Source organism: Streptomyces sp. NPDC044921 (genome assembly GCF_056432865.1).
In genome coordinates, this window is the sequence record NZ_JBWKIF010000001.1 from 221927 (window position 1) to 560049 (window position 338123).

At 72.9% G+C, this 338123-nt stretch carries 298 protein-coding genes, 4 tRNA genes, 4 pseudogenes and 1 riboswitch (1 of these 307 cut by a window edge); of the genes and pseudogenes, 168 read left to right on the forward strand and 138 right to left on the reverse strand.

Translation table 11 applies throughout. From position 1 onward, the window contains the following. Positions 1 to 39 carry the final stretch of a hypothetical protein gene (locus AC07DA_RS01105; RefSeq protein ID WP_479123357.1) on the forward strand. Its footprint begins 1695 nt before the window's first position, so 39 of the gene's 1734 nt are visible here — the last part of the coding sequence; its start codon lies off the left edge, out of view; it ends in the stop codon at positions 37 to 39. Positions 40 to 84: 45 nt separating this feature from the next. Here AC07DA_RS01105 and AC07DA_RS01110 read toward each other — a convergent pair whose 3' ends face one another. Beyond that, positions 85 to 1395 (reverse strand): ABC transporter substrate-binding protein, encoded by a 1311-nt coding sequence (locus AC07DA_RS01110; protein WP_479123359.1) that lies wholly within the window; start codon positions 1393 to 1395, stop codon positions 85 to 87. A gap of 117 nt (positions 1396 to 1512) precedes the next feature. Here AC07DA_RS01110 and AC07DA_RS01115 point away from each other — a divergent pair, with 117 nt between their 5' ends. Then, positions 1513 to 2013 carry an SCO4402 family protein gene (locus tag AC07DA_RS01115; RefSeq protein ID WP_479123360.1) on the forward strand — a complete coding sequence of 167 codons (501 nt, stop codon included), beginning with the start codon at positions 1513 to 1515 and terminating at the stop codon, positions 2011 to 2013. Positions 2014 to 2059: 46 nt separating this feature from the next. Further along, positions 2060 to 2941: a formyltetrahydrofolate deformylase gene (gene purU, locus AC07DA_RS01120; RefSeq protein ID WP_479123361.1), complete on the forward strand. Its 882-nt coding sequence runs from the start codon at positions 2060 to 2062 to the stop codon at positions 2939 to 2941. Between the two features lie 19 nt (positions 2942 to 2960). Here the strand turns inward: purU and AC07DA_RS01125 are convergent, their stop codons facing one another. Together AC07DA_RS01125 and AC07DA_RS01130 are read right to left on the reverse strand one after the other, a co-directional pair. Further along, positions 2961 to 4364, reverse strand: a complete 1404-nt coding sequence (locus AC07DA_RS01125) for a zf-HC2 domain-containing protein (protein ID WP_479123362.1) — start codon at positions 4362 to 4364, stop codon at positions 2961 to 2963. Beyond that, entirely contained in the window at positions 4361 to 4942 is a 582-nt protein-coding gene (locus AC07DA_RS01130; protein ID WP_479123364.1) for a sigma-70 family RNA polymerase sigma factor, read from the reverse strand. The genes AC07DA_RS01125 and AC07DA_RS01130 overlap by 4 nt, the downstream gene beginning before the upstream one ends. A gap of 363 nt (positions 4943 to 5305) precedes the next feature. Here AC07DA_RS01130 and AC07DA_RS01135 point away from each other — a divergent pair, with 363 nt between their 5' ends. Both AC07DA_RS01135 and AC07DA_RS01140 read left to right on the forward strand, forming a co-directional pair. Then, positions 5306 to 5686: an STAS domain-containing protein gene (locus AC07DA_RS01135; protein ID WP_356525321.1), complete on the forward strand. Its 381-nt coding sequence runs from the start codon at positions 5306 to 5308 to the stop codon at positions 5684 to 5686. Between the two features lie 183 nt (positions 5687 to 5869). Next, on the forward strand, positions 5870 to 6382 hold the full coding sequence (locus AC07DA_RS01140) for an EF-hand domain-containing protein (RefSeq protein ID WP_479123366.1): 513 nt from the start codon (positions 5870 to 5872) through the stop codon (positions 6380 to 6382). 18 nt (positions 6383 to 6400) lie between these two features. Here the strand turns inward: AC07DA_RS01140 and AC07DA_RS01145 are convergent, their stop codons facing one another. Continuing rightward, positions 6401 to 7903 (reverse strand): class I adenylate-forming enzyme family protein, encoded by a 1503-nt coding sequence (locus AC07DA_RS01145; RefSeq protein WP_479123367.1) that lies wholly within the window; start codon positions 7901 to 7903, stop codon positions 6401 to 6403. Between the two features lie 89 nt (positions 7904 to 7992). Between AC07DA_RS01145 and AC07DA_RS01150 the strand changes: the two genes are divergently transcribed. From AC07DA_RS01150 to AC07DA_RS01165, 4 genes are all read left to right on the forward strand, one after another. After that, positions 7993 to 9189 (forward strand): amidohydrolase family protein, encoded by a 1197-nt coding sequence (locus AC07DA_RS01150; protein WP_479123369.1) that lies wholly within the window; start codon positions 7993 to 7995, stop codon positions 9187 to 9189. Then, positions 9189 to 10322, forward strand: coding sequence for an acyl-CoA dehydrogenase family protein (locus AC07DA_RS01155; protein WP_479123371.1), 1134 nt, complete (start codon positions 9189 to 9191; stop codon positions 10320 to 10322). Before AC07DA_RS01150 ends, AC07DA_RS01155 begins: the two co-directional genes overlap by 1 nt. A gap of 6 nt (positions 10323 to 10328) precedes the next feature. After that, positions 10329 to 11264 carry an acyl-CoA dehydrogenase family protein gene (locus AC07DA_RS01160; protein WP_479123373.1) on the forward strand — a complete coding sequence of 312 codons (936 nt, stop codon included), beginning with the start codon at positions 10329 to 10331 and terminating at the stop codon, positions 11262 to 11264. A 443-nt stretch (positions 11265 to 11707) separates the two neighbouring features. Further along, on the forward strand, positions 11708 to 12187 hold the full coding sequence (locus tag AC07DA_RS01165; protein WP_479123862.1) for an ATP-binding protein: 480 nt from the start codon (positions 11708 to 11710) through the stop codon (positions 12185 to 12187). Positions 12188 to 12624: 437 nt separating this feature from the next. Here the strand turns inward: AC07DA_RS01165 and AC07DA_RS01170 are convergent, their stop codons facing one another. Next, positions 12625 to 13551, reverse strand: coding sequence for a cyclase family protein (locus tag AC07DA_RS01170; RefSeq protein WP_479123375.1), 927 nt, complete (start codon positions 13549 to 13551; stop codon positions 12625 to 12627). 103 nt (positions 13552 to 13654) lie between these two features. Here AC07DA_RS01170 and AC07DA_RS01175 point away from each other — a divergent pair, with 103 nt between their 5' ends. The 3 genes from AC07DA_RS01175 to AC07DA_RS01185 all read left to right on the forward strand — a co-directional run bounded on the left by AC07DA_RS01175 (position 13655) and on the right by AC07DA_RS01185 (position 16873). Next, positions 13655 to 14572: an SDR family NAD(P)-dependent oxidoreductase gene (locus AC07DA_RS01175; RefSeq protein ID WP_479123377.1), complete on the forward strand. Its 918-nt coding sequence runs from the start codon at positions 13655 to 13657 to the stop codon at positions 14570 to 14572. 109 nt (positions 14573 to 14681) lie between these two features. Beyond that, positions 14682 to 15824, forward strand: coding sequence for an acyl-CoA dehydrogenase family protein (locus AC07DA_RS01180; protein ID WP_479123378.1), 1143 nt, complete (start codon positions 14682 to 14684; stop codon positions 15822 to 15824). Then, positions 15824 to 16873: a Zn-dependent alcohol dehydrogenase gene (locus AC07DA_RS01185; RefSeq protein ID WP_479123380.1), complete on the forward strand. Its 1050-nt coding sequence runs from the start codon at positions 15824 to 15826 to the stop codon at positions 16871 to 16873. Before AC07DA_RS01180 ends, AC07DA_RS01185 begins: the two co-directional genes overlap by 1 nt. Here AC07DA_RS01185 and AC07DA_RS01190 read toward each other — a convergent pair. Then, positions 16863 to 17903, reverse strand: coding sequence for a GlxA family transcriptional regulator (locus tag AC07DA_RS01190; protein WP_479123381.1), 1041 nt, complete (start codon positions 17901 to 17903; stop codon positions 16863 to 16865). The two genes, AC07DA_RS01185 and AC07DA_RS01190, sit on opposite strands and share 11 nt — an antisense overlap. Positions 17904 to 18007: 104 nt before the next feature. Here AC07DA_RS01190 and AC07DA_RS01195 point away from each other — a divergent pair, with 104 nt between their 5' ends. After that, positions 18008 to 19312, forward strand: a complete 1305-nt coding sequence (locus tag AC07DA_RS01195; protein WP_479123382.1) for an MFS transporter — start codon at positions 18008 to 18010, stop codon at positions 19310 to 19312. 51 nt (positions 19313 to 19363) lie between these two features. Here the strand turns inward: AC07DA_RS01195 and AC07DA_RS01200 are convergent, their stop codons facing one another. From AC07DA_RS01200 to AC07DA_RS01215, 4 genes are all read right to left on the reverse strand, one after another. Next, positions 19364 to 19984, reverse strand: a complete 621-nt coding sequence (locus AC07DA_RS01200) for a flavin reductase family protein (RefSeq protein WP_479123864.1) — start codon at positions 19982 to 19984, stop codon at positions 19364 to 19366. Positions 19985 to 20026: 42 nt separating this feature from the next. Then, positions 20027 to 20920: an enoyl-CoA hydratase/isomerase family protein gene (locus AC07DA_RS01205; protein WP_479123384.1), complete on the reverse strand. Its 894-nt coding sequence runs from the start codon at positions 20918 to 20920 to the stop codon at positions 20027 to 20029. Then, entirely contained in the window at positions 20920 to 23145 is a 2226-nt protein-coding gene (locus tag AC07DA_RS01210) for an acetate--CoA ligase family protein (protein WP_479123385.1), read from the reverse strand. Before AC07DA_RS01210 ends, AC07DA_RS01205 begins: the two co-directional genes overlap by 1 nt. Positions 23146 to 23213: 68 nt before the next feature. Next, a complete protein-coding gene (locus AC07DA_RS01215; RefSeq protein ID WP_479123386.1) occupies positions 23214 to 24473 on the reverse strand; it encodes a flavin-containing monooxygenase in 1260 nt (419 codons plus the stop codon). Between the two features lie 166 nt (positions 24474 to 24639). On the opposite strand from AC07DA_RS01215, the gene AC07DA_RS01220 reads away from it, so the two are divergent. The 5 genes from AC07DA_RS01220 to AC07DA_RS01240 all read left to right on the forward strand — a co-directional run bounded on the left by AC07DA_RS01220 (position 24640) and on the right by AC07DA_RS01240 (position 27431). Beyond that, on the forward strand, positions 24640 to 24981 hold the full coding sequence (locus AC07DA_RS01220; RefSeq protein ID WP_479123388.1) for a DoxX family protein: 342 nt from the start codon (positions 24640 to 24642) through the stop codon (positions 24979 to 24981). After that, positions 24978 to 25475 (forward strand): Zn-ribbon domain-containing OB-fold protein, encoded by a 498-nt coding sequence (locus tag AC07DA_RS01225; RefSeq protein ID WP_479123390.1) that lies wholly within the window; start codon positions 24978 to 24980, stop codon positions 25473 to 25475. The genes AC07DA_RS01220 and AC07DA_RS01225 overlap by 4 nt, the downstream gene beginning before the upstream one ends. Before the next feature lie 112 nt (positions 25476 to 25587). Beyond that, a complete protein-coding gene (locus AC07DA_RS01230; protein WP_479123392.1) occupies positions 25588 to 26190 on the forward strand; it encodes a GNAT family N-acetyltransferase in 603 nt (200 codons plus the stop codon). 95 nt (positions 26191 to 26285) lie between these two features. Further along, the gene (locus AC07DA_RS01235; protein ID WP_479123393.1) at positions 26286 to 26498 is read left to right on the forward strand and encodes a DUF4287 domain-containing protein; all 213 of its coding nucleotides are present in this window, start codon (positions 26286 to 26288) and stop codon (positions 26496 to 26498) included. Between the two features lie 57 nt (positions 26499 to 26555). Beyond that, positions 26556 to 27431 (forward strand): GNAT family N-acetyltransferase, encoded by an 876-nt coding sequence (locus AC07DA_RS01240; RefSeq protein WP_479123395.1) that lies wholly within the window; start codon positions 26556 to 26558, stop codon positions 27429 to 27431. Between the two features lie 167 nt (positions 27432 to 27598). On the opposite strand, the gene AC07DA_RS01245 is transcribed toward AC07DA_RS01240, so the two are convergent. From AC07DA_RS01245 to AC07DA_RS01255, 3 genes are all read right to left on the reverse strand, one after another. Next, positions 27599 to 28264 carry a pyridoxine/pyridoxamine 5'-phosphate oxidase gene (locus AC07DA_RS01245; RefSeq protein WP_479123396.1) on the reverse strand — a complete coding sequence of 222 codons (666 nt, stop codon included), beginning with the start codon at positions 28262 to 28264 and terminating at the stop codon, positions 27599 to 27601. A 36-nt stretch (positions 28265 to 28300) separates the two neighbouring features. After that, positions 28301 to 28726, reverse strand: coding sequence for a pyridoxamine 5'-phosphate oxidase family protein (locus tag AC07DA_RS01250; RefSeq protein ID WP_479123398.1), 426 nt, complete (start codon positions 28724 to 28726; stop codon positions 28301 to 28303). A gap of 81 nt (positions 28727 to 28807) precedes the next feature. Then, a complete protein-coding gene (locus AC07DA_RS01255) occupies positions 28808 to 29977 on the reverse strand; it encodes a thiolase C-terminal domain-containing protein (RefSeq protein ID WP_479123400.1) in 1170 nt (389 codons plus the stop codon). A gap of 109 nt (positions 29978 to 30086) precedes the next feature. Between AC07DA_RS01255 and AC07DA_RS01260 the strand changes: the two genes are divergently transcribed. Continuing rightward, on the forward strand, positions 30087 to 31265 hold the full coding sequence (locus AC07DA_RS01260) for an acyl-CoA dehydrogenase family protein (RefSeq protein WP_479123402.1): 1179 nt from the start codon (positions 30087 to 30089) through the stop codon (positions 31263 to 31265). Next, positions 31265 to 31786 carry a nitroreductase family deazaflavin-dependent oxidoreductase gene (locus AC07DA_RS01265; protein WP_479123404.1) on the forward strand — a complete coding sequence of 174 codons (522 nt, stop codon included), beginning with the start codon at positions 31265 to 31267 and terminating at the stop codon, positions 31784 to 31786. Before AC07DA_RS01260 ends, AC07DA_RS01265 begins: the two co-directional genes overlap by 1 nt. A 50-nt stretch (positions 31787 to 31836) precedes the next feature. Here the strand turns inward: AC07DA_RS01265 and AC07DA_RS01270 are convergent, their stop codons facing one another. Further along, entirely contained in the window at positions 31837 to 32472 is a 636-nt protein-coding gene (locus AC07DA_RS01270; protein WP_479123866.1) for a TetR family transcriptional regulator, read from the reverse strand. 134 nt (positions 32473 to 32606) lie between these two features. Between AC07DA_RS01270 and kbpA the strand changes: the two genes are divergently transcribed. Both kbpA and afsK read left to right on the forward strand, forming a co-directional pair. Next, positions 32607 to 33329, forward strand: a complete 723-nt coding sequence (gene kbpA / locus AC07DA_RS01275) for an AfsK-binding protein KbpA (RefSeq protein ID WP_479123406.1) — start codon at positions 32607 to 32609, stop codon at positions 33327 to 33329. A gap of 192 nt (positions 33330 to 33521) precedes the next feature. Continuing rightward, positions 33522 to 35906, forward strand: a complete 2385-nt coding sequence (afsK, locus tag AC07DA_RS01280) for a protein serine/threonine kinase AfsK (protein ID WP_479123407.1) — start codon at positions 33522 to 33524, stop codon at positions 35904 to 35906. Between the two features lie 76 nt (positions 35907 to 35982). On the opposite strand, the gene AC07DA_RS01285 is transcribed toward afsK, so the two are convergent. Genes AC07DA_RS01285 through AC07DA_RS01300 form a run of 4 tightly spaced genes read right to left on the reverse strand, consistent with a single transcriptional unit; the run spans position 35983 to position 39332 of the window. After that, positions 35983 to 36933, reverse strand: coding sequence for an alpha/beta fold hydrolase (locus tag AC07DA_RS01285; protein ID WP_479123868.1), 951 nt, complete (start codon positions 36931 to 36933; stop codon positions 35983 to 35985). 50 nt (positions 36934 to 36983) lie between these two features. Continuing rightward, on the reverse strand, positions 36984 to 37757 hold the full coding sequence (locus AC07DA_RS01290; RefSeq protein ID WP_479123408.1) for an enoyl-CoA hydratase/isomerase family protein: 774 nt from the start codon (positions 37755 to 37757) through the stop codon (positions 36984 to 36986). Beyond that, entirely contained in the window at positions 37754 to 38167 is a 414-nt protein-coding gene (locus AC07DA_RS01295; protein ID WP_479123409.1) for a Zn-ribbon domain-containing OB-fold protein, read from the reverse strand. Before AC07DA_RS01295 ends, AC07DA_RS01290 begins: the two co-directional genes overlap by 4 nt. Positions 38168 to 38171: 4 nt before the next feature. After that, positions 38172 to 39332 carry a lipid-transfer protein gene (locus AC07DA_RS01300; RefSeq protein WP_479123411.1) on the reverse strand — a complete coding sequence of 387 codons (1161 nt, stop codon included), beginning with the start codon at positions 39330 to 39332 and terminating at the stop codon, positions 38172 to 38174. A 100-nt stretch (positions 39333 to 39432) separates the two neighbouring features. On the opposite strand from AC07DA_RS01300, the gene AC07DA_RS01305 reads away from it, so the two are divergent. Beyond that, a complete protein-coding gene (locus tag AC07DA_RS01305) occupies positions 39433 to 41040 on the forward strand; it encodes a FadD3 family acyl-CoA ligase (RefSeq protein ID WP_479123413.1) in 1608 nt (535 codons plus the stop codon). Here the strand turns inward: AC07DA_RS01305 and AC07DA_RS01310 are convergent. The 3 genes from AC07DA_RS01310 to afsR form a co-directional block, all read right to left on the reverse strand. Next, positions 41030 to 41953: an SMP-30/gluconolactonase/LRE family protein gene (locus AC07DA_RS01310; RefSeq protein WP_479123415.1), complete on the reverse strand. Its 924-nt coding sequence runs from the start codon at positions 41951 to 41953 to the stop codon at positions 41030 to 41032. The genes AC07DA_RS01305 and AC07DA_RS01310 overlap by 11 nt on opposite strands. Positions 41954 to 42181: 228 nt before the next feature. Beyond that, a complete protein-coding gene (locus AC07DA_RS01315) occupies positions 42182 to 42367 on the reverse strand; it encodes a hypothetical protein (protein ID WP_479123417.1) in 186 nt (61 codons plus the stop codon). Positions 42368 to 42573: 206 nt separating this feature from the next. Beyond that, positions 42574 to 45573 (reverse strand): SARP-family global regulator AfsR, encoded by a 3000-nt coding sequence (afsR, locus tag AC07DA_RS01320; RefSeq protein WP_479123419.1) that lies wholly within the window; start codon positions 45571 to 45573, stop codon positions 42574 to 42576. A gap of 227 nt (positions 45574 to 45800) precedes the next feature. On the opposite strand from afsR, the gene AC07DA_RS01325 reads away from it, so the two are divergent. The 6 genes from AC07DA_RS01325 (at position 45801) to AC07DA_RS01350 (ending at position 53233) form a co-directional block, all read left to right on the forward strand. Continuing rightward, on the forward strand, positions 45801 to 47045 hold the full coding sequence (locus AC07DA_RS01325) for an amidohydrolase family protein (protein ID WP_479123421.1): 1245 nt from the start codon (positions 45801 to 45803) through the stop codon (positions 47043 to 47045). Positions 47046 to 47059: 14 nt separating this feature from the next. Further along, a complete protein-coding gene (locus tag AC07DA_RS01330; RefSeq protein ID WP_479123423.1) occupies positions 47060 to 47962 on the forward strand; it encodes a TIGR03619 family F420-dependent LLM class oxidoreductase in 903 nt (300 codons plus the stop codon). 10 nt (positions 47963 to 47972) lie between these two features. Beyond that, positions 47973 to 48743: an SDR family NAD(P)-dependent oxidoreductase gene (locus AC07DA_RS01335; protein WP_479123425.1), complete on the forward strand. Its 771-nt coding sequence runs from the start codon at positions 47973 to 47975 to the stop codon at positions 48741 to 48743. Positions 48744 to 48840: 97 nt separating this feature from the next. Beyond that, positions 48841 to 49959 carry an LLM class flavin-dependent oxidoreductase gene (locus AC07DA_RS01340; protein WP_479123427.1) on the forward strand — a complete coding sequence of 373 codons (1119 nt, stop codon included), beginning with the start codon at positions 48841 to 48843 and terminating at the stop codon, positions 49957 to 49959. 95 nt (positions 49960 to 50054) lie between these two features. Continuing rightward, on the forward strand, positions 50055 to 51785 hold the full coding sequence (locus AC07DA_RS01345) for an N-acyl-D-amino-acid deacylase family protein (RefSeq protein ID WP_479123428.1): 1731 nt from the start codon (positions 50055 to 50057) through the stop codon (positions 51783 to 51785). After that, positions 51782 to 53233, forward strand: coding sequence for an aldehyde dehydrogenase family protein (locus tag AC07DA_RS01350; RefSeq protein WP_479123429.1), 1452 nt, complete (start codon positions 51782 to 51784; stop codon positions 53231 to 53233). The genes AC07DA_RS01345 and AC07DA_RS01350 overlap by 4 nt, the downstream gene beginning before the upstream one ends. Positions 53234 to 53236: 3 nt before the next feature. Here AC07DA_RS01350 and AC07DA_RS01355 read toward each other — a convergent pair whose 3' ends face one another. Then, on the reverse strand, positions 53237 to 53629 hold the full coding sequence (locus tag AC07DA_RS01355) for a nitroreductase/quinone reductase family protein (RefSeq protein WP_479123431.1): 393 nt from the start codon (positions 53627 to 53629) through the stop codon (positions 53237 to 53239). A gap of 101 nt (positions 53630 to 53730) precedes the next feature. On the opposite strand from AC07DA_RS01355, the gene AC07DA_RS01360 reads away from it, so the two are divergent. Next, entirely contained in the window at positions 53731 to 54561 is an 831-nt protein-coding gene (locus AC07DA_RS01360) for an endonuclease/exonuclease/phosphatase family protein (RefSeq protein ID WP_479123433.1), read from the forward strand. A 9-nt stretch (positions 54562 to 54570) separates the two neighbouring features. Here the strand turns inward: AC07DA_RS01360 and AC07DA_RS01365 are convergent, their stop codons facing one another. Then, positions 54571 to 56100: a CehA/McbA family metallohydrolase gene (locus AC07DA_RS01365; RefSeq protein ID WP_479123435.1), complete on the reverse strand. Its 1530-nt coding sequence runs from the start codon at positions 56098 to 56100 to the stop codon at positions 54571 to 54573. A 192-nt stretch (positions 56101 to 56292) separates the two neighbouring features. On the opposite strand from AC07DA_RS01365, the gene AC07DA_RS01370 reads away from it, so the two are divergent. After that, positions 56293 to 57141, forward strand: coding sequence for an LLM class F420-dependent oxidoreductase (locus AC07DA_RS01370; RefSeq protein ID WP_479123437.1), 849 nt, complete (start codon positions 56293 to 56295; stop codon positions 57139 to 57141). A 234-nt stretch (positions 57142 to 57375) separates the two neighbouring features. Further along, positions 57376 to 59961, forward strand: a complete 2586-nt coding sequence (locus AC07DA_RS01375; protein WP_479123438.1) for a bifunctional FO biosynthesis protein CofGH — start codon at positions 57376 to 57378, stop codon at positions 59959 to 59961. Between the two features lie 6 nt (positions 59962 to 59967). Here AC07DA_RS01375 and AC07DA_RS01380 read toward each other — a convergent pair whose 3' ends face one another. Continuing rightward, positions 59968 to 61377, reverse strand: coding sequence for a hypothetical protein (locus AC07DA_RS01380; protein WP_479123440.1), 1410 nt, complete (start codon positions 61375 to 61377; stop codon positions 59968 to 59970). Between the two features lie 27 nt (positions 61378 to 61404). Beyond that, positions 61405 to 61875: a GtrA family protein gene (locus AC07DA_RS01385; RefSeq protein ID WP_479123442.1), complete on the reverse strand. Its 471-nt coding sequence runs from the start codon at positions 61873 to 61875 to the stop codon at positions 61405 to 61407. A 133-nt stretch (positions 61876 to 62008) separates the two neighbouring features. On the opposite strand from AC07DA_RS01385, the gene AC07DA_RS01390 reads away from it, so the two are divergent. Together AC07DA_RS01390 and AC07DA_RS01395 are read left to right on the forward strand one after the other, a co-directional pair. Next, complete coding sequence (locus tag AC07DA_RS01390) at positions 62009 to 63007, forward strand: glycosyltransferase family 2 protein (RefSeq protein ID WP_479123444.1); 999 nt, start codon at positions 62009 to 62011, stop codon at positions 63005 to 63007. A gap of 101 nt (positions 63008 to 63108) precedes the next feature. Then, the gene (locus AC07DA_RS01395) at positions 63109 to 63663 is read left to right on the forward strand and encodes a hypothetical protein (RefSeq protein ID WP_479123446.1); all 555 of its coding nucleotides are present in this window, start codon (positions 63109 to 63111) and stop codon (positions 63661 to 63663) included. Here AC07DA_RS01395 and AC07DA_RS01400 read toward each other — a convergent pair. Then, positions 63656 to 64168, reverse strand: coding sequence for a DUF2165 domain-containing protein (locus AC07DA_RS01400; RefSeq protein ID WP_479123448.1), 513 nt, complete (start codon positions 64166 to 64168; stop codon positions 63656 to 63658). The two genes, AC07DA_RS01395 and AC07DA_RS01400, sit on opposite strands and share 8 nt — an antisense overlap. Before the next feature lie 89 nt (positions 64169 to 64257). Between AC07DA_RS01400 and AC07DA_RS01405 the strand changes: the two genes are divergently transcribed. Further along, a complete protein-coding gene (locus AC07DA_RS01405; RefSeq protein ID WP_479123449.1) occupies positions 64258 to 66660 on the forward strand; it encodes a tetratricopeptide repeat protein in 2403 nt (800 codons plus the stop codon). Here AC07DA_RS01405 and AC07DA_RS01410 read toward each other — a convergent pair. Further along, entirely contained in the window at positions 66644 to 66835 is a 192-nt protein-coding gene (locus AC07DA_RS01410) for a DUF397 domain-containing protein (protein ID WP_383329687.1), read from the reverse strand. The genes AC07DA_RS01405 and AC07DA_RS01410 overlap by 17 nt on opposite strands. Further along, complete coding sequence (locus tag AC07DA_RS01415; protein ID WP_479123452.1) at positions 66832 to 67644, reverse strand: helix-turn-helix domain-containing protein; 813 nt, start codon at positions 67642 to 67644, stop codon at positions 66832 to 66834. The genes AC07DA_RS01410 and AC07DA_RS01415 overlap by 4 nt, the downstream gene beginning before the upstream one ends. A 113-nt stretch (positions 67645 to 67757) precedes the next feature. Between AC07DA_RS01415 and AC07DA_RS01420 the strand changes: the two genes are divergently transcribed. The 5 genes from AC07DA_RS01420 to AC07DA_RS01440 all read left to right on the forward strand — a co-directional run bounded on the left by AC07DA_RS01420 (position 67758) and on the right by AC07DA_RS01440 (position 72578). After that, positions 67758 to 68213 carry an ATP-binding protein gene (locus AC07DA_RS01420; RefSeq protein WP_479123453.1) on the forward strand — a complete coding sequence of 152 codons (456 nt, stop codon included), beginning with the start codon at positions 67758 to 67760 and terminating at the stop codon, positions 68211 to 68213. A 4-nt stretch (positions 68214 to 68217) separates the two neighbouring features. Next, positions 68218 to 68817: a hypothetical protein gene (locus tag AC07DA_RS01425; protein ID WP_479123455.1), complete on the forward strand. Its 600-nt coding sequence runs from the start codon at positions 68218 to 68220 to the stop codon at positions 68815 to 68817. A 226-nt stretch (positions 68818 to 69043) separates the two neighbouring features. Next, positions 69044 to 69832 carry a helix-turn-helix domain-containing protein gene (locus tag AC07DA_RS01430; RefSeq protein WP_479123457.1) on the forward strand — a complete coding sequence of 263 codons (789 nt, stop codon included), beginning with the start codon at positions 69044 to 69046 and terminating at the stop codon, positions 69830 to 69832. Positions 69833 to 69986: 154 nt separating this feature from the next. Further along, entirely contained in the window at positions 69987 to 71105 is a 1119-nt protein-coding gene (locus AC07DA_RS01435; RefSeq protein WP_479123458.1) for an ADP-ribosylglycohydrolase family protein, read from the forward strand. Between the two features lie 165 nt (positions 71106 to 71270). Then, a complete protein-coding gene (locus AC07DA_RS01440; RefSeq protein ID WP_479123460.1) occupies positions 71271 to 72578 on the forward strand; it encodes a phytase in 1308 nt (435 codons plus the stop codon). A gap of 70 nt (positions 72579 to 72648) precedes the next feature. Here AC07DA_RS01440 and AC07DA_RS01445 read toward each other — a convergent pair whose 3' ends face one another. Both AC07DA_RS01445 and AC07DA_RS01450 read right to left on the reverse strand, forming a co-directional pair. Next, positions 72649 to 74223, reverse strand: coding sequence for a sodium:solute symporter family protein (locus AC07DA_RS01445; protein ID WP_479123462.1), 1575 nt, complete (start codon positions 74221 to 74223; stop codon positions 72649 to 72651). A gap of 126 nt (positions 74224 to 74349) precedes the next feature. Further along, complete coding sequence (locus AC07DA_RS01450; protein WP_479123464.1) at positions 74350 to 75135, reverse strand: SDR family oxidoreductase; 786 nt, start codon at positions 75133 to 75135, stop codon at positions 74350 to 74352. A gap of 78 nt (positions 75136 to 75213) precedes the next feature. Between AC07DA_RS01450 and AC07DA_RS01455 the strand changes: the two genes are divergently transcribed. Continuing rightward, positions 75214 to 76053, forward strand: coding sequence for a hypothetical protein (locus AC07DA_RS01455; protein WP_479123466.1), 840 nt, complete (start codon positions 75214 to 75216; stop codon positions 76051 to 76053). A gap of 13 nt (positions 76054 to 76066) precedes the next feature. On the opposite strand, the gene AC07DA_RS01460 is transcribed toward AC07DA_RS01455, so the two are convergent. Both AC07DA_RS01460 and AC07DA_RS01465 read right to left on the reverse strand, forming a co-directional pair. Continuing rightward, a complete protein-coding gene (locus AC07DA_RS01460; protein ID WP_479123468.1) occupies positions 76067 to 78007 on the reverse strand; it encodes an MFS transporter in 1941 nt (646 codons plus the stop codon). Positions 78008 to 78201: 194 nt separating this feature from the next. Further along, entirely contained in the window at positions 78202 to 81114 is a 2913-nt protein-coding gene (locus AC07DA_RS01465) for a D-alanyl-D-alanine carboxypeptidase (protein WP_479123469.1), read from the reverse strand. A gap of 236 nt (positions 81115 to 81350) precedes the next feature. Between AC07DA_RS01465 and AC07DA_RS01470 the strand changes: the two genes are divergently transcribed. The 3 genes from AC07DA_RS01470 (at position 81351) to AC07DA_RS01480 (ending at position 83616) form a co-directional block, all read left to right on the forward strand. Further along, positions 81351 to 82109: a GOLPH3/VPS74 family protein gene (locus AC07DA_RS01470; protein WP_479123471.1), complete on the forward strand. Its 759-nt coding sequence runs from the start codon at positions 81351 to 81353 to the stop codon at positions 82107 to 82109. Between the two features lie 260 nt (positions 82110 to 82369). Next, positions 82370 to 83227, forward strand: coding sequence for a helix-turn-helix domain-containing protein (locus tag AC07DA_RS01475; RefSeq protein WP_311681551.1), 858 nt, complete (start codon positions 82370 to 82372; stop codon positions 83225 to 83227). A gap of 197 nt (positions 83228 to 83424) precedes the next feature. Further along, positions 83425 to 83616: a DUF397 domain-containing protein gene (locus AC07DA_RS01480; RefSeq protein WP_010035575.1), complete on the forward strand. Its 192-nt coding sequence runs from the start codon at positions 83425 to 83427 to the stop codon at positions 83614 to 83616. Positions 83617 to 83728: 112 nt separating this feature from the next. On the opposite strand, the gene AC07DA_RS01485 is transcribed toward AC07DA_RS01480, so the two are convergent. The 3 genes from AC07DA_RS01485 to AC07DA_RS01495 form a co-directional block, all read right to left on the reverse strand. After that, positions 83729 to 84592, reverse strand: a complete 864-nt coding sequence (locus AC07DA_RS01485) for a MerR family transcriptional regulator (protein WP_479123474.1) — start codon at positions 84590 to 84592, stop codon at positions 83729 to 83731. 86 nt (positions 84593 to 84678) lie between these two features. Beyond that, positions 84679 to 85188: a glutathione peroxidase gene (locus AC07DA_RS01490; protein ID WP_479123475.1), complete on the reverse strand. Its 510-nt coding sequence runs from the start codon at positions 85186 to 85188 to the stop codon at positions 84679 to 84681. A gap of 9 nt (positions 85189 to 85197) precedes the next feature. After that, positions 85198 to 86181 carry an ArsR/SmtB family transcription factor gene (locus tag AC07DA_RS01495; protein ID WP_479123477.1) on the reverse strand — a complete coding sequence of 328 codons (984 nt, stop codon included), beginning with the start codon at positions 86179 to 86181 and terminating at the stop codon, positions 85198 to 85200. Between the two features lie 71 nt (positions 86182 to 86252). Between AC07DA_RS01495 and AC07DA_RS01500 the strand changes: the two genes are divergently transcribed. After that, a complete protein-coding gene (locus AC07DA_RS01500; protein ID WP_479123478.1) occupies positions 86253 to 87434 on the forward strand; it encodes an MFS transporter in 1182 nt (393 codons plus the stop codon). 74 nt (positions 87435 to 87508) lie between these two features. Here AC07DA_RS01500 and AC07DA_RS01505 read toward each other — a convergent pair whose 3' ends face one another. From AC07DA_RS01505 to AC07DA_RS01540, 8 genes are all read right to left on the reverse strand, one after another. Continuing rightward, entirely contained in the window at positions 87509 to 88207 is a 699-nt protein-coding gene (locus AC07DA_RS01505) for a nucleotidyl transferase AbiEii/AbiGii toxin family protein (RefSeq protein ID WP_479123480.1), read from the reverse strand. An 83-nt stretch (positions 88208 to 88290) separates the two neighbouring features. Continuing rightward, positions 88291 to 89085, reverse strand: a complete 795-nt coding sequence (locus AC07DA_RS01510) for an SAM-dependent methyltransferase (protein WP_479123481.1) — start codon at positions 89083 to 89085, stop codon at positions 88291 to 88293. Positions 89086 to 89271: 186 nt separating this feature from the next. Beyond that, on the reverse strand, positions 89272 to 89982 hold the full coding sequence (locus AC07DA_RS01515) for a polysaccharide deacetylase family protein (protein ID WP_479123483.1): 711 nt from the start codon (positions 89980 to 89982) through the stop codon (positions 89272 to 89274). Further along, positions 89979 to 90641, reverse strand: coding sequence for a glycoside hydrolase family 11 protein (locus AC07DA_RS01520; RefSeq protein WP_479123484.1), 663 nt, complete (start codon positions 90639 to 90641; stop codon positions 89979 to 89981). Before AC07DA_RS01520 ends, AC07DA_RS01515 begins: the two co-directional genes overlap by 4 nt. A gap of 280 nt (positions 90642 to 90921) precedes the next feature. Beyond that, positions 90922 to 92268 (reverse strand): DUF4407 domain-containing protein, encoded by a 1347-nt coding sequence (locus AC07DA_RS01525; protein WP_479123485.1) that lies wholly within the window; start codon positions 92266 to 92268, stop codon positions 90922 to 90924. Continuing rightward, a complete protein-coding gene (locus AC07DA_RS01530; RefSeq protein ID WP_479123486.1) occupies positions 92258 to 93772 on the reverse strand; it encodes a hypothetical protein in 1515 nt (504 codons plus the stop codon). The genes AC07DA_RS01525 and AC07DA_RS01530 overlap by 11 nt, the downstream gene beginning before the upstream one ends. Positions 93773 to 93777: 5 nt before the next feature. After that, complete coding sequence (locus tag AC07DA_RS01535; protein ID WP_479123488.1) at positions 93778 to 95991, reverse strand: nSTAND3 domain-containing NTPase; 2214 nt, start codon at positions 95989 to 95991, stop codon at positions 93778 to 93780. A gap of 18 nt (positions 95992 to 96009) precedes the next feature. Further along, the gene (locus AC07DA_RS01540) at positions 96010 to 96789 is read right to left on the reverse strand and encodes a hypothetical protein (RefSeq protein WP_479123490.1); all 780 of its coding nucleotides are present in this window, start codon (positions 96787 to 96789) and stop codon (positions 96010 to 96012) included. Between the two features lie 327 nt (positions 96790 to 97116). Between AC07DA_RS01540 and AC07DA_RS01545 the strand changes: the two genes are divergently transcribed. Beyond that, on the forward strand, positions 97117 to 97644 hold the full coding sequence (locus AC07DA_RS01545) for a Pycsar system effector family protein (protein ID WP_479123491.1): 528 nt from the start codon (positions 97117 to 97119) through the stop codon (positions 97642 to 97644). Between the two features lie 10 nt (positions 97645 to 97654). Here the strand turns inward: AC07DA_RS01545 and AC07DA_RS01550 are convergent, their stop codons facing one another. Then, positions 97655 to 98353 (reverse strand): Crp/Fnr family transcriptional regulator, encoded by a 699-nt coding sequence (locus AC07DA_RS01550; protein WP_479123493.1) that lies wholly within the window; start codon positions 98351 to 98353, stop codon positions 97655 to 97657. 303 nt (positions 98354 to 98656) lie between these two features. Here AC07DA_RS01550 and AC07DA_RS01555 point away from each other — a divergent pair, with 303 nt between their 5' ends. Next, the gene (locus tag AC07DA_RS01555) at positions 98657 to 100810 is read left to right on the forward strand and encodes an ATP-binding SpoIIE family protein phosphatase (RefSeq protein ID WP_479123494.1); all 2154 of its coding nucleotides are present in this window, start codon (positions 98657 to 98659) and stop codon (positions 100808 to 100810) included. Between the two features lie 413 nt (positions 100811 to 101223). Here AC07DA_RS01555 and AC07DA_RS01560 read toward each other — a convergent pair whose 3' ends face one another. From AC07DA_RS01560 to AC07DA_RS01580, 5 genes are all read right to left on the reverse strand, one after another. Next, entirely contained in the window at positions 101224 to 102408 is a 1185-nt protein-coding gene (locus AC07DA_RS01560; protein WP_479123495.1) for a beta-ketoacyl-[acyl-carrier-protein] synthase family protein, read from the reverse strand. A gap of 324 nt (positions 102409 to 102732) precedes the next feature. After that, positions 102733 to 103083, reverse strand: coding sequence for a helix-turn-helix domain-containing protein (locus tag AC07DA_RS01565; protein WP_479123497.1), 351 nt, complete (start codon positions 103081 to 103083; stop codon positions 102733 to 102735). A 202-nt stretch (positions 103084 to 103285) separates the two neighbouring features. Further along, the gene (locus AC07DA_RS01570; RefSeq protein WP_479123870.1) at positions 103286 to 103534 is read right to left on the reverse strand and encodes a CBS domain-containing protein; all 249 of its coding nucleotides are present in this window, start codon (positions 103532 to 103534) and stop codon (positions 103286 to 103288) included. A 76-nt stretch (positions 103535 to 103610) separates the two neighbouring features. Beyond that, the gene (locus tag AC07DA_RS01575; protein ID WP_479123499.1) at positions 103611 to 105194 is read right to left on the reverse strand and encodes a DEAD/DEAH box helicase; all 1584 of its coding nucleotides are present in this window, start codon (positions 105192 to 105194) and stop codon (positions 103611 to 103613) included. A 243-nt stretch (positions 105195 to 105437) separates the two neighbouring features. Then, on the reverse strand, positions 105438 to 105641 hold the full coding sequence (locus AC07DA_RS01580) for a cold-shock protein (protein ID WP_028799214.1): 204 nt from the start codon (positions 105639 to 105641) through the stop codon (positions 105438 to 105440). 478 nt (positions 105642 to 106119) lie between these two features. Between AC07DA_RS01580 and AC07DA_RS01585 the strand changes: the two genes are divergently transcribed. Together AC07DA_RS01585 and AC07DA_RS01590 are read left to right on the forward strand one after the other, a co-directional pair. Beyond that, positions 106120 to 106908 carry an ArsR/SmtB family transcription factor gene (locus AC07DA_RS01585; RefSeq protein WP_479123871.1) on the forward strand — a complete coding sequence of 263 codons (789 nt, stop codon included), beginning with the start codon at positions 106120 to 106122 and terminating at the stop codon, positions 106906 to 106908. Between the two features lie 51 nt (positions 106909 to 106959). Continuing rightward, positions 106960 to 107487 (forward strand): hypothetical protein, encoded by a 528-nt coding sequence (locus AC07DA_RS01590; RefSeq protein WP_479123500.1) that lies wholly within the window; start codon positions 106960 to 106962, stop codon positions 107485 to 107487. 54 nt (positions 107488 to 107541) lie between these two features. On the opposite strand, the pseudogene AC07DA_RS01595 reads toward AC07DA_RS01590, so the two are convergent. Together AC07DA_RS01595 and AC07DA_RS01600 are read right to left on the reverse strand one after the other, a co-directional pair. Continuing rightward, positions 107542 to 107922 (reverse strand): annotated as a pseudogene (locus AC07DA_RS01595) (Uma2 family endonuclease); the annotation flags it as partial. A 353-nt stretch (positions 107923 to 108275) separates the two neighbouring features. After that, positions 108276 to 108389 (reverse strand): annotated as a pseudogene (locus AC07DA_RS01600) (cold shock domain-containing protein); the annotation flags it as partial. A gap of 130 nt (positions 108390 to 108519) precedes the next feature. On the opposite strand from AC07DA_RS01600, the gene AC07DA_RS01605 reads away from it, so the two are divergent. Both AC07DA_RS01605 and AC07DA_RS01610 read left to right on the forward strand, forming a co-directional pair. Next, positions 108520 to 109266 (forward strand): formylglycine-generating enzyme family protein, encoded by a 747-nt coding sequence (locus AC07DA_RS01605; RefSeq protein ID WP_479123501.1) that lies wholly within the window; start codon positions 108520 to 108522, stop codon positions 109264 to 109266. 24 nt (positions 109267 to 109290) lie between these two features. Continuing rightward, a pseudogene (locus AC07DA_RS01610) lies at positions 109291 to 109574 on the forward strand (site-specific integrase); the annotation flags it as partial. A gap of 55 nt (positions 109575 to 109629) precedes the next feature. Here the strand turns inward: AC07DA_RS01610 and AC07DA_RS01615 are convergent. The 3 genes from AC07DA_RS01615 to AC07DA_RS01625 all read right to left on the reverse strand — a co-directional run bounded on the left by AC07DA_RS01615 (position 109630) and on the right by AC07DA_RS01625 (position 113049). Beyond that, positions 109630 to 109705 (reverse strand) — tRNA-Arg (locus AC07DA_RS01615). Between the two features lie 72 nt (positions 109706 to 109777). Beyond that, positions 109778 to 111400, reverse strand: a complete 1623-nt coding sequence (locus tag AC07DA_RS01620) for an IclR family transcriptional regulator domain-containing protein (protein ID WP_479123503.1) — start codon at positions 111398 to 111400, stop codon at positions 109778 to 109780. Between the two features lie 305 nt (positions 111401 to 111705). Then, a complete protein-coding gene (locus AC07DA_RS01625; RefSeq protein ID WP_479123505.1) occupies positions 111706 to 113049 on the reverse strand; it encodes a M6 family metalloprotease domain-containing protein in 1344 nt (447 codons plus the stop codon). Between the two features lie 293 nt (positions 113050 to 113342). On the opposite strand from AC07DA_RS01625, the gene AC07DA_RS01630 reads away from it, so the two are divergent. Both AC07DA_RS01630 and AC07DA_RS01635 read left to right on the forward strand, forming a co-directional pair. Further along, positions 113343 to 114029: a TetR/AcrR family transcriptional regulator gene (locus AC07DA_RS01630; RefSeq protein ID WP_479123873.1), complete on the forward strand. Its 687-nt coding sequence runs from the start codon at positions 113343 to 113345 to the stop codon at positions 114027 to 114029. Between the two features lie 319 nt (positions 114030 to 114348). Further along, positions 114349 to 115878: an MFS transporter gene (locus tag AC07DA_RS01635; RefSeq protein WP_479123507.1), complete on the forward strand. Its 1530-nt coding sequence runs from the start codon at positions 114349 to 114351 to the stop codon at positions 115876 to 115878. A 129-nt stretch (positions 115879 to 116007) separates the two neighbouring features. On the opposite strand, the gene AC07DA_RS01640 is transcribed toward AC07DA_RS01635, so the two are convergent. Beyond that, positions 116008 to 116541, reverse strand: a complete 534-nt coding sequence (locus AC07DA_RS01640) for a MarR family winged helix-turn-helix transcriptional regulator (protein ID WP_479123509.1) — start codon at positions 116539 to 116541, stop codon at positions 116008 to 116010. Between the two features lie 85 nt (positions 116542 to 116626). On the opposite strand from AC07DA_RS01640, the gene AC07DA_RS01645 reads away from it, so the two are divergent. Continuing rightward, on the forward strand, positions 116627 to 117412 hold the full coding sequence (locus tag AC07DA_RS01645) for a dioxygenase family protein (protein ID WP_479123511.1): 786 nt from the start codon (positions 116627 to 116629) through the stop codon (positions 117410 to 117412). On the opposite strand, the gene AC07DA_RS01650 is transcribed toward AC07DA_RS01645, so the two are convergent. Next, positions 117400 to 117936, reverse strand: a complete 537-nt coding sequence (locus tag AC07DA_RS01650) for an N-acetyltransferase family protein (protein ID WP_479123513.1) — start codon at positions 117934 to 117936, stop codon at positions 117400 to 117402. The two genes, AC07DA_RS01645 and AC07DA_RS01650, sit on opposite strands and share 13 nt — an antisense overlap. A gap of 204 nt (positions 117937 to 118140) precedes the next feature. Here AC07DA_RS01650 and AC07DA_RS01655 point away from each other — a divergent pair, with 204 nt between their 5' ends. Continuing rightward, the gene (locus AC07DA_RS01655; protein WP_479123514.1) at positions 118141 to 119139 is read left to right on the forward strand and encodes a sigma-70 family RNA polymerase sigma factor; all 999 of its coding nucleotides are present in this window, start codon (positions 118141 to 118143) and stop codon (positions 119137 to 119139) included. Positions 119140 to 119555: 416 nt separating this feature from the next. Continuing rightward, a complete protein-coding gene (locus tag AC07DA_RS01660) occupies positions 119556 to 120332 on the forward strand; it encodes a TetR/AcrR family transcriptional regulator (RefSeq protein WP_479123516.1) in 777 nt (258 codons plus the stop codon). 9 nt (positions 120333 to 120341) lie between these two features. Here the strand turns inward: AC07DA_RS01660 and AC07DA_RS01665 are convergent, their stop codons facing one another. Continuing rightward, a complete protein-coding gene (locus AC07DA_RS01665) occupies positions 120342 to 121313 on the reverse strand; it encodes a helix-turn-helix transcriptional regulator (RefSeq protein ID WP_479123518.1) in 972 nt (323 codons plus the stop codon). Positions 121314 to 121375: 62 nt separating this feature from the next. On the opposite strand from AC07DA_RS01665, the gene AC07DA_RS01670 reads away from it, so the two are divergent. The 5 genes from AC07DA_RS01670 (at position 121376) to AC07DA_RS01690 (ending at position 127244) form a co-directional block, all read left to right on the forward strand. Further along, entirely contained in the window at positions 121376 to 122872 is a 1497-nt protein-coding gene (locus tag AC07DA_RS01670) for an MFS transporter (RefSeq protein ID WP_479123519.1), read from the forward strand. 181 nt (positions 122873 to 123053) lie between these two features. Continuing rightward, the gene (locus AC07DA_RS01675; RefSeq protein WP_479123520.1) at positions 123054 to 123815 is read left to right on the forward strand and encodes a DeoR/GlpR family DNA-binding transcription regulator; all 762 of its coding nucleotides are present in this window, start codon (positions 123054 to 123056) and stop codon (positions 123813 to 123815) included. Continuing rightward, on the forward strand, positions 123812 to 124759 hold the full coding sequence (pfkB, locus tag AC07DA_RS01680) for a 1-phosphofructokinase (RefSeq protein ID WP_479123521.1): 948 nt from the start codon (positions 123812 to 123814) through the stop codon (positions 124757 to 124759). Before AC07DA_RS01675 ends, pfkB begins: the two co-directional genes overlap by 4 nt. A 151-nt stretch (positions 124760 to 124910) precedes the next feature. Continuing rightward, positions 124911 to 126968, forward strand: a complete 2058-nt coding sequence (locus tag AC07DA_RS01685) for a PTS fructose transporter subunit IIABC (RefSeq protein WP_479123523.1) — start codon at positions 124911 to 124913, stop codon at positions 126966 to 126968. 120 nt (positions 126969 to 127088) lie between these two features. Continuing rightward, positions 127089 to 127244, forward strand: a complete 156-nt coding sequence (locus tag AC07DA_RS01690; protein WP_479123525.1) for a hypothetical protein — start codon at positions 127089 to 127091, stop codon at positions 127242 to 127244. Between the two features lie 16 nt (positions 127245 to 127260). Here the strand turns inward: AC07DA_RS01690 and AC07DA_RS01695 are convergent, their stop codons facing one another. The 3 genes from AC07DA_RS01695 to AC07DA_RS01705 all read right to left on the reverse strand — a co-directional run bounded on the left by AC07DA_RS01695 (position 127261) and on the right by AC07DA_RS01705 (position 130845). Then, entirely contained in the window at positions 127261 to 128007 is a 747-nt protein-coding gene (locus tag AC07DA_RS01695) for a DUF6227 family protein (protein WP_479123526.1), read from the reverse strand. A 179-nt stretch (positions 128008 to 128186) separates the two neighbouring features. After that, positions 128187 to 129404 (reverse strand): L,D-transpeptidase, encoded by a 1218-nt coding sequence (locus AC07DA_RS01700; RefSeq protein WP_479123528.1) that lies wholly within the window; start codon positions 129402 to 129404, stop codon positions 128187 to 128189. A 400-nt stretch (positions 129405 to 129804) separates the two neighbouring features. Further along, positions 129805 to 130845, reverse strand: a complete 1041-nt coding sequence (locus AC07DA_RS01705) for a P1 family peptidase (RefSeq protein WP_479123530.1) — start codon at positions 130843 to 130845, stop codon at positions 129805 to 129807. Positions 130846 to 131092: 247 nt separating this feature from the next. Between AC07DA_RS01705 and AC07DA_RS01710 the strand changes: the two genes are divergently transcribed. Beyond that, positions 131093 to 131272 (forward strand): hypothetical protein, encoded by a 180-nt coding sequence (locus tag AC07DA_RS01710; protein ID WP_479123532.1) that lies wholly within the window; start codon positions 131093 to 131095, stop codon positions 131270 to 131272. Between the two features lie 70 nt (positions 131273 to 131342). Here the strand turns inward: AC07DA_RS01710 and mscL are convergent, their stop codons facing one another. The 6 genes from mscL to AC07DA_RS01740 form a co-directional block, all read right to left on the reverse strand. Continuing rightward, positions 131343 to 131801, reverse strand: a complete 459-nt coding sequence (mscL, locus tag AC07DA_RS01715) for a large conductance mechanosensitive channel protein MscL (RefSeq protein WP_479123534.1) — start codon at positions 131799 to 131801, stop codon at positions 131343 to 131345. A 153-nt stretch (positions 131802 to 131954) separates the two neighbouring features. Next, a complete protein-coding gene (locus tag AC07DA_RS01720) occupies positions 131955 to 132464 on the reverse strand; it encodes a hypothetical protein (protein WP_479123875.1) in 510 nt (169 codons plus the stop codon). A 314-nt stretch (positions 132465 to 132778) separates the two neighbouring features. Beyond that, a complete protein-coding gene (locus tag AC07DA_RS01725) occupies positions 132779 to 133684 on the reverse strand; it encodes an S-methyl-5'-thioadenosine phosphorylase (protein WP_479123535.1) in 906 nt (301 codons plus the stop codon). A gap of 78 nt (positions 133685 to 133762) precedes the next feature. Next, positions 133763 to 134074: an FmdB family zinc ribbon protein gene (locus AC07DA_RS01730; protein WP_479123537.1), complete on the reverse strand. Its 312-nt coding sequence runs from the start codon at positions 134072 to 134074 to the stop codon at positions 133763 to 133765. Between the two features lie 67 nt (positions 134075 to 134141). Further along, positions 134142 to 135434 (reverse strand): MFS transporter, encoded by a 1293-nt coding sequence (locus tag AC07DA_RS01735; protein WP_479123539.1) that lies wholly within the window; start codon positions 135432 to 135434, stop codon positions 134142 to 134144. A 364-nt stretch (positions 135435 to 135798) separates the two neighbouring features. Next, positions 135799 to 137328, reverse strand: a complete 1530-nt coding sequence (locus tag AC07DA_RS01740) for a potassium/proton antiporter (RefSeq protein ID WP_479123541.1) — start codon at positions 137326 to 137328, stop codon at positions 135799 to 135801. Positions 137329 to 137567: 239 nt separating this feature from the next. Between AC07DA_RS01740 and AC07DA_RS01745 the strand changes: the two genes are divergently transcribed. Then, the gene (locus AC07DA_RS01745) at positions 137568 to 140432 is read left to right on the forward strand and encodes a penicillin acylase family protein (RefSeq protein ID WP_479123542.1); all 2865 of its coding nucleotides are present in this window, start codon (positions 137568 to 137570) and stop codon (positions 140430 to 140432) included. A gap of 69 nt (positions 140433 to 140501) precedes the next feature. Here the strand turns inward: AC07DA_RS01745 and AC07DA_RS01750 are convergent, their stop codons facing one another. Then, positions 140502 to 141125 (reverse strand): 5-formyltetrahydrofolate cyclo-ligase, encoded by a 624-nt coding sequence (locus AC07DA_RS01750; protein ID WP_479123543.1) that lies wholly within the window; start codon positions 141123 to 141125, stop codon positions 140502 to 140504. 93 nt (positions 141126 to 141218) lie between these two features. Here AC07DA_RS01750 and galU point away from each other — a divergent pair, with 93 nt between their 5' ends. From galU to AC07DA_RS01785, 7 genes are all read left to right on the forward strand, one after another. Next, positions 141219 to 142121, forward strand: a complete 903-nt coding sequence (gene galU, locus AC07DA_RS01755; RefSeq protein WP_479123545.1) for a UTP--glucose-1-phosphate uridylyltransferase GalU — start codon at positions 141219 to 141221, stop codon at positions 142119 to 142121. A gap of 4 nt (positions 142122 to 142125) precedes the next feature. Beyond that, entirely contained in the window at positions 142126 to 143466 is a 1341-nt protein-coding gene (gene glp / locus AC07DA_RS01760; RefSeq protein WP_479123547.1) for a molybdotransferase-like divisome protein Glp, read from the forward strand. An 82-nt stretch (positions 143467 to 143548) separates the two neighbouring features. Beyond that, positions 143549 to 144058, forward strand: coding sequence for a cyclic pyranopterin monophosphate synthase MoaC (moaC, locus tag AC07DA_RS01765; RefSeq protein ID WP_479123548.1), 510 nt, complete (start codon positions 143549 to 143551; stop codon positions 144056 to 144058). Beyond that, positions 144055 to 144552 (forward strand): MogA/MoaB family molybdenum cofactor biosynthesis protein, encoded by a 498-nt coding sequence (locus AC07DA_RS01770; protein WP_479123549.1) that lies wholly within the window; start codon positions 144055 to 144057, stop codon positions 144550 to 144552. The genes moaC and AC07DA_RS01770 overlap by 4 nt, the downstream gene beginning before the upstream one ends. A gap of 26 nt (positions 144553 to 144578) precedes the next feature. After that, a complete protein-coding gene (locus AC07DA_RS01775; RefSeq protein ID WP_479123551.1) occupies positions 144579 to 145196 on the forward strand; it encodes a GNAT family N-acetyltransferase in 618 nt (205 codons plus the stop codon). Between the two features lie 172 nt (positions 145197 to 145368). After that, positions 145369 to 146583: a divisome protein SepX/GlpR gene (sepX, locus tag AC07DA_RS01780; protein ID WP_479123553.1), complete on the forward strand. Its 1215-nt coding sequence runs from the start codon at positions 145369 to 145371 to the stop codon at positions 146581 to 146583. 83 nt (positions 146584 to 146666) lie between these two features. Then, a tRNA-Ala gene (locus tag AC07DA_RS01785) sits at positions 146667 to 146740 on the forward strand. A gap of 78 nt (positions 146741 to 146818) precedes the next feature. On the opposite strand, the gene AC07DA_RS01790 is transcribed toward AC07DA_RS01785, so the two are convergent. Then, complete coding sequence (locus tag AC07DA_RS01790; protein ID WP_479123555.1) at positions 146819 to 147295, reverse strand: GNAT family N-acetyltransferase; 477 nt, start codon at positions 147293 to 147295, stop codon at positions 146819 to 146821. 60 nt (positions 147296 to 147355) lie between these two features. Between AC07DA_RS01790 and AC07DA_RS01795 the strand changes: the two genes are divergently transcribed. Next, positions 147356 to 148159, forward strand: a complete 804-nt coding sequence (locus AC07DA_RS01795) for an exodeoxyribonuclease III (protein ID WP_479123557.1) — start codon at positions 147356 to 147358, stop codon at positions 148157 to 148159. On the opposite strand, the gene AC07DA_RS01800 is transcribed toward AC07DA_RS01795, so the two are convergent. After that, on the reverse strand, positions 148156 to 148818 hold the full coding sequence (locus tag AC07DA_RS01800) for a MerR family transcriptional regulator (protein ID WP_479123559.1): 663 nt from the start codon (positions 148816 to 148818) through the stop codon (positions 148156 to 148158). The two genes, AC07DA_RS01795 and AC07DA_RS01800, sit on opposite strands and share 4 nt — an antisense overlap. A gap of 130 nt (positions 148819 to 148948) precedes the next feature. On the opposite strand from AC07DA_RS01800, the gene AC07DA_RS01805 reads away from it, so the two are divergent. From AC07DA_RS01805 to AC07DA_RS01820, 4 genes are all read left to right on the forward strand, one after another. Continuing rightward, positions 148949 to 150478: a flavin-containing monooxygenase gene (locus AC07DA_RS01805; protein WP_479123561.1), complete on the forward strand. Its 1530-nt coding sequence runs from the start codon at positions 148949 to 148951 to the stop codon at positions 150476 to 150478. Next, on the forward strand, positions 150475 to 151398 hold the full coding sequence (locus AC07DA_RS01810; RefSeq protein ID WP_479123563.1) for an alpha/beta fold hydrolase: 924 nt from the start codon (positions 150475 to 150477) through the stop codon (positions 151396 to 151398). Before AC07DA_RS01805 ends, AC07DA_RS01810 begins: the two co-directional genes overlap by 4 nt. Continuing rightward, entirely contained in the window at positions 151395 to 152279 is an 885-nt protein-coding gene (locus AC07DA_RS01815; RefSeq protein WP_479123564.1) for an SDR family oxidoreductase, read from the forward strand. Before AC07DA_RS01810 ends, AC07DA_RS01815 begins: the two co-directional genes overlap by 4 nt. A 76-nt stretch (positions 152280 to 152355) precedes the next feature. Further along, on the forward strand, positions 152356 to 152559 hold the full coding sequence (locus tag AC07DA_RS01820; RefSeq protein ID WP_479123566.1) for a hypothetical protein: 204 nt from the start codon (positions 152356 to 152358) through the stop codon (positions 152557 to 152559). Positions 152560 to 152641: 82 nt separating this feature from the next. Here the strand turns inward: AC07DA_RS01820 and AC07DA_RS01825 are convergent, their stop codons facing one another. Further along, complete coding sequence (locus AC07DA_RS01825; RefSeq protein WP_479123568.1) at positions 152642 to 155872, reverse strand: S41 family peptidase; 3231 nt, start codon at positions 155870 to 155872, stop codon at positions 152642 to 152644. Between the two features lie 155 nt (positions 155873 to 156027). On the opposite strand from AC07DA_RS01825, the gene AC07DA_RS01830 reads away from it, so the two are divergent. Together AC07DA_RS01830 and AC07DA_RS01835 are read left to right on the forward strand one after the other, a co-directional pair. After that, on the forward strand, positions 156028 to 156630 hold the full coding sequence (locus AC07DA_RS01830; RefSeq protein WP_479123569.1) for a TetR/AcrR family transcriptional regulator: 603 nt from the start codon (positions 156028 to 156030) through the stop codon (positions 156628 to 156630). A gap of 97 nt (positions 156631 to 156727) precedes the next feature. Continuing rightward, entirely contained in the window at positions 156728 to 158935 is a 2208-nt protein-coding gene (locus AC07DA_RS01835; RefSeq protein ID WP_479123570.1) for an MMPL family transporter, read from the forward strand. A 61-nt stretch (positions 158936 to 158996) separates the two neighbouring features. Here the strand turns inward: AC07DA_RS01835 and AC07DA_RS01840 are convergent, their stop codons facing one another. Beyond that, complete coding sequence (locus AC07DA_RS01840; RefSeq protein WP_365095131.1) at positions 158997 to 159398, reverse strand: ATP-binding protein; 402 nt, start codon at positions 159396 to 159398, stop codon at positions 158997 to 158999. Positions 159399 to 159535: 137 nt separating this feature from the next. Between AC07DA_RS01840 and AC07DA_RS01845 the strand changes: the two genes are divergently transcribed. After that, positions 159536 to 160381 (forward strand): helix-turn-helix domain-containing protein, encoded by an 846-nt coding sequence (locus AC07DA_RS01845; RefSeq protein WP_479123572.1) that lies wholly within the window; start codon positions 159536 to 159538, stop codon positions 160379 to 160381. After that, positions 160378 to 160563: a DUF397 domain-containing protein gene (locus tag AC07DA_RS01850; protein WP_309093717.1), complete on the forward strand. Its 186-nt coding sequence runs from the start codon at positions 160378 to 160380 to the stop codon at positions 160561 to 160563. Before AC07DA_RS01845 ends, AC07DA_RS01850 begins: the two co-directional genes overlap by 4 nt. Positions 160564 to 160575: 12 nt before the next feature. Here the strand turns inward: AC07DA_RS01850 and AC07DA_RS01855 are convergent, their stop codons facing one another. Then, the gene (locus tag AC07DA_RS01855; protein ID WP_479123574.1) at positions 160576 to 161712 is read right to left on the reverse strand and encodes a glutathione-independent formaldehyde dehydrogenase; all 1137 of its coding nucleotides are present in this window, start codon (positions 161710 to 161712) and stop codon (positions 160576 to 160578) included. A gap of 89 nt (positions 161713 to 161801) precedes the next feature. On the opposite strand from AC07DA_RS01855, the gene AC07DA_RS01860 reads away from it, so the two are divergent. The 4 genes from AC07DA_RS01860 (at position 161802) to AC07DA_RS01875 (ending at position 163736) form a co-directional block, all read left to right on the forward strand. Then, positions 161802 to 161987 carry a hypothetical protein gene (locus AC07DA_RS01860; protein WP_384866262.1) on the forward strand — a complete coding sequence of 62 codons (186 nt, stop codon included), beginning with the start codon at positions 161802 to 161804 and terminating at the stop codon, positions 161985 to 161987. 43 nt (positions 161988 to 162030) lie between these two features. Beyond that, entirely contained in the window at positions 162031 to 162546 is a 516-nt protein-coding gene (locus tag AC07DA_RS01865) for a YbaK/EbsC family protein (protein ID WP_479123576.1), read from the forward strand. Beyond that, entirely contained in the window at positions 162543 to 163388 is an 846-nt protein-coding gene (locus AC07DA_RS01870; protein ID WP_479123578.1) for an EamA family transporter, read from the forward strand. Before AC07DA_RS01865 ends, AC07DA_RS01870 begins: the two co-directional genes overlap by 4 nt. A gap of 72 nt (positions 163389 to 163460) precedes the next feature. Further along, complete coding sequence (locus AC07DA_RS01875) at positions 163461 to 163736, forward strand: DUF1876 domain-containing protein (protein WP_479123580.1); 276 nt, start codon at positions 163461 to 163463, stop codon at positions 163734 to 163736. A 16-nt stretch (positions 163737 to 163752) separates the two neighbouring features. Here AC07DA_RS01875 and AC07DA_RS01880 read toward each other — a convergent pair whose 3' ends face one another. The 6 genes from AC07DA_RS01880 to AC07DA_RS01905 all read right to left on the reverse strand — a co-directional run bounded on the left by AC07DA_RS01880 (position 163753) and on the right by AC07DA_RS01905 (position 168607). After that, entirely contained in the window at positions 163753 to 164928 is a 1176-nt protein-coding gene (locus AC07DA_RS01880) for a serine hydrolase domain-containing protein (protein ID WP_479123582.1), read from the reverse strand. A gap of 37 nt (positions 164929 to 164965) precedes the next feature. Further along, the gene (locus AC07DA_RS01885) at positions 164966 to 165421 is read right to left on the reverse strand and encodes an organic hydroperoxide resistance protein (protein WP_479123584.1); all 456 of its coding nucleotides are present in this window, start codon (positions 165419 to 165421) and stop codon (positions 164966 to 164968) included. A gap of 116 nt (positions 165422 to 165537) precedes the next feature. Continuing rightward, positions 165538 to 165999 (reverse strand): MarR family winged helix-turn-helix transcriptional regulator, encoded by a 462-nt coding sequence (locus AC07DA_RS01890; protein ID WP_479123586.1) that lies wholly within the window; start codon positions 165997 to 165999, stop codon positions 165538 to 165540. 10 nt (positions 166000 to 166009) lie between these two features. Continuing rightward, the gene (locus AC07DA_RS01895) at positions 166010 to 166777 is read right to left on the reverse strand and encodes an energy-coupling factor ABC transporter ATP-binding protein (RefSeq protein WP_479123588.1); all 768 of its coding nucleotides are present in this window, start codon (positions 166775 to 166777) and stop codon (positions 166010 to 166012) included. Then, positions 166765 to 167526, reverse strand: a complete 762-nt coding sequence (gene cbiQ, locus AC07DA_RS01900; RefSeq protein ID WP_479123590.1) for a cobalt ECF transporter T component CbiQ — start codon at positions 167524 to 167526, stop codon at positions 166765 to 166767. The genes AC07DA_RS01895 and cbiQ overlap by 13 nt, the downstream gene beginning before the upstream one ends. 1 nt (position 167527) lies before the next feature. Beyond that, positions 167528 to 168607 (reverse strand): energy-coupling factor ABC transporter permease, encoded by a 1080-nt coding sequence (locus AC07DA_RS01905; protein ID WP_479123592.1) that lies wholly within the window; start codon positions 168605 to 168607, stop codon positions 167528 to 167530. Positions 168608 to 168776: 169 nt separating this feature from the next. On the opposite strand from AC07DA_RS01905, the gene AC07DA_RS01910 reads away from it, so the two are divergent. Continuing rightward, on the forward strand, positions 168777 to 169142 hold the full coding sequence (locus tag AC07DA_RS01910) for an SsgA family sporulation/cell division regulator (protein ID WP_479123594.1): 366 nt from the start codon (positions 168777 to 168779) through the stop codon (positions 169140 to 169142). Positions 169143 to 169151: 9 nt separating this feature from the next. On the opposite strand, the gene AC07DA_RS01915 is transcribed toward AC07DA_RS01910, so the two are convergent. The 3 genes from AC07DA_RS01915 to AC07DA_RS01925 all read right to left on the reverse strand — a co-directional run bounded on the left by AC07DA_RS01915 (position 169152) and on the right by AC07DA_RS01925 (position 174428). After that, positions 169152 to 170822 (reverse strand): penicillin-binding transpeptidase domain-containing protein, encoded by a 1671-nt coding sequence (locus AC07DA_RS01915; protein WP_479123596.1) that lies wholly within the window; start codon positions 170820 to 170822, stop codon positions 169152 to 169154. Positions 170823 to 170918: 96 nt separating this feature from the next. Then, a complete protein-coding gene (locus AC07DA_RS01920) occupies positions 170919 to 172550 on the reverse strand; it encodes a penicillin-binding transpeptidase domain-containing protein (RefSeq protein ID WP_479123599.1) in 1632 nt (543 codons plus the stop codon). Positions 172551 to 172679: 129 nt separating this feature from the next. Continuing rightward, the gene (locus AC07DA_RS01925) at positions 172680 to 174428 is read right to left on the reverse strand and encodes a dolichyl-phosphate-mannose--protein mannosyltransferase (RefSeq protein WP_479123601.1); all 1749 of its coding nucleotides are present in this window, start codon (positions 174426 to 174428) and stop codon (positions 172680 to 172682) included. A 130-nt stretch (positions 174429 to 174558) separates the two neighbouring features. On the opposite strand from AC07DA_RS01925, the gene rsmI reads away from it, so the two are divergent. From rsmI to AC07DA_RS01975, 10 genes are all read left to right on the forward strand, one after another. Further along, complete coding sequence (gene rsmI / locus AC07DA_RS01930; protein ID WP_479123603.1) at positions 174559 to 175404, forward strand: 16S rRNA (cytidine(1402)-2'-O)-methyltransferase; 846 nt, start codon at positions 174559 to 174561, stop codon at positions 175402 to 175404. A gap of 196 nt (positions 175405 to 175600) precedes the next feature. Next, positions 175601 to 176005 (forward strand): hypothetical protein, encoded by a 405-nt coding sequence (locus tag AC07DA_RS01935; protein ID WP_479123605.1) that lies wholly within the window; start codon positions 175601 to 175603, stop codon positions 176003 to 176005. A 39-nt stretch (positions 176006 to 176044) separates the two neighbouring features. Further along, positions 176045 to 176926, forward strand: coding sequence for a TatD family hydrolase (locus tag AC07DA_RS01940; protein WP_479123607.1), 882 nt, complete (start codon positions 176045 to 176047; stop codon positions 176924 to 176926). Between the two features lie 139 nt (positions 176927 to 177065). Next, positions 177066 to 178550 carry a ubiquitin-like domain-containing protein gene (locus AC07DA_RS01945; RefSeq protein ID WP_479123609.1) on the forward strand — a complete coding sequence of 495 codons (1485 nt, stop codon included), beginning with the start codon at positions 177066 to 177068 and terminating at the stop codon, positions 178548 to 178550. Positions 178551 to 178581: 31 nt separating this feature from the next. Beyond that, the gene (gene rsmA / locus AC07DA_RS01950; RefSeq protein ID WP_479123611.1) at positions 178582 to 179469 is read left to right on the forward strand and encodes a 16S rRNA (adenine(1518)-N(6)/adenine(1519)-N(6))-dimethyltransferase RsmA; all 888 of its coding nucleotides are present in this window, start codon (positions 178582 to 178584) and stop codon (positions 179467 to 179469) included. Positions 179470 to 179589: 120 nt separating this feature from the next. Further along, on the forward strand, positions 179590 to 180489 hold the full coding sequence (locus tag AC07DA_RS01955; protein ID WP_479123613.1) for a 4-(cytidine 5'-diphospho)-2-C-methyl-D-erythritol kinase: 900 nt from the start codon (positions 179590 to 179592) through the stop codon (positions 180487 to 180489). A gap of 397 nt (positions 180490 to 180886) precedes the next feature. Further along, the gene (locus AC07DA_RS01960; RefSeq protein WP_479123615.1) at positions 180887 to 182698 is read left to right on the forward strand and encodes an ABC-F family ATP-binding cassette domain-containing protein; all 1812 of its coding nucleotides are present in this window, start codon (positions 180887 to 180889) and stop codon (positions 182696 to 182698) included. Between the two features lie 189 nt (positions 182699 to 182887). Beyond that, positions 182888 to 184672 carry an outer membrane protein assembly factor BamB family protein gene (locus tag AC07DA_RS01965; protein ID WP_479123617.1) on the forward strand — a complete coding sequence of 595 codons (1785 nt, stop codon included), beginning with the start codon at positions 182888 to 182890 and terminating at the stop codon, positions 184670 to 184672. Between the two features lie 58 nt (positions 184673 to 184730). After that, positions 184731 to 186638 carry an outer membrane protein assembly factor BamB family protein gene (locus AC07DA_RS01970; protein WP_479123619.1) on the forward strand — a complete coding sequence of 636 codons (1908 nt, stop codon included), beginning with the start codon at positions 184731 to 184733 and terminating at the stop codon, positions 186636 to 186638. Positions 186639 to 186877: 239 nt separating this feature from the next. Beyond that, positions 186878 to 187558: a helix-turn-helix transcriptional regulator gene (locus tag AC07DA_RS01975; RefSeq protein ID WP_383329930.1), complete on the forward strand. Its 681-nt coding sequence runs from the start codon at positions 186878 to 186880 to the stop codon at positions 187556 to 187558. A 234-nt stretch (positions 187559 to 187792) separates the two neighbouring features. On the opposite strand, the gene AC07DA_RS01980 is transcribed toward AC07DA_RS01975, so the two are convergent. Together AC07DA_RS01980 and AC07DA_RS01985 are read right to left on the reverse strand one after the other, a co-directional pair. After that, on the reverse strand, positions 187793 to 188110 hold the full coding sequence (locus AC07DA_RS01980; RefSeq protein ID WP_479123621.1) for a hypothetical protein: 318 nt from the start codon (positions 188108 to 188110) through the stop codon (positions 187793 to 187795). A 20-nt stretch (positions 188111 to 188130) separates the two neighbouring features. Next, complete coding sequence (locus AC07DA_RS01985) at positions 188131 to 189810, reverse strand: sodium:solute symporter family protein (RefSeq protein ID WP_479123623.1); 1680 nt, start codon at positions 189808 to 189810, stop codon at positions 188131 to 188133. A 164-nt stretch (positions 189811 to 189974) separates the two neighbouring features. Here AC07DA_RS01985 and galT point away from each other — a divergent pair, with 164 nt between their 5' ends. The 3 genes from galT to galK are packed head-to-tail and all read left to right on the forward strand — an operon-like array spanning position 189975 to position 193187. Next, entirely contained in the window at positions 189975 to 191036 is a 1062-nt protein-coding gene (galT, locus tag AC07DA_RS01990) for a galactose-1-phosphate uridylyltransferase (RefSeq protein WP_479123625.1), read from the forward strand. Further along, positions 191033 to 191995, forward strand: coding sequence for a UDP-glucose 4-epimerase GalE (gene galE / locus AC07DA_RS01995; protein ID WP_479123627.1), 963 nt, complete (start codon positions 191033 to 191035; stop codon positions 191993 to 191995). The genes galT and galE overlap by 4 nt, the downstream gene beginning before the upstream one ends. Before the next feature lie 28 nt (positions 191996 to 192023). Beyond that, a complete protein-coding gene (gene galK, locus AC07DA_RS02000; RefSeq protein WP_479123629.1) occupies positions 192024 to 193187 on the forward strand; it encodes a galactokinase in 1164 nt (387 codons plus the stop codon). 52 nt (positions 193188 to 193239) lie between these two features. Here galK and AC07DA_RS02005 read toward each other — a convergent pair whose 3' ends face one another. From AC07DA_RS02005 to AC07DA_RS02015, 3 genes are all read right to left on the reverse strand, one after another. After that, the gene (locus AC07DA_RS02005) at positions 193240 to 194253 is read right to left on the reverse strand and encodes a hypothetical protein (RefSeq protein WP_479123630.1); all 1014 of its coding nucleotides are present in this window, start codon (positions 194251 to 194253) and stop codon (positions 193240 to 193242) included. After that, positions 194250 to 194906, reverse strand: a complete 657-nt coding sequence (locus tag AC07DA_RS02010; protein ID WP_479123632.1) for a hypothetical protein — start codon at positions 194904 to 194906, stop codon at positions 194250 to 194252. The genes AC07DA_RS02005 and AC07DA_RS02010 overlap by 4 nt, the downstream gene beginning before the upstream one ends. 81 nt (positions 194907 to 194987) lie before the next feature. Continuing rightward, positions 194988 to 195446 carry a GNAT family N-acetyltransferase gene (locus AC07DA_RS02015; protein WP_479123634.1) on the reverse strand — a complete coding sequence of 153 codons (459 nt, stop codon included), beginning with the start codon at positions 195444 to 195446 and terminating at the stop codon, positions 194988 to 194990. A 303-nt stretch (positions 195447 to 195749) separates the two neighbouring features. Between AC07DA_RS02015 and AC07DA_RS02020 the strand changes: the two genes are divergently transcribed. Then, on the forward strand, positions 195750 to 196517 hold the full coding sequence (locus tag AC07DA_RS02020) for a LuxR C-terminal-related transcriptional regulator (RefSeq protein WP_479123636.1): 768 nt from the start codon (positions 195750 to 195752) through the stop codon (positions 196515 to 196517). On the opposite strand, the gene tamR is transcribed toward AC07DA_RS02020, so the two are convergent. After that, entirely contained in the window at positions 196476 to 196973 is a 498-nt protein-coding gene (gene tamR / locus AC07DA_RS02025; protein WP_059416014.1) for a MarR family transcriptional regulator TamR, read from the reverse strand. The genes AC07DA_RS02020 and tamR overlap by 42 nt on opposite strands. A gap of 138 nt (positions 196974 to 197111) precedes the next feature. Here tamR and AC07DA_RS02030 point away from each other — a divergent pair, with 138 nt between their 5' ends. Next, the gene (locus AC07DA_RS02030) at positions 197112 to 197927 is read left to right on the forward strand and encodes a trans-aconitate 2-methyltransferase (protein WP_479123639.1); all 816 of its coding nucleotides are present in this window, start codon (positions 197112 to 197114) and stop codon (positions 197925 to 197927) included. 7 nt (positions 197928 to 197934) lie between these two features. On the opposite strand, the gene AC07DA_RS02035 is transcribed toward AC07DA_RS02030, so the two are convergent. From AC07DA_RS02035 to AC07DA_RS02050, 4 genes are all read right to left on the reverse strand, one after another. Further along, positions 197935 to 198183, reverse strand: coding sequence for a type II toxin-antitoxin system RelE family toxin (locus tag AC07DA_RS02035; protein WP_479123641.1), 249 nt, complete (start codon positions 198181 to 198183; stop codon positions 197935 to 197937). Then, positions 198180 to 198431, reverse strand: a complete 252-nt coding sequence (locus AC07DA_RS02040) for a type II toxin-antitoxin system Phd/YefM family antitoxin (protein WP_479123643.1) — start codon at positions 198429 to 198431, stop codon at positions 198180 to 198182. Before AC07DA_RS02040 ends, AC07DA_RS02035 begins: the two co-directional genes overlap by 4 nt. Before the next feature lie 67 nt (positions 198432 to 198498). Beyond that, positions 198499 to 199176, reverse strand: a complete 678-nt coding sequence (locus tag AC07DA_RS02045; RefSeq protein WP_479123645.1) for a TetR family transcriptional regulator — start codon at positions 199174 to 199176, stop codon at positions 198499 to 198501. Continuing rightward, entirely contained in the window at positions 199173 to 200192 is a 1020-nt protein-coding gene (locus tag AC07DA_RS02050) for an acyl-CoA desaturase (protein ID WP_479123647.1), read from the reverse strand. Before AC07DA_RS02050 ends, AC07DA_RS02045 begins: the two co-directional genes overlap by 4 nt. A 294-nt stretch (positions 200193 to 200486) precedes the next feature. Between AC07DA_RS02050 and ppc the strand changes: the two genes are divergently transcribed. Then, positions 200487 to 203219, forward strand: coding sequence for a phosphoenolpyruvate carboxylase (gene ppc, locus AC07DA_RS02055; protein WP_479123649.1), 2733 nt, complete (start codon positions 200487 to 200489; stop codon positions 203217 to 203219). Between the two features lie 60 nt (positions 203220 to 203279). On the opposite strand, the gene AC07DA_RS02060 is transcribed toward ppc, so the two are convergent. From AC07DA_RS02060 to AC07DA_RS02095, 8 genes are all read right to left on the reverse strand, one after another. After that, positions 203280 to 204017, reverse strand: coding sequence for an LPXTG cell wall anchor domain-containing protein (locus tag AC07DA_RS02060; RefSeq protein ID WP_479123651.1), 738 nt, complete (start codon positions 204015 to 204017; stop codon positions 203280 to 203282). Positions 204018 to 204154: 137 nt separating this feature from the next. Next, the gene (locus AC07DA_RS02065; protein ID WP_479123653.1) at positions 204155 to 204646 is read right to left on the reverse strand and encodes a hypothetical protein; all 492 of its coding nucleotides are present in this window, start codon (positions 204644 to 204646) and stop codon (positions 204155 to 204157) included. A 54-nt stretch (positions 204647 to 204700) separates the two neighbouring features. Beyond that, the gene (pth, locus tag AC07DA_RS02070) at positions 204701 to 205303 is read right to left on the reverse strand and encodes an aminoacyl-tRNA hydrolase (RefSeq protein ID WP_479123655.1); all 603 of its coding nucleotides are present in this window, start codon (positions 205301 to 205303) and stop codon (positions 204701 to 204703) included. Between the two features lie 69 nt (positions 205304 to 205372). Beyond that, positions 205373 to 205969: a 50S ribosomal protein L25/general stress protein Ctc gene (locus AC07DA_RS02075; protein ID WP_479123657.1), complete on the reverse strand. Its 597-nt coding sequence runs from the start codon at positions 205967 to 205969 to the stop codon at positions 205373 to 205375. A gap of 207 nt (positions 205970 to 206176) precedes the next feature. Next, positions 206177 to 207157, reverse strand: a complete 981-nt coding sequence (locus tag AC07DA_RS02080) for a ribose-phosphate diphosphokinase (RefSeq protein WP_031117924.1) — start codon at positions 207155 to 207157, stop codon at positions 206177 to 206179. A 135-nt stretch (positions 207158 to 207292) separates the two neighbouring features. Further along, positions 207293 to 208741, reverse strand: coding sequence for a bifunctional UDP-N-acetylglucosamine diphosphorylase/glucosamine-1-phosphate N-acetyltransferase GlmU (glmU, locus tag AC07DA_RS02085; protein ID WP_479123659.1), 1449 nt, complete (start codon positions 208739 to 208741; stop codon positions 207293 to 207295). 122 nt (positions 208742 to 208863) lie between these two features. Further along, a tRNA-Gln gene (locus AC07DA_RS02090) sits at positions 208864 to 208935 on the reverse strand. A 113-nt stretch (positions 208936 to 209048) separates the two neighbouring features. After that, positions 209049 to 209429, reverse strand: coding sequence for a hypothetical protein (locus AC07DA_RS02095; RefSeq protein WP_479123661.1), 381 nt, complete (start codon positions 209427 to 209429; stop codon positions 209049 to 209051). A 174-nt stretch (positions 209430 to 209603) separates the two neighbouring features. Between AC07DA_RS02095 and AC07DA_RS02100 the strand changes: the two genes are divergently transcribed. Next, entirely contained in the window at positions 209604 to 210905 is a 1302-nt protein-coding gene (locus AC07DA_RS02100; RefSeq protein WP_479123663.1) for a sensor histidine kinase, read from the forward strand. 24 nt (positions 210906 to 210929) lie between these two features. Here AC07DA_RS02100 and AC07DA_RS02105 read toward each other — a convergent pair whose 3' ends face one another. Together AC07DA_RS02105 and AC07DA_RS02110 are read right to left on the reverse strand one after the other, a co-directional pair. Next, positions 210930 to 211424 (reverse strand): SUKH-3 domain-containing protein, encoded by a 495-nt coding sequence (locus tag AC07DA_RS02105; RefSeq protein WP_479123665.1) that lies wholly within the window; start codon positions 211422 to 211424, stop codon positions 210930 to 210932. A gap of 107 nt (positions 211425 to 211531) precedes the next feature. Next, complete coding sequence (locus AC07DA_RS02110) at positions 211532 to 212089, reverse strand: YwqJ-related putative deaminase (protein WP_479123667.1); 558 nt, start codon at positions 212087 to 212089, stop codon at positions 211532 to 211534. A 321-nt stretch (positions 212090 to 212410) separates the two neighbouring features. Between AC07DA_RS02110 and AC07DA_RS02115 the strand changes: the two genes are divergently transcribed. The 4 genes from AC07DA_RS02115 (at position 212411) to AC07DA_RS02130 (ending at position 218159) form a co-directional block, all read left to right on the forward strand. Further along, positions 212411 to 213445 carry an SMI1/KNR4 family protein gene (locus AC07DA_RS02115; protein WP_479123669.1) on the forward strand — a complete coding sequence of 345 codons (1035 nt, stop codon included), beginning with the start codon at positions 212411 to 212413 and terminating at the stop codon, positions 213443 to 213445. A 7-nt stretch (positions 213446 to 213452) separates the two neighbouring features. After that, entirely contained in the window at positions 213453 to 216479 is a 3027-nt protein-coding gene (locus AC07DA_RS02120; protein WP_479123671.1) for an SUKH-4 family immunity protein, read from the forward strand. A 176-nt stretch (positions 216480 to 216655) separates the two neighbouring features. Beyond that, a complete protein-coding gene (locus AC07DA_RS02125; RefSeq protein ID WP_479123673.1) occupies positions 216656 to 217117 on the forward strand; it encodes a carboxymuconolactone decarboxylase family protein in 462 nt (153 codons plus the stop codon). Between the two features lie 157 nt (positions 217118 to 217274). Further along, positions 217275 to 218159: a cellulose-binding protein gene (locus tag AC07DA_RS02130; protein WP_479123675.1), complete on the forward strand. Its 885-nt coding sequence runs from the start codon at positions 217275 to 217277 to the stop codon at positions 218157 to 218159. Positions 218160 to 218228: 69 nt separating this feature from the next. Here the strand turns inward: AC07DA_RS02130 and AC07DA_RS02135 are convergent, their stop codons facing one another. Beyond that, positions 218229 to 218720 (reverse strand): GNAT family N-acetyltransferase, encoded by a 492-nt coding sequence (locus AC07DA_RS02135; RefSeq protein WP_479123677.1) that lies wholly within the window; start codon positions 218718 to 218720, stop codon positions 218229 to 218231. A 19-nt stretch (positions 218721 to 218739) separates the two neighbouring features. Further along, on the reverse strand, positions 218740 to 220233 hold the full coding sequence (locus AC07DA_RS02140; protein WP_479123679.1) for an MFS transporter: 1494 nt from the start codon (positions 220231 to 220233) through the stop codon (positions 218740 to 218742). Between the two features lie 472 nt (positions 220234 to 220705). Between AC07DA_RS02140 and AC07DA_RS02145 the strand changes: the two genes are divergently transcribed. The 18 genes and pseudogenes from AC07DA_RS02145 to AC07DA_RS02230 all read left to right on the forward strand — a co-directional run bounded on the left by AC07DA_RS02145 (position 220706) and on the right by AC07DA_RS02230 (position 244530). Beyond that, positions 220706 to 221494: an ABC transporter ATP-binding protein gene (locus tag AC07DA_RS02145; RefSeq protein ID WP_479123681.1), complete on the forward strand. Its 789-nt coding sequence runs from the start codon at positions 220706 to 220708 to the stop codon at positions 221492 to 221494. Continuing rightward, entirely contained in the window at positions 221491 to 224070 is a 2580-nt protein-coding gene (locus AC07DA_RS02150) for an ABC transporter permease (RefSeq protein ID WP_479123683.1), read from the forward strand. The genes AC07DA_RS02145 and AC07DA_RS02150 overlap by 4 nt, the downstream gene beginning before the upstream one ends. A 197-nt stretch (positions 224071 to 224267) precedes the next feature. Further along, positions 224268 to 227801 carry a transcription-repair coupling factor gene (gene mfd / locus AC07DA_RS02155; protein ID WP_479123685.1) on the forward strand — a complete coding sequence of 1178 codons (3534 nt, stop codon included), beginning with the start codon at positions 224268 to 224270 and terminating at the stop codon, positions 227799 to 227801. A gap of 206 nt (positions 227802 to 228007) precedes the next feature. Further along, complete coding sequence (locus AC07DA_RS02160) at positions 228008 to 228784, forward strand: HNH endonuclease family protein (protein WP_479123687.1); 777 nt, start codon at positions 228008 to 228010, stop codon at positions 228782 to 228784. Between the two features lie 163 nt (positions 228785 to 228947). Then, a pseudogene (locus AC07DA_RS02165) lies at positions 228948 to 229555 on the forward strand (GNAT family N-acetyltransferase). Between the two features lie 213 nt (positions 229556 to 229768). Further along, positions 229769 to 230395 (forward strand): hypothetical protein, encoded by a 627-nt coding sequence (locus tag AC07DA_RS02170; RefSeq protein ID WP_479123689.1) that lies wholly within the window; start codon positions 229769 to 229771, stop codon positions 230393 to 230395. 38 nt (positions 230396 to 230433) lie between these two features. After that, positions 230434 to 231933, forward strand: coding sequence for a protein kinase domain-containing protein (locus AC07DA_RS02175; protein ID WP_479123877.1), 1500 nt, complete (start codon positions 230434 to 230436; stop codon positions 231931 to 231933). A gap of 142 nt (positions 231934 to 232075) precedes the next feature. Next, positions 232076 to 232720, forward strand: a complete 645-nt coding sequence (locus AC07DA_RS02180) for a SurA N-terminal domain-containing protein (RefSeq protein WP_479123691.1) — start codon at positions 232076 to 232078, stop codon at positions 232718 to 232720. A 97-nt stretch (positions 232721 to 232817) separates the two neighbouring features. Beyond that, positions 232818 to 233825 (forward strand): nucleoside triphosphate pyrophosphohydrolase, encoded by a 1008-nt coding sequence (locus tag AC07DA_RS02185; protein ID WP_479123693.1) that lies wholly within the window; start codon positions 232818 to 232820, stop codon positions 233823 to 233825. A gap of 46 nt (positions 233826 to 233871) precedes the next feature. Then, positions 233872 to 235158, forward strand: coding sequence for a cytochrome P450 family protein (locus AC07DA_RS02190; protein WP_479123695.1), 1287 nt, complete (start codon positions 233872 to 233874; stop codon positions 235156 to 235158). Between the two features lie 143 nt (positions 235159 to 235301). After that, positions 235302 to 236273 carry a transglycosylase family protein gene (locus AC07DA_RS02195; protein ID WP_479123697.1) on the forward strand — a complete coding sequence of 324 codons (972 nt, stop codon included), beginning with the start codon at positions 235302 to 235304 and terminating at the stop codon, positions 236271 to 236273. A gap of 228 nt (positions 236274 to 236501) precedes the next feature. Beyond that, positions 236502 to 236667: riboswitch (cyclic di-AMP (ydaO/yuaA leader) on the forward strand. A gap of 4 nt (positions 236668 to 236671) precedes the next feature. After that, on the forward strand, positions 236672 to 237373 hold the full coding sequence (locus AC07DA_RS02200; protein ID WP_479123699.1) for a transglycosylase family protein: 702 nt from the start codon (positions 236672 to 236674) through the stop codon (positions 237371 to 237373). A gap of 297 nt (positions 237374 to 237670) precedes the next feature. Further along, positions 237671 to 238951 carry a phosphopyruvate hydratase gene (gene eno, locus AC07DA_RS02205; RefSeq protein WP_479123701.1) on the forward strand — a complete coding sequence of 427 codons (1281 nt, stop codon included), beginning with the start codon at positions 237671 to 237673 and terminating at the stop codon, positions 238949 to 238951. Between the two features lie 115 nt (positions 238952 to 239066). Further along, on the forward strand, positions 239067 to 239543 hold the full coding sequence (locus tag AC07DA_RS02210; protein WP_479123703.1) for an FtsB family cell division protein: 477 nt from the start codon (positions 239067 to 239069) through the stop codon (positions 239541 to 239543). Between the two features lie 54 nt (positions 239544 to 239597). Beyond that, complete coding sequence (locus AC07DA_RS02215; protein ID WP_479123705.1) at positions 239598 to 240128, forward strand: DUF501 domain-containing protein; 531 nt, start codon at positions 239598 to 239600, stop codon at positions 240126 to 240128. Further along, positions 240125 to 241066 carry a Ppx/GppA phosphatase family protein gene (locus AC07DA_RS02220; protein WP_479123707.1) on the forward strand — a complete coding sequence of 314 codons (942 nt, stop codon included), beginning with the start codon at positions 240125 to 240127 and terminating at the stop codon, positions 241064 to 241066. The genes AC07DA_RS02215 and AC07DA_RS02220 overlap by 4 nt, the downstream gene beginning before the upstream one ends. Before the next feature lie 420 nt (positions 241067 to 241486). Continuing rightward, positions 241487 to 242875: an NAD(P)/FAD-dependent oxidoreductase gene (locus AC07DA_RS02225; protein WP_479123709.1), complete on the forward strand. Its 1389-nt coding sequence runs from the start codon at positions 241487 to 241489 to the stop codon at positions 242873 to 242875. 347 nt (positions 242876 to 243222) lie between these two features. Further along, on the forward strand, positions 243223 to 244530 hold the full coding sequence (locus AC07DA_RS02230) for a class I SAM-dependent methyltransferase (protein WP_479123711.1): 1308 nt from the start codon (positions 243223 to 243225) through the stop codon (positions 244528 to 244530). 75 nt (positions 244531 to 244605) lie between these two features. On the opposite strand, the gene AC07DA_RS02235 is transcribed toward AC07DA_RS02230, so the two are convergent. Both AC07DA_RS02235 and AC07DA_RS02240 read right to left on the reverse strand, forming a co-directional pair. Next, positions 244606 to 247140: an ABC transporter permease gene (locus tag AC07DA_RS02235; protein WP_479123713.1), complete on the reverse strand. Its 2535-nt coding sequence runs from the start codon at positions 247138 to 247140 to the stop codon at positions 244606 to 244608. 37 nt (positions 247141 to 247177) lie between these two features. Next, positions 247178 to 247948, reverse strand: a complete 771-nt coding sequence (locus tag AC07DA_RS02240) for an ABC transporter ATP-binding protein (protein WP_479123715.1) — start codon at positions 247946 to 247948, stop codon at positions 247178 to 247180. Positions 247949 to 248362: 414 nt separating this feature from the next. On the opposite strand from AC07DA_RS02240, the gene AC07DA_RS02245 reads away from it, so the two are divergent. The 3 genes from AC07DA_RS02245 (at position 248363) to AC07DA_RS02255 (ending at position 250848) form a co-directional block, all read left to right on the forward strand. Beyond that, positions 248363 to 248446 (forward strand) — tRNA-Leu (locus AC07DA_RS02245). Positions 248447 to 248604: 158 nt separating this feature from the next. Continuing rightward, positions 248605 to 249786: a 4-hydroxybenzoate 3-monooxygenase gene (locus AC07DA_RS02250; RefSeq protein WP_479123717.1), complete on the forward strand. Its 1182-nt coding sequence runs from the start codon at positions 248605 to 248607 to the stop codon at positions 249784 to 249786. A gap of 150 nt (positions 249787 to 249936) precedes the next feature. Continuing rightward, complete coding sequence (locus AC07DA_RS02255; RefSeq protein ID WP_479123719.1) at positions 249937 to 250848, forward strand: Bax inhibitor-1/YccA family protein; 912 nt, start codon at positions 249937 to 249939, stop codon at positions 250846 to 250848. Positions 250849 to 250937: 89 nt separating this feature from the next. On the opposite strand, the gene AC07DA_RS02260 is transcribed toward AC07DA_RS02255, so the two are convergent. Further along, a complete protein-coding gene (locus tag AC07DA_RS02260) occupies positions 250938 to 251168 on the reverse strand; it encodes a DUF4287 domain-containing protein (protein ID WP_059424410.1) in 231 nt (76 codons plus the stop codon). Positions 251169 to 251269: 101 nt separating this feature from the next. Here AC07DA_RS02260 and AC07DA_RS02265 point away from each other — a divergent pair, with 101 nt between their 5' ends. Next, positions 251270 to 251575 (forward strand): hypothetical protein, encoded by a 306-nt coding sequence (locus AC07DA_RS02265; protein WP_479123722.1) that lies wholly within the window; start codon positions 251270 to 251272, stop codon positions 251573 to 251575. Positions 251576 to 251672: 97 nt separating this feature from the next. On the opposite strand, the gene AC07DA_RS02270 is transcribed toward AC07DA_RS02265, so the two are convergent. The 3 genes from AC07DA_RS02270 to AC07DA_RS02280 form a co-directional block, all read right to left on the reverse strand. Further along, positions 251673 to 252470, reverse strand: a complete 798-nt coding sequence (locus AC07DA_RS02270) for a hypothetical protein (RefSeq protein ID WP_479123724.1) — start codon at positions 252468 to 252470, stop codon at positions 251673 to 251675. A gap of 295 nt (positions 252471 to 252765) precedes the next feature. Beyond that, a complete protein-coding gene (locus AC07DA_RS02275; RefSeq protein ID WP_479123726.1) occupies positions 252766 to 253983 on the reverse strand; it encodes an acetyl-CoA C-acetyltransferase in 1218 nt (405 codons plus the stop codon). Between the two features lie 138 nt (positions 253984 to 254121). Then, on the reverse strand, positions 254122 to 255150 hold the full coding sequence (locus AC07DA_RS02280) for an SGNH/GDSL hydrolase family protein (RefSeq protein ID WP_479123728.1): 1029 nt from the start codon (positions 255148 to 255150) through the stop codon (positions 254122 to 254124). A gap of 159 nt (positions 255151 to 255309) precedes the next feature. On the opposite strand from AC07DA_RS02280, the gene AC07DA_RS02285 reads away from it, so the two are divergent. After that, on the forward strand, positions 255310 to 256698 hold the full coding sequence (locus AC07DA_RS02285; protein WP_479123729.1) for a cystathionine beta-synthase: 1389 nt from the start codon (positions 255310 to 255312) through the stop codon (positions 256696 to 256698). Positions 256699 to 257284: 586 nt separating this feature from the next. Here AC07DA_RS02285 and AC07DA_RS02290 read toward each other — a convergent pair. Continuing rightward, positions 257285 to 257707 (reverse strand): hypothetical protein, encoded by a 423-nt coding sequence (locus tag AC07DA_RS02290; RefSeq protein WP_479123879.1) that lies wholly within the window; start codon positions 257705 to 257707, stop codon positions 257285 to 257287. A 524-nt stretch (positions 257708 to 258231) separates the two neighbouring features. Between AC07DA_RS02290 and AC07DA_RS02295 the strand changes: the two genes are divergently transcribed. Next, on the forward strand, positions 258232 to 259767 hold the full coding sequence (locus tag AC07DA_RS02295; protein ID WP_479123731.1) for an alanine/glycine:cation symporter family protein: 1536 nt from the start codon (positions 258232 to 258234) through the stop codon (positions 259765 to 259767). A gap of 119 nt (positions 259768 to 259886) precedes the next feature. Here AC07DA_RS02295 and AC07DA_RS02300 read toward each other — a convergent pair whose 3' ends face one another. From AC07DA_RS02300 to AC07DA_RS02315, 4 genes are all read right to left on the reverse strand, one after another. Next, complete coding sequence (locus tag AC07DA_RS02300; RefSeq protein WP_479123733.1) at positions 259887 to 260948, reverse strand: PucR family transcriptional regulator; 1062 nt, start codon at positions 260946 to 260948, stop codon at positions 259887 to 259889. A gap of 89 nt (positions 260949 to 261037) precedes the next feature. After that, positions 261038 to 262354 carry a hypothetical protein gene (locus AC07DA_RS02305; RefSeq protein ID WP_479123735.1) on the reverse strand — a complete coding sequence of 439 codons (1317 nt, stop codon included), beginning with the start codon at positions 262352 to 262354 and terminating at the stop codon, positions 261038 to 261040. A 142-nt stretch (positions 262355 to 262496) separates the two neighbouring features. After that, positions 262497 to 264026, reverse strand: coding sequence for a flotillin family protein (locus AC07DA_RS02310; RefSeq protein WP_479123737.1), 1530 nt, complete (start codon positions 264024 to 264026; stop codon positions 262497 to 262499). A gap of 98 nt (positions 264027 to 264124) precedes the next feature. Then, the gene (locus AC07DA_RS02315) at positions 264125 to 264640 is read right to left on the reverse strand and encodes a hypothetical protein (RefSeq protein WP_479123739.1); all 516 of its coding nucleotides are present in this window, start codon (positions 264638 to 264640) and stop codon (positions 264125 to 264127) included. A 334-nt stretch (positions 264641 to 264974) separates the two neighbouring features. Here AC07DA_RS02315 and AC07DA_RS02320 point away from each other — a divergent pair, with 334 nt between their 5' ends. From AC07DA_RS02320 to AC07DA_RS02330, 3 genes are all read left to right on the forward strand, one after another. Beyond that, positions 264975 to 266912, forward strand: a complete 1938-nt coding sequence (locus AC07DA_RS02320; RefSeq protein ID WP_479123881.1) for a potassium channel family protein — start codon at positions 264975 to 264977, stop codon at positions 266910 to 266912. Positions 266913 to 267022: 110 nt separating this feature from the next. Then, positions 267023 to 267865 (forward strand): MurR/RpiR family transcriptional regulator, encoded by an 843-nt coding sequence (locus AC07DA_RS02325; RefSeq protein ID WP_479123741.1) that lies wholly within the window; start codon positions 267023 to 267025, stop codon positions 267863 to 267865. Positions 267866 to 267971: 106 nt separating this feature from the next. Continuing rightward, entirely contained in the window at positions 267972 to 268583 is a 612-nt protein-coding gene (locus AC07DA_RS02330; protein ID WP_479123743.1) for a hypothetical protein, read from the forward strand. Positions 268584 to 268678: 95 nt separating this feature from the next. Here AC07DA_RS02330 and AC07DA_RS02335 read toward each other — a convergent pair whose 3' ends face one another. Continuing rightward, entirely contained in the window at positions 268679 to 270031 is a 1353-nt protein-coding gene (locus tag AC07DA_RS02335; protein WP_479123745.1) for a type III PLP-dependent enzyme domain-containing protein, read from the reverse strand. A gap of 126 nt (positions 270032 to 270157) precedes the next feature. Here AC07DA_RS02335 and hutU point away from each other — a divergent pair, with 126 nt between their 5' ends. Genes hutU through hutI form a run of 4 tightly spaced genes read left to right on the forward strand, consistent with a single transcriptional unit; the run spans position 270158 to position 275680 of the window. Further along, positions 270158 to 271822, forward strand: a complete 1665-nt coding sequence (gene hutU, locus AC07DA_RS02340; protein ID WP_479123747.1) for a urocanate hydratase — start codon at positions 270158 to 270160, stop codon at positions 271820 to 271822. Beyond that, positions 271819 to 273042 carry an allantoate amidohydrolase gene (locus tag AC07DA_RS02345; protein WP_479123749.1) on the forward strand — a complete coding sequence of 408 codons (1224 nt, stop codon included), beginning with the start codon at positions 271819 to 271821 and terminating at the stop codon, positions 273040 to 273042. Before hutU ends, AC07DA_RS02345 begins: the two co-directional genes overlap by 4 nt. Then, on the forward strand, positions 273039 to 274388 hold the full coding sequence (locus AC07DA_RS02350) for a formimidoylglutamate deiminase (protein ID WP_479123750.1): 1350 nt from the start codon (positions 273039 to 273041) through the stop codon (positions 274386 to 274388). The genes AC07DA_RS02345 and AC07DA_RS02350 overlap by 4 nt, the downstream gene beginning before the upstream one ends. Continuing rightward, the gene (gene hutI, locus AC07DA_RS02355; protein WP_479123752.1) at positions 274385 to 275680 is read left to right on the forward strand and encodes an imidazolonepropionase; all 1296 of its coding nucleotides are present in this window, start codon (positions 274385 to 274387) and stop codon (positions 275678 to 275680) included. The genes AC07DA_RS02350 and hutI overlap by 4 nt, the downstream gene beginning before the upstream one ends. A gap of 70 nt (positions 275681 to 275750) precedes the next feature. On the opposite strand, the gene AC07DA_RS02360 is transcribed toward hutI, so the two are convergent. Further along, complete coding sequence (locus AC07DA_RS02360; protein ID WP_479123754.1) at positions 275751 to 276677, reverse strand: RNA polymerase sigma factor SigF; 927 nt, start codon at positions 276675 to 276677, stop codon at positions 275751 to 275753. A gap of 238 nt (positions 276678 to 276915) precedes the next feature. On the opposite strand from AC07DA_RS02360, the gene AC07DA_RS02365 reads away from it, so the two are divergent. The 4 genes from AC07DA_RS02365 to AC07DA_RS02380 all read left to right on the forward strand — a co-directional run bounded on the left by AC07DA_RS02365 (position 276916) and on the right by AC07DA_RS02380 (position 280244). Next, positions 276916 to 277293: an STAS domain-containing protein gene (locus AC07DA_RS02365; protein WP_425946820.1), complete on the forward strand. Its 378-nt coding sequence runs from the start codon at positions 276916 to 276918 to the stop codon at positions 277291 to 277293. Between the two features lie 242 nt (positions 277294 to 277535). Beyond that, entirely contained in the window at positions 277536 to 278090 is a 555-nt protein-coding gene (locus AC07DA_RS02370; RefSeq protein WP_479123756.1) for an ATP-binding protein, read from the forward strand. A 287-nt stretch (positions 278091 to 278377) separates the two neighbouring features. Continuing rightward, positions 278378 to 279100 carry a peptidase gene (locus AC07DA_RS02375; RefSeq protein ID WP_479123758.1) on the forward strand — a complete coding sequence of 241 codons (723 nt, stop codon included), beginning with the start codon at positions 278378 to 278380 and terminating at the stop codon, positions 279098 to 279100. Positions 279101 to 279251: 151 nt separating this feature from the next. After that, positions 279252 to 280244 (forward strand): hypothetical protein, encoded by a 993-nt coding sequence (locus tag AC07DA_RS02380; protein ID WP_479123759.1) that lies wholly within the window; start codon positions 279252 to 279254, stop codon positions 280242 to 280244. 81 nt (positions 280245 to 280325) lie between these two features. Here the strand turns inward: AC07DA_RS02380 and AC07DA_RS02385 are convergent, their stop codons facing one another. Then, positions 280326 to 281864 (reverse strand): peptide MFS transporter, encoded by a 1539-nt coding sequence (locus AC07DA_RS02385; protein ID WP_479123761.1) that lies wholly within the window; start codon positions 281862 to 281864, stop codon positions 280326 to 280328. Between the two features lie 519 nt (positions 281865 to 282383). Between AC07DA_RS02385 and AC07DA_RS02390 the strand changes: the two genes are divergently transcribed. Both AC07DA_RS02390 and AC07DA_RS02395 read left to right on the forward strand, forming a co-directional pair. Then, the gene (locus AC07DA_RS02390; protein WP_030250389.1) at positions 282384 to 283061 is read left to right on the forward strand and encodes a response regulator transcription factor; all 678 of its coding nucleotides are present in this window, start codon (positions 282384 to 282386) and stop codon (positions 283059 to 283061) included. A gap of 36 nt (positions 283062 to 283097) precedes the next feature. After that, positions 283098 to 284375: an ATP-binding protein gene (locus AC07DA_RS02395; RefSeq protein WP_479123763.1), complete on the forward strand. Its 1278-nt coding sequence runs from the start codon at positions 283098 to 283100 to the stop codon at positions 284373 to 284375. Positions 284376 to 284379: 4 nt separating this feature from the next. On the opposite strand, the gene AC07DA_RS02400 is transcribed toward AC07DA_RS02395, so the two are convergent. Next, positions 284380 to 284871, reverse strand: coding sequence for a GtrA family protein (locus AC07DA_RS02400; RefSeq protein WP_479123765.1), 492 nt, complete (start codon positions 284869 to 284871; stop codon positions 284380 to 284382). A 162-nt stretch (positions 284872 to 285033) separates the two neighbouring features. On the opposite strand from AC07DA_RS02400, the gene AC07DA_RS02405 reads away from it, so the two are divergent. The 4 genes from AC07DA_RS02405 (at position 285034) to AC07DA_RS02420 (ending at position 289239) form a co-directional block, all read left to right on the forward strand. Beyond that, positions 285034 to 286173, forward strand: a complete 1140-nt coding sequence (locus tag AC07DA_RS02405; RefSeq protein WP_479123767.1) for a 5-(carboxyamino)imidazole ribonucleotide synthase — start codon at positions 285034 to 285036, stop codon at positions 286171 to 286173. Continuing rightward, entirely contained in the window at positions 286170 to 286697 is a 528-nt protein-coding gene (purE, locus tag AC07DA_RS02410) for a 5-(carboxyamino)imidazole ribonucleotide mutase (RefSeq protein WP_479123769.1), read from the forward strand. Before AC07DA_RS02405 ends, purE begins: the two co-directional genes overlap by 4 nt. A gap of 5 nt (positions 286698 to 286702) precedes the next feature. Then, positions 286703 to 287890: a dipeptidase gene (locus AC07DA_RS02415; protein ID WP_479123771.1), complete on the forward strand. Its 1188-nt coding sequence runs from the start codon at positions 286703 to 286705 to the stop codon at positions 287888 to 287890. Positions 287891 to 288105: 215 nt separating this feature from the next. After that, a complete protein-coding gene (locus AC07DA_RS02420) occupies positions 288106 to 289239 on the forward strand; it encodes a dipeptidase (protein WP_479123773.1) in 1134 nt (377 codons plus the stop codon). Positions 289240 to 289320: 81 nt separating this feature from the next. Here the strand turns inward: AC07DA_RS02420 and AC07DA_RS02425 are convergent, their stop codons facing one another. Beyond that, entirely contained in the window at positions 289321 to 289713 is a 393-nt protein-coding gene (locus tag AC07DA_RS02425; protein WP_479123775.1) for a VOC family protein, read from the reverse strand. Positions 289714 to 289727: 14 nt separating this feature from the next. Beyond that, the gene (locus tag AC07DA_RS02430; RefSeq protein ID WP_479123777.1) at positions 289728 to 290099 is read right to left on the reverse strand and encodes a VOC family protein; all 372 of its coding nucleotides are present in this window, start codon (positions 290097 to 290099) and stop codon (positions 289728 to 289730) included. 117 nt (positions 290100 to 290216) lie between these two features. On the opposite strand from AC07DA_RS02430, the gene AC07DA_RS02435 reads away from it, so the two are divergent. Beyond that, positions 290217 to 290726, forward strand: coding sequence for a CGNR zinc finger domain-containing protein (locus AC07DA_RS02435; RefSeq protein ID WP_479123779.1), 510 nt, complete (start codon positions 290217 to 290219; stop codon positions 290724 to 290726). Positions 290727 to 290831: 105 nt separating this feature from the next. Here AC07DA_RS02435 and AC07DA_RS02440 read toward each other — a convergent pair whose 3' ends face one another. Then, positions 290832 to 292175: a UDP-glucose dehydrogenase family protein gene (locus AC07DA_RS02440; protein WP_479123780.1), complete on the reverse strand. Its 1344-nt coding sequence runs from the start codon at positions 292173 to 292175 to the stop codon at positions 290832 to 290834. A gap of 188 nt (positions 292176 to 292363) precedes the next feature. Here AC07DA_RS02440 and AC07DA_RS02445 point away from each other — a divergent pair, with 188 nt between their 5' ends. Next, entirely contained in the window at positions 292364 to 293521 is a 1158-nt protein-coding gene (locus tag AC07DA_RS02445) for an acyl-CoA dehydrogenase (RefSeq protein ID WP_479123782.1), read from the forward strand. Positions 293522 to 293578: 57 nt separating this feature from the next. Here the strand turns inward: AC07DA_RS02445 and AC07DA_RS02450 are convergent, their stop codons facing one another. Continuing rightward, positions 293579 to 294772 carry a phospholipase D-like domain-containing protein gene (locus AC07DA_RS02450; protein ID WP_479123883.1) on the reverse strand — a complete coding sequence of 398 codons (1194 nt, stop codon included), beginning with the start codon at positions 294770 to 294772 and terminating at the stop codon, positions 293579 to 293581. A 236-nt stretch (positions 294773 to 295008) separates the two neighbouring features. Here AC07DA_RS02450 and AC07DA_RS02455 point away from each other — a divergent pair, with 236 nt between their 5' ends. Continuing rightward, positions 295009 to 295374, forward strand: coding sequence for a four-helix bundle copper-binding protein (locus AC07DA_RS02455; protein ID WP_479123784.1), 366 nt, complete (start codon positions 295009 to 295011; stop codon positions 295372 to 295374). A gap of 60 nt (positions 295375 to 295434) precedes the next feature. Here the strand turns inward: AC07DA_RS02455 and AC07DA_RS02460 are convergent, their stop codons facing one another. After that, on the reverse strand, positions 295435 to 296718 hold the full coding sequence (locus tag AC07DA_RS02460) for an LCP family protein (protein ID WP_479123786.1): 1284 nt from the start codon (positions 296716 to 296718) through the stop codon (positions 295435 to 295437). 118 nt (positions 296719 to 296836) lie between these two features. On the opposite strand from AC07DA_RS02460, the gene AC07DA_RS02465 reads away from it, so the two are divergent. Then, the gene (locus AC07DA_RS02465) at positions 296837 to 297394 is read left to right on the forward strand and encodes an acyl-CoA thioesterase (protein WP_351359116.1); all 558 of its coding nucleotides are present in this window, start codon (positions 296837 to 296839) and stop codon (positions 297392 to 297394) included. 13 nt (positions 297395 to 297407) lie between these two features. Here the strand turns inward: AC07DA_RS02465 and AC07DA_RS02470 are convergent, their stop codons facing one another. Then, on the reverse strand, positions 297408 to 298892 hold the full coding sequence (locus tag AC07DA_RS02470; protein ID WP_479123789.1) for an LCP family protein: 1485 nt from the start codon (positions 298890 to 298892) through the stop codon (positions 297408 to 297410). Positions 298893 to 299019: 127 nt separating this feature from the next. On the opposite strand from AC07DA_RS02470, the gene AC07DA_RS02475 reads away from it, so the two are divergent. Beyond that, complete coding sequence (locus tag AC07DA_RS02475; protein WP_479123791.1) at positions 299020 to 300057, forward strand: glycosyltransferase family 2 protein; 1038 nt, start codon at positions 299020 to 299022, stop codon at positions 300055 to 300057. Between the two features lie 76 nt (positions 300058 to 300133). On the opposite strand, the gene AC07DA_RS02480 is transcribed toward AC07DA_RS02475, so the two are convergent. After that, positions 300134 to 301084, reverse strand: coding sequence for a hypothetical protein (locus tag AC07DA_RS02480; protein ID WP_479123793.1), 951 nt, complete (start codon positions 301082 to 301084; stop codon positions 300134 to 300136). A 16-nt stretch (positions 301085 to 301100) separates the two neighbouring features. Beyond that, positions 301101 to 301502 carry a hypothetical protein gene (locus AC07DA_RS02485; RefSeq protein ID WP_479123795.1) on the reverse strand — a complete coding sequence of 134 codons (402 nt, stop codon included), beginning with the start codon at positions 301500 to 301502 and terminating at the stop codon, positions 301101 to 301103. 203 nt (positions 301503 to 301705) lie between these two features. On the opposite strand from AC07DA_RS02485, the gene AC07DA_RS02490 reads away from it, so the two are divergent. Genes AC07DA_RS02490 through AC07DA_RS02500 form a run of 3 tightly spaced genes read left to right on the forward strand, consistent with a single transcriptional unit; the run spans position 301706 to position 305036 of the window. Continuing rightward, complete coding sequence (locus AC07DA_RS02490) at positions 301706 to 303067, forward strand: peptidoglycan-binding protein (RefSeq protein WP_479123797.1); 1362 nt, start codon at positions 301706 to 301708, stop codon at positions 303065 to 303067. Continuing rightward, a complete protein-coding gene (locus AC07DA_RS02495) occupies positions 303064 to 303759 on the forward strand; it encodes an ABC transporter ATP-binding protein (RefSeq protein ID WP_479123799.1) in 696 nt (231 codons plus the stop codon). Before AC07DA_RS02490 ends, AC07DA_RS02495 begins: the two co-directional genes overlap by 4 nt. Further along, complete coding sequence (locus AC07DA_RS02500; RefSeq protein ID WP_479123801.1) at positions 303759 to 305036, forward strand: ABC transporter permease; 1278 nt, start codon at positions 303759 to 303761, stop codon at positions 305034 to 305036. The genes AC07DA_RS02495 and AC07DA_RS02500 overlap by 1 nt, the downstream gene beginning before the upstream one ends. A 27-nt stretch (positions 305037 to 305063) precedes the next feature. On the opposite strand, the gene AC07DA_RS02505 is transcribed toward AC07DA_RS02500, so the two are convergent. From AC07DA_RS02505 to AC07DA_RS02525, 5 genes are all read right to left on the reverse strand, one after another. Beyond that, positions 305064 to 306719 carry an LCP family protein gene (locus AC07DA_RS02505; RefSeq protein ID WP_479123803.1) on the reverse strand — a complete coding sequence of 552 codons (1656 nt, stop codon included), beginning with the start codon at positions 306717 to 306719 and terminating at the stop codon, positions 305064 to 305066. A gap of 223 nt (positions 306720 to 306942) precedes the next feature. Further along, positions 306943 to 308700, reverse strand: a complete 1758-nt coding sequence (locus AC07DA_RS02510; protein ID WP_479123805.1) for an LCP family protein — start codon at positions 308698 to 308700, stop codon at positions 306943 to 306945. A 234-nt stretch (positions 308701 to 308934) separates the two neighbouring features. Beyond that, entirely contained in the window at positions 308935 to 310698 is a 1764-nt protein-coding gene (locus AC07DA_RS02515) for an LCP family protein (protein WP_479123807.1), read from the reverse strand. 241 nt (positions 310699 to 310939) lie between these two features. Beyond that, the gene (locus AC07DA_RS02520) at positions 310940 to 312154 is read right to left on the reverse strand and encodes an LCP family protein (protein WP_479123809.1); all 1215 of its coding nucleotides are present in this window, start codon (positions 312152 to 312154) and stop codon (positions 310940 to 310942) included. A 167-nt stretch (positions 312155 to 312321) separates the two neighbouring features. After that, a complete protein-coding gene (locus tag AC07DA_RS02525; RefSeq protein ID WP_479123811.1) occupies positions 312322 to 313077 on the reverse strand; it encodes a TIGR03089 family protein in 756 nt (251 codons plus the stop codon). A gap of 149 nt (positions 313078 to 313226) precedes the next feature. Between AC07DA_RS02525 and AC07DA_RS02530 the strand changes: the two genes are divergently transcribed. Further along, a complete protein-coding gene (locus AC07DA_RS02530; protein ID WP_479123813.1) occupies positions 313227 to 314696 on the forward strand; it encodes a peptidoglycan recognition protein family protein in 1470 nt (489 codons plus the stop codon). Positions 314697 to 314840: 144 nt separating this feature from the next. Further along, the gene (gene manB / locus AC07DA_RS02535) at positions 314841 to 315923 is read left to right on the forward strand and encodes a mannose-1-phosphate guanylyltransferase (RefSeq protein WP_479123815.1); all 1083 of its coding nucleotides are present in this window, start codon (positions 314841 to 314843) and stop codon (positions 315921 to 315923) included. Between the two features lie 66 nt (positions 315924 to 315989). Here manB and AC07DA_RS02540 read toward each other — a convergent pair whose 3' ends face one another. From AC07DA_RS02540 to AC07DA_RS02555, 4 genes are all read right to left on the reverse strand, one after another. Further along, a complete protein-coding gene (locus AC07DA_RS02540) occupies positions 315990 to 317021 on the reverse strand; it encodes a DNA-3-methyladenine glycosylase family protein (RefSeq protein WP_479123817.1) in 1032 nt (343 codons plus the stop codon). A gap of 61 nt (positions 317022 to 317082) precedes the next feature. After that, the gene (locus AC07DA_RS02545) at positions 317083 to 318402 is read right to left on the reverse strand and encodes a coenzyme F420-0:L-glutamate ligase (RefSeq protein ID WP_479123819.1); all 1320 of its coding nucleotides are present in this window, start codon (positions 318400 to 318402) and stop codon (positions 317083 to 317085) included. After that, the gene (gene cofD / locus AC07DA_RS02550; protein ID WP_479123821.1) at positions 318399 to 319358 is read right to left on the reverse strand and encodes a 2-phospho-L-lactate transferase; all 960 of its coding nucleotides are present in this window, start codon (positions 319356 to 319358) and stop codon (positions 318399 to 318401) included. Before cofD ends, AC07DA_RS02545 begins: the two co-directional genes overlap by 4 nt. 150 nt (positions 319359 to 319508) lie before the next feature. Then, the gene (locus AC07DA_RS02555; RefSeq protein WP_479123823.1) at positions 319509 to 320015 is read right to left on the reverse strand and encodes a cysteine dioxygenase; all 507 of its coding nucleotides are present in this window, start codon (positions 320013 to 320015) and stop codon (positions 319509 to 319511) included. A gap of 660 nt (positions 320016 to 320675) precedes the next feature. Here AC07DA_RS02555 and AC07DA_RS02560 point away from each other — a divergent pair. The 3 genes from AC07DA_RS02560 (at position 320676) to AC07DA_RS02570 (ending at position 326289) form a co-directional block, all read left to right on the forward strand. Then, complete coding sequence (locus tag AC07DA_RS02560) at positions 320676 to 320939, forward strand: WhiB family transcriptional regulator (protein ID WP_010034659.1); 264 nt, start codon at positions 320676 to 320678, stop codon at positions 320937 to 320939. A gap of 161 nt (positions 320940 to 321100) precedes the next feature. Then, positions 321101 to 324769, forward strand: coding sequence for a glycosyltransferase family 2 protein (locus AC07DA_RS02565; RefSeq protein ID WP_479123826.1), 3669 nt, complete (start codon positions 321101 to 321103; stop codon positions 324767 to 324769). Then, positions 324766 to 326289, forward strand: a complete 1524-nt coding sequence (locus AC07DA_RS02570) for a DUF5719 family protein (RefSeq protein WP_479123828.1) — start codon at positions 324766 to 324768, stop codon at positions 326287 to 326289. The genes AC07DA_RS02565 and AC07DA_RS02570 overlap by 4 nt, the downstream gene beginning before the upstream one ends. A gap of 14 nt (positions 326290 to 326303) precedes the next feature. Here AC07DA_RS02570 and AC07DA_RS02575 read toward each other — a convergent pair whose 3' ends face one another. Beyond that, positions 326304 to 326759, reverse strand: coding sequence for a metallopeptidase family protein (locus tag AC07DA_RS02575; protein ID WP_479123830.1), 456 nt, complete (start codon positions 326757 to 326759; stop codon positions 326304 to 326306). Between the two features lie 293 nt (positions 326760 to 327052). On the opposite strand from AC07DA_RS02575, the gene AC07DA_RS02580 reads away from it, so the two are divergent. From AC07DA_RS02580 to AC07DA_RS02615, 8 genes are all read left to right on the forward strand, one after another. After that, complete coding sequence (locus tag AC07DA_RS02580) at positions 327053 to 327475, forward strand: DUF3499 domain-containing protein (RefSeq protein WP_010034669.1); 423 nt, start codon at positions 327053 to 327055, stop codon at positions 327473 to 327475. Between the two features lie 314 nt (positions 327476 to 327789). Continuing rightward, entirely contained in the window at positions 327790 to 329154 is a 1365-nt protein-coding gene (locus tag AC07DA_RS02585; protein ID WP_479123832.1) for a phosphomannomutase/phosphoglucomutase, read from the forward strand. A 64-nt stretch (positions 329155 to 329218) separates the two neighbouring features. After that, entirely contained in the window at positions 329219 to 329389 is a 171-nt protein-coding gene (locus AC07DA_RS02590) for a Trm112 family protein (RefSeq protein ID WP_479123834.1), read from the forward strand. Positions 329390 to 329493: 104 nt separating this feature from the next. Then, on the forward strand, positions 329494 to 330621 hold the full coding sequence (locus AC07DA_RS02595) for an SIS domain-containing protein (RefSeq protein WP_479123836.1): 1128 nt from the start codon (positions 329494 to 329496) through the stop codon (positions 330619 to 330621). A 51-nt stretch (positions 330622 to 330672) separates the two neighbouring features. After that, on the forward strand, positions 330673 to 331824 hold the full coding sequence (manA, locus tag AC07DA_RS02600) for a mannose-6-phosphate isomerase, class I (RefSeq protein ID WP_479123838.1): 1152 nt from the start codon (positions 330673 to 330675) through the stop codon (positions 331822 to 331824). A gap of 157 nt (positions 331825 to 331981) precedes the next feature. Then, on the forward strand, positions 331982 to 332956 hold the full coding sequence (locus AC07DA_RS02605) for a cation diffusion facilitator family transporter (protein ID WP_479123840.1): 975 nt from the start codon (positions 331982 to 331984) through the stop codon (positions 332954 to 332956). A gap of 318 nt (positions 332957 to 333274) precedes the next feature. Continuing rightward, positions 333275 to 334732 carry an adenosylhomocysteinase gene (gene ahcY / locus AC07DA_RS02610; protein ID WP_479123842.1) on the forward strand — a complete coding sequence of 486 codons (1458 nt, stop codon included), beginning with the start codon at positions 333275 to 333277 and terminating at the stop codon, positions 334730 to 334732. Between the two features lie 135 nt (positions 334733 to 334867). Continuing rightward, positions 334868 to 335479, forward strand: coding sequence for a hypothetical protein (locus AC07DA_RS02615; RefSeq protein ID WP_479123844.1), 612 nt, complete (start codon positions 334868 to 334870; stop codon positions 335477 to 335479). Positions 335480 to 335572: 93 nt separating this feature from the next. Here AC07DA_RS02615 and AC07DA_RS02620 read toward each other — a convergent pair whose 3' ends face one another. Further along, entirely contained in the window at positions 335573 to 336496 is a 924-nt protein-coding gene (locus tag AC07DA_RS02620; protein WP_479123846.1) for an RDD family protein, read from the reverse strand. A 128-nt stretch (positions 336497 to 336624) separates the two neighbouring features. Here AC07DA_RS02620 and AC07DA_RS02625 point away from each other — a divergent pair, with 128 nt between their 5' ends. Further along, entirely contained in the window at positions 336625 to 337632 is a 1008-nt protein-coding gene (locus tag AC07DA_RS02625) for a stage II sporulation protein M (RefSeq protein WP_479123848.1), read from the forward strand. Positions 337633 to 337810: 178 nt separating this feature from the next. On the opposite strand, the gene AC07DA_RS02630 is transcribed toward AC07DA_RS02625, so the two are convergent. After that, positions 337811 to 338123 (reverse strand): hypothetical protein (locus tag AC07DA_RS02630; protein WP_479123850.1); only part of this gene is annotated, 313 nt, incomplete at its 5' end.

Consider the following 338123-nt stretch of genomic DNA (forward strand, 5'->3'; position numbering starts at 1 on the left):
ACGTACGGGCTGACCGAGCGCACGCCGACCCAGTTGTGACGGACGCCGTGACGAGCTGAGCCGGCGGGAGCCGCGGGGCCGCGCCTAGTAGGTCACGTCGGCGTCCTGCAGCGTCCGGGTCGTGTCGACGAAACCCTTGCGGGCCGACACCAGCCGCCCCTCGCGCACCACCTGAAGGGTCACGTTCGCGTTGACCAGCCGCGGGAAGCCCACCGAGGCCAGCTTGTCCTGGAACCGCCACCGCAGGGTCGGCGTGAGCCCGCCCGTGTCGGCCTCGAAGCCGTCGTCGAGGGCCTCCGTCACCGTGTCGGCGCTGATCTCGCCGTCACCGAGCGACTCGACGACCCGGTGGAAGACGGTGTAGGCGATCCACGTGGTCTGCACCCCGGCGTCCGCGGGGTCGATCCGGTTGTCGCCGAAGGCCTCCTGCCTGATCACCCGCTTCATCGCGTCCCAGCGCGGATCACTCGCCACGGGGTACCAGCCGGTGATGTACGAGCCCTCGTACGGACCCGACGCCCCGCCGGTCGCGTCGATCACCGTCTGGTCGACGCTGCCGAGCACCGCGGCCGTCCGGACGTCGGGGTGGTCCTCCCGGGCCCGGCGGAAGGAGTCCATGAACGTGCCGTTGCGGTCCCCGAGCGCGGGCACCACGCAGCCCTCGTCCCGCGGATCGGTGGTCGTCGAGCGCAGCGCCCGCTCCGCCTGGTCGTCGTACTCGGTGGCGTCCTCCGGCGCGCGCTGGTCCCGCGCGGGCTCGTGTCCGCCCGCCTTCAGGCCCGAGTCGAGCAGCGGCGGCAGCTGGTCGCCCGCGATCGTGTCGGGCCGGATCAGCGCGACCGGCCCGCAGTCGGCGAGCGCGCGGCCCAGGCCGGCGAGCAGCGCGGGCTGGCCGCCGTTGACCGGGTAGGACAGCGGGCTGGTGAACTCGGCGTTCGTGATGCCGTAGCCGCCTATGTAGGGGATGCCCGCGCTCTCCAGCGACGGGAAGAAGGAGTCGGCGTGCTGGCTGTAGGATCCGACGACCGCGACGACGTTCTCCTTGGCCGCCTGCCGGGCGCACTTGGCGGCGGCCACGCTGTCGTTGTGGTCGTTGCAGGTCAGCACCTTCAGCTCGCGGCCGTTGATGCCGCCGTTGGCGTTCACCCAGCGGGCGTAGGCGGTGGCGAAGGCGGGCATGCCTGGCTTGTTGGTGGCCTTGGTCTTCTCGGGCGCCCACGTCATGACGGTGATGGGCGCGTCCCCGGCACCCCCCGTGGTACCGGGCACGACCCCGCAGCCGGCGAGGAGTGACGCGCACGCGACCGCCGTGCCCGCGGAGAGGACGCCTTTTCTGGCGTGACGGACGAGGAGGCCGGGGAGGGATGTGCTGCGGGTGCGTCGCCTGCCGGTCATGGTTCCGCACGATTCCGTCACATGGCTAACCCATGAGTGATCCGCGGTCGACGATCGGTGACGTACAGGTGAATTACGGGGGCCGGTGTGACCGATGTGGAGGGGAACGTACGATCGATGACCGTGCAAGCTTCGGAGAACTCTTCCCGACGTGGCCGTCGCTCATCCACCATGGGCGGCATGCCCGTCAACGACATGCCGTGGTGGCGCTGGCGCAGCAACGTGCGCTCGGCGCTGCACATGCTCTCCGACCCCGTGTTCCAGCGGGACGTCTGGCTGGCCGGCGTGGACGGCTACGGCGACGTGACCGACGCGGTGTACCGGCTGGTGGAGGACACCTGGCTGGACCACTGGTCCGCCGAGAAGTACGTCGGCACGATCTTCCGGGACACGCAGGAGGCGGCCCTCGTCGACACCGCCGTGCTGCGGGTGCTGCGGATCATGCACCAGGTGGGCCCGGACGCGCCGGTCGCCGCCTACCTGGAGCACGAGGCGTGGCCGGAGGCGGTCCGGGCCGCCCGGGAGGCGCACGTGCGGCTCGCCACGAGCGACGGCGAGGAGCCGGACGCGCCGCCGCGCAGCCTGGAGGTGCTGCGGATCATGACGAGGTCCGCCTAGCGGGACGATTGCCGGTGGCGTCGCCCCTTGTGGGACCCTGTCCCGCATGAACGAGCAGTCCACCAGTGCCGCGGTCCCGGCCGACCAGTACGTCCTCACCCTCTCCTGCCCTGACCGGAAGGGCATCGTGCACGCCGTGTCGAGCTATCTGTTCATGACCGGCTGCAACATCGAGGACAGCCAGCAGTTCGGCGACCACGACACGGGACTGTTCTTCATGCGGGTCCACTTCTCCGCGGACGCGCCGGTGACGGTGGAGAAGCTGCGGGCCAGCTTCGCCGCGATCGGTGACTCCTTCCAGATGGACTGGCAGATCAACCGCGGCGACGAGAAGATGCGCATCCTGCTGATGGTCAGCAAGTTCGGGCACTGCCTGAACGACCTGCTGTTCCGCGCGCGGATCGGGGCGCTGCCGGTGGAGATCGCCGGCGTGGTGTCCAACCACACGGACTTCGCCGAGCTGGTGGGCTCCTACAACGTGCCCTTCCACCACATCCCGGTGACGAAGGACACCAAGCCGGAGGCAGAGGCGCGGCTGCTGGAGATCGTGCGCGAGGAGGGCGTGGAACTGGTCGTGCTGGCCCGCTACATGCAGGTCCTCTCGGACGACCTGTGCAAGCAGCTGAGCGGGCGGATCATCAACATCCACCACTCCTTCCTGCCGAGCTTCAAGGGCGCGAAGCCGTACCACCAGGCGCACGCGCGCGGGGTGAAGCTGATCGGGGCGACCGCCCACTATGTGACGGCCGACCTCGACGAGGGGCCGATCATCGAGCAGGAGGTCGAGCGGGTCGGGCACGACGTGACGCCGGACCAGCTGGTGGCGATCGGGCGGGACGTGGAGTGCCAGGCGCTGGCGCGGGCCGTGAAGTGGCACGCCGAGCGCCGGATTCTGCTGAACGGGCGGCGGACCGTGGTGTTCGCCTAGCAGCCCCCACGGCCGCGTTCTACATCCTGCTCAGTGACGCCGCCGCGAACAGGACGTCCCTGATCGCCTCTCTGTCGCCGACCTGGCCGGCCGCCGCCTCCTGCGGGGGGACGTGGCCCGCCGCCAGACGGCAGAACTCGACCCCGTCCAGGGCCACGTGGGCCACCTCGTGCTCGGCGGAGCCCTTGGCGGCGGGGGAGTCCAGGGGGATCAGCCACTCGCCGCCGCCCGAGCCCTCGATCTCCAGGCGCAGGCTGCGGCCCGGTTCACCGGCCGCGACCAGGTGGCGCTGGTGGGCGGGGGCCGCGAGGCCGGCCCGCCTGCGGTCGGCCAGGGCCGTCGGGAGCATGCGCGCCGCCAGGTCGATCATGCGGTGCAGGTGGCGCGGCGAGGGCGGGTCGTACGGGTAGTCGACCGCGTCCGCGATGTCCTCGGCGTGCACCCAGCACTCGAAGGCCCGGTCGAGCATCGCGTCGTGCAACGGCAGGTCGAAGTCGCCGTACGGGATCGGCATCCTGCCCGCGCCGCCGCCCGTGAAGGACACCGTGCGGACCAGGTTGTGGCTCTGTTCCCGCCAGGGGGCGCGCACGGCGCGCGTGGGCGGGAAGTGGGAGGCACGCCAGTACGCCTCGGTGCGGGCCGCCGGGGTCGGCCGCGCGGCGGGGACGTCGCCCAGCGGGTCGTCCAGGCCCAGCGCGACCGCCACCAGCCCGTCCACGCTGAGCAGATGCGCGATCACCCCGGCGACGGTGGTCCGGCGGGTCGTCGCCCCGTCGGCGCGGAACCAGCGCAGCCGTACCGGCGCGTGCCACTCGGCGTCGCCGAAGTCCTGCAGCAGGGCGTCCAGCCGCGCGGTCTCGGCGTCGTACGCGGCGGCCCAGTCCGGCACCGGGATGCGCGGCGGGCGCCGTTCCAGGCACGTCTGCAGGACGCGCGTGCGCAGCCCCGGGTCGAGGTCGAGGCTCTCGGGGCGCTGCAGCAGCCCGACCGCCTCGCGCAGCCGCCGGGCCTCGTCGGCGCACGCGCCGCACGTGCCGAGGTGCTCCTCGACGGCCGTGGCCTCCTCGGCCGAGCAGGCGGCCAGCGCCCAGGCGCCGAGCAGGGACTTCAGCACGGGATGCTCGAACACGGGCCGTTCCGGTGGTGGTGGCGCGGGCAGGGGCAGCCCGCCGTCCTCGACGGAGGCCCGGGGCAGGGGTATCCGCGGCGGCTGCCCGTCCTCGGCGTCCCGGGCCTCGCCGTACCGGGATCCGCCGGGTCCGTCCGCGCCCTCTTCATCGCGAATACCGTTCTCTTCCCGCGTGTCGTCCCGCTCCGCGCGGCCGCCGTCCTCGTCCCCGTGGCCGTCGTGGTCCCCGTGGTCCCCGTGGTGGTCGTGGTGGTGGTCGTCGTCGTACGGCTCGTAGGGGTCCGGTCCGTTCACACCGCACCCCCGAATCCGGGCGGGGCGCCCGGGGCCTCGGTGTCGTGGGCGGTGGAGAGCAGTTGCAGGCCCAGGCGCAGGCGCCGGCGGGCCTCGTCCTCGGTGATGCCGAGGTCGGCGGCGGCCTGGCGGTAGTCGCGCCGCTGGAAGTAGGCCCGCTCCAGGGCCGAGCGCAGCGGCACCGGCATGGACTGGACGATGTAGTCGGCGCGGGCGGCGACCGCGGCGCTGCGCACCCGGTGTTCCAGCTCCTCCGTGGTGCCGGCGCCGTCGCGGGCGAGGGCGGCGGTCTCGGTGGCGCGCAGCCGCTGCACCGCGAGCCGGTGGGTCAGCGCGGCGACCCAGGTCCGCAGCGGGCCCTGCCGGGGGTCGTAGGAGTCGGGGTGCTCCCACACGTGCACGAAGACCTCGCGGGTGATGCCGTCGGCCGCGCTCTCGTCGCCGAGGACGCGGTGGGCGAGGCCGTGCACCAGGGAGGCGAACCGGTCGTAGAGCTCACCGAGCGCGGCGGCTTCCCCGCGGGCGAGCCGCTGCTGCATCTTCCGGTCCCAGCGAGGCGGTACGTCCCTCTTCGCCATGCGGCCCCCTCACCCCCTGCTCGTGCTCCGCGCCCGTGCCCTGTCCAGCCTGTGCCTCACGTCTCCTCGAATGTAGTCGGCACGTCCGGTGGCGCACGCCCCTTTGTGGCAATGTGCGCCCCCCGGAGGGCCGTGGATGGTAGGGGGACCCACCGGCGCCCGCTCCGTATGCGTTTGGTGCGCGCCTACCCCGTCACCCTTCGATCAGACATGACTGATTAGGATCGAAGCGGATCGAAGTCGACTAAAACAAGCCTCTTTTGCGAGGCATCCGTTTTCCGGCCCGTGTTTCGGGGAACGGCCGGTGGGCAGCCGCGCTGCAAGGAAGCGTAGGTACTGCTTCCGTTTCGGCGAGCGAGGGGCGTGGTGGTGACCTTCAAAGTGACCGGCGGCGAGCAGGGCGAGTGGGCCGTGCTCCGGGTGTCGGGCGAGCTGGATCTGGTGACGTCGCCGGTGCTGCGTCAGCGGGTGCACGACGTGGTGGCCGAGGGGCACCACTGTCTCGTCCTGGACCTGTCCGAGGTGTTCTTCTGCGACTCCAGCGGCGTCGGCGTGCTCATCGCCGCCCGCCGGCTGATCCGCTCCTGCCAGGGCCGGCTGCGCCTGGTGCTCCCCGCCCGGGGCGCCGCCGACGGCTCCCACGTCAACCGGGTCCTCGGCGCGCTGGGCGTGCGCCGCCTGTTCGACGTGTACGGCGACCTCGACGCGGCCCTGGGCGACGAGGGTGAGCCCCTCTCGGCGTGACGCCCGCGTGACGTCCCCGACACGCGAGGCGGCCCGGTTGTGTCCCCGTTCCGGCACAGTGTCGTCCCGGAATCTCCCCGCTCCCGGCACAAGTGACGTTTTCCCACGCCCGAACCCCTCCCTCCGTCGTACGCTCCGACCGAAGAACGCACCCCACCCGACGTAAGGCGGCCCGAGACAGACATGGTCAGCAGCGAGTACGAGCGCAGGATCGCCGCCCGGTTCGCCACCTTCGACCAGGACGGCAACGGCTACATCGACCGCGAGGACTTCTACGGGGCGGCCAAGGCGCTGCTCACGGAGTTCGGTGTCGCGGCCCGCTCCGACCAGGGGCAGGCGCTGTACGGCGGAGCCGAGGCGTTCTGGCAGGGCATGGCCGGGATAGCGGACCGCGACGGCGACCAGCGCATCACGCGCGAGGAGTTCGTCAACGGCGCGGTCAAGCGCCTGCGCGACAACCCCGACGGCTTCGCCGAGATCGCCCGTCCCTTCCTGCACGCGGTCCTGGACGTCGCCGACACCGACGGCGACGGCGCCGTGACGGTCGAGGAGGCCGCACGCGTGCTGAAGTGCCTGGGCGCCCCCGGGGAGACGGCCGCGCCGGCCGCCGCCGCGCTCGACGCGGACGGCGACGGCAAGGTCGGCGAGGCCGACGTCGTCCCCGCCTTCGCCCGCTACTTCACCGTGCCCGAATAGCACGCCGGGCGCCGGGCGTCAGGTGCCGGCGTAGCGGTCGCGCAGCTTGTACTTCAGCACCTTCCGCAGGGTCTCGCCCCGCGGGAGGGCGTCCACCACCTCCAGCCGCTCGGGCAGCTTGTGCACCGACAGTCCCTCGGCGCGCAGGAACGCGGTCACGGCGCCGAGCGTCAGGACCGGGGCTCCGGGCGGCTGTTCCACCACCGCGCACACCAGCTCCCCGCGCGCCGCGTCCGGCAGCCCGATCACGGCGGCGTCCGCGACCGCCGGGTGCCGGTGCAGCAGGTCCTCGATCTCCCGGGCGGAGATGTTCTCGCCCTTGCGGATGATCACGTCCTTGAGCCGGCCGGTGAGCACCAGGTGCCCGGTCGCCGTGAGGTGCCCCAGGTCGCCGGTGCGCAGGAAGCCCTCCTCGTCGAAGGCCGCGGCGGTCTGCGCCGGGTCCAGGTACCCCCGGCACACGGCCTCCCCGCGCAGCCGCACCTCCCCGTCCACGATCCGGACCTCCATCCCCTCCGGCGGCCGCCCCTCGGTCGTCGCCAGCAGCTCGGGGTCGTCGTCCGGCGCTCCCATGGTGATCATCGGCACCTCGGTCATGCCGTACCCGTGGGCGAGACGCACCCCCATCTCGCGCACCACCGCGTGGTACAGCTCCGGCGGCCTGGGCGCCCCGCCGCCCGCCAGCAGCCGCAGGGACGGCAGCAGCCGCTCCCCGGGGCGGTCGCGCTGCTCCGCGAGGAACATCGAGTAGAACGCCGTCGACCCGCCCGCGATCGTCACGCCGTGCGCCCGGTACGCCGCCAGCGCCTCCGGCAGCGCGAACCGCTCGGACAGCACCGCCGGGAAGCCGTACAGCAGCAGCATCACCGTGTAGTCGGGGCCGCCGATGTGGGCGTACGGGAAGGCGATCGACCCGACGTCCTCGCCCGTGGGGCGCAGCGCGTGGGCGAGGCAGGAGCCGCCCGCGAGCAGGGAACGGTCCGTGTGCAGCACGCCCTTGGGGTCGGAGGTGGTGCCGGAGGTCCAGTAGATCCAGCGGACGGCGGTGCCGTCGGCGGGCGGCGGGGGCAGCACGGACGGATCGCCGTCGGGCAGGTCGTCGTAGGCCTCGAAGGCGCCCCTCGCGCCGAGCCGCCGGGCCATCTCCGTGTGGTCGAAGCCGCGCCACACGCCCGGCACCGCGAAGAACTCCGCCTTCGACTCCCGCAGCGCGAAGCCCACCTCGCGGTCCCGGTGGAAAGGGATCACCGGGGTCTGCACGGCGCCGAGGCGGGCCAGCGCGAAGGAGAGCAGGGCCGTCTCGATGCGGGTGGGCAGCTGCCAGGCGACCACCGTGCCGGGGCGCACGCCCATGCCGTACAGGCCGGCCGCGACCCGCTCGGCGCGCGCGGCCAGCCCGCCGAAGGTGAGCGCGCGGTCGTCCTGCAGGAAGAGCGGGCGGCCGGGCGTGAGGGCGGCACGGCGGGCCACCAGCTCCCACAGGGTGCGGGACGAACTCAGAGTGTGCGGGGTGTCGTTCACGGCTGCCCCCTGCGGCTTGGCTGGCGAGTCGTCAGATGGGATGCTAGCTGACGGTCCATCAGATAAGTACCGTCCGGCGGAGGGCACCCATGGCGACCGAACTGCCCCGCATCATCAGCGTCGACGACCACGTGATCGAGCCCGCCCACCTCTTCGACACCTGGCTGCCGGCCAGGTACCGCGACCGCGGGCCCCGGCCGCTGACCGCCGGGATCGGCGAACTCGCCTACGTCGGCGGCAAGTACCGCATCACCATGGACCCGGACGGTCCGCCCACCGACTGGTGGGTCTACGAGGACCTGAAGTTCCCGTACAAGCGCAACATCGCCGCCGTCGGCTTCGACCGCGACGAGATGACCCTGGAGGGCATCACCCGCGAGGAGATGCGGCGCGGCTGCTGGGACCCCAAGGCGCGGCTGGAGGACATGGACCTCAACCACGTCGAGGCCAGTCTCTGCTTCCCCTCCTTCCCCCGGTTCTGCGGCCAGACCTTCGCCGAGGCGCACGACAAGGAGGTCGCGCTGGCCTGCGTGCGCGCCTACAACGACTGGATGGTCCAGGAGTGGTGCGGCGACAGCGGGGGGCGGCTCATCCCGCTCTGCCTGATCCCGCTGTGGGACGTCGGCCTCGCGGTCGCCGAGATCCGCCGCAACGCCGCGCGCGGGGTGCGGGCCGTCACCTTCTCCGAGATCCCCACCCACCTCGGGCTGCCGTCCATCCACTCCGGCTACTGGGACCCGTTCTTCGCGGTCTGCCAGGAGACCGGCACGGTCGTGAACATGCACATCGGGTCCTCGTCCCAGATGCCGGCCGCCTCCCCGGACGCCCCGCCCGCCGTCCAGGCCTCGCTCAGCTTCAACAACGCGATGGCCTCGATGATGGACTTCCTGTTCAGCGGGGTGCTCGTCCGCTTCCCGCGCCTCAAACTGGCCTACTCCGAGGGCCAGATGGGCTGGGTGCCGTACGCCCTGGAGCGGGCCGACGACGTCTGGGCGGAGCACCGCGCCTGGGGCGGCGTACGGGAGACGGTCCCCGAGCCGCCGTCGACGTACTACTACCGGCAGATCTTCTGCTGCTTCTTCCGCGACAGGCACGGGATCGCCTCGATCGACGCCGTCGGCCGCGACAACGCCACCTTCGAGACCGACTACCCGCACGTCGACTCGACCTTCCCGCACACCAAGGAGGTCGCGCTCGACCACGTCAAGGGCCTCGACGACGAGACGGTGTACAAGCTGATGCGGGGCAACGCCATCCGGATGCTCGGCCTGGACCTCGACCGCTGATGGACCTGTCGGACACGCCCGAGGAGGAGGAGTTCCGGGCCGGTCTGCGCGCCTGGCTCGCCGCGGTGCTGCCCGGTCTCCCGCCCAGGCCGTCGCCCGGCGACTGGCCGGCGCGGCGGGCGTACGACCTCGGCTGGCAGCGCAGGCTCCACGACGCCGGGTACGCGGGCGTCCACTGGGACGCCTCCCCGGCGATCCGGCTGATCCTCCTGGAGGAGACCGAGAAGGCCGGTGCACCCTACGTGGGCGCGAACTTCGTGGGGCTGCTGCACGCCGGGCCGACCATCGCCGCCGAGGGCACGGCGGAGCAGCGCGCGCGCTGGCTGCCGCCGATCCTGCGCGGCGAGGAGGTCTGGTGCCAGGGCTTCAGTGAACCGGAGGCCGGCTCCGACCTGGCGGCCCTGCGCACCCGCGCCCGGCGCGACGGCGACACGTACGTCGTGACCGGCAGCAAGATCTGGACCTCCCACGCGCAAGTCGCCGACTGGTGTGAGCTGTTGGTGCGCACCGACCCCGAGGCCCCCCGGCACCGGGGCATCACCTGGCTCGCCCTGTCCATGGACGCGCCCGGCGTCACCGTACGGCCGCTGCGCACGCTCGCCGGGTCGGCCGAGTTCGCCGAGGTCTTCCTCGACGAGGTGCGCGTGCCGGTGGCGAACCGGGTCGGGGAGGAGAACGACGGCTGGCGCGTCACCATGGTGACGCTGTCCTTCGAACGCGGCACGGCCTTCGCCGGCGAGGTCGTCGCCTGCCGCCGCGTCCTCGCCGAACTGGCCGCCGAGGCCCACCGCAACGGCCGCTGGGACGATCCCGCCCTGCGGCGCAGGCTCGGCAGGCTGGGCGCCGAGTTCCGGGCGCTGTGGCGGCTGACGCAGTGGAACGTGAGCGCGGCGGAGGCGTCCGGCGGCGTGCCCGGTACCGGCGGCTCGGTCTTCAAGCTGCGCTACTCGCACGCCCGCCAGGAGCTGTACGACGCCGCCGCCGACGTCCTGGGCGACGACAGCCTCGACCTCGACCGCCCCTGGACCCTGGACCGGCTCTCCTCGCTGTCGTACACCATCGCGGCCGGCACCTCGCAGATCCAGCACAGCATCATCGCCGAGCGGATCCTCGGCCTGCCGAAGGGACGGTGAGGGGCCGTGCGGTTCCGGCTGACGCAGGACCAGCGGGTGCTGCGGGACGCGGCACGGCGGCTGCTGGCACGCCACTTCGACGGGGCGGCGCTGCGGGCGGCCGTGGAGGGGGCCGGTGGGGGAGGGAGCCCGGCGGGCCGGGGGCCGGGGCGGGACGGCGGTGGGGCGCGCGTGCGGCTGGACCGGACGCTGTGGCGGGTCCTGGGTGACGCCGGTTTCTTCTCACTGCGACTGCCGGAGGCGGACGGTGGCGCCGGACTCGGGTTTCCGGAAGCCGTGTTGCTGTTCGAGGAGGCGGGGCGGGCCCTGCTGCCCGGGCCGCTCGTCGCCACCCACCTCGCGGCCGGTGCCGTGGCGGGCGCGGCCACCGGTGAACGCGTCGTGACGGACGTCGACGGCGGCCTGGTGGAGTGGCTCGCCGCGGCGGACGTCGTGCGCGGGGACGCCACGGGAGCCGTGCCGCTGCGCTCGCTCGACCCGCTCACACCGCTGCACCGCGTGCCCGCCGAGCAGCCCGGACGCGACCCGGCCGCCGTCCTCCTCACCGCCGCGGAGCAACTCGGCACGGCCGGCCGCGTCGGCGAGCTGGCGGCGCAACACGCCCGGGCCCGCGAGCAGTTCGGCCGGCCCGTCGGGGCCTTCCAGGCCGTGGCACACCTGTGCGCCGGAGTGCTGGTCCGGACGGAGACGGCCCGCGCGGCGGTGTACGCGGCCGCCGTCACCGGCGACCCGGTCGACATCGCCGCCGCCCGTCTGCTCGCCGACGAGGCCGCCGTGCGCGGCGCCCGCGACTGTCTCCAGGTGCACGGCGGCATGGGCTTCACCTGGGAGTCCGAGGTCCATCTGCATCTGAAACGCGCATGGGTTCGAACCCGACGTGGCGGTGGGGTGACTCAGAGTGAGGAGGCTGTGGCGGCGGGTCTGCTCGCCGGAACGGTCTGACAGGCCGCCTGGCTGCACCGTCGCCGCAGGGGGCCGAGAACGTGTCGCGGATCGTGGCACTCCATGATCACGGAGCGTTGACACCGCCTCGTGTCCTCCGCGTGACTCGTCACGGCCCGAAGCCGACGGCGCGAACCGGTACCTTGTGTGAGATGCGAGTGGCTCTGAGCGCAGTGCGACCCAGTGGCGCCGCCTGTTCGACTGCCCCGGGTGAGCGTCGCACAGTATGCCGCACGGGTAATCCTTCGCGCTGGAATATGCCCGAAGCGCTTGTTGGGGTGACTGTACGTCAACCATGCTGTCCCACAAGGGATTCACGGTCCGTGATCCCTGACCCGGCCGTTGTTCTGGCCATGCAGAAAATGGCTACGATCGTGGCCTTCGTGAGGCGCGAGCCTAAGTGTCCGCCGGTTCGGATGGTGTGAGCGGTGCAGGTGCTTCAAGTGCAGCTGGAGATCCGGCCCGACCCCGCAGAGGTGGGGCGGGCCCGGCGGTGGGCCCGCTCGCGCCTGGCCGGGTCGGGTGTACAGGCCGATGAACCGCTCGCCGAGACGCTGGTCCTGCTCGTCTCCGAGCTCGTCACCAACGCCGTGGTGCACACCGGCCGTCCCGCCGTGCTGCGGCTCTCCCTGCCGCCCGCGGTGACGGAGGAGGCCACGGTCCGCCTGGAGGTCGCCGACCGCAGCGGCCGGGCCCCCGTGCCCCGGTGTGCGGGCGACGAGGCGACCGGCGGCCGGGGCCTCGCCCTCGTGGACGGCCTCGCCGACCGCTGGGGCTGGACCGTCGAGGCCACCGGCAAGCGCATCTGGTGCGAACTGGACCGGTGTGCGAAGTCCCGCGACCTCACGGGGTCGTGCGGGGGCGGCACGGTGGCGTACGGCGGCGCGTCCCTCGAAGGACTCGCGGCGTACGAGGCGGTGTAGGGTGCGCCCGCCGCCGGCGGGGCGCGGGGCACATGCCGAGCGGTCTTGCGGCGGGCCCGGGGCGCGGAGGCGCGAGGAGCAGGCCGGTCCCTGGCGGATATGCGGCGGTGCGCCGGGACGTGCTTCCGTGCGCGCCTGCGGGAAAGGCCCCCAAAAGCGACAAACCGCCGAACCGGTGTTGACGCCTCGTGACCGGATGTTCACGCTGGTGGGCAGCGATTCGCCGTGAGGGGACGGCGAGGGCCGCGACGACGGCGGTCCTCGGCGAGTGTGAGTCGTGACTCGGCGTCGGCTTCTTCAGGGCCATGGAAGCCGGGGCGGGAGCGCCGGAGTCGGGTGGCGGCGCGCGCTGACGTGCTCGGGGCGGGCAGCGCGGCGCCGCCATCCAGCTTCCATCCAGCTTCAGGAGAGGTGCTTCGCAGGGGGTGGTCGCCGGCCTACAGGACCGCGACCGGGGCCACCGGCGATCCGGTCGCCCCGGTGAACGGCTCGGGGGTGGCCGACAGCAGGAAGGTGTAGCGGCCGCTTTCTCCACAGGCTGTGGACAACTCTTCGAGATTCCAGTTCTGGCCCTGTGGCATGCCCATCTCCACGAGATGGAGGGCGTGCACCGGCAGCCACAGGTCCTGCGACTCGGGCGGGAACACCTCGAAGGTGAGGGTGTCGTTGGCCACGGCGGCGACATCGCGCGCGTGGAACCACTCCGGCGTCCGCACGGACAGCCCCGGCGAGGGATACGCGTAGGCGTGCCGGTCCCCGGCCAGGCAGAACCGTATATGCCCGGTGCGCACCAGCACGACGTCACCGGCCCGCACCCGGGTCCCGGCCAGCTCCTCGGCGGCGTCCAGGTCCTCGGGGGTGACGGCGTGGGGGCCGCGGAGCCGGTCCGCGCCCCTGGCCCGGGCCACGTCGAGCAGCACGCCGCGCGAGACGAGGTGCCGCACGGTGCCGATGCCGCTGAACTCCGCGCCGCCGTGCGCGGTGATGGTGTGGGCCGGACGGCCGTTGTACAGCCGGCCCGAGTGGGAGACGTGGGGCAGCGCGTCCCAGTGGGTGGCCGCCTGGAGCCCCATGGTCACGACGTCGTCGCTGCACGCGACCGTGCCCGGGCCGAAGAGCTCCTGGTTGATCTGCACCATGACGTGCAGCGGGTTGACCCGGCCGGGGATGGCGCCCGTCTGCACGCCGTCCTGCCGCAGGGGCAGGGCGAGCGGGACGCGGCGGCCGGTGCGGACGGTGGCCGCCGCCTCCCGGACCACCTCGTCCGTGATCAGGTTCAGCGTGCCGAGCTCGTCGTCGGCTCCCCAGCGGCCCCAGTTGTTCACGCGCTCGGCGATCTCGTGGAACGCGGCCGGCAGTGACATGGGTCCTCCGCGGGGCTTGTCTTCCCGTATCTGACGGGTCGTAGAATCCAGGGGCAGCCATCTAACGGTCCGTCAGAAACCGCGGGACGGGAAGGGGACGGACGTGGGGAACTTCCTGGCAGGCAAGGTCGTCGCCGTCACCGGCGCCGGGCGGGGCATCGGCCGGGCGGTCGCGCGGGCGGCCGCCGCCGAAGGAGCGAAGGTCGTCGTCAACGACTACGGCGTCTCGGTCGACGGGGCCTCCCCGGCGAGCGAGGTCGCCGAGGCCGTGGCCAAGGAGATCGAGGCGGCGGGCGGGGAGGCGGTGGCCGTCGCCGACGACATCTCGACGACGGCGGGCGGGCAGCGGGTCGTCGACGCGGCGCTGTCCGCGTACGGGCGGCTGGACGGCGCGGTCTGCGTCGCCGGGATCCTGCGCGAGCGGATGCTGTTCAACATGACCGAGCAGGAGTGGGACCCGGTCCTCGCCACGCATCTGAAGGGCACCTTCACGGTGTTCCGGGCGGCCTCGGCGGTCATGCGCGAGCAGCGGGCCGGGACGCTGATCGGCTTCACCAGCGGCAACCACCAGGGGTCGGTCTCGCAGGCGAACTACAGCGCGGCCAAGGGCGGCGTCATCTCGCTCGTGCGCAGCGCCGCGCTGGGGCTGCACAAGTACGGGGTGACCGCCAACGCGGTGGCGCCCGTCGCCCGGACCCGGATGTCGGCGAATGTCCCGATGGAGCTGGCGGAGATCGGGGAGCCGGAGGACGTCGCCGCCCTGGTGGTGTACCTGCTGTCCGACGAGGCCGCCCGGCAGGGGATCACCGGCCAGGTGTACACGGCCGCCGGGGCGAAGATCGCGGTGTGGGCGCAGCCGCGGGAGCTGCGGGCCGTGTACGCCGAGGGAGGGTCGTGGACGCCGGAACGGATCGCCGAGGTGCTGCCCGGGTCGGTGGGGGCGGACCCGATGCCGATGCTGGAGCGGGTGGCGGCGATGGAGCGGGCGGCGCGGGACGGGGAGCGGCCGAACGCCCGGTAGGCCGGGGGTGCCGGCGGTGCGGCGGGTGCGGGCCCGTTGTGGCCTGTCGCGCCGTTCCCCGCGCCCCTGGGGCGACTTCGCGGCGCGCGGCGTCGAGAGGAGGACTCCGATGGACTTCGGCTTCGGCCCGCAGGACGAGGCGTTCCGTGGCGAGGCCCGGGACTGGCTCGCCGCACACGCCGACGCCTGCCGGGACCGCCGTACCTGGGAACGCGCCCTCGGCGCGGCCGGGTGGATCGGGATCGGGTGGGACGAGGGCGGGTACGGCAACCGCACCGCCTCCCTCACACAGCAGGTCGTCTGGGCGGAGGAGTACGCGCGGTCGGGGGCGCCCCCGCGGTCGGGGCACATCGGGGAGAAGCTGCTGGCGCCCACGCTGATCGCCCACGGCACCGACGAGCAGAAGTCCCGCTTCCTGCCGCCGATCGCCGCCGGTGAGGAGCTGTGGTGCCAGGGCTACAGCGAACCCGGTGCCGGATCGGACCTGGCCGGGATCCGCACGGCGGCGGTGCGGGAGGGGCGGATGTACCGCGTCACCGGGCAGAAGACCTGGACGTCGCTCGCGCACGAGGCGGACTGGTGTTTCGTCCTGGCCAGGACGCGGCCGGGCCCGGCGCGGCACCACGGGCTGTCGTTCCTGCTCGTGCCGATGGACCAGCCGGGCCGGATCGAGGTCCGGCCCATCCGGCAGATGACGGGCACCAGCGACTTCAACGAGGTCTTCTTCGACGGCGCCCGCGCCGAACACGTCGTCGGCGACGAGGGCGACGGCTGGCGTGTCGCGATGAGCCTGCTCGGTTTCGAGCGGGGCGTGTCCACCCTGGCCCAGCAGATCGGGTTCGCCGGGGAACTGGGCGGCGTGGTGCGCGCGGCCGTGGCCTCGGGCGCCGTGCACGACCCCGTCGTACGGGAACGGCTCGTGCGGCAGTGGGCCGAGCTGCACACGATGCGCTGCAACGCCCTGCGCACCCTGGGCGGTTCGGCCGGCCCGGACGCCCCGAGCGTGGCCAAGCTGCTGTGGGCCGGCTGGCACCAGCGGCTCGGGGAGCTGGCCGTGCTGGTGCGGGGCGCGGCGGCGGCCGTGGGACCCGCCGACTGGTCGGCGGCGGCGCCGTACGAACTGGACGCCGCGCAGCACCTGTTCCTCTTCTCCCGCGCCGACACCATCTACGGCGGTTCGGACCAGATCCAGCGCACGATCATCGCCGAGCGCGTGCTCGGACTGCCCAGGGAGCCCAAGGGGGCCGTGTGATGCGAGGCGTGGTCTTCGACGGCGGACGGGTCCGGGTCGTGACGGACCTGGAGGTGCGCGAGCCCGGGCCCGGGGAGGTGCGGGTCGCGGTCGCGGCGGCCGGGCTGTGCCACAGCGACCTGTCGGTGGTGGACGGGACGATCCCGTTCCCGGTCCCCGTGGTGCTCGGCCACGAGGGTGCCGGGGTCGTGGAGGCGGTGGGAGCGGGCGTCACCCACGTCGCGCCCGGGGACCACGTCGCGCTGTCCACCCTCGCGAACTGCGGGACCTGCGCCGACTGCGACCGGGGCCGGCCGACGATGTGCCGGCACGCCATGGGCCGCCCGGGCCGGCCGTTCCGCCACGACGGCCTGCCCGTGCACCAGTTCGCCGCCAACTCGGCGTTCGCGGAGCGCACGGTCGTCAAGGCCGTCCAGGCGGTGCCGATCCCCGCCGACATCCCGCTGCCGTCGGCCGCGCTCATCGGGTGCGCGGTGCTCACGGGCGTGGGCGCCGTGCTGAACCGGGCGCGGGTGGACCGGGGCGACAGCGTCCTGGTGATCGGCGCCGGCGGGATCGGCCTGAACGTCCTGCAGGGGGCGCGGCTCGCGGGGGCGCTGCGGATCGTGGCCGTCGACGCCGACCCGGCGAAGGAGGAGCCGGCCCGCCGGTTCGGCGCGACCGACTTCCTCACCTCCACGGAAGGCGTGCGGGACGTCCTGCCCACGGGCGCGGACCACGCCTTCGAGTGCGTCGGCCGCGTGGAGCTGGTCCGGCAGGCGATCGACGCGCTGGACCGGCACGGCCAGGCGGTCCTGCTCGGGGTGCCCCCGGCCGCGGCCGAGGCGTCCTTCCGCGTCGCCTCGCTCTACCTGGACAAGTCCGTCCTCGGCTGCCGCTACGGCTCCTCCCGCCCGCAGCGGGACATCGCGCTCTACGCCGAGCTGTACCGTCAGGGCCGTCTCCTGCTCGACGAGCTCGTCACCCGGACGTATCCCGTCGAGGACTTCGGGGAGGCGGCGGCGGACGCTCACGCCGGGCGGGTGGCCCGGGCCGTCCTCACGTTCTGAGACCGGCCCCCGGCTCCTCGGCGCCGGCCCGGAAGGTCCGGCGGTAGGCGGAGGGCGTGACGCCGAGCGCCGCCTGGAGGTGCTGGCGCATCGACTGGGCCGTGCCGAAGCCCGCGTCCCGGGCCACCTGGTCGACCGAGCGGTCGGTGGACTCCAGCAGGTGCCGGGCCCGCTCCACCCGCTGCTGGGTGAGCCACTGGCCGGGACTGACGCCGGTCTCCTCGCGGAAGCGGCGTGTGAAGGTGCGCACCGACATGGCCTCCTGGGCGGCCATGTCGCGCAGCTGGATCGGTTCGTGGAGGCGGCCCAGGGCCCAGGCGCGGGCCGTGGTGGTGGACGCCTGCTGCGGGTCCGGCACCGGCCGCTCGACGTACTGCGCCTGGCCGCCCTCGCGGTGCGGCGGCACGACCGTGCGGCGGGCCACGTCGTTGGCGACGGCGGTGCCGTGGTCGCGGCGCACCATGTGCAGGCACAGGTCGATCCCGGCCGCGACACCGGCCGAGGTCAGCACGTCACCGTCGTCGACGAACAGCACGTCCGGGTCGACCCGGACCCGCGGGAAGAGCCGCTGCAGGTGCTCGGCCTGGGCCCAGTGGGTGGTGGCGGGGCGGCCGTCGAGCAGGCCGGCGGCGGCGAGGACGTAGACGCCGGTGCAGATGGAGGCCAGCCGGGTGCCGGGTCTGAGGTGGGCGAGGGCGGCGGCGAGCTCGCCGGTCAGCACGCCGTCCTCGTAGACCGGGCCCAGCTCGTACGACGCCGGGACGATCACCGTGTCGGCGGTGGCCAGGGCCTCCGGGCCGTGCGGGACGTGGATGGCGAAGTCGGCGTCCGTCTCCACCGGGCCGGGCGGCCGGACCGAACAGGTCAGGACCTCGTACAGGGGCCGCCCGCGGGCGTCCTTCGGGCGGCCGAAGATGCGGTGCGGGATGCCCAGTTCGAAGGGGAGCAGCCCGTCGAGGGCGAGGACGACGACGCGGTGCGGGCGGGTGCCCGCGCCCGCGGGAGTGGAGGTGCTCGTCTCGTCGTTCATCTCACGTCGTCCCGTCCGGTGGCCGAGGGTCCTGGCCCGATCCTAGCGAACACTGTCCCCCGGGCCACTCGCTGAGGACGTGCCGGGGCCCGAAGCTCTATGGCGTGACCCAGACAACCGAAGCAGCGGCCGTCGAGCAGCCGCCGAAGTCCCGCCGCCGCCGTCGCGTGCACCGCGCCTGGTTCGTCGCCGCCGTCACCTTCGTGACGATCATCGGCGCCGCCGCCTTCCGTTCCGTGCCCGGTCTGCTGATCGACCCGCTGCACCAGGACTTCGGCTGGTCCCGCGGCACGATCGGCGCGGCGGTCTCGATCAACCTGGCGCTGTACGGCCTGACCGCCCCGTTCGCTGCGGCGCTCATGGACCGCTTCGGCATCCGGCGGGTCGTCGCGGTCGCCCTGACCGTGATCGCGCTCGGCTCCGGGCTCACCGTGTGGATGACGGCGGCCTGGCAGCTGATGCTGTGCTGGGGGCTGCTGGTCGGCCTCGGCTCCGGCTCCATGGCCCTGGCCTTCGCGGCGACCGTCACCAACCGCTGGTTCACCGAGCGGCGCGGTCTGGTCAGCGGCATCCTCACCGCCGCGTCGGCCTCCGGGCAGCTGATCTTCCTGCCGCTGCTGTCCTGGATCGTGGAGACGCACGACTGGCGCCCGGCCGCGGTGACCGTCGCGCTCGCCGCGCTCGCGGTCGTGCCGTTCGTCTGGCTCCTGCTGCACGACCACCCCGCCGACGTGGGCCAGAAGCCGTACGGGGCCACCGAGTTCGTGCCCAAGCCGGCGCCGGTCCCGGGCGCCGCCCGGCGTGCCCTGAAGGTCCTGTTCTCGGCCGCGCGCACCGGCCCGTTCTGGCTGCTCGCGGGCACGTTCGCGATCTGCGGCGCCTCCACGAACGGCCTGATCCAGACCCACTTCGTGCCCGCCGCGCACGACCACGGCATGCCCCTGACGGCGGCGGCCTCGCTGCTGGCGGTCATCGGCGTCTTCGACGTTGTCGGCACGATCGCCTCCGGCTGGTTCACGGACCGCTTCGAGCCGCGCCGCCTGCTCGCCGTCTACTACGCGCTGCGCGGCGTGTCGCTCCTCTTCCTGCCGATGCTGCTCGCGCCGAGCGTCCACCCGCCGATGATCTTCTTCATCGTCTTCTACGGCCTCGACTGGGTCGCCACCGTCCCGCCCACCCTCGCCCTGTGCCGCGAGCAGTACGGCGAGGACAGCGCGATCGTCTTCGGCTGGGTCCTGGCCTCCCACCAGGTGGGCGCGGCCCTGGTCGCCTTCCTCGGCGGCGTGGCACGCGACGCGTTCGGGTCGTACGACGTGGTCTGGTACGCGTCGGGGGCGCTGTGCGCGGCGGCGGCGTTGATGGCGCTGGTGATCCGGCGGCGGGGGGTGGCGGTGGGAGCCGCGGCCTGAACCGGTCACGTCCCTGTGACGGCTCGCCGTCGGCTGATCCTTGGGAGTGGGTCAGCCCGGCAGGTGGGTGAAGCGGCCCTGGTGGAACAGGAGGGGTCCCCGGGGGGTGTGCTCCTCGGGTGTGCCGAGGGCGGCCACCCGGCCCACCACGATCACGTGGTCGCCGCCCGGGTGGACCGCGTGGAGCGCGCAGTCGATCCAGGCGGCCGTGTCCGGCAGGCGTGGTGAGCCCGACACCGGGGCCGCGTCGTAGCGCACGCCCGCGAACTTGTCCGTGCCGCTCACCGCGAACGCGCGGCACAGGTCCGCCTGGTGCGCGGCCAGGACGTTGACGCAGAAGACGCCGGCCCGGGCGATGCGCGGCCAGGTGGTGGACGTGCGGGCGACCATGAAGGCGACCAGGGGCGGGTCGAGGGAGAGGGAGGTGAAGGACTGGCAGGCGAAGCCGGCCGGGGGGTCGTCCGGGGCGGCGGGGGGTGCGGTGATCACGGTCACGCCCGTCGCGAAGGTGCCCAGGACGCGGCGGAACTCGCGCGGGTCCAGCGGGGCGGGATCGTCGGCCCCCACGCAGCGCAGCTCCGGGCGTGGCAGCGTCCGCACCGGTTCCGGGGCGGCGGCGCGGGCGAATCCGAGGTAGCGGACGGCCGCTTCCGCCATGCCTGCTTGTCCCATCATGTCCAGCATTGAAACTGACGTAGCGTCAGATGGGAAGGGTCAGTGGCCCTCGTAGCGCGGGGTCCTGCGCTCCAGGAATCCGCGGAGGCCCTCCTGCGCGTCCCGCGTGGTCATGTTGATCTCCTGCGCCGCCGCCTCCGCGGCGAAGGCGGTCGCCCGGTCGGTGTCCAGGGACGCGTTGACGAGCTGCTTGGTCAGCGCGAGGGCGCGGGTGGGGCCCGAGGCGAGGCGGCCGGCCCAGGCCCGGGCCGTCCCGGCCAGGTCGCCGTCCGGCACCACCCGGTTCACCAGGCCCGCCCGCTCCGCCTCCGCCGCCGTGAGCGCGTCGCCGAAGAACATCAGCTCCTTGGCGCGCCGCGGGCCGACGAGGCGGGGGAGCAGGTAGGCGCCGCCGGCGTCGGGGACCAGGCCGCGGCGGACGAACACCTCGATGAAACGGGCGGATTCGGCCGCGAGGACCAGGTCGCAGGCGAACGCGAGGTGCGCGCCGAGCCCGGCCGCCGTGCCGTTCACCGCGGCGATGACCGGCTTCTCGCAGTCCAGTACGGCCGTGATCAGACGCTGGGCGCCGGTGCGCAGGGTGCGGGCGACGTCCCCGGCGAGCCGCTCGCCCGTCGCGGCACCCGGGCTCCGCGGCTCGGCGCCCGGGTTTCCGGGCCGGATCCGGCTCCCCGGGTCCGCGTCCGCGCGACCCCCGTCGCCCGGGCCCACGTCCGCGCGACCCGAGCCCCGCAGGTCCGCGCCCGCGCAGAAGCCGCGGCCCGTGCCCGTGAGCACCACGGCCCGTACGGCGGGGTCGGCGGAGGCGTCGGACAGCAGCTCGATGAGGCGGTCGCGCTGGCCGGGGGTGAGGGCGTTGAGGGTCTCGGGCCGGTTGAGGGTCAGGGAGAGGACGTGGCCGGTGGTCGTGTGCAGCACCTCGGGTTCCGCCATCAGCGGCACACCGCCAGCACGTCCAGCGCCACCGCCCCGTGCCCCCGGGGCAGCACCATCAGGGGGTTGATGTCCAACTCGGCCAGCTGGTCGCCGAGTTCGAGCGCCATGCGCTGTACCCGCAGCACGACCTCGACGAGCGCGTCCAGGTCCGCAGGCGGCCGCCCCCGCACCCCGTCCAGCAGGGCCCGCCCGCGCAGCCCGGCGAGCATGTCCCGCGCCTGCTCCTCACCGAACGGCGGCACCCCCACGGCCGTGTCGCGCAGCACCTCGACCAGGACGCCGCCGAGCCCGGCGGTCACGGTCGGGCCGAACAGGTCGTCGTGGGTGACGCCGACGACCATCTCGACGCCCTGCTCGACCATCTGGCAGACCAGCACGCCGTCGAGCGCGACGTCCTCGTAGCGGGCGATGTCGGTCAGCTCCCGGTAGGCGTCGCGGACCTGGCTGGCCGAGGTCAGCCCGACCTTCACCAGGCCCAGCTCGGTCTTGTGGGCGATGCTCGCGCCCGAGGCCTTCATGACGACCGGGTAGCCCACCAGTCCGGCGGCCCGGACGGCCGCCGCCGCGCTGGTCACCAACTGCTCGCGCGGTACGCGGATGCCGTAGGCCCGCAGCAGCGTCTTCGCGGCGTGCTCGCTCAGCTGCCGGCCGGGCCGCATGAGGGCCTGGGCCTTGCGGTACGACGGCGAGGGGGTGCGCGGGGCCTCGTCGAAGGGGGAGCGGTAGCCGGTCGCGAAGCGGTGGTGGGCGAGGTGGGCGCGGACGGCGGTGAGGCAGTTGCCGACCGTGCGGAAGGTGGCCACGCGCGAGGAGCCGAGCAGGACCTCGCGGTAGGCGGGCTCGGTGCCGACCGGTGAACCCCACACCACGCAGACGAGCTTGTCGGTGCGCTCGGCGGCGTCCACCAGGTCCCGCACGAGGTGGTCGCTGAGCGGTGGGAAGGGGCCGGTGATCGGGCAGATCAGCACCCCCACCCCGGGGTCGTCGAGGAGCGCGTCGATGATCTTCCGCCCGCGCTCGTCCCCGACCGGGTGCCCGCCGTTGTCGACGGGGTTGGCCACGCTCAGGTACGCGGGTATCCACCGGTGCAGCTCGGCCTGCTTGGCCTCCGGCAGGACCGGCAGCCGCAGACCGGCCCTCGCCGCCAGATCGGCCACGTGCGCGCCCGTGCCGCCCGAGATCGAGTAGACGACCACCCCGTCGGCGCGCGGCGGGCGGGCCCGGGCCAGCAGGGCTGCGGTGTCCTGGAGTTCGTCGAGGCCGTCGACCCGGATCACGCCGTACTGCCGCAGCGCCGCGTCCACCACCGCGTCGGCGCCCGTCAGCGCGCCGGTGTGGGAGGCGGCCGTGCGGGCGCCGGTCTCGGTGCGGCCCACCTTGACGGCGACGACCGGCACCCCGCGCCGGGCGGCCCGGTCGGCGGCGAGCAGGAACGAGCGCCCGTCCTTCAGGCCTTCCAGGTAGCAGGCGATGACGCCGACCTCGGGCCGCTCGGCGAACCAGGCCAGGAAGTCGGCCGTCTCCAGGTCGGCCTCGTTGCCGGTGGGCGCCCAGTGGGAGACGCGGATGCCGAGCTCCTGGAGGGCGAAGACGGGGCGGCCCTGGTGGCCGGACTGGGTGATCAGCGCGATCGCCGGTCCCGGGAGGTCGTCACGGAACCGCTCGAAGGCGTTGAGGTTGGTGTTGGGACCCAGCAGCCGCAGCCCGGACCCTTCCACGGCGGCGGCGAGGCGCAGCTGGGCCGCCTCGCCCTCCGGGCCCGTCTCCGCGAACCCGGAGGCGAAGACCACCGCGAACCGGGCCTTGGCCTCGGCCAGTTCCCCGACCACCGGAAGGGGGTCGCCGACCAGCACGGCCGCGAGATCGACCTGCTCGGGCAGGTCGGCCACGGACGGGCAGCAGGGGACGCCGAGAACGGACGGCCGGTCCGGGTGCACGGGGTACAGCCGGGCGCCGACCCGCCCGGCCCAGTCGGCGAGCTGCCGGGTGATGCCGGTCCGCGGCCGTCCCTCGGTGTCCGAGGCGCCGATCACGGCGACGGACCGGGGGCGGAAGAAGCGGTCGAGATCGGGGACGTCGGCGTGCAGCGGACGCCCGCTGACGTCGAGGTCGCCCCCCTGGGCCGGCCTGCCGTGCACGGCGGGCCCGGACCGTTCGCCGCAGGCGATGGCCCGGGCCCGGCGGGAGTCGGTGGTGAGGGTGCCGTGGGTCGATCCAAGCATCGTTCCGCCCGCTCCTGTGAGACAGCCGCCAACTGACGCCCTGTCAGGTTAGCGGAACTGACGGCACGTCAGGAATGGCCGGGGCCGGGACGAGTTGGCGCGGTGGTGGCCGGGAGCGCGGTCTGACCCGGCAGCCGGGACACCCTCCCCGAACCGTCCCGGGCGACGGCCTTCGCGATCCGCACCGCGTCGATCGCCATCTCGCGGAGGTTGCCGCTGATCGGGTTGGTGAAGCCGGTGAAGTACAGGCCGGGTGCGTTCGGCGGGGTGCGGGCGCCGTGGACGACGGGCCTGCCGCGGGCGTCGAGCACGCCGAGGTGGCCGACCAGGCCCTCCAGGGCGCGGACGTAACCGGTGGCGGCGATCACGACGTCCGGGGAGATCCGGGTGCCGTCGGCGAGGACGATCTTGCCGCTGTCCTCGAACCCGTCCACCGCGGCGACGATCTCCACCCTGCCCTTGCGCACGGCGTCGATCAGCCCGACGTCCTGCACCGGGATCGCCCCCTGCTTCACCCTGCTGTACAGCCCGGTGTCCGGGCGCGGCAGCCCGTACGCCGACAGGTCGGGCGTCGCGACCTTCGCCTGGACGCGGGAGAGCCGGTCGACCAGGCCGACCGGCAGCCGGCGCACGAGGATGCCGCTGTACTGGGCGGCCCAGCCGGCGGTCGACCGGCGCAGGATGTGCGGGACGGTGCGCACGGCCAGCCGGACCCGGGAGGCGCCGCTCTCGACGAGGTCCACGGCGATCTCGGCACCGGTGTTGCCGACGCCGACGACGAGGACGTCCCGGCCGGCGTACGGCTTGCCGTTGCGGTACTGCCCGGCGTGCAGGAACTCGCCGGGGTAGGCGTCGCGGCCCGGCCAGTCCGGCACCCGCGGCGTGTGGTTGAAGCCGGTCGCGACGACCACCGCGGCACCCGTCAGCTCCCGGCCGCCGGTGGCGTGCAGCAGCCAGCCCGTGCCGTCGGGGAGGCGCTCCACGCGGGACACCTCGACACCGGTGACGATCTCCAGGCGGTGGTGCTCGGCGTACTTCTCCAGGTAGCGCACCACGTCGTCCCGGGACACCCACCGCCCGAACCGGCGCGGCATCGGCAGCCCGGGCAGGGCGGAGAGCCGGCGGGTGGTGTGCAGGTGCAGCCGGTCGTAGTGGCGGCGCCAGGACGCTCCGACCCGGTCGGACTTCTCCAGGACGACGGCCCGTATGCCCCGGGAGCGCAGCGCGTACGCGGCGGCGAGTCCGCCGGGGCCGCCGCCGATGACGTAGACGGGGCGGTCGGGTGGGGGATGCGCGCAGGAGTGTGTGGGGGGTGTGGAGTCGGCCATGAGCGGGAGCGTAATCCCGGACCCGCTTGATGGGTCTCGGTCAAGACCGGAATTGGTTGCGGATTGATCACGGCTGCGCGTGCGCGGCGGGTTCCGAGCACTGTTGCACCCCTCCCGTCTGACGTACTGTCAGACGACATCGCCGGCGACACCTCGGGGGCAGCGCATGGACACGATCCGGCTCGGTGAGGCGGAAGGCCCGGCCGTCCCGCGGGCCGGAGTCGGGCTGGGGCGGCTGGAGAGCCGGCGGCCCCCGGACCGCAGGGGCTGGTTCGAACAGGGCACCGGCATCGCGTGGGCGGCGGGCGTCGCCGCGCGGCACCGCCGGAGTGCCGTCCGTTCGGCGTTCCGTACGGCGGTCGCACCCCGCCCGCGCGTGAGGGGGTACGCCGTCGTCCACGCGGAGCGCGCGCTCGGACCGGGGCCGCGCACCGGCTGCCTCACGCCGGTCGCCCCGGCGGGCGGGTTCCTCCTCAACGCCCCCAGCGCGCCGGGGCTGTTCCGGTGACCGCCCGCTTCGACCTGCCGGAGACCGACCCCTTCAGCCGGGCGTACTGGGACGCGGCGGCCGAGGGCCGGCTGCTGATCCGCCGCTGCCACGCCTGCGGCCGGGCCCACCACTACCCGCGCGAGTTCTGCCCCCACTGCTGGAGCGAGCACGTGAGCTGGGAGAGGGCGAGCGGCCGTGCCACGCTCTACACCTGGTCGGTCGTCCACCGCAACGACCTGCCGCCCTTCACAGACCGCACGCCCTACGTCGCGGCCGTGGTGGACCTGGCCGAGGGGCCGCGGATGATGACGGAGATCGTGCCGGCGGGGTCGGACCCGGCCCCCTCCGGCCCCGGTGGCACCGCACCCGAGCTGCCGGCCCCGGCCCCTTCCGGCGGTGCCGTGCCCGGGCTGTCGGCCGGCGCGGCCCTGCGGGTGGCGTTCCGGGAGGGCGTCCCGGTCTTCCGGGTCGTGGGGGCGCCGTCCACGCAGCCGGGGCGGCGGCGGGGATGAGCGGCCGGGTGCGGCCGGTGCGCACGGAGCGGGCCCCGCCCCCCGGCGTGCGGTATCTCTCGATCGCTCCGCCCCCGGCCCTCCGCGCCGGGTTACGGGATTGAATGGGCCCATGGCCCCCCTACGCGACCAGTCCCTGACCGGCCCCCGCGCGGAACTCCACGGCCACGGCCTGAGCCTGCGCCCCTGGGACGCCGGGTCCGGTCCCGACATCGACGCCTGGCTGCGCGGGATGCGGGACCCGGACTTCCGCCGCTGGAACACCCCGCTGCGACCGGTCACGAACCGGGCGAGTGCGCGCGAGTCCCTGCTGGCGCGGGCGCAGAGCGCCGCGGAGGGCACCTCCGTCTCCTTCCGCGTCGCAAACGCGCGCACCGGCGAGGTATTGGGGCACATCGGCGTCAACGAGATCAAGTACCACCTCAAGGTCGCCCGCGTCGGCTACTGGGTGCTCCCCGAGGCCCGCGGCCGGGGCGTGGCGACCGGGGCCCTGCTGCTCGCCGCCGACTGGGCCTACGCGGAACTGGGACTGCACCGGCTGGAGCTGGACCACGCGGTCGGCCACCACGTGTCGTGCCGGATAGCGCGGCGGTGCGGTTTCGCCTACGAGGGCACCCTGCGCGGGGCGGTCTTCCAGGAGGGCCGGCACGACGCGTTCCGGGACGCCCACCTCCACGCCCGGCTGGCCACGGACCCGGTTCCGGCGGCCGGCTGACCGGCTCCGGGTGACCCGGATCACACGCGTCGGCCGATCAGTGCGGACCGTCCCGCCGGTCGTACGAGGCGACCGCAGAGAAGGGACCACCGGAGATGACCGCACCCGTGAAGGGCCCCGCGAGCTACTTCCCCTCCATCGAGAAGAAGTACGGCCGCCCGATCGCCGACTGGCAGGCCCTCATCCGCTCCTCGCCGCTCACCCGCCACATGGAGCTCGTCGCCTGGCTCAAGTCCGAACACGGCCTGGGCCACGGACACGCCAACGCGCTCGTCGCCCACACCCTCGCCGAGGACAGCGGCACGTGAGCCGGCGGGGACGGAAATCCGGAAGTGCCGGACGGCGCACCGGCGGCACCATGAGGCATGGACACCGACACCGACACCGACACCGGCACGTGGCACCTCACCCATGACCTCGACGACTTCCTGCTGCGGGCCGGAGTCTTCCTGCGCTCCCGGCCCGCGCCGCACACCGTCCCGCTGACCGTCACGGAGACCCTGCGCACCCGCGGGTCGCGCGTGTACGGCGACGGCGAGCCGGAGTTCGGCGTGCTGGAGCGGGACGGGGAGGTCCGGGCCGCGTTCTTCCGCACCCCGCCGCACTGGCTCAACGTCACCGCCCTCACCCCACCGGAGGCCGGTGGTCTCGCCGCGCGGCTGGCCGGCCTGGGCAGGCCCCTGCCCGGGGTGAGCGCCGAGCGCGACACGGCCGCCGCGTTCGTCGCGGCCTGGCAGCGGCACACGGGCGTCACGGTGAGCCTCCGCCAGCGCCAGCGCCTCTACCGGCTCGGCACGCTCACCCCGCCCCGGCCCCTGCCGCCCGGCAGGCCCCGGAGGGCCGTCCGGTCGGACCACGCCCTCCTCGTGCGCTGGCACGACGAGTTCACCGAGGCCGTCGGCGCGGGCACCGTCCGGGACTCCGCCGAGTGGGCGGACGCCCGGATCGACAGCGGCGGCGTCACCTTCTGGGAGACCCCCGACGGCACCCCCGTCGCGATGGCCGGCACGGGCCCGCGGGTCGCCGGACAGGTGCGGGTCGCCGGGGTCTACACCCCGGCCCCGCTGCGCGGCCGTGGCTACGCGGGCGCCGTGACGGCCGAGGTCAGCCGCGCCGCCCTCGCCGCCGGGGCGACCGAGGTGCTGCTCTTCACGGACCTGGCGAACCCGACCAGCAACGGCCTGTACCAGCGCATCGGGTACCGGCCGGTGGCGGACTTCGCGGTGTACGACTTCGCGTAGCCGACGGGGGCGATGTACGTCAGGCGGCCGGACGGGCGGGCACCACCCGGGGGTGAACGGGTGGAGCCGAGCCCGTTTGCGAGCCCCATGAACGGCGGCGCGCAGTGCTCCTGGCCGCGGCCGGGGCGATCACCGTGGTCGGACCGGCCCCGGCCCCGGGGCCCCGGTCACGGCCACAGCAGCTCCCGCGTCCACCCCTCCCCGGCGCGCCGGTAACGGAGCCGGACGTGCCGTCGCCGTTCGTCGCCCTGGAAGAACTCGGCCTCCTCGGCCCGCAGCCGGTACAGCGTCCAGGAGGGCACCGGTGCCTCCGGCTCCCGCGCGGCCCGTTCCCACGCCGACTCCGAGGCCCGGTCCAGCTCCTGAAGCGAGCCGAGGACCTCGCTCTGGCGGCCGGTCAGGGCGGCGGCCAGGGCACCGGTCGAGCGGGCGTGCAGGTCGCCCTGGGACTCCTCGGACGGGGCGGCCGACACCGGGCCGCGGACACGGACCTGGCGGCCCAGCACCGGCCAGTAGAAGCCGAGCGCGGCGTACGGGCGGCCGGTGAGGTGGCGGCCCTTGCGGCTGCCGGCGTGGGAGGCGAAGGACCAGCCCCGCTCGTCCGCGCCGTGCAGCATCACGATCCGCACGTCGGGCAGGCCCGACGCGTCGGCGGTGGCCAGGGACATGGTGTGCGGCTCGGGCTGCCCCGCCGCCACCGCCTGCGCGAACCACTCGGCGAACAGGGGGAGGGGGGCCTCGGGGGCGCCGGCCGGGTCGAAGGGCCGCAGGTCCGTGGTCGTCGGGTCCCAGACCCGCAGCGACCTCAGCAGCTCGTGAAGATCGGTTGCCATGCCCCGATTGTCACCGCACGCCAGGCCCCCTGCGGTTCACACCTGCCCCAGGTCCGAGGACACCCACCGCTGCGGCCGCATCCGCAGCACCAGCTGCTCCCCGTGGTTCTTCCAGGCGAAGTCCACGTAGCCGTCGACCTTCTCGGCCGGCAGGTAGCGCGCCGAGATCTCCCGGAGCTGTTCGAGGGTCGCGGGTGCCGTGTCGACGACGGGCCCCTCCACGGACACGTACCGGATCGTGGGCTCGATCCGGTCCACCATGAGGGAGAACCGCCCCGCCGCGCTGATGAGTTCGTTCTTCCGGCTGTCGCGCCCGGTCATGATCCAGATGTCGCCGCCGGGCTCGTACTGGTACCAGATCGGCACGGTGAGCGGGGCGCGTCCCGCTCCCGCGTCGACCGCGAGCGCCGCGATGTGCGGTTCGGCCAGGAACTGTTCACGTTCTTCGCGGGACAGGGCCACCACGGTCTCCTTCGGCAGAGGCGGTCGGTCCCCGGGACAACTCCGGCGCGGTGTCCGGGTGTTCCCCGCGGCCGCGGCCGGTCATCCCGCCGCGAGCACCACCGTCCCCGACGAGCAGAACCAGCCGCCCGTCCCCGACGCCACCGCCAGCCGCGGCAGCGACCCGTCGGCGCGCCGCACCTGCCGGTCCCCGCACTCCCCGCGCAACTGCCGTACCGCCTCGACCAGCAGGAACAGCCCCCGCATGCCGGGGTGCTGGGCCGACAGGCCGCCGCCGTCGGTGTTCACCGGCAGCGCCCCGCCCCCGACCCGCAGCCGGCCCTCGCCGACGAACGCCCCGCCCTCGCCCTTCGCGCAGAAGCCGAGGTCCTCCAGCGTCACCAGGGTCATGTAGGTGAAGGCGTCGTAGATCTCGGCGAAGTCGATCTCCGAGGGCCGCACGCCCGCCCGCCCGAAGGCCAGCCGCCCGCTGACCGCGGCCGGCGACACCGTGAAGTCCGGCCACTCGGACATCGAGGCGTGCGAGACGGACTCCCCGCTGCCCAGCACCCACACCGGGCGGGTGCGGCAGTCGCGCACGTACTCCTCCGCCACCAGCAGCACCGCCGCGCCGCCGTCGGAGCGGACGCAGCAGTGCAGTGTGGTGAACGGGTCCGCGATCACCGGCCCGGCGGCCACGTCGTCCACCGTGACCGGGGTGCGGAACAGCGCCTCGGGGTTCAGGGCCGCGTTCGCCCGGGCCTGGACCGCGACCTGGGCCAGCTGCTCGATCGTCGTGCCGTACTCGATCATGTGCCGGCGGGCCGCCATGGCGTACTTCGCGATCAGCGTGTGGCCGTAGGGGACCTCGAACTGGGCGGGGCCGCGCGAGCCGAAGGACAGCGTGCCGGTGCGCCGGCCCGCCCGGACGTCCGCGCGGGCCGTCGACCCGTAGGCGAGCAGCACCGCCCGGGCGTGCCCGGCCGCGACGGCGTCAGCCGCGTGGGCCGCCATGACCTCCCAGGTGGAGCCGCCGACGGAGGTGGAGTCGACCCAGGTGGGGCGCAGGCCCAGGTACGCGGCGACCTCCACGGGCGCCAGTGTGCCCAGGCCGGCCGAGGCGAAGCCGTCGACCAGCGACCGGTCGAGCCCCGCGTCGGCGAGGGCGCGCCGGGCGGCCTGGGCGTGCAGGGCGTACGGGGTCGCGTCGGCCACGCGGCCGCAGTCCGACAGGGCCACGCCGACGAGGGCGACTTTCCTCCGGGCCACCATGAATCTGACGGTACATCAGACAACTCCCCGGCGGGAGCCGCGTGACCCTGGGCATCGCCGCCCCGCGCCCCTAATATGACGGGCCGTCAGACGTGGAGGGAGGCAGCTCATGGACGCCCGCTTCACCGCCGAGCAGGACGCGGTCCGCCGCACCCTGCGCGACCTGCTCGGCAAGCGCTGCGGCCCCGAGGAGGTACGGGCCGCCGCCGACACCCCCGACGGGCACGACCCGGCCCTGTGGACCGCCCTCGCCGCCCGCCTCGGCCTGCCCGGGCTCGCCCTCCCCGAGGGCTACGGCGGTGCCGGCTGCTCGGTCACCGAACTGGCCCTGGCCTGCGAGGAGACGGGCCGGGCCCTCGCCCCCTCCCCGCTGCTCGCCACGGCCGTCCTCGCCGCCCCGCTGCTGCTCGACCTCGGCACCGGCGCCCAGCGCTCCGCGCTCCTGCCGCGGATCGCCACCGGCGCGCTCACGGCCGCCCTCGCCGTACCGGGGCCCGCCCTCGCCACCGCCCTCGCGCTCACCGCCCGCGACCGGCGCGGGAGCTGGGCGGGCGGCGGCCGGGCCGGGGGCGTCCAGGCCCGGCGGGCGGACGGCGGCTGGCGGCTGTACGGGCAGGTGGAGCAGGTCCTCGACGGGCACAGCGCGGACCTCCTGCTGGTGGCGGCCCACGCCGGCGGCTACGCCCGCTCCCGGGTACTGCTCTTCCTCGTCGGCGCCGGCGCGGCCGGCCTCACCCGCGTCCGGAGCACCGCGCTGGACGCCACCCGCCCGCGGGCCCGGATCCAACTGCGCGACGTGGAAGCGGAGTTGCTCGGACCGGACGGCGACGACGTGCCCGGTGCCCTCGCCCGGGTCGGCGACGGTGCCGCCGCCTGCCTGGCCGCCGAGGCGGTGGGGGCCGCGGACCGGATGCTGGAGCGGACCGTCGCGTACGTCCGGCGGCGCGAGCAGTTCGGGCGGCCGATCGGCTCCTTCCAGGCGGTCAAGCACCGGCTGGCGGACGTCCACGTCCAGGTGCGGGCGGCCCGGTCGGCGGCGTACTACGCGGCCTGGGCCGCCGCCCGCGACGAGGCGGCGGGCGGCCTCGCCCTCGCCCAGGCACTGGACGCCCTGCGCGGCGCCGCCGCCGAGGGCGTCCAGCTGCACGGGGGCATCGGCTTCACCTGGGAACACGAGGCTCACCTGTACGTCAAGCGCGCCGCGGGCGACGCGCTGCTGTTCGGGCCGGCCCACCGGCTGCGGGCGCACGCGGCCGACGCGGCACACGTCTTCGAGGAGGCCGGCTGATGGCGAGGGCCGTGCGGTTCGTGCAGAAGGTGTCCGCCACCCCGGGCTTCGCGCGGGTGGCGCCGTACGTGGTCCCGGCCCTGGACCGGGCCGTGCACCGGCTCACCCGGGGGAAGGTGCTGCTCAGCGCACGGCTGCTGCCCGGTGTGGTGCTGACCTCGACCGGGGCGCGGAGCGGACTGCCCCGCCGTACGCCGCTGGCCTGCGTGCCGGAGGACGGCGGGCGCGGCTGGCTCCTGGTCGGGTCCAACTTCGGGCGGCCGGGGCACCCCGCCTGGAGCCACAACCTGCTCGCCCACCCCGACGCCGACATCAGCTGGAAGGGCCGGGACATCCCGGTCACGGCCCGGCTGCTGCAGGGGGAGGAGCGGGCGGCGGCCTGGCGGGCGGTACTGGCGTTCTGGCCGCCGTACGCGGCCTACCAGGCCCGGGTGGAGCGGGAGATCCGGGTGTTCCGGCTCGTGCGGAGGCAAAGCGGCCGGACGCCGGAAAGCACGACAGGCGGCCGTCCACCGGGGTGAACCGCCGCCTGCCAGACAGGACTTGGGAAAGGGAGGGTGGCCGCGACCGGCTACTTCGTCGGCTTTCTCCCGGTGACGCCCAGGTACACCAACAGCGCGAGGTTCGGTTTCAGTTCGGCCTGCTTCACACCCCAGGAGGAGAAGCCCTTCTGGTGCGAGGCGACGGCCGCGAGCATCGCCACCAGCGAACCGGCGACGGCCGCCGGGTTGACGTCCTTGTCGACCCGGCCCTTGGCCTGGAGCTCGGCGACGGCGTCCGCGAGGGAGTTGTTCACCGAGTTGAGGATCTTCATGCGCAGCTTGTAGAAGCGCTTGTCGCCCTCGGCGGCGCCGAGGTCCACGACCCGGAGGATCGCGTCGTTCTTGCGCCAGAACTCCAGGAACCCGTCGACGAGTTCCTGCGCCGTCTGCCAGCCGGCCTTGCCGGCCCAGGAGCGGCCCTGGAGGAGCTCGGTCAACGTCGCGCCCTCGGCCGCCATTTGCTCGGCGATCTCCAGGACGGCGCCCTCGACGTCCGGGAAGTACTGGTAGAACGTCGCGGGCGAAGTGCCCGCCTTCCGGGCGACATCGATGACTTTGACGTCCCGGTACGGGGAGGAGCTGAGCATCTCGCTGAGGCAGTCGAGCAGCTTCTGCCGGGTCGCCTGCCCACGCCGGCCGGCCACGCGGCCGTCGACGGTACGCACTTGTCCTGTCATGCCGTCAGCTTACCGAGGCGTGATCGGGGCGCGATTCGGCCGACTGCAAATGGGGTGCGAGGGGGTGCGGGGGCTGGTGTGCCTGGTCTGCGGGGTGCGGCCGTCACGGTTACGTTGGCGGCATGGCCGAAAACAGGGCATCCGTGTACGCAGAGGGCGTCCCTTGCTGGGTGGACGCGCAGCTCCCCGACGTCGAGGCGGGCAAGCGCTTCTACGGTGAACTCTTCGGGTGGACCTTCGAGGACTGGTTCGGTCCCTTCACGCGGGCGCTGAAGGACGGCGAACCCGTGGCCGCGCTGGTCCGCAAGATGGACGGCCGGCTGCCCACCGTCTGGACGGTGTACTTCTCCACCCCGGACGCCCGGGCCCTGGTCCGCCGGATCCAGGCCGCCGGCGGGCAGGTCGTCCAGTCGCCGGTGCCGGCCGCCGAACTGGGCGTCACCGCGCTGGTCACCGACCCGGAGGGGGCCGTGTTCGCCCTGTGGCAGCCGCGGGAGCACCCGGGCTTCGGCCGGCGGCACGAGCCGGGCACCTTCGCCTGGGCCGAGCTGTACGCGCGGGACACCGAGGCGGCCAACACCTTCTACGGCGACCTCTTCCGGGAGGCCCTGTTCGGACCCGAGGCCGAGCCCGACTTCGGCCGCGCCCCGGTCTCCGACGTCTTCCCGGCCGAGATGCCGCCCCACTTCCTGGTGCACTTCGCCGTCGAGGACGTACCGGCCGCGCTGGAGGAGGTGACGCGCCTCGGCGGGCGGGTCCAGGCCCCGCCGTTCGAGACCTCGTACGGCACCGTGGCCGTCGTCACGGACGACCAGGGGGCCTCCTTCGCGCTGCTGCGCCGCTGAGCGGGCGCCCACTGGTCATGTTTCGTCCCCGTATGGGGGCAGACACCCCAATGGTCACCGGGTTCGCCACCAGGGCTCGGGCCAGGAAGAATCGGGGTGCGTGCCGCCATGGCGGTGCGGTGGTGAGACGCTGCACGGGGTCGCGTGGAAGATGTGGCTTGGCGCGGCTCGTACGGGGAGGTGGCAGGCAGAGTGGTGGATCAGCTGACGCAGCACGATCCGCGGCGGATCGGGCCGTTCGAGGTGCTGGGACGGCTGGGTGCCGGCGGCATGGGGCTGGTCTATCTCGCGCGCTCGGCGTCCGGCCGGCGCGTGGCGATCAAGACCGTCCGGACAGAGCTGGCCGAGGACCAGCTGTTCCGGGTCCGCTTCACCCGTGAGGTGGAGGCGGCCCGGGCCGTCTCCGGCTTCTACACGGCCGCCGTCGTGGACGCCGACCCGCGCGCCGCCGTGCCGTGGCTGGCCACCGCGTACGTGCCCGCGCCCTCCCTGGAAGAGATAGTGAACGACTGCGGGCCGCTCCCGGCCCAGGCGGTGCGCTGGCTCGCGGCGGGCGTGGCCGAGGCGCTGCAGTCCATCCACGGGGCCGGTCTGGTGCACCGGGACCTGAAACCGTCGAACGTCCTGGTCGTCGAGGACGGCCCGCGGGTGATCGACTTCGGTATCGCGTCCGGCGTTTCGAACACGCGTTTGACGATGACGAACGTGGCCGTCGGCACGCCCGCCTACATGTCCCCCGAGCAGGCCAAGGACTCCCGCAGCGTCACGGGCGCCAGCGACGTCTTCTCGCTCGGCTCCATGCTCGTCTTCGCCGCCACCGGGCATCCGCCCTTCCACGGGGCCAACCCGGTCGAGACCGTCTTCATGCTGCTGCGCGAGGGCCCGGACCTCGAAGGGCTCCCGGACGAGCTGCGTCCGCTCATCGAGTCCTGCATGCAGATGGACCCCACGGCCCGTCCCAACCCGGCCGACCTCCAGGCGCAGCTGGCCCCGCACCTGTTCGGCTCCGGTTCCGACGACAGCGGCACGGCCTCCGCGTGGCTGCCCGAGCGGGCGGTGCACCTGATCGAGTCCCGCCGCAACGGCCGCCCGGCCGGCAAGCCCGCCGCCGGCTCCGGCCGCAGTGGCGGCGGCCGCCCCGCCCCGGGCCCGGCGCCCATCCCTCCCCCGCCCTCGCACGACCCCGTCGTCCCGGCGCCCGCGCCGGTGCCCGCCCCGGTCGGCGGCCCCGACACCGGACCCGTGCGGCTGGCCGGCGCCCAGGTGCCCATCGGCCCGGGCCCGCGCGTCGCCGACGTGCGCGCCGCCGCCGTCAAGGCGCCCCCTCCGGAGGCCGCCCTCGCCGCCTCCTGGTCCAAGCCCCGCCCCGGCGTCAACGGCACCGACCCCGCCGTGGGCCCCGCCGTCGCCGCGCCCCCGGCCCCGGCCGCGCCGCCCGAGCAGCCCGGCGGCTGGCGCCCCTGGCGCTTCCGCATGTCCAACGACGTCTGGGGCACCCCGGCGGTCGCCGACGACCTCGTCTACGTCACCTCCTTCGAGGTGCACGCCCTGGACGTGGCCACCGGCCGCCGCCGCTTCAAGACCCGGGACGTCGCCTGGTCCATGGCCGTCGCGGACGGCCGCATCCACGCCTCCGACGGGCCCACCCTGTTCGCCCTGGAGGCCCGCGAGGGCGGCGACCTGTGGCGCCTGCAGACGGACGCCTGGGTCTACTCGCTCAAGGCCGGCCGCGGCACCGTCGTCACCGGCACCCGGGGCGGTGGCGTCCAGGGCTGGGAGGCCTCCAGCGGCCGGAAGCTGTGGGAGGTCACCGGCTGCCAGACCGACTTCGAGTCCCCCGAGGCCGGGCCCGCCCTGCACGACGGCACGGTCTACGTGTGGCAGGACGCCCGGCTGCGCGCCCTGGACGCGCGCACCGGCGACGAGCGCTGGTCGTACCCCATCGGCGACGCGGCCTCCTGCGGCGGTGTCCCGGTCCGGCTGATCCAGGCGCCCGACGGGTACGTGTACGTCTGCGCCGGCACCCGCGTCCTCGCCCTGGACGTGGCCGCCGGGCACGTGCGGTGGCACTTCGAGGCCCCGGCCGTCTTCCTCTCCCCGCCGACCTTCGTCCCCGGCCCGGCCGTCACCGGCGGCGGCGTCTACCTGGCCGACTACCTCGGCACGGTCTACGCCCTCGACGCCACCGACGGCCGCGACCGCTGGCGCATCGCCACCGAGGCGCGCGCCTCCGTCGAGCCGGTCCTGGTCGCCGCCGGCCACGTCCACGTGGGCAGCGGCAAGGGCCTCTACACCCTGGACGCGGTCACCGGCACGCCCAAGTGGCGCTTCCAGGCGGGCGGCGACATCGTCGGCGCCCCCTCGGTCGCCGAGGGCCGCATCCACTTCGGCTCCACCGACCACCTGCTCTACACCCTGAAGGCCGACGACGGCCGGCTGCGCTGGAAGCTCGCCACCGGCGGCGAGATCACCGGCTCCCCGGTCGTCCGGGACGGGGTGGTGTACGCGTGCAGCAAGGACCGCTGCGTGTACGCGCTGGACGCGGAGAAGGGCACGGGCACGGCGCGCACCGCCTGACCCGCCCGGGACGGCCGGGGCACCGGCACACCGAACGGGCCCCGGACGGCGGCCGTCGCGCGGTGACCGAGGGGCGTCAGCCGCGCAGCTCGGTCAGGAAGCCGAGCAGCGCCTCGTTCACCTCGTCGGGCCGCTCCTGCTGCGTCCAGTGGCCGCAGCCCGGCAGCACCAGCGGCTTGCGGCGCAGGCCGGGCAGCAACTCGGGCAGTCTGCCGATCAGTTCGGGCGTGCCCGGGAAGGCGGGGACCAGGTCGCGGTCGCCGTACACGTACAGCGCGGGCGTGGTGACCACCGCCCGCTGCCAGGGCGCGGTCAGCTCCCAGTTGCGGTCCAGGTTGCGGTACCAGTTGAGGGCGCCGGTGAAGCCCCGGGCGAAGCTCTCGGTGAGCAGGTCGAGGTCCTCCTCGGTGAGCCACGCGGGCAGCACCTCGGGGTCCGGCGCGTCGGCGAGCCAGCCGCGCTCCGGGTCGGCCAGGGCCTGTTCGGGACGCCCGGCGCCCGGCGCGTCACCGGAGGCGGAGTACAGCAGCTTGCGCAGGGTGGTGCGGGGGTCGGCCTCGAACTCGGCCTCGGCGAGGCCCGGCCGCTCGAAGTAGTTCCAGTAGAAGCGCCCCTCGAACCGTTCCCGCATGGTCCGCAGCGGCGGGCTGCCGCCCCGGAACGGCGGCGGCACGCTCAGCCCCGCGACCCCGCGCACCACGTCCGGCCGCAGCAGCGCGGTGTGCCAGGCCACCGGCGCCCCCCAGTCGTGCCCGACGACGAACGCCCGCTCCTCGCCCAGCGCGTGGACGAGTCCGACCACGTCACCCACCAGGTGCAGGATGCTGTAGGCGGAGACGTCCTCGGGGTGGTCGCTGCCGCCGTAGCCGCGCTGGTCGGGCGCGACGACCCGGAAGCCCGCCCGGGCCAGCGGCCCGAACTGGTGCCGCCAGGAGTGCCAGCACTCGGGGAAGCCGTGCAGCAGCACCACGAGCGGGCCCTCGCCCTGCTCCGCGATGTGCAGCCGTATGCCGTTCACGTCGATCATCCGGTGCTCAACCACGCGACGAGCATACGCAGGTGCGGGTGAACGATTCCCTACCGCAACCGGTACTCCCGCCCCCGCTCCGCGAACAGGCGGGCTTGCCGCTCGACCGGGGCGTTCCCGAGTGCGATGAGATGCGGCGCCTGCGCCACGCCCTGGGCGCGGCCCGCCTCGCTCGCGGCCCACAGTGCCCGCACGGTCCCCTCCACGGCCCGCGCCGGATACCGGGCGACGACGGCGGCGCACGCCGTCGCGGCCGCCAACGCGCCGCCCTCCGGGACGAGTTCCGACACCAGGCCCACCTCGTAGGCGCGTCGGGCGGAGATCCGCTCGGCCGTGCCCATCAGCGCCATCCGCGCGATCTCCCCGTACGGCGCACGCTGCGCCATGAGGACGGACTCGTAGGCGCTGACCATGCCGTAGGCGGTGTGCGGGTCGAAGAAGGCGGCGGTGGTGTCGGCGACGACGAACTCCGCCTCACCGAGCAGGTAGAAGGCGCCGCCGCAGGCCATCCCGCGCACGGCGGCGACGACCGGTTTCCACAGGTCGTTCGCCTTGGGCCCGACCCCCAGCAGCGGGTCGTCCTGCGCGTAGGGCGAGCTGGGCTGCGGCACGACGGCGTCCCGGTCGACGCCGGTGCAGAAGGCGCGCTCCCCGGCCCCGGTGAGGACGATCGCCCGCACCGTGTCGTCGAACCGCAACTCCTGCCAGGCGGAGGCGAGTTCGTCGGCCATGGCGAGGTCGATGGCGTTGAGCCGCTCGGGCCGGTTCAGGGTGACGACGGCGACCCCGCTGTCCCGGTCGGCGTCGACCAGCACGGCGCTCACGACCGCTCCGGGACCCACCGGGGCAGGCCGTCGTCGAAGGCGACCTGCACCCGGGCGCCGATGCGGAGCCGCCCGGCGGGCAGGGAATCGAGCGCCGCGCCCGGTTCCGCCACCAGGTTCCCGACGAGCCGGATGCGCGGCGCCTCGTCGAGGGCGACGACGACCACGTTGTACGGCGCCAGTTCCGCGTAGCCGGGCAGCAGCGGCGGATGGGCGACGACGTACGACCAGACGCGGCCCCGGCCGGACACGCGGCGCCACTCGGCCGCGAAGGACTGGCAGTGCGGGCAGCAGGGCCGGGGCGGGAAGCGGGGTTCGCCGCAGTCGGCGCAGGCCTGGACCCGCAGTTCGCCGCGGGCGGCGTACTCCCAGAAGGGGGCGCCGTCGGTGTCGGTGACGGGACGCAGCATCTCTTCAGCTCCTCAGCAGCAGGGCGGAGGTCGGGACCCCTTCACCGGCCGTGACCAGGCAGACCGACGCGCCCGGCACCTGCGCGGTGCTGGTCCCGCGCAGCTGCTTCACCCCCTCGGTGATCAGGTTGAAACCGTGCACGTACGCCTCGGACAGGCCGCCCCCGCCGGTGTTCAGCGGCAGCAGTCCGCCGGTCTCCAGGGCGCCACCCTCGGTGAACGCCCCGCCCTCGCCCCGCCCGCAGAAGCCGTAGCCCTCCAGCGAGAGCAGCACCAGGGGGGTGAACGCGTCGTAGATCTGGGCGACGTCCACGTCCTCGGGGGTCAGGTCGGAGTGCTTCCACAGGTGCCGGGCGGCGCTCCAGGCCGGGCCGGTGAGCGGGTCGTCGTTCCAGTAGTTGACCATGCCGTGGTGCTGCGCGGGCAGCGACTGGGCGGCGGAGTGGACGTAGACGGGTTTCCGGCGGCAGTCGCGGGCGCGTTCGGCGGAGACCACGACGCAGGCCAGCGCGCCGTCGGTCTCCAGGCAGTTGTCGAAGAGGCAGAGCGGCTCGCTGATCCACCGGGACGTCATGTACATCTCGCGGGTCAGGGGCCGGTCGTACATGATCGCGTCCGGGTTCTGGTTGGCGCGGTTGCGGCAGGCCAGGGCGACGTTGAAGAGGTGGTCCCGGGTGGCCCCGTACTCGTGCAGGTAGCGGCGGGCGAGCATCGCGATCTCGTCGACCGGCCGGAGCAGCCCGAACGGCCGGGTCCATTGGGCCGGGGTCGGCAGCTGCGCGGTGGTGTCGGTCCACGGCCGGGGGCCGCTGCCCCGCTTGCGCGACCGCCAGGCCACCCCCACGCTCGCCTGCCCGCCGGCGACGGCGGCGGCGAGGTGGGCGACGGTCGCGCACGAACCCCCGCCCCCGTAGCCGACCTTGCTGAAGAAGGTGAGGTCCCCGAAGCCGCAGGCCTTCGCCAGCTCCACCTCGTCCGTCTCCTCCATGGTGTAGGAGGCGAGCGCGTCGACCTCGCCGGGCGCGATCCCGGCGTCGTCCAGGGCGGCCAGCACGGCCCGGCAGGCGAGGGTGCGTTCGTCCTCGGGGAGCCGTTTGGCGAAGGGCGTCTGGCCGATGCCGACGAGTGCGGTGGCGTCCTTGAGGCCTGCTGGTCCTGCCGCCATGCTGCGCGCACCTCCGGGGCCGGGGGAACGGTCCTGACAGTCCGTCAGATTACCGCTAATCTGACGGTCAGTCAGCTCCTGGTTCCGGAGGAGGCGCGCTGTGCGGGCGGATACGGCAGGGGAGAGTGTCCCGGGTCTGGTCGCGGCTGCGGCCGAGCGGTACGCGGACGTCGAGGCGGTCGTCGAGGGCCGGACGCGCGTGACGTACGCCGGACTCGGGGCCCGGGTGGACCGCGCAGCGGCGGCCTGCCTGGCGCACGGCGTGGCCCCGGGCGACCGGGTCGGCCTCTGGGCGCCCAACACCCTCGACTGGATCGTCGCCGCCCTCGGCGCGGTCTCGGCGGGCGCGGTGCTCGTGCCGCTGAACACCCGCTTAAAGGGCGCCGAGGCGGCGGACGTGCTGCGCCGCAGCGGAGCGCGGCTGCTGTTCGTGACGGGCACGTTCCTCGGCACGTCGTACGTGGCGTCGCTGCGCAGGGCCGCCGGCCAGGGCCCGGGCGACGGGCCGCTGCCCGGACTCCCCGCCCTGCGGCGGGCGGTGGTCCTCTCGGCTGACGCCCCGCCCGGCTTCCTCACCTGGAAGGACTTCCTGGCCAGCGGCGAGGGGGTGGGGGAGGCGGAGGTACGGCACAGGGCCCGGGCGGTGCGGCCGTCCTGGCCGTCGGACCTCGTCTTCACCTCGGGGACGACGGGCCGTCCCAAGGGCGTGGTGATGACCCACGCGCAGACGGTGCGGGCGTACCGGATCTGGAGCGACCTGGCGGGCCTGACCCGCGGCGACCGCTACCTGATCGTCAACCCCTTCTTCCACACCTTCGGCTACAAGGCCGGTGTGATCGCCTGCCTCGTGCGGGGCGCCACGATGATCCCCCAGCCGGTGTTCAACGTGGACACGGTCCTCGCCAACCTCGCGGCGGAACGGGTCTCCGTCCTCCCCGGCCCGCCGGCCCTTTTGCAGTCCCTCCTGGACCACCCGGCCCGCGACCGCCACGACCTGTCGGCACTCCGCCTGGTCGTGACGGGAGCTGCGGTCGTCCCCCTGCGCCTGGTGGAGCGCCTGCGCGCCGAACTGCGCGTCGCCACCGTCCTGACGGCCTACGGCCTGTCCGAGGCGGGCGGCATCGTCACGATGTGCCGGCGCGGCGACGATCCGGCCGTGATCGCGTCCACGTCGGGCCGGGCGATCCCCGGCACGGAGGTCCGGGTCGTCGACGCCGGGGGCCGCACCCTGGGTCCCGGCACGGCGGGCGAGGTCCTGGTCCGCGGCTTCCACGTCATGTCCGGCTACCACGAGGACGAGCGGGCCACCGCCGAGGTGCTGTCCCCGGACGGCTGGCTGCGCACGGGCGACGTCGGCGTCCTGGACCCGGCGGGCAACCTGCGCATCACCGACCGCCTGAAGGACATGTTCATCGTCGGCGGCTTCAACGCCTACCCGGCGGAGATCGAGCAGCGCCTGGCCCTGCACCCGGACGTGGCCGACGTGGCGGTGGTCGGCGTGCCCGACGCCCGGCTCGGGGAGGTCGGCAGGGCGTACGTCGTCCGGCGTCCGGGCGCCCCGCTGACCGGTGACGACCTGATCGCCTGGGCGCGGCGGGAGATGGCGAACTACAAGGTCCCGCGGACGGTGGAGTTCGTGGCGGAACTGCCGCGCAACGCGAGCGGCAAGGTCCTCAAGGGCGCCTTGCGCGACCGGGTCACCGGCTGACGGGCAGGGCCGGGGTCCCGGTCACCGACATCATCAGCGAGTAGAGCGTGGTGTCGGCGGCGATGAACATGCGGTTGCGCCGCGCGCCGCCGAAGCGGATGTTGGCGACCGTGCCGGGCACCAGGACGCGGCCGAGGAGCGTGCCGTCGGGGTCGTAGCAGTGCACGCCCCCGTCCATGGCCGCGGCCCACAGCCGCCCCTGGTCGTCGCAGCGGATGTTGTCGAAGGTGCCGTGCGCGCACGTGGCGAAGACCCGGTCGCCGCCGAGGCGGCCGTCCTCGCGGACGTCGAAGACGCGGATGTGGTTGGCGAGGCTGTCGGACACGTACAGCCGCCGCTCGTCGGGCGAGAAGACCAGCCCGTTGGGCCCTTCGAACCCCTCGGCGGCCGGCCGCACCTCGCCGCTGCCGGGATCGACCCGGTACACGTTCCGGGCCCCGATCTCGCTCTCCGCCCGGTGCCCCTCGTAGTCGGTGGCGATCCCGAACTCGGGGTCGGAGAACCAGACCGAGCCGTCGGACCTCACCACGGCGTCGTTCGGGCTGTTGAGCCGCATCCCCCGGTACCGCTCGGCGAGCACGGTGACGGAACCGTCGTGCTCGGTCCGCGTCACCCGCCGCGCGCCCTGCTCGCAGGTGACCAGACGGCCCTGCCCGTCCAGGGTGTTGCCGTTCGGGAAGCCGGCGGGCGAGCGGAACACCCCGACGGCGCCGGTGGTCTCGTCCCACCGCAGCAGCCGGTCGTTGGGGATGTCGCTCCACAGCAGATACCGCCCGGCGGGCACGTACACGGGCCCCTCCGCCCACCGGCACCCCTCGAACAGCGTCTCCAGCGCCGAGTCCCCGGCCTGGCACCGGCCGGTGCGGAACCGCTCGTCGAGGGTCTCGTACGTCTGGGGCTGTTCACCGGGCATGGGGTGGGCCTCCGGGGTCGGGCCGTCGTGATCGTCGCGGCCCACTATCGCGCGCCCGGAGCGGCGGCGCACGCCACCGGGCCGGGCGCAGGGAACTGGAGGGCCTCCGCGCGCGGCAGGGTGGGCCGCACCGGCTCCAGGACGCTCCCACGCGCCGGCCGCGGCGGCTCCCCCTCCGCGCCGCCGCGGCCGGCGCTCCCCCCGGCTTCCCCCGTCGGACCGGTCCCGTCAGGCCTTCTCGTCCGAGATGTGGGTGTCCAGCGGGGTGGCGGTGCCGCTGGAGATGTGGGTGTCGAGTGGCTTGGTGTCGCCGGTGTTCGGTTCCCCGCCGGAGATGTGCGTGTCCTGGGGCTTGACGTCCCCGTCGTTCCCGCCGGAGATGTGCGTGTCCTCGGGCTTGACCGTGTCGCTCATGGCATGGATCTCTCTCTGTGACGTGGGCCGGTTCACAGGACGCCCGCCCGGCGACTCCCCCGCGGATCGCCGGACGAGCGTCCAAGGGCCGCTACACCGTACGTGTACGGCCGTCGACCAAACCGTCTGCCCCCCGACACGACGGGTTGGTGGCAACAGAGTGCCGGGCGGCGATAAACGAACGATGAACGCCCGCCCCGCCGCGTTCAGGGGGCCACGGGGCTGAGCAGCGCGCGCACCTCGGAGGCCTCCGCCGAGCCCAGTTTGTCGTAGATCGTCAGGGCCTCGTTCCAGCAGGCACGGGCGCGGTCGGGCTGGCCGAGTTCGAGCAGGGCCTTGCCCAGCACGGTGAGGACGGTCCCGCGACGCCACTCCCCGCCGATGCCGCGCAGGGCGATGGCCTGCTCGGCGTGGGCGGCCGCGGGCGTCGGACGGCCCGCCGCCAGGTGCACCTCGGCGATACGGAAGTGCGTCACGCCCTCCCAGAGCGGCTGCCGGTTCTCCCGGAAGACGGCCAGTGCCGCGCCGAGTTGTTCCAGTGCCTCGTCGTACCGGCCCGCGACGGTCAGCGCGAGTCCGAGGGCGTACCGTCCGTTGGCCAGCCGCAGGGCCGCTCCGAGGCCGTCGTAGATCTCGATGCCCTGCTCCGCCAGCGAGATGGCCGTGCTCGTCTTGCCCAGGGCCAGATGCACACGGGACAGGTTGCACAGCGCGCTGGCCTCGCCGGGGGCGTTCCCGTCCGCGCGGAAGTTGTCCCGGGCGATGCTCAGGTAGGTCTCGGCGTCCTCCAGTTCGTTCTTGTAGAAGGCGATGACGCCGCGTTCCAGGGGTGCGTTGCACGTGGACCACGGGTCCTCGGCCGACTCCAGGGTCATCGCCTTGCTCGCCTCGACCGCCGCCTCGTCGAACCGGCCGGCGCGCACGTGCACCTGCGCGAGGGTGGTCCGGGCCTGGGCCTCGACGTGAGCGTCGCCCAGGCGCTGGGCGGCCCGGCACAGCGCGGTGGCGGCCCGCTCGTAGAAGAGCGAGCCGGCGCCGGACTCGGAGAGGTCCTTCGCCACCAGCAGCAGGCCGGCCGCCCGCCGGAGCGTGGGCGCGTGCAACGTCTGCACGACACAGGCCAGCAGGCACTCGGCCTCGGCGAAGAGCCAGTCGAGGGCCTCCTGGCTGCTGCCGAAGGACAGGCCCTCGTGCGTCGTCGGGGCCAGGTGGTCCACCAGCCGGTCCCCGGGCCGTTCGATCGCGTACACGCCCGCCGCCGACGCCAGGTAGAAGTCCAGCAGGCGGGAGACGGCGGCGTCGCGCTCGCCGGGCGGCTGCTCGTCCCGCTCCGCGCACGCACGCGCGTAGAGCCGCACCAGGTCGTGGAAGCGGTAGCGGCCGGGTGCCGCCGATTCCAGCAGGGACGTGTCGACGAGGGACTCCAGCAGGTCCTCCGTCTCCTCCGCGGGCAGGTCCAGGACCGCGGCGGCCGCCGCGAGGGAGATGTCCGGGCCGTCGGCCAGGCCCAGGAGGCGGAAGGCGCGGGCCTGGGCGGGCTCCAGCTGGCCGTAGCCCAGCTCGAAGGTGGCCTTGACCGCCAGGTCGCCGGCCTGGAGCTCGTCCAGGCGGCGGCGTTCGTCGGCGAGCTTCGCCGCGAGGACCGACACCGTCCAGGTGCGGCGGGCCGCCAGGCGGGAGGCCGCGATGCGGATCGCCAGCGGCAGGAAGCCGCAGGCCGCCACCACGTCCAGGGCGGCCTTCCGCTCGGACGCCACCCGTTCCTCGCCCACGATCTTCGTGAACAGCGCCAGCGCCTCGTCCGGGGACATCACGTCCAGGTCGACCAGGTGGGCGCCCGCCAGGTCCACCATCCGCACCCGGGAGGTGACGAGGGCGGCGCAGCCGTCCGTGCCGGGCAGCAGGGGGCGGACCTGGGCGGCGTCGCGGGCGTTGTCCAGCAGGACCAGGACGCGGCGGCCGGCCAGCACCGAGCGGTACAGCGCCGCGCGTTCCTCCAGGGAGTCGGGGATCGCCGAGTCGGCGGTGCCGAGGGCGCGCAGGAAGGAGCCCAGCACCGTCTCCGGCTCGGCGGCCCGGGCGCCGGCGCCCTGGAGGTCGACGTAGAGCTGCCCGTCCGGGAACGCCGCGCGCGCCTGGTGCGCCACGTGCACGGCGAGGGTCGTCTTGCCCACGCCGCCGATGCCCGCCAGGGCCGACACCGCCATGACGCGGCCCTCGGCCGAGGCCAGCAGGCCGCCGAGTTCCCGGACGAAGGCGGAGCGTCCGGTGAAGTCCGGCACGGTGGCCGGCAGTTGCGCCGGGCGGACGGGGGCGGAGGCGGGCTCGGGGGCCGGGGAGGAGGGCTCCGCCAGGCCCGGGTCGGCCTGGAGGATGCGCTGCTGCAGCTCGCTCAGGCCGGGGCGCGGGTCCACGCCGAGTTCGTCGGCGAGCAGGCGCCGGGTGTCGGCGTAGACCGCCAGGGCCTCGGCCTGCCGGCCGCTGCGGTACAGCGCCAGCATCAGCAGCTCGCGGAGGCGTTCGCGCAGCGGGTGGGCGGCGGTGAGGGCGGTGAGTTCGGAGACGGCCTCGGCGTGGCAGCCCTGCTCCAGGTCCATGTCCAGCCGGGATTCGAGGAGTTGCAGCCGCCACTCCTCCAGGCGGACCCGCTGGGCCTCCGCGTACGGGCCGGGCACGCCCGCCAGGGTCTCCCCGTCCCACAGGGCGAGGGCACGCCGCAGCACGTCACGGGCGTGGCAGAGGTCACCGGCCGTGCGGGCCTTCTCCGCCTCGGTGGCCAGGTCCTGGGCGACGACCAGGTCCAGGGCGCCCTCGGCGAGGTCGCGGACCGCGTATCCGCCGGACTCGCTGACCAGGACGCCCGGGTCGAGCACCTTGCGCAGGCGGGAGGCGTAGGTCCGTACCGCCGCCAGGGCCTGCGAGGGAGGTTCCTCGCCCCACAGGGCGTCGATCAGCTCGGCGGCCGTGGCCGTGCGGCCCTCGCGCAGCAACAGCGCGGCGAGCAGGGCGCGTTGCTGGGGGGAACCCGTGGCGATCGGCTCGTCCTCCCGCCAGGCGCGCACGGGCCCGAGCACGCTGAAGCGCAGCGGCGCGGACGTCACCGCCCCGGCCGGTTCCGCCGGGTTTCCCGGTCCCGGTGACTTCGGTGCGGATCCGGGACGCCGCTGCTCCGGTACGCGCGGTACACCGGCCGGTACACCGTCCATGCAGTCCCCCTCGACATCCTGAGCAACCACGCCAGTTTGCCTTGTGCGGGCGGATACGTCAGCCGTGGGAGACGCCGATCACAGGGTGGCGCACGGGAGTCCACGAGGTCTGCACGGCCTCTCCGCACAGGCCCCGCGACGGGCCGTGCCGATCGGGCCACCCCGTCCGGAACCGCCTCCCGCCCACGTAGCTGACGCACCGTCAGATCGGCGCTACGGTGAAGCGCATGGACAGCCACGAGAGCACGTTTCCGCTGATCATCTCCGTGGACGACCACACCGTGGAGCCCGCGCACGTCTGGCGGGACCGGCTTCCGGAGAGGTACCGGGACGTCGGGCCGCGTGTCGTGCGGGCGCCGGTGAAGGAGATGACCTTCCTCGGCGGGCGCTTCAGGCCCGTGATGGGCGAGCCCGGGGACGACGGCCCGGTCGGGGACTGGTGGGTCTACGAGGGGCTGCGCCGGCCCCTGACCCGGCTCGACACCGCCGTCGGATACGACCGGGACGAGATCAGGCTGGAGGTCATCACCTACGAGCAGATGCGGCCCGGCTCCTACGACGTCACCGCGCGGCTCGCCGACATGGACGTCAACCACGTCCAGTCCGCCCTGTGCTTCCCGACGTTCCCGCGCTTCTGCGGCCAGACCTTCACCGAGGCCGAGGACCGCGAACTGGGCCTGCTGTGCGTGCGCGCCTACAACGACTGGATGGTGGAGGAGTGGTGCGGCCCCGACGCCCATGGGCGGCTCATACCGCTGCCGCTCGTCCCCCTGTGGGACGCCGGGCTGGCCGCGGCGGAGGTCCGGCGCAACGCCGCGCGCGGGGTGCGGGCCGTCGCCTTCTCCGAGATCCCGCCGTTCCTCGGGCTGCCCTCGATCCACACCGACGACTGGGACCCGTTCCTGGCCGCCTGCGACGAGACCGGCACCGTCATCGCCATGCACATCGGCTCCAGCAGCCGGATGCCTTCCACCTCCGCCGACGCCCCGCCCGCCGTCGGCTCCACCATCACCTACGCCAACTGCTGTTTCTCGATGGTCGACTGGCTGATGAGCGGCAAGTTCGAGCGGTTCCCGAACCTCCGGGTCATGTACGCCGAGGGGCAGATCGGCTGGATCCCCTACATCCTGGAGCGGGCCGACGTGGTGTGGGAGGAGAACCGGGGCTGGGGCGGCGTCGCCGACAAGGTGCACCGGCCGCCGTCCGAACTGTTCGCCGGGCACGTCTTCGGCTGCTTCTTCGACGACGCCTTCGGGCTGCGCAACCTCGACTCCATCGGCGTCGGCAACGTCCTCTACGAGACCGACTACCCCCACTCCGACTCCACCTGGCCCAAGTCCCGCGAGGTGGGCGAGGCGCAGATGGGGCATCTGGCACCGGACGTCGTCGAGCGGATCGTGCGGGGCAACGCCATCGAACTGCTCGGACTCACGGACGAGGGGCTGTGGCCGGGCGGCGGCGGTGCGCGGTGACGCTGCGGTACGGGATGCAGCTGCCCGTCCAGTCGCAGAGCGCCCTCTACGCCGAGGGCTGGGAGGCCGGGGCCGGTCCGGCCGACCTGGTGGAGGTCGCGCGCGCCGCCGACCGGGCCGGCTTCGACTACCTGGCGAGCTGCGACCACGTGGCGGTCCCGCACCGGCTGGCCGCCGCGATGAGCACCGTCTGGTACGACCCCGTCGCCACCCTCGCCTACCTCGCCGCCGCCACCGACCGCGTCCGGCTGCTCAGCCACGTCGCGGTCGTCGGGCTGCGGCACCCGCTCGTCACCGCCAAGCAGTACGCCACGCTCGACCACCTCAGCGGCGGCCGGCTGGTCCTCGGCGTCGGTGCCGGGCACGTCCGGGAGGAGTTCGAGGCGCTGGGCGTCGACTTCCACCGGCGCGGGGCCGTGCTCGACGAGTGCCTGGACGCCCTGCGCGCCGCCCTCGGGCCGGAGGAGTTCCCCGAGCACCACGGCGAGCGGTACGACTTCGCGGGGCTCGGGCAGCGGCCCCGCCCGGCACAGGAGCGCGTCCCCCTGTGGGTCGGGGGCTCCTCGCCGGCCGCCGTACGACGGGCCGCCCTCAAGGGGGACGGATGGCTGCCGCAGGGAGACCCCAGGGACCGGCTGCCCGGGCAGATCGCGCGGATCCGCGCGCTGCGGGAAGGGGCGGCGGTGTCCGGCCCGTTCACGGTGGGCGCCATCACCGAGCCGCTGTACGTCGGCACGCCCCGCTGGGACGTCGGCCGCCGCACCCTCTCCGGCGGGCCCCGGGAGCTGGCCGAGTCGCTGCGGGCGTACCGGGCGATGGGCGTGGACCGGATCCAGGTGCGGTTCCGCAGCCGGGACCGCGCCGAACTGACCGACCAGATAGCGGCGTTCGGCGCCGAGGTCGCCCCCGAGCTGTGAGGAGGGCCCCATGGGCAAGCTCGACGGACGGGTCGTCATCGTCACCGGAGCCGCACGCGGCCAGGGCGAGCAGGAGGCCCGGCTGTTCGCGGCCGAGGGCGCCGGGGTCGTCCTGGCGGACGTGCTCGACGACCGGGGCGAGGCCCTCGCCAAGGAGATCAAAGCCCGGTACGTCCGTCTCGACGTCGGCCGGGAGGACGACTGGCGGGCCGCCGTCGCCGCGGCCAAGGAGGCGTACGGGCACGTCGACGGGCTCGTGAACAACGCCGGGATCCTGCGCTTCAACTCCCTGCTGGACACACCGCTCGACGAGTTCATGCAGGTCGTGCGGGTCAATCAGGTGGGCTGCTTCCTCGGCATCCGGACGGTCGCCCCGGAGATGGCCGACGGGGGCACGATCGTCAACACCGCCTCCTGCACCGGCCTGACCGGGATGGCGGCGGTGGGCGCCTACGCGGCCACCAAGCATGCCGTGCTCGGGCTGACCCGGGTCGCCGCCCTGGAACTGGCCGGGCGGGGCATCCGCGTGAACGCCGTCTGCCCGGGGGCGGTCGACACGGCGATGTCCAACCCGGCCCGGCTCGACCCGGAGGCCGACTGCGAGGAGGCGGCACGCGGGCTGGACCGGCTGTACCGCAGGCTCGTGCCGCTCGGGCGGGCCGGGCGGCCGGAGGAGGTGGCCCGGCTCGCGCTGTTCCTGACCTCGGAGGACTCCTCGTACATCACCGGCCAGCCGTTCGTGATCGACGGCGGGTGGCTGGCGGGCGTCAGCGTCATCTGACGCCCTGCCGGCTATTGACGCTCATGGCGGCCGGTGGAACAGTCGGAGTCATCGATCTGACGGACCGTCAGAAACGACCGTGGGGCGGTGAACCTCCTTGGAGTTCGGCATCTTCGTACAGGGATACGTCGGCAAACGGGCCGAGACCGACCCGCTCGCCGAGCACAGGGCGCTGATGGAGGAGACCGAGTACGTCATCCAGGCCGACAGGTCCGGCTTCAAGTACGCCTGGGCCTCCGAGCACCACTTCCTGGACGAGTACTCGCACCTGTCCGCCAACGACGTCTTCCTCGGGTACCTGGCCCACGCGACCGAGCGGATCCACCTCGGATCGGGGATCTTCAACCCGCTGGCCCCGGTCAACCACCCGGTGAAGGTCGCCGAGAAGGTGGCCATGCTCGACCACCTCAGCGGCAACCGGTTCGAGTTCGGCAGCGGCCGGGGTGCCGGGTCGCACGAGATCCTCGGGTTCCTGCCGGGGATCACCGACATGAACCACACCAAGGAGATCTGGGAGGAAACCATCGCCGAGTTCCCCAAGATGTGGCTGCAGGACGAGTACCGGGGCTTCCGGGGCAAGCACTGGTCGCTGCCGCCGCGGAAGGTGCTGCCGAAGCCGTACGGCCCGGCGCACCCGGCCATGTGGTACGCGGCCGGGTCACCCCCGTCGTACGCCATGGCCGCGCGCAAGGGGCTCGGCGTGCTCGGCTTCAGCGTGCAGAAGGTCTCCGACATGGAGTGGGTGCTGGAGCAGTACAAGACGGCGATCGTGGACGCCGAGCCGGTCGGGGCGTTCGTGAACGACAACGTGATGGTGACGACCACGGCGATCTGCGCCCCGACGCACGCGGAGGCCGTGCGGATCGCGGCCGGTGGAGGGCTGCACTACCTGCCTTCGCTGGTGTTCCGGTACCACGACACGTTCCCGCGGCCGGAGGGCTTCCCGGAGTGGCCGCAGACGCTGCCGGAGTACACCGAGGAGTTCGTCGAACTGCTCATCCAGGACGAACTGCTGATCTGCGGCGACCCGGACGAGGTCGGCCGGCAGTGCAAGCGCTGGGAGCAGGCGGGCGCCGACCAGCTCTGCTTCGGGCTGCCGGTGGGGGTGCCGAAGGAGGAGACGCTGCAGACGATCCGGCTGGTGGGGGAGTACGTGATTCCCGAGATCGACACGGATCCCGTGCATCGGACTACGCGGTTCCGGCGGGGTGGTTGAGCGTTCGTCGGCGGGTGCGGCGTGCACTGTGGCTGGTCGCGCAGTTCCCCGCGCCCCCAGGTACCAGTCCCACCGCCCACCAGGAGGTGCGCCCAGTGCTCGATCACGTCATCAAAGGTGCGACGGTCGTCGACGGGACCGGTGCCGCCGGCCGGACCGCCGACGTCGGCCTCCGCGACGGCCGGATCGCCGTCGTCGGTGAGGTCACCCAGGAAGCCCGCACCACCGAGGACGCCACCGGCCTCGTCCTCGCCCCCGGCTTCGTCGACCCCCACACCCACTACGACGCCCAGTTGTTCTGGGACCCGTACGCCACGCCCTCGCTCAACCACGGCGTCACCACCGTCGTCGGCGGGAACTGCGGGTTCACGCTGGCGCCGCTGCACCCCGGCCGGCCCGAGGACGCCGACTACACGCGGCGGATGATGTCCAGGGTCGAGGGCATGGCGCTGGTGGCGCTTCAGGAGGGCGCGCCCTGGACCTGGCACGCGTTCGGCGAGTACCTGGACGCCCTGGAGGGGCGGATCGCCGTCAACGCCGGGTTCATGGTGGGGCACTGCGCGCTGCGGCGGTACGTGATGGGGCCGCGGGCCGTGGGCGGGCAGCCGGACGGGGAACAGCTCGACGCCATGGTGCGGCTGCTGCGGGAGTCCATGGAGGCCGGGGGCTGGGGGCTGTCCACCACCCAGTCGAGGAGCCACGCGGACGGGGACGGGCAGCCGGTCGCCTCGCGGCACGCCCGGCCGGCCGAGCTGATCGCGCTGTCGCGGGCCGTCGGGGAGCACGAGGGCACCCAGATCGAGGCGATCGTCGCGGGCTGTCTCGACCGGTTCAGCGACGCGGAGATCGAGCTGTTCGCCGAGATGAGCGCGGTGGCGGGACGACCGCTGAACTGGAACGTGCTGACCATCGACGCGGCCGTGCCCGAGCGCGTGCCCCGGCAACTGCTGGCGAGTGAGCGGGCGAGGAGGGCGGGCGGCCGGGTGGTGGCCCTGACGATGCCGATCCTCACCCCGATGAACATGTCCCTGGGCACGTTCTGCGCGCTGAACCTCATCCCCGGCTGGGGGCCGGTCCTCGGCCTGCCGGTGCCCGAGCGGATCGAGAGGCTGCGCGATCCGGACGTCCGGGCCGGGATGCTGCGGCGCGCCCGCTCCAAGGAGGCGGGCGTCTTCCGGCGGCTCGCGAACTTCGGGCGCTACGTCATCGGCGACACCTACAGCGAGGCGAACGCCGGACTGACCGGGCGTGTGGTGGAGGACATCGCCGCGGAGCGCGGCCAGGACCCCTTCGCGTGCCTGGTGGAGATCTGCGCCCACGACGACCTGCGCACGGTGCTGTGGCCGATGCCGCCGGACAACGACCCGGCGTCCTGGGCGCTGCGCGCCGAGACCTGGCAGCACGAGGACGTGCTGCTCGGCGGGTCCGACGCGGGCGCGCACCTGGACCGGATGTGCGGGGCGCCGTACACGACCCGGTTCCTCGGGGACTGCCTGCGGGGACGGCGGCTGGTCGGTCTGGAGCGGGCCGTGAGGATGCTGACCGACGACCCGGCCCGGCTCTTCGGGCTGCGGCAGCGGGGGCGGATCCGCGAGGGCTGGCACGCGGACCTGGTGCTGTTCGACCCGGAGCGGATCGACGCGGGTCCGGCCACGCTGGTGCACGACCTGCCCGGCGACAGCCCGCGGCTGGACTCCCGGGCGCTCGGCGTGCGGGCCGTGTGGGTCAACGGCGTGGCGGCGATCCGGGACGACGTGGTGACCGGGGCCGTGCCGGGCCGGGTGCTGCGCTCCGGGCGGGACACGGAGACGGTGAGCACGAGGTGACGGCGGGGCAGGCGCTGTTCGTCGGCGGCTCCTGGGTGGAGCCGGAGGGCGGGCACTACGCGGTGGTCGACCCGGCCACCGAGGAGACCGTCGGGCGGGCGCCGGAGGCCTCCCGGGACCAGGTGCGCGCGGCCTGTGCCGCGGCCCGGGAGGCGTTCGGGCCGTGGTCGCGCACGGCGCCGGAGGAGCGGGCGGCCGTCCTCGGCCGGGCGGCGGACCTCATCCGGCGGGACCTGGTGCCGCACGCCGACCTGGCCCGGGCCGAGACCGGCGCCACCGCCGCCACCGCGCGCGGCATGCAGGTCGGCGTCGCCGCGGCCCGCTTCCGCCGCTACGCGCGCGTGGAGCCCGCCGAGTGGGCGGTCCCGCCGCAGATCAACGAGGCGAGTCCGATGGGCAGGGCGGGCGTGCTGGGCGCCCTGGCGGTCCGGCAGCCCGTCGGCGTCGTCGCCTGCGTCACCTCGTACAACAACCCCTGGGCCAACGCGGCCGGAAAGGTCGCCCCCGCCCTGGCCATGGGCAACACGGTCGTGGTGAAGCCCGCCCCGCAGGACCCGCTGTCGGTCTACCGGATGGCGGCGGCGCTGGAGGCGGCCGGGGTGCCGCCGGGCGTGGTGAACGTCGTGTCGGGGCGCTCGACCGAGGTCGGCGAGGCGGCCGTGGTCTCCCCGGACGTCGACATGGTCAGCTTCACCGGCTCGACCGCGGTCGGGCGGCGCATCGCCGAGGTGTGCGGGCGGGACATGAAGCGGCAGCTGATGGAGCTGGGCGGCAAGGGCGCGGCCCTCGTCTTCGACGACGCGGACCTCGCCTCGGCCGTGGCCGGCATCGGCACCACCTTCTCCTTCTACAGCGGGCAGATCTGCACGGCACCGACCCGCGTGCTGGCCCAGCGCGGGATCCACGACCGGCTGGTGGAACGACTGGCCGCCCACGCCCGCCGGCTGAAGGTCGGGGACCCGCGCGAGCCGGACACGGTCGTGGGGCCGGTGATCTCGGCGGCGCACCGGGACCGGGTGGAGTCCTACGTCGGACTGGGCCGCGAGGAGGGCGCGGTGGTGGTCACGGGCGGCGCGCGCCCGCCCCTGCCGACCGGCTTCTACGTCGCCCCGACGCTCCTGGCCGACTGCACCCACGACATGCGCGTGACCCGCGAGGAGATCTTCGGGCCGGTGGTCGTCGTCATCCCCTTCGGCGACGAGGAGGAGGGCATCGCGCTCGCCGGCGACAGCGACTACGGCCTGATCGACTACGTCTGGTCGGGCGACGTCGCCCGCGCCTTCCGGGTGGCCAGGCGCCTGCGGTCCGGCGGCGTCGGGATCAACACCGTGGGACGCAACATGGAGGCGCCCTTCGGCGGCTTCCGCAAGAGCGGCGTCGGCAGGGACGTCGGCTCCTACGCCCTGCACGCGTACAGCGAGGTGCAGGCGATCGTCTGGCCGGGGTGACCCTCACCCGTCCAGGTCCACCCGCACCGTCAGCAGGTCCGTCCCGAACGCCCGCACCCCCAGGCTGTTGAGCCGGGGCAGCCCGCGCAGCCGCGCCACCGGGTCGTCGTCCGGCAGGAGACGTGCCGTTCCCTCGTGCCACCGCCCGCGGATCCGCACGCGCACCCGCGGATCGGCCTTGATGTTGCGCACGTACTGGGACCGTTCGCCGAACTCCGACACCAGCCAGAAGCAGTCGCCGACGCGGCGGCCGCCCACCGGGGTGCGCCGGGGCAGTCCGGAGACGCGCCCCCGGGTCTCCAGGACCGTCTGCAGCGGCAGGCGCCGCAGCAGCGGGTTGACGCGGCGCTGGAACGCCGTGGTGACGCGCAATCTCAGGTCGGTACTGCGGGACATGGCGGGGACGACTCCTTCGGGCACGGTTCTCATCGCTTCCGCGGGGGACCCTGCTTCAATGATGATCCTCTGACACGGCTGACGGGAGCGGGTGGCCGGCGGTGCGCATAGTGACCTGGAACCTCTGGTGGCGCTTCGGGCCGTGGCAGGCGCGGCAGAAGGCCATCCTGACCGCCCTGCGGGAGCTGAACCCCGACGTCGTGGGCCTGCAGGAGGTGTGGGCCGCCGACGGCGAGAACCTCGCCGAGTGGCTGGCCGGCGAGCTGGGCCTGCACTGCGCCTGGGCCGCTTCGCCCACTCCCGGGCGCTGGCGGGCACGGATCGGGGATCCCACGGTCGACATAGGCAACGCCGTGCTCAGCCGGTGGCCGGTCGTCGACCGGGACGCCCTGCCGCTGCCCGCCCCGCCCGACCTGGACGACGGCCGGCTGGCCCTCTACGCGCGCATCGCCGCGCCCGGCCACGACGTCCCCTTCTTCACCGCGCACTTCACCTCCGCCGTGCACGCCTCGGCGGTCCGCCGCGGCCAGGCCACCGCGCTCGCCGAGTTCGTCGCCCGGCACCGCGGCGGCACCGCCTTCCCGCCCGTCGTCACCGGCGACCTCAACGCCTGGCCGGACTCCGACGAGGTCCGCCTCCTCGGCGGCTACCGGACCGCCCCGGCCGTGCCCGGCCAGGTCCTGCTCGACGCCTGGGAGTACGCCGACCCGGCCGCCCCCGCCGCCACCTGGGACGCCGCCAACCCGTACGTGGCGGCGACCCACGAGCCGAGCGTGCGCATCGACTACGTCCACGTCGGCCCGCCCGGCCCCGGCGGCCTCGGCCGGGTGCGGCACGTACGGCGGGCCTGCGACGGCCCGGTGGACGGCGTGTGGCCCTCCGACCACGCGGCCGTGGTGGCCGACCTGGCCGACGTGGCGGACCCGGCCTGACCCGGCTCCTCAGTCCGCGCGGCGGCCCAGGAAGACCGGGTTGGTGAAGGCCGCCAGCGCCCCGGGCACCGGGCCCGCCGCCGCCTCGTGCCGCAACTCGGCCCGCACGTACGCCGCGTAGGACGGCGTCGTCCGCCACTCGACGGTGCCCGAGCCGGACACCGGCAGCGGGGCGCTGGTGTGCAGCACGCCCTGGTCGGTGACGAAACGGACCGTGCAGCGCGGGGCGCCCGTGACCTCCAGGCGGACGGTGACCGGGGTGTCGCGGCCGACGGCGAGGCGCTCGCCGATGCCCGCGTGCTCACCGCGCCCGCCGGACGCCCGGAAGGACAGCGCCACCTTGGCGGACTCGGCGACGTACGACCGTCCCGCCCGGATGCCCTCCTGGATGGCCCGGCGGGTCAGGTCGTCGGCCAGCACCACCGTCTGGGGGCTGCCCACGGCGTCCGGGGAGCGGTGGGCGTCGCTGCTGCCCATCGCCGGGATCCAGTCGCGCCCCTCCCGCACGGAGGCCACCAGCATGCTGTCCCAGTCGGCCAGCGCCACCTCGTCGTCGGGCGTGTAGGGGCCGTTCCACACCTCGACGGCGTCGGCCTCGCCGAAACCGAACTTCCAGTTGCAGCCGACGCAGGTGGCGTGCGGGTGGGCCGGGACGACCAGGCCGCCGGCCCGCCGGATCTGCCGGGCGAACCGGCCGAAGCGGTTGTCGCGGGCCCGGTAGCGCCAGTCGACGAAGGTGCCCGGGTCGGTGCCGAGGGCGACCACGTGGCCGTTGCGGGTGGTGACCTCCTCACCCAGCATCACCAGCAGGTCGTCCCCGGCCACGTCGGCCCAGTGGGCGTGCGCGGAGTGCGTGTTGTGCTCGGAGGAGTTGATGAAGTCCAGGCCGGCGGCGCGGGCCAGCTCCCCGATCTCGGCGGGGGTGCGGCGGCCGTCGGAGTACCAGGAGTGCAGGTGGCAGTCGCCCCGGTACCAGGCACGCCCCCGCCCCTCGGCCCGCTCCGGCGGGTACACCGGCCGGGCCGTCTCGCCCGGCTCGCCGTACGTCAGCGTGATCGTGATCTCGTACGTCAGGCCCTGCGGGGCGACCGTGTACGGGCCGAGCGCGATGTGCCAGGTGCCCTCGCGGACCGGGCCCGGGATGTAGCCCGGCGTGGCGTCGTCGGCCCGGATGAAGAACTCCGTGCGCGCCCCGCCCGACCAGCCCCGGAACCCCTTGCCCCCCAGCTCGGTGCCGCGCTCGTCGAAGACGCCGATGTCGAGGGCGTTGCCCGTGGTGCCGGCCGGCACGGACGGCCGGTCGTAGGTGTAGGCGACCCTGAGCTCCCGCACCCCGGCCGGGACCTCGACGGGCACGTACACGAAGTCGGGCGACCCGGGCGGCAGCGTGCCCCGCACCGTTCTGGTCTCCTGGTCGCCGTCGTCCTGGTTCCGGTCGTCCGCTGAAGCGAAGCTCACGCTCCCCAACGTAAGCGCGGCGGCCGCTCCCGTCACGAACAGGGCGCGCCGGCCGAGCCCGCCGTGGTTGTCCTCGCACATGCTGCTGCTCCCCAGGGGTCGTCGCTGACAGGCATGGGTGGTGCGGAGGTGGTGCGTGCCACCCTGGTATTGAGGCGTGAACCGGCGTGCAAGGGAAGGGGGCCCGGGGGCGGGGAGCAGGGGAACGGGCCGCGCGTGCGGTGCCGACCGGTCGGTATGGACACGTCGGCGGCCCTCGGGTAGAGATGGTCCATGCGCATCGCCGTGACGATCTTCCTCACCGACGAGACGATCACCCCGACCCGGCTGGCCCGGGAGCTGGAGGAGCGTGGATTCGCCGGGCTTTACCTGCCCGAGCACACGCACATCCCCGTCGAGCGGACCACGCCCTACCCGGCGGGCGGGGAGCTGCCGCGCGAGTACGGCCGTACGCTCGACGCGTTCGTGGCGCTCGGGCAGGCCGCCGCCGTCACGGAGCGGCTCGGGCTCGGTACGGGCATCACGCTCGTCGCCCAGCACGACCCGATCGACCTGGCCAAGCGGATCGCCACCCTGGACCACCTCTCCGGCGGCCGGTTCACGCTGGGCGTGGGCTTCGGCTGGAACGTCGAGGAGGCCGCCGACCACGGCGTGCGCTGGCGCACCCGGCGCGAGTTGGTGAAGGACCGCATGGCGCTGATGCGGGCGCTGTGGTCGCCGGAACCGGTCGCGTACGAGGGGGAGTTCGGCTCGGTCCGGGCCAGCGAGGCGCACCCCAAGCCGGTGCGCAAGCCGCGCGGTCCCGTGGTCGGCCCGCGCACGCTCGTCGGCGGGGCGGCCGGGCCCAAGCTGTTCGACCACGTCTGCGCGTACGCCGACGGCTGGCTGCCCATCGGCGGGCGCGGCCTGGCCGAGTCCCTGCCGAGGCTGCGCGCCGCCTGGAGCGAGGCGGGCCGCGACCCCGAGGCCCTCCAGGTCGTCCCGTACGCCGTCCACCCGACCCCGGGCAAGCTCGCCCACTACGCCGACCTCGGCATCGAGGAGGTCGTGGTGCAGCTGCCGCCGGCGGGGGAGGCGGAGGTACTGAAGACCCTGGACCAGTACGGGGCGTTCGCGGGGTAGTCGGCGTCTCGTCTGCGGAGCGGGGTGAGCGGCCGGCTGCGGTCCGTCGTGGCCGGTCGCGCAGTTCCCCGTGCCCCTGAAGGAGGGCCTGCGGCCCTTCAGGGGCGCGGGGAACTGCGCGAGGAACCACCCACCATCCGCACCCGCCGACGTACCCGCAGTCCCGAACCGGATGGCGCCCGGTCACTCCGGCGCCGCTGACTCGGCCGATCAGCCCACTCGTATGCTCGAAGGATGACGACTCCCGCGACCTCCGGAACCGGCCCCACCGAGAACTCCCTGCGTCGCGCCCTGAAACGGGCCAGGGACGGCGTCTCCCTCGACGTCGCCGAGGCGGCGGTCCTGCTCCAGGCCCGGGGCGAGCACCTGGAGGACCTGTCGGCCTCGGCCGCCCGGGTGCGGGACGCGGGCCTGGAGGCGGCCGGCCGGCCCGGCGTCATCACGTACTCCAAGAGCGTCTTCATCCCCCTGACGCGGCTGTGCCGGGACAAGTGCCACTACTGCACGTTCGTCACCGTGCCCGGCAAGCTGCGCCGCGAGGGCCACGGGATGTTCATGTCCCCGGACGAGGTGCTGGACATCGCCCGCAAGGGCGCCACCCTCGGCTGCAAGGAAGCCCTCATCACCCTCGGCGACAAGCCGGAGGACCGCTGGCCGGAGGCGCGCGAGTGGCTCGACGCGCACGGCTACGACGACACCCTCGCCTACGTCCGCGCCGTCTCCGTCCGCATCCTGGAGGAGACGGGCCTGCTGCCCCACCTCAACCCGGGCGTGATGAGCTGGTCCGACTTCCAGCGCCTCAAGCCCGTCGCGCCCAGCATGGGCATGATGCTGGAGACCACCGCGACCCGCCTGTGGTCGGAGCCCGGTGGCCCTCACCACGGCTCGCCCGACAAGGAGCCCGCGGTCCGCCTGCGCGTCCTGGAGGACGCCGGGCGTTCCTCCGTCCCCTTCACCTCCGGGCTGCTCATAGGCATCGGCGAGACCTACGAGGAGCGCGCCGAGTCGCTGTTCACGCTGCGGAAGGTGTCCCGGGCCTACCACGGGATCCAGGAGCTGATCATCCAGAACTTCCGCGCCAAGCCGGACACCGCGATGCGCGGCATGCCCGACGCGGAACTGGACGACCTCGTCGCCACGGTCGCCGTCGCCCGCCTCCTCATGGGCCCGGGCGGCAACATCCAGGCCCCGCCCAACCTCGTCGACGACGAGTACGAGCGGCTGATCCGCGCCGGCATCGACGACTGGGGCGGCGTCTCCCCGCTCACCATCGACCACGTCAACCCCGAGCGCCCCTGGCCGCAGATCGAGCAGCTCGCCGAGAAGTCCCGCGCGGCCGGGTTCGAGCTGCGCGAACGCCTCTGCGTCTACCCGGAGTTCGTCCGGCGCGGCGAGCCCTGGCTGGACCCGCGGCTGCGCCCGCACGTGGCGGCCCTGGCCGACCCGGAGACCGGCCTGGCCCGCCCGGAGGTCCTGCCGCGGGGTCTGCCCTGGCAGGAGCCGGAGGAGGTCTTCACCGCCTCCGGCCGTACGGACCTGCACTCCTCGATCGACACCGAGGGCCGCAGCTCCGACCGCCGGGACGACTTCGACGAGGTGTACGGCGACTGGGGCGCCCTGCGCGAGGCCGCCGCCCCGGGCATGGCACCCGAGCGCATCGACACCGACGTACGGCAGGCCCTGCGCACGGCGGCCGACGACCCGACGAAGCTCACCGACGACGAGGCGCTGGCCCTGCTGCACGCGGACGGCCCGGCCCTGGACGCCCTCGCCCGGGTCGCCGACGACGTGCGCAAGTCGGCGGTCGGCGACGACGTCACCTACATCGTCACGCGCAACATCAACTTCACCAACGTCTGCTACACCGGCTGCCGTTTCTGCGCCTTCGCCCAGCGCCGCACCGACGCCGACGCCTACACCCTCTCCCTGGACCAGGTCGCCGACCGGGCCCAGCAGGCCTGGGACGTGGGCGCGGTGGAGGTCTGCATGCAGGGCGGCATCCACCCGGACCTGCCGGGCACGGCCTACTTCGACATCGCCCGGGCGGTGAAGGAACGCGTCCCGGGCATGCACGTGCACGCCTTCTCGCCGATGGAGGTCGTCAACGGCGCGACCCGCACGGGCATGTCGGTCCGCGAGTGGCTGACGGCGGCGAAGGAAGCGGGCCTGGACACCATCCCGGGCACGGCCGCCGAGATCCTCGACGACGAGGTCCGCTGGATCCTCACCAAGGGCAAGCTGCCCGCGGCCGACTGGATCGACGTCGTGACCACGGCCCACGAACTGGGCATCCGCTCGTCCTCGACGATGATGTACGGGCACGTCGACCAGCCCCGCCACTGGCTCGGGCACCTGCGCACCCTGGCCGGCATCCAGCAACGCACGGGCGGCTTCACCGAGTTCGTGACGCTGCCGTTCGTGCACACCAACGCGCCGGTCTACCTGGCGGGGATCGCCCGCCCGGGCCCGACCATGCGGGACAACCGCGCGGTCACGGCCATGGCCCGGTTGCTGCTGCACCCGTACATCCCCAACATCCAGACCAGCTGGGTCAAGCTCGGTACGGAAGGGGCGGCCGAGATGCTGCGCTCGGGCGCCAACGACCTCGGCGGCACGCTCATGGAGGAGACCATCTCCCGCATGGCGGGCTCGTCGTACGGCTCGTACAAGTCGGTGAAGGACCTGGTCGCCGTGGCGGAGGCGGCCGGGCGTCCGGCCAGGCCCCGTACCACCCTGTACGGCGAGGTGCCGCAGGAGCGGCAGCGTGCGGCGGCGGCCTCCGACGGGCATCTGCCGCAGCTGCTTCCGGTGCTGGACTGACGGGTTCTACCGGCCCCCGGCGTCCGCCGGCTGGTGCTCCGCCAGGGGCCGGCCGGTCGTGGCGCCGGGGTGCGCGGGCCGCGGGGGAGGCGTGCCCCGGCCCGTCCACAGCAGCAGCACGCCGAGGCCGCAGGCGAGCGCCGGCCAGTACACGTAGCGGAAGTCCGTCGCGGGCATGGTCGGCAGATAGCCGAGGATGTAGGCCGTCGCGCTGACGCCCAGCGCCCGGACCGGTACGGCGAACAGCCCCTTGCCCGGCCGGACGGCCAGCACCAGCGCGACGGCGAGCCAGAACCAGCCGCGGAACAGCCACCGCAGGTCCGTCGCCATGCCGTTGATGTAGCTGCCGAGCGTGGCCTCCAGCTGCGGGTGCGCGACCTCGATGCCCAGGTCGTTGCGGGTGATGCCCGCCTTGTACACGTAGTCGGTCTCGAACAGCAGCGTCGCGAACAGCCGCAGCCGGTACTGGAGGTACCCCGGCACGTGCCCGCTCATCTCCCGCAGCCACAGGGAGGTGATCTCGCCGGAGTCCCCGCGCAGCCCGTCGGCGGGACGCTCGTAACAGGCCCAGTACGCGTCCGACAGGGCGCCGGTGCGGGCGCACTCGCGTGCCGACGCCACGAGCCGGTCCCGCAGTCCGGGCGGGACGTCCGCCGAGCGCAGTTCGTCCACCGTCAGCACGTGCACCAGGTCGTCGAGCATGATCTGCGCGCCCTGCTCGGTCCGCAGCGGCTGGGCGAACAGGGAGATGGCGGCGGCGGGCACGACGAGCCCGGCCGCGAGGGCCGCCGTGCACGTCACCCAGGTACGGCGCCCGGGGGACCGCCACAGCGCGAGGACCAGCAGGACGAAGACGGGCAGCGCGGCCAGGAAGGCGTTCTTGCGCACGAGCATGGCGTAGGCGAGGAACAGCACGCCGAGACCGAGCAGCGCCCACCGCACGGCGGGACGCGCCCCGGCTTCCCGGACCCGCAGCCCGGTGATGGCGACCGCGCACGCCGCGAGCAGGGCGAACGCCGCGTGCACGTCCTTCCACACCACACCGGCGAACGTCAGTACGAAAGGCGTCAGACCCAGCCCGAGCACCGCGAGCGAACCGGCCCGGCTGCCGGTCAGCTCCCACACCGCCCAGGACAGCACCCACAACGCCCCCCACAGGACGAGGGACTGCAGGACGAGCATCGACGCGATCGCGCCGGTCACCGCGATGAGGGCCCGCCACACCAGGCTCAGCACGGGCGGGTGCCAGTCGGTCAGGGGCGTGCGGCCCTCGGCCTGCCGGAGCTGGTCGAGGCTGTCGGGGCTCAGGAAGCCCGGGGCGAAGACGAGGACCGTGCCCAGGCAGCAGACGGCGGCGAGGACGGCCAGACCCGCCATCCAGCGCTGCCCGTCCGACAGTCGTCCCTTTTGTGACATATGCCGGATGCTAGCGGCTCGGTGCGCTCAGGGGGCGACGAAGACGTAGCGCCGGTAGGCGTAGAAGCGGAACAGCGTCGCGAGCACCCAGCCGAGGATCCGGGCGGTGTTGTCGCTGAGCGCCGAGTCGAGTCCGAGCAACTGCCGTGAGGCGAAGACCGTCCCGGCCGTGATGACGAGCCCGACGCCGTTGGCGACGAGGAACAGCGCCAGCTCGTGGGCCACCTTCTCGCGGTGCTGGTGGCGGTAGGTCCAGTAGCGGTTGCCGACCCAGCTGAAGAGGGCCGCCGCGCCCGTGGCGAGCACGGACGCCTGCACGGGAGCGGTCCGCATCGCCCCGCCCCCGGCGCCGCCGGGCAGGCCGAAGACCAGCAGGTTGTAGCCACCGTTGTCGACGACGAAGGCCAGGGCCCCGATGACGCCGAACTTGGCGGCCTCCCGCCAGACGCCCTTGAGGGCGTCGCGCGCACGCAGCGTCACGGATGCGAGGACCGGCACCCGGCGAGCGTAACGACCCGGCGCCCCCGCGCGCCCCAGACGCGCGTATATCGCATGATTTACCCACAAAAGCGTGCCTGGCGAACCGGCAGGCGAACCAGGCAGGCGAACCAGGCATCGGTCCGGGTGAGGAGTGGTCGTGGAACCGACGATCGCGTGTGTCGTGCCGTGTCACAACGAGGAGGCGGCCGTCGGCAAGGTCGTCCGCGACCTGCGCGCCGCCCTCCCCGAGGCCGTCGTCTACGTGTACGACAACGCCTCCACCGACCGCACGGCGGAACTCGCCCGCGAGGCGGGCGCGATCGTCCGGCACGAGTCCCGCAAGGGCAAGGGCAACGTCATCCGCCGCGCCTTCGCCGACGTGGACGCCGACGCCCTGCTCATCATCGACGGCGACGACACCTACGACGCCTCCCGCGCCCGCGACCTGGTCGACCTGCTCTTCGAGGGACCCTACGACCAGGTCGTCGGCGCCCGCCGGGTCACCTGCGACGGGGCCTACCGGGCGGGGCACGCGGTGGGCAACAAGGTGCTCACCGGGGCGGTGCGCTCCCTGTTCGGCAACGACGTGACCGACATGCTCAGCGGCTACCGGGTCTTCTCGCGGCGCTTCGTGAAGTCCTTCCCGGCCCTGGCCCGCGAGTTCGAGACCGAGACCGAGATGACCATCCACACCCTGCACCTGCGGCTGCCCACCGCCGAGGTGCCCGTGGACTACCGGGTCCGGCCCGCCGGCGGCGAGAGCAAGCTGCGCACCTACCGGGACGGCTGGCGCATCCTGCGGGTCATCCTCGACCTGGCGCGCCGCGAACGCCCCTCCCTCGTCCACACCGTGATCGCGGGCGTCCTCGCCCTGGTCTCGGTGCTCCTCGGCATCCCCGTCATCGCCGACTTCGTCCGCACGGGCACGGTGCCCCGCGTCCCCACGGCGATCCTCGCCGCCGCGATCATGACGATCGCCGCGCTGGTCCTGCTCGTGGGCTACATCCTGGAGTCGCTCACCCACATGCGGCAGGAGCAGACCCGGCTGGTGCACCTCGCCTACCCGGCCCCGGTGCGCGCCCCGCGCCACACCGCGCGCGGTGCCGGCCGGGGTCCCGTGCCGGTCCGCAAGGCCGCCGGGGGTCCCTGAGAAGCCGGGCCCCCGAGGCCGCCGGGGAGCGGCGGGCGCGCAGTACGATGATCGGAACCCCGGTGCTGTGCGGGGTCCCGTGACTGAGGAGATGCGTACCGGTGCCTGCCCGACTTCCTTCGTGGGCCTGGACGACCGGGCTGACCGTGGGAGCGATAGCCGCGGTGACGGTCCTGGCCGTGCAGGCGGACCAGGGCCCGCATCCCACCGCGAGCTCGGCCAAGCCGAGCGCCTCGGTGCCCGCGCGGCCCACGCCCACGGCGTCCGCACCGGCCCGGGTCCCCGACGGCTCCGGCACCGGCCGGCGCATCGTCTACTCCCTCGGGGACAAGCGGGTGTGGATGGTCGACGCGAGCGAGGCGACCCGCCGGACGTTCACGGTCTGGCCGGGCACGGTCAGCCCCGACCCCGGCACCTACACGATCTCGTCCCGCAACGAGGCCACGACCGGCTCCGACGGCGTCCCGATCGAGCACATCATGTACTTCGCCGCGCAGGACGGCGTCTCCGTCGCCTTCTCCAACGCGGTCGACGGGTCCTCCCCGCCGCCCGCCGCCTCCGGCGGGAAGACCGGCGGGGTCCGGATGAAGAAGGCGGACGGCACGGCACTGTGGGCGTTCGGCACGGTCGGCACGACCGTGGCCGTGGTCAGGTAGCGGAGGTCTCCGTACGCGGGGCCGTCAGCTGGTTGACGATCAGCACGACCCCGCTGAACAGGAAGATCCGGGTCGCGGCGTCCAGCCCGTTCCAGTTCTTCGACTGCCACATCGAGAACCACTCACCGCCGATCGCGATGAACCCGGCCCCGAACAGCAGCATCACCATCAGCAGCCCGTACGTCGACATCCGCCGGGCGCGCACGGCGTCGCGTCTGACCCACAGCCACGTCCCGTACACCAGGACGAGCGCGGCGGCGGTCTCCCACACGATGATCGCGACGTAGGCGGCGTCCTGGAGTCCCTCGCTGGTGATCGCACGCCACATCAGGTCCTCGTCCTTGAACGTGGTGTCCATCGCCAGCACGTGCCGGACGAACTGCTGGTTGGTGCCGAAGTCGGTGATGTTCCCGAAGGCGACCAGCGCCATGTAGAGGGCGATGGTCCCGGTGAGCAGCGTGGCGGCGAGCGACAGCCCGCCGCGGGGGGTTGTGGAGGTGGCCATGGCGATCATTCTTCCCAACTGCTGCTCCCCACGCGACAGAATGGTGAGGGACAGCGGTCGGCCGGAGGCGAGCGGAGGGGGAGGCGCGCATGACGCGGACGGGCCCGTCGATGCAGGAGCTGATCCGGCGGCGCACCCGGGCCGGTTTCGTCGGCCGGTCCGCCGAACGCGCCCTGTTCCGCGCCAACTTCACCACCGAACCGGACGACGAACGCCACCGCTTCCGCTTCCACGTGCACGGCAACGCGGGCGTCGGGAAGACCTTCCTGCTGCGCGAGTGGGAGCAGATCGCCCGCGACCAGGGCGCGCTGACGGCACGGGTCGACGACAGCGCGGGCAGCCTGCCGGAGGTACTGGCCGGGATCAGCCGCCAGTTCGCCGCCCAGGGCCGCCGCATGAAGGAGCTGGACCGCCTCCTCGCCGCCCACCGTGAGCGGCGGCACGAGGCGGAGCTGGCCGTGCTCGCCGCGCAGACGGAGGAGGGAGACGGCCCGTCGGCGGGCGGGCGGCTGGCGGCCCGGGCCGGTGTGGTGGCGCTGGGCATGGTCCCGGTGGCCGGGCCACTGGCGGGCCTGCTCGACGCGGACCAACTCGCTGAAGGCGCCGACCGGTTGCGGACGAGGGTGCTGTCCCGGCTGCGCGACCACGAGGACGCCCAGCTGGTCCTCGCCCCGGAGCGGGTCCTCACACCGGTCTTCCTGCGCGAACTCACCGAGGCGGCCGGGTCGGTCCCCTGGATCGCCCTGTTCTTCGACACGTACGAGCGCACCGCCCCGTACCTGGACGGCTGGCTGCACGAGACGATGACGACCGACCGGCACGGCGCCGTGCCCGCCACGGCGGTCGTGGTCACGGCGGGGCAGCGCCCGGTGGACCCGGCCCGCTGGGGCGGCCTGCGGGACTTCGTCACGGACGTGCCCCTGGCCCCCTTCACGGAGGCGGAGACCCGCGGCCTGCTCGCGGACCGGGGGGTGACCGCCGAACCGGTCGTCCAGGAGGTCCTGCGCCTCACCGGCGGCCTTCCCGTCCTGGTCTCCACCCTCGCCGAGTCCCGCCCCGCCGACCCGGACGACGTCGGCGACCCGAGCGCCACGGCCGTCGACCGCTTCCTGCGCTGGGAGCGCGACCCCGTGCGGCGGTCCGCCGCGCTGGCCTGCGCGCTGCCCCGCTGGCTCGACGCGGACGTGTTCCGGGCGGCGGCCGACTGCCCGGCGGAGGAGGCGGAGAGCGTCTACGCGTGGCTGCGCGGCATGCCGTTCGTCACCGACCGGGGCGGGCAGCGGCTGCGGTACCACGATGTCGTACGGGCGCCGATGCTGCGCGCGGAGCGGCGGCGGTCGCCGCGCGGCTGGGCCGAACGGCACCGGCGGCTGGCCGCCACGTTCCGGGCCTGGCGCGAGGAGACGGAGACGGACCGGGAGCCCGGGGCGCTGTGGCCGGACGAGGCGTGGCGGGAGCTACGGCTGGCCGAGACGTACCACGTCCTGTGCGCCGGGACACGGAACGCGCTGCCGGACGCGTTGCACGACGTCGTGCACGCCTGCGAGGCGGGCGCGGGAGTGGCCGCGCGGTGGGCACGGGTCCTGCTGGACGCGGGCCGGGACGCGGAAGCGGACGAGGTGACCGCCTGGGGCGCGGAACTCACCGCGGCACTCGAAGCGGACGGCATCGCGTCCGCACTCGGCCTCCTCCTGCGCCGCGCGGGACTCGGCACGCCGGCCCAGGCCCGCGCCCGCCTGGTACGCGGCGACGCCCTGCGCGGCGACGGCGCCTACGCACAGGCTCTCGCCGAGTACGACCGGGCCGTCGCCCTGGACCCCGAACTGGCCCCCGCCCACCGGAACCGCGCCGTGCTCCACGGACAACTGGGCGACCTGGACGCGGCGATCACCGGCCTCGACCGTGCCGTCGCCCTGGAACCGGGCAACGCCTGGTACCTCGCCCTGCGCGGCGAGCACCACCGGCTCGCACGGCACGACGCCGAGGCGATCCGCGACCTCACCGAGGCCGTCCGCCTCGACCCGGCCAACGAGTTCCCCTGGGCCTCCCGGGGCGCCACCCACGAACGCGCCGGAAACCTGGAAGCGGCCCTGGCCGACCTGAACCAGGCCCTCGACCTCAAACCGGACTACGCCTGGGCGCTCGCCCGCCGCGCGCGAGTGTGGCGGGCCCTGGGCGACCCGGAGCGCCAACTCGCCGACCTCGACCGCGCGCTGTCGCTCACGCCCGACTGGGCGTGGGCCCGGTGCGAACGCGGCGACGCGCTGCGGGCCGCGGGCCGGGACGAGGAGGCCGTCGCCGACCTGGATGTCGCACTGACCCTGGACCCCGAGTACGCCTCGGCGTACGCGAGCCGGGGCGCGTCCCTGACCCGCCTCGGCCGCCACGCCGAGGCGCTGGCCGACCTGGACCGGGCGGTGGAACTCCGGCCGGGATACGCCTGGGCTCTGGACCGCAGGGCGGAGGTGCTCCGGGTCAGCGACCTGCCGTGAACGCGAGGAACTCCGACCACGCGGCGCGGCTGAATGCCAGGTGGGCACCGTCGCGGTGCTTGGAGTCGCGGACGTGCAGGGTGAGTTGGGGGGTGGGGGATATGGCGGCTTCGAGGCAGTCGGGGCCGTCGTTGCTGCTGTAGCTGCTCTTGAACCAGACGAGCTCTGTGGTCACGTCTCTTCTCCCAGAACTTTTCCGATGAAGGCCAGGGACTCTTCGGGCGACAGGGCCTGCGCCCGGATCATTCCATAGCGCATGTCGAGGATCTGGGCGTCCCGGGGGTCGCTGATCACGCGATTGTGCAACTGGGCCTCGAAGTGCCCCAGGGTCTTGCCCTCCTGCAACTTCAGCACTCGGAACGGACCCGCCATCCCTGCGTGATCCTCCCGGTCCGTCGGCATGACCTGGATCGACACGTGCCGCAACTTGGCCATCTCCAACAGGTGTTCGAGTTGTCGGCGCAGCACCATTCTGCCTCCGACAGGCCTGCGTAGCGTCGTCTCTTCCTGGACAAAGGTGATGAGCGGTCGCGGCACTCGGTCGAACACGGCCTTCCGTGCCATGCGCGCCGCGACGTACCGCTCGATCTCGTCCTCGGTGAAGGCCGGTCGCCTCATGGCGTACAACGCCTGGGCGTACTCCTGGGTCTGGAGGAGCCCGTGAATCTGGTGATTGTCGTAGGCCCCGAGTTCGATGGCCTCGCCCTCAAGCTTCGCCAGATCCCGCACCGTTTTCGGATACCGAGCCTTCTCCACATCCTCTTTCATCGCGGCGAGCTTGCCCCCGGCGTGGAGCACCTCGTCCGCCTTGTCGAGAAAATCCGGCTTGGGGATGCGGCGGGCCCGCTCCACCGACGACACCATCTCCTCGCCGTACCCGATGGCCGCGCCCAGCTCCGCCTGCTTCAGCCCCGCCGCCTCGCGCCACATCTTGATCTGCCGCCCGACGGTCCTGAGCACGGCCGCCGCTTCCTCGTCCTCCACGCCTTCCCCTCCTGACGTACGACCCGTACGACCCCGTCACGCGTCCGGACAGTCACGCTCCGTACCGGGGTCGTCGCTGTTCAGGGTAGGGACGGGCGGCCACGCTGGGTGACATGAGTCGGAAATCCCCCACCCGGATCCCCGCGCACACCCGCCTCTTCGCCGTTCAGCTGTCGGCGACTCGAAGAGGTGCGCGACTGGCGCGGCTGCTCACCGAACGCCAACTCGACGCGTGGGGCGAGCCCTACGACGCCGCCGCACACGTCGTGGCCGAGCTGGCGTCCAACGCCGTACGGCATGGGCGGGTGCTCGGCAGGGACTTCCGGCTGCGGCTGGAACTGCGCGCCGACCGCACGCTCCGCGTCGAGGTCACGGACGCCCGGGGCGACCGGATCCCGCGCGTCCCGGACCCGGTGGAGGAGGAAGCGGAAGGAGGCAGGGGCCTGCGCATCGTGGAGGCGTACGCGCACCGGTGGGGCGTGACGGGGGCCCCGGCCGGCGCCAAGACGGTGTGGGCGGAACTCTCGCTGGGACTGGCCGACTTCGCGGCACCGGGCGATCTAGAGTGATCGAATGGACGTGGGGGCGGTTCTGATAGCCGTGGCCGGTGTGGCGGGGACGCTCGGGGGCGCGCTGCTCACCCAGCGGGGTGCGGAGAAGGCGAAGCGGCACGAGCTGGAGATGACCCAGGCGCTCCAGGACGCACGTGAGAACCGCGAGCTGCGGCGCCGCTGCTACTCGGAACTGCACCGCGACGCACGGCAGTTCGCCACGGCACTCAGCCGTCACCTGTATGTCCTGCGGGACCGCGCGCCCGGCGCCGAGGACGTGCAGGCCCTTGAGGCCGCCAAGGACACCTACCGCGACCGCTGGTCGGAGGCGCTGATGATCGCGCCGGATGACGTGATCGCCCCGGCCGGGGAGGTCAACAGGGCGTTGAACGAGGTCTACGGCCAAGTGAAGCGCCTGGAGCAGGGCAACCCGCGACCGGGCGAGACCCTGCGGACGGCCGCCGCGGCCCAGCACGGCGTCTGGACAGTGATCGCCGCCGCGAGGGAGGCGATGCGCCGCGACCTGGGAGTCACCGGCGACTCCGGTGTCCGCGTGCGCGGCCCCGAGGATGCGGAAGCCGTGCTGCGGGACTTCGAGGAACCGGATCGCGGCCCGTCATGACCCGGCCGGTCCCGACGCCAAGAACCAAAGAACCGGGAAAAGAACCCACCCACCCCCGCCGCCCCCGCGGCTCACCCGCAGGGGTGAACATCACCAACTCGGCTGGCGCGGCGGGCAGTCGATGGTGCAGCGTCGGCGCAGACAACCCCACAAACGAATACGGCCCCCGCCGGGACTGCCATCCCACTGCGAGGGCCTGATCACCAAGGAAGAAGAGACCTTCCCGATGACTGAGCAGCACCCTAGCGCGCCTTCGCGCGCGCGGTCCGGCACTTCAGGTGTCCAGCACGTGACGGAACGCCACGACGACCACTTCACCGTCGTCGGCAACCACCTCGCCCAGCACCCGGACCTGTCCCTGACGGCGATCGGCCTGGCGGTGCACATCCAGTCGCTGCCCGCCGGGACGCCGGTCGGCATCAAGGCGCTGGCGAGCAAGTTCCCGGAGGGCGAGATCCGTATCGCGGCGGCCCTGCGCGAACTGGAGGCCCACGGTTACCTCGCTCGCCCCAGGGAGCGTCTTCAATCGGGCCGAGTCGTGACCCGCACGGTCTCCTACAACAAGCCCCGGACCGCCGTCGCCCCGGAACCCCGCCCGGCACCCGCCACGCCCCGGCCGGAAGCCTCCACGGCCCCTGAGCCGGACCGCACGGCGGCCTCCGACGTCCTCTCCGGCCTGCGCACGCTCGACTCCCGCCTGCTGCTCAGCGAGCGCGACGTCCACCGCCTGGCCCCGGCGGTCACGGCGTGGCTGGAGCGCGGGGTTCCCGCCGAGGCGGTCCGGCGCGCCCTGACGACGGGCCTGCCCGCGGCCCCGATCCAGCACCCGGCGGCGTTCCTGGCCCACCGCCTGACCGCCCTCCTGCCCCCACCGCTCCCCGCGGCCCCACCCCCTGCCCCGCCCCCGGTCCGCCCGGACCCCCTCCAGACCTGCGACGGCTGCGACCGAGCCTTCCGCGCCCCCCACCCCGGCCACTGCCGCGACTGCCGACCCGACGCACAGAGGGCAGCGTGACGTCGACGGACCGTACGGGCCGCTGATCTCCCTGCCTGGGCTGACGCCGGAGGTGTGCCCACCCCCACCCCGTTCCACACCCTGAACCCACCGTCCCCATTCGATTACAGTGGCGAGCTGTCGTACGTGTGGACGGTGCCCTTGGGAGGTCGAGGTGGGTGCGACTGCCGGTGCCGTCTGGGGGCGTACGGAGCAGCAGGACTTCCGCAGCCGGGTGCGCGGGACGCTGCTCGGCGTGGCCGTCGGGGACGCGCTGGGCGCGCCGGTGGACGGGCTGGGGATCGACGCGATCCGGGAGGCGCACGGGGACGAGGGGCTGCTGGACCTGGCCCCGGCCTACGGCAGGCGCGGTGCCGTCACGCACCTCACGCAGCTGACCCTGTTCTCCGTGGACGGGCTGATCAGGGCCCAGGTGCGCCGGGACACCGGCGCCTGGCACCCGCCGACCGACGTGCACCGGGCGTACCTGCGCTGGGCCGCCACCCAGCGCGACTGGGGACCCGACGAGCGCCGCAAGGAGGACGGCTGGCTGGCCCGCGAGGAGTGGCTGTACGCGCGCCGCGGCCCCAGCCGGGCGCTGCTGCTCGGGCTCGGCGACGAGACCATGGGGACCCCGGACGCGCCCAAGAACCCGGGGGAGACGGGGCCCGAGGCCGCCGCCCGGTCCGCGCCGTTCGGGCTGCTCGTCGGGTGGGAGCCGCAGCTCGTCGCCCAGCTGGCGGTGGAGTGCGCGGCGCAGACCCACGGGCACCCCACGGCCTGCCTCGCGGCGGGCGCGTACGCCGTGATCGTGCACGGGCTGGCCCTCGGCGAGAGCCTCGACGCCGCCGTCCAGCGGGCCTTCGCCCTGCTCGCCGCCCGCCCCGGGCACCAGCCCGTCGCCGAGGCGCTGCAGCGCGCGCTGGGCGCCGTGCGGCAGGGCATGCCCGGGCCGGAGCGGATCGCCGAGCTGAGCGGGGCGGGCGCGGCGGAGGGGCTCGTCGCGGCGGCCGTGTACTGCGCGCTGGTCGCCGCCGACGTCCGCCACGGGTTGTGCCTCGCCGTCAACCACGACGGTCCCTCCGCCGCCACCGGCGCCCTGACCGGCGGTCTGCTCGGCGCCCTGCACGGCGAGACGGCGCTGCCGCCGGCCTGGCTGGCCGAGCTGGAGGGCCGCCCCACGATCCTGGAACTGGCCGACGACTTCGCCATGGAGATGACCCAGGGTCCCGCCCTGCACGGCCCGGCGGGCTCGTCCCCGGGCTGGCTGGCCCGCTATCCGCGCGCCGTGTAGGTCGCGCCCACTTCCCAGTGCTCACTCGCGTGGCATGGGCACGTCATCGTACGGTGGTCGTCCCGTCACCTTCGGTCCACAGGATCTGCACGGCCCGGCGCGGGATCACCGTCCCGCGACCGCTGCACCGGGCCCGTCCGTTCATCCCCCCTTCGTGGAGGCACTGTGCGCAACCTGCGCGGGACACAGACGGCCGCGATCGCCGCGGTTCTCACGGCCATGGCGGTTCTGCCCGCCCCGGCCCGGGCCGCCGGCTCCGGGCTCCCGGAGGTGACCGCCACCACCGAGACCCCGGCCCTGTACGGCGACGACGCCGGCGGCAACGCCGACGCCGACGACCCGGCCATCTGGCGCAACCCGGCCGACCCCGGCGCCAGCCTGGTGATCGCCACCGCCAAGGAGGGCGGCCTGCGCGTGTACGACCTGGCGGGCAAGGAGGTGCAGTCGATCCCGGCGCCGCCCGCGCCCACCCCCGACGACAAGCCGGGCCGCTTCAACAACGTGGACCTGATCTCCGGGTTCCCGCTGCCGACCGGCCGCGCCGACGTCGCCGTCGTCACCGACCGCGGCCGCGACCACCTGCGGATCTACCGCATCACCCCCGGTGCCGCCCGGCCGCTGACCGACGTCACCGACCCGAACGCCCCGCTGGTCTTCTCCAGGAACCAGGACGAGGTCAACGACCAGGCCACCCCCTACGGCCTGGCCACCTGGAAGGACAAGGCCACCGGCCGCTCCTACGCCGTGGTCAGCCAGCGCAGCCGCACCCGGCTCGCCCTGCTGGAGCTGAGGACGACCGCCGCCGGAGCGGTCACCTACCGGCAGGTGCGCACCTACGACCTGCCCGCCTCCTTCACCCTCCCGAACGGCACCTCCTGGACCCCCTGCGCCGACCCCGGCGACCTCCCGCAGGTCGAGGGCATGGTCGTGGACCCGGCGAACAAGGTGCTCTACGCCGGTCAGGAGGACGTCGGCATCTGGCGGCTGCCCGCCGACCTCGGCGGCAAGCCCAAGCTGATCGACAAGGTCCGGGAGTACGGCGTCCCCGCCACCTACGACGAGGCGACCGAGGAGTGCGTCGCGGGCGCCGACCCCGGCTACGGCGGCAGGCACCTGTCCGCCGACGTCGAGGGCCTGACCCTCCTCGACGAGGGTGACGGCGACGGCTACCTGCTCGCCTCCAGCCAGGGCGACGACACCTTCGCCGCCTACGACCGCGAGGTCTCCGACGACAACGAGTACGAGAGCGGCTTCCGGATCACCGCCGGGACCGTCGACGGCTCCGAGGAGTGCGACGGCGCCGCCGTACTGAACGCCCCCCTCGGCTCCCGCTACCCTGGCGGCCTGCTCGTGGTGCAGGACGGGCACAACACCCCGGACGAGACGGACTCCGACGGGGAGGTCCGCGACAACACCGACTTCAAGTTCGTCGACCTGCGCGAGGTCACCGGCGCGCTGGACGAGGACGACTGAACAGCCGTACGCCCTACGCCCGTTGCGGGCGGAGGGCGTACGGTCGTCGCGCGTCGCGGCGATGCCGCCGCTAGTCCTTCACCGTCGTGCGCACGGCGGTTTCCCCGGCACCGCCCGCCGGCGCCGGCACGGCCGCCGCCGCGGCCCCGCCCCCGTCCGTGTTGATCTTCTCGATGAGCGCCAGCCGCTCCGGGGTGTCCTCCGGCTTGATGTAGCCGATGAGGACGTAGAGCACCAGCGAGACCGCCAGCGGCACCGACACCTGGTACTGGAGCGGCACGCCGCCCTCGACGTTCCAGTCGATCGGGTAGTTCACCAGCCAGAAGGCGAGAAGGCCCATCGACCAGCTGACCAGGGCCGCCGTCGGGCCGGAGCGGCGGAACGCGCGCAGCAGGCCCAGCATCATCGGGATCGCCATCGGGCCCATGAGACCGGCGACCCACTTGATGACGACCGTGATGATGTCCTTGAACGTGGGCGAGTTGACCTGCGTCGCCGCCGCCATGGACAGACCGAGGAAGACGACCGTCGCGATGCGGGCGACCCGCAGGCCCTGGTTCTCGTTCCAGGCCCGGGCCCGCGCCCAGATCACCGGCGCGCAGTCGCGGGTGAACACGGCCGCGATGGCGTTGGCGTCCGAGGAGCACATGGCCATGGTGTGCGAGAAGAAGCCGACGATGACCAGGCCCAGCAGGCCGTGCGGCAGGAGCTGTTCGGTCATCAGGGCGTAGGAGTCGGAGCCGTCCGCCTTCTGCGAGTCGACCAGCAGCGGCGACATCCACATGGGGAAGAACAGCACCAGCGGCCAGACCAGCCAGAGGATCGCCGACAGCCGGGCCGACCGCTCGGCCTCCTTGGCGTTCGGGGTGGCCATGTAGCGCTGGGCCTGGTTGAGCATGCCGCCGTTGTACTCGAAGAGCTTGATGAACAAAAACGCCAGCAGGAACACCGTGCCGTACGGGCCGACCAGCGGCTTCTCGTGGCCCTGGAGCTCGGGGGAGTCCCAGACGCCGAAGAAGCCGCCGTGGTCGTCGAGCCGGACGAACACGGCCACGAACATCGCGATGCCGGCCAGCAACTGGATGACGAACTGGCCGAGTTCGGTCAGCGCGTCCGCCCACAGGCCGCCGATCGTGCAGTAGATCGCGGTGATGCCACCGGTGATGAGGATGCCCTGGTTGAGGGAGATCCCGGTGAAGACGGACAGCAGCGTGGCGATCGCCGCCCACTTCGCGCCCACGTCCACGATCTTCAGCAGCATGCCCGACCAGGCCAGCGCCTGCTGGGTCTTCAGGTCGTAGCGGTTCTTCAGGTACTCCAGCGGAGAGGCCACGTGGAGCCGGGAGCGCAGCCGGTTGATGCGCGGGGCGAACAGCTTCGACCCGATGGCGATGCCGAGGGCGATGGGGAAGGACCAGGTGACGAAGGACGTCACGCCGTAGGTGTAGGCGATGCCCGCGTACCCGGTGAACATCACCGCGCTGTAGCCCGACATGTGGTGCGAGATGCCGGAGAGCCACCACGGCATCTTGCCACCGGCCGTGAAGAAGTCGCTGACGTTGTCCACCCGTTTGTGCGACCAGACGCCGATGGCCACCATCACGGCGAAGTAGCCGATGAGCACGGCCCAGTCGAGACCGTTCATGTGCGCCCTCCCAGGGATCAGCCCGGCGCTCATCGTGGGTGCTGCCGCGTGAGCACGACAAGTGACCGTGGGGTCAAAGGGAGGTAAAAATGTTCGGCTTACTGGCTCTGGTTCATCTATGTGAACTCATCGCATCAGCTCCCCCGCGTTGACCAGCAAAGACTGTCCGGTGATCGCCCGGGCCCGGTCCGACGCCAGGAACACCACCGCGTCGGCCACATCACCGTCCGTGGCCAGGTCGGGCAGCGCCATCCGCCCGGCCAGCCGCTCCAGCACGGCCGCCTCCGGCACACCCTCCGACCGCGCCGCCAGCCGCACGTACGCCCGCACCGGCGGCCCCCACATCCAGCCCGGCAGCACGGTGTTGACCCGGATCCGGTGCGGTCCGAGCTCCCGGGCCAGCGAGTACATCGCGCTCGTCAGCGCCCCCTTCGACGCCGCGTACGCGGCCTGCCACACCCGAGTCGGAGCCGCCACCGCCGACTGCGTCCCGATGAACACGACCGAGCCGCCGCCCTCCCTCAGCGACGGCAGGCAGGCCCGGGTCATCCGCAGCGTGCCCAGCAGGTTCACGTCCAGCACGGCGTGCCAGGCCGCGAAGTCCGCGTCCTGGAGCCCGCCGAAGTGGCTGTCCAGCGCGGCCACGTGCACGACGGCGTCGATCCGCCCGAACCGCTCCACCGCCAGCGCGGCCAGCCCGGCGCACTGCGCCTCGTCGGTGATGTCGACGGCGCGGAACGCGGTGCGCGCCCCGCCGGGATCGATCTCGGCGGCCGTCTCCGCCAGGTTCGCCTCCGTGCGGGCGCCGAGCACCGCCCGGCCGCCGTCGCGCACGACGGCCGCCGCGACCTGCCGCCCGAGCCCGGCCCCGACCCCCGACACCACGACCGTCCTCCCCGCGAGCAGTGCCATCGCCATCCTCCCCGGAACCCTGGCGCTTTGTCTGACGGAGCGTCAGAGTATGAACCCCCCGCCGAGGAAGGGGAAGGCATGAGCGAGGACACCCGCAGCGAGCTGTACGCCGAACTGGCCGCCGTCGGCCCCTACGGCACCCGCCCCGGATACGCCCTGATCACCCTGGTGGAACCGCACCCGGGCCACGAGCACGCCTACAACCGCTGGTACGAGGACGACCACTACTACGCCGGCGCGATGGCCATGCCCTGGATGTACGCGGGCCGCCGCTGGGTGGCCACCCGGGAGCTGCAACTGCTGCGCTACCCGCGCACGTCGGCGGTCGCGCAGCCGGTCACCACCGGCTGCTACCTCTCCACGTACTGGATCACCGCCGGCCGCTACGACGACCACATGCGCTGGACGGTCGCCATCAACAGGCGCCTCAACCGCGACGGCCGCGTCCACCACGACCGCACCCACGTCCTCACGGCGTTCCACGACCACGAGACGACCGTGTACCGCGACGGGGCGGCCGGACCGCGCGACGTCCACGCCCTCGACCACCCCTACGCGGGCCTCGTCCTCCAGGTCGTCGACGCGGACACCCCCGAGCGGCGGCCGCGGCTGCTGGACTGGCTGCGCACCCGCCACCTCCCCGAGCGCCTGGCGGGCTCACCGGCGGCGATGGTGACCGTCTTCCGCCCGACCCCGCTGCCCGGCGACCGCATGACCTACGTCGAACAGGTCCAGGGCGTCGACACCCGCCTGACCCTGCTGTGGTTCCTCCAGGCCGACCCGGGGCAGTGCTTCGCCTCCCACTTCACGGGCCTCGACACGGCGGTGGCGGAGGCGGGACTGGGCCGGGTGGAACTGGTGGCCCCGTTCCTGCCGACCGTGCCGGGCACCGACCACTACGTGGACCGCCTCCGCTGAGGGACCGGCCCGCTCAGCGCAACTCCTCCGGGCACGGTGTCCCGCGAGGGAGCTGGTAGGGCGCCGCCAGGCGGTACGTGCCCGGCTTCGGGGCGAGGAGCTCCGTCCAGCGGTCGCCCTGGGCGTCCTCCTCCGTCTCCCTCAGACAGCCGTTGACGTTGACGTACGACTTCGGCTCGCCCTCCGGCCGCTCCTTGGAGGCCTCCGTCTCCTGCGGCGGCTTCAGGCTCTTGCCCTCCGCGTCGACGATGCTCAGCCACGGCGAGTACGGGACGCGGACCAGGATCCGGCCCGCCTCGCGCACCTGGAGGACCATCTCGCCCTGCTCGGCCCGCTCGACGACGGCGTTCGGCTCGGCCAGCGGGGTCGGGTCGGTGACCTTGAACAGCTGCCAGTTGGCGTCGCCCCACACCTGGGTCAGATAGGGCAGGCCGCGCTGCACCAGCGCCCGCTCCCGTTCACCGCCGTCGCCGTCCGGCTCGTCCTTGGGCAGCACCACGTAGTGCACCGCCCAGCGCTTGAGCCACTCGCGGTAGTTCGCCGAGTTCAGGGTGTCGTCGTAGAAGAGCGGGTTGCGCTCCATGTCGGCCTGGCGGTTCCAGCCGCGGGCCAGGTTGACGTAGGGCGCGAGGGCGGACGCCTCACGGTGGGAACGCGCCGGGACGACCTCGACCCGGCCCTTCTCCGCGCCGACCTCCTGCAACTCGTTGACGAGCGGCGCGAGCTCACGCGACCAGGAGGCCGCCGGCGCCGTGTGCACGATGTCGTCGACCGTCTTGAAGCCGATCCACACCACGAACCCGACCAGGGCGACCACGGCCGCGTACCACCTGCGGCTGCGCGGCACCGTGAACGGCAGCGCGGCCACCAGCGCGACCCCGGCGAACAGCATCGCCAGACGCGTGATGTTCGAACCGATCTGGGAGCTGATCAGCCACACCAGCACGACCCCCAGGCCGTACACCGCGGCCGTGAGCCGGACCGTCTTCCAGTCCCGCGGCACCAGCACGAACACCAGCACCGAGAACGCCAGCGGCAGCACCACCGAACCGAACATCATCGGCTGCGTCCCCGAGAACGGGAACAGCCACGCCGACACCGCGACCACCGCGCTCGGCGCCAGACCCAGCGCCCACGCGCCCGGCCGCCGCTTCTGCAGGAACAGCGCCACGGCCACCAGACCCACGAACAGGCCCGCCACCGGCGACGCCATCGTGGCCAGCGCGGCCAGGGGCGCCGCGCACAGGGCCTTCGCCCAGCGCTTGTACCGCCACCGGTACGGCCAGCAGAACACCACCGCCACCGCGCCGAGCGCGAACATCATGCCCAGACCGAAGGTCACCCGGCCGGACACGGCGTTGCAGAACAGGCCGAACACGCCCGCCAGCGACGCCCACAGCGGATTGCGCACGGAACGCGAGCGCAGCAGGAGCAGGGTGAGCAGCCCGGCCGAGACCGTCCCGGCGATCATCATGGTCGTCCGCACACCGAGCACCGACATCAGGTACGGCGACACCACGCTGTACGACACCGGGTGCATGCCGCCGTACCAGGCGAGGTTGTACGCCGAGTCCGGGTGCCGGCCGACGAACTCCGCCCACGCGTCCTGCGCGGCCAGGTCACCGCCGCTGTTCGCGAACGTGAAGAACCAGACGACGTGCAGCACCCCGGCCAGACCCGTGACGGACAGCACGGGGTGGCGCAGCATCCGCTCCCGCAGGGCCAGGACCAAGCCGGGCCGGCGGAACCCCGAGGGGGTGTCCCCGGTGCCTTCCGGGGCGCTTCCCGGCGTGCCTTCGACGACGGTTCCGGGCGGGCCGGCCATCCCGTCAGGCGTGCCCTCGGGCGCTTGCCCGGGTGCGCCGGTGTCCCGCGTTCTGGGCGCGCGTATTCGCGGGCCGGTCACCTGGCCCGGATGGGCGTCGTCTGCGCGTGTCGGCTCCGCAGTGGCCACTCGAAGGCACTCCCCGTGTCCCGTCTTCTGTTCTCGCTTCTTCCCCCGGCCGCGTCCCGTTCGCCCTCGGTTCCCGGCCGTGTCGCCGCGCACGGCGACCTGCCCCGATTCGCGACGCTAGCACGCACCCCGCCGGGCAGCGCCCGGACGGGCCGCCACCGGCGGGGTGCGCTCGCTCGGGGTGGCGCCCCGGCTCAGCCGACGCGCGTGAGCTTGGCCCCGAAGCCCGGTTCCACCAGGTCCTCCTGGAGGGCGACCGGAACCTTCACGGCGCCGCTGCTGCCGTCCCCGACGGTCAGCGTGCCCACCTTCGTGCCCGCCTCGGCCGTGTGCGGCAGGTCGTCCGCCGCGAACGTCAGCTTCACGGACAGGCCCGGCCAGCCGACGGCGGTGACGTCCTCGGTGACGGCGACCGGCGTACGGCCGCCGAGACCGTCGTCGGCGTACCCGACGACCGTGCCCTTCTTCAGGATCGTCGCCGACTCCAGCGCGCCCTGCGCGGCCCGGATCAGCCGGTCGCCCTCGTACAGCGCGGCGCCCAGGATCGTGTTGTCGGGGCCGCCGGCCGGCTGGCGCACGACCGCGCCGATGATCCGGTGCGTCTCGCCGTTCACGTCCTTCTTCGCGGAGAAGACGAGGTTGCCGAGCGCGGAGGTGGTGGTGCCGGTCTTGATGCCGGTGACGTCGTTGGAGCCGACCAGGCGGTTCCAGTTGTTGTGCCGGGTGCCCTTGTAGTCGACGTACGACATCATCGCCGCCACCTCGCGGAAGGCGGGCTGCTGCATGGCGGCCTTGGCGAGCTTCACCTGGTCCACGGCCGTGGAGACGGTCGTGTTGTTCAGGCCCGACGGGTCGGTGTACGTCGTGTTCTTCATGCCGAGGTCCTTCGCGGCGTCGTTCATCTTCCGCACGAACGCCTTCTCCGACCCCGCGTCCCAGCGGGCGAGCAACCGCGCCACGTTGTTCGCGGACGCGATCAGGATGCTCTCCAGGGCCTCCCGCTGGGAGATCTTGTCGCCCTTGGTGACGTCGACGGTGGACTCCTGGCCGGCGTCCGACTGGTCCTCCGCGGCCTGGTCGATCTCGATCTTCGGACCCTCGGCGCCGCTCTTGAGCGGGTGGTCGCGCAGGATCACGTAGGCGGTCATGACCTTGGCGACACTGGCGATCGGCACGGGCTTCTGCTCGCCGGACGAGCCGAACGTGCCGATGCCCTGGACGTCCAGCGCCGCCTGTCCCCTGGCGGGCCAGGGGATGTCGACCTGGCCGCCCTCGAAGGTGTGGCTGTCCTTCGCGGTCAGTTCCAGGGTGGGCGTCGGCAGCGGGCGCACACTCTGCACGACCGCGAAGACGACCACCAGGAGCAGCACCAGCGGTGTCCAGATCTTCACCCGCCGCACGGCCGTGCGCAGCGGGGTGTCCGGGGGCGGCGGGGTGTTCGTCAGCTCGGCCAGCAGGTCCAGCGGCGGCTTGGGCGGCATTGGCTGCTGGGTGGTCCGCTCGGGGCCGACGGTGGGCACCGGGGCGGTGACGTCCGCGGGCGGGACGGGCTTCCGGGCCGCCGGATCCTCCAGCGGCTTGAGCGCGACGAACTTGCTGGTCCGCTCGGCGTCCTTCTCGGGCGCGTCCTTCTTCCCGGCCGCGTCCTTGGTGCCGCCGCCGAGCTTGAGCATGGTGGTGGGCTGATCGACGGGCGGCCGCACGGCCTTGAAGACGGCCGTGGGCTGGTCGACGACGGGGGCGGCGGCCTTCTCGCCGTCGGTCCTGCCGCCGGTTTCCTCGCGCTTGCCCGGCTCGTCGTCACCGGTCCTGGGGGCAGGGGTCTTGCCGGTGCCGGTGCCGGTGCCGGTGCCGGTGCCGGTGGCGGCGGTGCGAGTGCCGGTGCCGGGCGCGGGCTCCGGCTCGGCGTCGGTGTCCGGCCGGGACGCGGCGCCGGGCGCGTCGGCGTCGGCGGACGCGCCGTCCGCGCCCGTGTCCGTGTGCGAGTCGGGCTCCGGTGCCGGGGCCGCGGCGGCCTTGGCGTCGCCGGAGGTGCGCGGGTCGGCCGACCCGGCGCGGTCGGCGACCGGGGCGGGGCTCGTGCCGCTCGCGTTGCCGCCGTCGGCCTTGCCGTCGGCGGTCTTGTCGTCATCGGCCTCGGGGGTCGGGGCCTTGCCGGTGGCCGCGCCGCGCGCGGCCGCGGTGGAACGGTCCGCCTCCGGCTGCTCGGCCCCGTCGCCCCCGTCCTGGCCCCGCGAGCCCGTCGGCGCCGCCCCTGCGCCCCCTGCGGCCTCCGGAGCGTCTTCCCGGGCGTCCGCGGACCCGCCCGCATCGCCGTCCGCCCCCTGGCCACCCCGGGCGCGCTCCTCGGCGTTCCCGCTGTCCTCGCTGTCCGGGAGGTCCCGCGCGTCCGCGCTCGTGGGCTCGTCGGTGCCGCCGGCCTTCCGGCCGTCATCGGCAGCGCGGTCGGCGTCGGCCGCAGACGGGTCCGTCTGCTCGGAGCCCGAGCGTGCCCGCGCGTCGGTGTCCCCGGCGGCGGGCTCGCCGGTGCCGGCGGCCTTCCGGCGGTCGTCCGTCCGCGTGGCGGACGCCGTGGCTTCGTCCGCGGGCCCGGCGTCAGAGCCCTCCGAGCCGCCCGGCTTCTCGTCGTCCGCCGACGCGACCCACGCCGCCACCGCGTTCCGCAGCCGTCCGTCCGTGCCGCCGGAGCCGTCCTCGCCCCGCCGGCCGGAGCCGGAGGACTCGCCGGAGCCCTTCCCGGATGCCTCCGCGGACTTACCGGCCTCCTCGGACTCCCCGGACTCCCCGGACTCCCCGCGGGCGGAGTCGCTGCCGCCGCGCCCGGCCCCGGTCGCCGCCCGGCCCTCCGCGTCCGCGGCCGGGTCCTCGGCGCCCGGGCCGCTCGCGTCGCGCTCCGCGTCCCGCGGCCCGTCGGCCGTCCGTGCGGACAGCACGCGGGTCGCCGTGTCGACGGCCCCGCGCGCCGAGGACCTCTCCGCCTCCCGCGCCATCGCGAGCCGCGGGTCGGCGGACTCGCTCCTGGCTCCGGGAACCGAACCCGCGCTCCCCGACGTCGGTTCTGCCGACGACTCGCGCTGCTTCGACCTGTCGGGGGACTCGCCCGCCACCGATGCCTCCTCCTCGCGCCGCACCACCCGCGTGCGCGTACCGAACCGTGAACCGCCGCCCTGACAACGCTCTCCTGCGCTGTCCGAACCATGTACCAGTGTCCTGTGTGCGGACCGGACCCATCCGGTAGACGAGAACGACATACCTACTGGTTCCACTACGAACCGGTCACGCACCCTCGACAGACCAATGTGAGAGGGGTCACCCTGTCATTCATCCACGCGGGGAGGCATGGATGGGCAGGAGCCGCAGAACACTTCCGGAGGAGCTTCTGCTGCTGGCGTTGGACCCGGCCACGGGTACCACCGCACAGCCGCAGTCGCTCGACCTCGGTCTGGCCGGAGCACAGCTAGTGGAGCTGGCGCTGGCCGGACGGATAGCCCCAGACGGGGATCGTATCGCCGTGGTGGTACCACGGCCGACTGGAGATCCGACTCTGGACTGCGCGTTGGAGTTGCTGCGAAGGCGCGGCGCTCCCGTACGGGCGGTCCACTGGATCGGCGGGCCGCGCTTGGGGCTCCGCCAGACCTACCTCTCGCATCTGGAGCGGTGCGGCATGGTGCACGCCGTCGCGGGCCAGATGTGCGGAGTGCTGCCGACGACTCGCTACCAGGCGACGGACACCGAGATCAGCCGGGAGATCAGGGCCCGGCTGGACTCCGCGATCCGCACCGGCGTACCGCCGGACCCGCGGACCGCGGCGCTCGCCGCACTGGCACACGCGGTCGGCCTCGGCAAGCACCTGTACCCGGGCAACGAGGGACGTTCCTCTCGCTCCCGGCTCAGGGACCTGATCAGGCACGACCCCATGGGCGGTCTCGTCGCGCACGCCGTGATGGACGTCCAGAACGGCGCGGCGGCCCAGCCGCGCCGCAGCCCGGCCCCGTCCGGCCGCCCCCAGGCCGCCGGTGGAGCCAGGCCCGCACCGGAGCCCGCCCGAGGCGTTCCGATGCAACCGCGCCACGGATCCATGGCGCGCGCCGTGGCCCACTGAGCCGCACCGCACCACCCGAGCACGACGCACGACCACGACCGGCACACACCACGGGACCCCACGAGCCCGGTCACGGGAGCCGCTGTCCGAGCGGGGCGGCGAGAGCGGACACTCTCGCCGCCCCGCTCGGCGTGCCGCGCCCGAAGTGGCGTGTACCCGTCGCATATCCACCGTTTGCCAGCGGTAGGAAGCACCTTGGTGGCAGTCTGCTCAACAGCAGATACGCAAAGTAGAGGCACGCAGCCGGAGGTGCACGTCCCGTGGCGTCCAATGTCAATCCCACCGTCAGGCGGCGCCGGCTGGGCCAGGAGCTCCGCAGGCTCCGGGAGCTCAAGGGCATGACGGCCGAGGAAGTGGCCGAGCGGCTGCTGGTGTCGCAGTCGAAGATCAGCCGCCTGGAGAACGGGCGGCGCAGCATCAGCCAGCGCGACGTGCGCGACCTGTGCGGGGTCTACGAGGTCGAGGACCAGCGGATCGTCGACTCGCTGATGCAGATGGCCAAGGACTCGCGCCAGCAGGGCTGGTGGCACGCCTTCGGCGACATCCCCTACTCCGTCTACATCGGCCTGGAGACGGACGCCGAGTCGCTGCGGGTCTACGAACCCCAGATCATCACCGGCCTGTTGCAGACCCGCGCCTACGCCGAGGCCATCATCCGCGGCGGTTCGCCCGAGGCGTCGGAGGCGGACAACGACAAGCGCGTCGAGGTCCGGCTGCGCCGGCAGGGCCGTATCACCGCCGAGACGGACCCGCTGCGGCTGTGGGTGGTGCTGGACGAGGCGTCCCTGCACCGGGTCGTGGGCAACAAGGAGGTGATGCGCGAGCAGCTGGAGCACCTGATCGAGATGTCGCAGCTGCCCCACATCACCGTGCAGGTCCTGCCGTTCGAGGTCGGCGCGCACGCCGGCATCAACGGCCAGTACTCGATCCTGGAGTTCGCCGACGCGGCCGACTCCAGCGTGGTGTACATCGAGGGCGTCACCAGCGACCTGTACCTGGAGAAGCCGCTCGACGTGCAGAAGTACACGGTGATGTACGAGCACCTGCGCGCCCAGTCGCTGAACGTGGACCAGTCGCGGCAGCTCATCGAGCGCCTGGCGAAGGACTACGCCCGCTGAAACCACCGCCGGAGGACGACCTTCCGCCCGGCGGGCGCGCGATGCTACACCCCTCACACGCCTGACTGGAAGTCTCACCTGGAATATGCCATCCAGTCGAGTGAATGACTGCTCCGAACGAGGAGGGGGGCGAGTAGCGTCGATCACGCCAACCACCAGCACGGGTTGGCGTAAACGCAACTGGCTACGGAGCGAACATGGCAATTCGTCTGGGCGCCACGGAAACGTGGACGACGTCCTCCTACACCAACAACAACGGCGCCTGTGTGATGGTCAGGTCGACCGTCGAAGAGGCCCTGGAGCTCGGGGACACCAAGATCCCCGAGGGTCCCAAGCTGGCGTTTCCCGCCGACGCGTGGAGCGCCTTCGTGGCCTCGGTCAAGGCCTGACCGGGAGAACGACAACAGCACAAGCACCACCGAAAGAGCCCTCTCGACCAGCATCGCCGTCCTTGCCGAGAGGGCTCCGCTTGTGCCCGCCGGAGCCGGCTCCCGAGCGGGCTCAGCTCACCGGGAACGCCACGTCACACACGGGGTCCCCGGGCCCGGCCGCCGCCCAGTCCGCGAAGTACAGCTCCCGGCACGGACCGGCCACCGTCAGCCCCCGTTCGCTCATCCACTCCTCCACCGCCTCGAACGCGGCCAGGATCTGCGGATACGCCACCTGCGCCTTGGTGATCCGCGTGTAGGCCAGCCGCCCGGCCGGCTCCACCCGCACGGCCGTCTCCCAGGCCCGCCCCCGCCGCTCCGCCCAGGCCCGGGCCGCCGCCTCGTCGGCGACCGGCACGCACGCCTCCGCCGGGCCGTCACTCTCCATCGACACCTCGGCGTGATAGGCGACGTACGGCACCCCGGCCACCCCGCCGCACTCGCGCGCCGCCTCCACCAGCCGGCCCAGCGCCGCCCCGATCCACGCCGGCAGCTCGTCCGCCAGCGTGTGCCGCTTCTCGGTGAGCACCACCTGCGCGGGCATGTGAACCGTCTCGACCGTGAACGTTCCGTACATTCCGGAGCTCCTCCCCGACAACCGTCCACGGAGGTACGCGGCGAGCGTCCGCTGCCCGGCCACCCGCGCCTCGACGTCCGCCCAGTACGCGTCGAGCAGTCCGGCCGCCGTCGGCCCGTCGCCCGCGGCGACCACCTCGGCGACCCGGGCCAGCGGCATGTCCAGCTGCCGCAGCATCGCCACGAGCCGGGCCCGGTCGACCTGGCCGGCGCGGTAGTAGCGGTAGCCGGTCGCCTCGTCGACGTGCGCCGGAGTCAGCAGCCCCAGCCGGTCGTACAGCCGCAGCGCCTTGGCCGACAGCCGGGCGCGCGCGGCGAACGCCCCGATGGTGAGCAGGTCCCCGTCCGATACGTCCACCACGGCGTCCTCCGTCGTCGGGCGGCCTCTCCGCCCGACGACGAGAACGCTCGGGCCTGCCCCAGGGGCAAGGTCAAGCCGCCGCGGGGTCAGGCCAGCTGGGCCTCTATCGCGGCCACGACCTCGGCCGCCTCCGGCTCGGTCTGCGGCGAGAAGCGGGCGACGACCGAGCCGCCCCGGCCGATCAGGAACTTCTCGAAGTTCCAGCGGACGTCCCCGGTGTGCCCCTCGGCGTCGGCGAAGCCGGTCAGCCGGTCGTAGAGCGGGTGCCGGTTCTCCCCGTTGACCTCGACCTTCTCCGTCATCGGGAAGGTCACGCCGTACGTCGCCGAGCAGAACTCGGCGATCTCCTCGGCGCTGCCCGGCTCCTGGCCGAGGAACTGGTTGCAGGGCACGCCGAGGACGGTGAAGCCGCGCCCGGCGTAACGCTCCTGGAGCCGCTCCAGGCCCGCGTACTGCGGGGTCAGGCCGCACTTGGAGGCGACGTTCACCACGAGCACCGCCGTGCCCGCGTACTGCGACAGGTCGGCGGAGCCGCCCTGCAGGGAGCCGATCTCGACGTCGAGGGGAGAGGATGCGGTGTTCTCGGAAGTCGTCATGGGCGGATGCTAGCCGTGCCGGGTGCCGGGCCGGTCCTGGGCCTCCACCAGCACCTGCCCCGCCGCCGTCCGCGAGTACAGCACCGACCTGCCCGCGCGACGCCGCTCCACCAGCCCTGCGTCCCGCAGCACCCGCAGGTGCCGTCCCACCGAACCGAGCCCCTGGCCGGTCACGGCCACCAGCTGGCTGGTGCTCAGCGGGGAACCGAGCCGGACCAGCACCCCGGCCCGGGCCGGGCCGAGCAGCGCGGCGAGGCTCGCGGGCACGCGCCTGCCGCCGGGGTCGGCGAGGGCACCGGCGCACGGGTAGACCAGCGCGTACCGGTCCGTCCCCTCCCACGACACCCAGCCGATGCGCTGCGTGGTGACCGGCACGAACACCAGCTCCGCGCCGGAGATCTCCCGCGGCGGGTACTCGTGCGCGTTGACCTGCAGCCGGTTCTCGCCCAGCCACCGCGTCCCCGGCCGCAGGGTGTCCAGCGCGCTCGCCCAGCCGCCCCGGCTGACCCGCGCCGTCCGCGCGACCACATCGGCTTCCAGCACGCGCCGCCGCCGGGCCCAGTACGGCCGCACGGCCGTGGTCCACACGTACGTCAGCAGGTCCGCGGCGCGCTCGGGCAGGTCGTCCCGCTCCAGCGGGGCGGGGACCGGGCCGCGCAGGGAGACGGTGAGGTCGGCGCGGGCCCGCGCGGGGCAGGCCGCCGCGACCTGGGCGACCGCCTGCTCGAAGGTCTCCCCGTCGCGTGGGGTGGGGGAGAGGAAGTCGGCGGTCCACTCCGCCCCGATGCCGGCCCGGACGAGCAGCGCGGTCACCGGGTCCCGCGCCAGCCGCCGCCGGTAGTCCGGCAGATGGGCGCCGAGCCACCGGCGCTCGCCGGGATGCGCGGCCTCGGCGGTGTGCAGCAGCCGCAGGCTCCCGAAGGCCTCCGCGAACGGCGAGATCACGAACCGGCTCCCCGCGAGGGTGTCGGCGTTGATCTGCCACCAGCCCACGTCAGAGGCCTCCTTTCGCGTGTGCGCGAAACACTAACCCCGGTGTGCGGGCCCGCCGGAGACTCCCGCGCATGCGCAGCTACCGCGATCTGTTCCGCACCCGAGAGTTCACGCCCTCCTTCCTGGCCGCGTCGGCGCAGACGGTCGCCCAGACCATGGGCGGACTGGCCCTGGGCACCCTGGTGTACCGGCAGACCGGGTCGCCACTGCTGTCCGCGGTGAGCATGTTCGGCTCGTCCCTCGTGCAGGTGCTGGGCGCGACGTTCCTGCTCTCGGCGGCCGACCGGCTGCCCCCGCGCGCGGCCCTGACGGCCCTGCCCCTGCTCTTCGCGGCGGCCACGGCCGCCCTGGCCCTGCCCGGCACGCCGGTCTGGGCGCTCCTCGCCATCGTCCTGGCCAGGGGGCTCGCGGAGTCGGTGGGCGGCGGAGTGCGCTGGGGCCTGCTCCACGAGATCCTCGGCAAGGACGGCTACCTGCTGGGCCGCTCGGTCTTCAACATGATGAGCGGCCTCATGCAGATCGCCGGCTACGCGACCGGCGGCGCCCTGGTGGCCCTGCTGTCCCCGCGTCCGTCACTCCTGGCGGCGGCCGTCCTGTACGTCGTCGCGGCCGTGGCGGTGCGGCTGGGCCTGGCCCGTCGCCCGCCCCGCACCCGCGGCCGCCCCTCGGTGACGGCGACCTGGCGGGCCAACGCCCTGCTGTGGTCGTCCGCGCCGCGCCGCCGGACCTACCTGGCCCTCTGGATCCCCAACGGCCTGGTCGTCGGCTGCGAATCCCTCTACGTCTCCTACGCGCCCGCGCACGCGGGCACCCTGTTCGCCTGCGCCGCCCTCGGGATGCTGGCCGGGGACGTGCTGGTCGGCCGCGTGCTCCCACCCCGGGTCCGCCCTCACCTCGGTTTCCCCCTGTTGCTGCTCCTGGCCCTGCCGTACGTGCCGTTCCTCCTGCACCCGCCGCTGCCGCTCGCGGCGGCCGCCGTGACCGTGGCCTCGGTCGGCTTCGGCGCGAGCCTGGTGCAGCAGGAGCGGCTGGTGGCCCTGACCCCGGACGAGCTGACGGGGCACGCCCTCGGCCTGCACTCGGCGGGCATGCTCACCCTGCAGGGCGTGGCGGCCGCCCTGGCGGGATCGCTGGCCCAACTGACCTCACCGGCACGGGCGGTGTCGGCGACGGCGGCGGTGTCGGCGGGCGTCACCCTGGCGCTGATGGCGGTGGAGCGGCGGGACCGGCGGCGCGCGGTACCGGTGAGCTGACGGCGGTGGAGGGGCGAGGGCGGCACGGTGCCAGGGCCTGACGGCCGTTCACGCCGGGGCGGTCGACCGCGGGGTCAGTCCTCGTCCGGCTCGGCGTCCTCCGGGGCCTCGCCCTCGATGAGGCGTTCCGCGATGTCGTCGGCCCACTCCTGCGCCCAGCGGCGGAGCCCGGCCACGGCCCCGGGGTCCAGGCCCTGGGAGGTGAACGCCCGGTCGTCGAGCCAGTCCGTGCCGGTCAACCTGGCCTGGAGGTCGGTGAGGTCGAAGGTGTCCGGGGCGTGCCGGCGGCCCAGCTCCTCCAGTTCGGGGTGGCTCCAGCGGGCCGAGACGGCGTGCACGTCGACCAGGTCGCGGGCGAGTCCCCGGTCGGCCAGGTCCCGCACCCGGGTGCCGGCGAGGTCGTCGAGGGCGAGGGCCGGTCCGAGCCCGGTCGGCACGGGCGGCCGCCACAGCACCTCCTTGCGGACGCCGACCCGGTACTCCTCGCCGGTCGCCGCGTCCGTGACGAGGAACTGGGCGGACAGCGGCTCGGTCTCCAGCGTCTGCACGAGCCAGCCGCGCGCGACCAGTCCCGTGCGGACCGCGTCGGCGACGGCGTCCATCCCGGCGGGATGCTCGGTGGCGACGTCCACGTCCCGTCCGTCCCGCTCCACCAGTCCGTGGGCCAGCATCGCGGACCCGCCGGCGAGGACGAGCGCGTGGGCCTCACCCACCGCGATCAGATCACCGAGGAGCCGGCCGGTCGGCCGCGGGGCGGGGGGTGGGGCGGACATGTCCCGATTATCGCCGCGGGGACGCGGAGCGCTGCGGCGACCGGCCCGGACGGGTGAGGCCCGGGCCAGGTCGGCGGCCCCCGCTACGGCTTGCACGCCACGCCGCAGTATGCGTCCACCGCACCGGCATCGGCGCCCCGCGCGTCCGGCCGCCACTCCGGCACCCGCACCACCCCGGGCTCGACCAGTTCCAGCCCCTCGAAGAACCCGGCGATCTCGGCGACCGGCCGGACGTGGTACGGCACGGCCCCGCTCGCGTTGTACGCCTCGGACGCGGCGATCATGCCCTCGCTCGTCGCCGTGCTGTCGCTGATCACCAGATGGCTCCCGGACGGCAGCCCGGCCATGAGGCGCCGCACCAGCTCGCGCGCCCGCTCGTACTCGGCGACGTGCCCGAGCGTGTTGAGGATCATCAGTCCGACCGGCCGGGACAGGTCGAGCGTGCCGGCGGCGGCCTTCAGGACGGCCTCGGGGTCGTACAGGTCGGCGTCCAGGTACGCCGTCCGGCCCTCGGGGGTGCTGGTCAGCAGGGCGTTGGCGTGGGCCAGCACGACGGGGTCGTTGTCGACGTAGACGATCCGGGCGTCCGGGGCGACCCGCTGGGCGACCTCGTGGGTGTTGTCGGCGGTCGGCAGCCCCGTGCCGACGTCCAGGAACTGCCGCACCCCCTGCTCGCCGGCCAGGTAGCGCACGGCCCGCCCCAGGAAGCGCCGGCTCGTCACGGCCACGTCGACCAGGCCCGGGAAGATCGACTTGATCTGGTCGCCGATCTCGCGGTCGACCTCGTAGTTGTCCTTGCCGCCGACGAAGTAGTTCCAGAAGCGGGCCGAGTGCGGCTTGGAAGTGTCGATGCGGACACGCGGGCTGTCGCCGGGCACGGGGGGCCTCCTGGGGGGTGGGAAGGGGGTCCGGTGCCCCAACCTAGGCGAACTCGCCGACGCGTTGGGGCGGACGGCGGGAGCTGCCGAGGCCCGGGGGTGGGATTTCGGCCAGGGGTCGCACGGACGGCGCGACGGCACGGTGGCCGTCGCGCCGGGGTGGTGGGCTCCGTGGGCGGCGGTGGTTCAGCCGGGGGCCACGGCGCGGCCCGTCTGAGGGCTGATCATCCCGGCGCACAGGCCGCGGGCCGCCAGGCCCTGGGCGATGCGCGGGATCGCGGCCAGGGTGTTGGCGGACCAGTCGTGCATGAGGATGATCTGGCCGTTGGTGAGGCGGGCCGCGGACTGGACGATCGCGTCGGTGCTCGCGCCGTTCCAGTCCTGTGAGTCGACGTGCCAGATGATCTCGGTCAGGCCGTGGCGGGCCGCGACCGACCGCACGGTCGCGTTGGTCTCGCCGTACGGCGGGCGGAAGAGTCCCGGCGTGCCGCCTCCCGCGGTGGCGATCGCCTCCTGGGTCCGGGAGATCTCGGAGTCGATCTGCGCCTGTCCCAGCCGGGTCAGGTGCGGGTGGGTGTAGCTGTGGTTGCCGATCCACATCCCGGCCGCCACCTGGGCCCGGACGAGGGACGGATGGGCGGCGGCGTACTGGCCCTGGTTGAACATCGTGGCCCGCAGCCCGTTGCGGCGGAGCGCGTCGAGGAGGCTCGTCGTGCTCCCGGACGGGCCGTCGTCGAAGGTGAGTCCGACGTATCCGCCGCAGGCGGCCGCCCGTACGGGAGCGGCGGCCGCGGTGGCGGTGAGGGTCCCGGCGGTGGCCGCCAGGGCCGTCGCGAGGACGGCCAGCCTCGTGACCAGGGCGCGCGGTGCGCGGCGTGCGTCCGTCCGCACGGTCATCGCACGGTGATGTTGGAGCTGCCGCTGCTCTGGTAACCCTCGGTCGCCATGATCATGTAGTACTTGAAGTTGCCGAGGGGCATGCCGGCGCGGGCCCAGGCGTCGAAGTGGTTGCCGGCGGTGATGGTGCCGCCCGTCCGCTTCGACTGGCGCACGCTCCAGTACTGGTCGAAGGTGCGCGTGCCCTCGACGGACGGGGCGTTGTACCGCGTGGTCTTGTAGATGTCGTACGTGCCGCCGTCGCTGGTGACGGTGCCCTTGTACTGGCCGGTGGGCCGGTACGTGCCCCAGTTGTCGACGATGTAGTACTCGACGAGCGGGTTGGCCGTCCAGCCGTACAGCGTCAGGTAGGCGTTGCCGGACGGGTTGAAGCTGCCCGAGTACGTCACGGTGCGGCGGGCGCCGGTGCTCCAGCCCTTGCCGGCGACGAAGTTGCCGGTGTTCCGCCACGAGGTGCTGTAACTGCCCCCGGAGGACAGGGTCATGGAGACGGTGCCCGGGGCGTCGGTCCAGAACGAGTAGTAGTAGCCGTTGTTGGTGCCGGTCTGGTTGGTCGTGATCACCGTGTCCGCGTGGGCGGTACTGGCGGCGGCGGTCAGCATCAGCATGGCGCAGACACTGCTGATGAGCAGCCGTAAGCGGTTCGACAGCGAGTTCATGGGGGCGCTTCCTCCTTCGCCTCGTCGGTCATCCGGAGTGTTGGCCTGGCCCTGACAACTGTCAACGGTTTCGGTAAGAGTTTCGAAATATTCGTCCGGGGGTGGTGGAGTGGGAATCGAATGTGCGCTGGTCATAGGGGTTCCCGAGAGGGAGGCGGCCGGTCCCGGTGGTGTGTCCGGGCGAATCGCCCCGGACTAGGTGATTCCGGAAGTCGAATGTTTCGAAGCACTTCCGGATCACCGCGCCCCGGGTACCGGCCGCCGGTTCGTCCCTTCCTCCTCACGTCCCCCGGGCCCGCAGGATCCTTCCCATGCGCGCCTCCAGCTCCGCGCGCTCCCGCGCCGCCCGCTCCGCCCGGGCCCGCTGGTGTTCGAGGTCCAGGCGGCCCATGCGGTCGGCCGTGTCCAGGCGTACCCGGTGGTGGCGGACGTCGTGCTCCAGACGGGCGCAGGTGTGCCGCACCTCCAGCTCCTCGGCGAACAGCCTGCGGCTGGCCCGGTGGCGGGCACCGAGGAGGGTGTCGTACGTCGTGGCGCCGCTGAGCACCTTGGCCAGGACGGGCATGGCGTCCAGGCAGAGCAGCAGCAGGTGCAGGACGATCGTGAGGAAGAGCGCGAAGCCGTCCGCGCCGGCGACCTGTTTCAAGCCGTGGGCCCGGGTGAGGATGCCGTCGGTGTCCAGGGCGGCGGCCCGCTGCCGCGTCTTGTCGTCGATCGACTTCTGCAGCAGCGGCTGGTAGCCGTCGGCCGCCCGGTCCTTCCGCGCGGACAGCGCCTGGCCCTGGGCGACGAGGTCCTCCAGCTGCTCCTCGTACGTCTTGACCTTGCTGTTCCTCTCGTACCGCGACGTGGCCTCGCGGGCCCGCTCGCAGGTGATGGTGACGTCCCGGACGCCGCCCCGGGTGACCCAGTACCTGGGGCCGCACAGGCGCTGTTCGGTCGCCAGCTTGGCGTTCAGCGTCTTGTTGATGCCGGCGACCTGGGTGCGCAGGGCGGCCGCGCGCCGGCCGTTGGTCTCGATCTGGCGGGCCAGTTCCGCCGGGGAGCCCGCGACCTTCAGCTGGTAGCGGGCGCACTCGGGGCGGCCGGCGGTGGACGCGCCGTCCGTGGGGTTGCAGGAGACGAGCATGCCCCGGTAGTCGGCGACCTTCCGCTCGTTGCCGACGGCTATCTCCTGGCGGATCTCCTTGTCGAAGATCTGGAACAGGATCGGCTCCGCGATGAACAGGCCCAGCAGCACCGACAGAAAGAAGCGGACCATCAGAGTCCACTTGCGTACCGCCGTGCCGTGGGTGCTGGAGACCAGCCAGCTGTCCAGCGCGAGGATCACCCAGAACCAGACCACCGCGACCAGGACGACCACCGTCAGCGGCAGGTCCGAGCGGAAGCTGGACAGCGCCAGCACCATGGAGGCGGCGCCCAGCAGGGCCGTGTTGACGACGAGCGCGCCGTACCAGGTGTAGCGCGTGCGCTCCTCCGGCACCCAGGCCAGCAGCGACTCCTCGACGCCGATCAGCCGGCGCAGCCGGGGCGCCCACCCCGAGGCGGGCGGCACCGGGCGCGCCGCGCCGCGGTCCTCGTCGAGGAACGCGCTGTCGGCCGGACGGAGCGGGGTGTCAGTCGACAAGGCGCCCCTCCTGGTTCGCGGGGTCGAAGTCGTCGGCGTCGCCGTCGTCCGCGGCGCCCTCGGCGCCGGCGGCCCGGGATCCCCGGCGCAGCTCGGCCTTCACCTCGCCCTTCAGCCCCGCCCGCGGCGTCCCGGGGCCGTCCCCCTGTCCGGAGGACCGGCGGAAGGAGACGTCGCCGACGCTGTTGATGAAGGCGCCGGCGTCGTACATGGTGCTGTCGAACAGGCCCCGGTCGATGGCCTGTTTGCCCAGGGTCGCCCGCACCGACAGCTGCTCCTTGGCCCACTCGCGCTCGTCGCGCTGGAGCTCCTTGGCGTCCGTGCGTTCCTCCTGGCGCTGCCGCAGCCGGTCCTCGTGCTCCAGGTCCCAGCGCCGGGAGGCCTCGTGACGGCGGGCGGCGGACTCCTCGCGCTCCTCCTTGCGGGTCAGCTCCTGGCGGCGGTCCTCGCGCTCGACCTGCCAGCGCAGGTCCTCCCGCTCCAGGCCCCGGCGCTGGAACTCGTACTCCCGGTCCAGCCGGAGCCGGTCGTCCTTGCGCGCGTCCCAGCGCTCCTCGGCCGCGTGCAGCCGCGTGGACAGCTCGTCGGCGCTGATGTCGCCGTTGCGCCAGGCGAGGTAGTCGGCGGCCACCGGGTCGGAGCCGACCAGCTTGATGTCCTCCTCGATCTCGGCGCGGGTGAAGCGGTTGCGCCGCCGCTCGATCTCCAGCTCGTAGTCCTGCTGCTCGGCCCCGGCGCCCCGCTCGTAACCGGTGCGCAGCGTCTCCTCCTCCTGCCGGTTGCGCTCCTTGCGCATCGCCTGGAGGTTGCGGATCTCCTCGCGCTTCAGCTCCAGCTCGGCCTCGCGCAGGGCCCGGTCCAGCGCCGCCTCCTGCTCCATCTCCTCGCGCTGGCGGTCGCGCTCGCGCTCCCGGCGGGCCTTCGCCAGCTCCGCGGCGTAGGCGGACATCTCCTCGGGCGTGAGGACCTCGATCGCCCCGTGCCGGGCCCGCAGCCCCGACACGAGGGCCGGCCGCATCTCGTGGTACGCGGTCAGCCGGGCGTCGATCCGGGCGCGCACGGTGGCGGTGTCGACGATGGGCAGGTCGCTGCCGTCCTCGGTGAGCCCGGGCACCTCGCGCAGGTGCGCCAGCAGCAGCGCCTCCACGTCGGTGACACCGTCCCGCACCACCGCGCACGGGTCGGTGACCGTGCAGTAGAAGCAGGCCCGTACGGTGAAGTCGCCCGCCTCGGCCGACGGGATGCGCGTCTCCACCACGACCGGCACCTCGATCCGCCGGTCCACCACGGTGACCGAGCTGGCCCCGACCACCACCGGGTCGTGGGCGAGCAGCCGGCCGTGGTCCTCCACGTACTCCTCGCCGACCCGGAAGACCCGCACCTGGTGGGCGGAGATCCGGGGCAGTTCCTCGTCGTCGCGGGTGACGCGCTTGCGCCAGATGCCGCCGCGCTTGTCCGGCCGCCCGTACTCCCGCTGCTCGACGAGCGGGTATTTCTCAGCCATGCCTGTCAGTCCTCCGTGCTCAGTACGGCGGTAAGGAAGGTGTCGACCAGGGCGGTGGTCGTCTCGTCGGCGCGGGCCGCGACCTGCCGCAGGGCCGTGGCCAGCGGCGGACCGTCGCCCGGCGGAAGGGCCTCGCCCAGGGCCCGGCCGAACCGTCCGGCCGCCCGCTGCGGCCGTTCCGAGACGGCCGGCAGCTCGCGCAGGGTGGAGTGCAGGGCGGCCAGCGCCCGGCCCCGGCGCGGCAGGTTGTCCAGCACCCCCGACCACAGCTCGCCGACGGTGGCGGTCTGCCGGTCGTCCCGCTCCATCAGCGACGCGCACACCAGCCGCCCGGTGCGCGCGTCCCTCGCCCGCAGGACGGTCAGGGCCGCCCCGAGGAGGTTCTCCTTGTGCTGCCCGGTGAGCGTCGCGCGCTGGGCCCGCAGCCGGTAGGCGAGCGGCCGGAGCACGGCGCCGGTGTCCTGCCCGCACTCGGCGAGCACCGAGACCAGCCCGGCCAGCGCGAAGGCCGCGTCCACGGGCAGCCCGCCGCGCCGGACGATCAGCCGCAGCAGGATCGTGACGGCGTCGGTCGGGAACCGCACCCCCAGCGCGCCGCTGAACGCCGCCGCCGCGGTCGAGCGCAGCGCCGGGTCGGCGGAGCGGGCCCAGCCCCGGGCCACGCCCAGCGCGGTGGCGGCCAGGCTCTCGTCCAGGCACATGCACTGCAGCACCAGCGTCGCCGTCGACTGCCCGGCGGGACCGGCCGCACCGCGCGCCCAGGGGTGCAGGTAGTTGTCGGCGACCTCCTCGAAGGCGGGCCGGGTGAGCAGCGCGAGGCCCTGCGCGACGGACAGCTGGAGCCGCAGCCCGGGCTGGGTGCCGACGAGTTCGGCGAGCCAGTCCCGTACGCCGTTCCAGTACGGCGTGGACCGCTTGGTCCACAGCTCCTCCAGTGCCCACTGGCGGTACGGGGGGTGCGGGAAGACCAGGGCCGTGCGGGTCAGCGGACCGTCCTTGCGCTCCTCCACGGCGACCAGCTCGTTGCGGGACAGCGACTGCCGGCGGTCCATGACCCGGCGGGCCGCCGCGGCCTGCTCCTCCTCGCCGACCGGGGCCGGGAACGCCGTCTCGACCCAGGACTCCAGCCGCTCCTGGCAGGTCTCGAAGTCCCGGTAGCCGACGCCGTTGACGAAGGCCAGGGTGGTGACCTCCGCCCATTCCTGCGGTGTCCGCTCGCGCGCGAACCAGTCCCGCACGGGCCGGGCGGCGCTGCTGCCGTAGTCCTGCCAGACCTCGTCCGGCGCCGCACCGCGGGCGATCCGCCCGGCGGCCGCCGCGACCTCGGCGATCCGGCAGCCCCCGGGCATCAGCGCCACGGCCCGGTCCACGGTGTCGCGCGCGCACCCGGCCCGCACCAGCCGCACCCGCAGTACCGCCGCCAGGTCCGGCAGCCGCCAGGGCACGTGCCGCACGGACTCCACGACACCGTCGCCGACCGGATGCACGGTGGTGACGACCAGGCGGGCGTGGTGCTCACGGACGGTGTCGCGCACCCGGCGCCAGTCGAAGTCCGCCGTCTGGGAGCTGTCCTCGCCCATCCGGTCGAGCAGGACGTAGCCGACGCCCTTCTCGAACGCCACCCGCCCGCTCGCCAGGTCGTCCAGACTGCGGCCCGGCGACAGCACGACGTACTCGGAGCCGTCCGCCAGCGCGTCGACCAGCGCCACCGCGCCGGACCGCTTGCCCGTCCCGGGCGGTCCGACCAGCACCACGACCCCGTCCTGCTCCAGGGCGAGCGCGGCCTGCTCGAAGCAGGCGGGCCTGACGTACGGCGCGAGGATCGCGTCCGCCTCGCCGGCGTCGAGGCGGCCCACGGCCCGGCGGCGGGCGTTGTCGGAACCGGCGGTGCCGATGCCGAACTGGGCGCCGGAGGCGGTGAGTTCCCCGTAGAAGTACTGGTTGACGTTGTTGTGGTGGACCTGCCCGGGCGCGGTGCCGGAGGTGCCCGGGGGGTCCGCCGGCCGGTCCTCCCCGGAGTCGTCGGGCGGTTTCCGCCACGGTTCCGGTTCACCCGTGGGCCGCGGGTCCGGGCCCGGCGGCCGGTCCGGGCCCGGCCGCTCCACCGCCTCGGCGGGGGTGCCCGGGCCGCCGTGCGCGCGGTGCGCGCCGTCCGTGTCGCGCGTCTCCGGTTCGCCTTCGGCGCGCTGCTCGTTGTGTTCCTCGTGTTCCTCGTTCATCCTCGGCCGTCACTCAGGTCACTTGGAGATCCCGAAGACGGCACCCTCGGCGTGAACGGTTCCGTTGAATTCCTGAACTACCGTGTCACTGGGCGCAGTTGGGGCGCCCGGAAGGCGCGTGCCGGCATCCCCCGCGCCCCCCGCACCCCCCGCGCTCCTCGCGCTCCTCGCCGCGCCGGTCCCGGCCGGGGCACCGCCCGGCTCCGGCAGCTCCAGGGCCCTCACGTCGTAGCCGGGCACCCGGATCCACGCCCGGCCCGCGTACTCCTTCTCCGCGACGCACACCTCGCGGAACTCCTGGGGGCGGATCGTGGTGTACGCCTCGCCGATCACGTCGTTGAAGACGGTCGCGGAGACCGCGAGCGCCAGCGGCGCCTCCGGGGCCGCGGCCAGGGCCGCCTTCAGCACCCTGCTGTCCAGCAGCCGGCCGATCTCGACCGGCGCGCGGCCCTCGAAGCCGTTGGCCGCCGGGGAGGCGGTGCCGAAGTGCACCGCGGCCCGCAGCCGCAGCCACGCCTCCTCGCGCCGGTTCCGGTTGAAGGTGCGCAGGCCGGCTTCCAGGTGCCGCATGAAGGGGTCGACGAGGCCGGGCTCGGACGCCCCCTGCGGCAGGACGGCGAACACCGAGTCGCCGCCGACCTGTATCACCCACTGGTCCCACTCCAGCCCGGCCGCCGCGGCCGCCTCCCGCAGCAGCCGCCGGATCGCCTCCTGCCACTCGCGCTGCGTCACCACGTCGACGCCGCCGTATCCCTTCGCGTCGACCGCCAGCAGCAGTCTGCGACCGAACGTTCCCATGCCTGAACTCCCCGCTCACTGAGATGGAGCCGCACCCGGGTCCTGGGCCGGGGGCGCGCTCCGGCAGACACCGGCGTCCGCTCCCCCCTCACGCGGACGCCGGTAGGCCAGTCCTACACGCGCCGTCCGCCGCGAACCCCGTCGAAATACGGGATGCGGAAAGGTGCGGAACATACAGCGGTGGCCTCAAGTTACGGATGAGTTCGCCCCGTTGGCGGGGCCGGTGCGCGCTCTTCCTCGGCAATCCCGCACAAATCCCGGGTTCCGTGGCCGGTTTCGAGGCGTACTGGAGGCACCGAACAGCCCACCGGCCCCAGAAGGAGCAGCATGCCGTCGTCCACCGGTGCCCGCCCCGAGAGCCGTCCCGCGCAGTTCATGTTCACCGCGCTGCAGACCACCCACCAGCACGCCGACACCAAGGCCGGCATCCTCGCCGCGGCCCAGGCCGCCCTCGTCGGCACGGCGGGCCACTGGAGCGCCCCGGCCCTGCGCGCCGCGGGGGAGGGCGGCCCGGCGGGCGTCCTCTCGGGTCTGCTGCTCGCCCTGTTCCTCTGCGCGATGTTCGGCGGCGCGGGCTTCCTGGCGGCCGTCCTGCGCCCCCGGGTCCTGCACCCCGAGGGGGCCAACCGCTACAGCTTCGTCCACCTCGCCTCGGGCCCCGACATCCTGCCCGCCCGGGACGCGGGCGGGCCGGGCGACCCGGACCGGGAGCACCGGGAGCTGTCCGGCACGATCCGGTTCCTGTCCCAGGTCGCGGTGCGCAAGTACCGGTGCGTGACGGCGGCGGTGCTGTGCACGGCGGTGATGGGGGTGAGCGCGGGCCTGCTGGTCGTCCTCCGCCCGTTGCTGGACTGAGGGACGTTTCTCAGCCCTCGCGCGTCAGGTCCCCGAGCTCCTTGAGCCGGTCCGGGTCACGGATCACGGTGGACCCGTAGCCGGTCTCCAGCAGACCGTCCCGGCGCAGCTCCCGCAGCCCCTTGTGGACGGTGGTCTCCGCGGCCCCGGTGAGCGCGGCCAGCTCCGGCTGGGTCAGCCGGCAGCCCAGCACCATGCCGCCCTCGGCCGGACGGCCGTACAGCGTGGCCAGCTCCACCAGGAGCCGGGCCAGCCGCACCTTCGCCGGGTAGCCCCGGAAGTCCAGGCGTCTGCGGTTGGCCCACCGCAGCCGGTCGGCGAGGATCCCCGTCAGCGCGAGGTGCACGTCCGGGCGGCGGGCCAGCAGGGCGTGCAGCGCGCCCGGCTGCACCACCCGGGCGGTCAGCGGCCCGCAGGCCGTCACGGTGGCCGAGCGCGGGGAGCCGTCCAGGGCGGCCATCTCGCCGACGCTGTCCCCGCCCACCCGCACCGCGAGCAGGGACTCCTCGCCGTTCTCCACGCGGGCCGTCACCTTGGCGAAGCCGGAGAGCAGTACCAGGACGTGCCGGTCGCGCGCGCCCTCGCTCAGCAGCACCTTGCCCGCCTCGAACCGCGCCGGCACCCCCAGTTCCAGCAACTCCCGCCGCGCCTCGGGGGCCACGGCCCCGAGCAGACTGCGCGCGGGCCACTGTGCGGAGCTGTACGGCATGGCGGGCTCCTTCGGCCGGTTCGGTGTCGATCGACGAGTCACCTGCATCCTGCCCGCTGCCGCCGCCCGGCGAGTGGGGTACTCACGGGTACGGACGGGCGGGGCGGCCACGAGGGCCGGGGCGCGCGGCGGGGCCGCCCCGGGACCCATCCTCCCCGCCGTTCCGTGTCCGTCACGCCCCGTCCCGGCCCACCCGTGTCCGTCACGCCCCGTCCCGCGTCCGTCGCCTTCCGTGCCGGTGCCCGATCCACTGCTGTGGGCGAAGTGTCCCTATCTGTTATTGAATGAGGTGTGCGATCAGGAATGTCGGGATCCTCGTCCTCGTCGCCGTTCGACATGATCAGCAGCGCCCTGGGGAAGTACATCCCGCGCGGCGGAGCGGCAGCGCCCGCCGGTTCTGCCGAGCCGCGGGACGACCGGCCCGCCCGCCCCCTCGCGTCCGCGGACCCGGCCGCGAGCCGCCAGGAGCAGATACTCGGCGCCGTCAATCTGGACCGCGACCTGCGGATCACCCGCCGCAATCTGGGCGCCCCCGTCTTCGCCGGGGTGGACGCCCCGGTCGGGAGCCCGTTCACCGACCTGCTGCCCCCCGGGGACGTCCCCACGGTCACGCGGCGCCTGCGGCAGGTCCTGGAGACCGGTGAGCCGCACGTCGCCCGGGTCCAGCGCCTGCGCCGCGCCGACGGGTCGGAGCTGGTGGTCTCCATGAGCATCCTGGCCGCGGCGGCGCCCCAGGAGGGACTGACGGTCTCCTTGATCGCCATGGCCAAGAGGCTGCACCTGTACGCCGCCGAAACCGCCATCGGCACCTCGCTGGACATCGGCGAGACCGCCCAGTCGCTGGCGGAGTCGCTGCTGGCCTGGGGAGACGTGGCCGCCGTCGACCTCGACTTCGCCGTGTGGTCGGGCGAGGCCGTGGCCGGGCAGCCGCAGGGACGCATCCGGCTGCGGCGCGCGGCCCTGGTTCCGGACCGGGCGTGGCCCGACGGCTACCTCACCCCCGGCGACGACCTCCCCGGTGACGCCGGCCGCCTGCTGGCCCAGGCGATACGGCGTGACGACGCCGCGCAGGCGCTCGTCATACCCGACCGGGACGCCATCGAGCGGGTCCTCGGCACTCCGCGCCTGGTGCGCGCCCTGGTCCCGGGCGACCAGGCCGCCGCCGTGGCGTTCGTACCGCTGGTGCTGGACGGCGAGCCGCCCGTCGTCCTGGGTGTCGCGGAGGTCTGGCGGCGGGCGGACCGGCCCTTCCACGACGGCGAGCTGCTCGACCTCCAGGAGCTGGTGGCCAGGACCTCCCACCACGTCGACCTGGCCCGCCGGCACCAGCGCGAGCACACCCAGGTGCTCGCCCTGCAGCGCCGGCTGCTTCCCCGCACCGCCGGCGACACCATCGAGACCGCCAGCGTCTACCAGCCCGCCACCCCCGACAGCGCGGGCGTCGGCGGCGACTGGGTGAACAGTTTCCCGCTGCCGGACGGCCGTACGGCCCTCGTGGTCGGCGACGTCGTCGGGCACGGTCTGGGCGCCGCGGCGACCATGGGGCAGCTGAGCATGGAGGCCCGCGCCCTGCTCTCCGCGGGGCTGGCGCCCGACGAGGTGCTGGAGCACCTGGACGAGACCGTGTCCCTGCTCGACGACGCGGAGTCCGGCCTGGCGGCCGGGTACAGCGCCCTCGGCTCGACCTGCTGCGTCGCCGTGTACGACCCGGTCAGCCGGCAGGTGGCCCTGTCCAGCGCCGGCCACCTCCCCCCGGTCCTGGCCCCGCCCGGCGGGCCCGCCGTCCCCCTGCCGATCCGGCCCCACCCGGGCCTGGGCGCCGAGTTCGCGCTGCGGGAACCCTTCGACGTGCACGTCTTCGCCGCTCCCCCCGGCTCCCTGCTCGCCCTCTACACCGACGGCCTGGTCGAGGACCCCGCCCTGTCGATCGACGAGGGCATCGCCAGGCTGGCGGACGCGGTCTGCGCGGTGGACGCGTGGGACGCCCTGCCGCGGGCCGCCCGGCACGTGGTCTCCACCCTGGCGCCCGCCCGCCGGCGCGACGACGTGACCCTGCTGCTCGCCCGCATGATCGGCTACCGCAAGGGGGACACCGCGACTTGGCGGCTGCCCGCCCGCGAGGACGCGGCCGCCCGGGCCCGCGCCCTGGTCTCCACGCTGCTGGCGCGCTGGCGCACCCGGGCCGACACCCGGGACCGGGTGGTGCTGGTCGTCGACGAGCTGGTCGCCAACGCCGTCCGCTTCGCCGGGGGCCCCATCACGGTACGGCTGATCAGGACCGGTCAGGGGCTGCTGTGCGAGGTGGGCGACACCGGCAACGGCAGACCGCGCCTCGGCCGCACCGAGCCCTTCGACGACGCCGGCCGGGGCCTGCACGTCGTCCACCGGCTGACGACCCGGTGGGGGGTGCGGTGGACGGACACCGGGAAGGTGGTCTGGGCGGCGGTGGCGAAATGACGACCGGGACGACGGGCCGACCTGGACCTACGGGGGGCCGACCGGCGCCGGCCGGGATCGACGGGCCGCCCGGGACCTACGGGGACCGACCGGCACCGGCCGGGACCGACGGGCCGACCGGGCCTACGGGGGACCGACTGGCACCGGCCAGGACCAACCGGGATCGGCGGGCCGACCGGGACCGGCGGGCCGACCGGGACCGGCGGGCCGACCTGGGCCTACGGCGGACCGACCGGCACCGGCCGGGACCGACCGGGATCGACGGGCCGACCGGCACCCACCGGCATCGACCGGCACCGACGGGCCGACCTGGGTCTACGGCGGACCGACCGGCACGGGCCGGCACCGGCCAGGACCGACGGGCCGGCCGTCACCGGCCGTGGACGGCCGGTGTGACCGGGTGGTGACGGCGGCTACAGCCACTCGCCTTCCAGCGCGGTGGCCGTCAGCCCCGGGGCCGCCGCGTACAGCACCGCACGGCTGCCCGGCTCCTGCCCGGCGTCGTGGGCCCGGCGCATGATGTCGAACACGGCCGCGCCCCCGCGGTTGCCGCTGAGGTAGCTGTCCCGGCTGTGGTCCAGCAGCCCCGTCGGCCACCCGTCCGGCATCGTCTGCTCCATGTACTGCAGCACCCGTGTGCCGCCGGGGTGCGCGAGCAGGACGTCGGGGTGCCAGGAGCCCGGCTCCTCCTCGTAGCGGACACGCAGCCACTCCCACATGGCGGTGACCGTCTCCTGCACCGCACGCGGCCCGCGCCGGTCCATCACGAAGTGCGTGCCGTCCGCCCGCGTCTCCAGGCGGTGCAGGTCCCGCGTACCGGGCAGGGTGTGGTTCCAGGCGGCGTCCAGCCTCAGCACGGACTCGGGCCTCGGGCGGCCCGTGACGACGGCGGCGACGGCGGTGTCCGCGAACAGCAGCCGGACGATCAGGGACTCCAGGGTGTCGTCCCCGGGCTGGTAGGTCGTGCTCAGCGCCTCCGAGATCACGACCAGGACCACCCGGTCGGGATCCGCGGCCACCAGGTCCGCCGCCAGCGCCAGCGAACGGGTCCCGGCGATACAGGCCCACTGCGTGGCCGGCAGCAGCGTCACGTCGCTGCGCAGCGGCAGCTTGTTGGCCAGCGAGACGTCCAGCCCCGGCAGCGCGGGAGTGGTGGAGTTGCTGGTGATCAGGCAGTCGACGTCCGCGGCGTCCAGCCCGGCGATCTGCAGGGCCCCGCGCGCCGCGCGCTCCCCGTAGGACTGCACGGCGGCCCAGGCCGGAGCGGTGCGCTCCTGGACGGTCTGCGGGGCGGGTATCGCCTCCAGCGCGGCGATCACGCGGTCCACGTCCTGCTCGCCGAACCCCTCACGGGTCAGCGCCTCCCGGGCGGACCCGGGGCCGCCCGGCCACCGGGCACTGCCGTCCCCGGGCGCGACGGCCGTCTCCAGCGGCAGCATCCAGCCGCGCGCCTCGATACCCGTACTGGCCGCGATGCCGTCGATCCGCGGCGCCCAGGCCGCATGCGGGTGCCGGGCGCGCACTTCCTCCACGATCCGGCTGGTACTGACGGTGTGCTCGCCGTGGATCACGGCAGGGGGGCAGAGGTAAGCGGCCATGGTCGGCACCTTTCCGAGGCGTCACATACAAGTCGATACCGCAGCACCCCATTTCGGGCGCCGAGTCCGCATCGAGCATGGAGGCCAAAAGGACATTTCCGCTGTGACCTGGGCAACTTGGGCGCATTTTGGGTACGTGAGGCGACCCACACCGGGTCAGCGGGACGCGGGCGGGCGCGGATACCGGTGCGGGAACGCCGAAGCCGGCAGGAGCCCGGAGAGCCGGAGTTGAGGAGGATCCCCGCGCCAGGGGCCGGGGCACACGGAGGGGAACGAAGCGGAAGACGGCGAACGAACCCGGTGGCCGACCGCGCAGAGGGGCTCTCAGCCCGACCCGGCTCCGGGACCGTCGGACTCCTGGCCCGCGGCGCGGCGGTACTCCGCGTTGATCCGCTGAGCCTCCTCGAGCTGGTCCTCGAGGATGATGATCCGGCACGCGGCCTCGATCGGGGTTCCCCGGTCGACCAGTTCACGAGCGCGCGCGGCGATCCGCAGCTGGTAGCGGGAGTACCGGCGATGCCCGCCCTCCGAACGCAGCGGAGTGATCAGCCGGGCCTCACCGATGGCCCGCAGGAAGGCCGGGGTGGTGCCGAGCATCTCGGCGGCGCGGCCCATGGTGTACGCGGGGTAGTCGTCGTCGTCCAGACGATCGCCGAGCGGATTATCTGCTGCCATGTCACCTCGTAGTCGCAACGCGTCGCGGGGCCCGGTGCCGCACGGCACCAGGGCCCCGCAGGAAATGAAACACCATCGGCCGGCGTGCGGCCGAGCGCCCCCGAGCGACGCGCACCCGCGTACGACGACGAGGGCCCTGCCGACGCGCGTCGGCAGGGCCCTCGTCGGGTCTGTGATGGCCGTGGGGAATCGACCGGCAGGGTCAGGCGGGAGGCCCGGCGAGGACGTCCCGCAGCCTGATCCGGTCCGTGTAGACGGGGCTGCCGCTGAGCGCGGCGAGCCGGGCCAGGGTGACCAGGCCCGTGCTCTCGTCGTCCCCGTCGCAGAGCACGAGGTGATCGACCCGGGCCCCGGCCATGAGGGACAGCGCCACCTCGACCGTCATGTCGTCACGGACGCGGGGACCCCCCGCGTGCCTGTCGTCGATCACGGCCGTGGGAGAGCAGCCCACCGCGTGACGCGTGGTCTCGGCCGGTGTCACGGTGCCTCCGACGAGCAGAAGGGATCGGTTCGCGGTCACGGCGGCCCTACGCGGCCGAGCCGAGGCCCGGCCGCCGCTGCGGCCTGCGCCGCGCCCCTTCACCGACGGCTCCGCCCTGGCCGGCACGCCCCGGACGCCCCCGGCCGCCCCGGCGGCTCCGGGACGGCGAGGACGCCCCACCGGGACGCTCCGCACGCGGCGCGGTGATGACGACCGGGACACCGGACGGTGCCTGGGCGCCGGTGATACGGCTCAACTCCGCCTCCCCGGACCGCACCTGGGCGACCTGCGGCGTGATGCCCGCCGAGGCCATCAGCCGGGTCATGCCCCGACGCTGGTCGGGCGTCACGAGCGTGACGACACTGCCGGACTCCCCGGCGCGGGCCGTACGGCCGCCGCGGTGCAGATAGTCCTTGTGGTCACTGGGCGGGTCCACGTTGACGACCAGATCGAGGTTGTCGACGTGGATCCCGCGCGCGGCGACGTTGGTCGCCACCAGCACCGTCACGTGCCCGCTCTTGAACTGGGCCAGGGTCCGCGTGCGCTGGGGCTGGGACTTGCCGCCGTGCAGGCCGGCGGCGCGGACACCGCTGCTCAGCAGGTGCTCGGTCAGCCGGTCCACGGCGTGCTTGGTGTCGAGGAACATGATCACTCGGCCGTCCCGCGCCGCGATCTCGGTGGTCGTCCGGTGCTTGTCCGCGCCGTGCACGTGCAGCACGTGGTGCTCCATCGTGGTGACCGCGCCCGCCGACGGATCGACGGAGTGCACCACCGGGTCCGACAGGTAGCGGCGGACCAGCAGGTCGACGTTGCGGTCCAGGGTGGCCGAGAAGAGCATCCGCTGCCCCTCGGGCCGCACCTGGTCGAGCAGCGCGGTCACCTGCGGCATGAAGCCCATGTCGGCCATCTGGTCGGCCTCGTCGAGGACGGTGACGGCGACGTCGCCCAGGCGGCAGTCGCCCCGGTCGATGAGGTCCTTGAGCCGCCCGGGCGTCGCGACGACCACCTCGGCACCGGCGCGCAGCGCACCGGCCTGCCGGCCGAGCGACATCCCACCGACGACGGTGGCCAGCCGCAGGCTCACGGACCGGGCGTACGGGGTGAGCGCGTCGGTCACCTGCTGGGCGAGCTCGCGGGTGGGCACGAGAACGAGCCCGAGTGGCTGCCGCGGCTCGGCACGCCGCCCGGCCGTCCGGGCCAGCAGGGCGAGACCGAACGCGAGCGTCTTGCCCGAACCGGTCCGGCCACGGCCGAGTACGTCCCGGCCGGCCAGCGAGTTCGGCAGGGTGGCCGCCTGGATGGGGAACGGCACGGTCACGCCTTCATGGCCGAGCGTCGCCAACAGCCCTGCCGGCATGTCCAGTTCGCCGAACGACTCGACGGCGGGCAGGCCCGGCGTCACGGTCTTCGGCGGCGCGAACTCGCCCTGCACGGGCCGTCCGGCCGACCGGCCGCCGTAACCCTGGGAGCGGCGCGGACCGCCACCGGACCGGCCGGCGCCGGAGCCTTCGCCGAAGCGGTCGTAACCACGGGACGAGCCGGAATCACGGCCCGAGCCGGAATCACGGAACGAGCGGGACATGCCGCTCGAACGGGTGCGGGAATTCTGAGATGTACGGCCACGCTTCATGCGGGACGGGAACCTTCCTTGATGGGCACGTGGCAAGGAATTCCCGCAGCGGAAGAGCGGCGCAGAGAATCTCGAGACGAGCCGGATGTGAGGGGGCGGGCCGGACCGGCGGGAAACCGCGACGGTGCCGATGACGGACGGGACGGATCTCCCGCCCGCCTCGCTCCCCGAAAAAGAGGCGAACCGGGGCCCGCACCCCATCAGGTGCGGGCCCCGGCTGCGAAGTATGCGTCAGCGCCGATATCAGGCGGGGACGATGTTCTCGGCCGTCGGGCCCTTCTGGCCCTGCGCGATGTCGAACGACACCTTCTGGCCTTCCAGCAGCTCGCGGAAGCCCTGGGTGGCGATGTTCGAGTAGTGGGCGAAGACGTCGGCGCCGCCGCCGTCCTGCTCGATGAAGCCGAAGCCCTTTTCCGCGTTGAACCACTTCACGGTGCCAGTAGCCATGTCATTTCTCCTTCGGAGGCGGTGTCGGGAAAACGCCGTGTGCGCATTCCGTGTCGCCGTGATGATTACCCCGTAGGAAATGAACCTTCTGGCAACCACACCTGCAACTGAGATCGACAGTAGCACGGTGCGATCGGCCGGGCGCGCTCGATAATTCCGGCCCGCCCACCCGGCCGGGGAATACGCACAGCCCCCCTCCCCAATACCTCATGTCCCGACTGCAGATATTGCTCCGCCGGGAAGCGTCATTCCCCAGGCACGCTGCGACGCGCACGGCTGTGACCTCCCCGGACAGCGAAATCCCCAGCGTTCGCGCCCCCGGGCGGGGGCGCACCGGCACACGGCCCCGGAACCGGCCGCCGAGAGGAGGCTCACACGTCCGGCGAGGGCGTGGCGGCCACCCCGGGTCGTGCCCCCCCCTTGACGATAGGCAGGTATTTGCCTGCATAATGCGGGTGTGAGCCTCGAAGCAACGGCGATGGACCTGGTGTTCAAGGCGCTGGCCGATCCCACCCGACGACTCCTGCTCGACCGGCTGCGCGAACACAACGGGCAGACACTGCGCGACCTGTGCGAACGCCTTGGCATGGCGCGCCAGTCGGCGACCCAGCACCTGGACGTCCTCGTGCGGGCCAGCCTCGTCACCGTCGTACGGCGCGGCCGGGAGCGGCTGCACTACCTCAACCCGACCCCGATCCACGAGATCGAGGAGCGCTGGATCTCCGGCTTCGACAAACCCCGCCTGCAAGCGATCGGCGCCATCAAACGCCAGGCAGAGGAGTACGCCATGACCAACGCACCCGCACCGGTGCCGGACTACGTATACGTCACCTACATCCGCGCCCGTGCGGACCAGGTGTGGCAAGCCCTGACCGACGCCGACCTGACGGCACGCTACTGGGGACACGCCAACGTCTCCGACTGGCAGCCGGGCTCGGCCTGGGAACACCGGCGAACCGACGGGTCGGGCAAGATCGACGTGGTGGGCCGTGTCCTGGAGGCCGAGCCCCCGACCCGGCTGGTCATCACCTTCGACGACGCCCCTGATGCGGAACCGCCGAGAGAGCCGTCGGTCGTCACCTTCCTCGTCGAACCGCACCAGGACATCGTCCGCCTCACCGTGACCCACGAGAAGCTCCCCAACCGGGAGATGCTGGGCGGCATCTCGGCCGGCTGGCCGGCCGTGCTGGCGAACCTCAAGTCGATGCTGGAGACCGGCGAGGTCCTGCCGCAGGCGCCCTGGGAGATGTCCGGCGCCCACACCTGAGCCGCGCCTCTCCCTCCCTTCCGCGTACACCCGCACAGAGAGGTGCACCACATGCCGGACACCGCCCCACTCCGGGACGCCTACCGCGCACTGCTCGACGCCGCCGCCACCGTGGCCGCCGCCGACGCCGACACCGGCGGCCCCAACCCCGCTCCGGTGGAGGGCGAGTGGAATGCCGACCAGATCCTCGCGCACGTCTCCCTCGTCAGCGCCGCGACCGTCGCCGCCGCCGCGGGTATCGCGGCGGGGGTCACCACGACGTACGACAACCGCATCGCCCTCGACGCCTGGAGCATCGAGCGAACCATCGCGCACGCCGGCGGCAACGCCGGGCTCCGGGACCGCATCAGCGGCCAGGCAGCCGCGCTGTGCGCACTCACCGCAGGCGCGGCGCTCAGTGACACCGAACTCGGCACCCTCGTGCCCGTCCGGCTCCTGTCCAACGACACCCTCCTGGTCGACGAGCCCATGCCGCTGGGCGACCTCGTAACAGGACTGGCGAAGACAGAACTCCCCGGCCACACGAAACAACTCCTCGCCCTCCTCCCCGCCCGGGCCGTGCCCGAGCCGATCCGGTGACCAGGCCACAACGACACTGACTCCGGCCGCCGCCTGCTGCTGAGCAGCGCTGGGTCAGACCTGGCCGAGGTCGATCTCCACAGGGAACGGGGCCACTACCTTGAGGACGCCGGTGAACACGGCTCCGTCCCGGTAGGCCTTCGTCGCGGGGTCGAGAACGTAGGTGTAGACGAGAGGAACACCTGTCGCGGCCTGCTCGATACGCCAGTAGAAGCCGATGCCTGCCTTGGCGTACTGGTCGGCCTTCATGATCCGGCCGGTGGTCTCCGCGCCCGGCGACACCACCTCGGCGACGAGCAGTACGTGCTCAGGACGGGTGGGGGTGATGTCGATCGTGTCCGCCCGGTACACGACGACGTCCGGGCGGCGATTGGTGAGCGGGACGTCCTGAAGCCGCACGTCGAAACCCGTGTCGGCGTTCCACTCCGGGCCCGCGGGCTGTCATGAGGCACCTCCCGGACACTGTGCCGCGGGCTCGATCCCGCCGGATTCAGCGTACTGTCCCAGTCGGCCCGCTATACGGACGTATGAGCTGCGTGACGCACCCGCGGCCACTTCCCTCGAAGACGGATGGTCCCCGAAGCCGCTGCCCGCTCGGACTGCGCGCCCGCGCTGCGTCTGAAACGGGCCGGCACCGACGGGAATCGCTGACACACGAGTGGCATCGCGTCGCACATGATGAAGGCCAGCAAGGGAGGAAACCCCTCCTGAGCTGGCCCCTCCGGCTGTGCCCCCGACAGGATTCGAACGGGTCCGATCGTGGCCGCTTCGGTGCGTCATCGTTCGTTGCCCTGCATCTGGATGTCGGAGAAGTGGCCCCAACATCCGCCGGGGGTCTCGGGGGAGTCGAGCACGCCCCACCCTTCCTCGTCGTGCCACTCGCGGACGGTCGCAGTCACCATGGCTGGAACCTTACGGCTCACGTCTGCGCCGACATGCAGCGCAGCGGAGTCCAGGAGGTGACCAGTCGTCCAAGCTCCCTTCCTCATCCCGTACTTCATCCGGGATGCCCGGCTGCTAGCGTCCGGCACCATGTGGGCACAGGAGATCGTGGCCGGACGACCGGCTTGGCGGCACACCCCCTCCGGAGTGGTCTTCCGGGCTGTTCCCGGTGGGACGTTCCGGATGGGCCTGTCCGACGCGGAACTGGACGCGGTGCGCGCCATCGAGCGCGCCGACGGCGCCGATGACGACATCGAAGCGTTCTTCGCCGGCGCCGGCCGGGCCCGGCCGGCGCGGGAAGTGCGGATCGAACCGTTCCTGATCGCCCGGCATCCGCTCACGGTGACGCAAGTACGGCACTGGCTGCCCGAGTACGAGGACAGCTTCGCCGACTCGGATTCGAGCACGGCCCGGCTCGAGGACGACTTGGACGACTTGCTCGAAGCACTGCCGTTCCGGCTGCCCAGCGAGGCGGAGTGGGAGTACGCGGCCCGGGCCGGTACGACCACCCTGACCTTCCGCGGGGACGGCAGACCGGACGAGGACCAGGTGCTCGACGACTTCGCCGACGAGGAACGCACGGCCGCGGCCGAGAACGCCTTCGGACTGGCGGCGATGGGATCGGCCAACGAAATCTGCGCCGACGTATGGATCCCGCACTTCACGGACGCGCCGGTGGACGCGCGCCCCCGCACCGGGGACGGACCACGGGTGGTGCGCGGAGGGGCCGGCGACCTCTCTCCGTGGCAGGGCTGCGACGAGTGGTTGCTGCTGCTCTCCGCCACCCGCGACGAGTCCCATGACTTCACCGCGGTCCGCCCGGTGGCGCTCCTGTAAGTAATCCCCGGCTCGTCGGGCATCACCACCCGCGCCGATCACCTGGCCGAGCCGCGGTACCTCTACCGTTACACCACCTACGTCACCCGGTCCGCTGGCCCCCGGTGACCCGGCTGCACGACGCGCGGCGCGGCACGGCCATGCTCCTCACGGCGGCCGGAGCCGCGCCCCGTGTCGTGACGAAGATCCTCGGGCACAACCGGATCGGCATCACCACGGGCGTCCACACGCACGTCGTCCAGGACACCCGGCGTCAGGCCATGAGCCCCAGAGGCTGGCTGTCGCGGAGGCGTCCCGGCCGTCGGTGACCGCTCGCGTGGATGTCAAAGGCCCCGGACCACGATCGGTCCAGGGCCTTCTGCCTGGTGCCCCCGGCAGGATTCGAACCTGCGACACCCGCTTTAGGAGAGCGGTGCTCTATCCCCTGAGCTACGAAGGCAGTGGCAGCCCACGCGAGAGTGGCGGGGTGCCTGGCGTCAGCGTACCGGATACCGGTCGGACGGGTGGGGGGTCAGGTCAGGGGGACGTGCGTGAAGCGGGCTGCCGTGTGGAGGTCGGACTCGATGCGGGTGGCTGTCGCCGTCAGTTCAGGGAGGAGGTCCGTGACGCACTCGTGCAGCGAGTGGCGGCTCGCGTGCATCGCCGTGGTCAGGGCCGCCACCACCCTGCCCTCGCGGTTGCGGACCGGGACCGCCAGGGAGCGGAGGCCCTCTTCCAGTTCCTCGTCCACCAAGGCGTAGCCCTGGGTGTGCACCGGGGTGCCGGCGTCCGCCAGGAGGACCCGGCCCGAGGCCGTGGTGCGGGCCGGCAGGCGCGCGCCCACCGTGATGTTCACGCTCATCACCCGGCCCGTCACCACCCTCGCCGTGTACTGGATCTCCTCGCCGGACTCGGCCGGCACCGCCAGAGCCGTCGACTCGTGGACGCGGGACGTCAGGTCGGCCAGGTGTGGCTGGGCGATCTCCGGCAGGGTGGTGCGGGAGAGGGGCGGGAAGCCGAGGGAGAGGACCCGGGGGGTGAGGGTGAAGGTGCGGCCCGCCGTGGTGACCAGGCCGAGGTGCTCGTAGGTGATCAGGGCGCGGCGGGCCGTCGCCCTGGCCAGGCCCGTCGCCTGCGCCACCTCCGTGAGGGTCAGCTCCGGCCTGCCCTCGCCGAAGGCCGTGAGGACCGTCAGTCCTCGTGCCAGGGACTCGATGAAGTCGCGGCCGAGCCGCAGTTTGGACGCGCCCGTCCACAGCGCCAGGTCGGCGGGGGGCGGGCCCGGGGCCGGGGGCGGGGTGCGGCGGAGTTCCTCCTCCATCCGCGCCGCCGCCGACCGCAGCCGCGGCAGCAGGGTCGTGCGGAGGCTGCGGGGTGTGTGGCGGCTGGTGTGGCTGACCACGCTCGCCACGCAGGCCACCCGGGTCGCCCCGGTCCTTCCCGGTGTGCCGGCCGTGTGGACCGGGACCGAGACCGCCACCAGGCCCGGTTCGATCAACTGGTCGTCCAGGGACCAGCCGTTCGCCGCCGCTTCCTCCGTGCGGCGGGCGAAGTCCTGGTCGTACGTAGGGTCCGCCCCGTGGGCGCGGGGCGGTACGGCCGTGAAGGACAGGTCCCTGGGGTCCGCCGCCCGGCGTGCGCGCCAGCGCTGCCAGTCCGCGGCCGTCCACTCCGTGGCGAACAGCGGGCCCGGGGCGGTGCGTTCGGCGGGGAGCAGGTCGCCGATGCGGAAGCTGAGGGACATCGCGCGGCGGCGGGTCGCCTGGTGGACGAAGCGGATGCCGTCGCGGTCGCCGACCGCCAGGGAGACGGACTCGTCCAGTTCGTCGGCCAGGGCGTCCGCGTGGGGGGAGAGCAGGGCGGGGAGGCGCAGGGCGGCCAGGTAGGCGTTGCCCAGCTCCATCAGGCGGGGGGCCAGGAAGACGTCCCGGCCGTCGACGCGGACGTAGCCCATGCGGGCGAGGGTGGCCGTGACGCGGTCGACCGTGGAGCGGGCGAGGCCCGTGGCCCGTTCCAGGGCGCTCAGGCTCAGCGCCCCGTCCGCGTCCGTCAGTTCGCGCAGCACCGCGATGCCGCGGATGAGTGGGGTGACCGCCTCGGCCGGGGCGCTTGCGCCGGGCCCGCCCACCCGTGCCTCCTCGTCCCTCTGATCCACGTGGTCCCCCTGATCCACCTCGTCCCCCCAGTCCTCCCGGTCCACCTGGTCCACCTGGTCCCCGGTCCACGGGTTGGTCCCTACGGAGCGCTCAGGCCCGGGCCCCGCGTCGGGTTCGGGCTCGGGCGCCGCCTCCGCGCCGGGCGCAGGCTCGGGCGTGGGCTTCCGCTTCGGTGGCATCGGCTCTCCGGTAGGGCGTCGGGGCAGGCCCACCGTAATGTCGGGGCAGGCCCACCGTAATCCGGGACCGGGGCGCCGGCGTCCGAGGGGGACCAGGGGCGGAGCCGCCCTGTCGTCTGTACCCCTCAGCTGCGCCGCGCCTGCTCCTCCCGCGTCACCCGCACCCGGTGATTCCCCTCCCCGTCCACACCCGTCACCTCGATTGCGATGCCCGCACGCGCGTCCCGGAAGGTCTCCCCGGGGACGAAGGGGGCGTCGGACAGTTCCGCGTGGACGTTGGGGGCGCGGGTGCAGCCGCCGCTGTCGGGGCGGGAGTCGTGGACGGTGACCGGGCCCATGCCCGTGTCCACCCCCGCGTCGACCTTGTAGACCAGCACGCCGGGGCGGCACACCGCCTCGTCGTTGCCGCCGCGCGTACGGAGTTCCACGGCGTAACCGGTCCTGGTGTCCAGGGGTACGACGACCAGTTTGGAGCCGCCCGCGCGGGCCAGTGGCGTCAGGGTGTACTCGGTCGGGCCGGGGGACGTCGCGCAGTGCACCTGGCCGGCGTCCAGCCAGTGCAGCTTCCACTTGTGCCAGCCGAGGAAGTCGTTGTTGGCGCCCCAGTCCTCGCTCATGATGTCCCAGTGCCCGACCGCGCCCCCGCCCTCGGCGGTGTACAGGTCGGGCAGGCCGAAGACGTGGCCGTTCTCGTGGGGGAGGACGCGGTAGCCGGTGCGGTGGTAGGAGCCGGAGCCGTCGTCCTGGCGGGAGTAGACGAAGGAGGCGTTGGCCACGGCGATGCCGTCGGCCTTCGGGGCCTCGGGGTTGCCGGCGAAGGTGACGGACAGGACCGTGTCCAGGGCGGAGGGGCCGGCGTTCGGGGTGACCAGGACGTTCAGCAGGTCGTAGGCGCCGAAGTCCACCTCCGGGTCGGCCGCGTCGACGAGGTCCTGGACCAGGGCGCGGTAGCCGGGTTCGAACGGGGCCCCGCGCTCTATGCCGTACTCGCGGAACGACTTCGGCATCCGCAGCCACTCCGGGATCGGGGTCTCGGGGCGGTAGTCCAGGCGGCCGTAGGAGCTGGTGCGGAACCACTCGCGGGTCTGCGGGAAGAACTCGCGGAAGCGGTCCTGGGCGCTGCCCTCGCCGGGGGCGTCCGAGAAGTCGATCATCAGGGTGAGGGCGCGGACGGTGCCGGTGGAGCGTGCGTAGCCCTCGGAGGTGGGGATGCCCTCGGACATCTGGACCTCGCGGGCGCCGCGGATCAGGCAGGGTTCGTGGGCGGAGGTGTGCGACAGGGATATCGGGCCCGCGCCGGCCGCCGTGCTGCCCGGGGCGAGGTGGGCCGTGCCGGCCGAGGTGCTGACGGTGAACGTCAGGGCGGACACACAGGCCAGGGCGGCCAGCCGGCGCCGGGGTATCCGGTGGCCCGGAGGGGCGCATGTGCGCGGTCGGCTCGGCCCGGGCCGCCGCGGGGGTGGCTGCATGTCGGGCACCTGCAAGGGACCTCCCGCGCCGCGGCAGCCTCCGGTCTCCGGCTGCACCCTTGCGATCACCCTGCGTCGCGGGGTGCGGGGGCGCGCGTTGGAGGAGACCGATCGTGGGTTTCCGGCCGGTAGCCTCTCTGCCCTTGCCGCATGTGGTCCACATCACAGATTTTTTCCTCGTGAACGGGAAATACCGGGGACCCACTCCCCGTTTAGCCATGTGTCCGCGCGAAACGGGGAGAGCATCCCCGGATCGCCACTCAAGATCGAAGATGACTGACCAGGAGTACGCCGTGCAGACCGCAACCCCCGTACAGCGCAAGGCGACCCGGCCCCGCGCCGACGCCCTGCGCAACCGGGAGCGGATCGTCACCGCCGCCCGGGAGATGTTCGTCGAGCACGGCCCCGACGTGCCGCTCGACGAGATCGCCCGCCGGGCCGGCGTCGGCAACGCCACGGTGTACCGCAACTTCCCGGACCGCGACGCGCTGGTCCGGGAGGTCGTCTGCTCCGTCATGGACCGTACGGCCGCCGCGGTCGAGCTCGCGCTCGCCGAGAGCGGCGACGCGTTCGAGGCGCTGGAGCGCTTCGTGCACGCCGCCGCCGACGAGCGGATCAGCGCGCTGTGCCCGATGGTCTCCAGCACGTTCGACAAGCACCACCCGGACCTGGAGGCCGCGCGCGAACGGGTCGAGCGGCAGGTCGCGGAGGTCATGGACCGGGCCAGGGCGGCCGGTCAGCTCCGCTCCGACGTGGACGTCGGGGACGTCCTGATCGCCGTGGCCCAGCTCAGCAGGCCCCCGGCCGGCACGGACTGCTTCCGCGCCGACCGCTTCGTCCACCGTCATCTCCAGTTGTTCCTGGACGGGTTGCGGGCTCCGGCCCGCTCCTCCCTGCCGGGTACGGCCGTGACCCTGGACGACCTCCGCCGGTCCGGCCCGTCCGGCCGGCAGTCCAGCCCCGCCCGCCTTGACCGATAGCCCAGCCCTGACAGTCCTGACCGACACTCCACGTCCGGCAGCCCTGACCGACAGTCCAGCCCCGCCCGCCCTGACCGACACTCCACGTCCGACAGCCCTGACCGACAGTCCAGCCCCGCCCGCCCTGACCGACACTCCACGTCCGGCAGCCCTGACCGGCGGTCCGGTCGTGACCGATTAGTTCAGCTCGTCCCAGCCGTCTGGAACACGGACGACAGTCCCCGCGGCCGTCACCGTCGACGAGCCCGTACCTTTCGTCGCCCTTTTTCCGTCACGAAGTCCCGATTTTCCGTCACGAAGTCCCGAAGTGGGTACCCCCATGTCTGAAACAGCCGCAAAGGCCCCCGGCGTCCCGGACGCCAACCGCTGGAAAGCGCTCGTCTTCATCGCGCTCGCCCAGCTGATGGTCGTCCTCGACGCGACCATCGTGAACATCGCCCTGCCCTCCGCCCAGCAGGACCTCGGCATCTCCGACGGCAACCGGCAGTGGGTCGTCACGGCCTACGCCCTCGCCTTCGGCGGTCTGCTGCTGTTCGGCGGCCGGATAGCCGACCTGTGGGGCCGCAAGAAGGCCTTCGTCGTGGGGCTGGGCGGTTTCGCCGCGGCCTCCGCGCTCGGCGGCGCGGCCACCAACGAGGCGATGATGTTCGGCGCCCGCGCCCTCCAGGGCGTCTTCGGCGCGCTGCTCGCGCCCGCCGCGCTCTCCCTGCTGGCCGTGATGTTCACCGACGCCAAGGAGCGCGCCAAGGCGTTCGGCATCTACGGCGCGATCGCCGGTGGCGGTGGTGCCGTCGGTCTGATCCTGGGCGGCTTCCTCACCGAGTACCTGGACTGGCGCTGGACGTTCTTCGTGAACATCCCGTTCGCCGTCGTCGCCGCGGCCGGTGCCTACTTCGTCATCCGTGAGCCGGAGGGCGGCCGCAACCGCTCCCCGCTCGACATCCCCGGTGTCGTCCTGTCCACCCTGGGCCTGGTCGCCCTGGTCTACGGCTTCACCCGCGCCGAGTCGGACGGCTGGAGCGACGCCGTGACCGTGGGCATGTTCGTCGCCTCGGCCGTGCTGCTGCTGGCCTTCGTGGTCGTCGAGTCCCGGGTCAAGGCCCCGCTGCTGCCGCTGCGCGTGGTCACCGAGCGCAACCGCGGGGGCATCTACCTCTCCCTCGGTCTCGCGATCATCGCGATGTTCGGCCTGTTCCTCTTCCTGACCTACTACCTGCAGATGGTGAAGGGCTACTCGCCGGTCAAGACCGGGTTCGCGTTCCTGCCGATGATCGCGGGCATGATCGCGGGCTCCACCCAGATCGGCACCCGCCTGATGACCCGGGTCGCGCCGCGCCTGCTGATGGGCCCCGGCTTCCTGGTCGCCGCGCTCGGCATGCTGCTGCTGACCCAGCTGGAGATCGGCTCCTCGTACGCGGCCCTGCTGCTGCCGGCGATGCTGCTGCTCGGCCTCGGCATGGGTACGGCGTTCATGCCGGCCATGTCGCTCGCCACGCAGGGCGTCGAGCCGCGTGACTCCGGTGTGGCCTCCGCGATGGTCAACACCTCGCAGCAGGTGGGCGGCGCCATCGGCACGGCCCTGCTGAACACCATCGCCGCCTCGGCGACGACCTCGTACATCGCCGACCACATCGCGGGCGCGACCAGCCGGTCCCAGCAGCAGCTGGTCCAGCTGGAGGGCATGGTGCAGGGCTACACCAGCGCCATCTGGTTCGCCGTCGGCATCCTCGTGGTGGCCGCCGTGATCGCCCTGACCTTCGTCAACGCCGGCCGGCCGGGTACGACCGCGGTGACCGGCTCCGACGAGGGCGCGGCGGACGAGGCGCCCATCCCGGTGGTCGCCCACTGACCGGCGGCGCCCACCCCTGCCGGCCGCCCGTGGGCCTCGGGCACTCGGGCCGTCCGTAGGAACTTCGGGCCATCCGTGGGCACGGGGAAGGGGACGCCCCGGCCCACGGAATCCAGGACCTGCCCCGGCTCAGCGGAGCCAGGGCAGGTCCGCACCCGCTTCGGCCGGCTGGAGTCCCTCGGCGATGATCCGCATGATCTCGCCGAGGGACTTCTGCTGTTCCGGGCTGAGCCGGTCGAAGACCGCCTGCCGCACGGCCTCCACATGGCCCGGCGCGGTCTGCCGCAGCACCTCGTAGCCCTCGTCCGTCAGCACGGCGAACTGGCCCCGCTTGTCGTCGGGGCAGTCCTCGCGGCGCACCCAGCCGTTTCTCTCCAGACGCGCGATCGCGTGCGAGAGGCGGGAGCGGGTGATCTTCGCCAGCATCGCCAGCTCGGTCATCCGCAGCCGCCGCCGCGGCGCCTCGGCGAGCTTGACCAGCAGGCCGTAGTAGACGTGCGGCATGCCCGCGTCGCGCTGGAGCTGACGGTCGAGATGGTCGTCGAGGAGGGTGACGCCCTCCATGAACGAACGCCACACGCGCTGCTCCTCGTCGGTGAGCCAGCGCGGTTCCTGGGGCTTTGCGGTGGAGCCGGTTGCCGGTGCGGATGCGGGTGCCTTCATGGGTTCCACTCTACGCGGACTCTCCTTGAACTTTAAACAAGTGCGTCGTACAGTTTTCAAGTACACGGACGGAAGGAGCCGCAGCATGTCCGCCGCCACTCAGGAGCGCATGCCCGCTCTGTACCTCAGCCACGGCGCGCCGCCCCTGGCGGACGACCCGGTCTGGCCCGGCGAGCTCGCGGCCTGGTCCGCCGGCCTGCCCCGCCCCAGGGCGATCCTGATGGTCTCCGCCCACTGGGAGGAGGCCCCGCTCGCCCTCGGCGCCACCGAGACCGTCCCCCTCGTTCACGACTTCTGGGGCTTCCCCGAGCACTACTACCGGGTGACGTACGACGCCCCCGGCGCACCGGAGCTCGCCGAGTCCGTACGGAAGCTGCTGCGCGCCCCCGGAACGCCCGTCCAGGACGTTCCCGACCGGGGTCTCGACCACGGCGCGTACGTCCCGCTGGTCGAGATGTACCCGGAGGCCGACATCCCGGTCCTGCAGGTCTCCATGCCGACGCTCGACCCGGTCCGGCTGCTGGAGATCGGCCGCAGGCTGGCCCCGCTGCGGGACGAGGGCGTGCTGATCGTCGGCTCAGGCTTCTTCACCCACAACCTGGCCGCGCTCCGGCAGGGCGGCGTCCCCGCCTGGTCGGCCGAGTTCGACGACTGGGGGCGGCGGGCGCTGGAGGCGCGTGACGTGGACGCCCTGCTCGACTTCACCCGCAAGTCGCCCGCCGGACGGCTCGCCCACCCGCGCACCGAGCACTTCGCCCCGCTGTTCGTCACCCTGGGCGCGGCCGACGCCACCGGTGAGCTGGACGCGCAGAAGTCGGTGATCGACGGGTTCTGGATGGGGCTGGCCAAGCGGTCGGTTCAGTTCGGCTGACCGCCCCGCAGCGGCTTCTCGTACCAGGCCACGTCCCAGTACCGCCCGAACTTGCGGCCGACCTCCCGGTAGGTGCCGACGTGCCGGAAGCCGAGGCGCTCGTGCAGCCGGGCCGACGCCTCGTTCGGCTGGGCGATGCCCGCGTAGGCGCGGTGCAGGTCCTCGCCCGACAGGGCCGCGAAGAGCGCCTCGTACAGCAGCGTGCCGATGCCCCGGCGGCCGGCGCCCGGGGCGACGTACACGGTCGTCTCCACCGAGGTCACGTAGGCCGGCTTGGGCCGGAACGGGCTGGATGTGACGTAGCCCAGGATCTCCCGCGAGTGGCGGTCGGTGGCAACCATCAGGCGGTACGGCCCGTCTTCAGGGTGGGAGAGCAGCCAAGGGCGGCGCTCCTCCGGAGTGAAGATCGCGGTGTCGAACGTGATCGCCGTCTCACGTACGTAGTGGTTGTAGAGGGCCGTGAGGGCCGGGAGGTCCTCCTCGGCCCCCGGTCTGACCTGCACCTCCGCACGTTCCGACGGCATCGCGTCTCCTCCTGGGTCGGGCAGTGGCCGGACAGGGTACTGCATGATCAGAAAAATTGAGGTGCCGGTTGGGAATTCTGTCCTGATTACAGTCGTTGTTTCCATCGGATGCAGGGCACCCGAGGAGAGTCCGGAGAGAGTCCGGAAGACGGAGTCAGGCGTCCGAAGGACCACCCGCTGACCTCACATCGCAAGGGAGCACGCATGGCAACCCGTGCCGTCGCCCGTCGTCAGTCCGCCACCGGCGAGACGGCCGACGCGGCAAGCAGTGTTCGCGCCCATGGCGGCGAGATCGCCGATCGCGACCTGGTCGGCATGTATCTCGACGAGATCGCGCGCACACCGCTGCTCGACGCAGCCAAGGAAGTCGAGCTGTCGCAGGTCATCGAGGCGGGTGTGTTCGCGAGGCAGGTCCTCGACGGGTACGAGGAGACCAAGACGGACGCGACCCGCGAGGAGCTCGAAGCGCTGGTCACCGAGGCGGAGCGCGCCAAGGACGTGTTCATCCGCTCCAACCTCCGCCTGGTCGTCGCCGTCGCCCGCCGTTACCCCCGCAGCGGCCTGCCGCTACTGGACCTGATCCAGGAGGGCAACGCCGGCCTGGTCCGCGCGGTCGAGAAGTTCGACTACCGCAAGGGCTTCAAGTTCTCCACGTACGCCACCTGGTGGATCCGCCAGGCCATCACCCGGTCGATAGCCGACCAGTCCCGCACGATCCGCCTGCCCGTCCACCTCGTGGAGGAGCTCGGCCGGATCCGCCGTGTGCAGCGCGAGTTCAACCGCGAGCACGGCCGGGACCCGGAGCCCGCGGAGATCGCCGCCGAGCTCGGTTCCACGCCGGAGCGCGTCACGGACGTGCTGGACTGGGCCCGCGACCCGGTCTCGCTGAACATGTCGGTGGACGACGAGGGCGAGACCCAGTTCGGCGACCTCCTGGAGGACACCTCGGCGGTGTCGCCCGAGCAGTCGGTGCTCACGCTGCTGCGCAGCGAGGAGCTCGACGACCTGATCGGCCGCCTCGACCAGCGCACGGCCTCCATCATCAAGATGCGCTACGGCATCGAGGACGGCCGCGAGCGCACGCTGACCGAGGTGGGCAAGGAACACGGCCTGACCCGCGAGCGCATCCGCCAGATCGAGAAGCACGCGCTGCTGGAGCTGAAGAAGCTGGCCCGCAGCACCGGGTTCGACGCGGCGGCCTGACCGGCGATCAGCGTTGATCGCCCCGGCGCACGAGCCGTGGCTCCTGGGCGACGGTTCGTGTGCGCCCGGTGGTCACCGCGTACGCGGGGTGGCGAAAGACCGCGCAAACATGGCGGTGTAACGCCGCTTCAACCCCCAGGGCGCCGGGAACAAGACTTCCGGGCCCACCAGTTCGGGCCCGGGGCCACGCCCCTGGCCCCTCAGAGCCAAGTCCCGGAGCACTCCCCCCGGCGCCGGGACTCTCCCAAGGCCGGGCTTCGGCGTCCCTCCCCCCGGACGCCGGGGCCCGGCTCTCTCTGTGCGCGCCGGGGCCGCCCCCGGCCGAAGCGCCGCTGGAGGGCGGGCCACCCCGTACCTGAACCACGGGGTGGCCCGCCAGATGGCAGATTGTGTCACATGGGCATAGCCTGCCGGGCGTGAGCAGCACCACCCCGACCCCGCAGGCCTCGCTGACCGAGCGGCGCAAGGCCGAGACACGCATGGAGATCGCCCGGGCGGCGGCCGGCCTCTTCGTGCGGCGCGGACTGCGCGCCACCCGCGCGGAGGACATCGCCCAGACCGCCGGCATCGCCCCGCGCACCTTCTACCGGTACTTCGCCACCAAGGAGGAGGCCGTCGCCCCGCTGTACGCCGCGGGTGCGCAGCGCTGGATCGAGGCGGTCCGGGCCGCGCCCGCGACGGCGGGCGTCGCACAGGCCCTGGAGGACGGGGTCCGCCGCACCCTCACGCCGGGCGCCGGCGTCTCCGCCTCCTCCTGGGAGTGGGTCCGCACGCTGCTGCGGCTGGCCGCGGCCAACCCGTCGCTGCGCCGGGTGTGGGCGGAGGTGTGCCAGGACGCGGAGCGCACGCTGGGGGAGGCGCTGGCGGAACGGGTGACACGTGCCGGTGGCGCCGCCGGGCCCGCGGCGGCGGACGGCGTCGACAACGTTGCCGACGACCCTGACCTGGGCCCCGCCGACAGGCCCGAGCCGCGTTCCGCCGGCGCGTCCGGCCCGCGCTTCGCCGACGCCCCCGACGTACGCCGTGCCGACACCCCGGAGCTGCGCTTCGCCGCCGCCGTCGCGAGCGCCGCCGTACGGACCGCGCTGGAGGGGTGGGCCGAGGGGGACGGGCCGGTGGAGGGGCCGGGGAGCCCGGCCGAACTGGCGCTGCGCAACCTCGCGGCACTGCGCGACTTCCCGTTCGGGGCGTGACCGCGGCGGCTACGCCCCCGCCCCGGCCGCCCGGCTCAGCCGGGCCCCCAGCCCCCGTACCGCCTCGACCAGCTCGCGCGGCTCGTGGACCCTGAAGTCGCACTCCAGCACGGCCAGCCGGAACGCCACCCACTGGGGCGCGTCCCCCACCGACCCGCGCAGCCGGCACGTGCGCTCGTCCACCGGCTCGGGCGTGCCCAGCCAACCCGGCAGCCGGGCGGCGACGAAGTCGGCCGGCGCGGCGAACGTGACCTCGAAGTCGTAGCTGCGCTGCTGGCGCTGCATCGACCGCCGCAGGTACTCGGCGGCGTTCCCCGTCGGCAGCTCGCGCGGGGTGAAGCGGGCGCCGGTGGCGAACGGCTCGCTGATCCGGTCGACGCGGAACGTGCGCCAGTCGTCCCGGTCGAGGTCGTACGCCACCAGGTACCAGCGGCGGCCCGTCGACACCAGCCGGTACGGCTCCGTCAGACGCCGTGACGCGGTGCCGTCGGCGGCCCGGTAGGCGAAGCGCAGCCGTTCGTGCCCGGCCACCGTCGAGGCCATGACGGTGAGCGTCTCCGGCGCGATGCTGGGGCCGTCCCCGCTGGTCAGCGGGGTGGTCGCGGCCTGGAGCGTGGTCACGCGGTGGCGCAGCCGGCCGGGCAGCACCTGCTCCAGCTTGGCCAGGGCCCGCACCGACGCCTCGTCCAGGCCCTCCACCGCGTGCCCCGCCCCGGCGCGCAGGCCGACCGCGATGGCCACGGCCTCCTCGTCGTCGAGCACGAGCGGCGGCATGGCCTTGCCGGCGACGAGCCGGTAGCCGCCGTCCGACCCCTTGGTCGCCTGCACGGGATAGCCGAGTTCACGCAGCCGGTCGATGTCGCGCCGGACCGTGCGGCGGGAGACCCCGAGCCGGTCGGCGAGTTCGCCGCCGGGCCATTCGCGGGGCGTCTGGAGGAGGGAGAGGAGCGTCAGCAGCCGGGCCGGGGTGTCCGTCGTCATGGTCCGAGGATGCCGCACCACTAGGACACGATCTGACCTAGTGGGGTCCTACGGTCTCGACTATGAACTCCACCGAGACCCCTTCGGGCACGGACCGCCGCCGCTGGTTCGCCCTCGCGATCGTGATGACCGCGGCCTTCATGGACCTCGTCGACGTGACCATCGTCAACATCGCCATCCCGTCCATCCAGCGGGACGCGGGCGCGTCCTTCAGCGAGATCCAGTGGATCACCGCCGGTTACGCCCTCGCCTTCGCCGCCGGCCTGATCACCGGCGGACGGCTCGGCGACATCCACGGCCGCAAGCGGGTCTTCCTCCTCGGCATAGGGGGCTTCACCGTCGCCTCCGCGCTGTGCGGCCTCGCGGTGAACCCCGAGATGCTGGTCGCCTCGCGGTTCCTGCAGGGCGGCATGGCCGCGCTGATGGTGCCCCAGGTGCTGTCGATCGTGCACGCGACCTTCCCGGCGCACGAGCGGGGCAAGGTGTTCGGGCTGTTCGGCGCGGTCGTCGGCCTCGGGGCCGTGTCCGGCCCGCTGCTCGGCGCGCTGCTGACCGAGTGGAACCTGTTCGGCTGGGAGTGGCGCTCCATCTTCCTGATCAACCTGCCCGTCGGCATCGCGGGCCTGCTGCTCGGCGGTCGTTTCATCACCGAGTCCAAGGCGCCGCGGGCCCTGAGGCTCGACCTCGTGGGCGTCGCGCTGGTCACGCTGGGCCTGCTGATGCTGATCTACCCGCTCACCCGCGGCCGGGAGCTCGGCTGGCCGCTGTGGGGGCACCTGTCGATGGCCGGCTCGCTGGTGGTCCTCGCGGCGCTGGTGGCGTACGAGCGGCGCAAGGCCGCGCGGGACGGCTCGCCCCTGGTGGAACTGTCCCTGTTCAAGGTCAAGAGCTTCGCGGCGGGGATCGCCGTGCAGACCGTCTTCGGTGTCGCGCTCGGCGTGTTCTTCCTGGTGTGGACGCTGTACATGCAGATCGGGCTGGGCTGGAGCCCGCTGAAGGCCGGGCTGACCGGGGTGCCGTTCTCGATCGTCGTGTCGGCGGCCGCGGGGATGTCGGTGCAGATGCTGGTGCCGCGCTTCGGACGCAAGGTGCTCCAGGCGGGCGCGCTGGTGATGGCGGCCGGGGTGCTGCTCTACATCTGGGAGTCCGGCCACTACGGCCTCGCGATCACCCCGTGGCAGATGGCCCTTCCGCTCGTCGTGATGGGCGTCGGCATGGGACTCATCGTCGCGCCGCTGACCGACGCGATCCTGTCCGAGGTGCCGCGCGAGCACTCCGGTTCGGCCTCCGGCCTGATCAACACCGTGCAGCAGATGGGCAACGCGCTCGGGCTCGGACTGGTCTCGGTGGTCTTCTTCGGCACGATCGCCGAGCACCTGCGCCCGGAGCAGGTGGGACCGGCCTTCGCGGACGCCTTCCAGAACGCGCTGGGCTGGGTGGCCGCGGTCCTGGGCGCCATCTTCCTGCTGATGTTCGCGCTGCCGGAGCGGCCCGCGCAGCACGTCGAGGGGGAGCAGGCACCGGCCGGGCGGGAGGAACAGCGACCGGCACTGGTCTGACCGGTCCGACGGCGGGGGACGGGCCCGGCACCTGGGGTGCCGGGCCCGTTTCGTGTGCGCCGACGCCCTCGCGTATTTCTGATCATGCCCGATTGGGTCCGAACCTGTTTACTTCCCGGACATCTCGGCGTAGCCTCCCGCTGAAACCACACGTTCGGGCATGAGGCGGAGGCGAACGGACATGTACGCACCGGAACGGCAGCAGGAGATCCTCCGGCTGGCCCGTGACGGCGGCCGCGTGGACGTCGTGTCACTGGCCGAGGAGTTCCAGGTGACGGCGGAGACGATCCGCCGGGACCTGAAGGCCCTCGACCGCGCCGGACTGGTCCGCCGGGTGCACGGCGGGGCCATCCCGGCCGGACGCCTCGACTTCGAGCCGGACCTCGCCGAGCGCGAGACCACGGCCGCCGACGAGAAGGACCGCATCGCCAAGGCCGCCCTGGCGGAACTGCCCACCGAGGGCACGATGATCCTCGACGCCGGTACGACGGTGGCCCGCATGGCCGCCGCCCTCCCGCTGGAGGCCTCCCTCACCGTCGTCACGCACAGCCTGCCCATCGCGGCCCGCCTCGCCGACCATCCCGGCATCCAGCTCCACCTCGTCGGCGGCCGGGTACGGCACCGCACCCGCGCCGCCGTGGACGCCTGGGCGCTGCGGGCCTATGGCGAGATCCGCGCCGACGTGCTGTTCGTGGCCGCCAACGGCTTCTCCGCCGAACACGGCCTGACCACCCCCGACCTCGCCGAGGCCGCCGTGAAGCGCGCGGCCGTGGCCGCCGCCCGCCGCGTGGTGCTGCTGGCCGACTCCTCCAAGCACGGCCAGGAGCACTTCGCCCGCTTCGGCGACCTGAGCGACGTGGACCTGCTGATCACCGACAGCGGGCTGAGCCCCGAAGACGCCGTCGCGATCGAGCGCGGCGGCACGGAAGTAGTGCGCGCATGATCCTCACCGTCACCCCCAACCCCTCCCTGGACCGCACCTACGAGGTGCCGTCCCTCGACCGCGGCGAGGTCATCCGCGCCACCGGCGAGCGGATGGACCCGGGCGGCAAGGGCGTGAACGTCTCGCGCGCGGTCGCCGCCGCCGGGCAGCGCACGGTGGCCGTCCTGCCGCTCGGCGGTGCCCCGGGCGCGCTCGTCGCCGACCTGCTCGACCAGCAGGGCATCGAGGTCGCCCCGGTCCCGGTCGCCGGGGCCACCCGCTCCAACATCGCCCTGGCCGAGGCCGACGGCGTCCTGACGAAGATCAACGCGCCCGGCCCGGAACTGACCGATGCCGAACGGGAACTCCTCCTGGAGACCGTGCGGCGGCAGTCCCGCGACGCCTCCTGGATCGCCTGCTGCGGCAGCCTCCCGCGCGGCCTCGCCCCCTCCTGGTACGCCGAGCTGGTCGCCCGCACCCACGCCGCCGGTGCCCGGATCGCCCTGGACACCTCCGGGCCCGCCCTGCTCGCCGCCCTGCGCGAGCGCCCCGACGTCGTCAAGCCCAACGCCGAGGAACTGTCCGGGGCCGTCGGCCGCCCCCTCGCCACCGTCGGTGACGCCGTCAAGGCGGCCGAGGAGCTGCGCGAGATGGGGGCCAGGGCCGTCCTCGCCAGCCTCGGCGCGGACGGGCAGCTGCTCGTGTCGGAACAAGGCGCCTGGTTCGGCAGCGCCCGGGTGGACGCCGTCCGCAGCAACGTCGGCGCCGGCGACTCCTCCCTCGCCGGTTTCCTGATCGCCGGCGGGGGCGGCCCCGAGGCGCTCGCCTCCGCGGTCGCCCACGGCGCGGCGGCCGTCCAGCTGCCCGGCAGCGTCATGCCCACGCCGTCCGACCTGGATCCCGCGGCGGTGACGGTCACGGCCGACCTGCCCGCGGACCGTGCGCTGAAGGAGCCGGTGTCATGACCCACGTCCCGCAGCGGCCACCGGCGTCCGGACGGCGGCGGACCTCCCCGTTACCGTCCGCCGCCCCCGCCACCCCCACCCCCCACCCCACCCCCGTCCCCCTTCCCGCCCACCCCACCGACCGGGCGATACGCGTGCTAAGGAGCCCGCGATGAGCGACATGATCACGGCGGAGCTGGTCGACCTCGACCTGTCCGCCGACACCAAGGAAGCGGCGGCCCGTGCCCTCGCCGAGCGCATGGTGGCCCTGGGCCGGGTGACCGACCTGGACGGTTTCCTCGCCGACGTGGCCGCCCGCGAGGCCCAGATGCCGACCGGCCTCGACGGCGGCATCGGCATCCCGCACTGCCGCAGCGAGCACGTCACCGAGCCGACGCTCGCCTTCGGGCGCAGCGCGGCCGGGATCGACTTCGGCGCGGCGGACGGCCCCGCCGACCTGATCTTCCTGATCGCCGCCCCGGCCGGCGCCGACGACGCCCACCTGACGATCCTGTCGTCCCTGGCCCGGCAACTGATGAACAGCGAGTTCACCGACGCCCTGCGCGCGGTGGGCGACCCGGCGGCCGCGGCGGCGCTGATCCGCGGCGACGAGCCGGCGGCGCCCGCCGAGGCGGCCGGCGAAGACCCCGTGGCGTCGGCGGGAGCGGCCTCTCCCGCCGCCGCCACGGTCACCGGCGGGGGCGGCGACGGCACCGCCGCGGGCGAGGACCGCCCGTTCCGCATCGTCGCCGTCACGTCCTGCCCCACCGGCATCGCCCACACCTACATGGCGGCCGAGTCGCTGGAGAACGCCGGCCGCGAGGCGGGCGTCGAACTCACCGTCGAGCCGCAGGGGTCGGCCGGCTTCACCCGGCTCGACCCGCAGGTCATCGCGGCGGCCGACGCCGTGATCTTCGCCCACGACGTGCCCGTACGGGAGAAGGAACGCTTCGCCGGCAAGCCGACCGTCGACGTGGGCGTGAAGGCGGGCATCAACCGCCCCGCCGAGCTCATCGCCGAGGTCCGCGCGAAGGCCGCCCGGGGCGAGGTCACCTCCGGCTCCGCCCCGGCCACCCCCGTGGAGCGCTCCGGCGAGTCCGGCGAGGGCTACGGCACCAAGCTGCGCAAGTGGCTGATGTCCGGCGTCAGCTACATGGTCCCGTTCGTCGCGGCGGGCGGCCTGCTGATCGCCCTCGGCTTCGCGATCGGCGGATACGAGATCAACAAGGCTCCGTCGGTGATGGACCACTTCACCTGGACGCAGGCCGACAGCTGGGCGGCCCTGCTCTTCCAGATCGGCGGCGTCGCCTTCGGCTTCCTCGTCCCCGTCCTGGCCGGCTACATCGCCTACGGCATGGCCGACCGGCCCGGCCTGGTGCCCGGCTTCGTCGGCGGGGCGATCTCGCTCACCATCAACGCGGGCTTCCTGGGCGGTCTGGCCGCCGGCCTCATCGCCGGCGCCGTGGTCATCGCGATCCAGAAGGTGCGGATCCCGGCGGCGATGCGCGGCATCATGCCGGTGGTGGTGATCCCGCTGGTCTCCTCGGCGATCGTCGGGTTCCTGATGTTCGTGGTCATCGGCAAGCCCATCGCCGAGGCCCAGAAGGGCATGACCGACTGGCTGAACGGCCTGTCCGGCTCCAACGCCATCCTGCTCGGCGCCCTCCTCGGCCTGATGATGTGCTTCGACCTCGGCGGCCCCGTCAACAAGGTCGCCTACACCTTCGCCACCGCCGGCATCGCCGTCGCCAGCCCCAGCGACTCGGCGATGAAGATCATGGCCGCGGTGATGGCCGCCGGTATGGTGCCGCCGCTGGCCATGGCCCTGGCGACGACCGTGCGCGGCAAGCTCTTCACACAGACCGAACGCGAGAACGGCAAGGCCGCCTGGGTGCTCGGCGCCTCCTTCATCTCCGAGGGCGCGATCCCCTTCGCCGCGGCCGACCCGCTGCGCGTCATCCCCGCCTCGATGGCGGGCGGCGCCCTCACCGGCGCCCTGTCGATGGCCTTCGGCGCCACCCTGCGCGCCCCGCACGGCGGCATCTTCGTGGTCCCGCTGATCGGCAACCCGCTGCTCTACCTGGTCGCCATCGCCGCGGGCGTCTGCGTCACCACCGCCCTGGTCGTCCTCCTGAAGGGCCTGCGCAAGCCCGCCCCCGGCACCGGCGCGGCCCCCGGCCAGAGCACCGCAACCCCCGCCGCGGAGCGGAAGCAGCCGGTGGCGGCCTGACGAGACCCGCCGCGGGACGTCCCTTTCGGGGGGTGTGAGCTGTTCATGCCGCCTGCGAGATAGATCACGAAAATCACGGCCCGGGACCGATGTCCCGGGCCGTGGTGTCTACTGGGGCGCATGCCCGATCACGTCTTTCGGTGGCCCGAGGGCCACTCCCTCCCCGCCCTCCCGCAGCAGCGGCAGACGGGCTCCCGGGCGGAGTCCGTGGAACTGAGCCCCGAGGAGCAGGACGCCTTCGCGGAACTGGTCCGCCACCTCGGCACAGACCGCTGAACCGCGCCGGGGCGCGCTACGACGACTGCGCCGCCCGCCGCTCCATCGCCTCACGCGCCGCGTCCTCGCTGAGGTACACCTCGCACATGTGCCGCCCGTCCGGTGTCGCCGTGTGCTCGACCTCCCACAGGGACAGCTCCTCGCCGTCGCGCAGCAGGAACGCGTGCTCGTAGAGCGTGAAGCCCAGACCGACCCGGCCCGCACGGCAGGGGCGGCCGAAGGCCTGCGTGATCTGGTGGCCGGACGCCGTGGCCAGCCGGGCCGCCGTCTCCGCGCCCGGCCGGTCCGTGTTCTCCGCCCGGCGCAGTAAACGGCGCGCGTGGTCCGCCGAGTCCTCCGCCGCGTAGGAGGGCCGGGGTGTGAGGGCCGGGGACAGCTGCACCGTCACCGGCAGCTCGAAGTCCGGCGTGTCCGGCGGCAGCGGGAGCCGTGAGGTCGCCGCGCGCAGCTCCTCCTCGTCGACGTACACCTCGTGCTGCGGCTCGCTGCCCGGCGCGGTGTTGTGGACGAGCTCCCAGAGCGTGAGCGACGAGCCGTCGGCCAGCAGCCACGTGTGCCGGTACGTCTCCCGGTGCAGGCCCGCGCTGTGGTGCGCGGAGTGCAGCGAACCGTCGTGCGCCAGCGCGCAGTCCAGCCGCCTTATCGTCTCGTCCGGTAGCTCGAAGGAGTTCAGGGCGCGGCCGAGGAGTCGCGCGAGGTGCTCCTCCGGAGACTCGGGCGAGTCATGGGGTTCGTACGCTGCCGTCTCGTACGGAACGCTCAAGGTTTCTCCCGGCGTTGCTGCATGTCACCTTGTGGGTGCATACCGTAGCCCCTCGGTCGGACATCATGTCCGGGAACCGAGAAAACGTACGTGCAGGAAAACGCGCGGGCCGCGCGAAATGTTCCCGCGCGGCCCGGCCGGTTCGTCAAAAACCCCTGTTGAAGCGGTGGTTCCGGAGCTCAGGAGGCGCTGCCCGCGGCCCACTGGCTCCAGGCCATGTTCCATCCGTTGAGCCCGTTGTCCGGCGCCACCGTCTTGTCGGGCGAGTTCTTCACGATCACCACGTCCCCGATGAGGGAGTTGTCGTAGAACCACTTGGCGGGCGTGCTGCCCCCGGCGCCCCGGACGTCCGCGAGGCCGACGCAGCCGTGGCTGGTGCCCTGGCGGCCGAAGGGCGGATTGCCCTTGTTGTACCAGTAGTTGCCGTGGAGGAACGTCCCGGACGTCGTCAGGCGCATCGCGTGCGGCACGTCCGGGATGTCGTACTCCCCGCCCAGCCCGACCGTCCGGCTGTTCATCCGCGTCTGCACGAACTTCTCGGAGATCACCATCTGCCCGTTGTACGTGGTGTGTTCCGGGCTGCCCGCCGAGATCGGGACCGACCTGACCGTCTTGCCGTCCCGCACGACCGTCATGGTCTGCGTGTTCGCGTCGACCGTCGAGACCTGCGAGCGCCCGACGGTGAAGGTGACCGTCTTCTTCTGCACGCCGAAGACGCCGTTCGCGCCCTCCACCCCGTCCAGGTCGATCTTCATCGTGACCTTGGACCCGGCCTTCCAGTACTCCTCGGGCCGGAAGTCGAGCCGCTGCCCGTTGAACCAGTGCCCGACCACCTTCTGCCCGCTGCTGGACGTGACCGAGATGTGCGACTGCACGGCCTTGCGGTCGGTGATCGCCTTGTCGAAGGTGAACGACACCGGCATGCCCACGCCGACCGTGGTGCCGTTGTCCGGCGTGTACGTCCCGATGAAGCTGTTCGACGACGTGACCGTCGTGAAGATGGAGTTGGCCGCGGCCGTCCGGCCGTCGGCGTCCTTGGCGGTCGCGGATATCCGGTACTTCGTCCCGCGCTCCAGCTGCTCCTTCGGCTTCCACACCGTGCCGTCGGCGGAGAGCGAGCCCGGTACGGCCTGCCCGCTGCCGGCCACCGTCATCTTCACGTCCGTCAGCCTGCCGTCGCTGACCTTCACGCCGGTCCTGTTGATGGACGCGTCGGTCGAACCGTCCTCCGCCGAGATGGCGATCCTGGCCACGGACGTCTTGGCGGCGCCCTCGCCGCCCTTCCCGTCGCCCTCGGCGTTGGCACTGCCACCGCACGCGGTGAGCGTCAGGGCGCCGACCACCAGGGCGGCACAGGCCCCCAGTACGCGCCGCGCTGCAATGTCCGGCGTTGTCACGGGCTGCCCCCAGTTCGTCTGATGTGCGTGATCCGCTCCAGTACGTGGGAGAAGAGGGGACCGGCGTCCGGTCGGGTTCCGTCCGTGCGCGGTGAACGCCGTCACGTGACAGAACCGCGACAAAGTCCGGTCCCGCCATGCCATCGCCGCGTGCGGACAGCCCACCACCGTGCGTGGGCTCGCCACCGTGCCTGGGCTCGCCACCGTGCGTGGGCTCACGCCGTGTGCTGAGGGCACACCGTCGTGCGCGGGCCCACCACCGTGCGCGGACGCGTCGCCGTGCGCTGAGGGCCCACCACCGTGCGTGGGCTCACCACCGTGCCTGGGCTCACGCCGTGCGCTGAGGCCTATCGCCGTGCGCGGGCCCGCCCGGACGCATCGCCGCGCGTGGACGGCCCGTTCAGCCCCCCGGGTACAACTCGCCGTACGCCGGCCACGTCCCGCCCGGCCCGTCGACCGACCCGGCGGCCCGCACGGCGCGCACGATCGCCCGCGTCACGACGTCCGCACCCGCCGCGAGGACCTCGTTGAGCGCGAGGGGGTCGGTGGCCTCCAGGGCGCGGTCGCCCGTCGCCAGCGCGAACACCGTGTCCCCGTCGTTCAGGAGATGCACCGGCCGCACCGCGCGGGCGATGCCGTCGTGGGCCGTGCCGGCCAGCTTCTGCGCCTGCGCCTTCGTCAGGTCCGCGTCCGTGGCGACCACGGCGAGCGTGGTGTTCAGCGGCGGAGGCGTGCTCCGCGCGGACGTCTCGGCGAGCCGCCGCCGCGCTGCCTCGTGCACCTCCGGCGGCGGGTACACGACCCGCCCTTGGAACAACTCCCCGTACAGCACCCCCGTTTCCGGATCCAGCACGGAACCCGCCGCGTTGGCCACCGCCAGTGCCGCCACCGTGACCCCGGAGCCGAGCACCGTGCTCGCGCTGCCGACGCCGCCCTTCACCACTCCGACGACCGCGCCCGTGCCCGCGCCCACACAGCCCTGCGGCACCGGCGCGCCCGGCTGGCTCGCCGCGGCCGCCTCGACCGCCGCCCGCCCCAGGGCCGCGTCGGGCCGGGCCCTGAAGTCGCCGCCGCGCCCCAGATCGAAGACGCACGCCGCGGGCACCACCGGCACCACGTGCGCCGGGTCCGCCCCGACCCGGATCCCGCGTCCCCGTTCCTCCAGCCAGGCCATCACCCCCGACGCCGCGTCGAGCCCGTACGCGCTGCCGCCGGTCAGGACCACCGCCTCGACCTTGCGCACCACGTTGCGCGGGTCCAGCGCGTCCGTCTCCTTGGTGCCGGGACCGCCGCCCCGTACGTCCACGGCGGCCACGGCCCCGCCCTCCGGGGCGAGGACCACCGTGGTGCCGGTGAGCCAGCCGTCGCCGGCGCGGGTCGCGTGACCCACCCGCAGACCGGCCACATCCGTCAGAGCGTCCATCCGAGCCTCGACTGTCATGGCGCACAGTCTCGTCCAGAGGGCGGCCCGCGCGGATGCCCGAACCGGCAGGTGCCGTCTCAGGCTGCCCGGCCGGAAGCCGCGTGGGTCCTCTCGCCGGTCGCGTCGCCGGCGTCTCTCCCACGACCGCCGACAGCGCGCACACCAGGCCCGCCGCGAGCACCGCCCAGTCACCCAGGAACGGAGATCATGATTCCCAGCACGACAGAAGGCGCCGGGATTTTCTCCGCGACCGTACCCTGGACGCATGAGCTCCGCCCCCGACCCCGAGCCCCGTGCGCCGAAGCCCGCGCTGGTCTTCGACGACCCTCTCGACCAGCAGTCCTCCGACGACACCGACCGCGGCTGGGGCGAGCGCACCGACTCCGGCGGGGGCGCGGCCGACCTCAGACGCTTCCTCGACGAGAAGCCGCCGCACCACCTCTGAGGCATCCGGCCGGCCGCCGGCCGCGGGGAACCGGCCGCCGTGAGCGGCACCCGGACCGCCGTCCCGAGCGCTACCGCCGGTCGTGCCCCGAGCCGCGCTGCGCGACCAGGGCGTCCCGGATCTCCTTCAGGACCTCCAGCTCGGTCACCTCGATGACCTCCTGCGTGCCCTCCTTCGCCTTCCGGCGGGCCTCCACCCGCGCCAGGTACTTCGCCATGGGCAGGACCATCAGGAAATAGACGACCGCTGCCGTGATCACGAAGCTCAGGGTGGCGCCGAGGACGGAGCCCCACAGGATCTGGATGCCCTTCTCGCCCTCGCAGGTCGTGCTCAGGCAGGAGCTGTAGTGGTCGAGGTTCTTGGTCCCGATGGCGCCGACGACCGGGTTGATGATTCCCTTCACCACGGCGTTGACGATGTTGGTGAAGGCGGCACCGATCACCACCGCCACCGCCAGATCGACGACGTTCCCGCGCATCAGGAAGGCCTTGAAGCCCTCCCAGACGCTCGGTTCCTTCTTCTCGCTCACCTGGGGGCCTCTCCTCGTACGCGCAGCTCGTGGAAGAAAACGCTCCGCAACCTACGGCACCGTTGGACCGAAGCGAGCACCTGGGTGCCTCCCACGAGGGACGTGCTCGAACCACGCGCCGCGGTACCGCACCCACCGCACTCGCGGCGGCGGTCACCACAGCGTCACCGCCAGCCGTGCGGTGGCGCTCGCGCCCGCCAGCCGGGCGGCGGTGGCACGCGGCACCGACAGCACGATCAGCGCCCCGCCGTCGGAGGCGCCCTCCACCGGCTCCGGCACCTCGGTCACCCTGGCTCCGCGGGCGACGACCCGGGCGTCCCCGCCCGCCGCCGTCTGGTCGGCGGCGATGACGTCGACCCGGTCGCCGGGCCGCAGCAGCCGTACGGTCGCGGCGTCGGCGATCCGGACCGGGGCCGTCACGGCCCGTGCGGCGGACCGCGTGCGCGCGGGTTGCTCCCCGGACACCCGCGTGGCGTGCGCGGGGGGCTCGGCCCGGGGGTGCCCACGGGCTCCCTCGGCGCCCCGGGGTCCGGCCGCCACCAGCGCGGTCGCGGTGACCGCGAGCCCCACGGCCAGGGCCCGCCGACGGTTGCGCAGGAGCCGGCCGCGGCCGCCGCTCACCCGCACGGGTGCGAACCGCGGCACCTCTCGCGCCGCCGGCACCTCGGGCCCGGGCGGGAGCGAGGCCGACCAGGACGGCGGGGTGCGGAGCGGGGAGGACGGAGCGAGGGACACGGGGACCACCACCTGCGACGAGGGACCGGCTTGCGCTCCCCACGATGAGGCGTCCCCCCGAGCCCCGCTCAGACCTGTGGACGCACCGCCGGGCTGTGGACAACCCCCTCACCCGAACGACAGGTTCCACCCCCACGCCCTGGCCAGCCCGACCCCCTCCGGCCCGCTCCGACCCCCTCCGGCCCGCTCCGGCCCCCTCCGGCCTGCTCCGGCCTGCTCCGGGTCCCTCCGGCGACGCCCGTCTACGGCAACGCGAACCCCGGATCCATCCCACCCAGCGCACTCACACACAGACAGTCCCGCTCGTCCGACTCCGGCAGCCCGGCCACCGCGTCGAACAGCACCCCGCGCAGCCGGTCGACGTTCGCCGCGAACACCCGCAGCACCTCGTCGTGCGAGACGCCCTCGCCGGTCTCCGCACCGGCGTCGAGGTCGGTGACCAGCGTCAGCGACGTGTAGCAGAGCTCCAGTTCACGGGCGAGCGCCGCCTCGGGATGGCCGGTCATGCCCACCACCGACCAGCCCTGCGCCTGGTGCCACAGCGATTCGGCGCGGGTCGAGAAGCGCGGCCCCTCGACCACGACCAGCGTGCCGCCGTCCACCGGAGCCCAGTCCCGCCCGCGTGCCGCCTTCAGGGCGACGGCCCGCCCGGTGGGGCAGTAGGGGTCGGCCAGCGACACGTGCACGACGTTCGGCACCGTGCCGTCGGGCAGCGGCAGCCCGTCGAAGTAGGAGTTCGCGCGGGACTTGGTGCGGTCGACCAGCTGGTCCGGCACCAGCAGTGTGCCCGGCCCGTACTCGGGGCGCAGCCCGCCCACCGCGCAGGGGGCGAGCACCTGGCGCACGCCGACCGAGCGCAGCGCCCACAGGTTGGCCCGGTAGTTGATCCGGTGCGGCGGCAGGTGGTGGCTGCGGCCGTGCCGGGGCAGGAAGGCGACCCGCCGGCCGGCGACCTCGCCGAGGAAGAGGGAGTCGCTGGGCGGCCCGTACGGGGTGTCGACCCGGACCTCGGTCACGTCGTCGAGGAAGGAGTAGAACCCGGAACCCCCGATGACGCCGATCCCGGCGCTCGCCGCGCTTCCCGCGCTCTCCGCACCACCCCTGCCCGCAGAGTCCGTCGAGGCCGTCGCGTTCGCGTTGTTCGCCATGCCCGCACCCTAACCGCACCCGGGAACGCCGAGGACCCCGTCGCCGGGAGGGCGACGGGGTCCCGTGAGGATCAGGCCTTACGCGGCGGTGGTGCTGCTGCTCGTGGAGCTGCTGCCGGCACTCGACGACGCACTCGACGAGCTCGACGAGCCGGAGTCCGAGGTCGAGGAAGAGCTCGACGACTTCGACGCCGGGGAGCTGCTGGACGAGGAGCCGCGGCTGTCGTTCCGGTAGAAGCCGGAGCCCTTGAAGACAATGCCGACCGCCGAGAACACCTTCTTCAGGCGGCCCTGGCAGCTGGGGCACTCGGTCAGGGCGTCGTCGGTGAACTTCTGCACCGCCTCGAGGCCCTCGCCGCACTCGGTGCACTGGTACTGGTAGGTGGGCACTGTCTTCCTCCTGGCACTCTCACTCGATGAGTGCTAACGACGCTCCATAGTGACGTATTCCGGCCGCTCAGTCCACTGCGACCGGCACGCGGTGACCCACGCCACGTGCGACGGTCCGCCCCTGGTCGCGTGAGGCGAGCCGGGAACGCAGGGCCAGCAAGGTCGCCAGGGCGAGCACGGTGCCGCCCATCGGCACTAGGAAACCGGCGCCGTCCCAGAGGCGGTCCTCCAGCTGGCCGGCGACCGTGACGGCCGCCGCCTGGCCGAGTGCCACCGCGCCGGTCAGCCAGGTGAAGGCCTCCGTGTGGGCTCCGGCCGGGACCAGGGACTCCACCAGGGTGTAGCCGGTGATCAGGGCGGGCGCGATGCACACGCCGACCAGCAGGCCCAGGCCGGCGAGGACCGGCACCGAGTGGGCGGCCCACAGGCCGGACGCGGTCAGCGCGAGCGCGGCGTAGCCGACGACCAGGCGCCGCTGCGGTGCCACCTTCCAGGCGATCGCGCCGCACACCAGGCCGGAGAGCATGTTGCCCGCGGCGAAGACGCCGTACAGGACGCCGTTCAGGCCGGGCTCGCCGATGGACTCGGTGAACGCCGCCAGGGAGACCTGCATTCCGCCGAAGACCGTGCCGATGCCCAGGAAGGTCACGATCAGCACGCGCACCCCGGGGACCCGCAGGGCCGACGTGTGCTCCACGCGCGTGTGGCCGCGGTCCGAGACCGCGGGCTGGGTGCTCTTCTGCGCGGCGAACAGCAGACCGCCGACCAGGGTCAGCGAGGCCTCCGTGACCAGCCCCGCGGCCGGGTCGACGGCCGTGCACAGGGCCGTGGCCAGCAGCGGCCCGACGACGAAGGTCAGCTCGTCCGTGACGGACTCGAAGGCCGCCGCGGTGGTCATCAGGGGCGAGTCCTTGAGCTTGACGCCCCAGCGGGCCCGCACCATGGGCCCGACCTGCGGCACCGAGGCGCCGGTCGGGACGGCCGCGGCGAACAGCGCCCACAGGGGCGCGTCCATGAGGGCCAGCCCGGTCAGCGTCAGACCGGACAGGGTGTGCAGCAGCACCCCGGGGATCAGCACGGCGCGCTGCCCGTACCGGTCGGCGAGACGGCCGGTGTACGGCGCGAACAGGGCCATGGAGACACCGGTGACGGCCGCGACGGCGCCCGCGGCCCCGTAGGAGCCGGTGGTGTGCTGCACCAGCAGCACGATGGAGATCGTCAGCATCGCGAACGGCTGGCGCGCCGCGAAACCGGGGAGCAGGAACGTCCAGGCGCCGCGGGTGTGCAGCAGCCGGCCGTATCCCGGGCGGGCGGAAGCCGACGGGTTTTCCGGCGTCTTCGAGGTGACCGTGGATGCCACGGCCCGTGCCTTTCTGCCGCCTGGTAGCGCGGCCCCGTCAGCGGGCGGCGCCGAGAGCTGTCCTCTTGCGCGGAACTGCGGTAGATGCCGGGGCCCGGTGAGGAGGGGTGTCCCGACCGCCATACGGTCGCGCCAGCTCTGCGTCAGGCAGAGTTGGTTCGATCTGGGTACGCCTTCATCTTACAGGGATCAAGGGCGGGCCGGCCTGTGAAAAGGGGCACCACGAACCGGCCCGCCTTGGGATTCGCCAAACGGGGCGAATCACCCATCAGAAACTCGCCCCGCCAGGAACCCGCCCCGCCAGGGACCCGCCCCGTCAGGGTCCCGCCCCGTCAGGGTCCCGCCCCGCCAGGGACCCGCCCCGTCAGGGTCCCGCCCCGTCCGTGCCCAGCCACCCGGCCAGCTTGCCCCCGTGCCCGACCGCCCGCAGCCGGCTCTCGGTCGCGTCCCGGACGGGGTCGGTGGCGACCACGAGGAGCTCGTCGCCGCGCTGCAGAACCGTCGTCGGCAACGGGACGAACGATTCCCCTCCGCGCACCACGAGCGTCACGGCCGAGCCGTGCGGCAGCCGCAGCTCCGCCACCTCCACGCCGTGCATCTTCGACCCCTCGGGGATCACGACGGACAGCAGATGCCCGCGCAGCCGCTCCAGCGGGGCCGACTCGATGCCGAGGTCGGCCGCCTCGGAGTCCTCGCCGAGCCGCAGCGTGCGGCCCAGCCAGGGCAGCGTCGGGCCTTGAACGAGGGTGTAGACGACGACCAGGACGAAGACGATGTTGAAGATCCGGTCGCTGCCCGCGACGCCCTTCACCATTGGGATGGTCGCCAGGATGATGGGCACCGCTCCGCGCAGCCCGGCCCAGGACATCAGCGCCGACTCCCGCCAGGGCACCCGGAACGGCGCCAGGCAGGCGAACACGCCCAGCGGACGCGCCACCATGGTCAGGACCAGCCCGATGACCAGCGCGGGCACGATGTCGTCGCCCAGCTCGTGGGGGGTGACCAGCAGGCCGAGCATGACGAACATGCCGATCTGCGCCAGCCAGCCCAGCCCGTCGGCGAAGCCGCGGGTGGCCGGCCAGTGCGGCAGCCGGGCGTTGCCCATCACCATCGCGGCCAGGTACACCGCGAGGAAGCCGCTGCCGTGGGCGAGCGCGCCCGCGGCGTACGCCACCACGGCGATCGCCATGACGGCGATCGGGTACAGGCCGGACGCGGGCAGCGCCACGTGCCTGAGCCCCCAGGCGCCCAGCCAGCCCACCGCGAGCCCGATGGCCGCGCCGATCGCCAGCTCCAGCAGGATCACGCCCAGCAGCACGTACCAGTGCTCGACCGGTCCGGCCGTGGACAGGGACACCACGAGGATGACCACGGGGGCGTCGTTGAAGCCGGACTCCGCCTCCAGCGTGCCCTTCACGCGCGCGGGGAGCGGGATCTTGCGCAGCACGGAGAACACGGCCGCCGCGTCGGTCGAGGAGACGACCGCCCCGATGATCAGTGCCTGCCGCCACTCCAGCCCGACCAGGTAGTGCGCCGCCGACGCCGTGACCCCGACGCTCACCGCCACACCGGCCAGCGCCAGCGCCGTGGCGGCCGGCATCACCGGCTCGATCTCCTTCCACTTCGTGCCCAGGCCGCCCTCGGCCAGGATCACGACCAGCGCCGCGTAGCCGATGACCTGGGTCAGCTCGGCGTTGTCGAAGTGGATGTCCCCGATGCCGTCCTGGCCCATGGCGACGCCGATGCCCAGGTACACGAGCAGGCTGGGGAGCCCGCTGCGCGAGGAGATCCGTACCGCTGCGACGGCGACGAGCAGGACGAGCGAGCAGACGAGCAGGAGCTGGTTGAGGTGGTGGACAGTCAGCGGCCGATTCCTTCCCTGGCCCGCACGCACGCGCGCGTGGGCTCACGTACATCGCACACGAAGTGGGTGGCGCAGCGCGCCGACTACTTCGTTACCTTACCTAACTCTTGACGATTTCTTGACGCTCGGCAGGGCAAGATCGAACGTCCGTCCGTGCCGGTTCCCGACTCCGCGTCAAGGGGCGCAAGGCCCTGCGCCTATCGTTGCTCCAGCGCTCAGTTAAAAGCACAGCCGAACCTGCCGCTCGACTTAGGACAGCAAGGACAGCGATGCCCCCCAACACCACCGCCTCCACGGGTCAGCAGCCCGGCAAGTCCGGCAGGAGAAAGGGGCGCAAAGCACGTCTGATCGTGCTCGTCCTGGTGCTGGCCGTCATCGGAGGCGTCGCCTTCGGGGCGTACTGGTCGATCAGCACCGTCCGGGCGTCCTTCCCGCAGACCAAGGGCACCCTCACGCTGAAGGGCCTCTCGGGACCCGTCGAGGTCAAACGCGACGACCACGGCATCCCGCAGATCTACGCCTCCTCCGACGCGGACCTGTTCATGGCCCAGGGCTACGTCCAGGCCCAGGACCGCTTCTACGAGATGGACGTCCGCCGCCACATGGCCGCCGGACGCCTGTCGGAGATGTTCGGCAAGAGCCAGGTCGACAACGACGAGTTCCTGCGCACCCTGGGCTGGGACCGGGTCGCCAAGCGGGAGTACGACACCAAGCTGTCGGCCGCCACGAAGAAGTACCTCCAGGCCTACGCCGAGGGGGTCAACGCCTACCTCCAGGGCAAGGACGGCGAGGACATCTCCCTGGAGTACGCGGCGCTGGGCTTCACCAACGACTACAAGCCGCAGAAGTGGACCCCGGTCGACTCGGTCTCCTGGCTGAAGGCGATGGCCTGGGACCTGCGCGGCAACATGCAGGACGAGATCGACCGCGCCCTGCTCACCAGCCGCCTGGGCCCGAAGCAGATCGCCGAGCTGTACCCGCAGTACCCGTACAGCCGGAACAAGGCGATCGTCCAGGAGGGCCAGTACAGCGAGCTGACCGGCGTGTTCGAGCAGGGCGGCAGCGCCGGCGCCTCCGGCACGAGCGGCACCTCGGGCACCGCCGGAACGGCCGGGACCGGCGGCACCGCGGGCACGTCCGGCACGAGCGGCACCGCGGGCACGTCCGGCACCGCGGGCACGTCCGGCACCGCGGGCACCGGCGCGGGCACCGGCGGCGCCGCCTCCGGCACCTCCGGCCTGGACGGCCAGCTCTCCGGCCTCACCCGGGTCCTGGACGACCTCCCGCCGGCCGTCGGCGTGAACGGCGACGGCATCGGCTCCAACTCCTGGGTCGTCAGCGGGAAGCACACCATCACCGGCAAGCCGCTGCTGGCCAACGACCCGCACCTGTCGCCCTCGCTGCCGTCGGTCTGGTACCAGATGGGCCTGCACTGCCGCAGCGTCTCCAGCACCTGCCAGTACGACGTCACCGGCTACACCTTCGCCGGCATGCCGGGCGTGATCATCGGTCACAACCAGGACATCGCCTGGGGGATGACCAACTCCGGCGTGGACGTCACGGACCTCTACCTGGAGAAGATCACCGGCGAGGGCTACCTCTACGACGGCAAGGTCAGGCCGTTCCAGACCCGCGAGGAGACCATCCGGGTCGCCGGCGGCTCGCCCAAGAAGATCGTCGTCCGCGAGACCAACAACGGGCCCCTGCTCTCCGACCGCGACGAGGAACTCGTGAAGGTCGGCAAGAAGGCCACCGTCGACACGGCCGCGCCCGACCGCGGCGACGGCTACGGCGTCGCGCTGCGCTGGACCGCGCTGCAGCCGGGCACCACCATGGAGGCCGTCTTCGCCATGAACCGGGCGAAGAACTGGACCGACTTCCGCAAGGCCGCCGCCCTGTTCGACGTGCCGTCGCAGAACCTGGTCTACGCCGACACCGAGGACCACATCGGCTACACCCTGCCGGGGAGGATCCCCACCCGCGCGGAGGGCTTCGACGGCTCCCTGCCGGCGCCCGGCTGGGACCCGGAGTACCGCTGGACCGGTTACGTCCCGCAGGACGAGCTGCCCTACGAGTACGACCCGGACCGCGGTTACATCGTCACCGCCAACCAGGCCGTGATCGACGAGGACAAGTACCCCTACACCCTCACCACGGACTGGGGCTACGGCACGCGCAGCCAGCGGATCACCGACCTGATCCAGTCGAAGATCAAGGACGGCGGCAAGATCTCGACCGACGACATGCGCCAGATGCAGCTCGACAACAGCAGTGAGATCGCCCGGCTGCTGGTGCCCACGCTGCTGAAGATCGACACCGAAGACAAGGACGTCCGCGAGGCCCAGAAGCTCCTGGAGGGCTGGGACTACACCCAGGACGCCGACTCGGCGGCCGCCGCCTACTTCAACGCCGTCTGGCGCAACGTCCTCAAGCTGGCCTTCGGCAACAAGCTGCCCAAGGAGCTGCGGCCCAGGGGACAGTGCCTGTGGGTCAAGCCGGTCAACACCACCGGCCCCGCCGACGAGGTCCAGGAGGTCCGCGAGTGCGGGCAGCGCGACCCCGACCGGGCGCAGCCCGACGGCGGCGACCGCTGGTTCGAGGTGGTCCGCAAGCTGATGGACCAGCCGAAGAGCGACTGGTGGAGGACGCCCGAGGTCGGCACCCGCGACGGCGCCGTCAACCGCGACCAGCTGTTCAAGCGGGCCATGGTCGACGCCCGCTGGGAGCTGACCGCCAAGCTCGGCAAGGACATCGACACCTGGAGCTGGGGCCGGCTGCACCGCCTGTTCCTGAAGAACCAGACCCTCGGCACCGCGGGACCCGGCTTCCTCCAGTACGCCCTCAACCGCGGCCCCTGGGAGCTCAGCGGCGGCGAGGCGACGGTGAACGCGACCGGCTGGAACGCCGCCGGCGGCTACGGCGTGGTGTGGGTGCCGTCCATGCGGATGGTGGTGAACCTCGGCGACCTCGACAAGTCCCGCTGGATCAACCTCACCGGCGCCTCCGGGCACGCCTACAACGCGCACTACGTCGACCAGACCGACAAGTGGGCCGACGGCGAGCTGCTGCCCTGGTCCTTCTCGGACCGGGCGGTCGAGAACGGCACGGCCGACAAACTGGTGCTCAAGCCGTGAGCCGCTGAACAAGGCGGCGACGCACGGCGAACGGCCCTCCACGCACGCGTGGAGGGCCGTTTCTCCGCGTCAGGGCCCCGGCCGGAACCGCCGCACGCCCGAGGGCGTCACCACCGCGTGCACCGGCCGGTCGTGCGGCTCCGCCGGGACGTGGCCGACGACCTCGGCGTCGTACAGCAGCACCACCAGCGCCGGGTGCGCCCCCGCACGCTCCAGCCGGGCCAGCACCCGGTCGTACGAGCCTCCGCCCCGGCCCAGGCGCATCCCGCGCGTGTCGACCGCGAGCCCCGGCAGCAGCACCGCGTCCGCCGCGGTCACCGCGTCCGGCCCGAGGCGTCGGCCCGCCGGCTCGAAGAGGGCCATCCGGCCGCCGTGCCGGACCCGTGCGAGCGACTCCTTGCCCTCGTACCGGCCCCAGTCGAGGTCGTTGTCGGGCAGGAGCACCGGCAGCAGCACGCGCACGCCCCGGGCGCGCAAGGCGTCCAGGAGCGCGAGCGTTCCGGGCTCGCTCCCCACGGAGACGTACGCGGCGACCGTGCCGGCCCGCGCCAGCTCGGGCAGCTCCAGGGCGCGCCCGGCCAGAGCGGCCGAGGCTTCCCGCAGGTCATCCGCCGTCAACCTGTCCCTCGCCGTGAGGATCCCGCGCCGCAAACTCCGCTTGTCAGGCTCGCCCGGACGTGTGATGTGCCTCAATGGTCGCTCCCGTACCGTCGCAATACGCTCATATGAGCGCCTATGATCCGGAGCCGCAGATTCCATCCAAAGGCACCGGATAGGGTGGCGGGCATGACTCAGGCGCACCCTCGGATCAGCAAGGCTGTCATTCCCGCAGCAGGACTCGGCACCCGGTTCCTGCCGGCCACCAAGGCGACTCCCAAGGAGATGCTGCCGGTGGTGGACAAGCCCGCGATCCAGTACGTGGTCGAGGAAGCCGTCGCGGCCGGTCTCGACGACGTCCTCATGGTGACGGGCCGCAACAAGCGCCCCCTCGAGGACCACTTCGACCGCAACTACGAGCTGGAGTCGGCGCTCCAGAAGAAGGGCGACGCCGACCGCCTCGCCAAGGTGCAGGAGTCCAGCGACCTGGCGACCATGCACTACGTCCGCCAGGGCGACCCCAAGGGCCTCGGCCACGCCGTGCTGTGCGCCGCCCCGCACGTCGGCCACGAGCCCTTCGCGGTCCTCCTCGGCGACGACCTGATCGACCCCCGCGACCCGCTGCTGCAGCGCATGGTCGAGGTGCAGGAGCAGCGCGGCGGCAGCGTCATCGCGCTCATGGAGGTCGCCCCGGAGCAGATCCACCTCTACGGCTGCGCCGCCGTGGAGACCACCGAGGACAGCGACGTCGTCAGGGTCAGCGGCCTGGTCGAGAAGCCCGACCCGGCCGACGCCCCCTCCCACTACGCGGTCATCGGCCGCTACGTCCTCGACCCGCACATCTTCGACATACTGCGCCGGACCGAGCCGGGCCGCGGCGGCGAGATCCAGCTCACGGACGCCCTGCAGCAGCTCGCCGAGGACGAGAAGATCGGCGGCCCGGTGCACGGCGTGGTCTTCAAGGGCCGCCGCTATGACACCGGCGACCGCGGTGACTACCTGCGTGCCATCGTCCGACTCGCGTGCGAACGTGAGGACCTGGGCCCGGACTTCCGGACCTGGCTTCGCAGTTACGTAGCCGAGGAGATGTAGCACGTTGAGCAGCGCCGCGCCCCGCGTCACGCACCAGGACCACTCGGGCCCCGACCACCTGTGGTCGGTGGAGGAGCACCTGGAGGACATCCTCGCCACCGTCCGGCCCCTGGAGCCGATCGAGCTGCACCTGCTCGACGCCCAGGGCTGCGTCCTCGTCGAGGACGTCACGGTGCCGGTGTCCCTGCCGCCCTTCGACAACAGCTCGATGGACGGCTACGCGGTGCGGGTCGCGGACGTGGCGGGCGCGAGCGAGGAGTTCCCGGCGGCCCTGGAGGTCGTCGGGGACGTCGCCGCCGGTCAGTCCGCCCTGCTCCAGGTGGGGCCAGGCCAGGCCGCGCGCATCATGACGGGCGCCCCGCTGCCGCCCGGCGCCGAGACGGTCGTGCCGGTGGAGTGGACCGACGGCGGGCTCGGCGAGGGTCCCGTCCGCGGCATGCGCGCCCGCAGCCTCGGCCCCGAGGGCGCCACCGGCCAGGTGCAGGTCTACCGCCCGGCCGGGGCTCGCGCGCACGTGCGCGCGAAGGGCAGCGACGTCAAGGCCGGCGACCGCGCCCTGGAGGCCGGTACGATCCTCGGCCCGCCGCAGATCGCCCTGCTCGCCGCGATCGGCCGCGGCACCGTGCGCGTGCGCCCGCGCCCGCGCGTGGTGGTGCTCTCCACCGGCAGCGAACTCGTCCCGCCCGACGGGGAACTGCGCACGGGTCAGATCTACGACTCCAACAGCTTCGCCCTCACCGCCGCCGCCCGTGACGCCGGCGCCCTCGCCTACCGCGTGGGCGCCGTCGCCGACGACGCCGAGACCCTGCGCTCCACCATCGAGGACCAACTGGTCCGGGCCGACCTGATGGTCACCACGGGCGGGGTGAGCGTCGGCGCCTACGACGTCGTCAAGGAGGCCCTGTCCCACGTCGCGGACGAGGACGAGCCCGGCAGCGGAGTGGAGTTCCGCAAGCTGGCCATGCAGCCGGGCAAGCCCCAGGGCTTCGGCTCCATCGGCCCCGACCACACGCCGCTGCTGGCCCTGCCCGGCAACCCGGTCTCGTCGTACGTCTCCTTCGAGCTGTTCGTCCGCCCCGCCATCCGCGCCCTCATGGGTCTGCCGGACGTCCACCGCCCCACGACCCGGGCCACCCTGGCCGCCGGCACGGCGCTGACCTCGCCGAAGGGCCGCCGCCAGTTCCTGCGCGGCAGGTACGAGGACGGCCGGGTCACCCCGGTCGGCGGCGCCGGCTCCCACCTGGTCGCGGCCCTCGCCCACGCCGACGCGCTGATCGTCGTCCCCGAGGACACCGAGTCCGTCGAGCCCGGCACCGAGGTCGAGGTGATCCTGCTCGGCCGGTAGCCGCTGGTTGGGGGTAGCGTGTCGCGCACAGCAGGCCCGTGCGCCGCACCGCGACGGGCCCGGACCGGGAGCGCCACACAGCATGAGCACGCAGGACCCAGGCACGCAGGACGGCTCCACACAAGGCGGGCTGACGCACCTCGACGAGGCGGGCGCCGCCCGCATGGTCGACGTGTCGGAGAAGGACGTGACCGCGCGCACCGCGCGCGCCAGCGGACGCGTCCTCGTCTCGCCCCGCGTGATCGAGCTGCTGCGCGGCGAGGGCGTCCCCAAGGGCGACGCCCTCGCGACCGCGCGGATCGCCGGGATCATGGGAGCCAAACGCACCCCCGACCTGATCCCGCTCTGTCACCCGTTGTCGGTCTCCGGTGTGAGACTGGACCTGTCGGTCGCGGACGACGCCGTGGAGATCCTGGCCACCGTGAAGACCACGGATCGCACGGGCGTCGAGATGGAGGCCCTCACGGCGGTCTCCGTCGCCGCGCTCACCGTGATCGACATGGTCAAGGCGGTGGACAAGGGAGCGGTCATCACGGACGTACGGGTCGAGGAGAAGACGGGCGGCAAGTCGGGCGACTGGAGCCGGGCATGACGTACCGCGCTCTGGTCGTGACGGCCTCCAACCGGGCCGCCGCGGGCATCTACGAGGACAAGGGCGGCCCGCTGATCGCCGACGGCCTGGAGCGCTTCGGCTTCGAGGTCGAGGGTCCGCAGGTCGTCCCCGACGGGGGCCCGGTGGAGGCGGCCCTGCGCGCCGGTGTGGAGGCCGGCTACGACGTCATCGTCACCACCGGCGGCACGGGCATCTCACCCACCGACCGCACCCCCGAGGCCACGCGCCGGGTGATCGATTACGAGGTGCCCGGCATCGCCGAGGCCATCCGGGCGTTCGGCCGGGAGAAGGTGCCGACGGCGGCGCTCTCCCGGGGCCTGGCCGGAGTGGCCGGACGCACCCTGATCGTCAACCTGCCCGGTTCCGGCGGCGGTGTGAAGGACGGTCTCGCCGTGCTGGAACCGCTGCTGGTCCACGCCGTCGAGCAGCTGCGCGGCGGTGACCACCCCAGGTCCGACGGGGGTGCGAGCTGAACAGCCCATCCTGGCCCGTCGAGCTGGTGGAGGGCGACATCGTCCTCCGGCCGATAAAGCTGCGCGACCAGCGGGCGTGGCGCGAGGTCAACCGGCGCAACCGCGACTGGCTGCGCCCCTGGGAGGCGACGATTCCGCCGCCCACGCCCGGCGGGCCGATCGCGCACCGCCCGACCTTCCGCCAGATGGTCCGCCACCTCCGATCGGAGGCGAACGCGGGCCGGATGCTGCCTTTCGTCATCGAGTACCAGGGGCGGCTGGTCGGGCAGCTGACGGTCGCCGGGATCACCTGGGGCTCGATGTGCTCGGGGCACGTCGGGTACTGGGTCGACGAGGCGGTGGCCGGACGCGGGGTGATGCCGACGGCGGTGGCGCTCGTCGTCGACCACTGTTTCCGCACCGTCGGACTGCACCGCGTCGAGGTCTGCATTCGTCCCGAGAACGGCCCGAGCCGCCGGGTGGTGGAAAAGCTCGGATTCCGCGAGGAGGGACTCCGGCCCCGCTATCTCCACATCGACGGAGCCTGGCGCGACCACCTCGTCTTCGCGCTCACGGCGGAAGAGGTGCCGGACGGTTTGCTCAGGCGCTGGCAGCGGGCACGATCGGAGAGTAATCCGGGAATGCGGCCACACCCCGGAAATTGAATATATGTTCGAAATTGATCGGCTGGTGACCGTCTCGGGGCGAGGAATTCTCGGCCTCGGTGGTGTGCTGATCGCATCAGTCGCAAAAAAAGTTCGAAATATCAGCCAGATCGTGCGACACACCGGCTCAATTGGCAGATGGCCTCACGCAAACCCCTCTACGGTGTGAGGCGTGAGCAGCAGCGGCCTCATCTACGCAGTCATTGTCGGGGCCTGGGCCGCCTACTTGGTGCCGATGTGGCTCCGTAGGCAGGACGAGCTGAACGAGGCCCGTCCGACGGAACGCTTCAGCACCGCCATCCGGCTCCTGTCCGGAAAGGCGGCCATGGAGCGCCGGTACGCCAAGGACCTGCGGGCGCGCTCCGCCGAGGAGGAGGAGCGGGACGCCGACGCCCCGGACGCCGTCACCGAGTCGGTGGACGTCCGGGCCTTCGCGGTGTCCAAGACCCGCCCCCAGACCCAGGCGCCCCTCCCGTCGCCCGCCCCCGGGCGGCCGGCCCGTCCGGCACCGGACGCGGCCCGCCCCGAACGCGGGCCGGGCGGCGCGGCCGCCGCGCGGCGCGGTGCGTCGGCGCGGGCGGACCAGGCGGCCGCGGCACGGGCCCGGCGCTCGAAGGTGCTCGCGCGCCGCAGGCGCACCACCACCATGCTCTTCCTCGCCTTCACCCTCGGCGCGATCGTCGCCGCGGTCGGAGGCCTGGCGTTCCTGTGGGCCCCGGGCGTGCCCGCCGTGATGCTCAGCGTGTACATCGCGTACCTGCGCTCCCAGGAGCGCCGCCGCTTCACCTACCAGATGGACCGCCGCCGGGCCGAGGCCGCCGCCCAGCGGCTGCGGGAGCGGCAGCGCCAGCCCCGCCGGCGTCCCCTGGCCGAGGACGAGGCCGACGAACCGGAGGAGGGACCCGAGCCGGTGACCGACCCCGGCCTGTCGGCCCTCGCGGCCGACCGGCGCGCCCTCGTCGAGCAGACCGACCACGCGGAGTGGGTCGACCAGCAGCGCGAGCGGCAGCGGCGGCCCGGCCAGGGCGACAGCTGGGAGCCGGTGCCGGTGCCCCTGCCGACCTACGTGACCGCGCCGGTGGCGCCCCGGGCGACCAGCGACGTGGACCTCGGCGCCCCCGACACCTGGAGCTCGGCGCGGTCGAGCACGGTCACCCCCGAGGGGGCGGAGGAGACGGCCGCCCCCGCCGGCCCGGTCGCGGCGGAGCCCCACGCGCCCGACGGGACGGACGGCAACGGGCGCCGTGACGCACCGCCGCCCGCCCGGAAGCGCTCGCGCGGCGGGAACCCCGCCGCGGCCTCCGCGCGGCGGGCGCGGGAGCGCGGCCGCACGCCGCTGTTCGACCAGTACGAGGACGGGGACCGGCCCCGGGCCGCCAACGAGTAGCCCCGCTCACAGGCGCGCGGCCGCCGCTCGGGAACGGATTTTTATGCGGGCCGATCGGGGTGCTAGAGTTTCACTCGTTGCAAGGGCCTGTGGCGCAGTCCGGTAGCGCACCTCGTTCGCATCGAGGGGGCCAGGGGTTCAAATCCCCTCAGGTCCACGCAGCTTCGAGCCCCTGTCGGCGCAAGCCGACAGGGGCTCTGCTCTGTTCGCGGGCCCCGCAGGGCGCTTCGGCTCGTCAGAGCCGCTTCGCGAAGCAGCGACTGGCCTCGTGGTGGCGGTAGTAGCCGAACTTGGCGCACGGCTCGTAACCGCTGGACGTGTACAGGGCGATGGCCTCCGGCTGCTTGGTGCCGGTCTCCAGGACCATGCGGACGCGGCCGGCCGCGCGGGCGTCCTCCTCCAGGGCCGCCAGCACGCGGCGGGCCAGACCCCGGCCGCGCATCTGCTCGATCACGTACATGCGCTTCAGCTCGGCGTCGCCGTCCACGTTGCCCTCGCCGTTCGCGTCCTGGGCGCGCCAGCCGCCCGAGGCGACGGGCGTGCCGTCCTCGTCGTACGCGATCAGGTAGGTGCCGTTCGGCGGGGCGAAGTCCGCGGCGGCCATGGGCGTGGCGTCGCCGTCGTCCCCGTAGCGGAGGGCGTATTCGGCCTGGACCTGGTCGTTCAGCTTCACGGCGTCGGGGTGGTCGAAGGAGACCCGGCGTATGCGCATGCCGACCACCGTATGCGATCCGGATCTGGACCCGGTCCAGGGTGCCGGTATCGTGCCGGGGTGCTCACTGTGACCTCTGTGAATGTGAACGGGCTGCGGGCCGCCGCGAAGAAGGGCTTCGTGGAGTGGCTGGCCGGGACCGACGCCGACGTGCTGTGCCTGCAGGAGGTGCGCGCCGAGCCGGAGCAGCTGCCCGGGCACGTCCGCGCGCCCGAGGGGTGGCACGTGGTGCACGCGCCGGCCGCCGCCAAGGGCCGGGCCGGGGTGTCGCTGTACAGCAGGCGCGAGCCCGACCGGGTGCGGATCGGGTTCGGGTCGGCCGAGTTCGACGGCAGCGGCCGGTACGTGGAGGCCGACCTGCCGGGGGTCACCGTCGCCTCGCTCTATCTGCCCTCCGGCGAGGTCGGCACCGAGCGGCAGGACGAGAAGGAGCGCTTCATGGGCGAGTTCCTCGCCCATCTGAAGGGACTGCGGGAGCGGGCCGCGGCGCAGGGGCGCGAGGTCGTCGTCTGCGGCGACTGGAACATCGCCCACACCAAGGCCGACCTGAAGAACTGGCGCGGCAACCAGAAGTCCTCCGGCTTCCTGCCCGAGGAGCGAGAGTGGCTCGGCCGCGTCCTCGACCCGGCCGACGGCGGCTACGTCGACGTCGTACGCGCCCTGCACCCGGACACCGAGGGGCCGTACTCGTGGTGGTCCTACCGCGGGCGGGCCTTCGACAACGACACCGGCTGGCGGATCGACTACCACGTCGCGACCCCCGGGCTCGCCGAGCGGGCGGTCAAGGGGTTCGTGGAGCGGGCCGCCACGCACGCGGAGCGGTGGTCCGACCACGCTCCCGTGACCGTGGTCTACGACCGCTAGGACCGTTCCCCCCGGGAGCCGTCCTCGCGCATCCGCCGGTCCAGGGCCAGGGACAGCTCCGCCTCCACCACGCTGCGCGCCAGGGGGCGCAGGCGGGGCAGGTCCTCCGGGGAGGCGTGGCGCAGGACCAGCTGGGTGAAGAGGTCGGCCAGGGCGTCGGCGTGCACGCGGACCTCCTTGGCCGCGCCGAGGACCTCCGCCAGCGGGATGCCTTCGCGCACCAGGGCCGAGGAGACGTCCAGCAGGCGGCGGCTGATGTGGACGATCTCCTCGCCGTCGGTGCCGAGGTAGCCCAGCTCCATCGCGGTGGCGAGGTTCTCGGGTGTGGCCTCGCCCGCGAAGTGGTCGGCGAGTTCCTCGGGCGTGAGGTGGACCGGCTCCTCCTCGGTGGGGCCGCCCACGCCGAGCAGGTCGCCGACGTCCCGGCCGTGGTCGAAGGCCTCCGCGAGTTCCGCGATGCCGTTGAGGGTGTGGCCGCGCTCCAGCAGGGCCGTGATGGTGCGCAGCCGGGCCAGGTGCTGGTCGTCGTACCAGGCGATGCGTCCCTCCCGGCGCGGTGGCGGGATCAGCTTGCGTTCGCGGTAGAAGCGCAGGGTGCGCACCGTGATCCCGGCGAGGCGGGCCAGCTCTTCCATGCGGTATTCACGCTTCTCGGCCACCTGGGCACCTTAAGGCGTACCGCGGGTAACTTCCTCGTCGCAGCCCCTACCCATCAGTACGTCACTGCTCTACGCTCCCATTGCGCCAGTGTTCACTGGCACGGTTCTCGTGGTGTGTGGAGGTGTCGGCATGGGCGAGCGCGAACACGAGCATGTACGGGTCGCGGTGGTCGGGTCCGGGTTCGGCGGGCTGGGGGCCGCCGTGCGGCTGCGCCGGGAGGGTGTCACCGACTTCGTCGTCCTGGAGCGGGCGAGCAGTGTCGGCGGCACCTGGCGGGACAACAGCTACCCGGGGTGCGCCTGCGACGTGCCGTCGCACTTGTACTCGTTCTCCTTCGCGCCCAACCCGGACTGGCCGCGCACCTTCTCGGGGCAGGAGCACATCCGGGCCTACCTGGAGCACGTGGCGGACACCTTCCGGCTGCGGCCGCACATCCGCTTCGACTCGGAGGTGAAGCGGATGAGCTGGAACGCCGAGCGGCTGTGCTGGGACATCGAGACCAGCAGCGGGAACCTCTCCGCCGACCTCGTCGTGTCGGCCACCGGGCCGCTGTCCGACCCGAAGGTGCCCGACATCCCCGGCCTGGACTCCTTCCCCGGGAAGGTCTTCCACTCCGCCCGCTGGGACCACGACTACGACCTGCGCGGCAAGCGCGTCGCCATGGTGGGCACCGGCGCCTCGGCCATCCAGATCGTGCCCTCCATCCAGCCGGACGTCTCCCGGCTCACCCTCTTCCAGCGCACCCCGCCGTGGGTCATGCCGCGCATGGACCGGGCCATCGGCGACGTCGAGCGGTGGCTGCACCGGCAGCTGCCCTTCACCGCGCAGCTCAGGCGCGGACTGCTGTGGGGCATCCGGGAGTTGCAGGTCCAGGCGTTCACCAAGCGGCCGAACGAACTCGGTTTCGTCGAGCAGCTGGCCAAGCGCAACATGGCCCGGGCCATCAAGGACCCGGCGCTGCGGGCCAAGCTCACGCCGGACTACCGCATCGGCTGCAAGCGGATCCTGCTGTCCAGCACCTACTACCCGGCGCTCGCGCAGCCCAATGTGGACGTCGTCGCCAGCGGCCTCGCCGAGGTGCGCGGCTCGACCCTCGTCGCCGCCGACGGCAGCGAGGCCGAGGTGGACGCGATCGTGTTCGGCACGGGCTTCCACGTCACCGACATGCCCATCGCCGAGCGGGTCGTGGGCGCCGACGGCCGGACCCTCGCGGAGACCTGGAAGGGTGGCATGGAGGCCCTGCGCGGTGCCTCCGCGGCCGGCTTCCCGAACTGGATGACGATCATCGGCCCCAACACGGGCCTGGGGAACTCCTCGATGATCCTGATGATCGAGTCCCAGCTGAACTACCTGGCCGACTACGTCCGCCAGCTCGACGTCCTGGGCGGCCGGGTCGCCCTCGACGCCCGCCCCGAGGCCGTGCGGGGCTGGAACCACCGGGTGCAGGAACGCATGCAGCGGACCGTGTGGAACACCGGCGGCTGCACCAGCTGGTACCTCGACGCCAGCGGCCGCAACACCACCATCTGGCCCGGCACGACGGCCGAGTTCCGGCGGGCGACGCGCCGCGTGGACCTCGCCGAGTACGACGTCCTGCGGCCCCCCGTGGCCGGGCAGGGCGAGCAGCGGGCCCCGCGGAAGGCCGGGGTGGACGCGTGAGCCGTCTCGTCGCCGTCGACTCCGGGCCGTACGCCCCGCCCGCCCCCGTGCGGGAACTGACCGCCGTCTCCGCCGACGGCGCCCGGCTGCACGTCGAGATCCACGGGCCGGAGTTCGCCCCCGCCGTCGTCCTCGCCCACGGCTGGACCTGCTCCACCGCCTTCTGGGCGGCGCAGATCCGCGCGCTGGCCGCCGACCACCGGGTCATCGCCTACGACCAGCGCGGGCACGGCCGCAGCCCCGCGCACCCGGCGTGCAGCACCGACGCGCTCGCCGACGACCTGGAAGCCGTGCTCGGCGCCACCCTCTCCCCGGGCGAACGGGCCGTGATCGCCGGGCACTCCATGGGCGGCATGACCGTCATGGCGGCCTCCGGGCGGGCCGCCTTCAAGGCGCACGCGGCCGCCGTCCTGCTGTGCAGCACGGGCAGTTCGCAGCTGGTCGCGGGCTCCACCGTCCTCCCCCTGCGGGCCGGGCCGGTGCGGACCTGGCTGACCCGGCGGATCCTCGGCTCCCGCGCCCCGCTCGGGCCGGTCACGCCGCTGGCCCGCCGGATCCTCAAGTACGGCACCATGGGCCCGGGTTCGGCCCCGCACATGGTGGAGGCGTGCGCCCGGATCGTGCACGCCTGCCCCCGCAGGGTCCGCCACAGCTGGTCACAGGTGCTGGACCTGCTCGACCTCGACCACGGCGTGCGGGAGCTGACCGTGCCCACGGCCGTCGTCGTCGGTACGGCGGACCGGCTGACCCCGCCCGCGCAGTCCCGGGCGCTGTGCGAGGCCCTGCCGAACTGCACCGGGTTCACCGAGCTGCCCGGCATCGGCCACATGACCCCGATCGAGGCGCCCGAGCCGGTCACCGGGACGATACGCGAGCTCGTCAGCACATACATCCAGGTCGGATCCGAGGAGAGCGCATGAGCAGGGTGAGCCTCGAAGGCAAGGTCGCCGTGGTGACCGGGGCGGCGCGCGGCGTCGGGGAGTTGCTGGCCCGCAAGCTCTCCGCCCGCGGCGTGCGGATCGCCCTGGTCGGCCTGGAGCCGGACGCGCTCAAGCAGGTCTCCGCGCGGCTGCACAGCGACAGCGACCACTGGCACGCCGACGTCACCGACCACGAGGCGATGGCCCGGGTCGCCGAGGAGGTGAGGGAGCGCTTCGGCCGGGTGGACATCGTCGTCGCCAACGCCGGTGTGGCGACCGGGGGTCCGTTCGTGGACTCCGACCCGCAGTCCTGGCGGCGGGTGATCGAGGTCAACCTGGTCGGCTCGGCGGTGACCGCCCGCGCGTTCCTGCCGATGCTGCTGGAGAGCCGGGGCTACCTGCTGCAGATCGCCTCCCTCGCGGCGATCACCCCGGCGCCGATGATGACCGCGTACTGCGCGTCCAAGTCGGGCGTGGAGGCGTACGCGCACAGCCTGCGCGCCGAGGTGGGGTACCGGGGCGTGAAGGTCGGCGTCGGGTACCTGTCGTGGACCGACACCGACATGGTGCGGGGAGCCGACCAGGACGACGTCATGCGGGAGTTGCGGCAGCGGCTGCCCTGGCCGTCCAACAGGACCTACCCGCTCGGTCCGGCGGTGGACCGGCTCGTGGCCGGGATCGAGCGGCGGTCGAGCCACGTGTACGGGCAGTGGTGGCTGCGCGGGATGCAGGGGGTGCGCGGTTACCTGCCCGGCGTCATCGGGACGGTGGGCCAGCGCGAGATGCGGCGGTTCGCCGACCGGTTGGCGGGCATGCGCACGGGCCTGGTCGGAGCCGGTGGAGCCGCCGACGAACAGCAGCGGACTACCGTGCGTGAGTGATCGACATGCGTAGCGTCACGACCCGTGTGAATCTGATCGAGCCAGATCCCCTCACCCCCAACGGGAGTGAACCCACATGGGTATGAAGGACCAGTTCCAGGAGAAGTCCGAGCAGTGGCAGAACCAGGCCCGTCAGAAGGCGGACCAGGCTCGCGAGCAGATGCAGGGCCGTGACCGCCGGCGCGACGAGGACATGGACCCGTCGCAGCCGCAGCGCGACCGTGAGCGTGAGCGCGAGCGCGAGCAGGAGGACCGCTTCGACCGGGACTTCGACGCCTGACGTCGCGCGCTGAACGGACCGGGGCGCCCCCGTGCGGGGCGCCCCTTTCCCCTGTCCACCGCGAGGTGGGGCAGGGGGTGGGTCACGCCCTGGGCGGCAGCTTCGGGCGGGAGCGGTCCGGCACGTCGCCGTAGGTGGGCGGCGTGGCGGGCGGGTGGGACTCCAGCAGGCCCAGGGCGAGTTCGACGGCGTCGGCCAGCTGGGCGTGCCGCCCCTCGGCCCAGTCCAGCGGGGTGCGCAGGACGTCGATGTCGGGCGAGACGCCCCTGTTCTCGACCGACCAGCCGTAGGCGTCGAACCAGGCCGCGTTCATCGGCACCGTGATCACCGTGCCGTCGCCCAGCTCGTGCCGGCCGGTCATGCCGACCACCCCGCCCCAGGTGCGCTGCCCCACGACGGGCCCCAGCTTCAGCAGTTTGAACGCGGCGGTGATCATGTCGCCGTCGGAGGAGGTCGCCTCGTCGGCCAGGGCCACCACCGGGCCCCGCGGCGCGTTCGAGGTGTACGACACGGGCTGGGCGCCGCGGGTCAGGTCCCAGCCGAGGACCGTGCGGCTCAGCGTCTCGATGACCAGCTCGCTGATGTGCCCGCCCGCGTTGCCGCGCACGTCCACGAGCAGCGCGGGCCGGGACACCTCCATGCGCAGGTCGCGGTTGAACTGCGCCCAGCCGGAGCCGCCCATGTCCGGGATGTGCAGGTAGCCGCAGCGGCCCCCACTCAACTCCCGCACCACCGCCCGGCGTTTGGCCACCCAGTCCTGGTAGCGCAGCGGCCGCTCGTCGATCAGTGGCACGACCGCGACCCGCCGGGGCGGACCCGCGCCCTCGGCGGGAGAGAAGGTCAGTTCCACCGTCGTCCCGCCCGCACCGGCCAGGAGCGGGTAGGGCCCGGCGTCGGGATCGACCGGGCGGCCGTCGACGTGGGTGAGGACCGCGCCCTCCCGGATGCCCGTACCCGCCAAAGGGGAGCGGGCCTTGGAGTCGGAGGAGTCGCCGGGCAGGATCCGCCCGACCGTCCAGCCGCCGTCCCGGCGGACCAGGTTGGCGCCCAGCAGGCCCTGGCGGCGCTGGTAGTGCGGCGGCCCCTCGTTGCGCCGGGCGGCGGTGACGTAGGCGTGGGAGGTGCCCAGTTCGCCGAGGACCTCGCGCAGCAGGTCGGCGAACTCGTCGGGGGAAGCGACCCGTTCGACCAGCGGACGGTACTGGTCCAGCACCCCGTCCCAGTCGATGCCGCACATGCCCGGGTCCCAGAAGTGGGCCCGGATCAGCCGCCCGGCCTCCTCGTACGCCTGCCGCCACTCCGCCGCCGGGTCGACCGTGTGCAGGATGCGGCGCGCGTCGATCCACACCGTCGAGTCGGAGTCGCCCGGCTCGTTGGCGGGCACCGCGCGCAGCTCGCCCTCGTCGACGACCACCAGCCGGCTGCCGTCGCCGCTGACCGCGAACCAGTCCAGGTGCTGGGCGAGTTCGGACTTCCTGGCCTTGGTGATGCCGAAGTGCTCCAGGGTCGGCCGGCCGCTGGTGTCGTCCGGGTTGGCGAACGTCTCGCCCAGCGCGCCCGAGATCGGCCAGCGCAGCCACACCAGCCCGCCGCCCGCCACCGGGTGCAGCGCCGAGTACTTGGAGGCGGATACCGGGAACGGCGTGACCCGGCTCTCCAGCCCCTCCACCTCCACGGTGACGGTCCCGTTCTCCCCGTTGTCGTCGTCCTCCACCGGGTCCAGGCCCCCGGCGGCCGGGCGGCCCTCGGGGTTCACCGCGAACGGGGAGGGCGTCGCCGAGGACAGCGGCACGAGGTAGGGGCGGCAGCCCAGCGGGAAGGACAGGTCGCCGGTGTGCACGTCGTAGACCGGGTCGAAGCCGCGCCAGGACAGGAAGGCGAGGTAGCGGCCGTCGCGGGTGAAGACCGGGTTCTCGTCCTCGAAGCGGCCGTTGGTGACGTCCACGACGAACGAGTCCTTGATGCGGGCCAGCTTGATCTGCCGCAAGGTCCGGCCGATGCCCGGGTGCGACCAGGTCAGCCACGCCCCGTCCGGGGAGAACGCGAGGTCGCGCACGGGTCCGTTGACCGACCGGATCAGCTCGGTGACCCCGCCGCCGCCCTCCTCGGTGACGTCGACGAGGAGGAGCCGCCCGTCGTGCGAGGCGACCGCCAGCCGCTCGCCCCCGGGGTCCGAGACCAGCTCGCGCACCCGGCCCAGCGCGCCCGCCGACAGCCGCCGGGGGGTGCGGTCGCCGCTCGCCCGGGGCAGGAAGGCGATCTCGAGGGCGTCCTCGCCCTCCGCGTCCGTCACGTACGCCACTCGCCCGCTCGCGCCGAGCATCTCCGGCAGCCGCACCCGCACACCCGGCGTGTCGGTGAGGGTGCGGGCGGGACCGTCCCGGTGGGTGAGCCAGTACAGGCTGCCGCGCACGACGACCGCGCTGGCCCGGCCGGTCTCGTCGACGGAGATGCCGTCGACGTGCTGGGCGGCCGCCACCTGGTACGGACGCCGCCCCGTGCGCGGCCCTCCGAGCCGTACGTCCAGCCGGCGCGGCTCGGAGTGCGCGGACAGGTCGTCGACCAGCCACAGGTCGCCCGCGCACTGGTACACCACCCTCGTGCCGTCGCTGGCGGCGTGCCGGGCGTAGAAGGCGTCGTGGTCGGTGTGGCGGCGCAGGTCGGAGCCGTCGTGGGCGCAGGAGTAGAGGTTGCCGACGCCCTCGTGGTCGGAGAGGAAGGCGATCCGCCCGCCGACGAACATGGGGGAGTGCAGATGGCCGGCCAGGCCTTCGAGCAGCCGTTCGCCGTGCAGCCACAGCCGGCCCGTCGCCCCGCCCCGATAGCGCTTCCATGCGGCCGGTTCGTGCGGGGGCGTGCCGGTGAGCAGCAGGGTCAGGCGCTCGCCGCCCAGGTCGGCCACCTGGATGTCGGAGACCGGCCCCCAGGGCAGCTTGCGGCCCGGGTCGCCGTCGGGGGAGACCTTGTAGGCCCAGGTGAAGTAGGAGAACGGCTCACCGTGCGAGGCGACGGCCAGGATCTCGCCGTCCGGGGTCCAGCCGCAGACCCGCGTGTCGGCGCTGCCCCAGTGGCTCACCTGACGGGCCGGGCCGCCGTCCACCGGGACCAGGTGGACCTCCGGCACCAGGCTGCGCCAGCTCGTGCAGGCCAGGTGGCGGCCGTCGGGCGAGAAGCGCGGGTGGCCCACCTTGGTGCGGTCGACGGTGAGCCGCCAGGCGCGGCCCCGGCCGTCGAGCGGGGCGAGCCAGAGGTCGTCCTCGGCGACGAAGCACAGCAGGTCGTCGTGGAGATGCGGCAGACGCAGATAGGTCACCCGACCATGCTTTGCCCGGGTGCGGACCGCAGCAAGTCAGGACAAAGCCACCGTCGTGACCCAGTACACGTACGAAACGGTTTCGTTTCTGTGTCGGGGTGCGCTATCGTCGTGGTGTACGAAACCGTGTCGTTCGGAACAGGAAGGTGAGTCGGATGGCTGAGGTCGCCACCGCGCGTCGCAGTCGGATCACCCCCGAGCGCGAGGCCGAGCTGTACGCGGCCGTGCTCGACCTGCTCCGTGAAGTCGGCTACGACGCCCTCACCATGGACGCCGTGGCCGCTCGCACCCGGTCCAGCAAGGCCACGCTCTACCGCCAGTGGGGCGGCAAGCCCGAGCTGGTGGCCAAGGCGATCCGGCACAACAAGCCGGGCAGCATCGCCGACGTCGACACGGGAACCCTGCGCGGCGACCTGCACGCCCTCACCGCTCGTGAGGACGACTGCGCCATGCAGCAGAACGCCGCGCTGATGCGGGGCCTGTTCATGGCGGTGCACGGCAACCCGGACCTCCTCCAGGCGTTCAAGGAACTGCTCATCGAGCCCGAGATGGAGGAGTTCCGCCGGGTGGTGCAACGGGCCGTCGACCGCGGCGAGGTCCAGGCCGGCCGGCCGGCGCTGGACTACATCGTGCACATGCTCGTCGGCGCCTTCGCCACGCGCACGCTGATCGACGATCAGCCGCCCACCCAGGCGTTCCTCACCTCGTACATCGACGCCGTGGTCCTCCCCGCCCTCGGCGTCCCCACCACCGGCTAGTCCCCCAGCTGCCCTCCACCTGACGTCACCGCTCACGTCGTCGGGCTGATCACCCCTGCCCTGAAGACCCTCACGACCTGACCGGGAGTACGCCCTCGTGGCCACATTCCTCTACAAACTCGGCCGGCTCTCGTTCCGGCGGCGGCACTTCGTCGCCCTGATATGGGTGGCCCTGCTGACCCTCGCCGGAGTCGGCGCGGCCGGTGCCCCCGCCGCGGGCAACAGCTCGTTCTCCATCCCCGGCACCGAGGCGCAGAAGGCCTTCGACCTGCTGGAACAGCGCTTCCCCGGCACGAGCGCCGACGGCGCCACCGCACGCGTCGTCTTCAAGGCGCCGAGCGGCGAGAAGATGACCGACCCGGGCAACAAGGCGACGGTGCGCGAGACCGTCAAGGAGCTGTCCGACGGCTCCGAGGTCGCCCGCGTCACCGACCCGTACCAGGCCAAGGCCGTCAGCAAGGACGGCACGATCGCCTACGCGCAGGTGTCGTACAAGGTCTCCGGCATGGAGCTCGACGACGCCTCCAAGGACGCCCTGGAGGACTCCGCGCAGGACGCGCGCGAGGCCGGGCTGACCGTCGAGATCGGCGGTGACGCGCTGCAGGCCGTGCCGCACACCGGATCCAGCGAGATCATCGGCATCGCGGTCGCCGCGGTCGTCCTCGTCATCACCTTCGGCTCGCTGGTCGCGGCCGGGCTGCCGCTGCTGACGGCGCTCATCGGCGTGGGCATCGGCGTCTCCGCCATCACCGCCCTGGCGAGCGCCCTGGACCTGGGCACCACCACCTCCACCCTCGCCATGATGATCGGCCTCGCGGTCGGCATCGACTACGCGCTGTTCATCGTCTCCCGCTACCGCGCCGAGCTGGCCGAGGGCCGCGAGCGCGAGGAGGCGGCGGGCCGGGCCGTCGGCACGGCGGGCTCCGCCGTGGTCTTCGCGGGACTGACCGTGGTGATCGCCCTGGTGGGCCTGTCCGTCGTCAACATCCCGATGCTGACGAAGATGGGCGTCGCGGCGGCGGGCACCGTGGCCGTCGCCGTGCTGATCGCCCTCACCATGATCCCCGCGCTGCTCGGATACGCCGGCCGCAAGGTCAGGCCGGCCGGGGAGAAGGGCCGGCTGTTCGGCCGGGCCAAGGCGCAGGACGGGCCGGCCAAGCCGAACCTGGGCAGCCGCTGGGCGAGCTTCGTGGTCCGCCGCCCGGTCGCGGTCCTGCTGCTCGGGGTGATCGGCCTGGGCGCGGCCGCGGTCCCGGCCGCGAGCCTGGAACTGGGCCTGCCCGACGACGGCTCCCAGCCCACCTCCACCACCCAGCGCCGCGCCTACGACCTGCTGTCCGAGGGCTTCGGGCCGGGCTTCAACGGCCCGCTGATGGTCGTGGTCGACGCCAAGGACAGCGACGACCCGAAGGCCGCCTTCACCGCGGTCGGCGACGAGATCAAGGGCCTGAAGGACGTCGTCACGGTGACGCCGCCCGCGCCGAACAAGGCCGGTGACACCGCCACCATCACGGTCGTCCCCGCCTCCAAGCCGTCCTCCGTCAGCACCGAGGACCTGGTGCACGGCATCCGGGACACGGGCACGGACGTCAGGGCCGACACCGGCGCGAACGTCCTGGTCACCGGCAGCACGGCCATGAACATCGACGTCAGCCAGAAGCTCAACGACGCGCTCGTGCCCTACCTGGTCCTGGTCGTCGGCCTGGCCTTCCTGCTGCTGATCGTGGTGTTCCGCTCGATCCTCGTCCCGCTGAAGGCGGCCCTCGGCTTCCTGCTGTCGGTGATGGCGGCGCTCGGCGCGGTCGTCGCGGTCTTCCAGTGGGGCTGGCTGGCCGGCCTCATGGGCGTCGAGCAGACCGGGCCGGTCATGTCGATGATGCCGATCTTCATGGTCGGCGTGGTCTTCGGACTGGCCATGGACTACGAGGTGTTCCTCGTGACCCGCATGCGGGAGGCCTACGTCCACGGCGAGAAGCCGGCCCAGGCCGTCGTGACCGGCTTCCGGCACGGCGCACGGGTCGTCAGCGCCGCCGCGGTCATCATGATCGCCGTCTTCGCCGGCTTCATCGGCTCCTCCGAGTCGATGGTCAAGATGATCGGCTTCGGCCTCGCGATCGCGGTCTTCTTCGACGCGTTCGTCGTGCGCATGGCCATCGTCCCGGCCGTCCTGGCCCTCCTCGGCCGCACGGCCTGGTGGCTGCCCCGGTGGCTCGACCGCGCCCTGCCGAACGTCGACGTCGAGGGCGAGGGCCTGCGCGCCGCCTCCGGCGACGACGACGGTGACAGGCAACTGGTCCGCGTCTGACAGCTCGTCAGAAACTAGCCGGTGAGGGCGCACTGTGGGACGGTGCGTCCTCACCGGCCTTTCACCCGGGCACCTCGACTTCGGCCCACACCGTCTTGCGCGGGTGCGGCCCCGGTGTCACGCCCCAGCGGCCGGCGAGGGCGGCCACGACGAGGAGGCCCCGGCCCGTGGTGGCGTCCGGGGCCGGCCGGGTGGCGTGGGGAAGCAGGTCGCCGCGCGTGTCGGTGACCTCGATGCGGAGGGTGCCGCCGACGACGTAGAGCGTCAGCCGGAAGTCCCGGCCGGGCACGCGGCCATGGGTGGCGGCATTGGCCGCGAGCTCGGCGACGATCTGCTCGGCAGGGTCCGACGGCACGTCCCACGAGCGCAGTTGCTCCACGGCGAGGAGCCGGGCGAGCCGCGCGCCCCGGGGCGTCGGGGAGAGCAGAAGGCTGAGGTTGCGGATGGTGGTCTCCTGGTCCATGTGACTCAGCGTGGCCGAGTCCGGGCGCCGTGACCGGCGACTGCGGGTGGGCGTACCGCTGTTGTCCCGAGCTTGTCTCGTGCTGTCCCGGCTGTCCCGGTCGTTGTACGGGTACGGCTGCGCGATGGAGGTGGGGCATGAACGAGGCTGTCGACGAGGCCGGCTGGGATGTCGAGCCGGGCGACGAGATCGAGCCGCTGGTCCAGGCGGTGGGCAAGCTGCTGAAGGTGTGCCGGGAGGCGGCGGGCCTGCGGGTCACCGAGCTGGGCGACATGCTCGGCTACGGCGAGGACATGATCCGCAAGATGGAACGGGGGGCGCGGATTCCCCGGCCGGAGTACCTGGACAGGGCGGACCGGGTGCTGAACGCCCAGGGGCATCTGAGGGCGTTCACGAAGGACATGGAGCGGGCCCGGTATCCGAAGAAGGTGCGGGAACTGGCGGAGCTGGAGGGGCGGGCGGTGGAGATGCTGCTCTACAGCAATCACAACATCCACGGGCTGCTGCAGACGCCGGAGTACACCAAGGCGCTCTACGAGATGCGGCAACCTGCTCTTTCTGCCGACGTGATCGAACGGGAGAGTGCGGCACGTCTGGCCCGCAAGTCAGTCTTCGAGCGTGACCCGGCTCCACATCTCAGTTTTGTCCAGGAACAGGTGACGCTCGAACGGCCACTCGGGGGCAAGATGGTGTTGCGCCGACAGCTCGAACACCTGCTGGAGGTGGCCAAGTTGCGGAACGTGTCGCTCCAGGTCATGCCGACCGATCGAGAGGAGCACGCTGGAGTACCCGGCCTGATCGAAGTGCTGAAGTTCACCGACGGCACGGCCATCGGGCGTTCCGAGGGCGCGTTCAACGGCCGTCCGGTCTCAAGCCCTCGCGATCTGCGGGTCCTTGAGCTGCGCTATGGCATGATCCGGGCGCAGGCTCTCTCGCCGCGGGAGTCACAGACCTTCATCGAGGAATTGCTGGGGAGACTATGAGCACGCCGGAACTGCACTGGTTCAAGAGCAGCTACAGCAGCAGCAATGAGCCGGGCGACTGCGTCGAGGTCGCCCACACCCCCGCCGTGATCCACGTCCGCGACTCCAAGACCCCGGGGACTCCCCACGTGACGGTAGTCCCCGCCACGTGGGAGTCGTTCCTCGCGTACGTCGCCGAGTGACAGCCGGGCCTCCTACGCCGCCTGTGGGTGGAGGACCACCTTGGTGTAGCCCTCGACCCGCTTGTCGAACTTCTCGTACGCCGACGGGGCCTCCTCCAGGGGCAGTTCATGGGAGACGACGAAGCTCGGGGTCGCACGACCCTCGATGATCATGTCGCGCAGCTGCCGGTTGTACCGCTTGACGTTGCACTGGCCGGTGCCCATGCGCAGGCCCTTCTCGAACAGGCGCCCCACGGAGACCATCAGCATGCCCTTCTTGGCCTGGTCGTCCGGTCCGCCCGGGTCGCTCGGGACGTACAGGCCGGGTACCCCGAGCGCACCCGTCGGCCGGACCGTCTCGACCAGCGAGTTGAGCACGACCGCCGGTTCCTCGCGGTCCTCGCCCTGGGCCTGGTAGCCGACGGCGTCGATGCCCTTGTCCGTGCCCTGGCCGTCGGTGTGCTCCTTGATCTGCTCCGCCGGGTTGCCCTGCGTGAAGTCGACCGGCACGGCGCCGATCTCCTCCGCCTTCTGCAGGCGCTCTGCCACCCGGTCGACCACGAACACCTTGCTCGCGCCGCGCAGCATCGCGGAGTAGGCGGCCATCAGCCCGACCGGACCGCCGCCGTACACGGCGACGCTCTCCCCGGGGCGCACGTCGGCCAGCTCGTTGCCGTGGTAACCGGTCGGGAAGATGTCGGCGAGCAGGACGAAGTCGGTCTCTTTCTCGGTGCCCTCCGGGAGTTTCAGGCAGTTGAAGTCGGCGTACGGGACGCGCACGTACTCCGCCTGCCCTCCCGTGTAGGGCCCCATCGCGACATAGCCGTAGGCGCCGCCGGCGAAACCCGGGTTCACGGTCAGGCAGAAGCCCGTGAGCCCCGCCGTGCAGTTCTTGCAGAATCCGCAGGCCACGTTGAACGGCATGACCACCCGGTCGCCGCGGCTGAGCGAGGTGACCCCCTCTCCCGTCTCCTCGATGACGCCGAGGTTCTCGTGGCCGAACACGATGCCCGGCTCCGCGGCGGTGCGGCCCTCGTACATGTGCAGGTCCGAGCCGCAGATCGCGGTCGACGTGACCCGGACGATCACGTCGTTGGGGTGCTGGATCCGGGGATCCTCCACTTGCTCCACCGCTACCTCGAAGGGGCCCTTGTACACGACAGCCCTCATCGCAAGCACCTCCATCTGTGCCGTAGCTCATATACCAGGCTGGTGCATGATGAGACGATTTGCACCAAGAGAAGAAAGGATCTACGGCCTTGTCACGACGTATCGGCACACTGCTCGTCGCGGTCTCCGGACTGTCCGGCCAGACCTACCCGGTGGGGACCCGCGTGGCCATCCGGGGCACCGGCGGATCCGTCGACGGCTTCGTCGACGGTGACTGGCTGCCCCTGGCGTGGTGGGAGTTCGCGGACGTCCCCGCGGAGGACGGCGCCGCCTGAAACCGGCTCGCGTGGTCCCTACACGCACCGCTAGCGTGCCCGCATGACGACGACAGCCGCCACCGACGCCGAGAGCTCCGGGGCCCACCCCCGGTTCGCCCGGGCCCTGCGCGAGGCCGGACTCGACGAGCTCGTCGGCCGGGTCCGCCGCTTCCCCGAGGCCACCCGCACCGCCGCCGAGGCCGCCGCCGCGCTCGGGTGCGAGCTGAGCCAGATCTGCAAGTCGCTGATCTTCGCGGCGGACGGGGTGCCCGTGCTCGTCCTCATGGACGGGGCCTCCCGCGTGGACGTCGACCTCGTGCGCCGGGAGTTCGGGGCGCAGCGGGTCACCCGGGCCAGGGCCGAGGCCGTGCGGGAGACCACCGGGTACGCCATCGGCGGCGTGCCGCCCTTCGGGCACCGGACCAGGACCCGGGTGCTCGCCGACCGCTCGCTGCTCGCCCACGACGTCGTCTGGGCCGCCGCCGGCACGCCGTACACCGTCTTCCCCATGGCGCCGCGGGAGCTCGTCGCCCACGCCGGCGGCACGTTCGTGGACGTGCGCGAGCGCACCTCGTGACCCCACTGGTCACCGCCGCCGTCCTGCTGGCCGCCGTGACCCACGCCACCTGGAACGCCCTCGCCCACCGGATCACCGACAAGCTGGCCGGGTTCGCGCTCATCTCGGGCGGCGGACTGGTGATCGGGCTGGCCCTCGCGCCGTTCGCGGCGTTCCCGGCGGCCGCGGCGTGGCCGTACCTGCTGGGCTCCGCGGCCATCCACATCGCCTACTACGCGCTGCTGATGAGGTCCTTCCGGCTCGGGGACTTCGGCCAGGCCTACCCCATCGCGCGTGGCACCGCGCCCCTGGTCGTGACCGTGCTCGCCGCCCTGCTCGCCGACGAGGTGCCCGACGGCTGGGCCGCCGCCGGCATCGCCGTGTCCTGCGCGGGCCTGACCGGCGTCGCCCTGTGGGGGCTGCGCGGGCACCGGCCCGACCGGGCGGCGATCGGCGCGGCCCTGGCGACCGGGCTGACGATCGCGGCCTACACCGTCGTCGACGGACTGGGCGTGCGCGCCTCCGGGTCCTCCCTCGGGTACATCGCCTGGCTGATGGCGGTGCAGGGGGCGGTGCTCCCGGTGTACGCCCTGTGCCGGTGGCGCGGTCGGACCGCGGCGGTCCTGCGGCCCTTCGCCGCGCTCGGCCTGCTCGGCGCGGCACTGTCCGTCGCCGCCTACGCGCTCGTCCTGTGGGCCCAGACCCGGGCGGACCTCGCACCCGTCGCGGCCCTGCGCGAGTCGTCCATCATCGTGGGAGCGGCGATCGGGGCGGTGTTCTTCAAGGAGCGGTTGGCAGCGCCCAGGATCGCGGCCGCCGGGCTGCTCGTCGTCGGGATCGGGCTGATGCTGCGCACCGGGTAGGCCCGGTCGGGACGGGTGCGTCCGGCAGGGGGGAGGAGCACTCTGGAACTAGAGGTTCCGGAGGTGATCCGCATGATGCACACCACGACGGGATGGCACGTCGAGCTGGAGTTCATGGAGGACGACCAGCACACGCGCGCGGCCGCGATGGTCCGCCTGCCCGACGGCACCGAGGTGCGGGCGCACGGGCACGCCAGCCGGCACCGGTCCGACGTGAACCAGCCCCGCGTCGGGGAGGAGATCGCGGGGGCCCGGGCCCTGAACGAGCTCGCCATGCAGTTGCTGACCAAGGCGCACGAGGAGATCGACCAGGCGTCCGGACGGACCTCCCACCCGATCCACGTCTAGGGCGCGACGACGCCCCTCACGGGGACGTCCGCCCGTTCAGTACGTGGCGCACCGCCCGCACCAGCGCCTGCGCCCGCGGGTCCGCCGTCACCGTCTTGCGGAAGCCGTTGGTGACGTAGCCGAAGGCGATCCCCGTCTCCGGGTCGGCGAAGCCGAGGGCGCCGCCGCGGCCCGGGTGGCCGAAGGAGCCCGGGGCGAGGAAGGGGGAGGCGGTGCCGTGCAGCATGTAGCCGAGGCCGAAGCGGGTACCGACCACCAGGACCCGGTCGGGACCCGCGGACTCCTCGCCCCGGGCCAGCTCCACCGTCTGGGGCGTGAACAGGCGGGCGCCGCCGGCGGTGTCCCCGATCAGCGCCGCGTAGAAGCGGGCCAGCCCGTCCGCCGTCGCGACGGCGTTCGTCGCGGGCAGGGCGGTCGCCAGGTAGGCGAGGTCGTTCTGCTCCGGGAAGGGCGTGATGGCGGCGAAGGCGCGCCGGGTGAGGGACTCCGGATCGCGGTAGGCCTCGGTGACCGAGCGCTTGGGGCGGGCGCGCAGCCCGCCCACCGGCTCGGGACCCTCGACGCGGCCCACGCGGCCGGCCCGCCCGGCCTGCGCCTCTGGCAGGCCCAGCCACAGGTCCAGGCCCAGCGGGCCGGTGATCTGCGCGGCGAGCCACTCGCCGGCGCCCTGCCCGGTCACGCGCCGCACCAGTTCGTCGACCAGCCAGCCGTAGGTCAGCGCGTGGTAGCCGTGGTCGGTGCCCGGCTCCCACACCGGGGCCTGCGCGGCGACGGCCTCCGGGCCGCGCAGTGGATCGAGAGCCTGCTCGGGGGTGAGGGGCCGGTCCAGGACCGGGAGGCCGGCCCGGTGGTTCAGCACGTGCCGGACCAGCACCCGCTCCTTGCCACGGGCCTTGAACTCCGGCCAGTAGTGCCCCACCGGCGCGTCCAGGTCCAGCAGCCCGCGCTGGTGCAGCAGCAGGAGGACGGCCGCCGCGACGCCCTTGGTCGCCGAGCGCACCACCTGGGCGGTGCCCCGCTCCCAGGGGGCGGTGCCGTCGACGTCCTTCGTGCCGGCCCACAGGTCGACGACCGGGCGCCCGTCCCGGAGGACCGAGACGGCGGCTCCCCGCTCCCCGAGGGACGCGAAGTTCCGCGCGAACGCTTCCCTGACCGGCTCGAAGCCCTCGGCCACTGTGCCGTGCACGTCCACGCCCGTACTCCTCCTCGTCGCGCCGGTTCGCTCCCCTTCACCCAAGCAGGATCGTCACGTCGATGTTCCCGCGGGTGGCGTTCGAGTACGGGCAGACCTCGTGCGCCGCGTCCACCAGCCGGGTCGCGAGCGCGGCGTCGACGACCGGCAGGGAGACGCTGAGGGCGACCGCGAGGCCGTAGCCGCGCTGCGTGTTGGGGCCGATGCCGACCTTCGCGGAGACCGTGGAGCCGGTGAGGTCGTAGCCCTCGCGGTTGCCGACGAGGATCAGGGCGTTGTGGAAGCAGGAGCTGTAACCGGCCGCGAAGAGCTGTTCGGGGTTGGTGCCGTCGCCGTCGCCGCCGAGCTGCGGGGGCAGCGCGACCTTGAGGTCGAGCCGGCCGTCGTGGCTGGTGACATAGCCCTCGCGGCCGCCGTGGGCGGTGGCCTCGGCGACGTACACGATCTTCGTGGGCCGGGTGTCCCCGGCGACGGCGGCGGTGGCTTCGGTCATGGTGGGCCTTCCCCGGGAACAGCCGGAACAGCTGCGCGCAAGTACATCGTGCACAAGGTACTGACCGGTAACTCGGGGGTGGTTCCCAGGGGGTGGAAACCGGGGGTAACCCGGGATCAGCGGGCCCGGTCCGCCGCCGCGTCGGCCCGTTCCGCCAGCAGGCCCAGCTCCGTGCGCAGCCGCGCGACCCGGGCCGCGTCGAGCCCCGTCGCCGCGAGCAGCGCCCCGGGCACCCCGGCCGCGCGCTCCCTCAGTCCCGCACCGCGCCCGGTCACCGCCACGCGCACCGACCGCTCGTCCCGCACCGACCGCTCACGCCGTACCAGGCCCGCCGACTCCCGCCGCTTCAGCAGCGGCGACACCGTGCCGTAGTCGAGACGCAGGGCCGCGGCCAGTTCCTTCACCGACGTCTCCCCGCGTTCCCACAGCACGAGCAGCACCAGGTACTGGGGATAGGTGAGGCCGAGGTCGTCGAGGAGCGGCCGGTAGGCGGCCGTCACCGCGCGCTGGGCGGCGTACAGCGCGAAGCACAGCTGCTGGTCCAGCAGCAGCGATCCGTCGCTCTCCTCGTTCGTCACGCGCCCATTGTCACGGACGGGCCGGCGCGGCCGGCACCGAGCGCGGATCGAAACCGAACGGCAGCTCCAGGCGGTGGGCCCGCATCAGCTCCTCGTCGGAGAGCAGCTCGCGGGTCGGGCCGTCCGCCGCGATCACGCCCTCGCTGAGCACCAGCGCGCGCGGGCACAGCTCCAGCGCGTAGGGGAGGTCGTGCGTGACCATCAGCACGGTCACGTCCAGGGAGCGCAGGATGTCGGCCAGTTCGCGGCGGGAGGCCGGGTCGAGGTTGGAGGAGGGCTCGTCCAGCACGAGGATCTCCGGCTCCATCGCCAGCACGGTCGCGACGGCCACCCGGCGGCGCTGCCCGAAGGAGAGGTGGTGCGGCGGCCGGTCCTTGAACGCCGCCATGCCGACCCGCTCCAGCGCCCGGTCCACCCGCTGTTCCAGCTCCGGGCCCTTCATCCCGGCCGCCGCCGGCCCGAACGCCACGTCCTCGCGGACCGTCGGCATGAACAGCTGGTCGTCCGGGTCCTGGAAGACGATGCCGACCCGGCGCCTGACCTCGGCCATGTTCCGCTTGTCCACCGGCAGCCCGGCGACCCTCACCGTGCCGGCGCCGCCGGTGAGGATGCCGTTCAGGTGCAGCACGAGGGTCGTCTTGCCGGCGCCGTTCGGCCCGAGCAGGGCGACCCGCTCACCGCGTGCGATCGAGAAGTCGACCCCGAAGAGGGCCTGGTGCCCGTCGGGGTAGGCGAAGGCGAGGCCCGAGACCTCCAGGGAAGCAGTCACAGGGTCCATCCCAGCAGACAGACCGCGAGCGCCGCGCCCGGGAGGGCCAGTGCGTACGACCACTGCGTCCGGGACGCGGTCACCTCGTCGATGACCGGCATGGAACCGGCGTACCCGCGGCTGACCATGGCCAGGTGCACGCGCTCGCCGCGCTCGTAGGAACGGATGAACAGCGCGCCCGCCGACTTGGCGAGCACGCCCCAGTGCCGCACGCCGCTCGCCTCGAAGCCGCGCGACTCCCGGGCGATCCGCATGCGCCGCATCTCGTCGGCGATGACGTCGCCGTAGCGGATCATGAAGGAGGCGATCTGCACGAGCAGCGGCGGGAGCCTGAGCCGCTGCAGGCCGAGGAGCAGCTCGCGCAGCTCGGTGGTGGCGGCGAGCAGGACGGACGCGGCCACGCCGAGCGTGCCCTTGGCGAGGACGTTCCAGGCGCCCCACAGGCCGTTCACGCTCAGGGACAGCCCGAGCACCTCGACCCGCTCGCCCTCCGCCACGAACGGCATGAGCACCGCGAACGCCACGAACGGCACCTCGATCAGCAGCCGCCTCAGCAGGAAGGCGGCGGGCACGCGCGCGACGCACGCCACGACCCCCAGCAGGACGGCGTAGAGGCCGAACGCCCACATCGCCTCCCGCGGGGTCGACACCACGACCACCACGAAGGCGAACACGGCGGCGAGCTTGGTGTGCGGGGGCAGGCCGTGCACGGGCGAGTGCCCGTGCCGGTAGAGCTTGTGCGCGTGCCCGGCACCCACGTCAGACGTTCTTCCCGGCGGGCTGCTCCGCGGCGGGCTGCTCCACGGAGGCGGGCGAGGCGTCCGCCGTGCGGCGGCGGCGCACCGCCCAGAACACGCCCGTGCCGGCGACCACCGTCACGCCCACGCCGATGACGCCGGCCAGACCGCCGGACAGGCGCGCGTCGTCGACGTCCTTGACGCCGTAGTCGGCGAGCGGGGAGTCCGCGACGTCGTGCTCCTCGGCCTTCCTGTCGATGCCGTGGTCGGCGGCGACCTTCTCCAGGCCGTCCGGGTCGGCGGAGGCGTAGAAGCTGACGAACCCGGCGAGGACCAGCGAGGTGACCAGGCCGGCGATCCACAGGGTGCGCCGGGAGGTGCGGGCGGCGACGGGGGCGGGCCCGGCGGCCGGAGCGTCGACGAGTTCGCCGTTCACCCGCAGCTTCAGCCTCTGCTCCAGCCCGCGCGCCCCGTGCACCAGGTCCGGCCGAACGGCGATGACGGCACCCACCGTCAGCGCGGTGATCACGGCCTCGCCGATGCCGATGAGGACGTGCACGCCGACCATGGCGGTGGCGACCTTGCCGATCGAGACGTCGGTGGTGCCGCCGACCGCGTACATCAGCGTGAACGCCAGGGCGGCGGCCGGGACGGAGACCAGCGCGGCGACGAACGAGGCGGCGGTGACCGAGCGGCGGGTGCGCGGCAGCACCTTCACCAGACCGCGGAACAGCGCGTAGGCCACCACCACGGTGACGATGCCCATGTTGGTGATGTTGACGCCGAGCGCCGTCAGGCCGCCGTCCGCGAAGAGGACGCCCTGCATGAGCAGCACGACGGAGACACACAGGATGCCCGTGCAGGGACCCACGAGGATCGCGGCCAGCGCGCCGCCGAGCAGATGGCCGCTGGTCCCCGCCGCGACGGGGAAGTTCAGCATCTGCACCGCGAAGATGAACGCCGCGACGAGACCGGCCAGCGGGGCCGTGCGCTCGTCGAGCTCGCGGCGGGCCCCGCGCAGGCTCACGGCGACGGCGCCCGCGGCGATCACGCCGGTCGCGGCGGAGGTGGGGGCGTTGATGAATCCGTCAGGTACATGCACCGTTCGATGATGTGGCTTGATGCGAACGATGTGCAAGAGCGTGCGGCTCGTTTTATCTCATCCGTGATATGTGCGGCCTCCGGGGGCGCAATCCGGAAAATATGCGACATTGGAGAAGGGGTGGGCGCACATTCCTGTCAGAGGTAGCGCACGGTGAAAGGGCCGTCCGATGTCCGTAGTCGAACAGTACGCGCGAGCCCACATCGTCACGGACGCGGCGGTCCCGCTGATCGACGAGCTGGAGGCGATTCCGGTCACCCTGCGGTACGACCCCGAGCACGATCCGCGCAGCGTGCGCGTCGCCCTGCCCGGGGCCGGGGGACGGGAGTGGACCTTCGACCGCCGGCTGCTGGAGGAGGGGCTGCGGGCCCCCGCGGGCAGTGGCGAGGTGCGGGTGTGGCCGTGCGGCCGGGTGCAGGCGATCGTGGAGTTCCACTCCGCGCAGGGCGTGTCGGTGGTGCAGTTCGAACGGCAGGCGCTGCTGCGGTTCCTGCGGCGGACCTACACGGCCGCCGCGGAACCGGTGACGCACTAGGACCCGGGCTCAGCCGCCCGCCTTCAGCAGGGCCGCCACCATCGGGCCCGCCGTCGAGCCGCCGTGCCCGCCCTGCTGGACCACGCCCGCGGCCGCCAGGTCGCCCCGGTAGGCCGTGAACCAGCCGTTCGGCTTCTTCTGGCCGTCGACCTCGGCGGACCCGGTCTTCGCACCGATGTCACCACCGACCCCGGCCATCGCCTCGGCCGCCGTGCCCGCCGTCGCCGTGTAGGCCATCAGCTCGCGCAGCTGGGACAGGGTGCCCGCCGACATGGTGCGCGAGGCCTTCGCCAGCTCGCGCCCGTCCACGTCCGGGGAGACGAGGTAGGGCTGGCGGAAGATGCCGCCCTTCACGGTCGCCGACACGGACGCCATGTTCAGCGGGTTCATCCGCACCCCGCCCTGCCCGATCAGCGAGGCGCCCATCTGGGCCGCCGACTGCACCGGCACCGCGCCGTCGAAGGACGGCACCCCGATCGCCCAGTTGTCCAGCCCCAGGCCGAAGACCTGCTGGGCCTGCTTGGTCAGGTCGTCGTCCTTCAGCTTGGGCGCCTGGCTGATGAAGGCCGTGTTGCAGGAGCGGGCGAAGCTCGCCTTGAACGTGCCGTCCTTGATCTCGAACTTGTCCAGGTTCTGGAACTTCCAGTGCCCGTAGGTGAAGTACTTCGGGCACGGGTGCTTCTTGTCCACCGAGGCCAGGCCCTTGTCGAGCAGCAGCGAGGCGGTGACGACCTTCATCGTCGAGCCGGGGGCCAGGGAGCCCTGGAAGGCGGTGTTGAAACCGGGCGAGGCGTTGGCGGCGGCCAGGATCTCGCCGGTCGACACCCGCACCACGGCCACCGACGACCGGGCCTTCTTCGCGACCTGCTTCTCGGCGGCGGCCTGCAGCGCCGGATCCAGCGTGGTCTTCACCGTGCCCGGCGTGCCCTCGCTCAGCTCCAGCAGCGTCTTGTCGGACAGGTCCTTCGCCTTGGCGGCCTTCCCGCGCACCACCCGCAGCTCGATGCCGGCCTTGCCGCCGGCCTTCTTGCCGTACTTCTCGCGCAGGCCGTCCAGGATCGGTCCGACGGAGGGGTACTCGCGCTTGGTCAGCTCGCCGCCGTCCCGGTCGAGCGCCTTGACCGGGGGCGTGCCCGCCTCGCCGGTGACCAGCCTGTCGCCGTCCCTCAGATCCGGGTGGACGACCGCCGCGTGCCAGTCCACCAGGGGCTTTCCGTCGCTCTCGCGGCGCACGACCGTGAGCGCGCCGGTGTAGGCCAGCGGCTTCTCGGTGCCCTTGTAGGACACCGTGCCCTTGACGGAGAACGGCACCTTGTCGCCCGTGCGCGCGCCCGGGGTGAGGGTGACGTCCTTGATGTGGGCGTCCTTGGCGTAGCCGGTGAGCAGGGCCCGGGCCGCGGCCGGGTCGTCGGTGGCCGCCGCGGCCCGCGGGATCGTCCCCGACTGCCAGGCGGTGAGGAAGGCGCGGGCGGTGGTGGTGACCTCGGTCGCCGACAGCGGCCCGGTCCTCACTTCGGGCTTGCCGTCCGAGGACGCGCGGCTGCCGTCGTCGGCCGCGGCGCCGCCGCCGTACAGCGCGTAGGCTCCGGCTCCGGCACCCACCACGACCACGGCGATCATCCCGCCGATCACGGCGGGCCTCGTCTTCCGTCGCTCGGCGACGCGCCTTCTGTTGCCCACTGCTGTTCTTTCCTCCGCGAATCCCCAGGGTCCCCGATGCCCTCAGCCGTCCCAACGACGGCCACCACCCTAGAGTCCCGTCGGGCGGAGGTGAGATCAGCCACCCGTTCGTAGCACGGCTGCGACAATCGGCCCGGCCGCGTCGCCGCCGTGCCCGCCCTCCTCGGTCATGGCCGCCGCCGCCATGTCACCCCGGAAGCCGGTGAACCAGCTGTTGGACCTGGCGTTGCCGTCGACCTCGGCCGATCCGGTCTTGGCGCCGATGTCGCCGCCGAGTCCGCGCATGGCCTCCCGGGCGGTGCCCTGGGTGGCGGTGAGCCGCATCATCTGCTTCAACTGGGCCGCGGTGCCCGCCTTGAGCCCCTGCGCCCGCGCGAACGGGCGCCCGTCGAGCTCGGCCGGGACGAGATAGGGCTGGCGGAAGGTGCCGGTGATCGCGGTGGCCGTCACCGAGGCCATGTTCAGCGGGCTCATCTGGACCTGCCCCTGCCCGATGGCACCGGCCGCGCGGTCCGGGCCGCTCACCGCCGGGACGCTGCCGTCGAAGGAGGCGATGCCGGTCTTCCAGTTGTCCCGCCCGAGCCCGAAGTGCCGCTCGGCCTCCTGGGCGAGCGAGGCGTCGGTGAGCGGCTGCTCGTCGACGAGCTTGACGAAGGCGGTGTTGCAGGACCGCCTGAAGCTGTCGGCGAGCGTGGCGTTCTCGTCGGGTTCCATGCCCGTCAGGTTCTTGAAGGTCTGGCTCTGCCACACGGCGGTGCTGGGGCAGGGGGCGGGGCCGTTCATCGAGGTCACGCCGTTGTCGATGAGCATCGCGGCGGTGATGATCTTCATGGTGGAGCCGGGTGCCGCCTTGCCCTGGAAGGCCGCGTTGAAGGCGTCCGTGCGGTGGTTGGCGACGGCCAGGACCTCGCCGGTGCTGGGCTTGACGGCCACCACCGAGGACTGGGCGAACCGCTTGACCGCCCGCTCGGCCGCGGCCTGCGCGCTCGGGCTGATCGTCGTGGTGAGCCTGCCCGGCTCGCCCTCGGCGAGGGTGAGCAGCGGGGTGTCGGGAGCGTTCCCGGCGGTGTGCCGGACGACCAGTTCGATGCCGGGCGTGCCGCCGGCCTTCTCGCCGTACTTGTCGCGCAGGGCGTCCAGGACCGGGCCGAGGGAGGGGTACTTCTCCTTCGTCAGCTCGGTCCCGTCGCGGCCCACGGCCTCGATGGGCGGGGCGGCCGACTGCTCCGTGACGAGGGTGTCGTCCTTCTTCAGCTCGGGGTGCACGACGGACGGCCGCCAGTCGACCAGGGCCCGCCCGGTGGTCAGCCCGCGCACGACGGTCAGTTCGCTGCGGTAGCTCAGGGGCTTGGACTTCCCGTCGTAGGCCACCTTCGCCCGCACCGTGTACGGCACGGTGGTGCCCCGGGCCGCATCCGGCGTGATCGTCACGTCCGTGATGTGCGCCTGGTCCGCGAAGGCGCCCAGCAGTTCCTCGGCGGCCGCGTCGTTGTTGGTGTACGACGCCGCCGTGGCCGCGGCGCCCGACTCCCAGGCGGCGAAGAACGCGGCCGTGGTCTTCCCGACCTCGTCCTCGCCGGGCGGCCCCGACTTCTTCTCCGCGGCGACGCCGCTGCCGCCCCCGTCCCCGCTCAGCGCGCTCACGATGTTGTAGGTGCCGTATCCGGCCCCGCCCAGCATCACCGCGAACACGCCGCCTATGACGGCGGCCTTGACCCCCCTGCCCATTGGGCCGTCCCCTCCCCGTTGAGCTTCACGCGCTCGGTTGAACGCGTTCAGAAGCTCGGTCCGCGAGCACTGTAAGCGCATGCGGCGACACGAGGGGCGTGTGATTCGAGTTCTTGACCGAATAGCGCCTCAGACCCAGGTATCCAGCCACATCCGCGACCGCCAGTCGTCGATCGGGACGGCCTGGCCGGTGTACAGGGGCCAGAAGTAGATGAAGTTCCAGCTGATCAGCAGGACCAGGACGCCCGCGGCCGTGGCGCCCGCGACGCGGCGGGTGTCCGTGGAGCGGGGCGGTCCGATGATCGCGCCGAGCAGCATCGCCACCGCCAGGCACAGGAAGGGGAGGAAGACGACGGCGTAGAAGAAGAAGATCGTGCGCTCCTGGTACATGAACCAGGGCAGGTAGCCGGCCGCGATGCCGCAGGCGATGGCGCCCGCGCGCCAGTCGCGGCGGAAGAACCAGCGCCACAGCACGTACAGCACCGCGAAGCAGGCGACCCACCACAGCAGGGGCGTGCCGAGGGCCAGGACCTCGCGGGCGCACTTCTCGCCGGCGTCGGCGGGGCAGCCGTCCTTGCCGGGCGCCGGGGACTCGTAGAAGTACGACACCGGGCGGCCCAGGACCAGCCAGCTCCACGGGTTGGACTGGTAGGTGTGCGGCGAGGACAGCCCGACGTGGAACTCGTACACCTGGTGCTCGTAGTGCCAGAGGCTGCGCAGCCAGTCGGGCAGGAACGTCCAGGAGCCGCCCTTGCCGGCGGTCGCCGCCCAGTCGCGGTAGTAGCCGCCCGAACCGTTCGTCGCGGAGAGGATCCAGCCGGTCCAGGAGGCGAGGTACGTGACCAGGGCGACCGGCACGGTGGCGAGGAACGCCAGGCCCGTGTCGCGGCGCAGGACGGCGGTGTACGGGTGCCGGGCACCGGCGACCCGGCGGGAGGCGACGTCCCACAACACCGCCATCAGGCAGAACGCGGCCAGGATGTACAGGCCGTTCCACTTCGTGCCGATCGCCAGGCCGAGCATCAGGCCCGCCGCCCAGCGCCAGGGGCGCCACCCGAGGCGGGTCGCCTCCGCCGCGTGCCGGTCGGGACGGGCCCGGCCGTCGGCGTCCACCGGGAGCGCGGCGGCCAGCCTCTCCCGGGCCTTGTCCCGGTCGACCAGCAGACAGCCGAACGCGGCCAGCACGAAGAACATCAGCACGCCGTCGAGCAGCGCCGTGCGGCTCATCACGAAGTGCAGGCCGTCCAGCGCCATCAGCGCGCCCGCCAGGCACCCCAGGAACGTGGAGCGGAACAGCCGGCGGCCGATCCGGCACAGCAGCAGCACCGACAGCGTGCCGAGCAGGGCCGTCATGAACCGCCAGCCGAACGGGTCGAAGCCGAACATCAGCTCGCCCAGGCCGATGACGTACTTGCCGACCGGCGGGTGCACGACGTACGCCGCGTCCGTCGGGAGCTTCACGTTCCCGCCCGACGACAGCACCAGGTCGTTGGCGTTCTTGGCCCAGTTGACCTCGAAGCCCCGGTGGACGAGCGCCCAGGCGTCCTTGGCGTAGTACGTCTCGTCGAATATCACCGCCCTGGGACTGCCCAGGTTCCAGAACCGCAGCACCCCCGCCAGCAGCGTGACGAGCAGCGGGCCGATCCAGCCCGACCAGCGCACCAGCCGGCCCGCCAGGGTGTGCGGGACGCCGAGCGCCGCCCACAGGCGCGGCGAGGGCTCGGTGTACGGCGGCACCAGGCGGTCACGGACGTCACGGGCGTCGCTTCTGGGCTGCCCCTGGTAGCCGAAGCGGCGCAGCCGCTGCTGCCAGGGCGGCCGCTGCTCGTGCGGCGCCTGGCCCTGCCGGGTGTCCGTGGAGGACGCGGTACTGGTCACCGCGCCATCGTAGGGAACCGTTCTGTGTGAGTCCCGTGCATGGCCGGTATGCGTCCGCATCCTCCGCCCCTGGGAGGAGTGCGCCGCCACCCCGGCGGTCCCCGCCCGGCGCCCCTGGGAGGATGGGGGCGTGACCGGAACCCTCGTACTCGCAGGCACCCCCATCGGCGACATCGCGGACGCGCCGCCCCGGCTCGCCGAGGAACTGGCCGGGGCCGACGTGATCGCCGCGGAGGACACGCGGCGGCTGCGCCGGCTGACCCAGGCACTGGGCGTCACCCCCGGGGGGCGGGTGGTGTCGTACTTCGAGGGCAACGAGTCCGCGCGCACGCCGGAGCTGGTCGAGGAGCTGGCCGGCGGGGCGCGGGTGCTGCTCGTCACGGACGCGGGGATGCCGTCCGTGTCCGACCCGGGGTACCGGCTGGTCGCGGCCGCCGTCGAGCGGGACGTGCGGGTCACGGCCGTGCCCGGGCCGTCCGCGGTGCTCACCGCGCTCGCGCTGTCGGGCCTGCCCGTCGACCGGTTCTGCTTCGAGGGGTTCCTGCCGCGCAAGGCGGGGGAGCGGCTCGGGCGGCTGCGGGAGGTGGCCGGGGAGCGGCGCACGCTCGTCTACTTCGAGGCGCCCCACCGGCTGGACGACACGCTGGCGGCGATGGCCGAGGTGTTCGGGCCGGAGCGGCGGGCGGCGGTGTGCCGGGAGCTGACCAAGACGTACGAGGAGGTGCGGCGGGGCGGGCTCGGCGAGCTGGCCGCCTGGGCCGCGGAAGGCGTCCGCGGGGAGATCACCGTGGTGGTGGAGGGGGCGCCGGAGAAGGGCACGGAGGACGTCGGACCGGAGGAGCTGGTGCGGCGGGTGCGGGTGCGGGAGGAGGCGGGGGAGCGGCGCAAGGAGGCGATCGCCGCGGTGGCCGCGGAGGCCGGGGTGCCGAAGCGGGTCGTCTTCGACGCCGTGGTCGCCGCGAAGAACTCCGGCTGACCCCACGCCCCTGAGCAGGGCGCTTGTCGTTTGAGCGGGCGCCCCATGCGGGGGTAAAAGCGCCGGGGGCCTGGGGCAAGGGACGCCCAAAACGGGGCCAACACTCGACAGGTCCGCTGCCTTCCGACCGGCTGAGGAGTCCACTGGGGAGCGAGGGCCGAACCGCCCTCACCCCTCAGCGGAACCAGGAGCTGGCATGAGTGAGATCGCAGAGCGGACCGGGCTCCGCGCCGGTGCGACCGCCGTCGTCAACGAGTCCTACTCCTTCGCCTGCATGCGGTGCGGGCACGGGTGGGAGCAGTCGTACGAGATAGAGCACCACACGGACGCCGCGGGCCACGAGTTCGTCCTCTACGTCGCGGACGGCAAGGTCGTGCCCTCACCCCTGAGCAGGCCCACGTGCCACCACTGCGACGGGCACGTCGTGCGGATCATGCGGCCCGGGCGGGTCGCCACCGCGCGGGACGCGGCCCACCGGCCGGACCGCGTGCCGCCGCCCGCCGGGCCCGTGGAGGCGCCCACCCCGCGGGCCGAGGAGCCCGAGCGGCACCACTGGCACCTGTCCGACCTGCTGCACCCCTTCCAGCGCGGGGCGAGCTGACCCGTCCGGCCGGCGGTGGGCCTTTCGTAGGATCGGGGCATGCCTGCGAACGACTCCGACAAGAACGCCGCGCCCCCGCTGCCGGACCCCCTGCGGGTGCCGGTCGCCGACTCCCACACCCACCTGGACATGCAGTCCGGCACGGTCGAGGAGGCGCTGGCCAAGGCGGCCTCGGTCGGGGTGACGACGGTCGTGCAGGTCGGCTGCGACCTGAAGGGCTCCCGCTGGGCCGCCGAGACGGCCGCGGCGTACGACGCCGTCCACGCGACGGTCGCCCTGCACCCGAACGAGGCGCCCCGGATCGTCCACGGTGACCCCGACGGCTGGTCGCGGCAGGGCGCCCGCGCACCGGGCGGGCAGGCGGCGCTGGACGACGCGCTCGCCGAGATCGACCGGCTGGCCGCGCTGGAGCAGGTCAAGGGCGTCGGCGAGACCGGCCTCGACTACTTCCGCACCGGGCCCGAGGGCAAGGACGCGCAGGAGCGGTCCTTCCGCGCGCACATCGAGATCGCCAAGCGGCACGGCAAGGCCCTGGTCATCCACGACCGCGAGGCCCACGCCGACGTCCTGCGCGTGCTGAAGGAGGAGGGCGCCCCGGAGCGGACCGTCTTCCACTGCTACTCCGGCGACGCCGAGATGGCCGAGATCTGCGCGGGCGCGGGCTACTTCATGTCCTTCGCCGGCAACGTCACCTTCAAGAACGCCCAGAACCTGCGGGACGCGGTGGCCGTCGCCCCGCTGGAGCTGCTCCTCGTGGAGACGGACGCGCCCTTCCTCACCCCGGCGCCCTACCGCGGGCGGCCCAACGCCCCCTACCTCGTGCCGGTCACCGTGCGGGCCATGGCCGCCGTGCGCGGCATCCACGAGGACGCCCTGGCCGAGGCGCTCGGCGCGAACACGGCACGCGCGTTCGGCTACTGACCCGCGCGTGACCTCCGCGCCTCTTCGGCCGCACGACTGTGCGTAGTCGCGTCGCTTTGGAGAGTGACGGCCGCTCCGCTAGGTTCTGGGGGCCCGATCCGGAGCCCTCTGGACCCCTCGGCCCCTGGAGCGTGTCGGCGTGAGCAACTCGCGGTACGAGACGTACGAGTCGTACGAGACCTACGCGTCGTACGAGACGTATGCCCCGGCCTACGCGGATCCCGTGTACGGCGGCTTCGGCGCGCCGCCCGTCGATCTGCACAGCGCCGAGACGCTCGGGTACGGGACACCCGGGGTGCCCGGCGCGCACGAGGACACCTACCGGCCCGCCTACGGGACACCGCCCCTGCCCGGGCTGCCCCGCCAGGGCGCCGCCGGCCCGGCCGGGCCGGCGGCACGCCCGTTCACGGACGCGCCGGAGCCCGCTCCGGCAGGGCGTGCCGCGGCGCGCGCCGAAGCCCGCGCCGCGGCGCGCGCCGGCTCGCACCGCCGGTCCGCGCGCCGGCGGAAGGCGCGCTACGCCGAGCGCCCCGACAGCTCCGTACGGCGGCTGCTCCCGCAGGCCCTGGTCGTCGCCTTCCTCGCGGGCGGCACCACGGCCTTCGTCGCCAAGGACAAGGCCGTCGAGCTCAACGTCGACGGCAAGGCCCGCACCCTGCACACCTTCGCGGACGACGTCACCGAGCTGCTCGCCGAGGAGGGCGTCGAGATCGGCGCCCACGACGTGGTGGCACCCGGCCCCGGCACGGAACTCACCAGCGGCGACGAGATCGCCGTGCACTACGCCCGCCCGGTGCGGCTCACCCTCGACGGGCACCGGCGCCAGGTGTGGACCACCGCCCGCACGGTGGACGGGGCGCTCCGCCAACTGGGGGTGCGGCAGGAGGGCGCGTACGTGTCCGCCGCGCGCTCCCGGCGCATCGGGCGCGAGGGGATGGCCCTGGACGTGCGGACCGAACGGACCGTCACGGTCATGGCGGACGGCCGGGCCCGTACCGTCCGCACCAACGCGGCGACCGTGCGGGAGGCCGTCGAGGAGGCCGGCATCACCCTGCGCGGCCAGGACACCACGTCCGTGCCGCAGGGGAGCTTCCCGCGCGACGGGCAGACCGTGACGGTGCTGCGCATCACCGGCGGCAAGGAGGTCCGCGAGGAGCTGATCCCCTTCCAGGTGCGGCGCACACAGGACCCGGAACTGTTCCGGGGCACCGAGGTCGTGGAGCGTGCCGGCGAGCCGGGCCTGCGCCGCATCACCTACTCCCTGCGCACGGTCAACGGCGTCAGGCAGAAGCCGCGCCGGATCGGGGCCGAGGTGGTGCGCGAGCCCCGGGCGCAGCTGGTCAGGGTCGGCACCAAGCCGCGCCCCGCCTCCGTCCGGGGCGCCGACCACCTCGACTGGCAGGGCCTCGCGGCCTGCGAGTCCGGCGGCCGCCCCGACGCGGTCGACCCCTCCGGCACCTACGGCGGCCTGTACCAGTTCGACACCCCGACCTGGCAGGCGCTCGGCGGCCGGGGCCGCCCCCAGGACGCCCCGGCGGCCGAGCAGACGTACCGGGCCAAGAAGCTGTACGTCAGACGCGGGGCCAGCCCCTGGCCGCACTGCGGGGGCCGGCTGCGCGGTTGAGCGGCCCGAAACCCCCCGTACCCTTGTCCCCGTGACCAGCCCCGCCCCCGACGCCCTGCTCGGCCCCGCCGACATCCGCGAACTCGCCACCGCCCTCGGCGTACGCCCCACCAAACAGCGCGGACAGAACTTCGTCATCGACGCCAACACCGTCCGGCGTATCGTCCGCACCGCCGAGGTCCGGCCCGAGGACGTCGTCGTCGAGGTCGGCCCGGGGCTCGGGTCGCTCACCCTCGCGCTGCTGGAGGTCGCCGAGCGGGTCACGGCCGTGGAGATCGACGACGTGCTCGCCGCCGCGCTGCCCGCGACCATCACCGCCCGCATGCCCGAGCGGGCGGACCGGTTCGCGCTGGTCCACTCCGACGCCATGCACGTCGCCGAGCTGCCGGGACCCGCCCCGACCGCGCTGGTCGCCAACCTCCCCTACAACGTGGCCGTCCCGGTCCTGCTGCACATGCTCGGCACCTTCCCGAGCATCGAGCGCAGCCTCGTGATGGTCCAGGCGGAGGTCGCCGACCGCCTCGCCGCGGCGCCCGGCTCGAAGGTGTACGGCGTCCCGTCGGTCAAGGCCGGCTGGTACGCCGAGGTCAAGCGCGCCGGAGCCATCGGCCGGAACGTGTTCTGGCCCGCGCCCAACGTGGACAGCGGCCTGGTCTCCCTGGTCCGCAGGACCGAGCCGATCAAGACGACCGCGTCGAAGGCCGAGGTGTTCGCCGTGGTGGACGCGGCCTTCGCCCAGCGCCGCAAGACGCTGCGGGCCGCCCTCGCCGGCTGGGCCGGCTCCGCCGCCGCGGCCGAGGAGGCCCTGGTCGCGGCCGGGGTCCCGCCACAGGCCCGGGGCGAGTCCCTGACCGTGGAGGAGTTCGCGCGTATCGCCGAGCACAGGGCGGACCGGCACCGGCAGGAGGAGACCGCGTGAGCGTCATGGCGGACCGGCACCGGCAGGAGGAGACCGCGTGAGCGTCATGGCGGACCGGCACCGGCAGGAGGAGACCGCGTGAGCGCCACGGCGAACCGGGCACCGGCAGGAGGAGAACCAGTGAGCGTCACGGTCCGCGTCCCCGCCAAGGTCAACGTCCAGCTGGCGGTGGGCGCCGCCCGCACCGACGGCTTCCACGACCTGGCCAACGTCTTCCTCGCCGTGGGCCTCTACGACGAGATCACCGTCACCCCGGCCGACGGGCTGCGCGTCACCTGCGAGGGCCCCGACGCCGGCCAGGTCCCCCTGGACCGTACGAACCTGGCGGCGCGCGCGGCGATCGCGCTGGCCGAGCGGTACGGCCGCAGCCCCGACGTCCACGTGCACATCGCCAAGGACATCCCCGTCGCCGGCGGCATGGCGGGCGGCAGCGCGGACGGCGCCGGCGCCCTGGTCGCCTGTGACGCGCTCTGGCAGACCGGCGCCACCCGTGAGGAACTCCTGGACATCTGCGCCGAGCTGGGCAGCGACGTGCCGTTCAGCCTGGTCGGCGGGGCGGCGCTGGGCCTCGGGCGGGGCGAGCGGCTGACGCCCCTGGAGGTCGGCGGCACCTTCCACTGGGTGTTCGCGATGGCCGGGCGGGGCCTGTCCACCCCGGCCGTGTTCCGGGAGTTCGACCGGCTCGGCGAGGGCACGGACATCCCCGAACCGGTCGCCTCGCGGGAACTCCTCGCCGCGCTCGCCAAGGGCGACCCGGACGCGCTCGCCGCGGCCGTCTCCAACGACCTGCAGCCCGCCGCGCTCTCCCTCTTCCCGGAACTCGCCGGCACCCTGGCCACCGGCCGCGCGGCGGGCGCCCTCGCGGCCCTGGTCTCGGGCTCCGGCCCGACCACGGCCTTCCTCGTCCGCGACCCCGAGTCGGCGGCGGCGGTGGCGCAGGCCCTGGTGGCCTCCGGGACGTGCCGCACGGTCCGCACGGCGTCCGGCCCGGCACCCGGGGCGACGGTGTCCGGGAGCTGATCGCGCGCGGAGCCGGGCCGGTGTCCGCGTGCGCTGCGGAGCCCGGGGATCGACCGCACGCGGGCCCGGTCCGAGAGCGCGTGCGTCGACCTTGTGCGGGGCGGAGCGGATGCGTAGTTCCGGGCGCCGACCGTTCGCGGGGCGGTGCGTGATCCCGGGTGTCCACCGTGTGCGAGGCCTGGTCCGGTGATCGCGCGTGGTGGCCGGGCAGTGATCGCTCCGCACGGGGGCCGGGGCCGACCGCGTGAGGGGTCCGGGTCGTCTCCCACGCGGCTCGATGGACGTGCGGCGCCAAGCGGCGCCGGGGGGCCGCCGCCGGCTCGTGAACACCCCGGCCGGAGCACCCCTCGGCCCGACTACCCTGGAGGGTCGATCCATCCCCCTCGTCAGGAGCGAAATGGCCGTCAACCTGGTCAATGTCGAGAACGTCAGCAAGGTGTACGGCACCCGTGCCCTGCTCGACGGCGTTTCCCTCGGCGTCTCCGAAGGGGACCGCATCGGCGTCGTCGGCCGCAACGGCGACGGCAAGACCACGCTGATCCGGATGCTCGCCAGGCTGGAGGAGGCCGACACCGGGCGCGTCACGCACTCCGGCGGCCTGCGCATCGGCGTGCTCACCCAGCACGACTCCCTCGACCCCGCGGCCACCGTCCGCCACGAGGTCATCGGCGACCTGGCCGACCACGAGTGGGCCGGCAACGCCAAGGTCAGGGACGTGCTCACCGGCCTGTTCGGCGGGCTCGACCTGCCCGGCTTCCCCAAGGGCCTGGACACCGTCATCGGCCCGCTCTCCGGCGGTGAGCGCCGCCGCATCGCGCTCGCCAAGCTGCTCATCGAGGAGCAGGACCTGCTCGTCCTGGACGAGCCCACCAACCACCTCGACGTCGAGGGCATCGCCTGGCTCGCCCGGCACCTGCAGAACCGGCGCTCGGCCCTGGTCTGCGTCACCCACGACCGCTGGTTCCTGGACCAGGTCTGCACCCGCATGTGGGACGTCCAGCGCGGCGCGGTCTACGAGTACGAGGGCGGCTACTCCGACTACGTCTTCGCCCGGGCCGAGCGCGAGCGCATCGCCGCCACCGAGGAGGTCAAGCGGCAGAACCTGGTCCGCAAGGAGCTGGCCTGGCTGCGCCGCGGCGCCCCGGCCCGTACGTCCAAGCCGCGTTTCCGGGTGGAGGCCGCCAACGAGCTCATCAAGGACGTGCCCCCGCCCCGGGACAGCAGCGAGCTGATGCGCTTCGCGTCCTCGCGGCTCGGCAAGACGGTGTTCGACCTGGAGGACGTCACCGTCCAGGCCGGCCCCAAGATCCTGCTCAAGCACGTCACCTGGCAGCTCGGGCCCGGCGACCGGATCGGGCTGGTCGGCGTCAACGGCGCGGGCAAGACGTCCCTGCTGCGGGCCATGGCCCAGGCGGCCCGCACCGACGGGGAGGACCAGCCCGCGGGCGGCCGCGTCCGCGTCGGCAAGACGGTCAAGCTCGCCTACCTCTCCCAGGAGGTCGCCGAACTCGACCCGAACACGCGGGTGCTGGAGGCCGTGCAGCAGGTGCGCGAGCGCGTCGACCTCGGCAAGGGCCGGGAGATGACCGCCGGGCAGCTGTGCGAGACGTTCGGCTTCTCCAAGGAGAAGCAGTGGACGCCCGTCGGCGACCTCTCCGGCGGTGAGCGCCGCAGGCTCCAGCTGCTGCGCCTGCTCATGGACGAGCCCAACGTCCTCTTCCTCGACGAGCCCACCAACGACCTCGACATCGAGACGCTGACCCAGCTGGAGGACGTGCTCGACGGCTGGCCCGGCTCGATGATCGTCATCTCCCACGACCGGTTCTTCATCGAGCGCACCACCGACCGGGTGTTCGCGCTGCTCGGCGACGGCGCCCTGCGGATGCTGCCGCGGGGCATCGACGAGTACCTGGAGCGACGGCAGCGCATGGAGGAGGCCGCGGCCGCCCCGGTCCCCGCCGCCGCGCCGCAGCAGTCCGCCGCCCCCGAGAGGAGCGCCGCCGACCAGCGGGCCGCCAAGAAGGAGCTGCAGAAGATCGAGCGCCAGCTCGACAAGGTCTCCGAGCGCGAGAGCAAGCTGCACGCCCAGATCGCCGAGAACGCCACGGACTTCGCGAAAGTGGCCGAACTGGACGCCGAGCTGCGCGAGTTGGCCGGTCAGCGCGAGGAGCTGGAGATGCGCTGGCTGGAACTCGCCGAGGACGCGTGAAGGGTGCGTGAAGGCGCATAACGGCGGCGTCACGGGCCGGTCCTCCCTTGGGAACAGGGAGTGAGACGCCCCGGTCCGCTGTGGGAACGGGGTGATAGAAAGAGCCGTCTTGGAACTTTATGAAGCGACTCTGAGCCCATCGTGTGCCCAGGGCGTGGCTAGAAATGAGTGAAACGGGGGGAGCGACTGATGACTCAGCCGCCCAGTCAGCCACCGCACGGTGGCTTCGGAGCACCGCAGGACCCGCCGCCGGGCGGTGGCTTCGGGGCACCGACCCCGCCACCACCCCAGGGCCCGCCCCAGACCCCGCCGCCCCCGCAGGGCCCGCCGCAGCCCGGCTACGGCTATCCGCAGCAGCCCCCGCAGCAGCCCGGCCCCTACGGTCAGCCCGGACCGTACGCCTCCGGCCCGTACGGCCAGCCCCAGCAGCCCGGCCCGTACGGCCAGCCCCAGCAGCCCGGCCCGTACGGCCAGCCCGGTTACGGCTACCCGCAGCAGCCCCAGTTCCCGGGCGCGCCCGGCACCCCGCCGCCAGGCGGCTCCCGCAACCCCTTCAAGGGCAAGCCGGCCGTGGTCATCGGTGCGGCCGTCGCCGCGCTGCTCGTCGTCGGCGGCACCGTCTGGGCGGTCACCGGCGGCGACAGCGGTGAGGGCCGGAAGAAGCCGGTCGCGCGGCACAGCGACGACCCCAAGGCCGGCTCCTCCGCCCCGGTCAACCCCGGTGACGGCGACGGCGACGGCGGCGAGGACCCGGAGAACCTCAACGAGGGCCGCCAGGCCGGCGAGGCCAAGGTCCTCTGGTACAAGGAGGCGCCCGACGCGCCGGGTTCCGGCGCCGACGCCCCCGGCATGTGGATCACCGACAAGACGGCGGTGAAGGCCGCGTACAAGCAGCTTCTCGCCTTCGACACGGGTGACGGCAAGCCCGCCTGGGACGCCATCACCTTCCCGCAGAAGATCTGCGCGACCACCCCGCAGAAGACGGCCGACGACAAGATCGTCGTCGCCTACATGAGCGGCAGCAGCGACCGCGCCAAGTGCAACCAGCTGCAGGAGATCGACCTCAACACCGGCGAGAAGGGCTGGAAGGAGAAGGTCGCCGACGGCGCCCTGTTCGACTCCACGCTCTCGGTCGAGTTGTCCCTCACCGGCACGACGCTGATGGTGGGCCGCTCCCAGTCCGGCACCGCCTACGACGTCACCAACGGCGACAAGCTCTTCGACAAGAAGCGCTACGGCGACTCCTGCTTCCCGTCCGCGTTCGCCGGCGGCGAGAAGCTGATCGCCGTCTCCTCCTGCGGCGCGGGCACCGACAAGGAACACGACGAGGTGCAGGAGCTCGACCCCAAGACCGGCAAGGCGAAGTGGACCCAGCCGTTCGACAAGGGCTGGCGGGTCGCGCGCACGTACTCGGTCAGCCCGCTGGTCGTCTACAGCACCAACGAGGACAAGAAGGCCTGGAACATCTCCACCTTCACCTCCGGCGGCAAGTTCCGCTCCCAGGTCGGCTTCGACGAGGACTTCGCCCCCGAGTGCGGCTGGGCCATCCTGGAGCGCGACCTCCAGGGCTGCCAGGGCGTCGCCGTCGACGGCGACACGCTCTACCTGCCGACCAAGGCGACCACCGGCGCCAACGAGATCGTCGCGGTCAACCTCGCCAACGGCAAGGAGAAGTGGCGGGTGAAGTCCCCGTCCGACGAGTCGATGCTGCCGATGAAGGTCGAGGGCGGCAAGCTCATCGCCTACGTGCAGCCGTCGTACGACGCGGGCGGCCAGATCGTCGCCATCCCCACGGGCGGCGGCAGCCACAAGCCGGTCAAGCTGCTGCAGAACCCGCAGGGCGCGGCGGACATCGAGGACGGGTTCTTCTCCAAGGACATCGACTGGGTCGACGGGCGCTTCTACATCTCGACGACCCGGCTGAGCGGGAACGACGACACGAAGGAGAAGTTGATGCTCGCCTACGGCAAGTGATCCTTCCTCCCCCTCACCGTCGTTCGCCGTCCGTCCCCTTCCCCGAGGTGCCCACGTCATGACCCAGCCTCCGCCGCCGCCCCAGCAGCCCCCGCAGGGGGGCGGGTTCGGGCCGCCCCAGGACCAGCCCCAGCCGCCGCAGACCCCGCCGCCCGCCGGCGGGCCGAACCTCGGCAAGGCGCCCGAGCCGGGGTACGGCTACCCGCAGGCCCCGCAGACGCCTCCGCCGGCCGCCCCGCCGAACCCGCAGGCGCCGCAGGCCCCGCAGACGCCGCCCCAGCCGCAGCCGGGGTACGGCTACCCGCAGGGCGCCCCCCAGCCGGCCCAGCCTCCGCAGGCCCCGCCCGGCTACGGCTACCCCGGCCAGCAGCCGGGGCCGTACGGGCAGCCGCCGACGGCGCCCTACGGGCAGCCGGGCTACGGGCAGCCGGGTTACGGGCAGCCGGGCTACGGGCAGCAGCCCGGGTACGGCTATCCGCAGGCGACCATGCCGCTGCAGCCGCAGTCCGGACAGCCGGGCGGCGGTGGGAAGTTCAACGCCCAGGTGGCCATCATCGTCGCCGCGGTCGTGGCGATCGCCCTGATCATCGGCGGCGGCGTCTGGTACTCCTCGTCCAAGGACGACGGCAAGAAGGACGACACGGCCAGCTCCGGCGGCGGCACCGGCGGCACCACCGAGGGCAAGGGCGGCACCTCCTCCGGCGGCAAGGAGAAGGCACCCGCCGACCCCGGCGCCAAGGTCCTCTTCCAGGTCCCGGCGCCCGAGGTGAAGAACGACAGCACGGTCGTCGTCTCCGGCTCCTGGCTCACCGACAAGGCGTACGTCAAGAGCGGCATCGCCCAACTCGTCGGCTACGACCGCACCGAGGGCGGCAAGCTCTGGTCGGTCCCGCTGGACGGGCCGGTCTGCCAGGCCAGCCGCCACGTCACCGACGACGGCCTGACGGCGATCCTCCACCAGCCCGCGATGCCGACCAAGGCCGAGCCCTCGCACGGGTGCAGCCAGATCGCCCTGATCGACCTCGACGCGGGCAAGAAGCTGTGGACCAAGACGGTCGAGGCCGGTGGCGATCCGATCAGCTTCGACAACGTCACGATCAGCGGCAAGACCATCGCCGTCGGCAGCACCCGGGGCGGCGCCGCCTACGACGTCTCCGGCAAGCTGCTGTGGAGCCCGAAGCCGAGCGACTCCTGCTACGACGCCGGCTACGGCGGCGGCGAGAAGCTGGTCGCGGTGCGCAAGTGCGGCTCGTACGAGCAGCGGCAGCTGCACATCCAGACCATCGACCCGAAGTCCGGGAAGGTGATCTCCGAGTACAAGATGGCCGAGGGCATCGAGTACGCGAGCGTCGTGTCGACCAACCCGCTCGTGGTGGCCGCCGACGTCGGTGACTCCGCGGGCGACGGCAGCGGCATCTCGGACTTCTTCTCCATCGACAACAAGACCGGCAAGCTGCGCACCCGCATCTCCGCGCCGGGCGAGCAGTTCGCGGCCCGCTGCGAGGGCATCACCCGCATCGAGTACTGCAACCAGCTGGCCGTCGGCAACGACCGGCTCTACCTGCCGACCGAGGAGCACGACGGCACGGGCAAGTACAGCCAGACCAACGAGATCGTCGCCTTCGACCTCGCGACCGGCAAGCAGACCGGGCAGCGGGCCGACGCCGGCGACGGCTACACGATCTCTCCGCTGCGCATGGACGGCGGCAACGTCATCGCCTACAAGCGCCCGCCGTACGACAAGGGCGGGCAGGTCGTGAGCATCGACGGGGGCAGCTTCAAGCAGACGACCCTGCTGGAGAACCCCGCGACGGACCAGGTGCGCGACGTGGAGACCAGCATGTCGCCGGACTACTCCGAGTTCCTCTACGGCGACGGGCAGCTGTACATGTCCAAGGTGTACGCGAGCAAGCGGTCCGTCGGGCGGGACAAGGAGTACCTCGCGGTCGGCTTCGGAACGAGCTGATCGTCTGGTGATCGATCCTTGATCGACTGAGGGCCGGTGCGGTCCCGTCCCTGTTCAGGGGCGGGACCGTTCGCGTTTGGCCCGGTCAACCTCGAATGCGAGGAATTTCGGCGATCCGGGGCGATTCTCGCGGGTAGGGGGAGCGCAACGTCGAACAAGCGTGTAGCTTCCGGGGGCATGAAGGCGGGGGAGCCGGGGGGCTTCCATTGGGGGGACTGGGTGACTGGGGGGTTGCTCGCATGGGAGTGCGGCTCATGGTGGTCGACGACCACCGACTGCTGGCGGAGGCGCTGGCCTCGGCGCTGAAGCTGCGGGGGCACCGGGTGCTGGCCGCGGCGGCGCCGGCCGCGGGGGCGGCGGAGCTGGTGATCACGCGGGCGCCCGAGGTGTGCCTGCTGGGGACGGCCACGCCGGCCGAGCCGGGGATCTTCGATCCCGTGGTGAAGATCAAGCGGGAGCGGCCGCAGGTGGCGGTGCTGGTGCTGGGCCCGGTACCGAGCCCGCGGGGCATCGCGGCGGCGTTCGCGGCGGGGGCCTCCGGCTATGTCCGGCACGACGAGCGCATAGAGGGTGTCGAGCGGGCGATCATGAAGGCGCGGGCGGGGGAGGCGGCGGTGGCGCCGCAGCTGCTGCAGGGGGCGTTCAGCGAGTTGCTCAACCCGGCGGCCCAGCCGGACGACGAGGGGCAGCGGCTGCTGTCGATGCTCACGCCGAGGGAGGTCGAGGTCCTGGTCCGCGTCGCGGACGGGGAGGACACGCGGCTGATCGCCGCGGGCATGGGCATCGCCCCGTCGACGGCCCGCACGCACGTCCAGCGGGTGCTGATGAAGCTCGGCGTCGGCTCCCGCCTGGAGGCGGCGGCCCTGGCGGCCCGGACGGGGTTGCTGGACCGGGCGGGGCCGGTGCGGCGGGAGCCGTGAGCCGTCAGCCGCGTGTCCTCGCCGTCGCCTGACGGTGGGTTGTGGGTCGGGGCCGCGCCGGGGGGTGTCCGTCCTCGGAACGGCGCGATCGACTTGCGTGCCGACTCACTGTTCGTTGACGCGCCAACCGCTGCGGGCGGACACCCCCCGGCACGGCCCCTTCCGTGCGTCGGCGGGTGCGGGCCGTCCCAGCTGCCGTCGTGCCGCTGGGGGGCCCGCACCCACCCGGCCGGGTCAGTCCACCCGCTCGTCCCCCTCCGGCTCAGCCCCCGGCGGCGGCGGAGCCACCGGCCTCAGCTTCAGCCACACGAGGAAGAACAGCCCCAGCGCGAGCATGCCCAGACCGGTCCACAGGTTGATGTTCACCCCCTCGGCCTTGTCGATGTCGGCGTCGGACGCCGTCAGACCCGCGATCGTGACGATCACGCCGTACACCACGAACAGCCCGCCGATGATCCGCCGGATGTCGAACAGCCGCGCGGCGGTCGCCGACTTGCCCTGCAGCTCGGTGACTTCCCGCTGCACGTCCTTCTCGGAGTAGAACTCGGACATGTTCTGTCAGCCTCCCTGGGTCAGAACGAGAACGGGATGTAGCAGGCCGCGGCCAGGACGACCGCGCCCCAGCCCAGCAGCGCCGGCTTGCGGTACCAGGCCTCGTCCCCCGGCGCCGCCGGCTCGGTCATACCGGGCGAGGTCGTGCCGTAGACCAGCCCCTGGAGCTCCTCCGCCGGCTTCGGCGCGGTGAAGAGCGACACCGCCACCATGACGACCGCTCCCGCGACGAAGCCCGCGATCGCCGAGACGAAGTTCGCCCCCTGGTCGGAGGGGATGTCGATGATGTCCTGCTTGTAGAGGACGAAGTAGTTGACCATCGCGGCGGTGGTGCCCGCCAGCAGCCCCCAGAAGCCGGACTTCATGGACGCCCGCTTCCAGAACATGCCGATGATGAAGACGACGAACATCGGCACGTTGAAGAAGGAGAACAGCGTCTGCAGGTAGCTCATGATGTTCGAGAAGGACGACGCCAGGAACGCGGTGCCGATGGAGGCCAGGACGCCGATGGCGGTGATGAGCCGGCCGAAGCGCACGTAGTACTCGTCCTCGCGGCCCCGGACGACGTACTTGGCCCAGATGTCCGACGTGAACACGGTGTTGAACGACGACACGTTGGCCGCCATGCCCGCCATGAACGCCGCGAGCAGACCGGTGACGGCGATGCCGAGCACGCCGTTGGGCAGCAGCTGTTCCATCAGGTAGGGGATCGCGTCGTTGTACTGGAGGTCCGAACCGGCGGTGCCGATCTTGGGGACCAGGACGGCGGCGACCAGGCCCGGGATCATCACGAGGAACACGATGAAGATCTTCGGGAAGGCGGCGATCAGCGGCGTGCGCTGGGCCGCGGAGAGGTTCTTCGCGGACAGGGCGCGCTGCACCTCGGCGAAGTTCGTCGTCCAGTAGCCGAAGGAGAGCACGAAGCCGAGGCCGAGGACGATCGTGAGCCAGTTGGCGCCCAGCGGGTTGTCGCTGCCGATGCCCGTGCCGCCCCAGGCGGTCATGAAGTCACCGCCGCGGGACTCGGTGAGGTTGTCCGACAGGCCGTCCCAGCCGCCGACGCTCTTCAGGCCGAGCACGGTGATGGGGATGAGCGCGGCGAGGATCACGAAGAACTGGAGGACCTCGTTGTAGATAGCCGAGGAGAGGCCGCCGAGGGTGATGTAGGCGAGGACGAAGAAGCCGGCCACCACGATCGCCACCCACTCCGGCCAGCCCAGCAGCGCCTCGACGACGATGGCCAGGGCGTAGAGGTTGACGCCGGCGATGAGGATGGCGGCGAAGGCGAAGAGGACCGAGCTGAGCAGGTGCGCCGCCTTGTCGAAGCGCAGCAGCAGGAACTCGGGGACCGAGCGGACCTTAGACCCGTAGTAGAAGGGCATCATCACCAGGCCCAGGAAGACCATGGCCGGGATGGCGCCGATCCAGTACCAGTGGGTCGTGTAGACGCCGTACTGGGCGCTGTTGGCGGCCATGCCCAGGATCTCGGTCGCGCCCAGGTTGGCGGCGATGAACGCCAGACCGGTGACCCAGGCGGGCAGGGAGCGGCCGGAGAGGAAGAAGTCGAGGCTCGTCTTCACCGAGCGTCTCGCGGCGAAACCGATGCCGAGGACGACGACGAAGTAGATCCCGAGGATGGTGTAGTCGAGCCAGTTGGTGGGGAGCCGTAGCTCGGCTGCCAGAGATGTGGGGGTTTGCATGAGCCCTCGCTTTGTCGCGCGAACCGATACCTCGCGGAATCTACGTGTCCGCGTTCAGCAATTGAACACTCCCGGTGATGCTCTTTGTTGGATTGTGATGTTGACGATTGAGGGGAGTGGTGTTTTGATATGTTCGGTTATGTTTGAAGGATGAGGAGTGCGGCGTGAAGAAGACCTCGACCCGGCTGGCCGACGGTCGCGAGCTCATCTACTACGACCTGCGGGACGACAGCGTCCGCGGTGCGGCCGACCGCCGCCCGCTGGACCGCACCGTCACCACGTCCGAGATCCGCCGCGACCCCCTGCTCGGCGACCGTGTCGCCATCGCCTCCCACCGCCAGGGGCGCACCTACCACCCCCCGGCCGACGAGTGCCCCCTGTGCCCCTCCGAGGGCGACCGGCTGAGCGAGATCCCGGACTCCTCGTACGACGTCGTGGTCTTCGAGAACCGCTTCCCCTCGCTCGCCGGCGACTCGGGCCGCTGCGAGGTCGTCTGCTTCACCTCCGACCACAACGCCTCCTTCGCCGACCTCTCCGAGGAGCAGGCGCGCCTGGTGCTGGAGGCGTGGACGGACCGTACGTCGGAGCTGTCCCATCTCTCCTCCGTCGAGCAGGTGTTCTGCTTCGAGAACCGGGGTGCCGAGATCGGGGTGACGCTCCAGCATCCGCACGGGCAGATCTACGCCTACCCCTTCACCACCCCGCGCACCGCCCTGATGCTCCGCTCGGTCGCCGCCCACAAGGAGATGACGGGCGGGGAGAACCTCTTCGACGCCGTCCTGGAGCGGGAACTCGCCGACGAGCGGGTCGTCCTGGAGGGTGACCACTGGGTGGCGTTCGTGCCCTACGCGGCACACTGGCCCTACGAGGTGCACCTGTACCCCAAGCGCCGCGTGCCCGACCTGCTCGGCCTGGACGAGGCCGCCCGCACAGAGTTCCCCAAGGTCTATCTGGAACTCTTGGGGCGCTTCGACCGGATCTTCGGTGAGAACGAGCCGCCGACGCCCTACATCGCGGCCTGGCACCAGGCACCGTTCGGCGCGCTGGAGGAGTTCGACGGGGTCGTGCGCGAGGACTTCGCGCTCCACCTCGAGCTTTTCACCATCCGCCGCACTTCCGGCAAGCTGAAGTTCCTCGCGGGTTCCGAGTCCGGCATGAACGTGTTCATCAACGACGTGCCGCCGGAGCGCGCGGCCGAGCGACTGCGAGAGGTAGCGAGTTCATGAGCGGGAAGTACCTGGTGACGGGCGGCGCGGGATACGTCGGCAGCGTGGTCGCGCAGCACCTGCTGGAGGCCGGTCACGAGGTCGTCGTCCTCGACAACCTCTCCACGGGCTTTCGCGAGGGCGTCCCCGCCGGCGCCTCCTTCGTCGAGGGCGACATCCGCGACGCGGCCAAGTGGCTGGACTCCTCCTTCGACGGCGTCCTGCACTTCGCGGCGTCCTCGCAGGTCGGCGAGTCGGTCGTGAAGCCGGAGAAGTACTGGGACAACAACGTCGGCGGCACCATGGCCCTGCTGGCCGCGATGCGCGAGACGGGCGTGCGCAAGCTGGTCTTCTCCTCCACGGCCGCCACGTACGGCGAACCGGAGCAGGTCCCGATCGTCGAGACGGCCCCGACGAAGCCCACCAACCCCTACGGCGCCACGAAGCTCGCCGTCGACCACATGATCACCGGCGAGGCGGCGGCGCACGGCCTGGGTGCGGTCTCCCTGCGCTACTTCAACGTGGCCGGGGCCTACGGCCAGTACGGCGAGCGCCACGACCCCGAGTCCCACCTGATCCCGCTGGTCCTCCAGGTCGCGCAGGGCCGGCGCGACGCGATCTCCGTCTACGGCGACGACTACCCGACGCCGGACGGCACCTGCGTGCGCGACTACATCCACGTCGCGGACCTGGCCGAGGCCCACCTGCTGGCCCTGAAGGCCGCCGCCCCCGGCGAGCACCTCATCTGCAACCTCGGCAACGGCAACGGCTTCTCCGTCCGCGAGGTCATCGAGACGGTCCGCCGCGTGACCGGCCACCCGGTCCCCGAGGTCGTGGCCCCCCGCCGGGGCGGCGACCCGGCGGTCCTGGTGGCGTCGGCCGCCACGGCCCGCGAGAAGCTGGGCTGGAACCCGTCCCGCGCGGATCTCGCGGGAATCGTCGCGGACGCGTGGGACTTCGCGCAGCGGCGCGGCAACTAGTACATACGGAAGGGTCAGGGGTCAGGGCATGAGCGAGGCTGTTGCCGAGACGGTCGCCGAGCGGTTCGCGGAGCTGTACGGATCCGCGCCGGACGGGGTGTGGGCGGCGCCGGGCCGCGTCAACCTCATCGGCGAGCACACCGACTACAACGACGGCTTCGTCATGCCGTTCGCCCTGCCGCACCAGGCGGTGGCCGCGGTGTCCCGCCGCGAGGACGGCGTGGTGCGCCTGCACTCGGCGGACGTCGAGGGAGGGGTGAGCGAACTCCGCCTGGACGACCTCGCCCCCGAGTCGGACAAGAACTGGACGGCGTACCCGGCGGGCGTGGTCTGGGCGCTGCGCGAGGCGGGCCACGCGGTGACCGGCGCGGACGTCCACCTCGCCTCCACCGTCCCCTCGGGCGCGGGCCTGTCGTCGTCGGCGGCCCTGGAGGTCGTGGTCGCCCTGGCCCTGAACGACCTGTTCTCCCTCGGGCTGCGCGGCTGGCAGCTGGCCCGCCTGTGCCAGCGCGCCGAGAACGTCTACGTCGGCGCCCCGGTCGGCATCATGGACCAGACGGCGTCCGCGTGCTGCGAGGCCGGGCACGCGCTGTTCCTCGACACCCGCGACCTCTCCCAGAGGCAGATCCCCTTCGACCTGGCGGCCGAGGGCATGCGCCTGCTGGTCGTCGACACGCAGGTCAAGCACTCCCACAGCGAGGGCGAGTACGGCAAGCGCCGCGCGGGCTGCGAGAAGGGCGCGGCCCTGCTCGGGGTGGACGCGCTGCGCGACATCCCCCACGACGGGCTGGAGGAGGCCCTGGCCCGCCTCGGCGACGAGGAGGAGGTGCGCCGCCTGGTCCGCCACGTCGTCACGGAGGACGAACGCGTCGAACGGGTCGTCTCCCTCCTCGAATCCGGCGAGACCCGCGCGATCGGCCCGGTCCTGGTCGAGGGCCACGCCTCCCTGCGCGACGACTTCCGCATCTCCTGCCCGGAGCTGGACCTGGTCGTCGACACCGCCCTGTCGGCTGGCGCCCTGGGCGCCCGCATGACCGGCGGCGGCTTCGGCGGCTCGGCGATCGTCCTGGCGGAGGAGGCGGACGTCGACGCGATCACCAAGGCGGTGACGGAGGCCTTCGCCGCGGCGGACTTCACGACCCCCCGCGTCTTCGAGGCGGTCCCCTCCCCGGGGGCCCGCCGCCTGGTCTGACCCCCGACCGGGACCGGCGCCCTCACACCGAGGGCGCCGGTTCCCGTCCGGCTCAGCGGTTGACGGACTGGATCTCCTGGACCGGCACCTCGGTGGTCGTGGCGAACGTCCCGTCGGGCAGCTCACCGCCCGTGCCGCCCGCGCCCTCCCAGGTGATCTCCCAGGTGAGCGTCGCTTCGAGGGCGTAGGTGCCGTCCCCCGACGACCGCAGATACCGCACCCCGCACGGAGGCGTCAGCTCCGCCTTGCCCTTGGCGTACGGCTCTCCGATCGAGCCGTCGTCGTCGATCAGACACTCCCCGGACGCCGGAAGGACCTCCGCGTCCCTGGTCCCCGCGTCGATGTGCAGGCTCACCGGCCTGGCGGTCGTGGTCGCCCACAGGCCGGTGCCGGGCAGACTCGCCGTGACGGAGACGGGCTCGAAGGCCTTCTTGTCGAGCCAGATCCAGGTGGGCGCGTTCACCGTGGACCTGCCGTCCGGCGCCATGGAGACCCTGGTCGGCGGCACGACGGTCCGCTGATGCGCGAGCCCGGCGAGGGTTTCGGTGTCGATGGCCTGGGGGACGTCGGGGATGTCGCCGTTGTCGACCCAGAACGGGTCCCGGGTGCAGGCTTGCGCCGCCGGGTCGTCCTTCATCTCCGGGTTCTTGACGGCCACCCACCACATGCCCTGGTCGTTCTTGTCGACGTTGAAGTCGGTGTAGGGATGGCCTTTCTTGTAGCGCGCCTGAGCGTCTGCGATGCCCTCGGGCGCGCCACCGGCCGACTCGTACATCGACCACTTCGCCTCCGTGAAGGTTTTGAAGTCCTCGGCCTTCCAGTACGGCTCGTACCAGCAGGCCGGGGGCTCCCAGTCCACGGCAGCGGAGGAGATCGGCCCTTCGCCCTCGGCCTTGGTGCCCTCGACCTTGATGCTGACGCGGGACTCCAGCGCGGGGCCGGATGAACCACCGGACGTCTTGCGCTGCTGTGAGCCGATGGTGTCGAAGCCCCCAGCGACAGCCGGAAAGGCGCCGCTGCAGGTCAACGCCATGGTCAGCGCCGCCGACCCCAGGCACCGCCTCATGGCTGGCACTTCTGTGCCCCCCGGTCCTCCGTGAGGTCCCACGTCTGCCAGACGCCGTCCGCGTTCTTCTTCAGACCCAGGTTGTAGAAGACGTAGCTGTCCGGCGTGGTCTTGGTGCCCTGCAGCCTGTCCGTCTCGCGGTTCTTCAGGTCGGCCTTGCTCTCGTCGACGCAGTACGTCAAAGCCGCCGACTTGTTGTCGAACACCTTCACCTGACGGTCGTAGTAGCGCAGGGTGCCGGCCCAACTGGTCTTCTTGGTGATGGCGCCCTTCGCGTACTGGTACACGCCCACCAGTGCGTCGTCCGTGTAGTAGAACGCCATGCCCGACTTCTTCACGTCGCCGTACGCCATGGCCTGCCACACCGTGCTGACAGCCCGTTCGTTGTCCGCCAGGATCGCGTCCTTCGTGGCGTCCCCGGTCCGCCGGTCCTCGAAGACCAGCTTCATGTCACTCGGCAGCTTGATCCCCGGCCGGTCGATCCCGTGCGCCGAGGCGGACGGCGACGGCGAGGCCGACGGCGTCCCGGCCGTGTCCGCGCCGGCGATCTCGTCGGATGACGCCCCGTCACCTCCTTCCGAGCCGCAGGCGGTCAGCAGCAGGGCCGCGGATGCGGTGAGCGCGGCTGTCACGAGCCGAGCGGGGCGGTTCACTGTGTGCTCCCGTTGATGTGGGGGTTACTCAAGCGAACCCACGCTATCGGGACGCCCGATCACGCCCGGCACGAGGTGCGTTCAGCCCAGCCGCTTCACCAGCGTGTACTCCGTGATCCCCGGCGGATAGTCCGGCACCACGCACACCACCTCGTACCCCTGCTTCCGATAGAAGCTAGGGGCCTGGAAGTCCCAGGTCTCCAGGCGGGAGGAGCGGCAGGCGCGCCGGGTGGCGGCGATGTGTTCCGCTCGGGCCAGCAGCCGGGAGCCCAGGCCCCGGCCCCGGTGGCGTTCGTCGACCCACAGGTACGTGACGTGCAGCCAGGTCGCCCACGTGTGGCCGACCAGGCCGCCGGCCAGGTCGCCGTCGGTGTCGTTCACAGCCCACACGTGCAACGGGACGTCCCGTTCGTCCGGAGTTCCGCGCAGGGCGCGCAGGACCGGAGAGGCGGCCGTGTTGGCCTCCCGCAGACGCGTGCGGAGCAGATCACGTCGGGCCTTGTCGACTTCTGTCTCAAGACGGAACATGCGGCACACCATAAACGTGTCGGACGGTCAGTTCTGCAAATAACCTTCCGCTCCGAGCCCCCGCCCGTACCCTGATGAACAGCACCGGTGGGGGCCGGTGCCGCTCAGGGGGCGAGACAGCCGGGTACGACACCCGGAGTGGGGGTAGCGGTTTCCTGCACGGCGGCGGCCGTGCGGCTGCGGCGACCCGGTCGGCTGCGGCGAGGACGGACGGACAGGCGCAGCGGACGCACACTCCGGGGTCGTACCCGCGCGGTGTCGTCTCCCGACGATGGGGTATCCCCTGCTCTCCAAGAGCTCGGGTGAGGGGGTTTCGTGGTTCGTATCCGAGTCCTGGTCGTCGACGACCATCGCATCTTCGCCGAGTCGCTCGCCGCGGCCCTGGCCGCCGAGCCCGACGTCGACGTCTCCGCCGCCGGCAGCGGTCCCGCCGCGCTGCGCAGCCTGGAGCGCGCGGTCGCCGAGGGGCGCCGGTTCGACGTGCTGCTCGTCGACGCCGACCTGGGCGGCAAGGTGCCGGGCGCGCGCCCGGCCGTCCCCGTGCAGGAGGGCAACGAGGACGGGCTCGTGGACGGGATCTCCCTCGTCACGGGCGTGCGTTCCGCGCAGCCGAACGTACGGACCGTCGTGCTCGCCGAGAAGGACGACCCGCGCCGGGCCGCGCTCGCCCTGCAGGCCGGTGCCTCCGGGTGGGTCGCCAAGGACTGCTCGCTGTCCCGGCTGCTCACGGTCATCCGGGGCGTGCTGCGGGACGAGACGCACCTGCCGCCCGCCCTGCTCACCGGCGTGCTGCGCGAGCTGACCGCCGCCCGCAAGCACCGCACCGAGAGCGAGCGGCTGGTGGAGTCCCTCACTCCGCGTGAGCGGGAAGTGCTGCGGTGCATGGTGGCGGGGCTGGGGCGCAAGGCCGTCGCCGAGCGCCTGTACCTGTCGCCGCACACCGTGCGGACCCACATGCAGAACGTGCTGGGCAAGCTGGGGGTGCACTCCACGCTCGCCGCCGTGGCCCTGGCCCGGCGGGCCGGAGTGGGGCCCGTCGACCTAGCCGGGGATGTTGTCGAACGGGGCGGTCAGCTGGCGTAGCAGGCCCGCCAGTTCGCCGCGCTGGGCCCGGGTCAGCTCCGCGAGAATCGCGCGCTCCTGGTCCAGCAGACCCGCCAGGGCCTGGTCGGCGCGGTCCCGGCCCTCGTCCGTGAGCCGGACCAGGACGCCGCGGCGGTCGCTGGGGTCGGGCAGGCGTTCCACCAGGCCCTTCTTGGCCAGGCGGTCGATGCGGTTCGTCATCGTGCCGGAGGTGACCAGCGTCTGGGTGAGGAGCTGTCCGGGCGAGAGCTGGTAGGGCGTGCCCGCGCGGCGCAGCGCCGTCAGGACGTCGAACTCCCACGGTTCCAGACCGTGCTCCGAGAAGGCCAGGCGCCGGGCCCGGTCCAGGTGCCGGGCCAGTCTGCTCACACGGCTGAGCACCTCGAGCGGTTCCACGTCGAGGTCCGGGCGCTCCCGGCGCCATGCTGCGACCAGCCGGTCGACCTCGTCCTCCATGACGATCAGTGTAGTGGTTGTGTCGACGTAGAGTCTCTTGATGTCCATTATCTTGACATCGAGATAGTCGCGCCGTCACGCTGGGTGTGCGTCGCGTGTGCCGCCGTACGGCCGGCCCGAAGGACACCCGGAGGATCCATGCCCGACCCCGCCCCCACCTGGGACCCCGCCCAGTACCTGCGCCACGCGGGCCACCGCGCCCGGCCCTTCGCCGACCTCCTGGCCCGCGTCCCCGACCTGCCCGACGAGCCGCCCCGCGTCGCCGACCTCGGCTGCGGCCCCGGCAACGTCACCGCGCTGCTCGCCGACCGCTGGCCCACCGCCCGGATCACCGGCTACGACAACGCGCCCGAGATGCTCGACCGGGCCCACGTCGACCACGAGGGCCCGACCGCCGGCGGCGGGCGCCTCGACTTCGCCCCCGCCGACGCCCGCACCTGGTCTCCCGGTGAGCCGTACGACCTGATCGTCAGCAACGCCGCACTGCAGTGGGTGCCGGGGCACGCGGACCGGTTCCCCGACTGGGTCGCCGGGCTGAAACCCGGCGGGATCCTCGCCTTCCAGGTGCCCGGCAACTTCGACGCCCCCAGCCACCGGATCCTGCGCGCCCTGGCCGATTCACCGCGCTGGCGCGACCGGCTCGCCGGCACCCTGCGCCACGCCGACGCCGTGCTCGCCCCCGAGGCCTACCACGAGCGGCTGACGGCCCTCGGCTGCGCGGCCGACGTGTGGGAGACGACGTACCTCCACCTGCTGGAGGGCGAGGACCCGGTGCTGGACTGGGTGAAGGGGACCGGCCTGCGGCCGGTGCTGAGCGCGCTCGCCGACGAGCCCGGGGCCCGGGAGGGCTTGGTCGCCGAGTACCGGCAGGCCCTGCGCGAGGCCTATCCGGCCGGCCCGCACGGCACCCTGTTCCCGTTCCGGCGGATCTTCGCCGTGGCGCGGCGGGCCTGACCGCTGATCAGCCTGTGCGGCCCAGGTGGGTGACGAGGACGCGCACGACGTCGTCGTCGATGAGGTAGAGCACCCGGTAAGCGCCGGCCCGCAGTCGCCGGAAGCCCGGACCATAGGGCGCCGAAGAGGCGGGGCGCGGATTCCCGGCAAGCCCGTCGACGGCCTCGTACACGGCGGCGAGCCCGGTCGGGTCGTCCTTGAGGAAGCGGACGGCCGCGTTCGTGGCGCCGGGCTCCCAGATGATGCGGTAGGTCACGGACGCAGCCCCAGCATGCGTCCGACCTCTTCGTGGGGAATGCCCTCGTCGAGGGTGCCCTCCGCCTTGCGCCGCTGGTAGTCGGCGACCGCCACGGCGTCCTCGAGATCCTCTATCACCTGGGGCGACACGAGCAGCGCCGCGACGTGACCGTGGTCGGTGAGGGCGATGGTCTCCCGGCTGTGGGCCGCGCGGCGGACCAGGTCTCCGAGCTGGGCACGGGCTGCGCTGATCGCGATCTCAGTCATGGACGAATCATTGCACAAGGTTAATCTTGTGCACAGGTCGGCTCGAGCAGTGCGGCGCCCTGCCGACTCAGGCCTTGCGGCGCCCTATCAGGTGCGGCTTGGCCTCCAGGCCGTCCAGGCCGTGCCAGGCCAGGTTCACCAGGTGCGCGGCCACCTCGGCCTTCCTCGGCTTGCGCACGTCCAGCCACCACTGACCGGTCAGGGCGACCATCCCGACCAGGGCCTGGGCGTACAGCGGCGCCAGCTTGGGGTCGAAGCCGCGGCTCTTGAACTCGCGGCCCAGGATGTCCTCCACCTGGGTGGCGATGTCCGAGATCAGCGAGGCGAACGACCCGGTGGACTGGGGGATGGGCGAGTCACGGACCAGGATGCGGAAGCCGTCCGTGTACTCCTCGATGTAGTCCAGCAGCGCGAACGCCGCCTGCTCGCACAGTTCGCGCGGGTGGCCGGCCGTCAGGGAGCCGGTCACCATGTCCAGCAGGCGGCGCATCTCGCGGTCCACCACGACCGCGTAGAGCCCTTCCTTGCCGCCGAAGTGCTCGTAGACCACCGGCTTGGAGACCCCGGCCTTGGCCGCGATCTCCTCCACCGACGTGCCCTCGAACCCCTTGGCCGCGAAGAGCGTGCGACCGATCTCCAGCAGCTGCTGGCGGCGCTCGGCACCGGTCATCCGGGTGCGACGCACTCGCCGCGGCTTGTCATTGCTGGGGGTGCTGCTCGAGTCGGTCGCCACAGCGACCATCATGCCGCCTCGACGGGCTCCTTCCCCCGCCGGGAGCCGCCTTCCCCGGTCGTACGCCGCGAATCGATACGCGAGCGTGACGGCCAGCGCACGTCGTACGCCCACCCGGCCATCTCGAACCAGCGGATCAGCCGGGCCGAGGAGTCCAGCTGGCCGCGCATCACACCGTGCCGTGCCGAGGTCGGGTCGGCGTGGTGCAGGTTGTGCCAGGACTCGCCGCAGGACAGGACCGCCAGCCACCACACGTTGCCCGAGCGGTCACGCGACTTGAAGGGGCGCTTGCCCACCGCGTGGCAGATCGAGTTGATCGACCAGGTCACGTGGTGCAGCAGGGCCACCCGGACGAGCGAACCCCAGAAGAAGCCCGTGAACGCGCCCCACCACGACATCGTGACCAGACCGCCGATCAGCGGCGGCAGCGCCAGCGACACCACGGTCCACAGCACGAACTGGCGGGAGATCGCGCGCAGCGTCTTGTCCTTGATCAGGTCCGGGGCGTACTTCTCCTGCGGCGTCTGCTCCTCGTCGAACATCCAGCCGATGTGCGCCCACCACAGGCCCTTCATCAGGGCCGGCAGGGTCTCGCCGAACCGCCACGGCGAGTGCGGGTCGCCCTCCGCGTCGGAGAACTTGTGGTGCTTGCGGTGATCGGCGACCCAGCGCACCAGCGGCCCCTCGACCGCCATCGACCCGGCGATCGCCAGCGCGATCTTCAGGGGCCGCTTCGCCTTGAAGGAGCCGTGCGTGAAGTGACGGTGGAAACCGATCGTGATGCCGTGGCACCCCAGGTAGTAGAAGAAGACCAGCAGACCGAGGTCCAGCCAGCTCACCCCCCATCCCCACGCCAGCGGCACGGCCGCCAGCAGCGCGAGGAACGGAACGGTGATGAAGAGGAGGAGGGCGATCTGCTCGATGGACCGCTTCTTCTCGCCGCCCAGCGTGGCGGAGGCCGCTGTGGCGTCGATGGGCTGACCGGGCGCCTGCGCGGCGTCCGCGATCACGTCGGAACTACTGGTCATACGCGTCCCCTGGGGGGTATGTGGATGGAGAAGGAGTCGCCGGGCCACGGGAATCCGTGCAGTGCTTCCTACGGTTCCGTAACCTACGGCATCGTAAGTATGGCAGTGCGTCGCTCCGCGGCAAGAGCCCGACAGCCTGCGCGTCCCGGCCGACACCTATCCTTGAGTCGGTCGGACAGCGCGGTCCGCTCTGATTTCTTCCCGGACGTCCGGCCCCGTAAGCGGCGCCCGCCGCGCGAGACGCCGTCCGGGTTCCCTCCCAGACGAGCTTCAACACTGCAAGGAGCCGCACCTGTGAGCAGTGCCGACGACCAGACCACGACGACGAGCAGCGAGCTGCGTGCCGACATCCGCCGCCTGGGCGACCTCCTCGGAGAGACCCTCGTCCGGCAGGAGGGCCCCGAGCTGCTGGACCTCGTCGAGAAGGTCCGCCGCCTCACCCGAGAGGACGGCGAGGCCGCCGCCGAGCTGCTGCGCGGCACCGAACTCGACACCGCGGCCAAGCTGGTCCGCGCCTTCTCCACCTACTTCCACCTGGCCAACGTCACCGAGCAGGTCCACCGCGGCCGCGAGCTGCGCGCCCGCCGCGCCGCCGAGGGCGGACTCCTCGCCCGCACCGCCGACCGGCTCAAGGACGCCGACCCCGAGCACCTGCGCGAGACGGTCCGCAACCTCAACGTCCGGCCCGTCTTCACCGCCCACCCCACCGAGGCCGCACGCCGGTCGGTCCTCAACAAGCTCCGGCGCATCGCCGCGCTCCTGGAGACCCCGGTCATCGAGTCCGACCGCCGCCGCCTCGACATCCGGCTGGCCGAGAACATCGACCTGGTCTGGCAGACCGACGAACTGCGCGTGGTGCGCCCCGAGCCCGCCGACGAGGCCCGCAACGCCATCTACTACCTCGACGAGCTCCACGCCGGCGCCGTCGGCGACGTGCTGGAGGACCTCACCGCCGAGCTGGAGCGCGCGGGCGTCAAGCTCCCCGACGACACCCGCCCCCTCACCTTCGGCACCTGGATCGGCGGCGACCGCGACGGCAACCCCAACGTCACCCCCCAGGTGACCTGGGACGTCCTGATCCTCCAGCACGAGCACGGCATCAACGACGCCCTGGAGACCATCGACGAGCTCCGCGGCTTCCTGTCCAACTCCATCCGCTACGCCGGAGCCACCGAGGAACTGCTGACCTCCCTCCAGACCGACCTGGAGAACCTCCCCGAGATCAGCCCCCGCTACAAGCGCCTCAACGCCGAGGAGCCCTACCGGCTCAAGGCCACCTGCATCCGGCAGAAGCTGGAGAACACCAAGAAGCGCCTCGCCGAGGGCACCCCCCACGTCGAGGGCCGCGACTACCTCGGCACCGGCGAACTCCTCGCCGACCTGCGGATCATCCAGGACTCGCTGCGCGCACACCGCGGCGGCCTCTTCGCCGACGGCCGCCTCGCCCGCACCATCCGCACCCTCGCCGCCTTCGGCCTCCAGCTCGCCACCATGGACGTCCGCGAACACGCCGACGCCCACCACCACGCCCTCGGTCAGCTGTTCGACCGCCTCGGTGAGGAATCCTGGCGCTACGCCGACATGCCCCGCGAGTACCGCACCAAGCTCCTCGCCAAGGAGCTCAGGTCCCGCCGGCCCCTCGCCCCCTCGCCCGCGCCCGTCGACGCGCCCGGCGAGAAGACCCTCGGCGTCTTCCAGACCGTGAAGAAGGCCCTGGAGGTCTTCGGGCCCGAGGTCATCGAGTCCTACATCATCTCCATGTGCCAGGGCGCCGACGACGTCTTCGCCGCCGCCGTCCTCGCCCGCGAAGCAGGCCTCATCGACCTGCACGCCGGCTGGGCCAAGATCGGCATCGTGCCGCTGCTGGAGACCACCGACGAGCTCAAGGCCGCCGACACCATCCTGGAGGACATGCTCTCCGACCCGTCCTACCGGCGCCTGGTCGCGCTCAGGGGCGACGTCCAGGAGGTCATGCTCGGCTACTCCGACTCCTCCAAGTTCGGCGGCATCACCACCAGCCAGTGGGAGATCCACCGCGCCCAGCGCCGCCTGCGCGACGTCGCCCACCGCTACGGCGTCCGCCTGCGCCTCTTCCACGGCCGCGGCGGCACCGTCGGCCGCGGCGGCGGCCCCACCCACGACGCCATCCTCGCCCAGCCCTGGGGCACCCTCGAAGGCGAGATCAAGGTCACCGAACAGGGCGAGGTCATCTCCGACAAGTACCTCATCCCCTCCCTGGCCCGGGAGAACCTGGAACTCACGGTGGCCGCCACCCTCCAGGCCTCCGCCCTGCACACCGCGCCCCGCCAGTCCACCGAGGCCCTCGCCCGCTGGGACGCCGCGATGGACGTCGTCTCCGACGCCGCCCACGCCGCCTACCGCCGCCTCGTCGAGGACCCCGACCTGCCGACGTACTTCCTCGCCTCCACGCCGGTGGACCAGCTCGCCGACCTGCACCTGGGCTCCCGGCCCTCGCGCCGCCCCGGCTCCGGCGTCTCGCTCGACGGCCTGCGCGCCATCCCCTGGGTCTTCGGCTGGACCCAGTCCCGGCAGATCGTCCCCGGCTGGTTCGGCGTCGGCTCCGGCCTCAAGGCCCTGCGCGAGGCCGGCCTCGACACCGTCCTGGACGAGATGCACCAGCAGTGGCACTTCTTCCGCAACTTCATCTCCAACGTGGAGATGACCCTGGCCAAGACCGACCTGCGCATCGCCCAGCACTACGTCGACACCCTCGTCCCCGACGAGCTCAAGCACGTCTTCGACACCATCAAGGCCGAACACGAACTGACCGTCACCGAGGTCCTCCGCGTCACCGGCGAGAACGAACTGCTCGACGCCCAACCCGTCCTCAAGCAGACCTTCGCCATCCGCGACGCCTACCTCGACCCCATCTCCTACCTCCAGGTCGCCCTGCTCAAGCGGCAGCGCGACGCCGCCGCCGCAGGCGAGACCCCCGACCCGCTCCTCGCCCGCGCCCTGCTCCTCACCGTCAACGGCGTGGCAGCAGGCCTGCGCAACACCGGCTGAACCCCGGCACGACCGTGCCCCCGAACCCGTACGGGCTCGGGGGCACGGTCCGTTCACACGTCAGCCGCGCCGCGCGCTCCGGCGCCGGAACACCAGGAAGGCACCGGCGGCCAGCAGCACCGCCGCCCCGCCCGACAGCAGACCCACCGGCGCCCCGCTGCCCGTCTCCGCGAGGTCACCGCCCCCGACGCCCTGCGGGGACGGCGACGAGGACACCGGCGCGCCCCCGCCCGCCGACGAACCCGGGGACGCCGACGCGCCCGGCCCACCCGGCTCACCCGACGGCCCCTCGGACGCCCCGGACGACGGCGACGCGGACACCGACCCGGACGGCGACCCGGACGGCGACCCGGACGGCGAGCCGGAGGGCACCGAACCGCCCGGCTCCTCCCCGTCCTCGCACTCCGTCCAGAACACCTTGTGCTTCGCCGCGCCCTTCTCGCCCTCGAAGTTCCAGAACAGCTTGTAGTGCCCGTCGGGCAGCGACAGATCCTCGCTGCGGCCGTGACCCGCACCGTCCAGCGTCAGCGCGCCCGACTTCACCGTCTCCCCCTTGTTCTCACTCGGGGGGATCGCGGCGATGTGCCAGTCGACCCGCTGACCGCCGTCGAAACCGAAGGCGTCCAGGTAGAACGTGCACACGTGCGGCTCGTTGCGCCGCAGCTCCTCGCCCGTCGCGGCGTCATGGATCTTGACCGTGCCGTTGTCACCGGGCGGGGTGGCGTGCGCGGCGGGAGCGAGCAGGAGGGCCGCGGAGGCGGCGGCGCAGACAGCGCCGAGGCGGGGGAGGCTTCGCATGGGGAAGTGGTCCATCTTCGAGAAGGGACGGGAAGATGTGGAGGGGGCGGCTCAGCTTCCAGCCCAGCCCGACAGCACGTCAATCACGAACACGCAACACTCGGGCCCCTCCACAGACTTGGAGAACGCCCAACCCCTCAGACAGTCACGAAAGCCGCCGTCAGCAACGCCACACCCGACAACCCGAGCACCCACGCCGCCCGCGTCCGCAGCAACCCGCCGGCCACCACGACCGACGCCAGCAACAACGCACCACCCAGCGGAACCCACGCGTACAGCACACCCGCCGGCCCCGACCGCACCGCCTCGTCACCGCCCGGCTTCAGCACCACCGCGTACGTCCGGCCCCGCTCCACCGCGACCGACCGCTCCAGCACCACCCTCGGACGCGGCTGCGCCCCCGCCGACAGCGGCGCGAACCGCCCCCAGCACGTCTGCGCCCCGCACCGCGCCACGTCGACCGTGCCCCGCTCCCGGCCCTTCGTCAGCATCACGTGCTGCGCCGTACCCCACGACGCCCACACACCCGCGATCAGGATCAGCGCCGCGACCGCGCCCATCACCGCGAACCGCCCGAACCGCAGCAGGACGGCCCAGACCGGACGAGAGGCAACGGCATGGGCAGGCATGGCCGGGATCATTGGCCATGCCTCAACGGCCCGTCAACCTCGCCGGGCGACAAGTCAGGAGTTGTACGTGCTTTGCGCCCGCTCCAGCCCCTCGACCACCAGACACTCCACCGCGTCCGCCGCCCGGTCCACGAAGTAGTCCAGCTCCTTGCGCTCCGCCGACGAGAAATCCCGCAGCACGAAATCCGCCACCGGCATCCGCCCCGGCGGCCGCCCGATCCCGAACCGCACCCGGTGGTAGTCCGCCCCGAACGCCTTCGTCATCGACTTCAGACCGTTGTGCCCGTTGTCCCCGCCCCCCAGCTTCAGCCGCAGCGTCCCGTAGTCGATGTCCAACTCGTCGTGCACCGCCACCACATGCGCCACCGGCACCTTGTAGAAGTCCCGCAGCGCGTTCACCGGACCACCCGACAGGTTCATGTACGACATCGGCTTCGCCAGGATCACCCGCCGGTTCAACGGCCCCGGCGGCCCGATCCGCCCCTCGACCACCTGCGCCTGCGCCCGCCCGGCCCGCTTGAACCTCCCCCCGACCCGCCCGGCCAGCAGATCGGCCACCATGAAACCCACGTTGTGCCGGTTCCCCGCGTACTCCGGCCCCGGATTGCCCAGCCCCACGATCAGCCAGGGAGCGGCGGCATCGGTCGTCACGTCCATGTCTCCTTCATACGCGTCGGCCGCTGCCCCGCACGGGAACAGCGGCCGACGAAACGACGACGCGGAGGATCAGGCCTCGGCGGCCTCTTCCCCAGCGGCCTCCTCGCCCTCCGGGGCCTCCTCGGCCTGCGCGGCCAGGACCTGCAGGACGACGGCGTCCTCCTCGACGGCCAGCGTCGTGCCCTTCGGCAGCGTGATGTCCTTGGCCAGGATCGAGGCACCGGCCTCCAGGCCCTCCACCGACACCGTCACCGACTCGGGGATGTGCGTCGCCTCGGCCTCGACCGGCAGCGCGTTCAGCACGTGCTCCAGCAGGTTGCCACCCGGGGCCAGCTCACCCTCGGTGTGCACCGGCACCTCGACCGTGACCGTCTCGCCACGCTGGACCAGCTGCAGGTCCACGTGCTCCAGGAAGCCCTTCAGCGGGTCACGCTGCACGGACTTCGGAATCGCCAGCTCGTTGGTCTTGCCGTCGATGTCCAGCGCGATCAGCACGTTCGGCGTACGCAGCGCCAGCAGCAGGTCGTGACCCGGCAGCGTCAGGTGGATCGGGTCCGAACCGTGCCCGTACAGGACACCCGGAACCTTGTCCTCACGACGGATACGGCGCGCCGCACCCTTGCCGAACTCGGTACGCGTGGTGGCGGAGATCTTCACCTCGGACATGACACTCACTCCTCGAAGTCAGAAACGGACGTGGTCACCCGGCCACGAACGGCCTGCTACGAAGAGCGCGTCGATAACGGACCGCCGCATCCCGCGAAACAACGGGAACGGCCTCCCTCGCCGAGCAACTGCAGCAGTCTACTCGGACCGGGAGGCCGCACCCAAAACGATCTACGAAGCCCCACCGGGGGACTGCGCCGACGACTCCTACTGCTCGTCGAACAGGCTCGTCACCGAACCGTCCTCGAACACCTCACGCACCGCACTCGCGATCGTCGGCGCGATCGACAGCACCGAGATCTTGTCCAGGTCCCGGCTCAGCTCCGCCGGCGTCGGCAGCGTGTTCGTGAACACGAACTCGCTCACCCGCGAGTTCTTCAGCCGGTCCGCCGCCGGACCCGACAGCACACCGTGCGTCGCCGTCACGATCACGTCCTCCGCACCGTGCGCGAACAGCGCGTCCGCCGCGGCACAGATCGTCCCACCCGTGTCGATCATGTCGTCCACCAGGACACACACGCGACCCTTCACCTCACCCACGACCTCGTGGACGGTGACCTGGTTCGCGACGTCCTTGTCCCGGCGCTTGTGCACGATCGCCAGCGGCGCGCCCAGCCGGTCGCACCAGCGGTCCGCGACCCGCACCCGGCCCGCGTCCGGCGACACCACCGTCAGCTTCTCCCGGTCCACCTTCCGGCCCACGTAGTCCGCCAGCAGCGGCAGCGCGAACAGGTGGTCCACCGGACCGTCGAAGAAGCCCTGGATCTGGTCCGTGTGCAGATCCACGGTCAGGATCCGGTCCGCACCCGCGGTCTTCATCATGTCCGCGATCAGACGCGCCGAAATCGGTTCACGCCCGCGGTGCTTCTTGTCCTGCCGCGCGTAACCGTAGAACGGCACGATGACCGTGATGGAGCGGGCCGACGCACGCTTCAGCGCGTCGATCATGATCAGCTGCTCCATGATCCACTTGTTGATCGGAGCCGTGTGGCTCTGGATCAGGAAGCAGTCGGCACCACGAGCCGACTCCTGGTAACGCACATAGATCTCACCGTTGGCGAAGTCGAAGGCCTTCGTCGGGACAACCCCGACACCCAGCTGTTGGGCGACCTCCTCCGCAAGCTCGGGGTGGGCGCGGCCGGAGAAGAACATCAACTTCTTCTCGCCGGTCGTCTTGATCCCGGTCACAGCACTGTCTCCTCAGAGGTGTCGCAGCTGGGTGTCGAGAGACCTCGCAGCCGGCTTGCCGGAGGCCGTCTCAGCTGGTGGGGGTGCGGGTGTGCACTTATCACCGTACGCCGTGTTTGAGGCACCGGTTTCCGGTCACCCCTCGCCGGCCGACTCCCGGGACGCCGCCTCCGCCGCCTTCGCGGCCGCGCTCCCCGGACGCTTGCGAGCCACCCAGCCCTCGATATTCCGCTGCTGACCACGGGCCACGGCCAGCGAACCCGGCGGCACGTCCTTCGTGATCACCGACCCGGCGGCGGTGTACGCACCGTCCCCGACCGTGACAGGCGCCACAAACATGTTGTCCGAACCCGTCTTGCAGTGCGAGCCGACGGTCGTGTGGTGCTTGCTCTCCCCGTCGTAGTTCACGAACACGCTCGCGGCACCGATGTTCGTGTACTCGCCGATCGTCGCGTCGCCCACGTACGACAGGTGGGGCACCTTCGTCCCCTCGCCGATCGAGGCGTTCTTCGTCTCCACGTACGTACCGATCTTGCCCTTCGCACCCAGCCGGGTCCCCGGACGCAGATACGCGTACGGCCCGACCGACGCCCCCGGACCCACCTCGGCGCCGTCGGCCACCGTGTTGTCCACCCGCGCACCGGCCCCCACACGGGTGTCCCGCAGCCGCGAGTTGGGGCCCACCTCAGCGCCCTCGCCCAGATGCGTCGAGCCGTGCAGCTGCGTACCCGGATGCACGACGGCGTCCTGCTCGAACGTCACCGTGACGTCCACCCAGGTCGTCGCCGGATCGACGACCGTCACACCGGCCAGCATCGCCTCGGTCAGCAGCCGGTCGTTCAGGATCCGGCGAGCCTCCGACAGCTGCACCCGGTTGTTGATGCCGGCGATCTCGCGATGGTCCCCGGCCACCGAGGCACCGACCCGGTGCCCGGCCTCCCGCAGGATCCCCAGGACGTCCGTCAGGTACTCCTCGCCCTGGCTGTTGTCCGTGCGCACCTTCTTCAGCGCCTCGGCGAGCAACTGCCCGTCGAACGCGAACACACCCGAGTTGATCTCCCGGATCGACCGCTGCGCGTCCGTGGCGTCCTTGTGCTCGACGATGGCCGTGACGGCACCCGTGGCCTCGTCGCGCACGATCCGGCCGTAGCCCGTCGCGTCCGGCACCTCGGCGGTCAGCACGGTGACCGCGTTGCCGTCGGCGGCGTGCGTCTCGGCGAGGGCCCGCAGGGTGGCGCCGGTCAGCAGGGGAGTGTCCCCGCAGACGACCACGACCGTGCCGTCGACGGACCCGCCCAGCTCCTCCAGGCCCATCCGTACGGCGTGCCCGGTGCCGTTCTGCTCGGCCTGCACGGCGGTGCGGACGCCGGGGGCGATCTCACCGAGGTGGGCGGTGACCTTCTCGCGCGCGTGGCCGACCACGACGACCAGGTGCTGGGGGTCCAGCTCGCCCGCGGCGGCGAGCACGTGTCCCACGAGACTGCGACCGCAGAGTTCGTGCAGGACCTTGGGTGTGGCCGACTTCATACGGGTGCCCTCACCCGCTGCGAGAACGACGACGGCTGCCGGGCGGTTGGCGCTCACGGGATGCCCTTCGGCTGTGGATGGGGTGGGGTGACATCCGCAGGATACCGGGGGGTTTTGTGGCCGACATGAGTGCGGGGCCCGACCGCATCCCGTCAGCCGGGACCCGAACCGTGTGTGTGCTCCCCTGCCAGGACTCGAACCTGGAACAAATCATCCAAAGTGACCCGTGTTGCCAATTACACCACAGGGGACTGTAAACCCGGCTAATCGGACATTCTCCCAATCGGCTGGGTGGCTCCCAACACTATGCCGTACCAGGAGCCTTCGATGCGACGGTACAGGTCGGCGCTCCTCCTCACCCTGATCACGAGGCAACCCCGGTACGAGTCGCCGGTGTTCTCGCGAACCGCCAGGCGAGGAAGGCCCGGATCATCCCCGGATCGCTGTTGACGAAGCAGACGTTCTCGCGGCGGCCGTACGGCTTGTCCTTGCCGCCCTCGGCCCAGTACAGGCCCACGCCCAAGAGGAACAGCGCGCGCGGTGACAGGTCGCCGACCGCCTGCTCGGCGACTGCCTTGGCGCGCTGCCGTTCCTCGTCGCGCGGGCGCATGGTGACCTCCCAGCCGCGCCTGCGGGGCTGGACGTGCGACCGGATCCAGCTGGAGCTGGGCTGCTCGAAGAGCTCGATCTCACTGTGGGTGCGGGACCTGCCGAAGGCGGAAGTCGGGGTATTTGCTGTTGGCACGTGTCATACGCATACCGGCCGGGCGGAATGCAGGGTTCCGGGGTCGAACGGTGAGCGATTCAGCAGTTCGAGGGATATCGGGTGGTTTCGCGGCCGAACGGTCACGGAGTGTGGTGTAGGCCAGTCCGGGAAACTCGCCGGAAAACCGGCGGTGGGCGCCCGTAGGCTGGAGGCATGACCGCGACGGGGGAAGACCATGTGACGGCCCGGGGAGGGCCGTGGTGGTGGGCCAGACGGCGCAGTGCCGTGTTCGACGTGAGCCTGGGTGTGGTGTCCGCGCTGGAGTGCGCGCTGGAGGGGATCCCGTTCGCCGGGGACGCGGGGGTCCCGGCGGCGGCGGGGGTCGTCTTCGGTGCGCTGGCCGGTGCCGTGCTGGTGGTGCGGCGGCGGTGGCCGATCGCCGTCGTGCTGGTCTCGATCGCCATCACGCCGGCCCAGATGGGTGTCCTGCTGGGCCTCGTCGGCCTGTACACGCTCGCCGCGGCCGAGCTGCCGCGGCGGATCATCGCCTCGCTGGCGGGGATGTCACTGGTCGGGACGCTCATCGTGACGTTCGTGAAGACGCAGCAGGACACGGTCCGGGGGGACCTGGACCTGGGCGACTGGTTCGTGCCGTTCGCGGCGATCACGATGTCGCTGGGCTTCACCGCGCCTCCGGTGCTGCTCGGGCTGTACGTGGGGGCGCGGCGGCGGCTGATGGAGAGTCTGCGGGAGCGGGCGGACAGTCTGGAGCGGGAGCTGCAGCTGCTGGCCGAGCGGGCGGAGGAGCGGGCCGAGTGGGCCCGGAACGAGGAGCGGACGCGGATCGCCCGCGAGATGCACGACGTGGTGGCGCACCGGGTGTCCTTGATGGTGGTGCATGCCGCGGCGTTGCAGGCGGTGGCCCGGAAGGATCCCGAGAAGGCGGTGAAGAACGCCGCGCTGGTGGGGGACATGGGGCGGCAGGCGCTGACCGAGCTGCGGGAGATGCTCGGGGTGCTGCGCAGCGGCGGGGACGAGCGGCGTGCGCGGGCGGACGCGGTGCCGCTGGCGGCGGTGGGGGTGGCTGCCGCGGCGGCGGCTTCGCGGGCGGCGGACGACGAGGGCCCGTGTCTGGCGGAGATCGAGGAGCTGGTGGGGCAGTCGGCGGCCGCGGGGATGGTGGTGGACCTGTCGGTGGAGGGGGAGGCCCGGCCGTACGCGCCGGAGGTGGAGCAGACGGCGTACCGGGTGGTGCAGGAGGCGTTGACGAACGTCCACAAGCACGCGGCGGGGGCGAAGACCTACGTGCGGCTGGCGCATCGGGTGTCGGAGATCGCGATGCAGGTGGAGAACGAGCCGCCGGACGAGGGGGCGGGCTCGTCGGCGCGGTTGCCGTCCGGGGGGAACGGGCTGGTGGGGATGAAGGAGCGGGTGTCGGCGCTGGGCGGGGTGTTCGTGTCGGGGCCGACGGACGCGGGGGGTTTCCGGGTGTCGGCGGTGATTCCGGCGTCGTAGGCCGCGGTGGTGCCCGGGTCCTGGTCAGCCGGTGGTGAGGCGGGCGGGTGCGGTGCCGGCGATGAGGGTGGTCAGGGCTTGGTCGATGTCGGCGCCGAGGTACCAGTCGCCGGTGTGGTCGAGGGTGTAGACGCGGCCCTCGGTGTCGATGGCGAGGAGGCCCTGGTGGTCGGTTTCGGCGCCGACGGGGCAGACCTCGGTGCCGAGGGCGCGGCCGAGGTCGCCGAGGGTGCGGGCCATGTGGAGGCCGTGCAGCGGGTCGAGGTGGAGGGTGGCGGGGGCGACCTGGCGGCCGGGGCCGGTGGGGGTGATGTGGAGTCCGCCGAATTCGGCCCAGGCCTCGACGGCGGCGGGGAAGACGGTGTGGCGGTGGCCGGCGGGTGAGACGTGGTCGCGCAGGGCGTCGGCCCAGATCTCGGCTTGTTTGATGTCCCAGCGTCCGGGTTGCCAGCCGGCGGCGCGCAGGGCGGCGTCGACGGGTACGGCGAAGCGGGTGGTGGAGGTGCGGTCGGTGTGCATCTGCCCTTCGTCTCGTCGAGGTCATGGGGTGGCGCGCGCGTGAGGTGGGCGTGCCGGAGTGTCTGGCTGTGCGGGGTGGGTGTGGGGGGATGGGGGTGCCTGGGGCGTCAGCTCCGGGGTGCCGGGTCGACTATGCGGACGCCGAAGTGGGCGCTGAGCGCGGTGCAGGCGCGGCAGGGGGTGGCGAAGCTGCCGTGGAGGGGGTCGCCGTCCTCGCGGATGCGGCGGGCGGTGAGTTTGGCCTGCTTGAGGGCTTTGCGTGCCTCGCCGTTGGTCATGGGTTTGCGCGCGGCGCGTTTGCTGCGGGCGGCGTCGGCGGCGGCGATGTGGCGTGAGATGAGGATGGTTTCGGCGCAGCGGCCGGTGAAGCGGTCGCGTTGGGCGCTGGTGAGGGTGTCGAGGAAGTCCTGGACGAGGGGGTGCAGGACGGGGGGTGTGTCGCCGCGGGCGGCGGTGCCGGTGAGGGTGGCGCCGCGCACGGAGAGGGCGGCGGCGACGGTGGGGAGGATGCCGTCGCGGCGGTGGAGGAGGACGGGGGCGTGGGCGGCTTCGGTGGCGCTCCAGCCGATGCGCGGATCGCCGGCTCGTGGGCCGGGGTCGCGCGGGGCGCCGTCGCGTGGGTCGGCGGACCTGCCGGTGTGTGGTCCCGTCTGCGTCGCGTTCATGATCGTATTCCCCTCCGTGCATCCCCCGGGAGGTCACAGACTGCCAAATGCCGTGGCTGGTGCGGAAGCTGGGGCGGGCGACACGCCCGGGCCGGGGCGTGCCGTCACGGCGGGGTGACGCCTGGTCACGGAACCGGAGGGGGGTGCCGACCGGTGCCGGTGACCGGTGTCGTCGTACCGCATAGGCTGTCGGCACCGCGGGCGATGCGGTGATCCGTTCGGGGATCGATGCGAAACAGAAGACGTGACAGTCGATACGGGCCGTAGTGCGCCAGAGGTGGTCAATACGGGTCGTACAGAATGCCGCAGGGGGCAACCGCCATGACGACAGGTCGGCTCGGGCTGGGGGCACCTCCCGGCCGCCAGGCCGGGGGACAAGCCGCGCCGCCGAACGCGGCCTACGCCGGGCAGGTCGTGCATTTCCCGGATCCGGTCCGGGCGGCCCGTCACCCGAGAGGGGTACGGGTGGACGAGCGTGGTTACCCCGACTTCTCGCCCTACGCGCGGGCGGCCGCGGAGATCGCGGAGCCGCCGGAGGGCTTCGGTGTCGACGAGTTGCGGCTGACCGACTACGTGTCGGCGAACACGGCGCTGGCGGCGTCCGGGCACGAGTTGTGGGACACGGTGCCGGCGGTGGCGACGCCGCACGGCTGGACGTGGCACCACGTGGTGGGTTCGCGGCGGCTGGAGCTGGTGCCGGTCGAGGTGAAGGCGCTGCTGCGGCACCACGGCGGGGTGGCGACCTCGGGCGTCGACCACGCCAAGCGGGGGACGCGGCCGTTGCAGGAGACGCGTCCGGCGCACTTCGGTCTGCCGAAGTCGGGTGTGGCGGTGACGGAGTCGCAGGTGCAGGGTGTCGAGGAGGACCTCGGCTACCGGCTGCCGGGCGCGTACCGGTCGTTCCTGAAGGCGGCGGGCGGGTGCGCGCCGGTGGGTGCCGCGCTCGACGCGGAACTGGGGCTGCTGATCGACCAGCCGTTCTTCACGGTGCGCGACGAGGCCGCGGTCAACGACCTGGTGTACGTCAACAAGTGCCTGCGGGACCACCTGACCAAGGACTACCTGGGGGTCTCCTTCGTCCAGGGCGGGTTGCTGGCCGTGAAGGTGAAGGGCGAGTGCATCGGGTCGGTGTGGTTCTGCGCGTACGACGACGCGCGGGACGTGGACCCCTCGCTGCCGCCGGCGGAGCGGGTGGAGCGGCTGCTGCTGCCGTGCGGGGACGACTTCGACGTCTTCCTGTCACGGCTGGCCGGTCATCCGCCGGAGTTGGAGACGGTGGCGAACCTGATGGTGGACGGCGGGTTCGCGCGTGTGGTGCCGGTGGACGCGGTGTCGTCCCCGGGTGTGGGGGAGTGACGCGGCGATGGTGACCTTCGCACAGGCGCAGGAGCGCGCGGAAGAGTGGATCAACGGGGACGTGCCGTCGTACCAGCACCGCGAGGTGCGGGTGCGGGAGTTCGGCCTCGGGTTCGTGGTGTGGGCCGAGGACCGGGAGGACGGGCCGCGTTCGGACGGCGGCGCGCAGCGGCTGGTGATCGCGCGGGACAGCGGCGAGGCCACGCTGTGGCCCGGGCTGCCGGTGGGCGAGGTGATCCGCCGGTACGAGGAGGAGTACGGCCGTGCCGGCGCGGCGGACGAGCCGGCGCCGGCGGCACCCGCGCGGGTGGATCTGAACCAGACGTCGTTCCTGCTGACGCCGCCGGAGTGGTTGCAGGACGCGGCGGACAAGCTGGGCATCCCGGATCGGCGGACCGCGACGTCCGGTGGTGCGGGCGCCGACGCGGGTGCCTCCGCGGCTGCCCTGGGCGGTGACGGCGCGCCGGTCGCGCCGGGGAGCGGTGCGGCGTGGCCGGCCGCCGGCGGGAGCGACGCGGAGACCGCGTCGGACGCCGCCGGGATTCCGGAGGCCCCGGGTGCACCGGACGCCCCGCGTGCGCCGGGCGCCTCCGATGCGCCGGGTGCCCCGGGGGCGCCGGGTGCCCCGGGGGCGCCCGCCGGGGCGACGCCCTGGGCGGGGACGGACACCAACGGGGATGCCGGAGACGACCGTTCCGTACCGCTGCCCGCGACGGTGTTCGCGCCGCCGCTGAGCGGGAGCGACGGGGACGCGCCGCCGTCGGTGGCGCCCGATGCCGAGACGGCCCTGATGTCCGGTGGCAGCGCGCTCCCGCCGACCGCGCAGTCGCCGGCGATCGACGACCCGAACGCGCCGGGCGGGGCGGGCGCTGCGGCGCCCGGCGGGCCGGGTACGCCGCCGGGTGGTGTGCCGCACGGCAGCACCCTCCCGCCCACGCAGGCCGGCCAGCCGTACGGATATCCGCAGGGATCCGGTGGTCTCGGTGGACCCGGTGGTCCCGGTGGGCAGCCGCCTGCCGGGCCGGGGGCCGCGCCGAACGCGGGTGACATCGCGGATGCCGCGACCAGCAAGGCCACCCCGCCGCCAGGACGCGGCCGGGGCGCGGGCCCGACCCCGCCGCCTCCGCCGGGTGCCCCGGGGGCGCCGGGCGCACGGCCGGGTGACACGCCTGCCCCGTCCGGAGCCGGTGGACCGGGCACGCCGGCGGGCGGTTACGTGCCCACGCAGATGGTGTCGGCACTCGGGCCCGAGGGTCCGGGAGCACCTGGAGGGCAGGCCGGGCCGGGCGGGCCCGGTGGCCCCGGCAGCCACGGTGGCCGGGGCTTCCCCGGTGCCCCGGCCGGGCCGGGCGCGCAGCAGGCTCCGGCTGCGCCGCACGCGCCCGGTGGTCCCGCTGTCCCCGGTGCCCCGGGCGGTCCCGGTGCCCCGGGTGGACACGGTGTGCCGCAGGCCTCGGGCGCACCCCATCCGCCCGGTGCCCCCGGTGCCCCGCATCCGCCCGGCGTTCCCGGCACCCCCGGTGGTACGCCGCCCGGCGGGGTTCACCACGCCGCCACGATGCTCGCCGATCCCGGCCGGACGGGCCCGGGCGGCGCTCAGCCGCCGCAGCCACCGCAGCCACCGCAGCCGCCGGGGCCTCCCGGTGCGCCCGGTGTTCCGGGAGCCCCGGGTGGGCCCGGGGCTCCCCAGCCCACTGGCGGGCCGCATCCGGGCGGTGCGCCGCAGGTGTCCGGTGCGCCCCGTCCGCCTGGTCCGCCCGGTGCGCCGCAGCCCCCGGGTGCGCCCGGGGGGCCGGGGCCCGTGCACCACGCGGAGACCGTGCTGGCCGCGCCCCCCGCGGGCGGCCCCGGCGTGCCTCCGCCGCCGCAGGCCCCCGGCGCGCCCCCCGGGGCGCCGGGCGTCCCGTTCGCCCCGGGTGTGCCCGGTGCGCCGCCGGGACCGCACGGTGCGATGCCGGGTGCGGTGCCGCCCGGTGTACCGCCGGGTGCCATGCCGCCACCCGGCCGGCCCGGCCCCGGGCAGCCGCCGGCGTACGGCTATCCGCAGCAGCCCGCCGGGCAGCCCACGGTCGGTCCCGGCTACCAGGCCGTGCTGCGCTACCGCGCGCAGGACGGTTCCGAGCAGCAGCTGATCCGGCGTTCGGCGCCGGGCACGCCGCACCCGGAGTGGCAGATCTTCCACGAGCTGCGGGCCATGAACGTGCCCCCGGACCAGGTGCTGGAGCTGCACACCGAGCTGGAGTCGTGCGAGCTGCCGGGCGCGTACTGCGCGCGGATGATCCGGGAGCAGTGGCCGCAGGCGCGCATCACGTCCATCGCGCCGTACGGCACGGATCACGCTAGCCGGCAGCAGGGCATGCAGCAACTCCTCGCCCACCAGGGCGAGTTGCACCAGGTGGCGGACGGTCCGGCGCGTCCGGCCCCGGTGCGTGCCCCGCTGCCGCCGGTGCAGGCCGCGCCGCCGATCCCGCCGGAGGGCATCGCGCAGGAGCTGGCGGCGGCGTTCGGGCCGGGGGTGTTCCGGTTCGAGCAGGCGGCCGTGTCCCGGCAGGGCGTGCCGCCGGTCGTGGCGCACACGCTGGTCGCGGCCGGGCTGCCGTTGGACATGGGCCCGTTCTTCTGGGCGCAGGCGCAGCCGGGCCGGCCCGTTCCCACGCTGGCGGAGCTGGCGGCCGAGCGCGGTGTGCAGCCGGCCTCGGACGCGGGCTCCTACCTGGTGATGGGCAGCGACTTCGGCAAGGCGATCTGCGTCCAGTACGGCACCGCCAACATCGTCGCCGTGCCGGTGGAGGCGGGGCCGGGCGGGGCGCCCGTACCGCCGCAGTTCGTGAACACCGGGCTGCCGGAGTTCGCGCGCTGCCTGGCGCTGCTCGGCCGGATGTGGCGGCTGCGGTTCGGGCTGAACCAGGAGCAGGCGGGCCGCTGGACGGTCGACTTCCAGGCGCAGCTGGCCGCGCTGGACCCGGCGGCGCTGGGTTCGCCGGAGAGCTGGTGGTCGGTGCTGCTGGAGCAGATGTGGGACGGCTTGCTGTGACGCGGTGACGCGTCGCGGCCGACGTGCCGTGAGGAGCCGGTCCGGTCGCTCGCATGACCGGGCCGGCTCTTTCCGTGCCGGTAGGGGGATTCCTGCCGTCGGGCTGTCACACCTTCCTCCCGCGGTCCGTCAGTGCGGTGAAAGCGACGCACAGGCCGACCCAGGAGGCAGAGATCATGCAGGCACGGATGACCAACCCGGCGTTCGTCCTTCCCGGTGCGATGAAGGGCATCGGCACCCTGTTCCAGGCGATCGGGGAGGGCGGTCTGCGGCGAGACGTGGCGGAGCTCGTCGGGCTGCGCGCCAGCCAGATCAACGGCTGCGGCGCCTGCGTGCACGGGCACACCGAGAACCTCCGCGAGGCCGGCGTGAGCGAGGAGCGCGTCGCGGCCGTGGCCGCCTGGCGGCACGCGCCCTTCTTCTCGGACGCCGAGCGCGCCGCGCTGCGGCTGGCGGAGGCGATGACGCGGCTGGCGGACCTCTCGGAGGAGTCCGTTCCGGACGCCCTGTGGGACGAGGTGGCCGACCACTTCGACGAGAAGGAGCTCTCCGGGCTGATCCTCACCATCGCGCTGACGAACCTGTTCAACCGCGTCAACACGACCATCCAGGAGCCCGTCGGCACGACGTGGGGCTGACGGCCGCCCGGGCCGGACGAGGCCCGTGACCCCGGTGCGGAGTGTCGCGTTATGAACACTTCCGTCTGATCCACCAAGATGTGCGCGAATCGTCCCCATTCCCGCGCGGTTCCCGCGCGGTTCGTGTGACGTCGGTGTGGTGGAGAGGGGCCCCAGGATGAGCAGCGCATCGGTGCCCCCGCACGGCTTTCCGGTCGTGCGGGGGCGTGGTTACCGTCCCGAGCAGGTCGACGCGTACGCCGCGGCCCTCTCCGCGGACCGCGACGCGGCCTGGGAGCGGGCCGCCCGGCTGACCGTGCTCGCCCGGCAGATGGACGAGCAGCTGGGGCGGTTGCGCGAGAGGACGGGGCGGCTGGGGCCGCAGACCTACGAGACGCTGGGGGAGCGGGCCGGGCGGCTGTTCGAGCTCGCCGCGCAGGAGGCGGCGGCGGTCCGGGAGGGGGCGCGTCGCGAGGCGCTCGAACACGTGGAACAGGCGCGGGCGTCGGCGGCCGGCGTGCGCGAGTCCGCGCGGGCGTGCGCCGATGCCGTACGCGCCGACGCCGACCGACGTGCCCGGCAGCGGCTGCTCGCGGCGCGTGCCGAGGCCGACGAGATCCGGGGCGAGGCCGGGCGCGCGGCGGAGGAACAGCGCGCCGAGGCGCTGGCCGCGCTGCGCGAGATGCGGCAGCGCACCTGCGATCTGCCGGCCGAGCAGGAGAAGGAGCGCGCCGAGCGGTGGGAGGCGGCCGAGCGCGCGGAGGCCGAGCGCGCGGCAGCCCTCGACGCCCGGCACGCGGAGGAACTGGCACGCGCCGAAGAGCTGTTGTCCGAGGCCGAGCAGGCCTTCGCCGACGCCGGGACCGAGGCCCTCGGCCTGGAGGAAGAGGCACGCGCGCGGGCGGCACAGCTGCTGGACGGGGCCCGGGCCCGCGTGGAGGCGATCGAGCGCGAGACGCAACGGCTGCTGCGCGAGCACGCCGACCAGCAGGACGGCGTGCGGGCCCATATCGACCACGTCCACAGCAGCCTGGCGGCCTGGGCGGGACGGGCGGCGGAGTGACCCACGGCGCCTCGGGACGAGGGCCGACGCCGGTGACACCGGAGGTCACAGAGGTGGGCGCACACCCGGTCATGCGCCCGACTCCCGTCGCTCGTAACGGATTCCGGGCCGGCCGCTCAGGACGATGTCCCCGACGGGCGTGAAGCCGTTGCGGGTGAGCACCTTCATGGAGGCGGGATTGTCCAGGGTCGTGCACGCGGTGAGGGACGTCAGCCCGTAGTCGGCGGCGGCCAGCCGGCACAGCTGCGCGACGGCGGCCGTCGCCACGCCCCGGCCGGCGGCGCGCTCGCCGACGCGGTAGCCGAGTTCGGCGCCGCCGTCCGCCACGTCCATCAGGTTCACCCGGCCGATCAGCACGTCGTCCTCCAGCAGGACGTGGAAGTGACACACGCGCGCGTGCTGCTCGTCCAGGAGCGCCCGGTGGCGTGCGGCGAACCCGGCCGGTGTGAAGTAGGCGTCCCCGCGGTCCGGGACCGTGCGCGCGAAGTACGCCCGGTTCTCCCGCTCGAAGGCCAGCAGGGCGTCGGCGTGATCGGGGCGCAGCCGTTCCAGTGTCAGCATGTGCTGAGGGTAGGCGCGGTCAGTCCGTGAGCACCGGGAATCTCCTCGGCGCGAGGAACAGCAGAACCAGGAACGCCAGCGCCGCCGCGCACGAGGCGCCCAGGTAGACGGCGTGCACCGCGTCGGCGATCGCCCGCCTGGTCGCCTCGGGCACCGCACCGGAGTCGAGCGCCCGGGTCACCGAGTCGAGGTCGCCCGCGCCGCCGAGCCGGGCGGCCAGCACCCCGTTGGCGACCGCGCCGAAGAGGGCCGCGCCGGCCGTCTGGCCGGTCTGGCGGCAGAACAGCACGGACGCGGTCGTCGTCCCGCGCTCCGCCCAGCCCACCGTCGACTGCACCCCGACGATCAGCGGCAGCTGGAACAGGCCCAGCGCGGCGCCCAGCAGCAGCATCAGCAGCGCCGGCTGCCAGGCCCGCCCGGGGTACGGCAGGAAGGGGAACGCCAGCAGGACCAGGGCGGCGGCCCCGATGCCCAGCATCGCGGTGTTGCGGAAGCCGATCCTGCGGTACACGTGCTGGCTCAGCGCCGCCGACACCGGCCAGCTCACCGTCCATACCGACAGCACGAATCCGGCGGCCACGGGCGCGAGACCCAGCACCGACTGGGCGTAGGTGGGCAGGAAGACCGTCGGCGCGACCATCAGCAGCCCGAGCGCTCCCAGGGCCAGGTTGACCGCGGCGATCGTCCGGCGCCGCCACACCCAGCCCGGGATGATCGGCTCCGCCGCGCGGCGCTCCACCAGCACCACCACCGCCACCAGGGCCAGCCCCGCGCCGAACAGGCCCAGCGAGGGCGCCGACAGCCACGGCCACGCCACACCGCCCTGCACCAGGGCCGTGAGCAGCACCCCGCCGCAGGCGAACACCGCGAGCGCGCCCGCCCAGTCCACGCGCGCGTGCCGGGCGCTTCCCCGCTCGGGCTCGTGCAGGTGACGCACGATCAGCCGCAACGCGACCGCGCCGATCGGCAGGTTGACCAGGAAGATCCAGCGCCAGTCCGCGTACGCGGCGAGCACCCCGCCCACGGCGGGGCCGGCGACCGCGGACACCGCCCACACCGTGGACAGCCTCGCCTGGATCCTGGGGCGGTCCTTGAGCGGGTAGAGGTCGGCGGCCAGGGTCTGCACGGTGCCCTGGAGGGCGCCGCCGCCCAGGCCCTGCACGACGCGGAAGGCGATCAGCGCCCCCATGTTCCAGGCCAGCGCGCACAGCAGTGAGCCGAGGAGGAAGAGCACCGAGCCCGCGATCAGCACCGGCTTGCGGCCGAAGGTGTCGGAGAGCTTGCCGTAGACGGGCAGCGTGACGGTCACGGCCAGCAGATAGCCGGAGAACAGCCAGGAGAAGACCGAGAAGCCGCCGAGGTCCCCGACGATCTGCGGGACGGCGGTCGAGACGATGGTCGAGTCCAGCGCCGCCAGCGCCATCGAGAGCATCAGCGCGGCGACGACGGCCCCGCGCCGGCCGGTCGCGACGGGACGTGCGGTCTCCTGCGCCGCCGAACTGGTGCTGCCCACCCCGGATCCCTCCCCCTCACCCCGGCCACGCCCGCGCCGGGACCCTCGTCACTGTTCCTGCCCCTTGCACCCATCCGCCGCGGACAGCTTCCCACTTGACCCTCACGCCGCGGCAGGGTGGAACCTCGGTGGGCCGGGGGGAGGAGCCGACCCTGAGACGGACTCCGCCCTGGGGTGGACTGCCCCTAGGGGTACCTCCGTACTACGACCTGGGGAGGGTTCGTACCGGCGGAGGACGAGAGGGTGAGGGGCCGCTCCTTAACCTGGCTTTACGCCGCCGGGGGGCGGTTCCGCGAACCGGCGGGGGTGGGGTTTTCCACAGGAAAAGACTGCGCTGAACACCAGGGCGCGGGGCCCCTCCCCGCGGCGAGACTTGAGGCGCGCCGGACGGATCCGTGGTCCGGCATCCACACCGCGGCTGTCCACCGGGCGACCGCCGTCACCATCTGCTGACCGATATAGGAGACATACCGTGACTTCGGCTGTGACCATTCCCAGGCACGGGGGTACTGGAGGGCGTACGGCCGTTGCCGCGCGGGCGCGGCAGGTCGTGAAGGCGTACGGATCCGGGGAGACCCGGGTCGTCGCCCTCGACCACGTCGACGTGGACATCGCACGCGGCCAGTTCACCGCGATCATGGGCCCCTCCGGCTCCGGCAAGTCCACGCTGATGCACTGCCTCGCCGGGCTCGACACCGTCACCAGCGGGCAGATCTACCTCGACGAGACCGAGATCACCGGCCTGAAGGACAAGAAACTGACGCAGTTGCGCCGGGACCGGATCGGGTTCATCTTCCAGGCGTTCAACCTGCTGCCGACGCTCAACGCCATCGAGAACATCACGCTGCCCATGGACATCGCGGGCCGCAAGCCGGACAAGCAGTGGCTGGCCCGGGTGGTGGAGACCGTCGGGCTGGCCGACCGGCTCAAGCACCGGCCGACCCAGCTCTCCGGCGGCCAGCAGCAGCGTGTCGCCGTGGCACGGGCGCTCGCGGCCCGGCCCGAGATCATCTTCGGGGACGAGCCGACCGGAAACCTCGACTCGCGCGCCGGCGCCGAGGTCCTCGGCTTCCTGCGCCGCTCCGTGACCGAGCTGGGCCAGACCATCGTCATGGTCACCCACGACCCGGTCGCCGCCAGCTACGCGGACCGCGTGCTGTACCTCGCCGACGGCCGCATCGTCGACGAGATGTTCCAGCCGACCGCCGAGGCCGTCCTGGACCGCATGAAGGACTTCGACGCCCGGGGGCGCACGTCATGACCGTCATGAAGACCTCGATGCGCAACTTCCTCGCGCACAAGGGACGCATGGCCCTGTCGGCGATCGCCGTCCTGCTGTCGGTGGCCTTCGTCTGCGGGACGCTCGTCTTCACCGACACCATGTCCACCACGTTCGACAAGCTCTTCGCGGCCACCTCCTCGGATGTGACGGTCAGCGCCAAGGGCGCCTCCGACAGCGGTGAGACCACCGCCGGCAACGGCAAGCCGCCGGTCATGCCGGCCTCCGTGCTCGGCGAGGTGCGCAGGGCCGAGGGCGTGAAGTCGGCCGAAGGCACCGTGTTCTCCACCTCGGTGACCGTCGTCGACGCCGACAAGGACAGCCTGTCGCCCACCAGCGGCGGCCCGACCATCGTCGGCAGCTGGAACGCCACCGACGCCCGCACCATGGAGATCACCTCCGGTGCGGCCCCCGAGGGCGCCGACCAGATCATGGTCGACGCCGACACCGCCGACAAGCACGGCCTGAAGCTCGGCGACGAGATCGGCGTCCTCACCGCCGTCGGCAACCACAAGGCGAGGATCTCCGGCATCGCCGACTTCACCGTCACCAACCCCGGCGCCGCGATCTTCTACCTCGACACGAAGACCGCCCAGCAGGCCCTGGTCGGCCAGACCGGCGTCTACACCAACGTCAACGTCACCGCGGCCGCCGGCGTCAGCGACGCACAGCTGAAGAAGAACGTCACGGCCGAACTCGGCGGCGGCTACCAGGTCAAGACCGCCAAGGAGACCGCCGACGCCAACCAGAAGGACGTCGAGGGCTTCATGAACGTCATGAAGTACGCGATGCTCGGCTTCGCCGGGATCGCCTTCCTCGTCGGCATCTTCCTGATCATCAACACCTTCTCCATGCTGGTCGCCCAGCGCACCCGCGAGATCGGCCTGATGCGGGCCATCGGCTCCTCCCGCAAGCAGGTCAACCGCTCCGTGCTCGCCGAGGCGCTGCTGCTCGGCTTCGTCGGCTCCGTGCTCGGCGTGGGCGCGGGCGTCGGCCTCGCCGTCGGCCTGATGCAGCTCATGGGCCGGATGGGCATGGAACTGTCCACCGACGACCTCACCGTCGCCTGGACGACCCCCGTGGTCGGACTCGTCCTCGGCGTCGTCGTCACCGTCCTCGCCGCCTACCTGCCCGCCCGGCGCGCCGGCAAGATCTCCCCGATGGCGGCCCTGCGCGACGCGGGCGCCCCGGCCGACGCCAAGGCCGGCTGGATCCGCGGCATCACCGGCACCGTCCTCACCGCCGGCGGCGTCCTCGCCCTCTACCTGGCCTCGGCCGCCGACAAGGCCACCGACGGCTCGCTGTGGCTCGGCATCGGTGTGGTGCTGTCGCTGATCGGCTTCGTCGTCATCGGCCCGCTGCTGGCCGGCGCGGTGGTCCGCGTCCTCGGCGCGGTCCTGCTGCGCATGTTCGGCCCCGTCGGCCGCATGGCCGAGCGCAACGCCCTGCGCAACCCGCGCCGCACCGGCGCGACGGGCGCCGCGCTGATGATCGGCCTCGCCCTGGTGGCGTGCCTGTCCGTGGTCGGCTCCTCCATGGTGGCCTCCGCCACCGACCAGCTCGACAAGACCGTCGGCACGGACTTCATCGTCCAGTCCGACAGCGGCCAGCTGATCACCCCCCAGGCGGTCGAGGCCGTGAAGTCGACGCCGGAGCTGGAGCGGGTCACCGAGTACAAGTGGACCGAGGCCGACTTCACCACCCCCGACGGGAAGACCCTCAAGGACACGGCGATCACGGCGGCCGACCCGTCGTACGCCACCGACCTGCGCACCGAGACCGTCGCCGGCAAGCTCCCCGACGCCTACAAGCCCGACTCGATGTCCGTGCACGAGAAGTTCGCCGAGGACCACGGCATCACCCTCGGCTCGAAGATCAAGGTGGCCTTCAAGGACGGCTCCACGGCCGACCTCACGGTCCGGGCGATCACCAGCAGTGACGTCGTGATCGACGCGGGCGCGATGTACACCTCCATCGCGACGCTGGCCAAGTACGTCCCGGCCGACAAGATGCCGCTGGACACGCTGGTCTTCGCCAGCGCCAAGGAGGGGCAGCAGGACGCCGCCTACACGTCCCTGAAGTCGGCCCTGCACGACTACCCGCAGTACACCGTGCGCGACCAGACCGACTACAAGGACGCCCTGAAGGACCAGATCGGCCAGCTGCTCAACATGATCTACGGCCTGCTGGCCCTGGCGATCATCGTCGCCATCCTGGGCGTGGTGAACACCCTGGCCCTGTCGGTGGTGGAGCGCACCAGGGAGATCGGCCTGATGCGGGCGATCGGCCTCTCCCGCCGCCAGCTGCGCCGCATGATCCGCATGGAGTCGGTCGTCATCGCCCTCTTCGGCGCCCTGCTGGGCCTCGGACTGGGCATGGGCTGGGGCGCCACGGCCCAGCAGCTGCTGGAGCTGGAGGGACTGATGGTCCTGGACATCCCCTGGCCGACCATCATCGGCGTCTTCATCGGCTCGGCCTTCGTGGGCCTGTTCGCGGCACTGGTCCCGGCGTTCCGGGCGGGCCGGATGAACGTCCTGAACGCGATCGCCACCGAGTAGCCACCCCGGCCACCGCACACGGGGGTTGCGGGGGACCCGGCGCCGGGACGTCCAGGACTGGACGTCCCGGCGCCGGGTGCTGTGTCCTCCACGGGCCCCGACGCCGGGCCGCGCGGCGTCGTACGCTGGAGACCCCCGGCCCGCGGCGCGTGTCGGGCCAGTCGTGTTGCCCACCCCCTGGACGGAAAACACCCCCCATGAGCCTGCACGGTCTGCTCGACGCCGTCGTCAAGGACGCCGCCCTCGCCGAAGCGATCAGGGCCGCCGCAGACGGCAACCGCATGCACGTCGACCTGGTCGGCCCGCCCGCGGCCCGCCCCTTCGCGGTGGCCGCCCTGGCCCGGGACACGGGCCGTCCGGTGCTGGCGGTGACGGCGACGGGCCGCGAGGCCGAGGACCTGGCCGCCGCCCTGCGCTCCCTCCTCCCGCCCGAGGGCGTCGTGGAGTACCCCTCGTGGGAGACCCTCCCGCACGAGCGGCTCAGCCCCCGCAGCGACACCGTCGGCCGCCGCCTGGCCGTCCTGCGCCGTCTGGCCCACCCCCGCCCCGACGACCCCGAGACCGGACCCGTCTCCGTGGTCGTGGCGCCCGTCAGGTCCGTGCTCCAGCCGCAGGTCAAGGGCCTGGGCGACCTGGAGCCGGTCGCGCTGCGCACCGGGCAGAGCGCCGACCTGAACGAGGTGGTGGAGGCCCTCGCGGCCGCCGCCTACGCGCGCGTGGAGCTGGTGGAGAAGCGCGGCGAGTTCGCCGTGCGCGGCGGCATCCTCGACGTGTTCCCGCCCACCGAGGAACACCCCCTGCGCATCGAGTTCTGGGGCGACGACGTCGAGGAGATCCGCTACTTCAAGGTCGCCGACCAGCGCTCCCTGGAGATCGCCGAGCACGGTCTGTGGGCGCCGCCGTGCCGCGAGCTGCTGCTCACCGACGACGTCCGCGCCCGCGCGCGTGCCCTGGCCGAGGAGCACCCCGAGCTCGGCGAACTGCTCGGCAAGATCGCCGAGGGCATCGCCGTGGAGGGCATGGAGTCCCTCGCCCCCGTCCTCGTCGACGACATGGAGCTGCTGCTCGACGTGCTGCCCAAGGGCTCCATGGCCGTCGTCTGCGACCCGGAGCGGGTGCGTACGCGCGCCTCGGACCTGGTCGCCACCTCGCAGGAGTTCCTCCAGGCCTCCTGGGCGGCCACCGCCGGCGGCGGGGAGGCGCCCATCGACGTCGGCGCGGCCTCCCTGTGGTCCATCGCCGACGTCCGGGACCGGGCCCGCGAGCTGGACATGATGTGGTGGTCGGTGTCGCCGTTCGCCGCCGGTGAGGAACTCGACGGGGACACCCTGAAGCTGGGCATGCACGCCCCGGAGACCTACCGCGGGGACACCGCCAAGGCCCTCGCCGACACCAAGGGCTGGCTCGCCGACGGCTGGCGCACGGTGTTCGTCACCGAGGGGCACGGCCCCGCGGCCCGCACGGTCGAAGTGCTCGGCGGCGAGGGCATCGCCGCCCGCCTGGACGGCGACCTCGGCGAGATCTCCCCGTCGGTCGTGCACGTGGCGTGCGGCTCGATCGAGCACGGCTTCGTCGATCCGGCCCTCGCACTGGCCGTCCTCACCGAGACCGACCTGACCGGCCAGAAGGCCTCCGGCCGCGAGGGCGCCCGGATGCCGGCCCGCCGCCGCAAGACCATCGACCCGCTGACCCTGGAGCCGGGCGACTACATCGTCCACGAGCAGCACGGCGTCGGCCGCTACATCGAGATGGTGCAGCGCACCGTGCAGGGCGCCACCCGCGAGTACCTGGTCGTGGAGTACGCGCCCGCCAAGCGCGGCCAGCCCGGCGACCGGCTGTACATCCCCACAGACCAGCTGGAGCAGATCACCAAGTACGTCGGCGGCGAGGCGCCCACCCTGCACCGCCTGGGCGGCGCCGACTGGACGAAGACGAAGGCCCGCGCGAAGAAGGCCGTCAAGGAGATCGCCGCCGACCTCATCAAGCTCTACAGCGCGCGCATGGCCGCCCCCGGGCACGCCTTCGCGCCGGACACGCCCTGGCAGCGCGAGCTGGAGGACGCCTTCCCCTACGCGGAGACGCCCGACCAGCTCACCACCATCGCCGAGGTCAAGGAGGACATGGAGAAGTCGATCCCCATGGACCGCCTGATCTGCGGCGACGTCGGCTACGGCAAGACCGAGATCGCGGTCCGGGCCGCCTTCAAGGCCGTCCAGGACGGCAAGCAGGTGGCCGTGCTGGTGCCGACGACCCTGCTGGTGCAGCAGCACTTCGGCACGTTCAGCGAGCGGTACGCCCAGTTCCCGGTGAACGTGAAGGCGCTCTCCCGCTTCCAGACCGACACCGAGGCCAAGGCGGTCCTGGAGGGCCTGCGCGAGGGCTCGGTGGACATCGTCATCGGCACGCACCGGCTGTTCTCCTCCGAGACCAAGTTCAAGGACCTCGGCCTGGTCATCGTCGACGAGGAACAGCGCTTCGGCGTCGAGCACAAGGAGCAGCTGAAGAAGCTCCGCGCCAACGTCGACGTGCTGACCATGTCCGCCACCCCGATCCCCCGGACCCTGGAGATGGCGGTCACCGGCATCCGCGAGATGTCCACGATCACCACCCCGCCGGAGGAGCGCCACCCGGTGCTGACCTTCGTCGGCCCCTACGAGGAGAAGCAGATCGGCGCCGCCATCCGCCGCGAGCTGCTGCGCGAGGGCCAGGTCTTCTACATCCACAACCGCGTCGAGTCCATCGACCGCGCGGCGGCCCGGCTGCGCGAGATCGTCCCCGAGGCGCGCATCGCGACCGCCCACGGCCAGATGTCGGAGCAGGCGCTGGAACAGGTGGTGGTCGACTTCTGGGAGAAGAAGTTCGACGTCCTGGTGTCCACCACGATCGTCGAGTCCGGCATCGACATCTCCAACGCCAACACCCTGATCGTGGAGCGCGGCGACAACTTCGGTCTGTCCCAGCTGCACCAGCTGCGCGGCCGCGTCGGCCGGGGCCGCGAGCGCGGCTACGCCTACTTCCTCTACCCGCCGGAGAAGCCGCTGACCGAGACCGCGCACGAGCGGCTCGCGACCATCGCCCAGCACACGGAGATGGGCGCCGGCATGTACGTCGCCATGAAGGACCTGGAGATCCGCGGCGCGGGCAACCTCCTCGGCGGCGAGCAGTCCGGACACATCGCGGGCGTCGGCTTCGACCTGTACGTGCGGATGGTCGGCGAGGCCGTCGCGGACTACCGGCGCCAGCTGGAGACCGGCGAGATCGAGGAGGAGCCGCCGCTCGAGGTGAAGATCGAGCTGCCCGTCGACGCGCACGTCCCGCACGACTACGCGCCCGGTGAGCGACTGCGCCTCCAGGCCTACCGCGCCATCGCCTCCGCCAACTCGGAGGAGGACATCAAAGCGGTCCGCGAGGAACTCGTCGACCGCTACGGCAAGCTGCCCGAACCGGTGGAGAACCTGCTGCTCGTCGCCGGGCTGCGCATGTTCGCGCGCGCGTGCGGGGTCGGCGAGATCGTGCTCCAGGGCAACAACATCCGCTTCGCGCCGGTGGAGTTGCGCGAGTCGCAGGAGCTGCGGCTCAAGCGGCTCTACCCCGGGTCGGTCATCAAACCGGCGGCGCACCAGGTGCTGGTGCCGCGCCCGAAGACGGCGAAGGTGGGCGGAAAGCCGCTGGTCGGACGGGAACTGCTGGCGTGGGTCGGGGAGTTCCTGACGTCGGTACTGGGGTCTTGAGGGCCCGGGGGACGGCGGGAAGCCGCCCGCGTAAGCCGCGTCCAGGGGGCGTCTTCGCGGACGGCCTCGGATGAGCCTTGCTTGCCCCTGTTCCGCGCCTGGCTCTTGAAAGGCCGGGTGTGGTCTGAACCTCTTCCTCGCTACCGTGGGACCAGGCACAAGCCGCCCGCGCGCGGGCGGAACGGGCAAGCAGGGGAGGGGCGCAGGTGACGCGTCTGAGGGGCGGGGCGGCACTGGCCGCCGCCATGGTGGTCGCCGGTGCGGCGCTGACCGGCTGCGAGGGCCTCGCTCCTCCGGCGGACGGCGGCGCGGCCTCCGGATCCGGTGCACCGGCCGCCGGTGACGGCCGGGCCGTGAACCCGCTGGACAACCCGGACGGCACGAAGCCGGGGCTGGCGGCCGTCACCTCCACCGAGGACAGGGCGAGGGCGCGCGCCCTCATCGAGAAGGTGGCCACGAAAGGCCGCGGACCCAGGACGGGATACGACAGGGACGAGTTCGGCTACGCCTGGATGGACTCGGCACCACGGGACGTCCCCTTCTCCCACAACGGCTGCGACTCGCGCAACGACCTCCTCCGGCGCGACGGCCGGGACCTGCGCTTCCGGTCGGGCTCCCACTGCGTCGTCACGTCCATGACGCTGCACGACCCGTACACCGGCAAGGTCATCGAGTGGACCAAGTCCCGTGCGACCGAGGTCCAGATAGACCACGTGATGCCGCTGTCCTACGACTGGCAGATGGGCGCCTCGCGCTGGACGAAGGACAAGCGGGAGTCCATCGCCAACGACCCGCTCAACCTCCTCCCGGTCGACGGTCCGACCAACAGCGCGAAGGGAGACTCCGGACCGGCGTCCTGGCTGCCTCCCGACAAGCGGATCCGCTGCGCCTACTCGGTGCGCTTCGCCCAGGTGTCACTGAAGTACGACCTGCCCGTGACGTCGGCCGACAAGGAGATGATGCTGCGGCAGTGCGGCGGCTGAGGACCCGCCCGCCTCCCGCGGCTCCCGGCGCAGGAACGCGCGCCATTCGTGCGAGTGCGGTAGAGGGGAGGGGGACAGGCCGGCGCCCGCGCCCCGGCGCCGATTCGATTCCCGGTACGCGCGGCCCCGCCTACGGTGATCGAGCCTCGCCGACCGCCCCGGCATGCTGGAGCGGGTCGTCGGGATGGCGGACACCTGGCCGGAGTTCGCGCTCCAGGACCTCGTGGGCGCCGCCCACTATCCCCGGATCGCCACCGAACTCCCCGAGTACGTCCTCTTCGCCGAGGACGAGCGCGGCGAGGTCGTCGCGAGCGCCGCGGAGTGCGCCCCGACACGGTCAGCGCCGTCTCCGTCTCCGTCGCACCCCACGCCCAGGGCAGGGGCCTGTCCGCGCTGATGGTCTCGGCCCTGCGTGACAACGCCCGGGCCAAGGGCTTCCGCGAGGTCGTCGCCCCGGTCCGCCCCAGTGCCGAGCACCTGGAACCGCACACCCCGATCGAGGAGTACGCCCACCGCGTCCGCCCCGACGGCCTGCCGCACGATCCGTGGCTGCGCGTGCACGCCCGGGCCGGTGCGACCATCGACTCGGTCGCGCCGGCGTCCATGACGGTGGCCGCCCCGCTGGCCGACTGGCGCCGCTGGACGGGCCTGCCCTTCGACACCCCGGGCGACGTCGAGGTACCCGGTGCCCTGGTGCCGGTGCGCTGCGAGCCGGAGCGCGGTTACGCGGTGTACGTCGAGCCCAACGTGTGGATGCAGCAGCCCCTTTGAGGATCCCCGCCGAGCGCCGCCCTCCCCGCGTCTCCCGCGTCTTCCCGGGGGCGAGCCGCCCGTACGAAGTGATCAGCACCCGAAGTGATCAGCACGACAACGGTTCGGTACAACCCGTGACCGGTTGTCCGTGTCGGGCTATACGCTCGGACTCCCAACGGGCTCTGACACTCGCACACCCGTCCCATCGGCTACACCGGTCCAGGAGCAGTCATGTACGGCCACGGCGCGGCGCCGCCTCCCCGCAGCGCGGCAACGGTCATCTCCCTGCGCGTGCTGTTCGCGGCAGCCGGCTTCCTCACGTGCGGCGTGCTGGCCTGTGTCCCGCTGTTCCGGGTGGCCGTCCTGCGCGGGCGCGCCCTGGACTGGGTGCTGGCCTGGGTGACCCTGCCCCTGTCCATCGCCTGCTTCCTGGTGGTCGGCACCCTGCCGGACGAGGACGTCCGCACCGACATCGCACTGGGCCTGATCCTGCTGCTCGGTGTCGGTGCCGCGATCTACTTCCTGATCGTGGACATCACCCACCACGCCGAGCGGCGGCACGCCGGCGGCTACCCGGCCTCGCCCCACGCGCCGACCGTCCACACGCCGTACGGCTATCCGCACCCCGGGTCCTCCTACGCCCCCACGCCCGTGCCGCAGCCGCCCGCGCAGCACACCCCCGTGCCGCGCGACGCCACGCCGCAGGGCCCGCTCCCCGTCCAGCCGCCCGCCGCGCCGCAGCGCCCCGCACCCGCCCGCATCGACCAGGTCCGCGCCGAACTCGACGAACTCAGCGACTACCTGCGCCGGCAGGAAGGCGACGGCCGGCGGGACGGCGATCGCGAGGGCGGCAGGTGACCGCGACGGCGGGACGGGTCGTCGCCGGCCGCTACGAGCTGTCCACGCTCCTCGGGCAGGGCGGCATGGGCCAGGTCTGGACGGCGTACGACCAGCGCCTCGACCGGCGCGTGGCGGTGAAGCTGCTGCGCCCCGACAAGGTGGCGGGCCAGGACGCGGAGGAACTGCGCCGCAGGTTCGTGCGCGAGTGCCGGGTCACCGCGCAGGTCGACCACCCCGGCCTGGTCACGGTGCACGACGCGGGCAGCGAGGGCGAGGAACTGTTCCTCGTCATGCAGTACATCGACGGCTCCGACCTCGCGGAGCACCTCGCGGAGCGGAACCCGTACCCGTGGCCGTGGGCGGTCGCGGTCGCCGCGCAGTTGTGCGCCGTGCTCAGCGCCGTGCACGCCGTGCCGATCGTCCACCGCGACCTCAAGCCGCGGAACCTGATGGTGAAGCCGGACGGCACGGTCACCGTGCTGGACCTCGGCGTGGCCTCCGTCATGGAGGCCGACACCACCCGCCTCACCCACACCGGCACCCCCATCGGCTCGCCCGCCTACATGGCCCCGGAGCAGGCGATGGGCGGCGCGGTCGGCCCGTACACGGACCTGTACGCCCTCGGTGTCGTCCTGCACGAACTGCTCAGCGGGGACGTGCCCTTCTCGGGCTCCACGGCGCTCGGCGTCCTGCACCGCCACCTGTACGAGCCACCGCTGCCGGTGCGCCGCCTGCGGCCCGAGGTCCCCGAGGCCCTGGAGACCCTCGTGCTGCGGCTGCTCGCGAAGGACCCGCAGCACCGGCCCGCCTCCGCGCAGGAGGTCTACGAACACCTGGAACCGATGTTGCCCGCGCGCGGCACGCCCACCGGAGCGCCCCTGGATCCCACCCGCCCCTTCCTGCGCCCGCACGCCCCCTGGCCGTACCGGGCCCGTACCCCGGCGCCCCAGCCCGCGCCGCCCGCCGCGCCCGTCGCCGAGGCCGCGGGCACGACGGACATCGCCCGCGCCGTCGACGAGGTCAAGCGGCTCCTCGGGGAGGGGCGCATCACCCAGGCCGTCGACATCCTCGGCGCGATCCTGCCCGCCGCGGCGGAGCAGCACGGTGAGCACTCCCCGGTGGTGCGCACGCTGCGCAAGCAGTACGCGGCCACGCTGCTGGACGACGGCCAGTTCCGCCGCGCCCTGCCCGAGCTGCGCCGCCTCGCCGAGGAACGCGCCGCCGAGGCCGGCCAGGCCGATCCGCAGGCCCTGCGCTTCCGCTACGAGGCCGCCCAGTGCCTTGAACAGCTGGGCGAACCGGCGGCGGCGCTCGCCGAGTACCGGGCGGTCCTGCCGTACTACGAGAACCAGTACGTCGCCGCCGGCGGCCCCGAGCTCGCGCACGACGTCCGCCGCCGGATCGGGCACCTCCTGCTCGCCCTGGGCGACCGCGGCGCCGCCCACGACACGCTGGCCCGGCTGCTGCACGACGTGGAGCGCACCCACGGACCCGGCCACCCGCTCGGCGCGGAGATCCGCAGGACGCTGCAGTGGCTGGGACAGGTCCGCGGCTGACCCCCGGCCGGGAGCTGGCGCGCCGGTGCCGGAAGTCCTGGCGAATCGTTGGTCGAATGGGTTGGCCAGAGCCTGGCCACTGCCTACCATCGATCACCGCAAGACTTTGTGCACCGTCGCACAATCTCCTCGGGAGGTCTCCTTGCACCGCCGCCGTCGCACCGCGCTCCTCCTCACCGCCGCGATCGCCGCGGCGCCCCTGCTCACCGCCTGCGGCAACGACGCGCATCCCGGCGCGGCGGCCGTGGTCGGCGGGCAGCGGATCACCGTCTCCCAGCTGGAGGAGCGGGTCGGAGAGGTCCGAGCGGCCCAGCGCGCGGCCGTGCGGAGCGACGCCCAGTACCAGCAGGCCGTCGCCCGGACCGGCACCCTCACCCGCGACACCCTGCACACCATGGTCCTCGACCGGGTGCTGCACCGCGCCGCCGAGGACGCCGGGGTGACCGTCAGCCGCAAGGAGATCCAGCAGATGCGGTCCGGCCTGGAGGAGCAGGCCGGCGGCGCCGAGGCGCTGGAGACGACGTGGCTGCAGCGGTACGGCATCCCGCCGCAGCGCCTGGAGGAGAACCTCCGCCTCCAGCTGGAGGCCCAGAAGCTCGCCGAGAAGCTGGGCACCGACACCACCCGCCCCGAGTTCTGGAAGGCCCTGTCCGAGGCCTCCAAGAAGCTGGACGTCGACCTCAACCCGCGCTACGGCACCTGGGACGTCCGCAAGAGCAGCCGCGCCGACGCGAAGACGCCGTGGGTGCGGGACGTGACGGCGGCACAGAACCCGCAGAACATGTAGGGCCCGGCCGGCCCCTCCAGCGGATGACGTCCACGGGCCCCGCGCAGGCCTGTGGACGACCCCGGGCCCTGTCGGCGTCGTGGGATAGCTTCGAACCGTGAACGCCAACAGCCCCGAAGCCACCCCGGGCCCCCGGCAGGCCGCCCCCGACGCGGCCGCCGGCCCCGGCCGCGTCGTCCTGCTCACCACCAGCCACCGCGTCGCCCCCGGCCTGCTGTCCTGGCCCGCCTGGCAGGCCCTGCACGCGGCCGACCGGGTGCTGTGCGCGGACGGCGCGCATCCGCAGCTGCCGTATCTGCGCGAGGCGGGGATCGAGGTCGAGGAGGCGTCCCCGACCGCCCAGGAGCTCGTCGACGCCTGCGCCGGCGAGCGCACGGTGGTCGTCGTGGCGACGGGCGAGGGGGAGCCCGCCCTGACCGACGGCCTGGCACGCCTCGCCGGCACCGGCCGTCTCGCGATGCCCGAGCTGGAGCTGCTGCCCGCCTCCTACGACCTGCCGGGCGCCCGGCTGCTCGACCTCGTCCAGGTCATGGACCGCATCCGCACCGAGTGCCCCTGGTCGTCCCAGCAGACCCACAAGGGCCTGGCCAAGTACGGCATCGAGGAGGCGTACGAACTCGTCGAGGCGATCGAAGAGGGCGACCGCGACGAACTGCGCGAGGAGCTCGGCGACGTCCTCCTGCAGGTCGTCTTCCACGCCCGCATCGCGGAGGAGGACCCCGAGGCGCCGTTCTCCGTCGACGACGTGGCCGGCGGCATCGTCGCCAAGCTGATCCACCGCCACCCGCACGTCTTCGGCGACGCGACCGCCACCACCCCCGAGGAGGTCAAGGAGCACTGGCTGCGCACCAAGGCCGTCGAGAAGCGGCGCAGCTCCGTCACCGAGGGCATCCCCCTGGGCCAGCCCGGCCTCGCGCTCGCGGCCAAGCTGGCGTCCCGGGCCCGCACGGCCGGCCTGGACATACCGCTCCCGCCGGTCGAGGGCATCGGCTACGACCTGCTGGCCCTGGCCGTCCGCGCGGAGGCGGAGGGCGTGGACCCGGAGGCGGCACTCAGAGCGGCGGCCCGCGCCTACCGGGACGCGATCAGGGAGGCCGAGGGCTGAGCGGACCGGCGAGGGCCGGCAGCGGCGGGCCGGATACGGTCGGAGGGTGACCGACCAGCCCCAGCCCAGCCCGCCCGCCTCCGCCCCCGCCCCCGACCTGTTCACCTGGGAGTTCGCGAGCGACCCCTACCCCGCCTACGCCTGGCTCCGCGAGCACAGCCCCGTCCACCGGACGCGGCTGCCGAGCGGCGTCGAGGCCTGGCTGGTCACGCGCTACGCCGACGCGAAGCAGACTCTCGCGGACAACCGGCTCTCCAAGAACCCTGCGCACCACGACGAGCCCGCGCACGCCAAGGGCAAGACCGGCATCCCCGGGGAGCGCAAGGCCGAGCTGATGACGCACCTGCTCAACATCGACCCGCCGGACCACACCCGGCTGCGGCGCCTCGTGTCCAAGGCGTTCACGCCCCGCCGGGTGGCCGAGTTCGCGCCGCGGGTGCAGGAGCTCACCGACCGGCTCATCGACGGATTCGCGCGGGAGGGGAGCGCCGACCTCATCCACGAGTTCGCCTTCCCGCTGCCCATCTACGCCATCTGCGACCTGCTCGGTGTCCCCCGCGAGGACCAGGACGACTTCCGGGACTGGGCGGGCATGATGATCCGTCACCAGGGCGGGCCCCGCGGCGGGGTGGCCCGGTCCGTGAAGAAGATGCGCGGCTACCTCGCCGACCTCATCCACCGCAAGCGGCAGGCGCTGCCCGCCGAACCCGGCCCGGGCGAGGACCTCATCTCCGGGCTGATCCGCGCCTCCGACCACGGCGAGCACCTCACCGAGAACGAGGCCGCGGCCATGGCCTTCATCCTGCTGTTCGCCGGTTTCGAGACGACGGTCAACCTCATCGGCAACGGCACCTACGCCCTGCTCACCCACCCCGGGCAGCGCGCCCGCCTCCAGGCCTCCCTCGCCGCGGGGGAGACCGGCCTGCTGGAGACCGGCGTCGAGGAACTCCTGCGCTACGACGGCCCCGTCGAGCTCGCCACCTGGCGGTTCGCCACCCAGTCGCTCACCATCGGCGGACAGCGCATCGCCGCGGGCGACCCGGTCCTGGTCGTCCTGGCCGCGGCGGACCGGGACCCGGAGCGGTTCGCCGACCCGGACGTGCTCGACCTGTCCCGCCGCGACAACCAGCACCTCGGATACGGCCACGGCATCCACTACTGCCTCGGCGCCCCGCTCGCCCGCCTGGAGGGCCAGACCGCGCTCGCCACCCTCCTCACCCGCCTCCCGGACCTCCGCCTCGCGGCGGACCCGGCCGAGTTGAGATGGCGCGGCGGGCTCATCATGCGCGGGCTGCGCACCCTGCCGGTGGAGTTCACCCCGCAGGGAAGGTGACACGCCCTCAGCTCTGTGATCTTCACGTGATCTGCGCGGCATGAACTTGTGACAAGTGATCGTGTGCCGATACGTTCACCCATCAGCGCGGCCGGGGACCCCTGCGCCGCGCGGGTCACTGCTGTCTCGCGAAAGGTCTCCGTATGCTCTCCGGGAACGGCCGGCACCGTCGCCCCCGCCAGGCTCCGGCTCTCCTCGTCGCGGCCGGAGTGACCGGCTCCGCCATCGCGATCCCGCTCCTCGGGGCCTCCGGTGCCAGTGCGGCCGACGGCGCGACCTGGGACCAGGTCGCCGACTGCGAGACCGGCGGCGCCTGGAGCCAGAACAGCGGCAACGGCTACTACGGAGGCCTCGCGCTGTCCCAGGAGAACTGGGAGAAGTACGGCGGTCTGGACTACGCGGCCAGCGCCGACCTCGCCAGCCGCTCCCAGCAGATATCCGTGGCCGAGAGAATCCTCGCCGACCAGGGGGTCGGCGCGTGGCGCACCTGCGGGCTGCTCTCCGGCCTCGAACAGGGCGAGTCGAGCCCGGCCGACGGGTCCGGCTCGTCCGCCGGGTCCGCTCCGGCCGGCTCACCCGGATTGCTGGACTCGCTGGATCCGTCCGGGTCTTCTCCCTCGCCTTCGCCGTCCGCCACGGCGCCGTCCGACGGTGCGCCGACGTCTCCGGATGAATCGGCCAAGCCCGACAAGTCGTACAACCCGTCCTCCTCTCCTTCCGCGTCGGAGAGATCCGGCGGCTCACCCTCGGCCACGCCCGGGAGTGAGGCGTCCGGCAACTCCCGGCGGGACGGCGGCGCTTCGGACGTCACGGACACCGGCTCCGGCCGGCATCGCGGCCCCAGTGCCGACGAGAGCGCCGGATCCGCGGGCGGCTCCGGGAGCGGCACCCCGGGCCGGCACGCCTCGCGCGGCGACGCGGAGGCCGACGCGGCGTCCGAGGGTGCCTACATCGTGGGTGTCGGCGACAACCTCTGGTCCATCGCCGACTCCCTCCGCATCAGCGGCGGATGGCAGGAGCCGTCCACCGCGGGCGCGGAGGCCGCCGGCGGCGGACAGGACCTCATCGCCCCCGGTCAGACGCCTGGTGAAGCGGACGAAGCGGGCGAGAGGTAGCCGTTCGGACAGGGCGGGAACGGCGGCTCAAGTCACCCCGAAACCGGGTGAGTTCACGTCACATTTCGCGCTGAATGTCCGGTATAAGCGCGGTGAGAGATAGATCTCAGAAGCCCTGATCGTCTTTGAAATTCGGCGGATCACCTGCTTACGGTCGTGACCGCTCGCCACCGCGAGCCCCGGCTGCCGCAACGCCGAATCCTGCCAGCGGCCGCCCGGGAACAGTCGTCGCGTCAAGCGCCGTAGGCAGGAGCGGGGGACCCAAGGTAGGTGCCCGACCGGCCGGTTGGCCGGAAGGGCTTGGGGTGAAGCCGTGTCCCGTGAGGGACGCGGCCGGGCAACTCAACCGGCCCGAACCCGACAGCTCACCTCGCAGGCGTCGGTGAGGGGATCCATCCATGCTGTTTTCCGGCAAGGGCAAGCACCGTCGTCCGTCCAAGGCCACCCGTGCCATCGCCGTCGCCGGTGTCGCCGGCGCCGCCGTCGCCGCCCCGCTGATGGCGGCCGGCAACGCCTCCGCGGCCACCGCCTCCGAGTGGGACGCCGTCGCCCAGTGCGAGTCCGGCGGCAACTGGTCCATCAACACCGGCAACGGCTACTACGGCGGTCTGCAGTTCTCCGCCTCCACCTGGGCCGGCTACGGCGGCACCAAGTACGCCTCCACCGCCGACCAGGCCACCAAGGCCCAGCAGATCGAGATCGCCGAGAAGGTCCTCGCGGGCCAGGGCAAGGGTGCCTGGCCGGTCTGCGGCAAGGGCCTGTCGAGCGCCGGCTACACCGGCGGCGGCTCCACCGACTCCGGCAGCAGCTCCTCGCAGAGCCAGAGCCAGAGCCGGCAGAGCACCGAGACCCGCGAGACCCAGCAGCCGGCCTCCCGCTCCGACGAGCGCCCGGCCGCCAAGAAGACCGTCACCACCCCGACCGGCAAGAAGGTCAAGAAGGGCGACGGCGAGTACAAGGTCGTCAAGGGTGACACCCTCAGCTCGATCGCGGCCGAGGAGAAGGTCAAGGGCGGCTGGGAGAAGCTCTTCGAGCTGAACAAGGACATCGTCGAGGACGCCAACCTCATCTACCCGGGCCAGCAGCTGCACCTGAAGTAAGCAGCGGCCCACCCCGTCCCCACGGGCTCCCCGCCCCGGCGTGTTCCCCCGTACACGCCGGGGCGGGGTGTTTTCCGGGTGTTTTCCGGCCGGGCCCTCGGCGGAGGTTTCGGCCGGTCTTGGCGAACCGCCTTTGTTCCGTTCGGAAACAATTTACTCTCGGTTCTGTCCATGGGGTGGGCGACCCGGTGGCCGATCGCCCGGAGCCGGTTAGGCTCATGTCGCGAGCCACCGGCCCGCACCTCGCCGGGTCCACGCGACCCGCGTACCCCGCGTCACATCAAGAAGGAGATGCTCGTGCCGTCCATCGACGTCGTCGTAGCCCGGGAAATCCTGGACTCCCGAGGCAACCCCACGGTCGAGGTCGAGGTCGGCCTCGACGACGGCAGCACCGGTCGTGCCGCCGTCCCGTCCGGCGCCTCCACGGGCGCCTTCGAGGCCATCGAGCTCCGCGACGGCGACTCGAACCGCTACCTCGGCAAGGGTGTGGAGAAGGCCGTCCTCGCGGTCATCGAGCAGATCGGCCCGGAGCTGGTCGGTTACGACGCCACCGAGCAGCGCCTGATCGACCAGGCGATGTTCGACCTGGACGCCACCGACAACAAGGGCTCGCTCGGCGCCAACGCCATCCTCGGCGTCTCCCTCGCCGTCGCCCACGCCGCCTCCGAGGCCAGCGACCTGCCGCTGTTCCGCTACCTGGGCGGACCGAACGCGCACCTGCTGCCGGTGCCGATGATGAACATCCTGAACGGCGGCTCGCACGCCGACTCCAACGTGGACATCCAGGAGTTCATGATCGCCCCGATCGGCGCGGAGTCCTTCTCCGAGGCCCTGCGCTGGGGCGCCGAGGTCTACCACACGCTGAAGAAGGTCCTGAAGGGCAAGGGCCTGGCCACCGGCCTCGGCGACGAGGGCGGCTTCGCCCCCAACCTCGGCTCCAACCGCGAGGCCCTGGACCTCATCCTCGAGGCCATCAAGGAAGCCGGCTACACCCCCGGCGAGCAGATCGCCCTGGCGCTCGACGTCGCCGCCTCCGAGTTCTACAAGGACGGCGTCTACACCTTCGAGGGCAAGGAGCGCTCGGCGGCCGAGATGACCGAGTACTACGCGGAGCTCGTCGACGCGTACCCGCTCGTGTCCATCGAGGACCCGCTGTTCGAGGACGACTGGGAGGGCTGGAAGACCATCACCGCCCAGCTCGGTGACAAGGTCCAGCTCGTCGGCGACGATCTGTTCGTCACCAACCCCGAGCGCCTCGCCCGCGGCATCGAGGAGGGCGCGGCCAACGCCCTGCTGGTCAAGGTCAACCAGATCGGCTCGCTCACCGAGACCCTGGACGCCGTGGAGCTGGCCCAGCGCAACGGCTTTAAGTGCATGATGTCCCACCGCTCCGGCGAGACCGAGGACGTCACCATCGCCGACCTGGCCGTCGCCACCAACTGCGGCCAGATCAAGACCGGCGCCCCGGCCCGCTCCGAGCGCGTCGCCAAGTACAACCAGCTGCTGCGCATCGAGGAGATCCTCGACGACGCGGCGGTGTACGCCGGCCGCAGCGCGTTCCCGCGCTTCAAGGGCTGATCGCCGGAAGGCCCGACCCGTAAGAGGCAGCGTCGTACGTACGTCCCCGTACTCGGTCCCGTACCGTGTCCGGGGACGTACGCGCGTAGGACGGTGCAGCGGGAGGCGGACTGACATGGCCGTGAAGGACCGGGACCGGTTCTCCACCGCGACCAGGATCCGGTTGCTCGGCGAGCAGACCGCGGCCCGGGTCTACCGCTCCCAGACCAAGCGGCAGGCCCGCCGCTCCCGGCTGACCGGCCGGGCCGCGCTGCTCGCCCTGGTGATGTGCTCGCTGATCGTGGCCCTGGCCTACCCGATGCGGCAGTACGTCTCGCAGCGCGCCGAGATCGACGACCTGCGCCGTGAGCAGCAGCAGGCCCGCGAGCGCGTCGAACGGCTGCGCGACCTCAAGGCGCGGTGGCAGGACGACGCGTACGCCGAGCAGCAGATCCGGCGGCGGTTGCACTACGTCATGCCGGGGGAGACGGGGTTCATCGTGATCGACCCGCGCGCGGCGCAGCAGTCGCGCACCGACCTCGGGGCGGCCGACCGGCCCTGGTACGCCAACGTCTGGGACGGCGTCGACAAGGCCGACGCCGCCGGCCGGTGACCCGCGCCCCCCGCCAGTGACCCGAAACCACAGAAAGACAGACTGAAGACAGTCATGGAAACGCCCCCGCCGACCACCCCGCGCACCGAGCCCACCGACGCGGACGTCGAGGCCTTCAAGCAGCAGCTCGGCCGGCCCCCGCGCGGCCTGCGGGCCATCGCCCACCGCTGCCCCTGCGGACAGCCCGACGTCGTCGAGACGGCCCCGCGGCTGCCGGACGGCACCCCGTTCCCCACGCTGTACTACCTGACGTGCCCGAAGGCGAACTCCGCGATCGGCACGCTGGAGGCCAACGGCGTGATGAAGGAGATGACCGAGCGGCTCGCCTCGGACCCCGAGCTGGCGGCGGCCTACCGGGCGGCCCACGAGGACTACGTCCGGCGCCGTGACGAGATCGAGGAGCTGAAGGGCTTTCCGAGCGCCGGCGGCATGCCGGACCGGGTGAAGTGCCTGCACGTGCTGGTGGCGCACTCGCTGGCCGCGGGCCCGGGCGTGAACCCGCTGGGCGACGAGGCCCTGGCCATGCTGCCGGAGTGGTGGCGCAAGGGCGCCTGTGTGACGACCGCCGAGGAGGACGCCCAGTGACCCGTGTCGCCGCCGTGGACTGCGGTACCAACTCCATCCGGCTGCTGGTCGCCGACGCCGACCCGGCCACCGGGGAGCTGACCGACCTGGACCGCCGGATGACGATCGTGCGGCTCGGGCAGGGCGTCGACCGCACCGGCCGGCTCGCCCCCGAGGCGCTCCAGCGGACCTTCGCGGCGTGCCGGGAGTACGCCGGGGTCGTCAAGGAGTACGGGGCGGAGCGCTTGCGGTTCGTGGCCACCTCCGCCTCCCGGGACGCCGAGAACCGGGACGAGTTCGTGCGCGGCGTGCTGGACGTCCTGGGCGTCGAGCCGGAGGTGATCTCCGGGGACCAGGAGGCCGAGTTCTCCTTCACCGGCGCCACCAGGGAGCTGGCCGGCGGGGACCACCTGCCCCGGCCCTACCTGGTGGTGGACATCGGCGGCGGCTCGACCGAGTTCGTGGTCGGCGACGACCACGTCCGCGCGGCCCGCTCGGTGGACATCGGCTGCGTCCGCCTCACCGAGCGGCACCTGGTCCGGGACGGGGCGGTGAGCGACCCGCCGGCGCGGGAGCAGATCGCCGCGATGCGGGCCGACATCGAGGCCGCCCTCGACCTGGCCGAGGAGACCGTGCCGCTGCGCGAGGCGCGGACGCTGGTCGGTCTGGCCGGTTCGGTCACGACCGTGTCGGCGATCGCCCAGGAGCTGCCCGCGTACGACTCGCGGGCCATCCACCACTCCCGGGTCTCCCGCGAGCGGGTCCGCGAGATCACCGAGTGGCTGCTGCGCTCCACCCACGCCGAGCGCGCGGCCGTGCCCTCCATGCACCCCGGCCGGGTCGACGTGATCGGGGCGGGAGCCCTGGTCCTGCTGTCGATCATGGAGCGGATCGGCGCGGAGGAGGTCGTCGTCAGCGAGCACGACATCCTCGACGGCATCGCGTGGTCGGTGGCGTAGCCCGCTTCTGAGCAGGCATGGATCACGGATGAGCGTCTCGGGGGGGCCTGCGGGAACCCCCCGGCGGCAGTCCGCCGGAAAAGTTCGTGAAGTTCTTCACAAGGAATTCGGCCCCTGCGGGCGATCGCAAGGGCCTCGTTGACCCGTCCGGGGGCCGAACTGCCCTTTGAACATGTTCAGAAGCATGGTATGGAGGGTGCCGGAGAGGGGCCCGGACCGGCGCCCGGGAGTGCCTCACAGGGACCCGCGTGACCCAGAGAGGCAGCTCACGCGGCATTGACAACGGTCGGCGGTGCACAAACGATCCCGGTTGTCACCATGACGTGGATCACGCGAGCGGCGGAGGATAGCACACCGTCTCCACAACCTTGTGAAGGGGCGCACGAGCCACCCCCCTGGGCCGGGTGGATACTCGATGGCATGAGCACCACGGAGCGTCCCAGGATCCTCGTAGTAGGCGGTGGGTACGTAGGCCTGTACGCAGCTCGGCGCATCCTCAAGAAGATGCGTTACGGCGAGGCGACCGTCACGGTCGTCGACCCCCGGTCGTACATGACCTACCAGCCCTTCCTCCCCGAAGCCGCCGCCGGCAACATCTCCCCGCGCCACGTCGTCGTCCCGCTGCGACGCGTGCTGCCCAGGGCGGAGGTCCTCACCGGCCGGGTCACCACCATCGACCAGGACCGCAAGGTCGCCACGGTCTCCCCGCTGGTCGGCGAGGCCTACGAGCTGCCCTTCGACTACCTGGTGGTCGCGCTCGGCGCGGTCTCCCGCACCTTCCCGATCCCCGGCCTCGCCGAGCAGGGCATCGGCATGAAGGGCATCGAGGAGGCCATCGGCCTGCGCAACCACGTCCTGGAGCAGCTCGACAAGGCCGACTCCACCACCGACGAGGAGATCCGCCGCAAGGCGCTCACCTTCGTCTTCGTGGGCGGCGGGTTCGCCGGTGCCGAGACCATCGGCGAGGTCGAGGACATGGCCCGCGACGCGGCCAAGTACTACAAGAACGTCTCCCGCGAGGACATGCGCTTCATCCTCGTCGACGCCGCCGACAAGATCCTCCCCGAGGTGGGTCCCAAGCTCGGCAAGTACGGCAAGGAGCACCTGGAGGGCCGCGGCGTCGAGGTCTACCTGTCGACCTCCATGGACTCCTGCGTCGACGGCCACGTGGTGCTGAAGAACGGCCTCGAGGTCGACTCCAACACCATCGTCTGGACCGCCGGCGTCAAGCCCAACCCGGTCCTGTCCCGCTACGGCCTGCCCCTCGGCCCGCGCGGCCACGTCGACTGCACCCCGACCCTCCAGGTCCAGGGCACCGACTACATCTGGGCCGCCGGCGACAACGCCCAGGTCCCGGACCTCGCCGCCCGCAAGGCCGGCAACGAGAACGCCTGGTGCCCGCCGAACGCCCAGCACGCGCTGCGCCAGGCCAAGGTGCTCGGCGACAACGTCCTCTCCGGCATGCGGGGCTTCCCGCAGAAGGAGTACGCCCACGCCAACAAGGGCGCGGTGGCCGGTCTCGGCCTCCACAAGGGCGTCGCGATGATCGTCATGGGCAAGATGAAGATCAAGCTCAAGGGCCGTCTCGCCTGGTACATGCACCGCGGCTACCACGGCCTGGCGATGCCGACCTGGAACCGCAAGATCCGCGTGTTCGCCGACTGGACCCTCGGCATGTTCCTCAAGCGCGAGGTCGTCTCGCTCGGCGCCATCGAGACGCCGCGCGAGGAGTTCTACGAGGCCGCCAAGCCGGCCCCGGTCGCCGCCGCGCCGAAGGAGAAGACCGAGGAGAAGGCCAAGGCCTCCTGACCTCTGGTCCGTTCCCCGTCCGGCCGAAGGGCCTCCCACCGTCCGTGGTGCGGGAGGCCCTTCGTCGTGTGCCGCCACGGATTCTCTGCCCGACCGCGGAGCGGGGGAGGCCGTTTCGATGACCGCCGAGAGGTCCGGGACCGTTTTCGACGAAGGCCGGATCGTCGACGCGCGGGAAGTGAGGCGTCCGGACGCCCCGGGGGCCGGGTGCGGAGCCGATCGACCGCGGTGGCGTACGCCCTCCCAGGGTTTGCCCAGTCGTGACGCGCGTGGGGGACTGCGCCGGGGCCGCACAGGTGTTTACGTGGTGTCGACATTCCGGGATCTCCGTCACGGAGGTGTACACCATGGCAGACGCCGCGCAGCGGTTGCAGAGCCTCTTCGCACAGGTGCTGGACGCACCGCTTCCCGTGCGCATCCGCGCCTGGGACGGTTCGCAGGCGGGCCCGCCGGGCGCGCCGACCCTGGTCGTACGCAACCGCCGCGCCCTGCGCCGCCTGCTGTGGAAGCCCGGCGAACTGGGCCTGGCCCGTGCCTGGGTGGCCGGCGACCTCGACATCGAGGGCGACCTCTACACCACCCTGGACCTGCTGTCCGGGCTGATCTGGGAACGCGGCGAGGACGCCCGCACCCTCGCCCAGGCGCTGCGCGAGCCCGAGGTCCGCGCCGCCGTGCGCGGACTGGTCCGGCTGGCCGGATCCCCGCTGCCCCCCGCCCCGCCGCGCGAGGAGACCCGCAGCCCCCGCCGCCACCTGCACACCAAGCGCACCGACCGACGCGCCATCAGCCACCACTACGACGTCGGCAACGACTTCTACGAGATCGTCCTCGGCCCGTCCATGGTGTACTCCTGCGCCTACTGGCCCGCCCCAGACAGCACCCTGGAACAGGCGCAGCACGACAAGCTCGAACTGGTCTGCCGCAAGCTGGAGCTGAAGCCCGGCCAGCGGCTGCTCGACGTCGGCTGCGGCTGGGGCTCGATGGCCGTCCACGCCGCCCGCGAGCACGGCGTGAGCGTCGTCGGCGTCACGCTCTCCCAGGAACAGGCCGCGTACGCCCGCAAGCGCGTCGCCGACGAGGGCCTCACCGACAAGGTCGAGATCCGCGTCCAGGACTACCGCGACGTCCGCGACGGGCCGTACGACGCGATCTCCTCCATCGGCATGGCCGAGCACGTCGGCGCCGACCGCTACCTGGAGTACGCCGCGGACCTGTACGACCTGCTCAAGCCCGGGGGACGGCTGCTGAACCACCAGATCGCCCGCCGCCCGCAGCGCGACGAGACGGCGTACCGCGTCGACGCGTTCATCGACTCCTACGTCTTCCCCGACGGCGAGCTCCAGCCCCTCGGCAGCACCGTCACGCAGCTGGAGCGTGCCGGGTTCGAGGTGCGCGACGTCGAGTCGATCCGCGAGCACTACGCCCTCACCCTGCGCCGGTGGGTGGCCCGCCTGGAGGCCGACTGGGCGCGCGCCGTCGAGCTCACCAGCCCCGGCCGCGCCCGCGTCTGGCGCCTCTACATGGCCGCCTCCGCCCTGGCCTTCGAACGCAACCGCATCGGCGTCAACCAGGTCCTGGCCGTCCGGACGCCGGAGTCGGGCGCCTCCGGGATGCCGTTGCGGGCCCGCACCTGGGGTGCGCCCGGCCGCGGTTGATTCCCAACCCGACGCGAGGGGCCGGGCTCCCCGTCCCGGGAGCCCGGCCCTTCGCTGTGCCGCGGGGCGGCGAGGTCACTCGGCCTTGATCGCGTTCAGCATGTTCAGCCGGGCGGCGTTGCGGGCCGGCCACATCGCGGCCAGGACGCCCACCAGACCGGCCAGCACCAGGAAGATCCCGATCCGGTCCCAGGGCAGGACCAGCGCGTAGCCCGGGATCTGGTCCGCGAAGGTCTCGCCGATCGCCCAGCCGAGGAACGCCCCCAGAGCGACGCCGACCACCGCGCCGAAGACCGAGATGACCACGGCCTCCAGCCGGACCATCCGCTTCACCCGGCGCCGGTCCAGGCCGATGGCGCGCAGCATGCCGATCTCCTGCTGCCGCTCGAAGACCGACATCGCGAGGGTGTTGACCACGCCCAGCACCGCGATGATCAGGGCCATCGCCAGCAGGCCGTACATGATGTTCAGCAGGGTGTTGATCGCGCCGCCGAACTCGTTGCGGATGTCCTGCTTGTCCATCACGGTGATCGCCGGGTTGTCCCCCAGCGCGTCCACGATGACCTGCTCGTTCGCCGCGGTCTGGCCGCCGTCGACCTTCACGAAGATCTGCCGGATGGACGGCTTGGTCTCGTGCCGGTCCACGATCTTCCGGTCGATGAGGACGGGGGAGAGGAACTCGCTGTCCTTGTAGACGGCGCCGACCGTCAGCGTGGCCTTCTTGTCGTCGCCGAAGGTGACGGGGAGTCGGTCGCCGGTCTTCCAGCCCCTGCTCTTGGCCGTCTTCTCGGCGACCGCGATGCGGCCCTCGGCGAGCGAGCCGGCGCTGCCGCTGACGACGTCGACGGTCAGGACCTTACCGATGTCGCCGGGGGAGACCGCGGAGGCGGACACGTAGTCGTCGCCGTCGACCCGGAAGTAGGCGTCCTGCTGCGGCGAGACCGCGGACACGCCGTCGGCCTCCCGCAGCGCCGTCACCGCGGACCGGTCGAGGTCACCGCCGTTGGCCATCGAGACCATGTAGTCGGCCTTGATGTTGTCGGTGGTCATCTTGTCGATGGCCGTGCCGACCGTGACGCCCAGCACCGACAGGCCGGTGACCAGCGTCAGCCCGATCGCCAGGGCCGAGGCGGTGGCGCCGGTGCGGCGCGGGTTGCGGACCGCGTTCTGGCCGGCGAGCTTGCCCGCCACCCCGAAGGGGCCGACGAGCAGCGGGCGGACGAGCGCGATCACGGGCCGGGACAGCAGCGGGATCAGGATGATCACGCCGATCAGCGCGAGGAACGCGCCCGCCCCGATGTACATCCGGCCGTCGTCGCCGCCGGTCGAGGCGCCCGCCACGATCCCCACCGCGCCGAGGGCGGTGACGGCCGCACCGATGGAGTTGCGCAGCACCAGCGACTTGGTGGTGGCCACCGCGTGGACACTGTTCATGGCCGCCACCGGCGGGATCTTCGCGGCCCGGCGGCCGGGCAGCCAGGCGGCGAGCATCGTGATCAGCACGCCCACGGCGAACGCCGCGATCACCGGCGTGGCGGACAGGACCAGCGGACCGTCCGGCATCTTCATGTCGAACGCGGCCATGCCGGAGCGCAGGGCGACGGCCAGGCCGATGCCGAGGACGAAGCCGACGGCGGAGGCGACCAGACCCACCAGCGCGGCCTCGGCGAGCACCGAGCGGGTGATCTGCCTGCGGGACGCGCCGACGGCGCGCATCAGGGCGATCTCCTTGGTGCGCTGGGCGACCAGCATCGTGAACGTGTTGGAGATCAGGAAGATCCCGACGAAGAGCGCGATGCCCGCGAAGCCGAGCAGCACCTGCTTGAGGTTGCCCATGCCCTGCTCGATCTGCTCGGCCTGCTCGTCGGCGAGCGCCTGGCCGGTCTGTGCCTCGGCGGTGTCCGGCAGCAGCGGCTTGACGGCGTCCAGGATCCGCGCGTCGTCGGCGCCGGGGGCGGCGGTGACGGTGGCGCTCGCGAAGTAGCCGGGCTCGAGGTACTGCTTCTGGGCGACGGCGGTGTCGAAGAGGACGAGACTGCCGCCGGCGTTGACGGCGCCGTCCTCGGTGGTGAACACCCCGCTGAGGGTGTACTCCTTCACCGGGCCGTTGGTGGCGACGCGCACCCGGTCGCCGACCTTGTACTCGCCCTTGGCGGCGGACTCCTCGTCCAGGGCGATCTGGTCGTCCTGCACCGGGCCGGAGCCGTCGGTGAACGTGTAGGCGGCGTCCTTGCCGTCCTTGCCGGGGGCGAAGTTGGAGCCCTTGTTGGACCAGCCGACGCCGATGAGCTTGCCGTCGGGGTCGGCGACCCCGGCGAAGCCCTCGACGCGGCCGTACACCCCGGCGACGCCGTCGACGGCGGCGATCCGGTCGAGGACCTTGCCGGACAGGCCCGGCTCCTCCTTCGGGTTGTCCGGGTCGGCGTGCGAGGAGACGGAGACGGCGACGTCGTCGTAGCTCTTCGCCGACTGGTTGCGGAAGGCGTTGGAGAGGGTGTCGGCGAAGACCAGGGTGCCCGAGACGAACGCGACGCCGAGCATCACGGCGAGCACGGTCATCAGCAGCCGGGCCTTGTGCGCGAGGACGTTGCGCAAGGCGGTACGGAACATGGTGGCGGTTCTCAGTCCTGTCGGTCCTGACGGGGGATCAGCTCGTGCGGCCCTTGGCGTCGAACTCCTTCATGCGGTCCAGGACCGAGTCGGCCGTCGGCCGGTGCATCTCGTCGACGATCCGGCCGTCCGCCAGGAAGACCACCCGGTCCGCGTAGGCCGCGGCCACCGGGTCGTGGGTCACCATCACCACCGTCTGGCCCATCTCCCGCACCGAGTTGCGCAGGAAGCCCAGGACCTCGGCACCGGAGCGGGAGTCGAGGTTTCCGGTGGGCTCGTCACCGAAGATGATCTCGGGCCGGGAGGCGAGCGCCCGGGCCACGGCGACGCGCTGCTGCTGGCCGCCGGAGAGCTGGGAGGGCCGGTGGCCCAGCCGGTCCGCGAGACCGACCATGCGGATGACGGAGTCCAGCCACTGCTGGTCCGGCTTGCGGCCCGCGATGTCCATCGGAAGGGTGATGTTCTCCCGGGCGGTCAGGGTCGGCAGCAGGTTGAAGGCCTGGAAGATGAAACCGATCTTGTCCCGGCGCAGCTTGGTCAGCTGCTTGTCCTTCAGCGAGCCCAGCTCGGTCTCGCCGATGCGCACCGAGCCGGAGGAGAACGTGTCGAGACCGGCCACGCAGTGCATCAGGGTCGACTTGCCGGAGCCGGAGGGGCCCATGATCGCGGTGAACTCGGCCTGCCGGAAGTCGACGGAGACCCGGTCCAGGGCGACCACCTGGGTCTCTCCCTGTCCGTAGATCTTCGACAGATCCGTGGCGCGCGCGGCCACGGTGGTGGCCCGGTCGGCGAGGGATGCGGTGGTCACGGGATGGAACTCCTGTCGGACGGCGGTGTTCTGGAGGGACGTGTTCCATCGTCCGGGTCCCGCGCCGCCGTGTAGTCACCCGTAGTTCTGGTTCTGGGGGCCGACTCCGGTCTGACGGAGCGGGGCGGTGTCATACCTGGGAATGACGTGCACCCCCGAGGGACACCGCGGCCGGAACCCGTGCTTCCGGCTGTCGAGAACAGGTGGAGTGCCCTCGTTCGGGCGGTGAAATTCCGTCATTCCGCATACGCCGCCGAGCGGCGCGGGCAAGGCTATTGGCAAGTGCGGATGGCGCGTTCCGTGTGCTGATGCACCCTCAGACGTCAATAAAATAAGACAACATCGGTCCGCCCTTCCGCTGTTCGGGGGATCCGTCCCGATAGTCTCGGAACCTCGTTGCGGAGCCCATGGCCTGCCCGGATGGTGGAATGCAGACACGGCGAGCTTAAACCTCGCTGCCCCTTCGCGGGCGTGCCGGTTCGAGTCCGGCTCCGGGCACCTTCCGACCCCTGTGTGCTTCGTCGAAGTGTTCACCGCATGCCCGTTGACAGCGGTCGTATGCCGTCGGAAACTCGCATCCGAAAGTAGTGAAATATTTTTCACTACGCGAACACACGGGAGACGGGCCCTGCCGGACCCGAGAGAGAGGGCGCCCGATGCGCACCACCGTCGGCATCATCGGAGCCGGGCCCGCCGGACTCCTCCTCGCCCGGCTGCTCCACGACGCCGGCATCGACTCGGTCGTCCTGGAGAGCCACGACCGGACCTACGTCGAGCGGCGACAGCGCGCCGGGATCCTGGAGCAGGGCACGGTGGACGTGCTGCGCGCGGCCGGCGCCGGCGAGCGCATGGACCGCGAAGGGCTGCGCCACGACGGCATCGAACTCCGTTTCGACCGCAAGCGCCACCGGATCGACTTCCCCGGCCTCACCGGTGGCCGGTCGGTGACCGTCTACGCCCAGACCGAGGTCTGCAAGGACCTCATCGCCCTCCAGCTGCAGGACGGCGGCCCGCTGCTGTTCGAGGCGGAGGCGCTGGCCGTGGAGGACGCCGGCACGGACAGCCCCCGCGTCCGCTTCCGGCACCAGGGCCGCGAGGACGTCCTGGAGTGCTCCTACGTCGTCGGCTGCGACGGCTTCTGGGGCGTCTCCCGCAAGGCGATCCCCGCGGACGTCACCCAGGTGTTCGAGCGTACGTACCCCTTCGGCTGGCTCGGCATCCTCGCCGACGTCCCGCCCTCGCACGACGAGCTGGTGTACGCCCGCCACGACCGCGGCTTCGCCCTGCTCTCCATGCGCTCGCCGTCCGTCTCCCGCCTCTACCTCCAGGTGCCCGACGGCACCGACGCGCGGGCCTGGAGCGACGCGGAGATCTGGGACGAGCTGGAGCGCCGCTTCGAGACCGCCGACGACTGGCGGCTGCGGCGCGGCCGGATCACCCAGAAGTCGGTCACCCCCATGCGCTCCTACGTCCACGAGCCCATGCGCCACGGCCGCCTCTTCCTCGCCGGCGACGCCGCGCACATCGTCCCGCCGACCGGCGCCAAGGGCCTGAACCTCGCCGTCGGCGACGTCGTCACCTTCGCCCGGGCCCTCGTCCACCAGCGGGAGACCGGCTCACCCGAGCTGCTCGACGGCTACTCGCGGACCTGCCTGCACCGCGTCTGGCAGGCCGAGCGCTTCTCCTGCGACATGACGACCCTGCTGCACCGTCTGCCCGGGGCGACGCCCTTCGAGGAGCGGCTGCAGCTCGCCCGGCTGGAACGCGTCGCCTCCTGCCGCGCCGCCGAGGCGGACCTCGCCGAGGCGTACACGGGCTTCCCTCTCGACCGGGGATGAATGAGCCCCTCCGGTGAGGGGAATCACCAAGCGGCGTAGCGTGTTGCGCTGCACGACGAGGGAAAGATCCTCCCCAAGCAGTAGGGTCATTCCTTTGCCTACCTATTACTCTTGAGCCAAGGCCACGCAGTGTGGCCATGGAGGAGTGAAATGAGGAGCAGAAACCCGGTCTTCTCGCGACGGGGGTTCAGCCGCGACAACGGCTACGCGGGCTTCAACACCGCGCCGCAGGCCGGGGGTCCCGCTGTCGCCACGCAGGGCAACCCGTACGCGCAGCAGCCGACGGGCAACCCGTACGCGCAGAACCCGTACGCGCAGAACCCTTACGCCCAGCAGGACCTGCAGCACGGCGCGCCGCCGCAGGCCCCGGCCACCACCGGCCGGATGACCATCGACGACGTCGTCCTGCGCACGGCGAGCACGCTCGGTGTGCTCGTCCTCACCGCGGCGCTGTCCTGGGCGCTGCTGCCGATCGACGACGCCAACATCAGCCGGAGCTACGGCATCGGTATCGGCGCCGCGCTGATCGGCATGGTCCTGGCGTTCGTCCAGTCCTTCAAGCGCAAGGCCTCGCCCGCCCTGATCCTGACGTACGCCGCGTTCGAGGGTGTCTTCCTCGGCGTGGTGTCCAACATCGTCGACAACCGCATCGCCGACGGCGCGGCCATGCAGGCCGTGATCGGCACCATGGCGGTCTTCGCGGGTGTGCTGATCGCCTACAAGGCCGGCTGGATCCGCGTCAACCGGCGCTTCTACGGCTTCGTGATGGCGGCCGCGCTGGGCTTCATCCTGCTGATGACCGTGAACCTGCTGTTCGCGGTGTTCGGCGGCGGTGACGGCCTCGGCTTCCGCAGCGGTGCCCTCGGTGTCGTCTTCGGCATCATCGGCATCATCCTCGGTGCCTGCTTCCTCGCCCTGGACTTCAAGCAGGTCGAGGACGGCGTCGCCTACGGCGCCCCGCGCGAGGAGGCGTGGCTCGCGGCCTTCGGCCTGACGCTGACGCTGGTGTGGATCTACCTGGAGTTCCTGAGGCTCATCTCGATCCTCAACAGCAACGACTAGTTCCCGCCCGTCCCGCGCGAAGGGCCCCGGCTCCGGCCGGGGCCCTTCGCCGTCTTCCGGGCACCCCGGCCCGGACCGGCGGTGCGCGCCTAGAGCAGTTTGCGCGCGGCCCTCCTCAGGTCGTACTCGTGGATGATCGCCTTGGCGTGGCCGTACGCCAGGTTGTGCTCGTGCCGGAGCCAGCTGACCTTTTCCTCGAAACGGAAGAGTGCCGGGCCTTCTTCGACGGTGCGCAACCAGTCGGAGATCTCACGACCGGTGCAGTGGGGGATGCGGGCGAGCATGTTGCGGTGGGTCTCTTCGGAGAAGACTTGGGACATCGGCGCCTCCGGACGCTGGGATGTAAGCCGGTCCTTCAGGTCACCGTGCCTGAGTGTTCGCCCGTTGGCAACAGTCCCGGTGCGACGCGTACGCTCGCGGCGTGGTTGATACGACGCCTCTGACCCGTGCGGTGGATCACTTCGCCGATCGTTTGAGGGCCGCGCCCCAGAGCCGGTTGCAGCGGGGCGCTGCCGCCGAGGCTCTCGGGCTGGCCCGGGAGCTGGCCCGCAGGGCGCAGGTCCTGGAGGGCATGGAGCCTCGGGAGATGCCGGACGCGGGGATGTTCGCGGCGGCGGACCAGATCGTGGTCGCCGCGCGTGATCTGGCCGTGGTGGTTCCCGGCGACGCCGAGGTCGACGAGGCGGTGCGGCTGGTGGAGGAGGCGCAGAAGCGGGCGGGGGTGTGACCCGCCGCGTCGGGCGCGGGTGCGTCGTGGCGGCCGGCGCCCGCGCGGCGGAGCCGCATGCCGGCGCCGCCCCGCGCCCCTGGTGCGGGGCGCTTGGCTAGAGGGACGCGATGACCCGGTCGGCCAGGATGTACACGTTCTCCTGGCCGCACTCGAACGTGAGGGTGTAGGCGCCGGAGACGCCCGAGCCGCCCAGCAGCGTCGGGGTCTCGCCCGCGCGCAGGGCCGCGGCCAGCCGCTCCGCCGTCTCGCGGTGGCCCGGGGTCATGCACAGGGTCGTGCCGTCGGCGAAGACGTACACGTCCAGCGTGCCCAGGGGGCCCGGGCGGACGTCCGTGAGCGCGACGCGGGAGGCGGCCAGCTCCTCCAGGGTGGCCACCGTGCGCTCGTGGTCGCCCACGACCGGCGAGGGGTTCGGCACGAAGTCCGGGTGGGAGGGGTGGCGGCGGCGGGCCGCGGCCAGCTCGGGGGACTCGGAGGGCGTCTCCCGCACGCTCGGCTCGTCGGTGTCCGCGCCGGGCTCGGTGACCGGCTCCAGGCCCGCGAAATCGGCCTGCCGGGGCAGGAACGGATCGGTGTCGGTCAGACCCAGCAGGGACGGCGCGTCGGAGGCGTCACGGGCTTCCTGGGCGGCCCAGAACGCCCGCGCCTCGGCGAGCTCGCGCTCCCGCTCCTCGGCCAGCGCCGCGGCAACGGCGGCCCGTATCTCGTCGGTGTCGGCGGTGGTACGGGCGGCGGGCAGCAGGGCGCGGGTGGTGGCGGCGCGGTTCTCGGCGAGCGCGGTGTGCAGGGCCGCGACCTGCCGGCGCAGCTGCAGAACGGTGCGCAGGACGGCGACGCCCACGGCGCCCGTGGCGGCCGTGGTGACCAGCAACGCGATCGGCATGGCGCTCACTGACGTACTCCCGGTTCAAAGTCGACCCCCGACTTCCTACCTCAGCTTGAAGGGCGGACTAACCAGCTGTCAGTGCGTAACGTCACGAAACGGACAGGGCTTCGGTTTCGGGGGAGGGGGTGGGGCTGCTGTGACCTGGGCTTCTGCCGGTGCAGAGGGAGATAGGTCACATCCTGGGGGAGATTGGATCACAAAACGGCCCGGTCCCCGGGAGTTTCCCGGGTTCCGGGCCACGACCTCACGGTCGGTGCTATGGCGGTTACGGTACGACGCTCAGGCGGTTACGGTACGGCGCTCAGCTGAGGCGCTCGATGACCATGGCCATGCCCTGGCCGCCGCCGACGCACATCGTCTCCAGACCGAACTGCTTGTCGTGGAACTGCAGCGAGTTGATGAGCGTGGTGGTGATGCGGGCGCCGGTCATGCCGAAGGGGTGGCCGACGGCGATGGCGCCGCCGTTGACGTTCAGCTTCTCCAGCGGGATGCCCAGGTCGCGGTAGGAGGGGATCACCTGGGCGGCGAACGCCTCGTTGATCTCCACCAGGTCGATGTCGTCGATGGTCAGCCCGGCCCGCCGCAGGGCCTGCCTGCTCGCCTCCACCGGGCCGAGGCCCATGATCTCGGGGGAGAGGCCGGAGACGCCGGTGGACACGATCCGGGCCAGCGGGGTGAGGCCGAGCTCGCGGGCCTTGGTGTCGGACATGATCACGAGCGCGGCGGCGCCGTCGTTCAGCGGGCAGCAGTTGCCGGCGGTGACCATGCCGTCGGGGCGGAAGACCGGCTTCAGGCCCTGCACGCCCTCCAGGGTGACGCCCGCGCGCGGGCCGTCGTCCTTGGTGACGACCGTGCCGTCGGGCAGGGTCACCGGGGTGATCTCGCGCTCCCAGAAGCCCTTCTTGATGGCCTCCTCGGCGAGGTTCTGCGAGCGGACGCCGAACTCGTCCATCTCCTGGCGGGTGACGCCCTTGGCGCGGGCCAGGTTCTCGGCGGTCTGGCCCATCGCGATGTACGGGTCGGGCAGCAGGCCGTCCTCGCGCGGGTCGTGCCAGGTGGAGCCCTCGGACTGGGCGGTCGCGGCGGTGCGGGCCTCGGCTTCGGCGAAGAGCGGGTTGTGGGTGCCCGGCATGTCGGAGCTGCCGTGGGCGAAGCGGGAGACCATCTCGACGCCCGCGGAGATGAAGACGTCGCCCTCGCCGGCCTTGATGGCGTGCAGGGCCATGCGGGAGGTCTGCAGGGAGGACGAGCAGTACCGGGTGACCGTGCAGCCCGGCAGGTGGTCCATCCCCATCTGCACCGCGATGATGCGCCCGAGGTTGTGGCCCTGCTCGCCGCCGGGCAGGCCGCAGCCGAGCATCAGGTCGTCGATGTCCTTCGGGTCCAGCTCGGGGACCTTGGCGAGGGCGGCCTGGACGATCGTGGCGGCGAGGTCGTCCGCGCGGAGGTCCTTGAGGGAGCCCTTGACGGCGCGGCCGATGGGGGAGCGGGCGGCTGAGACGATCACGGCTTCGGGCATCACGGCTCCATTGACGTACCGGGTGGTCGGGCAGGGCTGACTGGGAAGCTACCCGTACGTATGGGCTGGGTCACGGGTGTCGCGGTGTGACCCTGGCCGCAGTTTCCAAGCGCTTGCTTTGGTCGCGGGGCCCGTGTCTCAGACCGAGGGCGTCGCGGGCGCCGGTTCCTGCTCGGGCACCCGCCGGCGGCGCCGGCGCTTGAGCAGGGCCCACGGGCCGCGCGGGCCGGTCGGCAGGGCCGCCGCGACCTCCGTGCCGGCCTCCGAGGCGGCCTCGGCGGCCGCCCGCGCCACCGGCAGGAAGCCCTCGCGGCGGGAGGCGTCCGGACGCTCCTCCTCGGCCGGCCAGAGGCCCAGCGCGGCGCACACGGTCGGCAGGACCGCCATCGCCGCCGTCGCGTAGCCCTCGGCGGACGGGTGGTAGTTGTCCGGGCCGAACAGCTCCCGCGGGTTCGCGGCGAACTCGGGACCCAGCAGGTCGCCCAGGGACACCGTGCGGCCGCCCTGCTCGACCACGCCGATCGTCTGGGCGGCCGCCAGCTGGCGGGAGGCCCGTCTGGCCAGCCAGCGCAGCGGCTGGCGGACCGGCTCGATCGTGCCCAGGTCGGGACAGGTGCCCACGACGACCTCCGCGCCCGCCGTGCGCAGCCGCCGCACCGCCGAGGCCAGGCAGCGCACCGAGCGGGTCGGGGGCATGCGGTGGGTGACGTCGTTGGCGCCGATCATGATCACGCAGATGTCGGGCACCGGGCCGGGACCGGCCAGCACCAGGGCCACCTGGCGGTCCAGGTCGTCCGACCGGGCCCCCGGCAGCGCCACCGTGCGCAGCTCCACCGGGCGCTCCGCCAGCGCCGCGACGCCCGAGGCGAGCAGCGCGCCCGGCGTCTGCCCGGCGCGGTGCACGCCCTGGCCGGCGGCCGTGGAGTCACCCAGCATGGTCAGCCGCAGCGGCGGCAGCTCGGAGGAGACGGCGTAGGTGCGCCCGTACAGCCCGTCCGCGTTCGGCACGTGGCCCGAGGTGCCGTTGCCCACCCGGCGCCGGGCCAGCTGCACCTCCGCCAGCACCAGCCCCACGGTGGCCGCCCCGGCCAGACCGATCCCGCCGCCGCCGTACGCGGCGCCGGCCGCGATCCGCCGGGCCACCCTCGCCCTCGACATGTTCGACATGCGTCGCCGCCACCTCCTCGAACCCCTACACCCAGTGCTTGCCCCGTACAGGGCGTCGCCCAATCTCAACGGGGAGTGAACGACCGTCACGGGCGACGGCGAGGTCATAGGCTGGCGGCACCACTACGACCGAAACTTTTGCGGCATCCGGAGACAACGGTGCAATTTCACGACTCGATGATCAGTCTCGTCGGCAACACCCCGCTGGTGAGGCTCAACAGCGTGACCAAGGGCATCAGGGCGACCGTCCTGGCCAAGGTGGAGTACTTCAACCCCGGCGGCTCGGTGAAGGACCGCATCGCCCTGCGCATGATCGAGGCGGCGGAGGAGAGCGGCGCGCTCAAGCCCGGCGGCACGATCGTCGAGCCGACCAGCGGCAACACCGGCGTCGGGCTCGCCATCGTGGCCCAGCAGAAGGGGTACAAGTGCATCTTCGTGTGCCCCGACAAGGTGAGCACCGACAAGATCAACGTGCTGCGCGCCTACGGCGCCGAGGTCGTGGTGTGCCCCACCGCGGTGGACCCCGAGCACCCGGACTCGTACTACAACGTCTCCGACCGGCTGGTCCGTGAGACGCCGGGCGCCTGGAAGCCCGACCAGTACTCCAACCCCAACAACCCGCTCTCCCACTACCACTCCACCGGCCCCGAGCTGTGGGAGCAGACGGAGGGGAAGATCACCCACTTCGTCGCGGGCGTCGGCACCGGCGGCACCATCTCCGGCACCGGCCGCTATCTCAAGGAGGCCAGCGACGGCAGGGTCAAGGTCATCGGCGCCGACCCGGAGGGCTCCGTCTACTCCGGCGGCTCCGGCCGGCCGTACCTGGTCGAGGGCGTCGGTGAGGACTTCTGGCCCACCGCCTACGACCGCACCGTCGCGGACGAGATCGTCGCCGTGTCCGACAAGGACTCCTTCCAGATGACCCGCCGCCTCGCCAAGGAGGAGGGCCTGCTGGTCGGCGGCTCCTGCGGTATGGCCGTCGCGGCCGCGCTGGAGGTCGCCGCGCGGCTCGGCGAGGACGACGTCGTGGTGGTCCTGCTGCCGGACGGCGGCCGCGGCTACCTCAGCAAGATCTTCAACGACGAGTGGATGGCCGACTACGGCTTCCTGGAGGACGCCGGCCCGAGCGCCCGCGTCGGCGACGTCCTCGCCGACAAGGAGGGCGACCGCATGCCCTCCCTCGTCCACATGCACCCGGAGGAGACCGTCGGCCAGGCCATCGACGTGCTGCGCGAGTACGGCGTCTCGCAGATGCCGGTCGTCAAGCCGGGCGCCGGGCACCCCGACGTGATGGCCGCCGAGGTCGTCGGGTCCGTCGTCGAACGCGAGCTGCTGGACGCGCTGTTCAGCAAGAGCGCCTCGCTGGACGACCCGCTGGAGAAGCACATGTCCGCCCCGCTGCCGCAGGTCGGCTCCGGCGAGCCGGTCGCGGACCTGATGGCCGTGCTGGGCAAGGCGGACGCGGCGATCGTCCTGGTCGAGGGCAAGCCCACCGGAGTGGTCAGCCGGCAGGACCTGCTGTCGTTCCTCGCCCGCGGCGGGAAGTGACGGAGAACGCCGGATGAACGGCCCGCGTACCGGGTGAACCCGCGACGTCCGCGATCTCCGCGGACTTCGCGGAAGTGGTACGAGGGCGTCACGTTCGCGCAGCACCCGCTTAACACGGGGCCTGCACAGTGGTGGGTGTCGGCAGGGCGGGAGCGGCTCCCCGCCCCGGCCGGCGCCGTAGGCGTCACGGACCTCCGGAGCGGCTCCCGGACCTCCACCGACGCCACGGACGCGGGGGCCCGGCCCTGACCAGGTCCGCGTCCTTCGCGGGGACCGCCGTCGTCCCGCCCCCCGTTCACGGGGGTGCGGCGGTCCCCGCGCATCTCTCCCTCGCCCGGCCCGTACGGCTCGCCGCCCGGCTTCCCGGCAGTGCCGGGGGCTCCGGCCGTCTGCGAGCCCGGTTCCGGGCTGCGGGCCGCGGTCGTCCGTGCCGCGGATGGTTCGCGCTGTGGTCGCAGCTTCCGGCCGGATGGTCGGCCCGCAGGCTGCGGAAGTCCTCGCCGGGGCGGGTCAGTTCGCCGACAAGGGGTGTGTGAGCCCGGGTGGGAGGAGAGCCGGCGCGGCGGCTCTGGCCGCCGGGGCGTCCTCAGTCCTCCCAGCCGCCCTCGCGGGAGGACGCGCGGCGCCCGAACAGGCCCGGGTTGGTCCGGGCGGCCTGCACGACGTTGACGCCGACGATGCCCGCCCACGCGGCGAGCAGACCGGGCAGGTGGGCCACGCCCCCGCCGATCGCGGACAGCGGCACCGCGAGGACGAGGGAGACGATCCCGAAGCCGAAGCGCTCACCCCAGGAGTCCATCGCCCTCGGCGTCCGGGAGTCGCGGGCCGTCTGCATCTGCTGCTCGGCCAGCTGCCGGCGCACCCGGCGCTCGACCGTCCCGTCGATCCGCTGGTCGACCTTCTCCAGGAACGAGTCCACCAGCGCCGACTCGTACTCCTCGCCCAGTTCCCTGCGGGCGTGCAGCGTGGCGTCGAGTTCCTTCTTCAGCTCGGTGTCCCGCGCGTCCATTCCGCTCATGCCGTCCACGGTAGGGAGCCGGACCGGCGGCCGCACTGGGGGTAGCCCCCCTGTCGGACCGGTGGCTGCCGGTCCCGGCACCGCCCGGGGCCCCGGGGACGGTCGGCCGCCTCTGATCACCGGGCAGTCCGCCCACCGCGGCCCACGGGTGTGGCACAACCGCCGCCCCGGAGCTGCCGGAAAAGGTGTCCGATGAACGGATCTCGATGACCGGATAACGGTCCGGTCTCGCTCGCTGGCACTTTGCGAGATCACCGACCGTTATGTGACTTGCATCACTAAAGAGTGCGCAAAGCTCATGGTAGAACTGCGCAACTCCGCAGGTGACGCCATCCCTCGTCCCCGTGCGGAGCAGTCGGTACGCACCGGCACTCGGACCCAAGTGTGATCACCGTCCGAGTTGGTGGACCGCGTGCCCACAGTCGTCAATCGGACACCGTCGTTCGCTCAGCAACCGCTCATCAACCGGCGACACAGAGCCCCATGTCCCGGTTCCGCGCCATCGAGGTAGCCACGTGTCACTCGACTCCGTCACCCAGTCCGTCGACGATGCCGTCAGCGGATTCTTCGAGCCCATAGCCAAGTGGCTCGGGGAGGTCGTCTTCTACGCCGTGCCCGTCGGCGGCACCGACCTCCCCCTGATCGTCGCCTGGCTCGTAGTCGCCGGCCTGGTCTTCACCGGCTGGTTCGGGTTCGTGCAGATCCGCAAGTTCCGTCTCGCCGTGGACGTGGTCAGGGGCAGGTACGACGAGAAGGGGTCGGCGGGCGAGGTCAACCACTTCCAGGCGCTGACCGCCGCCGTCTCGGGCACGGTCGGTCTCGGCAACATCGCCGGTGTGGCCGTCGCGGTCTCCATCGGCGGCCCCGGCGCCACGTTCTGGATGATCCTGTGCGGCCTGCTCGGCATGGCCACCAAGTTCGTCGAGGTCACCCTCGGCGTGAAGTACCGCGAGGTGCACGCCGACGGCACCGTCTCCGGCGGCCCGATGCACTACCTGCCCAAGGGCCTGGCCGACCGCTTCGGCGCGGGCGGCAAGAAGCTCGGCAAGGTCCTCGCCGTCCTGGCCTCCTTCATGGTCCTGTTCTTCGGCCTGTTCGGCGGGAACCTCTTCCAGGTCAACCAGTCCTACGCCCAGCTGGTCTCCGTCACCGGCGGCGAGGACGGCCTGATGGGCTCCTCCGCCGGCGCGCTGTTCTTCGGCATCCTCGTCGCCGCGCTCGTCGGCATCGTGCTCCTCGGCGGCATCCGCTCCATCGCCAACGTCACCAGCCGCCTCGTGCCCGCCATGGCCGGCATCTACATCGCGGCCTGCCTGGTGGTCATCCTGGTCAACGTCACCGAGGTCCCGGCCGCCATCGGCACGATCATCGAGGGCGCCTTCAACCCGCAGGGCGTGGCCGGCGGTGTGCTCGGCGCGCTGATCATCGGCTTCAAGCGGGCCGCGTTCTCCAACGAGGCGGGTCTGGGCTCCGCCCCGATCGCCCACTCCGCGGTGAAGACCAAGCACCCCGCCAGCGAAGGCCTGGTCGCCCTGCTGGAGCCGTTCATCGACACCGTCGTCATCTGCACGATGACCGCTCTGACCATCGTCATCGCCAACCCGGCCAGCTGGGCCGAGGCCCGGGAGGGCAAGGACATCGGTGGCGTCACCATCACCTCCGACGCCTTCGAGACCGTCCTGCCCTGGTTCCCGTACATCCTCACGGTCGCGGTGCTGCTGTTCGCCCTGTCCACCGTGCTCACCTGGGGCTACTACGGCCTCAAGGCGTGGTCCCACCTCTTCGGCCGCAGCAGGGCCAGCGAGCTGACGTACAAGGTCGTCTACACGCTGTTCGCGATCACGGGCTCGCTGCTGACGCTGCAGACCCTGATCGACATGGCCGACGCGGTGCTGTTCATGCTCGCGGTCATCAACATCATCGGTCTCTACCTGCTGGCGCCGGTGGTCAAGCGCGAGCTGGACTCCTTCCTGGAGTTCGTCCGCGCCCGCAAGGCCGGTGAGACCGGCGGCGACGACGAGGACCAGGAGTCGGTGAAGACCACCGTCTGATCCGTCCCCCCGGCGGCCCGGCTCCTGAACGGGCCCGTGCACACCTCGCGCCTTGGTGAGCACGGGCCCGTTCCCCTGCCGGAGCCCAGCCCCCTGGAGGCGGGCTCCCGTCCGCGCGGTCAGAGTTCGCTGTCGGGCCAGCCGAGCAGCCGGGCGCCGATGACGGCGGTCTGCAGGCCGTAGCGGTGGAGGGGGTCGGCCGGGTTGGTGCCGGTGAGCTTGTGGATGCGCTCCAGACGGTAGGTCAGGGCCCGCACGCTCAGCCGCAGACGGCGTGCCGCCTCGGCGGCGACGCAGCCGGAGTCGAAGTACGCGGTGAGGGTGTCGAGCAGGGGCTGGGCGCCGCCGCGCGCCGCCTGGAGCGGGCCGAGGACGCTGCGCACGAGCTCGGCCATGGCCTGCCGGTCCCGCGTGAGGACCGGGTAGACCAGCAGGTCGGCCGAGCGCAGCACGGGCTCGTCCAGGTCCAGGCGGCCCGCCAGGTCGAGGGCGTTGAGGGCTTCCTCGTACGAGTGGACGACCCCGCCCGCTCCCGGGTGGGCACGGCCGATGGCGACCCGGCCGCCGTCGGTCGCCGCGTGCGCCTGCTTCGCGAAGTAGGTCAGGACGTCGTCCTGGTCGCCGGGCGCGACGCAGATCAGCCGGCCGTCCTTGGTGGTGAGCAGGATGCGGCGTTCGCCGAAGCGGGCGATCAGCGCGCTGTCGACGTGCCGGGTCGCCGGATGGGTGTCGTCCACCGGCACGTCGCCCTGCGCCACGGCGACCGCGTGGGCACGGGAGAGGAGCAGGCCGAAGCGCTCGGCGCGTTCGGCCAGGCGGCCCAGGTCGCTGCGGCCGTAGAGGAGGTCGTCGATGAACTCCCGCCGGGCGGCCTCCTCCTTCCGAACGGCCAGTTTCTGGGCTCGCTCGTGTCCCTCGGCGAAGGCGTCCACCGCCTGTTCGACGGCGGCGAGCACGTGGTCGACACCGGCGGGGGAGAGCGTGGGTGACAGGTCGCGGGCCGCGGACAGGTGCCGGCGGACCAGCGCACGCAGTCCCAGGCCCGCTTCCGCGGCCCGCTCCCCCCGGGCCCTGAGCGACTCCAGCTCCTCCCGCGTCAGACGGCGGCCGGTGGCGCAGACGTCGGCCAGGATCCGGCCGTACCCCTCCAGGTACTCCTCGGGTACCGCTGACCGTGCCACGCGTCCTCCTGATTCCCATGGTCGGCCGGTGCTTCCACGGCGCACGACGGACCAGACTGGCAGATCCGCGCTCGGGTCCGTTCCGCGGCTCAGGGCGTGCCGCCCGCACACTCCGGCCGCCGGTGTCCCACCAGGGCGGCGAAGCGGTCACGCTGTCGCCGGTCGCCGAGGTCCACCTTCTCGTAGGGGTGGCGAGGCCACAGCGGGCGACCGTCGATCCAGGGCACGACAGTGGCGGCGTTGTCGATCCGGCCGTGCAGCTCCACGGTTCCCGACGGCGACGGCAGGCCCTCCCACGGGCGTTCCGGAACGCCGGGCGGATTCACCTCGACGCAGGCCTCCGGCAGGTCCCCGGGTCCGCCGGCGAGGGGGAACAGCACGAGGACCAGCCCGTCGTCGCGGCCCGGCAGCACGACATAGCGTTTGCGGACGGACACGGGCGCTCGGGCGGCGCGGTGCAAAGCCCTCGCCACCGGCACCGAGCGGAGCGCCCGCCTGCCGAACCGCAACGCGTTGAACACCGACAGCGCCGCGGCGAACAGAGGGAGCGAGAAGCTGTCGAGCTCCCCTCCCCACAGCCACCACGTCAGCAGCACCCCGACGGCGAACGCCGCACTGACCGCGGCGGGCCGCACCTGCGAGATCTCCAGCAGCACACGCACCCGCCACCAGGGCACGGTACGAGCGTCGGGTCCCTGACGGCCGGTGGACTCCCCGGTGCCGGGGAGGCACAGGCGGTGGGCGGCCCGGGCCAGCACCGCGTAGGTCGGATCCGGGTCCGGCTGCCCAGGGGGCGGGCCGGCCGACGGCTGCGGGGGCACGGGCCCGCTCAGCAGCCCGCGCCGCAGGGCCGCCTCCGCGTCGCGGCGGCGCAGGCGTCCGGACGGGGTGGGTCGTACCCACAGCAGGTGCTCACCGCCCGGCGGCGCGATGACCCCTCCGACGGCGGGGTCCCCGGCCCACCACAGAACGCCCCCCGGCCCGGGGTCGGCCAGGTGGTAGCGCGGCGCCATGGTCCGCACCGACAGCGGGATCAGCGCGTCCGTCGCCGGATGGCGCAGGACGACGCGTGGCGGCCGCTGGCCCGCCGCGGGGATCGCGACCGCGCTGCACGCCTTCCACGCGTGCCTCGCCACCGCCCGGCGCATACGGCGTGAGGTGACGAGCGCCGCCGCTCCGACGACGGTGGCGGCCGGACCGCACACGACACAGAACCCGGCGAGTGCCCGGAGCCATCCGGTGCCGGTCGCGTCTGCGCCCGGTGCGAAGGCCAGCCCGACGAGTGTGGCCACGGCGCCGAGGGCGGCCCAGCGTCCGGCCCGCCGACGGTGGCCGGCGACCGCCCGCGCGGTCGCCGGAAGCGCGAGCGCCGTCGCCTCGTGCGTACCGGGGTGTGTCTCGGACATGTGGGCCCCCCGTTTCGTCGTGTGTGTTCCGGCCTGAGCCGACGGTGTCCGGCCGTGGGGCACCACGGGCCGAGGGGCCCGGCGGCTCGGTGCCGCCGGGCCCCTCGACCGGTTCTGTCCGCCTCAGCCGGTTCCGTCCGCCTCAGCCGATCTGGATCTTCCCGTTCGCGTCGGCGGCCGGCGCCGTCGCGGGCTGCGTCTCGCCGCGGCCCTGAGTGATGCCCTTCAGCAACTCGGCAAGGTCGACTCCGGTGGTGGAGCTGAGGAGTTCGACGCCCTGGGCGACGTTGTCGGCGACGGTGCGGGAGAGCCGGCTCGCGCCGTCGGTGGAGATGACGGTCATCTTGTCCACGGCGCTCAGCGGCTCGGACGCCTTGGCCACCACCTGCGGCAGCACCTCGACGAGCATCTGCAGCACGGCCGCGTCGCCGTACTGCGCGAAGGCGTCGGCCTTCTTCTGCATCGCCTCGGCCTCGGCCGCGCCCTTGGCGCCGATCGCCGCCGCTTCGGCCTCGCCCTCCAGCCGGACCGCTTCCGCGATGGCCGCGCGCCGGGCCTTCTCGGCCTCGCCCTGCTTGAGCCCTTCGATGGCCTGGGCGTCGGCGAGCGCGCTGCGGCGCTGCTTCTCGCCCTCACCGGTCAGCCGGGACCGCTCGGCCTCCGCCTGCGCCGCGGCGATTCCGGCCAGCCGCTCCGCCTCGGCCTGCTTGACCCGCGCCACCCGCTTGGCCTCGGCCTCCTGTTCGGCGGCGTAGCGCTGGGCGTCGGCGGGCTTGCGGACCTGCGTGTCGAGCTGGCGGTCGGTCAGCGCGGCCTGCCGCTCGGCGACCTTCTCCTGCTGGGTGAGGATCTCCTGCTGCCGGGCCGCCTCGGCGAGCGGTCCGGCGGCGGCCGCGCGGGCGGCGGCCTCGTCGGTCTCGGCCTTGATCTCGGCCTGCTTGAGGGAGAAGGTCCGCTGGGCGACCGCGATCTCCTCCTCGGCCTTCAGCCGGGCCTGTTCGGCGGCGCGCCGGGCGACCGCCTCGGCGATGTCGGCCTCCTGCTTGGCGCGGGCGGCCTCGGGCCGGCCGAGGTCCTCCAGGTAGGAGCCCTCGGTGGTGATGTCCTGGATCTGGAAGGCGTCCAGCACCAGGCCCTGCCCGGAGAGGCTGGCCTCGGCCTCCTCGGCGACCTGGCCGGCGAAGGCGGCCCGGTCGCGGATGATGTCCTCCACCGACATGCGGCCGACGATCGCGCGCAGGGCGCCGGAGAGCACCTCCTGGGTGAAGCCGACGATGCCGTCCTGCTGCATCAGGAAGCGCTGTGCGGCGGCCCGGATGGCGTCCTCGCTGCCGCCGACCTTGACGATGGCGACGCCCTCCAGGTTGGCCTTGACCCCGCGCAGCGTGACCGCGCCGCGCACGGCGACGGGGATGTGGCGGGAGGACAGGTCGAGGGTGAACTTCTGCTGCACGAACGGCACGACGAAGACCCCGCCGCCGACCACGACCTTCTGGCCGCTGTTGTCGGTGAAGACCCGGCCGGTCTCCGGGTCGGTGGACTTCTTGCCGCGCCGCCCGGTGACGATGAACGCCTCACTCGGGCCGGCGACCTTGTACCGGCTGACCACGACCAGCGCGATCAGGACCAGGAGTACGACGACTCCCGCGACCGCGATGACGACAGAACTCATGGTGGTGTCCCCTCAGCCCTCCCTGCGGACGGCGATCGGTACGTGTGTGTGGAAGCCGGCGGTGCGAAGCCCCGCGGGCCGGTGGCGCGACAGCGTGGTCAGGACTCGACCGGACGGACGGACACGGCCGACTGCGACAGCGTCTGCTCGACCCAGACCTCGGCTCCGCGCGCCACGGCGACCGGGCTCCTGGCCGACAGCTTCACCGGCTGGCCGGCCCGGTGCACCAGCACCTCGCCGTAGCCGCCCGCGGGGATCGCGGTCACCACCGAGCCGGACGTGCCGATCAGGTCCTCGTCGCGCGGTGCGGCCCCGGAGGTGTCACGCAGCAGCGCCCGGCTCAGGCGGTAGGCGATCCAGCCGGTGAGGGCACCGGCCGGCACCCCGACCAGCACGGCCCCGGCCACACCCCAGCCGGTGGTCCCCAGGACGATCGCCCCGGAGAAGCCGAGCATGGACACGAACCCCGCGATCACGGGCAGCGACAGCAGCCCGTCGACGACGCCGTCCAGCGCCGAGACCCCGTCGAGCAGTCCCTCGACCACGCCGTCGAGGACGAACGACAGGGCAAGGAGGACGACCCCCGCAATGCCGAGCCCCAGAAACCAGGCCACTCGCGCACACCGCCTCTCCTTGCCCTTCCCCGTTGTGAGCAGCATCGTCACACGCGGGCCTGGAAGGCGGCATTGCCTGGTTCCGGCAATCTTTACGCGGTTTTAATGCCGTGCTCCGAACATCCGTGTGGTCAACGCCCCCGGGATCCGCCGACGCCCGGTGACGCGCCGTCAGAAGCCCTGTACGGTTCCCGCGTTGGGCCGGGACGCCGGGCCGGCGATCTTCATGTCAGGAGGCGGGGCAGCCCGCGCCACGTCACCCGCTCGACCCGGAGGAGCCGTCGGCGTGATCACATTCCCTCAGCCCGCACGCGGTGTGCCGGGCGCGGAGCGCATGATCGTGTGCGGTGACGACGCCCTGGCCGAACGACTGGCCGCCGAGCTGGCCACCGTGTACCGCGAGCAGGTCACCCTCGTCGTACCGCCCTCACGACGGCCCGGGACCGGCCGCACGCGCGCCGCTGCCCTGCTCGGCCGGGTTCAGGCCGCGATGCACCGCGCCGCGGACCCGACCGGTTCCGGCGGCACGGCCACGGCCCACGTCATCGAGGCCGCCGAACTCGACGAGGCCGCCCTGGCGGAGGCGGGTGCGCGCACGGCCGCCGCGATGGCGCTGGTCCACGAGGACGACGAGACCAACATCCGCGCCGCGCTGGCCGCCCGCCGCCTCAACCCCCGGCTGCGCCTGGTCATCCGGCTCTACAACCGCAAGCTCGGCCAGCACCTGGAGGAACTCCTCGACCAGGCGGCCGCCCTCGCCGTCCCGGGTTTCGACCCCGAGGCGCTGGACACCTCCACGACGGTCCTGTCGGACGCCGACACCGCGGCCCCCGCGCTCGCGGCCACCGCCGTCGCGGGCACCAGCAAGGTCGTCCAGGCCGACGGACTGCTGCTGCGCGCGGTGGAGCGAACCCCGCCCGGCCACGGCCGGATCGCCGATCCCGGCCTGTGCACCCTGGCCCTGCTGTCGTCGACCACCAACGATCCGGCCGGGGCGGAGGGTTCGGACAGCAGCGGCCGGGAGGCTCCCGTCCTGCTGCCCGACGACGACACGGTCGCCTCCGCCACCGGGCGCGGCACGGTCGTCCTCGAAACCGTCACCCACGTTGCCTCCGGCTCCGCGGCGCGCCGGCTGGCGGGGCGCGGCCTGCCGCTGGGCTCCCTCTTCTCGCGCCGGCTGCGCTGGTCCCTGGCCGGGCTCGTCACCAGCGTCGCCGGCGTGGCCGTGGCGACGTGGCTGACCGCCGGCGATCACGCCGGCCCGGCCGGCCTGCTGCACGCCTCCTACCTCACGCTGCTCGACCTCTTCGCGATCGGCGACCCGGCGCTGGAGGAACCTCCGGCACGCCAGGTCCTCCAGCTCCTCGCCGGTCTGGCCGGACTGCTGCTGATGCCGGTGCTGCTGGCGGCCGGCCTGGAGGCGCTCGGCACCTTCCGCACCGCCTCCGCACTGCGCCGGCCGCCGCGCGGACTGTCCGGCCACGTCGTCCTGCTCGGCCTCGGCAAGGTCGGCACGCGGGTGCTGGCCCGGCTCCGGGAACTCGGCATCCCCGTGGTGTGTGTGGAGGAGGACCCCGAAGCGCGCGGCATCCCGCTCGCCCGCCGCCTGCGCGTGCCCACCGTTGTCGGGGACGCCACCCAGGAAGGCGTGCTCGAAGCGGCCAAGATCCACCGCGCGCACTCGCTGCTCGCCCTGACCAGCAGCGACACGACGAACCTGGAAGCCGCCCTGTACGCACGTTCCGTCAAACCGGACCTGCGGGCGGCGCTGCGGCTGTACGACGACGACTTCGCCACCGTCGTCCACCGCACCCTGCGCACCGCCCACCCGCGGGCCCTCACCCGCAGCCGCAGCGTCTCCAGCCTCGCGGCGCCCGCCTTCGCCGGCGCCATGATGGGCCGGCGGGTCCTGGGCGCCATACCGGTCGAACGCCGCGTGCTGCTCTTCGCCGCCCTCGACGTCGCCGGGCACCCGCACCTGGAGGGGCGCACCATCGCCGAGTCCTTCCGCCCCGGGGCCTGGCGGGTCCTGGCACTCGACACGGCGGAGCCGGGGGAGCGCCTGCCCGACCTCGCCGCCACACCGGCCCACGACGGCGTACACCGCACCGGCGGACTGGTGTGGGAGCTCCACCCGGGCTACGTCCTGCGCCCCGAGGACCGTGTGGTCCTCGCCGCCTCCCGCCAGGGCCTGGCGGAACTCCTCGGCAGGCGCCCGCGGCTCGGGGCGCGGACCACCGACGCGCGGCGCGTCCGTCCCGTGCGGGAATGACGTCGGCCGCCTGCCCGCATGCAGCGGCGGCGAGCACCCGCCTCCGCTTGCCGGTCTGCATATGCTCATGCAGAATCCTCAGCTACTGAATAGGCGAGGGGGAGCACGCCATGAGCGCGACCGACAGCCCTGCCGCGCGGCTGCAGGCGCTCTTCGAGGGCCACCGGCTGACGCCGACCCAGCGGCGCATCGCGCACAGCATGGTGCGCCGCGCCGCCGACGTGCCGTTCCTGTCGAGCGTGGAACTCGCCGAGCTGGCCGGCGTCAGCCAGCCCTCCGTGACCCGCTTCGCCGTCGCCCTCGGCTTCGACGGCTATCCCGCCCTGCGCCGCCACCTGCGCGAGGTCGCCCCCGCGGAACCCGCGGGGGAGGCCGGGACGGCCAACGAGTACCAGCAGGCCGTCGAGGCCGAGATCGAGAACCTGCGGCACCTGGCGGAGGCGCTGGCCGACCCCGGGCCCGTGCGGCGGGCCGGGCGTCTGCTCGCGGCCTCCCGCCCGCTGCCCGTCCTGGGCTTGCGGGCGGCGGCCGCCCAGGCCCACGGCTTCGCCTACTTCGCCGCCAAGGTCCACCCCGACGTGCGGCTCCTCAACGAGGGCGGCACGATGCTCGCCGACCGCATCGACGCCGCCGCCCACGCCGGTGCCTCCGCACTGCTGTGCTTCGCGCTGCCCCGGCACCCCCGTGAGGTCGTCGACGCCCTCGCCCACGCCAAGGAGACCGGCCTGACCGTCGTCACGGTCGCCGACTCCGCCTTCGCCCCCGTCGCCAAGGTGTCCGACCTGCTCCTCCCCGCCGCCGTCGGCACCGGCCTGGTCTTCGACACGGCCTGCGCCCCGATGCTGCTCGGCCGCGTCCTGCTGGAGGCCATGTGCGACGGCCTGCCCGACGCCCAGGCCCGCCTGGAGGAGTTCGACGCCAAGGCGGCGGCCCGCGGCCTGTTCGTCGACTGACGGCACCCGCTCCCGCTTCTCATCCTCGTCTCACGTTGCGTCGCTAACCTGCGTCTCCTACAACACTCTTCAGACACTTCGGGTACCGGACGGAGGCTGATGCGTCATGCGCGGAGGACATGGACTGGCCCGGGTGGCCGTCGTCGTACGGGCGGGTGCCGCCCCGCTGTGGTGGCTGGGGGTACTGGCGGCCGGCATCGGCCTGCTGCCCGAGGGGCTCACCGGCCGCCGTATCGGGGTGCTGGCGGGAGCGGCCCTCTTCCTCCTGGCCGCGGCCGTGGTGTCCACCGCCCGCCGCAAGCGCTACACGGCCCTGGCCGCGTCGGCCGCCCGGGCCGGCAAGCACGACGTGCTCCAGGACCGCGCGGTCACGGCCCGCAACTGGCGCCGCGCGCACCGCTGGTGGCTCCTCCTGGCGTTCCTGGCCGCCCTGGGCACCTCCTTGGCGCTGCCGGCCGCGGGCGGCATGCTGCTGGCCGGCTGCGGAGCGGGCCTGTGGCTGAAGGCGGCCTGGCTGGGCCGCCGCGAGCGCGCGGACGAGGCGTTGCTGTGGGTCCGCGTGGACTGGCTGCGCGCGGGCGCGGCCCGCCCGACGGGCAAGCGGGTCAAGGCGTTCCGCAGCACGGGCATCGCGGCGGGCGACGCGGCCCCCGGCGGAACGCGCAGGAAGACGGCGGTCCCCGGCGGAACGCGCAGGAAGACACCGGCCCTCGTCTGACCGACGGCGAGGACACGCCCCCTCGGGGGCGCGGGGAACTGCGCGATCAGCCCCCACGCCCCCGCGGCCGCCCCACCACGGCACTCCCGCGGCGCTCAGGCCAACGCGTCCACCTGGGCCCCGCCGGACTCCGCGACGACCTCCTGTACGGTCTGCGCCTCCCGCACCACCGCGAACCGCCCCCCGGGCCAGAACCCGTACACTCCGGGCCGCACCAGCGAGTTGTACCCGTAGTGGTGCGCGAAGTAGTACGCCCCCGTGTCCAGCGCCGCCGCGTAGTCCCCCTGTTCCAGCAGCGGCATGGACCGCCCCTGCGCCAGCAGGTCCCCCGCGAAACAGGCCGGCCCCGCGACGTCCTGCACCACGACCGGCCCCTCCTTCGCCCGGCCCTTCGCGTCGTACGCCGCGATCCGCAGCGGCCAGCTGCCCGGCGCGTACACCGTCCGGGCCGCCACCTGCACCCCGGCGTGCGTCACCGCCACCGCCCGCCCGCCGGAGGTCTTCGCGTACTCGACCCGGGCCACCACCGTCCCGTGCTTCGCCAGCAGGGACCGCCCGAACTCGGTGACCAGCCCGTACCGCCCGTCGAACAGCCCCGGCACCTCCCCGGCCAGCGTCCGCGCGTACTGCGCGTACGTCGGTGTCGTCGCGTCCGACGCGAAGTTCACCGGCAGCCCGCCGCCGATGTCGAGCGTGTCGACCTGCCGCCGCCCGGCCCTGCGGTTGATCTCCTCCGCCAGCGCGTACGCCTCCGCCACGCCCCGGGCCATCAGGGACAGCGGGACCCCCTGGGAGCCGGTGTGCGTGTGCAGCCGGGTCAGCCACGGCCGGTCCACAAACGCCCGGACGACCCATTCCCGCGCCCCCTCGTCCCGCAGCGCCACCCCGAACTTGGAGGTGGCCGTCGCCGTGGACAGCGCCTCGATGGCACCCCCGCCGACCTGCGGGTTCACCCGGATCCCGAGCGGGGAGCGGCCGGGCCGCGTGCGCACCAGCCGGTCGATGCGGGCCAGCTCCTGCGGGTTGTCCGCGTTGACCGCGACGCCCAGGTCCAGCGCCTCGCGCAGTTCGGCCGGTGTCTTGGCGGGCGAGTCGAGCACCGTCATCTCCGCCGGCACTCCCGCCGCCCGGGCCAGCGCCAGCTCGCCCGGGCTCGCCACCTCCGCGCCGACACCCTCGTCCCGCAGCAGCCGCAGCACCGGCACCAGCGGGGTCGCCTTCACCGCGAAGGCGTGCAGCACGGGCGTGCCCGGCGCGGTCACCGCCTCGAACGCCGCCCGCAGCTGCGCGGCCGACTCCCGGATGCCGGTCACGTCCAGCAGCCCCACCAGGGGCCGGTCCGGCCCCAGCAGCCCCTGCTCGATCGCGGCCCGCACCGCCTCGTCCCGCCGGGCCGCCCGCCCGGCCCCGGAGCCGCCCGCCTCGTCCGCTTCCCTGTGTGCACCCATGCGTCCAGCCAAACATCCACGCCACGGCGGCGCCGACCTCCCGAGGTATTGACTAGGTCTATTCATGAGTCCAGGATGTGAATAGGAGCACCAACATCCGCCGGGAGACCCACCAGGAGGCAGACCATGTCCGGACCCCGCCCCGTCCGAGCGCCGCGTGGAACGGAACGCAGCGCCCTCGGATGGCAGCAGGAAGCCGCCCTGCGGATGCTGCAGAACAACCTCGACCCGGAGGTCGCCGAACACCCCGACCAGCTCGTCGTCTACGGCGGCACCGGCAAGGCGGCCCGCGACTGGCGCTCCTTCGACGCGATGGTCCGCACGCTGCAGGGCCTGAAGCAGGACGAGACCATGCTGGTCCAGTCCGGCCGCCCGGTCGGCGTCATGCGGACCCACGAGTGGGCCCCGCGCGTCCTCATCGCGAACTCCAACCTGGTCGGCGACTGGGCCACCTGGGAGGAGTTCCGCCGCCTCGAACAGCTGGGCCTGACCATGTACGGCCAGATGACGGCCGGCTCCTGGATCTACATCGGCACCCAGGGCATCCTCCAGGGCACCTACGAGACCTTCGCCGCCGTCGCCGCGAAGAGGTTCGGCGGCACCCTGGCCGGCACGATCACCCTGACCGCCGGGCTCGGCGGCATGGGCGGCGCCCAGCCCCTCGCCGTGACCATGAACGACGGCGTCGCCCTGTGCGTCGACTGCGACCCGCGCGCGATCGAGCGCCGCATCGAGCACCGCTACCTGGACGTGAGGGCCGACAGCCTGGACCACGCCCTCGCCCTGGCGACCGAGGCCCGCGACGCCCGCCGCCCCCTGTCCATCGGCGTGCTCGGCAACGCCGCCGAACTGGTCCCGCAACTCCTCGCCATGAGCGCGCCCATCGACATCGTCACCGACCAGACCTCGGCGCACGACCCGCTCGCCTACCTCCCCCTCGGCGTCGACTTCGACGAGATGGCCTCCTACGCCGCCAAGGACCCGGCCGGCTTCACCACCCGCGCCCGCGAGTCCATGGCCCGGCACGTCGAGGCCATGGTCGGCTTCCAGGACGCCGGCGCCGAGGTCTTCGACTACGGCAACTCCATCCGCGGCGAGGCCAAACTCGCCGGCTACGACCGGGCCTTCGCCTTCCCCGGCTTCGTGCCCGCCTACATCCGCCCCCTGTTCTGCGAGGGCAAGGGCCCCTTCCGCTGGGCCGCCCTGTCCGGCGAGGCCTCCGACATCGCCAAGACCGACCAGGCGATCCTCGACCTCTTCCCGGAGAACGAGTCCCTGGCCCGCTGGATCAGGATGGCCGGGGAGCGGGTCCGCTTCCAGGGCCTGCCCGCCCGCATTTGCTGGCTCGGCTACGGCGAGCGCGACAAGGCCGGCGAGCGCTTCAACGACATGGTCGCGAGCGGCGAGCTGGCCGCCCCGGTCGTCATCGGCCGCGACCACCTCGACTGCGGCTCCGTCGCCTCCCCCTACCGGGAGACCGAGGCCATGCTCGACGGCTCCGACGCGATCGCCGACTGGCCGCTGCTCAACGCCATGGTCAACGTGGCCTCCGGGGCGTCCTGGGTCTCCCTCCACCACGGCGGCGGCGTCGGCATGGGCCGGTCGATCCACGCCGGGCAGGTGACCGTGGCCGACGGCACCCCGCTCGCCGGGGAGAAGATCCGCCGCGTCCTGACCAACGACCCCGGCATGGGCGTCATCCGGCACGTCGACGCCGGGTACGACATCGCCGAGTCCGTCGCCGCCGAGCGCGGGGTCCGCGTCCCGATGCGCGAGGGTGACCAGGCGTGAGTTTCCACAGCATGTGGGCGGAGCTGCTGCCGGTCGGCCGCAGCTCCGCCTCCGGCGGCTACCGCCGCTTCGCCTGGACCGGCGCCGACCTGGACTGCCGGGCCTGGTTCCGGGAGCAGGCCGAGTCCCGCGGGCTGGCCTACGAGACCGACCGCAACGGCAACCAGTGGGCCTGGCTCGGCGATCCCGCCCGCGGCGACGCCGTCGTCACCGGGTCGCACCTGGACTCCGTCCCCGACGGCGGCGCCTTCGACGGGCCCCTGGGCGTCGTGTCGTCCTTCGCCGCCCTCGACGAGCTGCGGGCCAGGGGAGCGGAGCCCACCAGGCCGCTCGGCATCGTCAACTTCGGGGACGAGGAGGGCGCCCGGTTCGGCCTCGCCTGCGTCGGCTCCCGGCTCACCGCCGGACAGCTCACCGTCGACGACGCCCACCGGCTGACCGACGCGGACGGCACCACCCTGCCCCGGGCCATGGAGGCCGCCGGCCACGACCCGGAGTCGATCGGCCCCGACCCCGAACGGCTCGCCCGCATCGGCGCCTTCGTCGAACTCCACGTCGAGCAGGGCCGGGCCCTGGACCTGTCCGGCGACCGCGTCGGCATCGCCAGCGCCATCTGGCCGCACGGCCGCTGGCGGTTCGACTTCGCCGGCGAGGCCAACCACGCCGGCACCACGCGCCTCGCCGACCGGCGTGACCCCATGCTCGCCTACGCCGAGACGGTCCTCGCCGCCCGCCGCGAGGCCGAACTCGCCGGGGCCGTCGCCACCTTCGGCAAGATCGCCGTGGAGCCCAACGGCGTCAACGCCATCCCCTCCCTGGTGCGCGGCTGGCTCGACTCGCGCGCCGCCGACCAGGACAGCCTGGACGCCGTGGTCGCCGGGGTGCGGAAGGCCGCCGGGGAGTACGCCGCCGCCCACGGGGCCGAACTCGCGGTCACCCGGGAGTCCTTCACCCCCGTCGTCGAGTTCGACCACGCCCTGCGCGACGAACTCGCCCGCATCCTCGGCAAGGACCGGGACCCGCAGCTCACCGTCCCCGTCCTCGGCACCGGCGCCGGACACGACGCCGGGATCCTCTCCGGCAGCGTCCCGACCGCCATGCTGTTCGTGCGCAACCCCACGGGCGTCTCGCACTCCCCGGCCGAGTTCGCCGCCGAGGACGACTGCGTGGCCGGAGTGCTCGCCCTCGCCGACGTACTGGAAGGACTGGCCTGCCCGTGACGCCCGCCCAGCACAGCCGCACCTACTGGCTGGAGTACGCCTGGCTCGGCACCCACGTCGAGCCGGGCGTCGCCCTGGACACCGCCGACGGCCGCGTCACCGCCGTCCGCACCGGGGTGACCGCCCCGCCCCCCGGCGCCGAGCCCCTGCGCGGCCTCACCCTCCCCGGCCTGGCCAACGCCCACAGCCACGCCTTCCACCGGGCCCTGCGCGGCACCGCCCAGGTCGGCTCCGGCACCTTCTGGACCTGGCGCGAGGTCATGTACTCCGTCGCCGACCGGCTGACCCCGGACACCTACCACGCCCTGGCCCGCGCGGTGTACGCCGAGATGGCCCTCGCCGGCATCACGGCCGTCGGCGAGTTCCACTACGTGCACCACGCCCCGGGCGGCACCCCGTACGCCGACCCCAACGCCATGGGCGAGGCCCTGATCGCGGCCGCCGCCGAGGCCGGCATCCGCATCACCCTCCTCGACACCGCCTACCTCTCCTCCGGCTTCGGGCAGCCGCCCAACCGGCACCAGCTCCGCTTCTCCGACGGGGACGCCGACGCCTGGGCCGCGCGCTGCGCACTGCTCAAGGAGCGGGAGCACGCCCGGATCGGCGCGGCGATCCACTCCGTGCGGGCCGTGCCCGCCGGGCAGCTGGCGACCGTCGCGCGGTGGGCCGAGGAGCGGCGGGCCCCGCTCCACGTGCACCTGTCCGAGCAGACCGCCGAGAACGACGCCTGCCGCGAGGCCCACGGCTGCACCCCAACCCAGCTCCTCGCCCTGCACGGCGTCCTCGGGCCGCGCACCACCGGCGTCCACAACACCCACCTGACCGCCGAGGACATCCCCCTCATCGGCGCCAGCTCCACCGGCACCTGCATGTGCCCGACGACCGAACGGGACCTGGCCGACGGCATCGGGCCCGCCGCCGCCCTGCAGAACGAGGGCTCCCCGCTCAGCCTCGGCTCCGACAGCCACGCCGTGATCGACCTGCTGGAGGAGGCGCGGGCGATGGAGCTGAACGAGCGCCTGCGCACCCGTACCCGGGGGCACTGGACGGCCGCCGCCCTGCTGCGGGCCGCGACCGCCGACGGCCACGCGGCCCTCGGCTGGGACGAGGCGGGCGCCCTGGAGCCCGGCGCGCTCGCCGACTTCACGACGATCGCCCTCGACTCGGTCAGGACGGCAGGGCCGCTTCCGCGGCTCGGGGCCGAGACGGCCGTATTCGCCGCGTCGGCAGCGGACGTGTCGCATACGGTCGTGGCAGGCCGGCACGTCGTCCGGGACGGGGCGCACACGCTCGTGCCGGACGTGCCGCGGGCACTCGCCGACGCCGTCGCGGCCCTGCGCGCATGAGACCGGGCCGCCCGCCCGGGCGGTCAGGCTCCGCCCCCGCCCCCGACCCCACCGCCGACCAGGCCACCAAGGACGCCATGAGCAACGCGACGACCGTCAGCCCCGCCCACTCCGCGAGCACCGCCAGCACGCTCATCACCAACATCGCCGCCCTGGTCACCAACGACCCCTCCCTCGGTGACGGTTCCCCCCTCGGACTGGTCCACGACGCGGCGGTCGCCATCGAGGGCGACCGCGTCGTGTGGACCGGTGATCACAGGAAAGCACCCGCCACTGACAACCGGGTCGACGCCGGCGGCCGGGCCGTGCTCCCCGGCTTCGTCGACTCGCACTCCCACCTCGTCTTCGCGGGCGACCGGACGCAGGAGTTCGACGCCCGCATGTCGGGCCGCCCGTACAGCGCCGGCGGCATCCGCACCACGGTCGCGGCCACCCGCGCGGCGAGCGACGGGGAACTGGAGGCCAACGTCACCCGTTACCTCGCCGAGGCCCTCCGCCAGGGCACCACCACGTTCGAGACGAAGTCCGGCTACGGCCTGACCGTCGAGGACGAGGCCCGCGCCCTGCGCATCGCCGCCGCCCACACCGACGAGGTCACCTACCTCGGCGCCCACATCGTCCCGCCGGACTACGCCGAGGACCCGGCCGGCTACGTCGCCCTGGTCACCGGCGAGATGCTCGACGCCTGCGCGCCGCACGCCCGCTGGATCGACGTCTTCTGCGAGCAGGGCGCGTTCGACGGCGACCAGGCCCGCGCGATCCTCACCGCGGGCAAGGCCAGGGGGCTGCACCCGCGCATCCACGCCAACCAGCTCTCCCACGGCCCCGGTGTGCAGCTCGCCGTGGAACTCGACGCGGCCAGCGCCGACCACTGCACCCACCTCACCGACGCGGACGTGGACGCCCTGGCGGGCAGCCGGACGGTGGCCACGCTGCTGCCCGGCGCCGAGTTCTCCACGCGGGCCGCGTGGCCGGACGCCCGGCGGCTGCTGGACGCGGGCGTGACGGTCGCGCTGTCCACGGACTGCAACCCCGGGTCGTCCTTCACCTCGTCCGTGCCGTTCTGCGTCGCGCTCGCCGTCCGGGACATGGGGATGACCCCGGACGAGGCCGTCTGGTCGGCCACGGCGGGCGGCGCGGCGGCCCTGCGCCGCACCGACGTGGGCCGCCTCACCCCGGGCGCGTACGCCGACCTGCTCCTCCTCGACGCGCCGAGCCACGTTCATCTGGCCTACCGGCCGGGCGTGCCGCTGGTGACCGGGGTGTGGCGGCGGGGAGAGCGCGTGGTGTGACGGGCCGCGGGCACGCGTCGGGGGCGGGCCCTGCGGCCCGCCCCCGGAGGACACGATCACCCGGTGAGGATCACTCCTCGACCGTCAGCCCCTTGCGCAGCCGTACCAGCGTCCGCGACAGCAGACGCGAGACGTGCATCTGCGAGATGCCGAGCTCCTCGCCGATCTCCGACTGGGTCATGCCGGCGACGAACCGCAGCGACAGGATCTTCCGGTCGCGCGGCGGGAGTTCCGCGATCAGCGGCTTCAACGACTCGACGTACTCGATGCCTTCGAGCCCGTGGTCCTCGTAGCCGATGCGGTCCGCGAGCGCGCCCTCGGAGTCGTCCTCCTCCGGCTGGGCGTCCAGCGAGGAGGCGGTGTAGGCGTTGGACGCGGCCATGCCCTCGACGACCTCGTCGTTGGAGATGCCGAGCCGCTCGGCCAGTTCGTGCACCGTCGGGGCGCGGTCCAGCTTCTGCGCCAGCTCGTCACCGGCCTTGGCCAGGTCGAGCCGCAGTTCCTGGAGCCGGCGCGGCACCCGCACGGACCACGACGTGTCGCGGAAGAAGCGCTTGATCTCACCGATGATGGTCGGCATCGCGAACGTGGGGAACTCGACACCGCGGGACAGCTCGAAGCGGTCGATCGCCTTGATCAGGCCGATGGTGCCGACCTGGATGATGTCCTCCATCGGCTCGCTGCGGGAGCGGAACCGGGAGGCGGCGAACTTGACCAGCGCCAGGTTCAGTTCGACCAGCGTGTTGCGGACGTACGAGTACTCGGGCGTCCCTTCCTCCAGCGACTCCAGCCGCTCGAAGAGGGTCTTGGACAGGGCCCGTGCGTCGACCGCGTCGACTTCCTCGTACGGGGGGATGTCCGGAAGTCCGGCGAGAAGGTCGTCGGGTGTGACGAGCGTCTCGTCCTGCTCGATGGGATCCAGATGTTCCGGAGGGGGTGTCGACGTCGCTTCCTGGGTACGCGATGCGTCGAGCCGGGGTGACATGATGTCCTCCATCGTTCTCGGCATATGGCTGCCGGAGCCAGTACGTGCACTGCGGTGTGCGGCGCCTCCAAAGCCGGCCGTGTCGGTTACGTGTCCTTACTAGGCCTACCCGCTTTCCCGAGCCGACCGCAAGTCCGTTGTGTGGGCATATGTCCGTTTGTGTGTGGTTGTTCGGGTGTCGAAGCGTGTGAGGAAGGCGTAGTGTTCGAGGGCGTCAGGAACAGCCACGACGTCGGGAGAGAGAGACGGCATGGACCGCGGGACGGTCGGCAGCGCACAGTCTGGCCGGCTTCTGGTGGAGGTGCGGGAAGAGGGCCCCAGTGCCGTCGTGACCCCGGCGGGTGAGTTGGATCACCACACCGCCGATCTGTTGCGCGAGCCACTGGAGGACTGTCTCGCCAAGGGATTCAAGCGCCTGGTCATCGACTGCGCGCGCCTTGAGTTCTGCGACTCCACGGGGCTGAACGTGCTCCTCGGGGCACGACTGAAGGCCGAGGCCGCCGGTGGTGGTGTGACGCTCGCCGGGATGCAGCCGGTGGTGGCACGCGTGTTCGAAATCACCGGGGCGGATGCGGTTTTCCGCGTCCATGACACGCTCGAGGCGGCTCTCGCCGACGAGTCGGGCTGACCGGCGTGCCCCGGTCCGCCGCGCCTCTGACACCCCCCTGTGACCGGTGTCCTGCCCCCGTCACGCGTTTCGTGCGCAATACAGGGGTGTTCCCCCGGTCCGCCCGGGCAGGAGTCATCCTGAGCCTGTCGGCCGCGGGATGAGCGGGGGTGCTGTGAAACCGACGTGCCGCCCACTGCGTGACTGACTGTGTACTGAAGCTTTTGAATCGTGAACTGGTGAATCGGTGAGGTGAAGCGCTGATGAGCACCACCCGGCCTTACTCGCCGGGCGACCGCGGGCCGGAGCCCAGCGGCGCTTCCGGGGCGTCCGAGGGTGGCGTGACGGCGGCCGGTCCGGCCGGCGGGGGAACGGCCGCACAGGACGGAGCCGCGGCGCCCCCGGGGGGCCGGCAGGTGCGTCGGCTGAGCTTCGAGGGGGAGAGCGGGGTCGTCCCGCTCGCACGCGACTTCACCCGCCAGGCGCTGTACGCGTGGGGCTGGCTGCCCGCCGCCTCCGCCGACCAGCGGGCCGCCGCCGAGGACGTCCTGCTCGTCGTCTCCGAACTGGTCACCAACGCCTGCCTGCACGCCGAAGGGCCGGACCAGCTCCAGATCACCTGCGACAACAAGGTGATCCGCGTCGAGGTGACCGACCGCGGCACCGGCCAGCCGGCACCCCGCACCCCCCACCGGGCGGGCCGCCCCGGCGGCCACGGCATGTTCATCGTCCAGCGCCTGTGCCTGGACTGGGGCGTCGTCCGCACGCCGGGGGTCGGCGGCAAGACGGTGTGGGCGGAACTGGGCGCACCGGCCTGACGACGGGTCCCGCGCGCCGCCGGACGCCCGCCTCAATGAGCGCCCGGCGGTACCGCCGAACGGGTGACCCGGGCCCGCCCGGCCTCCGCCGCACGTCGTCCGCATCCTGGGTCCCCTCCGCACCACTCCGTCCCCTCCGGACCCCTCCGCATCCCTTCACGCGTCACGCACCGCGCGCCCGGTCCCCACGGATCCGGCGCGCCCTGTGTCTTCCCTCCTCATCCCGCCGGGCGTACCTTGACGGCCCGATCTGATGCGCCGTCAGGAACAGGAAGGGGAGCGGCACCGTGTCGTACCGGAAACGAACCGCCGCGCTCGCGTCCGCCGCGGCCCTGGCCGGCTCGGCGGTGTGGATGGCCGCCCCCGTGGCCCGGGCCGAGGTCGTCGACGTCGATTACCAGTGCAGGACCCCGATCGGCGACAAGAGCGCCGTCTCGCCCATCGACATCGAGGGCGTCGAGAGCGGCGGCGGCTACCGGATCACCATGTCCTGGCAGAAGGGCGTCTCCTCCAGCCCGGTCGAACTGGGCAAGGGCGCGATGACGCCGAGCGCCACGATCGCCCTGGGCGGCGCGGACAGCGGCGCCCTGACGGTGACCGGGCCCGCCAACGACGCCGCCATACCGGCCAACACACCGATCAAGATCAGTGACCTGAGCGGGACGTACACGCCGGAGAAGAGCGGCGAGGTCACCTTCACGGCGGGCGTGCTCACCATCAAGGCGCTCGGTACGACCACCACGTGCACGCCGACCAACGACCCGGCCCCGTCCCTGACCCTGGACGTCGAGGCCGCGACCGGTGACGGCACGACCGGCTCGACGGGCGCGGACCGGGGCGGCGGCTCGGGCTCCGGCGCCGCGCTGCCACGGACCGGCCCCGAGGACTCCGCGCTCGCCCTCGGCACCCTGGGCGGCACGGTCCTGCTCGCCGGCGCGGCGGGCACCCTGTGGCTGACCCGCCGTCAACGAGCCGCGCGGACAGGCCACTGGGCCCGGACGGGCCACTGAGCCTGGGCGGGCCGCTGAGCCCGGGCGGGCGACCGGGCTCCGGCGGGCGGCCGAGCCCGGGCGCCGGCGCGCCGCGGGCCGAGCCGTCGTCCGCAGGCGCGCCGGAGCCGTCCGCACGTCGTCCCGACGACCGCTGCCGCTGGAGTCGCAGATGCCCTTGACCCCCCGCCTCACGTCCCTGCCCCTGACCGTCCTGCTGGTGCTGGCGCTCGTGGCGGCCGGTGCCGGTCCCGTCGGCGCGGTGGAGCGGCCCGTCGTGGAGCTGTCCCGGACGCAGGCGGGCACGGGCGGCGTGATCACCGTCTCGGGCAGCGGCTGGCGCCCCCGCGCCCTGCTGACCCTGCTGGTGTGCGGACAGGCCGAGCCGGACCGGGGCGTGACCGGCGGCACCAACTCCTGCGCCAACGCCGACGGACGGGCCGTGACCACCGACGCCGAGGGGCGCTTCCGCCGGACCCTGCCCGTGGTCGAGCCGCCCGTGCCCTGCCCCTGCGTGGTGCACGTGGCGACGGCGACCGGCGCCGGAACACAGGCCGACGCGGCCCTCCGGGTCGCCGGCCACACCGTCGAGCCGCTGCCCGCCGAACCGTCCGGCGGACGGCTCTCGCTGCTCGCCGGCACCCGCCTGCGCGGCTCCGGCGGCCTGCTCACGTGGTTCGGCTCCCCGCCGTCCCGGACCCTCGTGGTCACCGTCGGCAACGTCGGCACGTCCCCCGTGGAGAACCCGGTCTTCCAGGTCGGCACCGCGCACGGCGTCTACGCCCCGCAGTGGCACCACCAGCGCTGGCGCGGCACGATCCCGCCCGGCGGGAAGGCCCGCGTCGAGCTGCCCGTGGAACTCGCGGCCGGGGCGCACGGCGACTACACCGTGTCCCTGAAGTACGGCGGCAAGGTCCTCGCCGAGCACCCCTGGGGCGTCGGCCGCCCCTGGGGCGTGACCCTGTTCTGGGCCCTTGTCCTGCTGGTCGTGCCGGCGGCGCTGTTCCGCCTGGCGCTGGCCGTGATCGACCGGGCCCGCCCCCGCCGCCCCGGCCACGCGGCCCGTCCCGCCCGCCGCCCGCTCCTGCCCGCCCCGCCCCGGCGCCGCTCCGCTCTCCCGTGGGTCGCCCCGGACGCCGGTCCGCCGGGGTCCCGCAGGCCGTGAGGGCCTGGACACCGCGAGCGCGCGAAAGGGCCGCCGCACCCCGAAGGTGCGGCGGCCCTCTTCAGGGTCCGGCGGCCGGCGTCAGTGGACGTCGCCCATCAGGGCCTTGACCTTCCGGCGGTACATGTACACCGCGACACCGGCCAGGGCGGCCAGCGCGGCCTCCACGGCGACCGCGCCCGCGCCGCTCAGGTCCACGCCGCCGACGGCCGGGTTGGAGAGCAGACCCGTCACCGAGTCGCCCGCCGTCACCGCGAGGAACCACACGCCCATCATCTGGCTGGCGTACTTGGCCGGGGCCATCTTCGTCGTCACCGACAGGCCGACCGGGGACAGGCACAGCTCGCCGACGGTCTGGATCAGGTAGATGCCCACCAGCCACATCGGGCTGACCAGCGTGTCGCCGTCGGCCATGCCCAGCGGCAGCAGGAAGAAGAAGAACGAGACGCCGATGAAGAACAGCGCCGCGGCGAACTTGGCGACCGTGCTCGGCTCCTTGCCCTTGCGGTTCAGCCACAGCCAGAACCAGGCGAAGACCGGGGCCAGGGCCATGATGAACACCGGGTTCAGCGACTGGTACCAGGAGGACGGGAAGTCGAAGCCGAGCAGCGAGCCCGAGGCCTTCGTCGTACCGAACGCCTGGACCGTGGAGCCGCCCTGGTCGTAGATCATCCAGAACACGGCGGCCGCGACGAAGAACCAGATGTAGCCGGTCATCTTCGACTGCTCGACGTCGCTGAGCTCCTTGTCCCGCTTGATGCGGAACAGCACGCCGGCCGGGACGACCAGGCCGATCACCGTCAGCGGGATCATCGCCCAGTTGAGCGTGAAGTGGCCGGTGAAGCCGACGACGCCGTAGAAGACGGTCGCCACGATCAGCCACAGCAGGCCCTTGCGCAGCCAGGCGGTGCGCTCCTCGGCGGCCAGCGGCTTGGGCACGATGTCGCTTCGCGGGCTCAGGTTGCGGGTGCCGAGGAGGAAGGCGATCAGGCCGATGCCCATGCCGACCGCGGCCAGTCCGAAGCCGAGGTGCCAGCTGACCTGCTGGCCGACGGTGCCGATGATCAGCGGCGCGAAGAAGGCACCCATGTTGATGCCCATGTAGAAGATCGTGAACCCGCCGTCGCGGCGCGGGTCGTCCGGCCCGTCGTAGAGGTGGCCGACCATCGTGGAGATGTTGGCCTTCAGCAGGCCGGAGCCGAGCGCCACCAGCGCCAGACCGGCGAAGAAGGGCGCCTCGCCGCCGGGCAGGGCCAGCACCAGGTGGCCCGCCATGATCGTGACGGCCGCGATCGCCACCGTCTTGCGCGGACCCCAGACCCGGTCGCCGAGCCAGCCGCCCGGCATCGCGAGCAGGTACACCATCGACAGGTACACCGAGTAGATCGCCGTCGTCGTGGCGAGGTCCATGCCCAGACCGCCGCCCATGCTGCCCTTCTTGGCGTCCGGGCCGCCGGAGATCAGGTAGACGACGAGCAGGGCACGCATGCCGTAGAAGCTGAACCGCTCCCACATCTCGGTCATGAAGAGGGTGGCCAGTCCGCGGGGGTGGCCGAAGAAGGTCTTCTCGGAGCCGGGGGTGCCCGGGCGGGCCGAGTCCTTCGTCAGGCTGGACGCCATGGTCGTTCCTTGCTGCTCGGGACGCGCCTTCCGCGACAGCGGTGGTGCGCCCGGTGGGGGTTGCCGGCACCGGTGCGTACGGCCGTCCGCCCGACGCCTACGGGGGTCCGCTCCGGAACACGGAGCGGTGGGCGGTCGCCACCGGGATCCACACCTCTACGCGCGTCGCCACGCGCCGAGGCCCGGCCACAGGTCGTTCCAACGTGGGGGGCCGGCGGCGAACCGGCCCGCACACAAAAGAGACCTCCAGGGCCAACGGCCTCCGAAGGTCGCCAGGGGTGCTACAGGCGTCGATTCACCATACGGCAGGACACCGCCGCATATGGAAGGACTTGAGACGCGAATCACAGGTGGCGAGGGAACCGCGGACCCTCTTTCCAAGGTCCTTACCAGGATCCCACCCCAAAGGCAGAGGTTCGTGCCCGGTGCCCGGGTGCGTAAGAACGCGGTGTGGGTCCGGTAAGAACCGAGGCTTCCGGTCACACCCCGGCCCGGGGCCCGCAGGTCTACCATCACCCCATGACCCGAGTACTGCTCGCCGAGGACGACGCGTCCATCTCGGAGCCGCTGGCCCGTGCTCTGCGCCGGGAGGGCTACGAGGTGGAGGTGCGTGAGGACGGACCCGCCGCTCTCGATGCCGGAATGCAGGGCGGCGTCGACCTGGTCGTGCTCGACCTGGGTCTGCCCGGCATGGACGGTCTGGAGGTGGCCCGCCGCCTGCGTGGCGAAGGCCACAGCATCCCCATCCTCATCCTCACCGCGCGCGCCGACGAGGTGGACACGGTCGTCGGGCTCGACGCGGGCGCCGACGACTACGTCACCAAGCCCTTCCGGCTGGCCGAGCTGCTCGCCCGCGTCCGGGCCCTGCTGCGGCGCGGTGCCGCCGAGCCGCAGCAGCCGCCCGCCACCCACGGCGTGCGCATCGACGTCGAGTCGCACCGCGCCTGGATGGGCGAGGAGGAGCTGCAGCTCACCGCCAAGGAGTTCGACCTGCTGCGGGTCCTGGTGCGCGACGCGGGCCGGGTCGTCACCCGCGACCAGCTGATGCGCGAGGTCTGGGACACCACCTGGTGGTCCTCGACCAAGACCCTCGACATGCACATCTCCTGGCTGCGCAAGAAGCTCGGCGACGACGCGGCCAACCCGCGCTACATCGCCACCGTGCGCGGCGTGGGCTTCCGCTTCGAGAAGAGCTGAGCCGCGGGCCGGGAACGGGCGATCGGGTAACAGGACATGCGCCGCCGACTCATCCAGTCCACGCTCGCCGTGGTGCTCGTCGTGATCGCCGTCTTCGGGGTCTCGCTCGTCATCGTCGAGACGCGGACGATCAGCAACAGCGCCCAGGAGCGCGTGGAGTCCGAGGCGGTGCGGCTGGCCAGCATCGTCGACAGCCGGCTCTTCGGGGCCCAGCAGGTCGACGCCGAGGCCCTGCGCGGCCAGATCACCCAGGACCGCTACTACGCGGTCATCCACATCCCCGGCGAGGCACCCATCGAGATCGGCCCCAAGCCGTCCGGTGACGTCATCAGCGCGACCGCGCCCGGCGAGGAGGGCGAGACGGTCACGGTCCAGGAGCCCCGCTCCTCGGTGACCCGGGAGGTCGGCCGGACCCTGCTGATCATCGCCCTGGTGGCGCTGCTGGCGGTGGTGGCCGCGGTGCTGCTGGCCGTCCGGCAGGCCAACCGGCTGGCGTCGCCGCTGACCGACCTCGCGGAGACGGCCGAGCGGCTCGGCTCGGGCGACCCGCGCCCGAGGCACAAGCGCTACGGCGTGCCGGAGCTGGACCGGGTGGCGGACGTGCTGGACGGCTCCGCCGAGCGCATCGCGCGCATGCTGACCGCCGAGCGGCGGCTCGCCGCCGACGCCTCCCACCAGCTGCGCACCCCGCTGACGGCGCTGTCCATGCGGCTGGAGGAGATCACCCTCACCGACGACCCGGACACGGTGAAGGAGGAGGCGACGATCGCGCTGACCCAGGTCGAGCGGCTCACCGACGTGGTGGAACGGCTGCTGACCAACTCGCGTGATCCGCGCACCGGCTCCGCCGTCACCTTCGACCTCGACGAGGTCATCCAGCAGCAGCTCGCCGAGTGGCGCCCCGCCTACCGCAGCGCCGGCCGGGCCATCGTCAGCTCCGGCAAGCGGCACCTCCAGGCGGTCGGCACGCCCGGCGCGGTCGCCCAGGTGCTGGCGGCGCTGATCGAGAACTCCCTGATGCACGGGGGCGGCACGGTCGCGCTGCGCACCCGTGTCACCGGCAACCAGGCCGTCATCGAGGTCACGGACGAGGGCCCCGGCATCCCCGCCGACCTGGGCGCCCGCATCTTCGAGCGCGCGATCAGCGGCCGGAACTCCACGGGCATCGGCCTCGCCGTCGCCCGCGACCTGGCGGAGGCCGACGGCGGCCGTCTGGAGATGCTGCAGACCAAGCCCCCGGTCTTCGGCCTGTTCCTGTCCCGCACGGCGCTGCGCAAGCCGGAGGACGGCGACGACCGGCCGACGATCCGCTGACCGGCTACGGCACGCGCTGCCGGGTGCGCTCCCGCTCCAGGATCGACTCCGCGTCCGCCACCGCCTCCCGCGCGGGCAGCGCGCGGAACACCCACGTGCGGTACGACCAGAAGCGGAAGAGCGTGGCGACGCCGATGCCGACGAACTTGAAGACGTTGTTCTGCAGCGGGGTGTCCCAGCCGAAGCCGTAGGTCGCCGTGTACAGCACGCCGTTCTCGATGACCAGCCCGACCGCGCTGAACAGCAGGAAGAGGCTCAGTTCCCGCGTGCGGCGGGTCTTGTCGCGGTCGCGGTAGGTGAAGTACCGGAAGCCGACGTAGTTGAAGACGATCGCCACGACGGTCGCGATGACGCTCGCGCGGACCACCGGGAGGTCGGTGACGTGCCGCACGAGGTTGAACACCAGCAGGTTGACCAGCACGCCGGCCCCGCCGACCGCGCCGAACTTGGCGATCTCGTGGACGAGCCGCCGGAGCCGCGAAGCACCATGTCCCATGGTCGTGCAGGCCCCCGTCCGTGGTTGGCGTCAACCCAGCCATGCTAACCACCCTCGCGCGCGATCTTCCTGTGGATGCCGGTGGAGGGCCGGAGACGGTCCGGACCGGGGCGGCAAGGGACGGGAAACCGGCCACCCTGGCGCGGCCGATACCCTGGGGGCGTGACGTTCCCGGTAGTCGGCATGGTCGGCGGGGGCCAGCTCGCGCGTATGACACACGAGGCTGGCATCCCGCTCGGCATCAGGTTCAAGCTCCTCAGTGACACCCCGCAGGACTCCGCCGCGCAGGTCGTGGGCGATGTCGTCGTCGGCGACTATCGCGACCTCGACACGCTGCGCGAGTTCGCGCGCGGGTGCGACGTGATCACCTTCGATCACGAACACGTACCCACCGAGCACCTCCGGGCGCTGGAGGCGGACGGCATCCCCGTGCGCCCCGGCCCGGACGCGCTGGTGCACGCCCAGGACAAGGGGGTGATGCGCGCGAGGCTCGACGCGATCGGCGTGCCCTGCCCGCGCCACAGGATCGTGTCCGATCCGCAGGACGTGGCCGCCTTCGCGGCCGAGGGCGACGGCTTCCCCGTCGTCCTGAAGACCGTCCGCGGCGGCTACGACGGCAAGGGCGTGTGGGTCGTCGACTCGGTGGAGGAGGCCGCCGCCCCCTTCCGGGCCGGGGTCCCCGTGCTCGCCGAGGAGAAGGTCGACTTCGTCCGCGAGCTCGCCGCCAACGTCGTCCGCTCCCCGCACGGCCAGGCCGTGGCCTACCCGGTCGTGGAGTCGCGGCAGGTCGACGGCGTCTGCGACACGGTCATCGCCCCGGCGCCCGACCTCGACGAGGCCCTGGCCCTGGAAGCCTCCGAGATGGCGCTGAACATCGCCAAGGAGCTCGGGGTCGTCGGGCACCTCGCGGTCGAGCTGTTCCAGACCCGCGACGGCCGCATCCTCGTCAACGAACTCGCGATGCGCCCGCACAACTCCGGCCACTGGTCGATGGACGGCGCCGTCACCAGCCAGTTCGCCAACCACGTCCGCGCGGTCCTGGACCTGCCCCTGGGCGACCCGCGCCCGCGCGCGAAGTGGACCGTGATGGTCAACGTCCTGGGCGGCGACTTCCCGGACATGTACTCGGCGTACCTGCACTGCATGGCCCGCGACCCCCAGCTCAAGATCCACATGTACGGCAAGGACGTGAAGCCCGGCCGCAAGGTCGGTCACGTCAACACCTACGGCGACGACCTGGACGACGTGCTGGAGCGCGCCCGTCACGCTGCCGGCTACCTGAGAGGCACCATCACCGAATGAGCCCCGTTGTTGGCATCGTCATGGGGTCGGACTCCGACTGGCCCGTCATGGAGGCCGCCGCCAAGGCCCTCGACGAGTTCGAGATCGCCTACGAGGTCGACGTCGTCTCCGCGCACCGCATGCCGCGCGAGATGGTCGCCTACGGCGAGCAGGCCGACAGCCGCGGGCTCAAGGTGATCATCGCCGGGGCGGGCGGCGCCGCCCACCTGCCCGGCATGCTCGCCTCGGTCACCCCGCTGCCGGTCATCGGCGTGCCCGTGCCGCTGAAGTACCTCGACGGCATGGACAGCCTGCTGTCGATCGTGCAGATGCCGGCCGGTGTCCCGGTCGCCACGGTCTCGGTCGCCGGGGCCCGCAACGCCGGCCTGCTGGCGGCCCGGATCCTCGCCGCGCACGACGAGGAACTGCGCGTCCGGATGCGCGAGTTCCAGCAGGAGCTCAACGACCAGGCCACCGAGAAGGGCAAGCGCCTGCGCGCCAAGGTCGAGGGCACGGGCGGCTTCGGCTTCGGCGCGGGGAAGTGACGGCGGTGACGTCCTGGGAGGCGGCCCGGGAACTCCTGGCGGAGTTCCCGGTGGCCGACGGGCACAACGACCTGCCCTGGGCCCTGCGCGAGCAGGTCCGCTACGACCTCGACGCCCGGGACGTCGCCGTCGACCAGAGCGAGCACCTGCACACCGACATCCCCCGGCTGCGGGCCGGCGGGGTCGGTGCGCAGTACTGGTCGGTGTACGTCCGCACGGACGCGGCCGACCCGGTCACGGCCACGCTGGAGCAGATCGACTGCGTGCGGCAGCTGCTGGCCCGCCACCCGGCGGACCTGCGCCCCGCGCTGACGGCCGCCGACATGGAGGCCGCGCGCCGCGAGGGGCGGATCGCCTCGCTCATGGGCGCGGAGGGCGGCCACTCCATCGCCAACTCCCTGGGGACCCTGCGCGGCCTGTACGGCCTCGGCGTGCGCTACCTGACGCTCACCCACAACGACAACGTCGACTGGGCGGACTCCGCCACCGACGAGCCGCGGGCCGGCGGCCTCACCGCGTTCGGCCGCGAGGTCGTGCGGGAGATGAACCGCCTCGGCATGCTCGTCGACCTCTCCCACGTGGCGGCGACGACCATGCGGGACGCGCTGGACGCGAGCTCGGCCCCGGTGATCTTCTCCCACTCCTCGGCCCGGGCCGTGTGCGACCACCCGCGCAACGTCCCGGACGACGTCCTGGAGCGGCTGCCCGCCAACGGCGGCGTGGCGATGGTGACGTTCGTGCCGAAGTTCGTGCTCCAGGCGGCGGTGGACTGGACGGCCGCGGCCGACGAGAACATGCGCGCCCACGGCTTCCACCACCTCGACACCACCGCGGAGGCCATGAGGGTCCACCGCGCCTTCGAGGAGCGCCACCCGCGCCCGGTCGCCACGGTGGCCACGGTCGCCGACCACCTGGACCACATGCGCGAGGTCGCCGGCGTCGACCACCTCGGCATCGGCGGCGACTACGACGGCACGGCCTTCACCCCGGACGGCCTGGACGACGTCTCCGGCTACCCGAACCTGATCGCCGAACTGCTCGACCGCGGCTGGTCCAAGGCCGACCTGGCCAAGCTGACCTGGAAGAACGCGGTGCGGGTCCTGGACGCGGCCGAGGACGTGGCCCGGGGGCTTCAGGCGACCCGGTCGCCGTCCAACGCCACGATCGAGTCGCTGGACGCGCCCGCCTCCTGAGCGCCGGGGGCGGGGCAGCCGGTGCAGCCGGCCGCCCCGCCCCCGTCGATGAGGTACCGGTCGCGCACCGGGTTCAGCGGCGCGCCGAGCCGCAGGGGACAGCGACGGCGGCCGTGACGTACCGGGGCGTACCCCGAACGCCGCTCCCACCAGGAACCGCCCCCCGCGCCGTGCGACGGTGACCGTACCTCACGAACGACCGTACGGGAGCCGCCATGGCAGATCTCCAGGACGACCTGCGCCCCACCGCCGCGGCCGGCGACTTCGACGACCTGGCCGGCCCGTACCCCGAGGAGGCCGTCGTCACGGCGGAGTCCTACGAGCCCGTCTCCGACCCGGACGACGCGCCGATGACCCGGGCGCACGCCATCCTCGCCGCGCACCCCGTCGCCGACGGTTACAACGGACTGCCCTGGGCCCTCAAGCGCCTGTCCTACTACGACCTGGAGCTCGGCGAGAGCACCGTCGACACGGACGTGCCCCGGCTGCGCGAGGGCCATGTCGGCACCCTGTTCTGGTCGTTGCACCTGCCCGAGGGGCTGGACGGGGACCGGGCCGTCGGCGCCACCCTGGAGCAGCTGGACCTGGCCAAGACCGTCCTGCGCGGCTGCGACGAGGGACTGCGCCCCGCCGCCACGGCCGGGGAGGTCGTGGACGCGCGCAGCTGCGGCCGGGTCGCCGTGCTCTTCGGCCCCGCCGGTGCCTCGGCCGTGGGCGACTCCGTGGGCATCCTGCGCCAGCTGCACCTGCTCGGCCTGCGCGTGCTGACCCTGACCGGGGTGTCCTGGGCGAGCGAGGCGGGGCTGACCCGGTTCGGCGAGGAGGTCGTGCGCGAGATGAACCGGCTCGGCGTGATCGCGGACCTCTCCGGCGCCTCACCGCAGACCCTGCGCCGCGCCCTCAGCCTCTCCCGGGCGCCCGTGCTGTGCAGCCGCTCCGCCGCCCGGGCCGTGCGCCCCCACCCGGCGAACCTCCCCGACGACCTGCTGGCGGAGCTGGGCGCGGCCAAGGGCCTGTGCCTGGTGCCGCTGACCGCCGAGCAGACCGGTCCGACCGTCCGCGACGTGGCCGACCACCTGGACCACATCCGGGCCGTGGCCGGAGCGCACAGCGTCGGCCTGTCCGGCACCTACGACACCGGCTCCGCCCACCCCCAGGAGCTCGGCGACACCTCCTGCTACCCGCGGCTGGTCGCCGAACTGCTGCGCCGCGGCTGGGAGGAGGCCGATGTGGCTCTGCTGACCTGGGGAAACGTCCAGCGCGTGCTGCGCGGCGCCGACTTCACCGCCCGCGCCGCCCAGCAGCGCCGCGCACCGTCCACGGCGACGATCTCGGACCTGGACGGCTGACGGGCCCGCCCACCCGGACGGGCCCGTCAGCCGTGCGACGCGGTGTCAGCCGTGCGACTGTGTCAGCCGTGCGACGCCGGGTCAGTCGTGCTCGATCCGGCACAGGCAGAACGGATGCCCCACCGGATCGGCGTACACCCGGAAGCCCTTCTTCTCGTCGTCCTCCCGGTCCAGCACCCGCGCGCCCAGCGCCAGCACCCGCTCCTCGGCCGCGTCCATCTCCTCCCAGGTCGACCCGGCGTCGAAGTCCAGGTGGAACTGCTGGGCGTTGCGGTCGGCCCGCGGCCACTCCGGCGGCGTGTAGCCCGGCGAGCGCTGGAAGGCGAGCCGGGGCCCGCCCGGGACGCGCAGCACCACCCAGTCGGGGTCGTCGTCCTCCGGCGTGCCGCCGCCCACCTGCGCGTAGAAGCGGGCCAGCGCGCGCGGGTCGGGGCAGTCGACGACCACGGAACGGAAACGTGCCACAGCGGACATGGAGCCTCCCGGACTCAGCAGGCGCAGAGGCAGAACGGGTGCCCGGCCGGGTCGGCGTAAACCCGGAAGCTGCGCTCCCGGTCCTCTGTGTCCAGCGGTTTCGCGCCGAGCGCCAGCACGCCCTTCTCGGCCGTGTCCAGGTCCTCCACCACCAGGTCCAGGTGGAACTGCTGCGAGTGCTCGGGCGAGGGCCACCGCGGTGGCACGTACCCGGGCGCGGCCTGGAACGCCAGCGCCGGTCCGCCCGGCACCTTCAGGTCCACCCACTCGTCCGCACCGTCGGTCTCCACCGTCGGCGTGCCGCCGAGCACCTCCGCGTAGAAGCCCGCCAGGGCGCGCGGGTCGGGACAGTCCAGGACGACGACACCCATCTTGGCGAGAGCCATGACTTCCTCCTCGAAGTCGCTGTTACCCATAAGAGGCGGGTAACCGGTAACCGTTACCTCATGCTCCCGTATCGGCGGTAACCTCGCGAGGGAATTCGCGAGAGGTACGGTCCAGCCATGACGGAGAGATCGCCCGCGCCCGGCGGCCTGGCCCTGGTCGAGGCCCTGGTGAACACGCTGGACATCGAGTCGGGCGCCGACGCGCTGGACACGCCGGAAGGCCGGGCGCGCCTCGGGATCACCCGGGACGACGAGGCCGAAGGCGCCCGCGCCCTGCGCGAGTCACTGCGGGCCGTCCTCCTCGCCCACGCCGGCCACCCGCCGCACCGCGAGGTTCCCCCGCTCGGCGAACTCCTGGCCGGGGCACCGCTGGTCGTCCGGGTCGACCCGGCGGACGGCTCGGCCGCCCTCGTCCCCGCCGACGGCACCTCCCTGCACGCCCGCGTGGCCGCCGCCGTCGCCGAGGCCCTCGTCGCCGGCACCTGGAACCGCCTGAAGGCCTGCGAGGCCGCCGACTGCCACTGGGCCTACTACGACCGCAGTCCGGCCGGCCGCGGCCGCTGGTGCTCGATGCAGGTCTGCGGGGCCCGGGCGAAGATGCGCCGTTACCGGGCCAAGGGGGCGTGACCCGCCCCGCACCCGGGCCCGGTGGGGCAGAATGCAACAAGACGCCGGTTCGGCCGACTGAGCCTCGGCCGAACCGGCGTCGCCTGTTCTCGCGTCCCCGGGCGCCTACGCCCTGGGACGTCCCATCGCCCGGTACGTCCAGCCGGCCTTGCGCCAGCGCTCCGGGTCCAGGGCGTTGCGGCCGTCCAGGATGACCCGGGCCGCCGCGACCTCGCCGAGGGCCTCCTCGTCCAGCTCGCGGAACTCCCGCCACTCGGTCAGGTGCAGCACGATGTCGGCGCCCCGCACGGCCTCCAGCGCCGAGTCCGCGTAGCCGAGGGTGGGGAAGACCCGGCGGGCGTTGTCCATGCCCTTGGGGTCGTACACCGTGACCTGGCCGCCCTGGAGGTGGATCTGCCCGGCCACGTTCAGCGCGGGCGAGTCCCGCACGTCGTCCGAGTCGGGCTTGAAGGTCGCGCCCAGCACCGCCACGCGCTTGCCGAGGAACGGCCCCCCGCCCAGCGCCTGCCGGGCCAGCTCCACCATCTGCCCGCGCTGGCGCATGTTGATCGAGTCGATCTCCCGCAGGAACGTCAGCGCCTGGTCGGCCCCCAGCTCACCGGCGCGCGCCATGAACGCCCGGATGTCCTTGGGCAGACAGCCGCCGCCGAAGCCGATCCCGGCCCGCAGGAACTTCCTGCCGATCCGGTCGTCGTAGCCGATCGCCTCCGCCAGCTTGGCGACGTCGCCGCCGGCGGCCTCGCACACCTCCGCCATGGCGTTGATGAAGGAGATCTTCGTGGCGAGGAAGGAGTTGGCGGACGTCTTCACCAGTTCGGCCGTGGGGAAGTCCGTCACCACGAACGGCGAGCCCTCCGCGATCGGCGTCGCGTAGACCTCCCGCAGCAGCTTCTCGGCCCGCTCGCTGCGCACGCCGACGACGATCCGGTCGGGGTGCAGGGTGTCGTCCACGGCGAAGCCCTCGCGCAGGAACTCCGGGTTCCAGGCCAGCTCGGCGTCCTGCCCGGCCGGGGCGTGCGCGGCCAGGTACGCCGCGAGACGGTCCGCCGATCCCACCGGCACCGTCGACTTGCCGACCACCAGCGCGGACCCGCGCAGATGGGGCGCGAGCGAGGCGAACGCGGAGTCGACGTACGACATGTCGCAGGCGTACTCGCCGTGCCGCTGCGGGGTGTTCACACAGACGAAGTGCACATCGCCGAAGGCGCCGATCTCGGCCCAGTCCTGCGTGAAGCGCAGCCGGCCGCTGGAGCCCTCGAACCCGGGGACGTGCCGGCGCAGCAGCTCGTCCAGACCCGGCTCGTACATCGGGGCCTCGCCCCGCTCCAGCTTCTCGATCTTCTCGGGGACGACGTCGAGAGCGAGCACCTCGAAGCCCAGCTCGGCCATGGCCGCGGCGTGCGTCGCGCCGAGATAACCGGTGCCGATCACGGTGATCTTCAGGGCCATGGGTGCTCCAGGGGTCTACGGCATGTGGTGCGCGCCCGAGCATAGCCGGGGCATGGGAACGCGCTTCACCGGGCAACTTCTCCGCTGTCGTCTAGCTCACGTATCCCTCCCGTGGGCGACCCCATAAACTTTTGATTACTTAACGGTAGTTAGCGCCACCATCGCAGCGTTTTGGAGCGTGAGAGACCTTGGCCGGATCGGCTGACTTCGACCTGTACCGCCCGTCCGAGGAGCACGACATGCTCCGTGACGCCGTCCGTTCGCTGGCCGAGGCGAAGATCGCGCCGCACGCCGCCGCGGTGGACGAGGAGGCCCGCTTCCCGCGCGAGGCCCTCCAGGCGCTGGTCGCCAACGACCTGCACGCCGTGCACGTGCCCGAGGAGTACGGCGGCGCGGGCGCCGACGCCCTGGCGACCGTCATAGTGATCGAGGAGGTCGCCCGCGTCTGCGCGTCGTCCTCCCTCATCCCGGCCGTGAACAAGCTCGGCTCGCTGCCCGTGATCCTCTCCGGCTCCGAGGAGCTGAAGAAGAAGTACATGACCCCGCTCGCCAAGGGCGAGGGCATGTTCTCCTACTGCCTGTCCGAGCCCGACGCCGGCTCCGACGCCGCCGGCATGAAGACCCGGGCCGTCCGCGACGGCGACTCCTGGGTCCTCAACGGCGTCAAGCGCTGGATCACCAACGCCGGCGAGTCCGAGTACTACACGGTGATGGCCGTCACCGACCCGGAGAAGCGCTCCAAGGGCATCTCCGCCTTCGTCGTCGAGAAGTCCGACGAGGGCGTCTCCTTCGGCGCCCCCGAGAAGAAGCTCGGCATCAAGGGCTCGCCGACCCGCGAGGTCTACCTCGACAACGTCCGCATCCCCGCCGACCGCATGATCGGCGAGGAGGGCACCGGCTTCGCCACGGCGATGAAGACCCTCGACCACACCCGCATCACCATCGCCGCCCAGGCCCTCGGCATCGCCCAGGGCGCCCTCGACTACGCCAAGGGCTACGTCAAGGAGCGCAAGCAGTTCGGCAAGCCGATCGCCGACTTCCAGGGCGTTCAGTTCATGCTCGCCGACATGGCCATGAAGATCTCGGCCGCCCGCGCCCTGACCTACCAGGCCGCCGCCGCCTCCCAGCGCGTCGACGCCGACCTCACCTACCAGGGCGCCGCCGCCAAGTGCTTCGCCTCGGACGTGGCGATGGAGGTCACCACCGACGCGGTCCAGCTCCTCGGCGGGTACGGCTATACGCGGGACTACCCGGTCGAGCGCATGATGCGCGACGCCAAGATCACTCAGATTTATGAAGGCACCAACCAGGTGCAGCGCATCGTCATGGCGCGCAACCTGCCGTAGGGCCTTCCGCCACGCGGCCCGTCCCGGCCCCCGGCGTGCGCCGGGGGCCGGGGCGTCTCACAGGAAGCGGCGGATCGGCGTGACGACTGCCTCGGTGAGCCGCTCGGGCAGCGGGCGCCGCCGCCAGCGGGCGGGATCGATGGGCTCGCTCAGCTTCCGGTCGGCGTCGAAGTCGGCGTCCAGCTCCGCGGTGAAGTCCTCGTCGAGGACGGCCAGCACGACCTCCTCGTCGTGCTCCATGGAGCGGCGGTTGAAGTTGGTGGAGCCGATGAGCGAGCAGACCCCGTCCACGGTGACGATCTTCGTGTGCAGCATGGTCGGCTGGTACTCCCGCACGTCGACCCCGGCGTCGACGAGGGTCTGGTAGTGCTGCCGTCCGGCCAGCAGGCACGCCCGCTGGTCGGTGTGCGGTCCGGGCAGCAGGATCTCGACCCGGACCCCGCGCCGGGCCGCGGCGGCCAGCAGGCCGATGAAGTACGTGTCGGGCGCGAAGTAGGCCGTGGCCAGCCGCAGCCGTTCCTGCGCCGAGGTGATCAGCACCCGCAGCACCGTCTGCATGTCCTGCCAGCCGAAGGAGGCCGAGCCCCGCACCACCTGGACCGTGGAGCGCCCCGGCTGCTCCTGCGCGGTGAAGCGGTCGTGCTCGTCGTAGAGGTCGTCGTGGCACTCGGCCCAGTTCTGCGCGAAGGCCGCGGCGATGCCGTCCACGGCGGGGCCGCGCACCCGCACGTGGGTGTCGCGCCACTCGCCGGGGTTGCGGGCGTCGCCGCACCACTCCTGCGCTATGCCGACGCCCCCCGTGAACGCCGTGTGCTCGTCGGTGACCAGGACCTTGCGGTGGCAGCGGTGGTTCTGCCGCATCGGCGACAGGCGCGTGGGCGGCCGGAACCAGGCGACGTGGACCCCGGCCTCGTCCATGGCGGTCAGCAGGTCCGGCTCGATCTCCTTGGCCCCGAAGCCGTCCAGCAGCAGCCGCACCCGCACGCCCGCCCGGGCCCGGCCGGCCAGGGCCTCGGCGAACTCGTGGGCGATCTCGCCGCGCCAGTACACGAACGTCATCATGTCGACGGTGTGCTCGGCGGCCCGGATCGCGTCCAGCATCGCGGGGAAGATCTGGTCCCCGTTGCGCAGCGGCACGAGGTCGTTGCCCTCGGTCGCGGCGATGCCGATCAGCCGCTCCAGCCGCCTGCGCAGCCGCTGCTTGCGTTCCTCCGGCCCTCTCTGCTCCGGTATCCGCCGTTCCTCGTACATCTGCCGTGTCACGTCTGGTCTCCCCTGCCCCGGGCTCGTCGCCGCCCCCTGCCCGCGCGCCGCCGGGGACCGGGACGCGCCTGCTGGTCCTCCTTGCCGCTGCCGCCGGTTTCACGCAGAGCCGTGGCGAGCCGCACACGGGCCGGTCCGCCCTGTGGTGCTCATGGGGCCGGAGGCGTAGGACGGAAGGCACGGGGGCCGGCCCCCGGCCCTCGCCGTCCCCACGGGAGGAAGTCATGACCCAGCAGCCCGCCACCGCGACCCCGCTCAGCAAGGAGATGCAGGACTGCGTCCAGGCCTGCATGACCTGCCACGGCGTGTGCGAGGAGACCATGAGCTCCTGCCTGCAGATGGGCGGCCCGGCCCAGATGCAGATCATGCGCGCCGTGATGGACTGCGCCGAGATGACGCGCATGTGCGCCGACATGATGATGCGCCGCTCGCCCCTCGCGGCCGACGTGTGCGCGATGTGCGCCCGGGCCTGTGACATGTGCGCCGAGGCGTGTATGTCCATGCCGGACGACGCCCAGATGATGCGCTGCGCCGAGTCCTGTCGAGCCTGCGCCGAGATGTGCCGCGCCATGTCGGCCACCACGATGTGAGCACCACCGCACGGCGGAGGGGGCACCCGCCCGGGTGCCCCCTCCGCCGCTGCCGCCGGCTCAGTTGCCCGAGACGGTGACCGTTTCGTCGTTCTTCAACTGGTTCACCAGGGTCTTCACCTTCGCGGTGTCCCACTGGAGGTTGCCGTTCGGGGCGTTGCCCGCGATCGGCATGTTCATCGACTTGCCCTCACCGCCGCTGACGCCCTTCATCGCCCAGAACATGGAGGCCAGGTCGAACAGGCCCATGTCCTTGTCGACGACCAGGGAGTCGAGGCCGGCGCCCATGGTCGGGTACAGCTTGAACGGGTTCAGGATCGTGCTCGGGGTGGCGACCTGGTTGGCCAGGGCCGAGAGGAACTTCTGCTGGTTCTTCGTACGGTCCAGGTCGGAGCCCTTGAGGGCGTAGCGGGTGCGGACGAAGGCCAGGGCCTGTTCGCCGTTCAGCGTCTGCCGGCCCTTCTTCAGGTCCGCGCCCGACTTGGTGTCCTTGATGTCCTGCGGGATGTCCATCTCGACCCCGCCGACCGCGTCCACGATGTTCGCGAAGCCGCCGAAGCCGATCTCCACGTAGTGGTCGATGTGCAGGCCCGTGTTGGCCTCGACGGTGCGGACGAGCAGTTCCGGGCCGTCCTCGGAGTACGCCGCGTTGAGCTTCGTCTGGCGGCCCGTGGCCGGATAGAGCTTGCCCGAGTCGGAGCCCTTGTAGGACGGGATGGTGACGTTGGAGTCACGGGGCAGCGAGATGAGGGTGGGGCCGTTGCTGCCGGTGTGCAGGATCATCATCGAGTCCGTGCGCTTGCCCTCGGCGGAGCCGGTGCGCAGCCTCTTCTTGTCCTCGGCCGACAGGCCCGCGCGGCTGTCGGAGCCGACGATCAGGTAGTTGGTGCCCTCGCCCGCCTCCGGACGGTCGATGACCTTCGACAGGTCGACGTCGCGGTTGAGCTTGGAGTCGGCCCAGAAGTACGTGGCGACGCTCGTCACGACCAGCGCCGTCACCACGGTGATGGCCGTCAGCTTGATGCGGCGGCGCCAGTCCGGCGCGGGGCGCGGGTCGTATCCGCCGCCGCCCGGGCCGCCGGGGCCGCGGCCGCCGGGCGAGCCGTAGACCTGGCCGGTGTTGTAGCCGCTGTCGTACCCGCTGGACGGCTCGGCGTAGCCGCCGTCCACGTACGACGGCTGCTGCTGCGGCACGCCGCCGTAGGCGCCCTGCCCGGGCGGTGCCGCCGGACCGCGGCGGACCTGCCGCATGACACGGGCGCTCTCCGGCTGTGCGCTGGAGCTGCCCCGTCCGTACCGGCTGCCGCGGTTGTCGCCGGAGAACCCCTCGGGCCAATCATTCATGCCGACAGTGTGCAGGTCCCCGCGGTGCGCCATACAAGAGTCGTCGGAAAATCAGAGCACGGCTGTGGCGAAGCTGACACAAAACCCCCTCGTGCCGCCTCGGCATAGGGTAGGGGCCATGACAGACCAGGCCCCAGCTGCGGATTCCGGCACCACGGATATCCCGGGCAAGCCGACCTCGGCCTCCCGCACCACCCTGAGCCACATCATGACCCACAACGACACGAACCTGCTGGGCACCGTGCACGGCGGGGTGATCATGAAGCTGGTCGACGACGCGGCCGGGGCCGTGGCGGGGCGGCACTCGGGCGGGCCGGCCGTCACCGCGTCCATGGACGAGATGGCGTTCCTGGAACCGGTCCGCGTCGGCGACCTCGTCCACGTCAAGGCGCAGGTCAACTGGACCGGCCGCACCTCCATGGAGGTCGGTGTGAGGGTCCTGGCCGAACGCTGGAACGAGTCCGCGCCGCCCACCCAGGTCGGCTCCGCCTACCTCGTCTTCGCGGCGGTCGACGCCGACGGCAAGCCCCGCCGCGTCCCGCCGGTCCTCCCGGAGACCGAGCGCGACAAGCGCCGCTACCAGGAGGCCCAGATCCGCCGCACCCACCGCCTGGCCCGCCGCCGCGCGATCATGGAGCTGCGCGAGAAGCGGGCGGCGGAGGGCTTCGAGGACTGAGGCGAGCGGCCTCCTACGAGCACGCCACCTCGTCGCCCCGCACCACCCCGAACTCGCCCTGGCCCGGGTCCTCGGCCCGGACCTTGCGGACCCGCTCGAAGTCCGCGCCCGCGATCACCTTCAGGGTCGCGCCCAGGCCCTTGACCGGCTTGAGCTCGCTGCCCGGCAGGGCGGTCGCGAGGGACTTGGCCGAGCGGTCCCAGCGGGGGTCGTAGGCGACGATCGTGCGCTTGACGTCACGGGCCGCGGCGTTCCTCGGGGCCTTGGTGGTGCGGAAGCCGGTCGAGGCGAGCGCCGCGTCCACGCGGCGGCCGAGCCCGGCCGTGTCCGTGCCGTTCTCCACCTGGACCCGGATCTGCTGCGGGGCGACCGAGACGATCCGGGCCGCTCCGCGCGAGCGGTGCGCGGACAGCGGCTGGTCCTGGCGCAGCGCGTGGAAGAGCCGCTCCGACTTCACGGGGTCCCACTTCAGCGTCGAGCCGACGCCCTTCACGGCGTACCCCATGTGCCCGATCGGCACGGTGGTGAACTCGGAGGAGGACGGGGAGAAGTTCCGCATGGCCCGGCCCAGGTCCAGCATCTCCTCCGTGCCGAAGCCCTTGTCGGCCCGCACCGAGCCGAGCACCGCCCGGGTCACGTCGCGGAACTTCATGGGGTTGAGCAGGATCCCGGAGGAGGTGACCCGCTCCACGAGCGCCGCCATGAAGCGCTGCTGCCGCTTCATCCGGCCCAGGTCGGAGGCGCCGTCGACATGGCGGGCGCGCACGTACTGCAGGGCCTGACCGCCGGCGAGGGTGTGCCGGCCGGGCGGGAGGTTCAGGCCGGTGTAGCTGTCCTTCAGCGGGTCCGCGGTGCAGATCTGCACGCCGCCGACCACGTCGACCGTCTTCATGAAGCTGGTGAAGTCGACCTCGACGTAGTGGTCGATCTTCACCTTGGTCATGCTCTCGACCGTCCGCACGGTCAGCTGCGGCCCGCCCTCCGCGTACGCCGCGTTCAGCTTCAGGGGGTGCCCGCCGTGCCGCTTGCCGGAGGTGCGGTCCACGTGCGGGGGCGTCACGGCGTAGGAGTCGCGCGGCAGGCTCACCACGCTCGCGCGCTCCCGGTCCTCCGAGATGTGCACGATCATCATCGTGTCGGTGCAGTGGCAGGGCGCGCCGCCCAGCCGGTACTTGTGCCGCTCCGCCTTGCTGATCTTCTCGCGGCCGTCGGTGCCGACCAGCAGCACGTTCATGCCGTGGCCCGCCCGCGGCCGGTTCTTCATGTCCTTGAAGGCGTCGACCCGGGTGATGTCCGCGTCCAGGCTGGTCACCACCGCGTGCCCGATCCCGGCCGAGGCGAGCACCACCACGGAGAGCGTGGTGACGGCCCGCATCCCCCAGCGCGGCCTGCGGCGCCGGGCGGGCGGCGCGGGCCGGCGCGGGGCGGGGCGGGGAGCGGGCTGCGGACGGCGCTTGGGGGCGGCGGTGGACCGAGGGGACCGCGGCGGCGTGGGCATGGTGACACCTCCGGACGACGGCCGTACGTGGGATCCGTGAAACCGTAGGCCGATACGATCTGCGGCCCGCGCCGCCGCCCCCGCGGCGCGCACCGGTGTCCCCCGTTCGCGGTAACGTGAGCCCCCTATGAACGCCAATCCCGACGTGCGGCTCCCCGCCGTTTCCGTGATCATGCCCGTCCTCAACGAGGAGCGGCATCTGCGGGGAGCAGTCCAAGCGATCCTCGCGCAGGAGTACGCCGGCGAGATGGAGGTCGTGATCGCCCTCGGTCCGTCCACGGACCGCACGGACGAGATCGCCGCCGAGCTCGTGGCCGAAGACCCGCGCGTGCACACCGTCCCCAACCCCACGGGCCGCACGCCCGCCGCGCTGAACGCCGCGATCAACGCCTCCCGGCACCCGATCGTGGTCCGCGTCGACGGCCACGGCATGCTCTCGCCGAACTACATCGCCACCGCCGTACGGCTCCTGGAGGAGACCGGCGCGCAGAACGTCGGCGGCATCATGCACGCCGAGGGCGAGAACGACTGGGAGCACGCGGTCGCCGCCGCGATGACCTCGAAGATCGGGGTCGGCAACGCCGCGTTCCACACCGGCGGCCAGGCGGGCCCGGCCGAGACCGTGTACCTGGGGGTGTTCCGGCGCGAGGCGCTGGAGCAGCAGGGCGGCTACAACGTGGAGTTCATCCGCGCCCAGGACTGGGAGCTGAACTTCCGCATCCGTGAGGCCGGCGGGCTGATCTGGTTCTCGCCCGAGCTGAAGGTGTCCTACCGGCCGCGGCCCAGCGTCAAGGCGCTCGCCAAGCAGTACAAGGACTACGGCCGCTGGCGGCACGTCGTCGCCCGCTACCACGAGGGCTCGATCAACCTGCGCTACCTGGCTCCGCCGACCGCCGTGTGCGCGATCGCGGCCGGGATCCTGGTGGGCGCGGTGCTGACGCCCTGGGGCTTCGTGGTGCCCGGCGGCTACCTCGCGGCGATCCTGCTGGGTTCGGTCCCGGCGGGCAAGGGGCTGCCGCTGAAGGCACGGCTGCAGATCCCGGTGGCGCTGGCCACGATGCACATGTCGTGGGGCTGGGGCTTCCTGACCAGCCCGCGGTCGCTGGCGAAGAAGGTCATCGCGTCCCGGCGCCCGGCCGTCACCGCGGACGCGTCGGCCCGCTGACGGACACGCTCACGGGCCCCCTTCCGGGACGGGAGGGGGCCCGTGGCGGGTGCGGACGGCGGACCGTCCGGCGGGGTCAGCGGGCCCCGGCGGCCGCGGCGGCCTTCAGGATGGCGTCCTTGCGTTCCCTGAGCGTGTTCAGCATCTGCTCGTTCCTGTCGATGGCGCGTTCCTGGTAGGCGACCTCGACGGCGTACCAGACGCCGATGACGTTGTTCTCGCGTTTGCAGGCGACATCGGCCTGGGCGACGCGGATCTCCTCGGCCGAGGCGGTGGCCGAGGAGGTGAACCGCTTGTCCTCGACGGCGGCCATGGGGGAGGAGTAGGAGTAGCCCCGCTCCTTCATACAGGCGGACCAGGCGGCGAACGCCTTCTTCACCCGGGCGTCCTTCTGGGACTCCTGGTAGGTGAAGCCGGCGAGCTGGTCGGCGAACTCCTCCTGGTCCGGATGGACCTTGGGCCCCTGGGACGCGAGATCGCGCAGGGATTTGCCCCAGCAACCTCCCTTGGGGACGGCCTTGCCGTTCCGCCCGGCCCGGGCGGGCTGCCCCTCCCGCGGGCCGAACAGCACGAGCGACTCGGCGGCGGAGTAGTTCTCCTTCGGCGGCCTGGGCCCGCGCGCGGCGGGGTCCGGGTGGTAGCCGTAGCGGGAGGCGGTGTCCGGGTCGGACACGCCGTACCGCCCGGCGTCCCGCAGGGCCTTGTCGCCCCGGTACGGCGGCCTCGGTTCGAGGTCGAAGCCGAAGTCGCGCATGCAGGCGGCGGCGAGCAGGTCCTCGCCCTGCCGCTTGGTGCGCAGCTCGGCGTCCGTCCAGGCGTAGGCCTCCAGCGGCAGTTCCAGGTTGGCCGAGGAGGTCATGCGCGGCGTGGCGCGGACCTCGGGAGGGTCCTTGAAGTCGACCGGCGGGGCGGCGCTGGAGCGGGAGCGCGGCGCCGCGTCGCCGGAGCCGGAGGAACAGGCGGTCAGCCCGAGGGCGGCGCACACCAGCGCCGCCCCGAGCCGTCGTGCGGTGGTACTGCGCGGCATGGGATCGTCCGCGTCCTCAGAAGGGCTCGTAGCTGGAGGCGTTGTTGTTCTGCAGCCAGCCCGGGGTGTTGCGGCGCACACCGTCGCAGGTGTGGTTGTGCCGCTGGCCCATGAAGTTGGAGTTGAAGAAGATCGCGTAGTCGTAGCGGGTGCCGGCGCATTTGGCGGACGACGCGTTGTTGCCGACGACCTGGCCCTTGCCCGCGCCGCTGGACAGGAACACGTCGTTGTGGTGGCTCGGGTCCTCGTCGTAGTAGTCACGGAAGGACGACGCGCCGTACTGGGTCGAGTGGTAGTACATGCACAGCTCGCCGCTGTCGCAGCGGCCGTCGTCGTACGCGGCCTGGGCCGGTGCCGTGTTGAGCGCGAGCGTGCCCAGCGCGATCGCCGCGGCGGCGAGGAAGGAACGGCCTCTCATCTGATGGATCCCCGTTTCCTGTGAGAGTTGCGTGACCAACGGCGCAGGATCCTGGCATGGCATGTGCGGGGAAGCGCAAGGGATGTGCCTTTTGTGGCCTAAAAATGATCACCTGGCGGTAAATAATCCGTCGCCAAGTCCCTCTGCCCGTAAGTAAGTTGGCTTGGTTCGACAGAGCAACGTCGTCACCGGGGGAGTGTCCGTTGTCGAAGCAGGGGGAGAGCTCCGGCCTGACCCGGCGCAGGCGGTCGCTGACCGCGCTGGCCGTCGGGTCCGTCGTGCTCGTGGGCGCCGCGCTGTGGACGTCGGCGTACGTCAAGTCGCCGGCCCAGGCCGCGGCCGAGGCCCGGCCGCCCGCTCCCGACGTGCTCACCGCCCCCGTCGAGCACCGCGTCCTCACCGACACGGTCGTCACCCGGGGCACGGTCTCCGCCTCCCAGACGGTCGACATCGCCCCGGCCGGAACGGCCGCCCAGGACGTCGCCCGGCCCGTCGTCACCAAGGTCATGGTGCGCTCCGGCCAGACCTTCCGCGGCGGCCGCGTCCTCCTGGAGGTCTCCGGCCGCCCGGTGTTCGCGCTGCGCGGCGCGCTCCCCGTCTACCGCGACCTCAAGCCCGGCTCCCGCGGCGACGACGTCCGGCAACTGCAGAGGGCGTTGCGCGACCTCGGCCACGGCACCGGCACCGACACCCCCGGCAGCTACGGCCCCGGCACCAAGCGGGCCGTCGCCGCGCTGTACGCCGCCCTCGGCTACGAGCCCGTCACCGCGGGCGGCGAGGACGGCGCCGACCCGCTCAAGGGCGCCCGCGACCAGGTCAAGAGCGCCCAGCGCGCCCTCGACGGGCTGGTCCGCGACAAGGCCGGCGCCGCCGAGATCCGCTACGCCCGCGAGGACCTGGCCGAGGCGAGGAGTGAACTGGCCGCGGCCGAGGCCGTGTCGGGTCCGATGGTGCCCGCCTCCGAGGTCGTCTTCCTCTCCGGCTTCCCGGCCCGCGTCGACAGCATGACCGCCAAGGTCGGCACCGCGGCGGGCGAGAAGCTCGCCACCGTCTCCGCCGGCCGGCTCGTCGTCACCGGCTTCCTCGGCGCCCGCGAGAAGGACCTCGTCCGCCCGGGGCAGAAGGTCACCGTGCTCTCCGAGGTCTACGGCCAGGAACTGACCGGCACGGTCGGCTCGGTCGCCGGCACCCCCACCGTCCCCGAGACCGACGGCGACGCGACGGCCGCCGCCCCCGCCGGCCAGGGATACGCCGTCACCGTCAGACCCGACTCCGCCCTGCCGGCCCGTCTCGCGGGCCAGGACGTACGGCTCACCGTCGAGGCCGGCTCCTCGGACGGCAAGGTGCTCGTCGTCCCGGTCTCCGCGCTCTCCGCGGGCGCCGACGCGCGCACCACCGTCACCGTGCTGGAGCCCGACGGCAAGCGGCGGCGGGTGGAGGTGCGGCCCGGCACCTCCGGCGACGGCCACACCGCGGTGACGCCGGTGGGCGGCGCCCGGCTCGCGGCCGGCGACAAGGTCGTCGTGGGGGTCGGGCCGGCGGCGGGCGACGGGGCCGCCGGGTGAGCGCGGTCGGCACGCCGCCGGTCATCGAGTTCCGCGGGGTGGGGCTGACGTACCCCGGGCCGCCGCCCGTACCGGCGCTGCGGCCCTGCGACCTGACGGTGCGCCAGGGCGACTACGTCACGGTGGTGGGCCCGTCCGGCTCCGGCAAGTCGACGTTCCTCAACATCGCCGGACTGCTCGACGCGCCCACCGAGGGCCGGTACCTGCTCGACGGCATCGACACCGGGCCGCTGTCCGACTCCGCGCGCACCGCACTGCGCGGGCGCCGCATCGGGTTCGTGTTCCAGAGCTTCCACCTGCTGCCGCACCGCTCCGCCCTGGAGAACGTCGAACTGGCCATGGTCTACAACGGCGGTGCCCGCCGCGGCCGCGGGGAACGCGCCCGGGAGGCCCTGGACCGGGTCGGCCTCGGCCACCGCACCGACGCGCTGCCCACCCGGCTGTCCGGCGGGGAACGCCAGCGCGTCGCCATCGCCCGGGCCCTGGTGGCCCGGCCGTCGCTGCTGCTGTGCGACGAGCCGACCGGCAACCTCGACACCCGCACCGCCGAGTCGGTCCTCGCGCTCCTCGACGAACTGCACGCCGACGGCATCACCCTCGTCGTGATCACCCACGCCCCGGACGTCGCCGCCCGCGGCCGGCGGACCGTCGCCATCCGGGACGGGGTGCTGACCGAGCAGGTGGGAGTCTGATGCCGAACCTCAAGACCGCGTGGCCGCGGGGCCGTGACAGGGCCGCACGGCGCGCGCCGCGGAACGAGCGCTCCCGGTTCAGCCCGCGCGACCTGGTCGCCGAGTCCGTCGCGGGCATCCTGCAGCGCCCGGCCCGCTCCGCGCTGACCGCGCTCGGCACCGTCCTCGGCGTCGGCACGTTCGTCGCGGTCCTCGGGCTGACCGCCACCACGTCCTCGCAGATCGACTCCCGCTTCAACCGGCTCACCGCGACCGAGGTGACCGTCGAGGACACCGGGGGCGAGCAGCCCGAGTTCCTCGCCAACGCCTTCCCCGCGGACGCCGACCGCCGCATCGGGGCGCTGGCCGGCGTCCGCGGGGCCGGGGTGTACTGGCCCGTCCGGCTGGACCCGGGCACCACCGTCGGCGCGGCCCCGGCGGCCGCGGGCGGGGCGGGGGAGCAGGCCCAGGTCGTCGCCGCCTCGCCCGGAGTCCTCGCGGCGGCCGAGCCGCGCCTGGCCCAGGGCCGGACCTTCGACGCCTACCACGACCGGCGCGGCGAGAACGTCGCCGTCATCGGCGCCGGCCTCGCCTCCCGCCTGGGCATCAGCACCCTGGAGACCGCCCCGGCCGTCTTCGTCGGGGACCAGGCCTTCACCGTCATCGGCATCGTCGACGACGTGCGGCGCAAGGCCGACCTGCTGCTGTCCGTCGTGGTGCCGAGGACCACCGCCGAGGAGATCTGGGGCGGGCCCCAGGGCGGCGAACGGGCCAGGATGCTGATCTCCACCGACCTCGGAGCCGCCCGGCAGATCGCCTCCGAGGCGGCCCTCGCCCTGGACCCGGCGCACCCCGAGCACTTCAAGGTCGTACCGCCGCCCGACCCGAAGACCCTGCGCGGCGGTGTCACCTCCGACCTGAACCAGCTGTTCATGCTGCTGGCCGGGATCTGCCTGGTCATCGGGGCCGTGGGCATCGCCAACACCACCCTCGTCGCCGTCCTGGAGCGCACCGGCGAGATCGGCCTGCGCCGCGCGCTCGGGGCCCGCGGGCGGCACATCACCCTCCAGTTCCTCGCCGAGTCGGGGGCGCTGGGGGCGCTGGGCGGTCTGGTCGGCACCAGCCTCGGCACGGTCACCGTCGTCGTCATGGCGGTCCACCGCGAGTGGACGCCCGTCATCCATCCCGCGACCGTGGTGACGGCACCCCTGGCCGGCCTCGCCACCGGCGTGCTCGCCGGCCTCTACCCGGCCTGGCGCGCCAGCCGCATCCAGCCGGCGGAGGCCCTCCGCCGCTGAGCCACCGGCCTCATGTTCCGGCCGGGCTCACCACCGGTAGGGGCCGTACACGTCCATGCACTCCTTCTTGTCCGCCGTCAGCGCGTCCGCGCTCTCGGGCAGGTCCCCCGCCTTCACCGGCTCCTGCTTCGGGTAGCTGCTGCCCTCCCGCCAGTCGGCGCCGACGATCAGGGTCGTGGTGACGCCGTCCGTGGCCCGCACCTGGCTGCCCGGGATGCCGACCGCCTGGGCCACCGACAGCGCGTTTGCCCTGCCCTGTGCCCCGGTGCTCTTCGGGTACGTCACCTGCGTCCGGGGCTGCGGGTCCTGCTGCCCCGAGGCGACCGCCCGCACGAACCCCTCCTGCCGCAGGGCGGCCACGATCGCGGCGGCCCGGTTCGGCACCGCCGCCCCCTGCTCACCGGCCGTGCCGTTGACGACCGTGACCGACAGCCCCTCGGCGGGCGCGGCGGCGGGCCCGGTGGCCCGGACCGAGGCCGGGGACGGACCGGCGCCGGCCCGCCCGGCCTTCCCGCCCTTGTCGAAGGAGACGTCGTCGCGCAGCATCGCCCACATCTTGTCCGCGTCCCCCGGCCTGGGCAGCAGGTGGTTGCGGTCCAGCGGGTCCTCGATCCAGGGCATCGTGGTCATCGTGATCCGGCTGGTCGGGACCGACTTCAGCTGCATGGCCAGGTCGTACAGGTTCTTGACCGTGCCGATCTCCTCGGACACCTTCAGCGCCTTGGTGCCCGCCTCGGCCAGACCCATCAGCCGGCCGGTGTCGGTGAAGACGTTCTGCTTCTTCAGCGTGCGGATCATCGCGTTCATGTACATGTGCTGCGCCTTGGCCCGCAGCGGATCGCTGCCCCAGGCGTGCCGGGTGCGCAGCCACTGCAGCGCCTGCTTGCCCTGGACGTTGTGCGTGCCGGCCCTGAGCTTCAGGCCCGAACCACCGCGCTGGCCGGGCAGCGGCCGGTCCCACACGTTCTGGTTGACGCAGACCGGGACACCGCCGATCGCGTCCGCCATGTCCACCACTCCGGCGAAGTCGACCATCATCCAGTGGTCGATGTACACACCGGTCAGCTCCTGCCAGGTGGCCAGCGTGCAGCCCGGTCCGCCGCGCTGGAGCGACTCGTTGATGATCGTGTTCTTCGCCGGGTAGGTCTCACCGGTGTCGGGGTCCGTGCACTTGGGGATGTCCACCCGGGTGTCCCGCGGGATGCTCACCACGGCCGCGCTCTCCCGGTCCGCCGAGACGTGCAGCAGCATCTGCACGTCGGCCAGGGGCTTGCTGCCGACGTTGTCCCTGCTGCCGCCGAGCTTGACGTTCTCCGCCGAGTTCCGGCTGTCGGAGCCGATCAGCAGGATGTTCAGCGGGGTCTGGCCGGCCGCGTTGGGCTCGGACCTGCGGACGTCGGAGTCGCCGGCGTTGCGCTTGCCCTTGTCTATGTTGGCGTTGAGATGGCGGTAGTAGAGGTAACCGGCGCCGGCCGTCCCGAGTATCAGGACCGACAGCACGAGCGCGGACCAGCGCAGTATCCGGCGCCCGCCGCCACGGCGCCGGCCGCTGCGGCGGGCCGGGCCGCCCCCCGGCCCGTCGTCCCCGCCCGCGGCGGCGGCCCCCGTCGCCGGACGCTCGTCCTGGACCAGGCCCCCCGTGTCGCGCCGCGTGCCGCCTCCGCGCACGTCACTTCGCGCCATACCCTGCCTCCCCACCCCTACGGCCGACCCACGGGTCCGCCCCGCGTCGTGTTCGGATCACGGGCGAACCGTGTCCGCCCGGACCGGGGGTTTCCCGGCCCCCGCCGGACACGGCGGTTCCCGCTCCTGGTTGGACACCTGACATGCCCGCTCGGATGTACACCCGGTCCGTATGTCCGGGCATGTCCTGCCCACCTGTGAGACGCGGGAAAGGACGGTCAGGTCACTTGGCGCACTCGACCTTGTCGGCCGTGGACTTCTGCACGTCGTCCGGAACCTTCGACGGAGTGGTCAGCGGGACGCCCGCGCCCTTGAAGTCCTTGCCGAGGGTGAGCGTCATGGCGGGCAGCCCCTGGGAGTTGTCCACGCTCTCGCCCGGCTTCATCGCGGCCCCGGACAGACCCAGGATCGCGGCGAGCCGGCGGGCCTGGGCGGCCTGGTCGGGGGCGTACTCCAGGGTGGTCCTGGCCAGTTCGGCGGGGGCGTTGCCGGCGTTCTCGGACTTGGTGACGCCCTCCTCGACCTGGAGCCAGCTGAGGGTCTCCTGGGCGCTGCCGGCGACGGCACCGCCGTTGAGGATGCGCACCCGCACCTCGGAGGCCGGGGCCTTGCTGCCCTTCAGCCGGGCGGCCTCGGCGTCCTTCTCCTTCTTCTTCTGCTGCTTCACCTCGGTCAGCGACACGTCGTCCCGCACCATCGCGAAGAGCTGCTGGGCCTGGGGCTGCTTCAGCACCACGGTGGCCTTGACCGTCTCCTCGGGGTTGTCGACGACGGGCACGGTCGCGAACGTGAGGTTCTTCGTGTCGAACTTGCCCAGCTCCGCCCCGAGGTCGGCAAGCTTCTTGATCGTGCTGATCTGGGAGTCGACGGTCAGCGCCTTGGTGCCCGCCTCCGCCAGCTTGATCATCTTGGCGGGGCTGGTCAGGGTGTCGTTGGACTTCAGTTTGCGCATCAGCGAGCCGAGGAACTGCTGCTGCAGCTGGATGCGGCTCAGGTCGCCGCCGAAGCCCACGGAGTGCCGGGTGCGCACGAACGCCAGCGCCTCCTCGCCCTCGATGGTGTGCTCGCCCTTGGGCAGGTCGAGCCTGGAGTCCGGGTCCTTGATGTCCTTGGCCAGGCACACGTCGACCCCGCCCACCGCGCTGGTCAGCGTCTTGACCGCGTTGAAGTCGGCGACCATGAAGTGGTCCATCTTCAGCCCGGTCAGCTCGGTGATCGTGCGCATGGTGCAGCTCGGCGTCCGGTCCTCCTGACCGAGGCTGTTGTTGAAGCGCGTGCGCTGCTTGCCCGGGATGACCTTCTCGGTGCCGTCCTCCTGGGTCGTCGGGCAGTCCGGGATGTCGGTGATGAGGTCGCGCGGGATGCTCAGCACCGTCGCGTTCGAACGGTCCTTGGAGACGTGCAGCACCAGCGTGGTGTCCGCGTGCCCGGCGCTGTCCTTGTCGCCGTAGCCCTCGTTGCCCTTGCCGGTGCGCTTGTCGGTACCGATCAGCAGGATGTTGATCGCGCGGTCCTTGCTGAACCCGCCGGTGCCGGCGCCGTCGTCGGAGACGGACGTGATGTTGTCGTTGAGGTGCTGGTAGTAGAGGTACGCGGCCGCGCTCACGGCGACCAGCACGAAGGCCAGCGAGCCGCCGGTCCACGTCAGGACCTTCTTGCCCTTCGACTTCTGCGGCGCCGGACGGCGTCCGCGCCGCCCGGCGGCCGGCTCGGCCGGGGCGGCGGCGCGTCTGCGCGGGGAGACCGTCTCGCCGCCGGGTGCCGGGGCCCCGGGCCGCCGGGCGGGGGCGGCGGTCCGGCGGGCACGTGCCGCGCCGCCCGCCGCGCCGGTGCCGCGGACGGCGGACTCACGGGGGCCGGGAACGGGCGACTGCGGTGCGGAAGGGGCCAGTCGCAGTTCGTATTCGCCGGTGTCCGGGTTGAGCACCCACTGGTCTGCGGGGTCGATGTCGTCCGCCCGCCCACGGCCTTGCGCGTCCACGGTTGCCTGATTCCTCCGTCGGGCCACGCGGCGCCCTCCCCCCGGAAGGCGCACGGTGTCGGTCAAGCAGCGCCCGTTCCCGGGACGGACCTCGTGGGTGCGGGCACTGGATCGCACACACTATCCGCACACATCGACGTCAAGCGACGTGGGTGACGGAATCCACGTTCTCACAACTGGGCAATCCCGCCCATTTGTTTGACGCGACTTTGGTGAACACCCGCCAATTACACGTCACTTGGCGCACTCGACCTTGTCGGCCGTGGACTTCTGCACGCCTTCGGGCGCCTTCTCGGGAGCGGTCAGGGAGATTCCCGCGCCCTTGAAGTCCTTGCCGAGGGTGAGCGTCATCGCGGGCAGGCCCTGGGAGTTGTCCACGCTCTCGCCCGGCTTCATCGCGGCCCCGGACAACCCCATCAGATCGGCGAGCCGGCGGGCCTGGGCGGCCTGGCCGGGGGCGTACTCCAGGGTGGTCCTGGCCAGTTCGGCGGGGGCGTTGCCGGCGTTCTCGGACTTGGTGACGCCCTCCTCGTTCTGCAGCCAGCTGAGGGTCTCCTGGGCGCTGCCGGCGACGGCACCGCCGTTGAGGACGCGCACCCGTACCTCGGAGGCCGGGGCCTTGCTGCCCTTGAGCCGGGCGGCCACCGCGGCGGCTTCCTTCTTCTTCCGCTCCTTCACGGCCGTGAAGGAGACGTCGTTCCTGATCATGTCGAAGACCTGCGGGGCGGTCGACTCGTTGAGGACGACCGTGCTCTTGACCTTCTCCGCCGGGTTGTCGATCACCGGCACCGTGGTGAACGTCAGGTTCTTGGTGTCGAGCTTGCCCAGTTCCAGGCCGAGGTCCTTCAGCTTGCCGATGCTGTCCAGCTGCGAGTCGACGGTCAGGGCCTTGGTGCCCGCCTCCGCCAGGTCGAGCATCTTGGAGGGGCTCGTCAGGGTGTCGTTGGACTTCAGCTTGCGCATCAGCGCGCTCAGGAACTGCTGCTGCAGCCCGATCCGGCTCAGGTCGCCCCCGAAGCCCACGGAGTGCCGGGTGCGCACGAACGCCAGCGCCTGCTCGCCCTCGATGGTGTGCGTGCCCTTGGACAGCTTCAGCTTGGAGTCCGGGTCGTCGATGTCCTTGGCCAGGCAGACCTCGACGCCGCCGACCGCGCTGGTCAGCGTCTTGACGGCGTTGAAGTCGGCGACCATGAAGTTGTCCGGCTTGACCCCGGTCAGCTCGGTCACGGTCCGCATGGTGCAGCTGGGGGTGCGGCCGTCCTGGCCGAGGCTGGTGTTGAAGCGGGCGCCCCGCGTGCCGGGGATGATCTTCTGGCTGCCGTCCTCCTGCGTGGTCGGGCAGTCCGGGATGTCGGTGACGAGGTCGCGCGGGATGCTCAGCGCGGTCGCGTTCGAACGGTCCTTGGAGACGTGCAGCAGGATCGTGGTGTCGGCGTGACCGACGCTGCCCGCGTCGCCGTAGGTGTCGTTGCCCGCGCCGGTGCGCTTGTCGGTGCCGATCAGCAGGATGTTGATCGCCTTGTCCTTCTGGAAGCCGCCGGTGCTGGCGCCGTCGTCGGAGACGGAGGCGATGTTGTCGTTCAGGTGCTCGATGTAGAGGTACCCCGCGCCCGCGCCGGCGACCAGTACGAACGCCATCGTGCCGCCGGTCCACAGCAGGACCTTCTTGCCCTTCGAGGCCTTCGCGGGCCGCCGCCCGCGCCGTCCCGGCGGCGGTTCCTCGGGTGCCCCGCGCCGCCGGCGCGGCGGCGGCACCGCGCGGCCGGGCTCCTCGGGCCGCGAGCGGCCGGGTGCCGCGGTGCCGGAGCGGCCGGGAGCCTGCGTGCGGGAGCGCGTGCGCGGACCCGCGTCGGACGCGTGCGGCCTGCGGGGGGAGGGCACACCCGGCTGCGGTGGGGAAGCGGGCAGTCGCAGCTCGTATTCACCGGTGTCCGGGTTGAGTACCCACTGGTCTGCGGGGTCGATGTCGTCCGCCCGCCCACGGCCTTGCGCGTCCACGGTTGCCTGTTTCCTCCGTCGGGGCACGCGGCGCCTCCCCCACCAAGGCGCCCGGGTCTCGGTCACACGGTGCGCGCCCTCGAGGACCGTCCTCGGAGCCGGGCGCACCGGATCGCTCACACTAACCGCCCACTTCGGTGCGGAGCGACGGCGGTGACCAATTCCACGTCCCTACACCCGGGCAATTCGCCCATTTCCCGGGTGAAGAGTTCGTTACGTTGAAGTCGCCTTGGCGCCCGCTTTACCCACAGGTGTCCTCGGCTGCCGTGTTCCCCTCGAACGTCGGCGGCGGAGAAACGGTGACGACGGGTGCGGCTAACGGCCCCCCGTACGCATCCCCGTACGACCCGTCATGGGAATGGGCGGGCCGCAAAGGGGCGGAACCGCGCGGCGCGTCCCGGGCGATCACCACGGGTGAGTCCGTGCGCAGCCGCTCGAACAGCCGGTCCGCCTCGGGTTCCACGAGTTGGTCGCGATTGGCGTCGAACGCGTACGACTCCCGGGGTACGGTCAGGAATTGCACTTGTTCCATGGGGATGTCGCGCAGACCGCGCACGAGTTCGTACAAGCCGCGCAGGCTCGCCAGATCCGGGTCGGTGGTGAGAGAGGACGTGGCCGCGTCCAGCACGGGATACAGCTTCGCCGGATTCAGCAGGACGTCATTGCTGCGCACCTTGTTGACGAGCGCTGCGAGAAATCGCTGCTGCCGTTCCATGCGTTCGGTGTCGCTGCCGTCGCCCAGGGATTTGCGGGCCCGGACGTAACCGAGGGCCTGCTCGCCGTCGAGCGTCACCCGCCCGGCGGGCAGCCGCAGCCTGGCGGCCCGGTCGTCGATCGGCTCCCGCAGGCACACCTCGACGCCGTCGACGGCGTCGACCATCTCCTTGAAGCCGTGGAAGTCGACGACGACGTGGTGGTCGACGCGGATGCCGGTGAGCTTCTCGACGGTGCGGATGGTGCAGGCCGAGCCGCCCACCTGGAACGCCTGGTTGAACATGGCGAACCGCGGCACGCTGCGCGAGCCGTCCCGCCGCCGGCAGCCCGGCAGGTTCACCATCAGGTCCCGGGGCAGCGAGACGGCGGTGGCGCTGCGCCGCCCCGCCGACAGGTGCAGCAGGATCGCGGTGTCCGACCGCGCGGTGCCCGAGTCACGCCCGTAGCGGGCGTTGTCGTCGCCGTGACGGGTGTCGGAGCCGATCAGCAGGATGTTGCGCGCGTCCTTGACCAGCGAGGTGGGGCGTTCCCGCTCGTACCGCCTGAGCTCGGCGGCGGCCGCCTCGTCGGGGGTGATGTTCCCGCTGAGCTTCGCGTACACGGCCCACCCGGCCGCCACGCCCGCCACGAGGAGGCCCGCGGCCACGAGCGCCGAGACCCGCACCCACCGCGCCCGGCGCCGCCGCGGCAGCCCCCGCCCGCTGGCGGACGCGCCCACGCCCGGCCCGACCCTGTAGCCCACGGCAGCAACCACCCCTCCTGACGCCGGAACGTCCCACGCGCAGTGCTCTTACGACGATGGCGTGGATGGGAGGCGGGGGCGGGGTCGGGATGGGCCGGACGGGGGAGCGCCGGGGCGGGCGGTGGCCCGGCGGGGAGCGCCGGGACCGGTGGGAGGGAGGGGGACGCCTACCGGGCGATGGCCGTCACCCGCTCGCTCTCCACCCGCTTGTCCAGCACTCCCGCACCCGCCTGCTCCAGGTTCCGGCACAGCACCACCGAACCGCCCGTGGCCAGGGGGGCGTACAACCCCGCGTTCAGCCCTTCCCACGTGTCGTACGCACGCCCCGACAGGATCCGGGACCCGGGTCCGGTCAGCCCCAGCCCCGTCGCCTCGGCCCGCGCCCGCTCCACGACCTCCGCCCCGCTGAACTCCCGCCCGGCCACGATCAGGGCCGGTCCCTCCGGGTCCACCGGCGCGTACGGCACGAAGCGGTCCCCCTGTCCCGGCACCTCCACCGCGTAGTCGACGAACCCCTCGGGCGGCTGCGGGAACCGTCCGCCGAGCGGGCGCAGCGCCAGCGCGACCCGGGCCCCGGAACAGGCACGCGCCGCCTCCAGTCCGTCCGGCCCGCTCACCACCACGTCGGCGGCGCGCACGTCCCCCGTCACGTCGGCGACGACCCCCACCGACGAACAGGCCAGCAGCCACACCGCCGTCTGCCAGTGCGCCGGCAGCAGCAGCGCCACCCGGTCCCCGGGCTCGGCGGACAGCTCGTCCTGCAGCAGGTTCGAGGTCTTGGCCACCCAATTGGCGAAGGTGGCCACGGACAGTTCGACCCGTTCGCCCGTGGCGTCGTCGTAGAAGGTCACCAGGGGGCGTCCCGGGTCCGCGGCGAGCGCGGAACCCAGCAGGTCGGCAGGGGTGCGATCGGTGGCGTTCACCCGCGCAAGCGTACGCGGCGCACCCCCCGCGCCCCAACGGCCCGGCCGCCGCCCCACCCCGGTTCCGCCACCGGTTCGGCCGAACGCGACCGACGACCCGTCAACTCCCAAATGGACAGACTTATACGACTATGTCCAAGATCAGGGGCATGCGTGGATTCCTTGCTTCCTCGATCGGTGTCACCTGTGCGGCCGCTCTGGCCCTTCCCCTCACCCCGCCCGCCCTCGCGGCGACCGCGAGACCGGTGCCGACCACGGAAGCCGCGACGAGCGCGAGACCCGCGCCCCACGCGGGGACCCCGGCCGCCACCACGACCACCCGGCGCGCGGCCGAACCGGCCACCCCCGGCAGCACCCAGTCGCTCCCTCTCGAACCCCTCACCCGCAACCGCGCCACCCCGTCCGCCCCCACCACCGAGCAGGGACTGCGCCCCCGCGCCGTACGCCACTTCTCCCTCGTCGGCGTGGTCTGGGACGACCCCAGGGCCGAACTGCACGGCCGCGTCCAGGTCCGCACCCGCGCCGCGGACACCGGCAGCTGGTCCGGCTGGCAGGACGTGGAGACGCACAACGCCGAGCACGGCGCCGACCGGGACACCCCCGAGAGCGCCTCGGGCCGCGTCCGCGGCGCCACCGCCCCGCTGTGGGTGGGCGACTCCGACGGTGTGGAACTCCGGGTCCGCTCCGAGGCCGGCAGCGCGGAGGCCGGCTCCGCGCAGCACGGCACGGACGCCCGCCACCTGCCCGCCGCGCCCCCGCTCCCCTCCGGCCTCCGGCTCGAACTCGTCGACCCCGGCGAGGACGCCCCGCCGCCCGGCGCCCCGGCCGACGGCCCCCGCACCGCCGCCCTCGCCGGTGAGAGCGCCGCCGCCACCGAGGCCTCCGCCGTCAACGCCGACCTCGCCCCCCTGGGCGCGACCGAGATCGCGGCCCTGAGCCGGGAGGAGACCGAGCGGGAGTACCTGGCATCGAACGCCGGCGGGCTGACGGAGCAGCAGCAGCGGGCCAAGCCGTACGTCGGTCCGCGCCCGGGCATCGTCACGCGACGCGGCTGGGGGGCCGACGAGGGATTGCGGGAGCGCGGTTTCCGGTACACCAAGAAGGTCCGGGCGGCCTTCGTCCACCACACCGCCAGCGGCAACAACTACCGCTGCTCGCAGGTCCCGTCACTCATCCGCAGTATCTACCGCTACCACGTCAAGAGCATGGGGTGGCGGGACATCGGCTACAACTTCCTCATCGACAAGTGCGGAAAGATCTACGAGGGCCGCGCCGGGGGCGTGGCGCGACCGGTCCTCGGCGCGCACACCCTTGGTTTCAACAGCAACAGCATGGGGATCGCCGTCCTCGGGTCGTACGACACGAAGAAGCCGTCGAAGGCCGCGGTCAGGGCCGTCGCCCGGCTGACCGCGTGGAAGCTGGGGCTGTACCGGGTGAATCCGAAGGGAAAGACTTACCTGAAGTCGGCTGGCAGCAATCTGCACAGCAAAGGTAAGAAGGTACGACTGAACGTGATCTCGGGGCACCGGGACGGCTTCAAGACGGAGTGCCCGGGGCGGAAGCTCTACGGCAAGCTCGGCTCCGCCCGCTCCAAGGCGGCCCACTACCAGGGCCGCTGAGGTCACGTTCGACCGCCGTCGGGGGGCATGCGGGGGCATGGGACGGAATGCCGCACGGCCAGCGAAGGCGCCACGGAACGGTCTGCATACACTGACCGGCCGAAAGACAGTTCGGCCGGTCCCGGCAGGAAGCAGAGACGACACGTGACAGAAGCGATCCTCCTGGTCGGCGGCAAGGGCACCCGGCTGCGCCCGCTCACGGTGCACACGCCCAAGCCCATGGTCCCGGCGGCCGGGGTGCCCTTCCTCACGCACCAGCTGGCGAGAGCGAGAGCGGCGGGCGTCGAGCACATCGTCCTGGCCACGTCCTACCTGGCCGAGGTCTTCGAGCCGTACTTCGGGGACGGGTCCGCACTCGGGCTCCACCTGGAGTACGTGACGGAGGAGGAGCCGCTCGGCACCGGCGGCGCCATCCGCAACGTCGCCTCCCGGCTGCGCTCGGGACCGGACGACCCGGTCCTGATCTTCAACGGCGACATCCTGACGGGCCTGGACATCCGGGCCCTGGTCGACACCCACGAGTCGACCGGCGCGGACGTCTCCCTGCACCTGACGAAGGTGACGGACCCGCGCGCGTACGGCCTGGTCCCCACCGACGACACGGGCAGGGTGCTGGCGTTCCTGGAGAAGCCGCAGACGCCCGAGGAGATCGTCACCGACCAGATCAACGCGGGGGCCTACGTCTTCCGCCGCTCGGTCATCGACACCATCCCGCCGGGCCGGCCGGTGTCGGTGGAACGGGAGACGTTCCCCGGCCTCCTGTCGGCCGGGGCCCACCTCCAGGGCATGGTCGACTCGACGTACTGGCTCGACCTGGGCACCCCGGCGGCCTTCGTGCGCGGCTCGGCGGACCTGGTCCTCGGCAGGGCCCCGTCCCCCGCGGTCCCGGGCCGCTGCGGCGACCGGCTGGTCCTGCCGACGGCGACGGTCGCGGCGGACGCGAAGCTGGCGGGCGGCACGGTCGTGGGCGAGGGCGCGTTCGTCGCCGAGGGCGCCCGGGTCTTCGGCAGCACGATCCTGCCGGGCGCGGTCATCGAACCCGGCGCGGTCATCACCGACTCCCTCATCGGCACCCGGGCCCGCGTCGGCGAACGCTCGGTCCTCACGGGCACCGTCATCGGCGACGGCGCGGTGGTCGGCCCCGACAACGAGCTCCGGGACGGCGCCCGCATATGGTGCGACGCCCGCATCCCGGCGGGAGCGGTCCGCTTCTCCTCGGACCAGTAGAGGGCCGCCCGCCGCGGAACCCCCGGCCAGGGCGCCGACGCCGGGCACCGGTCATCGGGCAGGCCCTCAGATCTGCCCGATGTCCCACCGCGGCATCTTCGGCGCCCTGCGCCCCGGCACCCGCCCACTCAGCAGGATCAGCCGGGCCGCCCGGTGCCGCTGCCCCGCGTACGGCTCCAGCAGCTCCAGCATCACGGAGTCGTCCGCGTCCCGGTCCCCGGCCAGCGCCCACCCGACGATCCCCGGCAGATGCAGATCCCCGACCGTCACCTCGTCCGCCGCGCCGTGGCTGCGCTGCACCGTCTCCGCCGACGTCCACGGACCCACCCCGGGCACGAGCTCCAGCCGTGCCCGGGCCGCCACCGGATCCATCCGCACGGCCTCCTCCAGCCGCGCGGCGACCCGGACGGCCCGCAGGATCGTCGACGCCCGCTTGTCGTCGACCCCGGCCCGGTGCCACTCCCAGGAGGGGATCAGCGCCCAGGTGCGCGGCGCCGGCATGACGTACATCCGCCCAGGCGCGGGACCCGGCGCCGGCTCCCCGTAGGCGCGCACCAGCAACCGCCACGCCCGGTACGCCTCGTCGGTGGTGACCTTCTGCTCCAGGATCGACGGGATCAGCGACTCCAGCACCAGCCCGCTCCGCGTCAGCCGCAGCCCCGGCCGCCGGTGCCGCGTCATCGCCAGCAGCCGGTGCCGGGGAACGAACGCCGACGGATCGTCGGCCGCCCCGAGCAGCTCCGGCAGCCGCTCCAGCAGCCACTCCCCGCCGGGCCCCCAGGCCTCCCCGCGGACCCGGCCACCGGCCGCGGAGACCCGGAGCGTCCCGGGCCCGGCCGGTGTCAGGGCGGCCCGCCACACGGACCCGTCCGGCATCGCCCGGAACGTCGGGTCCCCGGGCCCTCGCCGCAACGGCCCGAGCACCAGCCCGAGGTCCAGCGGCCCGTCCGGCACCCACTCGCGCACCCGCCCCGGCCCGGCCGCCTGCCGCGGCACGCCGCCGCCCGCGACCCGCCCGCCGCGCACCGGCAGGGCGGTACCTCCCACGCCCTTCGGGCTGTGGGGGAGCGTGGGTCTGGGGGCGAAGCGTCCTGCCATGAATGAGATTCCCTGGATGACCGAGTGGGGCCCTACGAGGGTAGGCCCGGGCCGGTGCCTGTCACCGCACCTCGATGAACGCCCCCGCGTCCCGCTCCGGCCGGGGCCGCGGTTCCTCCGCCGGATGTCCGACCGCCACCGCGCCCATGGGGTCCCAGTCCGCGGGCAGACCCAGCACCTCGCGCACCACGTCCCGGCAGAACATCGTCGAGGACACCCATGCCGAACCCAGCCGCTCCCCGGCCAGCGCCACCAGGAAGTTCTGCACGCCGGCGCCCGCGGCGACGACGAACATCTCCCGCTCGGCGCCGTCCCGCCGCGCGTCCCCGTACGTGTGCGAGCCGTCCATGACCAGGCAGGGGACGACGAGGTAGGGCGCGTTGCGCAGGACGTCACCGCGCCGCACCCGCTTGGCGATCGACTCCTCCGTCCTGCCGTCCCGCCGCAGATCGGCGATCCAGGCCTCCCGCATCGCGTCCAGCAGCCGCGTCCGCGACCGCTGCGACTCCAGCAGCACGAACCGCCACGGCGTGGTGTGGTGCGGGGCCGGCGCGGTCACGGCCGCGGCCACGGCCCGCCGCACCGCACCGGGGTCGACGGGCTCGTCCGTGAAGGACCGGACCGTGCGCCGCTGGGTCACCGCCAGCCGCACGGCCTCCGACGTGCCGAGGCGGAACATGTCGTCGCGGGCGCCGCGCACCAGGGCGCGCGCCCCTTCCGCGCCGTCGTCCTCCGTCACGACGTGGGGCAGTCCGCGCACCACCGCGACGGGAAGCCTTGCGGCCTTGCCCTTGACGAGGTCGCCGGCGGCGGCGAGTTCGTCGGCCGTGGCGACGACGGTGGCGCTGAGCGGGTTGCCGTGGGCGTCCGTGCCCCCGCGCAGGTCGTCGAGCACGCGCACTCCGGCGGCACCGATCGCCACGTCCGTCAGCCCGGCGCGCCAGGGCCGCCCAAAGGTGTCGGTCACGACGACCCCGACGTCGACGCCGAGGGCGTCCCGCAGGCCCTCGCGGACGGCGCGGGCGGACGCGTCCGGGTCCTCGGGCAGCAACAGCACCGTGCCCGCGGGGGTGTTGGAGGCGTCGACCCCGGCCGCGGCCATGACCAGGCCCTGCCGGTTCTCCACGATCCGCAGGCTGCCCCGGCGGGCGACCACCCGGACCGTCTCGGCGTCGATGGCGGCCTCCCGGTCCGCCGCCCGGACGATCCGCCCCTCCGCCTTGGACACGATCTTCGACGTCACCAGCAGGACGTCCCCGTCGGCCAGCCCGGGCTCGGCGGCCGCTATCAGCTTGGCCAGATCGTCCCCGGCGGTCACCTCGGGCAGCCCGTCCACGGCCCACACGCGGTACCCGCCGGCGTTCGGCTCGCCGCCGCTCACGCGCCGCGCACCTCCTCCGCCAGGTCCAGTGCCTCCCGGGCCATCCGCGCGGTCGCGTCGGCGCCGGACATCATCAGCGGCACGGCCCGGCAGCGGATCCCGGCCGCCTCGACCCGCTCGACCGCGCCCGCGTCGACCGTGTCGACGAGCCAGCCGTCCAGCAGGCCCGAGCCGTAGTGCTCGGCCACCGCCGCCGCGGTCGACTCCACGCCCACGGCGGCCAGCACCTTGTCGGCCATGCCCCGCACGGGGGCGTCGCCGACGATGGGGGACAGGCCCACCACCGGCACCCCGGCGTCGGCGATCGCCTCCCGGATGCCGGGCACCGCGAGGATCGTGCCGATCGACACCACCGGGTTGGACGGCGGGAACAGGATCACGTCCGCCTCGGCGATGGCCTCCAGGACGCCCGGCGCGGGATTCGCCTGGTCGGCACCGACCGGCACGACCGCCTGCGCGGGCACCGAGGCGCGCAGCCGCACCCAGTACTCCTGGAAGTGGATCGCCTTGCGCTCGCCGTCGAGCTCGACCGCCACATGCGTCTCGACCCGGTCGTCGGTCATGGGGATCAGCCGCACGCCCGGCTGCCACCGGTCGCACAGGGCCTCCGTCACCGCGCTCAGCGGATACCCGGCGCCGATCATCTGGGTCCGCACGATGTGCGTGGCGAAGTCCCGGTCGCCGAGCCCGAACCACTCGGGCCCGACGCCGTACGCCCCGAGCTCCTCCTTCAGGTGGAAGGTCTCGTCGGCCCGGCCCCAGCCCTGCTCCTCGTTGATGCCGCCGCCGAGCGTGTACATCACCGTGTCGAGGTCCGGGCAGACCTTCAGCCCGAAGAGGTGGATGTCGTCCCCGGTGTTGCCGATGACCGTGATGTCCGCGTCGGGCACGGCCCGCTTCAGACCACGCAGGAACCGGGCACCACCGATGCCGCCTGCCAGAACCACAATGCGCATGGGAGCCAGTCTTGCAGGCGCCCGCGACAACCGGTGACCGGCTGTGGACAACGGGCCGACGCGACGGCGACCGGCGCGGGCACCGGGCCGACGCGACGGCGACCGGCGCGGGCACCGGCCGGCATCGAGCCGGCCGGCCCGGGGCGAGCGTCAGGCGCCGACCGTGTCCGGCTCGGTGCGGGCCTCGCAGTGCGGGGCCGTGTGCATCGGCATCTCCGTCAGGCCCGGGTAGTACACGTGCAGACTCACCGCCGGCTCCAGTGCGTCGTTCACCACCTCGTGCACGTACCCCGGCGCGAACACGCGCTGCGCGCCCGCCCGCAAGGCGCGTGTGCCCCGCTCCGTGCGCTCGGTCAGCGTGCCGTCCAGCACGGTCAGCACCCCGGAGGAGCGGCCGTGGTCGTGCAGTCCGCTGCCCTGCCCGGGCACCCACGACAGCAACCACACCTCGTAGCCCGGGCCGCTGCGCAGCCGGTGGTACCAGCGGCTGGTCGCGTCGTAGCGGACGAGGTGCTCCCACTGGGAGCGGTCGTCGGCGAGGGCGCGGGCGAGGCCGGCGAACTCGGCGACCGTGGAGGGATGCTCGCGCGGGGCCTGGAGCAGGTGGGTGACCTCGAGGATGTCGCCGGCGATCTGGAGGTCGCTGTCGCTGTTCATGGGTGTGGTGGTTCCTCAGTGAAAAAGAAGGTCAGAGGGAACGGCGGCCGGGAGACGGGTGGCCCGGCCTTCAGCTGGAGCGGGTGGGGCTCAACAGCTGGAACAGCAACAGCTACAGCGAGCCCGGGCAGCACCGAAGGACCCGGCGGTGCGGGTCGTGGTGAGTGCCAAGTTCGCGAGCATGCCCACAAGGACACCGGTTCACACCCGCACTGTCAACTCGACACCCGGTATGTGGGATGAGGTTCACCTCATCCGGTCGATCACTCAGATGAAAGGTTTGTTCAGGGCCGGTCCGGGACACATGGCGTCCATCCGGGCGGACAAACCCCGTTGCGCACTCGTGATCCGACTGTGATCCGGTTCGCTTCGTGGGGCGCGTCGGAACGGGATCGAACTCCTGGGCGTCCTTCTTCGTAGAGGTCTGCGAGGGGTCCGGCGGACGGTGTGAGCCCTTCGGGGCTCCATCAGTGTGTCAGGTTTTATGGTGATTTGAACACTTTCCGCATGGGCTTGGTTCCGCAGAGTGAATAAGGGGCTCAATAGCAGATCTCGGCTTGACTCGCCCGGAGCAGCACACTTGTAATTTCACTCGTGTCGTTCAGCCGGAATCGGTAACGGCTAGATCACGGGGACGCGAAAGACAGACGAGGGGCGCACATGACCGAGACGGTGCAGCAACTGCTGGTCGACGACGCGGACGAGGAACTCGGCTGGCAGGAGCGCGCACTGTGCGCCCAGACCGACCCCGAGTCCTTCTTCCCCGAGAAGGGCGGCTCGACCCGGGAGGCCAAGAAGGTCTGCCTCGCCTGCGAGGTCCGCTCCGAGTGCCTCGAGTACGCCCTCGCCAACGACGAGCGCTTCGGCATCTGGGGCGGCCTGTCCGAGCGGGAGCGCCGCCGGCTGAAGAAGGCGGCCGTCTGACCCGGCCCCAGTGTGCACGGCCCGTCGCAGGTGGAGTTGTCCACAGGCGGCGGGCCCCCTTGTTGCGCAGCCGATAGTGTGGGCGCTCGTCCGAGACGCCACGCGGCCCCCACCGGTCGCGGGCGTCCACCGCAGTCCACCGAACCGGGGCCCGTACCTCGATGTCCGTGCACAGCCACCCGGCAGCTCATCACGACAGCGCTGCCACACCTGAGTTCCCGCGCCATGTGGTGACCGCGGTCCTCGTCTCCCACGACGGCGCCCGCTGGCTGCCCGACGCGCTCGCCGGGCTGCTCGGCCAGGAGCGGCCCGTCCAGTACGCGGTGGGAGCCGACACCGGCAGCGCGGACGACTCCGCCCAGCTGGTCACCGACGCCCTCGGCGCCGACCGCGTGCTGCACCTGGCCCGCCGCACGGGCTTCGGCCAGGCCGTCGAGGAGTGCGACCGCACGGCGCCGCACCTCACCCCGGAGGAACTGCCCTACCTGAAGCGGCCCAGCGGCTGGGACCCGGTCACGCGCTCGTGGCGCGACGACGCCTACGACCTGCCCGAGCTCCCGCACGGCGAGCCGGTCCAGTGGCTGTGGCTGCTGCACGACGACTGCGCCCCCGAGCCCGACGCCCTGGCCCAGCTGCTGCGGGTCGTGGACAACGAGTACGAGCTGGGCCGCGAGGACGTCGCCGTCGTCGGCCCCAAGCTGCGCGGCTGGTACGACCGGCGCCAGCTGCTGGAGGTCGGCGTCACCATCGCCGACTCCGGCCGCCGCTGGACCGGCCTGGACCGCCGCGAGCAGGACCAGGGCCAGCACGACCACGTCCGGCCCGTGCTGTCGGTGTCCACCGCCGGCATGCTGATCCGCCGCGACGTGTTCGAGGAGCTCGGCGGCTTCGACCGGCACCTGCCCCTCATGCGTGACGACGTCGACCTGTGCTGGCGCGCCCACGCGGCCGGTTACCGCGTCCTCGTCGCGCCCGAGGCGGTCGTCCGGCACGCCGAGGCGGCCTCCCGCGAGCGCCGCACGGTGGACTGCGTGGGCCGCACGGCCGCCTCCCCGCACAAGGTCGACAAGGCGGGCGCCGTCTACACCCTGCTCGTCAACTCCCGTACGGCCGCGCTCCCCTGGGTGCTGCTGCGGATCGTGCTGGGCACCCTGCTGCGCACCGTCGCCTACCTCGTGGGCAAGGTGCCCGGGCAGGCCGTCGACGAGATCCGCGGCCTGATGGGCACGCTGCTGCGGCCCGAGCGGATCCTGGCCGGGCGGCGCGGCCGAGGCGCCCCCCGGATCGACAAGGACGAGCTGCGCCAGCTGTTCCCGCCGCCCGGCGCGACCATCCGGGCCACCGTCGAGCAGGTCGCCGGCAACCTGGTGGGCCGCTCCGACCCCGAAGTCACCTCCGGCGCCGGCCGACACGGCGGAGCGGTCGAGTCGGGCCCGGGCGGCGACGACGCCGACTTCCTGGAGATCGAGCAGTTCGCCCGGCTCAAGCGCATCGCGCGCAAGCCCGGCCCAGTGCTCTTCCTGGTGCTGCTGGTGGTCTCCCTGGTCGCCTGCCGCGCGCTCCTCGGCGGCGGTGCCCTCGCGGGCGGCGCGCTGCTGCCCGCACCGGCCGACTCCGCCGAGCTGTGGGCGCGTTACCTGGACGCCTGGCACCCGGTGGGCACCGGCGGCACCTCCGCCGCGCCCCCGTACGTGGCGATCGTGGCGATGCTCGCGTCCCTGCTGTTCGGCTCGACCGGCCTCGCCGTCACGCTCCTGCTCATCGGCTCGGTGCCCCTGGCCGGCCTCACCGCGTACTTCGCCTCCCGCCCCCTGGTCCAGTCCCGGCTGCTGCGCGCCTGGGCGGCCGTGGTCTACGCGTTCCTGCCCGCCGCCACCGGCGCCCTCGCCGGAGGCCGCATCGGCACGGCCGTGCTGGCCGTGCTGCTGCCGCTCCTGGCCCGCGCGGGCATCGCCGCGAGCGGCCTGGCCAACCCCCAAGGCACGCGCGGCAGCTGGCGCGCCACCTGGGCGTACGCCCTGCTGCTGACCGTCACCACGGCCTTCACGCCGATCGTGTGGCCCATCGCGCTGCTGCTCGGCGTCGGCGTGCTGGCGCTGCGCCGGTCCGACCTCCCGGCCTACGGGCTGCGGTTCCTCGCCCAGCTCGGCACGCCGCTGCTGGTCCTCGCGCCGTGGTCGCTGACGCTGCTGCCGTTCGGCTTCGTCCGGGAAGCCGGCCTGGAGTACGGCCCCTCGGCGGCTTCCGCCCTCGACCTGCTCGGCGCCAGCCCGGGCGGCCCCGGCACCGTCAGCGGCCTCATGCTCCTCGGTGTCGTGCTGGCCGCGCTCGCCGCCCTGCTCCGCTCGGAACGCCAGGCGGGCATCCGGACCGCCTGGGCGGTCGCCCTGACCGGCTTCGTCTTCGCGGTCCTGTCCAACGGCACCGCCTGGGCCGGCCCCGCGACCCTCGTCTACGGCATCGCCCTTCTCGCGGCCGCCGCGCTCGGCGCCGACGGGGCACGCGCGCGGGTGGCCGAGCAGAGCTTCGGCTGGCGCCAGCCGGTCGCCGCCCTGATCGCCTTCGCCTCGGCCGCCGGACCGCTGCTGATCGCCGCCGGCTGGATGATCCGCGGCGCCGACGGACCGCTGGAGCGGCGCGACCCCGTCCAGGTCCCCGCGTTCGTCGCCGAGGAGAGCGGCACCCGCGACCAGGCCCGCACCCTCGTCCTCGACAGCGACTCCGGCGCCCACGTCCGCTACGTGCTGGTGCGCGGCTCCGGCGCCCGCCTCGGCGACGGCGAGATCGCCGCGGCCGACGGCGAGAACCGCAGGCTCGACAAGGTCGTCGCCAACCTGGTCGCCGGCTCCGGCGCCGACCAGGCCGACCAGCTCGGCGGCTTCGCCGTGCGCTACGTCCTCGTCCACCAGGGCACGCCCCGCGAGATCACCCGCGTCCTGGACGCCACGCCCGGCCTGACCCGGCTGAGCCAGCAGAGCGGCGGCGCGCTGTGGCGGGTCGACCGCGAGGTCGCGCGCGCCACGATCGTGACCGCCTCCGGCCCGGGCACGCCCCAGCCGGTCGCCGCGGGCCCCGTCGAGATCCACACCACGATCCCCACCGGTGCCGGCGGGCGCGTGCTGCGCCTCGCCGACACCGCCTCCGACGCCTGGACCGCGACCCTCGACGGCAAGCCGCTGACCCCCACCACGGTCGACGGCTGGGCCCAGGGCTTCGAACTCCCCGCGTCGGGCGGCAGGCTGGACGTCACCTACGACGACCCGATCGGCCATACCGCCTGGCTGTGGACCCAGGGCGCGCTCGCCCTCGTCCTGGTCGTGCTCGCCCTGCCCGGCCGGCGCCGCGACGTCGACGACGACCTGCCCGAGGAGGCCGCCGTCCCCGCCCAGGCGACCGCCGGCGAGGGCCGCCGCGCCCGCCGCCTGCGCGCCCAGGCGGAGGCCGAGGCGGACGGCGCACCCGCGCCCGAGGAGTCCCCGCAGTTCCCGTCGCCGCAGTCCGGGCAGCCCCCGGCGAGCGTCCCCCAGCAGAACCACGGCCAGTGGGACGCCGCCGGCTACCCGGGCGGCGAGTACGCCGGCTACGGCGACCCGTACCAGAACGCCCCCTACCCGGCCGACGCCTACGGGCAGCAGCAGTACCAGGCGGATCCGTACCAGGGCGCCCAGTACGACCCGTACGCGTACGGCGGCGGTCCCCAGACCCCGCCCTACGACCAGCAGGCCTACGACCAGGCCTACACCCAGGGCTACGGCACGCCGTACGACCCGGCGCAGCAGCACCACCCCCACGGCACGGGCAGTGAGCGTCCCGACGGGAGCCAGCAGTGAACCGCACCACCCTGTCCCTCATCGCGGGCACCACCGCGCTCGCGGCCGTCACCGGCTTCGCCGTGCTGTCCCAGCCGGACCCGCCGGTCGCGCAGGCCACGGCCGGGGCGGCCGCCCAACTGCCCGTGGAGCGCACCAGCCTGCTGTGCCCCGCGCCCAGCACCTCCGACATCGCGGAGACGTCCTACACGTCCTTCACGCCCGTCACGAAGGGCGCCGGCAGCGGCGGCAAGGCCGGGCTCCGCGCGGCCGCCCGGCAGTCGGCGGACGGACCGGCAACCGGCGAGGACGGCGACTCCGGCGCCAAGCGGGGCGCGAAGCAGCCCGACAAGCCCGTGCTGACCCCCGGGGAGCCCGGCAAGCCCGTCACCGGCGACAGTTCCGGCTCCGAGGCGCCCGCCCTGGTCGGCACCGCGGACGGCCGCTTCGCACCCGGCTGGACCGTCCAGGAGACCACCGAGGTCGCCGCGGGGACCGGTCGCGGCCTGCAGGGCGTCAACTGCACGGCACCCGACACGGACTTCTGGTTCCCGGGCGTGAGCACGGCGGCCGACCGCACCGACTACATCCACCTGACGAACCCCGACGACTCGGCCGCCGTGGTCGACATCGAGCTCTTCGGCAAGGACGGCGCCCTGAAGTCGGCGGTGGGGGAGGGCCTCACGGTCCAGCCGCACTCCAGCGAGCCGGTGCTGCTGTCCACCCTGACCGACGAGGAGCAGCCCGGCCTCACCGTGCACGTCAACGTGCGCAGCGGGCGGGTCGGCGCGGCCGTGCAGGCCCTGGACGACAAGATCGGCGGCGACTGGCTGCCCGCGTCCGCCGACCCCGCCGGCAGCCTGGTCCTGCCCGGCATCCCCAAGGACGCCACCTCCGTGCGTCTGGTCGCCTTCACCCCCGGCGACGCCGACGCGGACCTCAAGGTGCGCCTGGCCTCCCCGTCCGGCCTGATCACCCCGGCCGGTCACGAGACCGTGCACGTCAAGGGCGGCATGACGACCGCCGTCGACCTCGGCGACGTCACCCGCGGCGAGGCCGGCTCCCTGGTGCTGACGCCGACGGGCCGGTCCGTGCCGGTGGTGGCGGCCGTGCAGGTGGTGCGCGGCAAGGACGGCAAGCAGGAGTCGGCGTTCATCCCGGCCGGGCGCCCCGTGGGCACGCGCGCGACGTCCGCCGGCAACAGCGCCGAGGGCAGCACGCTGTCCCTCACCGCCCCCGGGCACGCGGCCACCGTCAAGGTCACCGCCTCGGCGGGCAGCGAGGGCGGCACGCCGGTGTCGAAGACGTACACGATCAAGGCCGGCACGACCCAGGACATCGAGCCCCCGGTCCCCGCCGGCCTGAAGGGCACGTACGCGCTCACCGTCGAGCCGGTCTCCGGGGGCCCGGTCTACGGCGCCCGCACCCTGGCGGCGACGGAGGACGGCGTCCCGGCGTTCACCGTGCAGACCCTCCCCGACGACCGGGGGACGGTGGCCGTCCCGGAGGCGGACGAGGACCTTTCGGTGCTGCAGAAGTAGCCCCGCGGGGCCGTTCAGCCCTGGTCCTCGCCGTAGCGCGGGTCGACGGTCTCCGGGGTGAGCCCGAGCAGCTCGGCGACCTGTTCGACGACGACCTCGTGCACCAGCGCGGCCCGCTCGTCGCGGCCCTTGGTGCGGATCTCGACCGGGCGCCGGTAGATCACCACGCGCGCGGGGCGCCCGTCGCGCGCGGTGATCGTGCCGCCGAGCGGGACCGCCTCGTCGTTCCAGGCCTGGCCGGGCCCGTCGAGCCGCGGCACCTCCAATACCAGGAAATCGATGTCGGCGAGCTGCGGCCACCGCCGCTCCAGGCGTTCCACGGAGTCCTGCACCAGGTCCGCGAACGCCTCCGCGCGGCTGGCGGCGAGCGGCACCTGCGGGGGTGCGATCGGGCCGCGCATGCCCCGGCCGTGACGATCACGGCGGCGGGGCCCGGGGGCGGCGGCACGGGGCGTTACGGGCTTGTCCATCACTGGTGAAGGGTAGTCCCCGCCGCGCCCCCGCGCCCGGCACCGCACGGCGGCGCGGACCGCTTCCGGCCGACCCGCCCGGCGTGTCGTCACATGACCATTCAAGCCAAGGTTGGGCTCGATTCCATATCCCGCCGAGACCGGCGACCTCACGGTAAATGAGGGTTTTGTGACGACTCTTGACCGCTTGCGGGGCGGTCCGACATCTCGCGCGAGAGTGTCCGGGCAGGTCAGGAAGGTGCCCCCGAAGGGGGTGTGGGGTGTTTCACGCCACGACACGGTGGAGTGACCTGGTGGAGAGTCGTCGCGGCCCGCTCAAGAGTGCGGTACCGTCCAACGTCGTGAGCCCTGTACGTCGCTGTTCGCGCACCGCCTGCGGCCGTCCCGCCGTCGCGACGCTGACGTACGTCTACGCCGACTCGACCGCGGTCCTCGGCCCGCTCGCCACCTACGCCGAACCCCACTGCTACGACCTGTGCGCCGAGCACTCCGAGCGCCTCACCGCCCCGCGCGGCTGGGAGGTCGTCCGGCTGCTCGACGGGTCGGCCCCGGCCCGCCCGAGCGGTGACGACCTCGAAGCGCTCGCCAATGCCGTGCGCGAGGCGGCCCGCCCCCAGGAGCGGGCGGCCGGAGCCGGTGGCGGCGGCCGCGCCGCCGACCCGATGGAGGTCGCCCGGCGCGGACACCTCCGGGTCCTGCGGTCGCCCGACAACTGACCCGGCTTCCCGGCCCGCCCGCTCCCCGCTTTCTCGCACTCTCCACGCGCCCCTTCGACGCCGCCTCGGCGCGGACCTGACCATCCCGTGGCGAGGTCGCGCGAGACCCGCCGCGCACGGTGCTGACCCGGAGCCTGGGCCTGCCGCCGGTGATGAGCCCGATCGTGATCGGCCGGAACACCCCCGTGCCGGGCCGGAAGCCGCCCTGACCTCGACGTCACGCCTGTGCGTCGACTCGGCGACCGCCCGGCGGCCCGAGCGGGGGTGCGGGTAGTTTGGACCGACCGATAGGACTTTCCAGGAAGAGGCGGGGCGTGGCTGCTGATCTGTCGCAGGTCGTCAAGGCGTACGACGTACGCGGGGTCGTCCCCGACCAGTGGGACGCGTCCCTGGCCGAGCTCTTCGGGGCGGCCTTCGTGGAGGTCACCGGCGCGAGCGCGATCGCCACCGGGCACGACATGCGGCCCTCCTCGCCCGGCCTGTCACGGGCCTTCGCACGCGGGGCCGCCGCCCGGGGCGCCGACGTGACGGAGATCGGCCTGTGCTCGACGGACCAGCTCTACTACGCCTCGGGCGCGCTGGACCTGCCCGGCGCCATGTTCACCGCCTCGCACAACCCGGCGCAGTACAACGGCATCAAGATGTGCCGCGCGGGCGCCGCCCCCGTCGGCCAGGACACCGGCCTCGCCCAGATCCGCGAACTGGTCGAGCGCTGGAGCGACTCGGGCGCCCCCGAGCCCGCCGCGAGGACGGGCACGATCAGCGCCCGCGACACGTTGTCCGACTACGCGGCCCACCTGCGCTCGCTGGTCGACCTGACCTCCATCCGCCCCCTGAAGGTCGTCGTCGACGCGGGCAACGGCATGGGCGGGCACACCGTCCCCGAGGTCTTCGCCGGCCTGCCCCTGACCCTGGTGCCGATGTACTTCGAGCTGGACGGCACCTTCCCCAACCACGAGGCCAACCCCCTCGACCCGGCCAACCTCGTCGACCTGCGCAAGCGGGTCCGCGAGGAGGGCGCCGACCTGGGCCTGGCCTTCGACGGCGACGCCGACCGCTGCTTCGTCGTCGACGAGCGCGGCGAGCCCGTCTCCCCGTCGGCCATCACCGCCCTGGTCGCCGCCCGCGAACTGGCCCGGCACGGCGGCAAGGGCACGATCATCCACAACCTGATCACGTCCTGGTCGGTCCCCGAGGTGGTGAAGGAGCACGGCGGCACCCCGGTGCGCACCCGCGTCGGCCACTCCTTCATCAAGGCCGAGATGGCCCGCAGCGGCGCGATCTTCGGCGGCGAGCACTCCGCCCACTACTACTTCCGCGACTTCTGGAACGCCGACACGGGCATGCTGGCCGCCCTGCACGTCCTCGCCGCCCTCGGCGGCCAGCAGGGCACCCTGTCCGCCCTCGTCGCCGCCTACGACCGCTACACCGGCTCCGGCGAGATCAACTCCACGGTCGCCGACCAGCAGGCCAGCCTCGCCGCGATCCGCACGGCGTACGAGGGCCGCGACGGCATCGCCCTCGACGGCCTCGACGGCCTCACCGTCTCCGCCGCCGACTGGTGGTTCAACGTCCGCCCGTCGAACACCGAGCCCCTGCTGCGGCTGAACGCGGAGGCGAGGGACGCGGCCACGATGGCCCGCGTGCGGGACGAGGTACTGGCGATCATCAGGGGCTGAGGCCCCGGCCCCACCGGCGGTAACCTGACCAGGCACGACCCTCCCGCACTCGAAGGAACCCCTCATGCCCCTGGAATCCGGCCTCCTGGAGATCCTCGCCTGCCCGGCCTGCCACGCCCCCCTCGCGGAGCAGGACACCGAGCTGATCTGCACCGACGCCCAGTGCGGCCTCGCCTACCCGGTGCGCGACGGCATCCCCGTCCTCCTCGTCGACGAGGCACGCCGCCCCGCGTAGCCGGCACGTCGCACCGCCCGGGCGCACATACCTCCAGGGCCTCGCGGGCACCGACGTAGCACGACATCCGCACCACGGACCCCGGCCACCGGAGGCTGCCGCTCATGCTCGACGAATCGCTGCTCGACTCCCCGGAGGGCCTCGCCGAGGCCGACCACCGCGGCCTGCTCCGCGGCGCCGCGGAAGCCGGTGCCCGGGTGCGCACGGCCGCCCGCCACTCGGCCGAGGCCGGCGTCAACGACCTCAAGCCCGACGGCCGGCCCCGCGCCGTCCTCATCGCCGGCCCCGGCGCCGCCGCCACGCACACGGCCGACCTCCTCGGCACGCTCGCCGGCGCCGGCAGCCCGGTCACCCGCCTCGCCCCCACCGGCGTCGCCCCCGCAGCGGGCGCCCTGCGCTGGGAACTGCCCGGCTGGGCCGGCTCGGTCGACCTCCTGCTGATCACCACCCCCGACGGCACCGAACCGGGTCTGTCCCTCCTCGCCGAACAGGCCTACCGCCGCGGCTGCACCGTCGTCGCCGTGGCCCCGAGCCGCTCCCCGCTCGCCGACGCCGTGAACGGCTCGCACGGCCTGTTCGTCCCCATGGCGACCGCCCCCTACGACCAGGAGGAGCCGTTCGCCGCGTCCGCGCCCGGCGTGCTGTGGGCCCTGCTCACCCCGCTCCTCGCGCTGCTGGACCGCACCGGGGTGCTCGTCGCCCCGCCGGACGCCCTCGGCAAGGTCGCCGACCGCCTCGACCGCGTGGCCGAACGCTGCGGCCCCGCCATCGCCACCTACAGCAACCCCGCCAAGACCCTGGCCGCCGAACTCGCCGACGCGCTCCCCATCGTGTGGACCGAGGGCGTCTCCGCCGGCCCCGCGGGCCGTCGGTTCGCCGCCGCGCTCGCCGAACTGTCCGGCACCCCCGCGGTCGTCGCCGAACTCCCCGAGGCCCTCGCCGCGCACAGCGCCCTGCTCGCCGGCCCGCTGGCCGCCAGCGCCGACCCCGACGACTTCTTCCGCGACCGCGTCGAGGAACCCCCGGCCCTGCACGCGCGCGTGGTGCTCCTGCGCGACCGCCCCATCGGCGGCCTGACCGCCGCCCCCGGCGCCCGCGACCTCGCCCTGAGCCACGACACCCCGATCAGCGAACTGGAACCGGAGGAGGGCGGCGAGCTGGAGACCCTCGCGGAACTGATCGCCATCACGGATTTCGCCGCGGTTTACCTGGCGCTCGCTTCCAGGGCCTGATCTTGCCCGGGACACCCTGACGCGCCCGCCCGCACACCCAGAGAGAACTCCATGGACCGCCTCGACAACACCATCCGCCCCTACGCCTGGGGCTCCCCGACCGCCATCCCGCAGCTGCTGGGCGTCGAACCGACCGGTGAGCCGCAGGCGGAGATGTGGATGGGCGCCCACCCCGGCGCGCCCTCGCGCACCGAGCGGGGCACGCTCGTCGAGGTCATCGACGCCGACCCCGAGAAGGAACTCGGACCGGCCGCCGTCGCCCGGTTCGGCCCCCGCCTGCCCTTCCTCCTCAAGCTCCTCGCCGCCGGTGCCCCGCTCTCCCTCCAGGTCCACCCCGACCTCGCGCAGGCCCAGGAGGGCTACGCGGACGAGGAGCGCCGCGGCATCCCCGTCGACGCCCCGCACCGCAACTACAAGGACGCCAACCACAAGCCCGAACTGATCTGCGCCCTCACCGCCTTCGACGGACTGTGCGGCTTCCGCGCCCCGGTGGAGGCCGCCGGCCTGCTCGACGACCTCGGCGTCGACTCCCTCAAGCCCTACGTCGACCTGCTCCACGCCCACCCCGAGGACGCCGCCCTGCGCGAGGTCCTCACCGCGATCCTCACCGCCGACCGCGAGGAGATGTCCCGCACGGTCGAGGAGGCGGCCGCCGCCTGCGACCGCCTCGGCGGCGCCTACGCCCCCTACGCCGACATCGCCCACCACTACCCCGGCGACCCCGGCGTCATCGCCGCGATGCTGCTCAACCACGTCCGGCTCCAGCCCGGCGAGGCCCTCTACCTCGGCGCCGGCGTCCCGCACGCCTACCTCAGCGGCCTCGGCGTCGAGATCATGGCCAACTCCGACAACGTCCTGCGCTGCGGACTGACCCCCAAGCACGTCGACGTCCCCGAACTGCTGCGCGTCGTCCGCTTCCACGCCGCCGACCCGGGCGTCCTGCGCCCCGAGGCCGCCCCCGACGGCGAGGAGGTCTACGAGACGCCCATCGACGAGTTCCGCCTCTCCCGCTACGTGCTGCCCGAGGTCGGCACCACCCATCACCTCACCCGCCCGACCCCGCAGATCCTGCTCTGCACGGCCGGCGCGGTCCGCGCCGGCGCACACGACCTGACGCCCGGCGCTTCGGTCTTCGTCCCGGCCGGAGAAAAGGCCGAAGTGTCCGGAACGGGAACACTTTTCCGCGCCACCGTCATCGCCTGACCGTTTCGACGCCCCCCGTGCTGGTGACCTGAGACACCGCGGCCGCAACGGGCTGCAACAATGGCCCACCGTCAAGCACGGGCAAAGCCCACGGACGCCGCACACGGCGGCGTCCCGGCCCCGGAACACACGGCGTACGAAGGGACAACGCGAACATATGAGCGCGTCAGGCGGCACCAAGGCGATCGTCGCGGCACTGGTCGCGAACCTCGCGATCGCGGTAGCGAAGTTCGTGGCGTTCATCTTCAGCAACTCGTCGTCGATGCTCGCCGAGTCCGTGCACTCGCTCGCCGACTCCGGCAACCAGGCACTGCTCCTGCTCGGCGGCAAGAAGGCCAAGCGCGAGGCCACCCCGCAACATCCCTTCGGCTACGGCCGCGAGCGCTACATCTACGCCTTCCTCGTCTCCATCGTCCTCTTCTCGGTCGGTGGCATGTTCGCCCTCTACGAGGGCTACGAGAAGATCAAGCACCCGCACGAGCTGACGCACTGGTACTGGCCGGTCGGCGTCCTGGTCTTCGCGATCATCGCCGAGACCTTCTCCTTCCGCACGGCCATCAAGGAGTCCAACCTCCTGCGCGGCAAGCGCTCCTGGAAGGAGTTCGTCCGCCACGCCAAGGCCCCCGAGCTCCCCGTCGTCCTCCTGGAGGACCTCGGCGCCCTCGTCGGCCTGATCCTCGCCCTCGCCGGCGTCAGCCTCGCCCTGCTCACCGGCGACAGCGTCTGGGACGGCATCGGCACCCTCTGCATCGGTGTCCTGCTCATCCTGATCGCCCTGGTCCTCGCCGCCGAGACCAAGTCGCTCCTGCTCGGCGAGTCCGCCGGCGCCGAGGAGGCCCAGAAGATCGAGGCCGCCGTCGTCGACGGCGACACCGTCACCCGCATCATCCACATGCGCACACTCCACCTCGGCCCCGAGGAGCTCCTCGTCGCCGCCAAGATCGCCGTCCGGCACGACGACACGGCCACCGAGATCGCCTCCGCCATCGACGCCGCCGAGGCCCGCATCCGCGAGGCCGTCCCCATCGCCCGGGTGATCTACCTCGAACCGGACATCTACAGCGAGACCGAAGCCGCCAAGGGCCCCGACCCCGAGGCCTCCCCCGGAGGCCCGGACCCCGCGGCCCACTGACCCCGCACCTCGCGCCCACGGGGCCCGCCGGACCACCCGGCGGGCCCCGTCGCCGTCCCCGTCACATGATCGGCTCGATGTGTTCGCGGACGGACTGGGGTTCGCCCCCGCCCCCGGTGTAGCTTGGGACGGAGCCAGACGTCGCTGCTGATGGCGGTCGGGCGGTCCCACCGGGGACCGGCCGAGGGAGAGAGGGCCTCCGACGGACTGCGCTGCGCGTACGCGGGCATGCCTGTGTCCTCTTTCGGGCACCCCTGTGTCCGCCGCCGCGCAGACCAGCCGTACCCACCTCGACCCAACCCCGAGGAGCAGCTCGCAATGACGACTGTCGAGAACCGACAGGACTTCAAGGTCGCCGATCTCTCCCTGGCCGACTTCGGCCGCAAGGAGATCACCCTCGCCGAGCACGAGATGCCCGGCCTGATGGCGATCCGCAAGGAGTACGCCGAGGCGCAGCCCCTCGCCGGGGCCCGCGTCACCGGCTCCCTGCACATGACCGTGCAGACCGCCGTCCTCATCGAGACCCTGGTCGCTCTCGGCGCCCAGGTCCGCTGGGCCTCCTGCAACATCTTCTCCACCCAGGACCACGCCGCCGCGGCCATCGCCGTCGGCCCGAACGGCACGGTGGACAACCCGCAGGGCGTCCCGGTCTTCGCCTGGAAAGGCGAGACCCTGGAGGAGTACTGGTGGTGCACCGAGCAGGCCCTGACCTGGCCGGACAGCCCCACCGGCGGCCCCAACATGATCCTCGACGACGGTGGTGACGCCACCCTCCTCGTCCACAAGGGCGTCGAGTACGAGAAGGACGGCAAGGTCCCCTCGCCCGACACCGCCGAGTCCGACGAGCACCGCGTCATCCTGGAGCTGCTGACCCGCACCCTGGGCGAGAACCCCCAGAAGTGGACCCAGCTGGCCTCCGAGATCCGCGGTGTCACCGAGGAGACCACGACCGGCGTCCACCGCCTGTACGAGATGCAGCGCGACGGCACCCTCCTGTTCCCGGCGATCAACGTCAACGACGCCGTCACCAAGTCGAAGTTCGACAACAAGTACGGCTGCCGCCACTCGCTGATCGACGGCATCAACCGCGCCACCGACGTCCTCATCGGCGGCAAGACCGCGGTCGTCTGCGGCTACGGCGACGTCGGCAAGGGCTGCGCGGAGTCCCTGCGCGGACAGGGCGCCCGCGTGATCGTCACCGAGATCGACCCGATCTGCGCCCTCCAGGCCGCGATGGACGGCTACCAGGTCACGACCCTCGACGAGGTCGTCGACAAGGCCGACATCTTCATCACCACGACCGGCAACAAGGACATCATCATGGCCTCGGACATGGCCAAGATGAAGCACCAGGCCATCGTCGGCAACATCGGCCACTTCGACAACGAGATCGACATGGCCGGCCTCGCCAAGATCCCCGGCATCGTCAAGGACGAGGTCAAGCCGCAGGTCCACACCTGGACCTTCCCCGACGGCAAGGTGATCATCGTCCTGTCCGAGGGCCGCCTGCTGAACCTGGGCAACGCCACCGGCCACCCGTCGTTCGTGATGTCCAACTCCTTCGCGGACCAGACGCTGGCCCAGATCGAGCTGTTCACCAAGCCCGACGAGTACCCGACCGGCGTCTACGTGCTGCCCAAGCACCTCGACGAGAAGGTCGCCCGCCTCCACCTGGACGCGCTCGGCGTGAAGCTGACCACGCTCCGCCCCGAGCAGGCCGAGTACATCGGCGTGAAGGTCGAGGGCCCGTACAAGCCGGACCACTACCGCTACTGAGCTCAGCAGCACCGCTGCCGGTCGGTCAGCCACCGGCCGGATCCGCAGCAGGCCCCCCGCACCCCCGTGCCGGGGGGCCTGCCCCGTTTCCGGCCGGCCGGCGACCGGCCCGGCCCGTCAGGACCCAGGACCCCCATGCCCCGCGGCCGTTATTCGCTCCACGATCCGCACGATCACACCCCCCTCGCAGAAGAACACTTCCAGTGCGCCCCCGGCCCCTCCGGCTGGCGCTACGTATCCCGGCTGACCACCCCCGCGGGCGATCACCACGGCTCCGTCGACCTCACCCTGGACGAACTCGGCCGTCCCCTCCGCCTCGAACTCCACGCCGCCGCCTGGCAGGTCCGCGGCGCCGCCCTCGACGGCGTCACCTGGGTCCGCACCGACCCCACCGGAACCGACGCCACCGAAGGCAATGTGCGCGCCCACGCCTTCACCGGCACCTCCCCGGCGTTCCTCGTCGCCACAGCCCGTCTCCTGCGCCTCACCCCCTCCGCCGCCACCCGCGTACGCCTCGTCGCCTTCACGGATCCGGTCCTCGCCCCGCGCACCGTGGACCAGTCGTGGACCTTGCTGAAAAGAGAAGCACACGCCACTGACAACGGCCCTCTGACCGTGGACGAATACCAGGTCACAGCCCTGGACACCGGCGAACAGCACGCCGTGCACATCGCAGGCGACGTCGTGCTCGCCGCCCCCGGCATCGAGCTCGAGGACCTGGACTCCCCGCCGTCGCGGTTCAGCTGAGCGCAAGACCGGGCCCTGCACCAGGACAGCGGCACGCACAGGCCGGCGGCGGCAGAGCGGAAAGGCCGGCACGAACAGGCCGGCGGCAGCCGACTAGGCCGGCGGCACGAACCCGCTGCCCGGCCGCTTCCCGCCCGGCACTCCGGGCGACGAGCCGGGCCGACCTCCGCGGCTCGCCGGTTCGGGACCGTCCCCGGTGGGCACGGCAGGAGACCCCGCGACAGCCTCGGGGGAACCCGTCGGCGGCGCCGGAACAGCCGTACCCGAACCGCTCCCGAAAGCCCGCCGGGCCTCCCGCGCCTGCCGCTCCTGCACGACGGCTGCCAGATAGGCCGCCGGCGGCACCCCCTGCGGCACCGGAGTCCCGGTACGACCCGCGAGATCGGACGCCAGCCGTTCCGCCATCGACCAGCCCACCTGCGGATCCAGCTGCTGCATCCGCGTCAGGTACTGCCGCACGGCCAGCCACAACCCGTCCGGCACCGCCGACAGGTCGAGCTGCGAGAACCGCCCCGCCAGCCACGGCGGAGGAGGCGGCACGAAACCGGTCCGCGCGACCGGGATCCGCTCCCGTACGACGAGAGTCCCCGCGAACACGTCCCCCAGCCGCCGCCCGCGCGCCGACACGAACGAGGCGATACAGGCGACGACCCCGAAGGTCATCAGGATCTCGATCACCCCGATCAGACCACGCACCAGCGCATGCCGGAACCGGATCGGCCCGCCGTCGTCACGCACCACCCGCAGTCCGCACGCCATCTTCCCGAGCGACCGCCCATGGCTGAGCGTCTCCACCGCGATCGGCAAGCCCACCAGCACCAGCACGAACGACGCGATCGACAACGCCGTCTGCGCCGCCTCGTCCAGCGAAGCGGTGGACACGACCAGGGCGATGGTCACCGCGACGTAGACCGCCATGGCCGCCACCAGATCGAGCAGCACGGCCAGCGCCCTGCTGGGCAGCCTCGCGGGGCGCAGCTCCAACGCCACAGCCTCGCCCGTCACCAGCTCACTCACGCCCGCCGTCCTTCCCCTGCCCTGCCCCCGACAGGGCCAGTCTGCCAAGCTGAGGGCGCATCGCGCCGCAGTACGACAAGCTGATCCACGACGAGCCGCCGACGAACAGCCGAGGAGCAGGCACACCGATGGACCTCGACGTCTTCGTCTCCGCCCACCGAGCGGAGTGGGACCGCCTCGAAGCCCTGCTCCGCCGCCAGCGCCGCCTCAGCGGCGCGGAGGCCGACGAACTCGTCACCCTGTACCAACGCACCGCCACGCATCTCTCCCTGATCCAGTCCAGCGCCCCCGACCCCCAGCTGACCGGCCGGCTCAGCCAACTGGTGGCACGCGCGCGCAGCGCCGTGACAGGCACCCGACGCGCCTCGTGGCGCGACGTCACCCGCTTCCTCGCCCACGGTTTCCCCGCCGCCGTCTACAAGTCGCGCCGCTGGTGGGTCCCGACGGCGCTGCTCTCCACGGCCGTCGCGGCCCTCCTGGGCTGGTGGATCGGCACCCACCCCGAAGTGCAGGCCTCGATCGCGGCCCCCAGCGAACTGCGCGAGCTGACCCGTCCGGGCGGCCAGTACGAGACGTACTACTCGAGCCACCCGGCGGCCAGCTTCGCGGCCCAGGTGTGGACGAACAACGCCTGGGCCGCCGCCCTCTGCCTGATCCTGGGGGTGTTCCTGGGACTGCCGGTCCTCTGGATCCTCTTCCAGAACATGCTCAACCTCGGTATCGGCTTCGGCCTGATGTCCTCCGCCGGCCGCCTCGACACCTTCCTCGGCCTGGTCCTCCCGCACGGCCTGCTCGAACTGACCGCGGTCTTCGTCGCGGCCGGCACCGGACTGCGGCTCGGCTGGACGCTCATCGACCCAGGCCCGCGCACCCGGCGCATCGCTCTCGCGGAAGAGGGCCGGGCCGCCATCGGCATGGCCATCGGCCTCGCCCTGGTCCTCTTCGTCTCCGGCGCCATCGAAGGCTTCGTCACCCCGTCCGGCCTCCCGACCTGGGCCCGCATCACCATCGGAGTCGTCGCCGAACTGGCCTTCCTGGCCTACGTCTGGATCCTGGGCGGCCGTGCGGCCCGTGCGGGGGAGACGGGCGACGTCGAGGCGGCGGAACGCAGCGCGACGGTCCCCACGGCTGCCTGATGGTCTTCCGACCACCGGATGTGCGACCACGTCCGTTCAGCTGCTAGTCTCCTCTTCGCCCCGCAGGAGCCGTTGACACGGCCCGTGTGGGGAGGTAGATTCGAACAGTTGCCTGGAGAGGGGCTCCGCCCCGGACCGGTGACCGTGGAACATCTGCCTGCTTCTTGAATCACTGATTTCAATGAAGCCTCTCCCGATGAATCGGAAATGAGCGGCCGGTCAGTCCGGTCCAAAGCTTCTGATAAAGTCGGAACCGCCGGAAAGGAAACCGCGAGAGCGGAAACCTGGAAAGCACCGAGGAAATCGGGTCGAGGAAAGATCTGATAGAGTCGGAAACGCAAGACCGAAGGGAAGCGCCCGGAGGAAAGCCCGAGAGGGTGAGTACAAAGGAAGCGACCGTTCCTTGAGAACTCAACAGCGTGCCAAAAGTCAACGCCAGATATGTTGATACCCCGTCCATCGGACAACCGATGGTCGAGGTTCCTTTGAAA

What these genes read in the sequence shown, in the direction of transcription:
- AC07DA_RS01640 (WP_479123509.1), bottom strand. Translation starts at nt 116,541, where the DNA reads ATGAAGGCACCCGCATCCGCACCGGCAACCGGCTCCACCGCAAAGCCC.
- AC07DA_RS02150 (WP_479123683.1), top strand. Translation starts at nt 221,491, where the DNA reads ATGACCGTCATGAAGACCTCGATGCGCAACTTCCTCGCGCACAAGGGA.
- AC07DA_RS01220 (WP_479123388.1), top strand. Translation starts at nt 24,640, where the DNA reads ATGGACACGATCCGGCTCGGTGAGGCGGAAGGCCCGGCCGTCCCGCGG.
- AC07DA_RS02135 (WP_479123677.1), bottom strand. Translation starts at nt 218,720, where the DNA reads ATGCTGACACTGGAACGGCTGCGCCCCGATCACGCCGACGCCCTGCTG.
- AC07DA_RS01665 (WP_479123518.1), bottom strand. Translation starts at nt 121,313, where the DNA reads ATGACGACGGACACCCCGGCCCGGCTGCTGACGCTCCTCTCCCTCCTC.
- AC07DA_RS01140 (WP_479123366.1), top strand. Translation starts at nt 5,870, where the DNA reads ATGGTCAGCAGCGAGTACGAGCGCAGGATCGCCGCCCGGTTCGCCACC.
- AC07DA_RS01910 (WP_479123594.1), top strand. Translation starts at nt 168,777, where the DNA reads ATGTCCGTAGTCGAACAGTACGCGCGAGCCCACATCGTCACGGACGCG.
- AC07DA_RS01850 (WP_309093717.1), top strand. Translation starts at nt 160,378, where the DNA reads ATGAGCACGCCGGAACTGCACTGGTTCAAGAGCAGCTACAGCAGCAGC.
- AC07DA_RS01790 (WP_479123555.1), bottom strand. Translation starts at nt 147,295, where the DNA reads ATGCGCATACGCCGGGTCTCCTTCGACCACCCCGACGCCGTGAAGCTG.
- AC07DA_RS01710 (WP_479123532.1), top strand. Translation starts at nt 131,093, where the DNA reads ATGAGCTCCGCCCCCGACCCCGAGCCCCGTGCGCCGAAGCCCGCGCTG.
- AC07DA_RS01550 (WP_479123493.1), bottom strand. Translation starts at nt 98,353, where the DNA reads ATGCCGTACAGCTCCGCACAGTGGCCCGCGCGCAGTCTGCTCGGGGCC.
- AC07DA_RS01645 (WP_479123511.1), top strand. Translation starts at nt 116,627, where the DNA reads ATGTCCGCCGCCACTCAGGAGCGCATGCCCGCTCTGTACCTCAGCCAC.
- AC07DA_RS02105 (WP_479123665.1), bottom strand. Translation starts at nt 211,424, where the DNA reads ATGCACACCGACCGCACCTCCACCACCCGCTTCGCCGTACCCGTCGAC.
- AC07DA_RS01690 (WP_479123525.1), top strand. Translation starts at nt 127,089, where the DNA reads ATGCCCGATCACGTCTTTCGGTGGCCCGAGGGCCACTCCCTCCCCGCC.
- AC07DA_RS02075 (WP_479123657.1), bottom strand. Translation starts at nt 205,969, where the DNA reads ATGTCCGAGGTGAAGATCTCCGCCACCACGCGTACCGAGTTCGGCAAG.
- AC07DA_RS01365 (WP_479123435.1), bottom strand. Translation starts at nt 56,100, where the DNA reads ATGTGCGAGGACAACCACGGCGGGCTCGGCCGGCGCGCCCTGTTCGTG.
- AC07DA_RS01190 (WP_479123381.1), bottom strand. Translation starts at nt 17,903, where the DNA reads ATGAACGACGAGACGAGCACCTCCACTCCCGCGGGCGCGGGCACCCGC.
- AC07DA_RS01515 (WP_479123483.1), bottom strand. Translation starts at nt 89,982, where the DNA reads ATGACCGTGCGGACGGACGCACGCCGCGCACCGCGCGCCCTGGTCACG.
- afsR (WP_479123419.1), bottom strand. Translation starts at nt 45,573, where the DNA reads ATGGACGGTGTACCGGCCGGTGTACCGCGCGTACCGGAGCAGCGGCGT.
- AC07DA_RS01405 (WP_479123449.1), top strand. Translation starts at nt 64,258, where the DNA reads ATGACGCGGACGGGCCCGTCGATGCAGGAGCTGATCCGGCGGCGCACC.
- AC07DA_RS01605 (WP_479123501.1), top strand. Translation starts at nt 108,520, where the DNA reads ATGTGGGCACAGGAGATCGTGGCCGGACGACCGGCTTGGCGGCACACC.
- AC07DA_RS01255 (WP_479123400.1), bottom strand. Translation starts at nt 29,977, where the DNA reads ATGGTGGCCCGGAGGAAAGTCGCCCTCGTCGGCGTGGCCCTGTCGGAC.
- AC07DA_RS01240 (WP_479123395.1), top strand. Translation starts at nt 26,556, where the DNA reads ATGGACACCGACACCGACACCGACACCGGCACGTGGCACCTCACCCAT.
- manA (WP_479123838.1), top strand. Translation starts at nt 330,673, where the DNA reads ATGGACCGCCTCGACAACACCATCCGCCCCTACGCCTGGGGCTCCCCG.
- AC07DA_RS01245 (WP_479123396.1), bottom strand. Translation starts at nt 28,264, where the DNA reads ATGGCAACCGATCTTCACGAGCTGCTGAGGTCGCTGCGGGTCTGGGAC.
- AC07DA_RS02100 (WP_479123663.1), top strand. Translation starts at nt 209,604, where the DNA reads ATGACCGCGACGGGGGAAGACCATGTGACGGCCCGGGGAGGGCCGTGG.
- AC07DA_RS01685 (WP_479123523.1), top strand. Translation starts at nt 124,911, where the DNA reads ATGAGCGACATGATCACGGCGGAGCTGGTCGACCTCGACCTGTCCGCC.
- galU (WP_479123545.1), top strand. Translation starts at nt 141,219, where the DNA reads ATGACTCAGGCGCACCCTCGGATCAGCAAGGCTGTCATTCCCGCAGCA.
- AC07DA_RS01655 (WP_479123514.1), top strand. Translation starts at nt 118,141, where the DNA reads ATGGCAACCCGTGCCGTCGCCCGTCGTCAGTCCGCCACCGGCGAGACG.
- AC07DA_RS02395 (WP_479123763.1), top strand. Translation starts at nt 283,098, where the DNA reads ATGCGCCGCCGACTCATCCAGTCCACGCTCGCCGTGGTGCTCGTCGTG.
- AC07DA_RS02005 (WP_479123630.1), bottom strand. Translation starts at nt 194,253, where the DNA reads ATGAGGCGGTGCCTGGGGTCGGCGGCGCTGACCATGGCGTTGACCTGC.
- AC07DA_RS02465 (WP_351359116.1), top strand. Translation starts at nt 296,837, where the DNA reads ATGACAGACCAGGCCCCAGCTGCGGATTCCGGCACCACGGATATCCCG.
- AC07DA_RS01980 (WP_479123621.1), bottom strand. Translation starts at nt 188,110, where the DNA reads ATGTCCGAGTTCTACTCCGAGAAGGACGTGCAGCGGGAAGTCACCGAG.
- AC07DA_RS02365 (WP_425946820.1), top strand. Translation starts at nt 276,916, where the DNA reads ATGGACCGCGGGACGGTCGGCAGCGCACAGTCTGGCCGGCTTCTGGTG.
- AC07DA_RS01590 (WP_479123500.1), top strand. Translation starts at nt 106,960, where the DNA reads ATGCCGGACACCGCCCCACTCCGGGACGCCTACCGCGCACTGCTCGAC.
- AC07DA_RS02425 (WP_479123775.1), bottom strand. Translation starts at nt 289,713, where the DNA reads ATGTCCGCTGTGGCACGTTTCCGTTCCGTGGTCGTCGACTGCCCCGAC.
- AC07DA_RS01130 (WP_479123364.1), bottom strand. Translation starts at nt 4,942, where the DNA reads ATGGCGAAGAGGGACGTACCGCCTCGCTGGGACCGGAAGATGCAGCAG.
- AC07DA_RS02575 (WP_479123830.1), bottom strand. Translation starts at nt 326,759, where the DNA reads ATGGACAAGCCCGTAACGCCCCGTGCCGCCGCCCCCGGGCCCCGCCGC.
- AC07DA_RS01670 (WP_479123519.1), top strand. Translation starts at nt 121,376, where the DNA reads ATGAACTCCACCGAGACCCCTTCGGGCACGGACCGCCGCCGCTGGTTC.
- AC07DA_RS01935 (WP_479123605.1), top strand. Translation starts at nt 175,601, where the DNA reads ATGAGTGAGATCGCAGAGCGGACCGGGCTCCGCGCCGGTGCGACCGCC.
- AC07DA_RS01565 (WP_479123497.1), bottom strand. Translation starts at nt 103,083, where the DNA reads ATGGCAGCAGATAATCCGCTCGGCGATCGTCTGGACGACGACGACTAC.
- AC07DA_RS01830 (WP_479123569.1), top strand. Translation starts at nt 156,028, where the DNA reads ATGGCTGAGGTCGCCACCGCGCGTCGCAGTCGGATCACCCCCGAGCGC.
- AC07DA_RS01400 (WP_479123448.1), bottom strand. Translation starts at nt 64,168, where the DNA reads ATGGCCACCTCCACAACCCCCCGCGGCGGGCTGTCGCTCGCCGCCACG.
- hutU (WP_479123747.1), top strand. Translation starts at nt 270,158, where the DNA reads ATGTCCGGACCCCGCCCCGTCCGAGCGCCGCGTGGAACGGAACGCAGC.
- moaC (WP_479123548.1), top strand. Translation starts at nt 143,549, where the DNA reads ATGAGCACGCAGGACCCAGGCACGCAGGACGGCTCCACACAAGGCGGG.
- AC07DA_RS01110 (WP_479123359.1), bottom strand. Translation starts at nt 1,395, where the DNA reads ATGACCGGCAGGCGACGCACCCGCAGCACATCCCTCCCCGGCCTCCTC.
- AC07DA_RS01505 (WP_479123480.1), bottom strand. Translation starts at nt 88,207, where the DNA reads ATGTCCGCCCCACCCCCCGCCCCGCGGCCGACCGGCCGGCTCCTCGGT.
- AC07DA_RS02595 (WP_479123836.1), top strand. Translation starts at nt 329,494, where the DNA reads ATGCTCGACGAATCGCTGCTCGACTCCCCGGAGGGCCTCGCCGAGGCC.
- AC07DA_RS02250 (WP_479123717.1), top strand. Translation starts at nt 248,605, where the DNA reads ATGCGCACCACCGTCGGCATCATCGGAGCCGGGCCCGCCGGACTCCTC.
- AC07DA_RS02215 (WP_479123705.1), top strand. Translation starts at nt 239,598, where the DNA reads ATGGAAACGCCCCCGCCGACCACCCCGCGCACCGAGCCCACCGACGCG.
- purU (WP_479123361.1), top strand. Translation starts at nt 2,060, where the DNA reads ATGAACGAGCAGTCCACCAGTGCCGCGGTCCCGGCCGACCAGTACGTC.
- AC07DA_RS01425 (WP_479123455.1), top strand. Translation starts at nt 68,218, where the DNA reads ATGGACGTGGGGGCGGTTCTGATAGCCGTGGCCGGTGTGGCGGGGACG.
- AC07DA_RS02500 (WP_479123801.1), top strand. Translation starts at nt 303,759, where the DNA reads ATGCCGAACCTCAAGACCGCGTGGCCGCGGGGCCGTGACAGGGCCGCA.
- AC07DA_RS01115 (WP_479123360.1), top strand. Translation starts at nt 1,513, where the DNA reads ATGACCGTGCAAGCTTCGGAGAACTCTTCCCGACGTGGCCGTCGCTCA.
- AC07DA_RS02050 (WP_479123647.1), bottom strand. Translation starts at nt 200,192, where the DNA reads ATGACCAGTAGTTCCGACGTGATCGCGGACGCCGCGCAGGCGCCCGGT.
- AC07DA_RS01920 (WP_479123599.1), bottom strand. Translation starts at nt 172,550, where the DNA reads ATGGGCAGGGGGGTCAAGGCCGCCGTCATAGGCGGCGTGTTCGCGGTG.
- AC07DA_RS02230 (WP_479123711.1), top strand. Translation starts at nt 243,223, where the DNA reads ATGGCAGACGCCGCGCAGCGGTTGCAGAGCCTCTTCGCACAGGTGCTG.
- AC07DA_RS01180 (WP_479123378.1), top strand. Translation starts at nt 14,682, where the DNA reads ATGGACTTCGGCTTCGGCCCGCAGGACGAGGCGTTCCGTGGCGAGGCC.
- AC07DA_RS01500 (WP_479123478.1), top strand. Translation starts at nt 86,253, where the DNA reads ATGCGCAGCTACCGCGATCTGTTCCGCACCCGAGAGTTCACGCCCTCC.
- tamR (WP_059416014.1), bottom strand. Translation starts at nt 196,973, where the DNA reads ATGGAGGACGAGGTCGACCGGCTGGTCGCAGCATGGCGCCGGGAGCGC.
- AC07DA_RS02170 (WP_479123689.1), top strand. Translation starts at nt 229,769, where the DNA reads ATGTACGGCCACGGCGCGGCGCCGCCTCCCCGCAGCGCGGCAACGGTC.
- AC07DA_RS02460 (WP_479123786.1), bottom strand. Translation starts at nt 296,718, where the DNA reads ATGAATGATTGGCCCGAGGGGTTCTCCGGCGACAACCGCGGCAGCCGG.
- AC07DA_RS01260 (WP_479123402.1), top strand. Translation starts at nt 30,087, where the DNA reads ATGGACGCCCGCTTCACCGCCGAGCAGGACGCGGTCCGCCGCACCCTG.
- AC07DA_RS01580 (WP_028799214.1), bottom strand. Translation starts at nt 105,641, where the DNA reads ATGGCTACTGGCACCGTGAAGTGGTTCAACGCGGAAAAGGGCTTCGGC.
- AC07DA_RS01575 (WP_479123499.1), bottom strand. Translation starts at nt 105,194, where the DNA reads ATGAAGCGTGGCCGTACATCTCAGAATTCCCGCACCCGTTCGAGCGGC.
- AC07DA_RS01375 (WP_479123438.1), top strand. Translation starts at nt 57,376, where the DNA reads ATGACGACTCCCGCGACCTCCGGAACCGGCCCCACCGAGAACTCCCTG.
- AC07DA_RS01585 (WP_479123871.1), top strand. Translation starts at nt 106,120, where the DNA reads ATGGACCTGGTGTTCAAGGCGCTGGCCGATCCCACCCGACGACTCCTG.
- AC07DA_RS02400 (WP_479123765.1), bottom strand. Translation starts at nt 284,871, where the DNA reads ATGGGACATGGTGCTTCGCGGCTCCGGCGGCTCGTCCACGAGATCGCC.
- AC07DA_RS02110 (WP_479123667.1), bottom strand. Translation starts at nt 212,089, where the DNA reads ATGAACGCGACGCAGACGGGACCACACACCGGCAGGTCCGCCGACCCA.
- AC07DA_RS02625 (WP_479123848.1), top strand. Translation starts at nt 336,625, where the DNA reads ATGGACCTCGACGTCTTCGTCTCCGCCCACCGAGCGGAGTGGGACCGC.
- AC07DA_RS02430 (WP_479123777.1), bottom strand. Translation starts at nt 290,099, where the DNA reads ATGGCTCTCGCCAAGATGGGTGTCGTCGTCCTGGACTGTCCCGACCCG.
- AC07DA_RS02065 (WP_479123653.1), bottom strand. Translation starts at nt 204,646, where the DNA reads ATGCCTGCCCATGCCGTTGCCTCTCGTCCGGTCTGGGCCGTCCTGCTG.
- AC07DA_RS01480 (WP_010035575.1), top strand. Translation starts at nt 83,425, where the DNA reads ATGGCAATTCGTCTGGGCGCCACGGAAACGTGGACGACGTCCTCCTAC.
- AC07DA_RS01985 (WP_479123623.1), bottom strand. Translation starts at nt 189,810, where the DNA reads ATGCAAACCCCCACATCTCTGGCAGCCGAGCTACGGCTCCCCACCAAC.
- AC07DA_RS01535 (WP_479123488.1), bottom strand. Translation starts at nt 95,991, where the DNA reads ATGAACGAGGAACACGAGGAACACAACGAGCAGCGCGCCGAAGGCGAA.
- AC07DA_RS01150 (WP_479123369.1), top strand. Translation starts at nt 7,993, where the DNA reads ATGGCGACCGAACTGCCCCGCATCATCAGCGTCGACGACCACGTGATC.
- AC07DA_RS02380 (WP_479123759.1), top strand. Translation starts at nt 279,252, where the DNA reads ATGCCCTTGACCCCCCGCCTCACGTCCCTGCCCCTGACCGTCCTGCTG.
- AC07DA_RS01940 (WP_479123607.1), top strand. Translation starts at nt 176,045, where the DNA reads ATGCCTGCGAACGACTCCGACAAGAACGCCGCGCCCCCGCTGCCGGAC.
- AC07DA_RS01540 (WP_479123490.1), bottom strand. Translation starts at nt 96,789, where the DNA reads ATGGGAACGTTCGGTCGCAGACTGCTGCTGGCGGTCGACGCGAAGGGA.
- AC07DA_RS02040 (WP_479123643.1), bottom strand. Translation starts at nt 198,431, where the DNA reads ATGACTGAGATCGCGATCAGCGCAGCCCGTGCCCAGCTCGGAGACCTG.
- AC07DA_RS02590 (WP_479123834.1), top strand. Translation starts at nt 329,219, where the DNA reads ATGCCCCTGGAATCCGGCCTCCTGGAGATCCTCGCCTGCCCGGCCTGC.
- AC07DA_RS01330 (WP_479123423.1), top strand. Translation starts at nt 47,060, where the DNA reads ATGCAGCTGCCCGTCCAGTCGCAGAGCGCCCTCTACGCCGAGGGCTGG.
- AC07DA_RS01170 (WP_479123375.1), bottom strand. Translation starts at nt 13,551, where the DNA reads ATGTCACTGCCGGCCGCGTTCCACGAGATCGCCGAGCGCGTGAACAAC.
- AC07DA_RS02225 (WP_479123709.1), top strand. Translation starts at nt 241,487, where the DNA reads ATGAGCACCACGGAGCGTCCCAGGATCCTCGTAGTAGGCGGTGGGTAC.
- AC07DA_RS01625 (WP_479123505.1), bottom strand. Translation starts at nt 113,049, where the DNA reads ATGCAGCCACCCCCGCGGCGGCCCGGGCCGAGCCGACCGCGCACATGC.
- pfkB (WP_479123521.1), top strand. Translation starts at nt 123,812, where the DNA reads ATGATCCTCACCGTCACCCCCAACCCCTCCCTGGACCGCACCTACGAG.
- AC07DA_RS02305 (WP_479123735.1), bottom strand. Translation starts at nt 262,354, where the DNA reads ATGTCCGAGACACACCCCGGTACGCACGAGGCGACGGCGCTCGCGCTT.
- AC07DA_RS01845 (WP_479123572.1), top strand. Translation starts at nt 159,536, where the DNA reads ATGAACGAGGCTGTCGACGAGGCCGGCTGGGATGTCGAGCCGGGCGAC.
- AC07DA_RS02200 (WP_479123699.1), top strand. Translation starts at nt 236,672, where the DNA reads ATGCTGTTTTCCGGCAAGGGCAAGCACCGTCGTCCGTCCAAGGCCACC.
- AC07DA_RS02555 (WP_479123823.1), bottom strand. Translation starts at nt 320,015, where the DNA reads ATGAACAGCGACAGCGACCTCCAGATCGCCGGCGACATCCTCGAGGTC.
- pth (WP_479123655.1), bottom strand. Translation starts at nt 205,303, where the DNA reads ATGGACGTGACGACCGATGCCGCCGCTCCCTGGCTGATCGTGGGGCTG.
- AC07DA_RS01205 (WP_479123384.1), bottom strand. Translation starts at nt 20,920, where the DNA reads ATGGCGGAACCCGAGGTGCTGCACACGACCACCGGCCACGTCCTCTCC.
- kbpA (WP_479123406.1), top strand. Translation starts at nt 32,607, where the DNA reads ATGGCCGAAAACAGGGCATCCGTGTACGCAGAGGGCGTCCCTTGCTGG.
- AC07DA_RS02475 (WP_479123791.1), top strand. Translation starts at nt 299,020, where the DNA reads ATGAACGCCAATCCCGACGTGCGGCTCCCCGCCGTTTCCGTGATCATG.
- AC07DA_RS02330 (WP_479123743.1), top strand. Translation starts at nt 267,972, where the DNA reads ATGCGCGGAGGACATGGACTGGCCCGGGTGGCCGTCGTCGTACGGGCG.
- AC07DA_RS01470 (WP_479123471.1), top strand. Translation starts at nt 81,351, where the DNA reads ATGGGCAGGAGCCGCAGAACACTTCCGGAGGAGCTTCTGCTGCTGGCG.
- AC07DA_RS02320 (WP_479123881.1), top strand. Translation starts at nt 264,975, where the DNA reads ATGATCGTGTGCGGTGACGACGCCCTGGCCGAACGACTGGCCGCCGAG.
- AC07DA_RS02540 (WP_479123817.1), bottom strand. Translation starts at nt 317,021, where the DNA reads ATGGCAGGACGCTTCGCCCCCAGACCCACGCTCCCCCACAGCCCGAAG.
- AC07DA_RS01155 (WP_479123371.1), top strand. Translation starts at nt 9,189, where the DNA reads ATGGACCTGTCGGACACGCCCGAGGAGGAGGAGTTCCGGGCCGGTCTG.
- AC07DA_RS01840 (WP_365095131.1), bottom strand. Translation starts at nt 159,398, where the DNA reads ATGGACCAGGAGACCACCATCCGCAACCTCAGCCTTCTGCTCTCCCCG.
- AC07DA_RS01555 (WP_479123494.1), top strand. Translation starts at nt 98,657, where the DNA reads ATGTCGGGATCCTCGTCCTCGTCGCCGTTCGACATGATCAGCAGCGCC.
- AC07DA_RS01455 (WP_479123466.1), top strand. Translation starts at nt 75,214, where the DNA reads ATGAGCGAGGACACCCGCAGCGAGCTGTACGCCGAACTGGCCGCCGTC.
- AC07DA_RS01635 (WP_479123507.1), top strand. Translation starts at nt 114,349, where the DNA reads ATGTCTGAAACAGCCGCAAAGGCCCCCGGCGTCCCGGACGCCAACCGC.
- AC07DA_RS01185 (WP_479123380.1), top strand. Translation starts at nt 15,824, where the DNA reads ATGCGAGGCGTGGTCTTCGACGGCGGACGGGTCCGGGTCGTGACGGAC.
- AC07DA_RS02560 (WP_010034659.1), top strand. Translation starts at nt 320,676, where the DNA reads ATGACCGAGACGGTGCAGCAACTGCTGGTCGACGACGCGGACGAGGAA.
- AC07DA_RS02310 (WP_479123737.1), bottom strand. Translation starts at nt 264,026, where the DNA reads ATGAGTTCTGTCGTCATCGCGGTCGCGGGAGTCGTCGTACTCCTGGTC.
- mfd (WP_479123685.1), top strand. Translation starts at nt 224,268, where the DNA reads ATGAGCCTGCACGGTCTGCTCGACGCCGTCGTCAAGGACGCCGCCCTC.
- AC07DA_RS01865 (WP_479123576.1), top strand. Translation starts at nt 162,031, where the DNA reads ATGACGACGACAGCCGCCACCGACGCCGAGAGCTCCGGGGCCCACCCC.
- AC07DA_RS01895 (WP_479123588.1), bottom strand. Translation starts at nt 166,777, where the DNA reads ATGGACCCTGTGACTGCTTCCCTGGAGGTCTCGGGCCTCGCCTTCGCC.
- AC07DA_RS01545 (WP_479123491.1), top strand. Translation starts at nt 97,117, where the DNA reads ATGCCGTCGTCCACCGGTGCCCGCCCCGAGAGCCGTCCCGCGCAGTTC.
- AC07DA_RS02120 (WP_479123671.1), top strand. Translation starts at nt 213,453, where the DNA reads ATGGTGACCTTCGCACAGGCGCAGGAGCGCGCGGAAGAGTGGATCAAC.
- AC07DA_RS02275 (WP_479123726.1), bottom strand. Translation starts at nt 253,983, where the DNA reads ATGCCCGAAGCCGTGATCGTCTCAGCCGCCCGCTCCCCCATCGGCCGC.
- AC07DA_RS02440 (WP_479123780.1), bottom strand. Translation starts at nt 292,175, where the DNA reads ATGGCCCTGAAGATCACCGTGATCGGCACCGGTTATCTCGGCGCGACG.
- AC07DA_RS01770 (WP_479123549.1), top strand. Translation starts at nt 144,055, where the DNA reads ATGACGTACCGCGCTCTGGTCGTGACGGCCTCCAACCGGGCCGCCGCG.
- AC07DA_RS02260 (WP_059424410.1), bottom strand. Translation starts at nt 251,168, where the DNA reads ATGTCCCAAGTCTTCTCCGAAGAGACCCACCGCAACATGCTCGCCCGC.
- AC07DA_RS01235 (WP_479123393.1), top strand. Translation starts at nt 26,286, where the DNA reads ATGACCGCACCCGTGAAGGGCCCCGCGAGCTACTTCCCCTCCATCGAG.
- AC07DA_RS02280 (WP_479123728.1), bottom strand. Translation starts at nt 255,150, where the DNA reads ATGTCGAACATGTCGAGGGCGAGGGTGGCCCGGCGGATCGCGGCCGGC.
- AC07DA_RS02210 (WP_479123703.1), top strand. Translation starts at nt 239,067, where the DNA reads ATGGCCGTGAAGGACCGGGACCGGTTCTCCACCGCGACCAGGATCCGG.
- AC07DA_RS01215 (WP_479123386.1), bottom strand. Translation starts at nt 24,473, where the DNA reads ATGGCCGACTCCACACCCCCCACACACTCCTGCGCGCATCCCCCACCC.
- AC07DA_RS01815 (WP_479123564.1), top strand. Translation starts at nt 151,395, where the DNA reads ATGAGCAGGGTGAGCCTCGAAGGCAAGGTCGCCGTGGTGACCGGGGCG.
- AC07DA_RS01370 (WP_479123437.1), top strand. Translation starts at nt 56,293, where the DNA reads ATGCGCATCGCCGTGACGATCTTCCTCACCGACGAGACGATCACCCCG.
- AC07DA_RS02255 (WP_479123719.1), top strand. Translation starts at nt 249,937, where the DNA reads ATGAGGAGCAGAAACCCGGTCTTCTCGCGACGGGGGTTCAGCCGCGAC.
- AC07DA_RS02130 (WP_479123675.1), top strand. Translation starts at nt 217,275, where the DNA reads ATGAGCAGCGCATCGGTGCCCCCGCACGGCTTTCCGGTCGTGCGGGGG.
- AC07DA_RS01675 (WP_479123520.1), top strand. Translation starts at nt 123,054, where the DNA reads ATGTACGCACCGGAACGGCAGCAGGAGATCCTCCGGCTGGCCCGTGAC.
- AC07DA_RS01875 (WP_479123580.1), top strand. Translation starts at nt 163,461, where the DNA reads ATGATGCACACCACGACGGGATGGCACGTCGAGCTGGAGTTCATGGAG.
- AC07DA_RS01300 (WP_479123411.1), bottom strand. Translation starts at nt 39,332, where the DNA reads ATGGCGGCAGGACCAGCAGGCCTCAAGGACGCCACCGCACTCGTCGGC.
- AC07DA_RS01355 (WP_479123431.1), bottom strand. Translation starts at nt 53,629, where the DNA reads ATGTCCCGCAGTACCGACCTGAGATTGCGCGTCACCACGGCGTTCCAG.
- AC07DA_RS01805 (WP_479123561.1), top strand. Translation starts at nt 148,949, where the DNA reads ATGGGCGAGCGCGAACACGAGCATGTACGGGTCGCGGTGGTCGGGTCC.
- AC07DA_RS01420 (WP_479123453.1), top strand. Translation starts at nt 67,758, where the DNA reads ATGAGTCGGAAATCCCCCACCCGGATCCCCGCGCACACCCGCCTCTTC.
- AC07DA_RS02195 (WP_479123697.1), top strand. Translation starts at nt 235,302, where the DNA reads ATGCTCTCCGGGAACGGCCGGCACCGTCGCCCCCGCCAGGCTCCGGCT.
- AC07DA_RS02360 (WP_479123754.1), bottom strand. Translation starts at nt 276,677, where the DNA reads ATGGAGGACATCATGTCACCCCGGCTCGACGCATCGCGTACCCAGGAA.
- AC07DA_RS02015 (WP_479123634.1), bottom strand. Translation starts at nt 195,446, where the DNA reads ATGGTGTGCCGCATGTTCCGTCTTGAGACAGAAGTCGACAAGGCCCGA.
- AC07DA_RS02565 (WP_479123826.1), top strand. Translation starts at nt 321,101, where the DNA reads ATGTCCGTGCACAGCCACCCGGCAGCTCATCACGACAGCGCTGCCACA.
- AC07DA_RS02045 (WP_479123645.1), bottom strand. Translation starts at nt 199,176, where the DNA reads ATGATGGTCGCTGTGGCGACCGACTCGAGCAGCACCCCCAGCAATGAC.
- AC07DA_RS01560 (WP_479123495.1), bottom strand. Translation starts at nt 102,408, where the DNA reads ATGGCCGCTTACCTCTGCCCCCCTGCCGTGATCCACGGCGAGCACACC.
- AC07DA_RS01745 (WP_479123542.1), top strand. Translation starts at nt 137,568, where the DNA reads ATGCCCCCCAACACCACCGCCTCCACGGGTCAGCAGCCCGGCAAGTCC.
- AC07DA_RS01430 (WP_479123457.1), top strand. Translation starts at nt 69,044, where the DNA reads ATGACTGAGCAGCACCCTAGCGCGCCTTCGCGCGCGCGGTCCGGCACT.
- AC07DA_RS01210 (WP_479123385.1), bottom strand. Translation starts at nt 23,145, where the DNA reads ATGCTTGGATCGACCCACGGCACCCTCACCACCGACTCCCGCCGGGCC.
- AC07DA_RS01325 (WP_479123421.1), top strand. Translation starts at nt 45,801, where the DNA reads ATGGACAGCCACGAGAGCACGTTTCCGCTGATCATCTCCGTGGACGAC.
- AC07DA_RS02480 (WP_479123793.1), bottom strand. Translation starts at nt 301,084, where the DNA reads ATGCCGCGCAGTACCACCGCACGACGGCTCGGGGCGGCGCTGGTGTGC.
- AC07DA_RS01445 (WP_479123462.1), bottom strand. Translation starts at nt 74,223, where the DNA reads ATGAACGGTCTCGACTGGGCCGTGCTCATCGGCTACTTCGCCGTGATG.
- AC07DA_RS02385 (WP_479123761.1), bottom strand. Translation starts at nt 281,864, where the DNA reads ATGGCGTCCAGCCTGACGAAGGACTCGGCCCGCCCGGGCACCCCCGGC.
- AC07DA_RS02290 (WP_479123879.1), bottom strand. Translation starts at nt 257,707, where the DNA reads ATGGACGCGCGGGACACCGAGCTGAAGAAGGAACTCGACGCCACGCTG.
- cofD (WP_479123821.1), bottom strand. Translation starts at nt 319,358, where the DNA reads ATGCGCATTGTGGTTCTGGCAGGCGGCATCGGTGGTGCCCGGTTCCTG.
- AC07DA_RS02605 (WP_479123840.1), top strand. Translation starts at nt 331,982, where the DNA reads ATGAGCGCGTCAGGCGGCACCAAGGCGATCGTCGCGGCACTGGTCGCG.
- ahcY (WP_479123842.1), top strand. Translation starts at nt 333,275, where the DNA reads ATGACGACTGTCGAGAACCGACAGGACTTCAAGGTCGCCGATCTCTCC.
- AC07DA_RS01200 (WP_479123864.1), bottom strand. Translation starts at nt 19,984, where the DNA reads ATGGGACAAGCAGGCATGGCGGAAGCGGCCGTCCGCTACCTCGGATTC.
- AC07DA_RS02455 (WP_479123784.1), top strand. Translation starts at nt 295,009, where the DNA reads ATGACCCAGCAGCCCGCCACCGCGACCCCGCTCAGCAAGGAGATGCAG.
- AC07DA_RS02370 (WP_479123756.1), top strand. Translation starts at nt 277,536, where the DNA reads ATGAGCACCACCCGGCCTTACTCGCCGGGCGACCGCGGGCCGGAGCCC.
- AC07DA_RS01315 (WP_479123417.1), bottom strand. Translation starts at nt 42,367, where the DNA reads ATGAGCGACACGGTCAAGCCCGAGGACACGCACATCTCCGGCGGGAAC.
- AC07DA_RS02450 (WP_479123883.1), bottom strand. Translation starts at nt 294,772, where the DNA reads ATGTACGAGGAACGGCGGATACCGGAGCAGAGAGGGCCGGAGGAACGC.
- AC07DA_RS02485 (WP_479123795.1), bottom strand. Translation starts at nt 301,502, where the DNA reads ATGAGAGGCCGTTCCTTCCTCGCCGCCGCGGCGATCGCGCTGGGCACG.
- AC07DA_RS02390 (WP_030250389.1), top strand. Translation starts at nt 282,384, where the DNA reads ATGACCCGAGTACTGCTCGCCGAGGACGACGCGTCCATCTCGGAGCCG.
- AC07DA_RS01380 (WP_479123440.1), bottom strand. Translation starts at nt 61,377, where the DNA reads ATGTCACAAAAGGGACGACTGTCGGACGGGCAGCGCTGGATGGCGGGT.
- AC07DA_RS01970 (WP_479123619.1), top strand. Translation starts at nt 184,731, where the DNA reads ATGACCCAGCCTCCGCCGCCGCCCCAGCAGCCCCCGCAGGGGGGCGGG.
- AC07DA_RS01520 (WP_479123484.1), bottom strand. Translation starts at nt 90,641, where the DNA reads ATGAACTCGCTGTCGAACCGCTTACGGCTGCTCATCAGCAGTGTCTGC.
- AC07DA_RS02470 (WP_479123789.1), bottom strand. Translation starts at nt 298,892, where the DNA reads ATGCCCACGCCGCCGCGGTCCCCTCGGTCCACCGCCGCCCCCAAGCGC.
- AC07DA_RS01265 (WP_479123404.1), top strand. Translation starts at nt 31,265, where the DNA reads ATGGCGAGGGCCGTGCGGTTCGTGCAGAAGGTGTCCGCCACCCCGGGC.
- AC07DA_RS01960 (WP_479123615.1), top strand. Translation starts at nt 180,887, where the DNA reads ATGGCCGTCAACCTGGTCAATGTCGAGAACGTCAGCAAGGTGTACGGC.
- AC07DA_RS01820 (WP_479123566.1), top strand. Translation starts at nt 152,356, where the DNA reads ATGGGTATGAAGGACCAGTTCCAGGAGAAGTCCGAGCAGTGGCAGAAC.
- AC07DA_RS02530 (WP_479123813.1), top strand. Translation starts at nt 313,227, where the DNA reads ATGCGTGGATTCCTTGCTTCCTCGATCGGTGTCACCTGTGCGGCCGCT.
- AC07DA_RS01885 (WP_479123584.1), bottom strand. Translation starts at nt 165,421, where the DNA reads ATGACCGAAGCCACCGCCGCCGTCGCCGGGGACACCCGGCCCACGAAG.
- hutI (WP_479123752.1), top strand. Translation starts at nt 274,385, where the DNA reads ATGAGACCGGGCCGCCCGCCCGGGCGGTCAGGCTCCGCCCCCGCCCCC.
- AC07DA_RS01530 (WP_479123486.1), bottom strand. Translation starts at nt 93,772, where the DNA reads ATGGCTGAGAAATACCCGCTCGTCGAGCAGCGGGAGTACGGGCGGCCG.
- AC07DA_RS01295 (WP_479123409.1), bottom strand. Translation starts at nt 38,167, where the DNA reads ATGCTGCGTCCCGTCACCGACACCGACGGCGCCCCCTTCTGGGAGTAC.
- AC07DA_RS01965 (WP_479123617.1), top strand. Translation starts at nt 182,888, where the DNA reads ATGACTCAGCCGCCCAGTCAGCCACCGCACGGTGGCTTCGGAGCACCG.
- AC07DA_RS01855 (WP_479123574.1), bottom strand. Translation starts at nt 161,712, where the DNA reads ATGAGGGCTGTCGTGTACAAGGGCCCCTTCGAGGTAGCGGTGGAGCAA.
- AC07DA_RS02435 (WP_479123779.1), top strand. Translation starts at nt 290,217, where the DNA reads ATGACGGAGAGATCGCCCGCGCCCGGCGGCCTGGCCCTGGTCGAGGCC.
- AC07DA_RS01650 (WP_479123513.1), bottom strand. Translation starts at nt 117,936, where the DNA reads ATGCCGTCGGAACGTGCGGAGGTGCAGGTCAGACCGGGGGCCGAGGAG.
- AC07DA_RS02615 (WP_479123844.1), top strand. Translation starts at nt 334,868, where the DNA reads ATGCCCCGCGGCCGTTATTCGCTCCACGATCCGCACGATCACACCCCC.
- AC07DA_RS02325 (WP_479123741.1), top strand. Translation starts at nt 267,023, where the DNA reads ATGAGCGCGACCGACAGCCCTGCCGCGCGGCTGCAGGCGCTCTTCGAG.
- AC07DA_RS01450 (WP_479123464.1), bottom strand. Translation starts at nt 75,135, where the DNA reads ATGGCACTGCTCGCGGGGAGGACGGTCGTGGTGTCGGGGGTCGGGGCC.
- AC07DA_RS02505 (WP_479123803.1), bottom strand. Translation starts at nt 306,719, where the DNA reads ATGGCGCGAAGTGACGTGCGCGGAGGCGGCACGCGGCGCGACACGGGG.
- AC07DA_RS02125 (WP_479123673.1), top strand. Translation starts at nt 216,656, where the DNA reads ATGCAGGCACGGATGACCAACCCGGCGTTCGTCCTTCCCGGTGCGATG.
- purE (WP_479123769.1), top strand. Translation starts at nt 286,170, where the DNA reads ATGAGCCCCGTTGTTGGCATCGTCATGGGGTCGGACTCCGACTGGCCC.
- AC07DA_RS02335 (WP_479123745.1), bottom strand. Translation starts at nt 270,031, where the DNA reads ATGGGTGCACACAGGGAAGCGGACGAGGCGGGCGGCTCCGGGGCCGGG.
- galK (WP_479123629.1), top strand. Translation starts at nt 192,024, where the DNA reads ATGAGCGAGGCTGTTGCCGAGACGGTCGCCGAGCGGTTCGCGGAGCTG.
- AC07DA_RS01490 (WP_479123475.1), bottom strand. Translation starts at nt 85,188, where the DNA reads ATGACGACTTCCGAGAACACCGCATCCTCTCCCCTCGACGTCGAGATC.
- AC07DA_RS02235 (WP_479123713.1), bottom strand. Translation starts at nt 247,140, where the DNA reads ATGTTCCGTACCGCCTTGCGCAACGTCCTCGCGCACAAGGCCCGGCTG.
- AC07DA_RS01975 (WP_383329930.1), top strand. Translation starts at nt 186,878, where the DNA reads ATGGGAGTGCGGCTCATGGTGGTCGACGACCACCGACTGCTGGCGGAG.
- AC07DA_RS02060 (WP_479123651.1), bottom strand. Translation starts at nt 204,017, where the DNA reads ATGCGAAGCCTCCCCCGCCTCGGCGCTGTCTGCGCCGCCGCCTCCGCG.
- galE (WP_479123627.1), top strand. Translation starts at nt 191,033, where the DNA reads ATGAGCGGGAAGTACCTGGTGACGGGCGGCGCGGGATACGTCGGCAGC.
- AC07DA_RS01335 (WP_479123425.1), top strand. Translation starts at nt 47,973, where the DNA reads ATGGGCAAGCTCGACGGACGGGTCGTCATCGTCACCGGAGCCGCACGC.
- AC07DA_RS01310 (WP_479123415.1), bottom strand. Translation starts at nt 41,953, where the DNA reads ATGCCCGGTGAACAGCCCCAGACGTACGAGACCCTCGACGAGCGGTTC.
- AC07DA_RS02420 (WP_479123773.1), top strand. Translation starts at nt 288,106, where the DNA reads ATGGCAGATCTCCAGGACGACCTGCGCCCCACCGCCGCGGCCGGCGAC.
- AC07DA_RS01705 (WP_479123530.1), bottom strand. Translation starts at nt 130,845, where the DNA reads ATGACAGTCGAGGCTCGGATGGACGCTCTGACGGATGTGGCCGGTCTG.
- AC07DA_RS02030 (WP_479123639.1), top strand. Translation starts at nt 197,112, where the DNA reads ATGCCCGACCCCGCCCCCACCTGGGACCCCGCCCAGTACCTGCGCCAC.
- AC07DA_RS02115 (WP_479123669.1), top strand. Translation starts at nt 212,411, where the DNA reads ATGACGACAGGTCGGCTCGGGCTGGGGGCACCTCCCGGCCGCCAGGCC.
- AC07DA_RS01285 (WP_479123868.1), bottom strand. Translation starts at nt 36,933, where the DNA reads ATGATCGACGTGAACGGCATACGGCTGCACATCGCGGAGCAGGGCGAG.
- AC07DA_RS01725 (WP_479123535.1), bottom strand. Translation starts at nt 133,684, where the DNA reads ATGGCGAACAACGCGAACGCGACGGCCTCGACGGACTCTGCGGGCAGG.
- AC07DA_RS01230 (WP_479123392.1), top strand. Translation starts at nt 25,588, where the DNA reads ATGGCCCCCCTACGCGACCAGTCCCTGACCGGCCCCCGCGCGGAACTC.